Below are 461,373 nucleotides of genomic sequence, written 5' to 3'. Positions count from 1 at the left end.
TGTGCAGCACCCGTTCCAGATAGCGGCCGGGCGCGACCCAGCCGATGCGCAGACCGGGCGCCAGGGTTTTGGAAAAGGAACTGCACAGCAGGACGCGGCCGTCTTCGTCGAAGGATTTGATCGTGCGTGGGCGCGGGTAGCTGTAGGAAAGTTCGCCATACACATCGTCTTCGATAATCGCCACGTCGAAACGCTGTGCGAGCAGCAACAACGCGCGTTTGCGCGATTCCGGCATGATGTAGCCCAGCGGGTTGTTGCAGTTGGGCGTCAACTGTATGGCCTTGATCGGCCACTGCTCCAGCGCCAGTTCTAGCGCATCGAGGCTGATCCCGGTGATTGGGTCGGTGGGGATTTCCAGGGCTTTCATGCCCAGGCCCTTGAGGGTCTGCATGGCACCGTGAAAGCTTGGCGAGTCCACCGCCACGATATCCCCCGGCTCGCAGATGGCGCGAATGCTGGTGGACAGCGCTTCGTGGCACCCGGTGGTTACCACCAGGTCGTGGGCCGTCAATTGGCAACCGGAATCAAGCAACAGGCGGGCGATCTGTTCGCGCAGTTCGAGGGTGCCGTAGATGTTGTCGTAATACAGGCCGGGCATGTCCTGCCGACGGCTGATTCGCGCCAGGTTGCGCAGCAGCGGTTTCATGGTCGGCGAGGTGATGTCCGGCATGCCGCGACCCAGTTGCACGACATCCTTGCGCGGGACGGCGCGGATCAATTCCAGCACCTGATCCCACTGCGAAATATCCACCGGGCGCTGGGCCGGGCGGCCGATTGCTGGCAGCTCCGGCAGTTCGCGACCCACCGGTACGAAGTAGCCGGACTTGGGTTTGGGAGTCGCCAACCCGCTGTCTTCCAGCACGCGATAGGCCTGCTGCACCGTGCTCAGGCTGACCCCATGCTCGACACTCAATGCCCGCACCGAGGGCAGCCGGTCACCGGGGCGATAGAAGCCCTGTTCGATACGCGTGCCGAGCAATTCGGCTAGGTTGACGTAAAGGGTCATGGCGCAGTCTCGGAGTGGGTGATTCGTTTAACCAGTACAGATTGGGCGAAAATATCGGATTCAGACGCTAAAACGGAGAATCTGTATGGAGTTAATACAGTCTCGTTGAATCTGTAATGCTTTTCGCCGTCCGCGCATCATGAAAGCTCTGGCTACCCAAGTAAACAGGAGCAATCAAAATGAACGGCTTGAGCGATGTGCGGCTGACGATACACAGTCAGGAACTGGCGGCAGGGCAAATCAACGGCGCACGCGAGGCGGTCATGCGCAACGCACCGTCCGGCCTGAGTCGCTGGGGCTTGTTCTGGCATCGTCTGCACACGCGCAAGGCGTTGCTGGAGCTTACGCCGGAGCAGCTTAGGGATGTCGGATTGAGTCGGGAGCAGGCGCGGGAGGAGGGCTTGAAGCCGTTCTGGCGTTTGTGAGTTGAAACGCGACCACTTGTAGCAGCTGCCGAAGGCTGCGTCCGACTGCGTAGCAGTCGTAAATCAGACGCCGCAGTTTGCCCGAAAGAACGCGGTTGCAGGTTTTGCGACGGCTTCGCCGCCGAACGCTGCCTCGCGGGGCTCGTCAGCTGCTACACGGGCGGCACATGTCGCTGAATCAGGTTCAGACCAATTCTTTAAGCCGATGCCACAACATCCCTAACGCCAATAATGGCGAGCGCAAATGCTTGCCGCCCGGGAAGGTGATATGCGGCACCCGGGCAAACAAATCAAACCCACCCCCCTGCTGCCCGCTGATCGCCTCGGCCAACAACTTGCCCGCCAAATGCGTGGCGTTCAACCCATGCCCGGAATACGCTTGTGCGTAATACACATTCGGCTGATCCTTGAGTCGCCCGATCTGCGGCAGGCGATTGGCGCCGATGCCGATCATCCCACCCCATTGATAGTCGATCTTCACCCCACCCAGTTGCGGGAATACTTCCAGCATCTTCGGTCGCATGTACGCGCCGATGTCCTTCGGGTCGCGGCCCGAATAGTGGCAGGCGCCACCGAACAGCAAACGCCGATCTGCCGAGAGTCGGTAGTAATCCAGGGCCACCCGTTGATCGCAGACCGCCATGTTCTGCGGCAGGAGTGAGTGCGCCAGTTCTTCGCTCAATGGCTCGGTGGCAATGATGTAGCTGCCGGCGGGCAGCACTTTGCCGCTGAGTTCCGGATTCAGTTCGTTGAGGTAAGCGTTGCAGCCCAGCACCAGCGTCTTGGCGCGAACAGTGCCTTGTGCGGTATGGACCGTTACTTCCGGGCCGTAATCGATGCGGGTCACCGCCGATTGTTCGAACAGCTTCGCGCCCAACTGCTGCGCGGCGGCGGCTTCGCCCAGCGCCAGGTTAAGCGGGTGAAGATGGCCCGAACCCATGTCGATCAGGCCACCGACATAGCGGTCGGATCCCACCACCGTATGCATTTCATTGGCTTGCAGCAGCCGGGTTTCGTAGCGGTAGCCGAGGCCGCGCAGCTCTTCGGCGTCTTCGGCAAAGCCTTCGAGGTCGCGGGGCTTGTTCGCCAGGTCGCAGTAACCCCAGGTCAGGTCGCAAGGGATCTGAAAACGCTCGACGCGCTGGCGGACGATTTCCACCGCTTCCAGGCCCATGAGTTTCATCTGGCGCACGCCGTCCGCACCGATCACGTTGGTGAACTGATCGAGGCCGTGGCCGACGCCCCGAATCAATTGCCCGCCATTGCGTCCGCTGGCGCCCCAGCCGATCTTGTGCGCTTCCAGCAACACCACGCTGAAACCACGTTCGGCCAGTTCGAGCGCCGTGTTCAGCCCGGAAAACCCGCCGCCGACCACGCACACGTCCGCCACCAGATCGCATTGCAGTACCGGATGATCGGGCTGCGACAGGCTGCTGGCGGCGTAGTAAGAGGCGGTGTGCTGGGCACGGGCATTCATGTGAGCGTCCCTGATTCGTGTGTCTGGAAAATTTGACGGAGCATAAGCCGGACCTTCCGGCGCGGGCAACATTGGTCGGTTGATGCTGTCTGGATCGCGGCTTTTGCGTCAGACTCCCGGTCTGTCCCGCTTTTGGTTACCGCTTCGATGAGCTGCAACAGTCAGAAAATTCGCACGCTGCGCCAGCAGATCCCCTCGTTCGATTGCGTGCCCGGCTGCCATGACTGCTGTGGACCGGTGACGACCTCACCGGAAGAAATGTCCCGCCTGCCGCGCAAGACCCGCGCCGAGCAGGATGCGGCGATGGATGAGCTCAACTGCGTACACCTGGGGCCCAATGGCTGCACGGTGTATGACGAGCGGCCGCTGATTTGCCGGTTGTTTGGCACCACCAAGACCTTGCCGTGCCCGAATGGGCGGGGGCCGGTGGAGCTGATTCATCCGCGGGTGGAGAAGCAGATTCATGAGTACATGGCTTCCACCCGACAAGTCCTCGTCTAAGGGAAGACCTAGTCGCCTGTAATCGCTAGCAGGCTAGCTCCCACACTGGATCTGTGTCCGCTGAAGATCAACTGTGGGAGCTAGCCTGCTAGCGATGGGGCCTGAATAGACACCAAAAAGTCTCAATCCGGAATCGGCAAGCACAAACTCTCTTTCACCTCTTCCATCACGATATAGCTCTTGGATTCGCGCACATGCGGCAGCTTGAGCAGGATATCGCCGAGCAATTTGCGGTACGAAGCCATCTCGGAGATCCGCGCCTTCACCAGGTAGTCGAAATCCCCTGACACCAAATGGCACTCCAGCACGTGAGGCAGCTTCAGCACCGCACGTCGGAACTCTTCGAAAGTATCGCCGGATTTGTAGTCGAGGCTGATCTCGACAAAGACCAGGAGACTACCCTTGAGGTGCTGCGGATTGAGCCGGGCGTTGTAGCCCATGATGATCCCTTCGCGCTCCAGCCGCCGGACCCGCTCGGTACACGGCGTGGTCGAGAGCCCGACCTTTTCCCCCAGCTCGGTGAAAGAGATGCGTCCGTCCGCTTGCAGGATCCGCAAGATGTTGCGGTCGATCTTGTCCAGCTCACGTTTGGTTTGAGTGTTGGTACGCATAGGGGATGCGCCTCCGTGAAAAGGGTTTTTGCCGAGAATTCTCGCCAAATATAGGCAGTTATATAGTGAAAAGCACTGCCTAATCTTTTTTACACTGCGCACATCAATGCTCTACAACTACGAACGTCAGCGGCGAGCCGCGATGAGGGATATGAAAATGCGCGTTATGGTCTTGGGTAGCGGCGTCATCGGTACCACCAGTGCTTATTATCTGGCGCGTGCCGGGTTTGAAGTGGTGGTGGTAGACCGTCAGCCGGCCGCTGCCATGGAGACCAGTTTCGCCAACGCCGGGCAGGTATCGCCGGGTTATGCCTCGCCATGGGCCGCGCCGGGCGTGCCGCTCAAGGCCATCAAGTGGCTGTTGCAGCGCCACGCGCCGCTGGCGATCAAGGCCACCGCCGACATCGACCAATACCTGTGGATGGCGCAGATGCTGCGCAATTGCACCGCCAGCCGTTACGCAGTGAACAAAGAGCGCATGGTCCGTCTGTCCGAGTACAGCCGTGACTGCCTCGACGAATTGCGCGCTGAAACCGGCATTGCCTACGAAGGCCGCAGCCTCGGTACTACACAACTGTTCCGCACTCAGGCTCAGCTCGACAACGCCGCGAAAGACATCGCCGTTTTGAAGGAGTCCGGCGTGCCGTTCGAACTGCTCGACCGCGCTGGCATTGCTCGGGTTGAACCGGCGCTGGCCGGCGTCACCGACATCCTCGCCGGTGCCCTGCGCCTGCCGAACGATCAGACCGGCGACTGCCAGATGTTCACCGTTCGACTGGCCGAAATTGCCGTGAAACTGGGCGTGGAATTCCGCTTCGGCCAAGACATTCAGAAGCTCGACTATGCCGGTGATCGCATCAACGGCGTGTGGATCGACGGCAAGCTGGAAACCGCTGACCGCTACGTGCTGGCACTCGGCAGCTACTCGCCGCAACTGCTCAAGCCGCTGGGCATCAAGGCCCCGGTGTATCCGCTCAAGGGTTACTCCCTGACCGTGCCGATCACCAACCCGGCGATGGCCCCGACGTCGACCATTCTCGACGAGACCTACAAGGTCGCGATCACTCGTTTCGACAACCGTATCCGTGTCGGCGGCATGGCTGAGATAGCCGGTTTTGACCTGTCGCTGAACCCGCGTCGGCGCGAAACCCTGGAGATGATCGTCAACGACCTTTATCCTCAGGGCGGCGATCTGGCCCAGGCGAGTTTCTGGACCGGTCTGCGTCCGACCACTCCGGACGGTACGCCAATCGTTGGCGCCACGCCGTTCAGCAACCTGTTCCTGAACACCGGCCACGGCACGCTCGGCTGGACCATGGCGTGCGGTTCCGGCCGTTTGCTGGCCGACCTGATGGCGAAAAAAACGCCGCAGATCAGCGCCGAAGGCCTCGATATTTCCCGTTACGGCACCAAACTTCAGGAGTCCGCAAAACATGTCAATCCAGCGCCAGCTCACCAATGAGCGCATGAGCCAGATCGTTGTCCACAGCGGCACCGTTTATCTGGCAGGGCAAGTCGGCGACGACATGAGTGCCGGGATTGAACAGCAGACCCGTGAAACCTTGGCCAACATCGAGCGTTTGCTCGATCTGGCAGGCACCGACAAGAGCCGTTTGCTGTCGGTGACGATTTACCTGAAAGACATCGACGCGCATTTCGAAGGCATGAACGCAGTGTGGGACAAGTGGCTGCCGAAAGGCGTCGCCCCGGCCCGTGCGACAGTTGAGTCGAAGCTGTGCGAACCGGAAATTCTGGTTGAGCTGTCGGTTGTGGCCGCTCTGCCGTAAGCCTGTCAGAAAGATCCCTCTCCCGGTGCTGTTGGCGGTTTACGCCGTCAGCCAGTGCCGGTTTTTATTTCCATGACCGCCTAGAAGCCTGCCGCCATGCGTCCAGCCCGTGCCCTGATCGACCTTCAAGCCCTGCGCCACAACTACCAAATCGCCCGTGAGCTTACGGCGGGGGCCAAGGCCCTCGCGGTGATCAAGGCCGATGCCTACGGCCATGGCGCGGTGCGTTGCGCCCAGGCGCTGGAAGCCGATGCGGACGGGTTTGCCGTGGCCTGCATCGAAGAAGCGTTGGAGCTGCGCGCCGCGGGCATTCGCGCACCGGTGTTGTTGCTGGAAGGTTTTTTCGAAGCCGATGAGCTGGCGCTGATCGTCGAGCATGATTTCTGGTGCGTGGTGCATTCCTTGTGGCAGCTCGAAGCCATCGAGAACGCCGCGTTGAGCAAGCCGATCACGGTCTGGCTCAAACTCGATTCGGGCATGCACCGGGTTGGCTTGCATCCAAAGGATTATCAGGCGGGTTATCAACGACTGCTGGCCAGCGGCAAGGTGGCGAAGATCGTCTTGATGACCCACTTCGCCCGTGCCGATGAGTTGCACGAGCAGGCCAGCGCCGAACAGGTTGCAGTGTTTGAAGCGGCGCGCCAAGGTTTGTCCGCCGAGGTCAGCCTGCGCAATTCGCCGGCGGTGCTGGGTTGGCCGCAAATTCCGAGTGACTGGGTGCGCCCGGGCATCATGCTCTACGGAGCCACACCGTTTGAAGAAGCCAACGCCGTGGCCTCCCGTCTGCAACCGGTGATGACCCTGGAATCGAAAGTGATTTGCGTACGTGAACTGCCGGCCGGCGAGCCAATTGGTTACGGCGCCAAATTCATCACCCCCAAGCCAATGCGCGTTGGCGTGGTGGCCATGGGGTATGCCGATGGTTACCCGCGTCATGCACCAACCGGCACGCCAGTATTGGTAGCCGGACAGCGCAGCCAGTTGATTGGCCGGGTGTCGATGGACATGCTCTGCATCGATCTGACCGATGTGCCGCAGGCTGGCCTGGGTTCAACCGTGGAGTTGTGGGGCAAAAACATCCTCGCCAGCGAGGTGGCTGCCGCCGCTGACACGATTCCCTACCAGATCTTCTGCAACCTGCGCCGCGTGCCAAAGCTCTATTCCGAGGGTTAGCGGTCAGCGGTCCGTACCGGAAGTCAACTGGCTGAACAGGATTCAGGCCAAAGTGTTGTAAATACTGAACGCTGTCGCCATGATAACGCTCAATATTTCTACTACTTGAATCCCTGGAGGCTCCAGCATTGGACGTCGGTGAACGACTGCAATCCATCCGTAAGCTCAAAGGTCTTTCCCAGCGTGAGCTCGCCAAGCGCGCGGGCGTCACCAACAGCACGATTTCCATGATCGAGAAAAACAGCGTCAGTCCCTCGATCAGTTCGCTGAGGAAGGTACTGGGCGGGATTCCCATGTCCATGGTCGAGTTCTTTTCCGAAGAAATCCTGCAGGAAAAACCGACGCAGATCGTCTACAAAGCCAACGAGCTGATCGATATTTCCGATGGCGCAGTGACCATGAAACTGGTCGGTCGGGCGCACCCGAGCCGGGCTATCGCGTTCCTCAATGAAATCTACCCGCCTGGCGCCGACACCGGTGACGAGATGCTCACCCATGAGGGCGAGGAAACCGGCATTTTGGTGGAAGGCCGACTGGAACTGGTGGTCGGACTCGAAACTTTTGTGCTCGAAGCCGGCGACAGCTACTACTTTGAAAGTACCAAGCCACACCGTTTCCGTAATCCGTTCGATGCGCCGGCGCGACTAATCAGCGCAGCTACTCCAGCGAATTTCTAAGAAAAGAGGCGTCCCGCCAGCATTGCGGAGGTGCCCGAGTTGTTTTTCCGCCACGCATAAGACCCCTTCGACTTTAGGGTTGTTTCAGTGCGGCGGGCTTACCGCTATACTTGCGCCCGCCTGCGAACCGTGGCCGTGGGCGTGACTAGCCACCATTGAGGGTGAACGCGTGAACCTAATTATGAAAATGCTGGCTGCACCAGCAACCGTATTGGCCCTATGGGCTGTCAGCGCTCAAGCTGCGACGAACGACGATATTGCCAAACGCCTTGAGCCAGTCGGCCAGGTTTGTGTGGCGGGCAAAGAGTGCAAGGGAATGGAAGTTGCTGCTTCGGCGGGCGGCGGTGATGCCAAAACCCCTGACTCTGTGATTGCGAAACATTGCAACGCTTGCCACGGCACCGGCCTGTTGGGCGCGCCGAAAGTCGGTGATGCGACAGCTTGGGGCGACCGCGCCAAGAAAGAAGGCGGCCTTGACGGCTTGCTGGCGAAGGCGATCTCCGGCGTCAACGCGATGCCGCCTAAAGGCACCTGCGCCGATTGCACAGACGCTGATCTCAAAGGCGCCATCCAGAAGATGTCCGGCTTGAAATAAGCCTGCATCTCCAGCGAAAAGCCGCTCACGAGCGGCTTTTTTGTGCCTGCGATTTGTGTTCGGGGACTATTCTTTGCAGCAAAGGCCCGGCAAGCTCGGTCCAACCCCAATTCACGGAATGTAAGGGAGGATCAGATGGTGCAGCTGTGTTCTATCGAGCAGGCGGTCGATGACGTATTGGCGCGGTTGCCGGCGCACATCCACATGGGCTTGCCCCTCGGCTTAGGCAAACCCAACCGCTTCGTCAACGCGCTGTTTCAACGTGTCGCGCAACTGCCCGAACGGCAGCTGACGATCTACACCGCCCTGTGCCTGGGCCGTCCTGCCTTGGGTGACGGTTTGCAAAAACGCTTTCTCGAACCCTTCATCGAGCGAGTGTTTGGCGATTATCCAGAGCTGGATTTCCTCGCCGGCCTGCACAAAGACAACCTGCCGGCGAATATCCATGTCCAGCAATTCTTCATGCAGCCCGGCAGCCTGTTGCATAGCGCGTCGGCCCAGCAGGATTACGTGAGCAGCAACTACAGCCACGCAGCGCGGGACATCAACGCTGCCGGTTTGAACTTGGTCGCGCAACTGGTGGCCAGCCATTCCGAGCATCCCGATCGCCTCAGCCTGAGCTGCAACCCGGACATCACCCTCGACCTGTTTCCGATGATCGCCAAGCGCCGGGAAGCGGGGGAGACGATTCTGTTGGTAGGGCAAGTCCACAACGACTTGCCCTACATGCCGGGAGACGCCGAAATCGGCATCGACGCGTTCGACCTGCTGATCGACGAGAAGGACAACACCACGTTGTTCTCCACGCCGAACATGCCCGTGGGTTTCCAGGATCACTTCATCGGCCTGCACGCGAGTACGCTGGTGCGCGATGGCGGCACCTTGCAGATCGGCATCGGTGCCATGGGCGATGCCCTGACCGCTGCGTTGCTTGCGCGCCAGGCTGACAATGACGGTTACAAGGCGTTGCTGGCGGATATCAACCTCAGCCAGTGGGCGCAGTTGATCGAGCGCGAAGGCGGAATCGAACCTTTCGCCAAGGGTCTTTACGGTTGCAGCGAAATGTTCGTCAACGGCTTGCTGGTGCTGGCCGATGCCGGGATCGTGCGGCGCAAGGTCTACCCGGACGTGCCGACCCAGCAACAGGCGAATGCCGGCACCCTGGATGAGGCCGCGCAAACCGACGGCATCAGCGTACATGGCGGGTTTTTCCTCGGGCCGCGCAGTTTCTATGAGCGCCTGCGCGAGTTGCCGCAAAACAAGCGGCTCGAATTCAACATGACCCGCATCAGCTACATCAACGAGCTCTACGGCCAGGAAGAACTCAAACGCTTGCAGCGCCTGGATGCGCGCTTCATCAACACCGTGTTCACCATGACCCTGCTCGGTGCTGGGGTGGCTGATCAGCTCGAAAGCGGGCGAGTGCTCAGCGGCGTTGGCGGGCAGTACAACTTCGTCGCCCAGGGCCATGCGCTGGAAGGTGCGCGTTCGGTGCTGCTATTGCGTAGCTGGCGCGAGGCGGGCGGTGAGGTCAGTTCAAACATCGTCTGGGAATACGGCCATTGCACGATCCCGCGGCATTTGCGGGACGTTGTGGTCACCGAATATGGCATCGCCGATCTGCGCGGCAAGACCGACGCGGCGGTGATCGAGGCGTTGCTGAACATCAGCGACTCACGCTTCCAGCCGGGGTTGATCGAGCAAGCGCAAAACGTTGGCAAGTTGCCGAAGGGTTTTCGCATCGATCCGCGTTTTGCCGACAACAGCCCGGAGCGCTTGCAGGCGATTCAGGCACGGCATGCGAATTTGTTTCCGGAGTATCCGCTGGGGTGTGATTTCTCTGCCGAAGAGCGGGATTTGCTGCGGGCGCTGAACTGGCTCAAGAGCAAGTTCAAGCTCACGGAAATTCTGGAGCTGGGCAAGGCTGCGCTGGATGCGCCTGAGGCTTCGCAATACCCGGAGCATCTGGAGCGGATGCAGCTGACGAACCCGGAAGGGCTGAAAGAGGATTTGTTTCAGCGTTTGTTGCTCACCGGCCTCAAAGCCACCGCGCAATAACAGCCAACACAAAACAACTGTGGGAGCCAGCCTGCTGGCGATGGCCGTCTGTCAGCCATGAAGGTTTTGACTGACACGACGCCATCGCCAGCAGGCTGGCTCCCACAGGGGAAATGCGGTGCTGCTGGCTATTCGATGAAGGTAACCACGCCATCCTTCAGCGATTGAACCCGAGCCAACGACTCAACCCGATAACCCTGCGCATCAAGCTCCGCACGACCACCCTGGAACGACTTCTCGATCACGATACCCAAACCCGCCACGGTCGCGCCGGCCTGTTTGATGATCGAGATCAGCGCCTGTGATGCCTTACCGTTGGCCAAAAAGTCATCGATGATCAGCACGCGGTCGCTGCTGGTCAGGTGGCGCGGGGAGATCGCCACGGTGCTTTCGGTCTTCTTGGTGAACGAGTAAACGGTCGCCGACAGCAGGTTTTCAGTCAGGGTCAGGGACTGCTGCTTGCGAGCGAAGATCACCGGCACGCCGAGGTTCAGACCGGTCATGATCGCCGGAGCGATGCCCGAGGCTTCGATGGTGACGATCTTGGTGATGCCCGAGTCCTTGAACAGGGCAGCGAACTCGTCGCCGATCAGCTTCATCAAGGCCGGGTCGATCTGGTGGTTCAAAAAGGCGTCGACCTTCAAGACCTGATCGGACAGCACGATGCCTTGTTCGCGAATTTTCTGGTGCAGTGCTTCCATGAAGCGTTCCTCTACTGGCGCCGGGTGCGCCCAGCTTGTAAAAAGTGGTTGGTTAAAAAGTAGGCAATTCTAGCGCTTTAACATCGCGCGTATATCAGCCAGTGCGGTATTTCCGCGAACCGCTTTAACTTCGACCGGCGTGTCGTCGTTGCCTTCCCACGCCAAATCGTCCGGCGGCAGTTCATCGAGGAAGCGGCTCGGCGCGCAATCGATGATCTCGCCATATTGCTTGCGCTTGGCCGCGAACGTGAACGCCAGGGTTTGACGCGCGCGGGTGATGCCCACGTAGGCCAGGCGGCGTTCTTCTTCGATGGTGTCGGCTTCGATGCTGGAACGGTGCGGGAGGATTTCCTCTTCCATGCCCATGATGAACACGTAAGGGAATTCCAGACCCTTGGAGGCGTGCAAGGTCATCATCTGCACGCCTTCGGCGCCGTCTTCCTCTTCCTGCTGACGTTCCAGCATGTCACGCAAGACGAGTTTGCCGATGGCGTCCTCGACGGTCATCTCGCCTTCTTCGTCTTTCTCGAGCGTGTTCTTCAACGCTTCGATCAGGAACCAGACGTTACCCATGCGGTAATCGGCAGCCTTGTCGCTGGAACTGTTGGTACGCAGCCAGTTCTCGTAATCGATGTCCATGACCATGCTGCGCAGCGCCGAGATCGGGTCTTCCCCGGCGCACTGCTCGCGGACCTTGTCCATGAAACGCTTGAAGCGCGACAAGCGATCGGTGAAGCGCGCATCCAGATGCTCGCCCAGACCGATTTCGTCGGTGGCGGCGTACATCGAGATTTTTCGTCCGGTGGCGTAGTTGCCAAGCTTCTCCAGCGTGGTCGAACCGATTTCCCGGCGTGGGACGTTGATCACCCGCAGGAAGGCATTGTCGTCGTCCGGGTTCACGATCAGGCGGAAGTAGGCCATCAGGTCTTTCACTTCCTGACGTCCGAAAAAGCTGTTGCCACCGGACAGGCGATACGGAATCTGGTGGTGCTGCAGCTTCAGTTCGATCAGCTTGGCCTGGTAGTTCCCGCGATACAGAATCGCGAAATCGCTGTAGGGGCGGTCGGTGCGCAAGTGCAGGGTCAGCAGTTCCACGGCCACGCGCTCGGCTTCGGCGTCTTCGTTGCGGCAGCGGATCACGCGAATTTCGTCGCCGTGGCCCATCTCGCTCCACAGCTGCTTTTCGAATTCGTGGGGGTTGTTCGAGATCAGCACGTTGGCGCAGCGCAGGATGCGGCTGGTGGAGCGGTAGTTTTGCTCCAGCATGACGACTTTCAGGGACGGATAGTCGTCCTTGAGCAGCATCAGGTTTTCCGGGCGGGCGCCGCGCCAAGCGTAGATCGACTGGTCATCGTCGCCCACCACGGTGAACTGGTTACGCGTGCCGATCAGCAGCTTCACCAGCAAATACTGGCTGGCGTTGGTGTCCTGGTATTCGTCCACCAGCAGGTAGCGGACCTTGTTCTGCCACTTTTCGAGAATGTCGGGGTGTTCCTGGAACAGCTTCACCGGCTGCAGGATCAGGTCGTCGAAGTCCACCGCGTTGAACGCCTTGAGCGTGCGCTGATAGTGGGTGTAGACGATGGCGGCGGTCTGTTCCTTGGGGTTGCGTGCGTTTTCCAGGGCTTCGGGCGGCAGGATCAGGTCGTTCTTCCACGAGCCGATCATGTTCTTGATCTCGTCGACGCCGTCGTCGCCCGAGTATTCCTTCTGCATGATGTCGGTCATCAGGGCTTTGACATCGGTTTCGTCAAAGATCGAAAAGCCCGGCTTATAGCCCAGGCGAACATGTTCCTTGCGGATGATGTTCAAGCCCAGGTTGTGGAAGGTGCACACCGTCAGGCCACGGCCTTCGCCGCCCTTGAGCAGGGTGCCGACCCGTTCCTTCATCTCGCGCGCCGCCTTGTTGGTAAAGGTCATGGCGACGATGTACTGGGCGCGGATGCCGCAGTTCTGGATCAGGTGCGCGATTTTGCGGGTGATCACGCTGGTCTTGCCGGAGCCTGCACCGGCGAGCACCAAAAGAGGGCCGCCGACGTAGCTCACGGCTTCTTGCTGCCGGGGATTGAGTCGGGACATACGAAATCAGGGAGTCATTTGTGAAATGGGCCGGCATTTTAACAGGCTCAGCGATTTGTGCTGCTCTCTCCGACTTGTGACGCAATACGCTATCTCTAATTGCCGGTTTTGATACTTTCAAGCAGGATGCGCGGTGTATTTGCGGCTAATGTTCGTATTCCAGACACACAGCCACGTTTGATAACTGATGTCATTTGGTCATTGGTTACCGGCGCGGCATAATGCCCGCCGCCTACATCTTTGCAGAGTCTAGGGAGCTAGCTTGTCTACGCCTGTCGAACCCTTGCGTTTGCTGTTACTGGCCGAAGAGCCAGCGTGGGCAGCGTTGTTGCGCGAGTGTCTGGCTCCGATGGGGAGCTCGGCCGTGCTCATCAGCGCGCCAAGCTGGGAGTCGGTCAGCAGTCTGTTCGATGACAACCGCAGCGCGGTGTTGTTGACGATTCCTGCGCTTCAGCCTCTACCTGGCCGTTGCAGCTTGCCGACGGTGTTGCTGCTTGAGCACGAGCCACTGACGCCGCCCGATGGTGTGAGCGACTGGCTGGTGCGCGATCATCTCGATCCCGGCATGCTGCGCCGTTGCCTGCGCCATGTGCGTGAACGCGGCTTGCTGGAAAACACCCTGCAACGCCTGGCCGAGCAAGACCCGCTGACCGGCATCGCCAACCGCCAGGGTTTCCAGACCTTGCTGGCCGCGCGTCTGGCGGAAAACGACGGCCGCGGCCTGGCCCTCGGTCACCTTGACCTCGACAACTTCCGTCACGCCAACGATGCCCTTGGCCACCAGGCCGGCGACCGGTTGATCCTGCAAGTGGTCGCGCGGCTGAAAAGCCAGCTTGAGGCCGGCGATCAACTGGCGCGGCTGGGCAGCGATGAATTCGCCCTGCTGATTGACACCCGCCGCGCGCCCCAGCGTGCCGAATGGATGGCCGAACGCATCACCGAAGCACTGGCCGAGCCTTACTGGGTCGACGGCGAAAGCCTGTTGATCGGTTCCAGCCTGGGCATCGCCCACGCCAGGGCCCAGGCTGGCGCCGACCCGCTGATGTGGCATGCGCATATCGCCATGCAGCAAGCCAAGAGCACTCAGGGCTGCACATTTCATATCTTCAACGAACGCATCAACCGCAATGCCCGCAGCATGGCCGACCTCGAAAGCGAGTTGCGCCGGGCTTTGCGTCGTGACGAGCTGGAGTTGCATTACCAGCCACGCATGAACCTTGAGGACGGCCAGATCGTCGGCCTCGAAGCCCTGGTGCGCTGGCGGCATGCCGAGCGCGGGTTGCTGGCGCCCAGCGAGTTCGTGCCGCTGGCCGAGCAAAGCGGTTTGATCGTGCCGCTGGGTTACTGGGTGATTTCCCGGGCCCTGCGGGACATGCAGGCGCTGCGCGAACGCGGTTTGCCGGCGCTGCACATGGCGATCAACCTGTCGTTCCGGCAGTTTCAGGACAGCCAATTGCTGTCGACCCTGAGCCGGCTGATCGCCGAGCGCGGCGTCGAGGCGCAATGGCTGGAATTCGAGCTGACCGAAACCGCGGTCATGCGCCGCAGCGATCTGGTGAAGCAGACCATGGACGCGCTAGGACGCCTGGGCGTGCGCTTCTCGCTGGATGACTTTGGCACCGGGTTCTCGTCCTTCGTGCACCTCAACAGCCTGCCGATTGCCTTGCTGAAGGTCGACAAGAGCTTTGTCGGCGGCATGGAGGAGCGCGAAGAGAATCGCAAGCTGGTGCACGCCATGATTAACCTGGCGCACAACCTCAATCTTGAAGTGGTGGCTGAAGGCGTGGAGACGGCGGAGCAACTGGATTTGTTGCGCGGGTTTGGTTGCGATCAGGTGCAGGGGTATTTGATCAGCAAGCCGTTGCCGTTGGCGGAGTTGGTTGAATATCTGACCTTCGGTTCCAGCCAGCAGCCCGCCCTGGAAGTCGTGGTCTAAACACGACTCCCTTGTAGGAGCGAGGCTTGCCCGCGAAGGCGGCGTGTCAGTCGACATTTTTGTTAACTGACACGCCGCCTTCGCGGGCAAGCCTCGCTCCTACAGGGATCTCAATCTGGCTGAGGGACTTCGAAACGCTGTACTGAAGGCTCCCGCCGAATCATCCGCTTCATCTTCCACTCAAACGCCAGCGTCAAACTCACCGCCGCACAGGCCAAGCCCAACGCCAATCCCCACCAGACGCCCGTCGGCCCCCAGTTCAAGTTGAAGGCCATCCACCACGCGGCCGGTGCACCGATCAGCCAATAGCAACCCAGCCCGACCAGAAACGTGGTCTTGGCGTCCTTGAGCCCGCGAATGCAGCCCATGGCGATGGTTTGCGTACCGTCGAACAGCTCGAACCACGCGGCCACCGCCAGCAGGCTCACGGCCAGATTGATGACGTCTTGGAACGCCGGGTCGTTGTGGTCCAGGAACAAGCCGATCAACTGATTCGGCAGGAACCAGAAGACCATGGCAAAGCCCAGCATCGACGCGGCGCCAAAGGCGATCCCGACCCGACCGGCCAGGCGTGCATCGAGCAACTGCCCGGCGCCGTAATGCTGGCCGATGCGCATGGTGATCGCGTACGAAAGCCCCGCCGGGATCATGAACGCCACCGAAACAATCTGCAGGGCGATCTGGTGCGCCGCCAGTTGCGTGCTGCCCATGGTGCCCATGCACAGCGCGGCGAACGCGAACAAACCGACTTCCACTGCGTAGGTGCCGCCGATGGGCAGGCCGAGGCGCCACAGTTCTTTCAGATACTGTCGGTTAGGCCGCGACAAACCCTGACGCAGCGGATAAGCGTCGTAAGCCGGATGCCGACGAATGTGCAGCGCCAGCGCCACGGCCATCAGGTTGGCGACAATCGCCGTGACCAGCCCGATGCCCACCAGGCCCATTTTCGGCAGGCCGAACATCCCGGTGATCAACGCATAGTTGAGCAGGAAGTTGGCCACGGTGCCGCCGAGGCTGATGACCATCACCGGCGTTGCCCGGCCGATGGCGCTGGTGAAACCGCGCAGAGCCATGAAACTCAGGTAGCCGGGCAGGGCGAACGGCAGGATCAGCAGAAACTGCCCGGCCGCCTGGACGTTGGTTTCGGTCTGGCCGAACAGCAGCAGCACCGGTTTTAGGTTCCACAGCAGCAGACCCGCCACCAACGCCATCAACCACGCCAGCCACAATCCGGCCTGGGTCAGTCGCGCGGCGCCAACGATATCGCCCGCGCCCTGACGGATCGCCACCAGGGTGCCGACCGCCGCGATCACGCCGATGCAGAAAATCGACACGAACGAATAAGTCGCCGCGCCCAGGCCGCCACCGGCCAGCGCTTCCGGACTCAGGCGCGCCATCATCAAAGTGTCGGTGAGGACCATCAGCATGTGCGCCAACTGCGAGGCAATCAACGGCCCCGCCAGCCGCAGGATGGCCCAGAGTTCGGTACGTGCTGGATGCTGCATGGTCATCACGCCTCGATTATCAGAGAGAACAGGAGAGAGCCGATTCTCGGCGCTCTGCGGGGTTTTCACAAAGGGATAAAAAGGATGGGTGGCATGAGTCAGACTCATGCTGACAAGTTTCTGCTAACGTGGCCAAACCGCGCTATAGGAGCTTTCCGAATGTCCCGTCGTCTTCCTCCCTTGTATGCCCTGCGCGCATTCGAAGCGGCGGCGCGGCATAGCTCGTTTACCCGCGCCGCGGAAGAACTGTCGATCACCCAAAGCGCGGTCAGTCGACACATTCGTACGCTCGAAGAGCATTTTGCCTGCCGGCTGTTTCATCGCAGCGGACGCAACCTGCAACTGACCGAGTCAGCGCGGCTGATCCTGCCCGGCATTCGTGAAGGTTTTACCGCGCTTGAACGCGCCTGCAATACCTTGCGCGCCGAGGATGACATCCTGCGCATGAAAGCCCCGTCGACGTTGACCATGCGCTGGCTGTTGGCGCGCCTGAGCCGCTTCCGGCACTTGCAACCGGGCAATGAAGTGCAGTTGACCAGCGCCTGGATGGACATCGACACCGTGGACTTCAACCACGAACCCTTCGACTGCGCCGTCATCCTCAGCACAGGGAATTTTCCCCCGGACTGGGAGGCGACGCTGCTGTTCCCGGAAGAGTTGATCCCGGTCGGTGCGCCGAACCTGATGGACGATCAACCGTGGGATGTCGCGCGTCTGGCCAGCACTGAACTGCTGCACCCCGCACCGGACCGGCGTGACTGGCGCACATGGCTGCAACGCATGGGTCTGGCTGATCAGGTGTCGCTCAAGGGCGGGCAAGTGTTCGACACGCTGGAGCTGGGCATGATTGCTGCGGCGCGGGGCTACGGCGTGTCCATGGGGGATTTGCTGATGGTGGCGGAGGATGTCGCTCAGGGCCGTCTGAGTTTGCCGTGGCCGACTGCCGTGGCCAGCGGTGAGCATTATTACCTCGTCTGGCCGAAAACCCGCCCTGGAGGTGAACGTTTGCGCAGGCTCAGCGATTTCCTCCAAGGCGAGGTCCGGGCCATGGATTTACCGGATGTCGAGCGCTTGAGCTGAATCGATAGAGCCTGTGCAATAGAGGCTTTGCGCCATATCCCGGCTAATTACTCAAGTATTCAGATTTGCCGCCGAAAATCTGCAGGTGGAACCTTCGTGCAGGTTCGACGTAATTCCCTTATTAGAATTTTGCCGAGTGCGCGTCGTGATCAGGATGATCCGGTCACTTGGCCAGGAGCTGTCATGTCTCAACCTCGTGCCCGGATCGCCTCACAGCTTGGTCTTGCGCTTGCCGTGATACTGGCGATTGTCATCACTGGCAGCACCGTGTTCGCTCTGCGTTCGCTGGACACCGCCAACCTCGCCACCCGCGAAGAGCACCTGGCCAGTGAAGCCCGGTTGCTGGCCGATCAGTTGAGTACCTTTCACGGCACGTTGCGTGAGAGCACCCAGCGCTTGGCCGGTCTGTTCGAGAAACGCTTCAGCGCGGGTCTGAGCGTGCACCCGGAAGAGCCGGTTGCCGTGGCGGGCACCCAGACCCCTGGCCTGCACTTGGGCAGCGAAGTGTTGAACAACAACTTCAAGGAAGTGGACGAGTTCAAGCAAATGACCGCGGGCGTTGCGACGGTGTTTGTGCGCAGCGGCGAAGACTTCGTTCGGGTCAGTACATCCCTGACCAAACAGGATGGCAACCGGGCCATCGGCACCTTGCTGGATCACGCTAATCCGGCCTATGCACGATTGATGGCGGGGCAGAGCTACGTTGGTCGCGCCTTGCTCTTCGACCGCTCCTACATGACGCAGTACACCCCTGTACGTGACAGCGGCGGTAAGGTGATTGCCGTGCTGTTCGTAGGATTCGATTACACCGACGCGCAGAACGCGCAGTTCGAGAATCTCAAGCGCTTCCGCATCGGCCAGACCGGCTCGCTGGCGTTGCTCGATGAACAGCGCAAATGGCTGGTGCCGATCGCGGGCGTGCAAGCGCTGGATCAGGCAGTCCCGGCCATCGTCGATCTGGCGAAAACCCCGGGCAAGGGCGATTTCTGGAGCGACAAGTCCGAAGACTTCTACAGCGTGGCCGTGCCGTTTGAAGGCGGCCCGTGGTCGGTGGTGGCGAGCATGCCGCAAGCCGAAATCAGCGCCGTGACCTGGAGTGTCGGCATTCAATTGGCGATCGGCAGTCTGCTGGCGATGTTGATCGCGGTCGGCTCGGCAGTCTGGCTGCTGCGCAGCAAGCTCGCGCCGTTGGGGGATCTGGTGCGTCAGGCAGAAGCATTGGGCGCCGGTGATTTGAGTGTGCGCCTGAGCGTGTCGAGCAATGACGAAATCGGTCAGCTGGCCCGTGCCTTCAACCAGATGAGCCAGGCGTTGTCGACCATGGTCGAGCACATCCGCAAGGCTTCCGGCGAGGTCAACAGCCGTGCCCAGGCCTTGTCCGGCCTGTCCGGTGGTGCCTATGAAGGGATGGAGCAGCAGTCGGGCGAAATCACCAGCATGGCCGGCGCCGTGGAAGAGTTCAGCGCGACGTCCCTGAACATCGCCGACAACATGGGCAACACCCAGCGTCTGGCCCAGGAAAACGCACAACAAACGCAGATCGGTCGTACGTCGATGGACGAGGCTTCCTCGTCGCTGGAGCAAATTGCTGGCGCCTTGAACAGCACCGCGACGGTGATTAACACCCTCGGCCAGCGCTCCCAGGAAATCGGCGGCATCGTCGGGGTGATTACCTCGATTGCCGATCAAACCAACCTGCTGGCGCTGAACGCGGCCATCGAAGCGGCCCGTGCCGGTGAGCAGGGTCGTGGTTTTGCGGTGGTGGCCGACGAGGTGCGCAACCTGGCTTCGCGTACGCGTCAGGCCACTGATGAGATTTCCGGGATGATTCAAAGCATCCAGCAGGAAACCGGCAACGCCATCAGCACCATGGAACAAGGCAATGTGCTGATGCAGGAAGGCTTGTCACGAAACGCCAATGTGGCCTCGGCCCTGGCGCGGATCGATGAGCAGAGCCGCTCGGCGGGCCAGCAATTTGCGGCGATCACCACTGCAACTCAGGAGCAGAGCAGCACCGCGACGTTGCTCAGCAGCAACCTGCAAAGCATTGCGCTGGCGAACAGTGAGCAGCGTGAAGTGGTGTCGAACCTGGCGGTGACTGCCAAAGAGCTGGAGAAGCTGGCGGCGGACTTGCGTCATGAGGTTGACCGGTTTCGTTGAGTCGCCTCTGAAAAAGCTATCGCGGGCAAGCCCGCTCCCACAGGGTATAGATCGTTCCAGCCTCTTGTGAACGACACAAATCCTGTGGGAGCGGGCTTGCCCGCGATTGGGCTCACCTCAATGTTCAGATCAGACGATCAGTCGCACTTGGCGTTGCTCGACACTTCCTTGCTCGCCAGTTTCAACTGCTTGCCCAGCTCTGCCGCGTTGGTGCTGCTGTAAACCCGGCCGCCGGTGTTTTCAGCGATGCAACGTGACGGGCCACCGGCGCCGATTTTCACTACGTTGACCCGCAGGCGTGGTTGTTCCTTGGCGATTTGGCGGGAGACCGCGCAAACGTCTTTCTGGCAACCGTCCTCACCGTCGACGAACATCACGATCACCGCATCGTTATTGCGCCCGTCGACGGTGCTTGCCGCGTGAGCCAGGCTGTCGGCCAGCGGTGTTCCGTCGTTGGGCACCAGGCCTCGAATTCCGTTGATCAGGCGCTGACGGTCGCCAAACTTGAACACGCCCTGGTCCGGTGTGCTTTCGCAGCCGGCGAAGGTGATGAGGCGCGTGTCGATCTTCGGATCGAGCCCGTTGATCATGCCGGCCAGCGAATCCTTGGCGACGTCCATGCGGCTGGGCTTGGCGAAAATCTGCGTGGTGCGGTTCACATCCAGGTATTTGTTGAGCTCATTGCCGAAGAACCAGTCCTCGTCGGCTTTCACGGACTTGATGTTCAGATCCATCGAGCCCGAGGTGTCGAGCACCACCACGAATTGCGGGATCTCGGCGTTCGGCGCTTTTTTGCGGCAGGCGAAGTTGTCCAGCGTCGGAGCCGGAGGTGGTGGCGGTGGTGGTGGCGGCGCGGCCACGACCGGTTTTGGTGGTGGGACCGGCTTGGGTGGCGGCACCGGTTCTGGCGCGGGTTCTGGTTCCGGAGCAGGTTCCGGTTCCGGTTCCACGACAGGCTCGGGAACCGGCTCAACCGGTTTCTCCACGGGCGTCACCACCGGCGCAACCGGCGCTACCGGTGGAACCACGACAACCGGTTCACGGTGCAGGAACCACCAGAGCCACAGCGCCAGAAGCAGCAACAGCAGCGCCAACAAGGCCGCCGCGATCCACCAGCCACGACGCGACGGCGGCACCACCGGCACCACCGGAACAACCGGCGGCACGATCGGTTTGGGCGGACGCTGGTTCCAGCGCACCACCAGCGGCTCACCGTTGAGGCTGTAGAGTTTGTCCAGCTCGGGGGTGCCGAGCAGGCTGCGCAGGTCATCCGCCACCGTGGGCTGACCGCGTTTTTGCAGTTCGTCCGCCAGTTGTCCCAAAGACGTCTGACGCACTTCATAGGTTTCCAGCAATCGTCGTTGCGCGTCCTCGTTGAGGTCGGCATAGGGTGTGGGTTGGCCACCCAGTTCGGTCCACCATTCCAGCACCTCACCGCTGCCCATTCGCGGGATGGCGAAGAGGCTGGCGACGGTCGGTGGAAAGTGTTTCTGGATGAGGGCGACTTTGGCTTGCAGCGCACTCATCCCCTCCGGTGTGGCTTGCGCATCCCTGATGACCCGCTGCATGACGACGATTCCTGAAAGGGTGCAGGCCTCCATCGGGAGGCCTGCGGGGTGAAAAGTTACTCTTCGTAACCGAGGCTGAATTGCAGCTGATTAACTTTCTTCTGTAACGCCTTCAGTTGTTCCTGCTTGGCGGCCAGCGTCGCAGGTGAGGCCTTGGTCACGGGCGCCGCCTGCGAGGCCTTGAGCTGCTGCTCGAGCCCGGCAATCTGCTTTTGCACCTGGCTTTCATTACCATGCCGGGCCTTGAGCGAGGTCAGCAACTGGCCCAGCGACTGGTTCAGCGCCGCCTGGGATTTCTGCTGGCTGGCCAAGTCGGTCTTGGTGCTGAGCTGCTGGGCCTGAATGTTCTCGTACACCTGGCGGAACATCGCGTTTTCCTGCCGGGACGCAGTCAGGGCCATTTCCTTCTGCTTGACCTGATCGCTGTAACCACCAGAGTAGTCGCAGTTCATCTTGGTCAGCATGCTGCTATCGCGATTGGTCGCGTCGCATTCGCCTGGCTTGGTCGCGCAACCGCTCAAGGCCAGGACGGCGGTGAGGACCGCCAGCTGTCGTAGAGTCATGTGCTTAGCCCAGAGTGATCGCGGAACGCTGGTTGTACAGACCGTCGACTTCCTTTTGCAGGGCGGCGACTTTCTGGTTCATTTTCATAATGCTCACGTCCACCTGCTTGATCTCGGCGCCGGCGCCTTGTGCACGCTCGGCGTCGGCCACTTTGGTGTACTCGGTGACCTTGTTGCGCATGTTGCCGAGGTCTTTACGCAGACGCGCGATGTTCGAATCGATCTCGGCGATTTGCACTTGGGCCTTGGCCTTGTCGACTTTCTTGTTGGCGATGTCCTTTTTGATCTGGGCGATTTGCGCCTGATCATCCTGGATCACTTGCTGAGCGGTCGCGGTACGGGCGATCACGTTCTGGGTGTCTTGTTCGACGTCGCTGTTCATCTTCGCCAGGCGGGTGGTGGTGTCGGAGTATTCGCTGCGACGCTGATCCAGGTAGTAGTTCGCGCCCATGGCCACGCCACACGCGGTAACACCGGCTGCGACGGCGCACACGGCTTTGTTGCTGCTGTTGGACAGCGCGCAAGCGAGGATGCCGACACCGGCGCCGACCGCGCAGGCCTGGTAGCCGGACTTGCTGAAGAACTCTGCGTCTTGACCCTGGGTCAGGCGCGGGTCGGTCCCGTCGCTGTCGCCGAGCATGGAGCTACCGGTGTTGGCGCAACCGGTCAGTAGCAGGCTGCTGGCGAGAACGAAAGCGATCTGTAGCTTGAAGCGAGTCCAAAGGCTGCGCGACATGGTGAAACTCCTCGGTGACGGTGTTGAAGTGTTGTTATTGAGATGAGTTATTGAGTGACGGTTTTGCAGCTTTTCAGCCAGGCTTCAGTGTCGATCTTCTGCTTTTGCAGGAACGCCTTCTGATTGGCCCAGTGGGTGCGCAAGTAAGGTTTGAGGTCTTGCAGCTGTTTGTTGCGGGTGATGATTTCTTCCATCACCGGGACCTGTGCTTCAAGCAGCGGCTGGCCGTACAAGGTTGCCGATTCCACCAGGCTGCTGGCGTAGTAGCGGCTGAGCTTGTGCAGACGGTCTTTCTGCTCGTCGAGTTTGCCTTTACGCATGTCGCAACTGGCGTCTTTGTCCGCGCTTTCGCAATTAAGTTTGTAGTTCTTTTGCAGGAAGTCCACGTACTGGCCGTCGTCGAGCATCTTGGTGCACAGGAATGCACCGAGGTTGAGGCTGGCACGGATCGCCTGGTCGCGGGTTTCTTCCTGCTGCTGATTGCTGGCGCGCAGCTGGTTCTCCAGCGCCTGGAGTTTTTCCTTGAGCGCTTTGTCTTCCACGCCCGAGGCCAGGGTGTTCAGGGATTGCACGGTGCCTTTGTCGGCGGATTCGGTTTCCTTGCTGCCGGTGCCGAGCTTCTTCCAGCTGCTTTCGATGCTGGCGACCCGTTCGCGAGAGGTGAGGGTCGGGGAGACCAGCACCAGTCGCAGGCCGGTGGTTTTGTTTTTTACCTGACCTTCGGCGTTGTAGTACGGCTCTTCCTTGCGCAACGCGGTGCGCAGATCGGCTTGCGCAGTCAGGTAGTTGCCGCCGCGGACCACGTAGCCGCCAGCCTGGCCGTGCTGGCGGTCGAGTTTGTTCAAGCGAAACGGTTCGAACATCATCTCGTCGACGTTGCCGAGCATGTCGTGCAGGCCCAATGGATTGGGTTTTTGCAGGCCGGACAACTGCACTTTTCCGTTGGACGATTGCGCCCCGGCAAACCACTCGTAGGCGTTGATGCCGTCGGGCATCGGGTAACGCGTGTCGCGAAATTCCGCCGCGCCGACTTCCAGGCCGCCGCGAGCGGCGAACTCCCACTCGACTTCCGTCGGCAGGCGCAGGAAGCCCAGCGCGCCGTCTTCTTTCGGCAATTTGCCGGCAGCGTTTTTACGCAGCCACAGGTTGTATTTGTCGGCCACTTCGACGGCTTGCACCCAGCTCACGGACACTTGCGGCAGGCGCATTTTGGTGGCGGCGGTGGGGCAGGTTGCGTCGGTCAATGCCGCGTATTGGAGCTGACTCATCTCGTACTTGGCCATCAGGTAGTAGCGGGATTTATCGTTTTTCGCCCCGGTGAAACTACCTGCGATGAAGGTCGGTCGAGTCTGTTCGACGTAGCCGTATTCCGCGCCGTCCTGACCGATGTTGATCGGATAGTCGTCTAGCGGTCCGGCGACCGGAATGAACACTTTGCGAAACACCATCGAACCTTCGCACGGCATCGGCAACACGACGTCGCTGGCCTCTGGCATCGGGTTGTAATACTTTTCTTCCCAGCCCGCCGCCGAGGCGTCGAGCAGGTAGCCGAGGCTCAGGGGCAACAGCAAGCCCAAACGTTTATAGCTCACGCAGACTCTCCGCAGGTTGGATGTTGATTGCTCGCACGGCGCCGATCACGGCCACCAGTGCAGCGACCAGAAAGGTCAGGAGCAGGGCGGCGAGCCCGTGCCAGAGTGTGATTTGGCAGACGAAGGTGCCGGTGGCCTGGCTGCTGCCCAGCAAATAGTCGAACAAATGGCTGCCGACGGCGTAAAAACCCAACCCGCCGAGGTAACCGGCCAGGCTCAGCACCAGCGCTTGCAGGACCACGAAACCGGCGACCGCCGTGCGTTTGAAACCCAGCAGACGCAGGACCGCGAGGCTTTTTCGCTTGCGGTCGATATTGGCCAGAAAGGCCCCGACCATCGACGCCACACAGCCGATCAACGCCGCGAGGGCAATAACCCCGAAGATAAGCCCCAGCACATAGTTGATGGCTTTGACGTTGTCGATGTCGGCCAGTCGGCTCGAGGTTTCGATGTGTTGTTCGTTGAGCCAGCGTTCCAGCGGCGCAACCTGATCGATGTCGCGGGCATAGAGTCGTGCGCGGGCGTACAGCGGTTGCAGATCGCCCAGAGGTTTGCCGGTTTCGATGCCGAATGCGCTGACCTGATACCCGTCGCGAAAGCGCTCCAGGTTCAGCAACAACGGCGGGGCGACAAACCCGGCCGCGCGACCGAAACGAGCACCGTCGAGCACCGCCAGCACCGTCAGCGTCATCTCGCCGCGCTCGTTGACGCCTTCCAGTCGGCGCAACGCGCGCAGTTGCACGCGGTCGCCGACCTTGGCCTGCAAGCGTTGCGCGGCGCGAGCGCTGAGGATCACTTGATCGCCGGTGGGGTTGAGTTGCGGCAGGTTCAGCTGCGGGTCGCCGGGTTCGGTGGCGATGATTTCCGCGCCTTCGACGAAGCGCTGCATCCCGATCAGCAAGTCCGCCTGGGTGTTGAGCGAACGGGTCTGGCCGAGAGCAAAACCGGTCTCGGGACGCTGGCGCACACGCTCGATCCAGGCCGTATCGTAGTTGCCATTGCTGAGCATCTTCACTTCAAGGTTGCGCGGGTCACGCAACAATTCGTCCTGCAACTGGCTGACCACCCCGTGTTTGAGCCCGAACAGCAGCAACAGCGGTGCGATCACCGCCACCAGCGAGGCGGCGATGCACAACGACACCTTGCGGTCGTGCCAGAGGTCTTGCAGGGCCAGCGTTCCGAGCAGGCGCAAGCGGTCAGTCCATCGGTTCAAACAGCGTTTCTCCCTGACGGCTGGTAGCGCCGAGTCGCGGCAAGCCGAAATCTTTCAGCAAGGCCCAGTCATGGGAGACCACCAGGGCACTCAGCCCCATGCTCGACACCAGACTCAGCAGCAATTCGAACAAGCGCCGGGCGCTGTGCGGGTCGAGCGCGGCGGTCGGCTCGTCGGCCAACAGCAGCAGCGGTTCATGGGCAATCGCACGAACGCAGGCAACGCGCTGGCGTTCACCGATCGATAGCGCTTGTGGCTGTTTATTCAGCAAGCCTTGCAGGCGCAGCACCTCAACCGCGTGATCGATGTGCGCGCTCTTTACCGGCATACCGAGCAAGCGGCGCGGCAAGCTGATGTTGTCGCGCACGCTCAGAAACGGCAGCAAGCCGCCGCTCTGCAGAATGAACCCCAGATGACGCGAACGCACGGCCGCCAAGGCGGGCTGGTCGTCGCTGGCCAGCAGTTGGGCGATGTCCTGATCGTGTGCTGCACCCAGCCGAAAACGCTCAAGCTCGACCGGCGCCAGCAACAGGCCGATGGCTTCGAGCAACGTGCTTTTACCACTGCCGCTCTCGCCGGTGATGGCGAGGATTTCTCCGGCACCGACCTGCAAATGCGGCAGGCGCACGTGATGGGCCAGCGCGCCTTCACCACGGCGCACCAGCAGGTTCTTGATATCGAGCATCAGCGTCTCGTTAAGGCATCATTTCGAGTGGCACGGGGTACACGTTGTCCCGCGCATCGCTGTCCTTGGCTAAAGCAACCCAGCGGTCGACGTCAGCGTTGTAACGCTGGTAGTGCCGCAGTTTGGTATTGAGCGTGCGGATGAATTTCTCCTGCGCCAGGCCATCCCAGCTTTTCCAGGTTTCTTCGTCCAGGTTCAGCACTTCGCTCTGGTAAGGCAGGTCTTCGAGGTACTCGCCGAGCACGCCCATGTCCGCCAGTTTGGCTTTGCTGTTCTGCTTGAGCTGGTTTGGATCGGCGCCCATGGTCGCGGCCACCGAGCGCAAGCGGTCGAACATTTCCGTCGGCGAGATCAGGCCTTCGTTGGCCGCGTCGAGGATCTGCTTCATCACATCGCTCAAGTCGCTGAGCTGGGACTTGGTCAACAGCACCCGCACATCGGTGGTCGGGATGTTCTGCTTGATCAGGTCGCGGTCAGTGATCCACGCCTTGAACACCGGTGGCGCCTTGCTGTTGGTCTTTTCGCCCAGATAGGCGAGCTGCATGGCGTGGCCGATCAGCGCCGCGTCTTCGAGCATTTTCTTCTCGGCCGGGTCCTGCTTGGCGTTCGCCGCGCTGCCGATGGCGTCTTCGCCCATGTAGGCGGCTTTCACCTGCGTCGTGATCGCGGCGGCCAGTGCGTCGACCTTACGGCCGAACTCTTGCACATCGCCCGCATTTACCGGGTAGTACAGCGAGGTGTTGGTGCCCGGGTAAGTCGACAGATCCTGGTACTGCGCCGCGGCCTTGGCGTGATCCTTGACCCCGGCCGGGGTTTTCAAGTGCAGCGTATAGATAGCTACGCCCGGATTGGCGGCCTCGATACGCACCTGCGCTGCGCTCAACCCGGTTTTCGACAGTTTGTCGTCACCTTCGATGGCGCCCGCGTCGGTGATCAACACCACGTAGCGCGCACCGAACTGGCTCCAGTCGACTTTGTCGATGCTCTCCATGACGCCGGCAAATGAGTCCTCATCGAAGCTGCTGCTCGACACGGTGGCCTGTTTGAGGTCGGCGATCTTGGCGAAAAAGTCGGCGCTGTCTTTCACCTTGGTAGGGTCGGCGTACATTTTAGTGGTGTATTCCAGCCCCGGCACCGCCTGGGTGTTGGAGCGGAAAGCCACCATGCCGAACTTGACCTGCTTGCCGAGGTTCTGCGCTTCGATCCGCTGATAAACCTTGCGGATCGCCTCGCGGGTACGGTCGATGTACGGGTCCATCGAGATCGTCGAATCGATGACAAACACCACCGCCGCACTGAATTCCTTCAGTTGGCTGGCCGCTTTGTCCTCGGCTTCTTTACCGCCGGCCGCGCTGTTGGCAGCAGCGCCCTTGGGGTCTTTGTCATCGGGCTTGCTGACCGATGCGACGTTGAGCAGACGCGTGCGGAAACCACCCTCGGTCATCACTTCTTCGCCGCTGAGTACCGGCAGCAGGTAGAACTGCTTTTGCAGGTCGACGAAGTATTCAGGTTCTTCAGCCAGTACGCCGGGGGCTTGCTTGCCCTTTTTCAACGTGGCGCGCAGCGGGGCGACTTTGCTCACCGGGTCCGGCGCATCGAGGATGCCTTCGACCGTGGCGCGTTCCTTGAAGAACAGCAGCCGGTCGCGATTGGCCGGGTTGGTGAAGGCCAGTGTCAGCTGCATTTTCCAGTCGGTGGTGCAACTCGCCGGCAACCAGCCAATGGTTTTGCCATAGCTGTCAGGGCCGACTTTCAGCCACTCGGCGTTGGCGGCTTGCGCGCGTTCGTACACATAAAAGCGGCTGAACACCGGTTGCTCATCGGCCGCAGCACCGCCCGCCGTCGGGCTGATTTTGCAGCCCGGCGTGGTCAGCACGCGCTGGAACAAGGTTTTTTTACCGGCCTGGATCAGCGGTTTGTCATCGGCCTGGGACAACGGGCTGATGCACAACGCCAACAGCGCGGCGCTGCTCAACAGGAAACGACTCAGGGGCGAACGGATCACTTCTGCAACTCCTCGAAACGCTGCTTGGCTTCGGCGTTGTTCGGGTCCTGGGTCAGGATGGTTTCATACCAGTAGGCGGCGGTGGCATTGTCTGCGGCCGGGAAGCACTCGCTGGCCTTCAGGTATTTGGGGTCGTACTCGCGGGCATAGGCGTTGGCAATCAACGAGTCACCGGCCTGGGCGCGGTTGGCGTACAGGCGCTGGGCGACGCCGCAGTGCTTGCCGGCCTTGGCTTCGTTGATGATCGCCAGCAACTTGGCGCTGTCTGGCGCAGCCTTGATGCAGGTCTGGACGAAGGTCAGCTCGGGCAGGCTGTTCATGCTGTCGAGGGTGCAGGCTTGTGCGTCGGCACTGGCCGGTGCGGCGGCAGCAACCGCCGGGACAGGCGCCGGAGTGCGTTTGTAAAACCAGAATCCGGCCGCTGCGGCCACCAGCAACAGCACGACGAGCGCGAGGCCGATGAGGCCTTTGTTGCTTTTCTTCACCGGGGCCGGCGGCGGGGTGTAAGCGGGTTCGTTGGGCACCGATTCCAGTTCGATTTCTGGCTCGGCGGTGGACAGGACCAGTTCCGGCAACTCTGGAATTTCGGGTTCTGGCGCACTTGGCGCTGTCAGGTCTGCACCGCCATAAGTCGAGCGCGTCTGGCCGCCGGCCGTGGATGGCAGCAGGCCGACGCCTGGCTTGACCACACCTTTATCGGTGACCTCATTTTGTTTCTGCTCGCGCAGTTCGATCAGGAATTGCGAGTTGGCCCCACCCTCTAGCAGCGGATCGACCACTTCCGGGCCGAGCAGGGTTTCAATGGCTTCACCACTGGCCGCAACCGTGAAGCGCGAGACCTTGAACCAGAACGGATTGTTGCTCCAGGCCTTCTGGTCCTGGAGGTAGAAACTGTCCTGGTTACGCTGAATGGAGAACTCCAGCTGTTCTTCGCCACCCTGCCATCTCTTCACAGTGAGGCACGCCTGGCCAGGCACGTTGGGTTCTAAGGCGAGCAGGTCGACACGAATTGGCATTGCTTATCTCGCTGTGAAGGCTGTGAGCACATGGCCCAGCCGTTCATTCTGTTCAGGGGTGATTTCGCGACCGGCACCATGGCCGGCGTTGTCCTGCGTGATGTAGGCCAGGCCCGAAAGCCAGTCGCCCAGATACCGCTGCGCCTGGTTCGCCGGTTGTGGCGGCAACACCGGCACTTGTCCCGGACCGATGTCGGTGTAGAACGAGAACAACGGCGCTTTGGCACCGGCGCGGCTGTTCGGGCGCTCGTTGACCGGTTTCTGCAGGTAGCCGAACCAGGACACGAAATCGCGCAGAACCCGCTGCACTTCAAGCACTTGGCGCTCAACCAGTTGATCGCGCCGCGCGCCGCTTTGCGCACGCTTGAGCACCGCACGGCTCAGTTGGCCCGGCAAGTCCTGGCGGTAACCGGCGGTGATCAGTTCATCGACCACCGCTTCGATCAGGGCCTTTTCCAGCCCCAACAGGTTGAGCAGGCTTTGTCGGGTGGTCAGCTCGCGCAGGTGCGCAATCCAGGCCTTGAAAGCGGCTTTGGCAAAGCGGTGCTCGTTGCTTTGCAGTTCCGGCGCCGGGGTGTTGGTTTTACTGCTGACTGGCGTTTCGTGGCTCAGGTCGTCGCCGAAATCGAAGTCGAAACCGGCGTCGTTGCCGTACAGGCTCTGGCTCGGCGTCGAGGCGACCGGCTCATCGCTGGCGGCGGGCGCGTCATCGGTTTCGTACACACCGCTGAGGTACAGGTCGCGCACCGATTCGCTGGGCATGTCGAGTTCATCGATGAACTCGCCGAGTACGGCCGGGCGGCGGCCCAGACCGGTCAGAATCATCTGTGCCTGGGCTTTCTTGGCGGCTGCGGCGCCGTCACCGTCGGCGTGATACCAAGTGCTCAGGCCGTGAGTGGTCAGGCCTTCGAGGCATTCGTTCAACTGCTCGCGGATGCGTTGCAGTTTGAATTCAATGTTGGCCACGCCTTTGAAGCTGCCGCTGAAGTGGCTGATGCCACCGTCGTCGTTGCGCAGCATTTCTTTCCAGGCGTTGGCAGGATTGCTGATGTGTTTGCACACCAGCTCATTGCCGGCAAAGCTTGTACCCAAGGCGTCAACGCGTTCCTGGTAGCTGGCGTTGAGGCCGGTTTCGGCGCCGCTGGCGTCTTGAACGATGAACGCCGCGTCCATGCGCGGTTTGCGCACCAGGAAGGTGTTCTGGAATGGTGTGCCGGCCCAGTCGTTCATCCAGCTCAGGCTGCCGAAGCGTTCGAGCATGGTCAGCTTGACCATGCCGTTCCAGCTCTCGTCGTACTGATCAGGCGTCAGGCTCAGGGAATTGGTGATGCGCAGGTCGAGCATGGTCAGTGCCCAGATCAGGCCGGTGTCGCGTTTGCTGCGGGCGGCTGCGTCGGCGCCCTGGGTCTTCTCGATCCAGCGCGTCAGCACCGGGCCAACGTCGTTGACGTCGCTCTGTTTGGTCGAGCCGGTGCAGACCACCAGCGCGTTCATTTCCTGATTGTCGGTGTAGCGTTCGAACAGGTAAGCGACCTTGCCGCGCAGAATCAGCTGCGAGACGGAGTTGTCCTTGGTGGCGGACTCCGGGTCGCTGGAGTCGGCGATCTCGTGCAGCTTTTTACGCCCGCGATAACCGGGGAAGTCCAGCAAGTCGACCTGGTTGACGATATCGTCCGCCGGCGCTTCGATCAGTCCGAAAGTCATTTCGGCGGTCAGTGCCGCCAGTTGCGCAACCGGGATGCCCTGGCTGTTTTGCAGGCGTCCATCGACCTGGGGCCGCACGTCAATCGGCAAGTCCCGCGGGCTGCCGAAACGCTCGAGGATGTCGACGTTCATGATGCTGTCGCGCTGGCTGTAAGTGTCGTTTTCGAAACTCACCAAGGCCTTTAATGGCGCGAACACGGTCTCGGGCAGGCCCAGCTTGTGCAACGCGCCGGCCAGTTGTTGGTACACGCGCGTCAACTCGCTCTGTTCACCCCAAAGGATCGAAAACAGCTCGGCACGTTCCTGGAAATTCAGCCGTGGTGCCAGTTGCAACGCTGTCGGCCAATACAGGTGTTCGAGCTTCTTCACCGAGTTGCGGAAGTTGTCCCGCAGGTAATCCCACAGCGACACCAAGTCGTCGGCGCTGACCCCCGGTTGCATCGGCCCGGTCTCGCGGCCTTCAAACGGCTTCAGCACGCGCTGGATGCGCTCTTCATCGATCTCGTAGGAGATCCGCTCAAGGTCGAAGTCCTTGAACCAGGAGTTGGCGAGAATCTTCGCCAGCTCGATTTCCTTGAACAGCGTCAGCTCGACCGGGAATTGCGGATCCTGGCTCGGCGTGGCGCGACGGCTAAAACGCGTCACCAGGCCAGTGGCTTCCTTGCCGCCACCCACGGGGTTGATGTGCTTGATGAAGTCCAGGCGCTGGCCACCGAAATCGGTTTCCAGCTTGCCGTTCTGACCGGCGGCAAGCGCCGAAATCAGGTAGGACTTGCCGGCCTGGGACAGACCGAAAAAGCCAATGGTCATCGGCGTGCAGGCCACGCGACCGAGGCTGTGAGCCAGGTTGCGGGCGCGGTGCAGGCGGATGTTGAGGTTGTCGGCTTCGCTGTCCAGGCGCGGCGCGTTGCCGCGTGTCTGGCCAATCCATTCCAGCGCCTGACCGGCACCTTCATAAACAGCGGCCCAACTGGCGGAGAGCTGAGTTTGTTCGGGGGTCAGGTCATTCATTTGCGTTTCACACTTCCACTGTCGAGCCAGTACTTGGTCTCGCTCAGGCCGGCGTCGAGCATGGTGTTGAGTTCCAGCTCGAGGTCGCTGCGCGGGTTGAAGTTGACGTTGTTACTGTTGGATTCGATATCACGAACCGAGAGGCGGTCGCTGACCAGATCCTGCTTGCGCGTGTACTTGTCGGCCGCCTTGACCTCGAAGCGCACCTTGAGCAGCGGTGCGCTGCCGTTCTCACCAATCGCGCGGGAGAACTTCTCCCGGCCGGCCTTGGTGAAACGCAAGGTGTACAGCGGCGAAGCAGCCCAGCGATCGGCGGCCAACTGGCGGAAACCGAGGCGCAAATCACCGCGCATTTCCAGCTGCGGCGTGTCGGCGTCATCGCCCGTGCCGATTTCCGGCAACTTGATTTTGTAATCTTCGGACTGGATGTCGCGGTACAGCACGTCGGCATCCTTGATCACGTTGTTCAGGTCGATGACGCCGATGTGCTTGACCGTCGAATACGGCTTGAGCGCCGAAGAGCGGAAGTAGAAGTTCGGCACGCTGTGGTTGGCGCACAACAGGCACAGCATGGCGCCCACCGAAGCAGTACTTTTCGGGTCGTCGATGCGGCCGTTCTTGTGGAACGGATACCAGCCGCCGGTGCGGTAGTTTTGCAGCGCCAGAATGCGCCCCGGTGGCAGCGGCAGCACCTTGCGAATAAACGCCTGGATGCCGGGCAGTCGCGAAGGGCGGCCGGTCAGCAGCAGGACGTCGCACGGGTAGTGCGCGACCACTTCACAGAGCGCGCCGAGGATCTTGGTGATGTTGATCTGATCGTTGAGGAACGCGGCGTGGAGCTTTTGCAGGTCGAAGCCGATCAACGATTCGTACAGGTCGAAACCGCTCTGGCCCCCGACATCGCGGCGCACGGCGGCGTTGACGTAGTCGAGCACGGTCTGGCTGATCGCGTTATCGCCCAGCAACAGGCGATAACTTTGCGGGCTGACTTCCTCCGGGACTTGCGGGTCGTAATGCTCGTAAGCCTTGAGCAACGCCAGGCCCAGTGGTGCGAACACCTGCAGGTTCAATTGCTGGCGCAGGATCATGTCCTGGGCGCTGACCGATTCATCACCGCACAGCCGTGACATCAGCGAATCCGGGGCTCTGACGCCGGCATTCTGCAAAGCCTTCTCGAAGCTCGGCAGGATGAAGTCCTGAATCACGTCCAGCAGGATGTCGTCGCCGGCCACTTTGAAACCATCGCGAAAACGCTGCTCGGGCACGATGTGCACGTTGCTGCCGCTGCCGGTGTTGCCGGCGCGGTCGAGGCGATAGTCAGTGATGACCAGGTCGGTGGTGCCGCCGCCGATGTCGATGGTCGCCAGGGTGATGCGCTCGCGATCAGTCTTGTCGGGCCGGGCGATGGTGTCGAAAAACTCTTCCGGGTGACCGGCGAAGTTCTCGTTGACCTCGGTGTACAGGTACACCAACTGGCCGCAGGAAGCTTCGTCCCATTCCACGCGAATGCTCGGGATCGGCGTGCGCGGGCTGGCGGCCTGATCCTGATGCGGATCTTCCTCGCCGGCGTGCCAGCCGAGGCTTTTCCACACCAGGCCGATGGCTTGCTGCATGCGTTCGTTGAGAATGCTGCGCTCGGCCTGCGGCATGCCCGGTGGCACGGTCAGGGTGATGCTGTTGAGTTGGCGCGGCACGCGGGTGTGACCCTGGCGCGAGCGTTGGGCCGGACTGTTGATTTGCGACAGCGCCTGGGCCAGCACTTCGGCGAGCATGAAGGTCATCAGCGAGCTGCGCGAATAACGCGGCATGAACACCGGCAGGCGATCGTCTTCCTCGAGGCTGTAAAGTGCCTCGCCGGTTTCGTTGATCAGGTGCGAGAACGGCGCGGCCGTGGCGTACGGCTCGTTGTCGGTCTTGATGTAGGAGCAGTTGAAACGCCAGCCGTGGCCGTAGGCGTTTTCATCCCACAGGTAACGTTTCGGGCTGGACAGGCCAGTCGACCCTTCGGTGCCGCGACGACGGCTGGCCAGACGGCTGGCCTCGTTGCCGACGCGGGCGATCGTCGCCCACTGGAACGCGTCGTGACGGCCGCTTTTGACCGAGCAGTGGTCCTTGCCGAAATATGCCTGGGCGAACTCCACACGGCTTTCGAACGGCAGGTTGTAGGTGTGTTCGGGAGTGATCAGGTCGCGCAGTTCCAGCACGTAATTCTGCTTCAGCCCGGAGCCGGCCTGGCCATGGTTCTCGATCAGGATGCCGCAGGTGCGCGAGTTGCCGACGTCCAGCACCAGGTCCACCGGAATCGGTTTGACCAGGCCATTGCTGTCATTGGCGACCACTTTCAGCTCAGGGATTTCCACCTTCGGCCTGGCGGTCGACTGCGCCGCCGCTGACGGCGTGCTCAACAGGCTCAGCAGATTGAGGTAGTGCGCCAGGTGGTGGTTGGCGCGGATGTCGATGTCGAGCTCTTCGCGCGAACGATGGGCGTTGCCCTCGTTGAACACTTCGAGCAGCCATTCATTGACCCACGGCTGGGCCAGGAACCAACGGGTTTCGCTGGCCTTGGTCGCCAGTTTGAAGGACACGCCGGAGCTGATGTCTTCTTCGTTCGGCGCCAGGTAGGCGGTGCCGTCACGCTTGGGCATGACGCGGCTGTCGAACGCCATCGTCAGGCGGTGGGTGTTGCCATCGATGTCTGGCGTGGCCAGTTTCACCAGGCGCATACGCGACCAGTTGGTCGGGCCTTCGTCGAAGCGGTGCGGCGGCATGAAACGGAAAAACGGCGTCGGCAGCCAGACACCGTCCAGCAGCTCGAGGCTGCTTTTCATGTCGACGCTGAACGCCGGTTTGGCCTTCTCGACCTTTTCCGGTTCGGGCTCGTAGAAGTAGAAGTCTTTCTCTTCGTTGTACATCAGGCGGCAGATCAGCCCGCTGATCATCGGCGCGAACTCGCCCGCCGGTTCCTTGCGAGGATCCAGGCACAGGGCGAAATCCATGAACTGGATACCGGTGTCACTGACGAGCGTGACGGTGTCTTCGAATTGGGTGACTTCAGGCAACATGTCGGGTTATTCCAGTCTTATTCGCCCATCTGCCGCATGGACATGGGGAATTGATCTTTTCCGTAACCGCCGGTGCAGTCCGCGACCGTGGTCGCCCCTTTGCGGCAGTTGACCTTGGGCATGTCGTAAGTGCTGCCATCGCCGCACACGGCCTGGCCCTGGCTGTCGATGGCGAGGCTGCCACCCTTCATGGTAGCGCTCACTGGCCCGCTGCACTTCGTACCGTCGGCCTGGTGTACGGTGACTTCGCCCTTACCGTCCTTGAGCTGGTATTCCAGACGCAGGGGCTTGCCGGTCCGGCGATCCTGAATGCCGGCGCCGGCGCGGTACTGACCATCGAGGAACTTGGCGGCACCGTCGGCGGCGTCAGGCGGAATGCTCAGGGCCGGGCCCGGTTTTGCGGTTGCGGCTGCGGCTGCGGCTGTTTGTGCGTCGGGCGGAGTGACGGCAGGCGCCCCGGTTTTGTTTTCGGGTGGGGCGGTTGGCGCGGTTGGGGATTCGGCGGCCGGGTCTTGCGTGACGTCGGCGGGCGCGGCATCAGCTTCATTACCCGCGACGGCTGGAGCTTCTACGCCATGAGTGCCGGTCACGGCTGTGCCTGTGGTGGAACCTGAAACGGTGCCGGTCACGGGAACGCCATTCACTGTTGTGGCATTGCCGGTCAGTTGCGGCTCTTCCAGCTGTTTTTCCACCGGCACGATGCCTTCAGGCAGCAAGTCCACCGCCACCAACGGAATCGGCACGCAACCGCGCAAGCCGAGCAAAAGCCACAACAGCAGCAACAAGAACGGCAGCAACAACAGCCACCACCAACGACGCCACCACGGACGAGCCACCACCGGCACGACGGGCGCCACAACCGGTTCTTCGACCACGGGTGGCAGCGTGAAGACGGGCGGAACCTGATAAAGGCAGTGCAAGGGATCGCGATTGCCGGTTCCGGCGTGCTCGAAACCCCAAAAGGTCAGCACCGGTTTGCCTTGCACCAGGTAGACGAAGTTTTCGTCAGGGAAATGAATCACGCGCTTGAGCAGCTTGCCGAACACGGCTTTGTCGCCTTGCTGCTGTTCGGCCGGGTCAGTGCCCAGGAAACGCTGGCTCAATTCATCGAGCGCAGTCTTCAGGGCTTCAAGTTGGCGACGGGCAGGTGCGCGCTCTTCTTCGGTCGCGCTGCTCCACGGGATTACATCGCCGTCGAGGCCGCTGTACCAGTCGATCTGGTTGCCGAGTTCGTCGCTTTGAGGAATGGCCAGGTGATCGACCATGTCGGGGTTCTTGCGGCGAATGGCTTCGCGCAATTGCAGGGCAGCCCGGTAAACCGGTTGACCTGTTTCGCCGAGGGCTGTGAATGATCCGCTCTTACCGCTGCGTAATAGTGCCCCGCGCATTCAAACTCCATATGTTCCGTTGCGCAAAAATGACAGACAAAGGTGTCTGTTCTTGCTCCTGCATTTAGCTGGTGACCTTAATGTCATAATGATGTCGCCGTCAAACAGAGGAGGTCCAAAACCGTATGAGACTAGCGTAAGTGTGCGGAGGTTGCATGAGGTCAATGTGATTTGAGTTTGTAAGGCTGGGACGTTCGCTTCTTTAAGCTTGCTGAAACGTTTCATCAGCGCTATAAAAAATGCACAACTCCAAGAAAGGCTTTCCTCATGACCCCGCTCAAACTCGCCGTCGCCCTCGGCGCGCTGACCGCTGCCTCCCACGCCATGGCCTGGGATTACGTGCTGCTCGACACCGACAAGGCTGCCCAGAACTGGCAGATCACCAGCCAGCAACTCGGCGTAAAAACCGACAAACCGTTCTCCGTGACCCTGCGCACCTTGCATGGCGGTCGGCAGGAGGGCGTCAGCATCATCGACATCGATAACGGCACGATGAAACTCTCGGTGGTGCCGACTCGCGGGATGAACGTCTTGCAAGCAACGGTCGGTGATGTGCGCATGGGCTGGGATTCGCCGGTCAAGGATGTAGTCAATCCGTCCTTCATCGAACTCAACGGCCGCGGCGGACTGGGCTGGCTCGAAGGCTTCAACGAACTGGTCGCCCGCTGCGGCTACGAATGGGTCGGCCATCCCGGTATGGATAACGGCGAACTGCTGACGCTGCATGGCCGTGCTGCCAACATCCCGGCCAGCAAAGTTACCCTCCATATAGATGAAAAACCGCCGTACGCCATCAGCCTGCGCGGCGAGCTGAAAGAGCAGGCGTTCAAGAAAGTCGACTTTTCGGTGATGACCGAATTGGTCACTGAGCCCGGCAGCGTAGCGTTTGCCCTCAACGATACGTTGACCAACAACGGTGATTATCCGAAGGAATACCAGGCGCTGTACCACAGCAACTTCAGCACGCCATTCCTGGAACAGGGCGCGCGTTTTGCTGCGCCGGTGAAGCAGGTGTCGCCGTTCAACGACAAGGCCAAAGGGGATTTGCCGGATTGGCAGACTTACCGTGGGCCGACCAAGGACTATGACGAGACGGTTTACAACGTTGTGCCTTATGGCGATGCCAAGGGTGATACGTTGACTGTGTTGCATAACAAGGCGGGGAGTCTGGGCGTTTCCCTCGGCTTCAACACTCAAACGCTGCCTGTGTTTTCGCTGTGGAAAAACACCGATACCCAAGGCCAGGGCTATGTCACCGGGCTCGAACCGGGGACCAGCTTTTCCTATAACCGGCGCTATCAGCGGCCGCTGGGACTGGTGCCGACGATTGCGCCGAAGGAGAGCAAGCAGTTTCAGATCAGCTACAGCTTGTTGGCGGACAAGGGCGCTGTGGATAAGGCGCTGAAGCGGGTGAGTGATATTCAAGGTGGGCGAGAAACTGAGGTTCGGCAGGTGCCGTTGGTGGATCTGAGCAAGGAGTAAGCAGCCTTGGAGATGAGCAGTGAGCCTGCGTTCACTGCTTATTGGAGGGCTAAAAGGGAAGTCTCATCTTTGAGGCTTGCGCGGCGTCAAACAAACGCCGGATGAAATCGAAGTCGTTCCAGGTTTGATTGGTATAAAACCGATATTCCTTATTTTCGATCTCGTCCAAGTAGTAGATGACGTACTCCGCATATTTTTCATCCGCGTTGAAGCTGTAACGCAATGAAAGAGAAAAGATTTTTTCTTTGAGTTTCACAAGCGAGTTGTTGTCGTCATAACTCCAGGAGAATTCGCCTTGCTCTGTTCTCACGGTGAGTGTCTTGACGAAATCGAGAAATTTAGGCGGTAACATATTGTCGCCCTCTGGCTGGGTTAACCTTTTCAAGGTTTTCTTTGATGTTTTCAAGATTGTGGTGAATAAGGAATCTCGTCGGCTTTTCAAGCGGAGCGCTTGCCGATGCGAAAACCCCTCTTCTGATGGCGATCTCAGTTTCCCCAAGAATTTTGTCAATCCTTTCGAACTCCTGACCTGTGCCGGGTATTTTGGCAAACAGAATCCTGAAATGCTGATAGCACTTCAGCGCCAGTAAATAGTTTTCAGTGTCCACATAACCTGCTGCTTCATTGAGCGTCGCAAGGCATTCGCTTACGGCTGAGGCGCCTTCTACAGCTTTTGCTTCCTTGAGCACTTTCTTGGCTTCTGCACTGATGCTTCGTGAGTAACGAACACTGTGCAGAACTTCAGCTATTGAAATGATGAGCGCGACGATGGTTATCACCGTGCCAACGTAGGAAAAGTTGTTTAGATACGTCGGAGAGGCGACAACGATTTCCTGCTGCAGGAGCGCAGCCCACACGATGGCAATGCTCGTCAGGCAATAGACGAATCTGATCCAATGACTCTTTAGTAACTCCATGTATTACGGACGCTCTCTCTGAATAGTGATCTGAATGAATGATTTTGCTGTGATAGCCATCGGTTACGCTGAGGCAGGTCGGTATTGCAGGGCTTCCGCCAAATGATCGCGTGTAATTGCATTCACCTGTTCAAGGTCTGCCAATGTACGGGCTACCTTGAGCAGGCGGTGGGCCGACCGGAGTGACAAGGTCAAACGCTCGCAGGCGGTTTCAAGCCAGGCTTCATCGGTTGTGGATAACTTGCAGTGGCGGCGCAGTCCCGGCAAATCAAGGAATGCGTTGGCGCAGCCTTGGCGCTTGTTTTGACGCTCCCGGGCGTCGGCGACCAGTACCGCAGCAGTTGCGGTGTCATCACCGGGTTTGAGCGCAGGGTTCAACGCCGTGGCTTCCCGAGCGACGGTCAGGTGCAGGTCGATCCGATCCAGCAGCGGCCCCGACAATTTGTTGCGGTAGCGCTGAACCATGTCCGGAGTACAACTGCATTTGCCGCTGGGTTCGCCAAGATATCCACAGGGACACGGATTCATCGCGGCCACCAATTGAAAACGTGCCGGAAACCTCACGCGATCCTTGGCGCGGGAAATCACGATGTGGCCCGATTCCAGTGGCTCCCTTAAAACCTCCAACACCTTGCGATCGAATTCCGGAATTTTGCTGTTTGAGACGTCAATCACAAAAAATTGTCAAAAATGCGGTGAGCTCCGCCCCGCCGTGACTAATCGGCTCTGGTGGTAGGGTTATCGAAACGAGGGGACTCCAGTTAGCGGCGATAGCAGCTCATCTTCGTCCATGAGATGTCTTTCGAGGTCAGGTAGGATCAAAACTCCTAGCGTGTAATTGAATCCACTACCCTCGATTACAAAGGCATGTTCTTCAATTTCAAGCTCTGCTGATTCTCGCGAAAGCCAGGCGCTCGCAGGAATGCTGCCGGACGTTCCAGTCGCTGATCGCATTGCATTGTTCAGTACTGACTGAGCGGGAGGTTCAATGGTTTCGTTCCGAGTGGCGAAGTAAGCACCAGATCGGAATGCCCGCTCGTTTGAGCAGGACCAGTCAAGGAAGCCGTCTTTGGCTGATAGAACGATAACCCTACCCGGTGCTACCTCACGCCATTTTAAGGCGGCTGCGATGACTGAAACACCGTATCGATCTGCACAGTGACGTATCCGTCCGGGCAACTCATCTACCCAGCCCCGCAAGGCCAAGACATGGTGTGCACTTAAATTTAAGTGGACACCAGTTCTAGCCTTTAAGCGGGTATTTCATGCAGCCACAACGCCGTTCCTACTCCAAATCCTTCAAGGCCCAGGTCATTCAAGAGTGCGCCCAGCCAGGCGCTTCGATTGCCAGCGTCGCCCTCAGCCATAGCCTCAACGCAAACCTCGTCCACAAATGGATTCGGGTGCAAGCGCAGAAAAGCACGGCGCTGCAACCTGCATTCATTCCGTTACCCATCCAGTTGGTCGGAGCAAATTCGCAAGCGGCATCATCAAATATCTGCGTTGAGATCCAGCACCCACGCGGCACCGTCAAAGTGAACTGGCCGACCGAAAGTGCTGCTGCCTGCGCGACCTTTCTTCGAGATTTGCTTCGATGATCCGCATCGATTCCATCTGGCTCGCCACCGAGCCGATGGACATGCGAGCTGGTACCGAGACCGCTTTGGCCAGAGTGATCGCAGTGTTCGGTGCGGCGAAGCCGCACTGTGCTTATCTGTTCGCCAATCGGCGCGCCACACGCATGAAAGTTCTGGTGCATGACGGCTTCGGGATCTGGCTGGCTGCTCGCCGGTTGAATCAAGGCAAGTTCCACTGGCCAGGCATTCGCCAGGGCTCTGAAATGGAGTTGGATACCGAACAACTCCAGGCTCTGGTGTTGGGCCTGCCATGGCAACGCGCCGGCTCCGGCGGTGCGATCACACTGCTTTAACGGCTGCCATTAGCCTATCGATCTATCGCCGCGAACTGCCTGCTCTGGCAAAATCGGCACCATGACTTCTCTCCCCAATCTCGACCACCTGACTCCCGAACAACTGCGTGCGTTGGCGGCGCAGTTGATACAGCGCGTCGAGACGCTCGACCATCAAGTCGACACGCTGGGTAAGACGGTTGAGACGATGGGCAGGAAGATCAATCGCGATCAAACGGTGATCGAGAAGCTGACCCACGAGATCGCACAACTCAAGCGTTTGAAGTTTGCCAAGCGCAGCGAGCAGATGAATCCTGAGCAGGCCAGCTTGCTCGATGACCTGATCGATACCGATATCGCGGCGATTGAAGCAGAGCTTCAAGCCTTGCAAACAGTGCTGGCCCCGACCGAGAAAAAGCAAAAGCCCAAACGCACTGCTTTGCCGGCAGAGTTTCCACGCACGCTAACCCGACGTACTTCAGTAGGCGGAACGTGGAAATCCCGTATCGCTCCCATTGGGAAAGCAGTTTGCAAAAACTGCCCATGGTGGTGCGGGCGAAGGAACGAGGAAAAAGCGAACGCCGTCCTGTAATGGGTTGGATAGAGGTTGAAACATCACTTCACGCGAAAGCGGGCAGACGTCCTCATGGTCTCTCTTCACACGAGAGTAGGTAGAACCCTTTCAACGGAAGGAGAGCAAATGAACGCAGCAACATTGGCGTGTGCACCTTCCGGCACGTCGTGGGACGGCATCGATTGGATCGCCGTACAACGTCGTGTCAAAGGGCTGCAAGCACGTATTGTGAAGGCTGTACAAGACGGCAGGCATAACAAGGCGAGAGCCTTGCAATGGCTGCTGACTCACTCGTTCAGCGGCAAAGCTCTAGCCGTGAAACGTGTGTCTGAAAACAAAGGCAAAAATACCCCCGGTGTGGACAAGGTCACTTGGAATACGCCTAGGGCCAAGATCGGTGCGATAGAGTCGTTGAAGCGGCGAGGCTACTCGCCGCTTCCGCTTCGGAGAGTCCTCATTCCGAAGAAAAACGGTAAGACGAGACCTCTCGGAATTCCCGCGATGAGATGCCGGGCCATGCAGGCGCTTCATTTGCTGGCGCTGGAACCGATAGAGGAAACCACCGCCGACCCGAACTCTTATGGATTCAGGCCGGAACGCTCAACTGCGGATGCCGCCGCACAGTGCTTTGGTGTGCTGTCACGAAAAGCAAACGTGGAGTGGGTGTTAGAGGGCGACATTCAAGGCTGTTTCGACAATATTAGCCATGACTGGTTGATCGCCAACATTCCCATGGATAAGGCGATTTTGCAGAAATGGCTCCAGGCCGGTTATGTCTACCAGAACCAACTGTTCCCCAGCCACGCGGGAACCCCGCAGGGAGGCATCATACCCCGGTGTTGGCGAACATGACGCTGGATGGGTTGGAAACGATGCTGGCGAAGAAATTTCCCAACGCGAAGTGGACAGCCCGAAAAATGCGCGTGGTGCGCTATGCAGATGACTTCATCATCACAGGCTGTTCGAAAGAGTGGCTGGAGAATGAAGTCAGGCCCGCTGTGGTTGATTTCTTGGCAGAGCGTGGACTTGTTCTCTCTCCGGAAAAAACCAAAGTAACGCACATAGGGGACGGGTTCGACTTCCTCGGATGGAACCTGCGCAAGTACAACGGCAAGCTCCTGATCAAGCCGTCCAAGGCGAACATCGGGGCTCTACTTGCCAAGCTGCGAGAGTTGATCAAGACCAACAAAACGATACGACAGGCGAACTTGATAGGTTTGCTCAACCCGGTTTTACGGGGTTGGGCAAACTCCCGCTACTGCAGCTGCTGATCAAGGTTCACGTCAACCGCAGGTTGACCCTCAAGAGCTGCAGCAAGCGAGACAGGGCTTATTGCTTGCCTTGCTGCAGGCGAGCCCTGGCCGACCCAAGGAAGAGTTATACGATTCACCGTATGTCCGTGGTTGTGGTTTACAGTGCGTTCCGTCGCTGATGGAGATGGCTTATGGTGGACCGGGTAAGATATAAATCCGGTTAATATTTCAAGTCGCGGTTTGTCTTTTACAATTTATTTCTAACGACCGTATTGTTGGTTACAGCCTCTACACTGGTCGCAGTAGTGAAGCTCCGAACCTACCTACAATTTTTCCCGGGCGCGGAAGCGCTCGGGTTTTTTAATCTCTTTTGCTCCGAATGAGGTCGGTTCAGATTCAGAATCTTGACGTACCCCGGCCCCGCTGCGCTGAGGGACCTGGTTTTGACAGATTTTCTGTTGGCTACGTTGAGCAAGTTTGTTCAGATATCACGCTATATCTGAAGCCGGCGTCCAACTGTAGCCGTTCGCAGCACACTATTGTGGTAAAACGGCTTTGTCCCAAATGCCCAAGCACGGCCGTGGATATAAATCGAGGACCGGTATCGCACAGTTATTGGCGGTCAGTACGAAGCGACTCGACGCCTATCAGGTGCAACATGTTGCACCGGTACAGACCAGCATGGCTCGCGAAGTAACTGATAGTTCCCACGTCTTCAGTGCGCCTTAAGCACCGCAGTCGCTTCGGATGATCAAACGGCCTGCTGAACTAGAAGTCCCAGGTCCGGTACCAGACAGTGACGCATTACAACCTCCGGCTGATTTATAGGATTAATGCTGGCGTTGTCTGCCTTCAACCCCGGGTTCAGCAGGCTCAAGACAAAGATTCGAGGGGCGTGATGGCCGTGGATCTTTGAGACTCCCCCAGTCGATTGTTCGATGGACGTGGTTCAAATACCAGGGTGTTGCCCCCGGCGCTTGGGTGTCATGCAACTGGAAAAGGAGATGCCCCTGAAGGAGAGGCTATTTATTTGGCTGATGGGCGAAGTGGAACCGACCTGCCGTAAGCACTGACCTGATAGGGCCGACTCACGATGCACTATATGTTTTGGCATTCCCGTATTAGAAAAGGTGGGCTACTGATGAGCATGGATGAATTTCGACTGGTCAGGTTGGCTTATAGCAATGGACGCCGATGTCTCTGGATAGGGAGAAATCGACGCTACTCTGATGCTGCATGGTCGGGCCAAGCTTTTGCACTTAAATGCCGAGAGAAAAGCCATGCGGGGTTCTTCCCCTAGGGAAGGTCTGAAGTACCCACCGATTTTTCATGCCCTCGCTACTTGAGGCTCAAAAAATCATAAGTCGGTCGAAAATCAGACCTTTCTTGCCCTTAACTCATGGTTCTTTCCTTTGATCGCGCTGTTTCAGGGCGATCAGCCCGCATTACAGGCGCACCTCGCCCATACCCATCAGCCGTTTTCGAACCATCCACAGGTTCGACAAAGCGAACAAGGTTGTCTGTTGCGCGATGTTTTTCGACAAACCACGAAAGCGCACTTTCGTATAGCCAAACTGGCGCTTGATCACGCGAAACGGATGTTCAACCTTGGCCCGTACCTGCGCTTTCGCGTATTCGATCTTGCGTCGCATGCGCCCGATCAAACTCTTTTTCGCGTGCTTTTTATAGCTGCTGGGTCGGGCGGCAATGGACCAGATCATCTTGCGGTCCTGATGCTCTGGGCGTTTGTCCACTCCGGTGTAACCCGCATCCCCGCACACGTAAGTTTCCTCGCCGTGCAGTAACTGATCGACCTGTGTCACGTCCGCTACATTCGCTGCGGTGCCCACCAGTCTATGCACCAAGCCGGATTCGGCGTCGACGCCGATGTGCGCTTTCAGTCGGGTAAAGCAGGAGTGTTACCACTCCTGCCTCCCCTAAGAACCGTACTTGAGAGTCACCCCTCATACGGCTCAAGCCTTCCAGCAGCCTGAGTGAGACCGGGCTACCTGACGATGCGCTCTTCGGCGCTCAAGGTACGATGTCCATGTTGGGTCGAACGGGTTCGCTGCACTGCATATTTTGATATGCCGAACGATCGAAACACTGGCAGCGGCAAAGAGCCAAACAGGTTGACTCATGCCACGTACTTTTTCCTTAGAGGCAAAAACCCAGTGCCGTTGACCCACTACACGGAAGTAACGTTGTTTTACCCAATGGGCATTTTTCATGGCATGCCGACGGACAGCCCAGCGCCATAACACTCGCCAAATCTGATGGTCGATCCACGCGAAACGCTTGGCAGCGACAACATGGCGATGATACATAGCCCACCCCCGGATCACCGGGTTCAGGGCCAGGATCAGGTTTGCTTGCGTCGCCGCCTTGTTTCCGTTTGTGATTTCCCGGACCTTGTCCAGAAGCACTTTCACACTCTTGCGAGCCGGAGTGATGAGTAGCTTGCCAGCGTACTTGCGTACGTTCTGGCCCAGAAAATCGAAGCCTTGCGAGATATGCGTGATGTGAGTCTTTTCATCAGAAAGTTCCAAGCCTCGCTCTTTCAGGAATGCCTCAATTGCAGGTCGAACCTGATATTGCAGGATAGCCTTCGAAGTTCCCGTGATGATGAAGTCATCGGCATATCTCACGACGTGTATCTTCAATGGCTGTCGCTTTCGATCCGTCGAAGCCACACTTGTGTGGACAACATGTTCCAGCCCATCTAACGTCCAATTCGCAAGTATCGGGGAGATGATTCCCCCTTGCGGGGTTCCTGCCTCCGTTGCGAACAAGGCTCCCTGATCGACATACCCGGCTCGAAGCCACTTACGCAGAACCACTTTATCCATGGGTACGTTGGCGAGCAGCCAATCGTGACTGATATTGTCAAAGCAGCCTCGAATGTCGCCCTCAAGTACCCATTGTGCCGAACTGCGTTTCGCCAGTGCATTGAAGCAATGTGCGATTGCATCGGCCGTGGATCGCTGCGGCCGAAATCCATACGAGTTGGGATCCGCGCGAGTTTCTGCAACCGGCTCAAGTGCCAGTTTCCACAGCGCCTGCATTGCGCGATCCCGCATCGTTGGAATTCCCAGCGGGCGCTTCTTGCCATTACTTTTGGGTATGTAGATACGTCTCAGCGGTTGAGGGCAATAGCCCCGATGCTGTAACGCTTGCACTCCCTTCGACTTGGCCAAAGGGGTTGACCAGATCTTGCCGTCAACGCCCGGTGTTCTCTTGCCTCTATTCTCCGTCACTCGTTTCACGGCCAATATCTTGCCGCTGTACGAGCGAGTCAGCAGCCGCTGCAAGGCTTGCACCTTGCCCCATCTGCCTTCTCGTGTTGCCTTGGCTATACGTACCTGGAGTCGTTTCACTTGCGATTCGATTTGGCACCAGGATAGGGGCCAGAGCGACTCGAAGTTCGAAGATGCACCAGTGCCCGCCGCTGCTTGTGCATGGGGTGTGAGCACTACCATCTGCCTTCCTCCGTACAACGATTGATCAGGTTGTTTCGCCATGGAAGACCTTGTGGAAGTCTGCTCGCTTTCGCGCCAGATGATCTTTCAACCTGTATTCGCCCCATTACAGGGCGACTTTCGCTTTTTCCACATTCCTTTACCCGCAGCACCAACAGCTTGCTTTACAGCTCACCTGCCGAAAACGGCGGCGCTACGGGCTTACCCTGTTCCACATGAATTTCCAAACGGGTCGGGCTCCTCGATTTCGCCGGCGGCACCACATCCACGAGGGGGTATCGGTAAGACCCCCTGCCTGTCCGCATACCTTTTGGTTCAAGCCTATCAGCATCTTTGGCTTGGCTATTTTGACGACGTTTATATGAGGTTCACGTGTGTTAGCCGTACCCGTTCATCCCTAGCCCCTCTCCGCCTTGATGCTGGCAGATTCAGTCTGGCCTCGCGGTTCGACCTACCGAAATATCGGCGGTTACATTGTCCCCAGAGCTTCAGACCCAGCTGTTACCGGCCACGCCTGTCTGGGTAGGGAGCGAGTGGTGGAACAATCGGTTCCGTCGGGCGTTAACCTGCGGAACAGAAATCCATGCGACTTTCAGGTCGCACTCCCGAAGAAATATTGGTTTCCTTTCTTCGTCTGATGCATTTCAGGGTCGCGTTTGCCGTCCTTGTTCTTGGTCGAACTCGGCGCGTGAATGATCGTCGCATCGACCACCGTGCCTTGGCGCAGCATCAAACCACGGTCACCCAGATAGCCATTGATGACCTGCAAAATCCCGCCAGCCAACTCATGCTTTTCCAACAAACGGCGGAAATTGAGGATCGTGGTTTCATCGGGAATTCGATCCAGATTCAAGCCCGCGAACTGGCGCAAAATCGTCGTTTCATACAGGGATTCTTCCATCGCCGGATCGCTGTAACCGAACCAGTTCTGCATCAGATGAACCCGCAACATGGCCATCAACGGATACGCCGGACGACCGCCGTCGCCCTTTGGATAAAACGGTTCGATCAAGGCGATCAAACCCTTCCAGGGCACGACCTGATCCATCTCGATCAGGAAGCGCTCGCGGCGGGTCTGCTTACGTTTACCAGCGTATTCGGCATCGGCGAAGGACATCTGTTTCATCGAGGCTCAACCGTTCTGTTCGTGTGAGGTGGCTATTTCACCAAATCTAGAAGTCTTTTTCAGAGTTTCCCTAGGAAAAAACCTTAACATGTGTATTCCAAATACTGCGGGTTCCCTACTTGCAGTGCACCTAGGCGGGTTCGAGTCTGATTGAGATTCGCCGCCCTAAGCAGTGCAAGGCGCTCTCAATGTTCTCGATTTTCGAGGGATAACAGAAATTGATCAGGCAATAGACGTGGCCCCTTGGCACGCCCAGACGACGGGCCAGTTCCGTTTGGGTGATTCCGGACTCCAGCAGCGCATTCCATAGCGCAATCTTGGCGGCGGTCCGCGCCGGCAGATGCAAGTGTACGTCCTCAGTCTGCAATTGGGTGTGACCGGCGGGAATGGCTCGGCGCTGATTAACATACATCGACAGCACCGCTTCGAAGTCATCCAGGGCACAGGCCAGCGCTTGTTCGAGCGTATCGCCGGCAATATGCAGCTCGGGGATTTCGACGTTCCTCAGCCAGACGCTGTCAGGTGCTCGATGAATCTGTAAGGCGTATTCAAACATGGTGACTCCCTTCATATAGGCAACTGGGTCACTTCCTTGGGACCCACGGGGTGAGGTTCGATGTCAGGTGAAAACGGCGCGCTGATTGTCAACACGTCGGTGCGACGTGAAAGTAACGGAGCCTCTCTCTAGCGTCATGGCTTGGGATATCCCTGACGCTAGCACGGGCGGCGAACTGGCCGAGCGGATCGACACGATCTGAAAAACATTCGCGTGGAAAATGAGCAACCCTGCCCAATGCGGGGCTGGACGGTTTTAAGGGTTGGAGACGAGTGTCGAATGATTGGGCTGAAGGGTATGCGCAAACCGGCAGAATTTCTCCACGCCGTCACCCTAGGCAGTTGCGACGGGCCCCCGTCGGCGTCGAGCGGCAGTGATGGGCTTCTCAAACAATCTATTGATCTGGTTCAGCTACGGTACAGCGAGGGTACAGCGGGCGTTCAGCAACGGATCGGTAGCCTTGCTGAGTACTCAACGCGCTAAGCGCCTCAGGAAAATCCCCCATGACCCACCTCAAAAAAATGCTGTTGGCTTTCTCCCTGCTGGGCACCGCAGTCGCGGTGCAAGCCGAGACCAAGAATTTTGCCGGCCTGACCTATGGCCAGACCAGCAACCAGGTCAGCAAATCCAAGTCGCTGAACGACAACCTCAACCATCCGAGCGCCGACGGCATCATCCACAAGGACCACACCTTTGGGTTGCGGGTTGGTCGGCAAAGCGACGACAGCCGTTACTACGCCACCTACGACAACGTCTCGGGCTCGCACCATGCCAACAAGCAGCGTCAGGAAAACCTGCTCGGCAGCTACGACCTGTTCCTGCCGGTGACCGCCAGCACCAAACTGTTCGGCGGTGCTTCGGCCGGTCTGACCAAGATCAGTCAGGAATCATCCGGCTTCAGCCGCGACACCAACGTTGGCTATACCATTGGTGGCCAGGTCGGGGTGCTGCAACAGGTGTCGCAAAACACCTCGGTGGAGCTGGGGTACCGTTACCTGCGCACCAACGCCAGTACTGAGCTCAATGAGCACGGTGGCAGCAAACAGGGCTCGATGAAAGTCAACAGCAGCGCCCAGACCTACTTGGCCGCTAATTACGCGTTCTAACCAGCGTTTCGCACAAAGATCCGCGCCGGATACCCTAAGGTATCCGGCGTCGTTTACTCCAGGAGAACGTGATGAAATTGCTGGTCGTGGAAGAAGACGCATTGTTGCGCCATCAGATGCATACCCGGCTGAGCGAAAGTGGGCACTTGGTGGAGTCAGTGCCCGGTGCCGAAGAGGCGTTGTACTTGGCCGAGCACTTTCAGCATGACCTGGCGCTGATCGATCTTGGTTTGTCCGGCATGAGTGGGCAGGCGTTGATCCGTGAGCTGCGCCGCCGGGGCAAGACGTTTCCGGTCCTGGTCCTTACCGCGCGTTGCAATTGGCAAGACAAGGTCGAAGGTCTGGCGGCTGGGGCTGACGGCTACCTGACCAAACCCTTTCAGTTTGACGAACTCGATGCTCGTCTGAAGGCCCTACGGCGCCGTGCCGAGGGGTTCTCTCCGTTGACACTGTGCGCCGGACCGTTGTCACTCGATCGCCAGCGCAAACAGGCGGCGCTTGATGAACAGCCGTTGGCCCTGAGTACCTACGAATATCGCATCCTCGAATACCTGATGCGCCATCATCAACAGGTGGTGGCCAAGGAGCACTTGGTCGCGCTGTATCCGAATGACGCTCAGCGCGATCCGAATGTCATCGAGGTGTTGGTGTGCCGGCTGCGACGTAAACTCGAAGGTCTGAACGGTTTTAAACCCATCCACACCGTGCGAGGCCACGGTTACCTATTCACGGAGCGCTGTACTTGACCCACTCACTGCGTCCCTTGGTTGATGCTCGCCGCGACCCTGATGGCGATCGTGCCGGTGACCCTTGATTGTGCCGCTGACGGGCGAGTTGGCCAGCGGTGTGGCGATCACGGCGCTTATCATCACCTTCTGAGCAATCAAGGGGGAATACGACAACGGCCAACCTCGTCATTCAGCATTTATCAGGCTGACCACTTATTTACTGCGAAGCCAAGGAGGCACCATGCTTGAAAGTGGGTTTTCATCTGGTGATCGAAGGTAAGGAGCCCATGACCGTCCAAAGCGACTCAGAAGTTCGCTGCAAGACGGCCATGGCCAGCATACTGGCGGTGCAGCGATTGCAAGGTCGAAAGGCCGTTGGGGCCCGCTACGTCAGGGCCACAGACGGGTCGAAATGACAGCCTGCGCGTTTTCGCGATGCCTGCGGACGATTTCAGTGGCGGTTTGTTTACTCATACCAAAATCTCGGGCGATCCACCTGTAGCTGCGACCAGCTTCGATGACTTTGGGGTAAAGCTTGTCGGATTTTGGGCGTAGCCTACTTGCCGTCCGAGCATACGTCCCCGGGCGCGAGCAGCGGCTAGGCCTGACTTGACCCGTTCACTGATGAGATCACGCTCCAACTCGGCAATGCCGGAGAGAAACATCGCCAGCCTACGACCATGCGGGGATGAGAGGTCGAACGCCATACCGTTCATGGCAATGACGGATACCTCCAACCCACCAGTTCACGTGTTAAGAAGGCCGACCACCCCATCGAGACCGCTCTGTTACGAGAATGACATCGATCTGCCGTGACTGGGTCAAGGCCATGATTTTTCGCCCTGCCGCGCGGTCAAGCTTCGTACCAAAACCGGTCTCCTTAAAGATCTCAATGGGATTGTAACCAGCACGACTGGCAAACGCCGTCAGGTCACGCTCCTGCCGTTCGCATGATTGGTCGGCGGTCATAGGGGCACAACTCGGAATCCCAGCCGATGCGCTCATCATTTATGCGGAGCGGTGTCAAACTCGCCAGCAGCATATGGAGCGTTGCGTAAAATTTATAGCTCCAAGACGTTCAGTGGCTGCGGAACTCGAGCCATTCGTGATTGGCTTTTCGATCAGGCTGAAGATGCTCGCTCCAGCGAAGATATTGCTCATCGCCTGGTGGCCCGTTGTCGTGAAACGCTAACGATCTAGCCCACGATATCGACTATTGAGCGGTTGTGTGCAGACGCAATGGTCGCCGCCGAACGGCCACCGAAACGCGTATTGCGCAAAGCCCAAGGCTGACGCAAGCGCGACTCGATGGGCTGGTGGCGGAAATTGTCGATGGCCGTATCTGCCGGTTCATCTGGCTTCGCAAATTTGAGGTCGGCAACAACTCAGCAGCAGCGAACCGTCTGTTAGACCCACTGGAGTTTCTGCGAGGCTTGGAAATCGATCCGCAGACGCTCACTGGTGTTGCGCCACACCGCATTACACGCCTGCGTCGACAGGGTGAACGCTACTTTGCCGATGGCCTGCGCGACATAAGCTCGACTGCGCTATGCGCCCCGTATGTTGCGATGCCTGAAACTCGAGGCTGCCTCCCTGGCACAGCCCTTGATTACGGCGGCAAAAGCTATTGGAGAAAGGCTCGCGGCACCGACAGACGACTGTTTCTTCCGGCCGAATTCGAAATGGCACCACCCTCTGCGAGCACAAGATCAGGAGGACACCCGTTTTTTGGAAGTGGCAGTCCTGTCTCACCTGCGCGATGCTTTCGGATCCGGTGACATCTGGCTGGACCATTCACGCCCCTACAGCGATCTCAAACAGGTCCTGTTACCGAGAAGTACCGCACAGACAAATGCAAGGCTGGCCGTCCCCTTGGATGCACAGGAACTGATATTTGATCTCTATCGTCGATGCCGACTGTTCGGATCATTGAAGTCGATGCAGCTCTTGGACTCACCGAAACTTTCACCCATTTACGAACGGGTGTGCCAGGCGGCGACCAGATCGGTTTGCTCAATGTCCCAGTCAGGGACTTTTTGGCGCGATAGCATTGAATGGGCCCGTGTGTGCCGACGGTTAACGGTGGACTGACTCATTTCAACATCGAGATCATCGACACCGCCGCACTGCGGGCGACTAAACGTGGGATAAAACCCCTGTTGAAATTGTTTATAAAATCAATGAGTTCATATTAACTTACAATTTTGTCGTGCGCTGCATTGGGTTTCAAGCAAATAATCGAAGCTTACGCCATCAAGGATGACGGTGTGTCGATGTGAATGTTCCATCGAATACTTAATTGAAACGGACGTCATGCTGAATCAGGGCTTAGGGCTATTCCATCGTAAAACCTCTGCATTGCGCCATACGGCTTTTCTCTGTTTGGCTCTGCAAATTTTTAGTATCGCAAGTGCTGTCGCCTCCCCCCTCTTGAATGGGGCTGTTCCGGGCGTACATCATAAAAAGCAAAGCGATGCAACTGCCTCCATGCAAGAGTACGTCCTGCTCATTCCTGCGGAGCGGGAAACAAACGCGAACATCGCTGCCCGTTTTGGTGTTTCCGAGTCGGCGCTGGCCGCTCTACAAAACCAGGCATCGCAGGCAGGTTGGACGGGAGGAGCGATACTGATTCCCCGTCAGACAACTGGTGAGTCGCGCCTGTACCCCGCCTATACCACGCATGCGCTCGCCAAGGGCGAGACGCTAGGCTCACTGGCGATTAAAGTGAATCGCTCTGAGCCAGAGCTGCGCCGGCTCAACACGCTGGTCCTTGGTGATGCTGTTCTAAGGAACCTCAAAGAAGGCGATGTTTTTTTGATCCCCGCACCTGCTGCGATGAATAAAATCAGCAGGGGGGTGGATACACAGAAAAACCAGCAAGACTTCGAGGCGCTTTTGGCAAAGGCCGCTGTACAAGCGGGGGATAACTATAAATCACAGGCTCGGGGTCGCTCGGATCCTGCAAATTTCTTGGCCCAGCAGGGGGCTGCCAGCGTAACAAATGCCGCAAACGGCGCAATCTCTTCTAGTCTCGAAGAGATTCTCAGTCCTTATGGGCGGGCGCAGGTTGGCGTACGCGCCAATACCAGAACGCATTCGCTTGATCTCAATGTCGATTATTTGCATCCGCTTTTGCAAAGCGATGACGACATCCTTTTTGCCCAGATAGGTGCCCGTACTTTCGATGATCGCAATATCGGAAATGTGGGCCTGGGTTACCGTCGCCAGATCAACCCGGAGCTGATGCTGGGCGGTAATGCCTTTATCGACCAAGACTTTAGCCGCAGCCATACTCGAGCAGGGATAGGAGCGGAAATTTGGGGTAATGCTGCGCGCTTGGCTTCCAATGCCTATGTGCCTGTCAGCGATTGGAGAAAATCCGATCAACACCGTCTGAACTCCGATCCCAATCGAATGAATTTGTTCGAGCGGCCTGCCTCAGGCTGGGATACGCGCGTGGAAACCTTGATTCCAGGCTTTCCGCAGATGGCCGCCACCGCACAATACTTTCAATGGAAGGGTAAGGGGGTCGATGCCTTTGGTGGCGGTAAGTTGAAGAAAGATCCCACAGGACATGGCGTGGGGCTGAAATGGCAACCGATTCCGTTGCTTGGCTTCACCTCGGAACATCAGCGACTCCAAGGGGGGAGTGGGCAGTTTCAATTCGGCATGAGCTTGAACTGGAGCTTTGATCGCGATCTGAAGAAGCAGTTGCGCTCAGAGCAATCAACGGCCTTGAGACCGCTGGTATTGGCCAGGCAGGATTTTGTAGACCGTAATTACAACGTGGTTTTGAACTACAAAGAGCAGGCTAAATATCGTCACTTCGGGTTTGTTTCCCAAACAGTAGTTGTGCAGGCTAATCCACTGTCGGGCACCCACGTGACCCAGGCCTCGCCAATGCTGCGAGGCATTCCTGCCGCAGGTTTTGTGCGTTATGAATTGGCGAACAACACCCCGCTGATAACGATTGATCCCCAGTCAGGTGTGAACACCTTGACTCCTGGCGCCGAGACCCAGCAGGTTACCGTCATTGCACGTCTCTATATGCCGCGTTTGGCCTCCTTGGAGAACAGCAAGGGAGTCGTTGAACGGTTGCTAGCCTCCGCGGGGAAGGTCTTGCGAGCCACTGCTGACTTCTTCATTGTTTCGGTCCATGCCAACGAGAATCAAGGTATTCCTCAGAACTATCTGGAAGTTGCCGATGCCAATTATCACTTGGCCGTCATCGAAGGGAGGCCCATTGCCATTGGCTCTATCGAATTGGCGGTTATCAATGATCGCTCGCCGGCTAACGACAGCACGCCGAACATTGTGGAGGCGACGGTCAGGGATGAGGCGGGGCGCCCGGTCGCTGATGCCGAGGTGAGCTTCACGCTCAGCAATGCGGCGACGCGTAATGCGCAGCTTGCGGTCACCGACGCAGGCGGTGTAGCCCGCCTGAGTTTTTCCAGCAACATAGCCGGAAAGGTTTCCGTCACGGGCGAAGCCAATAGTCGAACCCACGCGATCGATGTTTATTTTATACCGGATGTGCTCTCGGCGAATATCAACCTCAGCGTAGATAAAGATGAAGCCATAGTAGGTCGGGACGAAGTGGTTCTGACCGGCACTCTTTTTGATGGCAATAATAATCCGGTAGACGGCGTAGCGGTGGGGCTTGTGGCTACTCATTACGCGACGATCATTCGTAGCGCGATTACCGACCCAGAGGGACGCTTCAGCGTTAAGCTTAAAAGTGACAACGCTGGGAGAGTCGACGTGACGGCGAGTATTGATGGTGATGAAGCCTCTACGTCGAGTATTTCTGTTCTCTTTTTGGCGGATACCAGCACGGCGGTCATCGCCTCGGGCAACCTGGTGGTCAGCAGCAACGGTGCGTTGGCCAACGGCACTGCCACAAACGCGGTGACCGCGATGGTGACAGATGCCAAGGGCAACCCGGTAGCGGACATGCAGGTGAGCTTTACAGCCACTAACGATGCGGTGATAACGACAGCCGTGGTCAACACCGATGCCCAGGGTCAGGCCAGCACCACGCTGACCAACACCAACGCCGGCGTCAGCCGCGTCACGGCGACGGTGAATGGCACCGAGGTGAGCATGGACACCACTTTTGTGGCGGATGCGAATACTGCGGCAGCGACACTGAGCGTCACCAGCGATGCCATTGCCGATGGCAGGGCCACTAACACGGCGAGGGTGATCGTCAAGGATGCCAAGGGCAACCCGGTAGCGGACATGCAGGTGAGCTTTACAGCCACTAACGATGCGGTGATAACGACAGCCGTGGTCAACACCGATGCCCAGGGTCAGGCCAGCACCACGCTGACCAACACCAACGCCGGCGTCAGCCGCGTCACGGCGACGGTGAATGGCACCGAGGTGAGCATGGACACCACTTTTGTGGCGGATGCGAATACTGCCGCAGCGACACTGAGCGTCACCAGCGATGCCATTGCCGATGGCAAGGCCACTAACACGGCGAGGGTGATCGTCAAGGATGCCAAGGGCAACCCGGTAGCGGACATGCAGGTGAGCTTTACAGCCACTAACGATGCGGTGATAACGACAGCCGTGGTCAACACCGATGCCCAGGGTCAGGCCAGCACCACGCTGACCAACACCAACGCCGGCGTCAGCCGCGTCACGGCGACGGTGAATGGCGCGGAGGTGAGCATGGACACCACTTTTGTGGCGGATACGAATACTGCCGCAGCGACACTGAGCGTCACCAGCGATGCCATTGCCGATGGCAAGGCCACTAACACGGCGAGGGTGATCGTCAAGGATGCCAAGGGCAACCCGGTAGCGGACATGCAGGTGAGCTTTACAGCCACTAACGATGCGGTGATAACGACAGCCGTGGTCAACACCGATGCCCAGGGTCAGGCCAGCACCACGCTGACCAACACCAACGCCGGCGTCAGCCGCGTCACGGCGACGGTGAATGGCACCGAGGTGAGCATGGACACCACTTTTGTGGCGGATACGAATACTGCGGCAGCGACACTGAGCGTCACCAGCGATGCCATTGCCGATGGCAAGGCCACTAACACGGCGAGGGTGATCGTCAAGGATGCCAAGGGCAACCCGGTAGCGGACATGCAGGTGAGCTTTACAGCCACTAACGATGCGGTGATAACGACAGCCGTGGTCAACACCGATGCCCAGGGTCAGGCCAGCACCACGCTGACCAACACCAACGCCGGCGTCAGCCGCGTCACGGCGACGGTGAATGGCACCGAGGTGAGCATGGACACCACTTTTGTGGCGGATGCGAATACTGCGGCAGCGACACTGAGCGTCACCAGCGATGCCATTGCCGATGGCAAGGCCACTAACACGGCGAGGGTGATCGTCAAGGATGCCAAGGGCAACCCGGTAGCGGACATGCAGGTGAGCTTTACAGCCACTAACGATGCGGTGATAACGACAGCCGTGGTCAACACCGATGCCCAGGGTCAGGCCAGCACCACGCTGACCAACACCAACGCCGGCGTCAGCCGCGTCACGGCGACGGTGAATGGCACCGAGGTGAGCATGGACACCACTTTTGTGGCGGATGCGAATACTGCGGCAGCGACACTGAGCGTCACCAGCGATGCCATTGCCGATGGCAGGGCCACTAACACGGCGAGGGTGATCGTCAAGGATGCCAAGGGCAACCCGGTAGCGGACATGCAGGTGAGCTTTACAGCCACTAACGATGCGGTGATAACGACAGCCGTGGTCAACACCGATGCCCAGGGTCAGGCCAGCACCACGCTGACCAACACCAACGCCGGCGTCAGCCGCGTCACGGCGACGGTGAATGGCACCGAGGTGAGCATGGACACCACTTTTGTGGCGGATGCGAATACTGCGGCAGCGACACTGAGCGTCACCAGCGATGCCATTGCCGATGGCAGGGCCACTAACACGGCGAGGGTGATCGTCAAGGATGCCAAGGGCAACCCGGTAGCGGACATGCAGGTGAGCTTTACAGCCACTAACGATGCGGTGATAACGACAGCCGTGGTCAACACCGATGCCCAGGGTCAGGCCAGCACCACGCTGACCAACACCAACGCCGGCGTCAGCCGCGTCACGGCGACGGTGAATGGCACCGAGGTGAGCATGGACACCACTTTTGTGGCGGATACGAATACTGCGGCAGCGACACTGAGCGTCACCAGCGATGCCATTGCCGATGGCAAGGCCACTAACACGGCGAGGGTGATCGTCAAGGATGCCAAGGGCAACCCGGTAGCGGACATGCAGGTGAGCTTTACAGCCACTAACGATGCGGTGATAACGACAGCCGTGGTCAACACCGATGCCCAGGGTCAGGCCAGCACCACGCTGACCAACACCAACGCCGGCGTCAGCCGCGTCACGGCGACGGTGAATGGCACCGAGGTGAGCATGGACACCACTTTTGTGGCGGATGCGAATACTGCGGCAGCGACACTGAGCGTCACCAGCGATGCCATTGCCGATGGCAAGGCCACTAACACGGCGAGGGTGATCGTCAAGGATGCCAAGGGCAACCCGGTAGCGGACATGCAGGTGAGCTTTACAGCCACTAACGATGCGGTGATAACGACAGCCGTGGTCAACACCGATGCCCAGGGTCAGGCCAGCACCACGCTGACCAACACCAACGCCGGCGTCAGCCGCGTCACGGCGACGGTGAATGGCACCGAGGTGAGCATGGACACCACTTTTGTGGCGGATGCGAATACTGCGGCAGCGACACTGAGCGTCACCAGCGATGCCATTGCCGATGGCAGGGCCACTAACACGGCGAGGGTGATCGTCAAGGATGCCAAGGGCAACCCGGTAGCGGACATGCAGGTGAGCTTTACAGCCACTAACGATGCGGTGATAACGACAGCCGTGGTCAACACCGATGCCCAGGGTCAGGCCAGCACCACGCTGACCAACACCAACGCCGGCGTCAGCCGCGTCACGGCGACGGTGAATGGCACCGAGGTGAGCATGGACACCACTTTTGTGGCGGATGCGAATACTGCGGCAGCGACACTGAGCGTCACCAGCGATGCCATTGCCGATGGCAGGGCCACTAACACGGCGAGGGTGATCGTCAAGGATGCCAAGGGCAACCCGGTAGCGGACATGCAGGTGAGCTTTACAGCCACTAACGATGCGGTGATAACGACAGCCGTGGTCAACACCGATGCCCAGGGTCAGGCCAGCACCACGCTGACCAACACCAACGCCGGCGTCAGCCGCGTCACGGCGACGGTGAATGGCACCGAGGTGAGCATGGACACCACTTTTGTGGCGGATGCGAATACTGCGGCAGCGACACTGAGCGTCACCAGCGATGCCATTGCCGATGGCAGGGCCACTAACACGGCGAGGGTGATCGTCAAGGATGCCAAGGGCAACCCGGTAGCGGACATGCAGGTGAGCTTTACAGCCACTAACGATGCGGTGATAACGACAGCCGTGGTCAACACCGATGCCCAGGGTCAGGCCAGCACCACGCTGACCAACACCAACGCCGGCGTCAGCCGCGTCACGGCGACGGTGAATGGCACCGAGGTGAGCATGGACACCACTTTTGTGGCGGATGCGAATACTGCGGCAGCGACACTGAGCGTCACCAGCGATGCCATTGCCGATGGCAGGGCCACTAACACGGCGAGGGTGATCGTCAAGGATGCCAAGGGCAACCCGGTAGCGGACATGCAGGTGAGCTTTACAGCCACTAACGATGCGGTGATAACGACAGCCGTGGTCAACACCGATGCCCAGGGTCAGGCCAGCACCACGCTGACCAACACCAACGCCGGCGTCAGCCGCGTCACGGCGACGGTGAATGGCACCGAGGTGAGCATGGACACCACTTTTGTGGCGGATGCGAATACTGCGGCAGCGACACTGAGCGTCACCAGCGATGCCATTGCCGATGGCAGGGCCACTAACACGGCGAGGGTGATCGTCAAGGATGCCAAGGGCAACCCGGTAGCGGACATGCAGGTGAGCTTTACAGCCACTAACGATGCGGTGATAACGACAGCCGTGGTCAACACCGATGCCCAGGGTCAGGCCAGCACCACGCTGACCAACACCAACGCCGGCGTCAGCCGCGTCACGGCGACGGTGAATGGCACCGAGGTGAGCATGGACACCACTTTTGTGGCGGATGCGAATACTGCGGCAGCGACACTGAGCGTCACCAGCGATGCCATTGCCGATGGCAGGGCCACTAACACGGCGAGGGTGATCGTCAAGGATGCCAAGGGCAACCCGGTAGCGGACATGCAGGTGAGCTTTACAGCCACTAACGATGCGGTGATAACGACAGCCGTGGTCAACACCGATGCCCAGGGTCAGGCCAGCACCACGCTGACCAACACCAACGCCGGCGTCAGCCGCGTCACGGCGACGGTGAATGGCACCGAGGTGAGCATGGACACCACTTTTGTGGCGGATGCGAATACTGCCGCAGCGACACTGAGCGTCACCAGCGATGCCATTGCCGATGGCAAGGCCACTAACACGGCGAGGGTGATCGTCAAGGATGCCAAGGGCAACCCGGTAGCGGACATGCAGGTGAGCTTTACAGCCACTAACGATGCGGTGATAACGACAGCCGTGGTCAACACCGATGCCCAGGGTCAGGCCAGCACCACGCTGACCAACACCAACGCCGGCGTCAGCCGCGTCACGGCGACGGTGAATGGCGCGGAGGTGAGCATGGACACCACTTTTGTGGCGGATACGAATACTGCCGCAGCGACACTGAGCGTCACCAGCGATGCCATTGCCGATGGCAAGGCCACTAACACGGCGAGGGTGATCGTCAAGGATGCCAAGGGCAACCCGGTAGCGGACATGCAGGTGAGCTTTACAGCCACTAACGATGCGGTGATAACGACAGCCGTGGTCAACACCGATGCCCAGGGTCAGGCCAGCACCACGCTGACCAACACCAACGCCGGCGTCAGCCGCGTCACGGCGACGGTGAATGGCACCGAGGTGAGCATGGACACCACTTTTGTGGCGGATACGAATACTGCGGCAGCGACACTGAGCGTCACCAGCGATGCCATTGCCGATGGCAAGGCCACTAACACGGCGAGGGTGATCGTCAAGGATGCCAAGGGCAACCCGGTAGCGGACATGCAGGTGAGCTTTACAGCCACTAACGATGCGGTGATAACGACAGCCGTGGTCAACACCGATGCCCAGGGTCAGGCCAGCACCACGCTGACCAACACCAACGCCGGCGTCAGCCGCGTCACGGCGACGGTGAATGGCACCGAGGTGAGCGTAAGCACAATTTTTATAGCTGATGTGAGTACTGCTCAACTGTCATTAAATGTATTCAGAGACAGACAAGTTGCTGATGGCTGCTCTAAAAATTCTGTTAAAGCTATCGTGGTAGATGCTTACGGCAATCGAGTTGAAGGCCTTTCCGTATTTTTTGATGCAATCCTTGTGGCGATAGATAAACAGCGTCAAACCGATATAAATGGTGAAGTTGTGATGGAGTTTGTAAGTGCGGTCGCGGGCACGAGTCAAGTTATGGCTGGTTTGAAAAAAGGCGAACTAAATAAAGCTGTGAGCACTGTATTTGTTGCCGACAACAAAACGCCGACTGGTATTTGGGATCGAGTCGACAAAGAAACGTTTCGGCTTACCGTCAAGGATGCCTATGGTAATCCACTTTCATGGACTCGCGTGAATTTTTACGGTAAAGGCGTGTTTTTTGCGGGTCTTTTTAATCCCGTTAAAGTAATAAAAACCACGGACAACAATGGGCAGATCCTTATTTCATATATGCATGCGAACGCTCTGGCAGGTTTGGGTGGTAGTATCTCGGCCACGCTATTTGTGAACAATGCACCCTTGGGCGCTGTTGATATTAAACCTTGGTGGGACCTCCTCGCATGGAGAAAGCGTGCGCCTGTTCGAAATGGGGATTGAGCGCGCGATGAGTATTTTTATGAGTTAGATGAACCTATAGCAGCTTTTGGATGAGCGCGAAAGTTGATCATGGATAACGAGCAGTTTGAGGAAAGTGGCATCAGCGCTGGGTGGAAAGTAATGTATTTGTCGCAGATTTGTGCTGGATATGTTCCCGTCCCCCTCGGGCAGGGTCGGTCCAAGCGAAGAATGCGGCAAGGGTGCCCGGCACTGATCGCTGTATTGACCGAAGACTTTATAATTCCAGAAAAAAACAAGGGGCGATGCTTATAAAGCATATGCTTTTTGCAAAGCTTACAGCGCTCGGTTGCCTACAGTCGCAGAGCCTCGAAATAAGTTTGGAGTGAATTTGAATGTCAGGGCGCTCTACTGGGCGAGTAAAGACGGTGGGCCTATCACCGGGACGACTGAGCTTTATGTTCTAGAGTCCGGTGCAAGCGGCCCTGCTCTCAGTATAATCTCTAGTATCCTAATCACGCACGATACTGTTTAGCCAATTACTACGAGATGCCTCAAACAGGTGCGGCGCTAATAGAGGTTGGACATTTAATGGAGTGTCAGGTGTGTTTATTTGTCTTCTACTTATTAAATGGATTTTTAACTTGGTGCCGTTGGCAGCAGTTACTGCCCACAGAGCGCCTGGCGCTATACGCGCCTGGATATTTTCAGTTTTCGCTGCTGAACCTCTCAATTTGGCAGCTACTTGTAATCAAAGAAGTTGGTTCGTGCAGCAGTGTGAGCTTAACAAGAGCTTACACCTGTATGGCCGACTAAGCTCGGCAAGCAATAGAGAGTCTCCAGCCGCGTTTTGGCAGGTCTCGGTAGGGATGGCAGTTACCTGCCCCCCCCCCGCACAGATCCGTACGTGCGGAACTACCGCGTACGGCTCCTGCCCCGGGTACCCGGGTATGTGGTGCGAAGCGATCCTCAGGGTAAGGATGTGCATTTCAGGTCTAGGTATGTAGAGGTCAGCAAGGCGTCCGTAGCGTGACCATGGAAGCCGATTGCGCTGGCTGCGACGTTTGAGGGCTTGCCGCCATAGACGGCAAACCGCCAGACGAAATCCACCAAGACGTATCAGATTTCCCGGCACCGCATGGTAACTGAAGTAGCCCGCCGGGTAAGCAACTGACCCACGACTTGAACAGATTCGTGCCGTCGGCGTTTCAGCTCATCCCGAATGGCCAGCAGCGTCGCACGCATTCGCTTCTTGACCGTCAGTCGCAGTATTTGGACCCACCGCTTCTGTTCGGTCTACAACAGTGCGTGAAGCCCAGGAAGTCAATCGTCTGCGGTTTACCTAACCCTCGCTTCCTACGATTTCTCGCAGCAAAACGACCAAACTCAATTAGCCGTGTCTTCGAGGCGTTTAGAGATAAACCGAACCTGGCCAACCGTTCCTGCAACTGCACCCGAAAGTGTTGAGCCTGCCATTGCGTCCTGAAACCCACCACGCTGTCGTCCGCGTAGCGCACAACGATCACATCGCCACGGGCATGCCGCTGGCGCCACTGCCTTGCACATAGATCCAAGATAGATATTCGCCAGTAACGGCGATTTAGCGCCGGCAACAATAGAGCAAACTCCCAGGTCATTTCCCGCCAAGGAAAACAGCATGCTTTCATGGCGTTGATCAATGATATTCAGGTTGAATGGTGAGTGGCGTGAGGTGCCGAATATAAAAATATTTTCGACATGCATGTCCTTGAGTGCCAAGTTTATGGTGCTCAGGGTTTCCTCATATGTAACGATCACTAGCGCGGTTTTGTCCAGCCATTCCAGTGCCAGGTGCTCTTGATTTAGAGTCAACTCAGCTATAATGGATTGAGGGTTGATTTGCAGGTGTTTAGTTATAATGGAGTAACCGCTGTTATAGGCCGTTTAGGAAAAGCGAACAGAAAGGAATCCTCGCCACAATGAGAACGCCCCGAAAGCCCACCATCTACAGCAATAAGTTGACCGCACAGCAGAACGCAGTGCTGGCCAAGTTCGAAACCCTCACCGGTCAGTGGCCGATTGCACTGGAAGCATTCGAAGCGGGCGAACTGACCGCCGCTGAGCTGTGGCGCAAGCAAGTCGCTTGGGTCATAGGCGTGTGCGCCGATGTGGTCAACATGCCGTTTTAATCGCCGCCGGGCGGAGTGCCCCGGGCGGTACGAGTAACGAACACTAAAAGGAAAGGAGCCCCCCAGCATGACCGACACCCTGGCCAACCTGGCCCGGCAGCAATTGGCGCGGATTTGTGCCCAGGTGACTGCCGTCGAAACCGTTTTGGCGCGCATTCGCGCACATGGCGATCCGCTGCATGCCGAGGCGGAAGCCCGGGCGCGGCAGCAGATTGAGGCGCTGAGTGCCCAGGCCGAGACCTTGGCACAGCGTCTGGGAGACGACCCGCCTCGGGTGCTGCACTGACGCCGGTACCGGAAAAATTAGCAACTAACCGGAAAGACTTTTCTGTCTCAAAGGAACCCCTCATGCCGTTGATGATGGACGCTGACCCCTGCGGCCTTACCTGGATGCAGTGCAGGGTACGCGTGCTGCGCGAGTCGCGCTGGTCAATGCCCTGAAAGCCCTTCCTCAGCCGCCCACTTGCCAGCCAACCGCCGATTTCCAGCGGTATTATAAGGCGGCCGACCGCGCGCATATCGAGGCCCGCGCACGGCTGGCCCGGCAGGTGGAGGAGGACGAAGGGGGGCGGTGTGGTGTGTTCCCTCTAAGCGTAAAAACGGGTCTGCTAATTTTTGCATACATAAAATGGCTGGGGCCGCGGCGGGGGACTGGGATAGATTGCGAGGCTTGCACGGAGCAATCACCCCACAAAAATGACCCCCTGTGATGCAGACACTTGATCCGGCTTGGCTGAAGCTGTTAACCATTCATCTGGCCAAGGTCGACGCCGCGCACCAAGCGCGGCAGGACGCGTGCGTGGTGCAGGCAGTGCGGTTTAGGGGCTGCGCGCCCGCGCGGAAGGACGTGCTGAATGGGGATGTGTGTGGCGCCGGTGTGCGAAAGCGCGCAGGAGGACTTGATCGAGGCAGTGCGCGTGGTGCTCTACAGTCACGTGGTCGATGGTGACCTGCCTCGGTAGCCCTGACCCCGGGGTTACCCATAACGAATTGAAAGGACTCCCGCTATGGATGAGACTGAAATGAGTGCACCGAACAACCCGTTTGCCGATAGGCCCTTGCATCACCTACTGTTTGTGAAGTTACGCAACGGCGGGTGGGGACCGGCGAGTTTGGCGCCAGGCGTCGCCGATCGGCACGGTATCAGTGTCGAGGAGCTGAAAGCGCATTGCCGCCTGACCGGTGAGGAATGGCTCGCCCGGGACGGCGCGCTGACAGAAGCGGGCCAGCGGGTGTACGACTGGGCGAAAAGCTAAGCCTGCTGCGTTACGAATAAACGCGCCTTATTGCTGAAACAAGCCATAAATAGGAAAATAGCCGGCTGACTTTCAAAGTCATACCCAATCGCCCTGCGCTGACAAACAGGGCAAGCAGCAATAACCGCACGCGTGTAGGCAAGGAAGCCTTCCTCTCAGCGGCTCCCGATCGGGCGTCGCTGTAAACGGGTGTTAATCACGCCCCTGAAAATGGAATTGTCTCAAGTGTTAGAAATAATCAAAGATCCCGACGTGATCATGGTGGGGGCCATGCTGGTCTGCGTGGCCATTGGCAGCTATCTGGATTATTGCCAGAATAAAAATCCAGCCCCAATCGATAACTTGAACAGGTCTCCCGGCCATGAGTGAAACATCAGGGAGCACGGCGGATATCTCGGTTGACGAGTGGCCCTTGCCTCACCTGCTGTTTGTGAAACTACGCAACAGTGGGAAAGGGCCGGCGAGTCTGGCGCCAGGCGTGGCGGCACGCCATGGCCTCAGTGTCGAGGAGCTGAAAGCACATTGCTGCCTGACCGGTGAGCAATGGCTCGCCCGTGACGGCGCGCTGAGTGAAAGCAGTCAGCGGGTGTACGACTGGGCGAAAAGCTGACCTGTGCTTTATTACGAGTAACGAGCTTTACGACGCCATTGCACGGCCGGCCCGGCATGTGGAGGAGATCGCCGAAGGGGAGGGCGCTGTGGCGTGTTCCCATCCGTATAAAAAAGCGCCTGCAAATTTTTGCATATCTAAAATGGGGGGCGCCGCGGCGAACCGGTTAGACCGACAGGCTCGCACTGATCCACCACGAACGAAAAGGACCCCCGCCAATGAGTTTGAGCCCTTCCCCGGAAAAAACGCTGATCCGCCTCAATGCCGCCGTGGACATGATCGATCAGGCTGAGGATCCGTTGAAGGGTGTGGCTTGCCATGGCCTATGCCATCGGCTATATCGACGCCCCTGGCGATGAACGATTGATCAGTCTCGACGGTGCCGAGCTGTACCGGCAGGACGCGTATACATGGCGCCGGTTGCGGCTAGCGACGTTCGGCGTGACCGCGACGAACCCTAACAACAGAAAGGAACCCTCGCCATGCCGATGATTGAAATCGAAATCGATAATCCCGACACGTTGAAGGGCGTCCGTGATGGGGTCGCAGCGCTCGACGAGACCACCAATAGGTCGTGGCTTTTCGAGCATTACGCTTTCGTGTCCGGCTGGATGGCTGGGTTGCATGTCGCCGGCGTGATCAGTGCCGAGACGGCCGGGCAACTGCATCGCGAGCTGGAAGCGGCCTATGCGGCGCGCCAAGCCGCGCTGCCTGACGAATAATCAGCGGGAGCCGCCGCCGTGTTTTTTTGGTTACGAGTAACGGCATTTATGTTCAACAGGGGGTACACCTGGGCAAAGGGTGGCCTCCTTTTTATTGGTTCTGTCCCGTCCTGAATAAGGTTTACACCTTCTGATCTGTTTTTCAGGAGGACGTGATGGAATCAGCAAAAAGGCGTAGTCAGCGAGGCTACACGCTGACTTTTAAATTGTCGGTCGTGGACCAGGTCGAAAAAGGCGAGCTGAGTTATAAAGAGGCTCAGGAGCGCTACGGGATTCAAGGCAAAACGACCGTTCTGACGTGGTTGCGCAAGCATGGTCGGCAAGATTGGAGCCCAGGCACATACATTGGCTCGCCGAGGATGGGGTCCATGCCCGACAAAAACCGACCACTAACGCCAGAGCAACGCATCAAAGAACTTGAAGAACAGTTGGCGCTGTCCAATCAGAAAGCGCAGTTTTTCGAGGCGGTCGTCGATGTCTTGAAAAATGACTACGGTCTCTCTGTCGTAAAAAAGCGTCCCGGCAAGTCCTCGCGCAAAAACGAATCCAAAACCTGAGTATCAGCAGGGCTTGCCAGTTCATGGGGATAAGCCGACAGGCTTACTACAAACGCAATCGCGCCGATGCTGCTCGTCTGGTTCTGGATCAGAAAGTTGCCGATTTTGTTCAGCAAAAGCGTCAGCGGCAGCCACGTCTGGGCACCCGAAAGCTGCATTATTTGCTGCATTGCCAGCCTCAACTTGAGCTGCAAGTGGGTCGAGATCGGCTGTTTTCGATTCTGCGCGAAAGGCGTTTATTGGTGGCCTGCAAGCGGGCTTACCACAAGACGACCGACAGCCATCATCGCTTTCGACGTCATCCGAACCTGCTCAAGCCCGGTCCTGATCAGGTTGTTGCAAGCGGCCCGGAGCAAGTCTGGGTGGCTGACATCACTTATCTGCCCACTCAGGAAGGTGTGGCCTATCTGAGCCTTGTGACGGATGCTTTTTCGCGAAAGATCGTGGGCTATCACGTCCATGAAAGCCTGCACACCGAATCGGTAGCGCATGCGCTGCGTCGAGCAGTGAGTCAGCGTCAAACCGTGCAGCCACTGGTGCATCACTCAGACAGAGGCAGCCAGTATTGCTCGGGTATGTACCAGGAACTGCACGCGAAACACGGCATCCGGTGTTCGATGACGGACGGCTATGACTGCTACCAAAATGCCCTGGCAGAGCGGGTCAACGGAATCTTGAAGACGGAGCTTCTGCTTCAGCGACCACAGGATTTAATGCAGGCGAAAAAGATGGTGGGTGAGTCGATATCGATCTACAACCGCGAGCGGCCGCACCAGTCTTTGAAATACAAAACGCCCGATGCGGTGCATCGGGCGTTAGGGTGAAACAGGTGTAAACCTATTTCAGGACTAGACATTCTTCACGAAATACTGGGAAACACAGAAACACACGCCGATTTGATTGATGATGTTCGTGCGAGCAAACACAGCTAACAAACCGACGTTCTTATGCGCGATATTAATATTTTCCTTCCTTTTTGGGACGGCTTTTCGTCACGATCAAGCCTGATGGTGACGCCCTCCAGATCGATCTGACACCCCACGCCATCCGATTCCCTTCCTGTGGAGGGTGCCAAAAAACCTGTTCAACCACGCATGAGTATTGCGAGCGAGTCATTCGTGATTTGCCTATTCTCGGTCGCGCGGTGCGCCTGAGCGTTTTGCTCCGGCGCGTTGGTTGCCGCGATTGTGGCAAGCGCATGGAGGCCGTCAGTTGGCTGGATCGCTATGCCCGCATGATGCGCCGCCTGGCCGATGCAGTCATTCAAGCCTGCGAGCGCCTTTCCACCCGACACGTGGCTCAGCTGTTTGGGCTGCATTGCCTGGTGATGGACGAGTTCGCGCTGTTCAAAGGTCATCATTGCGCCAGCGTGGTGCTGGACGCCGATACACGACGGGTTCTGTGGGTTGGCGAAGGTCGTAGTCCTGCGGCGGTCAGGCCATTTTTCGAAGGCTGGGGCCAGAGGTTACGCTCGAATCGAAGCGGTGACGATGGACATGAATACTGCTTTTGATTGATCGGGTCCGCGTCGACGAAGCTAATCGGCTACGCCATTACAAGCCTGCTCGAAAGATCATCAAACAAGCACGAGGGCTGTTGCTGTGCAATCCGCAGAACCTGAAATCGCCGGAACAGCAGGTTCACTTGCAGAATTTGCTGGCGGCTAACGCGTTGCTCGCGACTGTTATGACCGCGTCGCTTGGGCGCAGGCCCAAGGGCAAAATCAGCAGGCGCTTAATGCGTACAACAGTAAAGCCCGCGATGTGACGACCGTGATGTTGCTCCTGATGGAGCAGGCCAAGCATGGTGGCGCACTGTCAGGGTAGGACCGCCGGTTTCCAGCACAGTGTCATCGCTAAAAAAATGCCGACACGAAAACCACGCAGCAGCCTTTTTGACAGCTCGATTTCGGATTGAAAGACCACCAGCCAATCCGCCGAATTAATGCCGTAGTGTACAGACAGTGAAATCGCTGTGAATTTCTCTCAAATTCACGGCAGGGCTGCCTGCCACTGAAATTCTGCTGCTTGAATAGAGACGGTACCCCATCCAACAGGAGAATCTCATGCACACCGAAGCGCATTTCGTGTTGAAAGATGTCTTGAGGACCTGCCAGACCCTCAATAACTTTGCTGACCGCGCGATTAAAAATCTAGAAGCGGATATTCCCAGCGACCTGGACGATGAGGAGAAGAGTGAGCTGGAGCGGGCTTTCAACCTGATGCGCCTCACCTTGGCGTGCATCAGTCCGTTGATTTCTGCCACGGTTGATAACGCGCGCCAGAGGCGCATTGGCTAGCGCGCTTTGTTTATGCTCTGTCTGCCAACCGATCCGGTGTGTCAGGTCGCCCTCCCGCCTTTCGATACTTGCGCGTAACGAGGGTATCGCCATTCACACTCCCACTGGTTTGACGCCGGGTCGGCCGCGCGCTTGAAGAGGAATTATCCGTATGCCGCATTCACTTACCCAAATCCCCCTTGCCCCGCTGGACCTGCAGGCGGTCGAAGTGCCCAGCGCGACTCTGCACACCACGTGGGAGCGTGAGCTGTGCAGCATTGGCGAGCACCTCAGTGTCCCGCGGATCCTGCATCAGGTGGCCCACGCCCAAGGCTTTGCCTGGGGCCTGTATGCCGGCGAACTAATCAGCGCCGAGCAACATCGGGCGATGAACGAGGCGGTGCAGCGAGCCGAACGCGCGGTCTTTCGGCGCATCGCAGAGGACGAGCCATGATCGGCGGGGCGATTCAGCCCGCCCCTCAGTCAGCGTGGATCTGTGATGCGGTGGGTGGGCCGAGTCCGCGGAATAATTGGCTGTGGACGATGCTTAGAGCCTTTCAAAAAGGGATCGACGACGAACCCTTGCGGCCTTACCTGGAGGCTGTACGGGCTACCCGTGCTTCGCGAATTGCAGTGCTCAATGCCCTTAAAGCTTCTCCAGCCGCACACGCCGCAGCAAATCGCCACGTTCAGACGTGACTATAAGCTAGCCAATCTCGCGCACACCGATGCCTGCAAACAACGGGCTCGGCAGGTGAGTGAGATGGTTGAAGAGGCGGGCGATTTGTGCAGGCCTGCACTAATATTCGACACACCCAGTGCTGATCAATCACCCACGAAAAGGAGCTGTCATTATGACGACGATTGATCCGGCTTCGATGAACGCGCTTGCGGTATTGGTTCATCAAGTCGATGCCGCGAAGCAAGCATTGTCAGACGCGAACCGCGCACTGGAGGCGGCGGCGAACGCCGCTGAGCCTGCGTGGTTGGTCTGCTTCGAGGCGTTGCGTCGGGCGGGGGACGATTACGAAAGCGCGCATCTGGACTTGGCCGAAGCGATGCTCGAGGTTCTCGGCGGCTCTGCCGCAGAGGACGACGAAGGCTAGGCCATGACTTGTATAAAGGCCCCAACCCGAAGACTGATGCAAGGATCTTTTGTGGGCATGGAAACCACAACCTACGTGCAGGCGCCCACCGGCCAAGCCTCGGAGGCACCCTGCTCGAAAGCGATCGCAGTGGGTTGATTCTTTACCTCGACGACGGCGACTGGGGGTTCAGATGAGCGCGCGTGCAGGACATGAGCGAAACGCCCCATTTGCCGCGTTGAACATGCCACGCGCGGTGTATGCCCAGGTGAAACGCTTGGCCCACATCGTCCAGGCCCGCAGCGATTGCGATTGCGATTGCGAGCGTGCTGCGGCTGAGGCCGATTAGCTTCGTCGACGCCAACCCGATCAATCACCTCTCGGCCAAATTTGGCCACCACATGGAAGAGGTCGTAGACCCCTCGCGCTTGCGGGCTGTGCTGATGAACCTTTAGGTCAATGATGTTTCATTCCATCGCCACCGCTTCGATGCGGGCACAACCTGCCGGTCCCATCTCTTCGAGAGCGGCCTGATCGCCGCCCGGCTGCGGCCCTCGCCACTCCACAGCGCGCGTCCTGTCTCGGCATCCAGCACAACGCTGACATAGCGAAGCGCCAACTTATTCATCACCAGCCGTCGCGGTGAGCAATCTCTCTTGCAGCGCTTGGCACGCCTCAGGCGTATTCAATAGTTCACGAAGATGGGCTTGTTCCGCTTCAGCGAGGCTAGAAGTAGCGCCGAGAGTGTCGGTAATGGGCCGGTCCAACGTTCTGCATCTCTAGATCAACTCCAATGAAATCCAGCACTGGTGGCACGAGTGGTACTTGGCAAATGAGCGTGGGTATCAGGTAGCGTAGGCGAAGGTCGCGCGTGCATTCAGTCGGTGTTCAGGGAGCAGGCGTTACTTTATTGACTTATCCTCATCTGGCCTCCTTACCGATTTTTGAGTACTCAAGGCGGGTTACGCCAACTACGCTTTCTAACGGGGGTTGCGTCTATCGATGCTCGATTACTTGGGCTGGAAGGTTATGAAAGAAAATGTCTACTCTCGCAAGCAAAAGCGTTGTTGTGCCATCCTCAAGCTTCGAGCCGATCCAAGTATCTGCACGATCACGGTGATCATTTCACGGAGTGCTACTAGTGCTTAGTTCCCTTCGTCTGCGCTTGATGTTCGCCGCAACGATTCTCGCAGTGCTATTTATGCTGGCTTTGATGCCTTTAATACATGGAGCGTTCACTCTGGCGCTTCAAGACGCCATTGAGCAGCGCTTGGCATCGGATGTCGCCACGCTGATCTCAGCTGCTCGGATAGAGAATGGGCATTTACAAATGCCGGAACAGTTACCAGATGAACGCTTCAATCTCACTGGCGGTCGTTTGCTTGGCTATATCTATGACCGCGACGGCGGCACGGTCTGGCGCTCGAGTGACACCCCTGCCGAGAGCATTAATTACACGCCGCATTATGATGACCACGACAATAAGTTTGCGCGTTTGCACCAGGCCAATGACCAGGAGTTTTTCGTGTATGACGTCCAGGTCAAATTGTTAGGAGGCCAAAGTACGTCATTCAGTTTTGTCGCGTTTCAATCGGTAAATGACTACGAACTCACCCTCAAAGGCTTGCGCAAGCATCTCTATCTGGGGTTTGGCGCAGCCTTCCTGGTCCTGTTGGGGGTGTTATGGATTGGATTGACGTGGGGGCTCAAGGCGTTGCGCCGGCTCAGTCAGGAGCTGGACGAGATCGAAAGCGGAGCTCGCCAGAGCTTGGGCGAGCGGCACCCACTTGAATTGCTGCGCCTGACCAGTTCCCTAAACCGGTTGTTGTACAGCGAACATGATCAGCGCCGTCGTTATCGGGACTCTCTTGATGATTTGGCCCATAGCTTGAAAACTCCGTTGGCGGTATTGCAGGGTGTCATCGAGGGCATTGCCCTACGCGAGCAAGATCGGGGTCAGGCTCGGGTGTTGCAGACCCAGATCGAGCGTATGAGCCAGCAGATCAGCTATCAATTGCGGCGCGCAAGCTTGCGCAAAACTGGTTTGGTGCGCCATCAGGTTCGCTTACAACCTGTGCTGAAAAGTCTTTGCGATACGCTGGACAAGGTTTATCGCGACAAACGCGTCAGGGTGACTTTGGCGCTGTCGGAGCAAAGTTGTGTACCCATTGAGCAGGGGGCCTTGTTGGAAATGATGGGCAATCTGCTGGAAAATGCTTACCGCCTTTGCTTGAGCGAAGTGCGTATTAGTGCGTATGAAAAGCGTGGCGGCGTTGAATTGTGCGTTGAGGACGATGGTCCCGGCGTGCCTGCGGATCAACGTGCTCGGATACTCCAGCGCGGTGAGCGGCTTGATCGTCTGCATCCGGGGCAAGGCATTGGTCTGGCGGTGGTCAAAGACATTATTGACAGCTATGGCGCTCAGCTGACTCTGGACGACTCGTCGCTGGGCGGTGCGGCGTTCTGGATTTGTTTTGACGTGCGCCGATGAGTGCCTTGCCATCGCAGGTCGCAGGTCGCAGGTCGCAGGCGTAGCTGAAACCATGCGGCACCGGCCGATCTGACTCCCTGCACAGCACAGGGGCGCATCGAACTCCAATGGCAGACTCAAGCCGGCCTGCCCGCAACAAGGCGCTCATTGATGGCCAAGTCGTGGCGAATTCCGGTCTGATCGTGCAAAAGTCCGCCATTTACCCAGGCTGATGGCAGGTGAGGTTGGGGTTCCACGCCCACCCCAGATTTTTTTGTCGTAGGTTAGGCAGCAATCCTAGTAAAGCTTTGTTATCCAAGATTGGGCTCTGCCACAATGGAATCCAGATCGATCACCTTGTCGTCGCTGTTGATGGTGTATTGCCCATTCAGCAGGATGTGCCTCCAAGCCGCTGGTGAAATCTGTGTAATAAGCGCCACGGCCTTGGCGTTATCCCTGTCTTCATACTTCGTCAATAGTCGCGATAGCAAGGCCGAGTTGTAATAGATGATCTCTGTACGTTGCGTTCCAATTGTGGATCGCGCAGGTAACGTAGCGTGTAGATACTGCGGATTAGCCTGTCGTACTCCAAGATTGCACGACGTGTTGGATTCGGCGCGGTGTACGTGCAAAGCTTGCGAATTAGCATGCCCTGGGTCAGTTCTTTCAGACCCGGCGTGGCGACGATCTGATCGATATTCGGCTTCTCGTTGACGATGAGTTGCCGATTAATCTGTCTGACCGGTCGGATTAGGCACTTCTCGTACAGTGCCGGATCATCAGCGCAATACAGCTCAGCCAACTGATCCGCTTTTCGAGCAGGTCGACGCCGTCGACCTGCTCGATGAAGTTGAGCAAGTCGATTTCGATGATGTCTTCGCCGTCGACCGTCAGCTTGTAGTAGCTGCAGGTGGTGGTGATGCTGTGTTCGGTGTCTTCGCCGGGTTGGGCATCGCCCATCTCGATGGTTTCGTGACGACCGCCAACCACGATTTCCACGTTGCTCATTTCCTCGGTGTCGTCTTGCTGAAACGCACCGGTGAAACGCAGCAGGACGCCCGAGGCCTTGATCATGCCGAACTGGCGCAGCGAGATCAGATCGAGGCCGCGGGTTTTCCATTCCAGCTGGATACCGTCGTCGGAAAAGCCCAGGTTCGCCTTGACCGGGCCGTTCATGCCGCCGCCGCGATAGCTTTCCATCTTGCGACCGAGCGCGGGCAGGGTGACGGTCTTGGAGACGCCCAGGTAGCTATGGCCGTCGTTAAAAAGGTTCATGTTCTTGAGTTTGCGGGGCATGGCCATGAAGGGGTTCTCCGATCGGCGGGCGGGTGTTGGCCTCCCTCAGCAGGGAGGCCAAAGTTAGCTCTTGATGCGGCTGGAAAAGTCGACCAGGTAACGGTCGGTGATGCGCTGGCGCAGCGTGAGGTCTTCCAGCGGTGGCACCGGGGTGTAGTCGTAGTCGATGTAGAGCTTGCCGGCCTTGAGCGTGGTTTCATCATTGATGTCATCGGGGAACCAGGCGCTGCCACCAATCAAGTAACCACCGGCGACCATTTCGCGGAACTTGTCGTTGATGCTTTCGAGCATGTCGCGCACCAACGAAGGGTGCATGGGCCGATCAATGACCCACATTTGCGCGTTGGCCATGGTGTCGGCCAGCACCTGGGCGGTGCGGGGGTAGTTCTCGAAGGCGAACAGCGGATCCTCGCTGCAGGTGCGACTGCCCCAGAAGCGATAACCGCCCTCGTTGATCAGGGTGGTGACTTCGTTGCCGTTAAGGTAGTTGGCATCGGTGGCCGGGTTCTGCAGATCCCAGAACACGTCGGCACTGATCCGGTGACGCCGTTGACGGCAACGTTGGAAAGGGTTTTATGCCAGCCCACCTCCTGATCGATCTTGGCGCGCAGACCCAAGGCTCGGGCCACCGCAGGCGCGGTCACAGTGGCATTGGTGACGGTGTTCCAGTTCTGGAAGTCCGGCCAGATGACCATGACCTCCCGGGCGCCAAAGTTCTCGCGATACGCCGTGGCTTCTTCCTTGGTCTGGCAGCCCGACGCGCTGACGTAAGCGAAGGCGCGCAGCTGCTGGGCAATGGCGACCAGCGCCGTGGCGACGGGGAGGGTGTCCAGCCCCGGCACCCCGAGGATGCGCGGGGTGACCTTCAGGCGTCCTTTGGACGCGAGCAGGGCTTTCATGCCGGTGTATTGGCCAGTGGCGTTGGTGGTGCCGATCAGGTTGCTGGTGGTCTCTGCGTCGGTCGCGCCCTTGGCCACCCGCACCACCACGGTGAGCGGTTTGGTCTGGTCGGCGATTGCCTGCAGGCTCGCGGCCAATGTGCCTTCGGTACCGGCCTTGCCGATGGCGGTTTGCACGTTGGTGATGAGGACCGGGGTGTCCAGCGGAAAAACGCTCGCGTCCGCGTCTTCGCCGGTACACACCAGACCGATGACAGCGGTGGAAACGGTGCGAATGGGGCGGGTGCCCTCGTTGATTTCGAGGACGCGGACGCCGTGATGATATTCGTCGGCCATGAGGATTGCCTGCGCAGTGATGAAAAGATGTGCACAGGCTGCCGCGCGCGCGCCGCTGGGGCGAGCGCACAGGCTTGTAGGTGGGGGCATTACAGGCAACAGCAAAAAAAGGCGGAGAAATGTGCCAGCGTTAGTGGCGCTGCTCCATGAGCCAGCCGGGTTGGATTGGGCGCTGCTCTTGCTGGGGAAAGGCTGACGCCTGCGGCCAGTCGCGCAACTGCCGGCGGTAACGCTGCAGCTCTCCGAACAGTTCAGCGCTGAGGGTGCGGCGGATCTGGCTTTCCAGCTCGTCGCGATGCCGCGACACCGGCTATCGGTGGCCAGCAGCTCGTTGTCGCGCCAGGCACGTTCAATCATGACCAATGTTTGCGCTGACGGCGGTGGCGGATCCGCGAGCATGGGCAAACGGTCCTCGCCCATGACAACACGCTTGCCCTGCGCCGGCCCTGCGATCAACTGCGCGTACAGCTCATCGGTAATGTCGACGGCATCATTGGGAATATTCTCCCCGTGGATTTCGACACTGTAGAAGCCGGCGGTGGACGGTGAATAGAACATGTTTTCCCGCTCCTGCAGGCGCATTGTTGAAGTTCATCAAGACAGTGGCCTGCGCCGCATTTCTTGAGCTGGTCCCTAGGTAAATGGGCGCACTTGGCGAGTACCAACGCGCGCACGCGATAAAACCAACGACGGCGTTCGGGAAGCTGAAAGTCGCGTAGCCATTGGCATTTGTCATGCTGTACCCCCACTGCAGGATCGTGCCGCCCGCCAGTTGCTGGAATCCGTTTTCACCCATATAGCGCTGAAAACTGACCAGTTGGGCGAAGTGGCTCCCACCCAGCTTTCAAAGGCGACGTTGCCAAAATCTGAAGAGTCGATCTGGACGTTGACCTTGCCGGCACCGTCATAGCCCATCTTCACCACATTAGACAGTTGCCCCCAGCCCGTGCCTTGTTGCACCGGGGTAAAGCCCAGGTTGGGCTGCTTGCTGGCCAAGGCGTTATTCATGCTGGTGACGAAGTTGGGGTCATTACCCAGTGCTCGGGCCAGCGCGTCCAGTGTTCTCAATCCTTCAGGCGCTGCCCCAATCAACGCGGTGATCGCCGCCTGCACAAACGCCGTGTTGGCCAACAGCTCGCTGTTGTTACCCGCGGCTGCCGTCGGAGCGGTCGGTAGGCCGCTGAAGGCCGGTGAGGCTTCAAAGGCAAGGGGGCCAAAGTCAAAGGCGTCGACCTGGAGTTTGACCTTGTTGACACCGTCATAGCCGATCTTCACCGCGTTGGGCGTTTGCCCAGCGCCCGTGCCTTGTTGCACCGGGGTGAAACCCAGATTGGGCTCCTTGCCGGCCAGGGCCTTGGCCATGGTGGTGGCAAAGTCGGGGTTATTCGCCAGTGCCTGTGCCAGAGCGCCCAATGTGTTCAGGTCATTAGGCGCCGCGCCGATCACCGTGGTGATCACGTCCTGCACAAACGCGGTATTGGCTAACTGCTGGGTATTGGTTCCCGCTGCAGCCGTCGGGGCGGTCGGTGTGTCGATGAAAGCGGGCGAGACCAGCGGGGCGAGTCCGTAGGTGATGTTCTGAAAGGCCAGCGCGGTCTTGCCGAGGTGGATGGGTGCGTTGCTCACCAGGAGCCAGAGCGTGTCGGCCTGGCGAGGCGTTGAGGGAGAGCAAGATGGGAAGGGCTGCAATCGAGGAGTGCTCATCCTGGCTAATACGTGTTAATGCACCATTTCTGGCGCACGAAAAAAAGCCCGCCGATGGGGGGGGCGGGCTAAAACTGTGAAAACGTGATTCAACAAAATTTACATCCACTTGAACGCATGCAATGTTCGAGATGAAACTGAGGCGACCAGACAATCCCGGCGAGGCCTGTAAAGCGTGTATTCCTGCGTGTAACGGAATAGACCGCAACCCTCGCATCGACTGAACGCGCGCCCAGGGATGTGCCACATTTGGGGATGAAGGAAGTACCGGAACAAAAGATGCGCTTAAGTCCAGTATCGATCATCCGCGTATTGCCTAGATCATGGCCTTTACAGGGCGATGATCAAAACCGTCAACACCGTAATCGCCAAACTGATCAGAACCTCTCCCGTCAGCGGCGGCGAGGCTGTCACGAACATCACCGTCATTGTCGTTAACACCGTGGCGGCACACATCAACCGCGTCCTGCGCGAATAAATCATGTACAACGCTCCGTAAACCGGCAGGAGCGGCGCAGCAAGGCCTTCAGTCGCGCCTGCAGCTCGTCGAACTGAAAAGGCTTGACCAGGTAATCGTCCGCCCCGGCTTTCAGACCTTCGACCTTATCCAGCCAGTTACAACGCGCACTGAGGATCAGGATCGGAAAGGTCTTGCCGCGAGCGCGCAACTTCCGAATCAGCTCGAGCCCACTCATGCCCGGCAGGCCGAGATCGATCAGCGCCAGGTCATGGTGGCCCTGCGCGGCGAGGACCAGCGCCTCTTCGGCACTGGCCACCGCCTCGACCGCATGGCCGCTCTGACTCAGGCAGCGTTGCAGTTGCCGGCGCACCAGCGCTTCATCTTCTACGACCAGCAATTTCATTCCGCGCTCCTGAGCCCGTCGCCATCAGCCATCGGCTGTGTGTTTAGAACGCGTAATTGGCCGACAGGTAGGTCTGGGCGCTGCTGTTAAGTTTCATCGAGCCCTGTTTGCTGCCGCCGTGTTCATTGAGCTCGGTACTGGCGTTGGTTCGCAGGTAGCGGTAACCCAGTTCCACCGAGGTGTTTTGCGACACCTGCTGCAGCACACCGACCTGGCCACCGACGGTGTACCCGGTGTTGGTGTCGCGGCTGAAGCCGGACGATTCCTGGGAGATTTTGGTGACGCCCGCCGAGGCACCGCCAAACAGCTTGGTGCTACCGGTCACCGGCAGGAATAGGTCGTAGCTGCCCAGCAGGTTTTCCTGACGCTGCTTGTTGGCATGGTGCGAGCCCGACACGTTGTCGTAGGTGGCGTAGTAACGGCCGGTGTCGTTCTGGCGGCCGACGCGCAGACCCACGGTGTGGTCCTTGTGGATGATGCCGTCGGCGCTCGGATGGTTGAAGTTATCGTTCAGCGACTTGGATTTGCTGACCTGGTTGCTGGTCTGGCCATAGGTCAGGCCGGCAAAATTCTTGGTTTCGGCTTGCGCCGCGGCCGCGGTGCCCAGCAGAGAGACAGCCAACAGCATTTTTTTGAAATGGGTCATGGGGAATTTTCCTGAGGCGCTTAGTGCGCGTTGAGTACCTAGTAAGGCTACCCATTCCCTGCTGAACGCCCGCTGTACCCTCGCTGTACCTCAGCTGAACAAGATCAAACGATTGTTTGAGACTCTCCATAATCATCGCACAACGCGGTTGTCCGGTCCAAAGTCGATAGACATAACTAAGCCCGAGTATCGCTTACGTTGTTTGGGCCCATTGCTCCTACAATCCCTGTTGAACCTGGCGCGCGCCGTCATCCCCCCACCACGCCTGCGGGCTAAAGGGGTCGCTTTTTCTGCACTTCTGCACCTGGCTCAAGACAGCCAGGGCTAGGGGCTGCGTATGCGAACAGAAGGCAGGAAAAGCCTGCGGATCCCTGCAAGGGTGGGATAAATACAACGATGTGACAAAAGCGGGCTCCGGTGGCGATTGCTCGAGCAGATCCGAGGCTTGCGCAAAAGTGTCGCTAGCGTGAGTCAGCAACTGATTGCGCCGAAGACCTGGCTCTCGGCGCACAAACATGGGCCGTCGCCAGTGGCGGATAACGTGGGGGAGTTTGCCGGCCATGCGGCGAAGGCGCTGCAGCTGGGCACAAAGCTCAAACCGATTACGGGCTGAAAAAGAGCCCGCCACGATGGGGATCAATGGCGAGCTAAAACCGTGCTCTTTACCAACTGCCGTAGGGAATTCCGAACTTTTCGATGTAGCGCTGCGACTTCTCCCTGATCTTGTGCGCATACCGGCCTTCGGTTTTGCCTTGGCTCGGCCCCAAAGGTTCCACTTCTGCCTGAGCTCGAGCGACCTTGACCGACTCGTTACAGCTATCCCTGACCCACACCTGCACAATGCCGCCGGGTGCCAACCCCACCACAAGCCAGGCTGAGTAGCGAGAGCGCTTGGTCTTTGGGCATGGCTGACTGGTCGACGCTTGCATGATCTGTCGGGCTTCTTCCGGAATATCCACCCAGGTCTTGTAGGTTTGCGGCTCAACGATCGACTGCCAGCGGACAAAAATTCGTTTAGGTAAAGCAGCACCGGTCACAGGCCGGATATTCCCGCCAATTCTCTGCCAACCTCGCGCGGAATCAGTGCCGTCTTCCGGGCTGTCTGTCCCCAACGCACCGCCGGCGCCGTTGTTGAACAACCGGCCGTGGATGTCCTCCACCGTACTGTTCTCCACCCAACCCACCATGTATGACGGCCCCTGAAAATCAATGCTCCACCAGGGGTGATGTTGCTCCTGCTCATCGGCTATCGTCCCATTGGCCTGACAACCGCTTACCAACAACAGGCCCACCAGGGCCAACCACATTTTCATCGTCCTTGATCTCATCCGGGTGCGTGAGGGTGCCGCACGCGCACGGCATCACGCGTGGGGGCATTGATGTCAACACTGAGGACTCACGCTGCCCCGTGGTATCCAAGGGGTGGTTCCAGTGCGCGGACATATGGATATAACGCAGTTTTAGCAGGGTGTCTTCTGCCGGCGTGACGCTGTAGTCACCGGCGACAAACCTATCACACAGTGGCTGAAGCTCTTCCGGTAATTGGTACTCGAGCGTCTCGGGGATGTCCTCGAAACGCACCCCTCTTTCCTTGGCCAGTTCATACATGACCCGCAGGTACACCCGCGACAGCTCACCGTGTCAGTACCGATGCAAAACTGACCCACCCTACCGGTTGAAAACTGACCCACTTGGGCAAAATGCAGCTTTTGCGAGCTGCCCATGCTGTCCCAGGAGCAACACGTGGAAATCAGTGTTCTTATTCGTCAGGGTTTGTCTATTCGGGCCATCGCCCGGCAGATGGGCTGCTCTCGCAATACCATTCGACGCCACCTCAAATTACAGGCCCAGCGCCAGCCCGTCGTCTATGGCCCGCGCGCGCAGCGCGTGGGCAAGCTTGTGCCTTTCGAGGCCTATCTGCGTCAGCGCGTAGAAGCCGCTCGACCCCATTGGATTCCCGCCATCGTGCTGTTGAGGGAGATCCGCGAGCAGGGTTACGAAGGCGGATACTCAATCCTCACCAGCTTTCTGCTGACCTTGAAATCCAAGGCAAACGAAGCCGTCGTTCGCTTTGAAACCGAGCCCGGTGAGCAGATGCAGGTGGACTTCACCGTCATTCGGCGTGGCCGCGATCCGTTGTTGGCATTCGTTGCAACGTTGGGCTGGAGCCGTGCGACCTACGTCGTTTTCTCCCGTCGCGAAGACTCCGCAGCCTGGTGTTCCGGTATCGAAAAGGCGCTGCGTTTCTTCGGCGGTACGCCGCGAAAGCTACTCTTCGACAACGCCAAAACTATTATCCAGGAACGCGATGTTTATGGCCCCGGTCAGCACCGCTGGAATCCCGCGCTATTGAATTTGGCAGAGCGCTATGGCTTCACACCGAAAGTCTGCCGGCCTTATCGGGCGCAGACCAAGGGCAAGGTCGAGCGCTTCAACCACTACCTGAAAAACAGCTTCGTAGTGCCACTGGCCGCGTCACTTAACCAGGTCAGCTTGCTGTTGGACGTTGAAGTCGCGAACAGCAAGATTGGCCCTTGGTTGATGGAGGTCGCCAACGCCCGAACACATGCGACGACGGGCGAAATACCGCAACACCGACTGGATACCGAAGTGCACCACTTGTTGCCCCTGCCAGAGATCCAAGGGGTTGCGAGCAGCATGATTTCGGTCGTCCAACCCATGCCGGTGGAAAGCTTGCAGCATCCGCTCTCTGTCTATCAGGCACTGCTTGAGGTGCGTCCATGAACCTTCAACATCTGCGCATCGAGTCTCTTTGCCAACAGTTCAAGCTGGACACTTTTGCGACGGACTGGCCGGCTCTGGCCCAGCAAGCGGCCGAAAAAGAAACGAGCTATGCCGACTTCCTGGAACAGCTTCTGCTGAGCGAGGATCGCGCTCGAAACGAGCGTCGGCGGCAAGCGCTGCTGCAACAGTCCGGGCTGCCGGCGGTGAAAACGGTTGAACAATACGACTTCAAATTCGCCAGCGGCGCGCCGCAAAGCCAGATCCTGGAACTGGCCGGGCTGGCCTTCATCGAGCGTAAGGAAAACGTCGTACTGCTGGGGCCTTCGGGCGTTGGCAAAACACACTTGGCCAGCGCTCTGGCTCATCGGGCGATAATGGCAGGCATTTCCACCCGATTTATCTCTGCCGCCGACCTGACTTTGCAACTCGTCGCCGCGCACCATCAAGGGCGCCTGGCCCAGTATTTCAGTCGCGTTGTTCAACGCTCGAAACTGCTGGTGATTGATGAGATCGGCTATTTGCCTTTTGGCCGTGACGAAGCCAACTTGTTCTTCAACGTGATCGCCAAGCGGTACGAACATGGCAGCTTGGTGCTGACCAGCAACTTGCCGTTCAGCCAGTGGGCAACGACCTTCGCCGACGACTCAACACTGACCGCTGCGCTGCTGGATCGGCTTCTGCACCATGCGCATATCGTCCAGGTCAGCGGACAAAGTTATCGACTGAAGGACAAGCTGAAATCAGGTCAGGTGGTGCCGAGAGAAACGGCCTCGCCACAAAAATAAACAGACCTCAAACACCGCCGGGGTGGGTCAGTTTTACTTCGGTAGGGTGGGTCAGTTTTCAACCGGTGTTGACAACCGCGCACCGGTCGTTTGAGTTGCAGGCCGGCATACACCCGTTTTTGCGCAGGCTCCATGAAATTATCTTTCACGCGCTCAACCACCTTAGGCGGCGGCGTCACCACCTCGAGCATGGCCTCGGGCCAACCTTGGGCCACCAACTGGGCCTTGTGAACCAGCGCATCGCGATAGATCGAAGTCGTTTTTACGTCTGTGCCTTGGGCCACGGTTAATCCCTGCATCGGCCCCACCAGCACGCACCCCTGCGCCTCGGCTCGGTAACCGCCGCCGATGTTCGAGTGCACCCCTGGCACTACAATCTCCGGTGATCGGGGGCTACCCGATTCAGGGCAAAGTTGGCCCGGTATTCATCGCGCGCCACCAGCTGCACCACATTCGAAAACAGCACGCTCGGCAAAAGCAAACGTACACCTGGCGTGAGCGCACTTTGAACATTGCCCCAATTGGTGAAACCGGCCACCGAAGCGACAGTGTCGAACAGGCCGATAAAACCCATGCGGATGTCGCTGTTGTAGAAGTCCAGAAAGGTCCGACTGAAGGATCGTAGCCAACTTCATCTTGAGTTGTTGCCGCACCGTATCCCCCAGTTTTTGCCACTCCTTTAATGCCCTCGAAACGAACTCAAGGCTATAGGTCATCTAGCGAAACTTTAACGCGTTGCGGAGCAGCCAGGCGTTCACGCACCGTGGACAACAACGCTCCATCGTCCTCGGTCATCAGCATGGGCTTGAACGGTAATTGGCCTCGCTCTGCCACGTATTGCAAGGCTTGACGCATCAGCTCAGAAGGCGTCACACCCAGTTTTTCCAGCTCAAGGTAAGCCCGTGCCTTGAGATCATCGTCGATACGAACGTTGATGGATGCCATGGGATACCCCCACTGTAATGACATTTGTCATTACAGTGGCGTAGAAAGATTTTTTTGGCAAGCCCGGGGTTTGTGGAGCAATGGAACAGAAAGTGCACTTAAGCCCAGTGCCTGCCCGCAAACACGCGTGCTGTATGGGCAGTTCGATAAAACCACCGCTTTATGAAACCGTTTCGGGGGGGCACCAAGGAAGGCAATACCACCCCGAAAAGTGGTGCGACAACCTCGTTTCGCTAATCAAAGTTCGTTAATCAACAACCTCTGATTGGTAAAGCGAACTCTAATTCGTGCTTACGTTGGTTTTCGGTTCCATTGCGCCTCCAACCCCCTAGTACGATTTTTCCGCATTCTGTAGTCATCCCTAACGCAATTGTGAGGTCACTATCGGCGTACTCACTCATTTGCAACTGCGTAATACCTTAACCATCGAAGCGCTATAAACACCGTCGTCCCCGGTAAATTGATAGAAGCCACGGACAGCCTTCCCAGGCTTCAGGACTCCTTGAACAAGACTCTCATCGATGGTGTCGACGTGATAGGCATTGCCCTTTGCGTCATAGGCCTGGAAGCACAGCTTGCTCAAATCAACGTCTTTTTGACCCCCGTTCAAAAGCATAGCGTCAAAGGATTTGAAATGAAAACTACGTTCGCTTGTCCAGATTGATCCTTGATCCTTTTGCGTTGACCACAACATCAACGATTCTGCGGGCGCCTCAGCCTGCGCATTCAACGTCACTACCGTCAGCGCAAGTGCAATGAAAGTTTTGATAGTCATTTTCGCTCCACATAAAAGGCCAGCATAGTGGATCTTCGATGGTCAAAACTAGCGCGCCGAATTCGGAAAGTGCGACACGAAGTTGCTTACTGAAGTTTTTCCCACTTCAGTGGAGGGAACCGCCCGTGTCACCGGGTGAACCTACGGGCTCCTCCTTTTGTCTTCCTGATACCCCGAGAATCTCAAAATCGATGCCTTCACCGAAGGCACCCGACGGACTTACCGGTTCGATAATTCAATCAGTGCCAGCGTCCAAACGCGCCCGGTTGAGCACTGTGGCGACTTGTCGCCGCGGGGCGATTTATCCGGTCTTAGCGCCCGCAGGGTGGCCGAAGGCCAGGGCAGGCCAGTTTCATCGGCCTGGGCCGCTTAGACAGGCAGTCACGCGGTCGTCAGGAAACTGCTTTATATCTGCGGGTGCAGGGGTCGTAGACCCTTGCCGGGGTTTGGGGCGAGCAGCCCCATTGCACTGTTCTCGCGCCGTGCCTCCGGCACGACTTGCGCGACCATTGTTGCTTTGAGGAGGTGTACAGAGGGGGTGCGGATACCTCGAAAGTCACTATTTTTACCCGTAGGGGATACTGAAGGGGGATAAAATCTCACTTAATAAAAAGATGACGCAACTGCGCTCGAAGAAAGGCAGCTTTCCCCGTGAAATCTCCGACCGGATGGCAATTGGTTGGCCAGCACAGCCGTGAGGAGCCGCTTTTAAAGCGGTTGGAGGGTTATTGCTGAGCTACTGACGTGACAATGCCTCCGCCTGAGCGGATGCGCTAACAGAGAGGATTTAGCCGCTACTGGTGAATTTCTTGGTGAGCTGCTTTTTAAGATCCGCCAGCGTATTGGTACCGGCGATTTTTTCGGGGGTTATCTCACGCTCTGGAGCGGTTCAGCGTGAACGATCGATGGATCGCCGGCAGTGCCGGCTTTGGCTGACTCCTTGGCTTTCCAGCGTTGACGGGAGATCTCTCGCTTGAGCTCCTCAAGGGAGCGGCGCTCGCGTTCAGTCTGGCGGCGCAGGTCGACCTCAATCAACTGCGCCGCGCGGCGCTTCTTTGCAGCCTTCTGCACACGTTCGTAGACGAAACCCAGCCCCAGGTCAATCCAGAGCTGTTTGGTCAAGCGCACCAGGTGCAGTCCATTCTCGTTCGTTTCATCAGACGGTCGCAACAGACGGCCCACGCCCCACCGGCTTTTGAAAGCCCCCCCGCAGTGTCCACGCCAAAAAATCGTTCCAGGCGGTCGTGGATGCTGAAAAATCCCCGAGCCGTCCGGCTCCATCCCTCTAACCCTCACGCGGCCCTTCGTGCGCCGGTGCGGAAGCAGAAGCCCCGCTGCGGCAGCAATGCCTTAGACCAGGGGCGGTAGCCGAACAGCTCAATCTGTCGGCGCTGCGTATATTGCTCATGGTCCGTAGTTGCCTCAGGCTCAAACTCCTCAGAATGAAAGTACAAAAGCGACATCGTTCTCTACGTCAGAAGTCCAGGCGAAACGGAAGAAGGCGTGCTTGGCCTCAAAGTAGCTAATCTGCAGGATGCAGTAGACTTGGGCATGGACTCCAGAACGACTGGTGGCGAGCGCGAGTTCCGCCACCGACAACGAGAGGTACTCCAGTTGCTGTCCATCATCGAAATCGGGAAGCCCATAGAGCGCTTCCTGCTCGGCGCCTGACAGAATCGTCAGGAGTTTATTCTTTGCCGCCATCGGTTGGCGCCTCAGCGTCCTTCTATCCAATCTTCGACGGCTAGTACGCCATCAGGAACAAAAGCAAACGCGTTATCATTGGTAATGAGCGTCGCGTTAATCGCTACAGCATGCGCAGCAATCATCATGTCGAGTGCGCCCAGCGTGATGCCAATAGCTGCGCATGACGCTCGTAAATCACCATAGACCGCGGCGGCATGCCCATCCCAGGGCAATATCTCGACACGAAGCAAAAATTCTCGGATTAGGTTCGCAAGGGCTGCAGGATGGCCTTTACGGGCCAAGCCATAAAGCAATTCAGCTTGTGTAATAGCCGAGATAACAATGCTGTCCATCCGCTGCATTGCTAGGCGTTCACGAACTTCGGGGGGATTTCCCTTGATCACGTAACTCGCCGTGTTTGTATCGAGCATATAACGCTTCAAAATAGCTCCCTATCTTCGGCTGGCCGGTCTTCCCGATCGGCCATGAAATCTGCAGCAATCTTGGTTCGATCGGCGAGTGCGAAGAACTCTGACCAAGAGGCAGGCTTAGGTGACAGTACAATGTCGCCGGTGTGGAGATCTCGACGTATGAAGACCTCCGAGCCCTGAAACCGAAACTCTTTGGGAAGCCGTACGGCTTGGCTTCGCCCGGTGACGAATAATTTAGCGGTGGTTGACATGGGGAACCTCCTTCGTGATAGCTATCTATAGTATGTATCCTACAGCGATAACCATCAATGATACCTATCTCGTCGCCGAAAAATCGGTACAGATTGAGTATCCCCCTAGCAAACTAGTCGGACATGGTCCTGTATGGCACGCAAAACAACCCAAGCAGGACCAGTCTGCGCATTCCACGTCATCCGGCCGGGCAGTCGGAGCGCAGCGACACTGGTTTGCAGTGTTAGTCTGAAGTACCCGTCGTTGTCAATTTCGTTGCATGCCGACGCATTGATTCGCCCTTGAGTTAGATGCAGTAGGCGTTATGCACCAACCGATCGAGGATCGCATCGGCTAAAGTCGGATCACCGATCAGCGCATGCCATTTGTCCACCGGCATTTGGCTGGTCACCAGGGTCGAGCGACCTGTAACCGTCTCGGCAGGCTTTATGAGCCAGGGCACAAGCAAGCTAGGTTTTCCCACCCCCGGTGGGGCCTCCCATGATCACGTTCAGGCGGTCACGCAACCATTGGCCGCTGCCAAGTTGCAGGATCAGGGACTTGTCCAGGCCGCGCGGGCTTCGGTAATCGATATCTTCCAGACATGCGTTGTGGCGCAGCCGGGCTGCTTTCAAGCGGGTGTTCAGGCGCGTACTTTCACGTTCAGTCATCTCGCGATCGACCATCAAGCCCAGGCGCTCATCGAAGCTGAGGTCGTTGATGCCTGCCGTCGCATGCTGTTCATCAAGCGCTTTGATCATGCCGTGCAGGCGCAGGGTTTGCAGTGTTGTCCAGGGCTGGATTGGGTAGCATGGTGATGCTCCTTTATCGGTCAGTAATAGTAGTCAAGCCCGCGCAGGTCGATATGTTCCTCAGGCAGCAGTGCCAGGCTCTGCTGGGTCAGCGGGAGTTGTTCCAGTCCTTGGCGCAGGATCGACTCGAGGCTTTTGTAGCTGCATGCGCCCAACGCCAGCGCACGCTGGCAAGCGGCTTCCAGCCGCTCTTCACCGTGTTGTTTACCCAGGCGCAGGATGCCCCGGCAGGACCGAAAGCCATGTTGCGGATGGATTCGGCGTTCGAGAATGTAGGCGATGACACCGGCTGTGTTCGGCCCGGTTTGCCCTGCCCAGCGGATCAACCGTAGTGGCGTCCATTCAGCATGTTCGCGATGGCTCTTGGGCATATGCCCGGTCTGAGTGGTATGGCGACCTTTTTGCAGCATACGCCAATCGCCGAATTGAGCTCACCCAGCGAGAAGAACTGGCGGTTGCACAGTGCCGCTAAGATCCAGCGTTCGACCACCTGCACCCCGACTTCAACTTTGGATTTGTCCTTGGGTTTGCGTACGCGTGCAGGTACCACTGCGACGCCGTAGTGCGCCGCCAGATTGCGGCAACTAGGGTTGGTGTCCGGCTCATAGTGATGCGCCTTGCTGACGCCGCTGCGCTGATTATCCGGTATCAGGATCTGCGATGTGCCGCCCAGAAAAGCAAAACAGGGGGCGCGTGACCCTAGCCAGTCTGACAATTGCTGCGACCAGGTGGCCTCGACAAAGGTGTAGTTGGAAGCACCCAGGACGGCGACAAAGACCTGAGCCTGGCGGATCTCACCGGTGTGCCGATCAATCACTGGCACGGTTTGGCCGGCGTAGTCGACGAACAGTTTTTCGCCGGCGCGATGCTCCTGGCGCATTACCAAGTCAACCTTGCCGACCCAAAGCCAGTATTGCAAAAGTGAGGGTGACCATAGATTTTCTGAAGCGCCCCTACTGGTACGGGTGGTTATGGAGTGAAGTTTTTCCCGTCAAGAAATCTGGGGTTTGAGCATAGAACCCCAGGTTAGACCTGGTTCAAAACGGGTCACTGAGTCTGATCGTCGGTTTCCATAATGAGCAAACTCAACTCAACGACAGAGCAATGTAGCAATTCGAGCGCGTGCACAATACGAGTCTGCTCATCCTCGGTGGCAATGGCGGGCAGGCCCTGCTGCAGATTCTTAAGGGCGCGTCGAGTGATGCCGTTGAGCGTTGTGCAAACTTGCAAAACCTCTTCCAGCACAAAGGGCTTTTGTGTATCCATGTGCAGATCCTCATCCTGAGTTTGTATTGCGTTTTCGTCCTTGAAAACGGATTCTGGGCAGCGTAGATGGGATTTAACATACCGCACAGCAAAGGTACCCTGGGGGTTGTATCTAAAAATTGAGTGGCTGCGCTTTCTGCAAGGGGTGGCGGCCTGAACATCGGTAGGCAGTGCGCCCGATTTAGCGCGTAATTGAGTGGCCACTGCGCCATGGAGCTGACATTTGGCGGGGGGGCATACGAGTTCTGCGTAGAAACTGCAGAGCGGCGCGTGGGCATGAGTTCAATGCGCCGATCGCTCGCCAGCGAGGATCGAGCCTGTTGGTGCCGCGCTCCATTGGCGGTAGAGCCGTGCCGCCGCCAGCCGTTTCAAACCTTGATGCCGTCTTGTTTGGTGGGCTGAAAGTCGTCCTCATTCCTGGAGGTTTGGTCGTCCAATTAGTCAACACTCTTTCACCTCATCCTGCGCTCCGTACAAAAGCCCTTAAAATATCGATTAGGGTAGAACTCTCGTCATTAAGGCCAGGAGGCCACGATGGCAAAGCGGTATGAACTCCCCGACATAGCTTGCCAATATCCACTGGAACACGTCGCAGCGGACGCCCGCGAAGTGAAAGTTGCGCAAGCGCTGTCGCGGGACACGGGGGGATGCATGCTCAGTCCGTATTTTCCAAGCGTCACGTATGATGGTTCTCAATGGGCTGTTGATCCACAAAAGCATTCGACTAAAACATTGCCAAGTGGTGCAGGAGGTTACCGATTGATCAGCATTGGCCCGCAGTCAACACGTGCGCTTGGCGAACAAGGCAACCAGCTAACACACAAAGGGCGAATGTCTTCGAGAGGGCTCAAGGTTTGTCGGTCAGGGTCTTCAGTTGCGCACCCTGAATCCTTAACACGGTCAGTGGCAAATTGAGGAAGTCTCCTGAGTCAGGCTCGACCAGGCGGCCTGACACCTCGATCAGCGCTTCATTATCCGTCAGGGATTTTATGACGAAGTGTCCATAGGTCGGGAACTGAGTGGACTCGCTGTAATGCCGGCCGTTCCAGTCGGCCAAGAGGGTCAGCGTTTTATCCTGATCTTTGTAATCGTCCACCGAATAGCCGGCTTTCATGTGCGCACGATCCCAAGTGAATGAGAAGACATTTTGCGCATCCAGGTTGGAATACAAGATGACGGAGACAACCTCAACACTCACCGACGCCGTACGGATTAGGGTGACCTGGTCGGCTCTGATTCGAATATCTCGAACCCCCATGCCGGTGTCCAACTGGACTTGAGGCCGTAGTTGAGGGGCCTCTTGCGCACAGCCTGCCAGAAGCAAGACGAGCATACTGGCGCTGATGAATGGGATAACAATGTGCATGACTGGCTCCTGGCCCTCAGTCCACCCGATCAGGCGATGTTGATGTTACGTTTATATTCCGTGCGCCTGGGGATGGCCATAGTCTAGGTCAAAAATGCCGCCAGTTTGGAGAGAAACCTTAACTGCCCGTAACAGCGCTGTTCAAGGAGGCGATCAGCCAGGCTTGAGGGGCTGATCGGCGACGTCGATGGTGAAAGGCGAGGACATGCTGAGCGCAGGCGCTGCGTTGCAAGCGTAACAGTTGAGCAGGCAGAAATCCTGATGCGTTGGCCAATGGCGGCTTTAGCTCATACCTGGCGGAGAAAGGGGAGCGGAGCCCGCTGGATGGCTTGATTGCGGGGCTCCAGCATCAGTGAACTTAATCCAAAGACAGCGCCATTGAGCCGTTCCAATGCTTGGGTAATACGCGTTCGCTCGTCCGCGCATGAAATGACGGTTTGCCCCCGCGTCAACTGCTCATGCCAGCGCTGAATGATGCCGTCGAGCACGGCACAAACTTTCAATATGTCCTCAAGCGAAGAAGGAGCTGGTGTATCCATTGCAAATCCCAATCCTGGTGCTGTTTATGTGTTCATCCTTGAAAGCGGTGCGCTCAACGGGCTGAGTCAGTGGCTTAATGCCCGCAAGGTAAACGTATCTGTTGTTTCGCCACCGAGTCTGCACTTCGCGACGCTTTTTGGACGACTAATGTGCTGCCTATCCCCGCAGTTTATTCAGTGCGTGGCCAATAACTGCTTCAGGTCCTTTCCCGTCACTGTGACCGTGGAAGGGGGCAATCGGACATAGTTGCCCGTTGTCGTGTCCACGAGCAGTCCGGAAAAGCTGAGAACGGCAGCCTCGGGTGTCAGGGACTGGATGGTCAATGTGACAGCCGTGGGGAAATTTGGGGATTGGGTGAACAGATTACCGTTCCAGCGGGTCATCAGTTCAATTTCCGGATGATTGTAGCTCAGACTTCGTACGGTATAGCCGGGATGGATGTTCGAGCGCAGCAATATGATATCAAATATTTCTCGATGCTTTGAGCCCACGAGGATCGAGATGGTGGGTTGACCTGCGGTATTCCTCCCGGGAATTACCCGCTTCACTTGTTTAATGCTAATGCGGTGGGGTTGCGATTCAAACAGTCCTGTGTTGTTCACCGAGTGAATGCCCGCCTGATTGGTCAAGCTGTCGATATCGGAGCAGGCTGTTAAAAGGCATGCAAGGCCCAAAATCATCTTGTTTTTTAGAAAACGTTCCATGTTGCTTTCTCTGTTTATTATATGGCACCCCCATCCTTGGTGGCGAAGCAGGCAGTTTTGCAAAAAATGGAAGCGCTCTTCAATAGTGGCGCTTTGCCGGGGTGGTGCAGAAATACCCGACTTTAAACTTTAAAAACCTTGTCGATAAGTGGAATGCCTACGTTTATTAAAAGCACGTAGGCGCGATTGTTTCCAGGTTATAGAGGTGCTCGTGCATCTTCAGGAGTGATGGCTGTTATTTTAACGGCTGGCGGAATTCACCAGTCGTTGTGAACAGCCTTCTGGCTTTAGCGCATTAAGTGTAAGGCTGATCGGCGCTTGCGAGTTGATAGGGCGCTTCGTATTCCCCATTCATTAACTAAAATATTACCAGTCCAATCAAGTCAATGGACGATACCCTTTGGCAGGCGTCGCGCAAGGTTGTATCAAAAATTCTCTTATAAGCCCCCGCTCTGAGGTGGTGGACGTCGCGCCCAAGCATCCCGCTGGGGGCGCTTGAGGCGGCATGTGAAATCTGGTGAATTCAATATTTTTGCGTTGCCGTCAGGAGTTCGCCTGCAATAATAATGAGTTTGTCCTCGTTTTCAGGAACGTTGACTTCATGACAGCAGTTCGTAAAGCCGCCACCGTTGACCACATAGAGGTCGCTCATGCATCTCGATGACAGCCGATGCTGTTAACGAGCAATCCCTTTGAGTTTTCGCGGTACTGAAAACCAATCCACTTTTTGCACCATGGGAAAAGCTCGCGATCCATGAATAATCCCGCTCCCGTAACGGTCGTGTTACCGCCCTCCCTGCTCGATACTCTGGAAACCTGTCTGCGCGCAGAGGTCGCCTATTTGGCCTTGGCCGATGATGCAAGCGAAGACGCACATCAGACGGCTGCAAATGCCTATGAAAACGCTTGTCGGCTCGTCGCGGCTGGTTTGGCGCAATTGTTGCCAGGCCTTGGGCTCGGATCGCTTGGTGGGGCATTAGTTGAAAAGCGGCGCCAGCGGATGGTGCGTGGCTAGGCTATAGGACCAGCAATGGCGCAGAGAGATTCGCTGTCATGAGTGTTGGACACAACCGTCTACCTCAGGGTGGCCCCGATATCGATCAATCTGAGTCTGCGGGGCGTTATTAGCAAATGGCGGCGCTACTATCACCGTGGTCTGCTGGGGCCTGTACCGATCAGCGACATTACTGCCTGTCACTGCCACCGAGCCCGCATCCATTTCACCTCAGCCGGTTCATGCTGAGTACCCTGACAGACTGAGCATTGAATTCACTCATGCTACGGAGTATTGAAGGCTCACCCTGACCCGCAAACGCTCCAGCTCGTCATGCAGCAGTTGCTGCGATGATCGCTTCACCCATCATCTGGATTGCCGTTGGCGTCACGCACATGCGCCGTGGTTTTGATGGTTAGGCCAGGGATGGTAAAGACCCAGTTGGGGCCGGGGGCCGGCGTTGAATCCTGAGACCTGCAAGTCCCTGTTCAAAGCGTTGTCCGGAAAAAGACATTTCGCTACCTCTATGACGTTGGCGACAGTTGGGATCACCGGATCAGAGTCAAAAAACTGTTGCCCTCCATCACCTGCGCCCAAGTGCCATATTGCGTCGACGGCGCTAATGCTTGCCCGCCGGAAGATGTAGCGGTGGGCCGATATGCCGATTTTCTTGAAGCGATGGCGGACCGAAGCCACCCAGCATCGCGCTATGCTGGAGTGACATGGCAGTATCTTCTATTCAACGGTTTTTGACTGGGAGCGAGTCAATCAGTGGTTAAAGGGCGATTAAGGTCTGCATGCAAGGCGGTGTCGTTCGCACGCTTACCCATCAAGCGATGGGGGCGCTCGATAAAGTTTGAAACCGACCCCAGCCCATTGCGCGGGTGGTGGTTTGAGTGTTTGTTGGAATCAAGGTCAAGCGCCAGATGCGCCCATCATGATGTATCCGGTTTAGCGCTTGCCGGCGAGCTAAACGCTAACGGACATCCGCTTCGCAGAGCGACTACTCGGTGCGAAGCAGATGGCGTGGAGCCGTGACGAAACATCTGGTGGACGGGCGCTAAAACTCGTCTGACGCGCATGAGCATCAGAAGACCGTGGGAGGGGTTACGGTTGTGCCATTGCTGCTGAACTTCACTGCGTTCGGGCTGGCATGATCAACCTGAAGGTGAACCGGGGTATAAAACTTGATGCCGTTTTTATCGGTCGGGGTTGCGCTGGTGGTATGACCGGATACATCGATGTTTTGGCCATTCAAGGTTGTCACACCGCTGAGCACCACACCGGCCTGGCCCCCTTTACCTGTAATCACCAGGTCGTTTTGTGCGGCTAAAGTGTTGTTGCCGAAGATCACGACGCCCTCACCATCGTTTTTAAAATCCTCTGCGTTGCCGCTCAGAGAGAGGTTATTGGCATTGAGGGTGTTGCCCTCCAAGAGCACGCCCAATGCCCCGGTCCCGTCAATATTCATGTTGTTGCTGGTTAACGTGCTCTGGCGAATGACAACACCCTGTTTTTCCGGCGTCAGCGCCGCGTCGGCGAGACCGCTAGTCTCAACGTGGCCGTTTATAAGAATGTTGCCTTTGTTTTGAATGTTTGATGCCGCCGTTAATGTGGTGTTGTCGATATCCACAGCGCCGTTTGCACCGTAGGTCGTGTTAATGCCGCCGCCTTGTCCGCTCAACAAGATGTCGCCATTTTGGGTCTTAAGTACACTCTCGGCCAAGACCAGTTTGTGCTGACTGAATGCTTTAATGTCGCCGCGCGCTGAGTGCAGTTCGGCGTTAGTAAGGGATACCGAGTCCTGGGACTTGATATCAATGTGGTGAGCCGCTGAGAGGCCGGCTCCAATATGGGTTCGGCTACCACTGGTGACCGTAATGTCGCCAGCGGAATCGATACTTTCGGCAATGATCACACGGTTGCCGGAGAGATTGACCGAGCCTTTCAGATCGCCCAAGGAGGCCGCCTGAATGCGCCCTAGGGATCTGACAGCGCCTTGTGCCTGAAGGGTCACCGTACCGGCGGACACGGTGCCCTGATGGGTCACATTGCCGCCTTTAGCCGTCCCATCCACGGTGATGTTCAAAAAGGGGTTTTGAGTGGACTGGGTCAAAATGAATTTGTCGGCGGAGACCATTTGCACGGTGCCGTTGGCGACCTTGATCGTTCCCAGGTTGCGGATCTCCCCTGCACCTGCGAGCACCACATATCCCCCAGAGTTGGCCGTAATGGAGCCGGCGTTGCTGAGGACGCCAGTACCGCCAGCGGTAAAGGTCTGTTGGCCGTTCATGAAGTCGTTAGCGGTCAGTTGACTGGTACTGGCGACCAGCGAACCGACGTTTACTTGGGCGCTGTTACCCAACAGCACACCATTGGGGTTGATCAGAAACAACGTACCGTTGGAGCTCAGGCTGCCGTTGATCTGACTGGCGGGGCCGGCAATCTGGTTCAAGGTCGCGCCGCCAGCAGGTACCTGGAAATTGACCGAGTGGCCCTGAGCAATATCAAAAGAGCCCCAGCCAATCACGGCATTGGTCGAACCCTGAGTAATGTTCATGCTCGTGCCAGAGGCACTGACGGTAGCTTGGCCTTGAATGACGTTGTCGAGCGCGGGCAAGCCTTGAGCAACCGCAAAAGAAGGCATCGACGCCTGGATGGCGACAGCCAGAAGGGCGAAAGTCGTCGGCAGGACGCCGCGAGACAAGGGTTTTGCCAGCCTAGAAGTGTGCTGAAAGGGCATGGTGGTTAGCCTGTGTTTAATTGTTTGATAAGGGCGACAGTCGATAGTGCCTTGATGCGATGCGCAGCACCGTTTGGCCGCGCGCCGAAGGCGGGAAAATCGTGAGGGACATCCCAAGGCTGACCAAATCAAAAAGCCGAAAATCATGACATTTCACAAGCAGTGGTTTCATCTGCCCCATAAGAGCCGCATACAAACGACGCACTCTGCCAACGCCTGAGAAAGAGGACTACACCATCCACCAGCGCTACCGGTCCAAAGTACTGCCGTCTACGCCACGCGTAACCGCAACCTGGTCATTCACGCCACTGCACCCCCCCCCAAAAAAAACTGCAGGTTGCGATATTTGCCGGGGCGCCTTCATTCATCACTGCAAAACCTTTCACGTTACTTGCGGCCACTGTGGCTTTCTCGTGCCGTTCACCCCGGGGCCAAACAGGGACAGCGCAGGGCTGCGAGGCTTTTGTCTGGTAAACGGTGGCGCAGTGGCTTGCTTCGTAAGCATCGAGAGCTGGTCAGTGGTATAGAGCGAAGCTGAATCACTGGAGAGCGCGGCCATCAACAACCTTTTGGCCTGTGACCCCCCTGATTATTGAAAATCACTCTCTGCAGATAACCGCCCCTGGGGATCATCGCAGCGTTATCTTATTTGACTACCTCAATGGCGTTTCGACTTGTGAAGGCACCGCCGTTGCGCATGGGCAGGTCGTTCATCGAAAAAATCATCGAGGTCAATTAAATGCCGTTGTGCGCAAGCCGTGAAAGAGCTGTGATTTCTTCTGAAATTCATAGAGGGGCTGCCTGCTGCTGGCATTCTGCTGCTTGAATAAAAAACAACATATCCCGCAGGAGCGTCCTATGCACACCGAAGCGCATTTTGTGTTGGAAGATGTCTTGATGGCCTGCAAGACCCTCAATATGTTTGGAGACCTCGCCATCAAAAATCTCGAACACGGTATACCCAAGGCGGGTTGGCTAGGGGGTTACATGCTTTGACCAGGCCTGCCAATTCGGTCGAGGGCCGGATGGGGGGCGCTTTCAACGCCCCTGATTGGCTGGCCCCACGGCGCTCGTTCGGTCACTGCCGCCTTTACTTTCGCAGAGGGCCAATGCACGACATTCGTCGATCAGGCGAACGTCTTAGAGGCGCGTTGATGAGGGAACGTTTTTGCTATTCCTGTCCGAGGACCTGAAGTTGAATCTTTCTGAACGTGCGTCTTCGACAGATGAAGTCGATGAGGGAGGTGGATCATGGCGGCAAAAGGGCCAAAGCCTAGCTGGTGTATCACCATTACCTTTGGCGATGAGGAAAACAACGGCTTCGTCACCCTCGGCGGCGCTGCCTGCGATACGCAGACCGAATGGGAGCAGCACTGGCAAACCATCCTGGCGTCTCCGCAGGGCTTCGACGATCCAAGCATGCTGGTGGCGAGCAAGTTTGATCAGGACGGCGAGCGCCTCGAAGAGCAACGCATCAGTGCGGCTACTGCGCAACGGCTATTGGGGCGTCCCTTGGCGGAGTTGTTAAAGAGAGCCGAACGAAAACGTCATTTTCCTCGGGCGCGTTCGTGAGTGTGAGTCAGGAGAAATTGCTCATCAAGCATTGCAATGCGCGCGCTCATCCTTCAAGGCGGGTGGGGGCAGCGTCTCATCCCCGACGTATGCCGGCTGACAGGCCTGTGAAAAGTCATAAATGTGGGGTTTTTCATTTGGTAGAACGCTGTCGCCCCCCGCAGGCTTCTTGGCGCATGCCGCCGTGGAGCGGTGCGCTATTTTTAAGCATTCGCGTCGAAGCGACACGCCGTGTTTCCTTGGCCGTACCTAAAAGGACAGCCCCATGCCAACCCCGCGCATACCCAGGTCATCGTGGTGCGCCTTCAGGTCCTTCAGGGCTGGGCCACTTTTTGTTATCCCGGTGACCGAGCTCTGAGTGTCAACTTGCACTAGGCAATCTAGGTACTACGAGATTGTGGATCTGTGTCGTGTCACCTCCTTGCTTCGCAGCGTTCATTCCCTCTGTGATTATCCCCGTCCAACCCTTAATGGAATGGACCAGGTACTTTATGACATTCCATTATCTTCCTCGGCGCCTGATGGCGTCAGCACCGTCCTGCATTGCGCTGGTGATCGCAACGTCCGCTTTGACGGCGCAGGCCAACCCCATATCCCGGCCTTCAGCAGGTTCCTTGGGCAATCAACTGAATCAGGATGCGACACAGAGGCTCCCTTCAAAGCGGATTGACGAGCCGCTGCAAAACGAGGTGGCTGAACCGTCCGCCGACTCACAGGATGCTGTGGCAACGGTGAGGCTTGAGCATGTGCGTTTCATCGGTGCTGAGATGTTCAGCGAAGATGAGTTGCAGCGCATCGTGATGCCCTGGACTCAACGCGACGTCACGATGGCCCAATTGTACGAGATGATGAGGGCGGTGGAGTTCGCCTATCACCAGCGAGGGTACTTGGCCGTGGGTGTTGCGCTGCCTGTTCAAAACATGCAAGACGGCGTCCTTGAAATATTGGTGACGGTGGGGCGGTACGAAAAACCTGTCGTTACCACCCAAAACCCGCGCGAATTGCCGTTTCTCTCCGGCCTGGTGGAGCGCGTCACGTGTGATCAGGCCTGTGATGGGCAGCGTCTGATCGAAAGTGCGCAAGTGGATCGCGCGTTGTACCTGCTCAACGATTTGCCCGGTATCAGTGCGCGCGGCAACTTGAAGGCCGGCTCCCTGCCCGGCACCAGCTTACTTGAAGTCAATGTCGCAGCGATCAAAAGGCTCGGCGGTTATGTTGAGCTGAACAACCACGGTAACCAATTCACCGGGGAGGAGGTGCTCTCTACCGGCGCACAACTGAACTCGTCTTGGTTCACGGGGGATCAGCTTATGCTTGATGCCGTCAGCAGTCTGGAGGCCCTGCAGCATACTACCGGTCTGCAGCAGTTCAGTGCAGGCTATAGCTTGCCTGTAGGGGGCTTTGGTACTCGCGTAGGGGGTGGCTACAGTCACCTGGAATATCGTCTGAATCAGGAGTATCGAGCGATGGATGCGCACGGCAAGTCTGATAGCGCCAACGCCTGGATCAAACACCCGCTGTGGTTGTCGCATCGTGGTCGTACGGATGTGCGCCTTAGCTACGAACAATCGCGTTATGCGGATTCATACAACATGACGTATAAGCCCCAACGCGATGTCGACACGACGACTCTGGAACTCTCGGGTAATTTGTACGGTGATCGCCAGATCACAGGATGGCGCTTGTCTTCAACCCTGGGCTCGCTGAAATATGGCCTTCCCGGTGATCAAGAGTTTGATCGCATGACGCGCAAAAGCGCGGGAAGCTTTGCCCGCCATCGGCTCGACGCCTTTGCCCTGAAGGGGCTGGATCACAAATGGGAGCTGTATGGGGCGTTCAGGGGGCAGATGGCCAATCGCAACCTGGACAGCTCGCAAGGTTTTGTGATGGGTGGTCCCAATGCGGTGCGTGCATTCAGCACCAACAGTCCGACGGTCGATGAAGGTTGGCAAGGAAGCGTGGAGCTGCGCCATGTTCATCAGGCTCTGGGCATGCAATGGACCGCCGCTGGCTTTTATGATGTCGCGCAAGGGCGTGTGAATCGCCATGCTTGGGGTAAAGGCAATGACACCCAAGTCCGATTGTCGGGTGCGGGGGGCTATCTGGGCGCCACGTTCTTGCGGCAATACAATGTACGTCTGACGTACGCTCAGCGCTTGCAGGACAATCTGGATGCGGATATCGATTCCAATCAACTCTGGTTGAGTCTTTCCACGGTTTTCTAAATGGATCAAAAGGTGAGACTGTCAAGGACATTCTTGGGTAAGACAGGCTAAGTCATTTGCGTTTTTGACGAGTCTGTCAAGCGACAGGGCGCCATTCTCAATATTCTGTAACAGAGATATTTAAGGTCTCTTGGTGATTAGTTTATTTGTATTGCGCATGGCAAGTTTTCACCCTTATTCATACAGGCAGAACTCAAGTTGTTGTTAGGTTCCCCCTTGGAGCTGCACGTGAATTTCAATACAGGGATTGGGAACAATACTTATGCGAACGAAAAAAACACTATGCCAAACGACACTGGCGCTGGCCGTCACCACGGCTTGCGGCCAACTGTTTGCCAGCGGTTTTGCTCTTAACGAACAAAGCATCAGCGGGATGGGAGTCGGTTTCGCAGGACGCTCTTCCTCCGCCGAGGACGCCAGTACCGTGTATGGCAACCCGGCCGGGATGGCTCGGCTGGACGGCCAGCAAATCACCGGCGGTGTGGCGCTTCTGAATGCGTCCACCCATATCAGCCAGGTCAGCGGCAGTTCCAGCGGTACCAATAAGGGGGATATGGTGCCCTTGACGGCGGTACCCTTTGGTTTTTACACCAACAAGCTCGACGACCAATGGGCGGTCGGTTTTGGTGTCTACGCCCCGTTCGGCCTGGTGGCTGATTATGAAAAGAGCTTCCAGGGTAACGCCTTCGGCAGCAAGAGTGCCGTCAAGGTGGTGACCTTCCAGCCGACCGTCAGTTATGCCTTTAACGATAAGGTGTCCATTGGTTTTGGTCCGACGATCAACCGCATTACGGGCACCTTGGAGTCGGATATCAACCTGCCCATCCCGGGGACCGGTTCCAACAACATCAAGATCGAGGGAAGTGACACCGCGCTTGGTTTCAACGCCGGTTTGCTGGTGCAGGCGACCGACACCACCCGTGTGGGCCTGACCTATCATTCATCCGTGAAGTACCAGCTCGACGGCCACACCGAAGTGAGCAAAGGCACCAACGTTCCCGCTTCAGTGCTTAACAATGGTCGCTATGACGCTTCGCTGAAAATTGACACGCCCGAGTCCTGGGATCTGTCGGTGACGCAAGACCTCAATGATGCCTGGACGCTGTACGCGGGGACAACTTGGACACGCTGGAGCCGTCTGAAAGACATTACGGTCAATAACGCTGGGGTTTCTCCCTTGAACGGTGCGCTCGCCCCGAAATTATTAGGGGTCATCCAGGAGGAGCAGAACTGGCACGACACTTGGGCTTACGCGGTGGGGACCTCTTATCGGGTCAACAAGCAATGGGTGCTGCGCACTGGCCTGACCCTGGACCAAGCGCCCACCAACAACACCGATCGTTCGCCGCGCATGCCAACCGGTGATCGGACGATTTTCAGCCTCGGTGCCAGTTACGACGTTCTGCCTAACTTGACTGTGGATGCGGCTTACGCCTACCTCAAGGAGGAATCCGTCAAGGTTAAACGCAGCAACTCCTTGGGGCAGACTTACGGCGCCAAGTTCGCCAACAGTGCTAATGGTTTCGGCTTGGGGGCAACCTACCGTTTCTGATCGTGATGATATAACCATATAAGGTCTCCCCCATTGGCGTAGCGCTGTTTAACAGCGCGGCGGCAATGGGGGAGGCAGGTGACAGTTTCCGTACCGTTCTGCGCTCGTCGAGCATCTTTTCGAGGCTTCGAAGCTCTTTGGCAGCAACGCTCATTTTGGGGCTTTGAATGTTATGCCTGCCAGCGGGCGTGCATTCATTGGCCCCTGTAAGCACGGCTGATAAAGCGTCGCCCGTGATCCTTTAGCCATTTGGTAAACGACAGCAGAACCGGTGTTGCGCTTTCATGTGCAGAGTGCGTGTTGGCTGATGCCGATGGGCGAGCGTCAGTGCTTTTTTTTTGTGGGGGCTTGCGGAGATGTCGGCCGCCGTCCGCCGTCTTCTTAAGCCTGAGCTTCAACAGTCGCGCACGGCGTATGAGGAGGCAGCAGTCCACTCCCTGTACATTTGCCTCGGCTATGTACAGGTCTGTTGTAGCGTATCAAGTTGTCGTAAGCGGTGATGATAAATGGCCATTGGGCATTAATCGATTCACCTGCATTGGCTAGTATTTTCGTCGGGAAATGAAAATTTCCTGGCGAGTTTGCACGCTCCTAATTTGCCCCAAGGCATGGCAAACTCGAATGGGGCAGGAGTAGCTTTAGTGCTACTGATCCGATTTTTCTAAATTTCAGATAACTCCTAAGGTGATCTGTGGTTCTTGTTTTTAATTTGAACAGTCAACCGCTCGTCCTGTGGATGGGGGGCATTCGTTCACGCTCTTTATGTTCAACGAACACTTATTTCGTGATGAGCGGCGGCCAAGACAGAGCGGTCATGGGCCTATTACTTATTATTCATGAGGTCTCGCGTTATATTCGCGATTTTTATAAATTATGAGGCGGTAATGCAAGCACGAAAACCGATTAGGATTATGCTGCTGGATAACCATCCCATTATCTTGCTTGGTCTTGAACTGTGCTTGGGAAGTATGCCGGACTTTGATGTGGTGGGGTGTTTCGGTAAGAGCAATTTATTGATCACGGCCTTGCGTAATCAGGAGGTCGACATTGTTTTGTTGGATTTTTCCCTGGCCCCCGGCGATGTCGACGGCCTAAGTCTGATACGGGGACTAAAAACTCGATTTCCCCATGTGCGTTTGTTGGTGGTCTCTGCGGTGCAGGATTTTGCCTCGGTGACGATGAGCCTGCGGTGCGGTGCGGACGGCTTCATTGGTAAAGAGGTGGAGCCCGAGCAGTTGATTATTGCCGTGCGGCGAGTTGTAGCAGGGAAGATTTATCTGTCCAAGAGCATGAGTAACTTAATTTATATCCAAACCGTTTTTGCTCAGGAGCAATCGGAGCAGGATATGGAGCATGAGGGATTAAATCTTAGTGCCGTGAGTTCAAGTTTGACGTTTCGAGAGCATGAAGTCTTACGCTGCTATCTGGAGGGAATGTCCGTAACGGAAATCGCTGATAAATTTTCGAGAAGTATCAAAACTATCAGTACTCAGAAGCAATCGGGGTTGAAAAAGTTAGGGCTGCGCAATGCCAATGAGTTATTCAAAATGCGACATTATTTAGACCGCTGAGCAGGTTCTTCACGGGAGGGGCGGCAGGTGAAGTCTGCGCCAGACTATCCAGTCAATAGGGCGGCAAGCATGACGAGTCTCAAGACGAGGCATCGAGATCTTGGCGTTGTGGAAAGAGGCCGGCCCCGTGCTTATCTCGACAGCATTGTGCAACAGCGCTCTTTCCCTCACGCCTCAAGCAGCATGACAGGGTGCAACATGGTCTGTCGGGTTTAATGCAGTTGAGCACGCCTCAAGTTTTTGATCGTATCAATTAACACGTCAAAATGTGAAAAGGGTTTGTGGATGTGTCGATCAAAACCCGATAAAAGGGAATTCTCGACGTCGGTGTCTGTACCATAGCTACTCAAGGCAATAGCCGGCACTCGTTGGACATGGGGTAGTCCACGTAAGGCGCGCATTAATTCAAAACCACTCATGCGCGGCATTTTTAAATCACAGATCACCACGTCAAATCGGGAACGTCTAGCCGCTTTGAGTGCCAGCAAAGGCTCAGTGTAAGCGCTGACCTCAGCGTCTTCCACTTCCAGTAATAGCTTGAGGGTCTCCAACACCTCAGGCGAATCCTCCACCAGAAATATCGATAGACCAGCGAGCCGTCCGATAGGTTCGGTTGATCCTGCGGGCGTTCGACAGGGGGCCTGGAGTTGACGTGACGGCAGGAGTTCTTCCGGTCGTTGACGTGCGCAACGTCCTTCGTGATGGCTGATTAAGGGCGACGGCGCGTTCGTTTGGCCGCTCTGATGTTGATGTGCACGTAAACAGGGTATTTCTACGAACGTCAGGACCGCGCCCCCTTCCTGATTGTCGTTGGGGCGCAAAGGCATGAAGCGAGCAAGATAATGCTGACCGTGGGTATTGCTCACCTCGCACTCGAATCTTTTAAGGGATTCAATAACCCATGCGGTATCCTGCGCCAGGTTGTCATAGTTCAGGCAATGACTGATGTCCAGAATTGAACGTCCCACATCCCCCGGCAACAGGTTGAAAATGTCCTGGATGCGTGGTGTGAACCATTGAATATGCCGGTTGCAGTCGATGCATACCGTGGCGATGTCCATCGCAGCGGTCGAGCGTGTTAAATGGGCATTGATTTTTTCGCTCGCCGCCACTCTCTTTTCAAGCGCAGCGTTATTGCGTAGCAGCCAGGCGTTGAGGGTTGTCAGTTCCACTATGGCGTGAGCGGACACTTCATTGGTGACTTGAAGCTCGGTGTTAACTTCCTGTAATTGTTCATTGCCAGATTGCATTTGTTTATGGATACGCTGAAATTGCTCGATCATGGCTTGCAGGTGAAGTTTGGTTTGTTGCAGTTCTCGCTCAACCCGATCGAGGGTTTTGCCCTCTGCTTGCGCTAAAGTCGGCACACGGGCTATTTCAGCCGGTAACACTTCGACTTCGTTGAACATCACCAGGGTGTATTCTGATCCGCTGTGTTGATAGGGGTGGGCCGCCAACTGGATCAGATACTGACGGTTATCGCGGATAAGCCTCACCGGGCGGGTCTTAATCACTGCGCCGCTTTCTTGGGCGCGAGATAAGGCCAGGCACATTTCCAGGCGCATCTCGGGTTGAATGTGTGTGAGCAGGTTGCAGGAGGGCTCGCCAGCAACATGGCGCAAAAAGCGTCCAGCCCCTTCAGTCAGGTGCAGGATGTTATGAGCGGCATCCACAATCAGGCTCGGCGCCGTGGCCGTTTTGAGTGCGTGTTGGTGAAGGTTGAAATAGGAAGCTGCGCGCTGCTCGAGAGGCTGCGATTCCCCCTGGGGGCGATCAATAGGGGGAGGGAGGTGGCCCTCGCTGACCGGTGCATTGATCCCGTGAAGGGGGACGACCCATTGCGCTTGGCCAAGGGAGTGCGGCACGCTAGCTGGCCCTGACGCATCGGCGTCTTCCTCAGAGGCAGGGCAATCCCCTGTCAGTATCATCTGCGTGAGAGCAGCCTGTTCTTGCGGATTATTTTGCAAATACTGGTAATAGGCACTCACATCCGGCTGCTCCGTCACCCGCATCCGCTGTTCAATCCCGAGCCAAATGTTCGAGTGTTTATACGGTTTGAGGTCATGCGCCGTCAGGGTTTGAAGATGACGCAGGATGTCCTGCAGCAAGGGCTCGGCAAGCTTCACTTCGCACTCCGGTGCCGGGGGGCATATGGTAGATCTGGATTATTAATAGGCACGTTCACTCCTTACGTCATCACAAATTCAATCAATCAGCGTGCAACGTCAACGGCAGGCCAAATCAGTCCTCTCTTGCTTACCTCCCTGTTGGGTCCGCAAGGTTTTCGCCGGGACCACTGCCCTGATCGTTGGCGGGTTAACGGCGCCGACGCGACGCCGGAACGCCTCCGTTGTGCTGTTGATAGTAGCCGAGGCCTCGACGTGATAACGCTGGATTGCATCGATGATCGGTATCACACACGGTTGGCCATGCGATGGGCATGACGGGAGCGCTTCGTTCGGATTCGAGCCTAAACGTCAATGATCGCTTATGAGCGCGATAGACAAGAGCAAGTGCCTATATCTATCGTACGCACCGGGACCATGCGCCAACAGCACATCACATCCATGTGCTTAAACGGGTTGAATGGCCATACACCTGGCAGCCGTAGCCTCATCTTAACCGACAGCTTCAATACGAGCAGCTGAGAGTTCGACGACGTGACTCAAGTGCCAGTTCCCAGCGATTCGCACTGTCAAGGCGTATGAGAATCCGTAATGTAATCGACGTTGACGCATAATTCCTCGTGGCCCCAGCGTGAAGGATTAACGCCCAATTATCTTACATTAGCAGGTCAGCGACAGCCCCCTGCATCCTCATTGCGTGTGCCTGGCAACACGATACAAATGGCATATCCTTGCGCACATCGGTCAAGTCGCAGAAAAACTAGTCGATAGCTGTAGGATTGCCCAGCGTCCGACTGGCATAACCGACTGCCAGATAAAATTACGCTATTTTGCTTTTTCACCCGATGACGCACCAGCGACAGGTCAATGACCGACCGACTCGGTAGCGTGGGCACAGCTTGATTAAATAGTTCAAAAACATGCTCGATAAGGTACGGCGAGAGGATGACGTCGCCGCAGAACCGCGAGGTGGATAGTGCTTGAGCTCAAAGAGGACTCGGCAATGTCTGCCCAATAGTGCCGCGAGTACCCCGTGCAATTGTTGCTCCGGCCCGAGGCGCGGGTCGACCCCTTCTCGCCAGTCTCGTGCCGATCATACGACGGTGTCGAGTTGCTGGCTGTCACAGGGAGGTTTTTACCGATCTGAACGGACCTGACCCGGCAGGCATGTAGTCGATAGAGCAAATACTCTTAATAGAGGAGGTGCCCAATGAGCACGCTACTCATTCGTGCGACCATTGGCGTGCTGCTGCAAATGCAACTTTGCGAGAGCCGGGAAGGGGTACGTTAGCCCTGGTGTCAGGCCATCGGCGATGCCAATAGACCAAGTGGGTCAGGGCTAGCTAAAGGGTAAGATGTTCATCGCGTGATTTCAGAATAATCCTAAGGATCCGTCAGGTTCGATGGCTATAATTAAAAAAACAGCATGATGAGGAGCGCGTTTTGGCCTTTAGCACTGCGTATTTAGTTAGAAAACGAAAAGGCTGAGAGGTGTTGTCGGGGGTAGCATTGGCAGCTAAGGGTTTTCCATAATTATAATTCGTCTTATTCAAGTCGCATTTTCATCCGCGCACGCCATTTTCAATTAGGCGCCTTAGCGCGTATAAATGGGGGTGACAAAATGAGTGCAATTGAAACTATTAGTGGTACGCCATGTACAATCACGCAGCCAAGGAGAGTGTTTCGCCTTCATAGTACTGATCATTGCGCACAGTTTTTCCTCCTTGAACGGCTGCTAGTGGTGAGTGATGGACACGCTGTCACGCGCCATGAGCTTAATTTCAGCACTGCTCGAATTCTGGAGTTACTACTCGAGAGCCCCGGTGAAATTGTTCATCGAGAGGCCATTTTTGCCTTTGCCTGGCCGGGCAGGGTGGTCGGACAGAACAGCCTAAACCAGGCGATTTCAGGCCTGCGTGAGGTGCTAAATGACAGCGAACACAGAGCGATTATTCAAACATTGCCGCGGCGGGGCTACCGATTTAATGCGTTTTACCTCCAGCCTGATGAGACAGAACTGAATGTGGGCATTGCTAAAGCGGGTCAAAAGAATGCTCATGGCAATGCGAGCGCCCTTGGCATGGGCGTGCGGCGAGTGAACAAGTTGAGCTTGACCCGGTCGATGATTGTATTTCGTTATGGACGCCTGCTGTTGGCCTCGACGGTCTTTATCATGCTGATGGCGTTGATGTGGCGCATCGATTGGGAGTTATTGACGCCGTCCGGCATGTTCGGTGTGGAAGAAGCGGTGGGCAGTTTTAACGTACGGCATAAGCCAGAAGACGCCCTGTAGTGGATTATAGCTTAAGGGGCTGTATCGTGCGTGAGCGGCTCGCAAATGTGATTCAGTCGTCGTAAGTGATATTTTATATTTTATAAAATTATGTGGCTGGGGAAAATTATATATCGCTGCAGGAACGAAGGATTTTAGCAGCACGTCAATAGTCGTGTTCCAATGGATCAGGCTGAGTTTCGTAGGCGAACCAGAATGAGGGGGGGGCTCAATCGATTCGCCTATCGAGGATCAGGCGATGGGGACCCACCTTTGGACGGCTTCAATGGAGTCGAATGGCCCGCTGTTGAAGCATATTTGGGCGTGAGGAGCATACTGGTGAATGGTGTTGAGGAGTTTCTCAAAGAGGGGTAGATATTCGGGAACAGTACGTACGCCTGCGCCAATGAGGACGCAATCATAAGGTCTTTCCAAAAGCTGAGCCAGCAATGCCGCCTGCGCCGTGGATTCACTTTCAATCAGGCCTAATTCGGCCGTATAACCCAGTGCATCGAACTTTATAAGATCAGCGTCAATGGCCGCCTCAAGCCTTTCGGGCGTCAGCCCTGGCCACTTGCTGTAGTCCACCGCGCTGGGGTGCCATCCAACAATTAGAACATAGATTTTTTCCTGCATTCGGTATCCTTGACTAGATGTGAGTGTGCCCGCCGGGTCGGTTGACAGTGGGTTATTCAGGTACAGGGTACGCGTGTTCAGCTGAATGCCTCCTGAATCATCCCTTGTGGAAGAAACCCCTTGGCACGACGGTGCCCTTTTGATGATCAAGAGCGAGCAGCTTTGCACAGTGCCAGATGCCCCGATGCGGACGGACAATGCTCAACGGTCGGCTGGGCGAGATGGGTTTGGTCGAGCCCCGAACTCAGGCTCATGGCCGCGCGAGTGTTGATCGGCATCGATAGGGAGGCCAGTAAGCCAATAAAGATCATCGCCATGGCGAATAAGCTGAGCCGGCGACCGCGAATTAGGCGTGAAGGCTGCAACGAGGCTTGAGCAACTTTGCATCAGCCGGCGATCTTTCAGGTTCGCCAGCATCACCTGTTGGGCCGCAGCGGCAGGCGGGCCCCCGTGCCTGAAGTGATAGTGAGATCACCGCTGCAGACTCACAGATCCTTACCAGCCCAAGACTTTAGATCTCTTTTGCTTGGGTTGCCTGCCGGCCTGAATTCAGTGAGCGTGGCCGTCAGTGGATTCTTGAAACACTTGCCCATGTCGATCATCGCTTGGCAGAAGCGCAAGCCATATTCGCCGGCATGGACGTGTTATTCTTTTTTTCCGCTTTCCGCTTTCCGCTTTCCGCTTTCCGCTTTCCGCTTTCCGCTCGGCAATAGCTTTTTCGTTATCGCTCAGTTTTTAGTGGTGACTTGTGCTGCTCGCATTGTTCGTATCGTTCGATAACCCGATCGCTCCCGCTTTTTGCGTGAGCGAAAACCGGGAGGATGAGAAGGGCGTTAAGGGCGCAGGCTTTCAAATTAATATGCATAAAACTTCCCTACGTGAGTCAATCTTCAAGTGCAACAGTCCAGTCGTCGACCAGTCGCTTGATTGCAGGCGCACGATGCCGTCCTCAACGGCTGGCTGACAAGGGCGCACGTGCCGTAATTATTTCAGCCAGCCAGCCAGCCAGCCAGCCATCGAATGAATGGGTGTTTGATGACTCTCGGCAGGTGGCATCCATGTTGTATATTAACTAGACTGTTTGTTTTGAACTTGAATCCTGGAGTCGAGATGTCTTTAATTAATCAATACCGCGCCACCGAACAAGCGATCAACGAGCTTAAACAGAAGCTCGACACGTTGGGCAATAACCCAAGTTTATTGACCGAGATGGAGTTTGAGGAAAAGTTACGGGCGCTCATGGGCCAATACGGAAAAAGCCTGCGCGACATCATCGCGATCCTGGACCCTCAGCGAGGCCGGGTGGCGACCGAGGTTACCTCTGTTCGGAGGGTGCGCACGGTAAAAACTTACCGTCATCCTGAATCTGGTGAAGTGATTCAAACCAAAGGTGGCAATCACCGACTGCTTAAAGCTTGGAAGCAACAGTACGGGGCCGATACGGTGGCAAGCTGGTTGGCGTAACCGCCACCTCTAGCACCTGTCAATAATCGCCCCGGTGGGCGTCATGCATAGGGGTGGGGTCAGTCTGGGCCTAAGGGAATGATACAGGGCTCCTGATAAATTCCGTTGATCTGAGTAACATTGGCGCAATTGGGCAAGAGGCCTGAATCGTGCAGCCAGTGTAGGCAGGTCACGCCCAGGATTGTCACCAGGACGCTCGTGATCAGGGTCAGTGCCAGTGTGCGCAATTTCTTGTTCGCGAAGAGTGTCATGTCATCTCCTTTTCGTTATGAGCTTCACTGCACCCTTATGACTGCTCCGAATAAACAGGCCCGATAGGGGCCTGTTTATCGTCGTACAACACCTTACGGGGTGGCGATCAATTGTCTCAGGTGCGCCCCTCGCACGGTGATCATCGAGGGGGACAAGGTCAGGTAACCTCCTGTACTCGGATCGACCAGAGTGGCGGACAGATAGAGTACGGCTTGCTCAGGCGTGATCTCGCCAATGGTCAGGCTCACAGCGGTGGGATGTTGATCCGATTGGATGAAGCGGTTGCCGTACCAGTTTGTGCTCAGCAATACTTCTGGATGGCTAAAGCGGTCGCTTCGAACCGTATAGCCCTCTTTGATGTTTGAGCGTAACAAGGTGAGCTCAAAATGATTTCGGCTGTTGGAACCCAGTACAATCGAAGCCGTGGGCTGACCAATGATGTTGCGAGCGGCCATTACCCGCTTTACGTACTTCACGTTTATTTGGGTGGTTTGGCGCAAACCCGAGGCGGGGCTCAGGTTGGGATCGCCGTAATGCACGGCCAGGTTGTCTTCCTTATCACTACAGCTGATCAGCAGGTAAGCCAGGCCGGTGATGATCATCAATTTTCCAATACGTTCCATGTGCGGTAAATCTCCTTTGTTTGGCCTGTCACGATTGATCAGGTCATTGAAGCGGTAACGCGAGATGGCTCAAGGGCCTTGAGTTGACGGGCTAGTGTTAGTCAAAATCCGGACAGTCGCGGCGATCTCCAACACAACCCACTCCTTTCATCCGTCCTCGATTTTTGGCTGGGAGCCAAAAGGTATGCCGCGCGACGGGTTGTCAGTGCGTGCAGGATTGTGGCGCGATCAGTCTGTGCAGCAAGTCGCCTTTAATCGTGAGAGTCGAAGGCGCCAGGGTGAGGAATTTTCCGGAGGACATCGACAGCAATTTTGCCGACAGTTCGATCACGGCCTCCGTCGCGGTCAGCGAGCGGATCACAAACCGGGTATAGGTGGAGCGATAAGCAGACTGAATGTAGTGCTCCCCCTCCCAGTTGGCGCGGATGGAAAAGTTGGCGACGCTATTGCGCCGGTCATCCACCGAATACCCTTGTTTGACGTTGGCACGTTCCAAGGTAACGTCAAAAAAATTGACATCATCAGGGCCGATGAAAAGGCTTACGCCCGGCTCATCGCCATTGATCCATCCAGACCCGATCAGGCGCACCTGTTCACTGGTCACGCGGATGTCTTGAGACATCGGGCCTGCACTGCCGCAAGCCTGCAGAAATATCGACAAAATGGTCATGGTCGTTGTGTGGTTAGCCGTAGACAGACAGATGCTCTCCCTTGCTGAGTGGTCAATACCCGCAGATTAGAGGGTGATGATAAAGGCTGCCAAGGCCACGATTGCCAAACAGCCCAGCACGTTCCCGGTCAGGGGCATCAACAAAATTATCGATAAGACGGTCATCAGGGTGACTGCGAGGGTCAGGTGCAGGCGTAACGAGCCAATCATGTGCAGTGCTCCGTAACAGGTCATCGTGACTGTGCGCGATGTTGATGGAAACAACGCCTCCACCTGATGGTCGCTCTCGCTCTGGGGATGGCGCAAGTGTGCTTCATCTTCAGCCACCAGTAGTTTCATAACAGACCCTTAAAACCAGACTGAAGGGGGTTGGGGCTTCATCAGCCGGACGCGGGGAGCGTATTAAATGCAGGGCTGCACTTTACTCATTCCCTCCTGAACGTCTGCTGAATCCCGGCTGTACCTGAGCTGAACCAAATCGAACAAGGCTTTGATCGTCTTGTCGGGTCGTTTGTGCGTCGTCTAGTGGCGGTACTAACCCGTGAACTGGGTGCCAGGGACTCAATGCGAGCGGATAAGTGCAGCGGCAGTAGGAGGGGCTTGCCGAGGCGCGAGTGGGGGTGAATGCACAGCTGGCTGGGCAGTTAACCGTACTCACTTCGAGCGGGGATCGACAGGGCAGGCCCGCCGCGGTTTACGGACGTTGCAGTTGTGCTGTTCCAATTCGCCGGCGCTGGCGTGCCATCGTCAAGTACTGGGGACGCTGTATGTCTTTGGGTCGCATGATGGGCTCTCACGCTGGTCGACAAGCAGTCAGGGACTTAAAAGTGAGGTGAAAAACCCCCGGCCAGTGCCGGTTCAAAGGGCTTCTGCCTGAGGAACGATACGCGCATGAATTTGCTTTGGGGTGTTCCCACCAAGGACGCGTTGCATGTATGGCGCTTGTTAACGAGCGCCTGGTTGTTGATTGCGCTCAGCACATGGGCCGCTCGCCTTGCACTGAGGTGTGGGCTGCAGCCTATTTAAACGCGGCATTTTTTTTGCGCGTTTGATTCGTCACAAAATATTCCGTGCAAGCCAGTGCGCGTGGAAAGCGAGCGCGTCTCAGCAAGGCGGTTCTGCGCCGTATTGCCCAGGTGCATCGTATTGAAGGGCGCTAAGCTGGGTTTGCCAGCTGAAGTGGCGGGGCTGTCTGACACGCGGGATGAGGGGATTGCCAGTGCAGATCTGCGAAATGTGCCACGCTTAGGGCGCACCGCCGTTGCAGGTGCCGAAGCGTAGAAGGCTCGTAGGGTCATGTGTCGATAGGTGTCAACACCGGTTGAAAACTGACCCACCCTACCGAAGTAAAACTGACCCACCCCGGCGGTGTTTGAGGTCTGTTTATTTTTGTGGCGAGGCCGTTTCTCTCGGCACCACCTGACCTGATTTCAGCTTGTCCTTCAGTCGATAACTTTGTCCGCTGACCTGGACGATATGCGCATGGTGCAGAAGCCGATCCAGCAGCGCAGCGGTCAGTGTTGAGTCGTCGGCGAAGGTCGTTGCCCACTGGCTGAACGGCAAGTTGCTGGTCAGCACCAAGCTGCCATGTTCGTACCGCTTGGCGATCACGTTGAAGAACAAGTTGGCTTCGTCACGGCCAAAAGGCAAATAGCCGATCTCATCAATCACCAGCAGTTTCGAGCGTTGAACAACGCGACTGAAATACTGGGCCAGGCGCCCTTGATGGTGCGCGGCGACGAGTTGCAAAGTCAGGTCGGCGGCAGAGATAAATCGGGTGGAAATGCCTGCCATTATCGCCCGATGAGCCAGAGCGCTGGCCAAGTGTGTTTTGCCAACGCCCGAAGGCCCCAGCAGTACGACGTTTTCCTTACGCTCGATGAAGGCCAGCCCGGCCAGTTCCAGGATCTGGCTTTGCGGCGCGCCGCTGGCGAATTTGAAGTCGTATTGTTCAACCGTTTTCACCGCCGGCAGCCCGGACTGTTGCAGCAGCGCTTGCCGCCGACGCTCGTTTCGAGCGCGATCCTCGCTCAGCAGAAGCTGTTCCAGGAAGTCGGCATAGCTCGTTTCTTTTTCGGCCGCTTGCTGGGCCAGAGCCGGCCAGTCCGTCGCAAAAGTGTCCAGCTTGAACTGTTGGCAAAGAGACTCGATGCGCAGATGTTGAAGGTTCATGGACGCACCTCAAGCAGTGCCTGATAGACAGAGAGCGGATGCTGCAAGCTTTCCACCGGCATGGGTTGGACGACCGAAATCATGCTGCTCGCAACCCCTTGGATCTCTGGCAGGGGCAACAAGTGGTGCACTTCGGTATCCAGTCGGTGTTGCGGTATTTCGCCCGTCGTCGCATGTGTTCGGGCGTTGGCGACCTCCATCAACCAAGGGCCAATCTTGCTGTTCGCGACTTCAACGTCCAACAGCAAGCTGACCTGGTTAAGTGACGCGGCCAGTGGCACTACGAAGCTGTTTTTCAGGTAGTGGTTGAAGCGCTCGACCTTGCCCTTGGTCTGCGCCCGATAAGGCCGGCAGACTTTCGGTGTGAAGCCATAGCGCTCTGCCAAATTCAATAGCGCGGGATTCCAGCGGTGCTGACCGGGGCCATAAACATCGCGTTCCTGGATAATAGTTTTGGCGTTGTCGAAGAGTAGCTTTCGCGGCGTACCGCCGAAGAAACGCAGCGCCTTTTCGATACCGGAACACCAGGCTGCGGAGTCTTCGCGACGGGAGAAAACGACGTAGGTCGCACGGCTCCAGCCCAACGTTGCAACGAATGCCAACAACGGATCGCGGCCACGCCGAATGACGGTGAAGTCCACCTGCATCTGCTCACCGGGCTCGGTTTCAAAGCGAACGACGGCTTCGTTTGCCTTGGATTTCAAGGTCAGCAGAAAGCTGGTGAGGATTGAGTATCCGCCTTCGTAACCCTGCTCGCGGATCTCCCTCAACAGCACGATGGCGGGAATCCAATGGGGTCGAGCGGCTTCTACGCGCTGACGCAGATAGGCCTCGAAAGGCACAAGCTTGCCCACGCGCTGCGCGCGCGGGCCATAGACGACGGGCTGGCGCTGGGCCTGTAATTTGAGGTGGCGTCGAATGGTATTGCGAGAGCAGCCCATCTGCCGGGCGATGGCCCGAATAGACAAACCCTGACGAATAAGAACACTGATTTCCACGTGTTGCTCCTGGGACAGCATGGGCAGCTCGCAAAAGCTGCATTTTGCCCAAGTGGGTCAGTTTTCAACCGGTAGGGTGGGTCAGTTTTGCATCGGTACTGACAGATAGGCAGAGAGGTAATGTGCCGACACTGAATCATTCGGCCCGTTATGGGGGGGAGGCAGGTTTTTGTGCCATGGCCTTAAGTTTTCTGAAAGGTAGACTACGTTGATGGACTTCTAGTTGTAGATCTTGGCCATGGGGTCGTGAGGGCTCTCAGTCACATGGCGGTGTTTCCTTGGGTTCAGTTCGAGGCAACACGGCTTCGGCGTTCGGTGCGATAAGCGGCGTCGGCCAAATCGCGCATTTCCTTCTTTTCGTCGGCATCGATCAGGCCTTGGGCTTTCAATTGATCGAGTTCCTGACGTAACTCGCGGTGCCAAGCATCCACGCTTACGATAAGGAAGGTATTGCCTAGCCGTTCATACCAGTCAGCCAGGCGGCGTGTTTTTTTGTCGCAAGCCTTCATGATCAAAAGTCCTTTTATCCTGAGCCGCGAGCTCATTACTTGTCAGAGATCTGTCCTTGCATAACTGGCGGCATTCTTACGCCGCGGCCGTTGATTGCTGCGCGTAAGGCCTATAAGGAGTCTGTCCCTCTGCCTTGTCTGTGATACGGCCCCTGACGATGCACGCGAGCATAGATAAGGGCGTGTTGGGCCTTTACGCTCGCATGACTTGGTTAGGCATTCAGCAGGGATCAGCGTGAAGTTTTTGCGGCATTTTCTTTTTGTTTATCCGCTCGCGGCGTTTCAGGCCGAGGATCGGATGTCGCCTCAAGTGCGGTGGTCGCGGCAGATTGCAAGGCCGCGGCCTGTTGGCTGTAATCACGCAGGTAAACGATAAACTCTTGCAGAAGACGATCCCACAAGGCCAGGTTGCTGTGCAGATGCTGGGGGCTGACGCCGGCGCCGACTGTGACATCCAGGTCCATTACCAGAAAGTCGCTTTGCACCGACAAGCGTGCAAAACGGCGTGTCGCATTCCAGAGTTCGGTAATGCCAGCCGGCAGTGCTCCCTGAATTCGCAAGGCGCAGCTGTAAGTGAAGTCGATGAAGGCATTCGACTCGATGGCCTGATTACCAAAGCGCACGGCATAGCCGATGCCTTGGCTAGCGCTGAGCAACTGGATCACGCCATTTTGTTCGCTTTGATTGACCCGGTAACCGGCCTCTTGCAAAACATCCGTCAGGTGTTGCGGGGTAACCTGCGTAATCAATTCGTCGTAAGCCATGGTGATAAATTCCTTATCCGTGGAAGTGAGGTCCGTTTCTACGCTGCCATATTATCGAGCGCATGCCGGCGAGTTTCTCAAGAAGAGCGGTTGCAGTGTTGCGGTGCTCTGGCTATTTATCAAGGAGTTGATCGATGACTGGTTATGTTTTTATTATTTTTGATTGTATTTGATGTTTTGTCTGGGCTGGATTTGGGGGTCGTTGCTTTTAGCTTGTTGAAGCGGTCACGTGGGTGGTCGTGCTTATGGATGCAGGTTTAACGGGATGCGCGGCGTGCTGTACGGGTATCCCGGTGCGGGGTGTTGGCGAGCTGTTTGTGCGTTGTATCGCTGCAATAAGTTGCCGCGCCCTGCCAGTATTATTTCTTGCTGGCTTCGTGTGACGACGCACCTATGTACATCGGCTTGTTGCGTTCGGTTTCGTGCGCTCGCGTTTCGTGAAAGAGCACAATTAATTTTTTTTGATAATGTGACATCTGAAATCTTTGCAATACTTTGCTACAGAGCGCGTCGCATCACGGCAATGATCTTCGCCTCATTTTTTATCGCGTTATGGAGCATCCATGAACAACGCTATGCGATTATTATTTGCGAGCGGCTTGGCCTTACTGGCCTTCCAGAGCATGGCTCATGAGCCAAACGTTTCCTTGGTCCACTTCAAGGGGCCACTTTATATTGTAGAAGACAAGGAGTATGAGCAAGAAAACTCGATGGTTTACATCGGGAAGGAAGATATTACCATTATCGGCGCGACATGGACGCCGGTAACTGCCGAGACGCTGGAAAAAGAGATCAGAAAAGTCAGCGCCTTGCCCATCAAAGAAGTAATTAACACCAATTATCATACCGATCGGGCAGGCGGAAATGCCCATTGGAAAAAACTGGGTGCAAGTATTGTATCCACGCAAATGACTGACGACCTGGAAAAAAGCCAGTGGGACAGTATCGTCGATTTCACAAGCCAAGGTTATGCTCAGTACCCGAAGCTTGATGTCAGCCTGCCGGATAAAGTGTTCCCGGGTGACTTTGAACTGCAAAATGGCAATGTTCGTGCCCTGTATTTAGGTAAGGCTCACACCGAAGACGGAATTTTTGTGTATTTCCCGGCAGAGCGTGTCTTGTATGGCAACTGCATCCTTAAGGAAAACCTCGGCAACATGAGGTTTGCCAACCGTGAGGATTACCCGAAGACCTTGAAAAAACTCAAGGGGCTTATTGATCAAGGCGAACTCAAGGTCGACTCAATTATTGCTGGACATGCATCGCCCGTTCATGGCGTAGAACTCATTGATCATTATCTAACACTGCTTGAAACGGCGGCAAAATAAAGTCGATAACAATCAAGTCGTGTGACGGTTGGGGAGCCAGTCCGCCGCGCTGCACCGCCCGCGAGCATTAATGCGTTAATGATCAATAACTAACGGTCGTTTGTGTCGTCACACCGAAAATTGCCTTTTCTTGCCGACGTTGCGCCATAACCTGTTTGTTCAATTACTACGAGCCACCGTCATGAAGTTTTCCCTAAGTCGCCGCAGATTTTTGCTCGCGTCAGCCGTTATTCCTCTTGCCGCAAGCGGCCTATCCTGGGCTGAGGAAATACCTGCGACTACACAAGCGCAAGCACACCAGCAGCTTGTGCAACTTGAACTCACCCTTCGGCGGACGATTAGGCGTATTTGCCTTAAATACGGCTAACGGCCGTCAGCTGGACTATCGATCCGAGGAACGTTTCCCGGTGACCAGTACGTTCAAGTTGCTGCTTGCCTCCGCGATCCTGGAGCGTAGTCAGCAGGCGCCCGCGCTCATGCAAAAACACATTCGGTATGCCCAGGCTGATCTGGTCAGTTATTCGCCCATTACCGAAAAGCACCTCAAAGAGGGTATGACGGTCGCCGAACTCTGTGCGGCCACGGTCCAGTACAGTGATAACGCCGCCGCGAATCTGCTGATGAAGGAGCTGGGGGGACCGGTTGGGATGACCGCTTATGCGCGCTCCATCGGCGACAGTGAGTTTCGCCTCGATCGCTGGGAGCCAGAGCTCAACACCGCCATTGCGGGGGATGTCCGGGATACGACGACCCCTAGGTCGATGGCGCATAGTTTGCAGCGACTTACGCTAGGGGATGCCCTGCAAGGGCCTCAGCGCACGCAGTTAAACGATTGGTTGATCGGCAATACGACAGGGGATGCGCGTATTCGCGCGGGAGTACCCGCTGGTTGGCAAGTCGGCGACAAAACGGGAGGCGGCTCCTACGGCACGGCAAACGATATCGCCATCATCTGGCCCCCGAACCGTCCACCCATCGTGCTTGCCATCTATACCACGCGTCATGACCCAGATGGCCAATCGCGCAGCGACATCGTGGCGGCCGCCGCACGGATCGTGGTGGGCTGGGTTGATTGATTGCCGCGGTCTCTTCGTCACGGCGCGCAGACCGGATCATGCCGGGGAACAGGGGGGGATTACCCCGCACGCCTTTGAGCTAGGCATTTTTCGTTTAGCCATGGGGCGTTGCCGAACAGTGGCTTGGGGCGAAAGTCGACCAGGCTGCGGGTCAGGGTCAGCCGCTGCAAGGAGTAGCGTGCGTTTTCGACAACCAGGCTGCGAGATTGAGCAATGGATTGACAAGCATTGCTGATCTGGCGAGTAGAGCATTTGTCGGCCCGAGAATCTGCGATGCGACTGAACGTGTTGGACCCGGGGCTGGTGCGCAGGCTTGCGCGGTGGCGATCATCGGTATTAACCGAGTGCTCTTGGCTCAAAGCAGGCTCTCGTTGCCATGTTTATGGAGAAAACCTTGGACCACCAATTGGACGATCAATTTTTCGCCGCGTCTGATCAGGTGCCATGCCCTGTTGCGTCGAACGCAACGACTGGCATGAACTGTGACGCAGAGGGTGCGCCGGTGTTGCCAATGAAAGCGGCCAAGCGTGTCTCACCTCCCGCGGTATTGTCCGTTTTTGATTTTGACGGCACCTTAACCCGGCACGACAGCTTTGTGCCCTTTCTCTTTTTTGTTTTCGGCAAGCGAATCGCGTGTCGACAGATGCTCAAGCTGGCTCTGCCAAGCTTGGGGTTTGTCTTGGGAGCTTATTCACGGGACGAGTTGAAGGCACGGCTGGTACAGACCTTTTTGACGGGGGTCAACGCCCAATGGCTTGGGCAGGCTGCGGCTCGGTTCAACCAGGCACGCTGGAGCAGGATGATGCGCCCGGCGGGCTTGCGCGCCGTCGCCGCCGAAATTCAATCCGGGGCGGTCGTCACCCTTTGCTCCGCCTCCCCGTCTTTGCTGCTGCGTACCTTTGCCGATCGCCTGGGGGTCGAGCTGATTGGCACCGAACTCGAGATCGTTGACGGGTTGCTAACCGGTCGTATTATCGGCGGTAACTGTCGAGGTGGAAACAAAGTGCTGCGTCTGGAAGAGGTGTATGGGCCTCTGCGGCAAATACGCTTGCGAGTGTGGGGCGATTCTCCGGGTGACAATGCCTTGTTGTTTCGGGCGCAAGATCCTCATTGGAGGCCGTTTCATCCGCGTTGGCAGGTGTGGTGAGCGGATTTGTGGCTAGCTGCTTGCACACTCGGTGTCCCTCCTATGAGAGGGGGCACGCCATTACGTGGATAGCTACAAATCAGCGAAGAACGAGCGCGAAAGAGTGACGCGAGTGTGGCTGTCGCAACGGTGCCACGCTCTGTTTTACTTATGAGGCGATGTGGCCAATTGGCGTTTGAGCAGCAGGAAAATACACCCGCCCAGAATTATCGTTGAGACTGGCAGGGCGAGAAAGACACCTTTTATCCCAAGCCAGGGAGCCAGCAGTAGCAGCGCAGGAATCTGAATCAGCATATTCAAGAGCGTGACGGCGATGGCTTTTTTGTTGTCGTTCACCGCCTGAAAATAGGCGGCGGCCAATACCAGACCCCCATCGATGAACAAGGCAAACAGATGCAGCTGCAGCGCCTGCACCGTTGCCGCGGTTAACGTGGCGTCCTCGGCACTGACAAAAATGCTCGTCCAGACTTGTGGGACGAGGAAGAGCAGGGCAACGAACACCAAGCCGCTGCCAAGAATCCAGCGCAGTGCCAAAAAGAACGTTTGTCTGATTGGCGCCTTAAGGCCTGCTCCGTGGAAATAACTCACGATCGGCTGCATTCCGGTGGCGAGGCCTTCGGCGAGCAGGTAATAGACGGTCATGACATAGCCACTGACAGCATAGGCGGCCACATGCACCGTATTGCCGTAATGCATGAGCGCAAAGTTGTGCAGCAAGACGGCGATGCTGGCATAGAGGTACATTAACAAGCTGGAAAAGCCGCTGACCATGATCGCGGTCAGCAGTGTCGTTTGTGGCTTGATCCAAAGGTACGCGCCTTTCAAGGGTAGCGCGCTGTATCTGGAGAACAAAAAACTCATACCGATGATCACCGACAGCGACTCACCCAAGACAGTGGCCCATGCTGCCCCCTCCAGTCCCCAGCCCATCAGGACAATAAACACATAATCGAGCAGCACGTTGGTGACGGCCCCCGCAAGCATCATGAGGGTGGCCAGTATGGGCGCGCCGAGGTTGCGCACGAGAATGGGGAGGGCCAGGCTCGCCATGATTAACGGTGAGCTCCAGCCAAAGACACGCAAATAGTCGCGCCCGTGGCGCAATACGCCGTCCTCAACGCCCTGGGCAAGCAACAAGTGATCGCCGAACATGATGATCAGCGAGCCGACAACCAAGCTCAGTACGATGAGGCCCCACAGACCGTGGATGATGAACTGCTGGGCTTTGCGCGGGTTGCCTTCGCCCTGTGCGATTGAACAATGAATACCCGTGCCCATCCCCAACATCAGGCCGACGCCGGCCATCAGTCCAACCCAAGGCCATGCGGTGTTGATTGCCGCTAATCCTTGTGCGCCGACAACGTGACCAATGAAAATCCCATCCACAATCTGGTAGAAGCCGCTGACCAGCATGGCAAACACGGTTGGCCATGCATATCGCCAGTAGGTGGCTGAAATGCTTGCGCTGGTGAGAGGGAGGTTTTTTTCGGGCATGGGTCTAACCTGGCAATGTGAAGACCTGACCATCACTGGTAGGGCTGTCGTGAAGTGGCGCTGCATTGTCCTGCAGGCGACACGAGGTTTATCGGGGCAGGTGCTTGAGTCTCCTCCTCATCACCATGCAAAGCTGGTCGTCCACGCAGCGAGTTGGCAGCAGGCCATTCGATGGTAAGTGAAAAGCAAAAGACAGGAAGTGCAAGGCGGCGACTGCTTGGCAGATGCCAATACACTCCAAGCGCGTTGGGGCTTGTGACTCATTCGTACTACCAACCGCTCAATCTACACGGGCGCAACGTTTGCACCGGCACGATGATTACCGAATCGTGCCGGCACCCATTCATGGACTAAACGATGTCATGCATGCTCGGATGCGGTAGGCAGAAATATGCCCTGACCAGGGCCGGCGCCGGTAGATCCCTGGAGTAGAGCCAGCCTTGTGCTTTTTCTGCGCCCAGTGCGCTGATACGTCCTGCTTGACGCATGGTCTCAATGCCCTCGACCACGACGTCGATGTCCAGCTTTCTGGCCATTTGCAGCAAGTGGGACAAAATGATGTTCGAGGAGGCGGTTTCGCAGCGCACGGTGAATGACTTGTCTATCTTAATGATGTCCACCGGCAATTGATCCAGATAAGACAAACTGGAATAACCGGTGCCAAAATCGTCCAGCACGATTCGATGGCCTTCGGCGCGCAGGCGGTTCAACTGAACGGCGGCCCGCTCACGGTCCAGTGCCACACGTTCTGTGACCTCAAAGGCAAACCGTGACGCAGGGAGCTTGTATGTGTCCAGAAGCTGTTTGATAAAGTCTGGGAACGTGGGGTCCGTGACATCGGCGGCCGAAAGGTTAATCGTGATGTAAAAAAACTCGTCACACGCCCAGAGAACCTGTGAATACTCCTCGATGACCTGCCGGCATACCCAGCGGGTTACATTTTTCATCAGGTCCCGTTGCTCCAGCTCCGTAATAATCGTTTCCGGATTAAAGGTCGATCCCTTGGCGGGCCAGCGTAACAAGGCTTCTGCCCCCAACCATTTTCCCGACGGTATGTCCACGATCGGCTGATAGTGCACCTTGATTTCGTTAAGGTTAAGCGCGTTAAGAAAGTCAGGAACAGTGCTGACGCGATCCTTGTGACACAAGACGATTAACTTTCGAATAATCCAGCGCCATGGAGAGTCTTGAGCCAGAAATGGGAGGGAGTAAACGGCGGTAAGCCGTGATTTCGTCGTCAGTATTTCCGTTGGATTAACAGTGTTCCGACTAAAAGAAAAAAAGGAAAAAAAAGCTCGCCAAGTGCGACTTGGGACCGAGGCAACAGGTACCTTACATTTCATGTAATCCCCCTATTAGCTAATTAGTTAGTCACGTCGTTGGGCCGGCGCACAGGGAGGGCAGGGGCGCGGCAATTATGGGCCTCCGCCCACAGGCCGGATGCATTCCTAGCGTCTACGTAGTAGACAAGGCCTTAGCAAGGTTGAGTATAGGGATAAGAGGATTCCGGCAAGGGCAATAGTTGTGAATTTATTGGAATTCACACGAACCCTAGGGCTTGGCTCCGGACGTTCATGTTCAACGTACGTGACATGGGGTGAAACTGAGGGGGGGCAACCGATTTGTTCGATTTAGCCAGAATCGCCTAGGCCTTTGAATAATGCAGGCATCCCAGTATCCCAACGCTTTAAGGTGCATGCACTGCGCGATGTTCTCAAGCATCTTATTGCGCCAGTAGGAAGGGCGACAAGGGGGAATCGCGCCCTTGTCGCAGGTCTCTCATTGTATAATGATAAAGCTATGGTGTTTTTGAAGCAGGGCGCTTATGTGGCGACACCAACTCTGCTCGGAGAATGTTAACATGTTTGGGGGCCGTTAAACCGATACGGATATTGCCGTGGCGTACGCTCAGCACCTTCACAGTCACTACGTCATTCAATACGGCCGCTTGGCCGGGGCTAAACTCCAACTCGATCATTGACATCGTCCTTTGATTAATGGCTGAGGTAGGCTGGTCGTGCGAGAGGTGGCGAGTAAAATAAAGAGTTGTGAAAAGATGATTTTTGATAAGCCTCTGGATCTATCGATTTTTGCAGACTGAATTCCGACACGATTTTCATGGCTGCGCCAGGCGTTAACACTTTAGGGCTCTGGTCCGAAACAACGAACAGCACTCAATTCTTTCACATAAAAACACAGGCTGCCTCCAGCGGTGTTGAGTTTGTACAGCGTGAGTTCAGACAAAGCCGTAGAAAGAAACGTTTGATTAAACGAAATATCCCGATCAATGGGCAGGGTGTAGTTTGGCGTATTCTCATCTTTTTGAATAATAAAACGCCCGCTGCCGGCGAGGCTGCTGACGAGCTTCAATGTGTATTTACGGCTATCTTGATGGATGGCTTCAAATTGGTGAAGTTGTCGGCCGTGCGACTGCAATCTTAAATTGGAGGGGTATTCTGTTCCACTGCTCGAGATAACAGTCCCCGAAGCAAAATATATACCCTGAAAAACGGGCTGTTGGGACAGGACTATATAGATTGCGTGCAGGGTCGTTGCCAGCACAATCGCTGAGATGAGGCTTGCTCTAGTGTTAAATGTACGGCTCATTCCAGGCACCCCTTAAGTTGTTCGGTTGTGAGAGTGCCTAGCTGCTTTCTGTGAACGGTTAAAAACTTGACATTGGTTCCGCTGTCGATGCAGGTGATTTCATAAAAGCTGTGCATGCGGTTAAAGATCACCGTTTCTGGTCGGTTGACCATACTCATCAGGCGAGTATGTACGGCCCGCAGATCATTTTTGATCTGGGTCAGTTCCTCTTCGCTTTCGATGGCATAAATAGTGGTCAGGTCCCCTGTGCTCTCCTCTATGACAGACAGACCGGACTGCTCGAACAACAGCCAATCAATGCGCCAAATAAACGTACCCAGAAGCACGGCCAGCAACGTCGCCAGCATAAAATTGACCGAAGGCCTGATAGCTGGGGCGTCTGGTTCGGCCGCAATTGCTTGCGGCGGTTCGATGGTGGGAGCGGGGCCATGTAGTGGCAATGAGTGACACTCTTTCATGTCAACAAAACAGCTTGGCTCGGGGTCATTGCAGAGAAAGGCTGAGTTGAAGCGGTAGCCACGTCGTGGAAAGGTTTGGATGATGGCCCGATGATCATCGTCATGAAACAGCTCGCGGATGTTGGAGATGGCCTGATTGAGGCTGTTCTGGCCGACCACGCGGCGCGGCCAGGCAAATGAAAAAATCTCTTCTCGACTAACAATGACGTCCGCCTTGAGGATCAATAGTTCCAAAATTCGGCTAGAGGTATAGCTAAGTTCGACATTCTTGGCCGACGATCCATCATGAATGATAATTTGATGTTTGGAAGGGGTGAAGCGGGCATGCTGCTGACCGTCGAGAAAAGTAATGAAGTAGTTGTAAGTATTAAGATCGTTTTCGGAGGATGTGACGTTGTCATTGGTTAGCATGTTGTGTGCCTCTGTGACCTTATTCGCGACCAGACCAGCAAATTCATTATCCAGACGCCGCAAAGATCTGGCGCCGGTGGCTTCAATATTCGCGCAATTCAATTGCGCAGGAGACTATGGCCTTTCAACGGCTGATGAAAGCAGGCTTTTGTAACTCGGAATGAATTCCAAGCCGACCGCCTTGAATACCAAAGTATCGCTAAACTCATGCACTCAGTGCGCACGCGAACGCTTTTCGGCGTGAACCGACTGGGCCCTTGGGCGCAACTGCAAAGTTCAAGATCTTGCCGCCGCGACGTGGGCATGGTCGTCATATTCTAATCGCGTCACCGGTACTATTATTGGGCGGGCGTACTGGGTACGACGCGACGGTTGTCCGTACGTTAGTGCCAGTAGGACCTGCTCGTTCAGGTGTCAAAGTGCGTGATCAATGCAGCCATTAAGAGCCTTCTATAGGTGTCTCGGACGACTCTATTACCAGTCACGGTGCTCTCAATTCGGTGTGGGGTGGCATTTACCCGAAATACGGCGATTGCTTACATCCATTGTGTGTTGCCCAAGTGATGGATCGGCGCAGGCCTCTTCACTTTCCGGGAGTGAGTAGTCGTGCAGCAGTGCATGTACCCTCACATTGTTTCACCATAAATGAGCATGCTTGATGCCATGATAGATCAGATTGGCGTAGTGACTGTTTCGCTGCGCGTGATAATTGATAAATTCACTGGTATTCACCGTTTGAGGTCTGTTTTTTGCTCTTGTGTCGTCTTCCTTGGCATCCTGATGAGGATGCCTTGCGCTTCAGTTAGTGGGTCAGCATGCGGGGCGTGGCGGTATGCGGTCGTGATGGCGCACTTCAGAAGAGTGCTTTTTACTGTTAGCGAGATTGTCGCGCGGCTGATCGGCGTATCGGGTGTTAAATGCTTCGACACCAGGCCGCATTGTTGGGTGGTCTAGTTGTCAAAATAGATTATTCATAATTATTTCACGGCGCTGCAGTGCTGCCCTGGTTCATCTGGCGCGGTGTGGGTGCCGGTAGTGATGTGTTCGTGTTGTGGGTGGCGTTAATCGCGCGTAATCATTGCGCGGGAATGGGGGTTGGGGTGGGTGGTTGCGTGGAAGTTATCCGAGTGAATTCATGGTGATTCATGTTGCTTGATGGCTTTAGTTGTGAAAAAGATATTGGTGTTGGCGGGTAATTCCAATCAGCAAGGACAGCCACAAGGTGAGCGCTATAAAACACGACTATGATGCGTTTAATCGGACCCGCTTACTCGGTTCAATCTAGCGAACGGCGATTTCAAGGTAGGTTGGGCGCACGCAGCAATGTTTTGGTGACCTCCTTCAATAGCAATTTGAAGTTCTGATCAAATCGATCAGGTGGAGATGCAAAATGACAGTGGCGATCTCGGTAGTTAATAAAAAGACTCATGCCTCCAGCTCCGTTTCAGGATTGCATGCCTCCATTGCCGAGCCCTCCGTGGTGGAGGTGTCGGTTGAGTCGACCAAAGACATTGCTTCGCTTGTTCGCCAAGGCGATGCCCTGGTCATATCCCTGCGTTCCGGTGAAGTCATTACCCTGGATGATTTTTACCTGCTGCATAAGGGCGTGCGTAACAACTTGGTGATTCAGGATGCCCAAGGCTTGTCGACACCGGTTTTGGATGCGGTAGGTGTGCCGGTGTTGGACACGGGCAGTTTCGTAAAACTTGAAAGTATCCAACCCTTACTGGAAGTTTCCAGCTCGGAGTTTAGTGGTTGGTGGCTAGCGGGTGCGGGGTTGTTGGCCGGAGGTGTGGCGCTGGCCAGTGGTGGTGGTGGTGGTGGTGGTGGTGGTGGTGGCGGCCATAGAGAAGATGCTCCTAGCGCTCCGGCCGGTCAGGCACCCAGCGCGCAGGCCGCGATTACGGCGATCTCAGACTCTGGCGTCGCCGGTGACTTTGTCACCAATGATCATACACAGGTAGTCATCGCACAATTGGACGGTACGCTCGCCAGCGGCGAGCGTGTGCAGATCTCGGTAGATGGCGGCGCTTCATGGCATGACGCTGTGTCGGTCGGTGGCAATACCTATGCTTATGATAATTCCGCCAATACGTTGCCCGATGGTGTGTACAGTTTTGAGACCCGAGTCGTCAGCGCGTCCGGTACGCCAGGCGTTATTAGCCGCCAGGTGGTGGTCATCGACACTGAGGCCCCAGCGGTCATTGAAACCATCAGCATTACCCAGATCAGTAATGATACCGGCATCAGCGGCAATGACTTTATTACCAGCGACAACAGCCTAGTGTTCACTGGGAACCTGGGGACAGTGCTCTTAGCGGGTGAGCGAGTAGAAATAAGCCTGGATGGAGGGAACTCGTGGTTAACCGCGACCCTCTCAGGCACCACTTGGAGTTATGACAATAGTCTTAACCCCTTGCCTGATGGTGCCTACACCCTTCAGGCGCGGGTTGTCGATACCGCTGGCAATGTGGGTCAAATAACCAGTCAGAGTTTGCAGATTGATAGTGCTGCACGCCATGCGATTATTAATATTACTTCAATCTCGCCTGATAGCGGCATCAGCAGTATCGACTACATCACCAATGGCACGAAGCTGACCTTCTACGGCACATTGAATGCGCCTTTGGGACCTGATGATGGTGTGCGAATCAGCCTGGACGGTGGCGTCACTTGGAATCAAGCCATCGTCACCGGTACGACGTGGGAATATGATCCCCTGCTTGACGGGGCCTATCACGTTATCGCTGAGGTCATTGATACAGCGGGCAACGTCAGTAGTTCTTCAAGTATTGATATTTTCGTTGATACAACTGTACCGACGATGTCCCCTGGTTCCAACGTGGTCACTAACGCCGATGGCAGCCTAAGCGTTTCAGGCGCACCGGGTACCGCTGAGCCGGGTGTTATCGTCACGGTTGTTTTCCCTGACGGCACTACCGGCACCGCGGTGGTCGCCAGCGACGGCCACTATGGGCCTATCATCAGCGCGACGTCACAGCCCAGCGGTGGAGTCGATGTAACGCTGACCGACGTGGCAGGTAATATTAGCACCCCGGTGGTTTTCTCCCACCTTGATGTGACACCACCGAGCGAAACCATCAGCCTTGATGCGATCACGATCAACAGCGGGGTCAGTGGCGACTTTACCACCAGCGACAACACCCTGATCTTCAGCGGTGCCCTGGGCATCGCCCTGGCCGCCGGCCACGGCGTCGAGGTCAGCCTGGACGGTGGCGTGACCTGGTCGGCCGCGGCCGTCAGTGGCACCAGCTGGAGCTTTGATCACAGTGCCACCGCCTTGGCCGACGACAGTTATGCCGTGCAGGCGCGGGTGGTGGACGCGGCCGGCAACGCCGGCCTGAGCGCCAGTCAAACCGTGGTGGTGGACACGCAAGCCCCAAGCCCTAGCGAAACCATCAGCCTTGATGCGATCACGATCAACAGCGGGATCAGTGGCGACTTTACCACCAACGACAACACCCTGATCTTCAGCGGTGCCCTGGGCATCGCCCTGGCCGCCGGCCACGGCGTCGAGGTCAGCCTGGACGGTGGCGTGACCTGGTCGGCCGCAGCCGTCAGTGGCACCAGCTGGAGCTTTGATCACAGTGCCACCGCCTTGGCCGACGACAGTTATGCCGTGCAGGCGCGGGTGGTGGACGCCGCCGGCAACGCCGGCCTGAGCGCCAGTCAAACCGTGGTGGTGGACACGCAAGCCCCAAGCCCTAGTGAAACCATCAGCCTTGATGCGATCACGATCAACAGCGGGATCAGTGGCGACTTTACCACCAACGACAACACCCTGATCTTCAGCGGTGCCCTGGGCATCGCCCTGGCCGCCGGTCACGGCGTCGAGGTCAGCCTGGACGGTGGCGTGACCTGGTCGGCCGCAGCCGTCAGTGGCACCAGCTGGAGCTTTGATCACAGTGCCACCGCCTTGGCCGACGACAGTTATGCCGTGCAGGCGCGGGTGGTGGACGCCGCCGGCAACGCCGGCCAGAGCGCCAGCCAAACCGTGGTGGTGGACACGCAAGTGCCCAGCCCGAGCGAAACCATCAGCCTTGATGCGATCACGATCAACAGCGGGGTCAGTGGCGACTTTACCACCAGCGACAACACCCTGATCTTCAGCGGTGCCCTGGGCATCGCCTTGGCCGCCGGCCACGGCGTCGAGGTCAGCCTGGACGGTGGCGTGACCTGGTCGGCCGCGGCCGTCAGTGGCACCAGCTGGAGCTTTGATCACAGTGCCACCGCCTTGGCCGACGACAGTTATGCCGTGCAGGCGCGGGTGGTGGACGCCGCCGGCAACGCCGGCCTGAGCGCCAGTCAAACCGTGGTGGTGGACACGCAAGCCCCAAGCCCTAGTGAAACCATCAGCCTTGATGCGATCACGATCAACAGCGGGGTCAGTGGCGACTTTACCACCAGCGACAACACCCTGATCTTCAGCGGTGCCCTGGGCATCGCCTTGGCCGCCGGCCACGGCGTCGAGGTCAGCCTGGACGGTGGCGTGACCTGGTCGGCCGCGGCCGTCAGTGGCACCAGCTGGAGCTTTGATCACAGTGCCACCGCCTTGGCCGACGACAGTTATGCCGTGCAGGCGCGGGTGGTGGACGCCGCCGGCAACGCCGGCCTGAGCGCCAGTCAAACCGTGGTGGTGGACACGCAAGCCCCAAGCCCTAGTGAAACCATCAGCCTTGATGCGATCACGATCAACAGCGGGGTCAGTGGCGACTTTACCACCAGCGACAACACCCTGATCTTCAGCGGTGCCCTGGGCATCGCCCTGGCCGCCGGCCACGGCGTCGAGGTCAGCCTGGACGGTGGCGTGACCTGGTCGGCCGCGGCCGTCAGTGGCACCAGCTGGAGCTTTGATCACAGTGCCACCGCCTTGGCCGACGACAGTTATGCCGTGCAGGCGCGGGTGGTGGACGCCGCCGGCAACGCCGGCCTGAGCGCCAGTCAAACCGTGGTGGTGGACACGCAAGCCCCAAGCCCTAGTGAAACCATCAGCCTTGATGCGATCACGATCAACAGCGGGGTCAGTGGCGACTTTACCACCAGCGACAACACCCTGATCTTCAGCGGTGCCCTGGGCATCGCCTTGGCCGCCGGCCACGGCGTCGAGGTCAGCCTGGACGGTGGCGTGACCTGGTCGGCCGCGGCCGTCAGTGGCACCAGCTGGAGCTTTGATCACAGTGCCACCGCCTTGGCCGACGACAGTTATGCCGTGCAGGCGCGGGTGGTGGACGCCGCCGGCAACGCCGGCCTGAGCGCCAGTCAAACCGTGGTGGTGGACACGCAAGCCCCAAGCCCTAGTGAAACCATCAGCCTTGATGCGATCACGATCAACAGCGGGGTCAGTGGCGACTTTACCACCAGCGACAACACCCTGATCTTCAGCGGTGCCCTGGGCATCGCCTTGGCCGCCGGCCACGGCGTCGAGGTCAGCCTGGACGGTGGCGTGACCTGGTCGGCCGCAGCCGTCAGTGGCACCAGCTGGAGCTTTGATCACAGTGCCACCGCCTTGGCCGACGACAGTTATGCCGTGCAGGCGCGGGTGGTGGACGCCGCCGGCAACGCCGGCCTGAGCGCCAGTCAAACCGTGGTGGTGGACACGCAAGCCCCAAGCCCTAGTGAAACCATCAGCCTTGATGCGATCACGATCAACAGCGGGGTCAGTGGCGACTTTACCACCAGCGACAACACCCTGATCTTCAGCGGTGCCCTGGGCATCGCCTTGGCCGCCGGCCACGGCGTCGAGGTCAGCCTGGACGGTGGCGTGACCTGGTCGGCCGCGGCCGTCAGTGGCACCAGCTGGAGCTTTGATCACAGTGCCACCGCCTTGGCCGACGACAGTTATGCCGTGCAGGCGCGGGTGGTGGATGCCGCCGGCAACGCCGGCCTGAGCGCCAGTCAAACCGTGGTGGTGGACACGCAAGCCCCAAGCCCTAGTGAAACCATCAGCCTTGATGCGATCACGATCAACAGCGGGATCAGTGGCGACTTTACCACCAGCGACAACACCCTGATCTTCAGCGGTGCCCTGGGCATCGCCTTGGCCGCCGGCCACGGCGTCGAGGTCAGCCTGGACGGTGGCGTGACCTGGTCGGCCGCGGCCGTCAGTGGCACCAGCTGGAGCTTTGATCACAGTGCCACCGCCTTGGCCGACGACAGTTATGCCGTGCAGGCGCGGGTGGTGGACGCCGCCGGCAACGCCGGCCTGAGCGCCAGTCAAACCGTGGTGGTGGACACGCAAGCCCCAAGCCCTAGTGAAACCATCAGCCTTGATGCGATCACGATCAACAGCGGGGTCAGTGGCGACTTTACCACCAGCGACAACACCCTGATCTTCAGCGGTGCCCTGGGCATCGCCTTGGCCGCCGGCCACGGCGTCGAGGTCAGCCTGGACGGTGGCGTGACCTGGTCGGCCGCGGCCGTCAGTGGCACCAGCTGGAGCTTTGATCACAGTGCCACCGCCTTGGCCGACGACAGTTATGCCGTGCAGGCGCGGGTGGTGGACGCCGCCGGCAACGCCGGCCTGAGCGCCAGTCAAACCGTGGTGGTGGACACGCAAGCCCCAAGCCCTAGTGAAACCATCAGCCTTGATGCGATCACGATCAACAGCGGGGTCAGTGGCGACTTTACCACCAGCGACAACACCCTGATCTTCAGCGGTGCCCTGGGCATCGCCTTGGCCGCCGGCCACGGCGTCGAGGTCAGCCTGGACGGTGGCGTGACCTGGTCGGCCGCAGCCGTCAGTGGCACCAGCTGGAGCTTTGATCACAGTGCCACCGCCTTGGCCGACGACAGTTATGCCGTGCAGGCGCGGGTGGTGGACGCCGCCGGCAACGTCGGCCAGAGCGCCAGCCAAACCGTGGTGGTGGACACGCAAGTGCCCAGCCCGAGCGAAACCATCAGCATCGACGCCATCACGGACGATTCCGGGGTCAGTGGCGACTTTACCACCAGCGACTTCACCCTGATCTTCAGCGGCGCCCTGGGCGTGGCCCTGGCCGCCGGCCACGGCGTCGAGGTCAGCCTGGACGGTGGCAGCACCTGGTCGACCGCGGTCGTCAGCGGCACCAGCTGGAGCTTTGATCACCGCACCACGGACCTGGCCGACGGCAGTTATGCCGTGCAGGCGCGGGTGGTGGATGCCGCCGGCAACGCCGGCCTGAGCGCCAGTCAAACCGTGGTGGTGGACACGCAAGCCCCAAGCCCTAGTGAAACCATCAGCCTTGATGCGATCACGATCAACAGCGGGATCAGTGGCGACTTTACCACCAGCGACAACACCCTGATCTTCAGCGGTGCCCTGGGCATCGCCTTGGCCGCCGGCCACGGCGTCGAGGTCAGCCTGGACGGTGGCGTGACCTGGTCGGCCGCGGCCGTCAGTGGCACCAGCTGGAGCTTTGATCACAGTGCCACCGCCTTGGCCGACGACAGTTATGCCGTGCAGGCGCGGGTGGTGGACGCCGCCGGCAACGCCGGCCTGAGCGCCAGTCAAACCGTGGTGGTGGACACGCAAGCCCCAAGCCCGAGCGAAACCATCAGCATCGACGCCATCACGGACGATTCGGGGGTCAGTGGCGACTTTACCACCAGCGACTTCACCCTGATCTTCAGCGGTGCCCTGGGCATCGCCTTGGCCGCCGGCCACGGCGTCGAGGTCAGCCTGGACGGTGGCGTGACCTGGTCGGCCGCGGCCGTCAGTGGCACCAGCTGGAGCTTTGATCACAGTGCCACCGCCTTGGCCGACGACAGTTATGCCGTGCAGGCGCGGGTGGTGGACGCCGCCGGCAACGCCGGCCTGAGCGCCAGTCAAACCGTGGTGGTGGACACGCAAGCCCCAAGCCCTAGTGAAACCATCAGCCTTGATGCGATCACGATCAACAGCGGGGTCAGTGGCGACTTTACCACCAGCGACAACACCCTGATCTTCAGCGGTGCCCTGGGCATCGCCTTGGCCGCCGGCCACGGCGTCGAGGTCAGCCTGGACGGTGGCGTGACCTGGTCGGCCGCGGCCGTCAGTGGCACCAGCTGGAGCTTTGATCACAGTGCCACCGCCTTGGCCGACGACAGTTATGCCGTGCAGGCGCGGGTGGTGGACGCCGCCGGCAACGCCGGCCTGAGCGCCAGTCAAACCGTGGTGGTGGACACGCAAGCCCCAAGCCCTAGTGAAACCATCAGCCTTGATGCGATCACGATCAACAGCGGGGTCAGTGGCGACTTTACCACCAGCGACAACACCCTGATCTTCAGCGGTGCCCTGGGCATCGCCTTGGCCGCCGGCCACGGCGTCGAGGTCAGCCTGGACGGTGGCGTGACCTGGTCGGCCGCAGCCGTCAGTGGCACCAGCTGGAGCTTTGATCACAGTGCCACCGCCTTGGCCGACGACAGTTATGCCGTGCAGGCGCGGGTGGTGGACGCCGCCGGCAACGTCGGCCAGAGCGCCAGCCAAACCGTGGTGGTGGACACGCAAGTGCCCAGCCCGAGCGAAACCATCAGCATCGACGCCATCACGGACGATTCCGGGGTCAGTGGCGACTTTACCACCAGCGACTTCACCCTGATCTTCAGCGGCGCCCTGGGCGTGGCCCTGGCCGCCGGCCACGGCGTCGAGGTCAGCCTGGACGGTGGCAGCACCTGGTCGACCGCGGTCGTCAGCGGCACCAGCTGGAGCTTTGATCACCGCACCACGGACCTGGCCGACGGCAGTTATGCCGTGCAGGCGCGGGTGGTGGATGCCGCCGGCAACGCCGGCCTGAGCGCCAGTCAAACCGTGGTGGTGGACACGCAAGCCCCAAGCCCTAGTGAAACCATCAGCCTTGATGCGATCACGATCAACAGCGGGATCAGTGGCGACTTTACCACCAGCGACAACACCCTGATCTTCAGCGGTGCCCTGGGCATCGCCTTGGCCGCCGGCCACGGCGTCGAGGTCAGCCTGGACGGTGGCGTGACCTGGTCGGCCGCGGCCGTCAGTGGCACCAGCTGGAGCTTTGATCACAGTGCCACCGCCTTGGCCGACGACAGTTATGCCGTGCAGGCGCGGGTGGTGGACGCCGCCGGCAACGCCGGCCTGAGCGCCAGTCAAACCGTGGTGGTGGACACGCAAGCCCCAAGCCCGAGCGAAACCATCAGCATCGACGCCATCACGGACGATTCGGGGGTCAGTGGCGACTTTACCACCAGCGACTTCACCCTGATCTTCAGCGGCGCCCTGGGCGTGGCCCTGGCCGCCGGCCACGGCGTCGAGGTCAGCCTGGACGGTGGCAGCACCTGGTCGACCGCGGTCGTCAGCGGCACCAGCTGGAGCTTTGATCACCGCACCACGGACCTGGCCGACGGCAGTTATGCCGTGCAGGCGCGGGTGGTGGACGCGGCCGGCAACGTCGGCCAGAGCGCCAGTCAAACCGTGGTGGTGGACACATTGACCCCAGCGGCGACCCCAAGTTTCAGCACGATCACGCTGGACTTAGGGACTAGTGATACAGACTTCATCACCCGTGACCAGCGCCTGCTGTTCAGCGGTGGATTACTCGGAACTTTGGAGAGCAACGAGACCCTGCAATTTAGCATTGACGGCCAATTGGCCTGGGCCTCGGTGACCTCGATCAGCGGTGCTGACTGGTCCTATGATTACCAAGGCGTTAGCCTTGCCAACGGCTCGTATACGGTGCGTCTGCGAGTAGTCGATACCGCGGACAACGTCGGCCAGGAGGTGCAAAAAACGCTGGTTATCTTTAATCAGGTACCGGCCGCCAGCGTGGCCATCACCAGCCTCAACAGTGACACCGGTACCGATACCACGGACTTTGTCACCAGCGAACAGCAACTGGCATTCTACCTGACCTTGGCCGGTACTCTAGGCGCTGATCAGGTGGTGCAGATCTCGCTGGACGGGGGGAGTAGTTGGAACAACGCCTCGTTGCTCAGTGGCAACACCTATGTGTTTGACAATACCGCCGCGACCCTGCCTGCCAATACCTTGGGTTTCCCTTCGTACACGCTGCAGGCACGGGTGTTTGATGTGGCGGGCAACAGCAGCGCAGTGGTCAACAAGACACTGGTGATCGATACCCAGGCACCTGTGACCGGTAACTCGGTCACCATTGCCAGTTTTACTGACAATGTGCCCCAGGACACGGGTGATTTTGCCAGCGACACCCTGACTAATGATGCCACGCCGACGCTCAAGGGCGCGTTCACAGGCCTGGCGGCCACTGACGAGCTGCGCGTGTACGAGGGCACGACCTTGTTGGGTCTTGCGACACTCAATGCCGGTGCCGGCACTTGGAGCTATCAGCTGCCGATCACGTCCGACGCCAGCCATACCTATCGGGTGGTCATTACCGATCATGCCGGCAACGAGGGCACCTCCTCCACGCCCTTCAGCTTGAGTGTGGACAGTCAAGCACCCGGCGCAAGCAAGAACATCACCCTGGCGGCCATCAGTCCGGATACCGGTGATGCCAATGACTTCACCACCAACGATAACCATCTGACTTTCAGCGGCGCACTGGGCGCGCCGCTGGAGGCCGACGAGCGGGTGGAGATCAGTCTGAATAACGGGGGCTCCTGGACGACGGCAACCCTCAGTGGTGATCGCAGCAGTTGGACGTTTAACAACAGCACTTCGGCGTTTGCCACGGACACCGTGCAGGTGCGGGTCATCGACACGGCCGGCAACGTTGGGCAAAGCGCCAGTCAACTGGTCACAGTGGATACGGTGGTACCCACCACCACCGGTTTTCTCACCGGCATTTCGTTCGATTCCGGTCTTGACGGTAACGACTTCATAACCGCTGACAATGACCTGCTCTTTTTGGGCGAGATCTCCTCGATATTGGCCGCTGGGGAACACCTGGAGATCTCCTTCGATAATGGCGTCACCTGGACCCGCGATCACATCAGTATTTTTGGCGACCCGCTGGTTTCGACCGTATGGAACTATGAAAACCCAGGCGTGGCGATGGGTGACGCCGACTATTTCGTCGCGGTGCGGGTAGTGGATGCGGCCGGGAACCCCGGCGTGACGGGCGCGGTCCAGAAGGTGGTGATCGACACCGCCGCCCCTGTGGGCAACGTGATTGAAATTTCCACTATTGACCCGGACAACGGCAGTCCGAACGACTTCAAAACCAATGTCGGGGAACTGACCTTCACCGGCTTCATCACCGATGACCTGGAGCCAGGGGGATGGGTGGAGGTACGTGTCAACACCTTGACTGTTCCGGGTACTTGGGCCACGGCAACCATGGCGCCGAATGGCAGAGACTGGACATTCGACAACACGGGCATTTCTCTGGGCAACGACACCATCACAGTACAGGCCCGGATTGTTGATGGGGGGGGCAGCATCGGGCAAACCGCCACCGAAACGCTGGAGATCAATACCACGGCGCTGACCACCAGCGTCACCCTGGACTCGATCAGCGATGACACCGGTACCGCGGGTGACTTTAACACCTACGACACCACCCTGACGTTCAACGGCCAGTTGAGTGCCGCGCTGGGAGTCGAGCAACACCTAAGGATCAGCTTGGACAACGGTACGTCCTGGACCAACGTCACGATATTCGATGTTAGCGGCACCCAATGGAGCTACGACAGCGCGGTGGCACAGGGTCAATACACGGTACTGGTCGAAGTGTTCGATAACTTCGGCAACATCAGCCCTAACGGCGACTCCAATCTCCTCACCGTCGACACCACGGTGCCCACTTCGAGCGTGGCGATCAGCTCCATCAGCCTGGACAGCGGCGTGCTGGGTGACTTCACTACCAATCAACAGAACGTGGTCATCAACACCACCCTGACCGGTTCGCTCCAGCCCGGCGAACAGGTGGAAACCTCCCTGGACAACGGCGTCTCGTGGCATCTTGCGACGTTCGTCAGCGGCAGTACCTATGCCTATTCGGCCACCGGCTTAGGCGTTGTTGCCACTGAAACCACCTACACCGTCCTCAGCCGAGTTATCGATGCGGCCGGCAACCCACAGGTCGGCTCCACCCAAGAGGTGAAAATTGACCTGGCCGCTCCGACCGGCAGCGTGACCCTTGACGACTACACCGATACTGTGTTCCCACAACAAGGCACCTTCCTCTCCGGCACCCGTACCAATGATCCTAATCCGACCCTGCGCGGTACGGTTTCCGCGAGCGTCAGCGATAAAGTACAGGTCTATGAGGGAACCACGCTGCTGGGTGAGGCCACAGTGGTCGGCACAACCTGGAGTTATCAGCTGACCATGACCGACGGGCTGGCGCACACCTACCACGCTGTCCTCACTGACGTGGCGGGCAATGAGGGGGCTTCATCTGCCAACCTGACCCTGACCTACGACATTGTAGCCCCGACCACCACCGTCACCCTGACCGCCATCCAGACCGCTGGGGGCCTTAATGCCGACCATGGGCTGAGCACCACCGACTTCAAGACCAATGTCCGGGAGCTGAAATTCAGCGGTGCGCTGGGCGCTGCCTTGGCGGTGGATGAGCATGTGGAGTTCAGTTTCGACGCTGGGATTAATTGGTTTACCGCCACTGCAAGCGTTGGTGATACCACCTGGAGCTATGACAACAGCGCCAATACCTTGTCGGGCAGCCTTTACAACCTCAAGGTCCGGGTGGCCGACGCTGCTGGTAACGGTGGGCCGAGCGTCAGTCAGAGCCTGGAACTGGACACGGACGCTCCCACTGTAACGGCGTTCATCAGCTCGATCACGCCAGATACCGGTGTCAGTACCGACTTCAACACGAGTTCCACAACCCTGTCCATCAAGGCGACCGTCTCAGGGGCGCTGGGCAGTGGCGAGACCGTGCAGATCAGCATTGACAATGGCACCAGTTGGGATACCGCAGTACTGGACAGTGGTTTCATCTACAGCATCAGCAAGTCCGGGCTAACATTGCCCAGCTATAACCTCGTTACCCGCGTGGTGGACACGGCCGGTAACGCCAGCGCGACGTCCGCCGTGCAAGTGCTGACCATCGATACCACTGCACCGACCGCAACAGCGGTTATCAGTGCCATCAGCGACGATAACGGGACCAGCAGCAGCGACTTTATTACCAACGATCAGACGCTCACCGTCAGCGCAACCTTGACCGGCACCTTGGGCAGTGGCGAAACTGTCCAAATCAGTGTGGACAACGGCACCACCTGGAACAACGCGAGCCTGTTCAGCGGCGCGATCTACCAATATACCCATACCCCCACCCTGGCCGCCAACAGCTACAACTTCAGGGCTCGGGTCGTAGACACCGCCGCAAACGCCGGCACCGTGTCGGCCGCGACGGCCGTGACCATTGACATCACCGGCCCCGCCGTGACCGCCATCGCATTAACCGCGATCAGTACCGACACCGCCGCCGGCCTCGCACTCGGCACCGCCAGTACCACCAACAGCGCCCTCAACACTGACCGCAACACCCGCGACCCACTGCTCACCGTATCAGGCACCTACACCGGCACCATGGTGGCGGGCGAAGTGATGCAAGTCAGTACCGATGGCGGCGTCACTTGGACCAACGTGACCACTCTGGACACTACAGCCAAGACTTGGAGCTATACCGATCCAGTGGTCAGAACCAGTGCCGTGACCTACCAACTGCGCGCCATCGATACTGCAGGTGCTCAGGCCGCTGGCACCACCTCGGCCGTGGTCACGGTGGACACCTCCGCGCCGTCGATCACCAGCTTGATCGCACCGGTACTGACGTCGACGTTTGACAGCAATGTGCAAGGTGACAACATCACCACCTTCACCAACGTGACCTTCACCAGCACCACCAGTGGTACCGCGGAGGTCGGCACTACCATCGCATTGGTTAACGATCTGAACAACGACGGTAAATACTCCCAAGGGATGGACTCGATCTTGGCGATGACCACCGTAACCGCCGGGGGCGCGTGGACACTCACGCCTTCGGCGCTGGCGGTGGGCAGTTATCACCTAGGATTGATGCAGGTGGATACTGCCGGTAACCGAAGTGCCATGACGGGTACTACACATCTAAGGGTGGTGAACTCGAATGTGTCTTTCGCCACAAATTTCGGCACAACTAATAGCGGTGATTTAAATTCCATTAAACTCAATCATAGCAGCCTCTGGGCTACATATGTCGCGAAAACCGGTTCAGGAGCAGCTATATACATCCAAAGTGGTCTGGGTAGCAATGCTCTGGGATTTATTGGGACTGACTTTGGCGTTATGAACTCTGTGACTTATGCTGACTTTCAGCGTACAGGGTATCAAGGTCTGATTTCTATTGGGCAGGCAACCAGAGTTCTGATAACGTCGAATGATTTAGCTTATACAGCCGTCACATTGAGCGGAAACACAAGAACCAGTGGGGGCGTGGTCGCTTATGATATGACCGGTGATGGATATCTAGACTTTGCTTTTGGTGATATTGCGGGTACAACCCTGAGTTTTGTAACTAATGACGCAGGAACGCTTCGCTGGATGAACGGCACCGCCACGTCGGGCACTGGACGGCCAACAGGCACAGGAACTGTGAATAATTATGCCGAGGCCTCGGCGGTTGACCTGAATAATAATGGCACGGTGGATATAGTCGAGCACACCAATGGCAATGGCACTTTTGCGCTGACGACCTTTATCAACAATCAGACCAGTGCAACCAGTTTTACTAGCATGAATCACTTGCCAGGGATATTTGTCACGCCCGGGGGAGGTAGCAGCGCAGTCGCCATGACCTGGGCCGACTTTAACAATGACGGCTTTATGGATTTATTCCTGGCTAAAGGTCGAAATCAGGCAGGTTCGGCCGATCTTTTTAACAGTCGTATCTACTGGAATGACCATTCTGGCGGTTTTGGTACCGCTATTGGGACCGCCGCTGGCATGGCGACGTATTTTCCCGATACGTTAAATGGCTCCGGATCTTTTGCCGTCGACTGGAACCACGATGGCAAAATGGACGTCATTGAGGCGCCGGTGACAGGAGTGGCTGGTAATGTAACCCTGTATATAAATCAAGGAGGTGGAGTTTTCGATGCGGGAACAGGTCTTTACGGTAATAATACTCTTATAGGTATAACCCCTGTTGACTTTGGTTGGGATGGGGCGACGGATTTATTAGCTAATGTGACTGCGGGAACTTCAACAGTATATGTCCGTAATAACAATTCCGTTTCCGACGGTACAAGCTTGCATTTGCAGATTTTTGATGCGCAAGGATTGAATGTGTATTATGCAAACACGATTCAATTATACAGCTCTGCTGGTACGTTGGTTTCCTCACAAATAATAAACCCGCAAGCGGGGATAGGCAGTAATAACTCCTCGGCCTTGGTGTACTTCTACGGTCTCAGTGCCACCGAAACCTACACCGCAGTGCTGGTGAACAGTGTCAGTGGTGTATCTACCGATGTCAGTGGTGTGAGCACCCTCGGTGGCAACACCATTGAGAAGGTCAACACGACCTGGACCGGCTTGACGGCCGGTCTGGCCACCCACAACTATGTCTTGTCCGCGGAGGCCGGCACCAACACCGCTTCCGGCACCTTTATCGGGACCGGCTACAACGACACCTTCTTTGCCACCGCCGGCACTGACACCTACAGCGGCGGGGCCGGCTGGTTGACCCATTACGGCTCGCCGGTGTGGAGCATCATCGGCGGCGAAGATGTGGTGGACTTTACCTTGGCCGGTACCACGACGGTGACAGCGAGTCTGGCCACCACGGCGGCGCAGAATACCGGCTTCAACACAGCAACCTTAACCAATATCGAAGGGCTGATTGGCGGGGCAGGCAACGACAACCTGACGGCTAGCAGCACCGCTGGGGTCAACTCGCTGCTCGACGGTCGCGGCGGGAACGACATCTATACCATCACCGGGGGTGGCCATACGCTGCTGACCTTCACCAACCTGGACAATAACCATGTGACCGGCGGCAATGGCAGCGACACGGCGATCGGCTTCGGCCTGGGCAATATCACCACCGTCACGGCGGCCGACGTGATCGACCTGAGCGCCTTACTCAAGGGTTATACCGGTACTGCGTATGTCTATAACGACGTCACCACCAGCAAGAATGTATTGGATAAGGCGTCGGAGGGGCTTATGAATTACCTGAGTGTCACCCAAGTCGGTGCCAATGCGCAGATCGCCATTGACCGTGATGGCACGGGCTCAACGCACGCCTCGACGACTGTGCTGACACTGAATAACGTGACGACGGATATGGAGACCTTGTTGGTCAATCATCAACTGATTGTTTGATTAGAAACGGTTGCGGCAGTGCGTCGTGTGTGACGACGTACTACCTAACTCGAAGACGAATTGGCGCTTACCCAATTTAGACGTGTGCTATTTGGCTGGGATCTCTATATGCGTAGTTATATAAGGGTGTCTTCTGCGTGCCCGCTCATCACTGAAAATGACGTTAAATGTATTAAACCTCCTCTTAAGGTTGCACTCTCTGGTGTGTTGTTGGCGTTGATGTTTCAATCGATGAACCTGCCGGCCGCCCATGCAGATATCTCACCGGCGATGGAAGTTACGGATACCGCTTTCATCACACCGGAAGCGGCGATTATGTTGGCTTTTTCACGCAGTCCCGCCTTGGCCCAAGCGTTTTCGCTTATCAAAAAAGGCGAGGCGCGCCAAGATGAAGCCCTGAGTGCCTATTACCCGCAACTCAGTTTGGCCAGCAGCTATGGTCTGCATGATGAATATACCTACGGGCCCAAGCTGAAACAGCTGATTTATGATTTTGGCAAGACGTCTGGGGCCATTGATAATCAAACATTCCTGACCGAGTCTTACCGTGATGATCTGATGAAGACCATCACCGAGGTGACCGGTAACACCTTGCTGGCGTATTCCAGCGTCAAACGTTATCAGGAGATCATTGCGGTCACGCAAAAGATGATTGACTCGTTGGAGACGGTGAAGTCGACTGCCGAATTACGCCTGGCGTCTGGTTTGAGTTCATCCGCCGATGCACTTCAGGCGGCGACGCGTATTGCCGCGTTTAATACCACACTGGAGCAATACCGCAGCCAGTTGGAGAACGCCAAGGTTAGCCTGGCGCAATTGACCGGCAAGCGTGCCCAAACCCTCGCCGAGCTTCCGCAGGCGTTAGCCCTTGAACTGGATCGGCAGGCCGATAAGGTTGATTACGGCTCTATTCCGTCAGTGCGCTCAGCTGTTGCACAAGTCAAAGCGGGTGAGGCTGTTCTTGGCGCTACCAAGGCGCAACACATGCCGAGCATCAGTATGGACGCCGCCCGGCTTCGTCAAAACCAGCCCAACATCAACACCCGCGCTGGCTGGGACAATCAGGTGGGCGTCTCGGTCGATATCCCGCTGTACCAGGGGGGAGCCATTTCGGCGCGAGTCTCCCAGGCGTACGAGGACCTTGAGGCCTCCAAGGCGTCGGTGAATCAAGCAATGCTGGAGGCCGAGCAAAGGACCGCCACCGCCGTGAGTAACTGGCGCGGCGCGCAAGCACGGTTGCAGAGCAGTCGTTACCAGGTCGATATCGCCACCCGCACCCGCGATATCTACCGGGAAGAATACAAGCTGGGCGATCGCAGCCTCACCGACATGTTGAGTGTGGAACAAGACGTTTTTCAAGCGCTCAGCAACAGCGCCTCAGCGAAATTTGATCGCTATGACGCCGTGATCAACTTCGCCGTTATCCAGAACACCTTATTGCCTTTACTGGGCGTTGACAGCCCGTCAGGCCAGGCATTGCCCAATCTTTAACGGTGCTCAGCGTTTAGCTCGGCACCCGAACTTATAAAAGATTATAAAAAAGAGTTAAGGATTTATATGAGCGACATTGGCGGCAGTATCGATATCAAGAAATGGATCGCGGCATTTGCCCGGGTGTCCGCTTCATATGGACATCCGGTGGACGATCAGTATTTGCTCCAGCAAATGACTTGGCATCAAGGTGCAACGTTTGAGCAGAAGCTCCTGCGTTTGTCAGCGTTGATGAATCTGCAGGCGAAAATAAAGAACCCCACCAAAGTGCATGTGAGCCCCCAACGGGTTCCGTTTGTCGTGGTGCAAGACGATGGTCAACTGGCGGTCGTGGAGTCGGTCAACGGCGACGGCGGGCTGAGCTTTTGGCTGACCGATGGCAGCGACCTGGTCAACGAATTACCGGCCGACGAATTCTGGGCGCGCAGCCGCGCCATGGTGGTCCTGCTCAGCCCTGCGCTGCGAGGGCGAGACGCGCGGGTGGATGAGTTCGTCAAACCCTATGAAAAGCATTGGCTGGCCCAGGCCTTTCGCGGGATGGGGCACAAGATTGCCGAAGTGTCCCTTGCCTCTCTGGTGAGTAACGTACTGGCCCTGGCGGGTATCCTGTTTTCGATGCAAGTCTATGACCGGGTGATTCCCGCCGAGTCGTATAACACGCTGTGGGTGCTGTTTATCGGGGTGCTGCTCGCGGCGGTCTTCGAGTTTTTCATCCGCATGGCCAGAACGCGGGCGTCCGATCTGATGGGGAAACATGCGGATCTGAAAATATCCAGTTTTCTGTTTGCCCGTGCCATGGTGATCCGCAACGAAGCCAGGCCCAAGTCGACCGGTTCTTTCATCTCGCAGATTCGCGAAGTGGACCATGTCCGCGAAATGATCACCTCCAGTACCGTGGGGGCGGCCGCCGACATGCCGTTTGTGCTGATCTTCATTGCCATCATGGCCATGATCGGTGGCCCGTTGGTGTGGGTTCCGTTAGTGGCCATTCCGCTGGTGGTCATTCCTGGCTTATTGCTGCAGTGGCCGTTGAGCAAGTTGTCGCGCCAGGGCATGCGTGAGAGTGCCTTGCGCAGCGCGGTGCTGGTGGAAACTATCGAAGGTATTGAAGACATCAAGGCGTTGCAGGCTGAACCCTACTTTCAACGAGTATGGGAACAGAACCACGAGGTCAGTGCGGACATTGGCATCAAGCAGCGCATGTGGGGCGCCATGTTGTCGAGCTGGGGCGGGCTGGTACAGCAATTATCGTATTCGGCGATGCTCGTGATGGGCGTGTATTTCGTGTTAAAGGGCGAGATGACCACCGGTACGTTGGTGGCGTGCAGTTTGCTGTCCTCAAGGACGCTGTCGCCACTGATGCAACTGACCATGGTGTTTTCCCGTTGGCAGCACGCCAAGGTGGCGATGAGCGGGTTGGATGAGCTGTTAAGAAAGCCGATCGACGTGCCGTCTGAAGATTCGCGGGCGCACTGTCCGCACTTGTTGGGCAATTACCAGCTCAAGCAGGTGCAATATGCGTACGACTACATGCAATCAAAAAGCGTTTTGGCCATCGATCATTTGAATATTGCCCAAGGCGAGCGTATCGCCATTCTCGGGCGAGTCGGGGCCGGTAAATCGACCTTGCTCAAACTTCTGGCCGGGCAAGGTGTGGCCACCCAGGGCAAGGTCACGCTGGATGGCGTGGACCTGAGTCTGATCGACCCGGTGGATGTTCGTGCGCAGGTCGGTTACCTGGGGCAGGACGCGCGACTGTTTTTCGGCTCGCTCAGACAAAACCTGCTGATGGGCCACCCCCACGCCACCGAGCAGGAGATGCTTGATGCCCTGGCGGTCAGCGGTGCCCTCACCATGCTCAAGCAGGATGCCTCAATCCTCGATCAAGTGGTTCATGAAGGCGGCAAGGGGCTGTCTGGCGGGCAGAAGCAAATGGTGCTGCTCAGCCGCATGTTGTTGCGCAACCCCAAAATCGTCCTGATGGATGAACCGACCTCAAACATGGATGAAGGCCTGGAGCAACAGGTCCTCAAAAAGATCGATGAGTGGGTCGCCGGCAGAACTTTGGTGGTCGTGACCCATCGTTCTGCCCTCTTAAAGATCGTCAATCGCATCGTCATTGTGGAGGACGGACGCATTATCGACGACGGTCCGCGAGACAAAATTCTCACCAAATATGCCGCTAACGCCGTGAGCGCGGTCAGCCCCGTGGCGCCCTCCGAGATGGCTAAATAGTGTGACTCCAATAATTGGCAGGTGTGAGTTATGAGTAATGTAGTGGCGAGTGAATTGATGGCGTCGGACACGGTTCGACCGTCCTGGATTATCTGGTTGTCGTTCCTGGCGCTATTGGCGTTTGGCGCGTGGTCGTATGTTGCATTGCTTGATGAGGTCACCGTCGGGGCGGGAAAAGTTGTTCCTGCCGCTCAAGAACAGATTATTGAAAGTCTGGACGGCGGGATTATTTCGCAATTGCTGGTCAAGAAGGGCGACCTCGTTAAAAAAGGTCAGGTGTTGGTTGAGCTGGATCCAGACTACTTTGAGTTTACCGTCAAGGAAGCCAGCGTGCGTGTCGTCGCGTTGCGGGCCTCGATTGAACGGTTGAACGCTGAAATCAATAAGAAGCCTCTGACGTTCAGTCACGATGTCCAAGCCGATCCGGAGCTGGTCAAGCAGGAAACCGAACTGTATACCGCGCGCAAAGAAGGGTTTGAGGCCACCGTGGTCGATCTGAAAAAGACCATGGCGCTCATCCGCGCGGAACTGGCCATGACCGACCCCTTGATCAGCAAAGGCGCGGCCAGTGAAGTGACGTCCATACGCTTGCGTCGCCAGCTGTCAGAGCTGCAAAGCAAAATCAATGATGTGACCAGCAACTATTTTGTCCAGGCGCACGAAGCGTTGGTCAAAGCCAAGGCTGAGATGGAAGCGCAAAAGGCCATCATGTCGGGCCGCGAAGAGCAGCTTGATCGAATGGTGCTGATGTCGCCCGTGGATGGAATCATCAAAGAGATTCACGTGACCACGCTGGGCGAGGTCCTGAAACCTGGCGAAAAACTCATCGAGATTATCCCGCTGGGCGGCGAGATCCTGATTGAAACCAAAATCAATCCTCGGGATATCGCCTATATCCGTCCGGGCCTTGCGGCCAATGTAAAACTCACTGCCTACGACTCTTCCATTTATGGGGATATCAAAGGCGTGGTCGATATCGTTTCCCCCGACACCATCCGCGATGAGGTTCAACCTGACCAGTACTTTTACCGGATATACGTGCGTACCAGCAGTACTTCGATAAAAAACAAAGCGGGCCGTGAGTTTCCCGTGATGCCGGGCATGGTCGCGAGTGTGGAGATCAAAACCGGCGCCAAGACGGTGTATGACTATTTGCTCAAGCCGTTGAACAAGTTCAAGGAATCGCTCAGAGAGCGCTGAGTTTGCGCCTTTATCACTGACGCGAAGGAGGTGCATATACCACCCAGCCAAAGAACGCAAAACAGGTGAATAAGTTTGATATTCCGACAAAGAGCCTGGCTGATTTCCGACTTGAACCGGTTAAGCCAATGCTCAATTACAAGAGGATGTTGAAATGAAACGTGCCGCGTTAATCATTGCGATGACTGCACTTCCCCTGGTGACCTTTGCGGCGAGCCAAAACACCCTCACCTTCAAGGGTGAGGTGGCCTCGCAAACCTGCCAAGTGTCCATCGACGGCAGTTCTGCCACGGTTGTGTTGTTGCCGACGGTCTCCGCACAAAGCCTCAACAAGAAGGACACTACCGCAGGTGAGACGACGTTCAGTGTGATGCTCAGTGATTGTGCTGCGCCCAAGCAGGATACGCCCATCCTGACTCGCTTTCAGGGTTCGAACGTGACGGAGGGCGGCAATCTGGGTAATACCGGCACCGCATCAGGGGTGGCGGTGCAACTGCTGGACCCTAATGGCGAGCCGGTGCGCTTGTCCGGGCTTACTTCTGTCGAAGGACTGGTTCTAAAGCAAGACAGTACCTCTGCCGACAGCACCTTTTCTGTTCGTTACATAAGTGAGGGGGGCAAGGCCACCGCGGGTTCTGTGACCGCCACCGTGCAGTACTCGATCAGCTACTTGTAAGGCATCAACGCGATACTGCCGACCTGGTTTGGGGTCGGCAGCTTGATGCTCTCTCAGACGTTTGGTGGAATGAATCCGTTATGACTTACCTGATGCGATTGAGCGTTTACGCGTTGTTTGTTTGCGCCATGGTCTTTGCCTCACCGGCTTTTTGCAGTGTGGTGTTGGTTGGGACCCGAATCATTTATCCCGCGTCGGTTTCTGAGAAAAGCCTGCAGTTCAACAGCCAGGATGCCTACCCGAACCTGGTGCAGATCTGGGTGGATAAAGGTAATCCACAATCGAAACCGGAAACGGCCGATGCGCCCTTCGTTGCGACCCCGCAGATATTCCGGATGAACCCGAACGCCGGGCAACTGGTGCGTCTGGTGTACACAGGCTCAAATTTGCCGGCCGATCGGGAGTCGGTTTTTTACCTCAATTTCATGCAAATGCCGGCACTTAAGGCAAGCCAGATGACTTCCAATCTGTTGCTGATGGCGGTCACCAGCCGGGTGAAGGTGTTCTATCGCCCGGCCGGCCTTAAAGGCAATGCCGATGGGATTGCCAATGCCCTCAAATTCAAGCTTCAAGGTAGCGGTGCAAGTGCACGTATTCAGGTTGAAAATAACAGTGGTTTTCACGCGGTCATCAGAGACGCCAGTCTGGTGGGGGGAGGGCAAACGATCCCGCTGGTGTCCAGTGTCATGCTTTCGCCGAAAAGCACCGATTCCTGGCCTATTCCTTCGCCAACTCAGCCCATCCCCTCCAGTCGCCGGCTGCACCTCACCCTGGTCAACGATTTAGGTGCGGATGTTGTCAGCGAGCTTGCCTTTGAGTGACGGTTTAGAGCGGTTGCGGTATGGGTAATGGTCTTGAGCCACACGCCTCTGGCTCCAGTGTCTGCTGCCCGCGTTGTCTTGTCATTGCCTGTCTGTCTGCGTTCGCGGTACTGGGTCTTTGCGATGTCCGGGCGCAAGCCTCTCCCACGCCCCCAGCAGTCTCCAGCGAGGAGTATCAGTTTGATGAAAACCTGTTATTTGGGGTCGGATCCCTGGCGCGTTTCAACAAATCCAGTGCCGTGGAGCCAGGCCAGTACACGGTCGAGTTGTATATCAACAATAATTTTGTGCAGCGTGCAGAGGTCCGCTTTTTTGACGCGCCCGACAAGGAGGTCCAGCCGTGCCTGCCCGCGACCTTGCTGGAAAACGCTGGGGTGTTACGCAGCGCTATTCAGGCCGGGACGAGCGAAGACTGTCCGCTCTTGGCGCAGACGGTTAAAGGAGCCTCTTTTACCTTCGATCTGGGCACCCTGCGATTGGACTTGAGCGTACCGCAAAGTTTGATCAATCGCACACCCCGCGGCTACGTCCCCCCCTGACCGTCTGGACAGCGGCGCAACCATGGCGTTTATGACCTATAACCTCAACCATTACCATGTGACGCGTACGGGCAGTCACTCCAGCCGCACGGACTTATCGCATGCGATGCTCGGCAGTGGGTTGAACATGGGCTTGTGGCGATTACGCCACCAAGGCAACCTGCGGTACGATGCCCAAGGCATGGAGTGGCGCAGCACGCGGCTTTATGCGCAACGGGCGGTGCCCAGTCTGCAGAGTGAGTTGACGGTAGGGGAGGGTTACACCTCGGGACGATTTTTCTCCGGGGTAAGCTATCTCGGTCTGGAGATCGGCTCAGACGATCGAATGCTGCCTGAATCCATCCGCGGTTACGCGCCGACGGTGCGGGGCATTGCGCAAACCAATGCCCAGGTCAGCATCCGGCAGAACGGTAACGAGATCTACCAGACCGTCGTATCCCCCGGACCGTTTGAAATCAGTGACCTCTACGCCACTCACTACAACGGCGATCTGCAAGTGTCCGTCCTGGAAGCCGATGGCCGTCAGAGTCGGTTCATCGTGCCGTTTTCTGCTGTCTCGGAGTCCTTACGCCCCGGTCTCTCACGCTATCGCTATGCGCTGGGGCGCACGCGGGACACGGGCGTGGATACGGCGTTCACTGAATTGACCTACCAGCATGGCCTGAACAATGCAGTGACAGTCAATAGCGGCCTACGCTGGGCCCAAGACTATCAAGCCTGGCTGGTCGGTGGCGTGTATGCCAATTGGCTCGGTGCCTTTGGCCTGGACACGACCTATTCGCAAGCGAATGTGGTGGGGGAGGGGGCCATGAGCGGCTGGATGTCGCGACTGTCCTACAGTCGTATGTTCGAACCGACCCATACGCACCTGACCGTGGCCGGTTATCGTTATTTCAACGCAGGCTACCGGGATTTTGGGGATGTGTTGCAGAGCCAATCGGCCTACATCAACACGGGAACCGCCGTGACGCGCTACTTGCCGCACTCACGCCTGGACATTTCGGTGAATCAGGATCTGGCCGCTTTCGGCTCGGTGTACCTGTCCGCCTCGATGCAAAACTACCGCGGGGGACACGGCCGGGACACCCAGCTGCAGGCGGGCTACAGTCAGACCTTCAGCCATTCGGTCAGCCTCAACCTGTCGGTTGCCCGTCAGACGACGGGAGCGACGCAGTTCAATGATACGAACAGTTCTTTCGCTATGCACAGCAGTGATTCCATCGACACTGGATTTAGCGATAGCCTACGTACGCCAGGCACCACTGAAACGGTTTTTTTGCTGTCCGTTTCCCTCCCGCTGGGCAGCCCCTCGAACCCGCTAGCGCCGATCCTCAACAGCGCTTTTAGCCACAGTGCCAGCTATGGCGATGTGTATCAAAGCTCTCTGTCGGGTGTTTCGGGGGAGGATCAAAGCCTAAGTTATGGCGTCGGTGTCGTGCATGATGTCGAGCAAGCGCAAAACACCCTCAGTGGCAACCTGCAAAAGCGCTTGCCCAAAGGCGCCGTTGGACTGAGTGGATCCAAGGGCCCGGATTACTGGCAAGCCTCCGCCAACGCCCGGGGCGCCTTGGCGGTACACGGCGGTGGGGTGACGTTTGGTCCTTATTTGGGAGAAACCTTTGCTCTGGTACACGCCAACGGCGCTGCCGGTGCCAAGGTCATCAATGGCCAGGGCGCGCAGATCGACGGGGGCGGTTTTGCGCTGGTGCCCTCATTGACCCCTTATCGCTACAACACCATCGCAATCAGTCCTGAAGGTATGGATGAGAACACTGAACTGGAAGACGGCCAACGGCGTATCGCCCCGTTTGCCGGCGCCGCGGTCAAAATCGATTTTGTCACCCGCACAGGTGCGGCCTTGTTGATCAAGGTGCATTTGGCGGATGGCCAGCCCGTCCTCATGGGCGCCGATGTCATCGATGAGCAGGGCCGTGTGGTGGGCATGATGGGCCAGGGCAGCCAGGCCTATGTTCGTAGCGAGCAACCGCGCGGTCATCTCACGCTACGCTGGGGCGAAGGGGCTGAGGAGAGCTGTGCCATGGCTTATGACCTGCAAGGGCTCGACGTCAAACAGCCGTTGCTGCGTCTGGATGCAGAATGCCGTCCCCAGGAGTGATGACTTGATGCCCAGCCTTCTTGTGCCCTTGCTGATGATGTTGAGCGTGCTCTGGAGCGCACAGGCGCATGCTCTGTGCGAGCAGGTCTATAACGGGTTACAGACCAACGACGGCAGTTCGGCACAGATCAATGCGGGCAAGATCAACCTGACGTCCACCCGCCTACAGCCGGTGGGGGTGTTGTTGGCCAGTGCCGTGGTCAGTGCCGTCAACGCGCCGGGAATGAGTGCCGATTCGGTGCTTTGGCAGTGTGACCTGGCGGACAAAGACCAGCTCTATGAACTGTTCGCCACCAACGGGGCAGAACGGGTGGGCGGTTACTGGGAAATTGGCGACGGTGCGGGAGCCTCTACAAGCGATGGGCTGCCGGGCTATTTTGCGACCTATTTTGCCTATGTCGGTCTTAAACTCACCCATTTGAATTCAGGCAAGGCCTTTGCCCGTTATTGGCAGCAAAGTCCGATCACGCAATATGATGTCGTGGGGCAGAAAATCCAAATCAAGGCCAAACACCTGAGCATGGTCCAGGCCGAACTGGCACGGGTCTCGGCTATTCCCCCGTTGGGAGGCAGCAGTAGCGATCATTGTGCCGGCCTCGCTCAACGAAAGGCCAACAGCACCTCCCGTTATACTTGTCCTGTGCCCAATGCCTATATTCAATTCAAAGGACCGGGGATTGTCTCCGACGCGGCCGGCTCCGATGCCAATACCAATCGTGCTTTTCTGGGCGCGCGCAATGGTGTGGCGTTCGGCCTGCGCAACGCCGCCTCCATCAGCTACGACGCCGCCTGTACGGTTAGAACCGTGACACCGGTGGTGACTTTCATGCGTGTGACGGACCATCAACTCAATGCCGGGCAGACCAGTGAAAGCGATTTCTCCATTGAGCTTGAGTGCAATGATGTTGCCCAGAACGCGGTCGCCGCCGAGAACCTGTTTGGCATTCAGGTGTCGCCCAATGCCTATGAGCAAGCCCTCAAGCTGGGGTTGGTCACCGCAGATGGCGCCGTAACCTACCTGGTGTCCACCGGCTACGGCAGTGACCCTGCCATTGCCACCGGAGTCGGCATCCGCTTGCGTCACAATGGGAGCGGTACGCCCATGAATTTTGTCGGCCAGACCGGGGCGCCCGTCAGTCTGGAGGGCCGCCGTGGAGCTGGGGGGTGGTACCCCATTGGAGAGGGGCAATCAAATGACGCCTCCCGATCGGGGACGTATTTTTACACCCAGTCCATCACGGCCATTCTCTCGGTGTTACCGGGAATGACGGCGAAACCGGGAAAAATCGATGCCGTGGCCGTGGCCGTGGTGTTGGTGAAAGTGCAATGACCTGCCTGCGACGGATGATGACTGGCTTCCTGCTGGTGTCCGTGTGGGGCGCGAGCGCGGCCCTGGAAGAGGCTAACGCGGGAGTCATGGCGCAAAGCACTCGAGTGATTTATCTGGAGGGACAAAAAGAACGGACGCTGATGGTGGCCAATACCAATGCCTATCCCGTGTTGGTGCAAGTCTGGGTCAACCGTGGCGAAGAAACACTGGCACCGCAGTCGACACTGACCCCGATGATTGTGTTGCCTCCCGTGTTTCGCTTGCAGCCGGGTGCCTTGCAGGGCGTGCGGCTGATGTTCAACGGCGATCCATTGCCTGGGGATCGCGAATCGGTGTTTTGGCTCAATCTGTACGAGGTGCCCCCGACGCGGGCAAAAGCGCCGAGCATGGCCGCTAAAATCGCGGTTGCCATGAATACTCAAATGAAGGTCTTCTACCGGCCGAAAGCGTTGGCCACGACCGTTAACGACCTTGGCTCGGCGCTGCGCTTTGGACTGCAAAAATCAGCCAGCACCAGCTGCCTGATGGTGCGCAACCCGACGCCCTATCACGTGTCGTTTGCCTCGCTGGGCCTGCTTAAACGCGGCCAGGAATTGCTGGTCTCGCCCGCTCACGACATGATGACGCCGCCATTGAGCGAGAGATGTTACGCCTTGCCCCAAGTGCACAGTTTCGAGGCCCCCAACAGCCAGGTGCGATTTACGTTGATCGATGACGCTGGGCATGCTCGGGAAGGGACTGCGCCGATGTCGTTGAGCCTTCCCCAAGTTGGGGACGAGGACTAATTTTAGATCCCTTTGTCATCAGTATTGTCAGCTTTGCCATCGGGATCGAAGTGCGCGGGACAGGATGACCACGCACTTTGTATCCATGCTGAACGGCAACGACTTATGGTTGAGCAGGTCCAGCGCTTCGCCGGCCACGCCCAGGCGTTCAACGGTGGCCAGCGCGGCGTTCTGGTTGAGGGCGGAGCCCGGGGATTTGCTGCAGGGCCAAGCCCATGCCGTTCAGCCCCGCCAGGCCGACGCCCATTTGTTTGATGCGTTGCTGACCCTGTTGGCTCACCTGGTTGAAGCTGTGGTTGACCAATGGTTGATTGACTCGGTCAACCAAGCGCAGCACAAAGTCAAGTTTGCGGGCGGCGGAGTGCTCATGCGGTGATTGATCCTGAGGAATATTTTGTGACGAATCAGCCAGGCAAACCCCTGCAGCGGATGTGTACAATTCACCCACCATCCCCGTGCGCTGACTGGTCGGTGCGGGGGTGGGAGGAACGATCTAAGGGCGCACTAGACGGCTCAGTCCATGTCCTATGCATGGTGAAAAGCATGCCCCATCGCTGATTCATCTAGTGCGTATTGTTCCTTAAGGCAGAAACCACGATTTAACCCGGTGCACATCGGGTTTTTTTCGCCTTTCAGTGCCATGGCAATGCCATTGGCCACCGCGATGCCATGCGCTCCAGTGCTCATCTGTCAGCCACTTGGCCGTGCCCAGGTTGTCCGCCGTGGGCTCAGCACCCGGCAGCCAGCGCTCGATCAGGGCCATCAACTGGCCCAGGCCGTTCTCGCTCAGTCGCTTTGCACGGTCGAGGTTTTTTTATGACGATCTCCACGTCCGAGCTCCTCAAGCAGCATACCGGCCAGTTGCATGGTGAGTACCAGGTTAAGCACGAGCGGGACGCAGTGCCGCCGACTGCTCGGCCTGGACCGGCCTTTCAACAGATGGACGGGGCCACTTTGTTGTTTGGGGTGACAGCGTGTGACTATCCGCGTGCGCTCGATATGCCCGCGTTGTAAGAGGCCTGCGCGGCGGTCATCGGTTATCAGGTAGTCCGTGCATGGCCAGCCAAAAGGAGTCATCCGGATCATCAACTGCGTCGGTCAGCTTTGTCTTCACTCAGGGGGGCGTTAGTGGCCTTGGCCTGTTCGGCGTTCAGTTCCAGGATATGTGCCCGCACCGCTTCTTCGATGAAGCGCGACGGGTCGCCCTTACGGCCACCGCCTTGGCTGGCCAGAAATATGCGAAGTGATTGGTCGGTGTCGGTAGAGACAGCGACGCTTCAGCGAGTGGTGTTCCAAGGTCGATGCCCTGAAGCCGGCCGGATGCGAACGAATCTCCAAGAGATTGCCAACTGATGAGCCACCTTACACTTGGGGATTACGCCGCCCGGGTGCACAGAGCCACTCGTGCCCCTTCAGCATGGCGTCCCAATAGATGCGTGGCAACGCCTCGGACTTGAGATGCCACGCCAGTCGGGAAGGCCTGCGACCATCCAGCAACCACCTCGGAAAGGTTGGCAGAATTGTTCCGCCATAGCCAAATTCGGCCAACACAATTTTGCCGCGTTCAACCGTCAGAGGACACGAGCCGTACCCATCGTAAACAGCCTGCAACGGATGACCATCCAGGCAGGCGAGCGTGTTCTCTGCCACGACGGGGGCTTGCTTGCGTGCAGCGGCAGCTGTCTTGGCATTGGGGGTGGAGCTGACGTCACCGATGGCAAAAATATTGGCATAGCGCTTATGGCAAAGCGTCTCCTGGTCAACCTCTACCCAGCCTGATTCGTTTGCCAGCGTACTGTTGTGGATGAAATCAGGCGCCTTTTGCGGTGGGCAGACGTGCAGCATGTCAAAGTGCTGAGCATGCTCAACCGTCTGTCCATTGGCATCGGTTCGGCTGAAGGTGGCAACACGTTCGGGCCCATTAACGGCCACGAGGGTCGATCCGAAATTGAGCTGAGCACGATAGCGTTCGACGTACTCCATCAGTGCTGGCACGTACTCGGGAACGCCAAACAGAGCTGGAGCAGAGGTGTGAAACTCAATCCCGATCGCGCTGAGCGCCCCTTGACGACGCCAATGGTCGGCGCAGAGGTACATGGCTTTTTGCGGAGCGCCTGCGCACTTGATGGGCATGGGCGGCTGGGTAAATAACGCGTGCCCACGGCGCAGCGTTTGAACCAGCTCCCATGTGTAAGGGGCGAGGTCGAATCGGTAATTGGAGGTCACGCCGTTTTGGCCGAGCGTCTCAGCCAAACCGGGAATAGCATCCCAATCAAGTTTGATGCCAGGGGCGATGACGAGGGCCCGGTAGGTCAGTTGACGACCGCTATTGAGCGTTACCAGATTGCGTTCAGGCTCAAACGCTGCGGCTGAGGCTTTTTCCCAAATCACCTTGTCTGGAATAAGCGAGGCCATCGGGCGCCGGGTAAACTCCGGTTTGAATACCCCAGCGCCTACCATTGTCCAGCCCGGTTGGTAATAGTGCGATGTGGCGGGGTCTACGATGCATATCTTCAGGCCTTCTCGACGCCTCAGAAGGCTCGTGCAGGCAGCAAGGCCGCCGGCACCCGCACCGATAATCACCACGTCGTAGCACTGCACTTGCAACGCTTGTGTGAGAGGCCTTTTCCCTTCCAGGCGCGGCCGTAATTGAGAGACGTCAAAACCAGCTTTGGCGGCATCGGACAGGATGTCATCGGGCGAACGCGTGCCCGCGAGCGATAATGCCCACAGCGATGTCGATCTATGGCCTGTGCGGCAATACGCCAATTGTGGACCCGCTAAGGTGTCCAGTGCCTTGGTAAATGCAGTAATGCTAACGTCATCAATCTCGCGACCAACCGGAATATAGGCAAATCCCATATTGAGCGCCGCTGCCGCTGCGGCGATCTGCGCCGCTTTAGGCTGGTCAGGCTCCTCGCCATCGGGACGATTGCAGACCAGGCTTCTCACACCCTGTTGGTAAAGCGCCGGCAGATCCTCTACGTGCAGTTGGGAGGAGACGAAGAGGTCATTGTCTAGACGTATGCTGTGCATGGGGGGGGGTCCTGGCAAGACTCGTCCGTAGCCAGCCCCATCGAGGTTGGCCCGCCGGAATCAAAACTGATTGATGGGTAGCTTCAGGTAGCGAACGCCATTCGCTTGCGCAGCCGGCAAATGCCCCGCCTGCAGGTTCACCTGGATGGCGGGCAGCATCAGTTTGGGCATGGCAAGGGTTGCATCACGGCTATCACGCAGGGTGACAAACTCCGCCTCGCTGACACCGGTGTGCACATGGACATTCTGTGTGCATTGCGCCCCGACAGTGGTTTCCCAGCGGTATTCTTCACGTCCGGGCGCCATGTAGTCATGACAGAGAAATATTCTAGCCTGCGCCGGGAGGGTCAGTAGTCGGCGAATGGATCGATACAACGCAGTGCTGTCTCCGCCCGGAAAATCGCACCGCGCCGTCCCATAGTCAGGCATGAACAATGTATCACCGGGGAAGACCGCATCGCCGATCACATAGGCCACGCAGGCGGGGGTGTGGCCAGGAACGTGAAGGGCACAAGCCTTGAGGGTGCCGATCTGAAAGACGTCTCCGTCCTGAAACAGCCGATCGAACGCCTCGTCCGGCTCGTTGCCCTGCGCTGGATCATTGAAGATTTTCCCTAAGAATTTCTGGATTTCGGTGACGTGCGCACCGATTGCAAGTTGGCCACCCAAGCGCTTCTGGAGCACCGGCGCCGCAGAGAGGTGGTCGGCATGAACGTGGGTTTCCAGCAGCCACTCAACCTTGAGGTCGTTCTGATGAACAAAGTCAATCACGGCATTGACGGACCGCTCATTCGCCCGTCCACTGACATGATCGAAGTCAAGAACACTGTCAATGATTGCGCAGCTATCGCTGGATGGGTCTCTCACTACATGGGTAATGGTGAACGTTGCTTGGTCAAAGAATGAGGTCACGACAGGAGCGCAAAGCTCTTGGGACAGCACTCTTAAGACGATCTTCCTTGCTTCATCGAGTGCAGGATCCTGGCTATGATTCACGATGATGTCACCTCCATGGTGATGTATAAACAATCCATATTCCCTACGCTAGCGGATGGCGTTTGGCAGCTCAAGCACCTGAAGTTGGCAATATTGCAACTGAATGTTGATCGCTCTGGTTAAGTTTGATTGCGCTGGATGCTTGGCAAGAAAACCAGGCAGAGCGAAAGGGGCAGCATGCGTCTGGCCCAGCCAGCTACCCAGCCCCACCCAGTCAAGACATGGAGCCCCACTTAAATTTAATTGGCGCCGTTCAGAACGTGCTCGAGCCCGTGTGGGTGGTAGCGATGGCGCTCAGCGTATTAGAGCGGTTGGTCGGGCGCTGCGCACCGTCGCGCGGGGTCGAAAAATGACCTGTTTGCCGGTGACGGTGCCGGTGGAGAACGAGCGGCTGTGATTTACAGTCTGGTGGCCACGGCCAATTAAAATGGGTTAAATCTTGCCTGGTAAAATGCTCAAGCAAATGCCACGAAAACTTAGAGCAGGGCTAAGCCGTTTTTTCAGGATCGATAGGGGTGGGGTAATGGGGCTCCAACATAACCGCACACGCCTCAAGCAAATGGCCATTGATGAGATCCAGGGCTTGCATAAGCAAGGCCTTCTGTTGCTCATCCGGCACGGTGGGTAATCCGCTTCGTAGGTTTTCGCGCGCTTCTCGGGTAAAGGCCTCAAGCGCTTCGCAGGCCTGCAATACTTCGAGCGTCGCAACGTATGTTGTGGTAGTCAACGCTGTTCCTCATCCTGGAGCTGTCGATGTTTTCTTCCTTGAAAACGAGTGGTAAGCCGCTGAATAAAGCCTGAGCAAACGTGCGAAACCAGCGGCGATGGCGATCTCTTTTATTCAAGCAGTAAGCCGGCAGCTTTGCAGCCCCCGCAGAAGGTCTGCGTGCCGCTGGGTTTCGATTGCCTGCCGAACGCGACCTCTTTCCCCAACCAAACGGTTTAAAATGATCGGTGCTGCAAGTGGTGAGCGTAGCGACAGGTTCTCATCAGGTCCAGCACGCGCCGGGGTCATCGGTTAGACGCAGTCACAACAGTGTTCTCCTGGGGCCGTGGAAAAGGAATAATCCGTTCCCAGATAACTATCCCAAAATGGGTATTTTTCAGGCCCATGTGCGGATTCCATACCCCCGTGGACGAAATTACACGCGCACTTAGACGGTCATCTTTCACCGATCCGTCCCCAAGCTCGAACAGGCCCCACGGCATGCTCGACTGGTAGACAACCCGTTTGACGTTGGCGTCGAGCAATGTTCCGCACGCAGGAAGTTCTGCTTTACCCCATGCAGTCGCTGCCAGGTCAGGGCCGGTAGTTGATGTTTGATCATGGGCTCCAATCTGCTGTTGCAGGCCTGTGCCAGCAGTACCGCGCAGAGGCTGACGATCAACTCTTCGACCTGGGCATTGAATTCACTGGCGTGGGGAAAGGCGTCAGCAAAGCCGGCATGGGCCTGATCCTCAACAGCAGTTCGGTAAGCCCCCGCTGGGCAAAGCATCTACCTGTCGTGAAAGTTATATCAGACTGGAGTTACCTGATGGTGAGGGGGCCATTCCAATCACCGCATCCTGAGTGAACTCATTCGCACAGTGCATGCCGAAGCGTCGACGACGGCGGCACGCAGGATGACGCCCTCAACGATGCATCATCGCGCAGGACCATGGCGACCAAGGCTGTCAAGCCACCCGCGGCGCTCTAGATTTGCCCATGCACATGGACTTCTTTATTCAGCAGGTTCAAGGGTAACTTCTCCACCGTAATGCCGATGTAAAAAGCGATGCGTTTCTCGCCTTCGTTACACTCCGAAACAGGCGGCCTACAGACAGCCTACAAACACAGCAGCGATTGTCTGTTAGCCTCGGTCGTATTGAAGTACGAGATGTTGTAGCCCTGCGGGTTACACTAAGTGTTTTTGGCTAGTCATCAGCCTGTTCAGTGGGTTGTTTTTACTGGCGGCCATCTCTGTCCGGTTTTGATCGAGCGGATTAATCGAAGCCGCCTGTTCGCAAAATAAATGGTGGGAGTTTTAATCATTGGGTATTCGCCGCTAAACCGACCTTGCAGGGCCTGGTCGCTATCTACAAGCTTTGGCTTGAGTCGCTTGTGGAAACAAATTGATCCTTGCGTTTTTAATCGGTACGCGCCAATCGTGAATTAAATGCCCAAATAAACCCTTGAGATCAAATGATTGAACACCCGCCTCAATTCATGGCAATCTACTTTCGGAGTTGTCGAAATAAATCCTCGCGAAAATAGAATTCGCTTTTGAAGCAAGACGCGTCTGATTGAGGTTGATCGAGCTTGTCGCAATTCGACTTGGCTTGCCATTAATTTAAACCGCACAAGAACCCATAAAAGGATTCTCAATGACCATCATTGCCTCGGAAATTGTTTCGCCTGTCGAAAACGCAGCATGGAGGTGGGAGAGGCTGTTCGAGCAACTATCGCTACCCAAGGACGTGTGCGAGAACATTCAAGTAAAACTCAATGACGCGCACCTAACGTCTGTGTTTATGATTGCGCAATTTGAAGAAGATCGATTTGTAAGGATCTACACCGCTGCTCTTGGAGGCTGGGCCCGCGATATTTATCGTGCTGCGCGCCTGCTTGTGACTCAACACCAACATCAGCACCTTCTGGAGACCATTCACGATCGAAACGATTCCCCAGCGGACACGTTGACGCGTTCAGTGACCGGAGGGGCTCCTTTCGCGCTGACATTTCAAACGCTTTTCAACGAATCGTGGCCCAGTCTTTGTATTCCAGGACAAATCGAGGCATGGGACTCTCCTGCCGCCTATCTGCTCTCGCTTTACCGAAACGTCGCAAAATGCGAAACGATTGAGCCCACACAGGATCCTGTGGTATTTGACGCGTTGTCACTGGCACACCGGCGCCGTGATTTAAACGCCATCATACTGAGTGCCGAGCAGTTAAAGACGTCGACTCAGGCTTTGACCTTGGTCAATCCTCTACTCGAACAAGCGATACTCAACAAAACCTCGCACACGGATGTAGCAACGCTCTATAAAGGCTTGGCGACCACTTATTATCCAATGCCACTTCCGTTCCACTTGCCCTATACGCAAGTGAAACAGGCGCTGCAGGAAAAGAATATTCATTTGGGCGATGTTGTCTCTCTGATGACCCCCTTGTCAGGCTGGGGGGCGGACGATGAAATGTCGATGGTCGGCTATCTGGAGTGGAGCCCGCCAGAGCATGCCGTGTGGATGGTCGAGGAAAATAACAATGATTACATTGATCCCCTGCTACGGCCGACAGACCAGGGAGTTGCATTAATTACCTTTTGCCGTGTGACCGGACTCGCTCGGCGGGACGTGGAAGAATTGCTCTGTCTGCAGGAGTTTGCTTTAAGCGATCAAGAGGGCGCTTCGTCTCTTGAAGGCAGGTACTACATTACCGGCACCAGAGGAAAACCAGTCACGCTGATAACAACAGCGGATGGGCAAGCGTTTTTGCAATGCACAGATCAACAAGTGCTGCGCATGCTTCAAATGATACGACTGCATCAATTGCTTGATGCCCCTTACGGGCAATTAGATGCGCTGCTTTCAGTGTGCTTTAAAAATTATATAATGTCGCGCAAAAGATTTGAGGTCCTGCATGTGCTGGGCCTATTTCGCTACTTAAGTCGAAAATGTGCATTAACCTTGGAACTCTTTATTGTCTTGCTAGGCGGCTCGCTGTCGGTCGCGACCCCGCAAGGTCTGCCCTCATTCTTTGACCGAATTTTTAACACAAAGGGGCAATTTGAACAGCGGCTAAGCCACACGTCATTGCCAGCGAATGCCGAACAATTAAAAATATGCCCTGCAAACATCATCAGTCAATTGTGTGCCGGTATTGGGGTGAATGCCGTGACACTCACCGAACTGGCATTGCATCTTGATAAAGGTAGCACTACATCGTCGCCAAGCGGTTTGGCGTATTGCTCGCGACTTTATGCTTTTTCCAAGCTGTCAGCACTTTTCGGGCTAAAACCGCAAGAACTGTTGATCGTATGTGGTTGGCGGAACTGCAATTTGCTAGCCCACTCACTTCAGCCTGAGGAGGCGGTTGACATCCTTCTCCGCTTAGACACCGTCGTGTCATGGCTACGTCAACAGCAATGGACAGTGGCTGAACTGCAGTCGATTTTGAGCGCTGATATGGCAAAGCTGGATTCTGATCGGCCGGTGATTCTATTCCTTGAGAAGCTTGCCACATTGGCCCCTCAGCTCTCAGATGATGCCGCCTGGGATAAAGCGATCATCCAAGCGGTGGCTCATCTGGTTTCGGTTTCACCGGATAGGGTTCCCTTGTTATTGAAAGCGATGGGCCAGACAACCGAGGCATTCAGGGCATTAGCGACAAGCGCCATTGACCCAGATAAAAACGTACAACAAGAGGCGATCGCCAGCGGGGTGGCATTTACCTGTAAGTTTATGCGTTATGCCGCAGCAATATCCCTGTGCGGGATGAGTGCTGCAGGCGTAGAGGCCTGGGTTAATCACCCCGACTGGTTCGTTTGTTGGGACTCCCAACTTTCCTTCGACGCCATGTATTCCATGCGAGCGTTTGTCCTACTGCTAAATGCGATCAATACGTCAGAAGCACAGGTCTTAAGTTATCTGAGTAATGCCAATAGCGAATCTGCAAACGATTTGAAGGCAGCCTCTACATTATTACCCCTGGATCTCAGCAGCGAACCCCGCACGTCACGAGAGCTTCTAATGTTGTCGCGGGCGCATACATTGGCCGAGAAAACCGGGCTGTCGGAGGCCGCTCTGAATCAACTTAAGGGCTTGCTGACAGAGTTGGCAGATGTTGAAAAAACATATGAAGCGTGGCAATCGATCGCAAACCAACTAATCGCCAGTGTTTCACATCGCCCGGATTAACAATCAGTTGTTATTGCAATGATGTGCGGGTGCCGCCACTCATCTGTTATATGGTCTTTTTTATTGTTTGGAGCCTCACTATGCCTCAGCTATTTCAGGACGCGATCAGCTGCGCGAAGCGCGATGCATTGATCAGTTACTACCTCGGCAAGAACATCGCCAACAACCCTGCCGTGCGGACAGCCGAAGACCTCTACGATTACTTGCTGATCGATCCACTTGTTCACAGCAATGTCGTCACCAGCGAGCTGGGCGAGTCCATCGCCAGTGCACAGCAATATCTCAATCGCGCGATGAAAGGATTGGAGCCCGCGCTCAGCGCCACGCCGGATGAAGTCACTGCCTGGCAGCAGAAAAATAGCCGTTACGCCGTATGGGCCGGCTATCAGCAATTGCGCGCTTATCCAGAAAATTATTTGACCCCGACCTTGCGTCTCAGCAAGACGGAACTGTTTTCTGCATTGGAAATACGTTTAAGCCAAGGACGAATCAGCGATGATGGCGTTCAGGCCGCCGTGCTGGATTATTTGAACCAGTTCGAAGAGATTAGCAATCTGGATGTCGTCAGCGGGTACCAAGACGGGTTGAGGGCTGATAAAGACGACATCTATTTTATTGGCCGCAGCAAAAAAGGTCCTGACAGTTACTACTGGCGCTCACTGAACATGGACCTCTCTTCAGACGGCGCCATCCACCCGGATGCTTGGAGTGAGTGGAAAAAAATCGAAGGCTTGTCGGCAGCGACACGTGGCTCAGTGCAACCCATGTGCATGAATGGACGTTTATATGTTCTCTGGTGTGAAGCAACGGAACACAAAGAGACGGCGTTGACGAAAGAGGCCAGTAAGCCTTTGAGCTACAATCTTTCTGTAAAGCTGGCATTTAAGCGTTTCGATGACAGCTGGAGCGCGCCCCAAGAAATCCACAGTGACGTTTACGGTCAGCAGCCACAGCGGTTGATCGCAGTGAAAGATGTTACCGATTCCAATAATACATTTTTACGGCTTGAGGTCTATGGCGCAGAAGATGTTGCGTTGGTTGGAAAGACGTTCGACGCCTTGCTAAACTGCATCGATGCTAAAGAGAAAATAAATCTTTGTGAAATTTACCAATCGACCAGTATCCAGCATCCTTACAATAAGTCTACCGTTAGCTATACGCTCACGGGTCAAAGTAGCGTTAATGTCAGAAAGTATCCACTCTTCGTTCCGGCAAATTCTTTGAATCTTCAGTTACAGATCGACTACTCAGTCATCGATACTACCCTTCACATTACCCCTTTTTTGAGTTCAGGCCCTATCTGGTATATTGAGCCTACGGAGGTCAAATATAGAGTTTGGATTTTGAACCCAGAAAAAGCGGCGGAATTTACGTTGACAATGGAAGAGCTTAGAAGCGGCTCTAGAAAAATACCAATTAGCCTGGAGAGGGAGGACGAGTTCCAAAAGCTGTTTCATTCAGTCACCTATACCCTAACCTTTGCTCAAGGCTTGGGGCCGAGCAGGGAGCCAATGGAGGTCGAAATCCTGCAGTGTGTGGATATACATTATTTAAAAGCGAATTCTAACTCAAAATATTCCATTCGCGTGGACGATCAATTCATACAGACCTTGGTGTCCGCTGCAGAAGATCGCCAGCGGCCACCGATTCGTTTGAACACCTTGTTTGCCAAAGAGTTGATCCGTCGTGGCGAGAACGGCATTGACGGGGTCATGGCCGCCGCTCATGTGGCTCAACCCGGTGAGACTATCTCTGAGATCACCACAGCGCTGGATTTCAAAGGTGCCAATAGCTTGTATTTATGGGAGCTGTTTTTCCATATGCCTTTTTTGGTCGCACATCGATTGAATCAGGAACAACGGTTTGAGGACGCGACCCGATGGTTACACTACCTCTTCGATCCGTCATGTGCTTCCAGGCCGTGGAACGGACGCACGTTGATAGACATCAGCAACGGTGCAAATTTTATTGCAGATGATCTTACCGACCCTAATGCCCGTGCCATGGCCGACCCCACTTTGTATCGCAAAGCGGTGTTCTTCAGCTACGTAAAAAACCTCATCGATCAAGGCGACGCTTGCTACCGTGAGTTAACGCGTGACGGTCTGGCTGACGCCAAGCAATGGTATAAACAAGCTCTGGCTTTATTGGGGCAACAGCCCGATGAGAACCGCGCACCGCGTTGGATACCTCAAACCACGCAAGAGGCTTTCGACAAGGATTGCTTGCTGCGCCTAAACGAGAAGGCCGACGGTCAGCTGCATACGGGGATTTTCGTTCTGCCGCGTAATGCGGCTTTGCATCTGTTTTGGACACAGCTCGAAACGCGTTTATTCAACCTGCGCCATGGTTTGAATATCGATGGGCAGCTATTGTCGTTGCCATTGTTTGATGCTCCTGTGGATCCGCTTGCACTGCTGGCCTCTGGGCGTGGCGAAGCGAGCTCAGGCCGGCCGGGAGGCCCGGGACAACTGAACGTGCCCCATTATCGATTTGCGGTCATGATCAACAAAGCCAATGCTGCGGTCGAGATGCTAATGCAGTTGGGCAACGCCTTGCATAACGCACTCGAGCGTAAGGACAGTATTCACCTGGAGGTGTTGCAGCAGGATCAGCAATACAATTTGTTGACGCAATTCACTCTCGGCATTCAGGAAGAGTCCATTGCGTTGAGTGTCGCGAGCCAAGCGGCTCTGGAGGTGAGCAAACAAGCGGCGCAGCTGCGTGTGGATCATTACACGTCGTTGGTGGAGCAAGGACAGTCTGGCGTAGAAATTGCGGCGCTGGCAATGCACGGCGCTGCCATTGCCGGCTCAGTCGCAAGCACCGCCCTCAGATCGGCCGGCGGCATTGCCGATTTGGCCCCCAATGTTTTTGGGCTTTCAAACGGTGGGATGCGCTATGGATCGGTTCTGTATGCCGCCAGCACCGTTGTTGAGGTGGGGGCATCGGTACTGTCACAAAGCGCTTCTATTATGGAAATGTCGGAGCAATATCGCCGCCGTCAAGCCGAGTGGACGCTGATGCGTGATCAGGCCATTAAGGAGGTGGCGCAGATTGGTAAACAGCTCGACGTGGAAAAACAACAGCAAACGATTCAGCAAAAACAGCTGCAGCAGCTCACGCAGCAGCAGAGCCATTTAAAGGAAACACGCGATTTTCTGTCTACGCGCTTTTCAGGCGAAGCGCTATATCAATGGATGACCGGGCAATTATCAACGCTGTACTTCCAGGCTTACGACGGCGTGATGTCTTTATGTTTGTCCACCGAGGCGGCTTGGCAGTACGAAACAGGTGTTTTCGATGGCCCACGCTTTATTCAGCCAAGCGTCTGGAATGATCGTTACCATGGAATGCTGGTGGGAGAGAGCTTGAAGATGGGCCTGCAACGTCTGGAGCAAGCCTATTTGATGCGCAATCAGCGTAAGTTGGAGATTGTTCATACCGTATCGCTTAAAGCCTTGCTGGAGGGCGAGGGCCAGAGCGACTGGAAGACAACTCTACTCAACCAAGGAACATTGGGTTTTGTGTTAACAGAGCGTCATTTTGCTGAGCGCTATCCCGGCCACTATCTACGCCAAATCGCCGCTGTTTCGGTCACGTTGCCCGCCCTGGTAGGTCCTTACCAGGATATACGAGCGGTGCTGTCACAAATCTGCAGTGGTTTCGTCACCCAGCCCGAAATTGAAGGCGTTCAATATCTCCTCGATAAAACGGGCAATTCGTCTTGGGTGCAATCCAACCTGCGAGCTCATCAGCAAGTGGCGCTATCAACAGGCATGGATGATAGCGGTGCGTTTCAGCTCAGCTTTGGCGAGGAGCGCTATTTGCCGTTTGAAGGCACAGGTGCCGTCTCGTCCTGGCAATTGTCCTTCCCCAACCATCGATGCGATGACCAGCAAAAGATGCTCGCCTCACTGACCGACATCATCGTCCGTGTTCGTTATACGGCACGTGATGGAGGACCGGACTTTGCAACGAAGGTACAGGGCCTTCTCGCCAAGCCCGCACCGGACTTGCTGAGTTAATGATCGCGAACTGATTTCCAGCCTTTTCATTCAACCTGCCCAAAGCTTCGCGGCATCAGCCCTTGTATGCAGGTGCTGATGCCGCGTGCCGGGCCGGTAGGCATTCGACTTTGGAGTTTGCGTATGCAATCACTTTCCCCTTCCCCCGTTCAGGTCCCGGTACTTTCTCTTCCCAAAGGTGGCGGTGCACTTCACGGCCTAGGTGATGCACTGAGCAGCACCGGGGCTTCTGGCATGGCCACCTTTTCTATTCCGTTACCGGTCAGTACTGGTCGTGGTTTCTCACCAGGATTGGCCTTGCAGTACAATAGCGGCGCGGGCAACGGCATCTTTGGTATTGGTTGGGGATTGGCGTTGCCCTCTATTTCCCGGGAGGCTGTTTACGGCGTACCTCACTATACGCCGACCGATACACTCCTCGGTCCCAACGGGGAGCGCCTCGTCGCCGAGCGCGATGAGAGCGGGCAACTCAAGTGCATGCCCGCCACCGCGCATCCTCGATGCACAGTCACCACCGCGCATCATGTGCAACGTTACTTTCCACAAATTGAAGGAGCCTTCGACAAAATCGAGTGCTGGACCCCCGATGCCGGTGGGCCGTGTTTCTGGCTGATGCAGGCCGCGGACGGCACCCTGCATCAATTTGGACGCACAACAAACGCGCGCATCGCCGATCCAGCCCATCCCGAGACCCATATTGCTCAATGGCTACTGGAAGCTTCGGTGTCGGTTAATGGTGAGCAAATCCGTTATGAATATACCAACGACCAGAAAATTGAGTGCTTTGACGGACGAGAGCAAGGTACCCAGCGCGTTCTCACAGGCATTCGCTATGGAAATCGCTTGGCGTGCTCTGATCTCGGGTCTGCGATAGCGGACCAGGACTGGCATTTCAATCTGATCTTTGCCTATTCGGATACGGCTGATGTTCGCGAAGAATGGGCCGAATGGGATGATATGGTCACGCTACGCCAAGATGCTTTTTCGCGCTACGAATATGGCTTTGAAGTGCGCACTCGGCGTTTATGCCGGCAAGTGCTGATGTACCACCGTTTTCCTGAACTGGCTGGCGATGAATGGGTGTTGGTACAACGCCTGGCCCTTACCTATGCCGAGGACGCAAGTATTTCCCACCTGAAACGCGTCGACTTGATCGGCGTCTCAGAGCAGGGGGAGGATCGTGTTCCGCCGATCACATTTGAGTACGCAGGCTGTGACCTGGCCACCATCGTGTCGCAAGGCAGCTTTACGCCTAGGCCCGATTTCCCCGATTGCGCAACCGGGGCCTATCAGCTTGCAGACTTGTACGGCGAAGGGATCCCAGGCATTTTGTTACGCGACACTACGGGTTGGCGTTACCGCGCGCCCCGGCGCAATCGTGTAGTGGGTGGCGATGCTGTTGACTACGCTGATTGGGTACCCCTACCGCAATCCCCTATTGGACAGACCGGTGAATCCGGGCATCGTTTGTTGACCGATTTCACTGGCGATGCTCAGCTGGATTGGGTCATTACAGAGCCAGGTATGGCGGGGTTCTTTTCGCAACGACCGGATAAAAGCTGGTCGGACTTCACCCCATTCTCAGTCTTCCCTCCGGAATTTACCCAGCAGCAAGCACAACTGGTGTCGTTGGTCGGCAGCGGCTATCAGGACTTGGTGCTGATCGGCCCGAAAAGTGTGCGGCTGTATGCCGGACTCGGCAAGCAGGGTTTTGCGCCCGGTATTGATGTTGAACAAGGTGAGGCGGTTTCTCTTCCAATGCAAGGTGCGCAGAACGAGGTAATTGCTTTTAGCGATATGCTCGGTTCTGGGCAGCAGCATATGATCCGGGTTCGTCATAATAGTGTGGAGTGTTGGCCGCATCTGGGGCATGGTCGTTTTGGCAGCGCGATTAACCTGGCTCAGGGAGTCTGTTTCGATGACGCCGTCAACTTCGACCCGCACCGGGTATTTTTGGCCGACATTGACGGGAGCGGCGCACCGGACCTGATTTACGCCCACACCCACTCTTTAGCCATTTATCGCAATCGCTCAGGCAATCGTATTGACGTACAGCCGGTGCGCCTCGAATTTCCAGAGGGTGTCCAGTATGACCGTCTGAGCGTGCTCCAGTTTGCGGATACTGATGGCTTAGGGTGTGCGAACCTGCTGTTGACACTGCCGCAACGAGAAGCCTCAGAACGCCATTGGTATTTTAACTTCAACCACCAAAAACCCTGGCTACTGACCGCAATGGATAACGGCCAGGGCCTCAGATCATCGATTACCTACAGGAGTTCGGCACAGGTATGGCTCGATGAAAAGTCGACACAGCCAGACGCTGTCTGCCATCTTCCCTTTCCTGTGCATACGGTCGCCAGCCTGACGCAACAGGATGCGATTTCCGGCAACCAGTTGACGCAATCCTTTCGCTACCAACGCGGGTTTTACGACCGACAGGAACGTAAGTTCCGCGGCTTTGCCCGGGTGGATAGTATCGACACGGAGGCGCGAACCGAGCAGAGTCACAGTACCAATGAGGCACTCCAGGGGCAATCAATCCCAGAGACGGTGTTTGCTTCGGTGCTCACGCGGACTTGGTACCACCAAGGCACCGTGCAATGTGGTGTTGATCGTCCCGGCTATTGCCAGGATGACCCGCAAGCCATGACTCTAGCGGCGACCCTGTATACCGGGTACAGAGGACAAACGGTGCAACCCGACCAGCGAGTCGTGATGGCACGAGCGCTGGCGGGGAATGTGCTGCGCACTGAAATATGGAGCACTCCACCCGCGCAACAGGTCGATGCGACTGCGCGGCTGTATAGCGTCAGTGATTCGCGCTATGGGGTGGATCTATTGTCATTGCATGAGCAGAAGGCTCTTGTGGTCATGCCCCATCTGCTTGAGAGCTTGCAGTACGAGTACGATGGCGTTCCCAGCGATCCGCGTTGTACGCAGCAAATCAATCTGGCCTCGGATATTTATGGAAGGCCAACCCACAGCGTGGCGATCGTCTATCCCCGCCGACTCACCCTGGCCGATGAGCCGCCGCCCGTGCTTACCGACCCGTGGCAGCAGAAGTGGTGGCGCGACTCCCATGACGCTGCGCAGCGCTTGTTATCTCTGACGGAATCACGGCAATCCTATTACCATCTGACCGAGGTGAATTGCTGGCGTCTGGGCTTGGTGAAAGAGAGCTGCAGCGTTGCTCATGAGTTTTTGATCGACGGTGACTTCAGCACCAGTGCCGCAGGCGCCGCCTGGCGCGAGACGCCGCTGCTCAGCTATGAAGTCCTTACCCAAACCACCACCGGCAACCTATTGATCGCCGATGCCCCCGATACTCGCCAGATGAGCAGTCTGCAGGTAAGGCACTATTACAATCAGGCCGGAACCTTAGGACAGCCCACCTTGCAAGGGCTGCTGCACCACATGGAAAGTGCAGAATTGGACGCATTGGCACTGTCCGCCTACGAGCGAGTGCCCGGGTTAGAAGGAGCGCTCGACGAGATGCTGGAACAGGCGGGCTACCATCGCATGGCGTGGGGATTGTTCAATCCAATGCAAAGCACGCTGGTAATCCCAGGCGTGGAGATTCAGCCGTTATGGGGCATTGAGTCCGACTTCTGCGCCTATGCCCCAGAGCAGTCTTTTTACCACCTGATTAGCCATAGTCCCAGCCGCCGTACCGAGCATCCAAGTTCTTTTACTTATGACCGTTATGACTGTCAGGTTGAGACGATCATCGACGCACTTGGTCAAACATCGCACGCGTATTACAACTATCGCACGATGCAACCGTTGCGGTTTGTGGATATCAACAACAATACCCAAGAGGTTTTCTGCGATGGCTTGGGACGGGTTTTGGCCACGACTGTTTACGGGACGGAAAATGGGACTGCCGCGGGCTTCGAGCCGCTCTATGATAGGGTCATCGATGCTGACGGTGTCCCTCATTTTCGCACGCGCTATCAACGCACCATCCTTCAACTTGGCGACGCGATCGGACAGCTGGCTGCAGCCGATGAATCAGGACGAGATGCGGCTCAGATAGCTCGAAGAACCATCCTGGGAGGGTGGGCTTCGATAATGTATTACGTGCCCCACAGTGGGTCCGATGTACATGCGCCGGTGCATACGGCCGTCTTCTCCGCTGACCGCTATCCGACAGACACAGACGGGCAAGTACGTATCGCCATTAGCTATTCGGATGGTTTGGGCCGTACCGTGCAAACAAGCACCAAAACGGCCCCCGGTGTTGCCTATCGCAGCGATGGCAAGCGATTGATGAGCACTTTGGGCAAGGCCGTTGAAATTCACACCCGTGCGCGTTGGCTGGTATCCGGTGGGCAGGAATACAACAATAAGGGCTTGCCGGTACGCACCTATCAGCCTCTGTATCTCGATACCTATCACTATGTCAGTGAGCGAAGTAGCCGGCCAGAGGCTTATTACTTTCAGCATGAGTATGACGCGCTCGGACGGGAAGTTCGCACAACGCGCCCTGATGGTTATTTCCAGCGCAAAACTTTTTGGCCCTGGTATGTCGTTGCCGAAGACGAGAACGATACCGCGTGGGAAGTTAATGCGACCGATGCGGACGTGTTGGCCACCCGTGACCTTAGGGAGGCTTATGACTAATTTCGCCCTTCACCGCCACACGCCAACGCTGCAGGTCTACAGTCCGTTCGGTTTATCCGTGCGCAGCGTTGCCTATTACCGACGCTCGCCAGAAGATGAACCCCATCCCCGCGTCACTGCCACTGCCACTCGGCGTGCGGGACGGGTGAGTCAGCACTGGGACCCGCGGCTGTTTGCCCTGAGTGATCCGCCGAGCGCCGACACCGCCAACCTCAGCGGCCTGACCTCGCTGTCGGGGCGGCCGTTGCTGACCGACAGTGTCGACGCCGGCTGGCAGTTGCATTTATGGGGCGCGTCGGGTGAGTTGCAGCGGGCCTGGGATGGTCGCGGCACCCGCACCCGGCAGAGCTACGATGCGTTGTTAAGGCCAGTCGCCGTGTTTGAACAGCGCCTGGACGCACCGGAGCACTGCATCGGCGTGACCACCTATGGCGATCAGACGCCCGAGGCGCTGGCGAACAATCAGTGCGGCCAGCCGGTGCGGGTGGACGACACCGCCGGGTGCCGTCAGCTCCACGGCTACAGTCTGCAGGGGGCCCCATTGGCCGAGACGCGCCATTTTTTACAGGATCTGGCAACCCCGGATTGGCCGCAACTCGTCGAGCAGCGTGATGCACTTCTTGAGCCTGAGAGTGCAACCACGCGCTGGCATTACGATGCACTGGGCACGTTGCTGCAGCAGACCGATGCCCGCGGGAACAGCCAATACACCGACTATAACGTCGCGGGGCAACCTGTTGGCAGTCGCTTGCAATTGAGTGCTCAGGCTGAACCGACGACGGTGATCCGCGACCTCACCTACAACGCGTTTGGACAACTCGCCACCGAAACCGCAGGCAACGGCGTCACCACCACGGCCATCTACCGCGCCGACACTGGCGCCCTGCAACGCCTGGTGGCGCAGCGCGCCGATAACAACTGTGTACAAGACCTGCGGTATAGCTACGACCCGGTTGGCAATGTGCTGAGCATCACCGATGCCAGCCAGTCGATCCGACACTTCGCCAATGCGCGTATCGAACCGGTTAACACCTATGCCTACGACACCTTGTCGCAATTGATCCAAGCCACCGGGCGCGAGGTGAGCCGCCGTGGCCACGGTCCTGCGTCACGGGTCTGTGTGGACCCCGCCCAGTTGGTCCACTACACGCAGCACTATACTTACGATGCGGCCGGTAACCTGCACACGCTTCAGCATCGTGGAGCACAACGTTACACGCGCAAGATGCAGGTCGCCGAGTGCAGCAACCGAAGTCTGTTGCAGAAAGCGGGCAGCCCCCTGCCCGAGGTCCAGGCATTCAGCGCCGGTTTTGATGCCAACGGCAATGTGCAGCAATTGCAACCCGGGCAGGTGTTGCAATGGGATGGTCGCAATCAACTGTGTCAAGTCACGCCCGTAGTCCGCGATGCAGGGCCAGACGACACTGAACTTTATGTGTATGACGGCGGTGGCCAACGGCTGCGCAAAGTACGCCTCAGCCAGGCCAAAGCGGTTAGCCACATTGCACAAGTCCGCTATTTGCCAGGGCTGGAAATCCGGGAGGACAGCGCGACTGGAGAAACGCTTGATGTGATCACTGTGCAAATTCCCGGGCGTTGCAGTGTGAGGGCACTGCACTGGGGGGAGACAGCGCCGGACGGTATCAGCAATGATCAGCTTCGTTACGGCGTGGGTGATCATCTGGGCTCCAGCACCCTGGAGCTGAACAGCGAAGCCTGCCTGGTCAGCCAGGAGGGGTATTATCCGTACGGTGGGACGGCTTGGTGGGCGGCGCGGGATAACACTGAAGTCAAATACAAGACCATTCGCTACTCAGGTAAAGAGCGCGATGCCACCGGCTTGTATTACTACGGGTTTCGTTATTACGCCCCGGCTTGGGGGCGCTGGATTAATCCAGATCCGGCTGGAGGGGTGGATGGGCTGAATCTGTATCAAATGGTGGGTAACAATCCAGTCAAGTATCTAGATCCCGACGGCAGGTGTAAGGTAAGTGATAAATATATCTGCGCAAATCATATGGAACCACTTGCAGAAGCATCTAAGGCCGGTAACTTTGCTGTCAGCTTCAGGAAAGCGGGAGCCGCGACGCTGCGTGCTTTACAGGAGGGGGCGGCCGCCAAAGGACATAATATTTTAGGAAAAACCATCAAAGACAGCTCTCTGGAAGCCGCCTATTCTGAAAGAGCGCCCGACATATTGAAAAAAGTACAAGGTGCTGGAATTGAAGGCTTTGTCGGGAGCTGGGATAATACAGGGTTAGTAGGTCTAGTTCTGAGCGGCGCACATGAGTTAGATGCACACGTCTACCCAATTGATATCAATAATCTCGATGCTAGCCTTGCTGACTTGAAAGCGATGGACAATTGGAAAACACGCCCTTTTACTGGGGATTATGACATGCATGATCTTATTACATTTCGTAGCGGGAAGCCTCGTACAATGTTGGCGAATTCAAAGGAGGAAAAGGACGCCATTGATAAAATGAATGAGTATGTAGCTGTAGCCGACGACAATCGACGAGGCAGAGGAAACCAATTTAATACCATACGGCATGGGGCCCAAGTAAATTATCCCGACCAAACTAAACTTTTTGAGAGAGAAGCTTATGCAGAACATGGCTTGGTGGGGGACGTCGCCCGCGCCGGCCAGTTTCCTCTGGCTATGCTTGATAGGGGAAACTGGCAAATTATCGAAAATATCGGTGAGCTCGCCTCGTTCTATAAAAGTATCGGCGCAACAATGAAAAATACTTGGATGCCGGATGGGGACCGGACTTATGGTAATCAACCGATCGTTCGACAGTCGCAGCGAAAGAGCGACTTACGATGATTTTTAAGTAGGTGGCCGGTTACGTATTCTGATTGACTCGGCCCCCGTCGATGTTGAAAGGCACAATCGTAGCGTCTCAGAAATGTCACTGAAAATTTACTAATCTAGGTGTTATACGAAAAATCTTGAAACACTGATATGGGTAAAATCGCCGCCAAACGACAGGAGCCAATGGCAATCTGCCGATTGACCCGGTTACGACCTGCGCCGGCAAGAGCTTGTCGCAATTGATCGAGGCCGCCGGGCGTGAAATGGGCAGCAACGGTCATGGCCCTGAGGTGCTGGGTCGACAGTCCCAACTGGTCAACTTGCTGGCCCAGTTGGCTGAAGCTGTGGTGGATCCGGTCGATCAGGCGCAACACAATCCAGTTTGCTGGTAGAGGTAAGTACTTAAAGGTCATGTGTTCTTGAGGAATATTTTGTGACGAATCAGCCAGGTAGCCCCTGTAGCTGATGTATACAATTCGCACACTATCCCCGTGCGGGACTTGTCGGTGCGGGGATGGAGGAACGATCTAAGGGCGCTCTAGAAGGGGCAGTTCATGTCTTATGCATTGTGGAAAGCATGCCCCATCGCTGATACATCTAGTGCGTATCTTCCTCAAGGTAATTCCGCGTTTTTAACCCGGTGCAAACCGGTTTTTTTCACGTGCGCCAGGCATGGCGCCTTGCGCGAGCGCAACCAGCTTGGCTGTTGTGGCCTCGCTGGTGACTTGGAGATGAAAATCCGCTACACACCCGACAAGGGGAAGTGTTAGTCAGAGGCGGGGGTGACCGCGAATCCGAAGGAAGCCCAGGCAAAATGCTGGCCTGACGAACAGGAAGCGGATAGAGGGGCGTAGCGGGGTGAGATGGCCAATAATCATCAAAGCCCAATATTTGCGTGTGTCACGAGCGCTGGCGTAAGCCAGTGATGCTGGGAGTAGGCCTCCCGAAGTCCCTGCAGGAGCTGGATTCAAACCGCCCGGTGCTGCTACGTTCAAAAGGCATGGTGGTGAGCGACTGTGGAAAAGGCGCTGATAAACCGCCTCAGGTATGTATTGAGAAGAGGAGCGAAAGCAACCCGTCCGAAGACGCATCGTTAAGGGCTCAAGCGCTGTCAAAACCGAGGCTTGCAAGTAGCCTTGGGAGCAAGTCTGGAGGATATCTGCATACCGTCCGGATGGCAAACGGTGTATAGGCGGCATGAACTCAATACAGGCATTGATATGGAGCATGAGAACCTCGCCTTTGATGCAAAGGGAAATGACAAGCGGCTATCACCGCAAGAAAGAATACCGATGTAAAGGCCGAGGACGGAGCCATTCGTAGTAGTGATGAAGCTCTTGTAATGAGAATGGGAGCGAAGGGATGGCGTTGCCTAGCTCACTTATGTCGTCAACCGGCTTTGGGCCGGGAAGGGCGGCATGAGCGCAGGAAAGTCGTACAGCATTTCCAAACTGATAGTTTGGGAGGCCTTCAAGCGAGTGAAAGCCGATCGAGGGGCCGCTGGGATAGATGAGCAATCATTGCCCAGTTCGAGCCGAAGCGGCAACGGAACGTGTACAAGGTTTGGAATCGCATGTCGTCGGGTTCGCGCGACTTGCCTTTATCCAGCTGCAATCGTTGTCGTTCTAGCGCAGCAGTATCCGTGTTCTATTTTTTCTTTTTCTTCGAGGGCACCCAGCCGGCGTTCATATTCATCCTTTAGCTTTTCGGGCGCACAAGTTCATCGAGCCGGTCCGTTCGTATTTGCTGATTGTCACAGACACGTTCGCCACCAAAGCGGTAGGCATCGGTACCAATGCAACGATAATAGGCATAATCTCGGCGCTGGCCTTTTTACCGTAATAGTCGTAGTGACAATGGCCGCAAACGGTCAAACCCTGAAGTAGGTAATAGCACCATGACGGCTCTGACGCGTTCTGCGATTCTCAGCAAGTTGCTCTTGAACCGACTGAAATAACCCTTCGTTGACGATTGCCGGTACGGATATCTCGACCCACTGACGTGGATCCGTATGCGGTTGAATACCCCTTCCTGGGCACCTCCGCACTGACAACTCTAAGGAAGTCCGCGTTTCTGTCGGTTTTAGCTGCTCATAGACCCTCTCGAGCTTCACAAGAGAATCGATTTGGCTCAAAAGCCAGACGAATACGCCAGATCCGCGGTTTTCGGCTCATGACTGAAGTCTCCCATCAGAGGGGGGCGATGACCTAAATGACGAGAACAATCTCGACGTCGGGGTATCCCGCATACCTCGGAGCAAAACTCTCCCTTGTGGGGGGGGGGCAGATTCCGTAGGGAAGAGTTCGTGTGGATAAACAAATCCCGCCTTGAACCACTTCCGTTTGGTCCGTGGGAACGTTGGCGATCATCCAGTCATGGCTGATGTTGTAGATACAGCCTTGAATATCGGCCTCCAGCACCCATTGCCCCCTGTGTTTTCTTTGCCTGGCAGATGAAGCATTGCTCGCCTGCATCGGCGGTTGGGCGCTCCGGCCTGAACCCATAGGAGTTTCAGATCAGAGTGGGTTTGGCAATTGGTTCAAGCGCTAGCAGATACAGATTGGGTCGATGTCCAGCGTCAGGTAAGAAGGGTGCAAGCACGTATGGCGAAGGCAACATAGGAAAGCAGCCTGCAATGGCTGCTGACTCACTCGTTTCGCGGCAAGGACGGGATGTCGGACGGGCACTGAAAATAAGAGTACGAGAGGGGAGAAATCTCCTCTATCGTTTGGTGTACGCTGGTGCAGAGTAAAGAAGCATCACTCCCAATCCATTTTTTCGTCCGGTGTAAAAACATGCTTCCCTTTTGCTCCTAAGGACTTAACACGTACCGGTGTGGGGCTTTCGATCCAAGGCTGCAAAACATACTTTGATATTCCATTCGGGCTTCGTTCTACAGTAACTTTTCCAAACCGAGCAGTTACCTCCGTCCGTGCATCTTTATTTAATTCGTTGAAAAGATTTTCGGCAAAGCCGGAATATGGGGTGTCCACACCGTCAATATTTGGAGCAATAAGATTGCATGAAACCAAGCTAATCCGACCAAGGTTTTTGTCCCCTTCACTAAACTTCAAGGCTTCGAATAAGCGAGCCTTTTTTATTGCGCCCACAAAGGATTGTACTTTACCACCCTCTTTGTTTATTGGAATTTTTATATGTTCCGGCCCCCCATGGAACCCGGCTATCTGATCGTTACCTTTGTAGTCCACCCAATTGAATTTTAATAATTCCGGCATAATCTCAAAAGTCGGATCCTTTGGCCCAACGGATCCATGCATCACAAAGAATAACCTCGTACGTTCTCCTATCTTCGGGAAATTTTTCTCCCCGTCTGCATATTGTAGCGAGGGGTAAGGATTATCAGCGGTGGATTCTAGCGTCGATCTAGGATCCCAATGAATTAAAATCGCTTTGCCGTTCGCGTTATACTTGGTGAACAGACGCTGTGCATAGGTTTTGGATTCGAAGTCGTCACCAACATGAATTATAAAGTTGAAATCAAACTTCTGCAGGCCGTTAGTATCTCGTAATGTAATTGGATTATTCGACACGAACGCGAATAAATTTAACCCATCCACGGTGCCGGCCGGATCCGGATTCAACCAGCGTCCCCAGCCCGGGGCGTAATAACGAAACCCGTAGTAATACAAGCCGGTGGCATCGCGCTCTTTGCCAGAATACCGCACGGTCTTGTACTTGACTTCGCTTTGCTGGCTCGCCGCCCACCAGGCGGTGCCACCGTACGGGTAATAGCCCTCCTGGCTGACCAGGCGGGCCTCGCGGTCCAGCTCCAGGGTGCTGGAGCCCAAGTGGTCACCGACGCCGTAACGCAGTTGGTTATTGCGCACGCCTGGCGGAGTGCCCGCCACCCAGTGCAACACCCGGACGCTGCTGCGCCCCGGGCTCTGGAGGCTGATGACATGCAGCGTCTCGCCACTGGCACTGTCTTCGCGGATCTCCAGCCCCGGCAGATAATGCACTTGCGCGATGTGGCGTAGCGCCTTCGCCTGGCTGACGCGCACTTTACGCAGCCGTTGCCCCGCGCCGTCATACACGTAGTGTTCGCTGTCGACTGCCCCAGACTCGCGGACCACTGGCGTGACCTGGCACAGCTGATTACGCCCGTCCCAGTACAACGCCTGCCCGGGTTGCAGCTGTTGCACATTGCCGTTGGCATCAAAACCGGCGCTCAGTTCTTGTGCATCCCTCAAGGGACCGCCCGTTTTCTGTTGCAGACTGCGGTTGCTGCGTTCAGCGACCTGCATCTGGCGCGTGTAACGTCGTGCCCCTTGATGCTGCAGAGTGTGCAGGTTACCGGCCGCGTCATAGGCATAGCGCTGCGTGTAGTTGACCAGCTGGCTGGGGTCCGCTGACACCCGCACCTCAGGGCCGTGACCGCTGCTGGCCACTTCACGCCCGGTGGCCTCGATCAATTGCGACAGGCTGTCGTAGGTGTAGGTTGTGACCGGGTCGATCCGCGCATTGGCAAAATAGCGGATCGACTGACTGGCATCGCTGATGCTCAGCACATTGCCGATCGGGTCGTAAGCATAGTGCAGGTCTTGCACACAGCGGTGATCGGCCCGCTGCGCCATCAGTCGTTGCAGGACGCCGGTATCGGGGCGGTAGGTGGCGGTGCTGGTGACGCCGTTGCCCGCGGTTTCCGTGGTGAGCTGGCCCCAGGCGTTGTAGCCGAGGTCGCGCAGCACCGTCGTCGCTTCAGTCTGCCCCTTCAGTAGCAAGCGGCTGCTCACGATCTGCCCGGCGACGTTGTAGTCGGTGGATTGGCGATTACCTTGAGCGTCGGTCTGCTGCCGCAACGCGCCCAGCACATCGTGGCGCCAATGGGTGGTTGCCTGCTGACGCTCGAGCAAGGCCTCCCGATCCTCGACAGCAGGCGGCCAGTCGGGGGACGTCAGTTCCCGCAAAAAGCGCCGCGTCTCGGCCAATGGGGCCCCCTGCAGACTGTAGCCGTGGAGCTGACGGCACCCGGCGGTATCGTCCACCCGCACCGGCTGGCCGCACTGATTGTGCGCCCGCGCCTCGGGCGTCTGATCGCCATAGGTGGTCAAGCCGATGCAGTGCTCCGGTGCGTCCAGACGTTGTTCGAAGACGGCGACAGGCCTTAACAACGCATCGTTCGTATGCCGCGTACGCGTCCCCCGCCCATCCCAGGCCATCTGCAACTCGCCCGACGCGCCCCATAAATGCAACTGCCAGCCAGCGTCGACACTCTCGGTCAACAACGGCCGACCCGACAGGGAGGTCACGCCGCACAGGTTGGCGGTGTCGGCGCTCGGGATCGCACTCAGGGCAAACAGCCGCGGGTCCCAGTGCTGACTCACCCGCCCCGCCCGCCGAGTGGCAGTCGCGGTGACGCGGGGTTGCGGCTGCTCCGAGGAGCAGCGCCGGTAATAGGCGACGCTGCGCACCGGCGAGCCGCTGGGATCGGACACCTGCAGCGTCGGGGTGTTACGGTGAAGGGCGGGATTCGTCATACAGCTCCTTGATGAAAGTCGGGGGGCTCGGTATTTTCGATGAGATGGCTGCACGATGGTCGTTGCAGGCTCGCTCGCGTGTGTCGGGGGCGGTTGCGTCGTGACGCACTACATGCTGCCCTGCAAAAGCGATCAACTTGCACTTGCGGAGCCGAGAACCCGATGCCACCTGTTTCGGTCATGCCAGGCAGCCAAGCGATTATTTCAACGGCAAGAGCCGGCCAGTCCCGAGGATCTGGATCATTCCACGAATGCACCACGGCACGCCTTTCCATGAGTGAGTGGGGTAAACCTACAGGAAAGGGACGATCGTTTGGACGGTGACGGGAAGTCTAAATGTCGTCAAATTGTTGCTTCGATCCCACTGGGCCGAGTTGGGAGCATATCAATCTGATAGGCGTTTACGTCTGGCGTCGCAATGCGAAGGTCGGAGCGGGGGAAATTCAGGCTTCTGCGGCGATTGAAATGGGCTTAACGTACTTTAAAGTCCGTTTACTGAAGCGACCCCAACTACCGCAACAATGGCGAGAAAAAACTGCCAGTACGGCTGACCTGCCGTTGTTTTCCAAAAAGCAAACCTGCGATCCAAGAGGTCGAGGAGGTTCTCGCAACGGCAACCTCAGCCCAAAAATTGCGGCGTCCAAACGTCACGAGCCGACGTTCGTAATACAGTTGATTCAAGCGAGCCGTGCGTAAGAGATCACAGACATCCCAAACAGGATGACCCTGAGCTGACATACATCTTTCGCTGGTCCTCAGCGGTAAATTTCTCGGCGATTGCCCAACTGCACCACCAGGATGCGCAAGGCTCCATCCTGGATCTCACAGATGACGCGAAAATCGCCAACTCGATAACGCCATAACCCACCCAATAGGCCCGTCAATGCCTTGCCCGTCGTGCGCGGATCTTCTCGACCAGCAATTCGTTCATCCATGAAATCAAGGACGCGTTTGGCGGACTGTTTATCGAGGCGGCGCAATTGGGTTTTAGCTGTATTGGTGTACTCAATCGTCCAGACCAAGGTCTTTCCTTACGTCCGCCGCGGAATGAACTGTCTCTTGGTTTTTACGGACACGCTCCAAGACATCAGCCGCGAGGTAGTAATCCTCAAGATCGGTCAGGCCATGATCAATGATTTCACGCAAATAATAGGCTTTGGTACGCCCGGTACTTGTCGACAAAAAATTTAGGCGCTGCTCGATTTCGGGGGCTAAGCGAATGGATGTAGTCATATGTTGCCTCCTGTGTAGTACGTGTATTCATATTATCACAATTATCATATCAGGGCCGCGACTACGAAGGGATTGAAACCTACCTGTAGCGACTTGCGGGGGGCTACACCCAAGGCGCAATCACGACGCTTGGTTATGGATGGGTTTCCATTACTGCCCCAACCCCATGCTCCGCCATTGTCTACGCCATAAAAGCTAACACCGGGATAACGTCCGGTGGCGCCCGGCCAGTCATCACCAGCAAGTGACGCCACCCCCCATAAGGCACCTTCTAGCTCCCGTCTTTAAACGCCCGGATGCGGCGATTGCTTCAAAGACCCAATAGGTCAGCCCAGCGGCCTCTTTTCCACAACTGGTCCGGTTCCGGACGCTGGGTGGTGTAGTCGTGCGGAATCGCTCCGACGCCGGTCAGGGGCAGCGGCGCGCGGGTGTCGGTGTTGAAGACGATCAATCCGTGGAAATAGTGGTGCCCCGGGGGCGCAGATAGGCGTAATCGCCCGTCCGGGCCGCGAGGTGCTCAATCACCGGCGCGGCAATCGGTTCCACCACGCGCAGATCCACCTGGGTCATCGTCGATACGTTGGCAATGGGCACACAGTAGTGCCGTTGGCCAGCGGCGTCGATGTAGTCGCTCGGTTCGCCCATGGCCACTGTCCAGCTCACGACCCGGTCACTCAGCTCCCTTTGCAGGCATACGTCCAAGTGGAGTTGCCCTTCAGTGACATGAATGGGGACGGCTTACAGCTCGGGCATTCACCCGCAGCCCTTCGATGTAGGCAATACCGGGACTCAGCATAAAGCGGCTGCCGTCATAGCTCAGGCGCAACGCCTCACCGAAAAAACAGGCACGGCCGTACAGGTCACGGTGGTACTCGCGTGCGCGCTCATCGATGCCGGCCAGACGCACAGTGAAGTCGTGTTGCCAGGTGCTGGCATCGATGGTGATGGCGGTCAGTGCCTGGGCACCGTCGAAGGCCACCAGGGGGGGCAGGTTGTTACCGATCTGCAGCGGCGGGATGTTTCGGCGCTTTTGCTGCAGCGGCACGCAGGACACGGCGTACAGGATGCCGTCTTCGTCCTCGAGGCACACCCAGTTGAAATCCCAGTCGCCGATGTCCGAGCCGAGCTGGGCGCTGTACACCACCTGGGGGGCGGTTCCGGCAGCGGTTGCAGCGCGCGTTGGTCAATACCCTCGAAGGCTGACCGACGTGAGCGGGGAAGCTTTTGAAGGGTTTGTCATTGAGGCGATCCAGCAGCAGTGTGATTGCTGTGTTGAGTTCGCCCTAGGAGAATAACTGGCGGTGGCGCAGCACCGCCAGGATCCAGCGTTCGACCACCTTAACGCCAACTTCGCCTTGGCTTTTGTCCTTGGGTTTGCGGGAACGTGCAGGCAATACTGCGATGCCGTAATGCTCGGCCAGATCGCGGTAACTAGGGTTGATGTCCGGCTCGTAGCGATGCGCCTTAGTGACGCCGCTGCGCAGATTGTCCGGCACCAGAATCTGCGATGTGCCGCCGAGAAAGGCGGAGCAGCGCGCGTGCGAGCCCGACCAGTCCGGCAGTTTTTGCGACCAGGTGGCCTCGGCGAAGGTGTAGCCGCGCCGAGGACGGCGACGAAGATCTGGGTCTGGCGGATCTCGCCGGTTCGCCTATCAATAACTGATACGGTCTGGCCGGCGTAATCAACGAACTGCTTCTTGCAAGTGCGCACCTGATTGAGCGTGAAGAACCGAAGACGACAAGGCGATACCTGAACGCCGTAATTAATCGTTAGCGAATGCGGCGTAAGGACAGGCTAGTTTCATAGCCCTCGCACATATGTTTCAAACATTTCTATGTCAAAAAATGGAGTGGGAAGACCGGCATCCATCAGTTTTTTTTCAGTTTGCGAACAATCAAACACGATAGTGGGCTCTGCGTGTTGGAGTGCATCCTGTGCGGAGACAATTTGTGCTTCTGTTCGTAGTTCAAGGAGCGGTGTGATCGGCATTGCATCGCAACGGTCCTCATGCAATTTCAACACCTTCAGCCATTCGTCATACGGCAGGATGTCCATCGGCACTGGCGCAAGGCGATTGTAGAATGCAAAGCACTCGGCCAAGGATGTTTCGTTCATGGACGGAGGATGAAAGGTGTGGCTGGATCCCATTGATCGTTCACCGAGACAGGCGATGGCTTGGGCGATAAAGTCGACCGGAGCAAAAGAAAACTTTTTAGCGTTATCGAATGCGACGCCCATCAAAATGCAACTTTTCAGCATCCGATAGAAAGATTGTGCTTCATCATAGCGTCCGTGTTGCGTATCGGCCGCCACCAAACCCAACCGGAATACGTTGCAGGGAATACCTCGGGAACAGGCCTGTTGAACCAGGAGCTCTCCCGCCCATTTACTGGCGACATAACCCTCTGAAAGCAAGTGCTTTTCCTCGGCAATGGAGGAGTGCTCGTCAATTACGTGGTGTCCTGTTCGGCCTCGAGAGGAAAAAATGCCTTGAGTGGAAATGTAATTGAATTGTTTGGCTTTTCCTGTCACACAAAACCGCAAAAGTGTTTGCGTTCCATCAGCGTTTGTTGCACGTGCCATTTCAAAAGATTCAAGGTGATTCATGCTCGTCGCATTGTGATAAACAGCATCAACTTCTGTCTGCAGTCGGGCCGCCGTCTTTTGGTCCATACCTGCTAAAGGTTGTCGCAGGTCGCCCTCGATGACGCTGATACGAGCACTATCGGTTTCCTTCCATAGTTGCCAGTGCTGCATAACCTGGCTTAGCCGCTGGTCGGCACTTTCGGTTTGACTGGCTCGGACGAGGCAATAAATACGGGCGTCGGTTGTATCCAGCAAAGAGCGTAAGAGGAATCGGCCAATAAACCCGGTCGCACCTGTCAACAAGATGACCTTTTGATGTTTGGGGAGCGGGCTATGTGGTGCCAATTGGATATTGGCGTCCAAAACAGCGACGTTGGCGTTAACGTAGGCTTCAGTCGCGGCACCGAGCTCAATACGCCGAGTGAACTGCAGCAAGGTTGGGGCCACGAACAAATCTTTTACCTGCAAATTTGTGCGCAAGACCTCATTGATACGCGCCACGGTACGGACAGCTACCACGGAATGCCCGCCCAGTTCAAAGAAGCTGTCGTGACGGCCAACGATACTTTGACCTAATATCTCGCTCCAAATTTTTGCCACCGCACATTCCAGCGGTCCTTGTGGCGCGTGGTATTCAGCATGGATAAAAGCTTCACTCCCAGGCGCAGGCAAGCCCTGACGGTTGAGCTTGCCATTGGGGGTGAGCGGCAGTTGATCCAGCCGGACATAGGCGGCCGGTACCATGTAGTCCGGCAGCAGGCTTTGTAAATACATGCGCAATGCTTTGGCATCGACAGCCGACTTCAAGTGGGTCGTGTAATAGGCCACCAACTGTTTTGCTCCGGCCGAAGCGTCATTCACCACTACAACGGCGGCCTCACGTACCGCCTCGTGAGTATTTAATTGTGCTGCCACTTCACCGGGTTCAACCCGAAAACCACGAATCTTGATCTGTTCATCAACGCGTCCCAGGCACTCGATATTGCCATCTGGGGCATACCGTCCCAGATCCCCGCTTTTATACATTCGGGCATCCACTTCGGTCGCAAACGGATCTGTCAAAAAGCGCGAGGCCGTCAATGCGGGCTGATGCAAATAGCCATGCGATAAAGCGGCGCCGGCAATATAGATTTCGCCGATGACCCCGACGGGCACAGGCTGCAATGCGTTGTTCAGGATGTAGATCAGTGTATCGGGGATGGGCTTGCCAATAGCGGGCAGGTCAGGCCATGTGTCGATGGCATCGGGTAGGGTCAACGAGGTCGTAACATGCGACTCGGTAGGACCATAGTGGTTATGCAATCTGCAGGTTTTCATCTTCATGAAAAAAGCCCGGATGTGCGGAGTAATCCGCAGCGACTCTCCAGAAGTGAAGATGTCTTTCAAGTGACACGTCAATGCCGCCAGATCCCCTTGGGCATCGTTCGTCACTGTTTCAGCCAGCATTTGCAGAACGATACAAGGCAAGAAAAGGCGTTCAATACGCGAGGCGCAAATACGCTGAAATAATGCCCGACTATCGAGTCTGGTTTCGTTAGGAATCAAGATCAGCTCGGCGCCGACGCTCAGGGTACTGAAGATTTCCTGGAACGCTACGTCAAACCCGAGAGCTGCAAACTGCAACGTCGGCCCGGTGACGTCATTTTGCGTCTGAGTGGCTTGCCACTGTAATAAGTTGAGCAGTGGCGCATGGGGCATTACCACCCCCTTCGGTTGCCCGGTTGAGCCGGAGGTATAGATTACATAGGCAGAATATGGTGGAGCTAATCCTGGCCGTTGCGGCTGTGGATTGTGGGTGGGGTGATGGGCAAGGGAAGGAATGTGTCCGGCCTCAATATCCAGCAGCAACACGGGCATTGGCGGAGGAGGCAGCGTGTCCTGCAGCCGTCGCTGCGTCAGCAGCGCCACCGGGCAGCTGTCTTGCAGCATGTACATCAGGCGTTCAATGGGATAATCCGGGTCCAGGGGGACATAGGCTGCGCCGGCTTTCAAAATACCCAACAAGGCTATTACCATCTCTAGGCCGCGATCGATGTACACCGCCACCCTGTCGCCCGGAGCAATACCGATGGCGAGCAGGTGATGGGCGACCTGGTTCGCCTTGGCATTCAATTCACCATAGCTCAACTGATGCTCTTCGTAGGAAACGGCGACACTGTTCGGCTGCGCCATCACCTGGCGCTCAAACAGGTGATGAACCCCCGAGATTTCGTCAGCGGATGGCTGAGGCGGACATTGCTGGTTTTGCTCGGGCGTATCGTTAGCACTGAATAACTGACGGTGCTCGGTACCCTCCAGCAGTGCGATCTGATCGAGACGGCCACCTTCGTCGTCAAGCATCCCTTGAAGGATGCGTTTGAGGTAGTCCACATGGCGCTGTATGGTGTTCTGGTCAAATAAGGCGGTGGCGTACTCTAACGTGCCAGAGATTCTGCCTTCCGCCTCACGCAGGTCCAGTAGCAGATCGAACTTGGCCGTGTGGTTCGCCACTTTCAATCGGCGAACATCCAGTCCTTCGAGTTGCAGCTCCACCGCTTGTGTGTTTTGCCATGCAAGCATGACTTGAAATACAGGGTGGTACGAAGAGCTGCGCGTCGGGTTCAGTGACTCGATGACCTTCTCAAAGGGCACGTCCTGATGCGCATGGGCGCTGAGTGTTTGGCTTTTTACCTGCTCTAATAACTCGTTCGAACATAGTGCTGGCGGCACCTTGACACGAATGGCTAAGGTATTGGCAAAAAAGCCGATCAGGTTGTCCAGCTCAGGGTGTGTCCGGTTTGCCACTGGCGAACCAATGACCACCTCATCTTGCCCTGATAGGCGAGTTAACAAACTCGCCCAGGCAGCCAGCACCGTCATGTATAAGGTGGTGCCATGCCGTTGGCTGAGAGCTTTCAGTCCGGCAGTCAAGGTGGCATCGAGCTCGATACCGATAGCCTCGCCTGAATAATGGCGTTCAGACAGTCGGGCACGATCGGTCGGCAGTGTTAACAAGGCCGGTGCATGAATCAGCGTGCGCTGCCAATAGGCAGATTGCTCCTGCAAGATGTCTGGACTTAACCACCTGCGCTGCCACACCGCATAGTCGGCGTAGTGAAACGGCAAGACCTTTAAGGTTGGGTTTCGATCTTGCTGAAAAGCGCTGTAGAGCGCTTCCAGTTCCTGCCTTAGCACCGCCAGTGACCAGCCGTCACAGACGATATGATGCAGCGTTAGCAACAAGACATGGTTCTGCTGATCCATATGAACCAGCCGCCCGCGGATCAGTGGCCCTTGTTCCAGATCAAAGGGCGCAAGAGACTCCTCTGTGCTCACACTTTTTAGTTCGGAATCAACGTCTGGGCAGGCGCTTAAATTCAGGTAGGCGAGGTCAAATCTTACGTCCTCTGCGGCGATACATTGAATTGGCCCGCTCGCCCCCAGCGCAAAAGTCGTACGCAATGCCTCGTGGCGCAGGATCAGCGCCGTAAAGGCTTGTTGCAGCGCCTGTCTGTTCAGGTCACCCATGATATGCCAGCTTTCTGCTACATGATAAGCCTGACTGCCGCCGTCTAGATGGGCGAGGAACCATAAACGTTGTTGGGCAAACGAGAGAGGAAGAGGGGATAGGCGCGGCGCCGGAAGGATGTCGGGCAACCGCATGCGACGGGCTTTGGATGCGGCTAGCGCCAGTGCATTCAATTGGGGATAGGCAAAAAAATCAGCCAGACTCAGCTCAAAACTCAAGCACTGGCGCAGCCGGGTGAGGACGCGAATAGCCTGTAAGGAATGGCCGCCCAGTTCAAAGAAATGATCGTGGCGACCGACCTGTTCAAGGTCGAGTATTTCGCACCAGATCCGAGCGAGCGTGCATTCCAACTTTCCTTGCGGAGCTTCATAATGTCGCCTGGAATAAGCGTTGATATCAGGGACGGGTAGCACTTTGCGATCGAGTTTCCCGTTGGGTGTCATCGGCAAATGCTCCAGTGGCACATAAGCCGCGGGGCGCATGTAGTCTGGCAAAATGCTTCGCAAATACATTCGCAGCGTAGAGGCGTCGACGGCCGGCTTTATTTGCGGCGTATAGTAGGCCACCAGGTGTAGAGCTCCCGAGCTGTCGGCAGACGCTGTCACGGCGGCTTCGCGGACTAATTCATGGCGGGTCAAAATTGCTTCGATTTCACCCAGTTCGACCCGGAAGCCGCGAATTTTAATTTGATTGTCGTTGCGGCCAAGGCATTCAATATTACCGTCCTTTCGATAGCGTCCTTGATCACCACTTCTATATAAGGTAGCGCCTATATGGCCGCTGAATGGATCTGGAATGAAGCAGGCGGCCGTCAATTGCGGACGATTAAAGTACCCTGCTGCCACGCCAGCCCCGCCAATGTAAATCTCACCGACGACACCTACAGGAACAGGCTGCAGGTCACTGTCGAGGATGTGGATGTGTGTGTTGGCTATTGGCTTGCCAATAGGGATGCGACGCGCGTCTTGCGGCACATCAATCGCCCGATAGGTCGAGGCGAACGTCGTTGTTTCTGTGGGGCCATAGCCATTGAGCAGGCACAAGGAGGAGTTATGGGAAAGTATCCGTCTAAAGGCAGAAGGACTGGCATGATCCCCTCCGCACAACAAGATGCGTAAGCGCGAGAGTTCCAAGGCAATCAGGGAGGCATGCTGATTGAAAAGGGTGGTGGTTAGAAACAGGACGGTTACTTGAGCGTTCGTGAGCAGTCCCGCTAGTTTCGAAGAGTCCAACGATATCTCATAATCAACGATCACCACGCGCGCGCCGTTCAGCAGGGCACTCCAGATTTCCAACGTGCTGGCATCGAACGCCGGATTAGATGCAAACGCAATACGATCAGTTTTTTGAAAGTCGGCATAACCATTTGTCAGCACCAGATTTATTATTCCGGCATGCGTGACAATAACGCCTTTAGGCTCCCCGGTTGAGCCAGAGGTATACATGATACAAGCAGGTAAGGAGCCAGGCCGGCCCGCTCGAATTTGAGGTGAGTGGTGTTCGGCCACGTCTACATCCCCAAACTTATCGATATCCACCCGTTGAATAGTGCCAAGCTCAGGCAGATCCAGCTTTTGCAGAGTCAATACAAATTGCGCTTGGCTATCATGAAGTATCCACTGCTGTCGCTTTTGAGGGGCATTGCTGTCCAACGGTACATACACTGCGCCGCACTTTAGGATGGCGAGTTGGGCCACAATAAAAGCCACAGATCTGTCTAGTAATATTGCAATGTGTATTCCTTTCTTGACGCCAATACTAAGTAAATAGCGCATCAAGTCATCAGACTGTTTGTTCAGATTTTCGTAACTCACGTAAACACCGTTATGCTCAATGGCAATGGTGTCTGGATGTGAGCGGGCTCGAGATTCAAATAATTCGTTGGCCAAAAGGATTGATTTACAATTGTGCATATCATTTGAAATAGGGTTATAGCTATTGTCGTCTGTACACTGTTTTTGCATAAGTCCAACTCCTTTTGATTTTTAGTTTTCGCAGTTGTTTTACGGCTCGCTAATTCCCGTAGTTAATTGCTGCGCTCATTTGGCCTCCTTCCGTTTAGATGGTTCTGGAAACTCTCTTATGAAGAGCGACCCTGAGGACGTCTGCCCGCTTTCGCGTGAGATGCTATTTCACCTCCGCCAGATACAGGGCTGCATTGGCTTTTTCCTCAATCCTCAACCCACACCTCCATCAGCCTTCCTTGCAGTCTGCTTGCCCGATGTTCCGGGCAGAAATATGCACACCAGTTACATGACCCTGTACCCGCAGTGCGTAATCGAGCATCTCACCACTCACCTTCTGGTCCAAGCCTGTCAGCATCTTTGGCTTGCTAAAAATAACGAGGTTTATCAACATTCACTAATGGTGGTCCTATTATTCAGCCAAGCGTCCTCGCCACAGGATGCTCGTGCGGTTAGAAGAACCTCGCAGCGCTTCCTTCTCTTTCGAAGGACTTCATTGTCCCGGTGGCTTCAGACCAAGCCGTTGCCAGCTTCGCGTGCACCTGTAGCCGACTAACATGGCGTATCTCTTGTGGGTAGGTTGTTTTTTTCGTCGGCTTCTGAAGAAGGATGGAGAGCTGCGTCAATAACTCCGGTAACGCCGTGTTCGCTGTATCCCACCCGACATCCAGGTTGATATCGAAGTAACCGTGAGCAATGCGGTTGCGCATCCCCCGCATGCTGCGCCATGGCACCTGTGTGCGCGCCTGGACGAACTCAGCGTGACCGTCCCTGACCTTTGGGTTTTCGTACGCCTCTTGCGTCCTGGCTTAGTCTCTTGAAAACCTTCGTTTTTGAGCGCTCACGCGATGAGAGCAAGCCGTCTGCCCATGTCGAGCTCAATACGACCGTATGGGTTCACGTGGTGATAGATCAGTGGCGACAGGGCGCGCCAGTCGTCTGTCGTCACGCTCGCGCCAGGCCGTTTCTGCCAGTACCTCCTAGATTAAACAGCGTATGACGTAAACCAGACTGTTTGAAGCTCCGACCCCTGATTTCACCAAGGCGGTTGAAGAACATCACCCCGGCTAGGGCGGTGCGAGCGCTCGCTTCGGTGAGCCATCCCGCAAGTCGCACAAAGGACTGACAGGCTGGCCGGTGGCTTCCAGATGTTTTGTATCAAAAGTTTGCTCAAAGCCTAAAACCGCCGTTGTGTCACTTTCCCGGGCATTTTTCTTTCTTGCAAAATCGGCTTCGTCGGTTAGATTGGTTCGAGACAGGACGCCATTACGCTTTTGGCGTACTTGCAAACAGCTAGACAAGGAGCAAGTCATGAACCAGAAGATCCAGCAGGGTGCTACCGCGCCCAACCATCAAGACAGCGAAAAAGTACTCTTCAGCAAGGAAGAGTTGCAGGTCTTGAGCGGCGCCATCAAGAAGTCCACGACCCGTGTTTGCGAAACCAAGGAGGCGAGCTGCGGGTACCCCCGTTAAACTGACCCCGAAAAAGCAAGAAAGGACTTTCTTGCTTTTTCACTTTTGGGGTAATGAGTATTCAGTTGTCATCCAGGGAGGTGGACATGAGGGCGATCTTTATCGGCCATCAAACGTGGCTTGTGGAACATGGAAGCACCAGGATTCTGATTGACCCGCTGTTATGTGAAGACTTCGGTCTGGTCGACGAACACCGGATCGAGATCTATCCGCCGCGTACTGTCGATGCCACCGCACTATCCGATGTAGACCTGATTTTCCTCAGTCACGAACATTCCGATCATTTCGATATCCCGTCGCTGAACCTGTTGCCACGTTCCGCCCGGTTCGTGGTAGGGGCGACCATTGTCGAGCCGGTCAAACAATGCATCCGCGACCTAGGGTTCACCCTTACGCAAGTCAACGACACCGAGCCGATGCGGGTCGGCGACTTGAGCCTGCGCTTCTACCCGGCGGATCCGAAGACCGCCCTCTGGGAAAGCCGGGTCACCCAGGTGCATATCGAGGAGGTCGAGCAGCCGAGCAGTGGCCTCTTCATTGCCGTGGACGCTCTGGTGTCCGAAGTGTTCAAGACCGATATCGTCGAAGGACGACTGGCACCGCCCAAGCTGGTGATCGTCTCGAACAACTCCAGGGTATCGCCTCCGGGAGCCTTTCAGTCCCTGGAAAACTGGGGCAAGAACGGGAGTGACAGCAACCGTAAGGTCGGACCGCTGGGGATCGGTGTGCTGAGCGCCGTGCTGACCAGCTACATGGACGATTTTCCGGTGCAGCCCGCGAACATAGCCCTTTGCGGCGGCGGGTTCATCAAGCGCCTAGGCGGGTTCGCCGCGTTCCCGTTTTCCGACCAGCCGACATTGAGCCGGTTGGCCAATCGGCTCAGCTTGGACACCAATATTGTCGGCCTGCTGCCAGGCGAAGCCTTTGCGCTGGACCCTGGTCCCGGGCCTCAAGCGGTTATCGACTGGGTCCAGCTGGACAAGGTGCAGCACAATTTGCTGATCGGGGAGCTGGATCAGTTCATCGAGGCGCGCAAGACCGTCGAGGTGGTCGCTTCGGTGCGCCCGGACGTGCAGGACACCGAGGCGTATGAAGAGCTCCTGCGACGCGCGCAAGCCGAGCTGCAGCGCCTGGCAAAAAGCCTGATGCTGTTTAGCACCGGGCGCAAGGTGTTGGCGATGTCCCATTACAAGGGTCGCAAGCTCGGACCGAAAAGAATCGTTTTCAGTTTTGTCTCGCATGCCCTAGGGCGTCAGGACAGCTATGCGCTGAACCTGATCAGCGGCCAGTTCGAGGCTGAGGCGCACAACCAGTTCGAATCGCTGGTGGCGCAGTATCCCTTTGGCGTATGCCTGCCCCTGGTGGACTTCATCGGCATGGTCGAGGGGGACGTGCAGATCTGGGACATCGTGGGCGTTTCGGTCCAGTCCTGGTTCGAGAGCGGAATCTTCGACGGCCTGATCCCGTTCTTCTACAGCTACTACGGCGAGAACGGCAGCCCTGAGTTATTGGCGAAAATCATCGGACGCAGCATGCGGAACCTGGAGGTGTGCCCATGAAGCTGACGATGATTGGCCACGAAAGCTGGTCGCTGCAGGCTGGCGATAGCCATGTGTTGATCGACCCGGTGCTGGGTCGTGGCTTCGGTTCCGATGCCGACCGGCAGTTCGCGATAGTCCCGGCGCGCAACGTCGATCTGCAGCGCATGCCGCCGGTGGATGGAATTGTCTTGACCACCGAACACCTACAGCACTTTCACCCGGCCTCCTTGCGCCGCCTGTCGTCGGACTACGGGCATTTGCTCAAGTGCAAAGTGGTCTATGTCCCGGAACTGTTTCCCGGCGCGGCCGAGGCGATTGTCCGCGCCTGCGGTTACGAGGTGCGGCGGGTCGACACTCAGGCCGAGTTCGTCATCGGCTCGCTGAGCCTGCGCTTCTACATGCCCTGCACCGAGGTACTGTTCTGGGACAGCCGGGTAGCGTCGCTGCATATCGAGCATCAGGGCCGCGAGGCGCTGTTCATCCAGTCCGATACCCGCATCGCCGACGCCTACTTTACCGATGTCAATAATGGAGCCGTTGCCTGGCCCCAGGTCATGGTGATGACCAATAATTTCCAGGGCAGCGGGGCGCAAGGGCCGATCGGCCTGGACAACCTGTTGCCGGTGCCCGACCAACGCTACACCCGGGTGTCCGGCTTGCGTCTGCTGGACGAAATCGTACACAAGCCGATGCGCCGACTGAACCAGGTGCCAACCCTGATCCTCGCGGGCAATGGTTATCGCGATCCCTTTGGCAAGATGCATCACCCCTGGTCGAACCTCGAACTGGCGCAGATCTGCAGCGAACTGTCGTTGTTGCGGGCGGTGCACTCACTGACACCCGGCGAAAGCTTCGACGTGGCGCCGGCACGGCCTGGTGAACCGACGGACTGGATCTGCGCATCCGAGGAACAGGCAGGGCCCCGTCCGGCGAAAGGGCGACGCCGAACGGTCTCGCTCGACACACAGCGGATCAAGGCCCATCTCGATGAAATGGCCAGGACCTGGCTGATTACCCGCTACGGCCAAGCGCTGATGACCCAGAGCAACTACCTAGGGCGCCCCGTTGGCCCGTGCCGTGCGGTGCTGCAATTGACCCGGGACGACGGCGTCGGCCAACAATGGTTGCTGGACGTGTCCAGGGTCGAGTTCGTCGAGGTGCCGGACGAAGGCGCGGGGGCGATCAAGCGTCATCCCTACGGCATCCGTGTCGACCATGACGATTTTTGCCAGCTGCTTCTCGGCGAGTTGCAGATATGGGAGCTGCTCAACCTGTCGGCATCGCAGTGGTATGTCGCGATCGTTATGACAGCCCGCTGGCGTTCTGGCTCGAGTATTACAACGCGCAAGTGGACTATGGACGCGCCTTGCGCAGTTATGAAATGTCCCTGGCGACTGCGCCATGAGCGGGCAAAGAGCCTTTGAACATGTGCATCTGGAACTCCTCGACGCCGCTCAGGTACAGCTGCGGCGGCAGGCGCTCGCCGAGCTGTGGTCGAGCGTTATCAGGTTCTGCGGGTACCCGCCAGTCGGTGAAGTCCTGGTCTGTTCCGGCCTGTGCATGGCCTCGAGCGAGTAGGTGGTGATCAAGCGTTACTTCGACGAGGCGGCCTATGCCGCCGAAGCCAGCGGCTACTTGCTGTTCCGCTACAGGCATGCGCCATCAGGATGCGCGGCATCAGGTACTGGTGCTGGAGTCTCTCCAGGGCCGTTTGCCCGGCCCGGCCGACCTGCCTGAAGTGATTGCGGCCTACGCGGCGATGCATGCCACGGCCCTGGCGAATATCCAGCGGGTCATGGGGCACCGCAGTACCCCTGAATGTCTCGATCCCTGCCTGTCGTCCCGCTGCCGTTTCCCCCCTCCTGTTCGCCGGTGGCCTGCTGTCCATGATGACCCAGGAATAAAAGGTTCATACCTGGCTGCGTACCGTTTTGGTTCAAGCCTGTCAGCACCTTTGTGCTGGTAGATTCCGCTTTCCCCTCACGGGTAGGCGTACCGAAAATCGGCGGATACATTGTCCTTAGAGCTTCAAACCGAGCTGTTACCGGCCCCGCATGTCCAGGTAGGAAACGGTTGATAGGACAACCGGTTTCATCAAGAGACACTCCAGCGAAACAGACATTCAGAAGACCTCAGGTCGCACGGTACCATGCTCCTCAAGCCACTAATTCCAGTGTCCTTGGCGTAAAAAGCCGTTCCGGTGAACTTCAAGCCTATGACTAGCGATTAAATGGCGATTAGTTGTTGTTTTGCGATAATATATAAAGTATGTTGTTGCCTCTACTTCTGACCTTTAGAGGCTCCAAATGACCAGTAATCGTTTAGCTCAACTCAGTCAGCGTATGGCTATTTTTACCCTTCTGATTATCTTGGGCATGCTGGTACTCAATACCGCTCTCTGGATCTTTCCTGCACTGGGTGACAGTGGCCTAGGGATGGGGTTCGCCCTGAGTGGCATGATGCTTTCCCAGCCCACGATGACGATTGAAACACTTGTCTGGTGGCAGACGCTCGGCGCGATATTGCTGTCGAGTGTGCCGCTGCTCGCCTTAGCCAGTGGCCTGAACCATTTACGCAATCTTTTTCAAGGCTACGCCCGTGGGGAGTACTTTTCCGGCACTGCAGCTATGCATCTGGGTAAAGTCGGACGGGGGGTGGTGCTCTGGGTGACAGGCAGCTTCGTGTGTACACCGCTGCTCAGCATTTGGGTCACCTTACTTGCCCCTCAAGGAGAACGTTCTTTGATGATCAGCTTTACCTCTGCTGATTTCGTAGCGCTGTTTCTTGCCGCGTGCATCGGTGTGATTGCACGCATTTTGCAGCAAGCCAGTGAAGTCAATTCTGAAAACCAAACCTTTGTGTGAGGGACATCATGCCTGTAATTATTGAATTAGATGTGATGCTGGCTCGGCGCAAAGTCAAATCAAAAGACCTTGCCGCCGCTATTGGCATCACCGAGCAAAATCTATCGTTGCTGAAGCAGGGTAAGGTCAAAGGCATTCGCTTGGCCACCCTTGAGGCAATCTGTCAATACTTGAGCTGTCAGCCAGGTGATTTACTGACCTATCAAGCTTCCTCGGGCGAGTCGCAACCCTCCTAATTGACAGGAGGTGCGGGTAATGGAGGTCGTGACCTTTGGTGCGTTTTTCGGCCCATCGTGCCCGCCCATTCCGCTAACACGTGACTGATTTACGCCTGTTTCGAAACAGCCGGTCACGTTGTTAGCGGAATACTCCCACTGGGCCTACATGCCCTGTTCTGGCTTTGCCGCCGGTATTGTGCTGTCTGGCCACCAAGCCGCCGCAAAATCACAGCTGCAGCCGTACTGCTGGCTATCGCCCATTTTCCCAGCCAGCAGGCTGGCGGTGATCGGGCCAGCGCACGGTATGCTCAGTAAACAACTGCCCAGATCATCGTCTGTCAGTTGGCCAGCCAACTCTTTATCCAGTTCCTTGATCTGCTCATCCAAATAGACAAAGTGATCGTACAGACGCTGCAACAGCACGCTCAGTCGGACTGGAAGCTCATGCTCTGCCAAGACGCTGGACAGGCGCTTCATGACGCTCAGCCCTTGCGGCAGGTTGATGCCGAATTCCAACAGAAAGCCATGCATCTGATTAACGGGCTTGGTGCGTTCGCCCACCAGTGATTCACGCAAGCGGAGCAATACGGAAAGCGTCTGCTGGGCCTCGGTTTTGGGCGCAACAAAACGCATCGAGGGCCGCGAAGCGGCTTCACAAATCGCTTCGGCATCGACGAAGTCATTTTGTTGCCTTTCACAAAAGGCTTAACAAACTGCGGGGAAATCAGCTTGGCTTGATGCCCCAGGACCATCAACTGGCGAGCGACAAAATGCGCTCCGCGCAGGCCTCCATCACCACGGTGCAGGCGGGTAGGTTGGCAAAGAACCGCATCATCTGCTGTCGTGAAAGCTACTTGCGAAACAGCTCTCGGCCGGCCTTATCCTGGCCGTGCAGATGAAAGGTATGTTTACCGAGGTCGATACCGACCATGCCAAAACGCTCATGGTGATGGTCTCCGAATTTAAAACACCCTGCGAAAGCGTAGCTCTTGCTGGGTGTCGGGGTGCGCATTCCACGCCATCCGGCCACCCAGCCCACCAACATCCTGCCACCTGTTCCACACTCATCCGGCCAGGCAGTCGGAGCGCAGCGACGCAGGTTTGCATTGTTAGTCTGAAGTCTGTGTTGCCGTCAATTTCGTCGCGCGCCTGCGCATCGATTCGCCCTTCAGTTCGATCCGATAAGCGTTGTGCACCAGCCGGTCGAGGATCGCGTCGCCCAAGGTCGGATCGCCGATCAGTGCATGCCATTTGTCCACCGGCATCTGGCTGGTCACCAGCGTCGAGCGGTTGCCGTAGCGGTCGTCCAGCAGCTCAAGCATGTCGCGCCGTTGCGCGGCGGTAAACGGCGCCAGGCCCCAGTCGTCCAGGATCAGCAGGTCGGTCTTGGCATAACCCGCCATCAGTTTCGCGAAGCGGCCGTCGCCGTGGGCCAAGCCCAGCTCTTCCATCAAGCGCGACAGGCGCAGATAGCGCACGCTGTAACCGTCGCGGCAAGCTTTGTGGGCCAGCGCGCAGGCGAGCCATGTTTTGCCTACGCCAGTCGGGCCGCCGATGATCAGGTTCAGGCCGTCGCGCAGCCACTGGCCGCTGCCCAGTTGCAAGATCAGCGCCTTGTCCAGGCCACGGAGCTGCGGTAGTCGATGTCTTCCAGGCAGGCGTTATGGCGCAGTCGTGCGGCTTTGAGGCGAGTCGTCAGGCGTGCATTTTCGCGCTCGGTCAGCTTGCGGTCGACCATCAGGCCGAGGCGTTCGTCGAAGCTGAGGTCATGGATATCCGGTGTTGCGTGCTGCTCGCTTAAGGCTTTAATCATGCCATGCAGGCGCAGGGTTTGTAGCTTGTCCAGCGTCGGGTTGGGTAGTATTTTGATGCTCCTCTTTCAGGTCAGTGGTAATAGCCGGGGCCGCGTAGGTTGGGGTGTTCGTCGGGTAACAGCGGCAGGTTTTGTTGGGCCAGCGGTAGCTTTTCCAGACCTTGGCGCAAGATCGATTCGAGGCTTTTGTAACTGCACGCGCCCAGTGCCAGAGCCCGCTGACAAGCGGCTTCCAGCCGCTCTTCGCCGTGCTGTTTACTCAGGCGCAGGATGCCCAGGCAGGCGCGGAAGCCGTGCTGCGGATGGATTCGGCGTTCGAGGATGTAGGCGATGACGCCGGCCGTATTTGGGCCGGTCTGCTCTGCCCAGTGGATCAGCCGTTGCGGCGTCCACTCAGCGTGTTAGCGGTGGCTCTTGGGCATGTGCTCGATCTGGGTAGTGTGGCGACCTTTGTGTGGCGAGCGTCGGTGGCTGGCGACTCGCTGGTTGGCGTGGAAGCACTCGACGGTCTGCGCAGTCAGACGCACTTCGAGTTGGTGCTTCACCAACTGGTACGGCACCGAGTAGTAGTGGCCGTCGACTTCGACGTGGTAGTCGATGTGTACCCGTACCTTTTTCCATTCGGCGTAGACGTAGGGATGTTCTGGGAGCGGTTGCAGCACGGGCTGGTCGATGGCCTCGAAGGTTGAGCGGCGCGAGCCGGGCAGCTTTTGAAGGGTCTTTGGTTGAGCCGATCCAGCAGCACGCCGATGGCCGTGTTGAGTTCGCCCAAGGAGAAAAACTGGCGGTTGCGCAACGCTGCGAGGATCCAGCGCTCGACTACCTGTACGCCGACTTCAACCTTGGCTTTGTCCTTGGGTTTACGCGAACGTGCGGGCAGCACGGCCACGCCGTAATGCTTGGCCAGGTCGCGGTAACTGGGGTTGATGTCGGGCTCGTAACGGTGTGCCTTGGTAACGCCGCTGCGCAGATTGTCGGGTACCAGTATCTGCGATGTGCCGCCGAGAAAGGCGAAGCAGCGGGCATGCGAGCCCAGCCAGTCAGAGAGTTTCTGCGACCAAGTGGCTTCGGCGAAGGTGTAGCTGGAGGCTCCGAGGACGGCGACGAAGATCTGGGCTTGATGGATTTCCCCGGTCTGCCGGTCGATGACCGGCACGGTCTGGTCGGCGTAATCGACAAACAGCTTTTCGCCCGCACGGTGCTCCTGGCGCATGACCACGTCGACCTTGGCAGCCCAGAGGCGGTAGTGCTCGCAGAACCAGCTGTACTGGAAGCCTTGCGGATGGGCGAGTCGATACTCTTGCCAGAGCAGGGCCAAGGTGACGCAGGGGCGGCGCAACTCGGCATGGACATGAGCCCAGTCAGGCATCGGCCTTTGATCGCTGGGAATAGCGAGCGGCGGCGGAAAAAGATGCCGTTGCAACTCGGCGTCAGTCAGCGCAGAGGGCCAGGTCAGGCCGCTGGCAGCAAAGCGATTGAGGTACTCACCGACGCTAGCTCGACCTACTTGCAAGCTGATAGCGACCTGCCGGGCAGATAGGCCGACCTCGAATTTGAGACGTAGCACTTCTCGAATCTTACGCATGGATAACCGCTTCACGACGACCTCTCTGCTTCGATAAAAGAGGTCGATGGTAGTGAATTAATCCTGCGTTGCTGCCTGCCTTATGGGTGGCCGGATCATCGTGGAATCAGTGGCCGGATGTTGATGGAGTGGGTGGCGGGATGCCCGTGGAATCCGCAGTCGGGGTGACCATCTCATTAGCTCCTCACCCTTGTCGTTGCTATTAGTCATAAACATAACCGTTTGCCTATCCCTTATATTAAAGGGGAAACGGTGTCCTGTCTTTCGGGGGGCTCGTTCATCCTCGGTCAATCCGACGCCTTACAACGCCACCCTTTTCGTACCGCCAACAACGTAGCTACAGCGGCAGAGCCACTGCTATATGGACAGGTGGTCGCGGCACAATCAGGTCCTGTGGCGGGGAACTACCAGGGGAGCCTACAGAATTCGGAAAAGTGCGACACGAAGTTGCCTGCAGAAGTTGTTCCCACTTCAGTGGAGGGAACCGCCCGTGTCACCGGGTGAAGGCTTGAAAATGAACATGGTACGGTATGCGGACGACTTCATTATTACCGGCAGCTCGAAGGAATGGCTGGAGCTTGAGGTGAAGCCCGTCGTGGTGGGATTTTTGGCGGAACGTGGGCTCGACCTGTCGCCTGAAAAAGCCAAAATAACGCATATCAAGGAGGGGTTTGACTTTCTCGGATGGAACTTCCGCAAGTACAACGGCAAGCTACTGATTAAGCCGTCGAAAGCAAATGTCAAAAGGTACTTAGGAAAAATTCGGGAAGTCATCAAGGCCAACAAGACGTCTAAACAGGCAAATTTGATAAGACTGCTTAATCCCATATTACGGGGATGGGCCAATTATCACTGCCACGTAGTCGCTAAGGCAACCTTCACTCGAGTTGATTCAATGATCTGGTCAATGCTGTGGCAATGGGCATTGAGACGGCATCCGAACAAGGGAAAGCGCTGGGTCAAGAAGAAGTATTTCAAGTCCCAGGGCACCCGCAACTGGGTGTTTTCTGCAACCGAAAAAGATGAAGATGGAACTAAGAAGGAGCGCAGCCTGCTGCGGGAATCTGATACGCCAATTGTACGGCACATCAAGATCAAAGCGGCTGCTAATCCGCACGACCCGCAATGGGAACCGTATTTCGAAGCCCGATGGGTCAAGAAAATGCTGAACTCGGGACGCGGTCGCTCGAAGTTTTACCGTGTCTGGTTAGGGCAGGACTGCAATTGTCACGACTGCCATCACCCCATCACAAAATCAACGCCGTGGGCATGTCGCCACATTGTGAAGCGGTCAGATGGTGGGACTGACGCGGCAAGCAACCTTCAAATGCACCATCTCAATTGCCAAAGGCGACAGCACTCCGAAAAAGAAGTTGTATGGCCGTGTGTCGAAAGATGCCTTTGAAAGGCTCGAGCTGAGTGCGGGGAAACTTGCACGCTCAGTTCTTCGGGGGCTGGGCGCGGGTGACCGCGTCTGGCTACCCAACAATCGTACGCTAAGGTTTTCCGACCTGTCGTAACGGTCTGAATTTACCGTCTTCCAGCTTGCGGTTCTACCGCCAGACGTAATCGCCGGTCAGTTTGATGTGCTCCCAGCCCAGCGGCGACAGGTATTGATACAGATCGGCATTCATCTGCTTTCCAGCGTCCGTAAGTCCTTGGCTTGCCCGCTCCAGGTTGACCGTGTTCCACAGTACAATGGCGGCGGTCACCAAGTTCAGTCCACTGGCCCGATAGCGCTACTGCTCAAAAACTCCGATCCCTGATTTCACCAAGGCGATTGAAAAACACCGCCCTGGCCAGCACGTTGCGCGCCTCACCTTTGTTCAGCCCTGCATGGATGCGACGACGCAGCTCGACGCTTTGCAGCCAGTCCAGAATGAACAACGTGCGTTCGATGCGTCCCAACTCACGCAAAGCCACGGCCACACCGTTTTGGCGTGGATAGCTGCCGAGCTTCCTGAACATCAGCGAGGCCGTTACAGTGCCCTGTTTGATCGAGGTGGCCAATCGCAGTATTTCATCCCAATGGGCGCGTATTTGTTTGATGTTCAACCTGTCGCTGCTAATCATCGGTTTGAGCGATTCATAGGCGACATCGCTCCCCTTTGGGATGAACAGCTTGGTGTCGCGCAGGTCACGTATGAGGGGCGCAAAGCGAAATCGGCCGAGTGTGGGCGAAGCGACAATTTGACGACATTTAGGTGGGGGAAACACGCGCCCCCCCCGGAAATGGTCATCCGAGATGCACGCTCTACGTCTGAAGCCCAGATCTCATTGCTGAGGGCTGAGGTAGTTTTGTGCGATCATCCGTACTGGTTGGGTTCCGGCCAGCCCCGCGATTGACGTGAAAACCCCTGGGTAGAATAGACAAACAAGGTGGCGTATTCGCCATTCGACGAAAGGCATTACCCCCTTCTGGTGGAGCGCGCTCCCCGGGTGACACTCGTCATTGGCCCTGGTTCAACAGCCTCTCAAATGGTGCGCTGGGGGATGGCCGATACACCGCCGGGAACCGCCTATCTTGCCTGCCGCTCAACCAGGGCGGCCCGAAATCCTTCTCAGTTTAGCAGCGCCCAGCGCGAACTTACCGCCCCCAGAAGTCACCGACGCAGGGAATCTACCTGACACTGCGCGCACGCCCGTGAGCGGGGAAAATGTGCCGCCAGTTGAGTGATGTGGCGATAAGCCAGCATTGTTGCGCGGAATCGTTTGGGCACACTGCCCGGCTCACACCGACAGGATGGACGCGCGATGGATCGGCGCAAGCAATTGGAACGCGACGTTTTTTTCAATCTAGCCACTCCGCCATGGCAGGGCTATCCCTTAAAGGGCCGAGCCCATTTTCGTTCGCGTTCTTTGACCAGCGTGAGCACTGGGTTTACTGATGATTTTCCTGAGCCTGACGCTTTTTCGTTCTTTTCCGGCCAACCGCCCATGGCGATGCTGGACGGTCGAGAACGGCTGTATCAGGTCTTTCGCACGTTTGACTACCCCTGTCAGCTCAATGCAAAGCGCAGTGCAATGTAGGGCTTGCCGGCCAACGATCGAACCTCCTTACAATGGAACGCACCCACATGGAACCTACTGGCAAAGCCCTGGCCCTCTCTCCGCAACGCTGGTCAACTCCGCTTGACGCTATCGGTCCAGGGGACGATTTAAAGGCGCTGGTGGCTGAGCAATAAGGTTTTTTCGCTCGGCGCCCGAGAGGCTCCATCGCGCTTTGCCCAGGTACCGCGGCGGTCCGTCCGTGGTGCGAACGGCGCAACGGGTGCTTGCCACGTCTGGTGGTCTAAGAGCCTTCTGTTCACCAGTACCGACACGGTCTCATGCAGGATCGCTACTGAACGCTTCAAGGAAAAATAGCCATGTTGATATTGTCTCGCACCGCAGGTAAAGCCGTGATGATCGGTGATGAAATCATTCTCCAGGTACTGGCTGTTGATGACCATCAGGGGCACGTAAAACTCGGTATCGAAGCACCGAAGTCTCTAATGGTCCGCCGGCAAGAGCTCCACAGCCGTGTGCATCACTCTACGTCAAAGGTGGTCATCACGTACAAACGCAGAGCGCGGGCCTGGGGATCTGATGACGCCTAGGCAAAAGGGTGTGTTTTTAAACAAACGACATAGTTACACATTCGCCGACACGCCCCCTATGAGTACCGATGGTCATGGCGGTGAAATTAATCCGGCCAATAAATCTGGGGTTTGGACGCAAGATCCCTTGGATGGAGCGGCGTTTTTCAAGGTGCTTGTCGCGTCAGCCGTCTAACTATGCCGCTCGTTTCTCGACCTGTTGCTCTCGATCCGGGTTCAACAACACGGTACCGATCGGCTCCCAGTTACGTGTCCGACCTGACCACCGCTCCGGTTTTTTCTCCTTGGCTCGCTCTCACAACTCATGTCGCCGGGCCAAGACCTGATGATCCAGTCCTCAATGCCGCTCAGTCGGCGTGACGAACCGGATACGGCTATGCCGGTGCTCGTTGTTGTACCAACGCATGAAATCCCTCGCCCAAGCGCGTGCCGCGTCCAAGCTGGCAAAACCGTCCTGTGGCCATTGCGGGCAGTATTTCAGTGTTCTAAACAGCGACTCCGAGTAGGGATTGTCGTTGCTGACCCGCGGTCGGCCCCGCGAGGGCGTGATGCCCAGTTCGTACATCTTGCTCAACAGTGTTACTGATTTCATCGGCGCTCCGTTGTCCGAGTGCAGCACCAGCGGTTCGTGTAAACACTGCTCGCTGATCACGCTGCGTTGCAGCAGCGCGGCGGCTTTCTCGCCGCTTTCCGCGTCGTAGACCTCCCAGCCCACGGCCTTGCGGCTGTAAATATCCTCGATCAGATAGAGGTAATAATACTTGCCGCGTATCGGCGACGGCAGATACGTGATGTCCCACGACCACACCTGATTGGGCGCTTTGGCCGCATGAGTCGTCGGTGCTGCGTACCGCCTGGGGCGCTGACTACGGCCTCGATGTTGCTGTTGACCCGTCGCACGCAAGACGCGATAAAACGTCGCCTCCGACGCCAGATAACGCCCTTGATCGGCCAAGCGCGGCACGATCTGGCTCGGCGGCAGATGGGCATACGCAGGGCTGTTGCACAGCGTCACAATCGCCTGTCGCTCGACTTCACTCAGCGCATTACGCGGCGCTGGTCGTACGGTGGTCGTTCGGGCATCGGCCTCGATAACGTCTGTTTCAGTCCACCGTTGCAAAGTCCGCAGCGATAGACCGATTTCCCGGCAGGCCCGGATTTTTCTGGCTCCCGCCGCGACCGCGTTGCTCAGCCAGCCAACGAGTAACTGCCGTTCTGGCAAAGACGTCAGTTGTCCTCGTTGTCGGTCCCCCAGTAGTCGTTGAGCTTTTTTCGCAGCACCAACAACGCGGCTGTTTCAGCGAGCGCCTTGTCTTTGCGGCGCAGTTCGCGCTCAAGTTCCTGGATGCGTTTCTTGTCTTTGCGCGACTGCTCCCGATCTTCTTTTTGCTGAGCCTTTTCCGATTTCTGGCCGGTGATAAAGGCTTGTCGCCAGGCAGTGATCTGCTCGGGGTAAAGGCCTTTGCGCCGGCAATATTCGCCCAGGTCGATCTCGGACAAGCCGGCCGCTTCAAGGACGACAGCAAACTTGGTTTCGGCTGACCAGTTCTCGGTCAACGGCTTATTTTCAGACACTGCACTTCCTTCAGAACTGAGCTGCTTGCGCCAGTTGGACAAAGACATTTCGCTGACCCCTTCGCGCCGGGAAACCTCGGCCATCGACAGGTTCAGTGGGGGAAGCAGCATCTTCAGTAATGCGGCTCTGCGTTCAGGTGAATAATACGGCACGACCAGTCTCTTTCCGCCCCCGATATGCTTTTTTAGGAGAAACCGGAGAGGCGACAACTATCCTGACATCGGGGGAGCCTCCCACAGTGGCGGTTTGCTGCAATTGGGTGAGAATTGCTGGCGCACGATATCAGGCCCACAACTGGCGTGTTGTCGCACGAGCAATCGATCGACTTCGCTTTGGGCATTATCGTTGACGGCGACGTGTTCGCCCGATGACATCCTATCTCCTGATGCAGCGAAGACTGGTTTTTACGTATCCCGATTGCGCCCTCGTCTAGAAGGAAAAAGATTACTCAAGCACACATTGGAAGCGCACCACTACGATGTTGTGATTATCACTGCCGGGGCGGTGCAGGCAGCCTTGCTGCCTGCAGTTAGAACAAAAAAAGATCTGACTTTTGAACAGCCAGCGGCTTTTGAGCCTCTACCAACGACGGTATCAAAAGTCGCTGACTACTTCAGACCTTACTTAGAGAGTCAATGGTGGCGTCACAATAAAACCGTTGCTAATAAAGTTAGCAGGAGCCGCGTCGGAGGTGTTCTGTGTGTTGAGTTTTCCAGAGAAACTGATGCCAAGGTCGTTTTGCGCTTCCCCTCGCACCAAGGTCCGCTGCGAGCTCAAGGTATTATTACCGTTGAAGCGGATACCGGCTCCCCCTCCGACACCGAACATATTCAGCTCTCGTTTGGCCGATAGAGTGTTAGTCCCCATGAACATAATGCCGATGTCCTGGGCATCTAGCGGACCCACAAAGTTATTATTGCCTGATACGATTATGGCGTCGGCTGTCAGCTTAGCGTTTTGAAAGTGAACGCCAGTCTTGCCTTGACCTTCAAGTTTAATGGTTTGACCTATCAGCTGGCTATCCGTGATCTCCACACCTTTTGCTGGAGATTGATAGCTACTATTATTCCCTGTAATCGAGATCAAAGCCTTGGGGGCCTTGGCCTCCAAACGAGAGCCATCGATCCGAACGGCACTTTTGTTAGGACTATAGCTGTCTATGCCGGGGTTTGCTGTCAAATGAATATCGCCTGAATACGCTTGTAGTACACTACTATCCACGGACATCACACTGCCACTTTTAAGTTGGATACCAGCATCACTCATCAAGGGTGAAACAATAATCGAGAGCTCCGTATTAACATCTATGTCAATACCTGTCTTCGCCCTCAGTTGGGCCCCTTTAATTTGCGATATGTATTTGTCGCCTCCGTTACCTCGGATTTCAATTTTCCCGCCGGCCCCGATATCACCCATGATATCTACATGGCTTCCCGAGAGACCGACTGAACCTGTTAGGTTGCCAATAGAGGTTGCCTGAATGGTGCCCAATGAGGCTACCAAACCTTTAGCATTCAGCGTGACTGAGCTCGCATTGAGAGAGCCATTGTGCTTGATATCGCCACCGGTGGCCGCACCGTCTATTTGAATATCAAGAAATTTGTTTTGGGTCGGAATTGTCAGGGTAAATTTATCGGCGGACACCATCTGGATACTACCGCCCAGTACATTAATCACACCGTTGTTATCGACCCCATCCGCACCAGCGAGCACCACTTGGCCACCTGAGCCGGCGGTAATAGTTCCGGTATTGGCGATCTTGCCCGGACCCGCGAGTATCACTTGGCCCCCTGAACCGGCGGTGATAGTTCCAGCGTTGGCGATCTTGCCCGCGCCATCTGCGGTCAAGATGGACTGATTCTTCATAAAATCATTGGGATCCAGTTTGCTGCTACTGGCGACCAGTGAGCCGACTCTCACGTTCGCGGCATTGCCAAACAGTACGCCATTGGGGTTGATCAGAAACAGCGCGCCATTGGACGACAGGTTACCGTTGATTTGGCTGGAGGGGCCAGCAATCTGGTTCAAAGTAGCGCCACCGGTTGGCACCTGAAATTTCACCGAGTTGCCTTGGGCAATATCAAAAGAGGTCCAGCCAATCACGGCGTTAGGAGTGCTTTGAATTATGCTCATTGAGCTGCCACCGCTGATGGCGTTGAAACCGACGGCGCTGACTGTCGCCTGACCATGGGTGACGACACCGCCAGTGGGTAGCGCGTCTGCCACGGCCATCGAGGACTGGGTCGCGACGAGCACTAGCATGGCGAGCGCGCCTAGCGCGCTCGGGAAATCGTTTTTCGACGGTTGTTTAGAGGCGCTGTAGTTGCGTGGGTACACCATAAACTTATTCCTGCCTATAAGAATCAAATCGGCGATGGCCGTATTGGCGCAGCGCGAGGTGAGAGCGCGGCCTCCTGTCGCACCGGAGTCGGCAGGCCGGATCGTGGTGGCGTTTTCGAGGGAAACCAAATATAAAGTCCTCATTCATGACTTTTCACCGCACCCTGTTGTCGCCTATCACCCATGCGGCATGCTGATCGCCGCGCCGCAGCCACACTGAAAAGTTCCGCGCCCCCTTCTGTTGCTCGTCCCCTCATTCACACCCAATCATGGTCTGTCGGTCTCAGAACATGGCTTGGCATGCCCGTTGCCGCCCTCTCAACGGTTGAGCGACGTTTGCGGGCTTTCGTGGGCTCAGCGGGGCGGCCAAGGCATACATTTTTGCACCCATCGGATTAATCAGTTGGACCAGTCGCATCGATCAAACAGGGTCCCCCATCACCATGATTAGACCTTCGAACAGCCGTGTTGCAGAGCGCGCGTGCTCACTCGGTGACCGCTAGCAGGGGATGATAGAAAAAACGAGGAAAAACGTACGAGACGCCCCCGTTATTGCTAGCGAACAACGTGCGGCGCTGACCGGTCCGGATGGAAAATTCCGTGTATCACTATACAAGGCGCTGTTCTTTATTAAGGTCGCCGGCGCGATCAAATCTGGCGCCTTAAACCTGATCCGCTCGGAAAAATACCGTTGGCTCGAAGAGTACCTGACCCCCAAAGCCGATTGGGACGCTCAGTGTGCGCAGTACCTCATTGGAGGGTGTCGCCGACGGCCAGACTACCCTGCGCCGGCTCGATGCGCAGTTGGATGCTCGTTTCAAGAAAATTAACGAACGGCTGAAGGCAGGCGCAAATCCTTACCTCACGGTACGCGCCAAGGGCACTTTCCATGTCGGCACGCCCAAGATTGAGGACGTTGACAGTCCTTCGCTCGGCGTCTTCTTTCCAGAGCGAAAATATATTTCCTTGCTCGAAGCGTTGGCGACAGTGGATCACGCCAGCCAATTTTTCGGCGAATTTGAGCATTGGCAACATAAGTACCAACGTACAAAGCACCCAAGAAGGTGCTTTTCGCCGCCATCATTGTCTACGGTTGCGACATCGGCCACCGCAAACTCTCCAAGCAGATCGATGAGAACGAACTGGACAACACGGTGAACTGGTATTTCTCGCTGGCGAACGTGCAGGGCGCCAATGATCGCATCCTGCAATTAATGAACCGAATGGATCTGCCCAATACTTACCGCGGCCCAGACGAGATCCTGCATATATCCAGGGACGGACAGAAATTTGAAGTGGCTGTGGACTCCCTCAATGCCAACTACTCCTTCAAGTATCTTGGCAAAGACCGAGGCGTTAGCGTGGTGAGTTTTATCGACATGCGTGACGCGCTTCCCCTTGATCAGCGTTTACGGGCTTCCAGGCTCACCGTCGGCCCCTAGCCATCAGGTTCGGGAATACCGTATTAGCAGCCGCTCCAAGGACGTATTGAACAGGCTGGGCAGCGCAAAAATAGCTCCCATTGGAATTCAACTGCTCCTTTAGATTTCATATTTCATAGTCAGTTCGCCCATGGCAATTCACTCCAGCATGCCGCTGCAAAGGGCTTCGATTGTTTCAATTAATTGCTCGTACTCCACTGGCTTTGTCATTTGACGATCAAAGCCGGAATCTTTTGTTTGATGCGGGGGAACGGCATAGCCCGTCAGCGCAATCGTCGGGGTAAATCTGTGTCGATTGGTTTTTCGCAGTGCCTGGACGAGTTCATGACCGTTCATTTCTGGCATGCCAATGTCTGAGAGGATCACGTCGTAGTGCTCATCTGTAGCGTTTTTCAACGCAAGTAGTGGCTCACTGAAAGTGTTGACCAGCGCACCCTCCATTTCGAGCAACATCCGCATGGCCGCCAGGATTTCAGGAACGTCATCCACCACGAGGACTTTGAGCCCCTTGAGACGACCGCTTTGCTGATTTTTGTCATCAGACCCGACTTCCAGCACCTGATCGGAAAGCGGCAAGAACACTGAGAAAGTGCAACCGTGACCCAGTCCCACCGAGCGGGCCGTAACAGAACCACCGTGAGCTTGCACCAACTGACGAACCAGCGACAGGCCAATGCCCAGCCCGTCGCGCTGAAGGATGGCTACTTTGGGTGCGGCCTGACTGAAAAGGTCGAAGACATGTTCGATATCGGTGGCGGAAAGTCCGATACCGTTATCAATGATCTCTATTTGAGCCCTATCCTCACGCCTGCTGAGTATGATCTGAATCCTGGCGTTCGTCGGACTGAACTTCAGCGCGTTGTGCAGCAGATTCCATACCACCTGCTCCAAGCGTGTGGCGTCGCCCTCCACGATCATTGGAGCAGGATTTGAGGAGGGAATCTGCAGGTTCAACTCAACGTTTGGATACTCTTCGACGGCCAAGGCATGAATTTCCCCAAGCATGGCCGCCAAGTCGAGCGGAGTTGTTTTGAGTTTAAGTTTACCTGTGCGGATACGCGCTACATCAAGCAAGTCATCAATAATACGCGCCTGACTGGCGACCGCATCACTGATCGTGTTGACCGCCTTGCTCGCCTTGTCAACGCTGCGGATGGCCGGCAAGCGCCGCAGGATTTCGGCGTTGAGCTGGATTAGATTGAGCGGGTGTTTGAGTTCATGGGACATGACGGCGAAGAACTCGTCCTTCATGTGACTGGTGACTTGGTTTTCCGCGATCCTTTTGCTTTGTGCTTCATGCAGGCGCTTGTGGCCGGTCAGGTCGCGAGCGATTTTCACATAGCCCATCACCACCTCCGTCCTGAGCAAGGTGATTTCCCCGCTGGAGAAGAAACGACTTCCATCCTTGCGCACATGCCAGCGCTCATCTTCGCCGCGACCGTGCTCGCGGGCTTGTCGCAATTCGTTTTCAGGTATGCCGGCGCCGCGATCATCAAGTGAGAAGATCAAATCGTAATAGGCGCCAATCACCTCGGTGCTGGTGTAGCCGAAGATTAACTCGGCACCTGTATTCCAGTCGGTGATCAAGCCCTGCTCGTCGAGGATGATAATGGCGAAGTCATGGGTGCTTTCCGCCACCAGGCGCATGCGCTCCTGGCCCACACGAAGATCGTCCTCTGCTTCACGGCGCTTGGTGATGTCGATGAAGGTCAAGACCGTGCCATCGATGTGACTCTCACTGGAGCGGTACGGTAATAAGCGGGCGATATACCAGCGGTCGTCGCTACTACTGACTTCGCGCTCCATCATGTTGAGTGACTCAAACACTGACGTGGCATCGTCTGCTAGCTGCGGGTAATTCAGGCGGTGTGTGATGTCCAGCAGAGAGCGACCAGTATCCACCGGGAGCATGCTGAAAATGTCCGTAGCCCGAGGAGTGAACCATCGAATATGCATGTTACGGTCGACGAACACGGTGGCGATATCGGTGGAGGCGATCAGGTTAGCCAGGTAGTCATTGATCTTATCGGTTTCCTCGACCTTGGATTTGAGTTCGTAATTGACGGTGAGGAGCTCCTCGTTGATCGACTGCAGTTCTTCCTTGCTGGTCTCAAGTTCTTCAGTGGCTGAACGGAGTTCCTCATTGATGGCTTGCATTTCTTCATTGGAAGCCTTGAGTTCTTCACTGGAAATTTCCGAGTGCTCAATGGTCTCCTGCAAGTGTAGCTTGGTACGTTGCAGTTCGTTTTCCAAGCTAGTAAGCACTTGGCTCTCAGTTTGGAAGTTCAGTCCATTAGAAGGCATGTCGGGGTCAACGTGAGAAACCTCGAACACGATCAGGCGTACGTCCTGATCAGTGGCCTTATCCTTGTAAGGCTGAGCTATGATATCCACCAGGTAATCACCCGCCGGGTCTTGCACTCGACTCTTCCTGGACATAATGGGCTTGCCACTTTGCTGCGCCTGGAACAGCGTCGTACGTAGCTCCAACCTTAATTGAGGCATGATAAGCGTCAGCAAGTTGCGGCTCATTTCGCCGGCCACATAGCGGAGGAATCGGCCTGCCCCTTCACTCATATGCAAGATGTCGGTATTGACGTCCACAATCATGCTCGGCGGCAAGCGTTGTTCAAGCGCCCGCTGGTGAATATCGGCGTAGGCGACTTTTTGCTGCACCTGCGCCAACGGAGGAGGGGGCGAGGTATTGAACGAAGTAAAGCCGCCGCGCGGCATGGTGGGCGCACGCCGACCGATACCGCCTACCTTCGCACGAAAAATACGGTTGCGCTTGTCCACAGGGGTGAACAGTTCAGGGCAAGCGTCGGCAGACTCGGACGACCCCATGAACAAGTAACCACCAGGTTTCAACGCAAAATGGAACATTTGCAGGATTTCACGCTGAATATCCCGCTCCAGATAGATGAGCAAGTTGCGACAGACGATCAGGTCGATTTGAGAAAATGGTGGGTCTAATAGGAGGCTGTGCTTAGCGAAGAGGATTTTTTCGCGAATTTCCTTACATACCTTGTATCGCTGAGCATCTTTTACAAAGTACTGACGCAGCCGTGTTGGCGGTACATCGGTGAGAATGGCTTCGGGATACTGTCCAGTGCGCCCGATACTAATTGCTCTTTCATCGATGTCGGTTGCGAATACCTGAAGCTTAACCGGGTTGGTTTCGAGCTTCTGATGTTCGGTACACAGGATGGCCAAACTGTACGCTTCTTCGCCGGTCGAACAGCCAGCAGACCAGATGCGGACTTCGTCAGGTTTTGGTTTTTCTAGACCGCACCCCATTAACGCTGTAAGTACATGACGTTCCAGTGCCTCGAAAGCTTCGCGATCGCGAAAAAAGTTGGTCACGCCGATCAACATATCGCCAAGTAGATTGTTGGCCTCTGCGGGATGGCTTTCCAGATAGCTGAAGTAAGCCGGCAGATCTGGTTGCGCGGTCACTTGCAGGCGACGTTCGATACGCCGCAGCACGGTAGCGCGCTTGTAGTGTTTGAAGTCATGCCCCGTACGCGTTCTCAGCAGCAGCAGGATGTCCTGCAGCGTTTGCTCGGCAGACACGCGCTCGTGCTCCGCAGCGTCGGCAGGCAACTGCATATCATGGGGAGTTGGCAGTTTGATGTTTTGCGAGTTGCGCCACAATTCAACCAGTTTCAGAGGGATTTCGGCGACGGGTAGCACCACATCCACCAGGCGAGTTGCGATGGCGGCCTGAGGCATGCCATCGAATTCCGCGTCTGAAGGCGCCTGAACAATAGTCACCCCACCCTGCTCTTTGATTCGCGACAGCCCAACCGCGCCATCACTGCCGGTGCCGGAGAGTACGATGCAGAACGCGTATTCCTTGTGTACGTCCGCCAGATCGCGGAAGAACAAGTCGATGGCTATGTGATGTCCGAGCGGTCGAGGGGTATTGATGACCCGTAAATAACCGTCATTCATAGATAGCTGGCTGGCAGGTGAAATCACATAGACGTTATTTCGCTCAATGGCACAGGTATCGTTGACCTGGTGCACCGGCATCGGTGTCGAGTCCTGAATGATCTGGTCAGCCACACTTTCGTGGTTGGGTGAAAGATGCAAAACGATGACGAACGCCATACCACTATCGCTTGGCATCTGCTCGAAAAACGTTTTCAGTGCACCTAAGCCGCCAGCCGATGCCCCAATTCCCACCACAGGGAACGGAAGATGACTGGGAATTACGCCTTCGCGCTCGGGAAGCGAAGAGGGACGTTTCAAAGTTGTTTTCATCGTCAATTCTCGTACGCCATTGGCGGCGATCGGCCGTTGCGAAAGTCATGCTTGAGTATAGAGCCGTAGAGACGTCTCTGGGGTAGTGCTCTGCATGGATGGCATCGAACACTAGTGTGGTGGTGTTTCAGAAGTACCACTGAAAATTCACTTGACCAGCGCTCGCTGCACGAGCGACTGAGACGAGAACGTCCTCGGTTTTCTTGTTGCACCGGAACGGCTTCGGGTTCTGGCTGTAAGCCTTTAGGTAATGCTCAATCGGAGCGAGATCCTTGACTCAGACGTGTGCCTGTCGCTTGATTCACTTCTCGCTCAACGTTGAGAAAAAGCGCTCGACTAAATTCAGCCAGGGAGCCAATGGCTGGCATCGTCGGGTTTTACCTTGCAATACCTCTCGCTGAAGTTGTTCATCTGAAATGGTGCGTGGCCGACCAGAGCCCGGTTTATCGTTCAAGCCCAGCAGTTCCAATTTAAAGAAATCGTGACACCACATGGCTGCGCAGGCAAAAGCTTCTCGGCACGCAGACGTGCATCCTGAGGGCCTTTGCGGAGCTTGACCCGGCGCAAAAAATTTCGCTTCTTCAGGGTTTGAAAGGGAAATGACAGTTGCTGAGCGGCCCATTTCGATACACGGCACTTGATAAGTGAGTTTTTACAGAGCCTAGACCAGTTTATCAGTGGCATTTCTGAAGCACCGCACTAGTAAGCAGTGCTTTAAGCGTTGTGAGCATATTTCAGTCCATCGAAAGAAGTGAAACTTTCAGATAAACAGCACAAGTCCGAAGGAGTTTTCCAAATATTTCTAACGGCGCTCCTGAGTGTCAAATGGCCGCCATAGACATTTTCCGGTCAAGATAATTGTGTCGCCTCGTCGTAAATGGCTATCGACGGCATGATTAGGAAACCGGCGATCATTTACTAAGACGTTTGGTAAAGACTTCTCATCAGAGGTCGAACTCGGATAGAGGATTGGAACTGTTTATGCAATTATCCTGTTGCCAGATCATCACGCTGCTATCACTTAGATGCGGTGCAAACTAACGTTTGCGCAATGCCATTCATCTTCAAAGCACGCATTTGAAGCCTGACGGAACCTCGACAGTTTGCTGAATAGGCTTCCTTTTTTCGATTTCTGGTCGGTAATGAAGGCTTGTCGTCATGCAGGATTTGCTTGGAGTAAAGATGCTCGCCCAGGTCGATCTCGGACAAACCGGCCGCTTCAACGACGACAATAAACTTACTTTCGGCGGACAACTCTCGGCAGGTAACTTGTTTTCGGACCCTACACTTCCCTAAAAAACCGAACTGCTTGCTCCAGTTGGAAAACGACATTTCGCTGCCCCCTTTCGTGTTGAGGAACCTCGGCCATCGACAGGTTCAGCGGGTGAATACTATGGTGGAACCAGTCCCATTCCGCCCCGGATATGCTTTTTTAGTAAAAACCGGAGGGGCGACAACTATCCTGACGGCGGGGGATACCTACAAAGCCATTGGTCAGTAATGACCATTGGAAACACCACTTGTCGAGATGATTTTTCACACGGCTAAGCGTACAGAGCATTGCTCACGGCGAATTCGTTTCCGAATTGGCAGCTATTAAAAGTTATAAATTAACACTAAATAACGTGAAAATTATGGCGCGAGCCTCATACTTAGTGGTGTTTATATTTTGAGGCGGTCAACTTTGGGCGCGTTATTGTTTCTTCGCACAATCGCTGCCGTTGCTGCGTTGTGTTTGGGGGGCGACGCTTGGGCGGCTCCCCAGCTGCAAATAAAGTTTCATATGGGGCTCAGTTACGGTGCAACTCAAGTAGTCGGTGGCACGCTTGTCAATTTAGGCGACGCTCCAGTTTATCGAGGCTACCTGATTGTAACGCCGATCAATGCCCAGTGCCGTCCGGGCACTAGCGTATTGCACGCCATCGGCGCAGTGCAATCGGGTGAGGAGCAACAGTTTCGTGTGCCTGTTCCTGAACGTTTTTCCCGCTACCGCTTGCAAGTGGGGGCATTTGACGAACAGGGCTTCATCGTTCCTGCTACGGATGCTGGTCAGACAATACTAGACGGACGGCTCAAGGAGGAGCGAGAAGAATGCAACAAATTTCGAAACGATTGAGCGTCTCAAAATACAAGATTGATATTTTAGCTGTTGTGATGTGCCTTGATTAAATGTTGTTGGGCTCCTGCGTCATTCGATGAGTTGCGCACAATGCATTTTTGAGCATGGAGTGTCTAGCAGCCTGAGGCTGGTTTCAGTGGTTGAGTTTCTTTATCCAGCATTTACCGGTGCTGCGTACTTAATTGATTTGCCGTAGGTGAAGTTTAGTTATGTTGTTTTCAAAGAAGGCGATTACATATTGGACGCTGCTATGTTTTACAGGGAATGTAACGTCATCCGGAGCGACGCCTTTTCCTCAGGCCATCGCTGTGGAACGGCAGCAGCAATATCTTATCTATCCACCGAATCAAGGTGAAACGTTGGAGTCGGTGGCCGAGCGCTTTTCGCTGCCAGTCAGCTCATTAAGCGCCTTGCGCGAGCAATTCCAAGCCTACGGATGGTTGTCTACGTCGGTCCTGGTGCCCTACAGTTCCGAAGGGGAGGCGCGCCTGTATAACAACTATCTCATCTATCAACTGAAGGAAGGTGAAAGTCTTGCCGCTGTTGCTGGCAGGTTCAATCGTTCGGCCCGCGAGCTTTCAACGTTGAACGGGCAAGTCATGCTCGCCAGTAAATTGACTACACTGAAAGCCGGCGACTTCATTTTGGTGCCAGGGCCTATAGGCTCGTTCGATAACAGGGCATCGGCTCAAAACCGTAAGGAGCAAGAAAAACTTGTAAGCGGTGTCGCCCAGGAAGTCGTTGGCGCGGCCCAAATTCTCGGAGCCAACCAACGAAGAGGGGCGGATCCGTCTGGCATACTCACACAGCGTGCAGCCGGGGGCTTAACGGGAGGTGCGTCTCGCGAGCTCGAGAATTTCCTCGGTGCGAATGGTACCGCCAAGGTCGGTATTCAGGCCAACGTTAATAATGGCCAATTCAATTATTCACTCGATTACCTTCAGCCTATTTACGAACGCGAAGACGACATTTTTTTCGGTCAAATTGGTACCCGCACTTTCGGCGAACGTAATCTGGCCAACCTTGGCTTGGGTTATCGGAACCAAGTCGATGAGCATTGGGTATTGGGCGTCAACAGCTTTATCGACCAAGATATGTCGCGTAACCATACGCGTGGGGGCATTGGTGCAGAAGCGTGGACAGATCAGGCACGCTTCTCGGCCAACTACTACACGCCGCTCAGTGGTTGGAAAAACTCCAAAGACCATCGCCTTAACAGCGACCCAGATACTCGTATTCTTCAAGAGCGTGCTGCCAGGGGCTGGGACGCCAATGTTGAGGCAAGCGTACCTGGCGTTAGGCAGTTGTCCGTCTCGGGTAAATATTTTCAGTGGGGTGGCGACCGGGTCGATGTATCGGGCAGTCGCAGTCAGACTGAAAAGGACCCAAGGGGATATACCCTGGGCACCAAGTATCAACCGATTCCCCTGCTGAATCTGAATGCTCAACACACTAAAGTGACGGGTGGCCGTGCTGGCTGGGATCTGGGGGTAGGTTTGACGTGGGACTTTGACAAGTCTCTTCAACAGATGCTTGATCCCCAAAAGTCCATTGCCTTACGTCCATTGGCTCAAGCCAAGACCGATATCGTCAATCGCAACTACAATATCGTTCTTGAGTATCAGGAAAAGGATAAGTTCGCACCGCTGGCCTTTGCGCTGACCAGTATGAGCATGATGGCAGGCACTAACGATCCAGGGCTGCGTGTTCAAGGCGGACGTCAAGGAAACATCACTTACTCATCATCCGACCCAGCAACGCTGAGCGTCGATTCCGTGAGCGGTTTGTTAAGCGCCATCATGATAGGTACGGTGACCATTACCGCATTGGAGCAAACTGGCGCCGGTAAAGTGTCTGGCTCAGCCAGCTATACCGTGACGGTTACCCCAAACACCTCTGTCGCGCCTAGCATCAGTGGTCTGAGAATCGTTGGTCAGGCGAGCAGAGGCATGCCTGTGATGGAGGTGGGTCAAACTCTGTCGGCCACCTATGCTTTTAATGCGAATACCGGTCATCCTGACGACGAGTCTCTTTATCTGTGGGGGCATCAGGCAACGACGGAAAGTAATGTCGGTAGCGGTCAAAAGGTAAAAGACAGGGGCCAGGTGCCGGGTTATACCATCGGTGAACTGGATCTCGGCAAGGTGCTGGAAGTGTCGGTACAGCCGAAGAATGGCTTGGGTGTGCTCGGTGTGACGCAGACCCTGGCTGCCGAAAGCGCGGTGATTAACTCTTCTCAGAAGCCCCAGATCAGTGCGCTGACGATCACCGGTACTCTGGAACTGGGTCAGAAACTGACGGCGAGCTATACCTACGTTGACCCGAACGGTGGGGCGGATCATTCGACGTATGCCTGGGGTCTGCAGAGCACGACGGCCGCGGCGGTCGACAATTCGACGCAAGTGGTGCCTGGCGATGGCACTGTGAAGTCTCCGGCCCTGGATAGTACGTATCTTGGTGCGGTGGTGGAACTGTCCGTGCTGGCCAAGAACAACCTGTCGGTGCCGTTGACCGGTAACAAGCTGACGGCTGACACCAGCGGGCTGGATACGGGTGGTACAGGCGGCACGGTGATTGATTCTTCGCAGAAGCCCCAGATCAGTGCGCTGACGATCACCGGTACTCTGGATTTGGGCCAGACACTGGAGGCGAGCTATACCTACGTTGACCCGAACGGTGGGGCGGATCATTCGACGTATGCCTGGGGTCTGCAGAGCACGACGGCCGCGGCTGTCGACAATTCGACGCAAGTGGTGCCTGGCAATGGCACTGTGAAGTCTCCGGCCCTGGATAGTACGTATCTTGGTGCGGTGGTGGAACTGTCCGTGCTGGCCAAGAACAACCTGTCGGTGCCGTTGACCGGTAACAAGCTGACGGCTGACACCAGCGGGCTGGATACGGGTGGTACAGGCGGCACGGTGATTGATTCTTCGCAGAAGCCCCAGATCAGTGCGCTGACGATCACCGGTACTCTGGATTTGGGTCAGACACTGGAGGCGAGCTATACCTACGTTGACCCGAACGGTGGGGCGGATCATTCGACGTATGCCTGGGGTCTGCAGAGCACGACGGCCGCGGCTGTCGACAATTCGACGCAAGTGGTGCCTGGCAATGGCACTGTGAAGTCTCCGGCCCTGGATAGTACGTATCTTGGTGCGGTGGTGGAACTGTCCGTGCTGGCCAAGAACAACCTGTCGGTGCCGTTGACCGGTAACAAGCTGACGGCTGACACCAGCGGGCTGGATACGGGTGGTACAGGCGGCACGGTGATTGATTCTTCGCAGAAGCCCCAGATCAGTGCGCTGACGATCACCGGTACTCTGGATTTGGGTCAGACACTGGAGGCGAGCTATACCTACGTTGACCCGAACGGTGGGGCGGATCATTCGACGTATGCCTGGGGTCTGCAGAGCACGACGGCCGCGGCTGTCGACAATTCGACGCAAGTGGTGCCTGGCAATGGCACTGTGAAGTCTCCGGCCCTGGATAGTACGTATCTTGGTGCGGTGGTGGAACTGTCCGTGCTGGCCAAGAACAACCTGTCGGTGCCGTTGACCGGTAACAAGCTGACGGCTGACACCAGCGGGCTGGATACGGGTGGTACAGGCGGCACGGTGATTGATTCTTCGCAGAAGCCCCAGATCAGTGCGCTGACGATCACCGGTACTCTGGATTTGGGTCAGACACTGGAGGCGAGCTATACCTACGTTGACCCGAACGGTGGGGCGGATCATTCGACGTATGCCTGGGGTCTGCAGAGCACGACGGCCGCGGCTGTCGACAATTCGACGCAAGTGGTGCCTGGCAATGGCACTGTGAAGTCTCCGGCCCTGGATAGTACGTATCTTGGTGCGGTGGTGGAACTGTCCGTGCTGGCCAAGAACAACCTGTCGGTGCCGTTGACCGGTAACAAGCTGACGGCTGACACCAGCGGGCTGGATACGGGTGGTACAGGCGGCACGGTGATTGATTCTTCGCAGAAGCCCCAGATCAGTGCGCTGACGATCACCGGTACTCTGGATTTGGGCCAGACACTGGAGGCGAGCTATACCTACGTTGACCCGAACGGTGGGGCGGATCATTCGACGTATGCCTGGGGTCTGCAGAGCACGACGGCCGCGGCTGTCGACAATTCGACGCAAGTGGTGCCTGGCGATGGCACTGTGAAGTCTCCGGCCCTGGATAGTACGTATCTTGGTGCGGTGGTGGAACTGTCCGTGCTGGCCAAGAACAACCTGTCGGTGCCGTTGACCGGTAACAAGCTGACGGCTGACACCAGCGGGCTGGATACGGGTGGTACAGGCGGCACGGTGATTGATTCTTCGCAGAAGCCCCAGATCAGTGCGCTGACGATCACCGGTACTCTGGATTTGGGTCAGACACTGGAGGCGAGCTATACCTACGTTGACCCGAACGGTGGGGCGGATCATTCGACGTATGCCTGGGGTCTGCAGAGCACGACGGCCGCGGCTGTCGACAATTCGACGCAAGTGGTGCCTGGCAATGGCACTGTGAAGTCTCCGGCCCTGGATAGTACGTATCTTGGTGCGGTGGTGGAACTGTCCGTGCTGGCCAAGAACAACCTGTCGGTGCCGTTGACCGGTAACAAGCTGACGGCTGACACCAGCGGGCTGGATACGGGTGGTACAGGCGGCACGGTGATTGATTCTTCGCAGAAGCCCCAGATCAGTGCGCTGACGATCACCGGTACTCTGGATTTGGGTCAGACACTGGAGGCGAGCTATACCTACGTTGACCCGAACGGTGGGGCGGATCATTCGACGTATGCCTGGGGTCTGCAGAGCACGACGGCCGCGGCTGTCGACAATTCGACGCAAGTGGTGCCTGGCGATGGCACTGTGAAGTCTCCGGCCCTGGATAGTACGTATCTTGGTGCGGTGGTGGAACTGTCCGTGCTGGCCAAGAACAACCTGTCGGTGCCGTTGACCGGTAACAAGCTGACGGCTGACACCAGCGGGCTGGATACGGGTGGTACAGGCGGCACGGTGATTGATTCTTCGCAGAAGCCCCAGATCAGTGCGCTGACGATCACCGGTACTCTGGATTTGGGTCAGACACTGGAGGCGAGCTATACCTACGTTGACCCGAACGGTGGGGCGGATCATTCGACGTATGCCTGGGGTCTGCAGAGCACGACGGCCGCGGCTGTCGACAATTCGACGCAAGTGGTGCCTGGCAATGGCACTGTGAAGTCTCCGGCCCTGGATAGTACGTATCTTGGTGCGGTGGTGGAACTGTCCGTGCTGGCCAAGAACAACCTGTCGGTGCCGTTGACCGGTAACAAGCTGACGGCTGACACCAGCGGGCTGGATACGGGTGGTACAGGCGGCACGGTGATTGATTCTTCGCAGAAGCCCCAGATCAGTGCGCTGACGATCACCGGTACTCTGGATTTGGGTCAGACACTGGAGGCGAGCTATACCTACGTTGACCCGAACGGTGGGGCGGATCATTCGACGTATGCCTGGGGTCTGCAGAGCACGACGGCCGCGGCTGTCGACAATTCGACGCAAGTGGTGCCTGGCGATGGCACTGTGAAGTCTCCGGCCCTGGATAGTACGTATCTTGGTGCGGTGGTGGAACTGTCCGTGCTGGCCAAGAACAACCTGTCGGTGCCGTTGACCGGTAACAAGCTGACGGCTGACACCAGCGGGCTGGATACGGGTGGTACAGGCGGCACGGTGATTGATTCTTCGCAGAAGCCCCAGATCAGTGCGCTGACGATCACCGGTACTCTGGATTTGGGTCAGACACTGGAGGCGAGCTATACCTACGTTGACCCGAACGGTGGGGCGGATCATTCGACGTATGCCTGGGGTCTGCAGAGCACGACGGCCGCGGCTGTCGACAATTCGACGCAAGTGGTGCCTGGCAATGGCACTGTGAAGTCTCCGGCCCTGGATAGTACGTATCTTGGTGCGGTGGTGGAACTGTCCGTGCTGGCCAAGAACAACCTGTCGGTGCCGTTGACCGGTAACAAGCTGACGGCTGACACCAGCGGGCTGGATACGGGTGGTACAGGCGGCACGGTGATTGATTCCAAGCAGAAACCTAAGATCGATAACCTGCAGATCAGCGGTACTCTGGACCTGGGTCAGATCCTGACGGCGACCTATACCTATACGGACCCGAACGGCGGCTTGGATCGTTCGACCTATGCCTGGGGTCGGCAGGACACGGCAACGGCGGTCGACAGTTCGACGCAAGTGGTGCCTGACAATGGCACCGTGACGTCTCCGGCCCTGGATGCGCAAACGTATTATGGCAATTTGGTGGAGCTGACGATATTGCCTACGAACAACTTGAAGGTGCCGCTAACCGGGGACAAAGTAACGGCGACCCACGAGATTGCTCCGGGTGTCACTGATGTGGAAATTATAGACTTCGATTCCGGCGCAGCCGTTGGCAAGGTTGGCCAGAAGTTGAAGGCCACCTTCAACTACGTGGGCAACAGTGACGGTGCGGTGAACTTCCAGTGGTACCGAAATGGTGGGGCCATTGCTGGGGCCACCAACCAAATCTACCAGTTAATCTACATGGATCAAGGTGCAGATATTACCGTTGGGGTGACACCAATTTCACAGTCAGGTGTGGCGGGCTTAGAGAAAATCTCTGACAGACTTCAGTCTATTGCAAGTGGGATCGAGCCTTTCATTCAACCGGAGGTGACAGCGTTGAACTGGCACGATGCAAGTAATTTTTGTTCTAGTCAGAACGCCAGGTTGCCAAAAGTAGATGACTTAAAAGAACTATTCACCAGGTTGACGGGCGATGTGGAGGCTTCTGAGGAGAATGCGCCTGGTAACGGAATCATGCGCGACATTTATGGATGGCCGTTCGAAAACGGGGAGGCGAAAAACTATTACTGGGCCGAGGAGGCGGTGCCCGGGACTGGGACCTGGGATGAACATTATGCCGTCGAAATGAATAACGGCCATGTGAGCAAAAACGTTGCAGGTACCTTGATGCAGGTGGCCTGCATCAAGTGAGATAAGGAGCCTGGCAAGCAGGCCGCTAGGTTCTGTACGAAAAATACTGTCGCAGACACCACTTGGCACAGGCCAATTAGACCATCGCCGCGAAACTTGTTGCGAGCTTGCCGAAGCGCGTAACGATGCGGCGATTTTCCCTCAGCCAACCGAACATGCGCTCAATGATGTAGCTCTGTCGGTATTTGGGTCGATCAAGCAGCCTAGGCAACTCCGGCTTGGGAGGCGTTTCATGTCACGCAGCGGAATTACGAGTTACATTAGATATGCGATCGCAGTATCGGCGCAAAGTTTCAGCGTCATACCCTTGTCAGCCAGCATCCATCGGCCGTTTGCCAGGGCGCCTACGCAGGTTCGGAATGTTGGCCTGATCCAGCAACGACTGGGCGTAAGCAATATCGCTGGCTTGCCCGCCTGAAAGCAGGAAACGCCAAGGCACGCCATTGACATCGCCCAGCATGTGAGTGTTGGTCGTCAGTCCGCCCCGACTGCGCCCGAGCGCGTGGTTTTGCGGCTCTTTAGGCCCTACTGAGACGGTCACCCGCCACCCTTCGAAGGTTACGCTTTTGCAGGGTGCTTTCACCGCGGAGATCATCATGAGTACAGTGACACTAATCGCATCGATATCGGCAAACATAACTTCTGTCTGCATGCCTAGGGCAAGGCCGGCAAAGAAGTTTTGCGCAAGAAGTGCTCACGACAGCAGACGATGGTATTCCTAGCTAATCATCCCGTGTGTACTGTGGTAACGGAGGCCTGTGCTGGCGCCCACTGGATCAAGGCTATGGGCCATGAAGCCAAGCTGATTTTGCTTCAGTTCGTGAAGCCTTTCGTCAAAGAAAAAAAACGACTTCGTCGATGCCCAAGCCATATGCGAAGCCGCCTCACGCCCATCCATACGCTTCGTAACACCTAAATCGCCTGATCAACGAGCGCAGTCCGTTTCCCAGCGGATCCGTGAATCATTGATCCGCGACCGTACCAGGACCGTGAATCAGATGCATGGCTTTCTACTCGAGTTCGGCATCCGATTGCCGGTTAGGCTGACAGCGATCAAGCGCCCGGCCCCAGTTTTGGGAGAACACAATCTCCGTCCGGCTCACTGCGCTGTGATCTGCCTCCTCAATGTTGGACATGAAAAGTATACAGAAATACGCGAAATTGTCGGTTGTGGAAGATTGCTGTTCGGGGGAGCGCAGGTCACCGAGAGGTCGCGCATCGTCACGGAGTCAATGAAAAATCCGGGTGCGATCCGGGTGAGGGGATTTAATGTTTTTTAGTCAGATTGCGAAGGGGGCTTGCGCAACGCTCTTCCTCAGCAGCGCAAATTGACACTCCATTGATGCGCTGCAATGCTTGTATTGCATTCATTTAATAGAGATCAGCCATGGCTATTTCACTCAGGCTTCCGGAGGGCATTGAGGTGCGCCTGGAACATCTTGCAGCGCTCACTGGGCGCAGTAAAACGTACCACGCCAAGAGGCTATTTGTGAGCATCTGGAAGATCGGGAAGACCTTTACGTTTCCGAGCACGCATGATCGAAATTCGGGCAGGCCGAACCGAAACTGCATCACTGGAAGAGGTGATCAACCAGCATGGTTTGGACGATTGAAGTAGATCAAGCAGCTGCCAAGGAGTTGAGCAAGATCAATCATCAAATCGCCCGCCGCATTGTCAAGTTTTTGCGAAGCCCTGTTTCGTTATTGGATGATCCACGCAGCATTGGCGAGGCCTTGAAGGGGGCGGCGCTTGGGGGGGGTTGGAAATACCGAGTAGGCGACTACCGGATAATCAGTAGTATTCAAGACAGCGTGGTGACGATTCTGGGGGTGCGGATTGAAAATCGCCGAGATGTATACCGGAAGCACTAAAATCGATTTGAGAATAAAATCATGGTGCAACGTCTGAAACGGCCAGCGAAGGATGGCTATGGCTTTAAAGTATTCTTTTTACCGGGATTTCCTTTGTCGTGTAATTCCACCATACGCGCCCCTGTTGAGGGCCCCGTTTACAACAAAAAGGGACTGTTATGGAGCGCTACATGAAAGTGCGACATCTTACCGGTATGCGTCCTCTTGGTAACGTTGCCATCTGGGTTATGTTGACTCTCATGTCTACTGATGCACGGGCTGTAGTGACCGAGCTCCCCCTCCTCTCGCCCGAACATGCAATGATCTGGGCGGCGCCGGTGGACACAACGTTTAATCTCTATCAAATGACCCCCACGTTGTATCGCAGTGCTTTGCCTAACACAGAAAACCTACCATTACTGCAGCAATTGCAGGTCAAAACGGTGGTTAGCTTTATCAAGGTGAATGATGCTTCATGGTTGGGCGATGCTCTTGTCAAGCGAGTGAGCATTCCTCTGCATGCAGACAGGGTCGACGATGCCGACGTGCTGCGTGTATTACGAACCTTGCAAGAGGCTGAAACCAACGGTCCTGTTCTGATGCACTGTAAACATGGTCGTAACCGTACCGGCCTTATGGCAGCCATGTACCGCACCGTGGTTCAGGGCTGGAGCAAGGAAGAGGCGCTCAAGGAGATGCAACAAGGCGGGTACGGCGACCCGGGGCAGTTGGAGGACGCGATGCATTATGTAAAAAACGCCGATATCACCCAACTGCGCTTGGCTTTCGTCAAGGGCGACTGCAGTACGTCGCAACTATCAACTTGCCATGTGCGCAACTGGTTAAAGTCGTACTGAAAATAAGTGCCCCACCGCAGTTACCTTGCATGAGTCCGGCGGAAATCCACTGATGTGGCAGCAGGTTAATTGGGCCCCGACACTGACACGCGATTCTAGCGACACTCGCGCTATATTATTGACTTTGCACTTGTCGATTGGGCAATCGCGGCTAAGCAGCAATCTGATAGTACCTGGAAGGCAGCTGATACCTGCTCACGGTGTACGCTGATGTGGAATTTATTTCCGTCTTTCCTGCCAGCACATTGAGGCTGTTTGCGCAGGGCCACTACAAAAAGCAGTTAAGTGTCAACACCGGTTGAAAACTGACCCACCCTACCGAAGTAAAACTGACCCACCCCGGCGGTGTTTGAGGTCTGTTTATTTTTGTGGCGAGGCCGTTTCTCTCGGCACCACCTGACCTGATTTCAGCTTGTCCTTCAGTCGATAACTTTGTCCGCTGACCTGGACGATATGCGCATGGTGCAGAAGCCGATCCAGCAGCGCAGCGGTCAGTGTTGAGTCGTCGGCGAAGGTCGTTGCCCACTGGCTGAACGGCAAGTTGCTGGTCAGCACCAAGCTGCCATGTTCGTACCGCTTGGCGATCACGTTGAAGAACAAGTTGGCTTCGTCACGGCCAAAAGGCAAATAGCCGATCTCATCAATCACCAGCAGTTTCGAGCGTTGAACAACGCGACTGAAATACTGGGCCAGGCGCCCTTGATGGTGCGCGGCGACGAGTTGCAAAGTCAGGTCGGCGGCAGAGATAAATCGGGTGGAAATGCCTGCCATTATCGCCCGATGAGCCAGAGCGCTGGCCAAGTGTGTTTTGCCAACGCCCGAAGGCCCCAGCAGTACGACGTTTTCCTTACGCTCGATGAAGGCCAGCCCGGCCAGTTCCAGGATCTGGCTTTGCGGCGCGCCGCTGGCGAATTTGAAGTCGTATTGTTCAACCGTTTTCACCGCCGGCAGCCCGGACTGTTGCAGCAGCGCTTGCCGCCGACGCTCGTTTCGAGCGCGATCCTCGCTCAGCAGAAGCTGTTCCAGGAAGTCGGCATAGCTCGTTTCTTTTTCGGCCGCTTGCTGGGCCAGAGCCGGCCAGTCCGTCGCAAAAGTGTCCAGCTTGAACTGTTGGCAAAGAGACTCGATGCGCAGATGTTGAAGGTTCATGGACGCACCTCAAGCAGTGCCTGATAGACAGAGAGCGGATGCTGCAAGCTTTCCACCGGCATGGGTTGGACGACCGAAATCATGCTGCTCGCAACCCCTTGGATCTCTGGCAGGGGCAACAAGTGGTGCACTTCGGTATCCAGTCGGTGTTGCGGTATTTCGCCCGTCGTCGCATGTGTTCGGGCGTTGGCGACCTCCATCAACCAAGGGCCAATCTTGCTGTTCGCGACTTCAACGTCCAACAGCAAGCTGACCTGGTTAAGTGACGCGGCCAGTGGCACTACGAAGCTGTTTTTCAGGTAGTGGTTGAAGCGCTCGACCTTGCCCTTGGTCTGCGCCCGATAAGGCCGGCAGACTTTCGGTGTGAAGCCATAGCGCTCTGCCAAATTCAATAGCGCGGGATTCCAGCGGTGCTGACCGGGGCCATAAACATCGCGTTCCTGGATAATAGTTTTGGCGTTGTCGAAGAGTAGCTTTCGCGGCGTACCGCCGAAGAAACGCAGCGCCTTTTCGATACCGGAACACCAGGCTGCGGAGTCTTCGCGACGGGAGAAAACGACGTAGGTCGCACGGCTCCAGCCCAACGTTGCAACGAATGCCAACAACGGATCGCGGCCACGCCGAATGACGGTGAAGTCCACCTGCATCTGCTCACCGGGCTCGGTTTCAAAGCGAACGACGGCTTCGTTTGCCTTGGATTTCAAGGTCAGCAGAAAGCTGGTGAGGATTGAGTATCCGCCTTCGTAACCCTGCTCGCGGATCTCCCTCAACAGCACGATGGCGGGAATCCAATGGGGTCGAGCGGCTTCTACGCGCTGACGCAGATAGGCCTCGAAAGGCACAAGCTTGCCCACGCGCTGCGCGCGCGGGCCATAGACGACGGGCTGGCGCTGGGCCTGTAATTTGAGGTGGCGTCGAATGGTATTGCGAGAGCAGCCCATCTGCCGGGCGATGGCCCGAATAGACAAACCCTGACGAATAAGAACACTGATTTCCACGTGTTGCTCCTGGGACAGCATGGGCAGCTCGCAAAAGCTGCATTTTGCCCAAGTGGGTCAGTTTTCAACCGGTAGGGTGGGTCAGTTTTGCATCGGTACTGACAGTTAAGGCTCTAAAGGCTAAGCCGTTGTGTGGCAGGTCGAGCTGATTGCAGGCATCAGAATATTCCAAAGCCTGCGAGGCTTGCGTGAAGTTTGGTAGCGATTCCTTCTACATCTGTTTCTGTAAGCTATCAAAATCCCAAAGTAGCTGGTGGTGGATGGGCAGGGCTTGTGCAATATCGAGTGCTTCGAGCCCCCGAGCAATTTAAGCGAAGTTTTGGGCGTGGCTGAGTAAGGGTTGGATAGCTGGAAAGGTTCTCGCCTTCTGAAACAGCGTCGAGTGGCATGTTCTCAAAGGGGCTGCGTGCATTGAGGTGGCAGAGCAAGCATTTACTTATTTAGTCGCAGGATAAAGTTTAACCTTCGCGCTCAGTCGAGGTATTTGCAATGCCACCCGAGGTCGTCTCGGTGGCCCCGCAGACTCATCTGGCCGTCGTGGGCGACGCCGATAGCGTCGGTCAATCTGGGTCTATTAACGCGAACACAATGCGATCAACTCGAAAGTCCTCGGCGTACTGGAAGTCGGCAACTGCGCCAGGGTGAAGGGTTGATGGTAATCGATAGCTGTCCCAGCCACCGATGGTTTTTACCGAGTTAGGTACATCAAAACTGCCTACGGAGCGAAGGGGGGGACCCAAGAGCGCTCGCACCAGAAGCTGGTTTTTGGCAGCAGAGTAGGGCGCAGGTAACGGCCCTGAATAAGCCTCTACTCCATTTTCTATATCACCCTGCAAGATGATTTGAATGGCGTTGAAACGCTTTGTCTCAGCGCCAAAAATCAGCTCAATACCTGGCGTTGGCTCAATCTCCAAGGTGCCGCTGTTCGCGTATAGCGCTTGCAAAGGACCGTCGGCAATAGTTCCCTGAGCGACGAGAAAGTCGTAAGAATCTCCCAGGCTCTTTATCCAGCGCTCCAAGTTTATGGCCGTCATTGATTACCTCCGTTTTTACCAAAAATTAGCGGATTGTGTTAAGTCGCAGATGACCTCGCTGAGTCGCCTGCCCGAAGTGGTTAATCGTAAGATTTTCCCTTCCGCGCGCGCTATAGATTTAAATACGTTGTCTTCTATTGATGGGGCAGAACAAAGAAAAAATCAGCGTGTGAGCCTGATTTAATGTGCATAAGGCTCTGTCGTACACTTTTGCTAGCGACTAGTGCTCGCAGGTTGCCAGTTATCAATGCCGCCCGGTTGTTGATTGAGCATTATCAAGCCGGGGGGAGCCCCCGAAGTTTGGTAGTGCGAGCTGATGCATTGGTTTTTCGCTCGGGCGGTGTCAAGTCCAGCTCGGCAGCTCTGTCTGGTCTGGTGACATCGTCTACCCCTCCTCTGGGGTTGAGGGATACCCGTTCGTAGGGATTTTATTAAAGTCCACTAACGCTGGCCATAGCAGCCGGGTATTTAAATAGTGATATGTTTATGAAAAACGCTCATTTATTGTTGCGTGTTACGCAGCTGCTGTAGTCGGGGTGTGAATTATGCTATACGGCTGCTGAACTTCATGTGCGTCTGTAAACATGGGTTCGGTTATTGCTTGACAGCGTCTACGAAGACTCGCGCCAAGTGACTTTGCCAGAAACCTGAAACTGCGGCTGATGCTGGTTCTTGGCGGCGTTGAATAGCTTGCCAATAATGCGGTCGTGCGAGTCGATGATTTCGTCGGTGACGGTGGCCATGCCTTCTATGGCTATATCCACGAGGGTGGGGCGTAACAGCACTGCCGCTCAAATTTGCCCAAATCAGCAGGCGTCATCTGACGCCCTTACGTACGATTTTGAGCAAGCGGTCCTGGGTGCACCTGCCGCTCGATGCCTGCAGGCAGGCAAGAGCTTGCCAGGCTTTTAAGGCGCTCTATGTGTTCGAGCATATGGCGGGAGTTAGGTTTGGCAGACGACTGGCGCAGCCATGCCAGCTATATCGTCTTGCTGCCCTCTTAGCGCTTAAGCAATTTGTCCAGCCGCTGACGGTGGCGGAGGCGGTTTCCCGCGAGTCGCTCGGTGCGGCCGTGAATGCGCCGGTTGGCACGGGTAATGGCTTCGGCGCCAACGCGATCGATGACGTCAACTGACGATAACAACACGCTTTTGTGGCGAAGTTGCTGTACCAATTCCGTCGCCAGCACAACGCGGTTTGCTAAGCCAACTCGTCCAAGCTATGTACCGCTGCACCCTGTTCGTCATCGCTTAACCTTCGACCGGCGTCGGCTTGACCATGATCAGGCTCGCTCACTTTGCCATCTTTCGGACAGGTTTTTGGGGTAGAGGGTTGTCAACCGGGGCAAGGTTTCCTGCACCTGTTCCAGCGAGGTCATCAGATGAACCTGATCCTGAAGGTCTATGGCGAAATCGAATAGCTCGCCTACTCGGCTGCGTGATCCCTCGTTAAACACCGCCGTCGCCAGTTGATGCAGCTTCAACAGGCCGGTGCGCAGTTATGGCGGTCCGCCGTGCTTGCTGTCGTGCAGATCGCAGCGCGGTACGCCCACTGCATCGACGCACGCAGTAATGCGGCCGTCTCGAAGTTCTCTGGTGACAATTCGTCCATTCTTCATCGGTGATGCTGGTTGTCATGCGAGTTACTCCCTCGTTTTGAGCAGCGCTCGGCATTCTACAGGCCAAGCACGCTATGGGATCCGAGGCGCAGGAGTTGGAACACGGCGTCATCCGGCTTGCGATAAATCAACACTAGGTCGGGCTTAATGTGGCAGATCTCGATGATCTTTCCAGTCGCCAGTGAGGGCGTGATCGCGGTGCTTCTCGGCCAGCACCTGGTCATTCGCCAGGGCTGTGACGTCGGCAACGAATCGCTCGCCAGTGTCTGACGATGCGCGTCTTTGGCTTCGCTCTTGTAGTCGCGCTTGAACCGGCCGGTCTGTTCAATCGTCCGCATTCAGCTCTGCCATCAGATCCTCGACGTTAGCGAACGACTTCAAGCCGCCACGGCGTGCTTCCTTCATCGCCTCGATGGTAGTGGCGCTCGGTACCAGCGGCTCGAGGGCGAGGCTTTTTCGCGGGCGACTCGTGTCAACATGATGCGGAAGGCGTCAGACACGGTTAGTCCCATCGCGGCGAGTACGGGTCGCCTCTTCCTTGGTGCGCTCGTCGATGCGGGCACGCACTACAGCATTTGCGGACATGGTTTGAGTCTCCAGATGAGTGGGCTACATGTGGCCCACTCAAGTTGTGAACGCACGCGGCTCGACTCCGGCGGGGCCTGTGGGAAAACACATGTTTACGGCAGGGCGGCGACGACATCCAAAACCGGCTGTCATTTTTAGAAGACGACTGCACTAATTGATGGGACTTAACGCCAGGTGTGCAGGCGGCTCCTGACAGCGCAGTAGCAGAAGTCATCTGCACCAATCTCGACTATGCCTCAATACTCCTGTGCACGCGAAGTATGAGCATGGAATCAGTCACATCACCGATTACCGAGCAAGGCGTAGAGCCCGACGAGGCATGGGCTTAGGCTCAACACAGAGCAGAAATCAGCGGGCCACTGGCGGCGCTTGAGGGGGGAGCCGAGCTTGGCAAGGCGCAGGGTTTGTGACGGACTTGGTGTGCGGTCGATCCAGCGGCGGGAAAGGCAAGGGCGTCTGTCGGAGCCGGTAGGGCGCATCATTACGCGCCGGCACCCGCAGCTTTTGCGCTTGCAAGCCCGTGCAACATCGCGGTGGAAGGTCGCCAGACTGTGCTTCTGCTTGGTCAGGACGCGCTTTTGCAGCAGCTCCTACCGTGGCCCTGCGGATCGCCGGTCTTGACCCACTCAAGGTCACTCGCCGCCGGGAAGGCCAGGATGCGTCCGGCAAGCCTGCAAGGTGTCGCCGGTGAGCCTCCCCGCGTGACCGCGCCGTTGGAACAGGTGCAGATCGATCACACGGAGAAAACCGGTTTGAGCCAGTGATGCTGTCGGAGGGGGAGGCTAACGACGGTTGCGTTCATTGCTTGCCAGCTTCGCCACGTCGCTCCCGCTGCGTCGGCACTCCCGCAGGACATAGCCCGCTACCTGCTCACACGTAGCGAAGACATCATCGGTGAACTGGCTCACCTGCTGATGGCGGCGGCAATCGCCGACATGGAGAGCGGCGAGGGAGCGATCAATTCGCAGGCTCAGCATGGCTGATTACCCTGGCCTTAGCGAGGGGCGACGCCAGTTCGAACGGGAACTGATGTGAAGCCAGCACCGCGCTGGCCGCTGCACCCGTTCGGGAAAGGGGAAGCTTTTTCGTCTTGGCTCAATCGTGTCGTCGTCTGCTACCAGTTGGATATCCCCGATCTTTTGGAGCACGATCTCGGTCACGGCCAGGTCGATGACTTGGACGCCGCACCGCCTCAGTCGTTGGTGATGGCTCTCTCCCGACGAGGCGGCATCGAGCGGGACTGGCTGCGCGGCATGAGCCTACCCGGCTGGGTGTCCTGGCTGCTGGATAGTCTCAACGGCCCGCTTCCGGCAAACCTGGAAACCTATGCATGCCAGTTCTCGATATTGCTGCCCAAGCGCAGCCCGCCGGCATCATCCACAAGACCACACCTTGGGTCTGCATGTCGGTCGCCAATACTACGCCACCTTTGAGATCCGCTCACTGACCTCGGCCGAGGCGGAGATCGAACGCTGGCCCAGTTGCACCACCCCGAGGTCAACGCGCCCGTCTGCGGATGGTAAGGCAGAGCCCTGCGACGTTGATGTTGCTGTTTGGATAAGCGAACAGATTGTGCAATTAGCTCAGCCGGTTTTTGACTTGACCCAGTAATATAAATACACACTTTATTAATGCACTATCTGCTTGTAGTTAAATGTATAAACCTTCTCAGCTACACGCCTATTCCAAAGAAGGGAACCCTGAAGAGTATAGGAGGAGGATGCAAACTTAAAACTCCACGAGAAGATTGTACTCGTCGCGGATATTGCAATAGCCATTGTTAGAGAGAAATACTATGAGTGAAAACTCCAGATTGACCTGGAAGCATTTCCCCGCCGGTGAACATGGCTTCTATCGTGCGCCAATACTGATTTCTGGCGAACACGATGCCGTCCTCATTGACGGTGGCTTTACTTTCTCGGATGGGAGAGCGGTCGCTGAAGCCATCAAAAGCAGTGGGAAGACACTGACGACGATTTATATCAGTCAGAGCGATCCTGACTACTATTTCAGCTTGAGGCCCATTCAGGCTGCGTTTCCCGAGGCCAGGGTAATAGCGGCGTCGGACACGATAGCAGCGATCAAGTGCAGCGTCGAAGCCAAGCTGGCGGCCTGGGGGCCTCAACTCAAGGATAACGCTCCGCAAACCTCGGCAGATATCGTGATGCCTGAAGCCTTCGACGATCATGCGCTCTGCCTCGAAGGCCATACGATCGAGATCGCGGAAGTCAAGGGTCTTGATAACCGCCGATATCTCTGGGTACCTTCACTGCGTGCGATTTTTGGCGGTGTTTTGGTGTTTTCCGGTGTGCATGTTTGGACCGCCGATACAAAAGGTTCTGACGCTCGCGCAGCCTGGTTGAATGCTCTCAGCTCAATGGCAGCACGCAATCCCGAGATAGTTGTCCCAGGACACTTGGCGCTCAATGCTGCAATAGACGTATCTGCGATCCACTACACCCGAGACTACCTACTTGCATTTGAGCAAGAGCTTGCGAAGAAGGAGAATAGCACTGCATTGGTCAATACCATGAGCAAGCTATATCCGGTGGCCGGCATGGCCGTTGCTCTGCAGATTGGCGCTAAGGTTGGGAAGGGAGAAATGAGCTGGGGTTGAGTGCGATGTCGTCGTAATCGGCTGACGAAGTCATTTACACTGAGCGGCTCGCTGGAACCGCTCAGCGTCAGCGGTTGGGCGAATTGCTTAAGCACAAAAAGGGGCAACAAGACGACATGGCCGGTATGGCGGCGCCAGTCGCCTGCCCATTATGAGCCTCATAACCATAGGAGAAGCGGCAACAAAGGTAATGGACCCAGGCACACACGCAAGTGCCGTGGCGCAGTATGCATGGGAGGCGCAACCGCATGGCTCATGGTGACTTCGATATCAACCTGGATGTCGTGTGGGAGACGGTAAAAAAATGGTGTTGCCGGAGTTGTTAGCGCAGCTCCCCACCGTTCTCCAGGACCCCGACGACAAAAATCCTTTAAGAGAAGTCACTAATCGGCTATGCACGTGTCTCGACGCAGGATCAGAACCTAAAGCTGCAACGTGAAGCTCTGACCCTGGCGGGATGCCAGAAGGTCTTCGAGGACAAGGTACGTGGTACGCAGGCAGACCGGCCTGGTCTGGGTAAAGCGCAAGAAATACTGCGTGAGGGCGACACCTTGGTGGTCTGGAAACTGGATCGCTTGGGGCGTAGCGTCAAGCAGTTGGTCGACCTCGTCGGCGAGTTTCACAAACAAGGAGTTCAGTTCAAGAGCCTAATACCGGCACCCCATCCGGCGGGTTCTTTTTCCATGTACTGGCCAGCCTCGCTGAAATGGAGCGCGAACTGGCTTTTGAGCGCACTGTGCGGGGGCTCGACGGCGTCCGCCAACTCGCTCGCAAAGGTGGCCGCAAACCCAATATGACCGAGAGCAAAATCATGTCTGCCAAAAAGCTGCTGGCCAGCGGTGTTCCGTCCAGGGACGTGGCCAAGAACCTCGGTGTGTCCTTTCCTACTCTATAACCGCTGGTGCCAGCCCCTGCACATGCTTCAAGCGTGCTTTACATCCCGTTTTCTGAGACGGCCCCTCTGCTGAGGTCGACCTGAATGGGGCTGATGCTAGCGGGGCGGCGGATTGGAGATCGACGCCTGCGGGCCCGTCTGCAATTGGCTTTAAGCGGGCTTGATGAGGGAGGCTGCGGGCTCCTGGGGGCGTCGCTGCGCAATGTGTTGAAGGATGGCCGCTGGCGCCCTTGCTCAACTGGGGCGCGGAAGGGGGGGCGCTGTATCCGATATTGCACGAGAACTTTGGCTGGTGCATGACTTCAACGGGTTGCCCGGTGCCGATTGTGGCTTTCCAGGAGCGTCACTACGCACTTTGTAATGAAGCTGGACTTCTGTAACGGCGTCCGATCGGGTATTGGTACCGTTCTGTAATCGCGACGCCGCTCACAAGGCTGTGTTTTCGCGTTTTCAATCACGAGCCTCCCGATCCCGGAACACGCTGCGCGAGCCATTTATGAATAAACGTCCGCTGTATTTCGACTACGCCGCCACCACGCCGGTGGATGAGCGAGTCATCAAGGTCATGGTCGAGTGTCTGGGCTTCAATGGCAATTTTGGCAACCCAGCCTCCAGCTCCCACGCATTCGGGCAGCAGGCACGGCAGTCGGTCGAGCTGGCACGGCGTCAGGTCGCTGAACTGGTGGGCGCCCAGCCCGCGCAGATCGTCTGGACCTCTGGCGCTACCGAATCCAACAACCTCGCCCTCAAGGGGGTCGCTCAGGCCCGTGGCGTTGCTGGCGGCCACATCATTACCAGCCTGATCGAGCACAAGGCCATCCTCGATACCGCCAGGCAATTGCAGGAGGCCGGTGTTGCGGTAACCTATCTGGTGCCGGACGCCGATGGCCTGATCACCCCGCAAGCGGTCAGCGAAGCGATGCGTGAAGATACCTTCCTGGTGTCGCTGATGCTGGTCAACAACGAGCTGGGTACGGTCAGCGACATTCCGGCCATCGGCCAGGTGGTGCGTGGCCGACAGGCGCTGTTCCATGTCGATGCGGCACAGGGCGCGGGCAAAGTAGCAATCGACCTGACTGAATGGCCGGTGGATCTGATGTCGTTTTCCGCACACAAAATCTACGGCCCCAAGGGCATTGGTGCGCTGTATGTCGGCCCGCGGGCGCAACAGCGCTTGGTGGCGCAGATTCACGGTGGTGGTCACGAAGGCGGCTTGCGCTCTGGCACCCTGGCCACCCATCAGATTGCAGCTATGGGTGAAGCGTTCGCCCTGGCAGCGGCTGCATTCGATGAGGAAAAGGCTCGGATCGTCGCGCTGCGGGAACGCCTGCTCGATCAATTGCTCGGCATGCCTGGTGTGCGCCTGAACGGCTGTGCGCAGCAGCGCGTTCCGCACACCCTGAGCCTCACCCTCAACGACGGCGAGTTCAATTCGATGGCATTGCTGGCTTCCATCGCCTTCTCCGCAACTTCAGCCTGCAGTTCTGCGAACAATATCCCCTCTCATGTGCTGCTGGCTTTGGGGCATGATGCTCGTTCGGCCAATCGCACCATCCGCCTGAGCCTGGGGCGGTTCACCACAGAGCAGGATATCGATCAAGCGGCACAACTGATTAAAGCGGCCTGCACCAGTGCGCCGGCATTTTGGCAATAGTTCAATAAAGGCCAGCTTTGATTGGCTATTACCCTGTCGTGTTTTGCCTGCCTGCTGGCCGTCGTCGAGGCGCCTGCGGGCTGTGCGACGTTTCGCTGGCGCTATGCGGCTGATCTAGACGTGTGAGGACCAGGCAGCGAAACTGACCGGTCCTTACCCTCCTTTTTAAGGTCGCCCTGCCGGTGGCGCAGATTGCGGCAGCCGAAGGTCGGCGGTCGCCGTGAGTTTTTCCTGCAAGCTGCCGCACGACGACCTCGCGTGGCGAAAGGGGCCTGCACTGGCTGCACAGCGAAGCAGTGCAGTGACGGGGTTGATGCCTGGGCAACTGACTATGCCCGGCCGACGCCAAGATTACCAACTGGGCCGTAAACGCGAAATCAACGCTCTGGACAACCAAGAGCGCTCTCCAAGCAGCACCAAATTAGCGCCAGGACCGCAGTAGCGAATAGTAGGAGACGCCAACACTCTGCAAGCGTTGTGCGCACAGAGCCTGGTGACTGGGCAAGCCTGTCATGCAGCGATTGGCGGCAGGTCGAGTTGCCGGCTGCGTATTCGCCAAGATTTTACTTGGCATTGGTCGATCATACTTGTCTGTTGCCTCAGTAGATCGGCCTTTGGAGCATTCGGTGAATGCATGCAACGTGATCTGTCTTAGAGAACCACGCCTTGCATGGCTGACTCCCCTCTCTTATAGGGTAATGCTGTTCACTTAAGCGGAGCAGCCTTACGGTCCACTGGAAACCGGGTTTTTGAAATTTTCACTGTCCTTGGCCTCGAAGGCCTTGGGCGGTGATCCAGAAACAATCCCCCTATCCCTGCTCTCAACTCAGCCAAGCGTCTTCCTGTGGCTGAAATCGGATTAGCCGCCGCCATCACGATCAGTTGCACGGCGATGTACTGACAAACGGGTTTGAAACGGATGTCCGAGGGGGCCCGGCCAAACGTCACCGCCGCCTGACTGGCCTCTCGACGAATCACGTTGTAAGCCAGCAAAAGCCCCCACACTTCCTGATAGACCAGCTCGACTTTTTTACTGCGCAAGGTCATCGCGTTCTGTTGCATCGAACTCTTGATGTCTCTGAAGCCCAACTCGATTTCCCAACGCTCCTGGTAAAGTTTGGCAACGGCTTGAGTGTTGTAGATCTTGGCCGGCAACGACGTCATGACGGTCTTCACCTTGCCTTTAATTTCATAACTGACTTCGCGTACTTCCCAGTGCGTTGGAAGATCCGGGTTTCGCTTTCTGGCCTGCGGCGAGACTTTCATACGCACTAAACGGTCGTACTGGCTGTAACGGGCCACTTCCTCGCAGATCAGTCCTTTTTTTGCCGGGATCAACCAATGACGGTTGATGCCTGCTCCGCTCAGGCTCGACAGCAGCTCGGCACCCCAGAAACCTTTGTCGAACAGCGTCACCGAGTGGTCGGGGATCTGCTGCAAAAATTCGTCGGCCAAGCGCATTTCACTGCGTCGATAAGGGCTCAATTGAGCATCCATGATCACGTGCGAACGCACATTCATCAGGGCCACCAGGCGCAGCATCGGAAACGGCGTCTGGCGGTCGCTTGGAGTGTTTCCCGACCCGAAGTGATCTCGAAGCTCGGGCGTATCCGGAGTACGCAAAAGTGCACCGTCCACCGCGAATACCTGCAGATCATGCCAGGCATCGTCGTCATAGCGCTCCGCCCCCCATTGGGTCCCGGTCTTGCGGAATAACCACTCAACAGGATCGGCACCGAGTCGCTTGCGCGCCTCGGTTACACCACTGCGGGCCAATAAGTGGTCGGTGGCCAGGCCTTGAGCGCAGATGTTCAAACGTCTGGCCACCTCATGAACCGGCTCGTCACGAAACAACGCCATACCGAGCACCAACCAGAGCACTTGGTCAGCGGGCAGGCGACGTCGGCGAATGGTCGCCTGACTGGAAAGATCCAGCGCAGACGCTACCCACTCGATGGGAATGTTTTGGGTGAAAGTACTCAGGTCACAGAAGTTGAAAAGGTCGCCGAGGTCGAGCAGATCTTGTTGAACAGACATAAAAAATCCGATGCCAGAAGTCTGGCATCGGATTTTCGGATAAGCCCGGCTTGGACTCAAATACTTAAGTGAACAGCATTACTCTTATAGGGAGGCTTAGTCGCTCACGGGAAAGCGATCGCATATTGGGGTCGCCTCATAAAACGGAATTTAAAGTACGTTAAGCATGAAGCCGGTCATCAACTTATGATGCCAGCACTTTGTAACCCGTCGAACGCCCAATCTTCAGTTGTTTGGCAATCTCCATCGCACTGACACCCTGATCGTGGAGCGTGAAGATCTCGGCTTTATCCACCGTAGGCTTACGGCCAAACTTCACGTCCCTGGCCTGTGCTTCCAGCTGGCCCTCGTTGGTGCGCTCCAGTATCCGCAGACGCTCGGCCTTAGCCAAGACTGACAGGATAGTCACCTCCATTTTGCCCATGGTGCCCTCAGTGCTGATGCCGTCATCCAAAAAGCGAATGGCCACGCCCATGTCGTCAAACGCTTTAATCAGCTGGATCATGTTCGCGGTATCGCGACCAAGCCGGTCGAGCTTTTTGACCAGGACAACATGGGGAGCCTACAGAATTCTGAAAAAATCGTACTTCGCTAAGGTTTTCCGATCAGTCGTAGGCCCGCCAGTTTGATGTGTTCCATTCCTGGCTCAGCCAAAACCTATCGGTCTTCGCGGGTGTGCCACAGGCGCAACAGGTAGATTGTGGAATCCACTATCTCGTAACGCATCTCGTATTGGCCCAGTGGGACCGAAGCAACAATTTGACGACATTTAGACTTCCCGTCACCGCCCAAACGATCGTCACTTTCATGTAGGGTTACCCAAATCGCTCATAGAAAGGCGTGTCGTGGCGTATTGGTGGAATGATCCAGATCCTCAGGATCTTATCGGCTCTTACCGTTGAAGCGCTCGCCTGGCGGCCAGGCATGACCGATATAGGTCGTATCGATTCAGCGATTCAACGCAAGTTTATCGATTGGACGGCAGCTTTCGAAGCGTCACGACGAAACCGCCTCCCACACACGCGCATGAGCCTGCAACGACCATCGCGTGCTGCAATCTCATCGAAAATACCGAGCCCCCCCCCGACTTCCCTAAGGGTGCTGTATGACTAATTCCGAACTTCACCGTCACACCCCGACGCTGCAGGTGTACGATCCCAGCGGCTCGCCGGTGCGCAGCGTCGCCTATTACCGGCGCTGCTCCTCGGAGCAGCCGCAACCCCGCGTCACCGCGACTGCCACTCGGCGGGCGGGGCGGGTGAGTCAGCACTGGGACCCGCGGCTGTTTGCCCTGAGTGCGACCCCAAGCGCCGACACCGCCAACCTGTGCGGCCTGACCTCCCTGTCGGGTCGGCCCTTGTTGACTGACAGTGTCGACGCCGGCTGGCAGTTGCATTTATGGGGCGCGGCGGGCGAGTTGCAGTTGGCCTGGGATGGCCGCGGCACCCGCACCCGGCAGACCTACGATGTGCTGTTGCGGCCGATCGCGGTGTTTGAGCAGCGCCTGGACGCACCGGAGCACTGCATCGGCTTGACCACCTATGGCCGCCAGACGCCCGAGGCGCTGGCGCGCAATCAGTGCGGCCAGCCGGTGCGGGTGGACGATACCGCCGGGTGCCGTCAGCTCCACGGCTACAGTCTAAAAGGGGCGCCGTTAATCGAGACTCGGCGCTTTTTGCGGGAACTGACAACCCCCGACTGGCCGCCTGCGATCGAGGATCGGGAGGCCTTGCTCGAGCCTCAGCAGGCAACCACCCACTGGCGCTACGATGCGCTGGGCGCGTTGCGGCAGCAAACCGATGCCCAGGGTAACAGCCAATCCACCGACTACAACGTTGCCGGGCAAACCGTGGGCAGCCGCTTGCTACTGAAGGGGCAGACTGAAGCGACGACGGTGCTGCGCGACCTCGGCTACAACGCCTGGGGCCAGCTCACCACGGAAACCGCGGGCAATGGCGTCACCAGCACCGCCACCTACCGCCCCGATACCGGCGTCCTGCAACGACTGATGGCGCAGCGGGCCGATCACCGCTGTGTGCAAGACCTGCACTATGCTTACGACCCGGTCGGCAATGTGCTGAGCATCAGCGATGCCAGTCAGTCGATCCGCTATTTTGCCAATGCGCGGATCGACCCGGTCACAACCTACACCTACGACAGCCTGTCGCAATTGATCGAGGCCACCGGGCGTGAAGTGGCCAGCAGCGGTCACGGCCCTGAGGTGCGGGTGGCGACGGACCCCAGCCAGTTGGTCAACTACACACAACGTTATGCTTACGACGCGGCCGGTAACCTGCACACCCTGCAGCATCAAGGGGCGCGACGTTACACGCGCCAGATGCAAACCGCCGAGCGCAGCAACCGCAGCCTACTGCAGGCTGCGGGCGGTCCCGTGCCGGAGGCCCAAGCGTTCAACGCCGGTTTTGATGCCAACGGCAATGTGCAACAGCTGCAACTCGGGCAGGCACTGCACTGGGACGGGCGTAATCAGCTGTGCCAGGTCACGCCAGTGGTCCGCGAGTCTGGGGCAGCCGACAGCGAACACTACGTGTATGACGGTACGGGGCAACGCCTGCGCAAAGTGCGCCTCAGTCTGGCCAAAGAGGTGCGGCACATAAGCGAAGTGCGCTATCTGCCGGGGCTGGAGCTCCGTGAAGACAGTGCCACGGGCGAGACGCTGCAGGTCATTAGCCTCCAGAGCCCGGGGCGCAGCAGCGTCCGGGTGTTGCACTGGGTGACGGGCACTCCGCCAGGCGTGCGCAATAACCAACTGCGTTACGGCGTCGGTGACCACTTGGGCTCCAGCACCCTGGAGCTGGACCGCGAGGCCCTCCTGGTCAGCCAGGAGGGCTATTACCCGTACGGAGGCACTGCCTGGTGGGCGGCGAGCCAGCAAAGCGAAGTCAAGTACAAGACCGTGCGGTATTCTGGCAAAGAGCGCGATGCCACCGGCTTGTATTACTACGGGTTTCGTTATTACGCCCCGGGCTGGGGACGCTGGTTGAATCCGGATCCGGCCGGCACCGTGGATGGGTTAAACCTATATCGGATGGTTAGGAATAACCCTCTATCCAAAAAAGATGACTTTGGAACTGAGTCTAGAAGTATCAGTCGTCGAGAATACTATATGGCAAAAATAAAAGATTATATTCCGAATAAAATTAGTTCGTACTTCGCACCACCGGGTGTAAATTTGCGACCTGGCCGCAGAGGCAGCGACGGCAACTATAGACCCTCTAATTCATTCAAAATTAAAAAGCTTTCTGATGAAAATGCCCGCCTCATACTCTCTGACTTTGAGAAGGAATACAAACGACTTGAGTCAGCTTTTGACGAGGATAGTTCCGATATGTCGGAAGAAAGTATTGATAATGTAAGAATCGCCTCTCACTTGGCTGGCAACACACTTCCAAATTTATACAAAGGCAATAAATATGCATTGGTCGACAAGCACAATACAGCTTATGCTTTCGCCCAATTAACTAAAAACCAAGCAGGTAGATCGATCGAAGTCAACGTGGTAATGTCACACCCCTACACCCAATTTTCTAAACATGATAAAGAAAATGAAAGGGTATCTGAAATAACGGCGGGTGAAAATAAAAATTATTACATCAAGGGGGCCGGAAATGTGTTAACTACCCTGGCGATTGCGAAAGAGATAAAAAATGCAGGCTTTAGAGTAAAGACAATTACCACAAATGCTATTAATATACGCAGTCAGGATCTGGCCCATAAACTAGGAGCATCTAATGATAGCGCATCGGGGGTGCTAGCCCCTTCGTATAACCGTAATAATCGTCGGGGAGGTTTTGTGTTAGAGCCAACGGTGGCCCCTGAGGATTTAAATATTCTAGATGTCAATACAGGACGTTTGTACATATAGGGGGGCACCTCAGAAAACGGAATTTAAAGTACGTTAAGCAAACCGGTCATCAATTCACGATGCCAGCGCTTTGTAGACTGTTGAGCGGCCAATCTTTAGCTGCCTGGCAATCTCCATCGCGCCGATACCCTGATCACGCAGCGCGAGTACTTTGAGCTTGTCCACAGTAGGTTTGCGGCCGAACTTGACACCCTTGGCCTTTGCTTCGCCTTCGTTAGTTCGCTCCAGTATCCGCAGGCGTTCGGCTTGAGCCACGGCTGGCGAAATGGTCACCACCATTTTTCCCATGGTGCCCTCTGTGCTGATGCCGTCATCCAGAAACCTGATGGCAACTCCCATCTCGTCAAACTCTTTAATGAGCTGGATCATGTCCGCAGTATCGCGACCGAGCCGGTCGAGTTTTTTCACCAGAATCACATCGCCTTCTTCGACCTTGAGCCGGAGCATCTTTAGGCCTTCGCTTCAAATGGCTGCCCGATACCTTATCGGTAAAAATCCGGTTTGCCCTGACATTTTCTGCTTTGAGCGCCTTTATCTGTACATCGAGGGGTGGCCACCGTCACCGACGAAATCATCGACCTGCACGACCGTATCGTGGGCAAGCTGTTTAACGCGGCCAAGAATAAACACCAGAAACAGTTCCAGGCATCCGGCAAAGCGATCAACGCCAAGGTGCGCCTGTATAGCCGCATCGGCCAAGTCCTACTGGATGCCAAGCAAAACGGTGACGATCCGTTTGCCGCCATCGAAGCCGTCATGTCCTGGGACGCTTTTACCAAGAGCGTCACCGAAGCGCAAAAGCTCGCGCAGCCCGAAGACTTTGATTTTTTGCATCACATTGGTGATAGCTACACCACGCTGCGCCGCAATTCATCGACGTACTCAAGCTACGGGCTGCGCCCGCGGCCAAGGACGTGTTCGATGGTATTGAGGTGTTGCGCGCAATGAACATCAACAACTCCCGCAAGGTACCCATCGATGCCCCAACCAGCTTCATCAAGAAACGCTGGAGGAAACTGGTGATAACTGACGTCGGTATTGACCGACGCTATTACGAGCTGTGCGCGCTATCGGAACTGAAGAACGCACTGCGTTCCGGCGACATCTGGGTGCAGGGATCGCGTCAGTTCAAGGATTTTGAGGACTATCTGGTATCACCTGAAAAAATCGGCCGTCTCAAGGCCAGTGAACTGCCGCTGGCCGTGGTCACCGACTGCGACAAGTACCTGCATGACCGTCTGGCTCTGCTAGAAGCGCAGCTTGTCATCGTCAACCGCATGGCGTTAGCCAACGATCTGCCGGATGCCATCATCACAGAGTCCGGCTTGAAGATCACTCCGCTGGATGCGGCAGTGCCGGAGACAGCGCAGGCGCTGATCGACCAAATTGCGATGGCTCTGCCGCACATCAAGATCACTGATTTGTTGTTAGAGGTGGACGAGTGGACGAGGTTCACCCGGCACTTCGCGCACCTGAAATCGGGCGACGAAGCCAAAGACAAGTACCTCCTACTGTCCACCCCCTTGGCCGATGCGATCAATCTGGGCCTGACCAAGATGGCCGAGTCTTGCCCTGGCACTACCTACGCCAAATTGTCCTGGCTGCAAGCTTGGCCTATCCGTAACGAAACCTATTCGACAGCACTGGCGGAGTTGGTGAACGCGCAGTTACGTCATCCATTTGCCGCGCATTGGGGAGACGGCACCACGTCATCGTCAGACGGTCAAAATTTCAGGACGGGAAGCAAAGTCGAGAGCACGGATCACATCAACCCGAATATGGCAGGAGCCCGGGGCGAACGTTTTATACACATATTTCCGACCAATACGCCCATTTCATATCAATGTAGTCAACGTGAGACTGCGCGACTCGACCGATGTGCTAGGCGGCCTGCTGTATCACGAAGCCGACCTGCGCATTGAGGAGCACTACACAGACACAGCAGGCTTCACCGATAACGTCTTCGGGTTGATGCACCTGTTGGGCTTTCGCTTCGCACCGCGCATCCGTGACCTGGGCGACACCAGGCTGTTTATTCCTAAGGTCAATATGACTTATGACGGGTTTGAGTCGATGATTAGTAAAAACAAGCTGAATATCAAAACCATTCGTACTCACTGGGATGAAATCCTGCGGCCAGCCACCACCATCAAGCAGGGCGCCTTAACGGCCTCCTTGATGCCAAAAAGCTCGGCAGCTATCCGCGTCAAAACGGCTTAGCCGTCGCCCTGCGCGAGTTGGGCCGCATCGAGCGCACATTGTTTATTTTAGATTGGTTGCAAAGCGTTGAGCTGCGCCGCCGCGTGAATGCCGGGCTGAACAAGGGCGAAGCGCGCACTGCGCTGGTCAGGGCTGTGTTCTTTAATCGGTTGGGCGAAATCCGTGATCGCAGTTTCGAACAGCAACGTTACCGAGCCAGCGGCCTCAACTTGGTGACGGCTGCAATAGTGCTGTGGAACACCGTTTACCTCGAGCGGGCCGCCAACGCATCGCGTGGACATGTCGCGTTGTCGATGAATCGCTATTGCAGTACCTGTCGCCGCTGGGCTGGGAGCACATCAACCTGACCGGTGATTACCTGTGACGCCGCAACGCCAAGGTAGGCGCGGGAAAATTAAGACCGTTACGACGACTGCAAATGGCTTAGCGTACTTTGAAATCCCTTTGCTGAGGCGACCCCATATTCGGCTCATCGATTGTTTTTCATGATTATTAACTTAAATATTACGTGCTGTCGCGCCATTGACTGGTGTTCGGCGTGGGCAAATGTATTTTGATCGACCCTCCCATAATCTCTGGGATTCCGGCGACTGGTCGCATTCGTGGGTGCTGCTGGGGCGGGTGAAATTATACGAATTCATGAGTTCGGAAGGCGTGACTTGTGAAAGATGCCAATCGTTTATGGTCGCGTCTCAGATTTCATATGGCGCGTAACAATGAAAATAAAAAACAGGACTATGATGTGTTCAAAATAAGAGGCGTTTTGCAGGCGAATCGTCAGTTGATTGACTAGATCGGCTGGGGGGCGGATTATCCTCCACCCATTGGGCATCCCAAGCGTTGTTTAGCGGCTTATTAGAGAAAGTTAAATCACTGATGCAAGGATTTCTACCCAAGTCGATAGGTAATACCTAGTCACTTAGAGGTAGAGACCATGGTATTCCTCAGGGGATAGCCTAGAATTTAGGCGGGTGACGGGTCTCATAATCAGCAAGGAGGTCGTTATGCATACCAAGGCTCAACTAGCAGTGGCGGATATACTGGTGGCCTGTAGGGCTCTCGACGATTTTGGTAAGCAAGCCATGTCCATCTTGGCGCAAGGCGCACCATATCCGCTGGACGATAGGGACCGAGTTGAATTAAAACGCGCAATAGACATTTTTCGACATACGCTTGGCACGATAGATCCCTTCATTTCTTACACGATCAGACAGGCCAATTATTTAACCCCGCAGCCCACGCTGCCTTTCTTGTAGAGGACCTAGAAAGTACCCATCCCGGTCCATCCCGGTGGGGTAATGCTGGGCTCGGCGAAGAAGCTTGCTCGGTTTTTCAGCAACGAACGTCGTATCGTTATCTTCTTCTCACTTTGCCAAATTTGTCGTTGACTTCCTGGGTTTTTCCTCGGTCCGCAGTCGAGCAGCTATTAGTGAACGTCAATCGCTTTCTCGCCGTAGCATTCCAGTCCATCACACCTTTTTTTCGGTAAACCAAGATGTTGAAGTGGTCCGTAATAGCACTGTCGCATCCAGTCGTGTCAGTGCCGCTGAGCAGCTTCCACATGCAAAGGTTCGTTATGCAGGGGTCTTGATGAGCGAAGGCTGACGACGCGCCGAAAACAACGGTGCCCAGGATCAGGCTCTTGATATACTTGCCCGGAGCGAAACGTTTTTCAGTCCGATACAGAGTGCCAGTAATTTTCATGGGAGGTCCTCGATGCGGGCCGGGCAGTGCCAAGCGTGTGGAATTTCGCAATATATGCCAATACAGCGCGCGGTGCTTTCATTGTCCCAACTGAACATACTCTAACACGACCCAGTTACACACTTCTCATATAATGCGGGGACGTGCAGCTGTCCTGACTTCTATCGAGTCGGACGGTAGCGGCGGAGGATAACTGCCCATAGAGAAACTTTTACCTCCACGTCACTAGCGAGGCCGCCGGCCCCATTCAAGCTGGTTGCACTTGCGCGCCAGTCGCTATGCTTGGCGTACCACAAAACGTTCTTCACAGGTTTTGCCAGCAAAGCGGTCTTTGATCTCTCTAAACACTGCTGCCCGGCAGCTGTAGACCATGCGCTAATTACCTCGATACGCTTGGGGATGAAGTCGATGTATAGCGCGTCATCAAAAAACGGAAGAACGTATCAATATTGCACATCATAGCACCGGTGAGATGTGTTTGTTCGCACGAACATCATCAAATCAAATCGGCGTTCTAGTTTCTGTATTCCCCGGGGCTCCGTGGAGCGAAAATGCTGAAGAACCTACTTACCCCCAGAGAGGCATACAAAAACGGCGAGAAAAATCATCTCCGAGCATGAATATTATTGATTTTCCCCTCCGCCCCAAAAGAGGTAGTGATGTCAATCCAAGCACTAAAGTATTAATGAATACAAGCATAATGATGCTTGCTGTGGTCGACGCCGCCCGTGTCATTAGTACCATTATGCATGCGGAAAACAAAGTGGCTAATAGCTCCACTCGTGCCTTCATCGCGAGTCCAGTAGTTGGGCGATAATCCACCGCAGGTGCTATTAGGACCTAAAGGCCAGCCATGCTTCAAACACATGTCATAATTCGTACCTCCACTCGTATAACTATTAAATATTGATCTTAGTTCGGATTGACTTGGAAGTTTAGCCCCTGATTCTACACATGCGCGGTTGGCCTCGCGCCATAGTTTTGGATCAGCTTGAGGCTTGACAAACTCAGAGATCAACACCGCAACCACCGAGTAGCGGACATCAACGGTTGCGGCCATGTTACTCCCAGCGGCGTCCTTAACCTGGAAGGTAACTGACGTTGCACCACTAAGAGTCGTCGGCGTCCCCGTCACTTTTCCGGTGCAGGTGTCAAGTAACATGCCAGCAGGCAATATCCCGGCCGCAACTGAATAGGCATAGCATTGCCCCGGCAACAAGTGACCGCCGCTGGCAGTGAGGGGCTGGAACTCAGGGGCTTGACGGTCAACCTTTAGTAGCTGCGCGGTATGGTCGAGTATTGCTGAAAAGATCTGCGCTACCGAGTATGAGACCGTGCTGGTGGTAGTGGCGGTGACCCCGTTGGCGTCCCTAACCTGAAAGGTTATGGACGCGGCGCTAACTGGCGTTGGAATTCCCGAGACCACACCCGTGTCGGCGTTAAGGGACATACCCTGCGGCAATGTACCGCTCGCCACCGAATAAACATAGGGCGGACGACCACCGCTGGCAGTGAGCGGCTGGAACTCAGGGGCTTGACTCCCCTCCTGCAGCAACTGCGCGGCGGTGTTGGCGGACGCAGTCGTGGCCGCATTCACCGTAAAACTCACATTGAAATCAATCACGGCTCCATCCGTGTCCGTTGCCTTAAAATTGATGTCAGTTGCAGTTTGTTCGACTGTCGGACTGCCCGATACAAAACCACTCGAGGTATTCAACAATAGGCCGGCCGGCAACGGTTCGCTTGAGTATCTGATCTCTCCTTTCCCACCGATCACGTGAAACGGCTTAACATTGATGCTGGGCTGACCCACGGTGAGTATTTGCGCTGCTAAACCGCTGTTGGGAACTATCTCAAGCACGGCCACAAAGGTGGTATCCACACTCACGGCCTGACCATTCACGGTCGCCGTGACGGTGCTGACCCCGGCTTTGGTGTTGGTCAGCGTGACCTGCACCTGGCCCTGGTCGTTGGTCACTGCCGAGGCGTCAATCGTTGCACCGTTGCTGGCTGTGAAGGCCACGCTCTGAGCCGTCAGCGGGTTGCCGTGGGCATCGGTCACCGTGGCGGTCACCGCGTTGCTGTGAATGCCGCTGGCCAGTGCACCGTTGCTGCTGACCACCAGGTTGCCTGAAGCGAGGGTGGCTGTGCTGGTGTCCGCCACAAAGGTGGTATCCACACTCACGGCCTGACCATTCACGGTCGCCGTGACGGTGCTGACCCCGGCTTTGGTGTTGGTCAGCGTGACCTGCACCTGGCCCTGGTCGTTGGTCACTGCCGAGGCGTCAATCGTTGCACCGTTGCTGGCTGTGAAGGCCACGTTCTGAGCCGCCAGCGGGTTGCCGTGGGCATCGGTCACCGTGGCGGTCACCGCGTTGCTGTGAATGCCGTTGGCCAGTGCACCGTTGCTGCTGACCACCAGGTTGCCTGAAGCGAGGGTGGCTGTGCTGGTGTCCGCCACAAAGGTGGTATCCACACTCACGGCCTGACCATTCACGGTCGTCGTGACGGTGCTGATCCCGGCTTTGGTGTTGGTCAGCGTGACCTGTGCCTGGCCCTGGTCGTTGGTCACTGCCGAGGCGTCAATCGTTGCACCGTTGCTGGCTGTGAAGGCCACGTTCTGAGCCGCCAGCGGGTTGCCGTGGGCATCGGTCACCGTGGCGGTCACCGCGTTGCTGTGAATGCCGCTGGCCAGTGCACCGTTGCTGCTGACCACCAGGTTGCCTGAAGCGAGGGTGGCTGTGCCGGTGTCCGCCACAAAGGTGGTATCCACACTCACGGCCTGACCATTCACGGTCGCCGTGACGGTGCTGACCCCGGCTTTGGTGTTGGTCAGCGTGACCTGCACCTGGCCCTGGTCGTTGGTCACTGCCGAGGGGTCAATCGTTGCACCGTTGCTGGCTGTGAAGGCCACGCTCTGAGCCGCCAGCGGGTTGCCGTGGGCATCGGTCACCGTGGCGGTCACCGCGTTGCTGGCCGCGCCGTTGGCCAGTGCACCGTTGCTGCTGACCACCAGGTTGCCTGAAGCGAGGGTGGCTGTGCTGGTGTCCGCGATAAAGGTGGTATCCACACTCACGGCCTGACCATTCACGGTCGCCGTGACGGTGCTGACCCCGGCTTTGGTGTTGGTCAGCGTGACCTGCACCTGGCCCTGGTCGTTGGTCACTGCCGAGGGGTCAATCGTTGCACCGTTGCTGGCTGTGAAGGCCACGCTCTGAGCCGCCAGCGGGTTGCCGTGGGCATCGGTCACCGTGGCGGTCACCGCGTTGCTGGCCGCGCCGTTGGCCAGTGCACCGTTGCTGCTGACCACCAGGTTGCCTGAAGCGAGGGTGGCTGTGCTGGTGTCCGCCACAAAGAACACTGAAACGGTATCTGTAGAGGCGTCGTCACCATCAATCCTCGCCGTCACTTCGGTTTTCCCAGCTTTACTACCCTGTAGCTTAACGCTGAAGCTTCCCTCGGCATCGGTGATGACACTGCGAACAATCATAGCTTCATTAGTGGCAACCAACCCTACTGCCACACCTTCAACCGGGTTTCTATTTCCATCAATCAACATCCCGGATAAGGTGACATCATCCTTCCCGACCATCGCAGTTTCTTTATTTACCTTGAGGTCAATGTGTGCCGAGATCACGTCCGGGATGAAATAAACATCAACTGCATGGGTTTTACTATTGGCTTGCCCCGTGACAGCCATCTTCCCGGCGATACTGCTCGAAAAGCTCAGCCGAGCCAAGCCATCTGCATCAGTCATCGCAACCTGGGTGCCTCGCGTTATCGTGCTGTCCAGAGTGAAGCTGACTTCTGCGCTGGAGATCGGACTACCAGCTTCATCTTTCACCATAGCTTCCACAATATTTTGTGAAGAGCCATTCGCCGGTGAGCGATCATTGATTATCTGCAACTCGATGGAGCCAGCGATAAGAGGTTGTCCTTCAAGGACCTCCAAATGGTAACTGTCGTTGGCCACTTCGAGGAAATGTTGATGGACGCTTGAAAGATCAGCAGCATGAACCGTTGGAATGAGGAAGGCTGTAGCAGCTCGCAAAACATTGCCCGCAGACGCCAGCCATGTTTCAACAACCCCTACCTCCTTCCTCAGCGAAGCAATGCGCGGCATGTAGAGTCGTGCAATAACGGTAACATGTTGCGTCTCTGCGCCTGGGGCCGCTGTGATCACGCCGGACAGGGGATCGATCGTCACCAGCTGCGAATTGTTAGCCAACTCATAACGCACAATGCCTGACGCTGGCGTTCCGCTGAGCATCGGAGAGGGTTGAGAAACCGGGCTGGCCAATAGCGGGTTAGCCTGAACGGCTACGCTCTTCGAAGTGAAACCAAATGCGTGATATTTGGCCTCTTGTTTATAATTCAAAATAATATTGTAATTACGATCAACGAAGTTTTGCTTTGCCTGAGCCAAGGGCCTGATGGCGATCGAACCGGCAGGGTTCAACTGTTTATAAAGGTCCTGATCAAAACGCCAGTTAAAGTCAATACCGAATTTAAACTGACCATTTCCGCCATCAAGCTTTTGATGCTCGGAAATAACGCCGATGAGGGGTATGGGCTGCCATCTCACTCCCACACCATACCCGGCCGGATCCGTTTTTAACTTACCGCCTCCGAAAGCATCGACGCCCTTACCACTCCATTGAAAATATTGTGCCGTAGCTGCCAACTGCGGCACGCCCGGAATCAAGGTTTCTGCTCGTGCATCCCAACCTGAGGCAGGACGCTCGAACAAATTCATTCGATTGGGATCGGAGTTCAGGCGGTGCTGGTCAGACTTTCTCCATCCGCTGACAGGAACATACGTATTTGAAGCCAAACGTGCCGTATTGCCCCACACTTCTGTACCAAACCCCGCACGGGTATGGCTGCGGCTGAAGTCCTGGTCGATGAAGGCATTACCGCCTAGCATTAGGCCTGGGTTGATCTGGCGACGATAACCAAGACCCAGGTTTGCGATGTTGCGATCATCGAAAGTGCGGCTACCTATTTGAGCAAAAAGAATGTCGTCATTGCTTTGCAAAAGTGGATGCAAATAGTCAAGATTAAGATCAAGCGAATTAGCTCTAGTACTGACTTGTACGCCGACCTGAGCGCGCCCAAAGGGCTTCAGAACCTCTTCCAGACCTGAAGAGATCGCCCTGGTGGCAGTATTGGTTGCAGTGGAGACACTATGGTGGGCCAAGAAATTTGCCGGCGCGGAACGACCTCGAACTTGCTGCTTATAACCCTCCCCTGCTTGCAGAGCAGCGTTCGCCAAAAGCATTTCGAAGTCTTGCTGATTTTTCTTTGTATCCACTCCCTTTCCGATTCTATTCACCGGCACAGGCGCTGGGATCAAAAAAACATCACCTTCTTTAAGGTTTTTTAGTGCTGTGTCACCTAGGACCAGCGTGTTGAGCTTACGCAACTCTAGCTCGGAGCGGTTCACCTTCAGTGCGAGTGAGCCGAGTGTCTCACCTTTAGCTAGCGTATGTGTGCCATAGGCAGGGTACAGGCGCGACTCGCCAGTAGCGTGGCGGGGAATCAATATGGCTTGCCCCGCCCAGCCTGCTTGCGAGGCTTGGTTTTGTAGAGTCGTCAGCGTCGATTCGGAAACACCAAAACGGGCAGCAATGTGCGCGTTTGTTTCTCGCTCTGCGGGAATCACCAAAACATACTCTTGTGCGGGAGAAGCAGCATAGTGCTGGCTTGTGTGGTGCGGGCTCGGATTAACTCCATTTAGAAGAGGAGATGCGACCGTACTGGCAATACTAAATAATTGCAGTGACAGACATATAAAAGCCGTAGATTGAAAAGAAGAAATATTACGATGAAGCAGCCCAAAGCGCATATTTGCAAGACGTCCGTTTCTGATAATTTTCGCAATGAAAATTCACATTGACACGTCATCCTTGACGGCGAGTCTTTCGATCATAGACTGGAAATACTTAAATGCACTGCAAGTATGTAACAAAATATTTATGTGAATTTAAAACCAAACTGGAGCATTAACCAGTCTCCGCCACTCTGCGACAGCAGTTATGCCCGATCTGCAGCACCACGCCGCCAACCAACGGCCGTGTTTCGATGGTGGCCACCGACGCGGCCGGCAATGCCAGCGCATGGGTGCTCTCGGGTAACAGCGACACCACCGCGTCCTTGCTTACGGCGGTGCGCTAAACGTCACTTTCCCTCGCGCCGACGAGGCGCAGAGTAGCGTCAGTCACGTCAATAGCACGGTGTATATCGATCCGGTGGCGCAATATTTTCGTCTTCACGCCAATTATTTAACAGTGTTAAGGATCAGCTTCTTGATGTACTTGCCCAGGCGAAACGTTTTTCAGCCAGGTACAGAGTGGCTGCCGTAGTTTTTCATGGAAGTGTCCTAAGCAGGGCGCCGGGCCGTGCGGATTACTCGCTCATACAGTTTCAACGTCGCCAAGGTCGCGACAGGCAATCGCTAGCTCGGCCAAATTTGCACACTACCCCCTCAATGCCAAGTCTTTTAGCCAGGCTGTACACAGCAGTCCGGACGGGGTAGGGGGAGGTAAATGTCCATATTTGTCGCAGCCTCTTGCTAAGGTAGGGATGAATGCCCTGAGTGGCCGTCCGCCTCAAATTCGAGCGGGGCGCCCCAAGGCGTTTGCGGGTAAATCTGTCAGAACTCAGGCAAAGTTAAATGTCGTCAATTACAGCTATGCCCCGCTGCGCCTCCACCACCACACTGAGTCCTTGAGCTCATTCTAACAACCATACATCTTTTGCAAAATAGTTCCTCTATTCGTTTGTAAATCGCGTCCTCTTAAAAAAGGTGAGCATTACGAAGAGAGTGCCAAAGGGCTACAGGTTATCGATGATAATCACCAGTGTAGGGTTGGCGACATCCAGGCGAACATAAGGTTTCGTTCGGATGGTGTCAGCAGCCCTCATGTTGATAGCGGGCTAACCTGTATGACCAGGCACGAACGAAGTCATACACGCAGAAAAGATACACTCACCCGTAATGAACGGACCGGCACGGTGCAACAGCGTTTACTAAAGAATGTTCACCGTGAGGGTGTTCATGAAGGCGTAAATGGCAAAGTGTTCGCAATTCGTGTGTTTAGACGTTCAACAATTACAAGCAAAGCAATGGAGATTTACCTCATGGAAAGAATTACGAAATTCATGGCCAGTATCGGCCTTGCGTCTGTACTGTTAACTTGTAGTCATGTGCCGAGGCTTGCAATCGCTGCAAGCGACGATTCTGGTAGGCATACAGTATCAGTCGTAACCCCAACTCCCGCCCGGAGCATTAGCTTCAATCAGGTGAAGCGCGTTGCACCTGCATTCAACGCCGGCGGCGAGCGCACGGCGTTTTTGCTGTTAAGCGCAGACGATCAAACCCTGTTGGACATTTATCTGTTGCGATCGACCCTCAAGGAGGGCTACTCGGTGCAAAGCCACCGATGTGAGAAGCCCGAGGTAGAGGTGAGGGTGCAATGGAGGGGGAGGCGATTTTCTCAATCCAGCGAACACCCAACAGTCGTCAACCTGACGATCCACTCAATCACCCCCACCGAAGCCATCATTGACGTCTCCGGAACATTGATCAATCTTGCGACAGGCACTTACGTGAATGTGTTGTCGACGGGCATACGTGTGAGTGGTGAGAACCTAAAAATGCTGGTGGATGAAATCTGAAGTGTTGCAATGACTCAGGAGGTCCGGCCTGTACCGGACCTCTCCAGCCGAGAATGAGCCTACACGGGCAATATGCGCCCGCAAAGAAAAAGGATCCCGGTGCCCTCGCCTTGATGGGTGCATACCTGTTTTGAAAAACCACTACCACCTACTCGAAGCATCGGTCAGAGCTTCAAGGTCTGGCCCCTGAATTGTAAACAGGCTCTGTGGCAAATGGATGAAGTCACCCGATTCGGGGTGTACCAATCGGGCCAACACCTCGATGACGGCTTCCTGCTCCGAGAGGGTTCTGACGGCGAAAAACGTCTGTGTCGGAAGTTTAACTGATTCAACGTAACAGCGTCCGTTCCAGTTTGCGCTAACTGTTTGTGCCTTGTTTTGATCGTAAAACTCGTGTGCTGAATAGCCAGGACTTAGGCTGAGGCGATCCACCGTGATCGCGAAGTAGTTTTGTGGGGCTGTGCGAGTGTAAAAGAACAACGTGACCGATAAAGGACTAATGGCGCCCACTTTCACCAATGGCACCGCTCGTACATGGATATCACTGAGCTCTGGGCTCGTAGTCGTGTTAACAAGGTGATCCGCGACAGGCTCATTGCGGGTACAGGCAATTAACAAAAACGCGATTAACCCCATGACAATTAGTTTCATGGTTGTTGTCATTGACAGGTTCCTTGCCTGTAGCTGTTGAGTATCAGGCTGAACGGCATGATGGTCGAGCGTATCAGCCACCATTCTGCAGGTTTTTGCCTTTCCCTCGAGGTGGGGCACATGGCTGCTGCTTCCTCACAGTAGGGGCCCATACCTTCTCTGTGGCACTGGCCAAGGGGCGTGTTAGCGTGTAGTGAGCCTCTCGGCTCCGTCGACAAAAATGTCATAATTTTTTTGCTCAAGGTGGACAGCTGAATGGAAGGCGTGATTACAGGAGTGAATAGTGGGATTCGGTTTGTCGGTCAACAAAGGAGTGTATGTGGCTCGGTTCTTCGGGGGGGGATAATTCACTCGAGTGAGGCAACTTCAATGACTGCGCAATGTTAAGAAGGCTGATCCGTGTTGACCGTGTTGACCGTGTTCAGTGGGTAGGCTGGCGCATTCGCGACAAGCTCTCTCAGATTGGCGTCAGCCTAAGAGAGTGATGTTATTGGCATCTCGCCCCACGCCGATGACCGAGCCCCAGACATACCCAAACAAACAGCGACTTTTCGCATTGCATTGTCGCCACGGGGTTGTACGCGGTATTTCCATATGTGGGTAGAGAGCTAGGTGGGGGGTAGGCAACTTTGTTGCTACCGTCCCCGCGCGAATGTGAATTAGCAGGGGGGCGGTCCAAGCAACTTGAATACAGCAATCGTGAGGGCCAGGGTGAGTAGTGAGATCAAAGCGCTGCGCGACTAATACTCTCTGACCATGGGGTTGTTGGCTTGAACTCATGTTGATGCAAAATGCCGCTTGAGTCACCGCGCGAAAGTATAAAAACACGTTCGCTTTTTCTGGTCTTGCTGTCTCAGACAAGATACAAAGTGGGTTTTTTAGGCTCCTTAGGAGTAGTGGGGCCGGCATTCCAAAGAAGCGGAGTCAAGGCGTCGAGTGTACGACGCATAAGAGTGAATGTGCCTTTGAGTAATAGTATTTCATCCTCCTCCAACCCCAGTTCCTCAGGTCCGTCCAGAATATGGATTTTTACCTGTTTACCCAAGTTGTTGAGTGTGTCGATGGTTTGAAGGATATCTATTATCGCAATACGTGCTTGTGTATTCATGGGTTGGCGCCCCTGAAGAGTTAACGTTGATAACCTTCTAGAGTAGAGCTGAGCAGGCTAAAAATTGCCATCTCGAATTTGTTAATTTTCATCAGAAGTTATCTTTTGTTTATAGGCTGATTTTAAAGTGTGGGAAGTGGCCACGGTATCGCCAAGTGCGGACCACGCTGGCGAGAGGGGGTGGCCCATCATGGCCCGCTGCTGGAAGTGTGTTCGGCCATGCGCGGCGATAGGAGGGTGGCATAGGTTGTGTGGCGCGCGCCCCTCCCATTGTCACCAATTAAATGCGGCAAATACGGCAGGCGGAACGAACAGAGGATTTTGTGAATACTTATTAAATGCGGTCATTTTCGCCATCTTTGCTGCGCTATCGTCTTTATGCGGGGATGCCTTTCTGTATCTTTAGCAGCAATCTAGAAATGTCTACATCCCGTTTCTTATTGAGGTAGTGATGTCCAGAGTGATCGTTATCGACAGTCAACCACTTATTCGTGCTGCAATTAAATCAATTCTGGATGAGCAGGGGCATATTTTAGTTGCGGAGACGGATAATGGCGTTGACGGGCTAAGGTTGGTGTATGTGCATCGGCCCGATCTGGTTGTATTGGATATTTCCGTGCCCAAGATAAGTGGAATGGCGCTTATGCAGAAAATTTATGAGTTCGACAAAACCATCGAGTTACTGGTATTGACAAGTTATTCAACGGCGCCTTGGTTTCATCGCTGTAGAGCTGCTCACGCCTCGAGGATTCTGTCGAAAAATTGCTCCCTAGAAGAACTCAAAAGCGCGATCAATCGTTCGGGCTCCGGCCATGATTTTTTGAATGAGCATGGCCTCTTTTCGGAAACATATACTGAAGAGGAGCAACTGATTGCCGCGCTTTCCGATCGAGAGCTGACAACCCTCCAATTGCTCGCGCAAGGGATGAAGAATAAGGAAATAGCAATTTTCCTGGGAATCAGCAATAAGACGGTCAGCACCTACAAGACTCGCGTGCTGGGTAAGCTGAATATACCATTATCAATTCATCTTCTTGAATTTGCGAGGCGTCACGGCTTAGGTTAGTCAAACTGACGGATTTGAATGAAAGGGCATGGGCTGCTCAGCTACGCACCTAGCCAAACGAGTGTCGCAGGTAAGTCTGGACAGCGGTAAACGCTGCCTATTGGGCTCTCGCTGCCGGACAAGGCCGATCTAGGTGTACTTCGAATCGGCTGATGCCACCTGTACACCTCTTTAACATGCCCTGGCAGGGCTGGAACGCCAATGAACACATTAAAACGTTATCAAATCGCTTTGCAGTTTGTGCTGTTGTTATTGGGAGCGGTTGCCCTGAGCAGTCCGCATGTTCATGCAGAAGAGTCGTGCCAGATTCGTCTCGGGCAAACAGAGGTGGATTTTGGTATATCCAAGCTCCGGGAAATGCCCCTCGTCTGGATACTCACAACCTGTACGCCGTCGGCACGCGTCATGTGCCTCTCAGTGCCAGTTGCCCCTCCAGTTCCAAGCTGATCCTAGCCGAGCGTTTTCGCTTTGCGTCCCGCGGCCAGATGCAGGTACGCCTGAGCAACGCCTTGCTCGACGGCCGTGCGGTGGATTTGGCATTGATTCGGGCAATGGGTGATGTGCCTGGCAGGCAGCGTCCATAATTGACGTGGCACCGAACCTTGATTGTACCCGTCAGGGGCGGCTTGGCCGCCGAGGGTAGTTTGCTGTCGTTACAACCCCGGGGGGGGGCTGGATGAATTCAAGGCGCACGACAACAAGGCACTTGAGGGTAAAATACGCGAGTACTGATCGCCTATACGGCGTGCGCGCGTATCGTCAACTGGGTCGTAAGGGGGGGCAAGCCCAAGATGGCCGTGAGGGAAGTCAAGGCAGCCTGGATTCGCTAATTTCTTCCTGGGTATGGAGAAATGCGCGCCGGAACACCAAGGGTCTGGAAATTCCGGGCAAAGGAGCTTGCGGATTGCCAGCCCCGGAGACAATGATCGTGCCAAAGTTGAAAATGCGGCCGAGAATGCCTTGGTGCACTTGGATACTTTCAATTTTATGAATGTTTATTTCGATAGTGGCGCGTTTAATAAAACCAAACTTGGCGATTACGCGTTTGTTGGTTACGGCAAGCTCCGTGGTGAAATAGCGAATCGCGGCGATGGCCAACAATATCAGCCCGATACCGAACAACGCGGTGAAAATAATCCCAGGCACAATCAGGGGCATCATCGCCCAGATACTGATTTTCCCCTCGTAAATGATTTTCTCGCCTTTGGTAATGGCGCTGTCGATGTAACGTCCCATATGAATATCCTTGATTGATGAACCCGTTAGTCACTTCCTGATGAGCCTCTAAACGCATGCCCCTCGTTGCTAATCAAGACGTCGTTTTTCGCCTCAGAAAACGAAACATAAAGTCGTTTAAGCGTGCTTAGTGGCTGGCAATCAGAGGAGGCAAGAGTGAGTGAATCATGCTCTTCCAGCGTCATCTTGGGCTGGGGGCTCTCCGGCAAGGTTGATTCTCTTGAGCCGCCCCTATAGTCCGGCTAGATGGGCAGAGGAGAGACTGGAAGGGCTGCTTCGCAGAGACCCCTGCGAAGCAAGTACCCGGATAGGCGAATTACGCGCAGGGTTATAGCGAGTCACTGCCTATCATGTATCAACCTTAAAAGGTCGTGGCTGAGGTGCCAATCGTTGCCGAGCTCACCGGCTCCAGCGGGCTCGGCCAGGAAAGGAAGCTTGATAATTCGGAAAGCTTGTGAAAGGTGGTGCCGTGCTGGGTAGTCACGTAGCTGTCCTGAAGAGTCACCGCACTGTTATTGCCTTGAAACCAGCTAAGTCCGGAATTTTTACCGTTGAGGAAAACCTCGCCCCTCATGGCATCGAGTGCGGCGCCACTGACCCACACCCGGTCACCAGCGGAAATATCAATGTTGCCGTCAGTCGACTCAACCGAGTTACCGTAAATGGCCACTCTATCTTTGGACTTGATGTCAATATTCTTGGCGGCCACCAAGTTAGCCAGGACGTGAGTTCTGCCATCGCCGTTTATCTTGATGGCACCGCCCGACGTAATATTTCCTGCGAGTACCATATTACCGCCTGAGGAAAGGCTGACTGAACCATTAAGATCATCTAGCGAGGTCGCCGTGATGCCGCCCAATGACCTGACAGTACCTAGCGCTTGGAGGGATACTGCGCCGGCCGACAACTGGCCACTGTCATGGTCCACGTCCCCCCCCTTTAGCCGTTCCGTCCAGCGTGACCTGTAGAAAGCGGTTTTCGGTGGGCATGGTCAGCATAAACTTATCCGCCGAGACCATCTGAATGGTGCCGTTGGGTACCGTGATCGAACCTTTATTCTCGATCGTCCCTGCACCGGCGAGCACCACATAGCCCCCCGAGCCGGCGGTGATTGTCCCGCTGTTACTGATCATCCCGGTACCGCCGGTGGTAAAGGTGCGACTGCCGTTCATGAACTCCTTGGCGTCGATCGCGCTGGTGCTGGCGACCAGCGAACCTACGTCCACACTCGAGCCCTTACCGAATACTACGCCGTTGGGATTGACGAGAAACAAGGCCCCCGTAGAACTCAGGTTGCCGTTGATCTGGCTGGCAGGGCCGGCAATCTGGTTCAAGGTGGCGCCGCCTGTGGGCACCTGAAAATGAACCGCGTGGCCTTGGGCAACATCAAACGAGTTCCAGTTGATTACGGCGTTTTGTGAGCCTTGGTCAATGGTCATGGTATTGCCGACAGTACCGATGCTCACCGAGCCTTGGTTGACAATACCGCCGCTTGGCAATAGGTCAGCTACCGCCATGGTGGACATGGATGCTTGCAGCATGGTGGCTGCCAGGAGACTGAGGGCGGCGGGAAACACGCTTTTTAGCATTGGCTTTGAAGATGAGGAAGAATATTGGGGGTTGGTCATGAAAACTTCCCTGCATTTGAAAAGGCAAATAACCAAGAAGAAACCGTCCGTGTCTTCCCGGCACGATGAGCACCGCGTCACTGTGGTGTGGGGCGCCTAGCCTGTAGGCTCCTTCAGGCACAGCCAAATAAAAAATCCCCAATTAATGACTTTTCACGACAGCCCCGCGGTCGTTAGTCCCATGTCAGGCCGCAGCGCTGAAGCATTGCAGAAGCGACCGCGACGATGTCGCGCATTCACCGATTGGTTTCGTCGTGCTGTTGAGAGCCTTTTCTGAGGGGCGTATCTGGGCTGTCTGTGCGGATACTTGACGCTTCGCACGACCACACGTTGCGCTAGGGGCATAGACACCACCTCGCCGTCACGGAACGCAGTGTTCCGTGCGCAGTGCACCTCGGGAGCAGCCTCACCCGGATCAATCCTTGCTGTTAGGCGTGGACGGCCCTCCTTATGCTCCGAGATCAGTGTGGCGGTTGCGAGAACACAAAAAACTGCGGTGCTGGGCATTGCTTTTTCATGGACGCTAAAACCGGTCCTTTGGACGTGTTTTCAATGACGTTCTGCGTAACTATTGCGCACACATCCATCGAAGGTCGCCCGGATCGGCGTCGGCGCTTGAGCCGTGCGCAGCGGCTTTCCCTGTTCCGTCGGGCCCGAGGTGAATATGCAGGGTTTCTGGTCAGTCCCAGTGACCTGAGCGACCTAGCTGTATTTGGATAAGTCATCGGCGTGATGCAGCCACCATAAACCGATAATGCCAAAGGTAATCAGGACGTAGGTAATTAAGGCGGGCGCTACATTACGTAGGGTCATCGGCGCGACTGATTTCATATCGTTTTCTCTTGCTTTGCGGCTCCCGACGGCCGATTCAGGAGGCGCCCGCCGTGTTGGACGGTGGCCGGGGATAGAGCCAGGCCACTGCGCGGTATAACCGTGATTGACCTCGCCTTTGCCTCCTCCATGGGCGCCCGCTGATACGGCAGGCAGATCCAGCCCGCTTGTTTGTGCTAACGGGCTACGTCCCCTTTCTGACGCGCAAAAAAGAGCCCGCCGATGGGGAGGCGGGCTAATAGCCACGGATGCTTCGTGTGATCCAGTAAGTCCAACGTCCCGTACATGCTCACATGTACGGGATAGGGCATAGATTACCAGAGGCCCCCTGTTGCGCCTGTAGGACGACTGTAGGGCACCTGTTTCCGAGTGTGACGCGAGAAAGTAAGTGTAGTGTCGACTGGTGTAAACAGAGGGGGAGGCGTTTGGGGGAAGCAATGGAGTCTGCGCCTGCTGGAAAGCGGCGTGCTCTGTGCCATCCTCATAGGGCGATAATAAAAGCGGCCAACGCCATGATCGCCACACTGACCAGCACTTCGCCGGTCAATGGCGGCGATGCCACCACGAACAAACCGATGAACAGCGCAGCGGCGCCCATCAACCGAATCCAGCGCCCCCGGGTCATCGACAACGCTCCGTGAACAAATAGCCCTGATCACGCACGCCGTCGATCGGCGTGAAGCCATTCAGGCCTTCGAGCTTGAGCCGTAGATGATCCATCAGCCTTTCGAGGACATTCGGATCGTGCGCATCGTCGTTCAGGTGCAGCTCCATCAAACGTTCCTTAGCCACCAATTGCTGGGGATGGCGCATCAAGTATTCAAGAATCCGATATTCATAGGTCGTCAGGGTCAGCGGCCTTTCATCAAGCGAGGCCTGCTGGCTGTTGAGATGCAATGCCAACGGACCTGCGACCAAGGTTGGCGGGGTGGACCCGCAGGAGGTGCGTAGCAATACACTCAGCCGAGTGTTCAGCTCATCGAACTGAAAGGGTTTGACCAGATAGTCATTGGCCCCGGCTTCCAGGCCTTTAACCTTGTCCTGCCAGTTACTTCGTGCGGAAAGAATCAGGATGGGATAATGCTGGCCGCGGGCCCGTAGCTGACGGATCAGCTCCAGGCCACTTATCCCCGGCAATCCGAGATCGATCAGCGCCAGGTCATGGTGACTCTGCACAGTCAGCGCCAAGGCCTCTTCGGCATTAGCCACCGCGTCGACGGCGTGGCCGCTCTTGCTTAGAAAACTGTGCAACTGACGACGCACCAGGGTTTCATCTTCAACGACCAGCAGTTTCATTACGCGCTCCTGAATCCGTCGCGGACATTAATCGTCAGGTGGGTTAGAACGCGTAGTTGGCCGCCAGGTAGGTCTGCGCGCTGCTGTTGAGCTTCATGGAACCCTGCTTGCTGCCGCCGTGCTCATTCAGTTCGGTACTGGCGTTGGTGCGCAGGTAGCGGTAACCCAGTTCCACCGAGGTGTTTTGCGACACTTGCTGCAGGACACCGAGCTGAGCGCCGACGGTGTAACCGATGTTGCTGTCACGGCTGAAACCGGGCGATTCCTGGGCGACTTTGGTGATACCCGCCGAGGCACCGCCAAACAGTTTGGTGCTGTTGCCCACTGGCAGAAACAGGTCATAGCTGCCCAGCAGGTTTTCCTGGCGCTGCTTGAAGCCGTGCTGCGAACCGGACACATTGTCATACGTCAGGTAGTAACGGCTGTCATCGTTTTGCCGGCCCGCGCGCAGACCCACGGTGTGGTCCTTGTGGATGATGCCGTCGGCGCTGGGGTGGCTGAGGTTATCGTTCAGCGATTTGGATTTGCTGAACTGGTTGCTGGTCTGACCATAGGTCAAACTCGCGAAATTCTTGGTTTCGGCCTGAGCCGCGGCTGCGGTGCCCAGCATGGAGAAAGCCAGCAACAGTTTTTTGAAGTGCGTCATGGGGGATTTTCCTGGTGAGTTAAGTGCGTTGGGTGACGGCGCAACATTACGCATTTGTCCCTGAACGCTCCTTGAACCCACGCTGTACCTGAGCTGAACCAGATCAAACGATTGCAATGCACAATCCTCCCCCTCATTTTGAGCCATGGCTTACCCGTCGTTTCATCCTCGTCTGGAAGACGATTATCGTAACCGGGTGCTCATTGTTGAAGATGACGTATTAGACTCAAGTTCTAAACGCGGACAGGGGAAACCAGGCGTGTCATTGCATGGAGTTGAGAACACTGTTCGTGGTCGCCGTCCTAGGATTGATGATACTGGCCATAGCACATTGATGAGGGTCTGACAGGTCTCGGATAGATATTGAGACAGTTATATCGAGGGACATTAAAATCTGCGCTAACGTTTGATCCGCAGCCTCATCGGTGGACTTGCCCCTACAAAACCGGACACCAACTCCCAGTTAAATTGATGCTGCCGCCAAGCGCCTGAATCCCTCGGTGAGCGATAGTTCAAGGCGCTGTGCGGATGCTGCTCGTTGTAGTGTTCGAAGGCAATTGCCAGGTTACGCAACGCCGTTTCTCGATCCGGCTTGGGCATGTGCGCCACGTAATCACGCTTGATCGTCTTCACGAAACTCTCGGCCATGCCGTTGCTCTACGGGCTACGCACCGGTGTGGTCACCGGCTGCAAGCCGATCTGCCGAGCAAACAGGCGCGTCTGTTCGGCGGTGTACGCCGAGCCGTTGTCGCTGAGCCATTGCACCGGCGTGGTGGGCAGTTGATCACCGAAGCGCTTGTCCACGCTTTCCAGCATCAAGTCGCGGATATCATCGCCGCTGTACCCGGTCGGGCTCGCGACCCAGCCGGTGGCCTCGCGATCACAGCAGTCCAGGGCGAAGGTCACGCTCAGTTTTTGCGCCGTCCTCGCAGCGGAACTCAAAGCCGTCCGAGCACCAACGTGTATCGCTGGTTTGCACGGCAATACGGCCTTCGTGCCGACGCGCTACTCCCGGTTGCGTGATCCGGCGCTCTAGCAGCAAGTTGTGATCACGCATGACCCGGTAAACCCGCTTCACGTTGATCGCCGACAACGACTGCTTTTCACGGGCACGACGCAGTAATCCCCAGACACGACGGTAGCCATAGCTGGGTAGTTCGCTGACCTGTTGCTGGATTTCAACTACCAACTCAGCATCGTTCACGGGCCTGCTTGGCCGAACTTTGGGCGATACCGATTGCTTGATTCGAACCGTTAATTGCGAGCGCGCCACACCGAGACATTCGCTGACCAACTTCACTGGTCGTCCCCCGGCAACAAGGGTGAGTGCGCAATCCATTTTCGCGACCGGGCAATCTCCACGGCCTCTTTGAGGATTTCTGCTTCCATCGTTTTCTTGCCCAGCATCCGTTGCAGTTCTCGGATCTGCTTGAGCGCATCGCTCAGTTCGGACGCAGGAACCACCGCTTCACCGGCACTGACCGCCGACAGACTGCCGTCCTGATACAGCTTGCGCCACAGGAACAGCTGGTTGGCATTGATGCCGTTGCGCCGAGCCACCACCGAAACGCTTTGCCCTGGCTCAAGACTCTCACGAACCATGGCCAGTTTTGCTCTGGGCTCCAGCGGCGCCGCCGCTCCTGGCCCAAAAGCTCCCCACTCTTATCGTTGCTGTTAGTCATAAACATAACCGTTTGCCTATCCCTTATCGTAAGGGGGAAACGGTGTCCTGTCTTTCATGGGGCTCGTTCAATCGGTTTAGCCTGCCATTGGTCTTTATCCACCTATTGTTGTGGGCTCTTTTTCTGACAACTCAAGCGGTAATGCTTGGACCTCCACTTAGACACCACGTCTTCACGCTCAGGGTGGTCGGCAGGTGAAGTCGATCTATGTTCGGCCCCCTTTCTGCACGGCCTAGGCAGCTCGCAGAGGCTCCGGTGCCCAGTTCATGCCGGTGCTTTCCACTCCACGCGTTTCATCGCCGTCAGATCCTGGTCAACCAAGGCTTTGGCCAATTCGGCTTTAAGTCGTTGTGCATGCTTCAGCACGGTGGGGCGCCGCCGGCGCGTTGATCGACGCTGAACTCCGATTTGGTGATATGGATGAGGCCCAACAGCGCTGGACTGGCGAGATTAAAAACTGAATGTCGAGATCAAGCAAAGCTCGGTTTCAAACGACGTCGGTCAACTCTTGCAAAGCATCCCCGGCATCGCTCCCCTCATCGCTACCGCGCTGGTGGCGGCTGTCGCTGATGCTTCGGTGAGGGTGTAACTGCGCGGGGAGGTGAACGTACGCAATGTTTTATTTTCGCATCGAACCCTAAAGCGGTGGTGAGCAGGCCTGCTGTTTCAGGAAAGCTATTCGAGGCCTTTATCTATCACATGTAAAGCTGATGTTGACCCGTATGTTTACGCCTCAAACCATCGTTTGATCTGGTTCAGCTCAGGTACAGCGTGGGTTCAAGGAGCGTTCAGGGACAAATGCGTAATGTTGCGCCGTCACCCAACGCACTTAACTCACCAGGAAAATCCCCCATGACGCACTTCAAAAAACTGTTGCTGGCTTTCTCCATGCTGGGCACCGCAGCCGCGGCTCAGGCCGAAACCAAGAATTTCGCGAGTTTGACCTATGGTCAGACCAGCAACCAGTTCAGCAAATCCAAATCGCTGAACGATAACCTCAGCCACCCCAGCGCCGACGGCATCATCCACAAGGACCACACCGTGGGTCTGCGCGCGGGCCGGCAAAACGATGACAGCCGTTACTACCTGACGTATGACAATGTGTCCGGTTCGCAGCACGGCTTCAAGCAGCGCCAGGAAAACCTGCTGGGCAGCTATGACCTGTTTCTGCCAGTGGGCAACAGCACCAAACTGTTTGGCGGTGCCTCGGCGGGTATCACCAAAGTCGCCCAGGAATCGCCCGGTTTCAGCCGTGACAGCAACATCGGTTACACCGTCGGCGCTCAGCTCGGTGTCCTGCAGCAAGTGTCGCAAAACACCTCGGTGGAACTGGGTTACCGCTACCTGCGCACCAACGCCAGTACCGAACTGAATGAGCACGGCGGCAGCAAGCAGGGTTCCATGAAGCTCAACAGCAGCGCGCAGACCTACCTGGCGGCCAACTACGCGTTCTAACCCACCTGACGATTAATGTCCGCGACGGATTCAGGAGCGCGTAATGAAACTGCTGGTCGTTGAAGATGAAACCCTGGTGCGCCATGCCAGCTTCACGGCTACAGACGCTTAACATTGAAGGGGTAAGGGGAGGTCTTTCAGCGTCTAGCGCAGGTTCGGTGCAAGGCTTTGATTGACTTGACTATCGATTGACCATTTAGGATTTTACGTGATGAAAGTCTTTGTGAAAGCGTTAGTGTGCAGCGCTGTGCTCCTTAGCGTTACGGCGTGTTCAACCATCAATGGGCTGGATTCGTCTGATAAAGGTATTTCCTTTGAAGTGTCCAATAAACCCTACAGCGAGATATGGAAGTCCTCTGTCAATGCGATGAGCACTAACTTGACGATCGTTGAGGTAGATGAACGCAAGGGGGTGATTAAATCTGAAGCACGTCCGGGCTTGGCTACCTGGGGAGAAGTCGTGGGCGTTTTTATTAAACCCACCACGCCGTCAGGGGAGCGTTATTTAATTCGAGTGATTAGTAAAACGCGCTCTTCGTTCCAGATCACGGGCCAAGACTGGGCGCCGTCCGTTGCGGCTCGCATCCAGGCAGACTTGCATGCCAAGTAATGACCGACTTTGATTACCCTGAAGTTTAAGTCGCCACTGTTTAAAGGTGTATCAGCGGCGTCGGGGTGGGCTGAGTCGGGGCACCGTCGATCAAATGTCCAAACGTGCGATTTGACGGTGCGAAATGCGTTAAAACCTTTCGGCTCCGAATCATGTGCCCTCACAACAGCGCTTCAAAAGACGTGATCAGGTCAAGCAGGGTTCGCGTGTTCTTGCTGAGGTCGGACTGATCAAGTTCAGAGATCAAGTGGGTCAGTTGTTCTGTGATGGCGCTCAGTGATTGAAGCTTTTCGATAGAGGGCGAGGTCTCGTGCAGTTGTTGAGCTTCGTCCCACGCCAGATGAATGTAAATATCCAGCGATGCCAGGTTCTTGTGGCCTGTGAGCTCCTGTACTTTGCGCTTCAACGTCTGCGTGTTCATTAGCGCTTCCCTGAAGTCGCTGAGGGTCTCGATTTTGCTACGCATGATTTGTGCGACGAAGATCTTGGTAATAAAACGATGGCGGAACAGATGTGGGCTGACAGGCTCAGCAATCTGAGCAAGGGTGCGCAACTTTTGGATTTCGAAGGTGATGGTGTTGGCGCAAAGGGGGCGACCACTGGTCTCACTGACGAACAAATAACCATGATCGAGTTGCGTTGTCAGATGCTTGGCCATCAAGGGGGCGCGATGCACGTGCACATAGTCGGTCAGTAGCTGGGTATCCCGATCGCTGATCGGAATTTCCCGATACGTCAGCCGGTCGTTGTGCTCCGGCGCATCTGCCCTTGGCGTTTTCCCCGCCTGCTTGACCACCAGCATGCGTAAATGGCCGGTTTTTCCGGCGTGGGCCACCGAGGCAAGGGTCAGGTGTTTTAATTCCAGCCGTCGCCCTCCGGTCATCTCCAGGGTGCGGATCATTACCCGTCGTCGTTCTTTGACAAAGGCGCTTGCGGTCTGATCACTGAACGCTGCGAGACGCAGGCGCTTGATCTGTTCGGTGGTGATGGGCAAGCGGCGTGAAATCCTGGACTCCAACGGCATGGCAGCATGATGCAGTCCCATGCCCCGCATCTTGGTCCCATCCGCCAAGACCCTGTCGTACAGCTTACGTTGGATGCTCAGCCTGACCGGCTGGACAAATGAGGTAGACAAGTAGTGGATAAATTCGAGGCCTGGGTTTTGCGGGGCGCCGGTCCTTGGCGACGGGCGTTGTCGATCGCGGTGCGGGCTGCTTGCCGGAGCCGATCGAGGGTGCCAAAGCCCCCCGGCACATGGTGTTGGCAGTAGCGTTTGAACGTGTTGAGCGAGACGGCAAATATCCTCTGTTCCGGTCTAGTCATGCGGCACAAATTGCCTTGACTTTTTAAGCTTGCAACAAGGGTTGCATCGTCGGCAAAGTGGGCAGGCTCGGTTTGTATGTGTTCAAGCAAAGCAATCAACGCCTGAACATAATGCGCTTGGGTCGCCACCGGAATGATTTTTTTCATGGCAATGGCCTGGGGTGAATCGTCACGATAATCTTGAAGGTTGTCGCTTCGTCATCGTGGATAAAGTGCGGTTCAATGCTGACCTCCTGGTGAGCCAGGCTGTGCTCGATATAAGCATCCAGAGCGTCCTCGCCAAGCAGCGTAAAATCGCTTACCCCGTAACGATCTCGCATAAAGCATTTGAGACCCTCTACCTGCGCAGCCCCCTTTCTCAGCATATCCGCCCCCCACTCGGATTTAACCTGCCTCAACACTTCCCCGGGGGTGGTATCTGATATGTAGTGGTAAATCATTTCCGTGTCCGAGTGCCCCAGCATCCAGCGCAGCACATCCAGGCCGTCCTGCTCCTGGTGCCAAAAGAAAATCTGAGCAAAGAAGCGACGCAATTGATGGTGTCGAAAATAATACCGTCGCCCCGTTGCATCGAGGGGCGTCTCGAAATAATCACAGAAATAGTCGATGCTTTCATTCATCGCCACATGAGTGAGTTTGCGCAATGGCCCGTAAATACTGGGGTAGCTCAATATTTCGACAGGCTTGTGCAGCAAGCCGGCCTCGATCAGTGACGTTTGCAGGCCTCTGAGCGAAACCAGCATTTGCGAAACAATGGGAGGGATCGGTCGGATGATGGATTGATTGTGATCAAACAGACCGGTTTTTCGATTCAGCGTTACAAGCGATTGCAAATCAGCTGTCAGGCAGGTATCTGCCATGGCGTGTTGCAGCTCTGATGAACGGCGTGCTTCGAGGGCACCCAATACCAGACCAATGCCACCGAACAAGATGCGTAGCAACTCCCACAGACCTGGTGCCTGTCGATAGCCGGAAAAAAAATCGGCGCGACTTGTTCGCTTCTTTGAAAACTTGCCTGGGGTTGTCTTCACGCACCACTGCTGAACATGCAGATCCTGCAGTATCGGGCAGAGGAAGCGGGCAAGGGAGTGTTTTGACGCAAACGCCCTGACGGTTTCGCGCCCGCCTGGTGTGCCGCACGCGCCAGATCAAGGTAGCTGGAAAGAATCGCCTGACCATAGACCAGATAAAACTCGATCGCATGGCGTATCCCGATGAGTACCGCACTGACGGGCGCGCTGATATAGCGGCCGCTGCGAGTGATGTTGAACTGATCGACCAGATAGGTTCTGTTCACCTCGGGGAATGGGGATAGGGGGCACGAGCAAGAATAGGCCGACACGCTGTTCAAGCCTTGCAGCACATGAATAAACTCACCCATTCTGGCGATGTTCGGAGCGCGGTGTTGATGACGGGTGGGGGCTGGCGGATGTTCCCGACACCATCGTTCCATGGGCAACAGCGACAGAATTTGAGGTGAGGGACACTTGATTCGTCCCAGTGTCCGGTTGGCGTAGAGGGCCTTGATGATCTTGTCGGTATTGAGACCCCACTGAAAATCCGTGGCGCCGTTTCTCTTGTACAACCCTTGCTGCCATAACACGGCGCGAAGTCTGATGATTTTATCGGGCGTCAAACCGCCCAGGGCCACCAGCTGTTGATCGATCAGACTGCCCCCCTCGAGGCCGTCCAGACGCACGGGTGATTCGGCCAGGAACGGAAATTGCGCCAACGTTTGAGCAATGCTCGTTTCTTGTGTGCTTTCAACCAGCGTCTGGAGAAACGCGTTCAGCCGACGCGGCCACTCATAAATTGAGGTGGTAGAGCGTGCGCAAGACGCCAATTGTACGAGCAACGTTTTCATGTCGTTGGCGGTGAACAGCCGAAGACCGTTCTGTGCGATACCCAACGCTTGCCAGTTCAGCAAAAAATAATCGATGAGCTTGACGGTGATATTCACGCGCGCACGTATGGAAACGCTACTCGCAAAGATACCCTTGCTGGCGCTTCCCTGTTCGGCACTGCAAATCCACATTTTGAACAGTTTGACGAGCTCACCGTGGTCACACTGCCCAAGCGTCAGCGTATCGCTCAACACGATCCGAAAGTCGAGTTCAAAGGCGTTTGAATGACCAAACTTCAGCGTCCAACAATCTTGCTCGAAGGGCGAGTGCAAAAAGCTAGCCGAGTGAACGTCATCCAGACGGTGGGCGTCGTAATGAGTGAGAAACTCGAGGGTGGCTTTTTCAGGGACATGGCCAAGTCGATGCTTATTGTTCATACACCACCCCTCGCTTGAAATTGATGGGGCCTTGGGAGCGGGCGGCTTGCACCATGTCCAGCCACTCAAGGCTGTTTTCTGCGTCCGACTCAAGATAGGTCAAAAGATGCTGGGTGAACTCGGCCCAATGTCGGGCTTTTCCATTAAGCCGTCCAGGGTCGGTACCGCTCAGCAAATGCAGTGTGAGCAGAATGCGCAGAGTCACGATGCTAAGGCAGATAAAGGTCCTGTCGCCCAAACGGTCAGTGGTAATAGAGGCAGCATCCTGAGGCCGTGGAATAGTTAAAACATGGTGCTCCAAAAAAGCATCCAGCTTCAGAGCACTGTCGAAACCTGTTGCTTGAAGCAACAGCGGAGTATCGACCATCGCCTGTACGATGATGCCCGTCTGAAACACTCTCACCCAACGATCTCGGTAAAAGTGCAGGATGCTTGAGGGCAAGTACCGTAGCAGCAAATCAGGGGTGTAGGCATTATGGCCCAGCGCTTGGGCCATACGGTAAACACTGCTGGTCTCAAAAAATACCAGAACAGCCGCCGTACTTCTCATTGTTGAAGGACGCAGCAATGAGTGGGCCAACTCGGGAATCAGGGCGTGGCTTTGCGGGTGCAACGCCATCAATTCGTCGCGCAACGTCGTCAGCATTTTGGGGGTGAGTTGAACTTTGCACGCGTAGGGGGAGGGGCGTCCGAAGCCAGACTTACAGGTGAGTAACAACCGGCGCCGCGCGTCATCGTTTTGTGTCTTTAAATACGCGCGAAGGGGGGCGGTCATCAGCGCAAGAAACTCGACGAGTTTTTCGCTCTCGGTGGTCAGCTTGACCTGCATTTGCGAGCTGGCCGCCTGCTTGCGGTCTTTATACCCCAGCAGGTAATAACAGGTATCGCCTGGTTTTTTCCCTACCCGCTTGCCGTTGCGATTGAACAACTCCACGCTATTAAGAAAGCTCGGTGTGATCTCTGGATGTAACCGGATTAACTTCAAGCAAAAGGCAAGCAACGTCTCTGACAATGGCAGTGCTAACGTCTTGCCCAGGCCTTTGATCTTAAGTCGATGGTTCCTTTTTGCACGGATTAACGCGCCGAACCCATTCCCCCTCAGCGTTGCCGCCAGATTATTGAGTAACATAGGATTATCGGGCGATGTGTGGCGACCACCGTCCACGGATCGCTTGGGACCTCTATCCATGGGCGCCTCCCTCGATAAGTCAGGATCACCTAGAGAAGACCAAAGAAGATGCTTTTGAAGCTTACGCGGATTGTCGAATGCAGGCAGTCAGCCCGCTTAGTACTGGAAAGCCGGTCTCTCAAGCAAAGTAGATTTTTGGAGCGCGCAGGTAGCTTTGACCTAGATTTTGAACCTGCTGGAGGCTTGGCTGGTGCAAGCAAACATCCACCTAAATGCGTATCTTCAGAAAATAAGGAGGCCTGTCTTTCCTTCCCGGCGTTAAGGCCTGCATGCAGCCTCAGTGAATTTTAATCCAATGGAAAAAAGGGGGGAGCGATTCGGGTCGACCCATTTTTGTGCAAGATACGTAAGCGGCCACTCAATCTTACCTACCTTAAATTCATGTGCTTTTTTATGGGCGAGTACAAGTGATAAGAATTCAAAATAACCGTTTGTTAGGTTGATTGCTGAAGATCATTTAGATGTTCAGATATTGTATCCAACAGTTCATTAACTGATGATGAGGAAAAACCCGCCGCTATTTCCGATTGGGCCATTTTAACCGTTTGCAGTAACGATGAGAGGTGCTGGCTGCGAATCGCCGAATCTACAATTGTTTTTCTGTTAGATATGTCCGAGAAAGCAAGGTGTATGTAGTTGTCTAAGGAGTTAATGTTTGTGTGACCTGTCCATTGTTGCACCTCGCGTTTGAAGGATTCAGTATTGATTAGTAGATTCCTGAATTCGTCAGGGTTATTGAAGTCATGCTGAATGATCAATTTTATGAAATACTGAGTGATGAAACGATGCCTGTACATGTGTGGAGATAGGCGCTCATTGATGTCCGCTAGTCCCGCCAAGTCAGAGATCTCTTGTGTGATCGTATTTGGCATAAGACCCTTTCCAGTACGTGCGCTGATAAACAGCAAGCCACCATCATCAACTCCCAGAGATTTGATTTTTGGGAGTCGGTTAAACTCGATATACGAAACAATGAATTTCAGATCTGGAATTGATATGGGCAAATATCGATGATGAATCAAATTCCCCCGTTTTTTTGCCGTTATTATTTTTAATCCAATGGTTGGATCATGGAGTGCTGCATATACATCATGCGTTGTTATTGAAACCAATTCCGAGCGCCGACAACCGGTATGGGTAAGTAGTTTGAGCATGACAAATCTGCGCTTTCTGAGGAACACATCTTCAGTGTTAGCAGCTGCGGTGATTATAGAATTAGAATGAGCCTCAGTGATCGGGAATCTTTTTTTCTCAGGAGATGGTTCAGGGAATGATCGGTGATGCCAATAGTATTTGGTGATGCGCTTTTTTCCCTTTCCAATTTCTATTTCAGCTTTTCTTCGTTCAGCTTTGATCACTCCGTCTTTACCGACGAACTCATCTCTACCAGTGATTTCCCCGATGTATGCCAGTAAATCAACACAGGTTTTCCCAATCGTAAGTATCGAAGACGTCGACCGAGTAGTGTGTGTCGTAAGCGTTGACTTTGTATCGTTTAGCAATGTCTGCATGAAAAATACAAAGAGAGTATCTGTCATTTGCGAAACATCAATAGCGTTATGAGAGCAAAAGCGCAATAAGTGGCTTATGTTACCTGCATAGGTTTTTAATGTCCCGCCTTTGTAATTGCGCGATAATCCTTTTCTGTAAAGAGAGTTCATGTAGCAATTGGAGAAGTGACACCATGTACCATCAGGGTAGCGAAGCATCGGGATGTAAGAGGCCGAGTTAAAAATGTATGTTTGATCGGAAAGTACCGCTAAAGGCAGTTGAAAGTTCTCTGAAGTCAAACGATAAAGTTTAGTCATTTATAGCTCTGGGGTATTTCAATAGTGCATAAATTTCTAATTGTTGTTTTTCACAGAGTTGAACAGTTACTAAATTATTTGTCTTCTTGGCGTACGACCTCGCTTGTTCCATGCTTGTTTCTAATGCAATGGTGTAGCAAAGTATTTCTTCGTTGAGAAGCTGTATTTCTCTCTTAAGGGTAATGATGTCATCTCTTAATGTTTTAGGTTTTTGTTGATCTGAAATTCTACCCTTTACTGGGGGAAGTGCTTTTAGTGCTAATATCCTTGCATGGTCCAGAGCCTCAAAGCCTCCTGAAAGGAAGCAATCTGCACGGGTCTTCAATGTATTTAAAGAGCATGAGTAAATGTTCTTATCTGGAGCTGAGTACCGAGAAACTGAACCTTGTGATTTCAAGAATCCCTCTATCGATGATTCACGATATTTGTGCGGATGAGAGGCAATATCGAGAAGAAAATTATAAAGATTGAGTGTGGAGTGCAGTTTTTTGCTCATTTTGATTTTATCAATTTGGTTATAAGTCTATAGGTAGTTACATCGTCTACTTTAATAAAATACGGCTCGACAGTCAGCGATTGGTTTTCGATTAGCGTTTCCAAGTAAATCTCTACTTCTTGGGAATCCAACACGGTAAACTCATTTGTGCCAAAATGTACAAATAGAGCTGCCGCGAGCTCGTTGGATACCTCTTCGTCGCCAGCCGCTAAGGAGTCTGCTAAGTAAGCTGCTTTTACTCCGCGAAGTACTTCTCCAGGAGTGGCCTCAGTAATGTAGTGATAGAGGTGTTCAAGATCCGCGTGGCCTAAAAACCATCGCAATGTATCAAGGCCGCCAAACGAGTTACCCCAAAAAAATATCATCGAAAACCCGCGCCTCAGTTGGTGCTGACGGAAATAAAATCGTGATCCTTCGCTGTTTCGAGGTGTCTCAATGTAGTCGCAGAAAAAATCAATACTTCTATTGTAAGCGGACGAGCGTAATCTCTCTTTTAGTCCTTTTGCATATCTATCAGGCGGGGCAAATAAGTGTGTATATTCAGTGATGAGTTTGTTCTTTAGCAGAAGACTTTGAAAGTTTTCCAACGTTTCAATGAGGTGGACTCCGATGCTTGGAATAGGCCTCCTTAAAATTTGTTTATTAGATAAAAACCCGGACTTGGCGTTATAAAATATTAAATTGCATTTAGATTTATCAAGGCACTCAAAAGGCATCAGGCTTATGAGTTCAGATTGGCGTCGCGCCATCAGTAATCCGACGATCAATTGCGCCGCGCCATAATATACTCTTAATAGTTCCCACAACCCCTCGTTGCTGCGAAATCTCTTAAAATATTCCTTAACTTTGCTCTCTCTAAGTTCTTTAGAGAGTTTTTTGCCAGCCAGCATCTTGGAACTAAGACTCCAGCATTGGACTCCTAGCGCCGCTAGCCGAGGTGTAATAGCTTTGCGAACCCACCAATCCGAATCCGGATCATTTACGCTCTCACCATACTTCGATTGAGCAGCAATAACAGCAGAAGCAGATTGGAAAATGTCATCCCCGTACTCGTAAATAAAATTGATAGCCTTCTGAAGCGCAGGTAATAGGATGCTCGGTCTCAGTGTCTTAAAACGCATCGTTTGTGCTAAATTTAGGTGCGCCTTAAAATAGCCCAAGCTGAGCTTTGTAAAAGCATGGCTGGGAATTTCAATCCCTAACTCTGGGAGTTTATGAATTGCCATAAAAGTTGCATAGTATTTGGTAAACTGTCTCTCTGTCATTGAGTCTTCATTAACTGCGCGAACGCTAGCTACATTGTACTCAGTTGTCATTCCTGGATAAGGCGCCAGATTCAAGTCCGGTAACGAATTTTTTATACCGGACCCTAAAAGAGTGTTCTTATAGATATGTGAGGAGAGTCGGGTTGTGCTTACCGATAATCTGTAACCTGAGTTAAGATGTGGGCCGTAATAATCGTTCTCGTGTAGCCATATTTTGACTTTAAGAGTTTCGCTTGACGAAAGCCCATACGCTGTTTCATTTTGAACCATTAAAGAATAGAGGTCGGGATTTTTTTCAGCGAAACGTAAGACAATTTGATCGCAGCACTCACTGGTTTTTCTTAGGAAGTCGATCACGGTTTGCCGCCAGTTATAGACTCCTTCGTTAGCTTTCTCCGAGTTCGATAACTGATAAAAAAATGACGCGATATCGTTTTCTGTTAGAAGATCCAATCCATGGCTGGCAAGCTTAAGGCGCGAACGGTTGAGCAATAGGTAGTCAATGATGTTTATCGCTCTTCGTGTGTTAGCATAAGCGGTTATACTACCTGGTTTTACCCCTTGATTTAAATTCCGGGTGTTCTGAACGGTTATCCAGTTTTTGAATATTTGGAGTAATTTTTTGTTTTTGGGGTCGGAGAGTTTAGACCCATCCTCAAGCTCTACATTGAAGTTGAGGCAGAATCTATATCCGCGCGCAAAATCAAAATACCAAATATTGGAATCGAAATCCGAGGTCAGCCATTCGCTTTCAAACCGCGTTTTCTGAGCGGGAAACATTTCTTCAAGAAAGGCCAGTGCATGATTTTTTTCTTTCGCGCTCATTTATATGGTTATCCCTAGTTTGATTTTAGCGTTTGAGAGCGCAAATTGGATGTCAGGTCGATCGCTAAGGCATGAGTCAACATGAGTGATTATTTTAGAGCTGAGAGCTCTCCAAAGATTTGATTGTAGGGGGCTGCTAGATTTGTACCTTGAATCATTAAGCTTTAATAGCTCTTCAAGAATTTTCTCGTTTAGCGATACTAATATAGAGCTGTCGGGCTCCGCTTCGCTTAAGCGATTGGTTGATTCCTCTGGAGGTAGTTTGATTGAATGGTTAAATAGAAACTCCTCAACCTGTTCTAGGCTGTCAAAACCCGAAGCCCTCAATTTGTAGGGGCTCCCATCCATCGCTTCGATAATTATTCCTGCTTGAAAAATTCTAATCCACCGATCTTGAAAGAAATCCCAAATGGGGGCTGGGAGATAACGCGCTAAGAGCGATGGATCAAATGATTTATGGCCAAGCGCTTCAGACATTTTTTTTGCGCTTTTTGATTCTAAATAGATCATTACTCCAGCGGTCGCGCGAACTGTAGACAGATTCGCTCGTGGTGCGAGGTATGTCGCTTCAGTATGATCTAGGCGGGTGTATTTTTTTAACCCGGTTACGATTCTTTCTAACGAAATTGGTGAAGAGGTAATCGAAGACAGCTTTGGTCGCTGAAATTTGCCGAAGCTCCTGACTGCGGAAAGCAGCAAATACCGATAACTATCGTCTCCAATTGATTTTAGGTGTCGTCTGCCATAGTCGGTCACGTCGATTATTTGTTGAACAAGATATGCGCCGAACTCACAAAGGTTAATAACTTGCTCGGCTTCACGGTGCCCTTTACGAAGTTTATATCCGACCAACTGATGCCCGTTATCAGTTGGGATGAAACCAATTTTTTTCCCATGCTCATCAAATATTTCCAAGCTCTCCAAGAAACCAACAGTGATTTTTGGATACAAACTTACGAGCAGTAGGCAGTGTGGGTACAATGAGCCTGTTGTGGCTAAGCCTAGCTCATATGCTGTTTCTTCAGCAGGCGCAGCGAAAATTTGGACTGCTCGCTCCATTATATATGAGTAAGAGTGCTCTTCGATATTTCGTGCGGCATTAGCAAAGCATGCTGGGTTATTGCGATCTCTCATCCATTGAATTTGACCGCCCTCATGTTCTCCATGTCCACCGATCCAGCGAAGTGTTCCATTAGGTACTTCTTGTAATCGACGATTTAGTCTGGCGTCAAGATCCGCGACCTCAGCCTTAGCCCAAGTTGTTAAGTCGTTCATTGATGAGGTTAGGTTGTCAAAGATGTGGTAGATAACCGCTTGGTCTGTAACTTCTAGTGGAATATCGTGCAATAGTTTAGAATGTACAAGTGTTCCGTCATTTCCAGTACTGACTCTGGAAGCCGCATTGTTATAAAGATTTTTTGGTAACACGGGTAATCCAGCATACCCCCCACTCAGTAAGGACGCTGGAATAAGCTGGGTGCGTACGAAGGCTGAGAACTCAACGTTCCAGGCCGACGCAATGGTGCTTAGTTTCTGGCCTTTGCCGTTGTTATACGTTGTTGTGACGTAATACTTCACAAAACGATCCCAAAATTCGCTCATGAATACATCAGAAGTTAGGTGTGTAGGTGTAATGTCAGATGGCTGAGCCTCTATGAACTTTCCCAGTGTCGATAGTAATGGCATTGCTCGATAGCGCCTGCCTGATAAGAAAACATAAGTCTCAGAATAGAGTTTCCTTGTAAACTCCGCACCAAGCTTTCGGTAAAATGCCCATAATGGAAGAAAATGCTTTCCTCCAGAAACGTTCTGCAATGGCCACCCTCGCCAATATTCTATTTTTTTGGGGCATTGCTCTAAGGCATTCAGCACATTTAAGTATTTTTCTATTGCTTCGGTGGTCAGCGGAAATAAGTAATTTTTCTTGGTGGGGTAATTTGCTGATAGGAGTGGAGTTAATGATATGAAGAACTTTGCTCGTTGAGTTCGTAGTAACAGAGTCGTTTGAACATGTTTTTCTGAATATAAAAAACCAAGAAAACCTTCCACCACTTTTCGGAATTTCGGATGCGATGGCGGAGTAGCCAACTGACGGGTTATCTGGAGGTAGCACTCAAAACTCCTAAGCGTAATCTGCTTCACCGATGAACATAGCCGACCACGGCTCGATATTGCGTTGGTAAATATTGCCCTCTGGTCCTCATGCAACTGCTCAAACGGGTAGTGTTCATAGTGGGCGCCATTTGAGAATGTTGGCATCGATTTTACGGCCGGAGATTCCATACTAAGCCTCTGATCTGACGGTCTAAAATTGATTTTTGACAGCTAAATCTAAAAAGTCAAAATACGAGTTCGTCGAGGAACAGCACGCCATGGTGGGCGAGGGTGATTTCGCCGGGTTGTGGTTTCGATCCACCACCCACCAATGCAGGGCCGGAAGCCGAGTGATGGGGCTGGCGGAATGGTCTTTGCGGCCAGTGGCTGAGTGGCACGCAACTGGTGACGGATTGAATGGCTGCGACTTCCAGTGCCTCGTTTTCGGCGAGCGGTGGAAGCAAACCCGGCAAACGACTCGCCAACAACGTTTTCCCCGTCCCCGGCGGTCCGCTAAATAGCAGGTTATGAGCCCCAGCCGCCGCAATCAGCAATGCGCGCTTGGCCGAAAGTTGTCCCTGCACTTCATTCAAATCCGGATAGGGTTTGCTGGCGTAGAGCAAGCCATTGGAAACGTAAGGTTCAACCGGCGTATGTCCATTGAAGTGCGCGACGGCTTCCAGCAGGTGATCCACGGCAAACACCTTCAACCCGGACGCCAGGCACGCCTCCTCGGCATTCGCCCGCGGCACCATCAACGAGCGTCCGGCCTTGCGTGCGGCCAGCGCAGCCGGCAACACGCCTCTCACGGCACGTACCGCGCCTGACAGCGCCAATTCTCCCAAGCATTCAATGTCATCCAGCGTCAACGTCGGCACCTGTACGCTGGCGGACAGAATCCCCAACGCAATCGCCAGATCAAATCGTCCGCCGTCCTTCGGTAAGTCCGCAGGAGCGAGATTGAGCGTGATGCGCCGCGCCGGGAATTGCAGCCCCGAATTAATGATCGCGCTTCGCACCCGGTCCTTGCTTTCCTTTACTGCCGCTTCGGGCAAACCGACCATCGTCAAGGACGGCAAGCCATTGGCCAGATGGACTTCGACGGTGACGGCGGGAGCATCCACGCCAATCTGGGCGCGGCTGTGGACGATGGAGAGGGACATGGTCGTTCCTTGAGCTAAACGAGAGGCCGCTTCCTGCGGGTTTTTTAAGGGTAGACGGGGAGAGGGAATTGGTGGGTCGGTTACGCGAGCAAACTTTCGCGGGATGTTACGGCTACGAACAAGAGCATCGGCGAGGTACAAAAAAACCGCCACTAGACGGTTTCTTTCTCGAAAAAATTCAGCTTCGTCCACCGGCCAACCAACCGCTTGGCTCAAGTTCTTTGCCATGCGCGATGGCGACTTCAATAAAGCGCCGTTGATTGGCCGATAAACTTCCAGCCAAGCGACGTGCTTCGGCGTGAAACTCGGCAATTTGTAACAGCTTCGCCTTTCGCTTTTTTGGGCTCATTCGCACCTCCTTGGATTGGATGTTTGTTTGGCGGAAAGCGTAGAGGAACGGGTGCGAACTATTAAATCAGGCTGGAGAGCTGCTTTTTGTAGGACCGTGCCTAAAAAGTTGAAGGACGACGGTGAAAGAGCGTGGATGGTCTTGCGATCAGAAGGTTGCTGCTTATGATCTCGCTGAAACAGCCGTAGAAGACGCGAATGAAAAGGAATGGAATGCGCCCGATTCATCCAGGTGAAATTCTCAGCGAAGAGTTTTTGAAGCCGCTGGATATTGCAACCGCGGCTTTGGCTCGATTGCTGAACGAGCCAGAGGCGGAAATAGGCGATGTTGTGAGTCAGCAGGTCGGTGTCAGTGCGGGTCTGGCGAAGAAGCTATCCGTCCACCTGAACACCACGTCTGAGTTCTGGCTGAACCTGCAGTTGACTTACGATCTGCGTAAAGCCGAAATCGGACGTGGTTGCGCTTTAGGTGCTTAAAGCGATTGCAGCATCCGCGAAGCTCGCTTCCACCACGGTGCATTGATCGCACGCTGCGGCCGTTCACCCTCTGGCAGCATTTGCGGAACATCCTGCAACCGAATCCACGGCTGGTTGTTCCAGTGCAGCAAACTCAATGACATCTCTGGCCAGTTCAACAAACTCAGGACGGGGCGTTCAGTTGACGTCGGTTGTTGGGCATCTCTGAGGGCCGGCACTACGTCGTGGGTCAGCCATTCGCGCAGGCCTCGGTATTCGGGGCAGTAGTGGTAAACCAATAGTGCGTAGACGCCGGATTCGCTGATTAGCAGGGTGTCTTCGATGGCGCCGTGGATGAGGACTCGCGCGGATTGATGCTGATCAGGATCGAGTTTTCGGACGGCGCGCTCTTCTAGGTAAAGGCGAAGAAATCGGCCGAGGTCGCGGGCGCTGAACCAGGCCTGGTTTTCGAGGAGGAGGGCATGGAGGTGGAGGTTGTGGCGGGTGAAGATGTTTGGAGTCAGATAGTTGTCGTCCATGAAGCAGTACTCAAAATTCGCTTGATAGATAACTGCCACTTATCGTCGCCAAACAATAAGGGTGGCAGCTGCGTGCGGGTTGGCGAACCGGCCAAGCGAATACCGGCAGACCCGAAGGTCTCCCACACACAGCCGCCATAATTCGAGTCGGGGAGAGATACCCGATATCGGATAAGGTTGCGTGCATTGCTTGGTTCCAAGTCGCCAAACCCGGTGCTGAACATTCAGCATCGGGTGAGCTTAGTAACCGGAGCATCACGGCGCTATCGGACGGCGGTGGTGATCTTTGTAGGATGTTGCCGAGATTGTGGCGGGGCGGCAGATCAAGAGATCTCAGCCTTCGACAGTTCCTACAGGGGTGGTCTATCCAATGTGGGAGGGCTGGTAGACCGAGGCGACTCCATTCGCGGGCAAGCCCGCTCCCACAGGGAATTGCATTTCACAGAGGAGTCGGTGTGTTACTCAGTTGGCGGATTCAGCTTCGCTTCCAACTCCGCAACCTTCGCCTCAAGACTCTCCAACCGTGCCCGGGTCCGTGCCAGCACAACCATCTGGCTATCAAACTCTTCACGACTCACCAGGTCCAGCTTGCTGAAGCCGCTCTGCAGCAGTGCCTTGAACTGGCTTTCGATTTCGCTTTTCGGCAACGGGGTTTCGCCGCTGAAGAGGCGGGAGGCGGTGCCGGTCAGGGCGTCGAGGAAGTCTTTGGGTGCGAGCATGGGAAATGTCCTGTCAACAATGGCGGGCAGTGTATCACGCAGTGTCTATAGTCAATTCCGACCGCAGGGATGCACGCTTTTCGCGCATGTGGACGGGCGGCCGCGCACTGTTGTTGTGCGTATCCGCCGGGCCGTTTGTGTGAAGCGGCGGTTGGCAGCGGCCAAGGGATTGAATTCAGTGGGTTTTGGCGAGATGGCAAGCTTTCTGCTTAGTCGGTAGTGACCCATGCACTGATGCAGTCGCTGTGACGAATGCAGTGCGCCAAGCGGAACGGGGAAGTGTTTCGCTGGGAGTGGTTAGCAGGCGTCGGACGGGCAATCCAATGGCCGACGATGCGTTACAAAGCCAGGCACTGCGCTTAGACTTGAGTCGGGTTTGTTTTCCTGGGGCAAGTCCACCAATTCGGGAGAGAGTTTTCATGAAGCTAGTCACTGCCATCATCAAGCCGTTCAAGTTGGACGACGTGCGCGAATCGCTGTCCGAGATCGGCGTGCAGGGCATTACCGTTACTGAAGTCAAAGGCTTCGGACGGCAGAAGGGTCACACCGAGCTGTATCGCGGCGCGGAATACGTGGTCGATTTTCTGCCCAAGGTGAAGATCGATGTCGCCATTGACGACAAGGATCTGGACCGGGTTATCGAGGCGATAACCAAGGCTGCCAACACCGGCAAGATCGGTGACGGCAAGATCTTCGTGGTCAATCTGGAACAGGCGATTCGCATCCGTACCGGCGAAACCGATACCGACGCGATTTAAACGCCGCCACAAACCCAACGCCCCAGGAGAAAACAATATGACTCTGCGTAAATTCGCAGGGCTAGGAGCCCTGTTGTCCCTCGTAATGCCCAGCCTGGCTATGGCGGCAGACGAAGTGGCGGCCCCAGTCCTCAATTCCGGCGATACCGCCTGGATGATGACCTCGACAGCCCTCGTGCTGTTCATGACCATTCCCGGCCTCGCGCTGTTCTACGGCGGCATGGTCCGGTCGAAAAATATTCTTTCCGTGATGATGCAGTGCTTCGCCATTACCGGTCTGATCAGCATTCTGTGGGTCATTTATGGCTACAGCATCGCGTTCGACACCACCGGCATGGAGCAGGGCGTCGTCAACTTCAACTCGTTCTTCGGCGGCATGGGCAAGGCATTCCTCGCCGGTGTCACGCCTTCGAGCCTGACCGGTCCTGCGGCGCTGTTTCCTGAGGCGGTGTTCATCACCTTCCAGATGACCTTCGCCATCATCACCCCTGCGCTGATCGTCGGTGCCTTCGCCGAGCGGATGAAGTTCTCCGCCATGCTGATCTTCATGGGCGTGTGGTTCACCCTGGTTTACGCACCGATTGCGCACATGGTCTGGTCCGGCAACGGCGGCCTGATGTGGGACTGGGGCGTACTCGACTTCGCCGGCGGCACCGTGGTGCACATCAACGCGGGTGTGGCCGGTCTGATTGCCTGCCTGGTGCTGGGCAAACGCAAAGGCTTCCCGACCACTCCGATGGCGCCGCACAACCTCGGTTACACCCTGATGGGCGCCGCGATGCTGTGGGTCGGCTGGTTCGGCTTCAACGCCGGTTCCGCCGCTGCGGCCAACGGCACGGCCGGTATGGCGATGCTGGTGACCCAGATCGCCACCGCTGCCGCTGCACTGGGCTGGATGTTCGCCGAGTGGATCACCCACGGCAAACCAAGTGCACTGGGTATCGCTTCGGGTGTTGTGGCCGGTCTGGTTGCCATCACCCCTGCCGCTGGCACCGTGGGCCCGATGGGCGCTCTGGTCATCGGCCTGGCAGCGGGCGTGGTGTGCTTCTTCTGCGCAACCACCCTGAAACGCAAACTCGGTTATGACGATTCCCTGGACGCCTTCGGTGTGCACGGTATCGGCGGTATCCTCGGCGCGATCCTGACCGGTGTGTTCGCTGCACCGTCCCTGGGTGGCTTCGGCACCGTCACCGACATCGCCGCGCAAGTCTGGATTCAGTGCAAGGGTGTGGGCTTCACGGTGATCTACACCGCGATCGTCACCTACATCATTCTCAAGGTCCTGGACGCTGTCATGGGTCTGCGTATCACGGAAGAAGAAGAGGCCGTCGGCATCGACCTGGCACTTCACAACGAACGCGGCTACAACTTGTAGTACGCGCATAAAAAACTTGCCCGGCTTGCCGGGCATTTTTTTGTCTGGAGTTTGTCAGTGAAGGGCCTGCTGAAAGGTTTTTTCGTACACGTTTAGTGGCGTTTACGACGGGCGTTTTTCTGCGGCCAATGGCTTACATGATTGAAGGAATATTAGGGCCTTTGTTTTTTCCCTGAGCGCGCTAGAATGCGCCCCGAACGAGCGGAGAACTGTATGTGGCAACAGACTCTGATAACCCTGCGGGCACGGCCCCGGGGCTTTCATCTGGTAACGGACGAGTTACTCGCCGGCCTGCCTGAAATCAAGGCGTGTCGGGTCGGTCTGTTGCACTTGTGGCTGCAGCATACCTCGGCGTCGTTGACTATCAACGAAAACGCCGATCCGGCGGTACGTCTCGACTTCGAACGATTTTTCAATCGTCTGATCCCACAAGGAGCAGACGGCTATGAGCATAACGACGAAGGCCTGGACGACCTCCCGGCGCACTTCAAGGCCAGCGTGCTTGGCTGTCAGCTCAGTTTGCCGATTTCGGCAGGCCGACTGGCGCTGGGGACCTGGCAAGGCGTTTATCTGGGCGAGCACCGTGATTTTGGCGGTGCCCGTAAAGTCCTCGCCACCGTGCACGGTGAAGAGGCATGAACCGCTGGTCACCAGCGGTTATTGAATTTTTCCGGCGGCTGTCGACAGACGGTGAAGCTGGGCTATAACTAATCTGCTTTTCGCAAGTCATGAGGTAGAACATGAGCGACGATGATCTGGAAAACGACGACCTCGAAGTAGGCGACGACGACGAAACCGAAGAAGGTCTGGAAGCGGCGACGGACGAGGTCGTTGAAGACGACGGTGGCGAAGATGCGCCGGCCCCTACTGCCAAAGGCAAAGCCAAGGCTGCGGTATCGGTCGATGAACTGCCGAGCGTTGAAGCCAAGAACAAGGAACGCGATGCTCTCGCGCGGGCCATGGAAGAGTTTTTGGCCAAGGGCGGCAAGGTGCAGGAAGTGGAGGCCAACGTGGTCGCCGATCCTCCCAAGAAGCCTGACAACAAGTACGGCAGCCGGCCTATCTAAGCGTCTGCCCTTGCTTGCTGAAAAAGCCCGCCGTCGCTGCTAATGCTGTTCACTTAAGTATTTGAGTCCAAGCCGGGCTTATCCGAAAATCCGATGCCAGACCTCTGGCATCGGATTTTTTATGTCTGTTCAACAAGATCTGCTCGACCTCGGCGACCTTTTCAACTTCTGCGACCTGAGCACCTTCACCCAAAACATTCCCATCGAGTGGGTAGCGTCTGCGCTGGATCTTTCCAGTCAGGCGACCATTCGCCGACGTCGCCTGCCCGCTGACCAAGTGCTCTGGTTGGTACTCGGCATGGCCTTGTTTCGTGACGAGCCGGTTCATGAGGTGGCCAGACGATTGAACATCTGCGCTCAAGGCCTGGCCACCGACCACTTGTTGGCCCGCAGTGGTGTGACCGAGGCGCGCAAGCGACTCGGTGCCGATCCTGTTGAGTGGTTATTCCGCAAGACCGGGACCCAATGGGGCGCGGAGCGCTATGACGATGATACCTGGCATGATCTGCAGGTATTCGCGGTGGACGGTGCACTTTTGCGTACTCCGGATACGCCCGAGCTTCGAGATCACTTCGGGTCGGGAAACACTCCAAGCGACCGCCAGACGCCGTTTCCGATGCTGCGCTTGGTGGCCCTGATGAATGTGCGTTCGCACGTGATCATGGATGCTCAATTGAGCCCTTATCGACGCAGTGAAATGCGCTTGGCCGACGAATTTTTGCAGCAGATACCCGACCACTCGGTGACGCTGTTCGACAAAGGTTTTTGGGGTGCCGAGCTGCTGTCGAGCCTGAGCGGAGCAGGCATCAACCGTCATTGGTTGATCCCGGCAAAAAAGGGACTGGTCTGCGAGGAAGTGGCCCGTTACAGCCAGCACGACAGGTTAGTGCGTATGAAAGTCTCACCGCAGGCCAGAAAGCGAAACCCGGTTCTTCCAACGCACTGGGAAGTACGCGAAGTCAGTTATGAAATCAAAGGCAAGGTGAAGACCGTCATGACGTCGTTGCCGGCCAAGACCTACAACACTCAAGCCGTTGCCAAACTTTACCAAGAGCGTTGGGAAATCGAATTGGGCTTCAGGGACATCAAGAGTTCGATGCAACAGAACGCAATGACCTTGCGCAGCAAAAAAGTCGAGCTGATCTATCAGGAAGTGTGGGGGCTATTGCTGGCTTATAACGTGATTCGTCGAGAGGCCAGTCAGGCGGCGGTGGCGTTTGGCCGACCACCCTCGGACATCCGTTTCAAACCCGTTTGTCAGTACATCGCCGTGCAACTGATCGTGATGGCGGCGGCTAATCCGATTTCAGCCACAGGAAGACGCTTGGCTGAGTTGAGAGCAGGGATAGGAGGATTGTTTCTGGATCACCGCCCAAGGCCTTCGAGACCAAGGACGGTGAAAATTTCGAAAACCCGATTTCCAGTGGACCGTAAGGCTGCTCCGCTTAAGTGAACAGCATTACGCCGTCGCTGCGGGCTTTTTCATGTGCGGGGGAAAGTAGTCGAAGTTGCCGGGCACCCTGTGGGAGCGGGCTTGCCCGCGATGGGGCCATCAGATCCAACAGTAATGCTGGCTGACAGTCAGCTATCGCGGGCAAGCCCGCTCCCACAGGGGCGGTGGTGTTTTCAGGATCAGTGTCGAGAATTCCAGAGGGCCAACAACGCCGGCAACTCGGTCAGGCTTCCAATCTCCGCATCCGGCGCCTTCTCGGCTTCCCACACCTTACCCGCCGGGTTAAACCAGATCGCCCGCAACCCCGCCTGCTGCGCTCCGGCAATGTCATCTCCCGGGTGATCGCCGATATGCACCGCCGTCTCCGCCGTTGCACCACCACGCTGCAACGCCTCATGGAACAGTCGCGCATCGGGCTTGGCGATGCCGATGTCTTCGGCGCACAACGCAAACTTGAAGTAATCCGCCAGCCCCAGCCGGCGCACATCGGCATTGCCGTTGGTGACCACGCCCAGGGCGTAATGCTTGGCCAGTGTCTCCAGCGTCGGCTCGACGTCGGGGAACACCTCGATCTGATGCCGGGCATGCAGAAACACTTCAAAACTCTTGTCGGCCAGGTCCGAAGCCTCGCCGTGGTTGTAACCGGCTTCTTCCAGTGCATGGAACAACACCCGGCGCCGCAGCGCACTGATGCGGTGTTTCAGGCCAGGTTCACTGCCCAGGATGCGCTCACGAATCGCCCACAAATGCTCCACCGGCACCGCGCCCAGGTTCGGTGCGTGCTCGGTCAGCCATTCGCGCAGTATGGCTTCGGCGCTGACGATCACCGGGGCGGTGTCCCACAGGGTGTCGTCGAGGTCGAAGGTGATCAGTTGGATGGTCATGAATCATCGCCCTTAATGCGTTTGGCCCGTGGATGGGCGCTGTCGTAGACCGTGGCCAGGTGCTGGAAGTCCAGGTGGGTGTAGATCTGGGTGGTCTTGATGTCCGAGTGGCCGAGCAATTCCTGTACGGCGCGCAAGTCTTGTGAGGATTCCAGCAAATGACTGGCAAAGGAATGCCGCAGCATGTGCGGGTGCAGGTTCTGCCCCAGCTCGCGCTCGCCGGCCGCCTTGACCCGCACCTGTATCGCCCGTGGGCCGAGGCGCCGGCCTTGCTGGCTGACAAATACCGCGTCGTCCGCCGGGTTGGTCATGGCCCGCAAGGGCAACCACAGTTCCAGGGCTTCGCGGGCTTTTTTGCCCACCGGCAGCAGTCGAGTCTTGCTGCCCTTGCCGAGCACCTGAACCATACCGTCGGCCAGATCCAGCTGATCCAGATTGAGTCCGGTCAGTTCGGAAAGCCGTAAACCCGAGGAATAGAACAGCTCCAGAATCGCCTGATCCCGACGTGCCAGGAAGTCATCTTCCACCGCGCCTTCGAGCAGCTGCAGTGCGCGGTCGGTATCGAGGGTTTTCGGCAGCCGACGTTCACCCTTGGGCGGCGCCAGGCCGTTGGCCGGGTCGTGATCGCAAAGACCTTCGCGGTTCAGGTAGTGATAGAGCCCGCGGACTGCCGACAGCAGCCGCGCCAGGCTACGGGATGATTGGCCCTGTGAATGCAGGCGCGCGATCAGGCTGCGCAGACGCTGGATATCCAGTGCGGCCCAGCTGCTGATGTTCTGTTTGACGCACCAGCCCAGCACTTTGTCGAGGTCGCGGCGGTAGGCGTACAGCGTGTGGGGCGACACCTGTCGCTCACTGCGCAGGTGTTCGCAGTAAGCGTCCAGTTGCCGTTCCATGGTCAGCGTACCGAGCGCAGGGAGCTGTTGACCCGAGGCAGGACGCGGCCCATGACTTCGGCGATGTAGCTCAGGAACAGCGTACCGACCGAGCTTTTGTAGTGCTGCGGGTCACGGCTGGCGATGGCCAGGACACCGTGGATGCCTTGATAGCTGATGGCGACGACGGCGGTGGAGCCGATCTGCTTGCGCTGCTCTTCGCCGAACAGAAAGTCCAGTTCGTGCTCACGCAGGCTGCCGCTGACGCTTTTGTCTTCCGAGAGCAAGCCGCCAATGGCCGTTTGCGCGTCGGCATGGGTGACCCAGCGGCCCACCGGCATGGGATTGTCGCCCAGCAGGATCAGGCTGACAAAAGGCACCTGGAAGTCCTGGCGCAGACTGTCTTCGACGCTGATCACCACGTCTTCCAGACTGTTGGCGTCCATCAGCGCGAGAATCAGGCGGCGGGTCTTGTCGAAGAGGCGGTCGTTGTCGCGGGCCACGTCCATCAAGTGCGAGAGGCGATGACGCAGCTCGATGTTGCGGTCGCGCAGGATCTTCATCTGGCGCTCGACCAGCGAGACGGTATCGCCGCGCTGGTGCGGAATGCGCAAGGCCGGGAGCAGTTCTTCGTGCTCGACGAAGAAATCCGGATGAGCCTCCAGGTACGCGGCAATCGCCGCCGCCTCAAGGCTTTCGGAAGAGGATTCGTCGGGCTGTTGGGCGGGAACCTGGGGCTTATCTTTCATGGATTCAACTCTCTCAAAGACGCACTTGTCCTTCATAAACGCGCACTGCCGGGCCGGTCATCATGACCGGTTGGCCAGGGCCTGCCCATTCAATGGACAGACGCCCGCCAGGCAGGTCGATCAATAGCGGCGAATCCATCCACCCCTGGCTGATCGCGGCCACTGCGGCAGCGCATGCGCCGGTTCCGCAGGCCTGGGTTTCCCCGGCACCACGTTCCCAGACGCGCAACTGCGCGCGGTTCCGGTCGATGACCTGAAGAAAACCGACATTGACCCGCGCCGGGAAGCGCGGGTGGTGTTCGATTTTCGGCCCCAGTTCATGCACCGGTGCGTTGTTGATGTCGCTGACCCGCAGCACGGCATGGGGGTTGCCCATGGACACGGCGGCCAGTTCGACCGTTGCACCCTCGACATCGAGCTTATAACTCAGGGCCTGTGCTGGCGCATCGAATGGAATCTCGGCCGGCACCAGGCGCGGTGCGCCCATGTTGACACCGATCTGGCCGTCGCTGCGGATATCCAGTTCGATGATGCCGCTTTTGGTTTCGACGCGAATCTGCCGCTTGGCGGTCAGGCGCTTGTCGAGCACGAAGCGGGCGAAACAGCGCGCACCGTTGCCACACTGTTCCACCTCGGAACCGTCGGAGTTGAAGATCCGGTAACGGAAATCCACGTCCGGGTTGCTCGGTGCTTCGACGATCAGCAACTGGTCGAAACCGATTCCGGTGTGCCGGTCGCCCCATTGCTTGGCATGCTTGGGCAGAATGTGCGCGTGCTGGCTGACCAGGTCGAGGACCATGAAGTCATTGCCCAGGCCGTGCATCTTGGTAAAACGCAGCAGCATGGTTTTACTCCGGCAGCAGGCTTTCGCCAGCAAACAACTCGGCTACCGTCTCACGGCGACGCACTTCAAATGCCTGATCACCGTCCACCAACACTTCAGCGGTACGGCCGCGGGTGTTGTAGTTGGAACTCATGACAAACCCGTAGGCGCCGGCCGAATGCACGGCCAGCAGGTCGCCTTCTTCCAGAGCCAGTTCACGATCCTTGGCCAGGAAGTCGCCGGTCTCGCAGATCGGGCCGACGATGTCATAGGCGCGAGCCGCAGTAGCGCGAGGGCGCACGGCGGTGACGTCCATCCAGGCCTGGTACAGCGCCGGGCGGATCAAGTCGTTCATGGCCGCATCGACGATGGCGAAGTCTTTGTGTTCGGTGTGCTTGAGGTACTCGACCTGGGTCAGCAGCACGCCGGCGTTGGCGACAATGAAGCGGCCCGGCTCGAACACCAGCGCCAGGTCACGACCGTCGAGTCGCTCGCGCACGGCTTTGATGTAGTCGGCCGCCAATGGCGGCTCTTCATCGCGATAACGCACGCCCAAACCACCACCGAGATCGATGTGGCGCAGGTAGATGCCGCAATCGCCGAGGCGGTCGACCAGGCCCAGCAGGCGGTCGAGGGCGTCGATGAAGGGTGGCAGGGTGGTCAGTTGCGAACCGATGTGGCAATCGACGCCGACCACTTCCAGGTTTGGTAGTTGCGCGGCGCGGATATACACATCTTCGGCGTCGGCGATGGCGATGCCGAACTTGTTCTCTTTAAGACCGGTGGAAATGTACGGGTGCGTGCCGGCATCGACGTCCGGGTTCACGCGCAGCGAGATCGGCGCGCGAACGCCCAGTTCGGCGGCGACCACTTGCAGACGCTCCAGCTCATCGGTGGATTCGACGTTGAAGCAGTGGACGCCAACTTCCAGGGCGCGACGCATGTCGTCACGGGTCTTGCCGACACCGGAGAAAACAATCTTGTCGGCGCTGCCGCCAGCGGCCAGTACGCGCTCCAGCTCGCCACGGGACACGATGTCAAAACCGGCGCCCAAACGCGCCAGGACATTCAGTACACCCAGGTTGGAGTTGGCCTTGACCGCAAAGCAGACCAGGTGTGGCATGCCGGCCAGCGCATCGGCGTAAGCCAGGTACTGGGCTTCGATGTGGGCGCGGGAGTAGACGTAAGTCGGTGTGCCAAAGCGCTCGGCGATGGCGGACAGGGCAACACCTTCCGCGAACAGCTCACCGTCACGGTAGTTAAAAGCGTCCATGGCGTTCCCTTATTGGTAGACGTCGTGCTTGTGTGCTTTGGAAGCAGGCTGCTTTTGCGACGACTTGGCCTGCTCGGCAGGGTCCTGGGAATCGTCGGGCAGGTATAGCGGGCCTTTTTGACCACAGGCCGACACAAGGCAGGCAACCGCGACTAGCGCGGCAAGGGAAGAGATCAGGCGCTTCATGGCGAAATCCTTGAAAATGCGTTAATTGCGCCGGAGTATACCGGCCACCCGGCAGCTTGCCTATGCGACGGGGCTCCCGTCCGGCGGGGCTTGTCAGAGCCGGTGGATATCATGCAATCCCTGTGGGAGCGGGCTTGCCCGCGAAGGGGCCGGCACATCCAAGCATCTCTGTTGATTGGGCCACCGCTTTCGGGGCAAGTCGAATCGTCGCACCGCCGCTCCCACAGGGACTGTGTTTGGAGTACCGGAATCGGCCCTTGGTCGTTATCCTTTGCAATCACCGGGGCTCGGCCGTATCTTGCGGCGCTTGAGCGTGAACAGACACTTTTTGAGGTTGCCGTAATGAGTTTGACCGAAGCCCGTTTCCACGATCTGGTCGATGCCACCCAGCAGACGCTGGAGGATGTTTTCGATGAGAGTGACCTGGATATCGATCTGGAGAGCTCGGCCGGTGTGCTCACCGTCAAGTTCGAAAACGGCAGCCAGTTGATCTTCAGCCGCCAGGAACCGCTGCGTCAGCTGTGGCTGGCGGCCGTGTCCGGTGGTTTCCACTTCGATTACGACGCCGAGAGCGAGCGTTGGATGTGCGACAAGAGCGAAGAGCAGCTGGGCGAGATGCTCGAGCGCATCGTCAAGCAGCAGGCTGGCGTCGAACTCGACTTCGAAGGTCTGTGAGATTGTGACGTCACCTGCGCCTGTTCGTCCGCCCAAGCCGCTCTACAGCAACGTCAGCCCGGCGGTGCCTTCGCCGTGCAGCGGTGTGTGCCGGCTGGACGAGCAGAAGGTCTGCCTCGGGTGTTTTCGCCATGTCGAAGACATCCGCGAATGGCGCTCGGCCGACGACGCTCGTCGCCGTGTTATCTGCGCCCAGGCCTCACAGCGCAAATCCTGCACCTGACGCTGCGCGCGATCTGTAGCAGCTGGCGAAGCCTGCGTTCGGCTGCGCAGCAGTCGTTAGATCAGGCGATAAGGTGTATCAGGAATACCGAGCACTCAGGTTTTACGACTGCTGCGCAGCCGAACGCAGGCTTCGCCAGCTGCTACAGATGTGTGTGGTCGCCCCTGACTTGTATATTTATTGAGCTGTGATAGTGTCCAGAAACGCCTCAACCCATCGAGGCTCGTGAAAACCCCGCCTTTTTCTGGCGGGGTTTTGCTTTTTCTGTGCAGAAGAAAGGAGTCTGCCTCTATCATGACCGCACCTTCCATCACCCTTACTCGTCTGGACGTGCAACGTCTGGAACGCCTGATCGACAGCCTGGATGACACGCTGCCGGGCGTTATCGCGCTGCAAACCGAACTGGATCGCGCCGATACCCTGGTCGGTCACGATGAAGTGCCCGCTGATGTCGTCACCATGAATTCCCGTGTGCATTGCCGCGAAGAAGGCAGTGGCAAGGACTATCACCTGACGCTGGTCTACCCCAAGGATGCCAACGCCGACGAAGGCAAGATTTCGATTCTGGCGCCGGTTGGCAGCGCACTGCTCGGTCTTAAAGTCGGTCAGCATATCGACTGGCCAGCACCGGGCGGCAAAACCCTCAAACTGACCCTGCTGGAAGTCGAATCGCAACCGGCCGAGGGCGGCCACTTTCCGGAATAACCCCCCTCAGACCTGCTCGAGCGCCTCATTCAACGCGCGCTCCAGGTCGGCCTTGTAGCGCAAGTACAGATTGCTTGAACTCTGACCATCACCGAGCAGGCCCGACAAATCCAGGTCGGTGATGTAGCAGCGATAGCGCTCGGTTTCACGGCGCTGCTCGACGATTTCCTGGGCGACCACGCTGAACAACTGCTCGCCATACTCCAGCTCTGAAAACTCCCGCTGATTGCAATACAACGTGACCTGCACCTGTCCGGGCGCGGCTTTGCCGATGATCGCCTGCACGTCATAGAACGGTTTGTTGATCGGGGTTTGCGGCGCTGGCCGGGCTTCAACCCGACGCGCCCGGCCAGGGCCTGATGGCAATAGTTGGTAATACAACGTGTCCAGGTTCAGTGGCTGGACGGTGTTCATCGGCAGTAAGGCGTCGCGTCGGTACTGGATCGATTGCAGGAACCGTTGCAGCGGCACCAGCAGGCTTTGCTCGTCGTGATAGGGCAAACGCTGCTGCCACAGGGCATTGAACTCATCCAGTACGTACAGATCAGCTTGCTGATCGTTGATTCGGTAAAACACCTGAATGCATTCGGGCTGGCCCATGGGCAGGAGCAGCGCCAGGTCGTGGTCTTCCAGGGCCATCGGGTCCAGGTGCAGCGGGCTGTAGCTCGCCAGTTCTTCACCCAGGTAATCGAACAGCGCTGGCAACGTGGCGAGGGCGACGTAATTGACGTGGCCGGGCACCAGCTCCAGAACGTGATAATGCTGCTGGACCTGAACCAGGTAACGATGATTGAGCTTGCTCAGCAGCAGGTTCTGCGCGGTATCGAGGACTTCTTCGACCCGCCGGGCGATGAATTGCGCACGGTTGTGGCAGAAGCAACGAACCCTCAATTTCGGTTGTTGTGGTCCGTCAGGCAGGTTGTTGAGGTAATCGCGCAGGCAGTCGAGCAGGGCGTGAGGGCCGTCGTAGCGGTTGACCAGAACTTCGTTCCAGCTGTTGAGCGTGACCTGGTCCAGGGTCAGCACCAGGTTTTCCCGCACCCCGGCGTAGCTCAGGGAGTCGGTGCGCTCAGTGGTCATCAGGATATTCAGGTCGCGGTGGTGCTTGAGCGGATCGACGCCGACGTTCACCAGAATCAGCACTTCACTCGGCACACTGGCACGCAACAACGGCTCTTCGGCGACGGTCGCCAACGGCAAGGCGATGCTTTGTTGCAGGCTGCCGAGCAGGTTGAACAGTTCAAATTCGCTCAGGTCGCTGGCGCCCGGGTGCAAGGCGAGGCGGGTGCTGCTGTCGATCACCCCATTGCGGTGGCACCAGGTCAGCAGTTCCAGCAATTGGCGGCTGCGCTTGATTGGGGCGAAATGTTCCCACTCGTGGGCGGTCAGGCTGCCGTTATACAAGCCCCACTGGGTTTGCCCGGGTTCTTTTTTGTTCGGTGCTTGCACCAGGGTCAGGGTGTCTTCGGCCAGGTCCGGGGCGATGCCGGGGTTGATGAACTCGACTTTGTCCGCTTTGCGCTCAAAGGCTGCATACAGCCGCCGACCCAGCACGTTGAGGTCGCGTTTGTTGATCAGGCTGACGGTTTGCTCGTTGCGAGCAAACTGGGTCAGGAAGCGGTAGCTGTGGTTCAGCTCGTTGACCAATGCCCGGCGTTCGGTGCTGACCTGGCGGACTTTCCATTGGCTGCGGCTGTCGAGCAGTGCCAGTTGCCGCTGATCCCAGTTCCATTCGTGAGCCAGCCGCTCGAGCAGTGAACGCTGCCAACTCTGGGTGCGACTGCTGCCGGTGAGCTTGCGGTTGACCTTCAGGTACAGCGCGCGGCGTACCAGTTCCAGGCGCTCCGGCTCGCCACGCTCGGTGAGGTATTCCTCGATGCGTCGGTAAACGACGATGTAGGGATCGAGCTCGTCGAGGTCCAGTTGATTGGCAAATACCGCCTGCTTGAAACGCAGGCTCAGGCAGTGAACCTTCGGGTGTTCGCTGGCGTAAACCTCGGTCAGCAGAAGTTTGAGCACTGACTTGTAGGGCGACTCGATGCCCTTGAACAACTGCCAAAGCCCGGCGCCGATGAATTCCCCAGGCGGGATATAGGCCAGATGCCCCAGGTCCAGCGCCTCGTCGGCGCGGATGAAACGCTTGGACAGCAGCGTGTGGGTATAACGGTCGTAGGCGGCTTCTTCGTAGACCGGCACCAGCCACCAGATCGGTGTGCGACCGGCCAGCCAGATGGCGGTGCGGTAGAACTCGTCCAGCAGCAGGTAGTGCTGGGTCGTGCCGCAGTCATCCGAGCTCAATTGCGTATCGCGCTCGCCGAGCACGAAGCGGGCAGGGTCGATCAGAAAAAAATGCGCCTCGGCGCCCTGGCTGGCGGCCCAGACCTCGAGCAATTGGCATTTTTTTCGCAGCTCGGCGAGTTCGTTCTCGCTTAAGTCCGGCCGGTGACAGACCCATACGTCCATGTCGCTCTGATCGGCCTGGGCCAGGGTGCCGAGACTGCCCATCAGGAACAGCCCGTGAATCGGTCGCGGCGGGTTGCTGCCATGGCGCGGCTTATAGGAGAACGATCGGGTCAGGCGCTGGGCTTCAGCGAGGGCGTTGGCGTCCGGCTCGAAATTCGACAGCCCGGCCGGCGTGCTGCCCGACACATAGCCAGGCAATAACGGATGATTAACGTGGAAGAACAGCGGCAGCAGCGTCAGCACCGTTTGCTGGCGGGTCGACAGCCCTTCCATGGCACGGGCCATGCGGCCTTCGTTGAGCTTGAGAAAACGTGCGCGCAGTTGCCTGAGAACCTTGCGGTCGATTCCCTCGTCCAGATCGGGGCGGATTTCATGGGTGCGGGTCATGTCAGCTCAAACCGGCTCGCGAGGCACGGACGTAGGGTCTGCGGATGAGGGGCAGTTTAGCGCCTCGGGCCCGGGACTTTTAAGCTGATTTTGTATTTTTGACGTCAGATTTCTATCGCGTAGCGACCGCAGGTCACAAAGTGTGCCCGCGGAAATCCCGTAGCAGGGGTTTCCGTGGGCGATGCGGTAAAACTCAGGCTGTTTCCTGGACGCTCAGAATCGTCAGAACGGTTTGTACATTTTGCGCGGCGTCACGACCCAGACTGGTCAGATAACCACCATCAGGCTGGTCGATCAGTTCTTTTTCGTACAGGCGTTGAGCGGCAGCAATGGCTTTCGGGGCAGCGGTCTGATGAATTTTCAAACCTTCCTGGGAACTGTCCAGGTTGAAGAGGGCGAGGATTTCCAGTTCGGCAACCAACTCAGGGGTAAGCGACATAAGGACTCCAGACTTTCTAGGAATTGGACGACAGCGCCCCTAAGGTGAGCCCACTCGTGCGGCATGTCCAGTGCCTGCATCAGGGTTTTTTCACCTCGGGATGCGTTCCCCCGTGGGTGGTGCGGCAGCGGGGTGCGTAGGAGCGAGGCTTGCCCGCGAAGAACGATGACACGGTTTGTATGGAAAAACCTCAGTGCACCCTTCGCGGGCAAGCCTCGCTCCTACGGAATCGGGGTTATTTCTTTTCCGGCGGCAGCTCTGGCAGCGCGCGCAACGCTGTTTCGTACCATTCGGTATTGAACGCGCGGTCTTCTTCGAGGATCGCGTCGATTTCAACCGCCAACACGTGGGCCATCAGGCTGAGGATTTCTTCACGCTCGTAACCCACCAGGGTCAGCTTGTTGAAGGTTGCCTTGGCCGCGGGCGGGTTGTCGCTTTCGATCTGGTTTTCGATGGCTTCGATCAGGGTGTTTTCGGTGAATTCTTCTTCGTCGCTATCGATGTCGGTTGGCTCGCTCATGGCAGGCTCCTCAAGTTTAAGGCGGCCAGTTTACCTGCATTCAGCGCTGTGATGCTGCTGGCAGAAATCGCCTCGGCGTTCTATAAACAGGCACTGCCAACCCCGCACGGCCTGGAGGCTATTTGATGCTCAAGCTTTATGGATTCTCCGTCAGCAACTACTACAACATGGTCAAGCTGGCGCTGCTCGAGAAGGGCGTGCCGTTTGAAGAAGTACCGTTTTACGCGGGCACCAGCCCGGAAGCGCTGGCCATCAGCCCGCGCGGCAAAGTGCCGGTCTTGCGCGCCGAGCAGGGCTTCATCAACGAAACGGCGGTGATCCTCGAGTACATCGAGCAAAGCCAGAAAGGCACGCCGCTATTGTCGAGCGATCCTTTCGAACGCGCCCAGGTGCTGGCGCTGGCCAAGGAAATCGAGCTGTACATCGAGTTGCCGGCTCGCGCGTGCTACGCCGAGGCATTTTTCGGTATGCAGGTGCCGGAGGCGATCAAGGACAAGACCAAAGCTGAATTGCTGCTGGGGTTTGCGTCCCTGGGCAGGCACGGCAAGTTCTCCCCTTATGTGGCGGGGGACAGCCTGAGCATTGCGGATCTGTACTTCTTGTTCAGCGTGCCACTGGCCTGTGCGGTGGCGCAGAAGCTGTTCGATCTGGACTTGCTGGCTGAGATGCCGGCGGCCAAGTCGCTGTTGAAGCGTCTGGAGCAGAACCCGAACGTGCAGCGGATTGCGGCGGACAAGGAAGCGGCGATGCCGGCGTTTATGGCGATGGTCGCGTCTAAGAAGTAGACGTGTAACGATCTCGAAAATGCTTTCGCGGGCAAGCCTCGCTCCTACAAGGACAAACACAGTCCCCTGTAGGAGCGAGGCTTGCCCGCGAAGCTTTTAGCGACTGGCGAGCAAGGCTTGGCCGCGAACCACAGCCTTCTTGACCTGCGCCGGCGCAGTGCCGCCAATATGGTCACGGGCGTTCACCGAGCCTTCCAGGGTAAGCACGGCAAACACGTCCTGATCGATCTGGTCGCTGAACTTGCGCAGTTCCTCCAGGCTCATTTCCGCCAGATCTTTACCGCTTTCGACGCCGTACTTCACGGCATGGCCAACGATTTCGTGGCAGTCACGGAACGGCAGGCCACGGCGTACCAGATAGTCAGCCAGGTCGGTCGCAGTGGAGAAACCTCGCAGCGCCGCTTCGCGCATCATCGCGTGCTTTGGCTTGATCGCCGGGATCATGTCAGCGAAGGCGCGGAGCGAGTCGCGCAATGTATCGGCGGCGTCGAACAGCGGTTCCTTGTCTTCCTGGTTGTCCTTGTTGTAGGCCAATGGCTGGCCTTTCATCAGGGTCAGCAGGCCCATCAGTGCGCCGAAGACGCGACCGGTCTTGCCACGCACCAGCTCTGGCACGTCCGGGTTTTTCTTTTGCGGCATGATCGAGCTGCCGGTGCAGAAGCGGTCCGGCAGATCGATGAACTGGAACTGCGCGCTGGTCCACAGCACCAGCTCTTCGGAGAAGCGCGACAAGTGCATCATCGCGATGCTCGCGGCCGAGCAGAATTCAATGGCGAAGTCGCGATCGGACACGTTGTCCAGCGAGTTGCCGCCAACCGCGTCGAAGCCCAGCAGCTGGGCGGTGAATTCGCGGTCGATCGGGTAGGTGGTGCCCGCCAGTGCGGCGCTGCCCAACGGCATGCGGTTGGTACGCTTGCGGCAGTCCACCAGACGCTCGTAGTCGCGGCTGAGCATTTCGAACCAGGCCAGCATGTGGTGCCCGAAGGTCACCGGCTGTGCGGTTTGCAGGTGGGTGAAGCCCGGCATGATGCTGCCGGCTTCGCGCTCGGCCTGCTCCAGCAAGCCTTTTTGCAGGCGGGTGATTTCCGCCAGGATCAGGTCGATCTCGTCACGTAGCCACAGGCGGATGTCGGTGGCGACCTGGTCGTTGCGGCTGCGGCCGGTGTGCAGCTTTTTGCCGGTCACGCCGATGCGGTCGGTCAGACGCGCCTCGATGTTCATGTGCACGTCTTCGAGGTCGATGCGCCAGTCGAACTGGCCGGCCTCGATTTCACCCTGGATGGTCTTCAGGCCATCAGTGATGCTGTCGCGCTCGGCGTCGGTCAGCACGCCGACTTTGGCCAGCATGGTGGCGTGGGCGATCGAGCCCATGATGTCGTGGCGATACAGGCGCTGGTCGAAAGTGACGGAGGCGGTGAAGCGGGCGACGAAGGCGTCGACGGGTTCACTGAAGCGGCCGCCCCAGGACTGATTGGTCTTGTCAGTGCTCATGAATTCGCTCGTGTCGGCTGGAGAAAAAATGACGGTGGAAGCTGCCGCGGATAATAACAGGGTTGCCAATCCTGTCGCTGACGCTGGTCGACAGGTTTTTTTTCCGGGGCGCGGTCCATACTCAGGACATGCCTTGTGGGAAATTGCGCAACGATATTTTTCAATTGAGCAATATCGTCCCGGCAACCGTCTACAGTTGGACAGTAGGATCAGCGCACTTCCCGGCGCTGCGGCTGACTATAAGAAGAGGGGGTGTTCATATTGTGTATCGGCAAACCCTACGGCGATACCTCGCTTACGCGGGCCAGAGCCTCCAATCACTTGGCAGATGAAAATTTAGCCGCCGGTCTCGCGGCACTTTTTGGCCCTCGCGCTAGTCTTAGCGTGGATCGCGGTGACGGACGTCACTTCACCTGTCTACGCTATCCTTGTGCGAGACTCACGCAGGAATCCAGCGCAATATGAATGTCCTGATCGTTGATGACGAACCCCTAGCCCGCGAGCGCCTGAGCCGAATGGTTGGCGAACTTGAGGGATACAGCGTCCTGGAGCCCAGCGCCACGAACGGCGAAGAGGCGTTGGCACTGATCGACAGTCACAAACCGGATATCGTGCTGCTCGATATCCGCATGCCAGGCCTCGATGGCCTGCAAGTGGCTGCTCGATTGTGCGAACGCGAAACCCCGCCCGCCGTGGTGTTTTGCACCGGGCCCGATGAATTTGCCGTGGAAGCCTTGCTGGCCAGCGCCGTGGGCTATGTGGTGAAACCCGTGCATACAGATCATTTACAACATGCGTTGAAAAAAGCCGAGCGGCCCAATCGTGTCCAACTCGCCGCCCTGACCCGCCCAGCCGCCGAAAGCGGTAGCGGCCCACGAAGCCACATCAGTGCCCGAACCCGTAAAGGCATTGAACTGATCCCGTTGGATCAGGTGGTCTACTTCATTGCTGACCACAAATACGTGACCTTGCGACATGAAGGCGGCGAAGTGCTGCTGGATGAACCGCTCAAGGCCCTGGAAGATGAGTTCGGCGATCGTTTCGTGCGCATCCACCGCAACGCTCTGGTCGCCCGGGAACGCATCGAACGCCTGCAACGCACGCCGCTGGGGCATTTTCAGCTATTCCTCAAAGGCCTCAATGGCGATGCCCTGATCGTCAGCCGTCGCCACGTGGCCGGCGTACGCAAGATGATGCAACAGCTTTAATTCGCTGTTCACAGGCGAGCTTCACACCGTTTGCTGGACGTTCGAGGCCAGGGAGGCCGCGCAGTTTCTGATACAAGTCAAAGTGGATTTGGCTGAGCTGTTATTATCCGCCGTATCTATTCAGTACGGATTGATCCATGTCCTCTCGCGAAATCCGCATCGCCACCCGTAAAAGTGCTCTCGCCCTGTGGCAGGCCGAGTACGTCAAGACCCGTCTGGAACAGGCTCATCCGGGTTTGCTCGTGACGCTGGTGCCCATGGTCAGTCGTGGCGACAAGCTGCTCGACTCGCCCCTGTCGAAAATCGGTGGCAAGGGCTTATTCGTCAAGGAGCTGGAAACCGCGCTGCTGGAAAACGAAGCCGACATCGCCGTTCACTCGATGAAAGACGTGCCGATGGATTTCCCCGAAGGCCTCGGCCTGTTTTGCATCTGCGAGCGCGAAGACCCGCGTGATGCCTTTGTTTCCAATACCTACGCCATCCTGGATGAGTTGCCCCAAGGCAGCATCGTCGGCACTTCCAGCCTGCGCCGTCAGGCTCAGTTGCTGACCCGCCGCCCGGACCTCGAAATCCGCTTCCTGCGTGGCAACGTCAATACGCGCCTGGCCAAGCTCGATGCCGGCGAATACGACGCCATCATCCTCGCGGCGGCCGGCCTGATCCGTCTGGGCTTTGAAGATCGCATCACTTCGGCGATCAGTGTCGACGACAGCCTGCCGGCCGGTGGCCAAGGCGCGGTCGGTATCGAATGCCGCAGCGCTGACAGTGAAATCCACGCGTTGCTGACGCCATTGCATCACCAGGACACCGCCACCCGCGTGACCGCGGAGCGTTCCCTCAACAAACATCTGAATGGCGGCTGCCAAGTGCCGATCGCCTGCTACGCCGTGCTTGAAGGCGAGCAGATCTGGTTGCGAGGCCTGGTGGGCGATCCGAGCGGCGGCCTGCTGCTCAGTGCCGAGGCCCGTGCGCCACGTGGCGATGCAGAAGCCTTGGGCGTGCAAGTGGCTGAAGACCTGCTGAGCCAAGGCGCCGACGACATTCTGAAGGCAGTCTATGGCGAGGCTGGTCACGAGTGACCAGATGGCGCCTGCTGCTGACGCGCCCTGCGGATGAGTCGGCGGCGCTGACCAGCGTTTTGTCGCAAGTGGGGATTTTCAGCAGCAGCTTGCCGCTTCTGGAGATCGAGCCGATCCCTGTCTCTGACACAATGCGCGAGGTGATTCAGGGACTGGATCGTTACTGTGCGGTGATCGTCGTCAGTAAACCTGCCGCCAGAATCGGCGTTGACCTGCTTAATCAGTATTGGCCACAGCCTCCGTCCCCGCGTTGGTTCAGCGTGGGCGCGGCGACTGCGCAGATTCTCGCGGATAACGGGCTGGACGTGAGTTTTCCCGCCGAGGGTGATGACAGCGAAGCCTTGCTTGAACTTCCCTCGTTGCGCGAGGCTGTTGCCCGGCCCGATCCGCGGGTGCTGATCCTGCGCGGGGAGGGCGGGCGCGAGTTGCTGGCTGAGCGTTTGCGCGAGCTTGGTGCTAGTGTCGAGTATCTGGAGTTGTACCGTCGCGGCCTGCCTCAATACCCGTCGATGGCGCTGCCTGACCGGATCGAAGCGGAACGCTTGAACGGGCTGGTGGTCAGCAGTGGACAGGGTTTTGAGCACCTGCGCCAATTGGCGGGCGATGCTTGGCCTGCGCTTGCGCAGTTGCCGTTGTTTGTTCCAAGCCCCAGGGTCGCCGAGCTGGCACGTGCCGCCGGGGCCCAAACAGTTGTGGATTGTCGTGGCGCCAGTGCCGCGGCTTTGCTGACGGCGTTACGGGAGCATCCCGAACCCGTTCTCTAATGCAAAGGATGGATACGTGAGCGAAACAGCCTTGCCTAAAGATGACGTGCTGCCGGTGCTTGAAGCGCCGGTTGAAACTCCACCTGCTGCTGAAGTGCAGCGCCGAGGCAATGGGCTGGCAATCGTCGCGCTGCTGCTGGGCGCCGCCGGTGTTGCCGTCGGCGGCTGGGGTGTCTGGCAGGTGCGTCACCTGCAAGCCAACAACCAGCAGCAGTTGAGCCAGGTCCAGGCGTTGAACGATCAGGCGCAAAGTCTGAAGCTCAACGAACAGCGCTTGAGCGCGCGCCTTGAGCAAATGCCGGCAGCCGAAGAACTGGACGCTCGCAACCGACTGGTGACGCAGCTCCAAGGCGATCAGCAACGCTTGAATCAGCGCCTGGAAACCGTTCTCGGTGCAAGCCGCAAGGATTGGCGTCTGGCCGAAGCCGAGCACTTGTTGCGCCTGGCCAGCCTGCGCCTTTCTGCGTTGCAGGACATCAGCAGCGCTCAGGCGCTTGTCCAAGGCGCCGATGAAATTCTGCGTGAACAGAACGATCCGGGTTCCTATGCTGCTCGCGAGCAAGTGGCCAAAACCCTGGTGGCGCTGCGCAGCACTGCACAGCCGGATCGCACCGGGTTGTTTTTGCGGCTGGGTGCTTTGCGCGATCAGGTCATCGACCTCACCGAACTGGCGCCCGAGTACAAGGACCGCGGCGAATCGTTGCTGGGCCTGACGGCGGACGGTGACGGTGCCAGTCGTTGGGCGCAGTGGTGGGATCAGATTTCACGCTACATCCGCATCGATTTCAACGCGGACAAGAATGTTCGTCCATTGCTGGCCGGGCAGAGCCTGAGTCAGGTTCGTCTGGCGCTGAGCCTGGCGTTGGAGCAGGCGCAATGGGCAGCGCTCAATGGTCAGGCAGCCGTTTACACCCAGGCACTGGCGGAAGCGCGGGATGTACTGACGGGCAACTTCAACCAGGACAACCCTCAGAGCAAAGTCATGCTTGAACAGGTGGGCGAGTTGAGCAAGCAGCCGGTCACCGTGGTCACGCCGGACCTGACTGGCACGCTGAGTGCGGTTCAGGGGTATCTGGAGCGGCGTAACGTCAATGCCGAAGACTCGATCAAACCGATGGCAAAACCGGCCACGAACACTGCGCAGGAGGCCACACCATGAAGCGCCTCTATGTGATCGTGTTCCTGGTCATCGCCGCAGCCGCTGCACTGGGCCTGGCGATTGCCGAGCATTCCGGTTACGTGTTGATTGCCTACAAAGCCTTCCGCTATGAAGCGAGCCTGTGGGCAACCTTGGCATTGGTGGCGGTGCTCTGGCTGGTGTTCTGGGGCATCAAGGCATTGGTCGAGCTGGTGACGACTTCCAGTGGGGTGGTCAACCCGTGGTCGCGGCGCAATCGCAGCCGCCGGGTGCAAGTGGCGATCGAGCACGGTCAGCTGGATTTGGCAGAAGGTCGCTGGGCCAGTGCGCAGCGTCATCTGCATCGCGCTGCTGAAGCCGAGCGCCAGCCGCTGCTCTACTACCTCGGTGCTGCGCGCGCCGCCAATGAACAAGGTCTCTACGAGGAATGCGACAACTTGCTGGAGCGCGCCCTCGAACGCCAGCCCCAGGCCGAGTTGGCGATTGCCTTGAATCACGCCCAGTTGCAGAACGACCGTGGCGACACTGATGGCGCCCTGGTGACGCTGCAAGCCATGCACGAGCGTCATCCTCATAACGTCCAGACCCTGCGCCAGTTGCAGCGCCTGCATCAGCAGCGCGGCGACTGGTCGGCGGTGATTCGCCTGCTGCCGGAGCTGCGCAAGGATAAAGTCTTGCCGCCCGCCGAGCTGGCGGATCTGGAGCGCCGGGCGTGGGGTGAAAACCTTTCCCTGGCCGCGCATCAGGAAGCGGATGGCACGGTCGGTCTGCAGTCGCTCAATCGCGCCTGGCAGCAGCTCACCTCGGCTCAACGCCAGGAACCTCAGCTAGTGCTGGCCTATGCCGAGCAACTGCGGCAGCTGGGCGCACAGGTCGAAGCGGAAGAGGTGCTGCGCACGGCTCTCAAGCGCAGGTACGACAGTCATCTGGCTCGTCTCTACGGACTGGTTCGCGGTAGCGATCCGGCTCGTCAACTGCAAACCGCCGAGGGTTGGCTCAAGGATCATCCGGCCGACCCAAGTCTTCTGCTGACACTGGGCCGCTTGTGCCTGCAAAGCAGTCTGTGGGGCAAGGCGCGGGACTATCTGGAAAGCAGCCTGCGAGTGCAGCGCAATCCGGAAGCCTGCGCGGAACTGGCACGGTTACTCGCGCAGCTCGGCGACACAGAGCGCAGTAATCAGTTGTTTCAGGAAGGTCTGGGTCTGCTGGACGAACGCCTTCTGGCGGCACCACTGCCAGCCCCCGTTTACGCCTGAAGCGACCCCTTTGTAATTGGATGGACTCGCCCAAGCCGAGGCGTCAATGCGCCACGGTGGCAGTCTAAACAGCCAACGACAGCGAGGGCGAGTCCATGAAAAAGCATACTTCGGTTGATCAATCCCTGTCTTCTTCCGATTTGTCGGCCTGCACAACCGTGGCGGTCGATCTGGCCAAGCAGGTCTTTCAGGTCGCCGGGGAAGATGTCCTCGGCCAGGTGCACTACGAGCAGCGGATCAAGTCGCGCGAGGCGTTTTATGCGTTTCTCCGCCAGTTGCCACCTCATGTCGTGGTTCTGATGGAGACCGGTCCGGGTGCTCAAGCCTGGGCCCGGCAGCTGCAAGACCAAGGCAATCTGGCGCGGATTCTTCCAGCCCGTTTGGTGGCCACACATCGCAGCGGGCCTAAAAATGATCGCAACGATGCGCTGGCGATTCTGCGGGCTGGTCGCGATGAAAAGATCTACGCAGTGCCGGTCAAAAGCGTTGCGGCGCTGGCAATGCAGGCGTTGCATCGCGCCCGCCAGGGCTATGTGCGTCGACGCACGGCGGTGAGCAATCAGATGCGCGGCCTGCTGCTCGAGCATGGCGTGGCCTTGGCGCAGGGCGATGTTGCGATCAGCCAGAAAATTCCGCGGGTACTGGAAGATGCCACCCAGCCGGTGCCGGGCGTGCTGCGTGAACTGATCGACGAACTGTTGGCCGAGTGGCGCCATTTGGGCGAGCGCATCAGCGTGCTGACGGGGCGCCTGGAAGTGGCCGCCAACGCCGACATGACGGCGAAGCGACTGATGACTGTGCGCGGCATCGGCCCAGTCACTGCCACGGCACTGGTGGCCAAGGAAACCAAGCCTGAGCGATTTCCCAATGCCCGCAAGTTTGCCGCGTACTTTGGCATGGTGCCTGACCAGCACAGCAGCGGGCAGACGGTCCGGCTGGGGGACATGACCAAGCGAGGCGATGTTTATTTACGCAGCCTGATGATCCAGGGAGCCCATGCCGTACTGCAACAACTACGACCTGATTCCCAGCAACCCGATGACCGCCGCTTGTTGCGCTGGATGAGCCGACTGGGCCGTAAGGAGGCTGCGATCAGGTTGGCCAACCGCAACCTGCGAATCGTCTGGGTGCTTCTACAGAATGACCAGACTTATCGTCGCCAGGCGGGTGATGGCCAGCAAGCGACGATGAGCCACTGAGCGACAGAGTTCTGCCACCGAGGTACTAACTGTCCGGCCCTTTGCTGAAAAAAAATTGACCCCAGGTAAGACCGGCGTGGATTGATGCCTAAGCTGCTACTGGCCTTCGAGGCCTGACTGTAATCGGCATACCACGAGCTCTTCCAATTTTGGCCAGAAGCCGAAGACGGCTTCCTCGAATAGGCCTTATACATAGATGCAACGGGGCGGCGGTTTTTCAAAAGCGGGTAGACAGTGGGGGCGAGTCCATACATAGCAGCTGGCGAAGCCTGCGTTCGGCTGCGCAGCAGTCGTAAAATCAGCGCACGCGGTGTATCAGGCGGAATGTGCAAGCCGGATTGACGACTGCTGCGCAGCCGAACGCAGGCTTCGCCAGCTGCTACAGAGGGATGACGGTGTGATCGCTTTATTTGAAGCCGTCAGGTGCACCCGTGGAACCCTGTTCTAAGCTCACAGTCGTATCGCCATTGGCACGTCCGTACAACGCAAAGGAGTCTGCATGGCTGGTCCCGGATTGAAAATAGTGATTGGCCTGAGCCTCCTCGCTCTACTGAGTGCCTGTGGCGATAAACCCAAGGTCGAGAAGGACCGTCCACGGGTCTTCGTCCAAGAGGTAAAACCCACGGATTACGCCGCGTCGGTGACGCTCACCGGCGATGTCCAGGCCCGGGTCCAGACCGAACTGTCGTTCCGCGTGGGCGGCAAGATCATTCAGCGCATGGTCGATGTCGGTGACCGGGTGTCGGCCAAACAAGTGCTGGCCAAACTTGACCCCAAAGACCTGCAAACCAACGTCGACTCGGCCCAGGCCCAGGTCGTCGCCGAGCAGGCCCGGGTCACACAGACCGCCGCCGCGTTCGTTCGCCAACAAAAACTCCTGCCCAAGGGATACACCAGCCAAAGCGAATACGATTCCGCCCAAGCCGCGTTGCGCAGCAGTCAGAGCGCGTTGACCGCTGCCCAGGCGCAACTGGCCAACGCTCGCGATCAACTGCGCTACACCGCGCTGATTGCCGATGCGCCGGGGGTGATTACTGCGCGTCAGGCCGAGGTCGGCCAGGTGGTGCAGGCGACGGTGCCGATATTCAGCCTGGCCCGCGATGGTGAGCGCGACGCGGTATTCAACGTCTACGAATCGCTGCTGGCCGAGGCGCCGGAGGATAAGACCATCGTAGTCAGCCTCCTCGACAATCCGGCGATCAAAACCACCGGCACCGTTCGGGAAGTCACCCCGGCCGTGTCCGCGCAGACCGGCACCGTGCAAGTCAAAGTCACCCTCGACGGTCTGCCCGAAGGCATGCAATTGGGCTCGGTGGTGAGCGCCACGGCGAAGACGCCGGGCAAGTCCGCTGTGGAATTGCCGTGGTCGGCGCTGACCAAAAACCTTAGCGATCCGGCGGTGTGGCTGGTGGACGGTGAGGGCAAGGCGCAACTGCACACCATCACGGTCGGCCGTTACCTGACCGGAAAAGTGATCATCAGCGCCGGCTTGCAGGGTGGCGAAAAAGTCGTCATCGCGGGTGGACAGTTACTGCACCCCGGCGTGAAAGTCGAAATCGCCGAAAACACCTACAAGGATTTAGCAGTGGAAGCCCAGCCATGAAGCGTCTGTTACTGGTGTGCACCGCGGTGATGCTGGCGGCCTGCTCGAAAGAAGAACCACCGCCGGAGCCGGTACGCCCGGTGCTATCGGTCAAGGTCCAGGCGTTGGACGAGGAAAATCTCGGCCGCTTCGCCGGCAGCATCCAGGCCCGTTATGAAAGCAATACCGGGTTCCGCGTGCCGGGACGCATCGCCAGCCGGAGCGTCGATGTCGGTGCCGAAGTCGAAAAGGGTGCGTTGCTCGCCACGCTCGACCCCACCGATCAGCAGAACCAGTTACGTTCCGCCCAGGGCAATCTGGCCAGCGTCCAGGCGCAACTTATCAACGCCCAGGCCAACGCCCGGCGCCAAAAGGAATTGTTTGATCGCGGCGTCGGCGCCCAAGCGCAACTCGACATCGCGCAGACCGACCTCAAAACCACCCAGGCCTCCCTCGATCAAGCGCAGGCTGCGGTCGACCAGGCCAAGGACCAGCTCAACTACGTCGAACTGCGCGCCGACCACAAAGCCGTGGTCACCGCGTGGAATGCTGAAGCCGGGCAAGTCGTCACCGCCGGCCAGCAAGTGGTGACCCTGGCGCAGCCGGACATCAAGGAAGCCGTGATCGACCTGCCGGACACCTTGGTCGACCAGTTGCCGACCGACGTGGTGTTTCAAGTTGCGGCCCAATTGGACCCGAGCATCACCACCACCGCCATCGTCCGTGAAATCGAACCCCAGGCCCAGAGTGCCACGCGTACCCGCCGAGCCCGCCTGACCCTGACCGACACACCACCCGGTTTTCGCCTGGGCACTGCGATCAGCGTGACCCTCAGCTCCGCGATCAAACCGCGCATCGAACTGCCCTTGACTGCGCTTCAGGAGGTCGATGGCAAAACCCGCATCTGGGTCATCGATACACAGACTCAAACCGTTGCCCCACGAGACGTCAGTCTGGTCAGCCGCACAGACTCAACGATGATCCTGGCCAGTGGCGTGAAGTCCGGTGAGCGAGTGGTCAGTGCCGGTGTGAATAGCCTGAAACCCGGGCAGAAAGTAAAAATCGATGAGGACAGCCCACAATGAAAGGGAGTTTCAACTTATCCGAATGGGCCCTCAAACATCAGTCGTTTGTCTGGTATTTGATGTTCGTCGCACTGCTGATGGGCGTGTTCTCGTACATGAACCTGGGCCGCGAGGAAGACCCGTCGTTCACCATCAAAACCATGGTCATCCAGACCCGCTGGCCGGGCGCGACCCAGGAAGAAACTCTCAAGCAGGTCACTGACCGCATCGAGAAAAAGCTCGAAGAACTTGATTCGCTCGACTACGTGAAAAGCTATACGAGGCCCGGCGAATCGACGGTGTTCGTCAACCTGCGCGACACCACCAGCGCCAAAGATATTCCGGAAATCTGGTACCAGGTGCGCAAGAAGATCAACGACATTCGCGGCGACTTCCCTCAAGGCTTGCAGGGGCCGGGGTTCAACGACGAATTCGGTGATGTGTTCGGTTCGGTCTACGCCTTTACCGCCGACGGCTTGTCGATGCGCCAGTTGCGCGATTACGTGGAACAGGTCCGTGCCGAAATTCGTGAGGTGCCGGGGCTGGGCAAGGTCGAGATGGTCGGTGAGCAGGACGAAGTCCTCTACCTGAATTTCTCCACCCGCAAACTGGCGGCGCTGGGCATCGATCAGCGCCAGGTGGTGCAGAGCCTGCAAACCCAGAACGCGGTGACCCCGGCCGGGGTGATCGAGGCCGGTCCCGAGCGCATTTCGGTGCGCACCTCGGGGCAGTTCGCTTCCGAGAAAGACCTGGCCAACGTCAACCTGCGGCTCAATGATCGCTTCTACCGTTTGGCCGACATCGCCGACATCAGCCGTGGCTACGTTGACCCGGCGACACCGGAGTTCCGCTACAACGGCCATCCGGGCATCGGCCTCGCCATCGCCATGAAGAAGGGCGGCAACATCCAGGAGTTCGGCAAGGCGCTGCACCAGCGCATGACCGACCTGACGGCGGACTTGCCGGTGGGCGTCGGTGTGTACACGGTTTCCGACCAGGCCGAAGTGGTGGAAAAAGCCGTCGGCGGCTTCACCAGTGCCTTGTTCGAAGCGGTGGTGATCGTGCTGATCGTCAGCTTCGTCAGCCTCGGTGTGCGCGCCGGGCTGGTGGTGGCGTGCTCAATCCCGCTGGTGTTGGCGATGGTCTTCATCTTCATGGAATACAGCGGCATCACCATGCAGCGGATTTCCCTCGGCGCGCTGATCATCGCCCTCGGCCTGCTGGTGGACGATGCAATGATTACCGTCGAGATGATGGTCACGCGCCTTGAAATGGGCGAGACCAAGGAGCAGGCGGCGACGTTTGCCTACACCTCCACGGCGTTCCCGATGCTCACCGGTACGCTGGTGACGGTGGCCGGGTTCGTGCCCATCGGCTTGAATGCCAGCTCGGCGGGCGAGTACACCTTCACCCTGTTTGCGGTGATCGCCGTGGCGATGCTGGTGTCGTGGGTGGTCGCCGTGTTGTTCGCCCCGGTGATCGGCGTGCACATCCTCAGCGCCAACGTGAAACCCCATGACGCCGAGCCGGGGCGCATCGGCCGTGCGTTCAATTACGGCATGCTCTGGGCGATGCGCAACCGCTGGTGGGCCATCGGCATCACGATCGCGCTGTTCGTCGCGTCGGTGTTTTCCATGCAGTTCGTGCAGAACCAGTTCTTCCCGTCGTCGGACCGCCCGGAAATCCTCGTCGACCTGAACCTGCCACAAAACGCCTCGATCGCTGAAACCCGCAAGGCTGTGGATAAGCTCGAAGCGACCCTCAAGGACGATCCGGACATCGTGCGCTGGAGCACTTACATCGGCGAGGGCGCGATCCGTTTCTACCTGCCCCTCGACCAGCAATTGCAGAACCCGTACTACGCGCAATTGGTGATCGTCAGCAAAGGCCTGGAGTCGCGTAATGCCCTCAGTCAGCGGTTGCGCGAGCGGCTGCGCAAAGATTTTGTCGGCATCGGCAGCTACGTCCAGGCGCTGGAAATGGGCCCGCCGGTGGGGCGCCCGATTCAATACCGGGTCAGCGGCAAGGACATCGATCAGGTGCGCAAGCACGCGATTGCCCTGGCCACCGAGCTGGACAAGAACTCGCACATCGGCGAGATCATTTACGACTGGAACGAACCGGGCAAAGTCCTGCGCATCGACATCGCTCAGGACAAGGCGCGGCAACTCGGGCTGTCGTCGGAAGACGTGGCCAACCTGATGAACAGCATCGTCGTCGGTTCGCCGGTCACTCAGGTCGATGACGATATCTACCTGATCAATGTCGTGGGCCGCGCGGTGGACGCGGAGCGCGGCACGCCGGAAACCCTGCAGAATTTGCAGATCGTTACCCCAGGCGGCACGTCGATTCCGCTGCTGGCCTTCGCCACGGTGCGCTATGAACTGGAGCAACCGCTGGTTTGGCGCCGCGACCGTAAACCGACGATCACCATCAAGGCGGCGGTGCGTGATGAGATTCAGCCGACTGATCTGGTGAAACAGCTCAAACCCGACATCGATAAATTCGCCGCCAGTTTGCCGGTCGGTTACTCGGTCGCCACGGGTGGCACGGTAGAGGAAAGCGGCAAGGCCCAGGGGCCGATTGCCAAAGTGGTGCCGTTGATGCTGTTCCTCATGGCGACCTTCCTCATGATCCAGCTGCACAGCGTGCAGAAGCTGTTCCTGGTGGCCAGCGTCGCGCCGCTCGGCTTGATTGGCGTGGTGCTGGCGCTGATCCCGACGGGCACGCCGATGGGTTTTGTGGCGATCCTGGGGATTCTGGCGCTGATCGGCATCATCATCCGTAACTCGGTGATTCTGGTGACCCAGATCGATGCCTTGGAGAAAGAGGGCGTTGCACCGTGGGATGCCGTGGCCCAGGCCACGGAGCATCGTCGCCGGCCGATTCTGCTGACCGCTGCGGCGGCCAGCCTGGGGATGATCCCGATCGCCCGGGAAGTGTTCTGGGGGCCGATGGCGTACGCGATGATTGGCGGGATCATTATTGCGACGTTGCTGACGCTGCTGTTTTTGCCGGCGCTTTACGTCGCCTGGTACAAAATCCGCGAGCCGAAAAAAGAGTCTGCGCAATAAGGGAGAGCGCTTCGCGCTCTATCGCGGGCAAGCCACGCTCCCACAGGTTTTGTGTCGATCCTTGATGTTGTGATCCGACGCAAAACCTGTGGGAGCGGGCTTGCCCGCGATGACGTCAGGCCTGACTACGCGGGCTTACGCCAAACACTCGCCAACCAAGGCTGCTGCTCCCGCGGCAGCCCCGCCGGCCGGTAGTAATGCTCCAACTCCACAAACCCCGCCTCCGTCAGCAATTGCTGCCACGCCGCAAGATCGTGATACGCCCCATACCGCGGCCCATTCCACCCTTCCTGATTTTCACCCCGCGGGTTGGAACTGAACAACACACCACCCGGCTTCAACGCCCCGCGCAATTCCTTCAACACCCGAGGCAATTCCTGGCGCGGGATATGAAACAGCACGGCATTGGCAAAAATCCCATCGAAGCGTTCATCTGGCAGATCCAGCTTCAGAAAGTCCTGCTGCCACACTTCACAACCACTGTCCTCACGCGCCATCTGCGCAAACTTCTCTGACCCATCCAGCCCGACTGCCGTGTGGCCCATGCGCGTGAACGTCTGCAAATCACGCCCCGGCCCACAACCAAAATCGAGAATGTCGAACGGCGCTTCACCCTGAATATGCCGCAGCAGGGCATCGATGTTCTGGCTGACATCATGATCGCGAGTGCCCTCGCGAAAACCTTCGGCCACCGAGTTGTAATGACCCAGGGTGGTGGCGGTGATCTGCTCGAGGTCGTCGGGGGTTTGTTTCATGGTTGGCTGCGCAGGCAATGGGGGTTTGCCGAATATACGCCATGAGGCCGGTGGCTGCTGTGCAGCCAATCGCGGGCAAGCCTCGCTCCTACAGGGAACCGCGTCTGTCGAAACAACCCGGTCAACTGTAGGAGCGAGGCTTGCCCGCGAAGGCACTTTCACTGACGACAGATAACTCAGCCCTGCTTCATCCCCAGGCAATCAATGGAACGATCAACCATGGCTTTGGCAATCTCCAGCAAATGCCAAATGGAGAACACCATGGCCCGGTCCGCCCCTTTCAGGTGATCGCCACACTGATACGCCGTGACCGAGGCGCAACGCAGCAGGTCCGCGACGTAGAGTTGGGTGTCTTCGAAACTCACATCTTCGCTGACGTTGTAGAACCGCAGTTCATCGGGTGCCGAAGGCTGTTCTCCGGTGAGGTAGAAATCGATTGCACGATAAAGAGCGGAACGGTCTCTTGGCGGGTCGTCGGAGGGTTTGCCTTGGGTGGATGTTTCGGGAGGTGGATCGGGGACGGATCTTTTCATCGGTGTTGCTCCTATTGCTGCAGGGGAGCTGACACCTTCGCCTACTAAGCGGTGGGTGGCAGCTGTGCGCAGGTAGTAGGCCGGTCAATAGGAAAACCGGTGCACCCGAGAGTGCCCCACGCACAGCCACCATTTTCTGCACGCGGCAAGAAACACCGGGCATGAGCATGGAACCGCCATACGCCTATTGTTCCGGGCTACTAGACCCGATCACTGATGAGCAGTGACGGACGGAGACTAGCCACCGGAATTGGCAGGCGCAAGCGGGCAGAATGATCTAGGAAATGTCCTGCAAATGAAAGGGATCAAGCCTGTAGGCACACTGATTTTCCTGTGGGAAATGTTCCCCTTTGGCGAGGGGGATTGTCCTGATGCCAGTCAGCTAAGCCGCGCTGCAATTTTGTAGCAGCTGGCGAAGCCTGCGTTCGGCTGCGAAGCAGTCGTAAATCCTGCCTGCACGGTCTTCCTGAAACACCGCGGACTCTGATTTCACGACTGCTTCGCAGCCGAACGCAGGCTTCGCCAGCTGCTACAGGTGCGTGTCGCGGCGGCCATCTCGTTTAGCGCTTGTTCAGACCCCGCGCCAACCGATCCCCACCCAACTGAATCACCGCCACCAACACCACCAGCAACACAATCACCGTCAACATGATCTGGCTATCAAACCGCTGATAACCGTACCGATACGCAATGTCCCCCAACCCGCCCGCCCCAATCGCCCCGGCCATGGCCGATGAGTTGATCATGGTCACCAGCGTAATCGTGAAACCACCGACAATCCCCGGCAGCGCCTCAGGCAACAGCACATGCCATACGATGTGCCAGCGCCGGCAACCCATCGCTTGCGCCGCTTCGATCAAGCCGTGATCGACCTCGCGCAAACTGACTTCGGCGATGCGCGCGAAGAACGGCGTGGCCGCAATCGTCAGCGGCACCACGGCGGCCCAGACACCGTAAGTGGTGCCAACGATCAACCGGGTAAACGGAATCAGCGCCACCATCAAAATCAGAAACGGAATCGAGCGGAACAGGTTCACGAAGGCGCCCAGTGCGCGGTTCAGCGCCGGTGCTTCGTAGATGCCGCCCTTGGAACTGGTGACCAGAATCACCGCCAACGGAATGCCCGCCAGCAGCGCAATCAGCGAAGACACGCCAACCATCAAGAACGTGTCGATGAAGCCTTGCAGCAAGCGATCAAACCACATAACCCAATACCTCCGCCTGTTGCGCCCAGTGGCCGGCACGCTGACGCAATTCTTCAGCGCCGAGCGACGAGCCGGTCACCGCCAGCAGCAATTGCCCCAGCGCGTGGCCCTGAATCCGTTCAACACCACCTTGCAGCAAGCGCACGCGGCCACCGAGAGCGTTGAACAGCGCCGCCAAATCTGGCTCATCCGTGGCGCTGCCGGTGAATTGCAAACGCAATACCACCGCTGCGTCAGAGGACGGAGGTTGCGGGCGCAAGCGGTTCTGCAGTTCCTCCGGCAGAGCGTGTTGCAGCGGCGCGAGCAAGGTCTTGCTGACCTCATGCTGCGGGTTGCCGAACACTTTCCACACCGGCCCTTGCTCGACAATCTGCCCGTGTTCCAGCACCACGACCCGATCGCAGATATCGCGGATCACCGCCATCTCGTGGGTGATCAGCACAATGGTCAAACCCAGGCGCTGATTGATCTCGCGCAGCAGGCCGAGAATCGATTGCGTGGTCTCCGGGTCCAGCGCTGAAGTGGCTTCGTCGCACAGCAGGATTTCCGGGTCGTGCACCAAGGCGCGGGCGATGCCGACGCGTTGTTTCTGCCCGCCGGACAGCTGCGCCGGATAGGCCTTGTACTTGCCTTGCAGGCCCACCAGTTCCAGCAGTTCACGGACTTTCTCTTCGCGTTTTTCCTTGGGCACACCGGCGACTTTCAGCGGCAACTCGACGTTCTGCCAAACCGTCTTGGCCGACATCAGGTTGAAGTGCTGGAAGATCATGCCGATCCGTCGGCGCAGTGCGACCAGGCGGTCTTCATCGAACTCGCCGATGTCCACTTGATCGATCAAAACCCGCCCGGTACTCGGTTGTTCGAGACGATTGATGGTGCGGATCAGCGACGACTTGCCGGCACCGCTGCGACCGATGATGCCGAACACCTCGCCGCGCTGGATCGCCAGGTCGATGCCGTGCAGCGCCGCCACCGGACCTTGCTGGCCGGTGTAGGTTTTGCCCAGACCAATGAAGCGCACATGAGCACGGTTAAGGGTCGGATGCAGTTCAGTGTGTATCGCGTTGTGGGGCTCTGGAATTTCCAGTCGCAGTTGGGTGGCAGCCGTCATTCTCAGCTTTCCCAACCGGCTTGATAGAGCTTGCCGTGGGCTTTATCCAGCGCGGCACGAACGGCCGGCGAGTGCTGATAGATATCGACGAATTTGATCAGGCGGGGGTCGGTTTTGCTTTTCGGCTGGATCACGAACTGGATCACGTATTCCTTGTGATCGAGGCCGTCGAACAGCAGGGCCGAACCGGCATCGAAGGTCTTCGACAAGCGGATGTAGGCCGGGTAGCCCTGCACCAGATCGGCGTCGTCATAGGCGCGCACCAGTTGCACGGCTTCGACCTGAAGGATTTTGATTTTCTTCGGGTTGGCGATGATGTCTTCTTCGGTGGCCTTGTAGCCGACACCCGGTTTGAGGGTGATCAGCCCGGCCTTGGCCAGCAGTTGCAGGCCACGACCGCTGTTGATCGGGTCGTTGGCGATCGCGACGCTGGCGCCTTGCGGCAACTCGTCGAAGCTTTTGTATTTCTTCGAGTAGAGGCCGACGTTGTTGATGATCCCCGGTGCGAACGGCACCAGGTCAAAACCGGCGGCGGCTTTGGCATTTTCCAGGAACGGGACGTGCTGGAAGTAGTTCACATCGATGTCGCCAGCCGCGAGGCTGACGTTGGGGGCGATCCAGTCGCTGAACTCCACCAGGTCGACTTGCAGGCCTTGTTTTTTAGCTTCCTCGACGGCGGCCTCCAGTGGAATGGCGAAGGCGGCGGTGGTGCCAACCTTCAACGGCGCGTCGGCGGCGAAGGTGATGGAGCTAAAGAAGCCGAGGGCCAGGGCCAGTGCTTTGACTGGGTGGGAGAGATAGTGCTTTTTCATGATGGGTTTTCCAGTCAGTGCATAAATTTTTGGGTGTTTGGGCGGGCCTCTTCGCGGGCAAGCCTCGCTCCTACAGGTATTGGTCGTTCACAAATGACCGGTACGCTCTGAACCTGTAGGAGCGAGGCTTGCCCGCGAAGCTTTTAGCGGCGGTAGGCTGAGCCCGTGTGTTGCTCCGGCAAGTGTGCTTCACCGTTGAACAGCTTTTCCCGCAGGCTGCCGTGGTCATAAGCCGTCTTGTACGACCCACGTCGCTGCAGCTCCGGGATCACCAGCTCAATGAAATCCACATAGCTTTCCGGCGTGACAATCCGTGTCAGGTTGAAGCCATCCAGCCCTGTCTCGGCGATCCACGATTCCAGTTCGTCCGCCACTTGCTCAGGCGAACCCACCACCGTGATGTAGCGGCCGCCGAGGGCGTGTTGCTCGAGCAATTTGCGTCGGGTCCAGTCGTTGTTTTGCAGGTTTTTGGTCGCCGACTGGATCGCGTTGCTTTTCACGTACTGGATCGGTTCGTCGATCTCGTACTCGGAAAAATCAATCCCGGTCGACGCCGAAAAATGCGCGACTCCGGCCTCGGCACTGGCATAGCTCAGGTACTCGGCATGCTTGACCCAAGCCAACTCCTCAGTGGCGCCGACAATCACGTTCAAACCCATGAACACCTTAATGTCCTCGGGATTACGCCCGGCTTCAACCGCGCTGGCGCGGACCTTATCCACCTGAACCCTGGTCGACGGTTTGTTCTGCCCACTGATGAATACGCACTCGGCATGGCGCCCGGCGAACAGCAAACCGCGATCGGAGCTGCCAGCCTGGAACAGCACCGGCGTGCGCTGCGGCGACGGTTCGCAAAGGTGATAACCCTCGACCTGATAGAACTCGCCTTTGTGCTCGACCTTGTGCACTTTCGCAGGTAAGGCGTAGATCCGTTGCTGCGGATCGTTGAGCACCGCGCCGTTTTCCCAGCTGCCTTCCCAGAGTTTGTAGAGCACTTCGAGGTATTCATCGGCCTGATCGTAACGGCGGTCGTGTTCGACCTGTTCGCTCAGGCCCATGGCTTTGGCGGCGCTGTCGAGGTAGCCGGTGACGATGTTCCAGCCGACCCGGCCGCGGCTCAGGTGATCGAGTGTCGACATGCGTCGGGCGAACAGATACGGCGGCTCGTACGTCAGGTTGGCGGTGAGGCCGAAGCCGAGGTTTTTCGTCACCGCTGCCATGGCCGAAACCAGCAACAACGGGTCGTTGACGGGTAGCTGGATCGACTCTTTCAGCGGCACGTCGACGGAGTTTTGGTAGACGTCGTACACGCCGACGATGTCAGCGATGAACAGACCGTCGAACAATCCGCGCTCCAGCAACTGCGCCAGTTCGGTCCAGTATTCGATGGTTTTGTATTGGGTGGAGGTGTCCCGTGGATGCGTCCACAGGCCATGGTTGATGTGCCCGATGCAGTTCATGTTGAATGCGTTGAGCAGGATCTTCTTTTTGGCGTCGGCCATCAGATGGTCCCTCGCAACGGAGGGTTTTCATCGTTGAGGTAGTAATTGCCGACGGCGTGATATTTCCAGCGCACCGGGTCATGCAGCGTGTGCACCCGTGCGTTGCGCCAGTGGCGGTCGAGGCCGTGTTCGATCAGTGTTGCCTGGCTGCCGGCCAGTTCAAACAGCGTGCTGCCGGCGGCGAGGGAAATGTCGGTGCTGATGGCGCGGGCTTCGGCGACGGCAATCGAGGCGGCGGCGACCGTCTCGGCGTTGGGGTTGGCCTGGGCCTTGTCGAGGAATTCGCCGGAGCGTTCCAACAGTGCTTCAGCCGCGTGCAAACGAATGCTCAGGTGGCCGAAACTCTTGAGGGTCAGCGGGTCGTCAGTGGCTTTTTCATGGGTGGCGTCGATCCACGGCCGGGTTTTGGTGCGCACGAAGTGCAGCGCATCTTCGTAAGCGGCGCGGGCGATGCCGGTGTCGATGGCAGCGTGAAGAATCTGCGCCAACGGGCCGACAGTGGTCGGGCGCTCGAAGGCACTTTGAAACGGGATGACATCTTCGGCGGCGACGTAGACGTCTTCGAACACCACCGAACCGCTGCCGGTGGTGCGCTGGCCGAAACCGCTCCAGTCGTCGATGACGGTCAGGCCTTTGCTGTTGTGGGGGACGAACGCCAGTTGCTGCACGCCATTTTCATCCACGACCGAGGTCGGAATGCGTTGCGCATAGATCGCGCCGGTCGCGTAGAACTTGCGACCGTTGATGCGATATCCGTCACCGTCGCGTGTCAGGCTGGTGACGCGGTCGTGAGCGGTTTTGGTGCCCAGTTCTGCCAAGGCATTGCCGAAGCGCTGGCCGGCGAGCACTTCGGCGTACAGGCGTTTTTTCTGCGCTTCGCTGCCGTTCACGCGCAGCACTTCGAGCGCATAGAAATGGTTCTGCGGGATCTGTCCGAGCGAGCCGTCAGCCTGGGCAATCAATGCGATCACCTTGGCCAGGGTGACGTTGGAAACGCCAGAGCCGCCGTACTCTTTGGGCACGCTGATGCCCCAGAGACCCGAGCGGGAAAACACTTCCAGCTCCGGGTGCGGCAGACGGCGTTCGCGGTCGCGCAGGGCGCTGTCGCGTTTGAAATCTTCAGCCAGATCGGTCGCGACGATCAGGGCTTGCTCATCGCTGGTTATGACCGCGACGTGGTGAGAAAGAGTCATGTGTTTCTCCAGAGATCTGGTCAAAAGTGTTCTGGTCGTTAGATCCAGGAGTGGCGAGCGGGCAAAGTGCCGTTCAAGTGATAAGTCCCGACCGCGTGATACTTCCAGCGCACCGGGTCGTGCAGCGTGTGCACGCGGGCGTTGCGCCAGTGGCGGTCGAGGTTGAATTCGGCGAGGGTCGCGCGGCTGCCGGCCAGTTCGAAGAGCTTTTCGCTGGCGAGCAGCGAGATCTCGGTGGTCAGCACTTTCGCTTCAGCCACGGCAATCGAGGCGCGGGCGGCGGACTCGGCCGTGAGTGGCGCGGCGTTGACCTGATCCAGCACTTGTCCTGCCTTGCGCAGCAGCGCTTCGGCGGCATGCAACTCGATTTTCAACTTGCCGATGTCGGCGATCACATACAGGTCATCGCTGGCCCGCTCGACCTTGGCGTCGATCCACGGCCGGGCGCGGGTTTTCACAAACTCGATGGCGTCATCGATGGCGCCGCGAGCGATGCCGGCGTCGATGGCCGCTTGAATCAGTTGCGACACGGCGCCCTGGGTGTTCGGGCTGTCGTTGATCTTCCAGTTGTCCACCACCAGTTCGGCGTCGACTCGCACGTTGTTCAGCAAAATCGTGCCACTGGCGGTGGTGCGCTGGCCGAAGCCCGACCAGTCATCAACGATGCGCAGGCCCGGCGTGCCGCGACGGACGAAGGCCAGCACTTGCTTGCCGTCGTCGTTCAGCGCTTTGACCGCCACCCAATGGGCGAACAGTGCGCCGGTGGAGTAAAACTTCTGCCCGCTAATGACAAAGCCGTCGCCGTCGGCGGTGATCCGTGCCTTGAGTTCGAGGGTGTTTTTGGTGCCGCGTTCCGGCCCGGCATTGCCGATCCGCCAACCTTCGAGCACGCTTTTGAACAGCTGTTTTTTCTGCGATTCCGTGGCGCTGCCGAGCACCAGATTGAGGATGCCGAACTGGTTCTGCGGGATCTGTCCCAGCGCCGGGTCCGCTGCGGAAATGATCGCGAAGACTTCGGCGAGGGTGACGAACGAAACCTGCGGGCCACCGTACTCACGGGGGATGGCAATGCTGCCTAATCCGCTGCGAGTGAACTGTTCGATTTCCGACCATGGCAACTTGCGCTGCCGGTCACGTTTGGCTGCTTGCAGGCGGGCGACTTGCGCCAGCTCATGGGCGGCCTTGATGGCTTGTGCGTCGTTGCGCAAGACCTGCGCGGGCAACAACAACGGGGCGATGTCCAGATCACTCTGAACGATTGCATCTGCCAGACTGGACATCAGTGCCGCTCCTTGGCTGCACGCAATGCCCTGGCGATCTGCACTGGGGTGATTGTGTTCCGGACCATACCTACCTCACATCTCATGGAGTCGCCGCGATGGAGGCGGCGAACGAAAATCAAGAATGTCCGGTGGTCCGGTGCATATACCCTAAGCGTGTATAAAAAATTAATAAACTAACTTTTAGGAATATACATAGAAGGGCGCTGCTTTCCCCTGTAGGAGCGAGGCTTGCCCGCGAAGGCGTCAGTTCTGACGCACCGCGTTATCGTTCTTCGCGAGCAAGCTTCGCTCCTACAGTTGGACTCAGGGATCTCAACGTTTGCGGGTTTCGGCGGCCATGAGCAGCTCTTTGGGCCGGGCCTTCAGGTACGGATTGTTGCAACCGATCTTCAACCTGCGCGGCGGTGCCCAGCCGGAGTTGTTGCCCACTCGATCGAGGATGCAGTAAGTCACTTCCAGCCGAAGGTCTTCGCCGGCTTCGAGGATGATCGCCGGCGGCACCCAGACCTGAATCGGCTGGCCCACCTCGCCAGCCTTGAGCGGCGGCAGGTCCATGCGCACATCACCCCAGCGCAGGGTGATTTCGTCGTCGACGGCCATGTTCAGATAAGGCTCGATGGTCAACGGCACTCCGCGTTTGATCTGATTCGGATTGACCCCTTGGCGGCGAATGGTTTCGGGGAGACCCACCGGTGCCAGGTGCTCGTTTTCGTGACCGCACAACGTGATCGGCTGGCCGCCCGGGCAATCGAGCTTGATCTGTACCCGGGTGGCGAGGGACAGCGCCGGCCCTTGTCCGACCTGCATGACGCGGTAGTGAATGCAGGAGGCGCCATTGGCGATGAAGCTTTGCGGCACACGCAGGCTGACGACTTCGCCGACATCATCGGCCGTGAGGACGCGGGAGGCGACGTAGCAGTTGTCCCAGAACAGTTCGATCAGGTCGCCTTCGTCCATGCCGGGGTAGGGTGCCACGTCGATCAGCAGATGGGCCGCCGACGTGACATTGATGCCGGTCTTGTGAGATTGCGCCAGGGTAGGGGCCGCAAGTCCGGATTTATTCGAGGTGCTTGTCATGGGTTTCTCCTTGAAGCCTTGCAGCGAAGTCCGTTTCTGAAAGAGCAAAAGGCGTGAATTACCGAGCAACAAAGTTGATCACTATTTGCAAGTTTAAATAATGACTTGGAACGATGGCTGACGCCTGCTGGCGACTAGATAAGAGTGCGCTTGAATAGGTGTCAATAGAACTGGCTAGTTAAGTAGTGCATTCAGTGTTATTCAGAAAAATCCTACGCGTTGAAGTTAATAAACCGCATCGCTCTGTCGAATTTGGCCGCGTATTTATCGATTTTCATGGGTGGGTGGCGGCGACCGTGTGCTCAGTGAGGGCGGTAGATTTGGTAAATTTTAAGCGAGGTAAATCTGTTGCAGGACATATATATGTACCGCACGCAGCGGTAGAAAATAATCCATTGTTCGAATAAGCGAGGAGAGAGTATCGGGAGACTTTCGTAGCGGGGATAGTTGTTACTTCCATCCGTGGAAGTTAACAAATAATGCAGCGATATTAGTGGTTGGCGTTATTCAGAAACTTGCTGAGAAACTGTTTCGTGCGCTCTTCTTTCGGGTTGGCAAACAGCGCCTTGGCTTCGCCTTGTTCGACGATCACACCTTTGTCGAAAAACACCACACGGTTGGCCACGTCCCGGGCAAAGCCCATTTCGTGGGTGACGATGACCATGGTGCGCTTCTCTTCGGCCAGGCTGCGGATGGTCGCCAGCACTTCACCGACCAACTCCGGATCGAGCGCCGAGGTCGGTTCATCAAACAGGATCACTTCCGGTTCCATCGCCAGTGCACGGGCAATCGCCACACGCTGTTGCTGACCACCGGAAAGGCGTCGCGGGTAAGCGTCTTCCTTGCCCGCCAGGCCAACCCTGTCCAAGAGCTTTTTACCCAGGGCAACGGCTTCGGCGTGCGGGATCTTCTTCACGATGATCGGGCCTTCGATGACGTTTTCCAGGGCGGTGCGATGGGGGAACAGGTTGAAGCTCTGGAACACGAAGCCGACGTGCTGGCGCAAGCGCCGCACCAGGCTCTGCTGCTGGTTCAACGGGCGGCTGCCATCGATCTCGATGTCACCGACCTTGATCCGGCCGCTGGTGGGTTCTTCCAGAAAATTCAGGCATCGCAGGAAGGTGGTTTTACCCGAGCCGCTAGGCCCGATGATCGCTACCACCTCGCCTTCCTTCACTTCCAGATCGATGCCGTTGAGCACCACTTGACCCTTGAACTGCTTTGTCAGTTTTTCCACGACAATCATTGGGTCAGGACTCCTGATCGTGCCGATTGACCCGCTCTTCCAACTTGTTCTGCAGGTGCGAGAGCACCGTGGCCAGAATCCAGTAGATCAGCGCGGCGGCAAGGTACATGGTGAACACTTCGAAGGTGCGTGCTGTGATCAGCTGCGCCTGGCGGAACAGCTCCGGCACCTGGATGGTGGCGGCCAGCGCGGTGTCCTTGACCAGCGAAATGAAGCTGTTGCCCAGCGGCGGCAATGCGGTGCGCATCGCTTGCGGGATGATGGCCCGTCGCAGGGTCTGCGCACGGGTCATGCCGATGCTGGCGGCAGCTTCCCACTGACCGCGCTCGATGGAGCTGATCGCGGAACGCAGGATTTCACAGGCGTAAGCGGCCATGTTCAGCGAGAAGCCGATCAGGGCCGCCGGCAGCGGATCGAGTTCCATGCCCAATTGCGGCAAGCCGTAATAGATCACGAACAGTTGCACCAGCAACGGCGTGCCGCGAAAGAACGACACGTAGATGCGGGCGATCCAGCTCACCAGCTTGAAGCGCGACAGGCGCATCAGTGCCAGGCCGAAGCCCAGCATGAGGCCGAAGAACATACCGCCCAGGCTCAAGATGACCGTGAAGTAGGCCCCCTTGAGCAGGAAGGGCAGGGAGTCCAGTGCGAGTTGGAAAGCTGCTTCCATTATTGAGTGACGTCAGCGCTGAAGTATTTCTCCGAAAGCTTTTTCAGCGTACCGTCGGCACGCAGCTTGTCGATGGCTTTGTTCACCGCAGCCAGCAACTCAGGCTCGCCTTTGCGCAGGGCAATACCGGCTTCCTGACGGGAGAACGCTTCGCCGGCGGCGGTAGTGTCCTTGGCCTTTTTAGCGTATTCGAGCGCGGCGAGGCGATCGATCAGAATGGCGTCGATGCGGCCGACACGCAGGTCCTGGAACTTGGTCGGATCATCGTCATAGGTCTTGATGATGGCTTTTGGTTGATTGTCCTTGAGCCACTGCTCGTAGTTGGTGCCCAGGCCTACACCGACTTTTTTGCCGGCCAGATCGGCGGCAGACTTGATGTTCAGCTCCGCAGCCTTCTTGGTCAGAACCAGCGCCTGAATCCCGGAAACGGTGTACGGCTCGGAGAAGTCATACTTCTTCTTGCGCTCTTCGGAGATGGTCACCTGGTTGATCACGGCGTCCAGGCGCTTGGATTCCAGGGCGGCGAGGATGCCGTCCCATTTGGTCGGTTGCAGTTTGACCTTCACGCCCAGCTCTTTGGCCAGGGCTTCGGAGAACTCGACTTCGAAACCGGCCAGTTTGCCGTCGGCGTCGACGAAGCTGAACGGTGGGTAAGTGCCTTCCAGACCGACGTTGATCACGCCCGCGTCTTTGATTTTTTGCAGCTGCTCACCGGCAACCGCTTGCCCCAGCAGACCGGCGCTCAGCGCCAGGCCCAGCGAACCGACCAGCAGATTTCGACGTAGTGCGGAAAAATTCATGACAAGCCCCTGTGTTTTCTTATGAAGACGCTTTTAGGAATGTTGGCAAAATCGGGATTTGGACGACTGCAATATCCTGCCCTAAAGCAGCGTATGCGTCTCGCTGCAAATTCGCCTGCGGCGTGACTATATGATGGTGTCTTTAGATAGGAAAATAATAAATATTCAGTTTGTTGTTCTTTAATGGAATATCAGGCTGATGCAATTCCCTGTGGCGAGGGAGCTTGCTCCCGCTCGGCTGCGCAGCAGTCGTAAACCCAGTCACCGCGATTCAAATGAAACACTGCGTCGCAGCTTTGGGGTGCTTCGCACCCAGCGGGAGCAAGCTCCCTCGCCACAGGACTATCGCCTACAGGAAGTCTTTGTAGGCAAACAACGCCGGCGCCCCACCGGTGTGCAGGAAGATGATCGGGCCGTCGTTGAAGCGCTGGCGGCCGATGCCGTCGAGCAACCCGGCCATGGCCTTGCCGGTATACACCGGATCCAGCAACAAACCTTCCTGACCCGCCAGCAGCTTCACCGCCGAGAGCGTCCCGGCATTCGGCTCGCCATAGCGTGGACCGAAATATTCGTCCCACAGTTCGATCTTGAAACTCGCCGGCAGTTTCACGCCCAACAACTCGGCAGTGCGCTCGGCCAGGCCCTGGACTTTCGGCCGCTGATCTTCATCGCTACGGGAAACCGTGACACCAATCACTGGCAAATCCGGCAGTACTTCACTCAATGCCAGTGCCAAACCACTGTGGGTCCCGGCGCTGCCCGAGGCCAGCACCACGGCGGCAAACTCCAGGCCGGTGTCCTTGATCTGTTCGGCCAGTTCCAGCCCGGCGCGCACATAACCCAAGGCGCCCAGTGCATTGGAGCCACCAATCGGCACCAGGTACGGCTTCTTGCCGTTGTTGCGTAGACGATCGGCCAGGGCTTGCAGTTGCTCGTCGGCGTTGTCGAGGTTTTCCACCAGCTCGACCTTGGCATCGAACAGGTCGAGCAGCAGCCGATTACCGTTGCCGAGATAGTTGGGGTCGTCGGTGCCCAACGGGTTTTCCAGCAACGCAATACAACCCAGGCCAAGTTTGGCTGCAATGGCGGCGGTCTGACGCACGTGGTTGGACTGAAGCGCGCCAGCGGTGATCAACGTGTCGGCGCCCTGGGCCAAGGCATCGGCCGCCAGGTATTCGAGTTTGCGCAGCTTGTTGCCGCCCATGGCCAGCGGTGTCAAGTCATCACGTTTGACGTACACATCGCGGCCGAGCCAGGTCGACAGCCGTTCGAGTTTTTCAAGCGCGGTAGGGTGGCCGAGGAGATCGAGGCGGTCAAAACGGGCGAGCTGTTGTTTGATCATGGGTCCGTACTGGCGGAGAAAGATCTCAGGACTATAGGCACGGCTATAAATGTGGGCAACCGACAATCGCTTATATCTGAAAGTGTTGTACACAGCACAATTGGTTCTTAATTCGCCTTCAAGACCTTGCCGTAAAGTAATCGCCGTCAGTGCGGCCAGGCAGTCCGGCCGCCCGTGAGGAGTTTTTACCGTGAGCGAGCGTTCCAGCCATTGGCAATTGCAGACCATCGTCAGCCAACTGCGTACAGCCCGCGACCAGTGGCGCGCACAAAACGGCCGCGCCAGCGGCGAGCAGGGCGGTCGCGAGTTGCCTTCCCGAGCGGCCATGGCGGAGATCCTTGAAGCGCTGTGCGGTGCCCTGTTCCCGATGCGTCTGGGGCCGGTGGATTTGCGTGAGGAGAGTGAAGACTTCTACGTCGGCCACACGCTGGACGTCGCGTTGAATGCGTTGCTGGCGCAGGCGCGACTCGAACTGCGTTACGCCGCTCGCCACAGTGCCGAGGCCGACACCGAAGTCGAGGCCAAGACCATTTCGATCATTCAGGGCTTCGCCCTCGCACTGCCGGGGCTGCGCAGCTTGCTGGACACCGACGTGCTGGCGGCCTATCACGGCGACCCGGCGGCCCGTAGCGTCGATGAAGTGTTGCTGTGCTATCCGGGCATTCTGGCGGTGATTCACCATCGTCTGGCGCACCATTTGTACCGCGCGGGGCTGCCGCTGCTGGCACGGATCAGCGCGGAAATCGCCCACTCGGCCACCGGTATCGACATCCATCCAGGGGCGCAGATCGGTCGCAGCTTCTTCATTGATCACGGGACGGGTGTGGTGATCGGCGAGACGGCGATCATTGGTGAACGCGTGCGGATTTATCAGGCCGTGACGCTGGGCGCCAAGCGCTTCCCGTCGGATGAGGACGGGCAATTGCAGAAGGGCCATCCACGGCATCCGATTGTTGAGGATGATGTGGTGATCTATGCTGGCGCGACGATTTTGGGGCGGATCACTATTGGCAAGGGCTCGACCATTGGCGGCAACGTCTGGCTGACTCGCAGCGTGCCGGCCGGGTGCAACCTGACGCAGGCGAATTTGCAGCATGATGATGGGACGCAGAAATAAATCTCGAATTTTCGGCTGACTGAACTGGCCTCATCGCGAGCAGGCTCGCTCCCACAGTGGATGGGTGTTGGGCCACAGATTTGTGGACGACACTTATCCCTGTGGGAGCGAGCCTGCTCGCGATTGATTTCAAGCCGAACCCAAATAATGGCATTTAGATAATCTCCCTCTGAACGAATCCTCCAAATCCCCCGTCATACCCATCCTTGAGCTAGCGTAAAGGCACAAGATTTTGTGGCGAGGGAGCTTGCTCCCGCTCGGGTGCGAAGCAGCCGTACCTTTGCAAAAAACCGGGTGCCGCTGCGCGGCACAACGGGAGCAAGCTCCCTCGCCACAGAGTACCGCCGAGCCCTGCGATTAGTCCTTAGCACCCTATTCATGTTTAACTTGAACGCTCATTCAAGTTAAACCGCCGGTTTGCTGCCCGTTCACAACAGGAGGCTTGCCTTGCCGAGTCCGTTACTGATTGCCCAGTTTCATCCCTTCGAGGTGCACCTTTCATGAGTGCATCGTCCCTCCCTCCGAGCGGCCAGGTCCGCATGAATCCGCCGGTATTTTACTTCGCGGCGACCTTCATTCTGCTGTTCGGCATCGTCGTCATCGCCATGCCTGAACAGGCCGGCGCCTGGCTGCTGGAAGCGCAAAACTGGGCGGCCAATACGGTCGGCTGGTATTACATGCTCGCGATGACGCTGTATCTGGTCTTCGTGGTGGTCACCGCCTTGTCCGGCTACGGCAAGATCAAGCTCGGTGCCGACCACGACGAGCCCGAATTCAGTTACCTGTCCTGGGCCGGCATGCTGTTCGCCGCCGGGATTAGCATCACGCTGTTCTTTTTTTGCGTGTCCGAACCGCTGACCCACTTGGCGCAACCGCCGCAAGGCGAGGCCGGCACGGCGGATGCGGCGCGTCAGGCGATGCAGATTCTGTTTCTGCACTGGGGTTTGCATGGCTGGGGCGTGTTCGCTTTCGTCGGCATGGCCCTGGCCTATTTCGCCTATCGCCATAACCTGCCGCTGGCCTTGCGCTCGGCGCTCTATCCGCTGATTGGCAAGCGCATCAACGGCCCGATCGGTTACGCGGTGGACGGCTTTGGCATCATCGCCACCGTGTTCGGCCTCGGCGCCGACATGGGCTTCGGGGTGTTGCACCTCAACTCGGGTCTGGACTACCTGTTCGGCATCGCTCACACCCAGTGGATTCAGGTCGGGCTGATCACGCTGATGATGGGCGCGGCGATCATCGTGGCGGTGTCCGGCGTCGACAAAGGCGTGCGCGTGATGTCCGACATCAACATGCTGCTGGCCTGTGCGCTGCTGCTGTTTGTGTTGTTTGCCGGGCCGACGCAGCACTTGCTTAACACCTTGATCCAGAACATCGGCGACTACCTCGGTGCGTTGCCGATGAAGAGTTTCGACCTGTACGCCTACGACAAACCCAGCGACTGGCTGGGTGGCTGGACCGTGTTCTATTGGGCTTGGTGGATTGCGTGGTCGCCGTTCGTGGGTCTGTTCATCGCGCGGATTTCCCGTGGCCGGACCATCCGCGAATTCGTCTTCGGCGTGTTGCTGATTCCGCTCGGTTTCACCCTGGCGTGGATGTCGATCTTCGGCAACAGCGCCATCGACCAAGTGCTCAACCACGGCATGACTGCGCTCGGTATGTCGGCCATCGACAACCCGTCGATGACCCTCTACCTGCTGCTGGAAACCTACCCGTGGAGCAAAACCGTGATCGCGGTGACGGTGTTCATCAGCTTCGTGTTCTTCGTCACCTCGGCCGACTCCGGCACCGTGGTGCTGTCGACGTTGTCCGCCAAGGGCGGCAATCCGGATGAAGACGGGCCGAAATGGCTGCGGGTGTTCTGGGGCGCGATGACGGCGCTGGTGACCAGTGCGCTGCTGTTCTCCGGCAGTATTGATGCGCTGAAGTCAGCGGTGGTGCTCACTTCGTTGCCGTTCTCGCTGATCTTGCTGCTGATGATGTGGGGGCTGCACAAGGCGTTCTATCTGGAGTCGCAGAAGCAGATCGCGCAGCTGCATTCGCTGGCACCGGTGTCCGGTTCGCGGCGTGGTGGCTGGCGTCAACGCTTGACCCAGGCCGTGCATTTCCCGTCACGCGATGAGGTTTACCGCTTCCTCGATACGACGGTGCGCCCGGCGATTGAAGAAGTCTCGGCGGTGTTCGTCGAGAAGGGGTTGAACGTGGTCACTCAACCGGACCCGGCCAACGACAACGTCAGCCTGGAGATCGGTCACGGCGAGGAGCATCCGTTTATCTATCAGGTGCAGATGCGTGGCTACTTCACGCCATCGTTTGCCCGTGGCGGCATGGGTTCCAAGGAACTCAACAACCGTCGTTATTACCGGGCAGAAGTGCATTTGAGCGAGGGCAGTCAGGACTACGATCTGGTGGGCTACACCAAGGAGCAGATCATCAACGACATCCTTGATCAGTACGAACGGCATTTGCAGTTCTTGCATCTGGTGCGTTGATCGCCGGGGCGGTGCTGCTCACGTTTCGGTGCTCAGCACCATGAACAGCACCAGCGCCGCCACCGGTACACCGAACACGGCGCTGCCGACCACCAGTTCCGTGCTCAACGGCTGGCCGGCATGGACGATGCCGACCGCGCCGTTGATCAGCGTCAGGGCCAGCCACAGCACGACAAAACTGTAGGCCAGGGTCTGGCGGCTGAAGCCGATTTTCTCGCCGATGAACAGCATCAGCGCCAGCAGGATCAGGCCGAAGGTGATGATGATCGTGGTGTGCATGATGCGTGTCCTCCCTTCAGATGTGTGCTGTCTTGAGACCGCCTTCGCGGGCAAGCCTCGCTCCTACAGGTCACGCGCCATTTCAAATTGGCGCACGACCTGTAGGAGCGAGGCTTGCCCGCGAAAGCGTCTGGCCTGCCTGCAAATCAGCTTAAACCAATCCACCATTAGCCCGCAGAATCTGTCCATTGACCCAAGCCGAATCCGGCCCAACCAAAAAGGACACCACGCGAGCAATATCCTCTGGCTGACCCAGGCGCTCCAGCGGAGGCATCTTGGCGAAGGTCTGGATCTGTTCTTCGCTCTTGCCGTGCAAAAACAGCTCGGTCGCCACCGGCCCGGGGGCTACGGCGTTGACGGTGATGTTGCGACCGCGCATTTCTTTGGCGAACACCTGAGTCAGGGATTCCACCGCCGCTTTGCTGGCGATGTACACCGCGTAGCCCGGCAGGTTGAGGCCGACGGTGCTGCTCGAAAAATTGACGATCCGCCCGCCGTTATTCAGACGCGTTGCTGCTTCACGCAAAGTGTTGAAAGTGCCGCGCGCATGGATGTTGAAGGTCTGGTCGAACAGCTCATCGGTGTGTTGCGCCAGCGGCATCACTTTGAGAATGCCGGCGTTGTTGATCAGCACATCGACTTTGCCCAACTGTGTTTCGGTCTCGTCGAACATCCGGCGCACGTCATCGGCACTGGCCACATCGGCCTTGATCGCTATGGCTTGATGGCCGGCCTGGCGCAATTCAACAACGAGCTTCGAGGCTTCGGTGGCGCTGCTGGCGTAGTTGATGGCGACGGCGAAACCTTCGCTGGCCAGTTGTCTGGCGATCACCGCGCCGATGCCGCGGGAGGCGCCGGTCACGATGGCAACTTTTGAAGTTTGAGTGGTCATGGCGGTGATTCCTTTAAAAATGTTTGCTGGGTGTGAAGCCAGATTCACATGTTTACTCAGGCCGATAAATGCACGAGAGTTGCCTTGACTGTTCAATAATCGCCAACAATCGAGCTTCAGGAGCAACGTTGTGGATCAAGTCAAAGCGATGAAGGTCTTCGTGCGAATCTACGAGCGCAGCAGCTTCACCCTGGCTGCCGAGGACCTGAACCTGCCGCGGGCGACGTTGACTCATACCCTTAATCAATTCGAAGCATGGCTCGGTACGCGTTTGCTCGAACGCAGCACGCGCAAAGTGCGCCCGACGCTGGACGGCGAGGCCTATTACCAGCGATGTGTGCACTTGCTGGCGGAACTGGAAGAAGCCGAGCTGGCTTTTCGCGGCTGCGCACCCAAAGGCCGATTGCGCGTCGACCTGCACGGCACCCTGGCCAAGCATTTTGTGATCCCGGCATTGCCACAATTCATGGCGCGTTACCCGGACATCGAACTGTCCATCAGCGAGGCCGACCGTTTTGTCGACTTGATCGCAGAAGGCGTCGACTGCGTGCTGCGCGCCGGCACGTTGAATGATTCGGCGCTGATCGGAAAACGCATCGCCAACCTGCGCCAGATCACCTGCGCCAGCCCTGCGTACCTGCGCAAATACGGCGAACCGAAAAGCCTTGAAGACCTGCAACACCACCGGGCGGTGAACTACGTCTCGCGCACCACCGCCAAGTTATTCCCCTTCGAATTCATGGTCGATGGCGAACTCAAAGAAGTCGCTATCGATGGCGCGGTTTCAGTGTTCGGTGCGGAAATTTACGCGGCCTCGGCGATTGCCGGGCTCGGCCTGATCCAGTGTCCGCATTACCGAATGGAAACGCAGATTGCCCAAGGCCTGATACAGGAAGTCCTCATCGACACGCCACCCCCACCAATGCCGGTTTCGGTGCTGTACCCCCACAACCGACACATGTCTCCACGGGTTAGGGTGTTTGTGGATTGGTTGGGGGAGGTGTTTGCGGATGCTGTTTGACCTTGCTCGCTGTTTTTGATCGTTCCCACGTCGATCCGTCCGCGTGGGAATGCCTCAACGGACGCTCCGCGTTCGGCTCTGGATGGGACGCGGAGCGTCCCGGGCTGCATTCCCACGCAGAGCGTGGGAACGATCATAAAAATCTGTGAAACGTTTCAGCATTTTCTCGAGTCCGAGGTTTATCGGCGTTTGTCTGGGCGTATGCTGGGCAACTTGCGAAGCAGTCGATACTAACTTCAAGACAGGCAAGAGAGGATTCGATGACTTACACCGCTGCCGAAAACCGCTACGACTCTATCCCTTACCGCCGCGTAGGCCGCAGCGGTCTGGTGCTGCCGGCACTGTCCCTGGGCCTGTGGCACAACTTCGGCGACAGCACGCCGATCGACACTCAGCGCTCACTGTTGCGCACCGCCTTCGACCTTGGCATCAACCACTTCGACCTGGCCAACAACTATGGCCCGCCGTACGGCAGCGCCGAGATCAACTTCGGCCGTTTGCTGCGCGAAGACTTCAAGCAATACCGCGACGAGCTGATCATCTCGAGCAAGGCCGGCTGGGACATGTGGCCCGGCCCTTACGGCCAGGGCGGCGGCTCACGCAAATACGTGCTGGCCAGCCTTGATCAGAGCCTGCAACGCCTGGGTCTGGACTACGTGGACATCTTTTATTCCCATCGCTTCGACCCGGACACACCGCTGGAAGAAACCGCCAGTGCCCTCGCCACCGCCGTGCAGCAGGGTAAGGCGCTGTACATCGGTATCTCGTCGTATTCCGGGGTTAAAACCCGTGAGATGGCGGCGCTGTTGAAAGAGTGGAAAGTGCCGTTGCTGATTCACCAACCGGCGTACAACCTGCTCAATCGCTGGGTTGAAAAGGACCTGCTGGATGTCACCGACGAACTCGGCACCGGCGTCATTGCGTTCACGCCGTTGGCACAGGGTTTGTTGACCGACAAATACCTCAATGGCATTCCGAAAGATGCGCGGGTCAATCGCCCGGGCGGTGGTTCGTTGCAGGAATCTCATCTGTCCGAAGCCAACATCGCCCATGTGCGTGGGCTCAACGAAATCGCCAAACGTCGCGGGCAGAGCCTGGCGCAACTGGCGTTGGCGTGGACGTTGCGCGATCCGCGTGTGACCTCGGCATTGATCGGTGCGAGCCGGCCGGAGCAGATTATCGAGAACGTCGGGGCGTTGAAGAATTTGAGCTTTAGCGCTGAGGAGCTGGCGGAGATTGACCGGTTTGCCCAGGAAGGCGGGATTAATCTTTGGGAAAAGCCTTCGACGGCTGAATAAGCGTTCGCAGCTGTATTCTTCGGTGTGAGTACCGGCCTCATCGCGGGCAAGCCCGCTCCCACAGTAGATATCTGTTGGCCCCTATTCTGCGGTCAACCAATAACCTTGTGGGAGCGGGCTTGCCCGCGATGGGGCCAGTACAAACAACAAAAAAGCCAGGGACTCACCGAAAAAACGGCACATCCCCCAACACCGTAGCCCGCTGCATCACCCGCCGCGCCGGGCGGTAATCATCGACGGCGTAATGCTGTGTCACGCGGTTATCCCAGAACGCCACATCGTCTTTCTGCCAGCGCCAGCGAATGGTGAATTCCGGCCGCGTCGCATGAGCAAACAAAAACTTCAAAATCGCTTCGCTCTCGGTTTCCGACAGCTCATTGATCTTCGACGTGAAGCCCTCGTTGACGAACAACGACTGACGCCCGCTCACCGGGTGCGTGCGAATTACCGGGTGCGACAACGGCGGATTCTTCCGGCGCGCTTCTTCCCACTGGGCCAGGGCTTCAGGCGTGTTGCCATAACGCTCCAGCGGAAACGAGCGGGTGAAGTCGTGAGTCGCTGTCAGTCCTTCGAGCAAGCCTTTCATCGGTGCAGACAATGCTTCATACGCCGCAATGCCGCTGGCCCATAGCGTGTCGCCGCCAAATTCAGGCAGCAGCTTGGCGCTCAGCACCGCGCCCATGGCCGGGGTCGGCAGGAAGGTTACGTCGGTGTGCCAGATCGCGTTGTCGCGCACGTCGGTGACGGCGGTGTCGAGGATCAGCACTTCCGGTTGCTCCGGCACATTCGGGTAGATCGGATGGATGTGCAGATCGCCAAAATTCGCGGCGAAGCGTGCCTGCTGTTGAGGCGTGATCGGCTGATCGCGGAAGAACAATACTTGATGCTTGAGCAACGCTTGCTCGATGGCATCGCGTTGTTCCAGGTTCAGCGGCTGGCTGACGTCGATGCCGCTGATTTGCGCGCCAAGCGCGAAGCTGAGGGGGACGATGGTCAGGTTGCTCATGGTCTTTCTCTTCAATCCGGGGGTGCCGAGCTTTTGTGGGAGCAAGCCCGCTCCCACAGGTTGAATATTCAGTGAGCCTGGCCATGCCACGGCACCAGTTTGCGTTGCAGGGCGCGCAGACCCATTTCCATGGCGAAGGCGATCAGCGCGATCACCAGAATCCCCAGCACCACCACATCGGTGACCAGGAACTGCGCGGCCGACTGCACCATAAAACCCAAACCGCTGGTGGCGGCGATCAACTCGGCGGCAACCAGCGTCGACCAACCCACGCCCAGACCGATCCGTACACCGGTCAAAATATCCGGCAAGGCGCTCGGCAGAATCACATGGCGAATCAACTGCGCCCGGGTCGCACCCAGCGACTGCGCGGCGCGCAATTTGGCCGGATCGACCGTGCGCACGCCGGTCGCGGTGGCGATGGCGATCGGGGCAAAGATCGCGAGGTAGATCAGCAAGACTTTCGACAGCTCACCGATGCCGCACCAGATCACGATCAGCGGCAGATAAGCCAGCGGTGGAATCGGCCGGTAGAACTCGATCAACGGATCGAGAATGCCGCGCGCGATGCGGTTGTGGCCGATGGCGATGCCGACCGGTACGGCGGTCAGCACCGCGAAAACGAGGCCCAGACCGATCCGGCTGAGGCTGGCGCCCAAGTGCTGCCACAGCGTTGAATCCATGTAGCCGGTGGTGACCAGCAGCCAGCCTTTCTGCAGCACGGCAGACGGTGGCGGCAAGAACAGCGGTTCGATCATTCTAGTAGCGGTGACGGCCCACCAAATGAAAACCAGCGCGAGCAAGGTCAACACGCTGATCCACCGAGTGCTCAAACTGCGACGGACCGGAATGACCGTCGAACCTGGTTTCACCGCAACGGCGGGAATTTGATAGCTGCTCATGCGCGCTCCTGCCGCAGGGCGGTGCTGCGTTGGGAGAACACTTTGGCGAGCACGTGTTCGCGGGTTTCGATGAAGCGCGGGTCGGACTTGATCGAGCGAGCCGACTCACCGGCGGCGTAACGCTGGCCGAAGTCGAGGCTCAGGCGCTCGACGATTTGCCCGGGGTTCGGCGCCAGCAGAATCAGATCCGTGGCGAGGAACACCGCTTCTTCGATGTCGTGGGTAATCAGGAATACCGGTTTGGCGGTGCGCTGCCAGACTTGCAGCAGCAGCTCCTGCATCTGTTCGCGGGTGAAGGCGTCGAGGGCGCCGAAGGGTTCGTCCATCAGCAGGACGCGAGGGTCGGCGGCGAGCGCGCGGGCCAGGCCGACACGCTGTTTCTGGCCGCCCGAGAGCTGCCAGATGCGGCGATTTTCGAAACCTGAAAGGTCCACCAGTGCGAGCATTTCCCGGGCACGGATTTCGCGCTTGTCTCGGGACACACCGGCCAGCTCCAGACCGAAACCGACGTTGGCCAACACGTCCTGCCAAGGCAGCAACGCGTCATCCTGGAACACCACGCCGCGTTCGGCGCTCGGGCCTTTGACCGGCACGCCATCAAGGGTGATGCGCCCGGCGCTGGGCTCGACGAAACCGGCAATCAGGTTCAACAGCGAAGTCTTGCCACTGCCGGACGGGCCGAGGGCCACCAGCAACTGCTGGGGCCCAAGGCTCAGGGAAATATCCGCCAGTACCGGTTCCGGGCTGCCGGGGTACTGTGCGCTGATGCGCTCCAGCTGTAGCAAAGCCATCGCGGTTAACTCCCGATCAGTTGGTGATGAACTTGGCGCTGACGTACGGCGCGTAATCCGGCAGTACGGCTTCGACCTTGCCTTGTTCCTTGAGGAAGGCAGCGGTGTCGGTGATGGCCTTGGTGGTCGGTGCGCCGAGGGTAATCACCTGATCAGCCGCCAGCGGGAAGACGTTGCCTTGCAGCAGCAACGGAATGTCGCTGGCCTTGGCGCCGGAGAGTTTCACCAGCTTGTCGACGTTGGATTGATTGGCGAGCCAGGCTTTCGGGTCTTTGCGGTAATCGGCGTAGGCATCCAGGGTCACTTTGGCGAACGCGGTGACGATTTCCGGGTGCTTCTCGGCGAAGTCTTTACGCACGATCCACGCATCGAAGGTTGGCGCACCGAACTTGGCCAGTTCGCCGGAGGTGATCAGCACTTTGCCGTTTTCCTTGGCCACACCGAGGGCTGGGTCCCAGACGTAAGTGGCGTCGATGTCACCGCGTTTCCACGCAGCGATGATGGCGGGTGGTGCGAGGTTGAGCACGGTGACTTTCGACGGGTCGATGTTCCAGTGTTTCAGCGCGGCCAGCAGGCTGTAGTGGCCGGTGGAAACGAACGGCACGGCGACTTTCTTGCCGATCAGGTCCTGAGGGGTCTTGATCCCGGAACCGTCGCGGGCGACCAGGGCTTCGGCGGCACCGATCTGCGTGGCGATGAGGAAGGTTTCGACCGGGACTTTGCGGGTGATGGCCGCCGTCAGGGGGCTGGAACCGAGGTAGCCGATCTGCACGTCGCCGGACGCGATGGCGGCGATGATGTCGGCGCCATTGTCGAATTTGCGCCAGTCGATCTTGGCGTTGGTGGCTTTTTCGTAAGCGCCGTCAGCCTGGGCGACTTTCGCTGGGTCAACGGTAGTTTGGTAGGCGACGGTAACGTCAGCCGCCTGGGCCAGGAAACTCGCCGCAGCCAGAGACGCGACCGCCAGGAGGCGAAGGGGAAAAGTCAGTTTCATTGAGAAGCTCCTTGTCAGGCGACCGAGAGTCGGCGTGAAAGGAGACTAAATGATCTAAGAATTCGAAAATAAATAACTTTTTCGAATGAGCTTATGAGCGGAAAATTCTAAGGGATGGGTGAGAGGGTAGGGAGATTTTGCGATTGTGTGCAGTCAGGTGGATCGCCCCCTCACCCCAGCCCTCTCCCCACGGGGGAGAGGGGAAAGGGGGCCGATCTTTATGCTTTTCCAATCCCGAGTTCGACTCGGGCTTTCAGGTCGATGTATGCCGTGAGACACCTCGGTCAGTCCCCTCTACCCCTGGGAGAGGGTTAGGGTGAGGGGTGGACTTGAAATCAGTTGCTGATCGCCAGAATGCTCGCCTGATACGACCCGACAAACACATCGAAATCGCCGACTTCGTTCTGTTCCAGCTCCACTTGCTCAGCCAGTGAGGAACGCGCGCGTGCTTCAAACTTCGCCTGGTCTTCGCCGTTCAATGGCTCGCGGCGGAAAAACTCCGCATGCACCTGGCTTTGGCGCAGGGAGAACTGGGCAAAGCTTTCCTTGTGTTCGGCCATCGCCGCCAGCACCTGGGCCGATGGCGTCAGGGACGGGTCCTTGACCTTGGCCAGCTGCGCATCCAGTGCCTTGCTGTGGGCATCGCCGCCGTGGTTTTGATCAAGCAGCGCCGCAATCGGAGCCATTTTTTCCAGCAACTCGGCGGCCCATTCCTTCAGATCAACCGGTTGACCGTCGCGTTGCAATTGCAGGCCCGGACGACGACCTTCCTTGACCACGCTGAGGAAGTTCGAGGTCGCATTGCTGCACGCGGTATTGGTCAGCAGCGGGCTATCGTTCAGCGCGCAATACAGCAGGAACGCGTCGAGGAAGCGCGACTCCGGCAGGTCGATGCCCATCGGCAGGAACGGGTTGATGTCCAGGCAGCGCACTTCGACGTACTGAATGCCGCGAGCCACCAGCGCCTGGATCGGCCGTTCGCCGGTGTAGGTCACGCGTTTCGGGCGGATGTTGGAGTAGTACTCGTTTTCGATCTGCAGGATGTTGGTGTTGAGCTGAACCCACTCACCGTCCTGATGCGTGCCGATCTCGACGTATGGCGCGTACGGCGTAGCGACCGCTTTGCGCAGGCTATCGGTGTAGCTGGCCAAGTCGTTGTAGCACGGGGTCAGACCGGCCTGGGCGTTGCTCTGGTAACCCAGGTCGCTCATGCGCAGGCTGGTGGCGTACGGCAGATACAAGGTGTCCGGGTCCAGTTGTTCCAACTGGTGCGAACGACCGCGCAGGAAACCGGCGTCCAAGGCAGGGGAGGCACCGAACAGGTACATCAGCAGCCAGCTGTAGCGACGGAAGTTGCGGATCAGCGCGATGTAGGCCGACGACTGATAGTCGCGGTCGGTGCCGACAAAGCCTTCAGTCTCTCTCAGCAGTGGCCAGAGCTTTTCCGGCAGGGAAAAGTTGTAGTGAATCCCGGCGATGCACTGCATGGTCTTGCCGTAACGCAGGGCCAGGCCCTTGCGGTAGACGTACTTGAGCTGACCGATGTTGGACGTGCCGTAATAGGCGATCGGGATGTCTTCCTCGGCCGGCAACGGGCACGGCATCGATGGACTCCACAGAAACTCGTTGCCGAGCTTGCTGTAGGCAAACCGATGAATCTTGTCCAGGCTCGCCAGCGTATCGGCCGGGTCTGGCAGGGCCGGGGTAATGAATTCCAGCAACGACTCGGAATAGTCGGTGGTGATTTGTTCATTGGTCAGCGCGGAACCCAATTCTTCCGGGTGCGGCGTTTGCGCCAGGCGACCTTCACCGGTCACGCGCAGGCATTCACGTTCGATGCCGTGAAGGCACTGTTCGAGCAGAGAGAGGTTAGCGCGCTCGCCGAGCAGAGCCAGGCGGCGGTTGAGAAGTTCGCTCAAGTTGGATTCCTTCACGCGTCAGTCGCCCCAATATGGGGGTGGGCAAGACGGTCTACAAGGGTGAAGTTAAAACTGGCGTTTTCGCCTGGTTTTTGCAACCGCGCAAGCCATGCCGGTCAGTAAGGAACTGCACAATCCCAGTGGGAGCGATCTGTGGCGAGGGGGCTTGCCCCCGTTGGGCTGCGAAGCAGCCCCAAAATCTCTGAATTTCCAGGATCTTGTGAGTGCTGCGCACTCAAACGGGGGCAAGCCCCCTCGCCACAGGCGCTCCCACAGGTTTCGTTGCGCTGAAATTAACTCAAATGGGTGACATCTAGCTACAGGACAGCGAACGTGCCTTGTGCTTTTGCGACCAGTTTGTCGCCTTGCATCACATCAGCTTCAACCACCAGCGTGCGACGACCCGGGTGAATCACCCGTGCCGTGCACATCACTTCACCATCTGAAACGGCGCGAATGTAGTTGATCTTGCATTCGATGGTCGCGCTCTGCTGGTCAAAGCCGTGGGTGCTGGAACAGGCCAGCCCCATGGCAATGTCCACCAGACTGAATAAAGCCCCGCCGTGCAGCTTGCCGCCGCGATTGCGCAGTTCTGGCTCAAGCGCCAGGGCGACCTGCGCCACCCCGGTTTCCAGGCTGTGCAAGCGACACCCCAGCAGCTTGAAAAACGCGCTTTCGGTCAGCCCGGCGGGAATCTCCATCAGCGTTTCTTCAACTGCTTGGCGTTGGCGAACAGCGAAGCCATGGCGTTGTTGGCCGGGGCCGCTGCCGTGGTTTCCTTGCGCGGTGCTGTGGTCTGGGACTGGCGCGGAGCCGAACCCGGACGCGCACCACGGGCACCGTCGATTTTCTCGCCGGGGGTGTCGCTCATGCGCATCGACAGGCCGACGCGTTTGCGTGGGATGTCGACTTCCATGACCTTCACTTTCACCACGTCACCGGCCTTGACCGCTTCGCGCGGATCCTTGATGAACTTCTCCGAAAGCGCAGAAATATGCACCAAACCGTCCTGATGCACGCCGATATCAACGAACGCGCCGAAGTTGGTCACGTTGGTGACGACGCCTTCGAGGATCATCCCCAGTTGCAGGTCCTTGAGCTCTTCGACGCCTTCCTGGAACTCGGCGGTCTTGAACTCCGGACGCGGGTCGCGGCCAGGTTTTTCCAGTTCTTGCAGGATGTCGGTGACCGTTGGCAGACCGAACGTTTCGTCGGTGTACTTCTTCGGATCAAGGCGCTTGAGGAAGCTCGCGTCGCCGATCAACGAGCGAATGTCGCGGTCGGTTTCAGCGGCGATGCGTTGCACCAGCGGATAGGCTTCCGGGTGAACCGCCGACGAATCCAGCGGGTTGTCGCCGTTCATGACGCGCAGGAATCCAGCGGCCTGTTCGAATGTTTTCTCGCCCAGACGCGCGACTTTCTTCAATGCCGCGCGGGTTTTGAATGCGCCGTGCTCGTCGCGGTGGCTGACGATGTTCTGCGCCAGGGTCGCGTTGAGGCCGGAGATGCGGGCCAGCAACGCCACGGAAGCGGTGTTGACGTCGACGCCCACGGCGTTCACGCAGTCTTCGACCACAGCGTCAAGGCCGCGCGCCAGTTTCAGCTGCGACACGTCGTGCTGGTACTGGCCGACACCGATGGATTTCGGATCGATCTTCACCAGTTCGGCCAATGGATCCTGCAGGCGACGGGCAATCGACACCGCGCCACGGATCGACACGTCGAGGTCCGGGAATTCCTTGGAAGCCAGTTCCGACGCCGAGTAAACCGATGCACCAGCCTCGGAGACCATGACCTTGGTCATCTTCATCGCCGGGTATTTTTTGATCAGCTCAGCGGCGAGCTTGTCGGTCTCACGGCTGGCGGTGCCGTTGCCGATGGCGATCAGATCCACCGAGTGCTTGGCGCACAGGGCGGCAAGAATCGCGAGGGTCTGGTCCCACTTGTTGTGTGGCACGTGCGGGTAAACCGTGGCGTGATCCAGCAGCTTGCCGGTGGAATCGACCACGGCGACCTTGCAGCCGGTGCGCAGGCCCGGGTCAAGACCCAGCGTGGCGCGCGGGCCGGCCGGGGCCGACAGCAGCAAGTCGTGCAGGTTGTGGGCGAACACGTTGATTGCTTCGGTTTCCGCGCCGTCGCGCAGTTCGCCCAGCAGGTCGGTTTCGAGGTGGGTGTAGAGCTTGACCTTCCAGGTCCAACGCACCACTTCGCCCAGCCATTTGTCGGCGGCGCGGTTCTGGTTCTGGATGCCGAATTGCTGGCCGATCATGCCTTCGCACGGGTGCATGGTGCCTGGCAGCTCTTCGCCGACTTTCAGTGCGGAACTCAGAATGCCTTCGTTGCGGCCACGGAAAATCGCCAGCGCGCGGTGCGACGGCATGCTTTTCAGCGGTTCGTCGTGTTCGAAATAATCGCGGAACTTGGCGCCTTCCTCTTCCTTGCCGGCGATGACGCGGGCACTGAGGGTCGCTTCCTGCTTGAGGTAGCTGCGCAGTTTGTCCAGCAAGCCGGCGTCTTCGGCGAAGCGTTCCATCAGGATGTATTTGGCGCCTTCGAGGGCGGCCTTCACATCGGCCACACCTTTTTCGGCGTCGACGAAGCGTGCGGCTTCAGCGTCCGGCGTCAGGCTCGGGTCGTTGAACAGGCCGTCGGCCAGCTCGCCAAGGCCGGCTTCCAGGGCAATCTGGCCCTTGGTGCGGCGCTTCTGCTTGTACGGCAGGTACAAGTCTTCGAGGCGGGTTTTGGTGTCGGCGAGTTTGATGTCGCGTTCGAGTTGCGGGGTCAGCTTGCCTTGCTCTTCAATGCTGGCAAGGATGCTGATACGCCGTTCGTCGAGTTCTCGCAGGTAGCGCAGACGTTCTTCCAGATGACGCAACTGGATGTCATCGAGGCTGCCGGTCACTTCTTTCCGGTAGCGGGCGATGAAAGGAACGGTAGACCCTTCATCGAGTAGCGCGACGGCCGCTTCGACCTGTTGTGGGCGTACACCGAGTTCCTCGGCGATGCGGCTGTTGATGCTGTCCATAAAACCACCTGACAAATTGTGAAAGCAGGCTCGCAGGCGCAGAGATAAAGGCTCGGCGAGTCTGGTTGAGCGGCCTGGCGTGCGCCGCTACCTGGATCAACAGGTATCCCGTTGACCCGTGAAATCGAACAATGACTGCCGCGCCATGAAAATAAAAAGCGGCCACCTACAGCCATGATCAGACGTTGCCTGACACAAAAGGCCGCGCATTATAACCAGCGTTCTATCATTCAGGGCATCGCAGGCGGTAGCGCGAAGGCCGGATTTCTGGCGGTGAAGGAAAAATCTGCTAACAATGCACACGGTGCGTATAACGGCAGCTACGCCATAATGCGCGCCGAGATCAAAGGAGCATCTAATGAGCAGCACTGCAAACAATGCTGAAGGCGAAAAAATTCTTATTGTTGACGACGATCCAGGGCTGAGCAGCCTGCTGGAACGTTTTTTCGTCAGCAAGGGCTACCGCGCCCGCGCCGTACCGAACACCGAACAAATGGATCGCCTGCTGGCGCGTGAAGTGTTCAACCTGGTCGTTCTCGACCTGATGCTGCCCGGCGAAGACGGTCTGACCGCCTGCCGCCGCCTGCGCACGGCGAACAATCAGATCCCGATCATCATGCTGACCGCCAAGGGCGATGAGCTGAGCCGCATCAAGGGCCTGGAACTGGGCGCCGACGATTACCTGGCCAAGCCCTTCAACCCGGATGAGCTGATGGCCCGTGTCAAAGCGGTCCTGCGCCGTCAGTCGACGCCTGTGCCGGGCGCACCGGGCAGCGAAGACGAAAGCGTGACCTTCGGTGACTACGAGCTGTCCCTGGCCACCCGCGAACTCAAGCGCGGTGACGAAGTGCACATGCTCACCACCGGTGAGTTCGCGGTGCTCAAGGCCTTGGTCATGAACGCGCGTCAGCCACTGACTCGCGACAAACTGATGAACCTGGCCCGTGGCCGCGAATGGGATGCCCTGGAGCGTTCCATCGACGTGCAGATCTCCCGTCTGCGCCGGATGATCGAACCTGATCCATCCAAACCGCGTTACATCCAGACGGTCTGGGGCGTGGGTTACGTGTTCGTTCCGGATGGCGCCGCCTCCAAGTGATCGGCGATTTGTAGGAGCGGGTCTTGCGGACGATTGTCCGCAGACTCGCGATCCGCAATATGCGAGCATCGCTCGCTCCTGCAAGTGTGTAGCGGTTATCCATGAAAACCCCCGTTTGGTTCCCCCAGAGTTTCTTCTCCCGCACCCTGTGGCTGGTGCTGATCGTCGTCCTGTTCTCCAAGGCGCTGACCCTGGTTTATCTGTTGATGAACGAAGACGTGCTGGTGGATCGCCAATACAGCCACGGCGTCGCCCTGACGCTGCGCGCCTATTGGGCTGCCGATGAAAAAAACCGAGAGAAAATCGCTGATGCCGCCACCCTGATCCGGGTCGTGGGCGCAGGTGTGCCGGAAGGCGAACAACACTGGCCCTACAGCGAGATCTATCAGCGGCAGATGCAGGCCGAGCTGGGTGCCGATACCGAAGTACGATTACGCATGCACTCGCCGCCGGCCCTTTGGGTTCGGGCGCCTAGCCTGGGCGATGGCTGGCTGAAAGTGCCGCTTTATCCGCATCCGTTGCGCGGCCAGAAAATCTGGAACGTGCTCGGCTGGTTCCTCGCTATCGGCCTGCTGTCCACCGCCTCGGCGTGGATCTTCGTCAGCCAGCTCAATCAACCGTTGAAACGTCTGGTCTATGCCGCAAGGCAACTCGGCCAGGGGCGTAGCATACGCCTGCCGATCAGCGACACACCGAGCGAGATGACCGAGGTGTACCGGGCTTTCAACCAGATGGCGGAAGACGTTGAGCAGGCCGGTCGCGAGCGCGAGCTGATGCTCGCCGGAGTGTCACACGATCTGCGTACCCCCCTGACCCGGTTGCGGTTGTCCCTGGAGTTGATGGGCGACCACAACGACCTCACCGACGCGATGGTGCGCGACATCGAAGACATGGACGCGATCCTCGACCAGTTCCTGGCGTTTATTCGCGATGGTCGTGACGAGTCTGTCGAGGAAGTGGACCTGAGCGACCTGGTTCGCGAAGTCGCTGCACCGTACAACCAGAACGAAGAAAAAGTGCGGCTGCGCCTGGAACCGATCCAGCCGTTTCCCCTGCGTCGGGTGTCGATGAAGCGGTTGCTGAACAATTTGATCGGCAACGCCTTGCACCATGCTGGCAGCGGGGTTGAGGTGGCGGCTTATGTGTCTGGCGATACCAGCGCGCCGTATGTAGTGCTGAGCGTCATGGACCGTGGGGCGGGGATTGATCCTTCTGAATTGGAAGCGATCTTTAACCCGTTCACTCGGGGCGATCGTGCCCGGGGCGGGAAGGGGACAGGGTTGGGCTTGGCGATCGTGAAGCGGATTGCTTCGATGCATGGCGGGAATGTTGAGTTGCGCAATCGGTCCGGTGGTGGGCTGGAAGCGCGGGTGCGGTTGCCGTTGGGGTTAATGTTGCCGCGGGATGCGGTGTAGTCAAAGGCCACCCCTCACCCCAGCCCTCCCGAAACGTCGGACCGCCCCAAAGGGGAGAGGGGGAAAGGGAGCAGACCGCATGCTTTTCAGATCCTGAGTTCACCTCGATTTTTCAGGTCGATGTAGCTCCAAGAACAACTCGGTCAGTCCCCTCGCCCCTTTGGGGCGGTCCGACGTTTCGGGAGGGTTAGGGTGAGGGGTGTCCCTAACTGACACCCCTCAGTTCCGAAACCTCAACCTTTGCCTTTGGTCCGCGTCATATTCGGCCCACCATTCTTCTCAAGATGCTCAATGATGATCCCCGCCACGTTCTTCCCGGTGGTGGTCTCAATCCCTTCCAGTCCCGGCGACGAGTTCACTTCCATCACCAGCGGCCCGTGATTGGAACGCAGGATATCCACACCCGCCACCGCCAAACCCATGACCTTCGCCGCACGCAACGCGGTCATGCGTTCTTCCGGGGTGATCTTGATCAGGCTGGCGCTGCCACCCCGATGCAGGTTGGAGCGGAACTCACCAGGCTTGGCCTGACGCTTCATCGCCGCGATCACCTTGTCACCGACCACGAAGCAGCGAATGTCGGCGCCACCGGCTTCCTTGATGTATTCCTGAACCATGATGTTCTGCTTCAGGCCCATGAAGGCTTCAATCACCGACTCTGCCGCCGTCGCCGTTTCACACAGCACCACACCGATGCCTTGCGTACCTTCCAGCACCTTGATCACCAGCGGTGCGCCGTTGACCATATCGATCAGGTCGGGAATGTCATCCGGGGAGTGCGCAAACCCGGTCACCGGCAAGCCGATCCCCCGGCGCGAGAGCAATTGCAGCGACCGCAGCTTGTCCCGCGAACGGGCGATGGCCACCGATTCATTGAGCGGGAAAACCCCCATCATTTCGAACTGGCGCAACACCGCGCAGCCATAAAACGTTACAGAGGCACCGATCCTTGGGATCACCGCGTCGAAACCCTCCAGCGGCTTGCCGCGGTAGTGGATCTGCGGCTTGTGGCTGGCAATGTTCATATAGGCGCGCAGGGTGTCGATCACCACCATTTCATGGCCACGCTCGGTACCGGCTTCGACCAGACGACGAGTGGAATACAGACGCGGGTTCCGCGACAGCACAGCGATCTTCATGCAACACCTGTGGAAGAGGTAGATACCGGGAACACCGGCTTGTCTTGTACATATTTAATCCCCGGATTGACCACCAGTTGGCCGTCGATCAGGGCTTTGGAACCGAGTAGCAGGCGATAACGCATGGACTTGCGGCAGGCGAGGGTGAATTCGACTCGCCATACCCGGTCACCCAGGGCCAGTGTGGTACTGACCACATAGCGCATCTGCGCGTGACCGTTGGAGCTTTTGATGGTTTTGCGCGTCACCAGTGGCGCCTCGCAGCGTCGATGACGCAATTGCACCACCGTGCCCAGGTGCGCGGTGAAGCGCACCCAGCTTTCACCGTCGCGCTCGAACGGCTCGATGTCGGTCGCATGCAGGCTTGAGGTACTGGCACCGGTATCGATTTTTGCGCGCAGGCCCGCGACTCCCAAATCCGGGAGCGCCACCCACTCGCGCAGACCGATAACGGTCAAATGGTCAAATGTCTTCAATAGAAAAAACCGGCGATTAACGCGTCCAGGCCTCAGGCGTTACCTGGGCCAACGCTTTGAATGCGGGTTTGGCGAACCAGTAACCCTGCATCAGAAATATTCCACAGTCCGCCAGGAAATCCCGTTCTCCGGCGCTTTCGATGCCTTCGGCGATGACTGTAACGTTCAACTCCGCACAGATTGTGACAATCCCTCGAACGATAGCCTGACGAACACGATCGCGGTCGACATCGCGGATCAGTGCCATGTCGAGTTTGATCAGGTCCGGTTGGAAATCAGCCAGCAGATTGAGCCCCGAGTAGCCCGCGCCGAAATCATCGATGGCGGTCTTGAAGCCGAATTCGCGGTATTCACGCAGAATATTAGTCAAATGGCGATAGTTATCTACGTGCTGGCTTTCCAGGGTTTCGAAAATCAGACGGTTGATGGGGAAGTTGTGTTTTTTCGCGGCCTCCAGGGTGCTGCGAATGCACAGCTCCGGGCGGTAGACAGCGTTGGGCATGAAGTTGATGGACAAGTGTGTCTGCATGTTTAGATTGGCCGCACCCTCAATCGCTCGCATCCGACAGAGCTGGTCGAAACGGTAGCGATTTTCCTCGGTGACCTGGTCGAGCACCGACAGTGCGCCTTCCCCGGCAAGGCCGCGTACCAAGGCCTCATGAGCAAAAATCGACTGATCGCGCAGATCGACGATCGGTTGGTAGGCAAAAGAAAAATCGAAGCCCAGCGGTTCACTTTGCTGACAGCCCTGGCAACCGCCCTGCGGCGAGGTCAATGAAGACGGGAATATAGTCAATCGATCACTCCATGCCGGTGAGCCGGCCAAGATCACAGTCTATCCGGAGGGCCGAGTTCTTGCGCCCGACAGAAACGGTAGTACAGTTCCGACTACTGGCCGAAAGAGGAATTCATATGGCACAAAAACAGGAAGAGGACGACAAGGTCCGTCTCGATAAGTGGTTGTGGGCCGCGCGTTTTTATAAAACACGCGCCTTGGCCAAGGCGGCGATTGAAAGCGGCAAGGTGCATTGCCGGGGTGAACGCTGCAAACCGGGCAAGGAGCCGAGGGTCGGCGACGAATTTCAGATTCGTACAGGGTTCGAGGAACGCACGGTTGTGGTTCAGGCGCTATCGATTGTGCGCCGTGGTGCGCCAGAGGCTCAGGCCTTGTATGCAGAAACCGATGCCAGCGTCGCCAAGCGCGAAGCGGCCGCGGCCATGCGCAAGGCGGGTGCGTTGGGCGTGAGCACTGATGGCAAGCCGAGCAAGAAACAGCGGCGGGATTTGTTCAAGTTTCGCGGCAGTAGCAACGACGAGTGAGGGTGTTGCTTCTGTGTTGTCCGGACTGACGCTTTCGCGGGCAAGCCACGCTCCCACAGGTATTGCGCAGTCCTTTGTGGGAGTGAGCCTGCTCGCGATCGAGTGCGCAGCACTCGCCGGCAGCACCACAGAATCAGCCGCTACGCACCACACTCACCCACGAAACTCCCCACATCAAACGGGCGCAGACTTGCAATCGCCCAGATGCGTAGCCATATCGGGTAACTGCCCAGCAGCGTATTCAGCAGCTGAAATGGCCACTCGTCGAAAATCACACACAGTATCTGACCCGTAGGCCATAACCAGAAGGCCAGCAGCGTCAGAGGCACAAAATTTCACAAAGCCAACCGGCGTAGGTCCACCTTGCTTGGAACAAACCCGGATTGTTCATAAAATGCCTCCCATGTTGAACATCGCGCACCCAGTGGGGTGCTGCAAAGGCGCAATTTTCACGTTTTGTAACCATTTGTCATTACTTCAGAAACCAGACCTATGACCGATCTACCGGATACCGATTACACCCAACGCTTCATCTTCGATGACAGCGATACCCGCGGCGAGCTGGTTTCGTTGGAACGGAGTTACGCTGAAGTCCTCGCCAAACACCCGTATCCGGAGCCGGTCGCGCAATTACTCGGCGAGCTGATGGCGGCTGCGTCGTTGCTGGTCGGCACCTTGAAGTTCGATGGCTTGCTGATTCTTCAGGCTCGTTCCGACGGCCCGATTCCGCTGCTGATGATCGAGTGCTCCAGCGAGCGCGAAATCCGTGGCCTGGCCCGTTATGAAGCCGACCGGATTGCCCCCGACGCGACCCTCGCCGACCTGATGCCCAACGGCGTGCTGGCGTTGACCATCGACCCGACACAAGGCCAGCGTTACCAGGGCATTGTTGATCTGGATGGCGAAACCCTGTCGGAGTGCTTCACTAATTACTTCGTGATGTCGCAACAGGTGGGCACCCGTTTCTGGCTGTACGCTGATGGCCGTCGCGCCCGTGGCCTGTTGCTGCAGCAACTGCCTGCCGATCGTTTGAAAGACGAAGAAGAACGCGCAGCCAGCTGGCAGCACATCACCGCGCTGGGCGGCACGCTGACCGCCGACGAATTGCTGAGCCTGGACAACGAAACCGTGCTCCATCGCCTCTACCACGAGGAGCAGGTGCGTCTGTTCGACGTGCAGAAACTGCGTTTCCGTTGCAGTTGCTCGCGAGAACGTTCAGGTAATGCTCTGGTCAGTTTGGGTATGGAAGACGCGCAAGCGCTGGTCATCGAGCACGGCGGCAACATCGAGATCGATTGCCAATTCTGCAACCAGCGCTACCTGTTTGATGCAGCTGATATCAGCCAATTGTTCGCTGGTGCGGGTGTCGATACGCCGTCAGATACCCGTCACTAAAACGGTTCAGCGCAGGTAAATTCACTGCTCCGCGCCGGAATAACGCCGTTCTGACGGGAGGGCCCTACTATTTTTGGGCTTTTCTGGCATAATCCGGCCCACTTTTTTCGCGGTAGTAGTGTACGAATTTCTACTACAAAACGTTTGGAGCACTCGGCCACTGGCCGACGGGGAACCTCATGACGCAAGCCAATAACGCCGTGTACACCGATCTGAGTGTTGATGATCTGGTCAAAGAAGCCCTGAGTCGCGGTGAAGGCGAGCTTGCCGACACTGGCGCACTGGTTGTTCGCACCGGTCACCGTACCGGCCGTTCGCCAGTCGATCGTTTCATCGTTGAAGAGCCGTCCACTCAGGCCGCCATTGCCTGGGGCCCGATCAACCGCAAGTTCCCGGCCGACAAGTTCGATGCCCTGTGGGACCGCGTCGAGGCCTTCAACAACGCGCAAGAGCATTTCGTTTCCCACGTGCATGTAGGTGCGTCTGCCGATCACTACCTGGCCGTGAAAATGACCACGCAGACTGCCTGGCAGAACCTGTTCGGTCGTTGCCTGTTCATCAACCCGGCCCAGTACAACCCGGCTGGCCGTGACGAGTGGCAGGTGCTCAACGTTGCCAACTTCGAATGTGTTCCAGAGCGTGACGGCACCAACTCCGATGGTTGCGTGATCCTCAACTTCGCACAGAAGAAAGTGCTGATCGCCGGCATGCGCTACGCCGGTGAAATGAAAAAAGCCATGTTCTCGGTGCAGAACTTCCTGCTGCCGGCCGCCGACGTGCTGCCAATGCACTGCGCTGCCAACATCGGTGAAGCGGGCGACGTGACCCTGTTCTTCGGTCTGTCCGGCACCGGTAAGACCACCCTGTCCGCCGACGAAAGCCGTTACCTGATCGGTGACGACGAACACGGCTGGGGCGAAGGCGTTGTCTTCAACATCGAAGGCGGCTGCTACGCCAAGTGCATCGACCTGTCCGAGAAGAACGAGCCGGTCATCTGGAAAGCCATCAAGCACGGCGCAGTCCTGGAAAACGTCGTTATCGATGATGCCAAGCACGCCGATTACGCTGATGTCAGCCTGACCCAGAACAGCCGCGCCGCTTACCCGCTGGAGCACGTTGCCAAGCGTTCCGAGAAAAACCTCGGTGGCGAGCCAAACGCTGTGATCTTCCTGACCTGCGACCTGACCGGTGTTCTGCCGCCAGTCTCGATCCTCAGCGAAGAACAAGCGGCCTACCACTTCCTGTCCGGCTACACCGCTCTGGTGGGCTCGACTGAAATGGGTTCCGGCAGCGGCATCAAGTCGACCTTCTCCACCTGCTTCGGCGCACCGTTCTTCCCGCGTCCGGCCGGGGAATACGCAGAACTGCTGATCAAGCGCATCCGCGGCTTCGGCTCCAAGGTTTACCTGGTCAACACCGGCTGGACCGGCGGTGGCTACGGCGTCGGCAAACGCTTCAACATCCCGACCACTCGTGGCGTGATTGCAGCGATCCAGAGCGGTGCTTTGATCGGTGCTGAAACCGAGCATCTGGACACCATCAACCTGGACGTGCCGTTGACTGTGCCGGGCGTTGAGACTGGCCTGTTGAACCCGCGTAACACCTGGGCTGACAAGGCTGCTTATGATGAAGCGGCCAAGGCATTGGCCGGGTTGTTTGTTGAGAACTTCAAGAAGTTTGAAGTGAGCGACGCGATCAAGGCTGCTGGGCCTAAGCTGTAAGGCTTGGATTTAGCGAATTGAAAAGCCGCCCTTTGAGGGCGGCTTTTTTGTGGGCGTTCGGTTCAGGTTTTCAGATGCAGGACTAACGCCCCTGTCAGAACCAAAACAACACCCAGCACCTGCACCTTCGCCAGTCGCTCCTTGAAAAATACGTAACCCAAAATCGCCGCAATGCCGCCGGACAGTGTGCTGATCACCGTCACCACGGAAACCGATCCCGCCACCGCGCCCCAGGCAAATGAAGAGAACCCACCGAGGTTCATCAGGCTGGCGCCTGTTAACGTCAGGCAGTTTTTCATCGGCGGAATTTTCAAGCCATCCTTGATCTTCAGCACCATGACAACCAGCACGATCAGCCCAACCAGATAGGCCAGCCAAAGCATTGTCACCGGACCAAGCACCGGAAGAACGAAGCGGCCTTGCAGCCAGAAACTGGTGCCATAAAAAACAGCCGCCAACAATGCATAGGCAATCGAACTGCTGGCCTGAGTGGTGTGTGGAAGTTTCGAGTCAGAATGAATGCTGGAAAGGACGACCCCGATCACGCACAGCGCGATGCACAGCAGTTGGATCAGGCTGATCTGTTCACCGCCCGCCCAAGACAGCAACGTGGTGACCACGCCGTAGGACGTTACGAGCGGCGCCACGATAGAGGCCTTGCCGAGGGCGAACGCCTTGGACAAGGCCAGGGCTCCGGACACGGTCAACACAGCGGCGACAATCCCAATCAGCCAGACATCGAGCGCTGCCGACATCGATTTGAGAATGAAGGCAGGAAAGGCGATCAGCAACAGGCTCATGATGCTGAAGCCCAGCGCCTGGCCAAAATACACAGCGCGTTTAACGCCGACCGCGCGGGCGTTCAAACCCACCAGAAAATCCGTGCCGCCCCAAAGCAAGGCGGCGAGCAAACCCATCAATACGTCCACGCTATGTCCTTATAGGTGTGCGCTGCGGACGTTAGAGGCTTTCCAGCGTCTGAGTGTCCCAGCGTTGGGCCTTGATGGCCTGGTAGAGCATTTGGATGGTAAGCGGCAGTTTGTCGGCGCGTCCCTTGGCTCGGTGTTTTAGGAACATATCGTAGCCTTGTGGGTGGAAGTAGCGATAGGCGTCGTAGTCCACGAAGTCGATCCCGAACTGTTCCTCCAGTGCTTCCATCAGGTGTTGAGCATCGGCACCGTCGCAACTCAGGTCGAAGTTAATCGAGGTAGTGAGGCTGATGGTTTTGCGTTCGGGCAGGCCGAGTTCCTCGTGCAGCAGTTGCATGAACAGGTGCATGGTGTGGTCGTCGGGGAAGTGAGGGGCGAGGTTCATTGCGGGTGTCCGATTGGGCTTAAATGCATCGTATTGGTCGTCAGACTAGCGGAAGGGCGGGAGCAGTTAGCGGCGGGTCGTTTTCTTGGTATTGGGCGAGCACTTCTTCCCGCGTAGGAAGTGGTTTGTCGAGGTCTGCTGGTGATGTGTCGAAACCGGAGAGATGCAGGCTGGCCAGGTAATTTGAGCGGCGGACCTTTTCGTAGTAATCCTGTTTACGTTTGAACGTGGATTCGCACATCGTGGTTTGTCTCGTGGTTGCTGTCTTGACTTTCAGCGCCTATGCACATGGCGACTGACCACGTTTTATGGAATGTGGACAGTCTGAAAAACGATGTTCCGGGATTAAGCGCGGAGAGATGGGCTGTGTTGCTGTGTTCAACCAGCTAACGCGTTCAACACATGGACAGGGTCATTATGGATGGCTTTTAGCAGGGCTTTGGCTGGCCCTGTCGGTTCGCGGCGGCCCTGCTCCCAGTTGCGAAGAGTGGCGAGTTGAACGTCGATCAACGCTGCGAACTTGGCCTGAGTCAAACCGGTAGCCTTACGGATTTCTTTGACTTGCAACGCATCAACATGGAATTCGCGAGAAGGCCGGCGCTCTCCCCGTACGATTTCGTCCATCTGTTGCACGCTTTCCATCAGCTCATCAAAAAACTTGCTCATGGTTATCTCCAGTGTTCGATGACGGCTTTCAATGCTTTGCGTTCATCGGCAGTCAGGTCGTGTTGCTCATTTTTAGGGTAGATCATCAACAAAGCGATCTGTGACGCCGAGACGAAGTGGTAGTAAATCACCCGGGCTCCGCCTCGTTTGCCGTGCCCCTTGGCGGCAACTCGCATTTTACGAATCCCACCTGTCCCTTCGATTACATCACCAGACGAGGGGTTCAGCACCAGTACTTTCTGCAAGGCGGTATAGGCATCGTCATCTAACAACTCTTTGGCTCGACGGGTGAAGATCGGGGTCTCAATGAAAATCATCGTAAATGTACGCCAATGGCTTACTTTTTGGCAATGCTGATCTGGCTTGAAAGGCCTTTGTGTTCAGCTATAACCGGTGATTGATCGTTCTCGCGCAGGGCGTGAGAACGATCTGTTCACTCTGTGTCAGGCAGGTGCTTTCCAGTCCATCATGCGTTGTTGGGCGACTTGGAGCAGGTCGCAGCCGTCCTGGGCTAAGAGGAAGAGCGCGTGGGTGATGTGCGGGATGTCTTCGACGTCGCCGTGTTTGAAGCAAACGCAATGCAGGGTTTTGAGGAGGTCACTGGATGCTCGGATGCGCTGGAGGGCGGCTTCGAGGATGTCCTGGGGGTTGGCCTCTGTGTCGATGATCAGGGGCGGGGAATCGGTGAGGTTGGTTTGTAGTGGGCGGTAGCGTTCGTTGAGCTCATTAAATGCGTTCATTGTGCAAACTCTCAAATGAATCAAAAAAGGGGTCGCCACCATCGTGACCAAGCGATGGGAGGCGGACTGTGTTCGGGTTGGTCAACCGGTGAGAGAGCACACATTTGCCGGCACGCCCGAAGACGTCCCAAACACAGCCACCATAAAATATGCAGACACTTGAGGTGTCGGCAGCATACAACGGAAGCGTATCTGTGCTCCATTCGGGTGACCAAGCCCGAGCCGCTGATTGGGCAGCGACATTCACGACTATAGATACGAGCCACCAGGCAGCGATAGACGACAAAGAGTCCCCGCGTGTAGGAACGGGCCGAACCTCGGATAGGCCCTTTCTATAGGATTATTCCGCGACGTATTTTCTCGCGTCTTTCCGCCATCAGCTTCCTTGCGTCCTCATCGGAAATGCTCGGCCGTGGATCATCAATGCTGGCCTGAACCAGCCTGATGAACCACGCCTCGTAGGCAGCGTTGTCGATGGGAGCATCACAGCATTCGGGTGGTGCTTTTTCCTTCATCGGTTTCACCTCTGATTGTTTACAGTTGAGCTGCCGACCCCCGCACCCATCACTCAACCAATGTGCTTATACGCAGCAACATCCAGCAGGCTAGTGGTCAACCCGGTCGCCGGCGCGTAGATCGTGCCTTTCACCGCCGAGAAGCTGACCCCTTTGCTGCCCAGCGAAACGTAGCGCTCGCCCTGGTCAAGCTCGGTGAAGAAGGTGTACGAGCACTTTTCCATCGCTTTGTATTTAGCTGCGGCGCTGGCCATGGCGTTGTGGTGGTTCTGTAGGGCGGTCGGGGTCAGGTTGGAGGTTTTGTTCAGCTGAACGCCCCAACGTTTCAGGCACACTTCGGCACAGTGGCGAACGATCAGGCCGGGTTCGGCGAGCGCTTTAGGGCCGCTGACACCATCGGCTGCGGCGTTGCCGACCAGCGTGCCGTGACGGCCGGGCATCGGATAGATGTGGGTTCGGGTGCCGGTGGCCGTTTGCGGGATGACGCAGCTGAAGCCTTTGGAGCGTTCGTCTCGGGCGTAGAAGCCGACGTATTCCTTCACGTTGGCATTCAGTTTTACTTTGTCTTCTTGAAAGTTACCGATACCCGGCACCGGATCAATCGTAAAGATATTAACCGGAATGTTTTTCAGTGCGCTGTCCTTGAACATGGCATTGGCCAACATATGGCAACTAATGCCACCACGGCTCCAGCCGACCAAGTCGACCTTGGTTGGAATGATTCCGTCCTTGCGAAAGGTTTTTATGATTTGTTCCTGCAACTTTTGTTGAGTCACACTACGGTCGCCGTAGTTGTACTTGCGCCACATCCAGGAACCTTCGACGATCACGTCTTCAATGGGAATACCGGCAGCCTTGAGACGGTTGTATTCAGTCTCTGTCAGTTTTTCACGCTCCCAGTCGCATTTGCCTTTGATGATGTTGATGGCGTGTTTGACGTTCTCTTCCCAGCCCTTGCCGAACAGCGTGCCGCTCAGGCCGTAGTCCCCGGATTTGGTGAACAGTTCGTCAGCTTGCAGGTTGCTGGTGCCGGGCCCGTCAATCACGATCCATTCGGCAAATTCGCGGCCACCGTGGTGGGAAGCCAGTGTCGAGACCAGTTCGCCGTTCCAGTAAGTTGGGTTCTGGCTATCGAATTTGGTCGAGCCGGTGCCGCAAAAGAAAATAGTTAATGTAGTCATTGTAGTGCTCTTGATTGATTTAAGAGCTTGCAGACTAGTGTTTGTTATTTGAGTAATGAAGTGGTTAGTTGTTTCGATGTTTGTGAGGTCTATGTTTTTGCGGTCAGTGCTCTATTCGTTGCTTTGCAACTTCCAGAAGTTCGCAACCATCTTGCGTTAACAAATAAAGCGCATTCACTATATGGGGAATATCCTTCACATCAGCCTGTTTGAAGCACAGGCAATAAAGTGTTTCGAGCAGGTCGCTGGCGGCGCGCAGGCGTTGGTGAGCGGCGTCCAGGACGGCGCCGGTGCTGGCGGCGGTGTCGATGACCAGCACGGGCGTTTCGCTGTAGCTGGTTTTGAGCGGGCGATAGCGGTCTTGCATGAGGTCCGTCCTGTTTTCAGCGGCGGCGCAAACTATAGAGACTTACTTCCCAGCGTCGCAATACAGCGCAAATGGACGGAGTTTGTAGGGGAATTACCTGCGTTGTGGCCTTTTGCCTACGTGTACCCCGAGGCTTTTTTCAGCAATACCCCTAGAGGTCGAATTTCCTACGTGTTTGTCAGGCGCAGCGCATCAATCCTCTGTATGGTGCGCGCCAGAATCTGTAGGACGTTTCGAAAACGTCTGTCCAACGCTTAAAGGGAATTAAGTATGCAATGGCTACGTATGGCCTCGATTTTGTTGCTGTGGGCGGGTGTTTGCCGTTTGACGGGCGCGGCTGACGCGAGCAACCCGATGGTCCTCGCCAATATGGATCGCACCGGTTGGCCGGAGGCCCTGACCAGCCAGGCGAACGTGGACACCGTGTCCCGCGCCGAGGTGTTGATGTTCGGCAAGGCATTGCTGGCCAGCGAAATGCTCGACGAACAAGGTCTGAAACAGCGGCTGGGCGTGCAGGATGTGAAGCTCAAGTCGGTCAGGCAAGTGCGTAACGGTCTGTGGGATCGGTTGTTGGCCACCTACCGCAGCGCCAGTCAGAACTGCGATGGCGAACCCTTCTGCCCTCGCGTGCGAAGTGTCGCTGATTTGCGTCAGTTGGCGGCCGCGTTCACAGGCGAAATCAGCCCGGCTCATGCGGTTTGGGCAAGCAAGAGCCGGGTGTTTCAGGAGCAGATCTTGAACGAGCAACTGCGGGTGGCGGTGATGGTGCCGTAGCCACTTATGGCGTAGTCGTCAGGATGTTCGCCAGGCTTGTTGGGCTGCGTATTCCAAGGTGTCGCACGTAGCGAGCAATGGTGGATCTTCGGGAATCATGTCGCAGCCGTTCAGCAGCATGGATGACAGGATCAGGGCGATCGCGAAAAACGATTTTTGAGGCATGGCCGTTCCTTGTTCAAATGCCGCGCTCATCAGGCGTCCTGCCGTGATGTGAAGTACGCGGACGGTGGTTGTGCGAGAAGACCTTAACGTCAGATCCAAGGGCTGCGCGAGGAACAAAGTGTTTCGTTTGTTTCATCCTGTGGCAAAGGACCCTGGAGCGAGGCTGTATCATCCCGTATCGTTTTGGTCCCCGACCTTTTCTCGACTCGATGCGTTTGCCGGCTAGGCTTTGGGCTTCGCAGCGGTCAACGGAGTGACAGCTTATGCACAACACCCTGGAACAGGTTTTCGGTTATCCACAGTTTCGGCCCGGTCAGGAGGCGGCGGTCAGTGCGGTGTTGGCTGGGCGCTCGGCGGCGGCGATTTTCCCCACAGGCTCAGGCAAGTCCCTTTGCTATCAGTTACCGGCCTTGTTGCTGCCGCACCTGACGCTGGTGGTCTCGCCGCTGCTGGCATTGATGCAGGATCAGTTGGCGTTCCTGCAACGCCACGGTATTGCGGCGGGCAGCATTGATTCGGCCCAGAGTCGTGACGACGCAAGCGATGTGATGGCCCGGGCCAGGTCCGGCGAGCTGAAGATTTTGATGATCTCTGTGGAGCGCTTGAAGAACGAGCGATTCCGCAATTTCTTGCAGCAGGTGCCGATCTCTCTATTGGTGGTGGACGAGGCGCACTGCATCTCGGAGTGGGGCCACAACTTCCGCCCCGACTACCTCAAGCTTCCTGACTATCAACGCAAGTTCAACATTCCGCAGGCGTTGCTGCTGACGGCCACCGCGACACCCAAGGTGATCGCGGACATGGAGGCCAAATTCGCCATCGCCCCGGAAGATGTAGTGACCACAGGTTTCTACAGGCCGAACCTGAACCTGCTGGTCGAGCCGGTACGCGGTCAGGACAAGCGCCGTCGGTTAGTCGAATGGATGAGCGAACGTCCGGGCCAACCGAGCATCGTCTACGTCACGTTGCAGAAAACCGCCGAGCACATCGCCGAACACTTGAGCCGCAATGGCATTCAGGCTGAGGCCTATCACGCCGGTTTACCCCACGAACAACGCGAAGCCATCCAAAAGCGTTTCATGGGCGGGCAGTCCAATTGCATCGTTGCTACCATCGCCTTCGGGATGGGTATCGACAAGAGCGACATCCGCAACGTCGTGCATTTCGACCTGCCCAAATCCATCGAAAACTACAGCCAGGAAATCGGCCGTGCCGGACGTGACGGCCAGCCGTCCGACTGCCTGGTACTGGCCAACCGCGACAGCCTTAACGTGCTGGAAAACTTCGTCTACGGCGACACGCCGGAGCTGGAGGGCATTCGCTGCGTGCTCGACGAGTTGCAAGCTGCCGCGCCCGAGGGGCAGTGGGAGTTTCTGTTGGGCCCCTTGGCGGACCAGAGCAATATTCGCCAATTACCGCTCAAGACCTTGCTGGTGCAACTCGAACTACGTGGTCTGATTGCCCCGCGTTACGCCTATTACGCCGAGTACCGCTTCAAGTATTTGCAAGAACCGGAAGCCTTGCTGGCCCGCTTCGAGGGCGAGCGCAAAGACTTTGTCGCGGCAATCATCCAGACCTCCAGCCGCGCGCGGACCTGGGCCACAGTGAATTTCGACGCGCTGTATGAGCAACATCAAGCCGAGCGCAACCGGGTGGTCAAGGCGCTGGATTATTTTCAGGAGAAGGGCTGGGTCGAACTGGAAAGCAAGCAGATGACCGAGGTTTACAGCTTGCTGCAAACGAATGTCGACAGTCAGGCACTGAGCGCCGAACTGCACGCTTATTTCACCCAGCATGAACGCACCGAGATCGCGCGGATTCACGCCATGCTGGACCTGTTTGCCACCGATCATTGCCTGGGTTATCGCCTGGCCGAGTACTTCGGCGACGAAAACGCGCCGCGTCAGTGCGGGCATTGTTCGGTGTGCCATGGACATGTGGCGCGGCTGCCAACGCCGCCCGAATTACCGGCGCTTGTGGATAAAAACTTTGAAGCGCTGTGCGGTGATTTTATCCACAGGCATGAACAGCACACCGGCAATATCCCGTCGGCTGAGCGAGTGACCCGGTTTCTGTGCGGGATCAGCGTGCCGCTGTTTACCAAACTAAAGGCGCGTTCGATTCCGGGCTTTGCTGCGCTGGAAAATTATTCGTACGCCGACGTGCGCGGGTGGGCGGAACAACATTTATCGGGCTGAACCGTGTCCACTGTAGGAGTGAGCCTGTTCGCGATAGCGATCTATCAGCCTGCATCGTTGTTGAATGTGCTGACGCTATCGCGAGCAGGCTCACTCCCACAGGGATTTGCAGTGATCCTACGGGTAGATCCATCCGCTGAATGTCCCTCATCACAGGAATAAATTTCAAAAATACCCAGCGGCTGACTATGGTGAGGGCTGTCTTTGGATCGCCAACAAGAGAACAACCATGAGCCAGACACCGTTCAACATTCAGCGCGCCGCCGTCATCGGCGCGGGCACCATGGGCCGTGGCATTGTCATGTGCTTGGCCAATGCCGGCGTTCCGGTGCAGTGGGTCGATAACAATCCGCAGATGCTGGAACAGGCACTGGCCATCGTGGCAGACACCTACGCGCACAATGTGCGACAGGGTCGGATCGATCAGACCGAGGCGGATGCGCGCATCGCACGGGTCACGGCTGCGGCTGATTATGGTGCGATCCGCGATGTTGATCTGGTGATCGAAGCGGTTTACGAAAACCTGGAGCTCAAGCAAAAGATCTTCCGTGAACTGGACGGGCTGCTCAAACCCGAAGCCATTCTGGCCAGTAACACTTCAGCGCTGGATATCGACGCCATCGCCGCGGCGACTCGCCGTCCGGCCCTGGTCCTGGGCCTGCACTTCTTCAGTCCGGCCCACATCATGAAGTTGCTGGAAATCGTCCGCGGTGCACAGACTTCCCCAGCGGTGCTCGATGCGGCGCTGGAGTTGGGCAAGCGCATGGGCAAGGTCAGCGTGGTGGCAGGCAACTGCAATGGTTTCATCGGCAACCGCATGCTCAATACCTACGTACTCGAGGCGCGCAAGATGCTGCTTGAGGGGGCTTATCCCTATCAAGTGGATGCGGCGCTGCAAGGATTCGGTTTTGCCATGGGGCCGTTCCGTATGTACGACGTGGTGGGTGTCGACCTGGGATGGCGTGCTCGGGAATTGGCGGGCACAGGGCAGGATGCGCCCGAGGTTCAGGTAGATAACCGACTGTGCGAACTGGGACGGTTTGGTCAGAAGAGTGGCAACGGCTATTACCATTACGAACCGGGCAGTCGACAGGCTGAACACGACCCGGAAGTCGATGCGCTGGTGCTGCAGGTCAGCGAAGGGCTTGGGTTTCAGCGTCGCGAGATAAGCCCTGAGGAGATTCTCGAGCGCTGTCTGCTGGCACTGGTCAATGAAGGGGCGAAGATCCTTCAGGAAGGTATTGCGGGGTCGGCGCATGACATCGATCTGGTGTACCTCAACGGTTACGGTTTCCCGGCGGACAAGGGCGGGCCGATGGCGTGGGCGGATCAGCAAGGGCTGGCGGATATTCATCAGCGATTGATAGCGCTGGAGACCCGACAGGGCGATCACTGGAAACCGGCGCGCTTGATTGGTGAGTTGGAGGCAGCAGGTAAGGGTTTTGCTGACAAGTAATTGATGTGGTGCGTGTGCCGACGCTTTCGCGAGCAGGTCGGATCGCCGCACCGTCGCTCCTACATTGGATCTTCAGTGAACACAAATCTTGCTCACGAAGGAGATCCCTGTGGGAGTGAGCCTGCTCGCGATGAATACGACGCGGTTTTCGACTTAGACTGGCAACCCGACTTCAGGAAATAACGCTGATGGTTCAACGCACCGACTACCCCCACTTCCAGCCCATCACCACCCGCTGGCACGACAACGACGCCTACGGTCACGTTAACAACGTCACTTACTACAGCTTCTTCGACACAGCGGTGAACACCTACCTGATCGAAGTTGGTGGCCTGGATATCCATGACGGCGAGGTGGTGGGTTTTGTGGTGAGCTCGTCTTGCGATTACTTTGCCTCCATCGCCTTTCCGGACCGGATCGAGATCGGTCTGCGGGTGGGCAAGTTGGGCAACAGCTCGGTGCAATACGAGCTGGCGGTGTTCAAAGCCGGGGAAGATGAAGCCTGCGCGGCGGGGCGCTTCGTGCATGTGTTTGTGGATCGGGCGTCGAATCAGCCGATGGCGATTCCTGCCGGGTTGCGCGGTGCATTGGAGCAGTTGGTGGTTTGACGGACAAAAAAAATCGCAGCTCTTGGGCTGCGATTTTTTATCTAGCTGTCAGCAATGCCCGTTCAGGCCTCAATGATGACGATTGTGCTTGTGATGTTTGCGATGACCATAGGCATGACCACGGCCAGGGTGGCCGTCGCGGTAGTAGCGACGATCATCACGGCCGCCGCGATAGGAGCGACGATCATCTTCCTCGTCGCTCTTGTTGCCCATGTAGTTACCCAGCGCGCCACCGGCGCCACCGCCTGCTGCGGAGCCGATCAGGCTGCCGGTGGTGCCGCCCATGCTGCGGCCGACCACGTTACCGCCTGCTGCGCCCAACGCACCGCCGATGGCGGCTTCGCCACGGCTGCGTTTGTCTGCGCCGACTGCGCTACCACCCGCGCCGCCCAGGGCCGCGCCAATGGTGGAACCTGTGTTGCCGCCTAACGATTGACCGACGACCGAGCCAAGAACCCCGCCCAATGCGCCGCCCACACCTGCTTCGGTGGTGCCTCCGGCAGAAGCGAAGCCACTGACCAGGCCAAGGGACAACAAGAGAATCGAGGAGAACTTCATAGAGGAACCTCAAGGGGATGACGGCGCGATCCTGAGGCTGTGTCATGGTCGTGACAATCGAAATCCGACGAGTAACACGACTTGAGCACATTTCTATAAGTTGCTGTTTTTTGGGCGGAACTTAACGGTTTTTCGCCGGTCTTTAGCTACTTCAGACAGGCCGTTTTTGTGAAAAAACGGCCTTTTTTGTGGGCGATTGGAAAGTTGCCGAATGGTTCCGATCATGTGTTGCCATGTCGGACGCCTTCGCGGGCAAGCCTCGCTCCTACAGGTCTGTGTCGTGTACGAAAAATGCGTACGACAAAGACCTGTAGGAGCGAGGCTTGCCCGCGAAGAGCGCAGACCTGCTGTCGCGTTAAGCAGACTTCGCCATGATCAACCCAGTCTCACTCGCCATTTCCAGCCGAATCGCCACAAACTTCGACGTCGGCGTGTGGCTGCCATCCCCGGTGCTTTCCAGCGGCACCAGCGGATTCACTTCTGGATAGTAAGCAGCGGCCTGCCCCGCAGGAATATCAAACGCCAGCAACGTAAAGCCCTTCACCCGACGCTCACGCCCGTCATCCCAGATCGAAACGATGTCAGCCTTCTGCCCAGGCTTGAAGCCCAGGCGAATGATGTCGGCCTCATTGACGAACAACACATCCCGCTGACCTTTCACGCCACGATAACGGTCATCAAGCCCATAAATGGTGGTGTTGTACTGATCGTGAGAACGCATCGACTGCATGATCAGATCCGGCAACACGCCGGTGGCACGGGTGCGTTCGTGCACCAGGTCTTTTGGCAGCACGTTTGCCCGGAAATTGGCGCGCCCTGACGGGGTGTTCCACTTGCGCGCACCGGCGCTGTTGCCGAGGTAGAAACCGCCCGGGTTTTTGACCCTCTCGTTGAAGTCGCGGAAGCCCGGAATGGTATCGGCAATCAGGTCGCGAATTCGGCTGTAATCGGCCACCAGCCAGTTCCAGTCCACCGGTTTGCTGCCCAGGGTGGCGGCAGCGATGCCGGCGATGATCGACGGCTCGGAACGCATCTGGTTCGACAGCGGCTGCAACTGGCCGTTGGAGGCGTGGACCATGCTGAACGAGTCTTCAACGGTCACCGCTTGCGCGCCTTCGGTCTGGATGTCGATGTCGGTACGGCCCAGGCACGGCAGGATCAGCGCGTCTTTGCCGTGGGCCAAATGGCTGCGGTTGAGCTTGGTGCTGATCTGCACAGTCAGGTCGCAATTGCTCAGGGCCTGGAAGGTGCGGGTACTGTCCGGGGTCGCTTGGGCGAAGTTGCCGCCCAGGCCGATAAACACTTTCGCACGACCGTCGGCCATGGCGTGGATCGCCTCGACCACGTTGTGACCGTTTTCACGCGGCACCTTGAACTGGAAGCGCCGCTCCAGGGAATCGAGGAACGCCACTGGCGGACGTTCGTTGATGCCCATTGTGCGGTCGCCCTGCACGTTACTGTGGCCACGCACCGGGCACAGACCGGCGCCCGGCCGGCCGATGTTGCCGCGCAGCAGCATCAGATTGGCGATTTCCTGGATGGTCGCGACCGAGTGGCGATGCTGGGTGATGCCCATGGCCCAGCACATGATTACGTTCTTGCCTTTGGCGTACATGCGCGCCGCTTGCTCGATTTCCACCAGGGACAGACCGGACTGCTCGACGATCTGCGCCCACGGGGTGTCGTCGATGGCGCCCAGGTATTCCAGCACGTTGGCGCTGTGTTCATTGAGGAAGTCGTGATCGAACACCGATGGCTGGCCAGTCTGCTGCGCCTCGCGCTCCCAATGCAGCAGGAATTTCGCCATGCCGCGCAGCAGCGCCATGTCGCCGCCCAGCGCTGGTCGGAAATACGCTGTGTTGGTGGGTTTGTCGCCATTGGTGAGCATTTCGATCGGGTGCTGCGGGTGCTGGAAGCGTTCCAGGCCGCGCTCTTTCAGCGGGTTGACGCACACCACTTGGGCGCCGCGTTTCACCGCTTCGCGCAGCGGTTCGAGCATCCGCGGATGGTTGGTGCCCGGGTTTTGGCCCCAGACAAAAATCGCATCGGCGTGTTCGAAGTCATCGAAGGTCACAGTGCCTTTGCCGACGCCGACACTTTGCGCCAGCGCCACACCGCTGGCTTCGTGGCACATGTTCGAGCAGTCGGGGAAATTGTTGGTGCCGTAGGCGCGCACGAACAGCTGATACAAGTACGCCGCTTCGTTGCTGGCGCGGCCCGAGGTGTAGAACTCGGCTTGATTGGGGCTCGACAGCCCTTGCAAGTGCTTACCGATCAGCGCGAACGCCGCTTCCCAGCTGATTGGCTTGTAGCGATCGGTTTCGGCATCGTAGCTCATCGGCTCGGTCAGACGGCCCTGATACTCGAGCCAATAGTCGCTCTGTTCCAGCAACGAGCTGACGCTGTGCTTGGCGAAGAATGCGCCGTCGACACGCCGCTTGGTCGCTTCCCAGTTCACCGCTTTGGCGCCGTTCTCGCAGAACGCCACCATGCCGGCTTCGTTGGAATCGCCCCAGGCGCAACCGGGGCAGTCGAAGCCGCCGTTCTTGTTAGTTTTGAGCATCATGCGCAGGTTTTTCAGCGCGTTGTCACTGGTCAACCAGGCCCGGGCAACGCTGGCCAGTGCGCCCCAGCCACCGGCCGGGCCTTTGTAGGGCTTGTAGCGAGGGACGGGTTTCTGGTCGGCTTGACGGTGTTGGCTCACGCTTGATTCTCCAATGCCGGGCTGTAGACCCGCGGTGCATTCTTCTGGGGCAGATGGATAAGGTTTAAGTTGTGACGACGGGCCCATTGCACGGCAAGGCCCGTGGGCGACGACAGGCTGACGAGGGTCTGGATGCCTGCGCGCAACACTTTCTGGATCAACTCGAGGCTGCAACGGCTGGTGACAATCGCCAGGCCGCCTTCAGTCGGGATCTTCTGGCGAATCAGCCCGCCAATCAGTTTGTCGAGGGCGTTGTGCCGGCCAATGTCTTCGCGGCCCAGCAGCAATTCGCCCTGACCGTTCATGAATACCGCCGCGTGCACCGCGCCGGAGTGCTGGCCAAGAGGCTGGAACGCGCCGATGCGCTGACGCAAACCATCGAGCCATTCGGCGGGTGGCAATGGCGCGCCGGGCAACACCTTGAGGTCTGGCAATGCCTGCTCAACGGCCTCTACGCCACAGAGCCCGCATCCGCTGGTGCCAGCCATTTGCCGACGCTGTTGCTTGAGGTTCCAGAACGCGCGGTTGGCGATGGTCACTTGCGCGTATTGTGCCGAGCCAGAGCCACTGAGTTGCAGGTCGTAAATGTCGGAGGCGTCTTCGATGATGCCGCTGCCGAGGCTGAAGCCGACGATGAAGTCTTCCAGGTCCGTCGGCGTTACCAACATCACAGCCTGACTGATGCCGTTATAAGCGATCGCCAACGCGACTTCCTCGGCGAGCGCGGTGCTGGCCGATTCGGTGTATTGAAGGTCGCTGTAACTGTACGTCTGGCTGGCGGCGGGCGCGGGCGTTTCAGTGGCTGGCGCCGCGCAAACAGGGCGCTTGGTGTTCATGAGGCATCACCGACGGTTTAGTCAGCTTTAAGCCTATGCGCGTCAAGTTGTCACGTCTAATCGCTATTACTGATCCGCTGATAGATGGCGTCGATCAAGATGCCATCGGCGATTGTTGATAAATCGCAAAACAGGCTTCTGCCAATGCTGATCTCGGGGCACTGCGGCGCATTATCAGCCCCAGCCTGGCAAGGGTCTTGGCGTTTTCAATGGGTTGCAGGCGTAAGTGATCGGTCAGGTTTTCCAGACCGCCCTCTAAAGGCATTACTGCGCAGCAGAGGCCGCCGTGTACCGCTTGTAACAATTGGTGGACGGCATCGGTTTGCAGAAGCGGTTGTGGCGTCAGGCCCCGGCTGTGGAAGTTGTGGTCAATGGACTGGCGAAAATGCATGCCGCTGGTGAGCATGCCCAGCGGCAGTTCGATCAGCGACTCCCAGCTCAGTGGCGCCTCGCCGAACGTGAAAAAGCGCTGATCGTAGAGCAAGCCCATGTGGGTTTCGCTGAAGGCCAGGGAATCGAAGCGTTCGCTGTCCAGACGCTCCAGATACGACACGCCGAGGTCCAGGCGATTGTTCGCCAGTTGTTCGAGGATCTGTTCGGAACTCAGGGCCGAGAGTTCAAAGCGCAGATTCGGGTGCTCGGCATGCAGGCGTTGCATTAAAGGCAGCGGGTCGAAACTCGACAGCGGCACCACGCCCAACCTGAGTGTGCCGACCAGATTGCCGCGACAGGCGGCAGCCTCGGCCTGCAAGCCGTCGTAGGCCGCCAGCACCGTACGCGCCCACGCCAACACGCGCTCGCCCGGCGCGGTGAAGCCTTCGAAGCGCTGGCCGCGATTGACCAGCGGCAGGTCGAGTTCTTCTTCGAGACTGCGCAGGCGCATGGACAGGGTCGGCTGGGTGATGTGACAGCGCGCCGCGGCCTGGCCGAAGTGCCGGGTTTCGTCGAGGGCGATGAGGAATTTCAGCTGCTTGATGTCCATCTTCGCTCCAGGGCGCGGTGAAGGAGGGGATTCTAGCGCTTGCGCCAGATCAACGTCATTGGTCGGGTTGGAACCGGGGGTTGCAAGCTTGGTCTAGTCTTTGGCGTCTGGAACCTAAAACCCAAGGAGAGCAAACGATGAGCCTTTTCAGTTTTCTAAAAGAAGCCGGTGAAAAAATTCTCGATGCGCTGACGCCAGACAAGGCCGAAGCCAACAGCGAGGCGCTGACCAAGCACGTAAAGGACGCCCTGACGGGGATCGACACTTCCAAGATTCAGGTGAAGGTCGAGGGTGAAAAAATCATTGCCACCGGCGAAGCCGCCAGTCAGGAAGAGAAGGAAAAAATCCTTCTTGCTCTGGGTAACGTGGCCGGTATCAGCGGTGTGGATGATCAGATCACCGTGACCGGACCAGTGGCCACTCCAGCGAAGTTTGTCACGGTCGAGAAAGGCGACACGCTGAGTGCCATTTCCAAGCGTGTGTATGGCGATCCGAACAAGTATCAGAAAATCTTCGAAGCCAACAAGCCGATGCTCAAGGATCCGAACAAGATCTATCCGGGGCAGTCGTTGCGGATTCCTGAGTAAGTCTTCAAACCGTGTGATGGCCTTCGCGGGCAAGCCTCGCTCCTACAGGACATGTGTCGTTCGCGTAGTTTGCGTACGACGCAAGTCCTGTAGGAGCAAGGCTTGCCCGCGAAGCAGGCGATAAGGTCTAAAGCCCTGCAATAAGCTCCCGATAATCCCCCACCGCCGCAAACTCCGCCGTATCCTTCGGCCCCTTGCGACTGTCCGGCTCCCTCACCGCCAACAGATGCGCCACCCCAAAACTGCGCGCACTGCGCAGGATCGGCAACGTATCGTCGATAAACAGACTGCGCGCCGGTTCGAAACCGATGTCGGCCTGCAACGCCTCCCAGAACTGCGGATTCTCCTTGGGAAAACCGTAATCATGCGAGCTGATCAAACGCTCGAAGTACGGCGCCAGTTCAATTCTTTCCAGTTTCAACGACAGCGAATCACGGTGCGCATTGGTGATCATCACCACACGCTTGCCCGCCTGTTTGATCGCCGCCAGAAACGTGTCCGCATCCGGGCGCAGAGCGATCAGGTGGGCGGTTTCCAGCTTCAGCTCACGCACCGGCAGCTTCAGCTCGGCGCTCCAGAAATCCAGGCAATACCACTGCAACTGACCGGCGTTGCGCTCGAACAGCGGCTGCAATTCCATTTCGGCCATGGCTCGGCTTACCCCGTGTAACTCGGCGTAACGCTGAGGCAGGTGCTCCATCCAGAAATGGTTGTCGTAGTGCAAGTCCAGCAGCGTGCCGTCCATATCCAGCAGAACGGTGTCGATGTCGCGCCAGGGCAGCAGGGACATAAAAAACTTCTCCAGCGGTAAAAGGATATCCGAGGTCAACAATCAGGATAGGCCGGGTATAGTAACCCGCTATCGCCAAGGAGCCTTTTATGCGCCAGAAACCCACCGTACTCGCCCGCGAGATCGTCGCCACCAGCCGTCTGTTCTGCGTTGAGGAGCTGAAGCTGCGCTTTTCCAATGGCGTAGAGCGTACCTACGAGCGTTTGGTCGGCAAAGGCGCGGGGTATGGCGCGGTGATGATCGTGGCGATGCTCGATTCGGATCACGCCGTGCTGGTCGAAGAGTATTGCGGCGGCACCGATGCCTATGAGCTGTCGTTACCCAAAGGCTTGATCGAGCCGGGCGAGGACGTGCTGGCGGCAGCCGAGCGCGAGCTCAAGGAAGAAGCCGGGTATGGCGCGCGGCAGTTGGAGCATCTGACCGAGTTGTCGTTGTCGCCCGGTTATATGAGCCAGAAGATTCAGGTAGTGCTGGCCACTGATCTGTACGAAGAAAGCCTGGAGGGCGACGAGCCCGAGCCGATGGGCGTGGACAAGATCAACCTGCACGAGCTGTCGGCCCTGGCGCAAAACCCGCGATTCACTGAGGGCCGTGCCTTGGCGGCTCTGTACCTGGCCCGTGATCTGCTGACTCAGCGTGGGGTATTTCTGCCATGAATTTCCCACATCCGTTGATGGCGTCGGTGGTTGAACTGGCGTTGAAGGCTGGCGAAGTGATCCTGCCGTTCTGGCGCTCGGGCGTGGCGGTTACTGCGAAGTCTGATGATTCACCGGTCACGGCGGCGGACCTGGCAGCCCACCATCTGATTCTGGACGGGCTGACGGCGCTGGACCCGAGCATTCCGGTGCTGTCCGAAGAAGACGCCAACATTCCCTTGAGCGTGCGTGCCGGCTGGCAGCGCTGGTGGCTGGTTGATCCGTTGGACGGGACCAAGGAGTTCATTTCCGGCAGCGAAGAGTTCACCGTCAACATTGCGCTGATCGAGCAAGGCCGGGTGGTGTTTGGCGTGGTGTCGATGCCGACCAACGGGCGCTTTTATGTCGGGGGTGCCGGCCTGGGCGCGTGGCGGGGTGATAAAGGTGCCGAGGCGCTGCCGATTAAGGTTCGCGAGGTTCCGGCGCCGGGTGAAGCGTTTACCGTTGTTGCCAGCCGTCGGCATTCAAGTCCCGAGCAGGAACGCTTGCTGGCCGGGTTGAGCGCCAGTCTGGGTGAGCTGCAACTGGCGAATATCGGCAGTTCATTGAAGTTTTGCCTGTTGGCGGAGGGCGCGGCGGATTGTTATCCGCGCCTGGCGCCGACTTCGCAGTGGGACACCGCAGCCGCACAGGGTGTGCTGGAAGGGGCGGGTGGTGAGGTGCTGGATTTGAGCGGTGCGCCGTTCTGTTATCCGGCGCGGGAATCATTGTTGAATGAGTTCTTTTTGGCGTTGCCGGCGAAGGCTGCGTGGCGCGAAAAACTGTTGGAACTGGCCCGGGAGTAATGGTCGAAAGAACGCAGCCTCGTTTCACTCGACAGCTGCTACAGAGAAACGCGCCCCTGTAGCAGCTGTCGAGTGAAACGAGGCTGCGTTCTTTAGGTTTAGCGGTGAAGGACGTACTGCCCGGTAAACCTCACCGCATCGTCATCGCTATCGGCATTGACGATTCGCGAATGCAGCGACAACCGCGCCCGCCCGTACCGCTGATACGTCACCAGAAACTTCTTCCACACCACCGCACTCGGTGCCTGACAAATCGCGATCGCGTCCATGGTCACCGGCAGCGGGTAAGTGATGTGCCCTTCATGAATCACGATGTGCCCGCCTTCAACCCCTTCTTCACGCAAGCGCAAATGCAGCCAGCCCCAACCGGCCAGCACCGCGCCGCAATACAGACTGCCGCCGAACATGGTGCTTTTGTGATTGACGTTGGCCTCCAGCGGCAAGTGCAGGCGCAGTTGCTGGTCGTGCCAGTCGAGCACTTTGAGGCCCATGTCCCGCGTCAGCGGAATATCGTGATGGAGGACTGATTCCAGGTGACGACGGTCGCGGCTCATTCACGGGTCTCTTGTTTGAAGATGATGATTGGACGGTAGCTCAATCGAGTTCGTCGGTGTGGCTGCTGGCGCCACCGTCGGCGAAGTTGAGGCCGTGTTTTCGCAGTTTGTCATGCAAGGTCTTACGCGGAATGCCGAGGGCTTCGGCGAGGCTGCGCACGGAGCTGTGAGGCCTCGTCAGTTCGGCGGCGATCAGGCTCTTCTCGAAGTTTTCGACTTGCTCGCTCAGGCCGCCGCTGAACACCTCGACCGTCATGCCGGCAGCGCCGTCTGGAGTGCTGTTGTCCAGGGCCAGTTCCAGGCCCAGGGCAAAACGTTCGGCGGCGTTTTGCAGTTCCCGCACATTGCCCGGCCAGGTGTGGCGCAGCAGCAGGGCGCGCTGCCCCGGTTGCAGTTCATGGGGCGGCAAGCCGTGGCGGGCGCTGGCTTCGTCGGCAAAATGCTGGAACAGCATCAGCGCATCTTCGCCGCGCTCACGCAACGGCGGAATGCGCAGCGGCGCGACGTTCAGCCGGTAATACAAGTCGGCACGGAAGCGCCCTTGATCGGCGGACTGGCGCAGGTCTTCCTTGGTTGCCGCGATGATGCGGATGTCCAGCGGGATCAGCTGATTGCCGCCCAAACGCTCGACCACCCGCTCCTGCAACAAGCGCAGCAATTTCACCTGCACGTCCAGGCTCATGCTTTCGATTTCATCGAGGAACAACGTGCCGCCGTTGGCGAATTCGAACTTGCCGATACGGCGTTTTTGCGCGCCGGTGAACGCACCGGGCTCGTGACCGAACAGCTCGCTTTCCACCACCGACTCGGCCAACGCCCCGGCGTTGATCGCCACGAACGGACCGCTGCGGCGACTCGACAAATCGTGCAGCGCCCGGGCCACGACTTCTTTGCCGGCACCGGTTTCGCCGAGGATCAGCACGTCGGCCTTGGTCGCCGCCAGCGCGCCAATTTGCTCACGCAAGCGCAGCATCGGCGCCGATTGCCCGACCAGTCGGGTGCTCAGTTCATTTCGATCGCTCAGGGCCAGACGCAGGCTGCGGTTGTCCAGCACCAAGCGGCGCAAGTCCAAGGCGCGGCGTACGCTGTCGAGCAGTGCGTCGCTGGCGAAAGGTTTTTCCAGAAAGTCATAAGCCCCGGCGCGCATGGCCTGGACGGCCAGCGGCACATCGCCGTGGCCGGTGATCAGCAGCACCGGCAGCTCCGGGTCCTGAGCATGCAGTTCGGTCAGCAATTCGAGGCCGTCCATGCCCGGCATGCGGATGTCGCTGACCACCACGCCCGGCCAGTCGCGCTCCAGTTGCCCGGCCAGGCCTTTCGCTTCGCCCAGCGGCAGAATTTTCAGGCCCGCCAGGTCCAGCGTCTGGCTCAAGGCCTGACGCAGGTGGGGATCGTCGTCAATCAGCACGACCTGGACACGGTTATCGATGGTCATGCACTTCGGTCCTCGGACGGTTGAAGGCTCACACCCGGTGCGCCTGCGCGCAGCTTCAGGGTAATCAGGGCGCCGCCTTCCTTGTGGTTGGCGAACGACAGTTCACCACCGAAGGCGCGCATCAGGGTTTCGCAAATCGCCAGCCCCAGGCCAAGTCCCTGGGTGCGGGTCTTGGTGGTGTAGAAGGGCTCGCTGGCGCGACCAAGGGCTTCCATGCAAAAGCCGGGGCCGTTGTCGCGAATGTACAGAGTGACGCCGTCTTCGGTGGATTGGGCACTCAACCAGAGTTTACGCGGCGGGCCTTTTTCGGTCAGCGCGTCGAGGGCATTGGCCAACAGGTTGCCGAGCACCTGACGCAGACGGGTTTCCCCGGCCTCGACCCACAACGTGGCGGCCGGTAAATCACGGATCAACTCGACTTCCATGCTGCGCCGCCGCTTGGCCAGCAACGCCAACGCGTCATCCAGCGCCGGTTGCAGGGCGACGCTTTCCGGCGCATGGCGATCGCGCCGGGCGAAGGCGCGCAGATGAGCAATGATCGACGCCATGCGCCCGGTCAGTTCGCTGATCAACTTGAGGTTGCCGCGGGCGTCGTCGGTGCGCTGATGGTCGAGCAACACTTCGGCGTTTTCCGCGTAGCTGCGAATGGCGGCGAGCGGTTGATTCAATTCGTGGCTGATGCTCGCGGACATCGTCCCCAGCGCCGACAACTTGCCGGCCTGGACCAGGTCGTCTTGGGCGCGCACCAGTTCCTGCTGGGCGTGTTCGCGTTCCAACACTTCCTGTTTCAGTCGACGGTTGAGGCCTTCGAGGTCGCTGGTCCGTTCGGCGACCCGGCCTTCCAGCTCGCGCCGGGCCTTGGCCTCGAAGGCGATGCGTTCGAGGTAATGGCGGCGGCGCTGCATCATCAGGCCGAGCAGCAGCATCAGGACCAGCAACGTCGCGCCGCCGATGGCGACGACGGTGCGCACCGGGCGGTCGATCAGGGTGCGTGGGGCGAGAATGCTGACGTTCCAGCCGGTTTCCGCGATCTGCTGGGTTTGGGTCAGCCAGGCGTTGGGGTTCAGCTCCAACGGTTTCGGATCGCGGGTCGGGTACGGTTGGATCGCGGTGATCGCTGTACTTTCTGCTTCGCTCAAGGGGCGGGTCGAGCGGAATCGCCATTCAGGCCGCGAAGTAAGGATGACCACGCCGTTATGGTCGGTCAGCAGCAGTTGTTCCGGGGTTTTGCCCCAGAGGCTTTCGGTGTGATCCAGGTCGACCTTGACCACCAGCACGCCGATGATTTTCTCGCCGTTGCGCACGGCGGCGGCGAAGAAATAGCCGCGTTTGGCCGAGGTCGTCCCCAAGCCGAAAAAGCGCCCGAGCCGTCCGGCCATGGCTTCGCTGAAATACGGACGGAAGGAGAAATTGCGGCCGACAAAACTGTCGTGTTTGTCCCAGTTCGACGCCGCCAGGGTCTTGCCCGTGGTGTCCATCAGGTACATGACCTCGGCGCCAGTCTGGGCGCTGATGTTTTTCAGCAGGCGATTGGCATTGCCCTGGGTGACGCTGTCGTCCGGCGCCCCGAGCGCCGCGCGCAAGGCCGGCAGATCGCCGAGGATCTGTGGCAGCACTTCATAACGGTGCAGCGTGCCCAGCAGGTTGGCGACGTAAAGGTCGAGGGTCTGACGGTTCTGCCCGGCCAGTTCGCTGCGGTAATAACGTTCGGCCAGGTGCTCCAGCGGCCACAGCAACGGCGCCAGGCACAGCGCAAGCAGTGCGAGGCTGCGCCAGCGGGGTCTGCGGGGGAGAGTCGGAGTCATGAGCATCGGGCGCCTGTGGGTACAGGCGCATTATGCCTAGGCTTGCTCGGCAAGACACTCGCGCAGCGCGGTTTGCCAGTCAGGCTGACTGACGCCCCATTCGCGTTGCAGGCGGCTGCAATCCAGGCGCGAGTTCAGTGGCCGGGCGGCCGGTGTCGGATAGTCGCTGGAAGGGATCGGCAGCAGGTTGGCGCAAGGCTTGCCCTGTTCCCGCAGCGCTTGGCCGATGGCTTGGGCGAAACCGAACCAGGAAGTTTCGCCCTGAGCGGTCAGGTGATAAGTGCCCCAAGCACCGGCTTGTCCTGCTTTCCAGCGTTCGATTAATGCGAGTGTGCTGACAGCGATGGTGCCGGCCCAGGTCGGTGCACCGATCTGGTCAGCGACAATGCGCATCTCCGGTTTTTCTTGCAGCAGGCGCTGCATGGTCAGCAGGAAATTACGGCCGTGGGTGGAGTAGACCCAACTGGTGCGCAGGATCAGGTGCTGGCCTTGTACATCGGTGATCGCTTGCTCGCCAGCCAGCTTGCTGTTGCCGTAGACGCCGAGCGGGTTGGGCGCGTCGGCTTCGTTGTACGGCTCGGCTTTGCTGCCGTCGAACACGTAATCGGTGGAGTAGTGAATCAGCGGGATGCCCAGCGCCAGCGCTTCTTCGGCCAAAACGCCCGGGCCGGTCGCGTTGATGGCAAACGCCAGCTCCGGCTCGCTTTCCGCCTGATCGACCGCTGTGTGAGCCGCCGCGTTGATGATCAGGTCCGGGCGCACCCGTTGCACCTGCTGGCGAATCTGCTGCGGCTGAGCGAGATCGAGTTGATCGCGCCCCAAAACCACCAACTCGCCAACAGCAGCCAAACGCAGCTGCAATTCACGTGAAACCTGACCGTGCTGACCGCTGATAAGAATTCTCATGGAAACAAGTCAGCCTCTTCCAGACTTTTGCCGTTCTGATCCTTGGCCGACAGCTTGGGCGCTTCATCCAGTTGCCAGTCGATGGCAAGGGTCGGATCGTCCCAGCGAATGCAACGCTCGGCGGACGGCGCGTAGTAGTCGGTGGTCTTGTAGAGAAACTCGGCGAAATCGCTCAGCACCACAAACCCATGGGCGAAGCCTTCCGGCACCCAGAGTTGACGACGGTTTTCTGCGGACAGGCGCACCGCTTCCCACTGACCGAAATGCGGCGAGCTGCGACGGATGTCCACCGCGACGTCGAGCACTTCACCGACGGTCACCCGCACCAGTTTCCCCTGGGTATTTTCCAGCTGATAGTGCAGGCCACGCAGCACGCCTTTCTGCGAGCGGGAATGGTTGTCCTGAACGAACTGCGTGTCCAGGCCTGTCGCTTCTTCAAACGCCTTGGCATTGAAACTTTCGTAGAAAAAGCCGCGCTCGTCACCGAACACCTTTGGCTCGATGATCAGCACGCCGGGCAGAGTGGTTTCAATCACATTCATTGTTCTTCCCCGGCCAGCATGAACAGATACTGACCATAACCGGTCTTGCCGAAATAGCTGGCGCGCTCCAGCAACAGCTCGCGGCTGATCCAGCCATTTTCATAGGCGATTTCTTCAAGGCAAGCGACTTTAAGGCCTTGGCGGTGTTCGATGGTCTGCACGTACTGCGAGGCTTCAAGCAAGCTGTCGTGGGTGCCGGTGTCGAGCCAGGCAAAACCGCGGCCGAAGCGCTCGACCTGCAGGTCACCGCGCTTGAGGTAAGCGTTGTTGACGTCGGTGATCTCCAGCTCGCCGCGAGGCGAAGGCTTCACCGCTTTGGCGATGTCGATCACATCGTTGTCGTAGAAATACAGGCCGGTCACGGCATAGCTGGATTTCGGTTTTTTCGGTTTCTCTTCGATCGACAGGGCACGGCCTTCGCTGTCGAAATCAATCACGCCGAAGCGCTCCGGATCCTTGACCCAATAGCCGAACACGGTGGCGCCGGAGGGACGTTTTGCGGCGTTCTTCAACTGCTCGCCAAAGTGCTGGCCGTGGAAGATGTTGTCGCCGAGGATCAGGCACACCGGGTCATCGCCAATAAATTCTTCGCCAATCAGAAAGGCCTGGGCCAAACCGTCCGGCGACGGCTGCTCGGCGTAGCTGAAATTGACGCCGAACTGACTACCGTCACCCAGCAGGTTGCGGTACTGCGGCAGATCCTGTGGCGTGGAGATCAACAAAATATCTTTGATGCCGGCCAGCATCAGGACCGAGATCGGGTAGTAGATCATCGGTTTGTCGTACACCGGCAACAGCTGTTTGGAGACGCCGAGCGTGATCGGGTGCAGACGCGTGCCGGAGCCACCGGCCAAAACGATACCTTTCATCATGCGAGCAGCTCCTTGGTATTGATGGCGCCCAGGCGTTCGCCCTGATAGCTGCCGTCCTGAACACGGCGGCACCATTCAAGGTTATCCAGGTACCACTGAACGGTTTTGCGCAGGCCGGTTTCGAACGTTTCTTCAGGCACCCAACCCAGTTCGCGCTCGATCTTGCTCGCGTCGATCGCGTAACGCAGATCGTGGCCAGGACGGTCCTGGACGAAGGTAATGAGGTCGGCGAAGTGCGCCACGCCTTCAGGCTTGTTCGGCGCCAGTTCTTCGAGCAGCGTGCAGATGCCACGCACCACGTCGATGTTCTTTTGCTCGTTGTGACCGCCAATGTTGTAGGTCTCGCCGACCACACCTTCGGTGACCACTTTGAGCAGCGCCCGGGCGTGATCTTCGACAAACAGCCAGTCGCGCACTTGCAGGCCGTTTCCGTAAACCGGCAGCGGCTTTCCAGCCAAGGCGTTGAGGATCACCAGCGGGATCAGTTTTTCGGGGAAGTGGAACGGCCCGTAGTTGTTCGAGCAATTGGTCAGCAATACCGGCAGGCCGTAGGTGCGTTGCCAGGCGCGAACCAGGTGGTCGGACGCCGCTTTGCTGGCGGAATACGGCGAGCTCGGCGCGTAAGGCGTGGTTTCGGTAAACAGATCATCGACGCCGTGCAGGTCGCCGTAGACCTCGTCGGTGGAGATGTGATGGAAGCGGAAGGCGCTTTTTTCCGGCTCGGCCAGCGTCAGCCAGTAAGCGCGAGTCGCCTCCAGCAGACTGTATGTACCGACGATATTGGTCTGGATGAAATCCGACGGACCGTCAATGGAACGGTCGACATGGGATTCCGCCGCCAGGTGCATGATCGCGTGAGGCTGAAAACGTGCCAGTACCGCGCTCACGGCTGCCTGGTCGACGATATCGGCCTGGACGAACTCGTAACGGGTGTCGGTGGCAATGCTGGTCAGCGACTCGAGATTGCCGGCGTAGGTCAGTTTGTCCAGGTTGAGCACTTCATGCCCGGTGTGCCGAATCAGGTGGCGAATCAGGGCAGAGCCAATGAAACCGGCACCGCCGGTGATGAGAATACGCATGTTGGCCAGCCTTTTTCTGTAAGACGATAAAGCGAATGAGCATAGCTTGTCGGCAGGAGCAGGGCGGTGCAAGAGGGTTGTTGGTCGTATTTGGCTTTTGCGGCGCCGACGGGGGTTGATTATCGGCCGATGCAGTGGCGATATAAGCGCCTAATAAAATTTCAGGGGTCGTTGTATGCCGCTCGCCACGTTGATTCACCGCGCCAGTTTGCCCAGCCCGCAAGTGTCTGCGGAGCAAGCGCTAGAGCTGCTGGAGGGGCATTACGGGTTGAGTGGAACGTTGCACGCCCTGGGCAGCCAGCAGGACCTCAACTTTCGGGTCGACAGCGACCAGGGGCGTTTCGTCCTGAAAATCTGCCGTGGTGATTATTCGGCGCTGGAACTGCAGGCCCAGCATGCCGGGCTCAAGCAGTTGGGGGAACACTCCAGCGTGCATGTGCCGCGAGTGATTCCTTCCAAGAGCGGTGCAGACCTGCTCACTCTGGAACTCGGTGGTCAGGCCGTGCATGTGCGCCTGCTCGATTACATCGAAGGCCAGTCGCTGACCCACCTCGATCACCTGCCCGGTTCGGTGGTGGCCGGTTTCGGTCGGCTCTGCGGCGAAATGGACCTGGCGCTGGCCGCCTTCGAGCATTCGGGCCTTGAGCGCACGCTGCAATGGGACGCCCGCCACGCCAACGCGCTGATCGGCCATTTGCTGCCAGTCATCAAGGATGACGCGCAACGCCGGTCGATCGCCGAGGCGGCCGGACGGGCCGAGCGGCATTTGCGACCGCTGGTGGCCAAGTTGCCGGTGCAGGCGATTCACATGGACATCACCGACGACAACGTGGTCTGGCAGCGGGACTCGCAACGCCATTGGCAGTTGCAGGGCGTGATCGATTTCGGCGACTTGATCCGCACGTGGCGCATTACCGATCTGTCGGTCACCTGCGCGGCGTTGCTGCATCACGCCGATGGCGATCCGTTCTATATTTTGCCGGCGGTCCAGGCTTATCACGCCGTCAATCCGCTAACCCATGAAGAGCTGCTGGCGCTGTGGCCGCTGATCGTCGCGCGCGCGGCGGTGCTGGTGCTCAGTGGCGAGCAGCAAGTCAGCATTGATCCGGGCAATGAATACAGTCGCGACAACCTGACCCATGAATGGGAGATCTTCCGCGTTGCCACGTCGGTGCCGCTGGAATTGATGGAAGCGGCGATTCTGACGTCCGTCGGCCAGACACTGCCAGGTATCGGCAGCGAAGGTTTCGCGCCATTGCTGCCGAGCCTGGTGGGGCGTGAATTTGCCTTGATCGATCTGGGCGTGCTGAGCCCGCATTTCGAGGCGGGTAACTGGGAGCAAGAGGGGATTGATCAGCGACTGCTGACTGAAGCAGCGGCGGCTCACGGTCTGGCTGCCAGTCGGTATGGTCAATATCGTTTGTCCCGCACCCAACCGGACAGCGCCGCAGAGCCCGACACCTGCCCGTTGCACGTGGAGTTGCGCGTGCCAAACGGCACGGCGGTCGAATCGCCGTTTGCCGGCGTGGTTCATCAGCCGGCGGCGGGTGTGCTGCAACTGGACGGTCCGCAACTGAGCGTGCGGTTGTGGGGCGTGACGCCGTCGCTGCACAGCGGCGCGGCGCTGGTCAAAGGTCAGGTGCTGGGTGCGGTCAGTGGGCCGGTGATTGTGCAGTTGAGCCGAGGCGCTTCGTTCGATGCGCCGTTGTTTTGCACGCCGTCTCGCGCTGCCGCGTGGCAAGCGTTGTGCCCGTCACCGGCGACGTTGCTGGGGCTGGCTTGCGATGCTGAAGCCGAACTCGATTCGCAGACGTTGCTGGCGCGCCGCGACGCCAGTTTCGCGCGGACACAGAAGCACTATTACGTCGACCCGCCACGCATCGAGCGCGGCTGGCGCAATCACCTGATCGACATGCAGGGCCGCTCCTACCTCGACATGCTCAATAACGTCGCGGTGCTTGGCCACGGTCATCCGCGCATGGCGGCGGTGGCCAGCCGTCAGTGGTCGTTGCTCAACACCAACTCGCGCTTCAACTACGCGGCGGTGGCCGAGTTTTCCGAGCGTTTGTTGAAGTTGTCGCCGGAGGGCATGGACCGGGTGTTCCTGGTCAACAGCGGCAGCGAGGCCAATGACTTGGCGATTCGTCTGGCGTGGGCCTATAGCGGCGGTCGCGACATGCTCAGCGTGCTGGAGGCCTATCACGGCTGGACGGTGGGCGCGGACGCGGTGTCGACCTCGATTGCCGACAACCCGAAAGCCTTGAGCAGCCGTCCCGATTGGGTGCATCCGGTGACCGCGCCGAATATCTATCGCGGCGAATTCCGTGGCCTCGACAGTGCGCCGGACTACGTGCGCAGCGTGGAACACAACCTGGCAAAAATCGCCGGGCAGAAACGCCAGTTGGCCGGTTTCATCTGCGAACCGGTGTACGGCAATGCCGGCGGGATCTCGCTGCCACCGGGTTATCTGAAACAGGTCTATGCGCTGGTTCGAGCGCAGGGCGGCGTGTGTATCGCCGACGAAGTGCAGGTCGGTTACGGGCGCATGGGCCATTTTTTCTGGGGCTTCGAAGAGCAGGGCGTGGTGCCGGACATCATCACCATGGCCAAAGGCATGGGCAACGGCCAGCCATTGGGCGCGGTAATCACCCGCCGGGAAATCGCCGAGGCGCTGGAGGCCGAGGGTTATTTCTTTTCGTCGGCGGGTGGCAGCCCGGTCAGTTGCCAGATCGGCATGGCGGTGCTGGATGTGATGGAAGAAGAGAAGCTTTGGGAAAACGCCCAAGTCGTGGGTGGCTATTTCAAGGAGCGGCTTGAAGCGCTGATCGATATTCATCCGCTGGTGGGCGCGGTGCATGGTTCCGGGTTCTATCTGGGTGTGGAGCTGATTCGCAACCGTGAAACTTTGGAACCGGCGACCGAAGAAACCACGGCGTTGTGTGATCGCTTGCGGGAGTTGGGGATTTTCATGCAGCCGACGGGGGATTATCTGAACGTGCTCAAGATCAAACCGCCGATGGTCACCTCGCGCCGGAGTGTGGATTTCTTTGTCGACATGCTGGCGAAGGTGTTGGATGAAGGGTTGTAAGGCTTGATATCGCCTTCGCGGACAAGCCTCGCTCCTACAGAAATTGCGTGATTTCAAATTGGCGCATGACCTGTAGGAGCGAGGCTTGCCCGCGAAGGCGTCCTAAAAAACCCCGACAAAACATCGATTGTTATCGGGTTTAAGTGCTTAAAACTAGACGAATGGAAGATTAACCGCTTTTAAAGCCGATTTTTATCGGTTATAAAGTCGCCATTGCTCACGGCGTGACTCATCGCGCCCGTGCTTCCCGTTTCTGTCATCGGTCGAAGCCACACTCGACCCATCAGCACTTGCCCGGAGATGATTCATGAGCCGTATCGTTACCGTCGCCGCCACCCAGATGGCCTGTTCCTGGGACCTTGAAGCCAACCTCGAGACCGCTGAAAGGCTGGTCCGGGAGGCCGCGGCCAAAGGCGCGCAGATCATCCTGATCCAGGAACTGTTCGAGGCGCCGTACTTCTGCCAGAAGCCGAACGCGGATTACCTTCAACTGGCCACGACGGTCGAAGACAACGTCGCCATCAAGCACTTCCAGAAAGTCGCCAAGGAACTGCAAGTGGTGCTGCCGATCAGCTTCTATGAACTGGCCGGCCGCGCGCGTTTCAACAGCATCGCGATCATCGATGCCGACGGCAGCAACCTCGGGATTTATCGTAAAAGCCACATCCCCGACGGCCCTGGCTACCACGAAAAGTATTACTTCAACCCGGGCGACACCGGCTTCAAAGTCTGGAACACCCGTTACGCGAAAATCGGTGTGGGTATCTGCTGGGATCAGTGGTTCCCGGAGTGCGCCCGCAGCATGGCGTTGTTGGGTGCAGAAATTCTGTTCTACCCGACGGCCATCGGCAGCGAGCCGCACGACAAGACCATTTCCTCCCGTGACCATTGGCAACGCGTGCAACAAGGTCATGCCGGCGCCAACCTGATGCCGCTGATTGCCAGCAACCGTATCGGCAACGAAGAACAGGACGGCTACGACATCACGTTCTACGGCTCGTCGTTCATCGCCAACCAGTTCGGCGAGAAGGTTCAGGAACTCGACAAGACCGAAGAAGGCGTGCTGGTGCAGAGCTTCGACCTCGACGAGCTGGAGCACATTCGCAGTGCGTGGGGGTCGTTCCGCGATCGTCGCCCGAACCTATACAATGCGATCAAAACCCTCGACGGTTCTCTGGAGTCCTGATCGCATGACCACTTTAAACAGCACCCCGCGCGCCGACGGCTTCTACATGCCCGCCGAGTGGGCGCCACAAACCCAAACCTGGATGATCTGGCCGGAGCGCCCGGACAACTGGCGCCTGGGCGGCAAACCCGCGCAAGCCGCCCATGTGGCCGTGGCAAAAGCCATTGCCCGTTTCGAACCGGTGACCGTGGCGGTCTCCGCCGGCCAATACGAAAACGCCCGTGCCCGTCTCGACGTGCCGAATATTCGTGTGGTCGAAATGTCCAGCGACGACGCCTGGGTTCGCGACACCGGTCCGACGTTCGTCATCAATAACAGTGGCGAAGTCCGTGGTGTGAACTGGGACTTCAACTCGTGGGGCGGTTTCGACGGTGGTCTGTATTCGCCGTGGAATCGTGATTCGCAGGTGGGCGGCAAGATCCTTGAGATCGAGCGCAGCCAGCGCTACCGTACTGAGGGTTTCGTGCTCGAAGGCGGTTCGATCCACGTCGATGGCGAAGGCACCCTGATCACCACCGAAGAATGCCTGCTCAACCGCAATCGCAACCCACACATGAAACGTGGGGAAATCGAAGCGGTGCTCAGCGCCCATCTGGCTGTGGATAAAATCATCTGGTTGCCGGACGGTCTGTTCAACGACGAAACCGACGGCCATGTGGATAACTTCTGCTGCTACGTGCGTCCGGGTGAAGTATTGCTGGCCTGGACCGATGATCCGCAGGACCCGAACTTCCCGCGTTGCCAGGCAGCAATGAAGGTGCTGGAAAGCAGCACCGATGCCAAAGGTCGCCCATTCACGGTGCACAAGATGCCGATCCCGGGGCCGCTGTATGCGACCGAAGAAGAGTGCGCTGGCGTGGATCCGGTGGACGGGACTCAGGAGCGTAATCCGACCGTTCGTCTGGCGGGTTCCTACGTGAACTTCCTGATCGTCAACGGCGGCATTATCGCGCCGAGTTTCGACGACCCGCTGGACGGTCCGGCGAAAGAAATTTTGCAGGGTCTGTTCCCGCAGCACGAGGTAGTGATGGTGCCGGGCCGCGAACTGTTACTGGGAGGCGGTAACATCCACTGCCTTACCCAACAGCAACCGGCACCGCACATCGAGTGAGTGGGGTTGTAACAGCCTGAGTCGGTTGAAAAACCACTGAGGCTCAAGTTTATCCTCGCCGTTCATCATGAAGCCCGCAGCCCGAAAGGACTGCGGGCTTCTTTGTATCCGCTTGTCGACAGTTCAGAAACGTTGGCACAGCTCTTGTATCTCCCAAGGTGTAAATCAGGGAGGGGGAGAACTGCGATGTTCTGTCATAAACCTTGGATAAGTTAGCCGCTCACGAACCAGGAGAGAGCGCTGAAATGAACGCCGAAGTGAACGTAGTGAGCGAGCGGGCGTTGCATCCCCTGGCAGTAAACAGCGAATCGCTCCAGGTCCTGGCGCACTGGTTGAAGTCCAATGGAACGCGTCAGATCAGAGAACCTGATCCGCGCCGGATGATGATCGAGCGTTACCCCGCTGGTTTATTCAGCGAGGCGGAGCTGGAAGCGTTGTGGGATGTGATGGAAGGATAAGAAGAAAAAACAAAGGATTGATAAAAGCGCTGCCGGGATGGCGGCGCTTTTTTATGGGCGATGGTTTTGTGAACAACACACCACCCCTGTGGGAGCGAGCATGCTCGCGATGGCGGTCTGACAGTCAACATCGATGTTGATTGATCCACCGCTATCGCGAGCAGGCTCGCTCCCACAGGGGATTGGTGTCGTTCACGCCGGTTTTGGCGTGTTTAGAAACTGTAGGTGCCAGTCACCACCAGGCTGCGCGGTTCGCCCGGTTGAATCTGCGCGGCGCTGGTGGCCGACGCGTAATAGGTCTTGTCGCTGATGTTGTTCAGCGCTGCGCGCAAGTCCCAGTCCTTCTGCCGGAACCCGGCCAGTGCATCCCAACGGCCATAACCCGGCAGCACGACGGTGTTGAGGTTGTCGGCATAACGCTGGCCCACCAGGGTCAAACCGGTCTCCGCATACCAGCCCATTTCCGGTTTCCAGGTCAGGAACAGGCTGCCGTTGTGCTTGGCCACGTTGCTGATGCGCTTACCTTCAAAGCCGTTGTTGTCCTTCTCGACCGTCGCGTCCTGCACGCCCACGCCACCGCGCACGTACCAGTTGCCGGCGATTCTGCCGGTGCCGGTCAGCTCGATCCCGCGGGAACGTTGCAGGCCCGAGAGCAACGTGATGGTCGGGTTGAGCGGATCGCTGGTGCGGCGGTTGTAGAGTTCCAGCTCGTAGATCGCCAGGGTGGTGCTCAGGCGGTCGTCGAGCCAGTCGCTCTTCACACCGATTTCCTTCTGCTTGGTCAGCTCCGGGCTCAAATCGTTGCTGTTGCCGGCAACGCCCGGCGTGATGCCGATCAAACCGCCACCCACCGGCGAGAACGTCTTGGTCCAGGACGCATAGAAGGAATGATTCTGCAGCGGCGTCCAGACCAGGCCTACACGCGGGCTGGTGCTGTGGCTGTCACGATCTTCGGAAATGTTGCGCAGCTTGTTGGTCGATTCGATGTCGAAGGTGTCGTAGCGCAAACCGGCCAGCAGTTGCCATTGATCGTTCAGGCGCAATTGATCCTGTACGTACACTGCACGGCTTTCGACTTCGGTGTGGTTGTCGCTGGACACCTGCATGCGCCCGGTATGGCGCAAATCACGATTGGGGTTGTACAGGTCCAGCGCCGGAACCGGTGAGCTGCCCGGTCCGGAAGTGGCCGCGTTGTACAAGGTCGGATCGCGGCGCTGGCTGCCAGTCTCGATGCCGGTCAGCAGGCGATGCTCCAGGCCGAAAGTGTTGAAACCACCTTCCAGTTCGACGTTGTTATAGACGTTGCGGGTGGTCAGATCCTGCTGCCAATGCTGGCGCGTGACATTCGTGAGCGCGGTGTAACCGGTCAGGTAAGTGTTGTCGAAATCGCTGTCGAGCTTGAACACGCCCAGGGTGTGGCGCAGCTGCCAGTTGTCGCTCAGTTCATAGCTGAGTTTGGAACGCAGGGATTGCGACTTGTCGTCGATGAAATCGTGCTCGCTGCCGTAGGTCGTATCGCGTCCTACGTCTGCCGGGCGTCCGTTGACGCCGGGGATACCGCGATCCGGCGTGCGGTTGTAGCGGCTGTATTCGTACTGCACCAACCAGTTCAGGTCCGGCGTCAGTTGCCAGCTCATGGACGGCGCGAACAGTTGGCGATTGCCGCTGACGCCATCGCGGAAGCTGTTCTGATCCATGTTGCCCATGTTCAGGCGCAGGCTGATGTTCTCTGACGGATCGGTACTGAGGTCGGCATAAAGGCTGCGCAAATCATCGCTGCCGCCCTGGGCTTCGACGGTCGAACGGCGGCCGAACTCGGGGAGTTTGCTGACCCGGTTGACGATCCCGCCCTGGCTGCCACGGCCGTATAACACGGCGGCCGGGCCCTTGAGGACTTCGATACGCTCGATGTTGTGCAAGTCGCGCACGTATTGGCTGTCGTCCCGAATGCCATCGAGGTAGAAGTCGTTGCTGGCGTCGAAACCGCGGATGCGCAGGCTGTCGAAACGCGTATCGGCACCGCTGCTGACGTTGGGGATGCCACTTAGCGCAGTGCCCAGATCATTGGTGCCGTAATCCACGACGTTCGAGGTTTTAATCGAGTCGATGGCTTGAGGTACGTAGCGGACCGGTGTCGCGGTGCGGGTCGCGGTGCTGGTTTCCTTCACGCGTGGGTCGTCGGCTTCGGCTTCGGCACTGATCGAGGTTTCGGGTAAAACGGTGGTCGCGGCGCAGGTGAAACCAGCAGACAGGAAAGCAGAAAGCCCAAGGGTGACGGGCGTAAGGCGGAAGGGGGCAGGCATCTGAAGCGCATCCGAAAGGGTGGAAGAATTCGAGGGTGCGAATGGTAATGCTTGTTATTTACTTTCGTTAATTATTCTTGAAAAGTTCTGTTGTTGGATTGTTTCGAGTTGTGTCGAGATTGCTACAGCGGCTATTCGACCGATTCATGAAACAGTCTGAAAGCCATTCCAGCGTTTTTCCGCAATGGTCAGAGGATTAGTCTGCCGGCACTGAATTTTCCTGATCGATTGCCGGAGTCTTCCCATGATCCTTCATTACATTTACGACCCTTTGTGCGGCTGGTGCTACGGCGCCAAACCGTTGGTGCAAGCGGCCCAAGGCGTGCTGCCGGTGGTCTCTCACGGCGGCGGCATGATGAGCGGTGCCAACCGCCAAACCGTTTCCCCACAACTGCGCAGCTACGTTATGCCCCACGACCGACGCATCGCCGAGTACACCGGCCAGCCATTCGGCGACGCGTATTTCGAAGGTCTGTTGCGCGATGGGACGGCCGTGTTCGATTCCACGCCGCCGATTGCGGCAGTGCTGGCAGCCGAACAGCTGGCGGGGCGCGGACTTGAGTTGCTGGGGCGTTTGCAGACGGCTCACTACGTGGAAGGTCGGCGCATCGCCGATGAGGCGGTTTTGGTGGAGCTTGCCAACGAGATCGGCCTCGAAACTCAAGCCTTACAGTTGGCATTCAAAGAAGTGGAAACCGATCGCCATATAAAAGAGAGCCGCGCACTCTTGGCCAATGTCGGCGGCCAGGGTTTTCCGACTTTCGTCCTTGAACAGGATGGCCAATTCACCCTGGTCGATATCGGCCCCTGGCTCGGCAAGCCGCAAGCGTTCGCGCAATGGTTAAGCCAATCGCTTCCCGCACAAACCTCGTCAGCCCCCGAACAAGCTTGTGGCATCGACGGCTGCGCCCCTTGAATTCATCCGGAGTCACCATGGACAACCTGAGCCTGATCAAAAGCACCTACGAAGGCGCCAACTCCCAGGAAAACGCACGCAACACCGCGGCAGCCCTGGCCGCGGATGCCCGCTGGACCGAATCCGCAGGCTTCCCTTACGCCGGCACCTACGTCGGTTTCGATGCCATCGTTGAAAACGTGTTCAAGCGCCTGGCCACCGAATGGGATGATTTTCAGTTGAAGATCGAGGACTACGTCGCACAGGGCGACAAGGTGTTTGCCTACGGTAATTACAGCGGAATCTACAAGGCTACTGGCCTGCCGATGAATGCTCGCGTTGCTCATTTGTGGACCCTGGCCGATGGCAAAGTTACCCACTTCGAACAGTTCGTCGACAGCCATACGGTTCAACTGGCGATTGCCGGCCAGTAATTGCTTAGACGATTTTCAGCTTTCCATAGACGATTCATGAAATTGACACACCCTTCAGGGCACGGCTAGCATTCGCCCAACGCCTGTGGCTAACCGCCATGACTCAATAAAATAATAAAAAAGGCCCGCCACGATTTTCCCGTGGGCGGGCCTTTTTGTTTTGGGGTGAAAAAAGAGTGCGATAGCGCCATTTCAGCCGTTCGCCACAGCGCGTATCAACCGGTAATAAGGAAAAGAACAAAATGTTGAATAAGCGAATCAGCCTGATCGCTCTGGGGATGTTGAGCGCTACACAGGCCATGGCTAACGACCAGGCCGAATCCAAGGGATTTGTTGAAGACAGCAGCCTCAAAGTGCTGCTGCGCAACGCCTACATGAATCGTGATTACAAAGACGGCAACCCGGACAAAGCCGAATGGGGCCAAGCGGCCATCGGTACGTTCTCGTCTGGCTTCACCCAAGGCACCGTCGGTGTCGGTGTGGATGCTTTCGGTCTGTACGCACTGCGTCTGGATGGCGGCAAGGGTCGCACCGGCGCTCAAGGCATCGACTTTTTTAAAAAGGGCGACAGCGGCAACGCGGCTGACGACCTGTCCAAGGGCGGCGCAGCAGTCAAATTCCGTCTCTCCAGCACCACGCTGACCTACGGCGACCAGATGCCGGCCCTGCCGGTGCTGAGCTACGACAACGTGCGCCTGCTGCCAGAAAGCTACACCGGCACCTTGATCACCTCCCGGGAAATCAAAGGCCTGGAGCTGAACGCCGGTCGTTTCACCGCCGAGTCGCGCAAAAGCGCTGAAGGCCGTGACAGTGGCGGCCTGAAGTCGATCAACGTGTTGGGCGGTAGCTACCAGTTCACCGAACAATTCAAGGCTGCGCTCTACGCATCCGACGTTGAAGACGTGTTGAAGAAGCAATACGTGAACGCCAACTACGTGTTCCCGATCGACAAGGATCAGTCCCTGACCCTGGACTTCAACGGCTACCGCACCAAGCTGGATGATTCCTACGTCCGCGAAAACGGTCTCACCGGTGACGACAACAAGATCTGGAGCCTGGCAGCGACCTTCGCCACCGGCCCGCACTCGTTCACCCTCGCTCACCAGCGCAGCACCGGCGACAGCAACCTGGGCTACGCCTACGGCGGTTACCAGAAGGATCAAGGTCGCGTCGGCGACGGCGGCAACACCATCTACCTGTCGAACTCTTACTGGTCCGACTTCAACGCCGAAGACGAGCGCAGCTGGCAGTTGGGCTACGGCCTGGACTTCACCGCATTCGGCGTTCCTGGCCTGAGCTACAACTTCGCCTACGTGCGCGGTGACAACATCACCACGTCCACCAGCGAAGGCGGCACCGAGCGCGAAATCTTCAACCAGTTCAAGTACGTGGTGCAAAGCGGCCCGGCCAAAGACCTGAGCGTGAAACTGCGCAGCTCGATCCTGCGCGTCTCGCAGAAATCCAGCGAGTACAACGTCAGCGGCAACGAAGTGCGTGTGTTCGTGGATTACCCGATCAACATCTTCTGATGATCGATTGAGTATTCAACACTCGCTAAAAAACCCCGACTGGTTCGGGGTTTTTTTTCGCGTGACAATCATTCAAAAACGCATAAAACGGCCATTTTCGATCGTGAAAAGTCGATTTAAAGCAACGTGATGCTCCGTTTCAAGCAGCGCTTGATATGCCTCAAATTCTTTCTCATGGACGTAAATCCTGCGCTCTCTAGATTAGGCTGCTAAATGTACGGAGATTTTTGAAAATGATCGTTTTGAACAAAGAAGTGGGCGAATTTCTACGGCGTGACAAATATGCCAACGTCCAGGGTGCTGACTTCAATCTTTTCGGTCATTTCAACGATTTCGTCAGATTGACCAGAAGTTGGGAAAACATGGAGCCGGACAGTTACTACGGTCAGGCCGAGGCGGGCATGCGTTATCGTCGCTACAGCGATTTTGAGTACAACCCGGTCACGCGCGACCTGAAGCAGCTGGAACACCGCGCTTATGTTCAGTCCAAGGCCAACAACAGCTACGTTGGCGGAATGGTTCGGCACTTCCAGGATTTCTCCGATGAGATCATCAGTTCACCGGTGATGCGCAGCCTGATCGACACCGACTTCGAAGTGTACAAAAACGTTTTGCCACCTGAGTTGCACGAGGAAATCTGGCAATGCCAGATTCATCAGATCCGCATCGAGATCAAGCCTGGCAAACAACTGGAAATCACCCCGGAGGGGATTCACTGCGACGGATATCCGTTCAGCGGCGTGCACTTCTGGGGACGCAATAACGTTGAAGGGGCGGAGAGTCGTTTATACGACACGGAAAACCAGGAACACCTGGCCTCGACGACGTACCAGGAAATCCTCGACACCACCTATTTTCTCGATCGCGACATGCGTCACTACGTGACACCGGCACGCAACACCCATTCTCACGACATGGCGTACCGGCAGATTCTGGCGATCTCTTTCTCGCGGCCCGGGACCGCTTTCGACATTGTTCGCTGAACAGTACAACACCGTGACCAACCTCGCCGAGTGCCCTGCACCGGTGATGTTGCGGCGCACCACGGCCAAGGATGCACAGCGCCTGGAACGCTTCTTTCGACAATTCGAAGAAGTATCTTTCTGTGAATGGCAGGACGCCAAATGCCTGCGCAGTGTGCTCGTGCAGAAGACCACTACTGCGTTTATCGCACTGGATGCCAGCGGCGAAATCGTCGGCGCGGTGTTGGGCGGAATGCTCGGCAGTCGCGGCACGATCAACCATTTGGCAGTGAGCCCGTTGTATCGCAGCCAAGGCGTCGGTCAACGACTGGTTGAATCCGCGTCGGCCGATATGAAACGTGTGGGCGTGCTGCGGATGTTCCTGTTTGTCGACGATGCTAACCTTGCCGGCCAACGCTTTTGGAGTGCCCAGGGTTTTTGCGAACCGCGCGGCGAAAGAACATTTGAGAGGGACCTATGAATGAGACGTCCAGCAGCCAGCCGCTGATGGTCGAGCCGCACGCGTCGCGCACTTTCGCCGAAGCCAGCCCGGTGGTTGCGGGTTACTTCACGGTGTCGTTTGTGTTCGGTTTGATGGCGGTGAATGCCGGGTTGCCCGTGTGGCTGCCGGTCGCCATGTGCCTGTTCGTGTATGCCGGCGCTTCACAGTTTGCCGCCCTGGCGCTGATTTCCAGCGGCGCTTCGCTCACCACCATCATCCTCACCACGTTTCTGATCAATGCGCGGCACATGCTGATGTCGGTCTACATGGCCAAGGCGTTGCAGGCAATGGGTCTCAGTCGGTTTGAGCGTTGGTGTTACGCGGGCGGGCTGACCGATGAGTCGTTCGCCTTTCACAGCGTCAAACTGGGCAAGGGATCGCCCGTCAACGTGCGTTACCTGATCGGTTTCAATCTTTACTGCCACACCTCGTGGGTGCTCGGCGGTTTGCTGGGGGCGATTTGCGCTCAGTACGCGGCGCACTTGATCCAGTATCAGCTCGACTACGCGCTGACCGCGATGATGCTTTACGTGCTGGTGTCGCTGTGCAACACACGTAACAAACTCATCGCTGCGCTGGCCGCCGTCGCTTGCATGGGCGCGCTGAGCCTGGTCGGCAGCTCGCCCTTCAACGTATTTATTGCCACATTCGTGGGCTGCGGGGTGGGTGTATGCCTGACCAAACGTTCCTGATCCTGGTCGTCGTGCTGATGATGGCCGTGACCTTCCTGCCGCGCGCGTTGCCGCTGCAAGTGAACACCGACCATTGGCCGCCCTTCGTCGCCCGGGCGCTGGAATACCTGCCGGTGGCGATCGTCGCTGCAATCAGCCTCACGCCGTTGTTGATCAAGGATCAGCATGTGCAGCTCGATCGCCCGGAATTTTATGCCGCGATTCCGACGTTGTTATGTGCGTATTTCAGCAAAAACCTCTTTCTCTCCGTTGCGGTGGGAACGGCTGCGTACATTGCGCTCGGCTCGTTCATGTAGCGGGAGGTCGACCACATCGTGCAAGGCCTGACCCGACAACTCCGGATTGTTGATCGCCAGCCGCACTTCGAGGGCATCCTCGAAACCGGGGAAAATGGTCAGGCCGTTACGCTGGGCTGCGTCCCGCGAGACCATGCCGAGGCCGTCCATTTGCGTGATCAACGACAGCGTCAGGGTTTCGCTGCACGAGTAAACCATCCGCTTGCCCGATTCGTAATTGCCCAGACCGGCATCGAGAAAGCGCAGGAAGCTGTGGGAATACGGACAATCGTCCGCCGGACGCACCTGAAACTTGTTGCCGAGCAACACCAGCGGATCATGTTCCTGACCGCAATGCGCACCGACCACCTGCACCTGGACATCGGGCAGGATGATGCTGGGCAACCCCGGCTTCTGCGGGCCGATCAACACGGCCAGGTCAAAGTCTTCATTCTTCAACTTGCTGAGGTTTTCCATCGACTCGGCGTAGCTGAATTCCAGCTGATAGACGGGAAACACCTCAATCAGGCGTCCGATCATTCGCCGATTGAAGTCAGCCGACAGCGTCGTGTTCAGCGCCACCTTGAGCGTGCGCTGCCCAGGCACCTTCAGCGCGGCCACTTTTTCTTCCAGTTGCCGCGTGGCGACCAACACCTTGTCCATGTAAGGCGTGAGTTCCGTGCCCTGCGGGGTCAGGGTCAACCCCTTGTTGGAGCGACGAAACAACCGAAAACCGAACTGCTCTTCGACCTTGTTCAACTGCGCGGCCAACGCCTGCACGGTTAAACAGGAATGCTCTGCCGCCGCCGACAAAGAGCCGGTCTGCACAATGCGCATCAGGTTGCGTAGGGTTCTGCTATCCATTGGGTAATGCCCTCTAAAGTGGGCTGGCTATTGTTGAGTACCTGGCCGTCGGTTGGGCGATACGTGCTGGCTATAATCCTGCACATGAACACGCTTGTCCCGAGTTTAGTAGCGAAATGATGCTGCGTCCGATGGCTGGAGGCTTACATAGAGTCGAGGTTTTTGGGGAGGGGCGGGTGATCAGGGGCAAAAAAATGCTCGGACCGGGAGGTTTGGGCATTTTTTTTGGGATTATTTACACACAACCACGCCATTTCTTACGCCAAGCATGCCGTCCTCTACACGGATATCAGAAGTCTCCCAGTCACAAAAGGGATTCGCCTGATTTCCATCCAATACTCAAATCGCTGAAATGTCGGCTCATCAATTCGAGACTTTGCCTCGAATTTGAACCCATTGGATATCACGGCAGACGCCCGCATCCACGACGCGAGCGTATAGATACCGATGGATGTAGCAGGGATAAAGGAAGCGCTCGGTCAACAAAACTGGAAAAACATTGGCTTGCCAGACATTCGGGATATCCCACTATCGCTACTGGCATCCGATGTGCGAGAGCTGCCCGGTGCTGTCAATCTTGACCACGCCTTGAAACAGGTCGCGCTCGGATTTGGATTACAGGACGGGGCTGACGCTGTATTGCTCGAAACGCCGTACGTTTCGATAACGGTTCGCCGCCAATATCTTTTGCATATCGTAGAAAAACGCCAGAACGCCCGAGAGCGCTTCACTGAATTCGCATTGGATACAGTGCGGAATCCATTTGAGATTTGGCGCGTTTCCTACAACGATGGGTCTTATCGTCTCGCGTTCATTGGGGTTTACCACACGAAGTATCAAATGCTGGTAGTCATCCACGTTGATCATGGAAACGTTCTGTGGAATTTCATGAACTGCGATAGGAAGGCTTTGAACAAGCACCGGCATGGGGATTTGGTTTATCAAAGATATCTTTTCCCCAGACAACAAAAGCAGCCTGATTAGGCTGCTTTTTTTGAAATGGTTGCTTGATATTGTGCTCCCTCAAGCAGGGGAGAAGAGGTCTCACCCGAGCGCTGATTTTCAGGTCATCAACGGGGTTCCTAACGCCGACTATTGCCACCTGAAGGCAGTCGGTTTCGCGCTCTTGAGCCGATTCTCTGCCACATAGGGTGCTCATGTCAACCGAACCGAGAACCATGCGCCGGTATCTGTCGTGATCAAGAAAAAGCTGCGATGCGGCATCCGCACTTCGCCACATCTCCTCCATAAATGATCAAAACGATCATTTGAATGATTGGTTTGCGCAATTATGGACGATCACCTAAGATAATTTTGACTGACTCAATCATAAAATGATCGATCCGGTCAGTTTTCGAGGTGATAAACGTCTTACCAAACAATTATAAAAGGAGACCCTCGTGGCCCAAATTCCTATCAAGCGCACCATTGAACGCATCCCTGGCGGCATGATGATTGTCCCGCTGCTGATCGGTTCGCTAGTCGCTACTTTCCTTCCCGACACACCGAAGTTTTTCGGCTCTTTCACCAATGCACTGTTCACCGGGGCGTTACCCATCCTCGCGGTGTTCTACGTTTGCATGGGCGCGAGCATCAATATCAAGGCCACGCCGTACCTGCTGAAGAAGGGCGGCACGCTGCTCATCACGAAAGTCGGCATCGCTGTGCTCATCGGCATTGTGCTCGGGCATTTCCTGGGCGAGCAGCCGATTTCATCTGGCCTCTTCGCCGGTATATCGACATTGGCGGTCGTTGCCGCAATGAACGACACCAACGGCGGCTTGTACATGGCGCTGATGGGTCAATACGGTCGATCCGAAGACGTCGGCGCCTATTCGGTCATGTCCCTGGAGTCTGGTCCTTTCCTGACGATGGTCACCCTGGGTATCGCTGGTCTGTCCGCATTCCCGTGGCCGACGCTGGTGGGCAGCATCCTGCCGCTGGCCCTCGGCATGCTGCTGGGCAATCTTGACCGTGACATGCGCGATTTCCTGGCCAAGGCTGTTCCAGTCATGATCCCGTTCTTCGCCCTGGCTCTCGGCGCCAGCCTGGACTTGCATAACGTCTGGCAAGCCGGTTTGCTGGGTCTCGGCATGGGCGTTGCGGTGGTCGTGCTGACCGGCATTCCGCTGTTCTTCGCCGATCGTTTGACCGGTGGCACGGGCGTCGCCGGTGTTGCCGCAGCCACCACGGCCGGGAACGCCGCAGCCGTTCCTGCGCTGATTGCGGCGGCCAATCCGGTGTACGCCGAAGCAGCCAAGAGCGCGACCATTCTGGTGGCCGCCTGCGTCGTAGTCACTGCGATTCTCGCGCCGCTGCTGACTGCCGCCGTGGCCAAACGCGTACAGCAGCGAAATCCCATCGTCATACCCGAGCCGGGGATCGAACCTCAAAAGCAGGAGGCCTTGCGATGAGGATTCTGATCATCGCTGACGATCTGTCCGGCGCGGCGGATTGCGCCATCGGCTTTGCAAGCGCGGGGCTGCAAACGGTCGTCACGCTCGACCCCTTGAATGACAAGGTCGACGCTCAGGTGATCGCCGCTGATACGGACACTCGGCGCCTCTCACCGGCGCAGGCTGCCGAGCGCACCGTCGCCGCGTTCAAGGCGCTGCATCAACCTGGGCAGCGGCTGTACAAGAAAATCGATTCGACCTTGCGCGGCAACTGGGCGGCCGAAGTCGCCGCCCTGCAACCGTTGGCCGGTCTGGCCATTGTCGCCCCCGCGTTCCCCGCCACCGGGCGAACGTTGCGCGGCGGTCGAGTGTTCGTGAACGGTCAGCCGCTGGAAACCACCGATACCTGGAAACTGGAAAACGCCGACCGTCCGGCCGACGTCGAAGCGATGCTGTTTGCTGCAGGCCTGAGCACCGCAAAGCTGGACCTCGACACCTTGCGTGGCAACGAAAAAGCGCTCGAGCGGCACATTGCCGAGGTCGCCCGCAGCGGCACGCAGGCATTGATCGTCGATGCGCAAACCGAAGACGACCTGCTGACCCTCGCTCGCATGACCGCCTCGATGGAGCAGCCGCTGTTCTGGATCGGTTCGGGCGGCTTGGCGCGGGAAATCGCCAGTCTTCCTGCCAGCCTTTCTGATAGCTCCGAAGTACGTTTCACGGCCATCGAACCCGATGCCCTCGAAAAAAGTCAGGCGCCGATTCTGATACTCGTCGGCAGCCTATCCGGCGTCTGCGAGCGACAGTGCGCGTTGCTTAAAGAACGTGGCGGTGTCAGCGAATTGGTCGTCCCGCCTGAAGTCCTTCGCCAGGGCACCACCCATGGCGATTGGGTGCTCTGGCAATCGCGCATCGGCGAGCAACTGGACGGCTGGAGTGACCTGCTGCTGCGCATCGGCCGCGATGAAGCGTTCGATCCCCAAGAGGGCGCGCAACTTTCAACCTCGCTGGCCGTATTGGTCGAACCGCACTTCGCCAAAGTCGGCGGCCTGATCGCCACGGGCGGCGAGACGGCACGCGCCATCTTGACCACCGTCGGCATCGACAGCCTGCAACTGCTGACCGAAATCGAAGCCGGCGTCGCCTTCGCCCGCCCGACCGTTTCCCGGCAGGGCCACCGCCCCGGCATCGTTATCAAAGCCGGCGCGTTCGGCACCTACAACGCCTTGTATGCGGCATGGCAACACCTGAGCGACAGCGTCGATCGCTCCCCGCCCCAACGCACACGAATCCAAGGACTCGAATGAACACTATGAGCAACTACCTCCCCATCATCGGCATCACCATGGGCGACGCCACGGGTGTCGGCCCGGAGATCATCGTCAAGAGCCTGACTCATGACGTCGTCTATCAACAATGCCGGCCGCTGGTGATCGGCGATGCCCGCCGTCTCGAACAGGCCAACGTCATCGTCGGCGGCAGCGCCAAAGTACGTCGCATCGAGGACGCCTCCCAGGCCTTGTACGAGGCCGGCACCATTGACTGCATCGACCTCAACCTGATCCCCGACGACCTGCCGTTCGGCGAACTGTCGCCGATCGCCGGTGACGCCGCCTATCAATACATCGCCCGCGCGGTGCAACTCGCCGAGGCCAAACAGATCGACGCGATCTGCACCGCGCCGCTGAACAAGGAGGCGCTGCACGCCGGCGGCCACAAATACCCCGGCCATACCGAAATGCTCGCGCACCTGACCAACGTCGATGAAGTTTCGATGATGCTGGTCGCCCCGCAACTGCGGGTGATTCACGTCACGACCCACATCGGCATCATCGACGCGATCCGCAAGATCGAACCGGGCCTGGTCCAGCGCACCATCGAGCGCGGCAACGAAACGCTGATCAAGGCAGGCATTGCCCGGCCGCGAATTGGTGTGTGCGGGATCAATCCCCATGCTGGTGAAAACGGCTTGTTCGGCTATGGCGAAGAGGAAGAAAAAATCATCCCTGCAGTGAAGCTGCTGCAAGAACGCGGCCTCGATGTCACCGGCCCACTGCCGGCCGACACACTGTTCTTCCGCGCCGGCCGCGGCGATTTCGATCTGGTGGTGGCGATGTATCACGACCAAGGCCACGGCCCAGTCAAGGTGCTGGGACTTGAAGCGGGCGTGAACGTGACCGTCGGCCTCGACGTAATCCGCACCTCGGTTGACCACGGCACGGCTTTCGACATCGCCGGCAAGGGCATTGCCGATGAACGCAGCCTGCTCGAAGCGCTGCGCCAGGGTGCGGAGCTTGCCACGCGACGGGGATGAGCCGCGCGGGCGCTGTCGTGTAAGATCGACCACCGTCCCCACAACGAGACCCGCCATGAAAGCCTCCGAACGCCACCGCGCCATCCTCGATCTCGTACGCATTGGCGATGCCAACGTCGAGCAATTGAGCGCGGCGCTCGGGGTCTCGGAAGCGACGGTGCGACGCGACCTGACCATGCTCGCCAAACAGCGGCACCTGGTGCGAACCTATGGCGGCGCCACTTCGGTTGTCGGCGTTCACGAGCCGGAAGCCTCACTTGAAGAACGCAAGACGTCTCAGTGGGAGCAAAAAGATGCCATCGCCCAGGCTGCGGCGGCTCACGTCCAGGACGGCGACACTGTGCTACTCGATGGCGGCACCACCTGTGCGGCGCTGGCCCATCATTTGTGTTCGCGACAAGACGTGCATGTGGTGACCAACAACCTGCTCGCCGTGATGACTTTGGCCAATGCGCCGGGGGTGCGATTGACATTGATTGGCGGCGATCTACGCGGTTCGAGCATGAGCACTTTGGGGCCGTTGGCGGAGCTGACGTTGAGTCGGTTGAGTGTCGACAAGGCGTTTCTTGGTGCGGATGGCGTGGTCGCGGAGTTTGGGTTGTGTGAGGCGAGTGCGCAGCAGGCGTATTTGAAGGAATGCATCATCAAGCGGGCGGCGCAGATTGTTGTCCTCGCCGACACCGACAAGCTTGGGCGCGCGCGGCAACAGCACTGGACGCCGATTGAGCGGGAGTGGCGGTTGATTACTGGCTCAACCGCGGATGAAGCAGCGCTTGCGCCGTTTTATGCGCTGAAGCAGATCACTGTGCAAACTGTGAGAGTCGATAACGCTTAAGGTTGTGAACGTTTTTGTGCAAAAGACCCAATTTATGATCGTTTTTATGCACGTGGATTCGTTTTTGCGCAAAAGGCATATGCCAACGCCCTCTCATTGATGCAAAAAGCCCCGATTCATTCGTAATGCTGTGCACTTGAGCGCTAACACCTGAATTTGTGGCGAGGGGATTTATCCCCGTTCGGCTGCGAAGCAGTCGTAAATCCAGACAACTTAGTATGTCTGAAAAGACGCTGGGGCCGCTTCGCAGCCCAACGGGGATAAATCCCCTCGCCACAAATGTGGGCACCCTCGCTTAAGTCAGCATTGCGATTCATTCGGGGCTTTTTTATGCGTGCGATTTAGATCCTCACGATACGACGTTACTGGCTCGGTTGTTACATGGCGCGTCTAGCACCTTCACCACATCATCAATGATCGCCTTACTCATATCCTGCAAGTAATGCGATGCCCAGGTGTGCCAGTCGGTGTCGCGAACCATGGCCGCGTCTGACGCGAGCAGTTTGGCGACGTGGAGCAGATCGGAGGCGTGAGAGAGGGCTGCGATGACCGGGACGCCGACGTTGATGCGGAACAGCGGTTGATTGGCGTGGTAGGAGAAAGGGTTGAGGCCGATGGTTTTCAGGTCTTGAGGGTTGGTCATTGGGCACCTCCGGATTTTGGGCGGTGGTGGGTGGTGACCGGTGTAGCAGAGATAGAAGTCTTGAACGGATCAATAGCGTGCATTTGCAATACTCCGAAATCAAAGTAGAGCTGCCGCGTTCGTTCTCAGGCGAATGGGTGGCAGCTGTGCGCAGGCTGAGAAACCGGTATGCACGACCCGGCAGACCCGAAGGTCTCCCACGCACAGCCGCCATTGCACGGAAATGCAGGCACAAAAAAACGCCGGCAATCGTGATTTAGGGCGCTGGTGCGCGCGCATATTACCCGGGTTCTCAGGCCCGGTCGCTGAATTGGCAGCGACGATCTGAAGGTAGTTTGAGGGAGAGGGATGCGCAATCGTGGCTAGGTGGTGGTGTGGTTTGAAGGTTTTAGTGGTTTTTATGGCTGAGCAATAATTATTGCTCAGCCATAATTTCCATAATTTGAAGAAGGCCTGCTGAGGCCTAGTCGACTTGCTGCAGGAGGCATCAGGAATGGACGTTGAGTTGGATCAATTCCAAAAGGATTTGCTGGAATCTGTACGCGAAATGACTGGGAGCCGAACCCCTCCTATCGCTGAGGATGGCCGTCAATGCGGGAGCGGTTTGGACTCACACATGTCGTCGCCAGCGACACGTCCTCATAACGTGTCGCAGAAAATGAAAAAATGCGACACGTCACAAAACGGACTACATCAGATTGAGCTGAGTCCTACCGCAAATTCCCACAACATCTAGCGAACGTGATGTGAAATTACGATCTGAGGCAAAGTCCCGGCATCGCTTGGAACTAATTACACCAAGTAACTAATGATGTTCCCGCCCCCACCTTTATCCCCTCCAGTTAACTCCATACATTGAGCTCCAACGCCTACCCATTCATTCCGAAGGGAAGGTCACTGGAGAGTCCTCATGCCTTTCGTAAGCGTACGCATCACCCGCGATGGCGTTACCTCTGAGCAGAAAGCTCAGGTGATCGCCGAAATCACTGAAACCCTGGAACGCGTCCTGAAGAAGGATCCGCACCTGACCCACATCGTGATCGAAGAAGTCGACACCGATAACTGGGGTTACGCCGGCATCACCACCACCCAGTACCGAAAGCAACTGGCTGAGGCGGAGGGCAAGTCATGACCGCGACCGTCTCCATCGATTTCATCTCCGACGTGGTGTGCCCGTGGTGTGCATTGGGTGCGACGGCGCTGGAGCAGGCGATCGAGAACGTGGCTGGTGAAGTCTCGGTGGAGTTGACCTACAAGCCCTTCGAGCTGAACCCGGACATGCCGGCAGTCGGCGAAAAAGCGGTCGAGCATTTGATGCGCAAATATGGAAGGACTGCCGAAGATGTCGCCGCCGGCAAAGCGATGCAGATCGAGCGCGGTGCGGCCATCGGTTTCAAGTTCGATTTGGAGAAACGCACTCACTTCTACAACACGTTTGATGCGCATCGGCTGCTGTTGTGGGCGTTGCAGGAAGGGCGGCAGGTCGCACTCAAGAAAATCCTGCTTCGCGCCTATTTCGCCGACGGCCAGAACCCGAGTAATCGCGAGACGCTGGTTCGTCTGGCGGCTGAAGCGGGACTGGATGCGGCAGCTGCTCAAGAGGTGTTGGCGTCCGGCGCGTTTGCCAAAGAAGTGCGTGAGCTTGAAGTGTTTTACCGCCAGCACGGCATCAACTCGGTCCCGGCCATGGTGCTTAACGGTCGACACCTGGTGTCCGGTTCGCAGTCGGTCGAGTACTACGAACAGATGTTGAGACAAATGGCCAAGGCCGCCGCCGAAGCCTGATTACTTACTTTTCAAACCATCATTTATTAGTAGAGGTTCATCATGAGCAATTCGGAAAAAGTCATCGTAATTACCGGCGCATCCCAAGGCCTCGGCGCAGGCATGGTCAAGGCGTTCCGTGATCTGGATTACAAAGTCGTCGCCACTTCGCGTTCGATCAAGCCGTCCACCGATCCGGATATTCTTACGGTAGCCGGCGACATCGGCGACCCGGCATTGGCGCAGCAAGTGATCCGTGAAACCATCGCTCGTTTTGGCCGCATTGATACCCTGGTCAACAACGCCGGGATCTTCGTGGCCAAGCCGTTCACCGCTTACACCCCTGAAGACTACGCTGCTGTGTTGTCGGTAAACCTGAATGGCTTTTTCTACATCACCCAACTCGCGATCACCGAGATGGAGAAACAGGGCAAAGGCCACGTCGTCAACATCACCACCAGCCTGGTCGACCACGCGATTGATGGTGTGCCGTCGGTGCTGGCTTCGCTGACTAAAGGTGGTTTGAACGCTGCGACCAAATCACTGGCCATTGAGTACGCCAAGCGTGGGATTCGGGTGAATGCGGTTTCCCCGGGCATCATCAAGACGCCGATGCATGGTGAGGAAACGCATGAAGCGCTGGGGAATCTGCATCCGGTTGGGCATATGGGTGAGATTAGTGATATCGCGCAGGCGGTTGTTTATCTGGACAGTGCGAACTTTGTTACTGGTGAGATTCTGCATGTGGATGGTGGGCAGAGCGCGGGGCACTAAGACCGTTTTTCCAAACGCCAGAAACAACTAAGCCCTCGTATTCCTACGAGGGCTTCGTTTTGTAGGGTGCGGCAACAGGAGAAACGAACTATCCATGCAGGTCGCTCGTGAATAGATGACTGTGCATAAAATCGATGAAGGTCCGTAGTCTTAGAGAAAGATGTTTGCTCGATGGCCACAGAAGCCTGAACACTCCAGTGTGAACCGTATAGTCTGCTAACACCCGAACCAGTTCGCCGTTTTTGATGGACTTGGAAGTCATGAAGTCAGGTAGGCAAGCAATTCCCAAACCTGAACGTGCCACATCGACAATCACTTCAGTCGTGTTGCACACCATGGTCTGAGGTAGCTCGAAATCCGGCTCTCCGGTCTCAACGCGTAACGGCCACGGTTCAATCTTCCCTGTCGAAGGAAACTTGTGTAACAAACATGAATGCGTAGCAAGATCCGCTGGCCGTTGGGGTACACCGTACTGTGCGAGATAGTCCGCAGACGCCACAATCTGGAGCTGAAAGCCCCCCAGTCTTTTAGAAATCAACCGAGAGTCACTAGGCTCGCCTGTCCGCAATACAGCATCAAAACCCTCCTCGATAACGTCGACCATTCGATCAGTAAAATCGATGTCGAGTTCTATTTCGGGGTATGTGCGCATGAATTGAATGATTGCCGGCATCACAAGATCGCTGACTAGAGGCAAGCTAATTCGCAATTTGCCCCTCGGTTGTTCACGTGCATTGCTTAGCTCCATTTCTGCGGCTTCAAGCTCCGACAGTATCCGTCGGCACCGCTCAAGAAACAGTGCCCCTTCTAACGTCAGGGCAATACTGCGGGTGTTGCGCTGGAATAGGCGTACACCGAGCTTGTCCTCCAGCCGACCAATACTTTTTCCGACGCCAGAGGAGGAAATACCTAGTCGTTTTCCTGCCTCTGTAAAGCTTCGAGTCTCAGCCACCAATACGAATAGTGAAATGCTGCCAAGCGATTCCAAAGGCTGTCCTCAATGCGGACACCAATGTCCGATATGTTCGGATTATAGGCCTGTTTTTGTTTGCTGACGCAAGCCCTAACCTCTTGGTGGGCCGAACATCGCGGACAACCGTGCGCTGAGGACCAATACCTCCGCACACTAATCAGGGAAACATTCAGATGAATTCAACACGCAGCGTTCAGACGGCTCCCCCGTTATTGAAGTGGATACAGCTATTCGCAGCTTGCCTGACTGGCGTGCTCATCCCGCTTTGCTTCACCGGACCCGCAGTTGTCCTCTCTTCCATCAGCGCTGCCATGGGCGGATCTGCTGTCGAGCTCAGTTGGGTCGTCAACGCCTATATCCTGACTTATGGCAGCGCCATGATGGCGGCAGGGAGTCTGACGGATATCTACGGACGCAAGCGGGTATGGCTGATTGGTCTAGTCATCTTTGTGTTGTCTACTATTGCTATTCCCTTCTCTGCCACTGTCTTGCAGATCGATATCCTGAGGCTTGTACAGGGGTTGGGCGGAGCAGCTGCTTTCGCCGGCGCCATGTCGTCTCTAGCCCAGGTATTCCACGGTGCCGAGCGCACCAAGGTTTTCAGTCTCCTTGGGACGACTTTTGGTATTGGATTAGCCTTCGGCCCATTGGCAGCGGGGCTACTGGTCGACTCCGCAGGCTGGAAATGGACGTTCCACGCGACGGCATTGATAGGTGTAGCGGGCTTCGTACTCGTCTGCGTGAGCGCGACTGACTCTAAAGACCCGGCCAACAATGGTATGGACTGGCCCGGTGCTCTCAGCTTCACGGCCGCATTGACCTTGTTCACCTATGGCATTCTCCTCGCGCCTGAGGACGGTTGGGCCAGCCCAATCGTTTTGGGGAGTGTGGCCGGCGCGATCCTGCTGTTCATGATCTTCGTGCTGATAGAGCGCCGAACCAGTAGTCCTATGCTTGACCTGTCGCTGTTCAAGCAATCCAAGTTTGTAGGTGTGCAGATTCTTGCAGCGAGCCCTGCTTTCTTTTTTGTCGTCCTCATCATCATGCTCCCGGCGCGATTCATCGGAGTCGATGGGCTGAGTGCTTTGCAGACCGGACAAATGATGATCGCTCTGGCCGCACCGTTGCTGCTCGTGCCGTTTCTGGCTGCTCAGCTTGCGCGACACTACACCTCAGGCATGCTCTCGGCGGTCGGGCTGATGCTGGTGGCTGTCGGGCTGTTTTGGCTAGGCGTCGTGCTAGATAGCGGAGTAAGTAATGCGGTAATGCCTATGGCGCTGATCGGCATCGGCATTGGCTTGCCTTGGGGTTTGATGGATGGCATGGCTGTTAGCGTGGTGGAAAAAGAACGCGCGGGAATGGCCACAGGGATTTTTAACGCTGTTCGCGTTTCCGCCGACGGTATAGCCATCGCCGTCGCCGGGGCGTTGCTGGCGACATTCATTCAATGGGGGCTATTCGACGCCGCCACGAATTTTGCACCGCATCAGATAATGGAGGCATCCAGCCGGGCTGCGCTCGGCGATCTGCAGAATGCCGGCAATCAACTGCCAGGGCAGTCAGAGCTTTTGCGCCACGAGTACGCGAACGCGTTTCGTCATCTGCTTTTCATCTTGGGCGCTGGCAGCGTGCTCACGGCGGTTGCTGTGTTCGCAACGCTCGGTCGAGTTAGCGCGCATGATCATCAACCAGTAGCAGCAGTCCGTCCCGTGATCGTGGGTGACCGCGAGTGATCGGACGGATACGAACGAGTGGCGATTCCAATGAGGCTCACCCTGGGTTTTCCCGAGTGTTCGCACCAGGCCATCTTACGTTTGGCCTGATCGCGCCGCTGGAGGGATATCCCAACCTCATGGCTCCGACTATGCAAGATCATGTTGATCTGGCCCGACAAGCTGACGTCGCTGGTTTCTCGGCGATCTGGCTACGCGACGTGCCTCTGCTGGATCCGGAGTTTGGAGACGCGGGCCAGATGTTTGATCCCTTGGTGTACGCAGCTCTCTTAGGGGCGGTCACTCAAAGAATCTGTATCGGTACTGCCGGGGTGGTACTGACGCTACGCGATCCCTTGATGGTCGCCAAGCAAGCCGCCACCCTTGATGTGCTACTGCAGGGCCGCTTTCTACTCGGACTCTCAACGGGTGATCGGCCCAGCGAGTATCCTGCATTCGGCCAGGACTTCGACAACCGAGCGGAGCGATTCAGAGAAGGTTGCGAAATCTTGCGTATCGCTACCCAACAGTCTTTTCCCAAGTATGAGCTTTGTCACTATGGCAAGCTCGACGGGACGCTGGATTTGCTTCCAAAGCCATGGTCCACGCAAATGCCAATGCTCGCCGTTGGCCGTTGTGGGCAAGACATGAAGTGGTTGGCATCGCATATGGATGGATGGCTATGGCATCAAAGCGACTTTGGCAGCCTGCCCAACTTGATTGAGCAATGGCAGTCCTGTACTGAGCCTGGCACGTTCAAACCCTACGGCTATGCGACATTCTTCAACCTGGAAGAAAACCCCGACGCCCCCTTGAAGGTTGGACGAGGGATAAGCACCGGCCGCAATGCGCTCATTGACTTGTGGCAGCGACAACAAGCGCAAGGTGTTTCACATGTCGCATTGAACCTGAAGCCATTACGACGGCCTGCAAGGGACGTATTGCAGGAACTTGCAGAATACGTGCTGCCGCTTTTTCCGGCACAGGGAGTGAGCCTTGTCTGATCGAAACGCTCCGTCTGCTCAAGATTTGTTGAACCAAAGTACCGACCTGCCCCGGAGCCCCATACGTATGTGGCTCGCTGGTTGGATGGTAGTGTCGGTGTTTATCTTGTCCAATACTGCGACCCCGCTATACGTCTTGTGGCAGGGGCAACTCGGTTTCGCATCGTCAACCCTCACGTTGATATTCGCGGCGTATATCTTGGGGCTATTGCTCAGTTTGCTGATTGCTGGACAAGTATCTGACCGCTACGGTCGCAGGGTGGTACTGCTGCCCGGTCTGGTCTGCGCTATGTCGGCCGCATTGCTGTTCAGGTCCGCCGAATCGGTTGAAAGCTTGCTTTTCGCACGCCTGCTTACAGGCATTGCCGTGGGGGTTATTGTCTCAGCGGGGATGGCAAGTGTTGTTGATCAGGGGGGTGTGCAGAGGCGAAGGCTATCTTCGTTAGTGGCCTCAATGTCGATGGTGCTGGGTGCAGGCCTCGGGCCTTTGCTGGCTGGAAGCCTCGCCACGTTTGCCAGCCGGCCGATCGAAAAAGTGTTTACCCTGGAGCTGGGGGTACTTGCACTCGCTTTTCTGATCGCCTGGACGATGCCAAACGGAGCGAATGACACCCAACGAAGAGGTGGCGCCAGATGGAGGTTCCCTTCGGTAGAGCGACATCATCGCCTTCACATACTGCTAGGTGTCGCGCTGTTCGGTCCGGGAATCACAGCTACTTCCTTTGTCTTGTCGTTGGGACCGTCTTTACTGGCAAGTCTGCTCCACATTAAAACTCCGCTGATGGCAGGTGCCACTGCGTTTCTAATGTTTATCTCGGCTTTCGCCGTACAGATTGTGCTGCGTCGGCGAACCGTTGAACACATCTTCTATTTCAGTGCCGCCGCGACCTTCGCCTCGATGCTGGGTATCGCCACTGCGATAGCGATCTCTTCTCCCGCGGTGCTGATTATCGCCGCGTTGCTGGCCGGTGCCGGTCAGGGATTGGGGCAACTGGGGGGGCTGACGTTAATAGCCTTGAGGGTATCGGACAACAAGCGGGCGCAGGCAAATGCATTGCTCAATATGGGCGGTTATGTTCCCGCTGGCCTACTGCCTGTAGCCACTGGCTTCTTGATCGACCGAACCAGCTTGGCCGTCGGTGCTTACACATTGGCAGGTCTGCTCGCTAGCTGTGCGCTACTCGCAGCCTGGTTCGTCGCAAGAAACAAGGAAGAAGTTCACTACTACTGACGACCTAGGAGGTCATCATGCGCTCTACAAAGTCCAACCCTGCTAAACCTAATCCAATGCGTGTCAGCCGCAACAAGATGCAATTAGGGGTTTTTTCCACTAACACGGAGGGTGGTTGTACGGTGACGAATGCGCCAGAGCGGATTCGAGGGGATGACTGGGCAGGCAATCTGGAGATCGCGAAGGATGCGGACCGGGCAGGTTTTGAAGCGTTCATCCCGGTCGGCCGTTGGAAGGGATTTGGTGGCGCCAATAACACCGGTGGTGTGTGTTACGAGACCTACACGTGGGCGGCGGGTATCGCTGCACTGACTGATCAAATCGCGGTGTTCACGACGTCGCATTTGCCGACTGTGCACCCTCTGTTCGCCGCTAAACAGGCGGTTACAATCGATCACATCAGCGGCGGGCGTTTCGGTCTCAACATTTTGTGCGGCTGGTATGGCGCTGAGATGAGGATGTTCAGCGGCGAGATGATGGAACACGACAAGCGATATGACTACGCTGAAGAGTGGTTGCACATCGCGCAAAACGCCTGGCAGCAGCAGACCCCTTTTAACTTCAAAGGGGAGTATTTCACGATCTGCGACGCGATCTCTCAGCCGCAGCCAATCAACAAGCCTTACCTTATCAACGCTGGCGGCTCCCCTCGCGGGAAGCGGTTCTGCGCAGAGCATTGTGATGCGGCATTCTTGATCATCAAGCACTTGGATGGCGAAGCGGCTGTGCGTGAACAGATCGCCTCCTACAAGGATCTCGCCAAGAACGAGTTCGGCAGAGACCTCAAAATTTGGTGCTATGGCTACGTTGTTCAGAAAGACACGCAGGAAGAAGCCGAAGCGTACCTTGACTATTACGCAAACCAAATGGGCGACGACGAAGGGTGCGACATCATCACAACCGAGCTGGGCATTCAGACCGGAATCTTCACGCCGGAAGATGCGGTCCGGTTCCGTTTTCACTTCAAGGCTGGCTTTGCTGGCGTACCGTTGGTAGGAACGCCAGAACAGATTGTAGAGCTCTTCCAGAAATATTCAGATTGGGGAATCGACGGCATTGCGCTTACATGGTTGGACTACCACCAAGGGATCAAGGACTTCGTGGCGGGTGTGCAACCACTCATGGAGGCGGTAGGTTTGCGCGAGCCATTCCTTGATGCTCTACCAGCGCCAAAAGTGAAGCGGGAGGCTGTGGAAGTGGCATAACTGTTGGGGCCCCGGCGAATTAGCATAGGGGCCCAACTCCAACTTAGATTTCCAACATCTTTTGCGGATTAGAAAGAGTCACTTCCGCGCGGCGAGAGGCATCGAGTTCAAACGTATCAAACCACTGTTGGCTTCGCTCGAGCCAGCCGTTGACGTCCATCTGGCTCGTTTGTGTCAACACCGGTTGAAAACTGACCCACCCTACCGAAGTAAAACTGACCCACCCCGGCGGTGTTTGAGGTCTGTTTATTTTTGTGGCGAGGCCGTTTCTCTCGGCACCACCTGACCTGATTTCAGCTTGTCCTTCAGTCGATAACTTTGTCCGCTGACCTGGACGATATGCGCATGGTGCAGAAGCCGATCCAGCAGCGCAGCGGTCAGTGTTGAGTCGTCGGCGAAGGTCGTTGCCCACTGGCTGAACGGCAAGTTGCTGGTCAGCACCAAGCTGCCATGTTCGTACCGCTTGGCGATCACGTTGAAGAACAAGTTGGCTTCGTCACGGCCAAAAGGCAAATAGCCGATCTCATCAATCACCAGCAGTTTCGAGCGTTGAACAACGCGACTGAAATACTGGGCCAGGCGCCCTTGATGGTGCGCGGCGACGAGTTGCAAAGTCAGGTCGGCGGCAGAGATAAATCGGGTGGAAATGCCTGCCATTATCGCCCGATGAGCCAGAGCGCTGGCCAAGTGTGTTTTGCCAACGCCCGAAGGCCCCAGCAGTACGACGTTTTCCTTACGCTCGATGAAGGCCAGCCCGGCCAGTTCCAGGATCTGGCTTTGCGGCGCGCCGCTGGCGAATTTGAAGTCGTATTGTTCAACCGTTTTCACCGCCGGCAGCCCGGACTGTTGCAGCAGCGCTTGCCGCCGACGCTCGTTTCGAGCGCGATCCTCGCTCAGCAGAAGCTGTTCCAGGAAGTCGGCATAGCTCGTTTCTTTTTCGGCCGCTTGCTGGGCCAGAGCCGGCCAGTCCGTCGCAAAAGTGTCCAGCTTGAACTGTTGGCAAAGAGACTCGATGCGCAGATGTTGAAGGTTCATGGACGCACCTCAAGCAGTGCCTGATAGACAGAGAGCGGATGCTGCAAGCTTTCCACCGGCATGGGTTGGACGACCGAAATCATGCTGCTCGCAACCCCTTGGATCTCTGGCAGGGGCAACAAGTGGTGCACTTCGGTATCCAGTCGGTGTTGCGGTATTTCGCCCGTCGTCGCATGTGTTCGGGCGTTGGCGACCTCCATCAACCAAGGGCCAATCTTGCTGTTCGCGACTTCAACGTCCAACAGCAAGCTGACCTGGTTAAGTGACGCGGCCAGTGGCACTACGAAGCTGTTTTTCAGGTAGTGGTTGAAGCGCTCGACCTTGCCCTTGGTCTGCGCCCGATAAGGCCGGCAGACTTTCGGTGTGAAGCCATAGCGCTCTGCCAAATTCAATAGCGCGGGATTCCAGCGGTGCTGACCGGGGCCATAAACATCGCGTTCCTGGATAATAGTTTTGGCGTTGTCGAAGAGTAGCTTTCGCGGCGTACCGCCGAAGAAACGCAGCGCCTTTTCGATACCGGAACACCAGGCTGCGGAGTCTTCGCGACGGGAGAAAACGACGTAGGTCGCACGGCTCCAGCCCAACGTTGCAACGAATGCCAACAACGGATCGCGGCCACGCCGAATGACGGTGAAGTCCACCTGCATCTGCTCACCGGGCTCGGTTTCAAAGCGAACGACGGCTTCGTTTGCCTTGGATTTCAAGGTCAGCAGAAAGCTGGTGAGGATTGAGTATCCGCCTTCGTAACCCTGCTCGCGGATCTCCCTCAACAGCACGATGGCGGGAATCCAATGGGGTCGAGCGGCTTCTACGCGCTGACGCAGATAGGCCTCGAAAGGCACAAGCTTGCCCACGCGCTGCGCGCGCGGGCCATAGACGACGGGCTGGCGCTGGGCCTGTAATTTGAGGTGGCGTCGAATGGTATTGCGAGAGCAGCCCATCTGCCGGGCGATGGCCCGAATAGACAAACCCTGACGAATAAGAACACTGATTTCCACGTGTTGCTCCTGGGACAGCATGGGCAGCTCGCAAAAGCTGCATTTTGCCCAAGTGGGTCAGTTTTCAACCGGTAGGGTGGGTCAGTTTTGCATCGGTACTGACACGTTTGCCCCAAGTCTGAGCTATAGACAACATTGGGGACAGACGACAACACCTCGCGAAAATCCTCTTCTTGTTGATACCCTAAAAGATAGGTCAGCGCTGTCTGCTCGATGTACACATTTGGGGCCGCGGCGATCTCTAAAAGCTCGGCAGCCTTCAAATCAGTCAGCGGATTAGCGGGTTGGTTGAGCATCAAACGTGGCACGCCCAACCGAACGGATTCATCAACTAAAGCACGAACCTCGCGAGCGTCAGCGTGGCCGGTTGATATCACAAGAGGGTAGTCACACGCCATCTTGAGTACATCCAACGCCTGGGGCGTTAGCCGCCCTGCGTCTGTTGTCACGCGCAGGGGCTTGATCGGTTTGCTTAGCAATAGCGGATGGCTGACATTACGCGCGAGGGTGCTGGTGTGCTTGCGTCCTGTCACTGTAGGAAAGTGGACAATGAAGCGTCCCGGTTCGTCGCCGCGCAAACACAGGCTTCGCTCCACGACCCTGAAGTCCACACCTCCTGCAATCTCGTTTAAAACCAAAGAGCCGCTGACGGGAAAACCCTGCGAGCGCGCCTCCCAGGCTTGCCCGGCAGTGCACCCCATGTGATTTTTCAGCACGACCCAGCCTTTTGCTGCTGCGTACAGCTTCCCGGCATCTATCGCACCGTGGCGGCGAATGAACGCGTCCGGATTCGCGTGGTAGTGCAGGTCTATAAACCTTGGGGAGTGGCTATTACCGTTGAGATCGTTCATGCCGCGCGTTCCGACAGGGGTATTAGAAAAGTGTCGACGGCGCTCAGCACCGAATCGAGGTCGTCAGCCAAAGGTCGCATACCTCCCCCCTTGATGCAGAGTGTGCGTTGATTGTTTCCGGTGGTTTCTATCGCGTGCGTCTGGGTAACAAGTTGAGATCGCTCGCCAAAAATACTCAGGACCCTTCCTTGATATTTCTGCAGGCTGCGACTGAGATCGATACCGGCCAAAAATCCAAAACCACGCACTAGTCGTTGCCCCTGTACCACGAGGGGAACGTTACTTTGACTCTCTGCGGTCTGCTGAGGAACCCCGCCCTCGGGTAAAACGAGCGCATCCAATAGGCGCTTGGCTTCTTCAACTTGGCCAAGGTTTGCAAGCTCTGCCATTCGCCCGAGTCTGGCATCCAGTAACGCGTTGGCTTTGGCTGGGGATGAGAGCAGCAGCAGAGCCGCCGTGGACGCAAGTGAAAAGGAGCTAACCAGTTCCAGGGCCAGGGCGCCACCTAATGCGACGCCGACAAGTACGTTGGGTACGCCCCAAGGTTGCAGTACCTCAGCCCAACGCTCGCTAAAGGCTTTCAAAGTCTCACCTGCGACAACCGGTATCGAGAGCGAATCAAACACCACCACCCGATAGCCTGCGTTGAGAAAGTGGCCTATCAGGGGCTGGATAAATGCTCCTTCATCCCACACAGGCATGACCGGGGAAAGAACATAAACGGACAGCTTCCCTTCCCCATACTCTTTGAATTGCACGTCCTGGTTCATCGCTTTGCTCCTGCAGAAATAACGAAGCCCACTTTTACAAGCGGGCCGATTGTGATCAGTGGATCCGGTTAGAGGGTGAGACCGAGCTTTGCTACGACGTCGGCATAGCCTTTCATAGTGGCCTCGACTATTGAGTGCGCTGGCTGTACGTCTTTGATTAGATCTGCCACCTCGCCTGCCCAAATAGCCTTGGTACCTATGTCATCTTCTGCCAGGGCCTGTTCGTACTGAGGCCGCAACTGATCAATTGCTGCCGAGAACGCCTTTTCATTGCCTACCCATGACTCGGAAAAGTGGTTCGCAATTGCTCGCCCGCTGTACTCCGCGGGCCAGGATATTCCGCGCACGTCATCAAAGATGCGGGTTCTGACGGTATCGCTTGCGACGGCGTGGACCAGTCTGCTTTTCACCCGTTCTGAGGGGAGCGCTTCGTCGGACGCCAAGAACCGCGTTCCCATCATTACCCCGTCCATTCCGAGCGCCATCGCCGCGGCCATTCCCCGGCCGTCAGCTATCCCACCGGTTCCGATCAGGATTACATCCTCACCCACAGCATCCCGGACTGCCGGGAATAAAGGCATGGAGGATCTGCGCAAGCTATGCCCCCCTGCTTCCGCACCCTGCACGATCAATGCATCGGCGCCGGCGTCGAGGGCGTAGAGCGCCTGGTCAACGTCATGCACCTGAACGATCACTTTCGCGTTCGCTTGATGAATGGGTTCGATAAATGGACGGGCATCGCCAAAGGACAGGGCTACCACGTTCGGGCCATATTCCAACGCCAAATGCAGTAACTCGAAACGTTTCGCGACAGTGAACATGACCAGCCCTATGCCCCAGGGCTTGTCCAGATTTTTCATGAACGGTAACTGCTGAGCCATCCAGTCAGGGTCCCCATAGCTTGCTCCCACCAGGCCAAGGCCACCTGCGTTTGAAACTGCTGCCGCCAACCGTCCTCCGGACGCTCCCCCCATGGGTGCGAGAACCAGTGGGTGCTGGATGCCCAGGAATGTTGTTAACGCTGAACGAATTGCGACCATAACTTCTTCCTTGATCGAATATTGATAGGCTTGGGCGGTACGCAGCGCCAAGCGCTGCGCACGCGGTTGCAGCTAGCCAACAGTTTCGAGGGCGGTGGCGGTGGCGGGGGTGATGTAGGTGGCGACGGTGTACAGGTGGTATTCCCAAGTACCCGTTTCTTTCAAGCGCGAATAACGCGATAGAAATTCCTCGTCGGTGAAGAGCGATTCGAACTGCCCACGATCACTCCACTGAGCTTGGTTGATGACTGTCTTACCGTCCGTACTCTTCATCAAACGGCTCCACTGGAAAGCGCTGTACGTCCTTGCGACGTAGTTGACCGTGTCTTCCAGGATTTCCACAGCGAGGTCCTGCGCGCCATCTTGGACATGCACCACATTCACGAGGTAAATCGCGGTGTCATCCGAAACAGATTGAGGGTCAAACAATTCCATTTTCATGGTTATCTTCCAATAGTGAGTAACGAGCGTTTTAAGAGAAGACGGGAACTGATCCCGTTGGCATTCCGTCCTGCCAAAGCAATGGCGTGATGGCTTCGGCCACCACGACGTCGTCAACTTGACCGATGATTATTTCGTGGGTCCCGTAGCTCATGCGTTGAGCAACGGTGCAAAAAAGTGAGGCTTGTGCACTTCGCAGAAACGGCAGGCCGTTGGAATGCTGCCAGTCGGCAGTTTCGAATCGGGCCGGGCCGTTGACTGCCCCACCGAAGACCTTCACCAGATCCTCTTGGCCAACCCGCAACAGGTTCACCGAGAACCTTCCATGGTCAATGAGAGGCCAGTACATGCTTGCGCCGTGGTTGATACAGACAAGGATGGACGAAGGGTCGGTGCATACTGACGTTACGGCGGTTGCAGCCATTCCAAAAGGAACGCCCTCATGTTCAGTCGCAATGAGGGTGATCGTGGAAGTCAGGCGACGCATCGCTTTCTTGAAGGCGTCAGTGACTGAGCCTTTATCTGTGAAGCAATGCTGTTGCAGGGGCGCGCTCAAGGCGCTGGCACTGGCCATGTACTCACTTGAGAGGGTCATTGGCTCAGCCCCTTTTCAACCTTTTGCGCAGCACCCAGCCAAGGCTGGTCATAGCGGTAGGTCTTTCGAGCTTCCTCAAGTGAAGACCCGGCTGTTATCGCCCCGATGATCTGCCGTTCGGTGTGCTCTACGGCGCACGCACGGCGAATGACCTCGGCGGCTATCTGCTGCGGGATAACAAGACAGCCGCTGCCATCACAGACCATCAGGTCTCCAGGGTTGACAATGACGCCACCGATCTCAAGCGGGACCTGCACTGCTTTTAGCTGTGTTCGGTTTTTTGCTGACTGCATGAACCGTCCGCGACTGAACAGGGGATACCCGAGCTTGACGACCGTATCGATATCCCTTGCCACTCCATCGATCACCGTCCCTTTGATGCCTCTCGCCACCGCGAAATGCGTCATGATATCGCCCCAGACAGTGCAGTCCTGGCGCCCCGCGTTGGAGCTGACAATCACTGCTCCGCGCGGGACCTGATCAATGTAGTTGGCAGCATTTTTGAACCCGTGTGAATTCCCAACCGGTTCATACTGCACGGTAAAAGCAATGCCCACACAGCGAGTCCCGGGAACTTGCGTGCCGATGCCCAGCAGGCCACCAGAGACGTCCAGACTATCCAAAGCGTCGGACAGAGACGCGGTGTCCAATCTTTCGCATTCGTCCAGCAAGGTTTGAGAGATTTCGGTCGACTCAAAGGGCTTCAACATGTGTTGCTCCCTGGTGTGAATTTGAGATGGGACGTTCCGTCGAGGTTAGCGCGGCCATAGAAACGCACTCGCCGATGATTGCCTCGCCAACCTGTGCCGTGGTGTGTGAGCCACCCATGTCATAGGTGCGCACAGTTGAACGCGAGACCTGACTGACCGCAGACGTGATGTACCGGGCTTCCAGCGGATAACCTAAATGCTCGAGCATGAGCGCGATGGCCATGAACATCGCGCTAGGATTGGCCTTGTTGAGCCCTGCATGCGCAGGGGCGCTCCCGTGAACCGGCTCGAAATATGCCCCCAGCTTTCCGAAGTTCCCACTCGGTGCGAAACCCAGACCACCCATAACGCCTGCACCAAGATCGGAGAGGATGTCTCCGAACATATTCTCGGCCACTACAACGGAGAAACGCTCTGGGCGTTGCACCATCCATAGCGCTACGGCATCCACATTTTCGATCACGCCCTCAATGCCGGGATATCTCTGAGCTACACCTTCAAATACACCCCGGGCGAAGGCGCTGCTGTGACGAAGTACCATAGGTTTGTCTACGAACGTGACCCGGCCGAATCCTTGGTTAGCCGCATATTCGAAAGCGTATTCGAAGATGCGCTCAAGCCCGCTGCGTGTCTGTAAACGTACTGAAATCGTTGCGTCCTCCTGGCCGTCCCGGTGCCATGGCGCGCCCAATGCCTCCCGCTCTTCCAATAAGGGCAGGAACGCATCAGGTATCCGGCCAAAATCCAGACCGGCGTACAGACCCTCAGTGTTTTCCCGGATGACGACGAAGCGGAATCGATTTTCGCCTGTCATGTCAGTGACTGGCCGCACGTTTGCGTAAAGGTCCAGGTTCTGTCTGAGCTGGATCACAGGGCTGACATAACGGCGGTTTTGCCCCTGAAGGTGAGGGGGCAGTTCGGCTTCCGTTTCGGCAAGGGGTTTGCTCGTGATAGCGCCCAACAATGTGGCATCACAATCACTGATTTTCTTCCAGGTTTCATCCGGGACGGTATTGCCTTCTCGCCTCCAGCATTCCCAACCAATGTCCCCAAACTCTAGATCGAAGGGCAGGTTCAAAGCCTGAAGGACGGGTAGTGCGGCGTTCATAACCTCAATGCCGATACCGTCACCGGGAAGTACACAAATGCGCTTGCGAGTGTGGAAGTCGCTCATCCCGCTATCTCCTGTGCAATCTTGGTAGCGCTGCCGTAGATATTCGCGATGGCTCTTGGAGCAAGGCGAGCGACCTGATCCTGCTGGTGCATGATCTCAAGGGCACGATACTCGGACGTTAGCTGAAAGCGCTCGAGCGTTTCCTGCATACGTTTTGCACTATCGAACGGGAAGTTGTACGCCCCCATAATGATGTCCAGCAGAGGGCTTGGAATGTTATTGAATGGGATCGAAGCCGCTGTCAGGTTTGACAGTTCGAGAATTTTGACGAGGTCAAACCCATGGCTAGTGCCGATGCGCTCGAGATAAGCGACCAGCATACTTAGATGTAAGTTGCCGGCACCTTTCCCCATTCCACAAATAGAGGTGTCGATATATTCGGCACCTGATTCGATGGCTGCCGCAGCATTTGCCAAGGCCATCGAAAGATTGTTATGGGCATGGAAACCCAATGGCACTGCAAGTCGATTAGAGAGGCGATTGATCAATCGCTCGACATCGCTCGGGAGCATATGGCCGTTAGAGTCCGCAAAACAAATGATGTCTGCTCCAGCACCTTCGGCTCGGACGGAAGTGTCAATCACTGCGCTGAGAGTCTGTGTCGTCACATGGGTGACATTGGCACTGACACTGAAGCCGTAATCGCGGGCGAGTGAAAGAGTGGCAAGCCCTTCAGCCAACTGCTCTCGTCGCAAGCAGACTCGAATCATAGAGACGCCTTGCTCCTTTAGCATGGCGAAATCCTGATCACACACGTTCTTTGGGTGGACCATCACCGCAAGCTCAATTCGACCACCCCCAGCATGGCGAACTTTCTCGATAAACTCAGCGCTTATATTGCTCGTGAGTCCATGCTCCGCTTTGGGCGCGAACGACCCTCTGCAGTAACCAACTTCACACACATCAACGCCGGCCTCTGCCAAGCTTGATGTTATTACCAGGGCCTGTTCATCCGTGAAGTTGAAATTATTGCGATACCCGCCGTCACGTAGTGTGACGTCGAGAACTTTTACTTTCCCCATGATAATCTCCTGCTTTTGATGGCAGTAACGAGGTGTGCACAATTTGAAGAAAGGCCACGAAATCCTGGTTATTGTTTTTGTAAGAGATGGCCTTCATCAGCGTGTCCGAGCGGATCTGATTGCGCTTCGGTTCTTCGAAACACCTCTAAAGGTGCTCTCCATTGATCCTCGTCAATACAAGTAGGTTTGTAAATTCGCGATAATCACCGGTGCCTGTGAATTTTTTCCCATACTGAAGCAGCGCCACCTCCAAATTTGCGCGTCTCAGGTGATTGCCTTCAGTCATGATTGAGGAAGCAGGTCTCAACGTAATCCATGGCGGCCTGGATTGAAGGGATAGCACGGAAGTCCTCGTGAACACCTAGCCAAACATCCACCATCAGCGGGTCCGCAAGCTCAAGCTTGCACAGCTGTGAGTGATGTCCTACTGCGAAGCTGGGCAGCAGTGCAATCCCTACACCCGCCTCTGCTGCCCGAACTTGCAGATCAACCGTTTTCGCTTTGAGGACGCATGGGCGATGTCCGACAATTTTTTTAAGCCAGTCGTTCTGAGGCAGTGTCATAGCTTCGGTTTCATAACCGATAAACTCGTATTGCTCTGGACGGCGATCCTGAAGATAGGTCTTTGCACCGTAGAATGAAAATGATGCAGAACCTATTCGTCGGGCAACAACTCCTATCTGACGGGGCTTTGCAAAGCGGATGCACAGATGTGTTTGGCAAGTTGATAGCGACGAATACTGATTATCCCCTAGCAGGCGCAAAACTATGCTCGGGTGTTTAGCTCGGAAGCGCCCAAGGTTTGGTATAAGCTTTTCAGAAGTCACGGACGGTGGGGCGCTAATCGTAACTTCGGCAATTTGTAGGGTCTGTGCGGCTGCGGCGGCCAATCGCTCAATAGCTTCCGTCTGGGTTTCTATCTGTAATCCAATTTCTGCGAGTTTGCGTCCGTCGGCCGTAAGTTCGTAGAGTCGCTTCCGTCGATCAACTAATTTTACGCTCAGGGACTTCTCAAGGGATGCGATACGCCGAGACACTGTTGCGTGCTCAACGCCCAAAATTCGCGCCGCACCGCTCAAGGAGCTAACTTGTGAAAACGTCACGAAGTAGCGAAGATCTTCCCAGTTAAAATGTGGTGTGCTCTGGCTAAAAATGGCAGGCTCAGCATTCGAAGCAATTCTATTCCTTGTTGCCAGCGACATTTAATATTCCCTATTTAAATAGCAACGGAAAAAACCCCAGACCGGTGAAAACAGCCGACCCATAGTAATTATCCAATGAAGCTCAGCGATATCTAAGCGTCGACTCGCATCCAATGAGCAGGCTGGAGTACGTCGTGATCTTAGGTCTTTGCGCGTGGTCGATGTGTACCGGGAATGTCGGATCATACAGGACAGAAACGTCCGGGATTCTGCCTCTTGCGGCATGTTTTTGGTGGTCTATTCGACCGAGATCCACCCAGTGACGCGGGCTTGGCTTTCCCTGGCGAGGCGGCTATGTCATTGCGTAACCTGAAGGTCCCCCGGAATGGCGCGATCAGAATATAAAAATGAGTCGAGAGGCTCTGAGCCATTGACTTGAGACGAATAAGTTAAAAATACGATGTTCCCCAGTATGTGGGTATTACTTATTCGGCGATCCTGTTATCGATTGCGATTCTTGACTTAGTTGTTCAGGCTCCTGTGACGAGCCGAAAGGCGAATTGATGTAATGGATTGGAAGTAATTGCTTATAGTTGGGGGGGCAGGGACATGCACTGCTAAATCGATGAATTAAGTGATATGAAAATTTCTTACTTATTGGATGTTTCATCGTTGTGCTGTGCGAGTGGTGAGTCGCGACCGAGACCCTGCACTTAAGATTTTCCAGAGGGTTACCTTTGGCACAACTCATTTCTCTCATTCAAAGATAGAAGCTTGAACTTTTTGTTCAGATCCACAAGGATTCACCGGAATCCAACGGAACGCTAAAACGAAAAAACCCGCCAGAAGGCGGGTTTTTCGGGGATTCCAGAGATTTTGAAAGCCTTCTCTGGAACCTTGTATGGTGCCGGCACCAGGAGTCGAACCCGGGACCTACTGATTACAAGTCAGTTGCTCTACCAACTGAGCTATACCGGCGTGTTAGGGCGACGATTATAGCGATTGGATTGGTTCTGTAAACCCCTGAATTCAGACTATTTTTACGCAGCCTTCAAGTCAGGTGCGAAGGAGGGTTTTCTTGAGTTTATGAAGGGCTTTCCAGGTGCGGCTATTTTGCATCGCGCGCAGCTGCGCTTCGGCCTGTTCGGCGCGTTGCAGGGCGGCGGTGAGCTGGTGTTCGGCGTCGCTGACGGGGTGGCTGAAGTTGTGGCCTTTGCAGAACTGGAACTCGTCCAGGTTGCACGGCGGGATGTCGAAGGCGGGTTTGAGGTTCAGGTGTTCTTCGGCGAGGTAGTAGGTGTTGATGCCGTCGAACAGGATGGAATGGTAGCCAGCGTCGGTGACGAGGGTTTCCCAGGCCTGGTCGCGGTCCCATGGGGTTTCGATGAGGATGACCCACGGCCGCCATTGGGTGAAGTTCATACCGCGCAGGACGGTTTCTTCGTGGCCTTCGACGTCGATTTTCAGAAAGTGAATCGCACGACCCTGGGCGTGTTCTTCGCAGATGGAGCTCAGGGTGCGGGATTTGACGGTTTGGCTGCGCACGTCCATGCCGGCGTCTTTGTGCATTTGCGCCATGGCCGGGTCGAGGGTGGAGAGGCCGGTGCCGGCGATGCCGTAGAAGGTCAGGTCGTCGGCGCTTTCGCCGGCCACGCATTGCAGATTGGTGTCTTTGGGGCGTTCCTGGCACAAGGCGTCATAGTAATTGGGCATCGGTTCGACGTTGATGCCGGTCCAGCCACGATCATAGAAAGCTTTGGTCACGGAGTCGTGGGTGGGATGGTTGGCGCCGACGTCGATGTAGAAGCCATCTTCAACGGTTTTGAGGGCTCGCCACAGGCGTATGTCTTCGAAATTCTGTGCGTAAGAAATGAACGTCACTGTGGCTTCCTGTCTGTCAGAGATTTCTTGTTCGTGGGCGCACTTTGGCGCTCTTGTCTGCCTGTATAACAAGGGTGGCCGTGACGTGCAATTTTCCGCTGAGCACGACCGGGTTTCGGCGGTTATGTCCTTTTCGTCGGATGCTTATGCACAACGGGCGTACCCGGAAGTGGCGCTCATGACTTTTTTGCGGACCCGTTCTCATTTGTGCGCAAATGCCTGTTTTTCTCGGATTTTTATCATGTGTACGATAATTGAACAGTAGCGTTTCACCCCTGAAACAGCTGCTTATATTGGATCCATGATAATTTCATCAACAGAGTTATCCACAGGTAGTGGCTTTTTATGGACGTTCCGCCAAGAGCAGCAAATTGCGCGGCGTGAGAGGGATTTCGCAGAAGGTGCCGAGGCGAATGGCGTAGCCCAGATCAGCGAGGAAAAGTGCCCGATCGAGTACGAGCCACAGCTCCAGCGTGCGTCGGAAAAGGCCGCGTAGCAGCTCCAGATTGCGCACTTCGGCGAGTCGCTGCCAGCCAGCGTATTCAAGTGCGGACCAATCTTGCGGGCCGATTGTGGATAACTCTTTCAGTGCGGCCAAATGATGGCAGTAGTCGGCGAAAGATTTATCCAGCCATGCACTCGGTAGGGAGGGGGTTGGCAGGTATTCATCAACGCCGCGCAGTTGCCTTTGCAGCAGGTCGAAACCCAGGCGCCGGGCCATCGAGGTGTCTCGCTGACGTCGGACGCGAGCACCGGCGGTGACGGTTTCGCTCATCGGCAGCGAGAGATCGTCGAGGGACAGTTGTAGGTCGGATCGCATACCGACCGAGGAAAGTGGCTGGTACGCAGGAAGGTTGGTCCGGTTATAGCAGCACGGTGCGATGGCCAGTTGTTTACAGCCTGCCGCACTGGCGAGCTGCATCAACCTCACATGCAGATCACCGCAGGCGTGCAGTGCTACTGGCGTGTGGTCAGCGGTCAATAACGTAGCAGCGCTCGAGGCGAGCACATCCTGCTCGACATGCAACGCATGCATTTGATGACGCTGGCTGAGTGCCTGACCACTGGCAACCAGCGCCGGGTCGTATTCCAGGCACGTCAATTGCTGCCCGTGTTGCAGCAAACGCCGCCCCAAGTGGCCCTTGCCTGAACACCAATCCAGCCAATGCTTCGGCGGCGAGGTAAACGACAAGCGACTGGCGAACGCTTCAATTTGCTGCCACTTGCGCCCCGGCACGTCGACATTCAATCGATGCCCGGCCGCCTCCAGCGCATGCGCCGGCAACTCGCCCACCGAACTCAACTCAAGGGACAGCGCCGCCAATGAAGCAAACGGCTCCGGCGCATCCAGCAAGCCGGGTTGGTTATGACTGCTTTCCGCCTCCTTCAGCGACCGCCCGCGTAGCCACAACGCCAGTTCCGGGTAGGACGCTTCCCAAGGAAGCTGCAAATGAGTAAACGGACGAGGTTTCCACAGCGCCTGATGCTCTATCAGAAAAGCATCCAGTGCCGTGAAACGGGCGAGCAAGGCGTCGCCCGTCAGCACGTGCGAATCAGCGCCCTTGGCAGGCATCGACGCGCAGCCAGCGCTCCAGCAGCTTGAAGCCGCGAACCAGCACGTAAGCCATCAGCAGGTAGAACATGCCCGCGGCGAAGAAGATCTCCACCGGCAGGTAAGTCCGGGCAATGATGGTGCGGGCCATGCCGGTCAGTTCCAGCAAAGTCACGGTGCTGGCCAGCGCACTGGCCTTGAGCATCAGGATCACTTCGTTGCTGTAGGCCGGCAGGCCGATACGCGCAGCACGGGGCAGGATGATGTAGAACAGCGCTTTGGGTTTGGACATGCCCAGCGCGCGCGCCGCTTCGATCTCGCCCGGTGGAATCGCCTGGATGGCGCCGCGCAGGATCTCGGCGATGTAGGCCGCCGTGTGCAGGGTCATGGTTGCCGTGGCGCACCAGAACGGATCGCGCAAGTACGGCCACATCGAGCTGTTACGGATCGCATCGAACTGTGCCAAACCGTAATAGACAAGAAACAGCTGAACCAGCAACGGCGTGCCACGGAAAAAGAAGATGTAGCCGTAGGGGAATGCCCGCACATACCAGAGTCGCGACGAGCGAGCGATGCCCAGCGGAATCGCCAGCAGCAAACCCGCGATCACGGCGATGGCCACCAGTTCCAGGGTCAGTGTTGCGCCCTGAGCCAGTTTCGGCAGCCACTTGATGATGACTTCCCAGTTCATTGCGTGCTCCTCGCGAAGCCGCGAGCGGCGCGTTTTTCCATAAAGTACATGCCGGTCATGGCGAGAATCGTCAGGCCCAGGTACATGAACGCGGCCACCATATAGAAGGTGAACGGCTGTTTGGACACGGTCACGCCGATCTGTGCATGACGCATGATTTCCTCCAGGCCGATGACCGACACCAGCGCGGTGTCTTTCATCAGGATCATGAACAGGTTGCCCAGGCCGGGCAGGGCGATGCGCCACATCTGCGGCATGATCAACCGGGTGAAGATGCGAAACTTCGACAGGCCCAACGCCACGCCGGCTTCACGGTGACCTTTGGGAATCGCCAGAATCGCACCACGAAACACTTCCGTGGCGTAGGCGCCGAAGCACAGCCCCAGCGCGATCACGCCGGCGGCGAAGGCATTCAGTTCAAGGTCGGGATTGCCGAAGAACTCGCCCATGGCACGCATCAGGTTGACCGTGCCGAAGTAGATCAACAGCACCCAGAGCAATTCCGGGATACCGCGAACCAGCGTCGAATAAGTACCGCCAAGCCATTGCAACGGCTTGTACGGGGAAGTCTTGGCCAAAGCGCCGAGCAGACCGAGCACCAGCCCCAGGCACAGGGCCGACAGTGCCAGTTTCACAGTCATCAGCGCGCCAGCGGCGAGCGCCGGGCCGAATCCGTAGAGATCGATAGTCATGGATTTCTTTTCAATTTGCAGCAGGCAATGCCGGGGACTGGCGCCGTTAGAGAACGGCGCCAGCCAGGCAAGTCAGAATCAATAGATGCTGAACGGGAAGTACTTGTCGTTGATCTTCTTGTAAGTGCCGTCCTCGACGATTTCCTTCAGGGCAAGGTTCAGCTTCGCGCGCAGGGTGTCGCCTTTTCTTACAGCGATACCGATCTTGTCGCTTTCTTCCACCGGGTCACCCTTGAATTCATACGAACGACCGGCGTCGCTTTTCAGCCACTCGTAGTTGACGTACTTGTCCGCCAGGATGCCGTCCAGACGACCGGAGGTCAGGTCCAGATAAGCGTTTTCCTGGGTGTCGTAGAGTTTGACTTCAACGCCTTCCATGTTGTCTTCCATCCAGGTGCCGGCGAGGGTCGCACGTTGTGCGCCGATCACTTTGCCTTGCAGGGAAGCCTTGTCGGTTTTGAAGTCGACGTCTTTCTTGGCGATGAATTGCAGTTTGTTGGAGTAGTACGGGTCGGTGAAGTCCACCGCTTGCTTGCGCTCGTCGGTGATCGACATCGAGGAGATCAGGAAGTCGAACTTCTTGGCGTTCAGGGCCGGGATGATGCCGTCCCAGTCGGACGTGACCACGGTGCAGTCGACTTTCATCTTGGCGCACAGGGCGTCGCCGATTTCCTTGTCGAAGCCGACGACATTGCCACTGGCATCTTTGTTGTTGAACGGCGGGTAGGCCGCTTCGATGCCCATCTTCAGGGTTTCGGCCATGGCACCGGCGCTGAAGGCCAGGGTGACGGCGGCTGCCAGGAAGACCTTTTTGTAGTTCTGCATGCGGGTAGCTCCGTTAGCGGTTGCTGGACATGAATTGTTTGCAGCGCGCCGAAAGCGGGTTTTCGAACACCTGCTGTGGCGATCCTTGCTCTTCTACCAGGCCCTGGTGGAGGAACACCACTTCGCTGGACACCTGACGGGCGAAACCCATTTCATGGGTGACCAGCAGCATGGTGCGGCCTTCTTCGGCCAGTGCGCGGATGACATTAAGTACTTCCTGGACCATTTCCGGGTCAAGGGCGGAGGTGGGTTCGTCGAAAAGAATCACCTTGGGCTGCATCGCCAGCGTGCGGGCGATGGCGGCGCGTTGTTGCTGGCCGCCTGACAGCTGCGCCGGATAAGCGTGGCGCTTGTCAGCGATGCCGACCTTGGCCAGCAAGGCCTCGGCGACTTCAATGGCTTCGGCTTTGCTTTGACCGAGCACTCGGCGCGGGGCTTCGATGATGTTGTCGAGCACGCTCATGTGAGGCCAGAGATTAAAGTTTTGAAACACAAAACCAATCTCGCTGCGCAGGCGATTGATCTGCTTGCCATCGGCAGCGACCAGTTCGCCGTTCTTGGCGGCTTTGAGCTTGAGTTCTTCACCGGCAACAAAAATTTGGCCCTGGTGCGGGTTTTCCAGCAGGTTGATGCAACGAAGGAACGTGGACTTGCCGGAACCGGAAGAACCCAGGATCGAGATCACGTCGCCGTCGCGGGCGGTCAGCGAGATGCCTTTGAGCACCTCAAGCTGTCCGTAGCGTTTGTGCAAGTTGCGGATTTCAAGCGCGGGCGTGGCCTCAGCCATGTGCGTTCCTCATAGTGTTTCGCTCCTGCTGTTGGTTGGCCTTCCTGGCGAGGCGGCCAAGCTAGCATAGCGTTTGAATGGCAGCCAACAGCGCTACGGGCGGTAAACGGGTGGCATGTGTCAGGTTGTCGCATCGGTACAGCAGACTGTCGCGCTGCTATCAACCGAACAGCCGTTTGAACCAGCTGCCCCGCGGGTGTCGCGTAAAAAAGGGCGCGATGTTGCCAGCTTTGACGGGGTGTTGGAAGCGCTAACCGGCCAAACGTTCCTGATCTGCACTTTTATTGTGCAAGGGCTCATTTATGGGTGTGTTTCCGGTGCGCTGTTTCGTTCCTGAAGTGGGTCGCAGAGTAACGCTCTGGCGAATTGCCATTAATCTCAATGACTTGCGATGACTGTCCGGTCACGCCACAGGCCCCATGCTTGAGGAGTCTGAAACATTTTGGCGCAATTATTGCGTGCAGAATCCGGAACGCCCCGTTGGTTTCTTTTTACGAGAAGGAACGCCAGACGGGATGGATGCAAATCGCTTTCCCTTACAAAGGTAGTTTCAATGAGCAGTACCCCAAGCTCCAATGGCCTCGAACAGGGGCTCAAGCCGCGTCATGTGACCATGTTGTCGATCGCCGGGGTTATCGGCGCCGGCCTGTTCGTCGGCTCCGGCCACGCCATCGCTGCCGCAGGCCCGGCTGTTCTGTTGGCTTACGCCGCCGCCGGCATGCTGGTTGTGCTGGTGATGCGCATGCTCGGTGAAATGGCTGTTGCCTCGCCGGATACTGGCTCGTTCTCGACCTACGCTGATCGCGCCATCGGCCATTGGGCCGGTTTCACCATCGGCTGGTTGTACTGGTGGTTCTGGGTTCTGGTAATCCCGTTGGAGGCCAACGCCGCTGCAACCATCCTGCACGCGTGGTTCCCCGGTGTCGGCATCTGGGCCTTCGCCCTGGTAATCACCATGCTGCTGACGGTGACCAACCTGTTCAGTGTGAAGAATTACGGTGAGTTTGAATTCTGGTTCGCCCTGATTAAGGTTGTGGCGATCATCGGTTTCATCGGGCTGGGTATCGCGGCGATCTTCGGCTTCCTGCCGAACAGCCAGGTCAGCGGTGTTTCGCACTTGTTCGACACCCAAGGCTTCCTGCCAAACGGCATGGGCGCGGTCTTGGGTGCGATCCTGACCACCATGTTCTCCTTCATGGGTACCGAGATCGTGACCATCGCGGCCGCGGAATCGAAGGATCCAGGCAAGCAGATTTCCAAGGCAACCAACTCGGTGATCTGGCGGATCGGCTTGTTCTACCTCGTGTCGATCTTCATCGTTGTGGCCCTGGTGCCATGGAACGATCCGGTACTGGCGAACCTGGGTTCGTACCAGACTGTGCTTGAGCGCATGGGCATCCCAAACGCCAAGATGATCGTCGATATCGTGGTTCTGGTCGCTGTAACCAGCTGCCTGAACTCGGCGCTCTACACCTCGTCGCGCATGCTGTTCTCGCTGGGCAAACGCGGTGATGCACCGGCCGTGTCAACCCGCACCAACAAGAGCGGCACGCCGTACTGGGCAGTCATGCTCTCCACCGGCGCGGCGTTCGTGGCAACCTTCGCCAACTACGTGGCCCCGGCGGCGGTGTTCGAATTCCTGCTGGCCAGCTCCGGCGCCATCGCGCTGCTGGTGTACCTGGTGATCGCGATTTCGCAACTGCGTATGCGCAAACAGCGTATGGCTCGCGGTGAGAAAATCGCCTTCAGCATGTGGCTCTTTCCGGGCCTGACCTACGCGGTAATCATCTTCATCGTCGCGGCACTGACCATCATGCTGTTCCAGGATGCCCATCGCGTGGAAATCCTCGCGACCGGTCTGCTGAGTTTGTTGGTCGTGGCTGCTGGCTTGTTTGTGGCGCGCCGTCGTCGCAACGAGCAGATGATCGCAGCGGTAGCGCGCTGAGTGTCCTGACTCAAGACAAACGCTGTTGAAGCACAGAAACGACCGCCATCAGAAATGATCGCGGTCGTTTTTTTCGATTGGCTTTGTTCGATTCAATCGGGGTGAATCCAGTCTTCTACACGTAATCCCGGCACCCGTTCGAACTCGCGCAGGTTGTTGGTAACCACAATCAACCCTCGTGAGCGCGCATGGCCGGCAATCATTTGGTCATAGGGGCCAATGGGTGTTCCAGCCTTTGCCAGTTCGGACCGGATCATTCCGGTGTGCGCGGCTGCTTCATTGTCAAAAGGGAAAACTTCAAGGCGTGCGGTGAAACCTTCGATCACGGCGAGGTTCTTTTCGGGAGTCGCTGATTTTTCGGCACCGTAGATCAATTCCATCAGCGTAATCGCGCTGATACATAACTGTCCGTCATGAAGGTTGAATGCTTCTCTTACGATTTGCGGTTTGTTCTTGATGGTGAAGATGCAAATGTTGGTATCGAGCATGAACTTGATCATCAGAACGACTCACGCTCCTGATCAGCAGGTTGTTGGCGATCAGTCATAAAATCTGTGCTCACGCCATCTCCGTCGAACCAACTGTCCCAAGTCTCGTCCGCTGGCGTGATGATGCGAGCCCGGCCGATGGCGACAATGTTGACCCGTTTTACATCGCTCGGCATCGCTACGGCTTTTGGTAAGCGTACAGCCTGGCTGCGATTGCTCATGAAAAGAGTGGTCTGCTCCATATTTGGCCTCCTGCGGTTCTACGGGTGTTATGAGTCCCTAGAGTAGATTTCATTAGGGATATGTCAACGGGATATACGAAGCAGCTGACAAGAGGTTGTGTAGATTTTCAGTGATAAATTCCAAAGAAAACGGCCGCTGTCAGTGATGACAAGCGGCCGTTTTTGCTTTCAAGGGCGAGTATTTACTCGCTCTTTTCTTCCTGCGCATCCAACGACTGACGATAGCTGTCCAGCGCATCGCCAAAATCAGTGATGAACTGCGGATCGGTCAGCCAGGCCTGTGCGGCATCGCGGTCCATGCCGTCGGTCCACATGCGGTAGTCGATCAGCATGTCGGCTGCCAGGTGAGTGGCGGCCATGGCTTCGTTGTCGGCGTTTTCCATGTCCAGCAGTTCTGGATGGTCGCTGATGATTTCGGCGAGGTCCGACAGCAGAATCTTCAGCATGTCGTTACGGCTGATGGCTTCCGCGTCGCGCATTTTGCTGAACATTGCCAGGGTGTATTCCGGGATCGGCTCGCCGATTTCATCCAGGTCGTCGTCCAGCGCGGCGGGTTTTCGGCCGTGGATGTTGATTTGCTTGGCTTTGATCTTGGCGCGTTTGGCGCGTTTTTGCTGCTTGTTCAGGGATGCCATGGGAACTCAGTTCGGTTTCTGTTGGTTTTGGGCTGCGATGGCTTCGGAAGCCGCCACGTAATCAACCTGGAAGGCTGGGGACTCGATCCAGGCCAAGGCGCCGGCTTCGTCGACTTCGGTGGACCATTGGCGATACTCGATCAGCGCACCAATGATGAAGTCTGTAGCTGTTTCTTCGCCTTCCTGCTCCAGCACCAGCGCGAGCAGCGGGTGTTCGAGGAAGGCTGCACACATGGCTTGTTGGCTGATTTTTTCGGCATCGATCATTTCTTTGAACAGTTCGGTGAGGTCAACCGATTCAAAATCGATGCGATCATCGTTCGGGTCCAGCTCGACCGGCGCGGCGGCCCGTTGGGTGCGGTTCTGCTTGGCCTTGGCTTTGGCGCGGGTGGCGCGTTTGTTCTGCTTGTTGGCGGATGCCATGGGTGTCGTTCCGTAATTCGATGAGAGGGGCGGGTCGATCAGTTGCCTGGCACTCGCCGCCCGGGTGTATCGGGGGCCAGTTCGCCGGTCTGCAACCAGGACAATGCAATGGGCCATAGTGTGGCTTGGTATGCGCTGCGAAAAAAGGCGAAATGTCCGACTTCTTCTTCTCCGATGTCTTCGGGTGCGATTCGCAGATGGGTGTTTGCGCTGCCGGTGAAATAGCCGAGCAGGCGTTCAATGGCCGCAATCGTACCGTAAGGATCATCGCTGATGCTGATGGCCAAGGTTTTTGCGCTGACTGATGCAAAGGGAAGCTGGCCGGTTTTTGCATGAATGACACGACCACTGGGCCGCGTTTCGTAGCGTGCAGTGGGCGTGCTCCAGTCGCGAACCACGCCGGCGGGTGTGTCCTCCAGCCAGCCGAAGCGTTTTCCGGGGAAGTAACCGTAAAGCAAGGTCATCAACGGCATCACTACATGCCACTTGCCGAACATCCGCCAGCGATGGGCGGGCGCATAGTCGCGCCAGTAGGCGAATTGCGCGCCGACCGTCACCAAGTGCCGAATCAAATGCCCGGACGCTCCCAAGCCCGCTGCACAGCCTCCAAAGCTGTGGCCGACTACGTCGATGGGTTGGCCGGGGGATTCGCGCTGCGCGCGTTTCAGCATCGCCTCGAAATCCAGCGCACCCCAATCGGACCATGACGCCTCCAACCCTTTCAGCGACGTCGGGCGCGACTCACCGATGCCGCGGTAGTCATAGGTGATGACATCGAAATCGTTGGCGAACAGGTAGTCAGCGAAGCGCGAATAGTGTCGGCAACGAACCGAGGTGGCCGCGTTGATGATGACGACTGGGCGCGCGCTGTCCTGAGTGGCGTGCCGCCAAGTGAAACCGCCGAGGCTAAAGCCGTCTGCGGCGGGCTCCTTGAACGATTCGCCAGCAGTGTCGGTGGTCAGCGGCAATTCGATTTGAGTCGGCGCCAGTGCCGGCATGTCCTGCAAATTCATCGGCTTTGGACCTTTGCGGGTAGTTGCCAACGATAGTCCTCACATCGCTTGTGAACAATCCACCCGTCGTTTTACAACGTTCGATTGTGTTGTCGGTCCTCAAGCACGGCGCGTTCCCGATCCAGCTCCGCACGAAGTTCCTCTTCGCTCGGCAATACCAGCTTGTACTTACTGGCGAACAGTTGCTCGTTGCCCTCCACCACTGAATAGCGCACCACCGATTCATCTTTCTGCGCGCAGAGAATGATGCCGACGGTAGGGCCGTCCTCCGGTCCGCGTTTGAGGTCGTCATACATACGCACGTACATGTCCATCTGGCCGACGTCCTGGTGGGTCAGCTCGCCTCGCTTTAGATCGAAGATGACGAAGCAATTGAGCAGGTAGTTGTAGAACACCAGGTCGATGTAGAAGTCTTTGCTGTCGGTGCTGATGCGTTGTTGGCGGGCGATGAAGGCAAAGCCTTTGCCCAGTTCAAGCAGGAAGGCTTGAAGCTGCTGGATCAGTGCTTGTTCGAGATCGGTTTCCTGGGTCAGGCCCGCGTCGGGCAGGCCCAGAAACTCCAGCATCACCGGATCCCTGATGAAGTCCCGAGGGTGCGCGTTCATTTTCTGGATGTTGGTTGCGGCTTCCTGTTTGACGGCGGGGCGGTCGCGGCTGGCTAATAAGCGTTCGTAGTACAGGGTGTTGATCTGGCGTTCCAGGGCGCGGGATGACCAGTTTTGTATGGCTGATTCGTTCATGTACCAGTGGCGGGCGTGTTCGTTATCCACTCGCAATAGCCGGCGGTAGTGGGTCCAGCTCAATTCGTGACGCAGTGCGTCACACTTTGGGAAAGCTTGATAAAAAAGACGCATGTAACGGAGGTTGGAGGCGTCAAAGCCTTTCCCAAACTGCGTTGTTAAAGCCTTGGCTAACGTCGGCAGCAACTGCTTGCCGTACTCCGCCCGTCGAGCCCCTTCCTGCTCAAACTCGACAATATGCCTTCCAATCTGCCAGCAGGTTTGCACCTGAACGGTATCGACCGCTCGCAGCACTTTCTGTCGCGCCTGACGTATCAGTTCGCCAAGGTTGCCCACCAGAGAGGCGAGTTGTGGGTCTTGAGTGTTTTCGGTTCTGACGATGCTCATGAGTCTTCCGCGGATGGAGGAACAGGCGGAGGAGGATGGCAAAAGAGGGCGGGTTGGCGATGCAGGGCGTGGCTGGAAAATCCGCAGGAAAGGGCGGATTCGTTTTGCAGGATCCTGCCGACGGCAGCATAGACATGAGGAATACAAGGCGTAGTCCTTTTCGCAGTGAGCTCAAGACCGAATCAATCTAAAACTTGGCCGTCCCCCGGGAAATCAAAAGTGAAGGACCAGGAGGGCACTGTAGAGCCCAGGAGTAGCGACCATGAAGTACGTCCATTCACTCATGCTGCCCATCGTCGCCGTCGGCGTATTGATGTTTCCAGCCACGTCGTGGGCCGCGAGCCTTGAGCCCATCGACAGCTCTGGCGTGCAAGTCCAGAGGCAAGAGCAAAACGGGATCACTTATGTGTCCGGCGGTATCGGCGAGGATGAGGCAAAGGCCATCCAGCAAACCACTGGATACAACCTGCACATGACCTTCTCGGTCGGGCCGGAGAATAAATACATTCCCGACGTCGATGTCGTCATTCAGAAAGCGCCGGGGCAAACAGTGCTGACGCTGAGTCAGGCGGGCCCGCTGGTTTACGTTCAGTTGCCGCCCGGCAGGTACACCGTAGTCGCGACCCGCAATGGTGAGGCGAAACATGACACGACGGACGTGGGAAGCGACACCGCGCGCAATCTGGTCTTTCACTGGACCGGTGATGAGTAGCCGTCCCATCAAATCCCAGGCATAAAAAAACCCTGAATCTTGCGATTCAGGGTTTTCGGTATTTGGTGCCCAGAGACGGAATCGAACCGCCGACACGGGGATTTTCAATCCCCTGCTCTACCGACTGAGCTATCTGGGCAACGGGGCGCATTAAACGGGTTTTTCAGGGGGTCGTCAAGCAAGTTTTCAAAAAATATTTAATTATTACCGTCGCTTACGATCCGACCCCCGAGAAAGCAGGATTATTCAGCTGGCGGAACGTAGCCGTCAGCCTTGGCGTAGTCCTCGCCGGAAAAGAACTTGTCCATCTCGCCCTGAAGGTATTTACGGTCTTCGGCGTTCATCATGTTCAGGCGTTTTTCGTTGATCAGCAGGGTCTGGTGTTTCTGCCAGTCGGCCCAGGCCTTGGCCGAGACGTGGTCAAAAATGTCCTGACCTTTTGCGCCCGGGAATGGAGCGCGCTCCAGGGCGGGCAATTCTTCTTTGTACTTGCGGCACATGATGGTGCGGGTCATGACAACTCTCCTGCGTTCAATACGGCGGCCGCGCGTTCGAGCAAGGTTTTGACCGGGGCGGCAAGGCCCAGGCGCGGCGGGGTGGCGAGGTTATACCAGAGCCAGTCAGCCTCGGCCACGTGATGGCCGGCCTCCTGGACCTGAACCAGCCAGGGTTCGATGGACAACTGAAAATGGCTGAAGGTGTGCACCAGGCTCGGCAGCGCTTGTTGGCTGCCCAGTTCCAGCGAATGCTGCGTGGCCAGATGTTGCAGGTCGTCGAGGTCGTCGAGTTCCGGCAGGCTCCAGAGACCGCCCCACAAGCCCGTGGAAGGGCGACGGTAAAGCAGAATCGCGCCTTCGCCGTTGGCGAGCATCGGCATCAGCGTGCGCTTCTGTGGCACGGCTTTGCGCGGCTTGGGGATCGGGTAACGGGTTTCCAGGCCGAGCATGTGCGCTTCGCAGCTCTTTTCCAGCGGGCACAGCAGGCAGCTCGGTTTGCTGCGGGTGCAAAGCGTGGCGCCCAGATCCATCATCGCCTGGGTGTAGGCGTTGACCCGATCATGGGGCGTGAAGCGCTCAGCGTGCGCCCACAGCTGTTTGGCGACTTTAGGCTCGCCCGGATAACCCTCCTGCGCGGTAAAGCGCGCCAGGACCCGTTTGACGTTGCCGTCGAGGATCGGCGCCCGCAGGCCCATGCTCAGGCTGGCGATGGCGCCGGCCGTGGACAGACCGATGCCCGGCAACTCGACAAGCTTTTCCACATCTCGCGGAAACTCGCCGCCGTACTCGGCGACGACGATCTTCGCGGTTTTCTGCAAATTGCGCGCGCGGGTGTAATAACCGAGCCCGGTCCACAGGTGCAGCACTTCGTCTTCCGGCGCGGCGGCCAGGGCTTCGACCGTCGGCAGCGAGGCCATGAAACGGTCGAAGTAATTCAGCACGGTGCTGACTTGGGTTTGCTGCAACATGATTTCCGAGACCCACACCCGATACGGTGTGATGCCTTGTTGCCAAGGCAAGTCGTGGCGGCCGTGGCGGTCGTACCAGTCCAGCACCGCCGATGAAAACTGCTCGGCTCTCATCGCTTGAACAGCCCCTTCAGCGCGTTTTTCAGCTCAGGGCTGACCTTGTCGCCAAGCTTCTCGTCGATTTTCTCGCTGATCTGTTCACCCGCCAGCTTGCTCGCGACCTGGCCCATGCGTTCGTTATCGAGGCGGCAAGCCTTGGCGCCAAGTTCCAGCGGGCCACGGCAGCGTAGCGGCCATTCGATGCCGACAAACTTCTCGCCAACCTGGCAGGCCGGATCCGGCATGTCGCTCTTGTCGCCTTCGACGATCACGCCGACACGGTAATCCATGCCCAGCACTCGCAGGTCGACGTCGCCGTCACCCTTCACGGTCATGCCCGGGATACGCACTTTCAGGTCCGGGTTGCTGGCCACGCCGTTACGGAAGGTCAGGTTGCCGTTGAGCTCCTGGAACGGTGTGTCCTTGCCCCGTGGTTCGCCGCTGAGGGTTTTGCGGTTAAGGGTGGCGATGCCTTTGCACAGTTGTTGCTCGAGGTTGGCATTGAGCAGCACGCCGTTATTGATGACGAAACTGGCGTTGCCATTGAGCGTGTCGATCAGTGCTTGCTGGCTATTGCCGCTGCCGGTCAACGCACTGTTGAGCGTCACCAGACCTTTGACCGGTGGATTCTTCCCTTGGCTTTCGAGGATTTTTTCCACAGGTACTTTGGTGATGCGCGTCTGCATGTTCAGTGCGGGTACTTCCTGGCGTACGTCCAGGGTGCCCTTGGCTTCGAAGTTGCCTTCGTACAGGTCGCCGCGCAGGTTCTCAAGGGTCAGCAGGCCGCCCTGGCCGGTGGCCTTGAGCGCTGCGTTCTGGATCGGCAGTTTGTCGAGGGTCAGCAGGCCGAAGGTCAGGTCGGCGTCCACGTCGAGTTTGCTCAGGCGCTCTACCGGCAACAGGCGTTCAGTACTCCACGCGGTTTTGGTCGGTGCGGCGGGCAACGGGGTGCTGCCGGCGCCCGCCATGGCATCGGCTTCGGTGCTGGCGACTTCGGCCTGACGCACTTGTGTCGCGCTATTGGCTTCGGCGGATTTCGGTGGCAGGTAACGATCAGCGTTGAAGGTGTCAGCCTTGAGGGTTGCGCGCAGCGATTGTTTGGCGAAGTCCTCGACGGAGATACGGCCGCTGAAGGTGCTGTCGTCGACTTTCAGATTGATGTCGTCGAACGACACGCTGGTCGGCGTGCCCGCTAGACGGCTGACCAGCTCGACTTTGCTCAGGCTGCCTTCCGCCATGGCCGGGAGTTTCTGGCCGATGCTGTCGACGAATTTCGCCAGGTCGAACTGGGCGATCGAAATGCCGCCGCTGATTTGCGGCGTCTTGTCGAGGTCGTTGACCTTCAGTTCGCCCAGTGCGCGCAATTGGTTGGCGGAGATCTTGATGCCAGTCCATTCGGCGACGTTCGCCGCTTTATCCAGCAGCAACTGGCCTTGGGCGGCGAAAGTCATGGTCTTGCCTTGCAGCGGATCGCCGGCGACTTCGCCGGAGAGCTTCATGTCTTCGAGTTTGTAGCGCTGCAATGCGCGTTCAAAACGCAGCTCGCCATTCAGCTCAGTGCGTACCCGCAGGACCGGCTGGTTGGTGCCGAGGAACGCCGTGAGTTTGACCGGAATGTTGGTCGAATCGTGGACCGGGCCGGTACTCAGCTGGATGCTTTCGGCGCTGAACTGCTTGCCGGTCTTCTCGTCGCTGTATTCAACGCGGGCGTTGTTGACGGTCAGGCTGTCGATGTCCAGGCGAATCGGCTGGGCCGGTTTTTCCACCTGAACGGTGGTTTCTGGAGCCGGAACAGGTTCGCCAGGAGTGGCCGGGGTGGCTGACGCCGGGACTTTGCCGATGTCTTCCCAGTTGCCGTGGCCGTCCTTGTCGCGGGTCAGGCGCAGGTTCAGGCCTTCGACACGCACGTCACTCATCTGCACTTCGCGGCGCAGCAGCGGCAGCACGCGCACTGACAGGCCAAGCATCTGCAAGTCGGCAAACGGCTCGGTGGGCTTGGCCAGGGTCGCGACACTGGCTTCGTGCAATTCCAGGCCAAGCCACGGGAACAGGCTCCAGCCGATATCGCCATTGAGCGTCAGCTCGATGTGGGCCTTGTCGCGGGCAATCTGGCGGATCTCGTCTTTATAGTCGTTGGGATCAAAGAGGTGGGTCAGGGCAAAGCCCAGCGCCACAATGATCAGCAACAGCCCGAGAAGCACCAGACCCAGGATTTTGCCGAACGCTTTCATGGGCGAGTCCTTGTAGTTAGTCGAATTCGAAATTTAGCCGGGGAGTATAGCGCTCCGAAGCGGATGACCGGTCAGCGATCACGCCGGCAGCACATCCAGCGGCACTTTCAGCTTGGCGGCCAGTGCCTGCGCTTCAAGATGCCCGGCAGGCGCGAGCAGTCGTAATGTCGCGCCCGATTGCGACGCCATTTTCTGCGCTTCGTTCACCAGGCGCTCGGCAACGCCACGACGACGGGTAATTTTTCGTACGCATATTTGGGACAAGTGCCAAACATCAGGCTGGCGCTGCAAACGAGCGGCCCCAAGCAGCCGATCATTGAAGCGCCCGGCGATCAGCGAACCGTCGCCCAGGCAGCCTTCAATCAGCTGCACATCCCCGGAAAACGGGGCGAACAGCCAGTCTGGCGCGTCGCGGTAAATTTTTTGCAGGTCTTGCTGATCCTGGTAAGTGGCTTCGTGCAGCGGCTCGACAATGATCGGCATGGCGGTTCCTTCAGTGGTACGAGAACAGACGACTTACATAAAGGTGATATCACTTTGGTTTTTCTGTCACGTACAGATGGTAACCTCTGCCAGTTCGTCCGTCCTTCTGCGGCGTGATGTCGCACTAAATGGAGCTTCGCCTGAAAAAAACAGTCATGCGTGCGCATAAGGCTGGGGTCGAAGAGTGGCTGGCGAACCATACTAATAATTGGGGGATACACAATGACCACGAGCATCACGGCGGACGGCCTCAAAGCCGATCAGCCCGCGTTCCTGTCCAAGGAGCGCATCATCGCCAAGCCCGGTTTCAACCGTTGGCTGGTACCACCGGCCGCTCTGGCCATCCACCTTTGCATCGGCATGGCCTATGGCTTCTCGGTGTTCTGGCTGCCGCTGTCCAAAGCCCTGGGCGTGACCAAGGCAGTGGCCTGCGCACCGGACATGAGCTTCATCTCGCAGGTTTTTTCTTCGCAATGTGACTGGCCGATCTCGATGCTCGGCTGGATCTACACCCTGTTCTTCATCTTCCTCGGCTGCTCGGCAGCGATCTGGGGCGGCTGGCTGGAACATGCCGGGCCGCGCAAGGCTGGCGTTGTATCGGCGCTGTGCTGGTGTGGTGGTCTGCTGATTTCAGCGCTGGGGGTCTATACCCATCAGATCTGGCTGATGTGGATCGGCTCCGGGGTCATTGGCGGTATCGGCCTGGGGTTGGGTTACATCTCGCCGGTGTCGACCTTGATCAAGTGGTTCCCGGACAAGCGCGGCATGGCAACCGGCATGGCAATCATGGGCTTCGGTGGTGGCGCGATGGTGGGTGCTCCGCTGGCCGCAGCCTTGATGGGGCACTTTGCTTCGGCAGACAGCGTCGGCGTGTGGCAGAGCTTCCTGGTGATGGCCGCGATCTACTTCGTGTTCATGATCGGTGGCGCACTGTCCTACCGCGTGCCGCCAACCGGCTGGAAGCCTGAAGGCTGGACCGCTCCGGCGAAGAAAGCTGCGAACGCGATGATCACTCACCGTCACGTTCACGTGAATGTGGCGTGGAAAACTCCGCAGTTCCGTCTGGTGTGGCTGGTGCTGTGCCTGAACGTGTCGGCCGGTATCGGCATCTTGGGTATGGCTTCGCCGCTGTTGCAGGAAGTGTTCGGCGGTAAATTGATCGGTGTTGACTTGCCATTCGGTCAACTGGACGCCGGGCAACTGGCTTCGATCGCGGCAATTGCGGCCGGTTTCACCGGTTTGCTGAGCCTGTTCAACATCGGTGGTCGGTTCTTCTGGGCTTCGTTCTCGGATTACCTGGGCCGTAAAAACACCTATTTCGTGTTCTTCGCCCTCGGTTTCGCGCTGTACGCGCTGATCCCGAACCTCGGTCACCTGGGCAACGTTGCGCTGTTCGTGGCGGCGTTCTGCATCATCCTGTCGATGTACGGCGGTGGTTTTGCGACCGTGCCGGCTTACCTGGCGGACCTGTTCGGTACGCAAATGGTCGGCGCGATCCACGGTCGTCTACTGACGGCGTGGGCGGCGGCGGGCGTGTTGGGTCCGGTACTGGTGAACTATCTGCGTGAGTATCAGCTGAGCATCGGCGTTGAACGCGCCGCGGCTTACGACATCACTCTGTACATCCTCGCGGGCCTGCTGGTGCTGGGTTTCCTGTGCAACCTCATGGTTCGCCCGGTGGCCGACAAGTACTTCATGACTGACGCTGAACTGGCCGCCGAACAGGCGCTGGGCCACGACAAGGGGGCTGATGCCAGCACCGTGCTGGAGTGGAAAGCGGATGCAGGCACCAAGCCGTTGGCGATTGCTGCCTGGCTGGTGGTAGGCATTCCGTTGGCGTGGGGTGTTTGGGTGACGCTGCAGAAAACTGCGGTGCTCTTCCACTGATGTTCTCGCGCCCGACCCGTCGGGCGCACCGCTCCCTGTAGGAGCGAAGCTTGCTCGCGAAGAACGATGACGCGGTGTATCAGGTACACCGCCTTCGCGGGCAAGCCTCGCTCCTACATGTCATTACAGGTACAACCCCGGCACTGTCGGATTCACTCCGTCAGTCATATCACCTCCCGTGTTTCTGTTTCGCGCCCGCGCCCCTATAATGGCTGCCTTTTTCGCCCAATGATTTTGCGGAGCTGGTGATGGCCGAACGTAAGGCGTCAGTCGAGCGCGACACTCTGGAAACCCAGATCAAAGCCTCGATCAACCTGGATGGCACCGGAAAGGCCCGATTTGATATCGGTGTTCCTTTTCTTGAGCACATGCTGGACCAGATCGCCCGTCACGGGCTGATCGACCTGGATATTGTCAGCAAGGGCGACCTGCATATCGACGACCACCACACCGTGGAAGACGTCGGTATCACCCTGGGTCAGGCCTTTGCCAAAGCCATCGGCGACAAGAAAGGCATCCGTCGCTACGGTCACGCCTACGTGCCGCTCGATGAAGCGCTGTCGCGCGTGGTGATCGACTTCTCCGGCCGTCCTGGCCTGCAAATGCATGTTCCCTACACCCGCGCCACCGTCGGCGGTTTCGACGTTGACCTGTTCCAGGAATTTTTCCAGGGCTTCGTCAACCATGCCCTCGTCAGCCTGCACATCGACAACCTGCGTGGCACCAACACCCACCACCAGATCGAAACCGTGTTCAAGGCATTCGGCCGCGCACTGCGCATGGCCGTAGAGCTCGATGACCGCATGGCCGGTCAGATGCCGTCGACCAAAGGCGTTCTGTAATGCAGACGGTCGCGGTTATCGATTACGGCATGGGCAACCTGCACTCGGTGGCCAAGGCCCTCGAGCACGTCGGTGCCGGCAAGGTCCTGATCACCAGCGATGCCGACGTGATTCGCGAAGCCGACCGAGTGGTTTTCCCCGGCGTCGGCGCGATTCGCGATTGCATGGCGGAGATCCGTCGCCTGGGCTTCGACTCGCTGGTGCGTGAAGTCAGCCAGGATCGTCCGTTCCTCGGCATCTGCGTGGGCATGCAAGCCTTGCTCGACAGCAGCGAAGAGAACGACGGCGTCGACTGCATCGGCCTGTTCCCGGGCGCGGTGAAGTTCTTCGGCAAAGACCTGCACGAAGACGGCGAACACCTGAAAGTCCCGCACATGGGCTGGAACGAAGTGAAGCAGACGGTGAGTCACCCGCTGTGGCACGACATTCCAGACCTGGCACGTTTCTATTTCGTGCACAGCTACTACATCGCTGCCGGCAATGCGCGGCAGGTGGTGGGTGGCGGTCATTACGGTGTCGATTTCGCTGCAGCGCTGGCCGAAGGCTCGCGTTTCGCCGTGCAGTTCCACCCTGAGAAGAGCCATACCCATGGCCTGCAATTGCTGCAGAACTTTGCCGCGTGGGATGGTCGCTGGTAAATGGCGGTCAAGAAGAAGCCGCCGATCCTGACCCTCACTCCCGAGCAGGAGAACGAGGCCAATCACAAGATCAAACGCTTCATGGAAGATCGCTTCGAACTGGACCTGGGTTCGTTCGAAGCGGCTGAAATCCTTGAGCTGTTTACCCGAGAAATTGCGCCGCACTATTACAACAGGGCGATTTTCGATGTGCAGACGCACCTCAAAGAGAGGTTCGAAAGCATCGAAAGCGACTTGTGGGCGCTCGAGAAAGAATAAAAGCAGCTTCAGGCCGCAAGCTTCAAGCTGCAAGATTTGGAACCGCGCACGCTTGCAGCTAGTGGCTTGCAGCTTGCAGCTCTTTTGACGAAGGAAAAAGCATGCTGATTATTCCCGCTATCGATCTCAAAGACGGTGCCTGTGTTCGTCTGCGCCAGGGCCGCATGGAAGATTCCACGGTGTTCTCCGATGACCCGGTGAGCATGGCTGCCAAGTGGGTGGAGGGCGGTTGCCGTCGCCTGCATCTGGTCGATCTGAACGGCGCTTTCGAAGGCCAGCCGGTCAACGGCGAAGTGGTTACCGCCATCGCCAAGCGCTACCCGAACCTGCCGATTCAGATCGGCGGCGGTATCCGTTCCCTGGAAACCATTGAGCACTACGTGAAAGCGGGCGTGAGCTACGTGATCATCGGCACCAAGGCTGTGAAAGATCCGGCCTTCGTCGCTGAAGCCTGCCGCGCGTTCCCGGGCAAAGTGATCGTCGGTCTGGACGCCAAAGACGGTTTCGTCGCCACCGACGGCTGGGCTGAGATCAGCACCATCCAGGTGATCGACCTGGCCAAGCAATTCGAAGCCGACGGCGTGTCCGCGATCGTTTATACCGACATCGCCAAAGACGGCATGATGCAGGGCTGCAACGTACCGTTCACCGCTGCACTGGCCGCTGCCACGCGCATTCCGGTCATCGCTTCTGGCGGTATTCACAACCTCGGTGACATCAAGTCGCTGCTCGACGCCAAGGCGCCAGGCATCATCGGCGCGATCACCGGCCGGGCGATCTACGAAGGCACGCTGGATGTGGCAGAAGCTCAGGCTTTTTGTGATAGCTACGCGACCAGCTCCAAGCTGTAAGCTTCAAGCTGTAAGCTTCAAGCTGTAAGCTTCAAGCTGCAAGTTAGAAGCGCGACCGCGATCCGCTCTTTCTTGCAGCTTGTAGCTTGAAGCTTGCAACTCTTAATCGGAGATTAAGCATGGCTCTGGCCAAACGCATCATCCCTTGCCTGGACGTGGACAACGGTCGGGTCGTCAAAGGTGTGAAGTTCGAGAACATTCGTGATGCCGGCGACCCGGTGGAAATCGCCCGTCGCTACGACGAACAAGGCGCCGACGAGATTACCTTTCTCGACATCACCGCCAGCGTCGACGGTCGCGACACCACGCTGCATACCGTCGAGCGCATGGCCAGCCAGGTGTTTATCCCGCTGACCGTGGGTGGCGGCGTGCGCACCGTGCAGGACATACGCAACCTGCTGAATGCCGGCGCGGACAAGGTCTCGATCAACACCGCAGCGGTGTTCAATCCGGAGTTTGTCGGCGAAGCGGCTCAGCATTTCGGTTCGCAGTGCATCGTCGTTGCCATCGACGCGAAGAAAGTCTCCGGCCCGGGCGAAACCCCGCGCTGGGAAATCTTCACCCACGGCGGTCGCAAACCCACCGGTCTCGACGCCGTTGAGTGGGCGAAGAAAATGGAAGGTCTCGGCGCCGGTGAAATCCTGCTGACCAGCATGGACCAGGACGGTATGAAAAACGGCTTCGACCTGGGCGTCACGCGCGCCATCAGCGATGCACTGGGGATCCCGGTGATTGCCTCCGGCGGCGTAGGCAACCTGCAGCATCTGGCCGACGGCATCATCGAAGGCCACGCCAGCGCAGTGTTGGCGGCGAGTATTTTCCACTTCGGCGAGTACACCGTGCAGGAAGCCAAGGCTTACATGGCGCATCGCGGGATCGTAATGCGCTAAACAAATCCATGCAGGCCAGTGGACAGCATGGCGGGCTCAAGGCACTCTTGGGCACGCCATGGATTTCGGTAGCCCGACATGATCAAACGCCTTCTTCTTGTCCTCGCCAGCGCTTCTCTGTTGCTCATCAATGGAGTCCACGCTGAAGAAAGTCCCGACACCGACCTGGTGTTGCTGACGGAAAACTTCCCGCCATACAACATGGCGAAGAACGGCAAGAACTTCGCTCAGGACGAGAACATCAACGGCATCGCCGTGGACATCGTCCGCGAGATGTTCAAACGTGCCGACGTCACCTACAGCCTGACGCTGCGCTTCCCTTGGGAGCGAATCTACAAACTCGCCCTTGAGAAACCCGGTTACGGCGTATTCGTGATGGCGCGGTTGCCGGACCGCGAGAAGCTGTTCAAGTGGGTCGGCCCGATCGGTCCGGATGACTGGATCATGCTGGCCAAGGCGGACAGCAAGATCAGCATTGAGTCGCTGGAACAGGCGCGCAAATACAAGATCGGTGCGTACAAGGGCGATGCGATTGCCGAGACGCTGGCCAAGCAGGGGTTGAAGCCGATTGTTGTGCTGCGTGATCAGGACAATGCGAAGAAGCTGGTCAGCGGTCAGATTGATCTGTGGGCCACGGGAGATCCGGCCGGGCGTTATCTGGCGCGGCAAGAGGGCGTTAACGGCCTCAAGACGGTACTGCGCTTCAACAGCGCCGAGCTCTATCTGGCGTTGAATAAAGATGTACCGGATGAAGTGGTGGTCAAGCTCCAGGCCGCGCTGGATCAGCTGCGCAAGGAAGGCGTGGTGGACGACATCATGGCGCGGTATCTCTGATACCTGACACCGAATCGTGTGTGTGATCGTTCCCACGCAGAGCGTGGGAACGATCTGGTTCAGCGATAAACTCCATCCTTGCCATGAGCGACCGTCGCGCGATTGCTGCGCACGCTGATCATCTGTTTGATGTCGATCCACTCAATCCCCTGAGCCTTGAGCTTGGGCAACTCCCGCTCCAGCACCGCCAATGTCTGCGGATACGGATGCCCGATCATCACCGCCGAGCCCTGCTTTCTCGCCAAGCTGATCGCCGTCTGTAGCTGCGTGAAAATCGCCGCTTCAGTACGCTCATCATCCAGAAACACATCCCGCGAAACGCTCGCCAACCCGATCTTCTGCGCCTCGGCCGCCGCAACCGTCTGCGCGCTGGTGCGGCTGTCGACGAAGAGCTTGTGCCGTCGCTGCAAGTCCGCCATCAGCCAGGCCATGGCCGGTCGCTGTGCCGTCATGCGGCTACCCATGTGGTTGTTGATGCCAGCGGTATAGGGCACGACCTTGAGCGCCGCGTTCAGGCGTTTCTCAAGTTCGTCGATGGGTAAGTCGGGGTGCCAGGCAAACGGTCCGGTGGCCGGGTCCATGGGCATGTGCAGGATGACGATCTTGCCGGCGCGGTGAGCCTCGCGGGCGAATTCGGTGGCGTGGGGCGTGTCGGGCATGATCGCCGCGGTCACCGGGCCGGGCAGGGCCAGCACGCGACGATCCCGGGGCAGGTTCTGCCCCAGGTCATCAATGATCAGAGTGATGTAGGCCTTTTGAGGGGCGGGCGCTGCATGAGCAACACCCGCCAGACAGCACAGCAGGCCGATCAAGAAGCGCAGGCGCACCTCAGCGGCCGGAGGTGATGCTCAACCCTTTGAGCAGGCTCAGGGCCTGGGCCAGTTGGTAATCGTCATCCTGTGGCATTGCCTTGGCTTTGCCGCTGGAACCGGTCGGTTTGTCGGCGCCGCCGTTGCCATTGCCCAAGTGACCCTGCAGATCGGCTTCCTTGAAATACTCGCCATCCTGTTCGTTGGTGATCTTGGCCTTGCGCACTTCGATGTCCGGGACGATGCCCTGGGCCTGGATTGAACGGCCGTTCGGCGTGTAGTACAGCGCCGTGGTGATCTTCAATGCGCGTTCGTTGTTCAGCGGCAGCACGGTTTGTACCGAGCCTTTGCCGAAACTGGTGGTGCCCATGACCACTGCGCGTTTTTGATCCTGCAGGGCACCGGCGACAATTTCCGAAGCCGAGGCGCTGCCGCCGTTGATCAGGGCAACCATCGGCACGGCTTCGCTTTCGTCTTTGCCGGTGGCGGAGAAACGCAGCTCGGAGTTGGCGATGCGGCCCTTGGTGTAAACGATCAGGCCCTTGGTGATGAAGTGGTCGACCACTTCCACTGCCGATTGCAGCACGCCACCCGGGTTGTTGCGCAGGTCGAGAATGATGCCGTTGAGCTTCTTGCCGTTGTCCTTGCGCAGTTTGGCCAAGGCCTTGGAGACTTCCTCGCCGGTCTTGACCTGGAACTGGGTGATGCGGATGTAGCCGTAGCCCGACTCAAGCAACTGTGCCTTCACACTCTTCACTTGAATGATCGCGCGGGACAGGGTCACGTCGAACGGCGTACCGCCGTCGCGCACCAGGGTCAGGGTGATTTTCTGACCGATCTTGCCGCGCATCTTGTCCACGGCTTCAGTCATGCTCTGGCCGCGAGTCGGCTGGCCGTTGATCTTGACGATGAAATCGCCCGCCTGAATACCAGCCTTGGACGCCGGAGTGTCATCGATGGGCGAAACCACTTTGATGAAACCGTCTTCCGCGCCGACTTCGATGCCCAGGCCGCCGAATTCGCCGCTGGTGCTTTCCTGCAGCTCAGCGAAATCTTCCGGGCCCAGGTAGGCGGAGTGCGGATCAAGGTTGCTGAGCATGCCTTTGATGGCATTTTCCAGCAGGGTCTTGTCGTCCACCGGCTCGACATAGGCTGCCTTGATCCGATCCATGACCTCGGCAAAGGTGCGCAACTCTTCCAGAGGCAACGGCGCCTTGGTGGTCGCAGCAGTGCCCGCAGGTGCGACAGCCGGGGCAGGTTGCGCGGCGAACGCCAGCGGCGCGCCGATCACCAGGGCGATCGTCAGGGCCAGCGAGGTAAGGCGGGACAAATGCAGCATGTCGAACGAACTCCTAATGTAGGTGACTCAACGCCTATCCTTGCGCGCGGCACCATTGCGCCGGATCACTCGGGTGACCCTGCCGACGAATAGCGAAATACAGCGCTGGTGTGTCCTGCCCGCCACTGCTACCGACAGTGGAGATGGACTCACCGGCTTTTACCACGTCACCCGCAGACTTGAGCAGCGTCTGGTTGTGACCATAAAGACTCAAAAAACCGTTGCCGTGGTCGAGAATCACCAGCAGACCGGCGCCACGCAACCAGTCGGCGAACACCACGCGACCGCCATGCACGGCGTGAACCTGGCTGCCGGCGGAGGCGCTGATCATCACGCCGTCCCACTTGGTACGGGTATCGTCGCCACGGGATTCACCGAAGCGCGCAAGCAGTCGACCATCGACGGGCCATGGAAGTTTGCCGCGAGTTGAAGCAAAAGCACCGCCGAAGGTCTCGCCTGAACTTGAAACCAGCACCCCGGGTGTCGATTTAACGGGTTTGCGTGGGGCATCAGTCGTGGCATCGGCCTGTTCCTGAGCCTCACGTAAACGCTTTTTTTCGGCTTCCTGCTGGGCGATGAGCGCTTTTTGTCGCGCTTCTTCAGCCTCTCGAGCCTGGCGGGCCAGGGTTTCTTCGATGGTTTTAAGGACTTTAGACAGGTCTGCCTGATCCTGCTCGCGGGCGGCCAGCTTCTGATCGCGAGCCTTCACGTCGTCGCTCAGCTTGGCCAGGACTTGCTGACGCTCCTTGCGAACCTTGTCGAGTTCGTCGCGCTGGCTGTCGAGGCTGCTTTTCTGCACCAGCAATTGCGCTTGCTGCAAGCCGATGTCTTTTTCGACATTGGCCAGTTGGCGCAGGGTTTCGTTGAAATTCTTCAGCTGCTCCAGGCGGGCCTGGCTCAGGTAGTCGTAATAGGTGAGGGTGCGGGCGAATTTTTCCGGATTTTGCTGGTTCAGCAGCAGCTTCAGGTACTCCTGCCGGCCGTTCTGGTAGGCCGCACGGGCCTGAATGGCGATCAGTCGTTGCTGTTCAGTGCGCGCGCTCTGGAGTTTTTTTTTCTCACCATCGAGTCGCTGCAGCTCGGATTCGCTTTTCTTCAGCTCTTTTTGCAGGGCCTCGACCTGCTTCTCGAGCTTGCCCATCTCGGTCTCGGTGCCTTTGAGGTCTTTCTGCACACCGGATTTTTCTTCTTGCAGCTTGCCCAGCAGTTTTTTCAGCTCGGCAATGTCCTGACGCGTAGCGTCCAACTGTTGTTGGGTTTGCGCGCGCTCGTCAGCGAAGGCCGGTTGGAGCAGGCAAGTCAGAGCAAGGGCTATCAGGACGCGAAGCATAGAGGCGGGCGACACCAGGGAAAGGGACGGCCTAGTATGCCCGCCAAGCGCCGCAAAAAAAACGCCCAATTGGGGTTGTGTGATCACCGGGCTGGCAAGTGGGTGTAATTAATTTTTAAAACCACCAGAAACCACTGTGGGAGCGGGCTTGCCCGCGATGACGTCCTGACATTCAACATATTAGTTGGCAGTCAGATTGCTATCGCGGGCAAGCCCGCTCCCACAGGGTTATGTGGTTTTTAGAGAGACCGGTTACACCAGAATCGAAGTACCGGTCATTTCAGACGGTTTTTCCATCCCCAGCAACATCAGCATGGTCGGCGCCACATCCGCCAGCACGCCGCCATCGCGCACCTTCAGGTCACGCTTGCCGACATAAATGAACGGCACCGGCTCGGTCGTGTGAGCGGTGTGAGCCTGGCCAGTGGATTCATCGGACATTTGCTCGACGTTACCGTGGTCAGCCGTGATCAGCGCTTCACCACCGACCTTGTCCAGCGCATCAACGATGCGGCCAACGCACAGGTCCAGGCATTCAACGGCTTTCACCGCCGCATCAAACACACCGCTGTGGCCGACCATGTCGCCGTTGGCGTAGTTGACCACGATCACGTCGTAACGCTGGTTTTCAATGGCGTCGACGATGCGGTCGGTGACTTCCGGGGCACTCATCTCGGGCTGCAAGTCATAGGTGGCGACTTTCGGCGACGGGATCAGGATGCGCTCTTCGCCCGGGAACGGTTCTTCGCGACCGCCGGAGAAGAAGAAGGTCACGTGGGCGTATTTTTCGGTTTCAGCGATGCGCAGCTGCGTCTTGCCGTTTTTCGCCAGGTAATCGCCCAGCACGTTGTCCAGGCTGCCGGCGGCAAAGGCCGATGGCGCGGGAATGCTGGCGGCGTATTGGGTCAGCATGACGAAGCCGGCCAGTTTCGGCTGGCGCGCACGCTCGAATTCCTTGAAGCCGTCTTCGACGAACACACGGGTCAACTCACGGGCGCGGTCGGCGCGGAAGTTCATGAAGACCACGGCGTCGCCGTCTTCGACTTTCACCGGCTCGCCGATGGAGGTGGCTTTGACGAATTCGTCGCTCTCGCCACGCTCGTAAGCGGCTTGCAGGCCTTCCTGCGCGGTGGCGGCGTTGAATTCTCCGTTGCCGTCGACAATCAGGTTGTAGGCCTGGGACACGCGGTCCCAGCGGTTGTCGCGGTCCATGGCGAAGTAACGGCCGACAATGCTGGCGATCCGGCCTTTGCCCAACGCCTGGAAGGTCGCATCGAGCAGTTCGATGGACGACTGGGCGCTTTTCGGTGGCGTGTCGCGGCCATCAAGGAAGGCGTGCAGGTAGATTTTTTCGGCGCCGCGCTTGTAGGCCAGTTCGGCCATGGCCACCAGGTGATCCTGGTGACTGTGAACACCGCCATCGGACAGCAGGCCCATAAAGTGCACGGCTTTGCCGGCAGCAACGGCTTTATCCACCGCAGCGCAGATGGTCGGGTTCTCGAAAAATTCGCCGTCGCGGATCGATTTGGTCACGCGAGTAAAGTCTTGATACACCACGCGACCGGCGCCCAAGTTCATGTGTCCGACTTCGGAGTTGCCCATCTGGCCGTCCGGCAGGCCAACATCCATGCCGCTGCCCGAGATCAGGCCGTTCGGCACAGTGGCCCACAAGCGGTCCAGTACGGGCTTCTTCGCCGCAAACACGGCGTTGGATTCAGGGCTCTCACTGTGACCGAAGCCGTCGAGAATAATCAGGACCAAAGGTTTAGGCGTGGTAGTCATGGATTCCGCTCGTGGCTGAATGAAAAGAGGGGCAATGAAAAAGGGAGTGGCAGTTTAAAGCTAAGTTCCGACGGCGTCACCGCCGGACGGGGTTTGGCCCACCATAGTGGCTGTGTATACTGGCCGACATTTTAACGCCCTGGAACCTCCTTCGATGGTTGCTAACCTGATTCAATTCGCCACTAACCACTATCTGCTCGTCGGTATCTTCGTCGTACTGCTGGCGTTGCTGATCGCTTATCAGATGCAAGGCGGCGGCCGCAGCCTGAGCACCGGTGAACTGACCGGGCTGGTCAACAAGGACGCGGGCGTTGTGATCGACATTCGTCCGGTCAAGGATTTCGCCGCCGGTCACATTGTTGGCGCGTTGAATATTCCCCACGACAAACTGACTGCTCGCGTCGGCGAACTGGAAAAGCACAAGGCCAAGACCATCATTCTGGTCGATGCCATGGGCCAGACCGCCGGCACCCATGCCCGCGAACTGATGAAATCCGGCTTCACCGCCGCCAAGCTCTCCGGCGGTATCTCCAGCTGGAAAGGCGATAATCTGCCGCTGGTGAAGTGATATGAGCAACGTCGTCGTCTATTCCAGCGATTACTGCGGTTATTGTTCCCGGGCCAAGCAACTGCTCGAGAACAAAGGCGTGGCCTTCGAAGAGATCAAGGTCGATGGCAAGCCGCAGGTGCGGGCCGCCATGGCCCAGAAGGCCGGACGTACGTCCGTGCCGCAGATCTGGATCGGCGAGCGCCACATCGGTGGCTGTGATGATTTGTTTGCCCTTGAGCGTGCCGGCAAGCTCGACGCCATGCTCAAGGCCTGAACGCCTTCCCTATAAGACCCCAAGATCAGAAAGGATCTGAGATGACTGACCAACAGAACACTGCAGCTAGCGAAGAAGACACCGCACCGCAATTCTCCTTGCAGCGCATCTACGTACGTGACTTGTCGTTCGAAGCCCCGAAAAGCCCGGCGATCTTCCGCCAGCAGTGGGAACCGAGCGTCGGTCTGGATCTGAACACTCGTCAAAAGGCCCTGGAAGGCGACTTCCACGAAGTCGTGCTGACCTTGTCCGTCACTGTGAAAAACGGTGATAACGGCGAAGTGGCGTTCATCGCTGAAGTGCAACAGGCCGGGATCTTCCTGATCAAGAACCTGGACGACGCTTCGATGAGTCACACCCTCGGCGCGTTCTGCCCGAACATCCTGTTCCCGTACGCTCGCGAAACCCTGGACAGCCTGGTGACCCGCGGCTCGTTCCCGGCCCTGATGCTGGCTCCGGTGAACTTCGACGCGCTGTACGCACAAGAACTGCAACGCATGCAGGCGGCTGGCGAGACCCCGACCGTTCAGTAAGCGATCTCAAGCAGCAAAGCAATATCAATGTGGGAGCGAGCCTGCTCGCGATAGCGGTGTGTCAGTCGACATTAATGTTGTCTGACACACCGCTATCGCGAGCAGGCTCGCTCCCACATTTGTTATGCGGTGTTACTTGAACCCGAGCTGGCGCCAGCCTTCGTAGACGGCGACCGCCACGGTGTTCGACAGGTTCAGGCTGCGGCATCCCTCACGCATCGGCAAGCGCAGGCGTTGTTCGCCGGGCAGTGCATCGAGCACTTCGGCGGGCAAGCCACGGCTTTCCGGGCCGAACAGGAACGCATCGCCTTCGGCAAAACTGGCATCGTGGAACGGTCGCGAGCCCTTGGTGGTAAAGGCGAACAGCCGTGGATGACCGAGGCTTTCCAGGCAACTGGCGAGGTCCGCGTGGCGTTGCAGGGTGGCATACTCGTGGTAGTCGAGGCCGGCCCGGCGCAGGCGCTTGTCGTCCATCTCGAAGCCCAGCGGTTCGATCAAATGCAGGTGGCAGCCACTGTTGGCGCACAGCCTGATAACGTTGCCGGTATTCGGCGGAATTTCTGGTTGGAAGAGGATGACGTGAAACATGCACGGCTCCGAAGGTAATGATGGCGGGCATTCTACGCCGCCCGTCGATCCACGTTCGAAACTATTACCGCGTGTAATGGGTTCGCTGGCGATTGTCGGACTGATGGTGGGGCTGATGATCGGTCGCCTGACCACGCCTGACCCCAGCGAATTGCAGCAGGTCGAGGTGACGGACGATGGGCTGGTGGTGTGGTTCAACAACGAACCCAAGACCCATGGCGAGTTCGTCGACGGCAGCCTCGCGTTGCTGTTCGAAGCGCAAGGCAAGGCGCAGAAAGGTCAGCTCAAGCTCAACGACAAGGTCGTGAACTGGCGGACGCGCTTGAGTGATGGAGGGTTGTTGCTGACGGTAGTGGCGGCCCGGCCACTGCAGGGCGAGTGGACCGGTAGCGAGGTCGATGACCGCTGGCGGCTGGAGATCCATCTCCGGGAGCAATAAAAGAGGGAATCCCCGGCCTGCCTGTACCAAGGTTCCCAAAACGGCAGGGCTCGCGCATTGCGTCGAGCCCGGTGTAAAGAAGGAACCCCTGACCTGCCTGTATCAAGGGCCCCAAAACGGGTTGGGCTCGTCGCCTGTGCGGTGTGAGCCCGATGTAAAGAGGGGAATCCCCGGCCTGCCTGTACCAAGGTCCCCGAAACCGGATAGTGAACTGAATCACTGAATGGACTATTGCAGGGGGCGTGCCAGGTTTTAACAAGTTGAAACAGAATGTCGCGCTGAAACGTCGAAAGCCCCGTATTCCGGGGCTTTCGTGTTTTTTCAATAGGGGTTCGATTGCGAACGCAGGCGGGATTTCGGATCTGTTGCCGTGCGCGATTGCGGTTCACGGTGCATTGCGGCGGTGCACTAAGGCCCTAAAAGCTTCGCGGGCAAGCCTCGCTCCTACAGGATCTGCGCCAATTTTGAAATGGCGCCAATCCTGTAGGAGCGAGGCTTGCCCGCGAATGGATCTATCGAACGGCGATGATTTAAAGGCGCTGTTTAACCCTCTTCCCCTTCATCATCATCCCCACCATCAACCTTCATCCCCAATTCCTTGATCTTGCGCGTCAGGGTGTTACGCCCCCAGCCCAGCAAAACCGCAGCATCGCGACGACGCCCCGCGGTGTGTTTCAGGGCGGTCTCGATCATGATCCGCTCGAAGGCCGGTACGGCGCTGTCGAGCAGGCTCGACTGACCGCGAGCCAGCGCCTGATCAGCCCACTGGCGCAACGCTTGCTCCCAGTTGGTCACCGGCGCCGAATCCTGCGGCAGGCTCAACAGCTCTGGCGGCAGGTCGCTGATGTGCACTTCGCGTCCCGAAGCCATCACCGTGATCCAGCGGCAGGTGTTCTCCAGCTGACGCACGTTGCCGCCCCACGGCAGGTTTTTCAGGTATTCCTCGGTTTCGCTTTTCAGCAGCTTCGGTTCCACCGCCAGTTCTTGCGCAGCGCGGCTGAGGAAGTGCTTGGCCAGGGTCGGGATGTCTTCGCGACGGTCCGACAGCCGTGGAATGTGGATGCGGATCACGTTGAGGCGGTGAAACAAGTCTTCACGGAATTTCCCGGCGTGCACCAGGGTTTCCAGGTTCTGGTGGGTCGCAGCGATGATGCGCACATCAACCTTCACCGGCGTATGACCGCCAACGCGGTAGAACTCGCCGTCGGCCAGTACGCGCAGCAAGCGAGTCTGGGTGTCTGCCGGCATGTCGCCGATTTCATCGAGGAACAGCGTGCCGCCGTCCGCCTGCTCAAAGCGCCCGCGACGCAGGTTGGCCGCGCCGGTGAATGCGCCTTTCTCATGGCCGAACAGCTCGGATTCCATCAGGTCTTTCGGAATCGCCGCCATGTTCAGCGCGATGAATGGCGACGCTGCCCGTGGACTGTGACGGTGCAGGGCGTGGGCCACCAATTCTTTGCCGGTACCGGACTCGCCATTGATCAGCACGGTGATGTTGGAGTGGCTCAAGCGCCCGATGGCGCGAAACACTTCCTGCATCGCCGGCGCTTCGCCGATGATTTCCGGGGTACGGGTCAAGGCAACCGGGACTTCCAGGCCTTGCTGTTCCTGAGCGTGCTGGTTGGCGCGCTTGACCAGCGACACCGCTTCATCGACGTCGAACGGTTTTGGCAGGTACTCAAACGCGCCGCCCTGATAGGACGCGACAGCGCTGTCCAGATCGGAGTGCGCAGTCATGATAATCACTGGCAGCCGTGGGTGTTGCTCGCGAATCCGCGCCAGAAGGTCCAGACCGCTGGCACCCGGCATGCGGATGTCAGAGATGATCACGTCCGGCTGCTGGCGCGCCAGGCGGCTCATCACGCCATCGGCGCTGTCGAAGCTTTGCGTGGTCATGCCTTCCTGCTGCAAGGCTTTTTCCAGGACCCAACGGATAGAACGGTCGTCATCGACGATCCACACGGTTTCACTACGGCTCATGTCGATGTGGCTCCTTGTTCCAGGGGCAGGAAGATCGAGAAAGTGGTGTGGCCTGGGTGGCTGTCACATTCGATCAAACCCTGGTGCTGGCTGATGATGTTCTGGGTAATGGCCAGGCCCAGCCCGGTACCGTCCGGACGGCCGCTGACCATGGGAAAGAAGATGGTTTCTTGCAGGTCCGCAGGAATGCCAGGACCGTTGTCGATGATTTCGATCTTGGTCACCAGGCGATGACGCACGTGGCCGATGGTGAACTGGCGCATGGCGCGGGTACGCAGGCTGATGCGGCCCAGGCGCAGCTCGTTCTGGCTGCTGATGGCTTGCATCGCGTTGCGCACGATGTTCAGCACCGCCTGAATCATTTGTTCGCGGTCGATCAACACGTCAGGAATGCTTGGATCGTAGTCGCGCACCAAAGTGATGCAGCCCTGACTTTCCGCTTCCACCAGGTGACAGACGCGTTCCAGTACTTCGTGAATGTTGCACATGGCCAGTGACGGCAATTTGTTGGAGCCGAGCATGCGGTCCACGAGGTTTCGCAGGCGGTCGGCTTCTTCAATGATGACGTTGGTGTAATCGCGCAGGCTTTCTTCCGGAAGTTCACGGGCGAGCAGTTGTGCGGCGCCGCGAATCCCGCCCAGCGGATTCTTGATCTCGTGAGCGAGGCCGCGCACCAGCATTTTGCTGGTTTCCTGCTTCGACAGCTGCGCCTCTTCCTTGGTGATCCGCAGCAAGCGGTCGCGGGGATGGACTTCCAGCAGCAGCATCGTGGCGCCGTTGGCCAGGATCGGTGTTACCGCGTAGTCGACGGTCAGCGTCTGGCCGGTGAGGGCGGTGAGCATCGCTTCGCGCTTGGTGAACGGGTGGGCCTGCTCAACCGCCTGGCGCAGAGAATTCAGCGCTTCGGTGGATTCGGTGAACAACTCGCTGATGAACTGCCCATGGCTGCGCTGACCGCTAATGGCCAGGAGCATCTCCGCCGCCGGGTTCATGTACTCGAGGCGCAGTTCGGCGTCGAGCAGAATGGTGGCGGTGGTCAGATTGTCGAGTAGCAAGCGGTGTAGTGCGTCGCTAATGGTCATCAGGACCTCTTTTGGAGCGGGGCGTGCGCAAGAAACAAGCGCTGATACGAGGAAAATGCAAAAACCAAACCAAGGCTCCGAAAAGAAGCGTTTAAGGCCTGAAACGGGCGTTTGACGCTCGTTTGCGTGGCGTTCTGCCAGCTTTCGCGGGTACTTTCGAACCAAAATGGGTTGAGATGTGGGAACGGTGCAGTCTATCGCACCAATATAGTGCGCAAACCTGAGCAAGGTTAGAAGAAGCGCAGGAACGGATTTTTTTCTTCTTCAGGTTTGTCTTTGAGCGGACATTCCGGCCGTTGGCCGTAGTCGGTCAGGACGCAAGGTTTGACCTTGCGTTTCTGCGCGAGGGAAATGCGCAGCATCTGGAAGGGTTGATTGGCCGTGCGTTCGACGGTGCGGCCTCGTTCGTCGAGGATTTCCACGGACAGGTTGTGGCTGCCACGGTCGATGTTGCTCAGGGCAAAGACCGGGCTGAGGCCGGGCTCGGCAGTTGGTTGGCCGTCGAGCAGCAATCGGTAGCGATGGCCTCGTTGCAGGCCGGGTTCATTGGTGACACTGACGATCAATTCGCCGGCGTTGCTACGGACCGTAGCGTCTGGTTCCGGGACCAGCACACGGAGCATGTCGTAGTGGAACAAGGGTTTATCTTCGGTTTTTTGCTTAGTAAGCACCGGCGCCGCCCCGGTGGGGTTGGCGGACATGCGATTGCTCGTCGCCAGCGGTACACGCTTGGCGTTTCCCGAGCCTGGCTGGTCGGTGTAGACCCGGTTGCCGTGAGCGTCGACGTAGGTGAAGACATCGGCCGTTACCGGCAGCGCGATCAGGCACGCGATCAACAGCCACAACCTCATGGCTTGTGCACCCGTTGCACGGTGAACGTCACCGTCGGGCTCTGCTGAACGAGGTTCTCGCCATCGATCACCTGTACCGCCAGGCTGTGTTCGCCACGGTCGATGTTGACTAGCTGCAGGATCGGTACGTTGCTCGACTGCCCGTAGGGTTGATCATCCAGCAGCAACCTGAACCGGTGCGGCGCTTGAAGGCGCGGTTTGATCATGACGCTGACCGTGAACGTGCCGTTGTTGGCGCGCAGGGCTTCGTCGGTGGGTAAACCGGTCAACTCCAGCACCTCGTAGGCGCTGCGGGGCTGTTCGCTGTTAGTGGCTTCGGCAGGCGGGGCAGGAGGCGCCTGGCGCTCAACGCTGTTAAGCGGTGGCAACTCGACCGACTGAGCCTTGACGCCATCGGGTGGTCGATTGCTGTAGGCGGTGTTGCCAGAGGCGTCGGTGTACTTATAGATCTGCGCTGCGGCGGGCAGGGCGATCAGCAGCAACATCAAAAGAAAACCACGACCCATAAAATCGACCAGAAACGAAAGCGTTGGGTTGCAGCATAGGTCAGGGGGTGGCGATTGACCCAGCTCGTTAACATTTGGGCATGAATTGCTGAAATCCCTCAAACACCAAAAAACCCTGTGGGAGCGGGCTTGCCCGCGATGACGGACTGTCTGAGTCATTAATATCGGATGTGCCGACGCCATCGCGGGCAAGCCCGCTCCCACAGGTTTCTTCATTGACCGCTAAATTGCGGGCATAAAAAAGACCTCCCGAAGGAGGCCTCTTTTTGTCACGCTGCGTGCCGCAGCGCTACCGGATCAGCAGCTGTAGTACAGCTCATATTCCAGTGGGTGTACGAAGGTGCGTACCTTGATTTCTTCTTCGCTTTTCAGAGCGATGTAAGCGTCGATGAAGTCATCGGAGAACACGCCGCCTTTGGTCAGGAACGCACGACCTTTGTCCAGCTCTTCCAGGGCTTCTTTCAGGCTGCCGCAAACTTGTGGGATCTCTTTCGCCTCTTCAGGCGGCAGGTCATACAGGTTTTTGTCAGCGGCGTCGCCAGGGTGGATCTTGTTCTGGATGCCGTCCAGGCCAGCCATTACCAGGGCAGCGAAGGCCAGGTACGGGTTGGCTGCTGGATCCGGGAAGCGGGCTTCGATACGGCGAGCGCGAGGGCTGGACACGTAAGGAATACGGATCGAAGCGGAACGGTTGCGAGCCGAGTAGGCCAGCATTACCGGAGCTTCGAAACCTGGGACCAGACGCTTGTAGGAGTTGGTCGACGGGTTGGTGAAGCCGTTCAGTGCCTTACCGTGCTTGATGATGCCGCCGATGAAGTACAGGGCGGTGTCGGACAGGCCGGCATAGCCTTCGCCAGCGAAGGTGTTCTTGCCATCTTTGGCGATGGACAAGTGAACGTGCATACCCGAACCGTTATCGCCGTACAGAGGCTTAGGCATGAAGGTAGCGGTGCGGCCGTAAGCGACAGCAACGTTGTGCACGCAGTACTTCAGGGTCTGAACTTCGTCAGCCTTGGCGACCAGGGTGTTGAACTTCACACCGATTTCGTTCTGACCGGCAGTTGCCACTTCGTGGTGGTGAACTTCGATGACCAGGCCCATTTCTTCCATGGCGTTGCACATGGAGGTACGGATTTCGTGGTCGTGGTCGAACGGTGGAACCGGGAAGTAACCGCCTTTGATACCTGGGCGGTGGCCATGGTTACCGCTTTCGATGTCCTGGTCGGACATCCACGAACCTTGTTCGGAGAAGATCTTGAACATCGAACCGGAGATGTCGGACTTGAACTTCACTTGATCGAAGATGAAGAACTCAGGCTCCGGGCCAACGAATACGGTGTCGCCGATACCGGTCGACTTCAGGTATTCCTCGGCACGCTTGGCGATCGCACGTGGGTCGCGATCGTAGCCTTGCATGGTCGACGGCTCGATGACGTCGCACACGATGATCAGCGTTGGGTCTTCGGTGAACGGGTCGAGAACGGCAGTGCTGTCGTCCGGCAGCAGGATCATGTCGGAGGCTTCGATGCCTTTCCAGCCAGCGATGGAGGAACCGTCGAACATTTTGCCTTCTTCGAAGAAAGCTTCATCCAGCGCGTCGCGAGCCGGCATGGTCACGTGGTGCTGAGTGCCTTTGGTGTCCGTGAAGCGCAGATCAATCCACTTGACGTCATGATCTTTGATGAGTTGAACCGACTTCGACATAGTGTCCTCCGGGTGGCTTCGGGCTTAGTAGTGGATGCCCTTAGAATGTGGGTGATGCCGGCGCGAATACTCTGCCAAGGCAACCTGCCTCACAAGGGAGCAAATTGCATGCCAGTGCCCCACCATGGGTTTTTTGCCCCAATATCACGCTTATAAAGGCACAAAGCGTCTGCGAGCTGAAAATCTCGCCCTACAATGTAGCGTTAAAATCAGTAAATGACCCGTTTTGGTGCGAGCAAAACCTTCTGCACATTAACTGGTTAAACCTTGAGCAATTTCCGCTATAATCCGCGCCCCCCTTTTTCGGCTGGCCCAGCGCGCGCTGTTTTCATGAAACTTATCGTAAAAGTCTTCCCCGAGATCACCATCAAGAGCCGCCCGGTACGGATGCGTTTCATCCGCCAGTTGGCCAAAAACATCCGTACCGTGCTCCGCGACCTGGACCCGGCTGTGGTGGTGAACGGTGTGTGGGACAATCTCGAGCTGGAAACACGCGTCAGCGAGCCCAAAGCCCTGAAGGAGATGACCGAGCGCCTGAGCTGCATGCCAGGCATCGCGCATTTCCTGCAAGTCGACGAATACCCGCTGGGCGACTTCGACGACATCGTCGCCAAGTGCAAGCAGCACTTCGGTGATGCGCTGGCCGGGAAGATCTTTTCGGTGCGCTGCAAGCGGGCCGGCAAGCATGAATTCAGTTCGATGGATGTCGAAAAATACGTCGGCAGCCAACTGCGTCGTCAGTGCGGCGCCGCCGGAATCTCGCTGAAAGAGCCGGAAATCGAAGTTCGCATCGAAATTCGCGACAAACGGTTGTTTGTGATCCACAACCAGCACAACAGCATTGGCGGATATCCGCTGGGTGCCCTGGAACAGACGCTTGTGCTGATGTCCGGCGGTTTCGATTCGACCGTTGCGTCTTACCAGATCATGCGCCGTGGCCTGATGAGCCATTTCTGCTTCTTCAATCTGGGTGGACGGGCCCATGAACTGGGCGTCATGGAAGTCGCGCACTTCATCTGGAAGAAGTACGGCAGCTCCCAACGCGTGTTATTTGTGAGTGTGCCGTTCGAGGAAGTACTGGGAGAAATTCTCGGGAAAGTCGATAACAGTCATATGGGTGTAGTTTTGAAGCGTATGATGTTGCGCGCTGCTTCCCGTATTGCCGATCGGCTGGACATCGACGCGCTGGTTACCGGCGAGGCGATTTCCCAGGTGTCGAGCCAGACACTGCCGAACCTGTCCGTGATCGACTGCGTGACCGACAAGCTGGTCTTGCGTCCGCTGATCGCCAGTCACAAGCAGGACATCATCGACCTGGCCAACGAAATCGGTACTGCCGACTTCGCCAAGCACATGCCGGAATACTGCGGGGTCATCTCGGTGAACCCCAAGACTCACGCCAAGCGACCGCGCGTGGAGTACGAAGAACAACAGTTCGACATGGCAGTACTTGAGCGTGCGCTCGAGAACGCCAAACTGGTGCCGATCGATCGCGTGATCGACGAATTGGGCCAGGATGTGCAGATTGAAGAAGTCAGCGAAGCGCTGGCCGGTCAGATCGTCATCGACATCCGTCACCCGGATGCCGCTGAAGACGACCCGCTGGACTTGGCTGGCATCGACATAAAAACGATGCCGTTTTATGCATTGAACGCTCGTTTCAAGGAACTGGACCCTACTCGCCAGTACCTGCTGTATTGCGACAAAGGCGTGATGAGTCGCCTGCATGCCCACCATTTGCTCAGTGAGGGGCATGCCAATGTGCGCGTTTATCGACCGAGCTAAGAGCCCGGGGCTGTTTGCCTGTGGCCTGCGTCACCGGCCCCCCGACTCTGCCGTCAAGCCGTAACGGCAAGGCCTGACTCTACTGTTAATCGCTGCCACGACCTGTCAGCACACCGAATCCTCTGATCGAGATACACAAGTGATCGAAAATCTACGCAACATCGCCATCATTGCTCACGTTGACCATGGTAAGACCACCCTGGTAGACAAACTCTTGCGTCAATCCGGCACCCTGGAGCGCAACGAGCTCAACGACGAGCGCGTGATGGACTCCAACGACCAGGAGAAAGAGCGCGGTATTACCATTCTGGCGAAAAACACCGCCATCAACTGGAACGGCTTCCACATCAACATCGTGGACACCCCGGGCCACGCCGACTTCGGCGGCGAAGTTGAACGCGTAATGTCGATGGTTGACTCCGTTCTGCTGCTGGTTGACGCTCAAGACGGCCCTATGCCGCAAACCCGTTTCGTGACCAAGAAGGCTTTCGAAGCCGGCCTGCGTCCAATCGTGGTCATCAACAAGGTTGACCGTCCAGGCGCGCGTCCGGACTGGGTTCTGGACCAGATCTTCGACCTGTTCGACAACCTCGGTGCTACCGAAGAACAGCTGGACTTCAAAGTGGTCTACGCCTCGGCCCTGAACGGCATTGCCGGTCTGGAACACACCGACATGGCTGAAGACATGACCCCGCTGTACCAGTCGATCGTCGACAACGTACCTGCGCCGAAAGTCGACCGTGACGGTCCGTTCCAGATGCAGATCTCCGCTCTGGACTACAACAGCTTCCTGGGTGTTATCGGCGTTGGCCGTATCGCTCGTGGCCGCATCAAGCCGAACACTCCGGTTGTCGCTATCGACGCCGACGGCAAGAAGCGTACCGGTCGTATCCTGAAGCTGATGGGTCACCACGGTCTGCACCGTATCGACGTTGAAGAAGCAGCTGCCGGCGACATCGTCTGCATCAGCGGCTTCGACCAGCTGTTCATCTCCGACACTCTGTGCGACCCACTGAACGTCGAAGCGATGAAGCCGCTGACCGTTGACGAACCAACCGTTTCCATGACCTTCCAGGTAAACGACTCGCCTTTCTGCGGTAAAGAAGGCAAGTTCGTGACGTCCCGTAACATCAAGGAACGTCTGGACAAAGAACTGCTCTACAACGTTGCCCTGCGCGTTGAAGAAGGCGACACCGCCGACAAGTTCAAAGTCTCCGGCCGTGGTGAGCTGCACCTCTCGGTACTGATCGAAACCATGCGTCGCGAAGGCTTCGAAATGGGTGTTGGTCGTCCGGAAGTGATCATCCGTATGGTTGACGGCGTGAAGCACGAACCGTACGAAAACGTGACCATCGACCTGCCAGAAGAATCGCAAGGTTCGATCATGGAACAGATCGGTATCCGTAAGGGCGACCTGACCAACATGGTTCCGGATGGCAAGGGCCGTGTGCGCCTTGAGTACAACATCCCGGCTCGTGGCTTGATCGGTTTCCGTAACGAGTTCCTGACCCTGACCTCCGGTGCAGGCATCCTGACCTCGATCTTCGACCGTTACGACGTGATGAAGTCCGGCGACATGTCCGGCCGTCAGAACGGCGTGCTGGTTTCGGTTGCTACCGGTAAGGCTCTGACTTACTCGCTGGAAACCCTGCAAGCTCGCGGCAAACTGTTCCTGGGTCACGGCGAAGACGTGTACGAAGGTCAAATCGTCGGCATCAACAGCCGCGACAACGACCTGGGCGTCAACCCAACCAAAGGCAAGAAGCTCGACAACATGCGTGCTTCGGGTAAAGACGAAACCATCGCTCTGGTTCCGCCTATCCGTTTCACCCTGGAACAAGCTCTGGAATTCGTTCAAGAAGACGAATTGTGCGAAGTCACTCCTAAGTCCATCCGTCTTCGCAAGAAGATCCTGGGCGAAAGCGAGCGTACCCGCGCTGCCAAGAAAAGCGGTAACTGAGTCTCGACTTAGTTAGCAGCTAAAAAAACGCCCCCGACCGCAAGGTCGGGGGCGTTTTTGTTTGTCTGGGGATTGTGCGGTGTTTGTGCCGGCCCCTTCGCGGGCAAGCCTCGCTCCTACGGATCTACAAAAACTGTAGGAGCGAGGCTTGCCCGCGAAAGCGATCTATCAGGCAGCGAGATTGCGGATCAGAATTTTTCGAGGGTGCGGCGGCTTTCGCTGGTCTCGCGCGCCACTTCTTTGGGCTTGTAAGCGCAATACCCCGGCCGTGGCCCGATTTTCGGGTGATTGCGGCAGGTGTCCGGGCGCTTTTCATAAATAGTGCACAGACGGCTCTTACGATCCAGGTACAGGCAATCGTTGTTGCTCATGCGCTGGAGGGTGAAGATCTCGGTTTTCTGGCTGTAGCGCTCGACGATCCCTTCCTTCTGCAGTCGCTTGGCGATGTTCTTCGCAGGATCGCCGCGCTCGAACTCGTCGACGATGCCGATACGGATCAGATCCTTGATCTTGACCTCGACCGGCAGGGTGCAGCAGCTGGATACACATGAGCCGCACATCGGCGCAGAATACTTGGCCCAGGTATCGAGGCGATCGATCTCTGCGGCAGCGATCAGGTTGGACTTCATCATCGGTTGTTACCAGCGTGTGCATCAGGGCGCGCGATCATACCGGGACTGGTGGATTTTTGAACAACCTTTCGCCAGATTTTTTCTCCGTCACCCAAATAACACCGTTAATCCGGCACGGCCCCTGCATTGATTCAGGTACACGACAATGTAATGCCGGCCTATCTCGCACTATCAGGAAAAACTGCCGAACCAGAGCCCCGACCGCCTGTCAGACCGTCTAGGCTCAGACAACTCAACGCTCGCTCGAGGTCCTATCGATGACTCAAGAACCACTTGTTCGCGAAGCAGAGGTGGCCGCATTTCGCGATGCCGTCTTGACCAAACTCACCTACGCGGTGGGCAAAGACCCGGATCACGCCTTCGACCACGACTGGTTCGAAGCCATCGCCCTGGCAGCGCGCGATCACATGGTCGAGCACTGGATGGATCACACCCGGCAGATTTACCGCAAAGGTCAGAAACGGGTTTATTACCTCTCCCTGGAATTTCTCATCGGCCGGCTGCTCTACGACAGCCTGAGCAACCTCGGCCTGCTCGACGTCGCCCGCGAGGCCCTGACTGAACTCGGCGTCGACCTGGAACGCATCCGCCTGCTGGAGCCCGACGCGGCCCTGGGCAACGGCGGCCTCGGTCGTCTGGCGGCGTGCTTCATGGAAAGCATGTCGACCCTCGGCATCGCTGGTCACGGCTACGGCATTCGTTATGAACACGGCTTGTTCCGCCAGGCCATCGTCGACGGCTGGCAGCAGGAGCAGACCGAACACTGGCTGGATTTCGGCAACCCCTGGGAATTTGAACGGCCTGAAGTCGTTTACCCGATCGGCTTCGGCGGCAGTGTCGAAACCGTGACCGATGAGAACGGCAAGTCCAAGCAAGTCTGGTCCCCGGCGGAAACCGTGCGGGCCATTGCTTACGACACGCCAGTGGTCGGCTGGCGCGGGGCGAGCGTCAATACGCTGCGCCTGTGGCGTGCCCGTGCCATGGAAGATTTGCACCTGGAACGCTTCAACGCCGGTGACCACTTGGGCGCTGTGGCCGAAGTCGCCCGGGCGGAAAGTATCTCCCGGGTGCTCTACCCGGCGGACAGCACCGAAGCCGGTCAGGAATTGCGCCTGCGCCAGGAGTACTTCTTCGTCGCCGCGTCCTTGCAGGATCTGCTGCGCCGCCATCGCAACATGCACACCTCGGTCCTGACCCTGGGTGACCACGCGGCGATCCAGCTCAACGACACGCACCCTTCGATTGCCGTGGCCGAGCTGATGCGTCAACTCGTCGATGTCTACGACGTGGCGTGGGACGCCGCGTGGCAGGTCACGGTCGATACGCTTTCGTACACCAACCACACGCTGTTGCCGGAAGCGCTGGAAACCTGGCCAGTCGGTTTGATGGAGCGGATGTTGCCGCGGCACATGCAGATCATTTACCTGATCAACGCCCAGCACATCGATTCGTTGCGCGCCAAAGGCATTCACGACTTCGACGTGCTGCGTGCGGTGTCGCTGATCGAAGAAGACAACGGCCGCCGCGTGCGCATGGGCAACCTGGCGTTCCTCGGTTCCCACAGCGTCAACGGCGTGTCCGCGCTACACACGCAGCTGATGCGCAAAACCGTGTTCTCCGAACTGCACAAGCTCTACCCGGAGCGGATCAACAACAAGACCAACGGCATCACCTTCCGCCGCTGGCTCTACCAGGCCAACCCTGAACTGACGTCGATGATGGTCGATGCCCTCGGCCCGGATCTGTTGGACAACGCAGAAGAACGCCTGCTGGAACTGGAGCCCTTCGCCGAGAAAAGCGCTTTCCGCAAAGCCTTCGCCGAGCAACGTCTGCACAGCAAAAAAGCCTTGGCCTACCTGATTCATGAGCGATTGGGGATCGCGGTCAATCCGGCGGCGATGTTCGACGTGCAGGTCAAACGGATCCACGAATACAAACGCCAGTTGCTCAACCTGATGCACACCGTGGCGCTGTACCAGGCGATTCGTGCCGAGCCGGAAATCGATTGGGTGCCGCGGGTGAAAATCTTCGCCGGCAAGGCCGCAGCCAGTTATCACCAGGCCAAGTTGATCATCAAGTTGACCAACGACATCGCCCGGGTGGTGAACAACGACCCGACGGTGCGCGGCCTGCTCAAAGTGGTGTTCCTGCCCAACTACAACGTCAGCCTGGCGGAGAGCATCATTCCGGCGGCGGATTTGTCGGAGCAGATTTCCACCGCAGGCTTCGAGGCCTCGGGCACCAGCAACATGAAGTTCGGCCTCAACGGCGCGCTGACCATCGGTACGCTGGACGGTGCCAACGTCGAAATGTGTGAACGCATCGGTGTCGAGCACATGTTCATCTTCGGCCTCAGCGCTCAGCAGGTTGAAGCGCGCAAGCAGAACCATGAGTTCAACGCGACGCCGGACATTGCCGCGTCCCATCGACTTAACGACGTGCTGCAAGCGATTCGTGGCGGGGTGTTCTCGCCGGATGATCCGTCCCGTTACGCAGGTTTGATCGATTCGTTGATCGACTACGACCGCTTCCTGGTCTGCGCCGATTTCGATTCCTACTGGGATGCGCAGATGCGCGTGGAAGCCCATTGGCACGATTCTGAAGCCTGGTGGCGGTCGGCGGTGTTGAGCACCTCCCGGATGGGCTGGTTCTCGTCCGACCGGACCATTCGCGAGTACGCCACGGAGATTTGGAAGGCGTTGGAGTAACTTTTAGCGACAAATGTGCGCAAGGCCCAACGTCCGTTGGGCCTGATCGATATACTAAGCCCCAGTTTCAGTGAGTGCTGCACCAACGCCTTCGCGGGCAAGCCTCGCTCCTACAGGACGTATACAAGTCGCGGTAGGAGCGAGGCTTGCCCGCGAAGGCGTCAGCGCAGACGCCACAAGGCAATGGGCCGCTTAGGGATATCGACCATGCAATGGATGTTCATGCTGATTGGGCTGGTGCTGGGCTGGATACTCGATGAGTCGTTCAGCGATGCGCTGTTGGGCGCGTTGCTCGGGCTGGGTATCGGCCAGGCCATTCGCCTCGGCCGTCTGGATTCAGAAACGGTCGAGCAGCGTCGTCTGCTGGAGCAGGCGCAGGTTGCTCTGAATGGGGTGCAGCAACGCCTGACATTGCTGGAGGCGTCTGGCGTCACAGCGCCGCAAATCATCGAGCCGGTTGCCGGCGAAACCGCCCCGTCTCCTGAATTCATCCTCGATGAAATTCCTGTCGAAGCCCCGGAGATGATCTGGGAGCTCCCACCCGAACTTGCACCGATGGCCGCAACGGCAGCGCAAACCAGCCGTCCGCTGCCCGACGATGTCTGGAAACCCGAACCGGTCACCCGCGAACCGCAACAACCCGCGATCCCTCGCGGACCGAATTTCATCGAGCGGGCCATCAGCGGCGCGCGCAACTGGCTGTTCGGTGGCAACACCGTGTTGCGGGTTGGCGTGGTGCTGTTGTTCCTCGGTCTGGCGTTCCTGCTGCGTTATGCCACCGAAGGCATGGTGGTGCCGATCGAACTGCGTTACGCCGGGGTTGCGGCGGCTGCGTTGGGCCTGCTCGGTCTGGGTTGGTGGCTCAGAACACGCAACAGCAACTACGCACTGATGCTGCAAGGCACCGGGATTGCCGTGTTGTACCTGACGGTGTTTGCCGCGATGCGCTTGCATCCATTGCTCGATCCGACAGCAGCGCTGGGCCTGCTGGTCGCAGTGACGGTGTTCTCGGCGATTCTCGCCATCACTCAGGATGCGTTGGGCCTGGCCGCTGCCGCTGCACTCGGCGGTTTCGCCGCGCCAATACTGACCTCCACCGGCGCCGGCAACCACGTCGCGCTGTTCAGCTACTTCGCTCTGCTCAATGCCGGCATCCTCGCCATCGCCTGGTTCAAGGCCTGGCGACTGCTGAACCTGATCGGTTTCGTCGGCACCTTCGGCATCGGTTTCGCCTGGGGCCTGCGCTCCTACACGCCGGAGCTGTTGTGGAGCACCGAGCCGTTCCTGATTCTGTTCTTCCTGATGTACCTGACCATCGGCCTGCTGTTCGCCCGGCGCAAGTTGCTGGAGATGAGCGACGCGCCCGAGGACGGCAGCCGCGAGGCGCTGCTGCGCTGGTCGGCGCGTAAGGGTGATTACGTCGACGGCACGATGCTGTTCGGTCCGCCGCTGGTGGGTTTCGGTTTGCAGTTCGCGCTGGTTCAGCATCTGGAGTTTGCCGCGGCGTTCAGTGCCTTGGCGTTGGGCATGATCTACATGGGGCTCGCCCGGCTCCTGATGGGCGGCCGCGCATTGCTGCTCGCGGAAACCTGTCTGGCGCTAGGCGTAATCTTCGCCAGCCTCGCGATTCCGCTGGGGCTCGACGCTCGCTGGACGGCCGCCGCCTGGGCCGTCGAGGGCGCGGGAATCTTCTGGCTCGGCCTGCGTCAGCAACGACCGCTGGCTCGTGCATTTGCTTTGCTGCTGCAACTGGGCTCGGCGCTGGCGTTTGTCAGCGGACTGCGGATCGGCGACGGCAGCTTGCTCGACGGCGCTCCACTGGGCGCGTTGATGCTCGGCGCGGCGTTGTTGTTCAGCTTCTATCAGTTGCGCAAAGCCTTGCCCGAACAAACATCGGCATGGGAACGCAAAGGGCTGCCGGTATTGGCCTGCCTCGGCCTGACCTTCCTTTATCTGTTGGCGCCGTTGTTCTTCCTGACCCACGGCACCGCGATCAGTTGGGCGCTGGCGGGGTTGGCGACGTTGTTTGTCGGCTTGCGTCTGCAATCGCGCACGTTCCTGTTCACCGCGTTCGCTGTGCAATTGCTCGGCGGTGCGTTGTTCCTGTTGCGGTTGCAAGGCTCCAGCGGTGAATCGGCTGCCGTGTTCAGCGCGGGCTGGAGCGGTTTGCTCAGCGCGTCCCTGATTGGCCTGGCGTTGATCGCCGGCATGTTGCTCGCTGCTCGCGATGAGATGGTGCGCAGCGACGTTCGACTGTTGCGCGGCTTGTCGGTGGTGTTGCTGGCCGGTCTGGTGCTGATCAATCTGGCGGTGCTGTTCGTGCTGCCATGGCAAACCGCGAGTGCGGTGTGGGCGGCCAGCGGCTTGTTCATCATTTGGCTCAGTCTGTACCTCAAGCAGCGTGTGAGTTTTGTCTTCGGCCTGCTGTTGCAGGTGATTGGCGGCGCGGCGTTCCTGTTCGCCGGTCCGGACCTGCTCGAGCCGCTGGCTAGCGAAGGTTTGAAACCTCTGGCCCACAGCGGCTTCTGGACACCGCTGGTGCTGGGCCTGGCCGCCATGGTCGGGGCGTGGCGCTTGCAGCTCGGCAACCATGCCTCGGCGTTCGATGTGCTGAGCTTGCAGCGTTTGTCCGAAGTGCTGCTGGTCTGGGGCGCAGGTTGGTGGGCGCTGGCGTGGATCAGCGAAGTGCTGCGCTTTGCACCGCTGAATCTGCAAGCGACCTCGCTGCTGGCTGTTGCCGCCGTGAGCGTGGCGCTGTGTACGGTGTTGGCGCTGCGTTTGAAATGGTCGGCGCTCGGCCGGCTCTGCACCTTGCTGATTCCCGCTGCCGGTCTGGTACTGCTTGCGGCGTGGCACTCGCGTTATCACCCGGCGGCCAACTTTGGCTGGCTGGTGTGGGCGGCGGTGTTCGTCGTGCACTTCATCTCCCTGCGACGCTTGGCGCCGATGTTGCCGGCGCGCGCGCTGAGCACTGCCCACGTGCTTGGCTGCTGGCTGTTGATCGGCGTGATGGCGCTGGAGTTACGTTACGGTTTGCTGCTGTTGTCCGAGCAATACAACGCCTGGCGCTGGCTGGGCTGGGCGATCCTGCCGAGTGTCTATCTGGTGCTGATGGCTGCGCCGCGCAATTGGCCATGGCCAGTGGCGGCTTATCCTCGCGAATACCGCTTCTACGCAGCTGCTCCGTTGGCAGTGCTGATGCTCGGCTGGTTCTGGCTGGCGAACATCGTCAGCGACGGCACCGCCGAACCTCTGCCCTATGTGCCGCTGATCAACCCATTGGAGCTGGGTCTGCTGTTTGCGCTGTTCGGCGTCTACGTCTGGTCCCGCAGCGCCGTCACTCAACTGTCGATTCGCAAGGACTACGTGGATCACGCCACGCAACTGATCGCCGGGGTTTCGCTGTTCGGGTTCTTCACCGCTCTGGTGATGCGCACCGCGCACCATTGGGGCGGTGTGCCGTTCGAGCTGGATGCGTTGCTTGAATCGATGCTGGTGCAGGCAGGTCTGTCCATCGTCTGGACGTTGATGGCGCTGAGTCTGATGATCGGCGGCCATCTGCGTCATCGCCGCGAAGTGTGGCTGATCGGCGCCGCGCTGATCGGCGTGGTGGTGGCCAAATTGTTCTTTGTCGAATTGAGTAACCGCGGCGGCCTTGCGCGGATCGTGTCGTTTATCGGCGTCGGCGTGTTGCTGCTGGTGGTGGGCTATTTCGCGCCGCTGCCGCCCAAGCGTGCCGAAGCTGCGCCGGATGTTGAAAGGCCGGCCCCTGAAACCGAAGGAGTGTCGTCTTGAGTCAGAAGTTGAACCTGGGCTGGTTGAGCGCTGTTGCGCTGGGTGTGGCGCTGTCCGCCAGCGCTCAGGAAAAACCGGCGGATTTTGCCACGCAAGTGCCGTTGTCGGTGAGCGGCGAGGGACCTTGGTATCGCCTCGAATTACCCTTGAGCGTGCAACTGAATGCCCGGCAAACGGACCTCAGCGATATTCGCGTGTTCAACGCTGTCGGTGAGGCCCTGGCCTACGCCTTGGCTCGCGAGGCGGCGTCAACCCGGGAAAATCGCACGTTGACCGACGTGAAATGGTTCCCGCTGTACACCTCGGCGGACGCCACGGAGCGCGCGCCGGGCATTCGCGTGCAATCCAGCGCGAACGGCACGTTGGTCGAAGTGCAGCCGTCCACTCAGCTGGAGGCGGGCGAAGAAGTGCTGCGCGGCTGGTTGCTCGACGCCAGCGGCATCAAGGCGCCGTTGCAGCAGTTGATCCTCGACTGGACCAGCGAGCGCGATGGCTTTCAGCGTTTCACCATCGAGGCCAGCGACGACTTGCAGCATTGGCAGTCGTGGGGCGAAGGCCAGGTGGCGCGGCTGACGTTTGCCGATGAACGGGTCGAGCAGCATGAAGTCGGCTTGCCGGGGCAGTCGGCGCGTTATCTGCGCTTGCTGTGGAATTCACCGCAATCGGCGCCGGCGCTGACGTCTGCGCAGCTGCAAAGCGCGAGCACCCGCAGCCTGCCGCTGCCGTTGGTCTGGTCGCAACCGCTGGCGGGCAACAGCGTGAAGGCGGGTGAGTACACGTGGCAGTTGCCGATGGGTCTGAACGTCGAGCGGGTGCAGATTGAGCTGAGTCAGCCCAACAGCCTAGCGCCGGTGACGTTGTCCGGTCGTCGCGAAAGCAGTCTGCCGTGGCAGCCGCTGACCAGCGGTTTGCTCTATCGCCTGACTCAGAGTGGCCAGGACGTGGTGCAGAACGAATTGCAGCTGTCGGGGCAAACCGTGCAGCAGTTGAAGCTTGTCGTGGATGAACGCGGCGGTGGCTTGGGCGCTGAAGCGCCGACGGTGAAGTTTGCCGTGCGTTCGACGCAATTGGTGTTCCTGGCGCGCGGGGCAGGGCCTTATACGCTGGCGCTGGGGAGTGCGACGGTGAAGGCGGCGAACCTGTCGTTGTCGACGCTGATTCCGGATTACAGCGCGGCGAAGTGGGCGGCGTTGGGCAAGGCTTCGGTGGAAGGTGCGGCGGTTGTGAGCAGCACATCCACGGTGACCGCAGCAGCGACAACGGACACGAACTGGAAGAAGTTCGGGTTGTGGGCAGTGTTGCTGTTGAGCGTTTTGTTTTTGGCGGCGATGGCGTTCAGTTTGCTGCGCAAGCCCCCGGTAAAACCTTGAAGGCGGGTGCTTCGCACCCGATCGCCAGCAGGCTGGCTCCCACAGTTAATCGCATTCTCCTGTGGGAGCCAGCCTGCTGGCGAATGCGGTTTATCGGACGGTAAAAATGCCGGTTTCGAACTACGCTAAACCCGGCGCATGAACTCTATTGGGCGTATCACGTCTGATAGGAGGAAATGCGCCTCGACTCGCGTTAAACTGCGCGGGTTTTTAGCCCCCAATTCCACCGGAGCCTTCCATGTCCCGCGTTACCCTGAGTCGCTATTTGATTGAGCAGACCCGTAGCAACAACACCCCTGCCGATCTGCGTTTCCTGATCGAAGTGGTGGCGCGTGCTTGCAAGGAAATCAGCCACGCCGTATCCAAGGGCGCCCTCGGTGGCGTTCTGGGTAGCATGGGCACTGAAAACGTCCAAGGCGAAGTGCAGAAGAAACTCGACGTGATCTCCAACGAGATCCTGCTCGAAGCCAACGAATGGGGCGGTCACCTGGCCGGCATGGCGTCCGAAGAAATGGACAATGCCTACCAGATCCCGGGCAAATACCCGAAAGGCGCGTACCTGCTGGTTTTTGACCCGCTGGACGGTTCGTCGAACATCGACATCAACGCACCCGTCGGCACGATCTTCTCGGTGCTGCGTTGCCCGAGCGAATACCTGAGCCAGAACGAAGCCTTGAACGAAAAGGCCTTCCTGCAGCCAGGCACCCAGCAGGTAGCCGCCGGTTATGCCATCTACGGCCCGCAGACCATGCTGGTGCTGACCCTGGGCGATGGCGTGAAAGGCTTTACCCTGGACCGTGAAATGGGCAGCTTCGTACTGACTCACGAAGACATCACGATCCCGGAATCCACTCAGGAATTCGCGATCAACGCGTCCAACCAGCGTCACTGGGAAGCGCCGGTACAACGCTACGTTGGCGAATTGCTGGCTGGCGATGAAGGTCCGCTGAAAAAGAACTACAACATGCGCTGGGTCGCCGCGATGGTTGCCGACGTGCACCGTATCCTGACCCGTGGCGGTCTGTTCATGTACCCACGTGACAGCCGCGAGCCATCGAAGCCGGGCAAGCTGCGTCTGATGTACGAAGCCAACCCGATGTCGTTCCTGGTTGAACAGGCGGGCGGCGCCTCCACCGATGGTCACCAGCGCATCCTCGACATTCAGCCTGAAGGCCTGCACCAGCGCGTAGCGGTGTACCTCGGCTCGAAAGAAGAAGTTGCACGCGTCACGGCTTACCACAAGGAATAAACATGACCGCGCCCTGGCAGCCGTTGCTCGATTGGTGGTTCGGAACACTCGAATCCCCCAATGAGATAGCGGCTGACAAGGGCAAGTTATGGTTCGGCAAGCGCGACAGCCAGGACCTCGAAGCGCAGACGCGTTTCGGGGACTGGGTCGAGCAGGCACTGGCCGGCGGATTGACTGACTGGGCGCAACGCCCCGAAGGTTGGCTGGCTCTGGTGCTGCTACTCGATCAACTCCCGCGCATGATCTTTCGCGACACTCCCAAATCCTTTTCAGGCGATCTCAGGGCTCAGGCACTGGTGGCGCAAGGCATTGCTGCGGATTTCGATCGGCAGTTGCGGCCGATCCAGCGAGTGTTTATCTACCTGGTGTTTGAGCACTGCGAGAATCTGGCGGTACAGAATGAGGCGGTTTCGCGGTACATCGATCTGGTTGCACAGCAGCCGGAGGCGGATCAGAAGCTGTTTATCGATTATCTGAACTATGCCGAGAAACATCAGCGGGTGATTGCGCGGTTTGGGCGGTTTCCGCATCGCAATGCGGTGTTGGGGCGGGAGTCGACGGATGAGGAGTTGGCGTTTCTATCGGAGCCTGGTTCTCGCTTTTAGTTTTCAGCTGTAGCTGATGCCGCCATCGCCAGCAGGCTGGCTCCCACATTTGGTTTGTGTCGTTCACAAATCCCCTGTGGGAGCCAGCCTGCTGGCGATGGGGCCAGTGAAAGCAGCTTATATCCGGAAGCTGCCCACCAACTGCTTCAACCGCGCCGCTTGCTGTTCAAGATCAGCACACGCACGCAACGTCGACTGCAAGTTCTCCACGCCTTCCTGGTTCAATGTGTTTATCTCGGTGATGTCGACGTTGATCGACTCCACCACAGCGGTCTGCTCCTCGGTTGCTGTCGCCACCGACTGGTTCATCCCGTCGATCTCACCAATGCGCTGGGTCACGCTGCCAAGGCGTTCGCCTGCCTGGTTGGCGATGCCGACGCTGCTTTCGCTCTGGCGCTGGCTGTCGGTCATGGTGCTCACCGCTTCACGGGCGCCGACTTGCAGTTCCTCGATCATCTTCTGCACTTGCTGCGCCGAATCCTGAGTGCGGTGGGCGAGGTTGCGCACCTCGTCCGCGACCACGGCAAAACCACGTCCGGCTTCACCGGCACGGGCCGCTTCAATGGCTGCGTTCAATGCCAGCAAGTTGGTCTGCTGCGAGATGCTGGTGATCACTTCCAGAATCTGCCCGATGTTCACAGTGTTGCTGTTGAGTGTTTCGATGTTGCCGCACGAATCGCTGATCTTCGCCGAGAGCTGCTGCATCGCGGCGATGGTTTTATCCACCACTTGCTGACCGTCTTCGGCCAAGGCACGGGCGTCGCTCGAGTGTTGCGAGGCGAGGGCGGCGTTCTGGGCGATTTCCTGAGCGGCGGCGCCCAGTTCGTTGATCGCTGCAGCCACGCTGCTGGTGCGCGAGGCTTGCTGGTCGGAGTTGAACATCGACGAGTTCGAGGCTGCCACCACACGTAGCGCGACTTCGTTGACCTGGCCGGTGGCCGAGGACACTTCGCGAATCGACGTGTGAATACGCTCTACAAAACGGTTGAACGAGGTGCCCAGCGCACCGAATTCGTCCTGGCCGTGGATGGTCAGGCGTTTGGTCAGGTCACCTTCGCCTTCGGCGATGTCATGCATGGCGCGGCCCATGGTCAGCAGCGGCTGCATCAGGAAGCTGATCAGCATGCCCAGCAGCGCGATGATGATCACCACGGCGATGACCATGGCAATGATCGCCGAGGTGCGAAATTCGCTGAGCATCGAGAACGCGGTGTCCTGGTCCAGCACCAGCGCCACGTACCAGTCTGCCGACGGCACACCGTTGACGTGGGTGAAGGAAATGAACTGGGTCTTGCCGTCGAGCTCGACTTCTTTCATGCCCGGGCTGACTTTCGGCGCGCCGTTCGGGTAGGCCTCGGCGAGGCTCTTGAGCACCAGTTTGCTGTCCGGGTGGATCAGGATCTTGCCGTCGGCGCTGACGATGAACGCGTGGCCGTGACCGCCAAAGTTGAGCGAGTTGATGATCGCGCTGACGCTCGACAGGTCGATGTCCGCACCGGCGACGCCGATCATCTGGTTCTGATGCTGCACCGGCGTGGCCACGGTGATCACCAGTTTGCCGGATGAAGCGGCGATGTACGGTTCGGTGACGATGGTCTGTTGCGCACTGTTGGCTGCCTTGTACCAGCCACGGGCGCGGGGATCGTAGTCCGCCGCACGGTTGCCGGCCGGGACCGAGAACATCACGCCGTCAGTGCCACCGAAGTAGCTCAGCTGGAAGTTGCCGGTGTAGGCCGGCAAGTCGATGGCGCGCTTGAGGTTGGCGGGTGCACTGCCGTCCACGGCGATCTGCTGGGACAACGACTGCAGCAACTGCATGCGGCTTTCCAGCCAGGTCTGGATGTTGCTGGTGGTCAGGCTGCCGAGTTCCTGCATCGAGGATTCGGTACTGCTGCGCAAGGTCTGGCGCTGGCGGTAGTCGTTGAACAGGATAAAGCAGGCGAACGCAACGGCGACCACGAGGGCGGCCGCCAGCAGGATCTTGTGGCTGAATTTCATGTTTCTGGTCATTAAATGCACTACCGCGAAGGGGCTGGTCAGCGAGGGGCGTCAATTTGCCACAGTCGAGGGCTTTGCGCTGCCTCTATGTCGACAGGCCAGCACCAAAGATTAGGCATCTTTTGCGAAAAACGACGAAATACTCAACGGCACTGGAAAGTGGCTGATTTTTCGAAAAAAGGCAGACGAGCGGCCCGATAAATAGCCGGGGAGTCGGGGAACCAGATGGGGGTTTTCTCTTCTAAGCTTCAGCTTGGCAGCCATGCCATTCCCCTTCGCCCCAGGAGCTACACCATGTCGCTGCGATCTATCACCTTGCTCTCGTTCTGCGTGTTGTTGGCCGCATGCAGCAAGGTCAATCAGGAAAACTACTCGAAGCTGTCGGCCGGCATGCCCAAGGCAGAGGTTGAAACCTTGCTGGGTAAAGCCACTGATTGCTCGGGTGCGCTCGGCATGTCCAGTTGCACCTGGGGTGACAAGAACAGCTTTATCAGCGTGCAATACGCCGGTGACAAAGTACTGATGTTTTCCGGCCAAGGCCTGAAGTAATCCGGGGCTACGCGCCCACGGGAGAAAAACAATGAAGCGGTTATTGATACTCCTTTTTGCCAGCCTGGTATTGGCTGGCTGCGCCACTTCTGGCGATGATCCGTTGGCACCGAAAACCGTCAACAGCGTCAATCTCAAGAAATACCAGGGCACCTGGTACGAGCTGGCTCGACTGCCGATGTATTTTCAGCGCAACTGCGCACAATCCGAAGCCCACTACACGCTCAAGCTTGACGGCAACGTGTTGGTGCTGAACCGCTGCCTGACGGCGGATTGGCAATGGGAAGAAGCCAAGGGCGTGGCTTATCCGCAAGTGCCGGGCAAGACCGACAAATTGTGGGTCGAATTCGATACCTGGTTCTCACGATTGCTGCCGGGTGTGGCGAAGGGAGAATACTGGGTGCTGTACGTCAGCGACGATTACAAGACCGCCATCGTGGGTGACCCGAGCCGCAAGTATCTGTGGCTGCTGTCGCGGACGCCGACGGTTAACGGTGTAGTGCGTGAAGAACTGCTGAGCAAGGCGCGTCAGCAAGGCTACGACACCACGCGATTGATCTGGCGCGCGTCGGATACGCAGATGGCCAAGACTTCGAACTAGCAGTCGCCGAAGATTAAAACTGTGGGAGCGAGCCTGCGCGCGATAGCGGACTGTCAGTCAACATCCTTGTTGAAGCTGATGACCCTATCGCTAGCAGGCTAGCTCCCACATTTATTTTGTGTCAGCCGAGGAGATCGCGCAGGACCTGGGTGAACGCGCGGTTGCTTTCTTCTTCGGCGGCATGCCGCCCGTCACGCACCACCCACTGGCCATTGACCAGCACGTCCCGCACCTGACGATCGCCACCGGCAAACAACCAACGATTGAGAATCCCGTCACCACTGGCCGTGGCCAGGTACGGATCGTTGCCGTCCAGCACCAGCCAGTCCGCACGTTTGCCGACTTCCAATGCACCAATCGGCTGACCCAGCGCCTGAGCGCCGCCATCCAGCGCGGCGTCGTACAGTGTGCGGCCGACCATCGGCTGATCCGCGCCATACAAGCGATTACGCCGTTGATCGCGCAGCCGCTGGCCGTATTCCAGCCAACGCAATTCTTCCACCACGCTCAATGACACATGGCTGTCGGACCCGATGCCCATACGTCCGCCCTGTGCGAGGAACTCCACCGCCGGGAAAATCCCGTCGCCAAGGTTGGCTTCGGTGGTCAGGCACAGACCGGCGATGGCGCGACTCTTGGCCATCAGCGTGACTTCTTCCGGGTTGGCGTGGGTCGCGTGGACCAGGCACCAGCGCTGGTCGACCTCGGTGTTTTCGTACAGCCATTGCAGCGGACGACGGCCGCTCCAGCTCAGGCAGTCATCGACTTCCTTCTGCTGTTCGGCGATATGAATGTGCACCGGGCACTGCTTGTCGCTGGCCGCCAGTACTTCGCTGATCTGCTGCGGTGTGACCGCGCGCAACGAGTGGAAGCACAAGCCCAGCGACTGCGCCGGTTGCTGCGCCAGGATCGGCTGCAAACGCGACTGAAGATTGAGGTAATTTTCGGTGCTGTTGATGAAGCGGCGCTGACCGTCATTCGGGGGCTGGCCACCGAAACCTGAATGGCTATACAGCACCGGCAACAGGGTCAGGCCGATACCGGCGGAGCTGGCAGCCTGGCTGATACGCAGCGCCAGCTCGGCCGGGTCTGCGTATGGTTGGCCAGAGGTGTCATGGTGTACGTAATGAAATTCCGCGACCGAGGTGTAACCGGCCTTGAGCATTTCGATGTACAGCTGACGGGCGATCACGCCGAGTTGATCCGGGCTGATTTTTCCGACGAGGCGATACATCAGATCGCGCCAGGTCCAGAAACTGTCGTTGGGATTACCCGCCACTTCCGCTAGCCCGGCCATGGCTCGCTGGAAGGCATGGGAGTGCAGATTCGGCATGCCCGGCAGCAGCGGACCGCTCAGCTGTTCGGCGCCATCTGCGTGGGAATCGGCCTGGAGATGGGTCAACACGCCATCGGCGCTGACCTCAAGACGTACATTGTTGGCCCATCCACTAGGCAGCAGCGCGCGTTCGGCAAAGAAAGCGGACATGGTTCAGCACCCCATCGTGTGTTATTTGTATATACATATACAGACGTTTGCCTGCTCGGTAAACTCCGGCAAGCTAGCAACCTCTATCAAATGACGAAGGATTAACCGTGCCGACTCCGCCCCCAGTGTCACCGTTGGCCGCGAACATGGGCGACAGTCCGGCGCCCTTGTACGCCCGCGTCAAACAGATGATCACCCAGCAAATCGACAGTGGAAACTGGCCGCCGCACTACCGCGTTCCGTCGGAAAGCGAGCTGGTCAGCCAACTGGGTTTCAGCCGCATGACCATCAACCGCGCCCTGCGCGAGATGACCGCCGACGGTCTGTTGGTGCGCATGCAAGGTGTCGGTACGTTCGTCGCCGAACCGAAGAGCCAGTCGGCGCTGTTTGAAGTGCACAACATCGCCGACGAAATCGCCTCCCGTGGTCATCGCCACACGTGCAAGGTGATCACCCTCGAAGAAGAGGCTGCCGGTTCCGAGCGTGCCCTGGCCCTGGACATGCGCGAAGGCCAGAGGGTTTTCCATTCGCTGATCGTGCATTTCGAAAACGATATTCCGGTGCAAATCGAAGACCGTTTCGTCAACGCGCTGGTGGCGCCGGACTACCTCAAGCAGGACTTCACCCTGCAAACGCCTTACGCCTACCTGAACCAGGTCGCGCCGCTGACTGAGGGCGAGCACGTGGTTGAGGCGATTCTGGCCGAGGCCTCCGAGTGCAAATTGCTACAGATTGAAAAGGGCGAGCCGTGCCTGCTGATCCGCCGTCGCACCTGGTCTGGTCGTCAGCCGGTGACCGCCGCTCGTTTGATTCACCCTGGTTCCCGTC

The 461,373-nt window shown here is 57.3% G+C and carries 366 protein-coding genes, 2 tRNA genes and 47 pseudogenes (2 of these 415 only partly in view); 175 read left to right on the top strand and 240 right to left on the bottom strand.

Translation table 11 applies throughout. The annotated features are described in order from the left end of the window. Positions 1-1,006: the 5' portion of an aminotransferase-like domain-containing protein gene (locus ACYZT6_RS26390; protein ID WP_462029237.1), read on the bottom strand. 428 nt of this gene lie to the left of the window's left edge; the window shows 1,006 of its 1,434 coding nt (coding positions 1-1,006); it begins with the start codon at positions 1,004-1,006; its stop codon lies off the left edge, out of view. Between the two features lie 179 nt (positions 1,007-1,185). Between ACYZT6_RS26390 and ACYZT6_RS26385 the strand changes: the two genes are divergently transcribed. Beyond that, a complete protein-coding gene (locus tag ACYZT6_RS26385) occupies positions 1,186-1,431 on the top strand; it encodes a DUF1127 domain-containing protein (protein ID WP_462029236.1) in 246 nt (81 codons plus the stop codon). Positions 1,432-1,615: 184 nt separating this feature from the next. Here ACYZT6_RS26385 and ACYZT6_RS26380 read toward each other — a convergent pair whose 3' ends face one another. Continuing rightward, complete coding sequence (locus ACYZT6_RS26380) at positions 1,616-2,908, bottom strand: NAD(P)/FAD-dependent oxidoreductase (protein ID WP_462029235.1); 1,293 nt, start codon at positions 2,906-2,908, stop codon at positions 1,616-1,618. 147 nt (positions 2,909-3,055) lie between these two features. Between ACYZT6_RS26380 and ACYZT6_RS26375 the strand changes: the two genes are divergently transcribed. Further along, on the top strand, positions 3,056-3,409 hold the full coding sequence (locus ACYZT6_RS26375; protein ID WP_462029234.1) for a YkgJ family cysteine cluster protein: 354 nt from the start codon (positions 3,056-3,058) through the stop codon (positions 3,407-3,409). A 122-nt stretch (positions 3,410-3,531) separates the two neighbouring features. Here ACYZT6_RS26375 and ACYZT6_RS26370 read toward each other — a convergent pair whose 3' ends face one another. Further along, positions 3,532-4,020, bottom strand: a complete 489-nt coding sequence (locus ACYZT6_RS26370) for an Lrp/AsnC ligand binding domain-containing protein (protein WP_010465173.1) — start codon at positions 4,018-4,020, stop codon at positions 3,532-3,534. Between the two features lie 157 nt (positions 4,021-4,177). Between ACYZT6_RS26370 and dadA the strand changes: the two genes are divergently transcribed. The 6 genes from dadA to ACYZT6_RS26340 all read left to right on the top strand — a co-directional run bounded on the left by dadA (position 4,178) and on the right by ACYZT6_RS26340 (position 10,310). Beyond that, positions 4,178-5,482: a D-amino acid dehydrogenase gene (dadA, locus tag ACYZT6_RS26365; RefSeq protein ID WP_462029233.1), complete on the top strand. Its 1,305-nt coding sequence runs from the start codon at positions 4,178-4,180 to the stop codon at positions 5,480-5,482. After that, complete coding sequence (locus ACYZT6_RS26360; protein WP_109626698.1) at positions 5,454-5,807, top strand: RidA family protein; 354 nt, start codon at positions 5,454-5,456, stop codon at positions 5,805-5,807. The genes dadA and ACYZT6_RS26360 overlap by 29 nt, the downstream gene beginning before the upstream one ends. A 96-nt stretch (positions 5,808-5,903) precedes the next feature. Then, positions 5,904-6,980: an alanine racemase gene (gene alr, locus ACYZT6_RS26355; RefSeq protein WP_462029232.1), complete on the top strand. Its 1,077-nt coding sequence runs from the start codon at positions 5,904-5,906 to the stop codon at positions 6,978-6,980. Positions 6,981-7,108: 128 nt separating this feature from the next. Beyond that, positions 7,109-7,657, top strand: coding sequence for a cupin domain-containing protein (locus ACYZT6_RS26350; protein WP_007947433.1), 549 nt, complete (start codon positions 7,109-7,111; stop codon positions 7,655-7,657). Positions 7,658-7,838: 181 nt separating this feature from the next. Then, positions 7,839-8,252, top strand: a complete 414-nt coding sequence (locus tag ACYZT6_RS26345; protein WP_462030020.1) for a c-type cytochrome — start codon at positions 7,839-7,841, stop codon at positions 8,250-8,252. Positions 8,253-8,387: 135 nt separating this feature from the next. Continuing rightward, complete coding sequence (locus ACYZT6_RS26340) at positions 8,388-10,310, top strand: acetyl-CoA hydrolase/transferase C-terminal domain-containing protein (RefSeq protein ID WP_462029231.1); 1,923 nt, start codon at positions 8,388-8,390, stop codon at positions 10,308-10,310. A gap of 128 nt (positions 10,311-10,438) precedes the next feature. Here ACYZT6_RS26340 and ACYZT6_RS26335 read toward each other — a convergent pair whose 3' ends face one another. Then, on the bottom strand, positions 10,439-11,011 hold the full coding sequence (locus ACYZT6_RS26335; protein ID WP_123434901.1) for a xanthine phosphoribosyltransferase: 573 nt from the start codon (positions 11,009-11,011) through the stop codon (positions 10,439-10,441). Between the two features lie 69 nt (positions 11,012-11,080). Next, on the bottom strand, positions 11,081-13,090 hold the full coding sequence (gene rep, locus ACYZT6_RS26330; RefSeq protein ID WP_449645038.1) for a DNA helicase Rep: 2,010 nt from the start codon (positions 13,088-13,090) through the stop codon (positions 11,081-11,083). 262 nt (positions 13,091-13,352) lie between these two features. Here rep and ACYZT6_RS26325 point away from each other — a divergent pair, with 262 nt between their 5' ends. Next, positions 13,353-15,026, top strand: coding sequence for a putative bifunctional diguanylate cyclase/phosphodiesterase (locus ACYZT6_RS26325; RefSeq protein WP_461956294.1), 1,674 nt, complete (start codon positions 13,353-13,355; stop codon positions 15,024-15,026). A gap of 110 nt (positions 15,027-15,136) precedes the next feature. Here ACYZT6_RS26325 and ACYZT6_RS26320 read toward each other — a convergent pair whose 3' ends face one another. Further along, positions 15,137-16,531, bottom strand: a complete 1,395-nt coding sequence (locus ACYZT6_RS26320; RefSeq protein WP_462029230.1) for a NorM family multidrug efflux MATE transporter — start codon at positions 16,529-16,531, stop codon at positions 15,137-15,139. 159 nt (positions 16,532-16,690) lie between these two features. On the opposite strand from ACYZT6_RS26320, the gene ACYZT6_RS26315 reads away from it, so the two are divergent. Next, positions 16,691-17,611, top strand: a complete 921-nt coding sequence (locus tag ACYZT6_RS26315) for a LysR substrate-binding domain-containing protein (RefSeq protein WP_462029229.1) — start codon at positions 16,691-16,693, stop codon at positions 17,609-17,611. Positions 17,612-17,794: 183 nt separating this feature from the next. After that, complete coding sequence (locus ACYZT6_RS26310; protein WP_462029228.1) at positions 17,795-19,771, top strand: methyl-accepting chemotaxis protein; 1,977 nt, start codon at positions 17,795-17,797, stop codon at positions 19,769-19,771. 137 nt (positions 19,772-19,908) lie between these two features. Here ACYZT6_RS26310 and ACYZT6_RS26305 read toward each other — a convergent pair whose 3' ends face one another. The 11 genes from ACYZT6_RS26305 to ACYZT6_RS26255 are packed head-to-tail and all read right to left on the bottom strand — an operon-like array spanning position 19,909 to position 36,314. Further along, complete coding sequence (locus tag ACYZT6_RS26305; RefSeq protein ID WP_462029227.1) at positions 19,909-21,339, bottom strand: vWA domain-containing protein; 1,431 nt, start codon at positions 21,337-21,339, stop codon at positions 19,909-19,911. A 56-nt stretch (positions 21,340-21,395) separates the two neighbouring features. Further along, positions 21,396-21,902, bottom strand: a complete 507-nt coding sequence (locus ACYZT6_RS26300) for a hypothetical protein (protein ID WP_462029226.1) — start codon at positions 21,900-21,902, stop codon at positions 21,396-21,398. Between the two features lie 4 nt (positions 21,903-21,906). Then, positions 21,907-22,638, bottom strand: coding sequence for a hypothetical protein (locus ACYZT6_RS26295; RefSeq protein ID WP_462029225.1), 732 nt, complete (start codon positions 22,636-22,638; stop codon positions 21,907-21,909). Between the two features lie 47 nt (positions 22,639-22,685). Beyond that, positions 22,686-24,230 (bottom strand): SUMF1/EgtB/PvdO family nonheme iron enzyme, encoded by a 1,545-nt coding sequence (locus ACYZT6_RS26290; RefSeq protein ID WP_462029224.1) that lies wholly within the window; start codon positions 24,228-24,230, stop codon positions 22,686-22,688. Next, the gene (locus ACYZT6_RS26285; RefSeq protein WP_462029223.1) at positions 24,220-25,443 is read right to left on the bottom strand and encodes an ABC transporter permease; all 1,224 of its coding nucleotides are present in this window, start codon (positions 25,441-25,443) and stop codon (positions 24,220-24,222) included. Before ACYZT6_RS26285 ends, ACYZT6_RS26290 begins: the two co-directional genes overlap by 11 nt. After that, entirely contained in the window at positions 25,427-26,128 is a 702-nt protein-coding gene (locus ACYZT6_RS26280) for an ABC transporter ATP-binding protein (protein WP_462029222.1), read from the bottom strand. Before ACYZT6_RS26280 ends, ACYZT6_RS26285 begins: the two co-directional genes overlap by 17 nt. A gap of 10 nt (positions 26,129-26,138) precedes the next feature. Beyond that, the gene (locus tag ACYZT6_RS26275) at positions 26,139-28,133 is read right to left on the bottom strand and encodes a vWA domain-containing protein (protein WP_462029221.1); all 1,995 of its coding nucleotides are present in this window, start codon (positions 28,131-28,133) and stop codon (positions 26,139-26,141) included. After that, entirely contained in the window at positions 28,130-29,149 is a 1,020-nt protein-coding gene (locus ACYZT6_RS26270; protein ID WP_462029220.1) for a hypothetical protein, read from the bottom strand. Before ACYZT6_RS26270 ends, ACYZT6_RS26275 begins: the two co-directional genes overlap by 4 nt. Before the next feature lie 3 nt (positions 29,150-29,152). Then, on the bottom strand, positions 29,153-31,864 hold the full coding sequence (locus tag ACYZT6_RS26265) for a putative virulence factor (RefSeq protein WP_462029219.1): 2,712 nt from the start codon (positions 31,862-31,864) through the stop codon (positions 29,153-29,155). After that, positions 31,861-34,926, bottom strand: coding sequence for a virulence factor SrfB (locus tag ACYZT6_RS26260; RefSeq protein WP_462029218.1), 3,066 nt, complete (start codon positions 34,924-34,926; stop codon positions 31,861-31,863). Before ACYZT6_RS26260 ends, ACYZT6_RS26265 begins: the two co-directional genes overlap by 4 nt. A 17-nt stretch (positions 34,927-34,943) precedes the next feature. After that, complete coding sequence (locus ACYZT6_RS26255; protein ID WP_462029217.1) at positions 34,944-36,314, bottom strand: SrfA family protein; 1,371 nt, start codon at positions 36,312-36,314, stop codon at positions 34,944-34,946. A 267-nt stretch (positions 36,315-36,581) separates the two neighbouring features. Between ACYZT6_RS26255 and ACYZT6_RS26250 the strand changes: the two genes are divergently transcribed. Further along, positions 36,582-37,796 (top strand): aldose 1-epimerase family protein, encoded by a 1,215-nt coding sequence (locus ACYZT6_RS26250; protein ID WP_462029216.1) that lies wholly within the window; start codon positions 36,582-36,584, stop codon positions 37,794-37,796. Between the two features lie 49 nt (positions 37,797-37,845). On the opposite strand, the gene ACYZT6_RS26245 is transcribed toward ACYZT6_RS26250, so the two are convergent. From ACYZT6_RS26245 to ACYZT6_RS26235, 3 genes and pseudogenes are all read right to left on the bottom strand, one after another. After that, entirely contained in the window at positions 37,846-38,106 is a 261-nt protein-coding gene (locus ACYZT6_RS26245) for a hypothetical protein (RefSeq protein WP_462029215.1), read from the bottom strand. Between the two features lie 28 nt (positions 38,107-38,134). Further along, positions 38,135-38,713 (bottom strand): hypothetical protein, encoded by a 579-nt coding sequence (locus tag ACYZT6_RS26240; RefSeq protein WP_462029214.1) that lies wholly within the window; start codon positions 38,711-38,713, stop codon positions 38,135-38,137. A 63-nt stretch (positions 38,714-38,776) separates the two neighbouring features. Beyond that, a pseudogene (locus tag ACYZT6_RS26235) lies at positions 38,777-39,367 on the bottom strand (ATP-binding protein); the annotation flags it as partial. 611 nt (positions 39,368-39,978) lie between these two features. Between ACYZT6_RS26235 and tnpA the strand changes: the two are divergent. The 4 genes and pseudogenes from tnpA to ltrA (ACYZT6_RS26215) all read left to right on the top strand — a co-directional run. Further along, the gene (gene tnpA / locus ACYZT6_RS26230; RefSeq protein WP_462029213.1) at positions 39,979-40,311 is read left to right on the top strand and encodes an IS66-like element accessory protein TnpA; all 333 of its coding nucleotides are present in this window, start codon (positions 39,979-39,981) and stop codon (positions 40,309-40,311) included. Next, positions 40,308-40,643 carry an IS66 family insertion sequence element accessory protein TnpB gene (gene tnpB / locus ACYZT6_RS26225; protein ID WP_028622703.1) on the top strand — a complete coding sequence of 112 codons (336 nt, stop codon included), beginning with the start codon at positions 40,308-40,310 and terminating at the stop codon, positions 40,641-40,643. The genes tnpA and tnpB overlap by 4 nt, the downstream gene beginning before the upstream one ends. 61 nt (positions 40,644-40,704) lie before the next feature. After that, a pseudogene (locus ACYZT6_RS26220) lies at positions 40,705-41,088 on the top strand (transposase domain-containing protein); the annotation flags it as partial. A gap of 234 nt (positions 41,089-41,322) precedes the next feature. Then, positions 41,323-42,443, top strand: a pseudogene (gene ltrA / locus ACYZT6_RS26215) (group II intron reverse transcriptase/maturase); the annotation flags it as partial. 1,451 nt (positions 42,444-43,894) lie between these two features. Here the strand turns inward: ltrA (ACYZT6_RS26215) and ACYZT6_RS26210 are convergent. From ACYZT6_RS26210 to ACYZT6_RS26195, 4 genes and pseudogenes are all read right to left on the bottom strand, one after another. Beyond that, positions 43,895-44,350: pseudogene (locus tag ACYZT6_RS26210) on the bottom strand (IS5 family transposase); the annotation flags it as partial. Positions 44,351-44,422: 72 nt separating this feature from the next. Continuing rightward, positions 44,423-45,970 carry a group II intron reverse transcriptase/maturase gene (gene ltrA / locus ACYZT6_RS26205; protein ID WP_462029212.1) on the bottom strand — a complete coding sequence of 516 codons (1,548 nt, stop codon included), beginning with the start codon at positions 45,968-45,970 and terminating at the stop codon, positions 44,423-44,425. Between the two features lie 562 nt (positions 45,971-46,532). Further along, positions 46,533-47,054, bottom strand: a pseudogene (locus tag ACYZT6_RS26200) (IS5 family transposase); the annotation flags it as partial. Between the two features lie 130 nt (positions 47,055-47,184). Next, positions 47,185-47,610, bottom strand: a complete 426-nt coding sequence (locus tag ACYZT6_RS26195) for a type II toxin-antitoxin system HicB family antitoxin (protein ID WP_462029211.1) — start codon at positions 47,608-47,610, stop codon at positions 47,185-47,187. A gap of 503 nt (positions 47,611-48,113) precedes the next feature. Between ACYZT6_RS26195 and ACYZT6_RS26190 the strand changes: the two genes are divergently transcribed. Further along, on the top strand, positions 48,114-48,716 hold the full coding sequence (locus tag ACYZT6_RS26190; protein WP_462029210.1) for a hypothetical protein: 603 nt from the start codon (positions 48,114-48,116) through the stop codon (positions 48,714-48,716). A 71-nt stretch (positions 48,717-48,787) separates the two neighbouring features. Further along, positions 48,788-49,462, top strand: coding sequence for a response regulator (locus ACYZT6_RS26185; protein ID WP_462029209.1), 675 nt, complete (start codon positions 48,788-48,790; stop codon positions 49,460-49,462). 452 nt (positions 49,463-49,914) lie between these two features. On the opposite strand, the gene ACYZT6_RS26180 is transcribed toward ACYZT6_RS26185, so the two are convergent. Then, a complete protein-coding gene (locus tag ACYZT6_RS26180) occupies positions 49,915-50,151 on the bottom strand; it encodes a recombinase family protein (RefSeq protein WP_462029208.1) in 237 nt (78 codons plus the stop codon). A gap of 46 nt (positions 50,152-50,197) precedes the next feature. Beyond that, positions 50,198-50,413 (bottom strand): recombinase family protein, encoded by a 216-nt coding sequence (locus ACYZT6_RS26175; RefSeq protein ID WP_462029207.1) that lies wholly within the window; start codon positions 50,411-50,413, stop codon positions 50,198-50,200. Positions 50,414-51,127: 714 nt separating this feature from the next. Between ACYZT6_RS26175 and ACYZT6_RS26170 the strand changes: the two are divergent. Both ACYZT6_RS26170 and ACYZT6_RS26165 read left to right on the top strand, forming a co-directional pair. Next, positions 51,128-51,465, top strand: a pseudogene (locus ACYZT6_RS26170) (Tn3 family transposase); the annotation flags it as partial. Positions 51,466-51,703: 238 nt separating this feature from the next. Then, the gene (locus tag ACYZT6_RS26165; RefSeq protein ID WP_462029206.1) at positions 51,704-60,388 is read left to right on the top strand and encodes an Ig-like domain-containing protein; all 8,685 of its coding nucleotides are present in this window, start codon (positions 51,704-51,706) and stop codon (positions 60,386-60,388) included. A gap of 1,217 nt (positions 60,389-61,605) precedes the next feature. Here ACYZT6_RS26165 and ACYZT6_RS26160 read toward each other — a convergent pair. Next, complete coding sequence (locus ACYZT6_RS26160; RefSeq protein ID WP_462030019.1) at positions 61,606-61,983, bottom strand: reverse transcriptase domain-containing protein; 378 nt, start codon at positions 61,981-61,983, stop codon at positions 61,606-61,608. A 321-nt stretch (positions 61,984-62,304) separates the two neighbouring features. Between ACYZT6_RS26160 and ACYZT6_RS26155 the strand changes: the two genes are divergently transcribed. The 13 genes and pseudogenes from ACYZT6_RS26155 to ACYZT6_RS26095 all read left to right on the top strand — a co-directional run bounded on the left by ACYZT6_RS26155 (position 62,305) and on the right by ACYZT6_RS26095 (position 69,371). Beyond that, positions 62,305-62,514 carry a hypothetical protein gene (locus tag ACYZT6_RS26155; protein WP_462029205.1) on the top strand — a complete coding sequence of 70 codons (210 nt, stop codon included), beginning with the start codon at positions 62,305-62,307 and terminating at the stop codon, positions 62,512-62,514. A gap of 67 nt (positions 62,515-62,581) precedes the next feature. Next, the gene (locus ACYZT6_RS26150; RefSeq protein ID WP_462029204.1) at positions 62,582-62,800 is read left to right on the top strand and encodes a hypothetical protein; all 219 of its coding nucleotides are present in this window, start codon (positions 62,582-62,584) and stop codon (positions 62,798-62,800) included. Between the two features lie 721 nt (positions 62,801-63,521). After that, positions 63,522-63,770 (top strand): hypothetical protein, encoded by a 249-nt coding sequence (locus tag ACYZT6_RS26145; RefSeq protein ID WP_462029203.1) that lies wholly within the window; start codon positions 63,522-63,524, stop codon positions 63,768-63,770. A 361-nt stretch (positions 63,771-64,131) separates the two neighbouring features. After that, entirely contained in the window at positions 64,132-64,380 is a 249-nt protein-coding gene (locus ACYZT6_RS26140) for a hypothetical protein (protein WP_462029202.1), read from the top strand. A gap of 318 nt (positions 64,381-64,698) precedes the next feature. Continuing rightward, positions 64,699-64,872 (top strand): hypothetical protein, encoded by a 174-nt coding sequence (locus ACYZT6_RS26135; RefSeq protein ID WP_462029201.1) that lies wholly within the window; start codon positions 64,699-64,701, stop codon positions 64,870-64,872. After that, positions 64,863-65,102, top strand: coding sequence for a hypothetical protein (locus ACYZT6_RS26130; RefSeq protein ID WP_462029200.1), 240 nt, complete (start codon positions 64,863-64,865; stop codon positions 65,100-65,102). The genes ACYZT6_RS26135 and ACYZT6_RS26130 overlap by 10 nt, the downstream gene beginning before the upstream one ends. A gap of 155 nt (positions 65,103-65,257) precedes the next feature. Continuing rightward, a pseudogene (locus ACYZT6_RS26125) lies at positions 65,258-66,511 on the top strand (IS3 family transposase). Between the two features lie 95 nt (positions 66,512-66,606). Continuing rightward, positions 66,607-66,977 (top strand): annotated as a pseudogene (locus ACYZT6_RS26120) (transposase family protein); the annotation flags it as partial. Positions 66,978-66,980: 3 nt separating this feature from the next. Continuing rightward, positions 66,981-67,345: pseudogene (locus ACYZT6_RS26115) on the top strand (transposase); the annotation flags it as partial. Between the two features lie 379 nt (positions 67,346-67,724). Beyond that, positions 67,725-67,958, top strand: coding sequence for a hypothetical protein (locus tag ACYZT6_RS26110; protein WP_462029199.1), 234 nt, complete (start codon positions 67,725-67,727; stop codon positions 67,956-67,958). 151 nt (positions 67,959-68,109) lie between these two features. After that, positions 68,110-68,391, top strand: coding sequence for a hypothetical protein (locus ACYZT6_RS26105; protein WP_462029198.1), 282 nt, complete (start codon positions 68,110-68,112; stop codon positions 68,389-68,391). Between the two features lie 400 nt (positions 68,392-68,791). Then, on the top strand, positions 68,792-69,043 hold the full coding sequence (locus ACYZT6_RS26100) for a hypothetical protein (protein WP_462029197.1): 252 nt from the start codon (positions 68,792-68,794) through the stop codon (positions 69,041-69,043). Positions 69,044-69,215: 172 nt separating this feature from the next. Beyond that, positions 69,216-69,371, top strand: coding sequence for a hypothetical protein (locus ACYZT6_RS26095; RefSeq protein WP_462029196.1), 156 nt, complete (start codon positions 69,216-69,218; stop codon positions 69,369-69,371). Here the strand turns inward: ACYZT6_RS26095 and ACYZT6_RS26090 are convergent. Next, positions 69,367-69,662, bottom strand: a pseudogene (locus tag ACYZT6_RS26090) (transposase); the annotation flags it as partial. The gene ACYZT6_RS26095 and the pseudogene ACYZT6_RS26090 overlap by 5 nt on opposite strands. A 501-nt stretch (positions 69,663-70,163) precedes the next feature. Between ACYZT6_RS26090 and ACYZT6_RS26085 the strand changes: the two are divergent. Further along, positions 70,164-71,513 (top strand): ATP-binding protein, encoded by a 1,350-nt coding sequence (locus tag ACYZT6_RS26085; RefSeq protein WP_462029195.1) that lies wholly within the window; start codon positions 70,164-70,166, stop codon positions 71,511-71,513. Positions 71,514-71,803: 290 nt separating this feature from the next. On the opposite strand, the pseudogene ACYZT6_RS26080 reads toward ACYZT6_RS26085, so the two are convergent. The 8 genes and pseudogenes from ACYZT6_RS26080 to ACYZT6_RS26045 form a co-directional block, all read right to left on the bottom strand. Further along, a pseudogene (locus tag ACYZT6_RS26080) lies at positions 71,804-72,363 on the bottom strand (Tn3 family transposase); the annotation flags it as partial. Further along, positions 72,300-72,794: pseudogene (locus tag ACYZT6_RS26075) on the bottom strand (phage major tail tube protein); the annotation flags it as partial. The pseudogenes ACYZT6_RS26080 and ACYZT6_RS26075, both read right to left, overlap by 64 nt. A gap of 57 nt (positions 72,795-72,851) precedes the next feature. Then, positions 72,852-74,023 (bottom strand): annotated as a pseudogene (locus ACYZT6_RS26070) (phage tail sheath protein). Positions 74,024-74,513: 490 nt separating this feature from the next. Continuing rightward, positions 74,514-74,759 (bottom strand): hypothetical protein, encoded by a 246-nt coding sequence (locus tag ACYZT6_RS26065; RefSeq protein ID WP_462029194.1) that lies wholly within the window; start codon positions 74,757-74,759, stop codon positions 74,514-74,516. Next, positions 74,756-75,649: a hypothetical protein gene (locus tag ACYZT6_RS26060; RefSeq protein ID WP_462029193.1), complete on the bottom strand. Its 894-nt coding sequence runs from the start codon at positions 75,647-75,649 to the stop codon at positions 74,756-74,758. Before ACYZT6_RS26060 ends, ACYZT6_RS26065 begins: the two co-directional genes overlap by 4 nt. Positions 75,650-76,057: 408 nt before the next feature. Continuing rightward, a complete protein-coding gene (locus ACYZT6_RS26055) occupies positions 76,058-76,210 on the bottom strand; it encodes a hypothetical protein (RefSeq protein WP_462029192.1) in 153 nt (50 codons plus the stop codon). Between the two features lie 8 nt (positions 76,211-76,218). Continuing rightward, positions 76,219-76,590, bottom strand: a pseudogene (locus ACYZT6_RS26050) (response regulator); the annotation flags it as partial. Positions 76,591-76,633: 43 nt separating this feature from the next. After that, positions 76,634-77,236, bottom strand: coding sequence for an outer membrane protein (locus ACYZT6_RS26045; protein ID WP_462029191.1), 603 nt, complete (start codon positions 77,234-77,236; stop codon positions 76,634-76,636). A gap of 466 nt (positions 77,237-77,702) precedes the next feature. Between ACYZT6_RS26045 and ACYZT6_RS26040 the strand changes: the two genes are divergently transcribed. Next, the gene (locus ACYZT6_RS26040) at positions 77,703-77,849 is read left to right on the top strand and encodes a hypothetical protein (RefSeq protein WP_462029190.1); all 147 of its coding nucleotides are present in this window, start codon (positions 77,703-77,705) and stop codon (positions 77,847-77,849) included. A 49-nt stretch (positions 77,850-77,898) separates the two neighbouring features. Here the strand turns inward: ACYZT6_RS26040 and ACYZT6_RS26035 are convergent, their stop codons facing one another. Beyond that, positions 77,899-78,549: a DUF2931 family protein gene (locus tag ACYZT6_RS26035; protein ID WP_462029189.1), complete on the bottom strand. Its 651-nt coding sequence runs from the start codon at positions 78,547-78,549 to the stop codon at positions 77,899-77,901. Between the two features lie 11 nt (positions 78,550-78,560). Continuing rightward, positions 78,561-78,871, bottom strand: a pseudogene (locus tag ACYZT6_RS26030) (DUF2235 domain-containing protein); the annotation flags it as partial. An 87-nt stretch (positions 78,872-78,958) separates the two neighbouring features. On the opposite strand from ACYZT6_RS26030, the gene istA (ACYZT6_RS26025) reads away from it, so the two are divergent. Continuing rightward, a complete protein-coding gene (istA, locus tag ACYZT6_RS26025) occupies positions 78,959-79,981 on the top strand; it encodes an IS21 family transposase (protein WP_462025424.1) in 1,023 nt (340 codons plus the stop codon). Beyond that, positions 79,978-80,766 (top strand): IS21-like element helper ATPase IstB, encoded by a 789-nt coding sequence (gene istB / locus ACYZT6_RS26020; RefSeq protein WP_461987631.1) that lies wholly within the window; start codon positions 79,978-79,980, stop codon positions 80,764-80,766. Before istA (ACYZT6_RS26025) ends, istB (ACYZT6_RS26020) begins: the two co-directional genes overlap by 4 nt. On the opposite strand, the gene ACYZT6_RS26015 is transcribed toward istB (ACYZT6_RS26020), so the two are convergent. From ACYZT6_RS26015 to ACYZT6_RS25940, 16 genes and pseudogenes are all read right to left on the bottom strand, one after another. Continuing rightward, positions 80,727-81,128 carry a hypothetical protein gene (locus ACYZT6_RS26015; protein ID WP_462029188.1) on the bottom strand — a complete coding sequence of 134 codons (402 nt, stop codon included), beginning with the start codon at positions 81,126-81,128 and terminating at the stop codon, positions 80,727-80,729. The genes istB (ACYZT6_RS26020) and ACYZT6_RS26015 overlap by 40 nt on opposite strands. 8 nt (positions 81,129-81,136) lie before the next feature. Next, a complete protein-coding gene (locus ACYZT6_RS26010) occupies positions 81,137-81,340 on the bottom strand; it encodes a hypothetical protein (protein WP_462030041.1) in 204 nt (67 codons plus the stop codon). A gap of 40 nt (positions 81,341-81,380) precedes the next feature. After that, positions 81,381-81,482 (bottom strand): annotated as a pseudogene (locus tag ACYZT6_RS26005) (type II toxin-antitoxin system RelE family toxin); the annotation flags it as partial. Next, positions 81,472-81,711: a type II toxin-antitoxin system RelB/DinJ family antitoxin gene (locus ACYZT6_RS26000; protein WP_462029187.1), complete on the bottom strand. Its 240-nt coding sequence runs from the start codon at positions 81,709-81,711 to the stop codon at positions 81,472-81,474. The pseudogene ACYZT6_RS26005 and the gene ACYZT6_RS26000, both read right to left, overlap by 11 nt. 397 nt (positions 81,712-82,108) lie before the next feature. Further along, positions 82,109-82,486 carry a DUF4354 family protein gene (locus ACYZT6_RS25995; RefSeq protein WP_462029186.1) on the bottom strand — a complete coding sequence of 126 codons (378 nt, stop codon included), beginning with the start codon at positions 82,484-82,486 and terminating at the stop codon, positions 82,109-82,111. 867 nt (positions 82,487-83,353) lie between these two features. After that, the gene (locus ACYZT6_RS25990) at positions 83,354-83,614 is read right to left on the bottom strand and encodes a hypothetical protein (protein ID WP_462029185.1); all 261 of its coding nucleotides are present in this window, start codon (positions 83,612-83,614) and stop codon (positions 83,354-83,356) included. Between the two features lie 173 nt (positions 83,615-83,787). Next, positions 83,788-84,190, bottom strand: a pseudogene (locus tag ACYZT6_RS25985) (DUF4158 domain-containing protein); the annotation flags it as partial. 11 nt (positions 84,191-84,201) lie between these two features. Beyond that, the gene (locus tag ACYZT6_RS25980; RefSeq protein WP_462029184.1) at positions 84,202-84,615 is read right to left on the bottom strand and encodes a PIN domain-containing protein; all 414 of its coding nucleotides are present in this window, start codon (positions 84,613-84,615) and stop codon (positions 84,202-84,204) included. Beyond that, entirely contained in the window at positions 84,612-84,854 is a 243-nt protein-coding gene (locus ACYZT6_RS25975) for an antitoxin (protein WP_462029183.1), read from the bottom strand. The genes ACYZT6_RS25980 and ACYZT6_RS25975 overlap by 4 nt, the downstream gene beginning before the upstream one ends. 224 nt (positions 84,855-85,078) lie before the next feature. Then, positions 85,079-85,647: pseudogene (locus tag ACYZT6_RS25970) on the bottom strand (ATP-binding protein). Positions 85,648-85,666: 19 nt separating this feature from the next. Continuing rightward, a pseudogene (gene istA / locus ACYZT6_RS25965) lies at positions 85,667-86,559 on the bottom strand (IS21 family transposase); the annotation flags it as partial. A 134-nt stretch (positions 86,560-86,693) separates the two neighbouring features. After that, positions 86,694-86,912: a hypothetical protein gene (locus ACYZT6_RS25960; protein ID WP_462029182.1), complete on the bottom strand. Its 219-nt coding sequence runs from the start codon at positions 86,910-86,912 to the stop codon at positions 86,694-86,696. Between the two features lie 847 nt (positions 86,913-87,759). Beyond that, entirely contained in the window at positions 87,760-88,278 is a 519-nt protein-coding gene (locus ACYZT6_RS25955; RefSeq protein WP_462029181.1) for a hypothetical protein, read from the bottom strand. Between the two features lie 287 nt (positions 88,279-88,565). Continuing rightward, entirely contained in the window at positions 88,566-88,817 is a 252-nt protein-coding gene (locus ACYZT6_RS25950; RefSeq protein WP_462029180.1) for a hypothetical protein, read from the bottom strand. A gap of 174 nt (positions 88,818-88,991) precedes the next feature. Then, a complete protein-coding gene (locus ACYZT6_RS25945; protein ID WP_462029179.1) occupies positions 88,992-89,522 on the bottom strand; it encodes a hypothetical protein in 531 nt (176 codons plus the stop codon). Between the two features lie 523 nt (positions 89,523-90,045). Next, positions 90,046-90,174 carry a hypothetical protein gene (locus ACYZT6_RS25940; protein ID WP_462029178.1) on the bottom strand — a complete coding sequence of 43 codons (129 nt, stop codon included), beginning with the start codon at positions 90,172-90,174 and terminating at the stop codon, positions 90,046-90,048. Between the two features lie 102 nt (positions 90,175-90,276). Here ACYZT6_RS25940 and ACYZT6_RS25935 point away from each other — a divergent pair, with 102 nt between their 5' ends. Then, complete coding sequence (locus ACYZT6_RS25935) at positions 90,277-90,537, top strand: hypothetical protein (protein ID WP_462029177.1); 261 nt, start codon at positions 90,277-90,279, stop codon at positions 90,535-90,537. A gap of 453 nt (positions 90,538-90,990) precedes the next feature. Beyond that, complete coding sequence (locus ACYZT6_RS25930) at positions 90,991-91,269, top strand: plasmid pRiA4b ORF-3 family protein (RefSeq protein WP_462030018.1); 279 nt, start codon at positions 90,991-90,993, stop codon at positions 91,267-91,269. Between the two features lie 334 nt (positions 91,270-91,603). Here ACYZT6_RS25930 and ACYZT6_RS25925 read toward each other — a convergent pair whose 3' ends face one another. Then, entirely contained in the window at positions 91,604-93,259 is a 1,656-nt protein-coding gene (locus tag ACYZT6_RS25925) for a two-partner secretion domain-containing protein (protein ID WP_462029176.1), read from the bottom strand. Positions 93,260-94,117: 858 nt separating this feature from the next. On the opposite strand from ACYZT6_RS25925, the gene ACYZT6_RS25920 reads away from it, so the two are divergent. The 5 genes from ACYZT6_RS25920 (at position 94,118) to ACYZT6_RS25900 (ending at position 100,179) form a co-directional block, all read left to right on the top strand. Next, positions 94,118-94,255, top strand: coding sequence for a hypothetical protein (locus ACYZT6_RS25920; RefSeq protein ID WP_462029175.1), 138 nt, complete (start codon positions 94,118-94,120; stop codon positions 94,253-94,255). Between the two features lie 255 nt (positions 94,256-94,510). Further along, a complete protein-coding gene (locus ACYZT6_RS25915; protein WP_462029174.1) occupies positions 94,511-94,831 on the top strand; it encodes a hypothetical protein in 321 nt (106 codons plus the stop codon). Positions 94,832-95,322: 491 nt separating this feature from the next. Continuing rightward, complete coding sequence (locus ACYZT6_RS25910; RefSeq protein WP_462029173.1) at positions 95,323-97,056, top strand: ShlB/FhaC/HecB family hemolysin secretion/activation protein; 1,734 nt, start codon at positions 95,323-95,325, stop codon at positions 97,054-97,056. A 262-nt stretch (positions 97,057-97,318) separates the two neighbouring features. Further along, positions 97,319-98,608 (top strand): OmpP1/FadL family transporter, encoded by a 1,290-nt coding sequence (locus tag ACYZT6_RS25905; RefSeq protein WP_462029172.1) that lies wholly within the window; start codon positions 97,319-97,321, stop codon positions 98,606-98,608. 911 nt (positions 98,609-99,519) lie between these two features. Continuing rightward, positions 99,520-100,179 carry a response regulator gene (locus ACYZT6_RS25900; RefSeq protein ID WP_462029171.1) on the top strand — a complete coding sequence of 220 codons (660 nt, stop codon included), beginning with the start codon at positions 99,520-99,522 and terminating at the stop codon, positions 100,177-100,179. 212 nt (positions 100,180-100,391) lie between these two features. On the opposite strand, the gene ACYZT6_RS25895 is transcribed toward ACYZT6_RS25900, so the two are convergent. Beyond that, positions 100,392-102,305 carry a response regulator gene (locus tag ACYZT6_RS25895; protein ID WP_462029170.1) on the bottom strand — a complete coding sequence of 638 codons (1,914 nt, stop codon included), beginning with the start codon at positions 102,303-102,305 and terminating at the stop codon, positions 100,392-100,394. 1,621 nt (positions 102,306-103,926) lie between these two features. Between ACYZT6_RS25895 and ACYZT6_RS25890 the strand changes: the two genes are divergently transcribed. Continuing rightward, on the top strand, positions 103,927-104,598 hold the full coding sequence (locus ACYZT6_RS25890) for a winged helix-turn-helix domain-containing protein (protein ID WP_462029169.1): 672 nt from the start codon (positions 103,927-103,929) through the stop codon (positions 104,596-104,598). A gap of 231 nt (positions 104,599-104,829) precedes the next feature. Here the strand turns inward: ACYZT6_RS25890 and ACYZT6_RS25885 are convergent, their stop codons facing one another. Then, positions 104,830-105,213, bottom strand: coding sequence for a hypothetical protein (locus tag ACYZT6_RS25885; RefSeq protein WP_462029168.1), 384 nt, complete (start codon positions 105,211-105,213; stop codon positions 104,830-104,832). 450 nt (positions 105,214-105,663) lie between these two features. Here ACYZT6_RS25885 and ACYZT6_RS25880 point away from each other — a divergent pair, with 450 nt between their 5' ends. Together ACYZT6_RS25880 and ACYZT6_RS25875 are read left to right on the top strand one after the other, a co-directional pair. Beyond that, positions 105,664-105,993, top strand: a complete 330-nt coding sequence (locus tag ACYZT6_RS25880; RefSeq protein ID WP_462029167.1) for a hypothetical protein — start codon at positions 105,664-105,666, stop codon at positions 105,991-105,993. Positions 105,994-106,323: 330 nt separating this feature from the next. Continuing rightward, the gene (locus ACYZT6_RS25875) at positions 106,324-106,677 is read left to right on the top strand and encodes a histone-like nucleoid-structuring protein, MvaT/MvaU family (RefSeq protein ID WP_462029166.1); all 354 of its coding nucleotides are present in this window, start codon (positions 106,324-106,326) and stop codon (positions 106,675-106,677) included. Between the two features lie 344 nt (positions 106,678-107,021). On the opposite strand, the gene ACYZT6_RS25870 is transcribed toward ACYZT6_RS25875, so the two are convergent. The 7 genes from ACYZT6_RS25870 to ACYZT6_RS25840 all read right to left on the bottom strand — a co-directional run bounded on the left by ACYZT6_RS25870 (position 107,022) and on the right by ACYZT6_RS25840 (position 112,665). After that, complete coding sequence (locus ACYZT6_RS25870; protein WP_462029165.1) at positions 107,022-107,552, bottom strand: hypothetical protein; 531 nt, start codon at positions 107,550-107,552, stop codon at positions 107,022-107,024. Positions 107,553-107,754: 202 nt separating this feature from the next. Further along, positions 107,755-108,222 (bottom strand): hypothetical protein, encoded by a 468-nt coding sequence (locus ACYZT6_RS25865; RefSeq protein WP_462029164.1) that lies wholly within the window; start codon positions 108,220-108,222, stop codon positions 107,755-107,757. Between the two features lie 66 nt (positions 108,223-108,288). Further along, positions 108,289-108,561 (bottom strand): hypothetical protein, encoded by a 273-nt coding sequence (locus ACYZT6_RS25860; RefSeq protein WP_462029163.1) that lies wholly within the window; start codon positions 108,559-108,561, stop codon positions 108,289-108,291. Positions 108,562-109,605: 1,044 nt separating this feature from the next. Beyond that, the gene (istB, locus tag ACYZT6_RS25855; protein WP_461987631.1) at positions 109,606-110,394 is read right to left on the bottom strand and encodes an IS21-like element helper ATPase IstB; all 789 of its coding nucleotides are present in this window, start codon (positions 110,392-110,394) and stop codon (positions 109,606-109,608) included. Beyond that, a complete protein-coding gene (gene istA / locus ACYZT6_RS25850; RefSeq protein WP_462025424.1) occupies positions 110,391-111,413 on the bottom strand; it encodes an IS21 family transposase in 1,023 nt (340 codons plus the stop codon). The genes istB (ACYZT6_RS25855) and istA (ACYZT6_RS25850) overlap by 4 nt, the downstream gene beginning before the upstream one ends. Before the next feature lie 263 nt (positions 111,414-111,676). Continuing rightward, positions 111,677-111,901 (bottom strand): hypothetical protein, encoded by a 225-nt coding sequence (locus tag ACYZT6_RS25845; protein WP_462029162.1) that lies wholly within the window; start codon positions 111,899-111,901, stop codon positions 111,677-111,679. A 230-nt stretch (positions 111,902-112,131) separates the two neighbouring features. Continuing rightward, on the bottom strand, positions 112,132-112,665 hold the full coding sequence (locus ACYZT6_RS25840; RefSeq protein ID WP_462029161.1) for a YbjN domain-containing protein: 534 nt from the start codon (positions 112,663-112,665) through the stop codon (positions 112,132-112,134). A gap of 563 nt (positions 112,666-113,228) precedes the next feature. Between ACYZT6_RS25840 and bla (ACYZT6_RS25835) the strand changes: the two genes are divergently transcribed. From bla (ACYZT6_RS25835) to ACYZT6_RS25825, 3 genes and pseudogenes are all read left to right on the top strand, one after another. Next, the gene (gene bla, locus ACYZT6_RS25835) at positions 113,229-113,993 is read left to right on the top strand and encodes an SFH-related subclass B2 metallo-beta-lactamase (RefSeq protein ID WP_462029160.1); all 765 of its coding nucleotides are present in this window, start codon (positions 113,229-113,231) and stop codon (positions 113,991-113,993) included. A 181-nt stretch (positions 113,994-114,174) separates the two neighbouring features. Further along, positions 114,175-115,069, top strand: a pseudogene (bla, locus tag ACYZT6_RS25830) (class A beta-lactamase). A 511-nt stretch (positions 115,070-115,580) separates the two neighbouring features. Next, positions 115,581-116,216, top strand: a complete 636-nt coding sequence (locus ACYZT6_RS25825) for an HAD-IB family hydrolase (RefSeq protein WP_462030017.1) — start codon at positions 115,581-115,583, stop codon at positions 116,214-116,216. Between the two features lie 144 nt (positions 116,217-116,360). Here ACYZT6_RS25825 and ACYZT6_RS25820 read toward each other — a convergent pair whose 3' ends face one another. The 5 genes from ACYZT6_RS25820 to ACYZT6_RS25800 all read right to left on the bottom strand — a co-directional run bounded on the left by ACYZT6_RS25820 (position 116,361) and on the right by ACYZT6_RS25800 (position 121,186). Beyond that, the gene (locus ACYZT6_RS25820; protein ID WP_462029159.1) at positions 116,361-117,710 is read right to left on the bottom strand and encodes an MATE family efflux transporter; all 1,350 of its coding nucleotides are present in this window, start codon (positions 117,708-117,710) and stop codon (positions 116,361-116,363) included. A 350-nt stretch (positions 117,711-118,060) separates the two neighbouring features. Beyond that, positions 118,061-119,053: an EAL domain-containing protein gene (locus ACYZT6_RS25815; protein WP_462029158.1), complete on the bottom strand. Its 993-nt coding sequence runs from the start codon at positions 119,051-119,053 to the stop codon at positions 118,061-118,063. A 455-nt stretch (positions 119,054-119,508) separates the two neighbouring features. Continuing rightward, complete coding sequence (locus tag ACYZT6_RS25810; protein WP_462029157.1) at positions 119,509-119,688, bottom strand: carbon storage regulator; 180 nt, start codon at positions 119,686-119,688, stop codon at positions 119,509-119,511. 164 nt (positions 119,689-119,852) lie between these two features. Next, positions 119,853-120,317, bottom strand: coding sequence for a hypothetical protein (locus tag ACYZT6_RS25805; RefSeq protein ID WP_462029156.1), 465 nt, complete (start codon positions 120,315-120,317; stop codon positions 119,853-119,855). Further along, positions 120,314-121,186, bottom strand: a complete 873-nt coding sequence (locus tag ACYZT6_RS25800) for a winged helix-turn-helix domain-containing protein (RefSeq protein ID WP_462029155.1) — start codon at positions 121,184-121,186, stop codon at positions 120,314-120,316. The genes ACYZT6_RS25805 and ACYZT6_RS25800 overlap by 4 nt, the downstream gene beginning before the upstream one ends. A 1,390-nt stretch (positions 121,187-122,576) precedes the next feature. On the opposite strand from ACYZT6_RS25800, the gene ACYZT6_RS25795 reads away from it, so the two are divergent. The 11 genes from ACYZT6_RS25795 to ACYZT6_RS25745 all read left to right on the top strand — a co-directional run bounded on the left by ACYZT6_RS25795 (position 122,577) and on the right by ACYZT6_RS25745 (position 149,016). Continuing rightward, positions 122,577-137,447 (top strand): Ig-like domain-containing protein, encoded by a 14,871-nt coding sequence (locus ACYZT6_RS25795; protein WP_462029154.1) that lies wholly within the window; start codon positions 122,577-122,579, stop codon positions 137,445-137,447. 108 nt (positions 137,448-137,555) lie between these two features. Continuing rightward, a complete protein-coding gene (locus ACYZT6_RS25790) occupies positions 137,556-138,938 on the top strand; it encodes a TolC family outer membrane protein (protein ID WP_462029153.1) in 1,383 nt (460 codons plus the stop codon). A 66-nt stretch (positions 138,939-139,004) separates the two neighbouring features. Beyond that, complete coding sequence (locus ACYZT6_RS25785) at positions 139,005-141,173, top strand: type I secretion system permease/ATPase (protein ID WP_462029152.1); 2,169 nt, start codon at positions 139,005-139,007, stop codon at positions 141,171-141,173. Between the two features lie 42 nt (positions 141,174-141,215). Beyond that, the gene (locus ACYZT6_RS25780) at positions 141,216-142,373 is read left to right on the top strand and encodes an HlyD family efflux transporter periplasmic adaptor subunit (protein WP_462029151.1); all 1,158 of its coding nucleotides are present in this window, start codon (positions 141,216-141,218) and stop codon (positions 142,371-142,373) included. Between the two features lie 154 nt (positions 142,374-142,527). Then, complete coding sequence (locus tag ACYZT6_RS25775; RefSeq protein WP_462029150.1) at positions 142,528-143,049, top strand: fimbrial protein; 522 nt, start codon at positions 142,528-142,530, stop codon at positions 143,047-143,049. A gap of 80 nt (positions 143,050-143,129) precedes the next feature. Then, complete coding sequence (locus ACYZT6_RS25770) at positions 143,130-143,870, top strand: fimbrial biogenesis chaperone (RefSeq protein ID WP_462029149.1); 741 nt, start codon at positions 143,130-143,132, stop codon at positions 143,868-143,870. Between the two features lie 20 nt (positions 143,871-143,890). Then, entirely contained in the window at positions 143,891-144,409 is a 519-nt protein-coding gene (locus ACYZT6_RS25765) for a FimD/PapC N-terminal domain-containing protein (RefSeq protein WP_462029148.1), read from the top strand. A gap of 22 nt (positions 144,410-144,431) precedes the next feature. Next, entirely contained in the window at positions 144,432-146,525 is a 2,094-nt protein-coding gene (locus tag ACYZT6_RS25760; protein WP_462029147.1) for a fimbria/pilus outer membrane usher protein, read from the top strand. A 7-nt stretch (positions 146,526-146,532) separates the two neighbouring features. Then, positions 146,533-147,855 (top strand): fimbrial protein, encoded by a 1,323-nt coding sequence (locus ACYZT6_RS25755; RefSeq protein WP_462029146.1) that lies wholly within the window; start codon positions 146,533-146,535, stop codon positions 147,853-147,855. After that, positions 147,852-148,640 (top strand): fimbrial biogenesis chaperone, encoded by a 789-nt coding sequence (locus tag ACYZT6_RS25750; RefSeq protein WP_462029145.1) that lies wholly within the window; start codon positions 147,852-147,854, stop codon positions 148,638-148,640. The genes ACYZT6_RS25755 and ACYZT6_RS25750 overlap by 4 nt, the downstream gene beginning before the upstream one ends. 64 nt (positions 148,641-148,704) lie before the next feature. Beyond that, complete coding sequence (locus tag ACYZT6_RS25745) at positions 148,705-149,016, top strand: hypothetical protein (RefSeq protein WP_462029144.1); 312 nt, start codon at positions 148,705-148,707, stop codon at positions 149,014-149,016. 251 nt (positions 149,017-149,267) lie between these two features. Here ACYZT6_RS25745 and ACYZT6_RS25740 read toward each other — a convergent pair. The 7 genes and pseudogenes from ACYZT6_RS25740 to ACYZT6_RS25710 form a co-directional block, all read right to left on the bottom strand. Further along, positions 149,268-149,403: pseudogene (locus tag ACYZT6_RS25740) on the bottom strand (DUF6890 family protein); the annotation flags it as partial. Positions 149,404-149,615: 212 nt separating this feature from the next. Next, positions 149,616-149,727: pseudogene (locus ACYZT6_RS25735) on the bottom strand (putative toxin-antitoxin system toxin component, PIN family); the annotation flags it as partial. After that, positions 149,713-149,878: pseudogene (locus tag ACYZT6_RS25730) on the bottom strand (ribbon-helix-helix domain-containing protein); the annotation flags it as partial. The pseudogenes ACYZT6_RS25730 and ACYZT6_RS25735, both read right to left, overlap by 15 nt. A gap of 124 nt (positions 149,879-150,002) precedes the next feature. Then, entirely contained in the window at positions 150,003-151,676 is a 1,674-nt protein-coding gene (locus ACYZT6_RS25725) for a bifunctional protein tyrosine phosphatase family protein/NAD(P)/FAD-dependent oxidoreductase (protein WP_462029143.1), read from the bottom strand. 60 nt (positions 151,677-151,736) lie between these two features. Next, positions 151,737-152,615, bottom strand: a complete 879-nt coding sequence (locus ACYZT6_RS25720) for an MBL fold metallo-hydrolase (RefSeq protein WP_462030016.1) — start codon at positions 152,613-152,615, stop codon at positions 151,737-151,739. 544 nt (positions 152,616-153,159) lie between these two features. Further along, the gene (locus ACYZT6_RS25715; RefSeq protein ID WP_462029142.1) at positions 153,160-153,399 is read right to left on the bottom strand and encodes a hypothetical protein; all 240 of its coding nucleotides are present in this window, start codon (positions 153,397-153,399) and stop codon (positions 153,160-153,162) included. 442 nt (positions 153,400-153,841) lie between these two features. Further along, on the bottom strand, positions 153,842-154,168 hold the full coding sequence (locus ACYZT6_RS25710; protein WP_462029141.1) for a Tn3 family transposase: 327 nt from the start codon (positions 154,166-154,168) through the stop codon (positions 153,842-153,844). An 868-nt stretch (positions 154,169-155,036) separates the two neighbouring features. Here ACYZT6_RS25710 and ACYZT6_RS25705 point away from each other — a divergent pair. The 4 genes from ACYZT6_RS25705 (at position 155,037) to ACYZT6_RS25690 (ending at position 169,052) form a co-directional block, all read left to right on the top strand. Next, entirely contained in the window at positions 155,037-157,571 is a 2,535-nt protein-coding gene (locus ACYZT6_RS25705; RefSeq protein ID WP_462029140.1) for a Tc toxin subunit A, read from the top strand. Then, positions 157,517-161,599, top strand: a complete 4,083-nt coding sequence (locus ACYZT6_RS25700) for a Tc toxin subunit A-related protein (RefSeq protein WP_462029139.1) — start codon at positions 157,517-157,519, stop codon at positions 161,597-161,599. Before ACYZT6_RS25705 ends, ACYZT6_RS25700 begins: the two co-directional genes overlap by 55 nt. A 123-nt stretch (positions 161,600-161,722) precedes the next feature. Next, positions 161,723-166,222, top strand: a complete 4,500-nt coding sequence (locus ACYZT6_RS25695) for a SpvB/TcaC N-terminal domain-containing protein (protein ID WP_462029138.1) — start codon at positions 161,723-161,725, stop codon at positions 166,220-166,222. After that, complete coding sequence (locus ACYZT6_RS25690; protein ID WP_462029137.1) at positions 166,215-169,052, top strand: RHS repeat-associated core domain-containing protein; 2,838 nt, start codon at positions 166,215-166,217, stop codon at positions 169,050-169,052. The genes ACYZT6_RS25695 and ACYZT6_RS25690 overlap by 8 nt, the downstream gene beginning before the upstream one ends. Before the next feature lie 104 nt (positions 169,053-169,156). Here the strand turns inward: ACYZT6_RS25690 and ACYZT6_RS25685 are convergent, their stop codons facing one another. The 9 genes and pseudogenes from ACYZT6_RS25685 to ACYZT6_RS25645 all read right to left on the bottom strand — a co-directional run. Further along, the gene (locus ACYZT6_RS25685; RefSeq protein ID WP_462029136.1) at positions 169,157-169,453 is read right to left on the bottom strand and encodes a hypothetical protein; all 297 of its coding nucleotides are present in this window, start codon (positions 169,451-169,453) and stop codon (positions 169,157-169,159) included. 2,346 nt (positions 169,454-171,799) lie between these two features. Then, positions 171,800-174,538, bottom strand: a complete 2,739-nt coding sequence (locus ACYZT6_RS25680) for an RHS repeat-associated core domain-containing protein (protein WP_462029135.1) — start codon at positions 174,536-174,538, stop codon at positions 171,800-171,802. Between the two features lie 755 nt (positions 174,539-175,293). Then, positions 175,294-175,560: a type II toxin-antitoxin system RelE family toxin gene (locus ACYZT6_RS25675; RefSeq protein WP_462029134.1), complete on the bottom strand. Its 267-nt coding sequence runs from the start codon at positions 175,558-175,560 to the stop codon at positions 175,294-175,296. After that, the gene (gene relB, locus ACYZT6_RS25670) at positions 175,544-175,771 is read right to left on the bottom strand and encodes a type II toxin-antitoxin system RelB family antitoxin (RefSeq protein ID WP_462029133.1); all 228 of its coding nucleotides are present in this window, start codon (positions 175,769-175,771) and stop codon (positions 175,544-175,546) included. Before relB ends, ACYZT6_RS25675 begins: the two co-directional genes overlap by 17 nt. A 447-nt stretch (positions 175,772-176,218) precedes the next feature. Continuing rightward, positions 176,219-176,434, bottom strand: a complete 216-nt coding sequence (locus ACYZT6_RS25665) for a hypothetical protein (RefSeq protein ID WP_462029132.1) — start codon at positions 176,432-176,434, stop codon at positions 176,219-176,221. Positions 176,435-176,486: 52 nt separating this feature from the next. Then, positions 176,487-176,912: a phage tail-collar fiber domain-containing protein gene (locus tag ACYZT6_RS25660; protein ID WP_462029131.1), complete on the bottom strand. Its 426-nt coding sequence runs from the start codon at positions 176,910-176,912 to the stop codon at positions 176,487-176,489. 8 nt (positions 176,913-176,920) lie between these two features. Further along, positions 176,921-177,479: pseudogene (gene istA / locus ACYZT6_RS25655) on the bottom strand (IS21 family transposase); the annotation flags it as partial. Between the two features lie 93 nt (positions 177,480-177,572). Then, positions 177,573-183,830, bottom strand: a complete 6,258-nt coding sequence (locus ACYZT6_RS25650) for a non-ribosomal peptide synthetase (protein WP_462029130.1) — start codon at positions 183,828-183,830, stop codon at positions 177,573-177,575. 452 nt (positions 183,831-184,282) lie between these two features. Beyond that, positions 184,283-184,579 (bottom strand): annotated as a pseudogene (locus ACYZT6_RS25645) (HepT-like ribonuclease domain-containing protein); the annotation flags it as partial. 562 nt (positions 184,580-185,141) lie between these two features. On the opposite strand from ACYZT6_RS25645, the gene ACYZT6_RS25640 reads away from it, so the two are divergent. The 5 genes from ACYZT6_RS25640 (at position 185,142) to ACYZT6_RS25620 (ending at position 189,944) form a co-directional block, all read left to right on the top strand. Continuing rightward, positions 185,142-185,303, top strand: a complete 162-nt coding sequence (locus tag ACYZT6_RS25640) for a hypothetical protein (protein ID WP_462029129.1) — start codon at positions 185,142-185,144, stop codon at positions 185,301-185,303. A gap of 86 nt (positions 185,304-185,389) precedes the next feature. Further along, positions 185,390-186,862 (top strand): MBL fold metallo-hydrolase, encoded by a 1,473-nt coding sequence (locus ACYZT6_RS25635; RefSeq protein ID WP_462029128.1) that lies wholly within the window; start codon positions 185,390-185,392, stop codon positions 186,860-186,862. Continuing rightward, the gene (locus ACYZT6_RS25630) at positions 186,859-188,268 is read left to right on the top strand and encodes an MBL fold metallo-hydrolase (RefSeq protein ID WP_462029127.1); all 1,410 of its coding nucleotides are present in this window, start codon (positions 186,859-186,861) and stop codon (positions 188,266-188,268) included. The genes ACYZT6_RS25635 and ACYZT6_RS25630 overlap by 4 nt, the downstream gene beginning before the upstream one ends. A gap of 882 nt (positions 188,269-189,150) precedes the next feature. Continuing rightward, positions 189,151-189,708, top strand: coding sequence for a DUF2975 domain-containing protein (locus ACYZT6_RS25625; protein ID WP_462029126.1), 558 nt, complete (start codon positions 189,151-189,153; stop codon positions 189,706-189,708). An 8-nt stretch (positions 189,709-189,716) separates the two neighbouring features. Continuing rightward, positions 189,717-189,944, top strand: a complete 228-nt coding sequence (locus ACYZT6_RS25620; RefSeq protein WP_462029125.1) for a helix-turn-helix domain-containing protein — start codon at positions 189,717-189,719, stop codon at positions 189,942-189,944. 160 nt (positions 189,945-190,104) lie between these two features. Here ACYZT6_RS25620 and ACYZT6_RS25615 read toward each other — a convergent pair. From ACYZT6_RS25615 to istA (ACYZT6_RS25605), 3 pseudogenes are all read right to left on the bottom strand, one after another. Next, a pseudogene (locus ACYZT6_RS25615) lies at positions 190,105-190,857 on the bottom strand (IS110 family RNA-guided transposase); the annotation flags it as partial. 178 nt (positions 190,858-191,035) lie between these two features. Next, positions 191,036-191,790, bottom strand: a pseudogene (gene istB / locus ACYZT6_RS25610) (IS21-like element ISPre4 family helper ATPase IstB). Positions 191,791-191,810: 20 nt separating this feature from the next. Continuing rightward, positions 191,811-193,324 (bottom strand): annotated as a pseudogene (gene istA / locus ACYZT6_RS25605) (IS21 family transposase). Positions 193,325-193,814: 490 nt separating this feature from the next. On the opposite strand from istA (ACYZT6_RS25605), the gene ACYZT6_RS25600 reads away from it, so the two are divergent. After that, the gene (locus tag ACYZT6_RS25600) at positions 193,815-194,729 is read left to right on the top strand and encodes a group II intron maturase-specific domain-containing protein (RefSeq protein ID WP_462029124.1); all 915 of its coding nucleotides are present in this window, start codon (positions 193,815-193,817) and stop codon (positions 194,727-194,729) included. 148 nt (positions 194,730-194,877) lie between these two features. On the opposite strand, the pseudogene ACYZT6_RS25595 reads toward ACYZT6_RS25600, so the two are convergent. Further along, positions 194,878-195,487, bottom strand: a pseudogene (locus ACYZT6_RS25595) (Tn3 family transposase); the annotation flags it as partial. Positions 195,488-196,078: 591 nt separating this feature from the next. Here ACYZT6_RS25595 and ACYZT6_RS25590 point away from each other — a divergent pair. After that, positions 196,079-196,354 (top strand): hypothetical protein, encoded by a 276-nt coding sequence (locus tag ACYZT6_RS25590; RefSeq protein WP_462029123.1) that lies wholly within the window; start codon positions 196,079-196,081, stop codon positions 196,352-196,354. Between the two features lie 128 nt (positions 196,355-196,482). On the opposite strand, the gene ACYZT6_RS25585 is transcribed toward ACYZT6_RS25590, so the two are convergent. Further along, a complete protein-coding gene (locus tag ACYZT6_RS25585; protein ID WP_462030040.1) occupies positions 196,483-196,776 on the bottom strand; it encodes a hypothetical protein in 294 nt (97 codons plus the stop codon). Here ACYZT6_RS25585 and ACYZT6_RS25580 point away from each other — a divergent pair. Further along, positions 196,693-196,923, top strand: coding sequence for a carbon storage regulator (locus tag ACYZT6_RS25580; protein ID WP_462029122.1), 231 nt, complete (start codon positions 196,693-196,695; stop codon positions 196,921-196,923). The genes ACYZT6_RS25585 and ACYZT6_RS25580 overlap by 84 nt on opposite strands. A 175-nt stretch (positions 196,924-197,098) precedes the next feature. Here ACYZT6_RS25580 and ACYZT6_RS25575 read toward each other — a convergent pair. From ACYZT6_RS25575 to ACYZT6_RS25565, 3 genes and pseudogenes are all read right to left on the bottom strand, one after another. Then, a pseudogene (locus tag ACYZT6_RS25575) lies at positions 197,099-198,651 on the bottom strand (IS3 family transposase). Between the two features lie 472 nt (positions 198,652-199,123). After that, positions 199,124-200,968 (bottom strand): two-partner secretion domain-containing protein, encoded by a 1,845-nt coding sequence (locus tag ACYZT6_RS25570; protein WP_462029121.1) that lies wholly within the window; start codon positions 200,966-200,968, stop codon positions 199,124-199,126. A 621-nt stretch (positions 200,969-201,589) separates the two neighbouring features. After that, positions 201,590-201,874 carry a hypothetical protein gene (locus tag ACYZT6_RS25565; protein WP_462029120.1) on the bottom strand — a complete coding sequence of 95 codons (285 nt, stop codon included), beginning with the start codon at positions 201,872-201,874 and terminating at the stop codon, positions 201,590-201,592. Between the two features lie 26 nt (positions 201,875-201,900). Here ACYZT6_RS25565 and ACYZT6_RS25560 point away from each other — a divergent pair. Next, positions 201,901-202,281 (top strand): annotated as a pseudogene (locus ACYZT6_RS25560) (Tn3 family transposase); the annotation flags it as partial. A 138-nt stretch (positions 202,282-202,419) separates the two neighbouring features. On the opposite strand, the gene ACYZT6_RS25555 reads toward ACYZT6_RS25560, so the two are convergent. The 3 genes and pseudogenes from ACYZT6_RS25555 to ACYZT6_RS25545 all read right to left on the bottom strand — a co-directional run bounded on the left by ACYZT6_RS25555 (position 202,420) and on the right by ACYZT6_RS25545 (position 207,879). Further along, positions 202,420-206,547: a CheR family methyltransferase gene (locus ACYZT6_RS25555; RefSeq protein WP_462029119.1), complete on the bottom strand. Its 4,128-nt coding sequence runs from the start codon at positions 206,545-206,547 to the stop codon at positions 202,420-202,422. 127 nt (positions 206,548-206,674) lie between these two features. Next, a pseudogene (locus ACYZT6_RS25550) lies at positions 206,675-206,902 on the bottom strand (IS630 family transposase); the annotation flags it as partial. A 662-nt stretch (positions 206,903-207,564) separates the two neighbouring features. After that, positions 207,565-207,879, bottom strand: a complete 315-nt coding sequence (locus tag ACYZT6_RS25545) for a hypothetical protein (protein ID WP_462029118.1) — start codon at positions 207,877-207,879, stop codon at positions 207,565-207,567. A 352-nt stretch (positions 207,880-208,231) separates the two neighbouring features. Between ACYZT6_RS25545 and ACYZT6_RS25540 the strand changes: the two genes are divergently transcribed. Both ACYZT6_RS25540 and ACYZT6_RS25535 read left to right on the top strand, forming a co-directional pair. Then, positions 208,232-208,663, top strand: coding sequence for a hypothetical protein (locus ACYZT6_RS25540; RefSeq protein WP_462029117.1), 432 nt, complete (start codon positions 208,232-208,234; stop codon positions 208,661-208,663). Positions 208,664-208,875: 212 nt separating this feature from the next. After that, positions 208,876-215,676, top strand: a complete 6,801-nt coding sequence (locus tag ACYZT6_RS25535) for an inverse autotransporter beta domain-containing protein (protein ID WP_462029116.1) — start codon at positions 208,876-208,878, stop codon at positions 215,674-215,676. A 76-nt stretch (positions 215,677-215,752) separates the two neighbouring features. Here ACYZT6_RS25535 and ACYZT6_RS25530 read toward each other — a convergent pair. Further along, positions 215,753-216,202 (bottom strand): annotated as a pseudogene (locus ACYZT6_RS25530) (IS5 family transposase); the annotation flags it as partial. A 93-nt stretch (positions 216,203-216,295) separates the two neighbouring features. Between ACYZT6_RS25530 and ACYZT6_RS25525 the strand changes: the two are divergent. The 3 genes and pseudogenes from ACYZT6_RS25525 to ACYZT6_RS25515 form a co-directional block, all read left to right on the top strand. Beyond that, a pseudogene (locus ACYZT6_RS25525) lies at positions 216,296-216,767 on the top strand (IS110 family transposase); the annotation flags it as partial. 505 nt (positions 216,768-217,272) lie between these two features. Then, positions 217,273-217,548 (top strand): type II toxin-antitoxin system RelE family toxin, encoded by a 276-nt coding sequence (locus ACYZT6_RS25520; protein WP_462029115.1) that lies wholly within the window; start codon positions 217,273-217,275, stop codon positions 217,546-217,548. 170 nt (positions 217,549-217,718) lie between these two features. Beyond that, complete coding sequence (locus ACYZT6_RS25515) at positions 217,719-218,384, top strand: phosphatase domain-containing protein (protein WP_462029114.1); 666 nt, start codon at positions 217,719-217,721, stop codon at positions 218,382-218,384. On the opposite strand, the pseudogene ACYZT6_RS25510 reads toward ACYZT6_RS25515, so the two are convergent. The 8 genes and pseudogenes from ACYZT6_RS25510 to ACYZT6_RS25475 all read right to left on the bottom strand — a co-directional run bounded on the left by ACYZT6_RS25510 (position 218,370) and on the right by ACYZT6_RS25475 (position 223,768). Then, positions 218,370-218,653: pseudogene (locus ACYZT6_RS25510) on the bottom strand (hypothetical protein). The gene ACYZT6_RS25515 and the pseudogene ACYZT6_RS25510 overlap by 15 nt on opposite strands. A 91-nt stretch (positions 218,654-218,744) precedes the next feature. Further along, positions 218,745-219,533 (bottom strand): IS21-like element helper ATPase IstB, encoded by a 789-nt coding sequence (istB, locus tag ACYZT6_RS25505; RefSeq protein WP_461987631.1) that lies wholly within the window; start codon positions 219,531-219,533, stop codon positions 218,745-218,747. Beyond that, positions 219,530-220,552, bottom strand: coding sequence for an IS21 family transposase (gene istA / locus ACYZT6_RS25500; protein ID WP_462025424.1), 1,023 nt, complete (start codon positions 220,550-220,552; stop codon positions 219,530-219,532). Before istA (ACYZT6_RS25500) ends, istB (ACYZT6_RS25505) begins: the two co-directional genes overlap by 4 nt. Before the next feature lie 539 nt (positions 220,553-221,091). Then, the gene (locus ACYZT6_RS25495; protein ID WP_462029113.1) at positions 221,092-221,565 is read right to left on the bottom strand and encodes a DUF6392 family protein; all 474 of its coding nucleotides are present in this window, start codon (positions 221,563-221,565) and stop codon (positions 221,092-221,094) included. A gap of 635 nt (positions 221,566-222,200) precedes the next feature. Next, a pseudogene (locus tag ACYZT6_RS25490) lies at positions 222,201-222,757 on the bottom strand (Tn3 family transposase); the annotation flags it as partial. Positions 222,758-223,239: 482 nt separating this feature from the next. After that, positions 223,240-223,332, bottom strand: coding sequence for a hypothetical protein (locus ACYZT6_RS25485; RefSeq protein ID WP_462030015.1), 93 nt, complete (start codon positions 223,330-223,332; stop codon positions 223,240-223,242). After that, on the bottom strand, positions 223,328-223,399 hold the full coding sequence (locus ACYZT6_RS25480; protein WP_462030014.1) for a hypothetical protein: 72 nt from the start codon (positions 223,397-223,399) through the stop codon (positions 223,328-223,330). The genes ACYZT6_RS25485 and ACYZT6_RS25480 overlap by 5 nt, the downstream gene beginning before the upstream one ends. Positions 223,400-223,507: 108 nt before the next feature. After that, positions 223,508-223,768 (bottom strand): annotated as a pseudogene (locus tag ACYZT6_RS25475) (type II toxin-antitoxin system RelB/DinJ family antitoxin). A 1,034-nt stretch (positions 223,769-224,802) separates the two neighbouring features. Here ACYZT6_RS25475 and ACYZT6_RS25470 point away from each other — a divergent pair. The 5 genes and pseudogenes from ACYZT6_RS25470 (at position 224,803) to ACYZT6_RS25450 (ending at position 228,937) form a co-directional block, all read left to right on the top strand. Further along, positions 224,803-225,204, top strand: coding sequence for a hypothetical protein (locus ACYZT6_RS25470; RefSeq protein ID WP_462029112.1), 402 nt, complete (start codon positions 224,803-224,805; stop codon positions 225,202-225,204). 362 nt (positions 225,205-225,566) lie between these two features. After that, the gene (locus tag ACYZT6_RS25465; RefSeq protein WP_462029111.1) at positions 225,567-226,388 is read left to right on the top strand and encodes an MBL fold metallo-hydrolase; all 822 of its coding nucleotides are present in this window, start codon (positions 225,567-225,569) and stop codon (positions 226,386-226,388) included. 227 nt (positions 226,389-226,615) lie between these two features. Then, on the top strand, positions 226,616-226,714 hold the full coding sequence (locus tag ACYZT6_RS25460; protein ID WP_462030013.1) for a HepT-like ribonuclease domain-containing protein: 99 nt from the start codon (positions 226,616-226,618) through the stop codon (positions 226,712-226,714). A 60-nt stretch (positions 226,715-226,774) separates the two neighbouring features. Next, positions 226,775-227,283 (top strand): annotated as a pseudogene (locus ACYZT6_RS25455) (recombinase family protein). 496 nt (positions 227,284-227,779) lie between these two features. Continuing rightward, positions 227,780-228,937 (top strand): aminotransferase class V-fold PLP-dependent enzyme, encoded by a 1,158-nt coding sequence (locus tag ACYZT6_RS25450; protein WP_462029110.1) that lies wholly within the window; start codon positions 227,780-227,782, stop codon positions 228,935-228,937. Between the two features lie 705 nt (positions 228,938-229,642). Here ACYZT6_RS25450 and ACYZT6_RS25445 read toward each other — a convergent pair. From ACYZT6_RS25445 to ACYZT6_RS25435, 3 genes and pseudogenes are all read right to left on the bottom strand, one after another. Then, complete coding sequence (locus tag ACYZT6_RS25445; protein WP_461974571.1) at positions 229,643-230,974, bottom strand: IS4 family transposase; 1,332 nt, start codon at positions 230,972-230,974, stop codon at positions 229,643-229,645. A gap of 184 nt (positions 230,975-231,158) precedes the next feature. Further along, positions 231,159-231,521, bottom strand: coding sequence for a recombinase family protein (locus ACYZT6_RS25440; protein WP_462030012.1), 363 nt, complete (start codon positions 231,519-231,521; stop codon positions 231,159-231,161). Between the two features lie 110 nt (positions 231,522-231,631). Continuing rightward, positions 231,632-231,712: pseudogene (locus ACYZT6_RS25435) on the bottom strand (type II toxin-antitoxin system RelE/ParE family toxin); the annotation flags it as partial. Between the two features lie 367 nt (positions 231,713-232,079). Between ACYZT6_RS25435 and ACYZT6_RS25430 the strand changes: the two are divergent. Further along, positions 232,080-234,860, top strand: a complete 2,781-nt coding sequence (locus ACYZT6_RS25430) for an RHS repeat-associated core domain-containing protein (protein ID WP_462029109.1) — start codon at positions 232,080-232,082, stop codon at positions 234,858-234,860. A gap of 54 nt (positions 234,861-234,914) precedes the next feature. On the opposite strand, the gene ACYZT6_RS25425 is transcribed toward ACYZT6_RS25430, so the two are convergent. After that, positions 234,915-235,307: a recombinase family protein gene (locus tag ACYZT6_RS25425; RefSeq protein WP_462029108.1), complete on the bottom strand. Its 393-nt coding sequence runs from the start codon at positions 235,305-235,307 to the stop codon at positions 234,915-234,917. Positions 235,308-235,409: 102 nt separating this feature from the next. On the opposite strand from ACYZT6_RS25425, the gene ACYZT6_RS25420 reads away from it, so the two are divergent. The 4 genes and pseudogenes from ACYZT6_RS25420 (at position 235,410) to ACYZT6_RS25405 (ending at position 238,336) form a co-directional block, all read left to right on the top strand. Beyond that, a complete protein-coding gene (locus tag ACYZT6_RS25420) occupies positions 235,410-235,808 on the top strand; it encodes a hypothetical protein (RefSeq protein WP_462029107.1) in 399 nt (132 codons plus the stop codon). Continuing rightward, positions 235,805-237,080, top strand: a pseudogene (locus tag ACYZT6_RS25415) (Tn3 family transposase). Before ACYZT6_RS25420 ends, ACYZT6_RS25415 begins: the two are co-directional and overlap by 4 nt. Positions 237,081-237,097: 17 nt before the next feature. Then, positions 237,098-237,444, top strand: a pseudogene (locus tag ACYZT6_RS25410) (Tn3 family transposase). Between the two features lie 640 nt (positions 237,445-238,084). Then, positions 238,085-238,336: a hypothetical protein gene (locus ACYZT6_RS25405; RefSeq protein ID WP_462029106.1), complete on the top strand. Its 252-nt coding sequence runs from the start codon at positions 238,085-238,087 to the stop codon at positions 238,334-238,336. A gap of 97 nt (positions 238,337-238,433) precedes the next feature. Here the strand turns inward: ACYZT6_RS25405 and ACYZT6_RS25400 are convergent, their stop codons facing one another. The 3 genes from ACYZT6_RS25400 to ACYZT6_RS25390 form a co-directional block, all read right to left on the bottom strand. After that, positions 238,434-238,784 carry a KikA gene (locus ACYZT6_RS25400; protein WP_462029105.1) on the bottom strand — a complete coding sequence of 117 codons (351 nt, stop codon included), beginning with the start codon at positions 238,782-238,784 and terminating at the stop codon, positions 238,434-238,436. Positions 238,785-239,466: 682 nt separating this feature from the next. Then, the gene (locus ACYZT6_RS25395) at positions 239,467-244,449 is read right to left on the bottom strand and encodes an Ig-like domain-containing protein (RefSeq protein ID WP_462030011.1); all 4,983 of its coding nucleotides are present in this window, start codon (positions 244,447-244,449) and stop codon (positions 239,467-239,469) included. Between the two features lie 340 nt (positions 244,450-244,789). Continuing rightward, on the bottom strand, positions 244,790-244,930 hold the full coding sequence (locus ACYZT6_RS25390; RefSeq protein WP_462029104.1) for a hypothetical protein: 141 nt from the start codon (positions 244,928-244,930) through the stop codon (positions 244,790-244,792). Between the two features lie 871 nt (positions 244,931-245,801). Between ACYZT6_RS25390 and ACYZT6_RS25385 the strand changes: the two genes are divergently transcribed. After that, positions 245,802-246,464, top strand: a complete 663-nt coding sequence (locus ACYZT6_RS25385) for a hypothetical protein (RefSeq protein ID WP_462029103.1) — start codon at positions 245,802-245,804, stop codon at positions 246,462-246,464. Between the two features lie 141 nt (positions 246,465-246,605). On the opposite strand, the gene ACYZT6_RS25380 is transcribed toward ACYZT6_RS25385, so the two are convergent. Together ACYZT6_RS25380 and ACYZT6_RS25375 are read right to left on the bottom strand one after the other, a co-directional pair. Next, the gene (locus ACYZT6_RS25380; protein ID WP_462029102.1) at positions 246,606-247,127 is read right to left on the bottom strand and encodes a hypothetical protein; all 522 of its coding nucleotides are present in this window, start codon (positions 247,125-247,127) and stop codon (positions 246,606-246,608) included. A gap of 841 nt (positions 247,128-247,968) precedes the next feature. Continuing rightward, positions 247,969-248,223 carry a hypothetical protein gene (locus ACYZT6_RS25375; RefSeq protein WP_462029101.1) on the bottom strand — a complete coding sequence of 85 codons (255 nt, stop codon included), beginning with the start codon at positions 248,221-248,223 and terminating at the stop codon, positions 247,969-247,971. Positions 248,224-248,674: 451 nt separating this feature from the next. Between ACYZT6_RS25375 and ACYZT6_RS25370 the strand changes: the two genes are divergently transcribed. Continuing rightward, positions 248,675-249,289: a response regulator gene (locus tag ACYZT6_RS25370; protein ID WP_462029100.1), complete on the top strand. Its 615-nt coding sequence runs from the start codon at positions 248,675-248,677 to the stop codon at positions 249,287-249,289. An 807-nt stretch (positions 249,290-250,096) separates the two neighbouring features. On the opposite strand, the gene ACYZT6_RS25365 is transcribed toward ACYZT6_RS25370, so the two are convergent. The 7 genes and pseudogenes from ACYZT6_RS25365 to ACYZT6_RS25335 all read right to left on the bottom strand — a co-directional run bounded on the left by ACYZT6_RS25365 (position 250,097) and on the right by ACYZT6_RS25335 (position 256,608). Further along, entirely contained in the window at positions 250,097-250,525 is a 429-nt protein-coding gene (locus ACYZT6_RS25365) for a PH domain-containing protein (RefSeq protein ID WP_462029099.1), read from the bottom strand. A gap of 361 nt (positions 250,526-250,886) precedes the next feature. After that, positions 250,887-251,453 carry a hypothetical protein gene (locus tag ACYZT6_RS25360; RefSeq protein WP_462029098.1) on the bottom strand — a complete coding sequence of 189 codons (567 nt, stop codon included), beginning with the start codon at positions 251,451-251,453 and terminating at the stop codon, positions 250,887-250,889. After that, positions 251,443-252,153, bottom strand: a complete 711-nt coding sequence (locus tag ACYZT6_RS25355) for a two-partner secretion domain-containing protein (RefSeq protein WP_462029097.1) — start codon at positions 252,151-252,153, stop codon at positions 251,443-251,445. The genes ACYZT6_RS25360 and ACYZT6_RS25355 overlap by 11 nt, the downstream gene beginning before the upstream one ends. Positions 252,154-253,465: 1,312 nt before the next feature. Continuing rightward, entirely contained in the window at positions 253,466-253,609 is a 144-nt protein-coding gene (locus tag ACYZT6_RS25350) for a hypothetical protein (RefSeq protein ID WP_462029096.1), read from the bottom strand. Continuing rightward, complete coding sequence (locus ACYZT6_RS25345) at positions 253,606-254,280, bottom strand: response regulator transcription factor (RefSeq protein WP_462029095.1); 675 nt, start codon at positions 254,278-254,280, stop codon at positions 253,606-253,608. The genes ACYZT6_RS25350 and ACYZT6_RS25345 overlap by 4 nt, the downstream gene beginning before the upstream one ends. Positions 254,281-254,323: 43 nt before the next feature. After that, positions 254,324-254,926, bottom strand: a complete 603-nt coding sequence (locus tag ACYZT6_RS25340; RefSeq protein WP_462029094.1) for a hypothetical protein — start codon at positions 254,924-254,926, stop codon at positions 254,324-254,326. Between the two features lie 399 nt (positions 254,927-255,325). Beyond that, a pseudogene (locus ACYZT6_RS25335) lies at positions 255,326-256,608 on the bottom strand (IS3 family transposase). Positions 256,609-257,460: 852 nt separating this feature from the next. Between ACYZT6_RS25335 and ACYZT6_RS25330 the strand changes: the two are divergent. Together ACYZT6_RS25330 and ACYZT6_RS25325 are read left to right on the top strand one after the other, a co-directional pair. Beyond that, positions 257,461-258,063: a hypothetical protein gene (locus ACYZT6_RS25330; RefSeq protein WP_462029094.1), complete on the top strand. Its 603-nt coding sequence runs from the start codon at positions 257,461-257,463 to the stop codon at positions 258,061-258,063. Between the two features lie 211 nt (positions 258,064-258,274). Continuing rightward, the gene (locus ACYZT6_RS25325) at positions 258,275-258,673 is read left to right on the top strand and encodes a hypothetical protein (RefSeq protein ID WP_462029093.1); all 399 of its coding nucleotides are present in this window, start codon (positions 258,275-258,277) and stop codon (positions 258,671-258,673) included. A 160-nt stretch (positions 258,674-258,833) separates the two neighbouring features. Here the strand turns inward: ACYZT6_RS25325 and ACYZT6_RS25320 are convergent, their stop codons facing one another. The 11 genes and pseudogenes from ACYZT6_RS25320 to ACYZT6_RS25270 form a co-directional block, all read right to left on the bottom strand. Further along, on the bottom strand, positions 258,834-259,718 hold the full coding sequence (locus ACYZT6_RS25320; RefSeq protein ID WP_462029092.1) for a tyrosine-type recombinase/integrase: 885 nt from the start codon (positions 259,716-259,718) through the stop codon (positions 258,834-258,836). A gap of 56 nt (positions 259,719-259,774) precedes the next feature. After that, entirely contained in the window at positions 259,775-260,143 is a 369-nt protein-coding gene (locus tag ACYZT6_RS25315) for a hypothetical protein (protein ID WP_462029091.1), read from the bottom strand. After that, positions 260,140-261,027 (bottom strand): hypothetical protein, encoded by an 888-nt coding sequence (locus ACYZT6_RS25310; protein WP_462029090.1) that lies wholly within the window; start codon positions 261,025-261,027, stop codon positions 260,140-260,142. Before ACYZT6_RS25310 ends, ACYZT6_RS25315 begins: the two co-directional genes overlap by 4 nt. Further along, the gene (locus ACYZT6_RS25305; RefSeq protein WP_462029089.1) at positions 261,024-262,277 is read right to left on the bottom strand and encodes a hypothetical protein; all 1,254 of its coding nucleotides are present in this window, start codon (positions 262,275-262,277) and stop codon (positions 261,024-261,026) included. The genes ACYZT6_RS25310 and ACYZT6_RS25305 overlap by 4 nt, the downstream gene beginning before the upstream one ends. Continuing rightward, on the bottom strand, positions 262,267-263,466 hold the full coding sequence (locus tag ACYZT6_RS25300) for a hypothetical protein (RefSeq protein WP_462029088.1): 1,200 nt from the start codon (positions 263,464-263,466) through the stop codon (positions 262,267-262,269). Before ACYZT6_RS25300 ends, ACYZT6_RS25305 begins: the two co-directional genes overlap by 11 nt. Before the next feature lie 434 nt (positions 263,467-263,900). Further along, the gene (locus ACYZT6_RS25295) at positions 263,901-265,274 is read right to left on the bottom strand and encodes a tyrosine-type recombinase/integrase (protein ID WP_462029087.1); all 1,374 of its coding nucleotides are present in this window, start codon (positions 265,272-265,274) and stop codon (positions 263,901-263,903) included. Continuing rightward, positions 265,267-265,770 (bottom strand): hypothetical protein, encoded by a 504-nt coding sequence (locus ACYZT6_RS25290; protein WP_462029086.1) that lies wholly within the window; start codon positions 265,768-265,770, stop codon positions 265,267-265,269. The genes ACYZT6_RS25295 and ACYZT6_RS25290 overlap by 8 nt, the downstream gene beginning before the upstream one ends. Beyond that, entirely contained in the window at positions 265,767-267,860 is a 2,094-nt protein-coding gene (locus ACYZT6_RS25285) for a hypothetical protein (protein WP_462029085.1), read from the bottom strand. The genes ACYZT6_RS25290 and ACYZT6_RS25285 overlap by 4 nt, the downstream gene beginning before the upstream one ends. Continuing rightward, entirely contained in the window at positions 267,861-270,143 is a 2,283-nt protein-coding gene (locus tag ACYZT6_RS25280; protein ID WP_462029084.1) for a hypothetical protein, read from the bottom strand. Between the two features lie 65 nt (positions 270,144-270,208). Next, positions 270,209-271,117: pseudogene (locus ACYZT6_RS25275) on the bottom strand (YifB family Mg chelatase-like AAA ATPase); the annotation flags it as partial. A 178-nt stretch (positions 271,118-271,295) separates the two neighbouring features. After that, positions 271,296-271,466 carry a hypothetical protein gene (locus tag ACYZT6_RS25270; RefSeq protein ID WP_462029083.1) on the bottom strand — a complete coding sequence of 57 codons (171 nt, stop codon included), beginning with the start codon at positions 271,464-271,466 and terminating at the stop codon, positions 271,296-271,298. A 197-nt stretch (positions 271,467-271,663) separates the two neighbouring features. On the opposite strand from ACYZT6_RS25270, the gene ACYZT6_RS25265 reads away from it, so the two are divergent. Beyond that, positions 271,664-271,942, top strand: coding sequence for a HigA family addiction module antitoxin (locus tag ACYZT6_RS25265; RefSeq protein ID WP_462029082.1), 279 nt, complete (start codon positions 271,664-271,666; stop codon positions 271,940-271,942). Here the strand turns inward: ACYZT6_RS25265 and ACYZT6_RS25260 are convergent. Both ACYZT6_RS25260 and ACYZT6_RS25255 read right to left on the bottom strand, forming a co-directional pair. Beyond that, positions 271,939-272,460 carry a BRO-N domain-containing protein gene (locus tag ACYZT6_RS25260; RefSeq protein ID WP_462029081.1) on the bottom strand — a complete coding sequence of 174 codons (522 nt, stop codon included), beginning with the start codon at positions 272,458-272,460 and terminating at the stop codon, positions 271,939-271,941. The genes ACYZT6_RS25265 and ACYZT6_RS25260 overlap by 4 nt on opposite strands. Before the next feature lie 458 nt (positions 272,461-272,918). Next, complete coding sequence (locus tag ACYZT6_RS25255; RefSeq protein WP_033060695.1) at positions 272,919-273,179, bottom strand: accessory factor UbiK family protein; 261 nt, start codon at positions 273,177-273,179, stop codon at positions 272,919-272,921. A 419-nt stretch (positions 273,180-273,598) separates the two neighbouring features. On the opposite strand from ACYZT6_RS25255, the gene glnK reads away from it, so the two are divergent. The 5 genes from glnK to ACYZT6_RS25230 all read left to right on the top strand — a co-directional run bounded on the left by glnK (position 273,599) and on the right by ACYZT6_RS25230 (position 277,832). Further along, positions 273,599-273,937, top strand: a complete 339-nt coding sequence (gene glnK / locus ACYZT6_RS25250; RefSeq protein WP_002555808.1) for a P-II family nitrogen regulator — start codon at positions 273,599-273,601, stop codon at positions 273,935-273,937. 37 nt (positions 273,938-273,974) lie between these two features. After that, positions 273,975-275,312: an ammonium transporter gene (locus ACYZT6_RS25245; protein ID WP_461977781.1), complete on the top strand. Its 1,338-nt coding sequence runs from the start codon at positions 273,975-273,977 to the stop codon at positions 275,310-275,312. Positions 275,313-275,525: 213 nt separating this feature from the next. Further along, a complete protein-coding gene (locus ACYZT6_RS25240) occupies positions 275,526-275,951 on the top strand; it encodes a secondary thiamine-phosphate synthase enzyme YjbQ (RefSeq protein ID WP_461956272.1) in 426 nt (141 codons plus the stop codon). Positions 275,952-276,052: 101 nt separating this feature from the next. Beyond that, positions 276,053-276,379 (top strand): transcriptional regulator SutA, encoded by a 327-nt coding sequence (gene sutA / locus ACYZT6_RS25235; protein ID WP_462029080.1) that lies wholly within the window; start codon positions 276,053-276,055, stop codon positions 276,377-276,379. Between the two features lie 121 nt (positions 276,380-276,500). Further along, complete coding sequence (locus tag ACYZT6_RS25230) at positions 276,501-277,832, top strand: IS4 family transposase (protein ID WP_462027613.1); 1,332 nt, start codon at positions 276,501-276,503, stop codon at positions 277,830-277,832. A gap of 179 nt (positions 277,833-278,011) precedes the next feature. Here the strand turns inward: ACYZT6_RS25230 and ACYZT6_RS25225 are convergent, their stop codons facing one another. Genes ACYZT6_RS25225 through lptM form a run of 6 tightly spaced genes read right to left on the bottom strand, consistent with a single transcriptional unit; the run spans position 278,012 to position 282,622 of the window. Then, positions 278,012-278,716 carry an HAD family hydrolase gene (locus tag ACYZT6_RS25225; protein ID WP_462029079.1) on the bottom strand — a complete coding sequence of 235 codons (705 nt, stop codon included), beginning with the start codon at positions 278,714-278,716 and terminating at the stop codon, positions 278,012-278,014. After that, entirely contained in the window at positions 278,713-279,612 is a 900-nt protein-coding gene (gene xerC / locus ACYZT6_RS25220) for a tyrosine recombinase XerC (protein WP_090178141.1), read from the bottom strand. The genes ACYZT6_RS25225 and xerC overlap by 4 nt, the downstream gene beginning before the upstream one ends. Before the next feature lie 2 nt (positions 279,613-279,614). After that, positions 279,615-280,340, bottom strand: coding sequence for a DUF484 family protein (locus tag ACYZT6_RS25215; RefSeq protein ID WP_462029078.1), 726 nt, complete (start codon positions 280,338-280,340; stop codon positions 279,615-279,617). 13 nt (positions 280,341-280,353) lie between these two features. Further along, positions 280,354-281,184, bottom strand: coding sequence for a diaminopimelate epimerase (gene dapF, locus ACYZT6_RS25210; RefSeq protein ID WP_462029077.1), 831 nt, complete (start codon positions 281,182-281,184; stop codon positions 280,354-280,356). A gap of 4 nt (positions 281,185-281,188) precedes the next feature. Next, positions 281,189-282,436: a diaminopimelate decarboxylase gene (gene lysA, locus ACYZT6_RS25205; RefSeq protein WP_462029076.1), complete on the bottom strand. Its 1,248-nt coding sequence runs from the start codon at positions 282,434-282,436 to the stop codon at positions 281,189-281,191. 9 nt (positions 282,437-282,445) lie between these two features. After that, complete coding sequence (lptM, locus tag ACYZT6_RS25200; RefSeq protein WP_461988988.1) at positions 282,446-282,622, bottom strand: LPS translocon maturation chaperone LptM; 177 nt, start codon at positions 282,620-282,622, stop codon at positions 282,446-282,448. A 342-nt stretch (positions 282,623-282,964) separates the two neighbouring features. Here lptM and cyaY point away from each other — a divergent pair, with 342 nt between their 5' ends. The 3 genes from cyaY (at position 282,965) to rnk (ending at position 284,225) form a co-directional block, all read left to right on the top strand. Beyond that, a complete protein-coding gene (gene cyaY, locus ACYZT6_RS25195) occupies positions 282,965-283,297 on the top strand; it encodes an iron donor protein CyaY (RefSeq protein WP_131060737.1) in 333 nt (110 codons plus the stop codon). Positions 283,298-283,301: 4 nt separating this feature from the next. Beyond that, entirely contained in the window at positions 283,302-283,520 is a 219-nt protein-coding gene (locus ACYZT6_RS25190) for a DUF1289 domain-containing protein (protein ID WP_462029075.1), read from the top strand. A gap of 294 nt (positions 283,521-283,814) precedes the next feature. After that, a complete protein-coding gene (rnk, locus tag ACYZT6_RS25185) occupies positions 283,815-284,225 on the top strand; it encodes a nucleoside diphosphate kinase regulator (protein ID WP_046045088.1) in 411 nt (136 codons plus the stop codon). A 6-nt stretch (positions 284,226-284,231) separates the two neighbouring features. Here rnk and ACYZT6_RS25180 read toward each other — a convergent pair whose 3' ends face one another. The 3 genes from ACYZT6_RS25180 to ACYZT6_RS25170 form a co-directional block, all read right to left on the bottom strand. Continuing rightward, on the bottom strand, positions 284,232-287,075 hold the full coding sequence (locus ACYZT6_RS25180; RefSeq protein WP_462029074.1) for a class I adenylate cyclase: 2,844 nt from the start codon (positions 287,073-287,075) through the stop codon (positions 284,232-284,234). 193 nt (positions 287,076-287,268) lie between these two features. Then, on the bottom strand, positions 287,269-287,514 hold the full coding sequence (locus tag ACYZT6_RS25175) for a TIGR02647 family protein (RefSeq protein WP_094470036.1): 246 nt from the start codon (positions 287,512-287,514) through the stop codon (positions 287,269-287,271). A gap of 235 nt (positions 287,515-287,749) precedes the next feature. Continuing rightward, positions 287,750-288,034 carry a hypothetical protein gene (locus tag ACYZT6_RS25170; RefSeq protein ID WP_462029073.1) on the bottom strand — a complete coding sequence of 95 codons (285 nt, stop codon included), beginning with the start codon at positions 288,032-288,034 and terminating at the stop codon, positions 287,750-287,752. 125 nt (positions 288,035-288,159) lie between these two features. Here ACYZT6_RS25170 and ACYZT6_RS25165 point away from each other — a divergent pair, with 125 nt between their 5' ends. Continuing rightward, positions 288,160-288,819 carry a glutathione S-transferase family protein gene (locus tag ACYZT6_RS25165; protein WP_462029072.1) on the top strand — a complete coding sequence of 220 codons (660 nt, stop codon included), beginning with the start codon at positions 288,160-288,162 and terminating at the stop codon, positions 288,817-288,819. A gap of 96 nt (positions 288,820-288,915) precedes the next feature. Here ACYZT6_RS25165 and argH read toward each other — a convergent pair whose 3' ends face one another. Continuing rightward, positions 288,916-290,310: an argininosuccinate lyase gene (argH, locus tag ACYZT6_RS25160; protein ID WP_123509691.1), complete on the bottom strand. Its 1,395-nt coding sequence runs from the start codon at positions 290,308-290,310 to the stop codon at positions 288,916-288,918. A 142-nt stretch (positions 290,311-290,452) separates the two neighbouring features. Between argH and ACYZT6_RS25155 the strand changes: the two are divergent. The 10 genes and pseudogenes from ACYZT6_RS25155 to ACYZT6_RS25110 all read left to right on the top strand — a co-directional run. Beyond that, positions 290,453-290,775: pseudogene (locus ACYZT6_RS25155) on the top strand (sensor histidine kinase); the annotation flags it as partial. After that, positions 290,772-291,518, top strand: a complete 747-nt coding sequence (locus ACYZT6_RS25150; RefSeq protein WP_462029071.1) for a LytR/AlgR family response regulator transcription factor — start codon at positions 290,772-290,774, stop codon at positions 291,516-291,518. The pseudogene ACYZT6_RS25155 and the gene ACYZT6_RS25150, both read left to right, overlap by 4 nt. A gap of 137 nt (positions 291,519-291,655) precedes the next feature. Next, on the top strand, positions 291,656-292,597 hold the full coding sequence (hemC, locus tag ACYZT6_RS25145) for a hydroxymethylbilane synthase (RefSeq protein WP_462029070.1): 942 nt from the start codon (positions 291,656-291,658) through the stop codon (positions 292,595-292,597). Further along, positions 292,594-293,361, top strand: coding sequence for a uroporphyrinogen-III synthase (locus ACYZT6_RS25140; protein WP_462029069.1), 768 nt, complete (start codon positions 292,594-292,596; stop codon positions 293,359-293,361). Before hemC ends, ACYZT6_RS25140 begins: the two co-directional genes overlap by 4 nt. Positions 293,362-293,377: 16 nt before the next feature. Continuing rightward, positions 293,378-294,520 carry a uroporphyrinogen-III C-methyltransferase gene (locus tag ACYZT6_RS25135; protein WP_462029068.1) on the top strand — a complete coding sequence of 381 codons (1,143 nt, stop codon included), beginning with the start codon at positions 293,378-293,380 and terminating at the stop codon, positions 294,518-294,520. Further along, on the top strand, positions 294,517-295,755 hold the full coding sequence (locus ACYZT6_RS25130) for a heme biosynthesis HemY N-terminal domain-containing protein (RefSeq protein WP_462029067.1): 1,239 nt from the start codon (positions 294,517-294,519) through the stop codon (positions 295,753-295,755). Before ACYZT6_RS25135 ends, ACYZT6_RS25130 begins: the two co-directional genes overlap by 4 nt. Positions 295,756-295,895: 140 nt before the next feature. Next, positions 295,896-296,954: an IS110 family RNA-guided transposase gene (locus ACYZT6_RS25125; RefSeq protein WP_462030010.1), complete on the top strand. Its 1,059-nt coding sequence runs from the start codon at positions 295,896-295,898 to the stop codon at positions 296,952-296,954. Positions 296,955-297,453: 499 nt separating this feature from the next. Beyond that, positions 297,454-298,557 carry an efflux RND transporter periplasmic adaptor subunit gene (locus ACYZT6_RS25120; protein WP_462029066.1) on the top strand — a complete coding sequence of 368 codons (1,104 nt, stop codon included), beginning with the start codon at positions 297,454-297,456 and terminating at the stop codon, positions 298,555-298,557. Next, complete coding sequence (locus ACYZT6_RS25115) at positions 298,554-299,621, top strand: efflux RND transporter periplasmic adaptor subunit (protein WP_462029065.1); 1,068 nt, start codon at positions 298,554-298,556, stop codon at positions 299,619-299,621. The genes ACYZT6_RS25120 and ACYZT6_RS25115 overlap by 4 nt, the downstream gene beginning before the upstream one ends. Continuing rightward, the gene (locus ACYZT6_RS25110; RefSeq protein ID WP_462029064.1) at positions 299,618-302,674 is read left to right on the top strand and encodes an efflux RND transporter permease subunit; all 3,057 of its coding nucleotides are present in this window, start codon (positions 299,618-299,620) and stop codon (positions 302,672-302,674) included. Before ACYZT6_RS25115 ends, ACYZT6_RS25110 begins: the two co-directional genes overlap by 4 nt. A 125-nt stretch (positions 302,675-302,799) precedes the next feature. On the opposite strand, the gene ACYZT6_RS25105 is transcribed toward ACYZT6_RS25110, so the two are convergent. The 13 genes from ACYZT6_RS25105 to ACYZT6_RS25045 all read right to left on the bottom strand — a co-directional run bounded on the left by ACYZT6_RS25105 (position 302,800) and on the right by ACYZT6_RS25045 (position 316,203). Then, positions 302,800-303,429: a class I SAM-dependent methyltransferase gene (locus ACYZT6_RS25105; protein ID WP_462029063.1), complete on the bottom strand. Its 630-nt coding sequence runs from the start codon at positions 303,427-303,429 to the stop codon at positions 302,800-302,802. Positions 303,430-303,605: 176 nt separating this feature from the next. After that, on the bottom strand, positions 303,606-303,962 hold the full coding sequence (locus ACYZT6_RS25100) for a DUF6124 family protein (protein WP_462029062.1): 357 nt from the start codon (positions 303,960-303,962) through the stop codon (positions 303,606-303,608). Between the two features lie 560 nt (positions 303,963-304,522). Next, on the bottom strand, positions 304,523-305,167 hold the full coding sequence (locus ACYZT6_RS25095; RefSeq protein WP_030128490.1) for a methionine ABC transporter permease: 645 nt from the start codon (positions 305,165-305,167) through the stop codon (positions 304,523-304,525). After that, positions 305,157-306,278: a methionine ABC transporter ATP-binding protein gene (locus tag ACYZT6_RS25090; protein ID WP_462029061.1), complete on the bottom strand. Its 1,122-nt coding sequence runs from the start codon at positions 306,276-306,278 to the stop codon at positions 305,157-305,159. The genes ACYZT6_RS25095 and ACYZT6_RS25090 overlap by 11 nt, the downstream gene beginning before the upstream one ends. A 2-nt stretch (positions 306,279-306,280) precedes the next feature. Beyond that, positions 306,281-307,090, bottom strand: coding sequence for a MetQ/NlpA family ABC transporter substrate-binding protein (locus ACYZT6_RS25085; RefSeq protein ID WP_462029060.1), 810 nt, complete (start codon positions 307,088-307,090; stop codon positions 306,281-306,283). Between the two features lie 143 nt (positions 307,091-307,233). After that, positions 307,234-308,592 carry an LLM class flavin-dependent oxidoreductase gene (locus ACYZT6_RS25080; protein WP_462029059.1) on the bottom strand — a complete coding sequence of 453 codons (1,359 nt, stop codon included), beginning with the start codon at positions 308,590-308,592 and terminating at the stop codon, positions 307,234-307,236. Further along, on the bottom strand, positions 308,592-309,785 hold the full coding sequence (locus ACYZT6_RS25075; RefSeq protein ID WP_462029058.1) for an SfnB family sulfur acquisition oxidoreductase: 1,194 nt from the start codon (positions 309,783-309,785) through the stop codon (positions 308,592-308,594). Before ACYZT6_RS25075 ends, ACYZT6_RS25080 begins: the two co-directional genes overlap by 1 nt. Positions 309,786-309,823: 38 nt before the next feature. After that, positions 309,824-311,065 carry an SfnB family sulfur acquisition oxidoreductase gene (locus ACYZT6_RS25070; protein ID WP_462029057.1) on the bottom strand — a complete coding sequence of 414 codons (1,242 nt, stop codon included), beginning with the start codon at positions 311,063-311,065 and terminating at the stop codon, positions 309,824-309,826. 315 nt (positions 311,066-311,380) lie between these two features. After that, positions 311,381-312,145, bottom strand: coding sequence for a hypothetical protein (locus tag ACYZT6_RS25065; RefSeq protein ID WP_462029056.1), 765 nt, complete (start codon positions 312,143-312,145; stop codon positions 311,381-311,383). A 490-nt stretch (positions 312,146-312,635) separates the two neighbouring features. Continuing rightward, the gene (gene tcyN, locus ACYZT6_RS25060; RefSeq protein ID WP_462029055.1) at positions 312,636-313,391 is read right to left on the bottom strand and encodes an L-cystine ABC transporter ATP-binding protein TcyN; all 756 of its coding nucleotides are present in this window, start codon (positions 313,389-313,391) and stop codon (positions 312,636-312,638) included. Positions 313,392-313,395: 4 nt separating this feature from the next. Further along, positions 313,396-314,061 carry a cystine ABC transporter permease gene (gene tcyL / locus ACYZT6_RS25055; RefSeq protein WP_462029054.1) on the bottom strand — a complete coding sequence of 222 codons (666 nt, stop codon included), beginning with the start codon at positions 314,059-314,061 and terminating at the stop codon, positions 313,396-313,398. Beyond that, entirely contained in the window at positions 314,061-314,861 is an 801-nt protein-coding gene (gene tcyJ / locus ACYZT6_RS25050; RefSeq protein ID WP_010464802.1) for a cystine ABC transporter substrate-binding protein, read from the bottom strand. The genes tcyL and tcyJ overlap by 1 nt, the downstream gene beginning before the upstream one ends. Before the next feature lie 349 nt (positions 314,862-315,210). Continuing rightward, entirely contained in the window at positions 315,211-316,203 is a 993-nt protein-coding gene (locus tag ACYZT6_RS25045) for a D-cysteine desulfhydrase (protein ID WP_462029053.1), read from the bottom strand. Positions 316,204-316,393: 190 nt separating this feature from the next. On the opposite strand from ACYZT6_RS25045, the gene epsC reads away from it, so the two are divergent. Both epsC and betT read left to right on the top strand, forming a co-directional pair. After that, positions 316,394-317,320 carry a serine O-acetyltransferase EpsC gene (epsC, locus tag ACYZT6_RS25040; protein WP_462029052.1) on the top strand — a complete coding sequence of 309 codons (927 nt, stop codon included), beginning with the start codon at positions 316,394-316,396 and terminating at the stop codon, positions 317,318-317,320. A gap of 539 nt (positions 317,321-317,859) precedes the next feature. Then, a complete protein-coding gene (betT, locus tag ACYZT6_RS25035; protein ID WP_461959415.1) occupies positions 317,860-319,815 on the top strand; it encodes a choline transporter BetT in 1,956 nt (651 codons plus the stop codon). An 18-nt stretch (positions 319,816-319,833) separates the two neighbouring features. Here betT and ACYZT6_RS25030 read toward each other — a convergent pair whose 3' ends face one another. Both ACYZT6_RS25030 and ACYZT6_RS25025 read right to left on the bottom strand, forming a co-directional pair. Continuing rightward, the gene (locus ACYZT6_RS25030) at positions 319,834-320,094 is read right to left on the bottom strand and encodes a hypothetical protein (protein WP_462029051.1); all 261 of its coding nucleotides are present in this window, start codon (positions 320,092-320,094) and stop codon (positions 319,834-319,836) included. Between the two features lie 151 nt (positions 320,095-320,245). After that, a complete protein-coding gene (locus tag ACYZT6_RS25025) occupies positions 320,246-320,986 on the bottom strand; it encodes an SDR family oxidoreductase (RefSeq protein WP_462029050.1) in 741 nt (246 codons plus the stop codon). 130 nt (positions 320,987-321,116) lie between these two features. Here ACYZT6_RS25025 and ACYZT6_RS25020 point away from each other — a divergent pair, with 130 nt between their 5' ends. Both ACYZT6_RS25020 and mgrA read left to right on the top strand, forming a co-directional pair. Continuing rightward, entirely contained in the window at positions 321,117-322,007 is an 891-nt protein-coding gene (locus ACYZT6_RS25020; protein ID WP_462029049.1) for a LysR family transcriptional regulator, read from the top strand. 260 nt (positions 322,008-322,267) lie between these two features. Further along, entirely contained in the window at positions 322,268-323,305 is a 1,038-nt protein-coding gene (gene mgrA / locus ACYZT6_RS25015) for an L-glyceraldehyde 3-phosphate reductase (protein WP_102593420.1), read from the top strand. Positions 323,306-323,468: 163 nt separating this feature from the next. On the opposite strand, the gene tauD is transcribed toward mgrA, so the two are convergent. From tauD to ACYZT6_RS24980, 7 genes are all read right to left on the bottom strand, one after another. Beyond that, on the bottom strand, positions 323,469-324,311 hold the full coding sequence (gene tauD / locus ACYZT6_RS25010; protein WP_462029048.1) for a taurine dioxygenase: 843 nt from the start codon (positions 324,309-324,311) through the stop codon (positions 323,469-323,471). A 68-nt stretch (positions 324,312-324,379) separates the two neighbouring features. Next, positions 324,380-325,213: a taurine ABC transporter permease TauC gene (tauC, locus tag ACYZT6_RS25005; RefSeq protein WP_462029047.1), complete on the bottom strand. Its 834-nt coding sequence runs from the start codon at positions 325,211-325,213 to the stop codon at positions 324,380-324,382. After that, the gene (tauB, locus tag ACYZT6_RS25000; protein WP_462029046.1) at positions 325,210-326,004 is read right to left on the bottom strand and encodes a taurine ABC transporter ATP-binding subunit; all 795 of its coding nucleotides are present in this window, start codon (positions 326,002-326,004) and stop codon (positions 325,210-325,212) included. The genes tauC and tauB overlap by 4 nt, the downstream gene beginning before the upstream one ends. Positions 326,005-326,020: 16 nt before the next feature. Continuing rightward, positions 326,021-326,998, bottom strand: coding sequence for a taurine ABC transporter substrate-binding protein (gene tauA / locus ACYZT6_RS24995; protein ID WP_462029045.1), 978 nt, complete (start codon positions 326,996-326,998; stop codon positions 326,021-326,023). 335 nt (positions 326,999-327,333) lie between these two features. After that, positions 327,334-328,917, bottom strand: a complete 1,584-nt coding sequence (gene gshA, locus ACYZT6_RS24990; RefSeq protein ID WP_462029044.1) for a glutamate--cysteine ligase — start codon at positions 328,915-328,917, stop codon at positions 327,334-327,336. A 317-nt stretch (positions 328,918-329,234) separates the two neighbouring features. Further along, a complete protein-coding gene (locus ACYZT6_RS24985) occupies positions 329,235-329,618 on the bottom strand; it encodes a PaaI family thioesterase (protein ID WP_008019061.1) in 384 nt (127 codons plus the stop codon). Continuing rightward, entirely contained in the window at positions 329,618-331,942 is a 2,325-nt protein-coding gene (locus tag ACYZT6_RS24980; RefSeq protein WP_462029043.1) for a Tex family protein, read from the bottom strand. Before ACYZT6_RS24980 ends, ACYZT6_RS24985 begins: the two co-directional genes overlap by 1 nt. A gap of 358 nt (positions 331,943-332,300) precedes the next feature. Here ACYZT6_RS24980 and ompR point away from each other — a divergent pair, with 358 nt between their 5' ends. Together ompR and ACYZT6_RS24970 are read left to right on the top strand one after the other, a co-directional pair. Next, complete coding sequence (gene ompR / locus ACYZT6_RS24975; protein WP_462029042.1) at positions 332,301-333,041, top strand: osmolarity response regulator transcription factor OmpR; 741 nt, start codon at positions 332,301-332,303, stop codon at positions 333,039-333,041. A 101-nt stretch (positions 333,042-333,142) separates the two neighbouring features. After that, positions 333,143-334,456, top strand: a complete 1,314-nt coding sequence (locus ACYZT6_RS24970) for an ATP-binding protein (protein WP_461956631.1) — start codon at positions 333,143-333,145, stop codon at positions 334,454-334,456. A gap of 233 nt (positions 334,457-334,689) precedes the next feature. On the opposite strand, the gene rimK is transcribed toward ACYZT6_RS24970, so the two are convergent. From rimK to rimA, 3 genes are read right to left on the bottom strand one after another with little or no spacing between them, the layout of a single operon-like run. Continuing rightward, a complete protein-coding gene (rimK, locus tag ACYZT6_RS24965; protein WP_007949201.1) occupies positions 334,690-335,595 on the bottom strand; it encodes a 30S ribosomal protein S6--L-glutamate ligase in 906 nt (301 codons plus the stop codon). Continuing rightward, positions 335,592-336,071, bottom strand: coding sequence for a retropepsin-like aspartic endopeptidase RimB (gene rimB, locus ACYZT6_RS24960; protein ID WP_010464766.1), 480 nt, complete (start codon positions 336,069-336,071; stop codon positions 335,592-335,594). The genes rimK and rimB overlap by 4 nt, the downstream gene beginning before the upstream one ends. 16 nt (positions 336,072-336,087) lie before the next feature. After that, positions 336,088-336,867, bottom strand: coding sequence for a S6 modification regulatory phosphodiesterase RimA (gene rimA / locus ACYZT6_RS24955; RefSeq protein ID WP_462029041.1), 780 nt, complete (start codon positions 336,865-336,867; stop codon positions 336,088-336,090). A 116-nt stretch (positions 336,868-336,983) separates the two neighbouring features. On the opposite strand from rimA, the gene ACYZT6_RS24950 reads away from it, so the two are divergent. Beyond that, the gene (locus ACYZT6_RS24950; protein ID WP_461983513.1) at positions 336,984-337,391 is read left to right on the top strand and encodes an RNA-binding S4 domain-containing protein; all 408 of its coding nucleotides are present in this window, start codon (positions 336,984-336,986) and stop codon (positions 337,389-337,391) included. A gap of 170 nt (positions 337,392-337,561) precedes the next feature. On the opposite strand, the pseudogene ACYZT6_RS24945 reads toward ACYZT6_RS24950, so the two are convergent. Next, positions 337,562-337,782, bottom strand: a pseudogene (locus tag ACYZT6_RS24945) (phosphatase PAP2 family protein); the annotation flags it as partial. A 101-nt stretch (positions 337,783-337,883) separates the two neighbouring features. Here ACYZT6_RS24945 and hslO point away from each other — a divergent pair. Further along, on the top strand, positions 337,884-338,786 hold the full coding sequence (gene hslO, locus ACYZT6_RS24940) for an Hsp33 family molecular chaperone HslO (protein WP_461956634.1): 903 nt from the start codon (positions 337,884-337,886) through the stop codon (positions 338,784-338,786). 179 nt (positions 338,787-338,965) lie between these two features. Continuing rightward, positions 338,966-340,507, top strand: a complete 1,542-nt coding sequence (locus tag ACYZT6_RS24935) for a phosphoenolpyruvate carboxykinase (protein WP_462029040.1) — start codon at positions 338,966-338,968, stop codon at positions 340,505-340,507. A gap of 62 nt (positions 340,508-340,569) precedes the next feature. Here the strand turns inward: ACYZT6_RS24935 and ACYZT6_RS24930 are convergent, their stop codons facing one another. The 9 genes from ACYZT6_RS24930 to ACYZT6_RS24890 all read right to left on the bottom strand — a co-directional run bounded on the left by ACYZT6_RS24930 (position 340,570) and on the right by ACYZT6_RS24890 (position 345,290). Next, entirely contained in the window at positions 340,570-341,424 is an 855-nt protein-coding gene (locus ACYZT6_RS24930; RefSeq protein ID WP_462030009.1) for an EamA family transporter, read from the bottom strand. Positions 341,425-341,467: 43 nt separating this feature from the next. Further along, positions 341,468-341,821 (bottom strand): DUF1493 family protein, encoded by a 354-nt coding sequence (locus ACYZT6_RS24925; protein WP_462029039.1) that lies wholly within the window; start codon positions 341,819-341,821, stop codon positions 341,468-341,470. A 40-nt stretch (positions 341,822-341,861) separates the two neighbouring features. After that, complete coding sequence (locus tag ACYZT6_RS24920; protein WP_462029038.1) at positions 341,862-342,062, bottom strand: YhfG family protein; 201 nt, start codon at positions 342,060-342,062, stop codon at positions 341,862-341,864. 137 nt (positions 342,063-342,199) lie between these two features. Further along, positions 342,200-342,487, bottom strand: coding sequence for a NadS family protein (nadS, locus tag ACYZT6_RS24915; RefSeq protein WP_462029037.1), 288 nt, complete (start codon positions 342,485-342,487; stop codon positions 342,200-342,202). A gap of 2 nt (positions 342,488-342,489) precedes the next feature. Beyond that, a complete protein-coding gene (locus ACYZT6_RS24910) occupies positions 342,490-342,804 on the bottom strand; it encodes a type II toxin-antitoxin system RelE/ParE family toxin (RefSeq protein WP_462029036.1) in 315 nt (104 codons plus the stop codon). Positions 342,805-342,930: 126 nt separating this feature from the next. Next, positions 342,931-343,227 (bottom strand): hypothetical protein, encoded by a 297-nt coding sequence (locus ACYZT6_RS24905; protein ID WP_462029035.1) that lies wholly within the window; start codon positions 343,225-343,227, stop codon positions 342,931-342,933. 332 nt (positions 343,228-343,559) lie between these two features. Beyond that, positions 343,560-343,742, bottom strand: a complete 183-nt coding sequence (locus ACYZT6_RS24900) for an antitoxin PaaA2 family protein (RefSeq protein ID WP_462029034.1) — start codon at positions 343,740-343,742, stop codon at positions 343,560-343,562. A 53-nt stretch (positions 343,743-343,795) separates the two neighbouring features. Beyond that, a complete protein-coding gene (locus ACYZT6_RS24895; protein ID WP_462029033.1) occupies positions 343,796-344,923 on the bottom strand; it encodes a hypothetical protein in 1,128 nt (375 codons plus the stop codon). Positions 344,924-345,026: 103 nt separating this feature from the next. After that, positions 345,027-345,290, bottom strand: coding sequence for a hypothetical protein (locus tag ACYZT6_RS24890; RefSeq protein WP_282483104.1), 264 nt, complete (start codon positions 345,288-345,290; stop codon positions 345,027-345,029). A 270-nt stretch (positions 345,291-345,560) separates the two neighbouring features. Between ACYZT6_RS24890 and ACYZT6_RS24885 the strand changes: the two genes are divergently transcribed. Beyond that, a complete protein-coding gene (locus ACYZT6_RS24885; protein ID WP_462029032.1) occupies positions 345,561-346,064 on the top strand; it encodes a polysaccharide deacetylase in 504 nt (167 codons plus the stop codon). An 18-nt stretch (positions 346,065-346,082) separates the two neighbouring features. Here ACYZT6_RS24885 and ACYZT6_RS24880 read toward each other — a convergent pair whose 3' ends face one another. Continuing rightward, positions 346,083-346,259: a hypothetical protein gene (locus tag ACYZT6_RS24880; RefSeq protein ID WP_462029031.1), complete on the bottom strand. Its 177-nt coding sequence runs from the start codon at positions 346,257-346,259 to the stop codon at positions 346,083-346,085. Positions 346,260-346,492: 233 nt separating this feature from the next. Here ACYZT6_RS24880 and ACYZT6_RS24875 point away from each other — a divergent pair, with 233 nt between their 5' ends. The 3 genes from ACYZT6_RS24875 to ACYZT6_RS24865 all read left to right on the top strand — a co-directional run bounded on the left by ACYZT6_RS24875 (position 346,493) and on the right by ACYZT6_RS24865 (position 350,491). Further along, entirely contained in the window at positions 346,493-348,427 is a 1,935-nt protein-coding gene (locus ACYZT6_RS24875) for a RecQ family ATP-dependent DNA helicase (protein WP_462029030.1), read from the top strand. A gap of 229 nt (positions 348,428-348,656) precedes the next feature. After that, on the top strand, positions 348,657-349,883 hold the full coding sequence (locus tag ACYZT6_RS24870) for a 3-hydroxyacyl-CoA dehydrogenase (RefSeq protein ID WP_462029029.1): 1,227 nt from the start codon (positions 348,657-348,659) through the stop codon (positions 349,881-349,883). 188 nt (positions 349,884-350,071) lie between these two features. Beyond that, complete coding sequence (locus tag ACYZT6_RS24865) at positions 350,072-350,491, top strand: acyl-CoA thioesterase (protein ID WP_462029028.1); 420 nt, start codon at positions 350,072-350,074, stop codon at positions 350,489-350,491. A 69-nt stretch (positions 350,492-350,560) separates the two neighbouring features. Here the strand turns inward: ACYZT6_RS24865 and ACYZT6_RS24860 are convergent, their stop codons facing one another. The 4 genes from ACYZT6_RS24860 to ACYZT6_RS24845 form a co-directional block, all read right to left on the bottom strand. Further along, a complete protein-coding gene (locus ACYZT6_RS24860) occupies positions 350,561-351,049 on the bottom strand; it encodes a glycine zipper domain-containing protein (protein WP_462029027.1) in 489 nt (162 codons plus the stop codon). Between the two features lie 355 nt (positions 351,050-351,404). After that, complete coding sequence (locus ACYZT6_RS24855) at positions 351,405-353,753, bottom strand: FdhF/YdeP family oxidoreductase (RefSeq protein ID WP_462029026.1); 2,349 nt, start codon at positions 353,751-353,753, stop codon at positions 351,405-351,407. After that, positions 353,750-354,589: a formate dehydrogenase accessory sulfurtransferase FdhD gene (gene fdhD, locus ACYZT6_RS24850; protein WP_462029025.1), complete on the bottom strand. Its 840-nt coding sequence runs from the start codon at positions 354,587-354,589 to the stop codon at positions 353,750-353,752. The genes ACYZT6_RS24855 and fdhD overlap by 4 nt, the downstream gene beginning before the upstream one ends. Positions 354,590-354,683: 94 nt before the next feature. Next, positions 354,684-355,571 carry a LysR family transcriptional regulator gene (locus ACYZT6_RS24845; protein ID WP_462029024.1) on the bottom strand — a complete coding sequence of 296 codons (888 nt, stop codon included), beginning with the start codon at positions 355,569-355,571 and terminating at the stop codon, positions 354,684-354,686. 137 nt (positions 355,572-355,708) lie between these two features. Here ACYZT6_RS24845 and lysM point away from each other — a divergent pair, with 137 nt between their 5' ends. Then, entirely contained in the window at positions 355,709-356,158 is a 450-nt protein-coding gene (gene lysM / locus ACYZT6_RS24840; protein WP_438661610.1) for a peptidoglycan-binding protein LysM, read from the top strand. Positions 356,159-356,285: 127 nt separating this feature from the next. Here the strand turns inward: lysM and yrfG are convergent, their stop codons facing one another. Further along, positions 356,286-356,948: a GMP/IMP nucleotidase gene (yrfG, locus tag ACYZT6_RS24835; protein WP_462029023.1), complete on the bottom strand. Its 663-nt coding sequence runs from the start codon at positions 356,946-356,948 to the stop codon at positions 356,286-356,288. Positions 356,949-357,037: 89 nt separating this feature from the next. Here yrfG and nudE point away from each other — a divergent pair, with 89 nt between their 5' ends. Both nudE and cysQ read left to right on the top strand, forming a co-directional pair. Further along, positions 357,038-357,604: an ADP compounds hydrolase NudE gene (gene nudE, locus ACYZT6_RS24830; protein WP_461956653.1), complete on the top strand. Its 567-nt coding sequence runs from the start codon at positions 357,038-357,040 to the stop codon at positions 357,602-357,604. Next, on the top strand, positions 357,601-358,428 hold the full coding sequence (gene cysQ / locus ACYZT6_RS24825; protein WP_462029022.1) for a 3'(2'),5'-bisphosphate nucleotidase CysQ: 828 nt from the start codon (positions 357,601-357,603) through the stop codon (positions 358,426-358,428). Before nudE ends, cysQ begins: the two co-directional genes overlap by 4 nt. Positions 358,429-358,526: 98 nt before the next feature. On the opposite strand, the gene ACYZT6_RS24820 is transcribed toward cysQ, so the two are convergent. The 7 genes from ACYZT6_RS24820 to rfbB are packed head-to-tail and all read right to left on the bottom strand — an operon-like array spanning position 358,527 to position 365,621. Then, a complete protein-coding gene (locus tag ACYZT6_RS24820; RefSeq protein ID WP_462029021.1) occupies positions 358,527-358,982 on the bottom strand; it encodes a YiiD C-terminal domain-containing protein in 456 nt (151 codons plus the stop codon). A gap of 40 nt (positions 358,983-359,022) precedes the next feature. Beyond that, on the bottom strand, positions 359,023-360,417 hold the full coding sequence (locus ACYZT6_RS24815; RefSeq protein WP_462029020.1) for a sigma-54-dependent transcriptional regulator: 1,395 nt from the start codon (positions 360,415-360,417) through the stop codon (positions 359,023-359,025). After that, complete coding sequence (locus tag ACYZT6_RS24810; protein ID WP_462029019.1) at positions 360,414-362,222, bottom strand: sensor histidine kinase; 1,809 nt, start codon at positions 362,220-362,222, stop codon at positions 360,414-360,416. The genes ACYZT6_RS24815 and ACYZT6_RS24810 overlap by 4 nt, the downstream gene beginning before the upstream one ends. A gap of 36 nt (positions 362,223-362,258) precedes the next feature. Continuing rightward, on the bottom strand, positions 362,259-363,128 hold the full coding sequence (rfbD, locus tag ACYZT6_RS24805; RefSeq protein ID WP_462029018.1) for a dTDP-4-dehydrorhamnose reductase: 870 nt from the start codon (positions 363,126-363,128) through the stop codon (positions 362,259-362,261). After that, a complete protein-coding gene (gene rfbC, locus ACYZT6_RS24800) occupies positions 363,125-363,670 on the bottom strand; it encodes a dTDP-4-dehydrorhamnose 3,5-epimerase (RefSeq protein ID WP_462029017.1) in 546 nt (181 codons plus the stop codon). Before rfbC ends, rfbD begins: the two co-directional genes overlap by 4 nt. Beyond that, entirely contained in the window at positions 363,667-364,542 is an 876-nt protein-coding gene (gene rfbA / locus ACYZT6_RS24795; RefSeq protein WP_462029016.1) for a glucose-1-phosphate thymidylyltransferase RfbA, read from the bottom strand. The genes rfbC and rfbA overlap by 4 nt, the downstream gene beginning before the upstream one ends. After that, complete coding sequence (gene rfbB / locus ACYZT6_RS24790; protein WP_462029015.1) at positions 364,539-365,621, bottom strand: dTDP-glucose 4,6-dehydratase; 1,083 nt, start codon at positions 365,619-365,621, stop codon at positions 364,539-364,541. The genes rfbA and rfbB overlap by 4 nt, the downstream gene beginning before the upstream one ends. A gap of 175 nt (positions 365,622-365,796) precedes the next feature. Here rfbB and ACYZT6_RS24785 point away from each other — a divergent pair, with 175 nt between their 5' ends. The 4 genes from ACYZT6_RS24785 to ACYZT6_RS24770 all read left to right on the top strand — a co-directional run bounded on the left by ACYZT6_RS24785 (position 365,797) and on the right by ACYZT6_RS24770 (position 371,464). Then, positions 365,797-368,709, top strand: coding sequence for an aminotransferase (locus tag ACYZT6_RS24785; RefSeq protein WP_462029014.1), 2,913 nt, complete (start codon positions 365,797-365,799; stop codon positions 368,707-368,709). Between the two features lie 307 nt (positions 368,710-369,016). Beyond that, positions 369,017-369,895, top strand: a complete 879-nt coding sequence (aguB, locus tag ACYZT6_RS24780) for an N-carbamoylputrescine amidase (protein ID WP_462029013.1) — start codon at positions 369,017-369,019, stop codon at positions 369,893-369,895. Positions 369,896-369,899: 4 nt separating this feature from the next. After that, positions 369,900-371,006: an agmatine deiminase gene (aguA, locus tag ACYZT6_RS24775; RefSeq protein ID WP_462029012.1), complete on the top strand. Its 1,107-nt coding sequence runs from the start codon at positions 369,900-369,902 to the stop codon at positions 371,004-371,006. Between the two features lie 245 nt (positions 371,007-371,251). Continuing rightward, positions 371,252-371,464, top strand: a complete 213-nt coding sequence (locus ACYZT6_RS24770) for a hypothetical protein (protein ID WP_094469623.1) — start codon at positions 371,252-371,254, stop codon at positions 371,462-371,464. 212 nt (positions 371,465-371,676) lie between these two features. Here the strand turns inward: ACYZT6_RS24770 and ACYZT6_RS24765 are convergent, their stop codons facing one another. Beyond that, positions 371,677-373,767 (bottom strand): TonB-dependent receptor, encoded by a 2,091-nt coding sequence (locus tag ACYZT6_RS24765; protein WP_462029011.1) that lies wholly within the window; start codon positions 373,765-373,767, stop codon positions 371,677-371,679. Positions 373,768-374,011: 244 nt separating this feature from the next. On the opposite strand from ACYZT6_RS24765, the gene ACYZT6_RS24760 reads away from it, so the two are divergent. The 7 genes from ACYZT6_RS24760 (at position 374,012) to ACYZT6_RS24730 (ending at position 379,077) form a co-directional block, all read left to right on the top strand. Beyond that, positions 374,012-374,683 (top strand): DsbA family protein, encoded by a 672-nt coding sequence (locus tag ACYZT6_RS24760; RefSeq protein ID WP_462029010.1) that lies wholly within the window; start codon positions 374,012-374,014, stop codon positions 374,681-374,683. Positions 374,684-374,700: 17 nt separating this feature from the next. Further along, complete coding sequence (locus ACYZT6_RS24755; protein WP_462029009.1) at positions 374,701-375,096, top strand: nuclear transport factor 2 family protein; 396 nt, start codon at positions 374,701-374,703, stop codon at positions 375,094-375,096. 242 nt (positions 375,097-375,338) lie between these two features. Beyond that, a complete protein-coding gene (locus ACYZT6_RS24750; RefSeq protein ID WP_462029008.1) occupies positions 375,339-376,625 on the top strand; it encodes an OprD family porin in 1,287 nt (428 codons plus the stop codon). A gap of 233 nt (positions 376,626-376,858) precedes the next feature. Beyond that, positions 376,859-377,608: a 2OG-Fe dioxygenase family protein gene (locus ACYZT6_RS24745; RefSeq protein WP_462029007.1), complete on the top strand. Its 750-nt coding sequence runs from the start codon at positions 376,859-376,861 to the stop codon at positions 377,606-377,608. A gap of 46 nt (positions 377,609-377,654) precedes the next feature. Then, entirely contained in the window at positions 377,655-378,068 is a 414-nt protein-coding gene (locus ACYZT6_RS24740) for a GNAT family N-acetyltransferase (RefSeq protein WP_461989147.1), read from the top strand. Further along, a complete protein-coding gene (locus tag ACYZT6_RS24735; RefSeq protein WP_462029006.1) occupies positions 378,065-378,781 on the top strand; it encodes an AzlC family ABC transporter permease in 717 nt (238 codons plus the stop codon). The genes ACYZT6_RS24740 and ACYZT6_RS24735 overlap by 4 nt, the downstream gene beginning before the upstream one ends. After that, a complete protein-coding gene (locus ACYZT6_RS24730) occupies positions 378,760-379,077 on the top strand; it encodes an AzlD domain-containing protein (protein WP_010464672.1) in 318 nt (105 codons plus the stop codon). The genes ACYZT6_RS24735 and ACYZT6_RS24730 overlap by 22 nt, the downstream gene beginning before the upstream one ends. On the opposite strand, the gene ACYZT6_RS24725 is transcribed toward ACYZT6_RS24730, so the two are convergent. Further along, entirely contained in the window at positions 378,994-379,920 is a 927-nt protein-coding gene (locus ACYZT6_RS24725; protein WP_462029005.1) for a LysR family transcriptional regulator, read from the bottom strand. The two genes, ACYZT6_RS24730 and ACYZT6_RS24725, sit on opposite strands and share 84 nt — an antisense overlap. Before the next feature lie 447 nt (positions 379,921-380,367). On the opposite strand from ACYZT6_RS24725, the gene ACYZT6_RS24720 reads away from it, so the two are divergent. The 5 genes from ACYZT6_RS24720 (at position 380,368) to ACYZT6_RS24700 (ending at position 385,465) form a co-directional block, all read left to right on the top strand. Beyond that, positions 380,368-380,904, top strand: coding sequence for a PBECR2 nuclease fold domain-containing protein (locus tag ACYZT6_RS24720; RefSeq protein WP_462029004.1), 537 nt, complete (start codon positions 380,368-380,370; stop codon positions 380,902-380,904). 416 nt (positions 380,905-381,320) lie between these two features. Further along, positions 381,321-382,334, top strand: a complete 1,014-nt coding sequence (locus ACYZT6_RS24715) for a 2-keto-3-deoxygluconate permease (RefSeq protein WP_462029003.1) — start codon at positions 381,321-381,323, stop codon at positions 382,332-382,334. Further along, positions 382,331-383,623, top strand: coding sequence for a four-carbon acid sugar kinase family protein (locus tag ACYZT6_RS24710; protein ID WP_462029002.1), 1,293 nt, complete (start codon positions 382,331-382,333; stop codon positions 383,621-383,623). Before ACYZT6_RS24715 ends, ACYZT6_RS24710 begins: the two co-directional genes overlap by 4 nt. Positions 383,624-383,628: 5 nt before the next feature. Continuing rightward, positions 383,629-384,630, top strand: a complete 1,002-nt coding sequence (gene pdxA / locus ACYZT6_RS24705; RefSeq protein WP_462030008.1) for a 4-hydroxythreonine-4-phosphate dehydrogenase PdxA — start codon at positions 383,629-383,631, stop codon at positions 384,628-384,630. Between the two features lie 55 nt (positions 384,631-384,685). Continuing rightward, positions 384,686-385,465, top strand: coding sequence for a DeoR/GlpR family DNA-binding transcription regulator (locus ACYZT6_RS24700; protein WP_462029001.1), 780 nt, complete (start codon positions 384,686-384,688; stop codon positions 385,463-385,465). Positions 385,466-385,814: 349 nt separating this feature from the next. On the opposite strand, the gene ACYZT6_RS24695 is transcribed toward ACYZT6_RS24700, so the two are convergent. Next, the gene (locus ACYZT6_RS24695; RefSeq protein ID WP_462029000.1) at positions 385,815-386,108 is read right to left on the bottom strand and encodes a DUF3077 domain-containing protein; all 294 of its coding nucleotides are present in this window, start codon (positions 386,106-386,108) and stop codon (positions 385,815-385,817) included. Between the two features lie 910 nt (positions 386,109-387,018). On the opposite strand from ACYZT6_RS24695, the gene ACYZT6_RS24690 reads away from it, so the two are divergent. Genes ACYZT6_RS24690 through ACYZT6_RS24680 form a run of 3 tightly spaced genes read left to right on the top strand, consistent with a single transcriptional unit; the run spans position 387,019 to position 388,646 of the window. Then, the gene (locus ACYZT6_RS24690) at positions 387,019-387,240 is read left to right on the top strand and encodes a tautomerase family protein (protein ID WP_059406388.1); all 222 of its coding nucleotides are present in this window, start codon (positions 387,019-387,021) and stop codon (positions 387,238-387,240) included. Continuing rightward, the gene (locus ACYZT6_RS24685) at positions 387,237-387,893 is read left to right on the top strand and encodes a DsbA family oxidoreductase (protein WP_462028999.1); all 657 of its coding nucleotides are present in this window, start codon (positions 387,237-387,239) and stop codon (positions 387,891-387,893) included. Before ACYZT6_RS24690 ends, ACYZT6_RS24685 begins: the two co-directional genes overlap by 4 nt. Positions 387,894-387,935: 42 nt before the next feature. Beyond that, complete coding sequence (locus tag ACYZT6_RS24680) at positions 387,936-388,646, top strand: SDR family NAD(P)-dependent oxidoreductase (protein WP_462028998.1); 711 nt, start codon at positions 387,936-387,938, stop codon at positions 388,644-388,646. 88 nt (positions 388,647-388,734) lie between these two features. Here the strand turns inward: ACYZT6_RS24680 and ACYZT6_RS24675 are convergent, their stop codons facing one another. Further along, positions 388,735-389,634, bottom strand: coding sequence for a LysR family transcriptional regulator (locus tag ACYZT6_RS24675; protein ID WP_462028997.1), 900 nt, complete (start codon positions 389,632-389,634; stop codon positions 388,735-388,737). Positions 389,635-389,792: 158 nt separating this feature from the next. Here ACYZT6_RS24675 and ACYZT6_RS24670 point away from each other — a divergent pair, with 158 nt between their 5' ends. The 4 genes from ACYZT6_RS24670 to ACYZT6_RS24655 all read left to right on the top strand — a co-directional run bounded on the left by ACYZT6_RS24670 (position 389,793) and on the right by ACYZT6_RS24655 (position 394,771). After that, on the top strand, positions 389,793-391,352 hold the full coding sequence (locus ACYZT6_RS24670) for an MFS transporter (protein ID WP_462028996.1): 1,560 nt from the start codon (positions 389,793-389,795) through the stop codon (positions 391,350-391,352). After that, entirely contained in the window at positions 391,349-392,335 is a 987-nt protein-coding gene (locus ACYZT6_RS24665; protein ID WP_462028995.1) for an LLM class oxidoreductase, read from the top strand. The genes ACYZT6_RS24670 and ACYZT6_RS24665 overlap by 4 nt, the downstream gene beginning before the upstream one ends. 67 nt (positions 392,336-392,402) lie before the next feature. Further along, positions 392,403-393,566 (top strand): MFS transporter, encoded by a 1,164-nt coding sequence (locus tag ACYZT6_RS24660; protein ID WP_462028994.1) that lies wholly within the window; start codon positions 392,403-392,405, stop codon positions 393,564-393,566. Between the two features lie 17 nt (positions 393,567-393,583). Continuing rightward, complete coding sequence (locus ACYZT6_RS24655; protein WP_462028993.1) at positions 393,584-394,771, top strand: LLM class flavin-dependent oxidoreductase; 1,188 nt, start codon at positions 393,584-393,586, stop codon at positions 394,769-394,771. Between the two features lie 246 nt (positions 394,772-395,017). Here the strand turns inward: ACYZT6_RS24655 and istB (ACYZT6_RS24650) are convergent, their stop codons facing one another. From istB (ACYZT6_RS24650) to ACYZT6_RS24565, 18 genes and pseudogenes are all read right to left on the bottom strand, one after another. Then, positions 395,018-395,806, bottom strand: coding sequence for an IS21-like element helper ATPase IstB (gene istB / locus ACYZT6_RS24650; protein ID WP_461987631.1), 789 nt, complete (start codon positions 395,804-395,806; stop codon positions 395,018-395,020). Continuing rightward, positions 395,803-396,825, bottom strand: coding sequence for an IS21 family transposase (istA, locus tag ACYZT6_RS24645; protein WP_462025424.1), 1,023 nt, complete (start codon positions 396,823-396,825; stop codon positions 395,803-395,805). Before istA (ACYZT6_RS24645) ends, istB (ACYZT6_RS24650) begins: the two co-directional genes overlap by 4 nt. A 77-nt stretch (positions 396,826-396,902) precedes the next feature. Next, positions 396,903-397,655, bottom strand: a pseudogene (locus tag ACYZT6_RS24640) (DUF6282 family protein); the annotation flags it as partial. Beyond that, positions 397,652-398,425, bottom strand: coding sequence for an alpha/beta fold hydrolase (locus tag ACYZT6_RS24635; protein ID WP_462028992.1), 774 nt, complete (start codon positions 398,423-398,425; stop codon positions 397,652-397,654). The gene ACYZT6_RS24635 and the pseudogene ACYZT6_RS24640, both read right to left, overlap by 4 nt. Before the next feature lie 68 nt (positions 398,426-398,493). Beyond that, positions 398,494-399,465: an NAD(P)H-dependent flavin oxidoreductase gene (locus ACYZT6_RS24630; protein ID WP_462030007.1), complete on the bottom strand. Its 972-nt coding sequence runs from the start codon at positions 399,463-399,465 to the stop codon at positions 398,494-398,496. A gap of 72 nt (positions 399,466-399,537) precedes the next feature. Beyond that, positions 399,538-399,906 (bottom strand): antibiotic biosynthesis monooxygenase, encoded by a 369-nt coding sequence (locus ACYZT6_RS24625; RefSeq protein ID WP_462028991.1) that lies wholly within the window; start codon positions 399,904-399,906, stop codon positions 399,538-399,540. A 31-nt stretch (positions 399,907-399,937) separates the two neighbouring features. Further along, entirely contained in the window at positions 399,938-400,501 is a 564-nt protein-coding gene (locus ACYZT6_RS24620; protein WP_462028990.1) for a flavin reductase family protein, read from the bottom strand. Next, positions 400,498-401,211, bottom strand: a complete 714-nt coding sequence (locus ACYZT6_RS24615; RefSeq protein WP_462028989.1) for an RraA family protein — start codon at positions 401,209-401,211, stop codon at positions 400,498-400,500. Before ACYZT6_RS24615 ends, ACYZT6_RS24620 begins: the two co-directional genes overlap by 4 nt. Next, positions 401,195-402,385 (bottom strand): isocitrate/isopropylmalate dehydrogenase family protein, encoded by a 1,191-nt coding sequence (locus ACYZT6_RS24610; protein WP_462028988.1) that lies wholly within the window; start codon positions 402,383-402,385, stop codon positions 401,195-401,197. Before ACYZT6_RS24610 ends, ACYZT6_RS24615 begins: the two co-directional genes overlap by 17 nt. Next, a complete protein-coding gene (locus ACYZT6_RS24605; RefSeq protein ID WP_462028987.1) occupies positions 402,382-403,407 on the bottom strand; it encodes a beta/alpha barrel domain-containing protein in 1,026 nt (341 codons plus the stop codon). The genes ACYZT6_RS24610 and ACYZT6_RS24605 overlap by 4 nt, the downstream gene beginning before the upstream one ends. Before the next feature lie 278 nt (positions 403,408-403,685). Further along, complete coding sequence (locus ACYZT6_RS24600; RefSeq protein ID WP_462028986.1) at positions 403,686-404,609, bottom strand: LysR family transcriptional regulator; 924 nt, start codon at positions 404,607-404,609, stop codon at positions 403,686-403,688. A gap of 842 nt (positions 404,610-405,451) precedes the next feature. Beyond that, a tRNA-Thr gene (locus tag ACYZT6_RS24595) sits at positions 405,452-405,527 on the bottom strand. 78 nt (positions 405,528-405,605) lie between these two features. Next, positions 405,606-406,430 carry an FkbM family methyltransferase gene (locus ACYZT6_RS24590; RefSeq protein ID WP_462028985.1) on the bottom strand — a complete coding sequence of 275 codons (825 nt, stop codon included), beginning with the start codon at positions 406,428-406,430 and terminating at the stop codon, positions 405,606-405,608. Between the two features lie 343 nt (positions 406,431-406,773). After that, the gene (locus tag ACYZT6_RS24585) at positions 406,774-408,003 is read right to left on the bottom strand and encodes a methyltransferase (RefSeq protein ID WP_462028984.1); all 1,230 of its coding nucleotides are present in this window, start codon (positions 408,001-408,003) and stop codon (positions 406,774-406,776) included. Continuing rightward, entirely contained in the window at positions 407,984-408,673 is a 690-nt protein-coding gene (locus ACYZT6_RS24580) for an ABC transporter permease (protein ID WP_461956719.1), read from the bottom strand. Before ACYZT6_RS24580 ends, ACYZT6_RS24585 begins: the two co-directional genes overlap by 20 nt. Then, a complete protein-coding gene (locus tag ACYZT6_RS24575; protein WP_462028983.1) occupies positions 408,670-409,365 on the bottom strand; it encodes an ABC transporter permease in 696 nt (231 codons plus the stop codon). Before ACYZT6_RS24575 ends, ACYZT6_RS24580 begins: the two co-directional genes overlap by 4 nt. Positions 409,366-409,443: 78 nt before the next feature. Beyond that, positions 409,444-410,190 (bottom strand): ABC transporter substrate-binding protein, encoded by a 747-nt coding sequence (locus ACYZT6_RS24570; protein WP_131061281.1) that lies wholly within the window; start codon positions 410,188-410,190, stop codon positions 409,444-409,446. A gap of 13 nt (positions 410,191-410,203) precedes the next feature. Then, positions 410,204-410,977 (bottom strand): ABC transporter ATP-binding protein, encoded by a 774-nt coding sequence (locus ACYZT6_RS24565; protein WP_462028982.1) that lies wholly within the window; start codon positions 410,975-410,977, stop codon positions 410,204-410,206. A gap of 553 nt (positions 410,978-411,530) precedes the next feature. Between ACYZT6_RS24565 and gabP the strand changes: the two genes are divergently transcribed. Beyond that, the gene (gene gabP / locus ACYZT6_RS24560; RefSeq protein ID WP_462028981.1) at positions 411,531-412,922 is read left to right on the top strand and encodes a GABA permease; all 1,392 of its coding nucleotides are present in this window, start codon (positions 411,531-411,533) and stop codon (positions 412,920-412,922) included. 92 nt (positions 412,923-413,014) lie between these two features. Here the strand turns inward: gabP and vapC are convergent, their stop codons facing one another. The 6 genes from vapC to ACYZT6_RS24530 form a co-directional block, all read right to left on the bottom strand. Next, entirely contained in the window at positions 413,015-413,422 is a 408-nt protein-coding gene (gene vapC / locus ACYZT6_RS24555) for a type II toxin-antitoxin system tRNA(fMet)-specific endonuclease VapC (RefSeq protein ID WP_461978575.1), read from the bottom strand. Beyond that, the gene (vapB, locus tag ACYZT6_RS24550; protein ID WP_462028980.1) at positions 413,422-413,652 is read right to left on the bottom strand and encodes a type II toxin-antitoxin system VapB family antitoxin; all 231 of its coding nucleotides are present in this window, start codon (positions 413,650-413,652) and stop codon (positions 413,422-413,424) included. The genes vapC and vapB overlap by 1 nt, the downstream gene beginning before the upstream one ends. Positions 413,653-413,834: 182 nt before the next feature. Next, the gene (locus ACYZT6_RS24545; protein ID WP_462028979.1) at positions 413,835-414,287 is read right to left on the bottom strand and encodes a hypothetical protein; all 453 of its coding nucleotides are present in this window, start codon (positions 414,285-414,287) and stop codon (positions 413,835-413,837) included. Between the two features lie 6 nt (positions 414,288-414,293). After that, positions 414,294-414,710, bottom strand: coding sequence for a hypothetical protein (locus ACYZT6_RS24540; RefSeq protein ID WP_462028978.1), 417 nt, complete (start codon positions 414,708-414,710; stop codon positions 414,294-414,296). A 38-nt stretch (positions 414,711-414,748) separates the two neighbouring features. Further along, positions 414,749-415,723, bottom strand: a complete 975-nt coding sequence (locus tag ACYZT6_RS24535; RefSeq protein WP_462028977.1) for an alpha/beta hydrolase family protein — start codon at positions 415,721-415,723, stop codon at positions 414,749-414,751. Positions 415,724-415,794: 71 nt separating this feature from the next. After that, positions 415,795-416,850 carry a PDDEXK nuclease domain-containing protein gene (locus tag ACYZT6_RS24530; protein ID WP_462028976.1) on the bottom strand — a complete coding sequence of 352 codons (1,056 nt, stop codon included), beginning with the start codon at positions 416,848-416,850 and terminating at the stop codon, positions 415,795-415,797. A gap of 262 nt (positions 416,851-417,112) precedes the next feature. Between ACYZT6_RS24530 and ACYZT6_RS24525 the strand changes: the two genes are divergently transcribed. Beyond that, the gene (locus ACYZT6_RS24525; RefSeq protein ID WP_462028975.1) at positions 417,113-417,562 is read left to right on the top strand and encodes a carboxypeptidase regulatory-like domain-containing protein; all 450 of its coding nucleotides are present in this window, start codon (positions 417,113-417,115) and stop codon (positions 417,560-417,562) included. Between the two features lie 63 nt (positions 417,563-417,625). Here ACYZT6_RS24525 and ACYZT6_RS24520 read toward each other — a convergent pair. The 5 genes from ACYZT6_RS24520 to ACYZT6_RS24500 form a co-directional block, all read right to left on the bottom strand. Beyond that, a tRNA-Phe gene (locus ACYZT6_RS24520) sits at positions 417,626-417,701 on the bottom strand. Positions 417,702-417,804: 103 nt separating this feature from the next. Beyond that, entirely contained in the window at positions 417,805-418,077 is a 273-nt protein-coding gene (locus ACYZT6_RS24515) for an oxidative damage protection protein (protein WP_064675437.1), read from the bottom strand. Then, positions 418,074-419,141 carry an A/G-specific adenine glycosylase gene (gene mutY / locus ACYZT6_RS24510; RefSeq protein WP_462028974.1) on the bottom strand — a complete coding sequence of 356 codons (1,068 nt, stop codon included), beginning with the start codon at positions 419,139-419,141 and terminating at the stop codon, positions 418,074-418,076. The genes ACYZT6_RS24515 and mutY overlap by 4 nt, the downstream gene beginning before the upstream one ends. Further along, on the bottom strand, positions 419,138-421,357 hold the full coding sequence (locus ACYZT6_RS24505) for an AsmA family protein (RefSeq protein WP_462028973.1): 2,220 nt from the start codon (positions 421,355-421,357) through the stop codon (positions 419,138-419,140). Before ACYZT6_RS24505 ends, mutY begins: the two co-directional genes overlap by 4 nt. A 78-nt stretch (positions 421,358-421,435) precedes the next feature. Then, entirely contained in the window at positions 421,436-421,840 is a 405-nt protein-coding gene (locus tag ACYZT6_RS24500) for an acetyl-CoA sensor PanZ family protein (protein WP_462028972.1), read from the bottom strand. A gap of 222 nt (positions 421,841-422,062) precedes the next feature. Between ACYZT6_RS24500 and ACYZT6_RS24495 the strand changes: the two genes are divergently transcribed. From ACYZT6_RS24495 to ACYZT6_RS24465, 7 genes are all read left to right on the top strand, one after another. Continuing rightward, positions 422,063-423,727: an OFA family MFS transporter gene (locus ACYZT6_RS24495; RefSeq protein ID WP_462028971.1), complete on the top strand. Its 1,665-nt coding sequence runs from the start codon at positions 422,063-422,065 to the stop codon at positions 423,725-423,727. Positions 423,728-423,975: 248 nt separating this feature from the next. After that, positions 423,976-424,569 carry an imidazoleglycerol-phosphate dehydratase HisB gene (gene hisB / locus ACYZT6_RS24490; protein ID WP_003218037.1) on the top strand — a complete coding sequence of 198 codons (594 nt, stop codon included), beginning with the start codon at positions 423,976-423,978 and terminating at the stop codon, positions 424,567-424,569. Then, a complete protein-coding gene (hisH, locus tag ACYZT6_RS24485; RefSeq protein ID WP_150579556.1) occupies positions 424,569-425,207 on the top strand; it encodes an imidazole glycerol phosphate synthase subunit HisH in 639 nt (212 codons plus the stop codon). Before hisB ends, hisH begins: the two co-directional genes overlap by 1 nt. After that, positions 425,208-425,465, top strand: a complete 258-nt coding sequence (locus ACYZT6_RS24480) for a DUF2164 domain-containing protein (RefSeq protein ID WP_090176775.1) — start codon at positions 425,208-425,210, stop codon at positions 425,463-425,465. It abuts the gene before it with no gap. A gap of 101 nt (positions 425,466-425,566) precedes the next feature. Beyond that, positions 425,567-426,316, top strand: coding sequence for a 1-(5-phosphoribosyl)-5-[(5-phosphoribosylamino)methylideneamino]imidazole-4-carboxamide isomerase (gene hisA / locus ACYZT6_RS24475; RefSeq protein ID WP_090176772.1), 750 nt, complete (start codon positions 425,567-425,569; stop codon positions 426,314-426,316). Between the two features lie 119 nt (positions 426,317-426,435). Continuing rightward, positions 426,436-427,206 carry an imidazole glycerol phosphate synthase subunit HisF gene (gene hisF / locus ACYZT6_RS24470; RefSeq protein ID WP_007972752.1) on the top strand — a complete coding sequence of 257 codons (771 nt, stop codon included), beginning with the start codon at positions 426,436-426,438 and terminating at the stop codon, positions 427,204-427,206. A 78-nt stretch (positions 427,207-427,284) separates the two neighbouring features. Next, complete coding sequence (locus ACYZT6_RS24465; RefSeq protein ID WP_462028970.1) at positions 427,285-428,040, top strand: substrate-binding periplasmic protein; 756 nt, start codon at positions 427,285-427,287, stop codon at positions 428,038-428,040. A gap of 59 nt (positions 428,041-428,099) precedes the next feature. On the opposite strand, the gene ACYZT6_RS24460 is transcribed toward ACYZT6_RS24465, so the two are convergent. The 4 genes from ACYZT6_RS24460 to gpmI all read right to left on the bottom strand — a co-directional run bounded on the left by ACYZT6_RS24460 (position 428,100) and on the right by gpmI (position 433,300). Further along, a complete protein-coding gene (locus ACYZT6_RS24460; protein ID WP_462028969.1) occupies positions 428,100-428,867 on the bottom strand; it encodes a divergent polysaccharide deacetylase family protein in 768 nt (255 codons plus the stop codon). Between the two features lies 1 nt (position 428,868). After that, complete coding sequence (locus ACYZT6_RS24455) at positions 428,869-430,188, bottom strand: S41 family peptidase (RefSeq protein ID WP_462028968.1); 1,320 nt, start codon at positions 430,186-430,188, stop codon at positions 428,869-428,871. Positions 430,189-430,222: 34 nt separating this feature from the next. Beyond that, a complete protein-coding gene (locus ACYZT6_RS24450; RefSeq protein WP_462028967.1) occupies positions 430,223-431,518 on the bottom strand; it encodes a murein hydrolase activator EnvC family protein in 1,296 nt (431 codons plus the stop codon). Positions 431,519-431,770: 252 nt separating this feature from the next. Next, positions 431,771-433,300 carry a 2,3-bisphosphoglycerate-independent phosphoglycerate mutase gene (gene gpmI, locus ACYZT6_RS24445; protein ID WP_462028966.1) on the bottom strand — a complete coding sequence of 510 codons (1,530 nt, stop codon included), beginning with the start codon at positions 433,298-433,300 and terminating at the stop codon, positions 431,771-431,773. Between the two features lie 154 nt (positions 433,301-433,454). On the opposite strand from gpmI, the gene ACYZT6_RS24440 reads away from it, so the two are divergent. The 3 genes from ACYZT6_RS24440 to secB are packed head-to-tail and all read left to right on the top strand — an operon-like array spanning position 433,455 to position 434,657. Next, positions 433,455-433,868, top strand: coding sequence for a rhodanese-like domain-containing protein (locus ACYZT6_RS24440; RefSeq protein WP_462028965.1), 414 nt, complete (start codon positions 433,455-433,457; stop codon positions 433,866-433,868). A 1-nt stretch (position 433,869) separates the two neighbouring features. After that, entirely contained in the window at positions 433,870-434,124 is a 255-nt protein-coding gene (gene grxC, locus ACYZT6_RS24435) for a glutaredoxin 3 (protein ID WP_214380251.1), read from the top strand. Between the two features lie 41 nt (positions 434,125-434,165). After that, positions 434,166-434,657, top strand: a complete 492-nt coding sequence (gene secB / locus ACYZT6_RS24430; protein WP_462028964.1) for a protein-export chaperone SecB — start codon at positions 434,166-434,168, stop codon at positions 434,655-434,657. A gap of 132 nt (positions 434,658-434,789) precedes the next feature. Here secB and ACYZT6_RS24425 read toward each other — a convergent pair whose 3' ends face one another. Further along, positions 434,790-435,245: a tRNA (cytidine(34)-2'-O)-methyltransferase gene (locus ACYZT6_RS24425; protein WP_007949025.1), complete on the bottom strand. Its 456-nt coding sequence runs from the start codon at positions 435,243-435,245 to the stop codon at positions 434,790-434,792. Between ACYZT6_RS24425 and ACYZT6_RS24420 the strand changes: the two genes are divergently transcribed. Continuing rightward, positions 435,244-435,684 (top strand): hypothetical protein, encoded by a 441-nt coding sequence (locus tag ACYZT6_RS24420; RefSeq protein ID WP_462028963.1) that lies wholly within the window; start codon positions 435,244-435,246, stop codon positions 435,682-435,684. The two genes, ACYZT6_RS24425 and ACYZT6_RS24420, sit on opposite strands and share 2 nt — an antisense overlap. 543 nt (positions 435,685-436,227) lie before the next feature. Here ACYZT6_RS24420 and ntrC read toward each other — a convergent pair. The 5 genes from ntrC to glnA form a co-directional block, all read right to left on the bottom strand. Continuing rightward, the gene (gene ntrC, locus ACYZT6_RS24415; RefSeq protein ID WP_010464563.1) at positions 436,228-437,664 is read right to left on the bottom strand and encodes a nitrogen regulation protein NR(I); all 1,437 of its coding nucleotides are present in this window, start codon (positions 437,662-437,664) and stop codon (positions 436,228-436,230) included. Continuing rightward, on the bottom strand, positions 437,661-438,746 hold the full coding sequence (glnL, locus tag ACYZT6_RS24410; RefSeq protein WP_109627482.1) for a nitrogen regulation protein NR(II): 1,086 nt from the start codon (positions 438,744-438,746) through the stop codon (positions 437,661-437,663). The genes ntrC and glnL overlap by 4 nt, the downstream gene beginning before the upstream one ends. Positions 438,747-438,976: 230 nt before the next feature. Further along, on the bottom strand, positions 438,977-439,597 hold the full coding sequence (locus ACYZT6_RS24405) for a DUF4124 domain-containing protein (protein ID WP_462028962.1): 621 nt from the start codon (positions 439,595-439,597) through the stop codon (positions 438,977-438,979). Next, a complete protein-coding gene (locus ACYZT6_RS24400; protein WP_462028961.1) occupies positions 439,594-440,103 on the bottom strand; it encodes a DUF4124 domain-containing protein in 510 nt (169 codons plus the stop codon). The genes ACYZT6_RS24405 and ACYZT6_RS24400 overlap by 4 nt, the downstream gene beginning before the upstream one ends. Before the next feature lie 297 nt (positions 440,104-440,400). Beyond that, a complete protein-coding gene (glnA, locus tag ACYZT6_RS24395; protein ID WP_438658868.1) occupies positions 440,401-441,807 on the bottom strand; it encodes a glutamate--ammonia ligase in 1,407 nt (468 codons plus the stop codon). A gap of 330 nt (positions 441,808-442,137) precedes the next feature. Here glnA and thiI point away from each other — a divergent pair, with 330 nt between their 5' ends. After that, entirely contained in the window at positions 442,138-443,592 is a 1,455-nt protein-coding gene (gene thiI / locus ACYZT6_RS24390) for a tRNA uracil 4-sulfurtransferase ThiI (protein WP_462028960.1), read from the top strand. A gap of 139 nt (positions 443,593-443,731) precedes the next feature. After that, positions 443,732-445,552, top strand: a complete 1,821-nt coding sequence (gene typA, locus ACYZT6_RS24385; RefSeq protein ID WP_438658870.1) for a translational GTPase TypA — start codon at positions 443,732-443,734, stop codon at positions 445,550-445,552. Between the two features lie 188 nt (positions 445,553-445,740). Here the strand turns inward: typA and ACYZT6_RS24380 are convergent, their stop codons facing one another. Beyond that, positions 445,741-446,181: a YkgJ family cysteine cluster protein gene (locus tag ACYZT6_RS24380; RefSeq protein WP_462030006.1), complete on the bottom strand. Its 441-nt coding sequence runs from the start codon at positions 446,179-446,181 to the stop codon at positions 445,741-445,743. Between the two features lie 260 nt (positions 446,182-446,441). Between ACYZT6_RS24380 and ACYZT6_RS24375 the strand changes: the two genes are divergently transcribed. The 5 genes from ACYZT6_RS24375 (at position 446,442) to ACYZT6_RS24355 (ending at position 455,911) form a co-directional block, all read left to right on the top strand. Beyond that, positions 446,442-448,892 (top strand): glycogen/starch/alpha-glucan phosphorylase, encoded by a 2,451-nt coding sequence (locus ACYZT6_RS24375; protein ID WP_462028959.1) that lies wholly within the window; start codon positions 446,442-446,444, stop codon positions 448,890-448,892. 207 nt (positions 448,893-449,099) lie between these two features. Continuing rightward, a complete protein-coding gene (locus tag ACYZT6_RS24370) occupies positions 449,100-452,687 on the top strand; it encodes a DUF2339 domain-containing protein (protein WP_462028958.1) in 3,588 nt (1,195 codons plus the stop codon). Continuing rightward, on the top strand, positions 452,684-454,057 hold the full coding sequence (locus tag ACYZT6_RS24365) for a DUF3999 domain-containing protein (RefSeq protein ID WP_462028957.1): 1,374 nt from the start codon (positions 452,684-452,686) through the stop codon (positions 454,055-454,057). Before ACYZT6_RS24370 ends, ACYZT6_RS24365 begins: the two co-directional genes overlap by 4 nt. 238 nt (positions 454,058-454,295) lie before the next feature. Beyond that, positions 454,296-455,306, top strand: a complete 1,011-nt coding sequence (locus ACYZT6_RS24360) for a class 1 fructose-bisphosphatase (protein WP_131061248.1) — start codon at positions 454,296-454,298, stop codon at positions 455,304-455,306. Positions 455,307-455,308: 2 nt separating this feature from the next. Beyond that, positions 455,309-455,911 (top strand): DUF924 family protein, encoded by a 603-nt coding sequence (locus ACYZT6_RS24355; protein WP_462028956.1) that lies wholly within the window; start codon positions 455,309-455,311, stop codon positions 455,909-455,911. Between the two features lie 117 nt (positions 455,912-456,028). Here ACYZT6_RS24355 and ACYZT6_RS24350 read toward each other — a convergent pair whose 3' ends face one another. The 3 genes and pseudogenes from ACYZT6_RS24350 to ACYZT6_RS24340 form a co-directional block, all read right to left on the bottom strand. Then, positions 456,029-456,793, bottom strand: a complete 765-nt coding sequence (locus tag ACYZT6_RS24350; protein WP_370694726.1) for a methyl-accepting chemotaxis protein — start codon at positions 456,791-456,793, stop codon at positions 456,029-456,031. 93 nt (positions 456,794-456,886) lie between these two features. Next, positions 456,887-457,909 (bottom strand): annotated as a pseudogene (locus ACYZT6_RS24345) (HAMP domain-containing protein); the annotation flags it as partial. 111 nt (positions 457,910-458,020) lie between these two features. After that, a complete protein-coding gene (locus ACYZT6_RS24340) occupies positions 458,021-458,173 on the bottom strand; it encodes a hypothetical protein (protein WP_462028955.1) in 153 nt (50 codons plus the stop codon). A 30-nt stretch (positions 458,174-458,203) separates the two neighbouring features. Between ACYZT6_RS24340 and ACYZT6_RS24335 the strand changes: the two genes are divergently transcribed. Both ACYZT6_RS24335 and ACYZT6_RS24330 read left to right on the top strand, forming a co-directional pair. Then, positions 458,204-458,458 (top strand): hypothetical protein, encoded by a 255-nt coding sequence (locus ACYZT6_RS24335; RefSeq protein WP_462028954.1) that lies wholly within the window; start codon positions 458,204-458,206, stop codon positions 458,456-458,458. Between the two features lie 31 nt (positions 458,459-458,489). Next, complete coding sequence (locus ACYZT6_RS24330; RefSeq protein ID WP_462028953.1) at positions 458,490-459,059, top strand: lipocalin family protein; 570 nt, start codon at positions 458,490-458,492, stop codon at positions 459,057-459,059. A gap of 121 nt (positions 459,060-459,180) precedes the next feature. Here the strand turns inward: ACYZT6_RS24330 and ACYZT6_RS24325 are convergent, their stop codons facing one another. Further along, positions 459,181-460,545, bottom strand: coding sequence for a formimidoylglutamate deiminase (locus tag ACYZT6_RS24325; RefSeq protein WP_462028952.1), 1,365 nt, complete (start codon positions 460,543-460,545; stop codon positions 459,181-459,183). 146 nt (positions 460,546-460,691) lie between these two features. On the opposite strand from ACYZT6_RS24325, the gene hutC reads away from it, so the two are divergent. Further along, positions 460,692-461,373 carry the 5' portion of a histidine utilization repressor gene (hutC, locus tag ACYZT6_RS24320; protein WP_154505298.1) on the top strand. The gene runs 29 nt beyond the window's last position, so 682 of the gene's 711 nt are visible here — the first part of the coding sequence; it begins with the start codon at positions 460,692-460,694; the stop codon falls past the right edge of the window.

This window comes from Pseudomonas sp. RT6P73, from assembly GCF_054897715.1.
This window is presented reverse-complemented; position numbering and strand designations above follow the sequence as displayed.

Coding starts and splice junctions, on each gene's coding strand:
- ACYZT6_RS26385 (WP_462029236.1), top strand. CDS start 1,186: ATGAACGGCTTGAGCGATGTGCGGCTGACGATACACAGTCAGGAACTG.
- ACYZT6_RS26380 (WP_462029235.1), bottom strand. CDS start 2,908: ATGAATGCCCGTGCCCAGCACACCGCCTCTTACTACGCCGCCAGCAGC.
- ACYZT6_RS26375 (WP_462029234.1), top strand. CDS start 3,056: ATGAGCTGCAACAGTCAGAAAATTCGCACGCTGCGCCAGCAGATCCCC.
- ACYZT6_RS26370 (WP_010465173.1), bottom strand. CDS start 4,020: ATGCGTACCAACACTCAAACCAAACGTGAGCTGGACAAGATCGACCGC.
- dadA (WP_462029233.1), top strand. CDS start 4,178: ATGCGCGTTATGGTCTTGGGTAGCGGCGTCATCGGTACCACCAGTGCT.
- ACYZT6_RS26360 (WP_109626698.1), top strand. CDS start 5,454: ATGTCAATCCAGCGCCAGCTCACCAATGAGCGCATGAGCCAGATCGTT.
- alr (WP_462029232.1), top strand. CDS start 5,904: ATGCGTCCAGCCCGTGCCCTGATCGACCTTCAAGCCCTGCGCCACAAC.
- ACYZT6_RS26345 (WP_462030020.1), top strand. CDS start 7,839: ATGAAAATGCTGGCTGCACCAGCAACCGTATTGGCCCTATGGGCTGTC.
- ACYZT6_RS26340 (WP_462029231.1), top strand. CDS start 8,388: ATGGTGCAGCTGTGTTCTATCGAGCAGGCGGTCGATGACGTATTGGCG.
- ACYZT6_RS26335 (WP_123434901.1), bottom strand. CDS start 11,011: ATGGAAGCACTGCACCAGAAAATTCGCGAACAAGGCATCGTGCTGTCC.
- rep (WP_449645038.1), bottom strand. CDS start 13,090: ATGTCCCGACTCAATCCCCGGCAGCAAGAAGCCGTGAGCTACGTCGGC.
- ACYZT6_RS26320 (WP_462029230.1), bottom strand. CDS start 16,531: ATGCAGCATCCAGCACGTACCGAACTCTGGGCCATCCTGCGGCTGGCG.
- ACYZT6_RS26315 (WP_462029229.1), top strand. CDS start 16,691: ATGTCCCGTCGTCTTCCTCCCTTGTATGCCCTGCGCGCATTCGAAGCG.
- ACYZT6_RS26310 (WP_462029228.1), top strand. CDS start 17,795: ATGTCTCAACCTCGTGCCCGGATCGCCTCACAGCTTGGTCTTGCGCTT.
- ACYZT6_RS26305 (WP_462029227.1), bottom strand. CDS start 21,339: ATGCAGCGGGTCATCAGGGATGCGCAAGCCACACCGGAGGGGATGAGT.
- ACYZT6_RS26300 (WP_462029226.1), bottom strand. CDS start 21,902: ATGACTCTACGACAGCTGGCGGTCCTCACCGCCGTCCTGGCCTTGAGC.
- ACYZT6_RS26295 (WP_462029225.1), bottom strand. CDS start 22,638: ATGTCGCGCAGCCTTTGGACTCGCTTCAAGCTACAGATCGCTTTCGTT.
- ACYZT6_RS26280 (WP_462029222.1), bottom strand. CDS start 26,128: ATGCTCGATATCAAGAACCTGCTGGTGCGCCGTGGTGAAGGCGCGCTG.
- ACYZT6_RS26270 (WP_462029220.1), bottom strand. CDS start 29,149: ATGCCAATTCGTGTCGACCTGCTCGCCTTAGAACCCAACGTGCCTGGC.
- ACYZT6_RS26265 (WP_462029219.1), bottom strand. CDS start 31,864: ATGAATGACCTGACCCCCGAACAAACTCAGCTCTCCGCCAGTTGGGCC.
- ACYZT6_RS26260 (WP_462029218.1), bottom strand. CDS start 34,926: ATGTTGCCTGAAGTCACCCAATTCGAAGACACCGTCACGCTCGTCAGT.
- ACYZT6_RS26255 (WP_462029217.1), bottom strand. CDS start 36,314: ATGCGCGGGGCACTATTACGCAGCGGTAAGAGCGGATCATTCACAGCC.
- ACYZT6_RS26250 (WP_462029216.1), top strand. CDS start 36,582: ATGACCCCGCTCAAACTCGCCGTCGCCCTCGGCGCGCTGACCGCTGCC.
- ACYZT6_RS26240 (WP_462029214.1), bottom strand. CDS start 38,713: ATGGAGTTACTAAAGAGTCATTGGATCAGATTCGTCTATTGCCTGACG.
- tnpA (WP_462029213.1), top strand. CDS start 39,979: ATGCAGCCACAACGCCGTTCCTACTCCAAATCCTTCAAGGCCCAGGTC.
- tnpB (WP_028622703.1), top strand. CDS start 40,308: ATGATCCGCATCGATTCCATCTGGCTCGCCACCGAGCCGATGGACATG.
- ltrA (WP_462029212.1), bottom strand. CDS start 45,970: ATGGCGAAACAACCTGATCAATCGTTGTACGGAGGAAGGCAGATGGTA.
- ACYZT6_RS26195 (WP_462029211.1), bottom strand. CDS start 47,610: ATGTTTGAATACGCCTTACAGATTCATCGAGCACCTGACAGCGTCTGG.
- ACYZT6_RS26190 (WP_462029210.1), top strand. CDS start 48,114: ATGACCCACCTCAAAAAAATGCTGTTGGCTTTCTCCCTGCTGGGCACC.
- ACYZT6_RS26185 (WP_462029209.1), top strand. CDS start 48,788: ATGAAATTGCTGGTCGTGGAAGAAGACGCATTGTTGCGCCATCAGATG.
- ACYZT6_RS26180 (WP_462029208.1), bottom strand. CDS start 50,151: ATGGCGTTCGACCTCTCATCCCCGCATGGTCGTAGGCTGGCGATGTTT.
- ACYZT6_RS26175 (WP_462029207.1), bottom strand. CDS start 50,413: ATGACCGCCGACCAATCATGCGAACGGCAGGAGCGTGACCTGACGGCG.
- ACYZT6_RS26165 (WP_462029206.1), top strand. CDS start 51,704: ATGACGGTGTGTCGATGTGAATGTTCCATCGAATACTTAATTGAAACG.
- ACYZT6_RS26160 (WP_462030019.1), bottom strand. CDS start 61,983: ATGACCTGGGAGTTTGCTCTATTGTTGCCGGCGCTAAATCGCCGTTAC.
- ACYZT6_RS26155 (WP_462029205.1), top strand. CDS start 62,305: ATGAGAACGCCCCGAAAGCCCACCATCTACAGCAATAAGTTGACCGCA.
- ACYZT6_RS26150 (WP_462029204.1), top strand. CDS start 62,582: ATGACCGACACCCTGGCCAACCTGGCCCGGCAGCAATTGGCGCGGATT.
- ACYZT6_RS26145 (WP_462029203.1), top strand. CDS start 63,522: ATGGATGAGACTGAAATGAGTGCACCGAACAACCCGTTTGCCGATAGG.
- ACYZT6_RS26140 (WP_462029202.1), top strand. CDS start 64,132: ATGAGTGAAACATCAGGGAGCACGGCGGATATCTCGGTTGACGAGTGG.
- ACYZT6_RS26135 (WP_462029201.1), top strand. CDS start 64,699: ATGGCCTATGCCATCGGCTATATCGACGCCCCTGGCGATGAACGATTG.
- ACYZT6_RS26130 (WP_462029200.1), top strand. CDS start 64,863: ATGCCGATGATTGAAATCGAAATCGATAATCCCGACACGTTGAAGGGC.
- ACYZT6_RS26110 (WP_462029199.1), top strand. CDS start 67,725: ATGCACACCGAAGCGCATTTCGTGTTGAAAGATGTCTTGAGGACCTGC.
- ACYZT6_RS26105 (WP_462029198.1), top strand. CDS start 68,110: ATGCCGCATTCACTTACCCAAATCCCCCTTGCCCCGCTGGACCTGCAG.
- ACYZT6_RS26100 (WP_462029197.1), top strand. CDS start 68,792: ATGACGACGATTGATCCGGCTTCGATGAACGCGCTTGCGGTATTGGTT.
- ACYZT6_RS26095 (WP_462029196.1), top strand. CDS start 69,216: ATGAGCGCGCGTGCAGGACATGAGCGAAACGCCCCATTTGCCGCGTTG.
- ACYZT6_RS26065 (WP_462029194.1), bottom strand. CDS start 74,759: ATGACAAATGCCAATGGCTACGCGACTTTCAGCTTCCCGAACGCCGTC.
- ACYZT6_RS26055 (WP_462029192.1), bottom strand. CDS start 76,210: ATGATTTATTCGCGCAGGACGCGGTTGATGTGTGCCGCCACGGTGTTA.
- ACYZT6_RS26045 (WP_462029191.1), bottom strand. CDS start 77,236: ATGACCCATTTCAAAAAAATGCTGTTGGCTGTCTCTCTGCTGGGCACC.
- ACYZT6_RS26035 (WP_462029189.1), bottom strand. CDS start 78,549: ATGAAAATGTGGTTGGCCCTGGTGGGCCTGTTGTTGGTAAGCGGTTGT.
- istA (WP_462025424.1), top strand. CDS start 78,959: ATGCTGTCCCAGGAGCAACACGTGGAAATCAGTGTTCTTATTCGTCAG.
- istB (WP_461987631.1), top strand. CDS start 79,978: ATGAACCTTCAACATCTGCGCATCGAGTCTCTTTGCCAACAGTTCAAG.
- ACYZT6_RS26010 (WP_462030041.1), bottom strand. CDS start 81,340: ATGGGTTTTATCGGCCTGTTCGACACTGTCGCTTCGGTGGCCGGTTTC.
- ACYZT6_RS26000 (WP_462029187.1), bottom strand. CDS start 81,711: ATGGCATCCATCAACGTTCGTATCGACGATGATCTCAAGGCACGGGCT.
- ACYZT6_RS25995 (WP_462029186.1), bottom strand. CDS start 82,486: ATGACTATCAAAACTTTCATTGCACTTGCGCTGACGGTAGTGACGTTG.
- ACYZT6_RS25975 (WP_462029183.1), bottom strand. CDS start 84,854: ATGTCAACCACCGCTAAATTATTCGTCACCGGGCGAAGCCAAGCCGTA.
- ACYZT6_RS25960 (WP_462029182.1), bottom strand. CDS start 86,912: ATGGATACACAAAAGCCCTTTGTGCTGGAAGAGGTTTTGCAAGTTTGC.
- ACYZT6_RS25955 (WP_462029181.1), bottom strand. CDS start 88,278: ATGCACATTGTTATCCCATTCATCAGCGCCAGTATGCTCGTCTTGCTT.
- ACYZT6_RS25950 (WP_462029180.1), bottom strand. CDS start 88,817: ATGGATACACCAGCTCCTTCTTCGCTTGAGGACATATTGAAAGTTTGT.
- ACYZT6_RS25945 (WP_462029179.1), bottom strand. CDS start 89,522: ATGGAACGTTTTCTAAAAAACAAGATGATTTTGGGCCTTGCATGCCTT.
- ACYZT6_RS25940 (WP_462029178.1), bottom strand. CDS start 90,174: ATGAGCGACCTCTATGTGGTCAACGGTGGCGGCTTTACGAACTGCTGT.
- ACYZT6_RS25935 (WP_462029177.1), top strand. CDS start 90,277: ATGAATAATCCCGCTCCCGTAACGGTCGTGTTACCGCCCTCCCTGCTC.
- ACYZT6_RS25925 (WP_462029176.1), bottom strand. CDS start 93,259: ATGCCCTTTCAGCACACTTCTAGGCTGGCAAAACCCTTGTCTCGCGGC.
- ACYZT6_RS25920 (WP_462029175.1), top strand. CDS start 94,118: ATGCACACCGAAGCGCATTTTGTGTTGGAAGATGTCTTGATGGCCTGC.
- ACYZT6_RS25915 (WP_462029174.1), top strand. CDS start 94,511: ATGGCGGCAAAAGGGCCAAAGCCTAGCTGGTGTATCACCATTACCTTT.
- ACYZT6_RS25910 (WP_462029173.1), top strand. CDS start 95,323: ATGACATTCCATTATCTTCCTCGGCGCCTGATGGCGTCAGCACCGTCC.
- ACYZT6_RS25905 (WP_462029172.1), top strand. CDS start 97,319: ATGCGAACGAAAAAAACACTATGCCAAACGACACTGGCGCTGGCCGTC.
- ACYZT6_RS25900 (WP_462029171.1), top strand. CDS start 99,520: ATGCTGCTGGATAACCATCCCATTATCTTGCTTGGTCTTGAACTGTGC.
- ACYZT6_RS25890 (WP_462029169.1), top strand. CDS start 103,927: ATGAGTGCAATTGAAACTATTAGTGGTACGCCATGTACAATCACGCAG.
- ACYZT6_RS25885 (WP_462029168.1), bottom strand. CDS start 105,213: ATGCAGGAAAAAATCTATGTTCTAATTGTTGGATGGCACCCCAGCGCG.
- ACYZT6_RS25875 (WP_462029166.1), top strand. CDS start 106,324: ATGTCTTTAATTAATCAATACCGCGCCACCGAACAAGCGATCAACGAG.
- ACYZT6_RS25870 (WP_462029165.1), bottom strand. CDS start 107,552: ATGGAACGTATTGGAAAATTGATGATCATCACCGGCCTGGCTTACCTG.
- ACYZT6_RS25865 (WP_462029164.1), bottom strand. CDS start 108,222: ATGACCATTTTGTCGATATTTCTGCAGGCTTGCGGCAGTGCAGGCCCG.
- ACYZT6_RS25860 (WP_462029163.1), bottom strand. CDS start 108,561: ATGAAACTACTGGTGGCTGAAGATGAAGCACACTTGCGCCATCCCCAG.
- istB (WP_461987631.1), bottom strand. CDS start 110,394: ATGAACCTTCAACATCTGCGCATCGAGTCTCTTTGCCAACAGTTCAAG.
- istA (WP_462025424.1), bottom strand. CDS start 111,413: ATGCTGTCCCAGGAGCAACACGTGGAAATCAGTGTTCTTATTCGTCAG.
- ACYZT6_RS25845 (WP_462029162.1), bottom strand. CDS start 111,901: ATGAAGGCTTGCGACAAAAAAACACGCCGCCTGGCTGACTGGTATGAA.
- ACYZT6_RS25840 (WP_462029161.1), bottom strand. CDS start 112,665: ATGGCTTACGACGAATTGATTACGCAGGTTACCCCGCAACACCTGACG.
- bla (WP_462029160.1), top strand. CDS start 113,229: ATGAACAACGCTATGCGATTATTATTTGCGAGCGGCTTGGCCTTACTG.
- ACYZT6_RS25825 (WP_462030017.1), top strand. CDS start 115,581: ATGAAAGCGGCCAAGCGTGTCTCACCTCCCGCGGTATTGTCCGTTTTT.
- ACYZT6_RS25820 (WP_462029159.1), bottom strand. CDS start 117,710: ATGCCCGAAAAAAACCTCCCTCTCACCAGCGCAAGCATTTCAGCCACC.
- ACYZT6_RS25815 (WP_462029158.1), bottom strand. CDS start 119,053: ATGAAATGTAAGGTACCTGTTGCCTCGGTCCCAAGTCGCACTTGGCGA.
- ACYZT6_RS25810 (WP_462029157.1), bottom strand. CDS start 119,688: ATGATCGAGTTGGAGTTTAGCCCCGGCCAAGCGGCCGTATTGAATGAC.
- ACYZT6_RS25805 (WP_462029156.1), bottom strand. CDS start 120,317: ATGAGCCGTACATTTAACACTAGAGCAAGCCTCATCTCAGCGATTGTG.
- ACYZT6_RS25800 (WP_462029155.1), bottom strand. CDS start 121,186: ATGCTAACCAATGACAACGTCACATCCTCCGAAAACGATCTTAATACT.
- ACYZT6_RS25795 (WP_462029154.1), top strand. CDS start 122,577: ATGACAGTGGCGATCTCGGTAGTTAATAAAAAGACTCATGCCTCCAGC.
- ACYZT6_RS25790 (WP_462029153.1), top strand. CDS start 137,556: ATGCGTAGTTATATAAGGGTGTCTTCTGCGTGCCCGCTCATCACTGAA.
- ACYZT6_RS25785 (WP_462029152.1), top strand. CDS start 139,005: ATGAGCGACATTGGCGGCAGTATCGATATCAAGAAATGGATCGCGGCA.
- ACYZT6_RS25775 (WP_462029150.1), top strand. CDS start 142,528: ATGAAACGTGCCGCGTTAATCATTGCGATGACTGCACTTCCCCTGGTG.
- ACYZT6_RS25770 (WP_462029149.1), top strand. CDS start 143,130: ATGACTTACCTGATGCGATTGAGCGTTTACGCGTTGTTTGTTTGCGCC.
- ACYZT6_RS25765 (WP_462029148.1), top strand. CDS start 143,891: ATGGGTAATGGTCTTGAGCCACACGCCTCTGGCTCCAGTGTCTGCTGC.
- ACYZT6_RS25760 (WP_462029147.1), top strand. CDS start 144,432: ATGGCGTTTATGACCTATAACCTCAACCATTACCATGTGACGCGTACG.
- ACYZT6_RS25755 (WP_462029146.1), top strand. CDS start 146,533: ATGCCCAGCCTTCTTGTGCCCTTGCTGATGATGTTGAGCGTGCTCTGG.
- ACYZT6_RS25750 (WP_462029145.1), top strand. CDS start 147,852: ATGACCTGCCTGCGACGGATGATGACTGGCTTCCTGCTGGTGTCCGTG.
- ACYZT6_RS25745 (WP_462029144.1), top strand. CDS start 148,705: ATGACCACGCACTTTGTATCCATGCTGAACGGCAACGACTTATGGTTG.
- ACYZT6_RS25725 (WP_462029143.1), bottom strand. CDS start 151,676: ATGCACAGCATACGTCTAGACAATGACCTCTTCGTCTCCTCCCAACTG.
- ACYZT6_RS25710 (WP_462029141.1), bottom strand. CDS start 154,168: ATGCTTTGCCCAGCGGGGGCTTACCGAACTGCTGTTGAGGATCAGGCC.
- ACYZT6_RS25705 (WP_462029140.1), top strand. CDS start 155,037: ATGACCATCATTGCCTCGGAAATTGTTTCGCCTGTCGAAAACGCAGCA.
- ACYZT6_RS25695 (WP_462029138.1), top strand. CDS start 161,723: ATGCAATCACTTTCCCCTTCCCCCGTTCAGGTCCCGGTACTTTCTCTT.
- ACYZT6_RS25690 (WP_462029137.1), top strand. CDS start 166,215: ATGACTAATTTCGCCCTTCACCGCCACACGCCAACGCTGCAGGTCTAC.
- ACYZT6_RS25685 (WP_462029136.1), bottom strand. CDS start 169,453: ATGACCTTTAAGTACTTACCTCTACCAGCAAACTGGATTGTGTTGCGC.
- ACYZT6_RS25680 (WP_462029135.1), bottom strand. CDS start 174,538: ATGACGAATCCCGCCCTTCACCGTAACACCCCGACGCTGCAGGTGTCC.
- relB (WP_462029133.1), bottom strand. CDS start 175,771: ATGACTACATCCATTCGCTTAGCCCCCGAAATCGAGCAGCGCCTAAAT.
- ACYZT6_RS25650 (WP_462029130.1), bottom strand. CDS start 183,830: ATGCAAAAACAGTGTACAGACGACAATAGCTATAACCCTATTTCAAAT.
- ACYZT6_RS25640 (WP_462029129.1), top strand. CDS start 185,142: ATGAACCAGAAGATCCAGCAGGGTGCTACCGCGCCCAACCATCAAGAC.
- ACYZT6_RS25635 (WP_462029128.1), top strand. CDS start 185,390: ATGAGGGCGATCTTTATCGGCCATCAAACGTGGCTTGTGGAACATGGA.
- ACYZT6_RS25630 (WP_462029127.1), top strand. CDS start 186,859: ATGAAGCTGACGATGATTGGCCACGAAAGCTGGTCGCTGCAGGCTGGC.
- ACYZT6_RS25625 (WP_462029126.1), top strand. CDS start 189,151: ATGACCAGTAATCGTTTAGCTCAACTCAGTCAGCGTATGGCTATTTTT.
- ACYZT6_RS25620 (WP_462029125.1), top strand. CDS start 189,717: ATGCCTGTAATTATTGAATTAGATGTGATGCTGGCTCGGCGCAAAGTC.
- ACYZT6_RS25590 (WP_462029123.1), top strand. CDS start 196,079: ATGGATCGGCGCAAGCAATTGGAACGCGACGTTTTTTTCAATCTAGCC.
- ACYZT6_RS25580 (WP_462029122.1), top strand. CDS start 196,693: ATGTTGATATTGTCTCGCACCGCAGGTAAAGCCGTGATGATCGGTGAT.
- ACYZT6_RS25585 (WP_462030040.1), bottom strand. CDS start 196,776: ATGGTCATCAACAGCCAGTACCTGGAGAATGATTTCATCACCGATCAT.
- ACYZT6_RS25565 (WP_462029120.1), bottom strand. CDS start 201,874: ATGTTGCCAATGCTCAAATTCGCCGAAAAATTGGCTGGCGTGATCCAC.
- ACYZT6_RS25555 (WP_462029119.1), bottom strand. CDS start 206,547: ATGAAAACAACTTTGAAACGTCCCTCTTCGCTTCCCGAGCGCGAAGGC.
- ACYZT6_RS25545 (WP_462029118.1), bottom strand. CDS start 207,879: ATGTCGTTTTCCAACTGGAGCAAGCAGTTCGGTTTTTTAGGGAAGTGT.
- ACYZT6_RS25535 (WP_462029116.1), top strand. CDS start 208,876: ATGTTGTTTTCAAAGAAGGCGATTACATATTGGACGCTGCTATGTTTT.
- ACYZT6_RS25520 (WP_462029115.1), top strand. CDS start 217,273: ATGGTTTGGACGATTGAAGTAGATCAAGCAGCTGCCAAGGAGTTGAGC.
- ACYZT6_RS25515 (WP_462029114.1), top strand. CDS start 217,719: ATGAAAGTGCGACATCTTACCGGTATGCGTCCTCTTGGTAACGTTGCC.
- istB (WP_461987631.1), bottom strand. CDS start 219,533: ATGAACCTTCAACATCTGCGCATCGAGTCTCTTTGCCAACAGTTCAAG.
- istA (WP_462025424.1), bottom strand. CDS start 220,552: ATGCTGTCCCAGGAGCAACACGTGGAAATCAGTGTTCTTATTCGTCAG.
- ACYZT6_RS25495 (WP_462029113.1), bottom strand. CDS start 221,565: ATGACGGCCATAAACTTGGAGCGCTGGATAAAGAGCCTGGGAGATTCT.
- ACYZT6_RS25465 (WP_462029111.1), top strand. CDS start 225,567: ATGAGTGAAAACTCCAGATTGACCTGGAAGCATTTCCCCGCCGGTGAA.
- ACYZT6_RS25460 (WP_462030013.1), top strand. CDS start 226,616: ATGCATGGGAGGCGCAACCGCATGGCTCATGGTGACTTCGATATCAAC.
- ACYZT6_RS25450 (WP_462029110.1), top strand. CDS start 227,780: ATGAATAAACGTCCGCTGTATTTCGACTACGCCGCCACCACGCCGGTG.
- ACYZT6_RS25445 (WP_461974571.1), bottom strand. CDS start 230,974: ATGTCTGTTCAACAAGATCTGCTCGACCTCGGCGACCTTTTCAACTTC.
- ACYZT6_RS25430 (WP_462029109.1), top strand. CDS start 232,080: ATGACTAATTCCGAACTTCACCGTCACACCCCGACGCTGCAGGTGTAC.
- ACYZT6_RS25425 (WP_462029108.1), bottom strand. CDS start 235,307: ATGCTCCGGCTCAAGGTCGAAGAAGGCGATGTGATTCTGGTGAAAAAA.
- ACYZT6_RS25405 (WP_462029106.1), top strand. CDS start 238,085: ATGCATACCAAGGCTCAACTAGCAGTGGCGGATATACTGGTGGCCTGT.
- ACYZT6_RS25400 (WP_462029105.1), bottom strand. CDS start 238,784: ATGAAAATTACTGGCACTCTGTATCGGACTGAAAAACGTTTCGCTCCG.
- ACYZT6_RS25380 (WP_462029102.1), bottom strand. CDS start 247,127: ATGACAACAACCATGAAACTAATTGTCATGGGGTTAATCGCGTTTTTG.
- ACYZT6_RS25375 (WP_462029101.1), bottom strand. CDS start 248,223: ATGAATACACAAGCACGTATTGCGATAATAGATATCCTTCAAACCATC.
- ACYZT6_RS25370 (WP_462029100.1), top strand. CDS start 248,675: ATGTCCAGAGTGATCGTTATCGACAGTCAACCACTTATTCGTGCTGCA.
- ACYZT6_RS25365 (WP_462029099.1), bottom strand. CDS start 250,525: ATGGGACGTTACATCGACAGCGCCATTACCAAAGGCGAGAAAATCATT.
- ACYZT6_RS25355 (WP_462029097.1), bottom strand. CDS start 252,153: ATGACCAACCCCCAATATTCTTCCTCATCTTCAAAGCCAATGCTAAAA.
- ACYZT6_RS25350 (WP_462029096.1), bottom strand. CDS start 253,609: ATGACCCGGGGGCGCTGGATTCGGTTGATGGGCGCCGCTGCGCTGTTC.
- ACYZT6_RS25345 (WP_462029095.1), bottom strand. CDS start 254,280: ATGAAACTGCTGGTCGTTGAAGATGAAACCCTGGTGCGTCGTCAGTTG.
- ACYZT6_RS25340 (WP_462029094.1), bottom strand. CDS start 254,926: ATGACGCACTTCAAAAAACTGTTGCTGGCTTTCTCCATGCTGGGCACC.
- ACYZT6_RS25330 (WP_462029094.1), top strand. CDS start 257,461: ATGACGCACTTCAAAAAACTGTTGCTGGCTTTCTCCATGCTGGGCACC.
- ACYZT6_RS25325 (WP_462029093.1), top strand. CDS start 258,275: ATGAAAGTCTTTGTGAAAGCGTTAGTGTGCAGCGCTGTGCTCCTTAGC.
- ACYZT6_RS25320 (WP_462029092.1), bottom strand. CDS start 259,718: ATGGGACTGCATCATGCTGCCATGCCGTTGGAGTCCAGGATTTCACGC.
- ACYZT6_RS25315 (WP_462029091.1), bottom strand. CDS start 260,143: ATGAAAAAAATCATTCCGGTGGCGACCCAAGCGCATTATGTTCAGGCG.
- ACYZT6_RS25305 (WP_462029089.1), bottom strand. CDS start 262,277: ATGAACAATAAGCATCGACTTGGCCATGTCCCTGAAAAAGCCACCCTC.
- ACYZT6_RS25300 (WP_462029088.1), bottom strand. CDS start 263,466: ATGGATAGAGGTCCCAAGCGATCCGTGGACGGTGGTCGCCACACATCG.
- ACYZT6_RS25295 (WP_462029087.1), bottom strand. CDS start 265,274: ATGACTAAACTTTATCGTTTGACTTCAGAGAACTTTCAACTGCCTTTA.
- ACYZT6_RS25290 (WP_462029086.1), bottom strand. CDS start 265,770: ATGAGCAAAAAACTGCACTCCACACTCAATCTTTATAATTTTCTTCTC.
- ACYZT6_RS25285 (WP_462029085.1), bottom strand. CDS start 267,860: ATGAGCGCGAAAGAAAAAAATCATGCACTGGCCTTTCTTGAAGAAATG.
- ACYZT6_RS25280 (WP_462029084.1), bottom strand. CDS start 270,143: ATGGAATCTCCGGCCGTAAAATCGATGCCAACATTCTCAAATGGCGCC.
- ACYZT6_RS25270 (WP_462029083.1), bottom strand. CDS start 271,466: ATGAGCCCAAAAAAGCGAAAGGCGAAGCTGTTACAAATTGCCGAGTTT.
- ACYZT6_RS25265 (WP_462029082.1), top strand. CDS start 271,664: ATGAAAAGGAATGGAATGCGCCCGATTCATCCAGGTGAAATTCTCAGC.
- ACYZT6_RS25260 (WP_462029081.1), bottom strand. CDS start 272,460: ATGGACGACAACTATCTGACTCCAAACATCTTCACCCGCCACAACCTC.
- ACYZT6_RS25255 (WP_033060695.1), bottom strand. CDS start 273,179: ATGCTCGCACCCAAAGACTTCCTCGACGCCCTGACCGGCACCGCCTCC.
- glnK (WP_002555808.1), top strand. CDS start 273,599: ATGAAGCTAGTCACTGCCATCATCAAGCCGTTCAAGTTGGACGACGTG.
- ACYZT6_RS25245 (WP_461977781.1), top strand. CDS start 273,975: ATGACTCTGCGTAAATTCGCAGGGCTAGGAGCCCTGTTGTCCCTCGTA.
- ACYZT6_RS25240 (WP_461956272.1), top strand. CDS start 275,526: ATGTGGCAACAGACTCTGATAACCCTGCGGGCACGGCCCCGGGGCTTT.
- sutA (WP_462029080.1), top strand. CDS start 276,053: ATGAGCGACGATGATCTGGAAAACGACGACCTCGAAGTAGGCGACGAC.
- ACYZT6_RS25230 (WP_462027613.1), top strand. CDS start 276,501: ATGTCTGTTCAACAAGATCTGCTCGACCTCGGCGACCTTTTCAACTTC.
- ACYZT6_RS25225 (WP_462029079.1), bottom strand. CDS start 278,716: ATGACCATCCAACTGATCACCTTCGACCTCGACGACACCCTGTGGGAC.
- xerC (WP_090178141.1), bottom strand. CDS start 279,612: ATGGAACGGCAACTGGACGCTTACTGCGAACACCTGCGCAGTGAGCGA.
- ACYZT6_RS25215 (WP_462029078.1), bottom strand. CDS start 280,340: ATGAAAGATAAGCCCCAGGTTCCCGCCCAACAGCCCGACGAATCCTCT.
- dapF (WP_462029077.1), bottom strand. CDS start 281,184: ATGCTGCTGCGTTTTACCAAGATGCACGGCCTGGGCAATGACTTCATG.
- lysA (WP_462029076.1), bottom strand. CDS start 282,436: ATGGACGCTTTTAACTACCGTGACGGTGAGCTGTTCGCGGAAGGTGTT.
- lptM (WP_461988988.1), bottom strand. CDS start 282,622: ATGAAGCGCCTGATCTCTTCCCTTGCCGCGCTAGTCGCGGTTGCCTGC.
- cyaY (WP_131060737.1), top strand. CDS start 282,965: ATGAGTTTGACCGAAGCCCGTTTCCACGATCTGGTCGATGCCACCCAG.
- rnk (WP_046045088.1), top strand. CDS start 283,815: ATGACCGCACCTTCCATCACCCTTACTCGTCTGGACGTGCAACGTCTG.
- ACYZT6_RS25180 (WP_462029074.1), bottom strand. CDS start 287,075: ATGACCCGCACCCATGAAATCCGCCCCGATCTGGACGAGGGAATCGAC.
- ACYZT6_RS25175 (WP_094470036.1), bottom strand. CDS start 287,514: ATGTCGCTTACCCCTGAGTTGGTTGCCGAACTGGAAATCCTCGCCCTC.
- ACYZT6_RS25170 (WP_462029073.1), bottom strand. CDS start 288,034: ATGAGCGAGCCAACCGACATCGATAGCGACGAAGAAGAATTCACCGAA.
- ACYZT6_RS25165 (WP_462029072.1), top strand. CDS start 288,160: ATGCTCAAGCTTTATGGATTCTCCGTCAGCAACTACTACAACATGGTC.
- argH (WP_123509691.1), bottom strand. CDS start 290,310: ATGAGCACTGACAAGACCAATCAGTCCTGGGGCGGCCGCTTCAGTGAA.
- ACYZT6_RS25150 (WP_462029071.1), top strand. CDS start 290,772: ATGAATGTCCTGATCGTTGATGACGAACCCCTAGCCCGCGAGCGCCTG.
- hemC (WP_462029070.1), top strand. CDS start 291,656: ATGTCCTCTCGCGAAATCCGCATCGCCACCCGTAAAAGTGCTCTCGCC.
- ACYZT6_RS25130 (WP_462029067.1), top strand. CDS start 294,517: ATGAAGCGCCTCTATGTGATCGTGTTCCTGGTCATCGCCGCAGCCGCT.
- ACYZT6_RS25120 (WP_462029066.1), top strand. CDS start 297,454: ATGGCTGGTCCCGGATTGAAAATAGTGATTGGCCTGAGCCTCCTCGCT.
- ACYZT6_RS25115 (WP_462029065.1), top strand. CDS start 298,554: ATGAAGCGTCTGTTACTGGTGTGCACCGCGGTGATGCTGGCGGCCTGC.
- ACYZT6_RS25110 (WP_462029064.1), top strand. CDS start 299,618: ATGAAAGGGAGTTTCAACTTATCCGAATGGGCCCTCAAACATCAGTCG.
- ACYZT6_RS25105 (WP_462029063.1), bottom strand. CDS start 303,429: ATGAAACAAACCCCCGACGACCTCGAGCAGATCACCGCCACCACCCTG.
- ACYZT6_RS25100 (WP_462029062.1), bottom strand. CDS start 303,962: ATGAAAAGATCCGTCCCCGATCCACCTCCCGAAACATCCACCCAAGGC.
- ACYZT6_RS25095 (WP_030128490.1), bottom strand. CDS start 305,167: ATGTGGTTTGATCGCTTGCTGCAAGGCTTCATCGACACGTTCTTGATG.
- ACYZT6_RS25090 (WP_462029061.1), bottom strand. CDS start 306,278: ATGACGGCTGCCACCCAACTGCGACTGGAAATTCCAGAGCCCCACAAC.
- ACYZT6_RS25085 (WP_462029060.1), bottom strand. CDS start 307,090: ATGAAAAAGCACTATCTCTCCCACCCAGTCAAAGCACTGGCCCTGGCC.
- ACYZT6_RS25080 (WP_462029059.1), bottom strand. CDS start 308,592: ATGGCCGACGCCAAAAAGAAGATCCTGCTCAACGCATTCAACATGAAC.
- ACYZT6_RS25075 (WP_462029058.1), bottom strand. CDS start 309,785: ATGACTCTTTCTCACCACGTCGCGGTCATAACCAGCGATGAGCAAGCC.
- ACYZT6_RS25070 (WP_462029057.1), bottom strand. CDS start 311,065: ATGTCCAGTCTGGCAGATGCAATCGTTCAGAGTGATCTGGACATCGCC.
- ACYZT6_RS25065 (WP_462029056.1), bottom strand. CDS start 312,145: ATGACAAGCACCTCGAATAAATCCGGACTTGCGGCCCCTACCCTGGCG.
- tcyN (WP_462029055.1), bottom strand. CDS start 313,391: ATGATTGTCGTGGAAAAACTGACAAAGCAGTTCAAGGGTCAAGTGGTG.
- tcyL (WP_462029054.1), bottom strand. CDS start 314,061: ATGGAAGCAGCTTTCCAACTCGCACTGGACTCCCTGCCCTTCCTGCTC.
- tcyJ (WP_010464802.1), bottom strand. CDS start 314,861: ATGAATTTTTCCGCACTACGTCGAAATCTGCTGGTCGGTTCGCTGGGC.
- ACYZT6_RS25045 (WP_462029053.1), bottom strand. CDS start 316,203: ATGATCAAACAACAGCTCGCCCGTTTTGACCGCCTCGATCTCCTCGGC.
- betT (WP_461959415.1), top strand. CDS start 317,860: ATGAATCCGCCGGTATTTTACTTCGCGGCGACCTTCATTCTGCTGTTC.
- ACYZT6_RS25030 (WP_462029051.1), bottom strand. CDS start 320,094: ATGCACACCACGATCATCATCACCTTCGGCCTGATCCTGCTGGCGCTG.
- ACYZT6_RS25025 (WP_462029050.1), bottom strand. CDS start 320,986: ATGACCACTCAAACTTCAAAAGTTGCCATCGTGACCGGCGCCTCCCGC.
- mgrA (WP_102593420.1), top strand. CDS start 322,268: ATGACTTACACCGCTGCCGAAAACCGCTACGACTCTATCCCTTACCGC.
- tauD (WP_462029048.1), bottom strand. CDS start 324,311: ATGAGCAACCTGACCATCGTCCCCCTCAGCTTCGCGCTTGGCGCGCAA.
- tauC (WP_462029047.1), bottom strand. CDS start 325,213: ATGAGCAGCTATCAAATTCCCGCCGTTGCGGTGAAACCAGGTTCGACG.
- tauB (WP_462029046.1), bottom strand. CDS start 326,004: ATGGCTTTGCTACAGCTGGAGCGCATCAGCGCACAGTACCCCGGCAGC.
- tauA (WP_462029045.1), bottom strand. CDS start 326,998: ATGAAACTGACTTTTCCCCTTCGCCTCCTGGCGGTCGCGTCTCTGGCT.
- ACYZT6_RS24985 (WP_008019061.1), bottom strand. CDS start 329,618: ATGGAGATTCCCGCCGGGCTGACCGAAAGCGCGTTTTTCAAGCTGCTG.
- ACYZT6_RS24980 (WP_462029043.1), bottom strand. CDS start 331,942: ATGGACAGCATCAACAGCCGCATCGCCGAGGAACTCGGTGTACGCCCA.
- ompR (WP_462029042.1), top strand. CDS start 332,301: ATGAGCAGCACTGCAAACAATGCTGAAGGCGAAAAAATTCTTATTGTT.
- ACYZT6_RS24970 (WP_461956631.1), top strand. CDS start 333,143: ATGAAAACCCCCGTTTGGTTCCCCCAGAGTTTCTTCTCCCGCACCCTG.
- rimK (WP_007949201.1), bottom strand. CDS start 335,595: ATGAAGATCGCTGTGCTGTCGCGGAACCCGCGTCTGTATTCCACTCGT.
- ACYZT6_RS24950 (WP_461983513.1), top strand. CDS start 336,984: ATGGCACAAAAACAGGAAGAGGACGACAAGGTCCGTCTCGATAAGTGG.
- hslO (WP_461956634.1), top strand. CDS start 337,884: ATGACCGATCTACCGGATACCGATTACACCCAACGCTTCATCTTCGAT.
- ACYZT6_RS24935 (WP_462029040.1), top strand. CDS start 338,966: ATGACGCAAGCCAATAACGCCGTGTACACCGATCTGAGTGTTGATGAT.
- ACYZT6_RS24930 (WP_462030009.1), bottom strand. CDS start 341,424: ATGGGTTTGCTCGCCGCCTTGCTTTGGGGCGGCACGGATTTTCTGGTG.
- ACYZT6_RS24925 (WP_462029039.1), bottom strand. CDS start 341,821: ATGAACCTCGCCCCTCACTTCCCCGACGACCACACCATGCACCTGTTC.
- ACYZT6_RS24920 (WP_462029038.1), bottom strand. CDS start 342,062: ATGTGCGAATCCACGTTCAAACGTAAACAGGATTACTACGAAAAGGTC.
- nadS (WP_462029037.1), bottom strand. CDS start 342,487: ATGAGCAAGTTTTTTGATGAGCTGATGGAAAGCGTGCAACAGATGGAC.
- ACYZT6_RS24910 (WP_462029036.1), bottom strand. CDS start 342,804: ATGATTTTCATTGAGACCCCGATCTTCACCCGTCGAGCCAAAGAGTTG.
- ACYZT6_RS24905 (WP_462029035.1), bottom strand. CDS start 343,227: ATGAACGCATTTAATGAGCTCAACGAACGCTACCGCCCACTACAAACC.
- ACYZT6_RS24900 (WP_462029034.1), bottom strand. CDS start 343,742: ATGAAGGAAAAAGCACCACCCGAATGCTGTGATGCTCCCATCGACAAC.
- ACYZT6_RS24895 (WP_462029033.1), bottom strand. CDS start 344,923: ATGACTACATTAACTATTTTCTTTTGCGGCACCGGCTCGACCAAATTC.
- ACYZT6_RS24890 (WP_282483104.1), bottom strand. CDS start 345,290: ATGCAAGACCGCTATCGCCCGCTCAAAACCAGCTACAGCGAAACGCCC.
- ACYZT6_RS24885 (WP_462029032.1), top strand. CDS start 345,561: ATGCAATGGCTACGTATGGCCTCGATTTTGTTGCTGTGGGCGGGTGTT.
- ACYZT6_RS24880 (WP_462029031.1), bottom strand. CDS start 346,259: ATGAGCGCGGCATTTGAACAAGGAACGGCCATGCCTCAAAAATCGTTT.
- ACYZT6_RS24875 (WP_462029030.1), top strand. CDS start 346,493: ATGCACAACACCCTGGAACAGGTTTTCGGTTATCCACAGTTTCGGCCC.
- ACYZT6_RS24870 (WP_462029029.1), top strand. CDS start 348,657: ATGAGCCAGACACCGTTCAACATTCAGCGCGCCGCCGTCATCGGCGCG.
- ACYZT6_RS24865 (WP_462029028.1), top strand. CDS start 350,072: ATGGTTCAACGCACCGACTACCCCCACTTCCAGCCCATCACCACCCGC.
- ACYZT6_RS24860 (WP_462029027.1), bottom strand. CDS start 351,049: ATGAAGTTCTCCTCGATTCTCTTGTTGTCCCTTGGCCTGGTCAGTGGC.
- fdhD (WP_462029025.1), bottom strand. CDS start 354,589: ATGAACACCAAGCGCCCTGTTTGCGCGGCGCCAGCCACTGAAACGCCC.
- ACYZT6_RS24845 (WP_462029024.1), bottom strand. CDS start 355,571: ATGGACATCAAGCAGCTGAAATTCCTCATCGCCCTCGACGAAACCCGG.
- lysM (WP_438661610.1), top strand. CDS start 355,709: ATGAGCCTTTTCAGTTTTCTAAAAGAAGCCGGTGAAAAAATTCTCGAT.
- yrfG (WP_462029023.1), bottom strand. CDS start 356,948: ATGTCCCTGCTGCCCTGGCGCGACATCGACACCGTTCTGCTGGATATG.
- nudE (WP_461956653.1), top strand. CDS start 357,038: ATGCGCCAGAAACCCACCGTACTCGCCCGCGAGATCGTCGCCACCAGC.
- cysQ (WP_462029022.1), top strand. CDS start 357,601: ATGAATTTCCCACATCCGTTGATGGCGTCGGTGGTTGAACTGGCGTTG.
- ACYZT6_RS24820 (WP_462029021.1), bottom strand. CDS start 358,982: ATGAGCCGCGACCGTCGTCACCTGGAATCAGTCCTCCATCACGATATT.
- ACYZT6_RS24815 (WP_462029020.1), bottom strand. CDS start 360,417: ATGACCATCGATAACCGTGTCCAGGTCGTGCTGATTGACGACGATCCC.
- ACYZT6_RS24810 (WP_462029019.1), bottom strand. CDS start 362,222: ATGACTCCGACTCTCCCCCGCAGACCCCGCTGGCGCAGCCTCGCACTG.
- rfbD (WP_462029018.1), bottom strand. CDS start 363,128: ATGAGAATTCTTATCAGCGGTCAGCACGGTCAGGTTTCACGTGAATTG.
- rfbC (WP_462029017.1), bottom strand. CDS start 363,670: ATGAATGTGATTGAAACCACTCTGCCCGGCGTGCTGATCATCGAGCCA.
- rfbA (WP_462029016.1), bottom strand. CDS start 364,542: ATGATGAAAGGTATCGTTTTGGCCGGTGGCTCCGGCACGCGTCTGCAC.
- rfbB (WP_462029015.1), bottom strand. CDS start 365,621: ATGCGTATTCTCATCACCGGCGGTGCCGGTTTCATTGGCTCTGCCCTG.
- ACYZT6_RS24785 (WP_462029014.1), top strand. CDS start 365,797: ATGCCGCTCGCCACGTTGATTCACCGCGCCAGTTTGCCCAGCCCGCAA.
- aguB (WP_462029013.1), top strand. CDS start 369,017: ATGAGCCGTATCGTTACCGTCGCCGCCACCCAGATGGCCTGTTCCTGG.
- aguA (WP_462029012.1), top strand. CDS start 369,900: ATGACCACTTTAAACAGCACCCCGCGCGCCGACGGCTTCTACATGCCC.
- ACYZT6_RS24770 (WP_094469623.1), top strand. CDS start 371,252: ATGAACGCCGAAGTGAACGTAGTGAGCGAGCGGGCGTTGCATCCCCTG.
- ACYZT6_RS24765 (WP_462029011.1), bottom strand. CDS start 373,767: ATGCCTGCCCCCTTCCGCCTTACGCCCGTCACCCTTGGGCTTTCTGCT.
- ACYZT6_RS24760 (WP_462029010.1), top strand. CDS start 374,012: ATGATCCTTCATTACATTTACGACCCTTTGTGCGGCTGGTGCTACGGC.
- ACYZT6_RS24755 (WP_462029009.1), top strand. CDS start 374,701: ATGGACAACCTGAGCCTGATCAAAAGCACCTACGAAGGCGCCAACTCC.
- ACYZT6_RS24750 (WP_462029008.1), top strand. CDS start 375,339: ATGTTGAATAAGCGAATCAGCCTGATCGCTCTGGGGATGTTGAGCGCT.
- ACYZT6_RS24745 (WP_462029007.1), top strand. CDS start 376,859: ATGATCGTTTTGAACAAAGAAGTGGGCGAATTTCTACGGCGTGACAAA.
- ACYZT6_RS24740 (WP_461989147.1), top strand. CDS start 377,655: ATGTTGCGGCGCACCACGGCCAAGGATGCACAGCGCCTGGAACGCTTC.
- ACYZT6_RS24735 (WP_462029006.1), top strand. CDS start 378,065: ATGAATGAGACGTCCAGCAGCCAGCCGCTGATGGTCGAGCCGCACGCG.
- ACYZT6_RS24730 (WP_010464672.1), top strand. CDS start 378,760: ATGCCTGACCAAACGTTCCTGATCCTGGTCGTCGTGCTGATGATGGCC.
- ACYZT6_RS24725 (WP_462029005.1), bottom strand. CDS start 379,920: ATGGATAGCAGAACCCTACGCAACCTGATGCGCATTGTGCAGACCGGC.
- ACYZT6_RS24720 (WP_462029004.1), top strand. CDS start 380,368: ATGGATGTAGCAGGGATAAAGGAAGCGCTCGGTCAACAAAACTGGAAA.
- ACYZT6_RS24710 (WP_462029002.1), top strand. CDS start 382,331: ATGAGGATTCTGATCATCGCTGACGATCTGTCCGGCGCGGCGGATTGC.
- pdxA (WP_462030008.1), top strand. CDS start 383,629: ATGAGCAACTACCTCCCCATCATCGGCATCACCATGGGCGACGCCACG.
- ACYZT6_RS24700 (WP_462029001.1), top strand. CDS start 384,686: ATGAAAGCCTCCGAACGCCACCGCGCCATCCTCGATCTCGTACGCATT.
- ACYZT6_RS24695 (WP_462029000.1), bottom strand. CDS start 386,108: ATGACCAACCCTCAAGACCTGAAAACCATCGGCCTCAACCCTTTCTCC.
- ACYZT6_RS24690 (WP_059406388.1), top strand. CDS start 387,019: ATGCCTTTCGTAAGCGTACGCATCACCCGCGATGGCGTTACCTCTGAG.
- ACYZT6_RS24685 (WP_462028999.1), top strand. CDS start 387,237: ATGACCGCGACCGTCTCCATCGATTTCATCTCCGACGTGGTGTGCCCG.
- ACYZT6_RS24680 (WP_462028998.1), top strand. CDS start 387,936: ATGAGCAATTCGGAAAAAGTCATCGTAATTACCGGCGCATCCCAAGGC.
- ACYZT6_RS24670 (WP_462028996.1), top strand. CDS start 389,793: ATGAATTCAACACGCAGCGTTCAGACGGCTCCCCCGTTATTGAAGTGG.
- ACYZT6_RS24660 (WP_462028994.1), top strand. CDS start 392,403: ATGTGGCTCGCTGGTTGGATGGTAGTGTCGGTGTTTATCTTGTCCAAT.
- ACYZT6_RS24655 (WP_462028993.1), top strand. CDS start 393,584: ATGCGCTCTACAAAGTCCAACCCTGCTAAACCTAATCCAATGCGTGTC.
- istB (WP_461987631.1), bottom strand. CDS start 395,806: ATGAACCTTCAACATCTGCGCATCGAGTCTCTTTGCCAACAGTTCAAG.
- istA (WP_462025424.1), bottom strand. CDS start 396,825: ATGCTGTCCCAGGAGCAACACGTGGAAATCAGTGTTCTTATTCGTCAG.
- ACYZT6_RS24635 (WP_462028992.1), bottom strand. CDS start 398,425: ATGAACCAGGACGTGCAATTCAAAGAGTATGGGGAAGGGAAGCTGTCC.
- ACYZT6_RS24630 (WP_462030007.1), bottom strand. CDS start 399,465: ATGGTCGCAATTCGTTCAGCGTTAACAACATTCCTGGGCATCCAGCAC.
- ACYZT6_RS24625 (WP_462028991.1), bottom strand. CDS start 399,906: ATGAAAATGGAATTGTTTGACCCTCAATCTGTTTCGGATGACACCGCG.
- ACYZT6_RS24620 (WP_462028990.1), bottom strand. CDS start 400,501: ATGACCCTCTCAAGTGAGTACATGGCCAGTGCCAGCGCCTTGAGCGCG.
- ACYZT6_RS24615 (WP_462028989.1), bottom strand. CDS start 401,211: ATGTTGAAGCCCTTTGAGTCGACCGAAATCTCTCAAACCTTGCTGGAC.
- ACYZT6_RS24610 (WP_462028988.1), bottom strand. CDS start 402,385: ATGAGCGACTTCCACACTCGCAAGCGCATTTGTGTACTTCCCGGTGAC.
- ACYZT6_RS24605 (WP_462028987.1), bottom strand. CDS start 403,407: ATGGGGAAAGTAAAAGTTCTCGACGTCACACTACGTGACGGCGGGTAT.
- ACYZT6_RS24600 (WP_462028986.1), bottom strand. CDS start 404,609: ATGTCGCTGGCAACAAGGAATAGAATTGCTTCGAATGCTGAGCCTGCC.
- ACYZT6_RS24585 (WP_462028984.1), bottom strand. CDS start 408,003: ATGCCTGCCAAGGGCGCTGATTCGCACGTGCTGACGGGCGACGCCTTG.
- ACYZT6_RS24580 (WP_461956719.1), bottom strand. CDS start 408,673: ATGAACTGGGAAGTCATCATCAAGTGGCTGCCGAAACTGGCTCAGGGC.
- ACYZT6_RS24575 (WP_462028983.1), bottom strand. CDS start 409,365: ATGACTATCGATCTCTACGGATTCGGCCCGGCGCTCGCCGCTGGCGCG.
- ACYZT6_RS24570 (WP_131061281.1), bottom strand. CDS start 410,190: ATGCAGAACTACAAAAAGGTCTTCCTGGCAGCCGCCGTCACCCTGGCC.
- ACYZT6_RS24565 (WP_462028982.1), bottom strand. CDS start 410,977: ATGGCTGAGGCCACGCCCGCGCTTGAAATCCGCAACTTGCACAAACGC.
- gabP (WP_462028981.1), top strand. CDS start 411,531: ATGAGCAGTACCCCAAGCTCCAATGGCCTCGAACAGGGGCTCAAGCCG.
- vapC (WP_461978575.1), bottom strand. CDS start 413,422: ATGATCAAGTTCATGCTCGATACCAACATTTGCATCTTCACCATCAAG.
- vapB (WP_462028980.1), bottom strand. CDS start 413,652: ATGGAGCAGACCACTCTTTTCATGAGCAATCGCAGCCAGGCTGTACGC.
- ACYZT6_RS24545 (WP_462028979.1), bottom strand. CDS start 414,287: ATGGCATCCCTGAACAAGCAGCAAAAACGCGCCAAACGCGCCAAGATC.
- ACYZT6_RS24540 (WP_462028978.1), bottom strand. CDS start 414,710: ATGGCATCCGCCAACAAGCAGAACAAACGCGCCACCCGCGCCAAAGCC.
- ACYZT6_RS24535 (WP_462028977.1), bottom strand. CDS start 415,723: ATGAATTTGCAGGACATGCCGGCACTGGCGCCGACTCAAATCGAATTG.
- ACYZT6_RS24530 (WP_462028976.1), bottom strand. CDS start 416,850: ATGAGCATCGTCAGAACCGAAAACACTCAAGACCCACAACTCGCCTCT.
- ACYZT6_RS24525 (WP_462028975.1), top strand. CDS start 417,113: ATGAAGTACGTCCATTCACTCATGCTGCCCATCGTCGCCGTCGGCGTA.
- ACYZT6_RS24515 (WP_064675437.1), bottom strand. CDS start 418,077: ATGACCCGCACCATCATGTGCCGCAAGTACAAAGAAGAATTGCCCGCC.
- mutY (WP_462028974.1), bottom strand. CDS start 419,141: ATGAGAGCCGAGCAGTTTTCATCGGCGGTGCTGGACTGGTACGACCGC.
- ACYZT6_RS24505 (WP_462028973.1), bottom strand. CDS start 421,357: ATGAAAGCGTTCGGCAAAATCCTGGGTCTGGTGCTTCTCGGGCTGTTG.
- ACYZT6_RS24500 (WP_462028972.1), bottom strand. CDS start 421,840: ATGCCGATCATTGTCGAGCCGCTGCACGAAGCCACTTACCAGGATCAG.
- ACYZT6_RS24495 (WP_462028971.1), top strand. CDS start 422,063: ATGACCACGAGCATCACGGCGGACGGCCTCAAAGCCGATCAGCCCGCG.
- hisB (WP_003218037.1), top strand. CDS start 423,976: ATGGCCGAACGTAAGGCGTCAGTCGAGCGCGACACTCTGGAAACCCAG.
- hisH (WP_150579556.1), top strand. CDS start 424,569: ATGCAGACGGTCGCGGTTATCGATTACGGCATGGGCAACCTGCACTCG.
- ACYZT6_RS24480 (WP_090176775.1), top strand. CDS start 425,208: ATGGCGGTCAAGAAGAAGCCGCCGATCCTGACCCTCACTCCCGAGCAG.
- hisA (WP_090176772.1), top strand. CDS start 425,567: ATGCTGATTATTCCCGCTATCGATCTCAAAGACGGTGCCTGTGTTCGT.
- hisF (WP_007972752.1), top strand. CDS start 426,436: ATGGCTCTGGCCAAACGCATCATCCCTTGCCTGGACGTGGACAACGGT.
- ACYZT6_RS24465 (WP_462028970.1), top strand. CDS start 427,285: ATGATCAAACGCCTTCTTCTTGTCCTCGCCAGCGCTTCTCTGTTGCTC.
- ACYZT6_RS24455 (WP_462028968.1), bottom strand. CDS start 430,188: ATGCTGCATTTGTCCCGCCTTACCTCGCTGGCCCTGACGATCGCCCTG.
- ACYZT6_RS24450 (WP_462028967.1), bottom strand. CDS start 431,518: ATGCTTCGCGTCCTGATAGCCCTTGCTCTGACTTGCCTGCTCCAACCG.
- gpmI (WP_462028966.1), bottom strand. CDS start 433,300: ATGACTACCACGCCTAAACCTTTGGTCCTGATTATTCTCGACGGCTTC.
- ACYZT6_RS24440 (WP_462028965.1), top strand. CDS start 433,455: ATGGTTGCTAACCTGATTCAATTCGCCACTAACCACTATCTGCTCGTC.
- grxC (WP_214380251.1), top strand. CDS start 433,870: ATGAGCAACGTCGTCGTCTATTCCAGCGATTACTGCGGTTATTGTTCC.
- secB (WP_462028964.1), top strand. CDS start 434,166: ATGACTGACCAACAGAACACTGCAGCTAGCGAAGAAGACACCGCACCG.
- ACYZT6_RS24420 (WP_462028963.1), top strand. CDS start 435,244: ATGCACGGCTCCGAAGGTAATGATGGCGGGCATTCTACGCCGCCCGTC.
- ACYZT6_RS24425 (WP_007949025.1), bottom strand. CDS start 435,245: ATGTTTCACGTCATCCTCTTCCAACCAGAAATTCCGCCGAATACCGGC.
- ntrC (WP_010464563.1), bottom strand. CDS start 437,664: ATGAGCCGTAGTGAAACCGTGTGGATCGTCGATGACGACCGTTCTATC.
- glnL (WP_109627482.1), bottom strand. CDS start 438,746: ATGACCATTAGCGACGCACTACACCGCTTGCTACTCGACAATCTGACC.
- ACYZT6_RS24405 (WP_462028962.1), bottom strand. CDS start 439,597: ATGAGGTTGTGGCTGTTGATCGCGTGCCTGATCGCGCTGCCGGTAACG.
- ACYZT6_RS24400 (WP_462028961.1), bottom strand. CDS start 440,103: ATGGGTCGTGGTTTTCTTTTGATGTTGCTGCTGATCGCCCTGCCCGCC.
- glnA (WP_438658868.1), bottom strand. CDS start 441,807: ATGTCGAAGTCGGTTCAACTCATCAAAGATCATGACGTCAAGTGGATT.
- thiI (WP_462028960.1), top strand. CDS start 442,138: ATGAAACTTATCGTAAAAGTCTTCCCCGAGATCACCATCAAGAGCCGC.
- ACYZT6_RS24380 (WP_462030006.1), bottom strand. CDS start 446,181: ATGAAGTCCAACCTGATCGCTGCCGCAGAGATCGATCGCCTCGATACC.
- ACYZT6_RS24375 (WP_462028959.1), top strand. CDS start 446,442: ATGACTCAAGAACCACTTGTTCGCGAAGCAGAGGTGGCCGCATTTCGC.
- ACYZT6_RS24370 (WP_462028958.1), top strand. CDS start 449,100: ATGCAATGGATGTTCATGCTGATTGGGCTGGTGCTGGGCTGGATACTC.
- ACYZT6_RS24360 (WP_131061248.1), top strand. CDS start 454,296: ATGTCCCGCGTTACCCTGAGTCGCTATTTGATTGAGCAGACCCGTAGC.
- ACYZT6_RS24355 (WP_462028956.1), top strand. CDS start 455,309: ATGACCGCGCCCTGGCAGCCGTTGCTCGATTGGTGGTTCGGAACACTC.
- ACYZT6_RS24350 (WP_370694726.1), bottom strand. CDS start 456,793: ATGTTCAACTCCGACCAGCAAGCCTCGCGCACCAGCAGCGTGGCTGCA.
- ACYZT6_RS24340 (WP_462028955.1), bottom strand. CDS start 458,173: ATGGCTGCCAAGCTGAAGCTTAGAAGAGAAAACCCCCATCTGGTTCCC.
- ACYZT6_RS24335 (WP_462028954.1), top strand. CDS start 458,204: ATGTCGCTGCGATCTATCACCTTGCTCTCGTTCTGCGTGTTGTTGGCC.
- ACYZT6_RS24330 (WP_462028953.1), top strand. CDS start 458,490: ATGAAGCGGTTATTGATACTCCTTTTTGCCAGCCTGGTATTGGCTGGC.
- ACYZT6_RS24325 (WP_462028952.1), bottom strand. CDS start 460,545: ATGTCCGCTTTCTTTGCCGAACGCGCGCTGCTGCCTAGTGGATGGGCC.